397 protein-coding genes, 12 tRNA genes, 1 other RNA gene and 1 riboswitch (2 of these 411 cut by a window edge) are annotated in these 461,373 nt (G+C 63.6%); of the genes, 168 read left to right on the top strand and 242 right to left on the bottom strand.

The genetic code is table 11. The features are described 5' to 3' along the window. From fixL to folD, 3 genes are all read left to right on the top strand, one after another. On the top strand, positions 1–498 hold the end of the coding sequence (fixL, locus tag C8K18_RS02350) for an oxygen sensor histidine kinase FixL (protein ID WP_006051255.1). Its footprint begins 2,019 nt before the window's first position; 498 of the gene's 2,517 nt are visible here — the last part of the coding sequence; its start codon lies beyond the left edge, outside the window; its stop codon occupies positions 496–498. Continuing rightward, positions 495–1,139, top strand: coding sequence for an oxygen response regulator transcription factor FixJ (fixJ, locus tag C8K18_RS02345; RefSeq protein WP_006051254.1), 645 nt, complete (start codon positions 495–497; stop codon positions 1,137–1,139). Before fixL ends, fixJ begins: the two co-directional genes overlap by 4 nt. A gap of 311 nt (positions 1,140–1,450) precedes the next feature. Beyond that, positions 1,451–2,311: a bifunctional methylenetetrahydrofolate dehydrogenase/methenyltetrahydrofolate cyclohydrolase FolD gene (gene folD, locus C8K18_RS02340; RefSeq protein WP_006051253.1), complete on the top strand. Its 861-nt coding sequence runs from the start codon at positions 1,451–1,453 to the stop codon at positions 2,309–2,311. 208 nt (positions 2,312–2,519) lie between these two features. Here folD and C8K18_RS02335 read toward each other — a convergent pair whose 3' ends face one another. Beyond that, positions 2,520–3,674 carry an acyltransferase gene (locus C8K18_RS02335; RefSeq protein WP_107706549.1) on the bottom strand — a complete coding sequence of 385 codons (1,155 nt, stop codon included), beginning with the start codon at positions 3,672–3,674 and terminating at the stop codon, positions 2,520–2,522. 278 nt (positions 3,675–3,952) lie between these two features. Between C8K18_RS02335 and C8K18_RS02330 the strand changes: the two genes are divergently transcribed. After that, on the top strand, positions 3,953–6,061 hold the full coding sequence (locus C8K18_RS02330; protein ID WP_107706548.1) for a M3 family metallopeptidase: 2,109 nt from the start codon (positions 3,953–3,955) through the stop codon (positions 6,059–6,061). A gap of 86 nt (positions 6,062–6,147) precedes the next feature. Here C8K18_RS02330 and C8K18_RS02325 read toward each other — a convergent pair whose 3' ends face one another. Then, positions 6,148–7,440 carry an amidohydrolase family protein gene (locus tag C8K18_RS02325; protein WP_107706547.1) on the bottom strand — a complete coding sequence of 431 codons (1,293 nt, stop codon included), beginning with the start codon at positions 7,438–7,440 and terminating at the stop codon, positions 6,148–6,150. Between the two features lie 201 nt (positions 7,441–7,641). Between C8K18_RS02325 and C8K18_RS02320 the strand changes: the two genes are divergently transcribed. Next, positions 7,642–8,358, top strand: a complete 717-nt coding sequence (locus tag C8K18_RS02320; RefSeq protein WP_107706546.1) for an aspartate/glutamate racemase family protein — start codon at positions 7,642–7,644, stop codon at positions 8,356–8,358. Positions 8,359–8,410: 52 nt separating this feature from the next. Here C8K18_RS02320 and C8K18_RS02315 read toward each other — a convergent pair. Beyond that, positions 8,411–8,487 (bottom strand) — tRNA-Met (locus C8K18_RS02315). Positions 8,488–8,589: 102 nt separating this feature from the next. Beyond that, positions 8,590–8,877 (bottom strand): hypothetical protein, encoded by a 288-nt coding sequence (locus tag C8K18_RS02310; RefSeq protein ID WP_006051248.1) that lies wholly within the window; start codon positions 8,875–8,877, stop codon positions 8,590–8,592. Positions 8,878–9,087: 210 nt separating this feature from the next. Here C8K18_RS02310 and xth point away from each other — a divergent pair, with 210 nt between their 5' ends. Next, the gene (gene xth / locus C8K18_RS02305) at positions 9,088–9,864 is read left to right on the top strand and encodes an exodeoxyribonuclease III (protein ID WP_053858451.1); all 777 of its coding nucleotides are present in this window, start codon (positions 9,088–9,090) and stop codon (positions 9,862–9,864) included. Positions 9,865–9,895: 31 nt separating this feature from the next. Here xth and C8K18_RS02300 read toward each other — a convergent pair whose 3' ends face one another. The 4 genes from C8K18_RS02300 to glnA all read right to left on the bottom strand — a co-directional run bounded on the left by C8K18_RS02300 (position 9,896) and on the right by glnA (position 16,476). Further along, a complete protein-coding gene (locus C8K18_RS02300; protein WP_107706545.1) occupies positions 9,896–12,040 on the bottom strand; it encodes a prolyl oligopeptidase family protein in 2,145 nt (714 codons plus the stop codon). A 169-nt stretch (positions 12,041–12,209) separates the two neighbouring features. Then, a complete protein-coding gene (ntrC, locus tag C8K18_RS02295) occupies positions 12,210–13,727 on the bottom strand; it encodes a nitrogen regulation protein NR(I) (RefSeq protein ID WP_029967520.1) in 1,518 nt (505 codons plus the stop codon). A 47-nt stretch (positions 13,728–13,774) separates the two neighbouring features. After that, positions 13,775–14,917, bottom strand: coding sequence for a nitrogen regulation protein NR(II) (gene glnL, locus C8K18_RS02290; protein ID WP_006051244.1), 1,143 nt, complete (start codon positions 14,915–14,917; stop codon positions 13,775–13,777). A 143-nt stretch (positions 14,918–15,060) separates the two neighbouring features. After that, a complete protein-coding gene (gene glnA / locus C8K18_RS02285; protein ID WP_006051243.1) occupies positions 15,061–16,476 on the bottom strand; it encodes a type I glutamate--ammonia ligase in 1,416 nt (471 codons plus the stop codon). A gap of 439 nt (positions 16,477–16,915) precedes the next feature. Here glnA and C8K18_RS02275 point away from each other — a divergent pair, with 439 nt between their 5' ends. Continuing rightward, positions 16,916–17,380 (top strand): rhodanese-like domain-containing protein, encoded by a 465-nt coding sequence (locus C8K18_RS02275; protein ID WP_006051242.1) that lies wholly within the window; start codon positions 16,916–16,918, stop codon positions 17,378–17,380. 190 nt (positions 17,381–17,570) lie between these two features. On the opposite strand, the gene C8K18_RS02270 is transcribed toward C8K18_RS02275, so the two are convergent. The 4 genes from C8K18_RS02270 to C8K18_RS02255 form a co-directional block, all read right to left on the bottom strand. Then, positions 17,571–18,398: a molybdopterin-binding protein gene (locus C8K18_RS02270; protein ID WP_029967522.1), complete on the bottom strand. Its 828-nt coding sequence runs from the start codon at positions 18,396–18,398 to the stop codon at positions 17,571–17,573. 30 nt (positions 18,399–18,428) lie between these two features. Next, entirely contained in the window at positions 18,429–19,262 is an 834-nt protein-coding gene (locus tag C8K18_RS02265; RefSeq protein WP_107706544.1) for an EI24 domain-containing protein, read from the bottom strand. 183 nt (positions 19,263–19,445) lie between these two features. Continuing rightward, positions 19,446–20,447, bottom strand: a complete 1,002-nt coding sequence (locus tag C8K18_RS02260) for a sterol desaturase family protein (protein ID WP_107706543.1) — start codon at positions 20,445–20,447, stop codon at positions 19,446–19,448. A 111-nt stretch (positions 20,448–20,558) separates the two neighbouring features. Then, on the bottom strand, positions 20,559–21,578 hold the full coding sequence (locus tag C8K18_RS02255; protein WP_006051238.1) for a beta-propeller fold lactonase family protein: 1,020 nt from the start codon (positions 21,576–21,578) through the stop codon (positions 20,559–20,561). Between the two features lie 498 nt (positions 21,579–22,076). Here C8K18_RS02255 and C8K18_RS02250 point away from each other — a divergent pair, with 498 nt between their 5' ends. Continuing rightward, positions 22,077–25,940: a YadA-like family protein gene (locus C8K18_RS02250; RefSeq protein WP_107706542.1), complete on the top strand. Its 3,864-nt coding sequence runs from the start codon at positions 22,077–22,079 to the stop codon at positions 25,938–25,940. Between the two features lie 373 nt (positions 25,941–26,313). On the opposite strand, the gene hrpA is transcribed toward C8K18_RS02250, so the two are convergent. Next, on the bottom strand, positions 26,314–30,681 hold the full coding sequence (gene hrpA, locus C8K18_RS02245; RefSeq protein ID WP_107706541.1) for an ATP-dependent RNA helicase HrpA: 4,368 nt from the start codon (positions 30,679–30,681) through the stop codon (positions 26,314–26,316). 23 nt (positions 30,682–30,704) lie between these two features. On the opposite strand from hrpA, the gene argA reads away from it, so the two are divergent. The 3 genes from argA to proP all read left to right on the top strand — a co-directional run bounded on the left by argA (position 30,705) and on the right by proP (position 34,773). Continuing rightward, positions 30,705–32,093: an amino-acid N-acetyltransferase gene (gene argA / locus C8K18_RS02240; RefSeq protein ID WP_006051235.1), complete on the top strand. Its 1,389-nt coding sequence runs from the start codon at positions 30,705–30,707 to the stop codon at positions 32,091–32,093. A gap of 110 nt (positions 32,094–32,203) precedes the next feature. Further along, positions 32,204–32,479: an oxidative damage protection protein gene (locus tag C8K18_RS02235; RefSeq protein ID WP_006051234.1), complete on the top strand. Its 276-nt coding sequence runs from the start codon at positions 32,204–32,206 to the stop codon at positions 32,477–32,479. A 791-nt stretch (positions 32,480–33,270) separates the two neighbouring features. Continuing rightward, positions 33,271–34,773, top strand: coding sequence for a glycine betaine/L-proline transporter ProP (gene proP, locus C8K18_RS02230; protein ID WP_029967528.1), 1,503 nt, complete (start codon positions 33,271–33,273; stop codon positions 34,771–34,773). A gap of 86 nt (positions 34,774–34,859) precedes the next feature. Here proP and C8K18_RS02225 read toward each other — a convergent pair whose 3' ends face one another. The 5 genes from C8K18_RS02225 to C8K18_RS02205 all read right to left on the bottom strand — a co-directional run bounded on the left by C8K18_RS02225 (position 34,860) and on the right by C8K18_RS02205 (position 40,831). Further along, entirely contained in the window at positions 34,860–35,348 is a 489-nt protein-coding gene (locus C8K18_RS02225; protein ID WP_029967529.1) for a metallophosphoesterase family protein, read from the bottom strand. An 84-nt stretch (positions 35,349–35,432) separates the two neighbouring features. Beyond that, positions 35,433–36,239: a hypothetical protein gene (locus C8K18_RS02220; RefSeq protein ID WP_107706540.1), complete on the bottom strand. Its 807-nt coding sequence runs from the start codon at positions 36,237–36,239 to the stop codon at positions 35,433–35,435. A 2-nt stretch (positions 36,240–36,241) separates the two neighbouring features. Beyond that, positions 36,242–36,817 (bottom strand): TMEM175 family protein, encoded by a 576-nt coding sequence (locus tag C8K18_RS02215; RefSeq protein ID WP_107706539.1) that lies wholly within the window; start codon positions 36,815–36,817, stop codon positions 36,242–36,244. A gap of 218 nt (positions 36,818–37,035) precedes the next feature. Then, positions 37,036–38,436, bottom strand: coding sequence for an FAD-containing oxidoreductase (locus C8K18_RS02210; RefSeq protein ID WP_107706538.1), 1,401 nt, complete (start codon positions 38,434–38,436; stop codon positions 37,036–37,038). A gap of 97 nt (positions 38,437–38,533) precedes the next feature. Continuing rightward, positions 38,534–40,831 (bottom strand): bifunctional diguanylate cyclase/phosphodiesterase, encoded by a 2,298-nt coding sequence (locus C8K18_RS02205; RefSeq protein WP_006051228.1) that lies wholly within the window; start codon positions 40,829–40,831, stop codon positions 38,534–38,536. 250 nt (positions 40,832–41,081) lie between these two features. Here C8K18_RS02205 and C8K18_RS02200 point away from each other — a divergent pair, with 250 nt between their 5' ends. Next, positions 41,082–41,576: a lysozyme inhibitor LprI family protein gene (locus tag C8K18_RS02200; protein WP_053858458.1), complete on the top strand. Its 495-nt coding sequence runs from the start codon at positions 41,082–41,084 to the stop codon at positions 41,574–41,576. A gap of 24 nt (positions 41,577–41,600) precedes the next feature. On the opposite strand, the gene C8K18_RS02195 is transcribed toward C8K18_RS02200, so the two are convergent. Beyond that, the gene (locus C8K18_RS02195) at positions 41,601–41,930 is read right to left on the bottom strand and encodes a helix-turn-helix domain-containing protein (RefSeq protein WP_006051226.1); all 330 of its coding nucleotides are present in this window, start codon (positions 41,928–41,930) and stop codon (positions 41,601–41,603) included. 62 nt (positions 41,931–41,992) lie between these two features. Further along, on the bottom strand, positions 41,993–43,426 hold the full coding sequence (locus tag C8K18_RS02190) for a PLP-dependent aminotransferase family protein (RefSeq protein WP_053858460.1): 1,434 nt from the start codon (positions 43,424–43,426) through the stop codon (positions 41,993–41,995). A 166-nt stretch (positions 43,427–43,592) separates the two neighbouring features. Here C8K18_RS02190 and C8K18_RS02185 point away from each other — a divergent pair, with 166 nt between their 5' ends. Then, complete coding sequence (locus C8K18_RS02185) at positions 43,593–45,926, top strand: FdhF/YdeP family oxidoreductase (RefSeq protein ID WP_107706537.1); 2,334 nt, start codon at positions 43,593–43,595, stop codon at positions 45,924–45,926. Positions 45,927–45,930: 4 nt separating this feature from the next. Here C8K18_RS02185 and C8K18_RS02180 read toward each other — a convergent pair whose 3' ends face one another. From C8K18_RS02180 to C8K18_RS02160, 5 genes are all read right to left on the bottom strand, one after another. Further along, the gene (locus C8K18_RS02180) at positions 45,931–46,437 is read right to left on the bottom strand and encodes a YgjP-like metallopeptidase domain-containing protein (protein ID WP_006051223.1); all 507 of its coding nucleotides are present in this window, start codon (positions 46,435–46,437) and stop codon (positions 45,931–45,933) included. A 100-nt stretch (positions 46,438–46,537) separates the two neighbouring features. After that, positions 46,538–47,836: an L-fuconate dehydratase gene (locus C8K18_RS02175; protein ID WP_107706802.1), complete on the bottom strand. Its 1,299-nt coding sequence runs from the start codon at positions 47,834–47,836 to the stop codon at positions 46,538–46,540. A gap of 54 nt (positions 47,837–47,890) precedes the next feature. After that, the gene (locus tag C8K18_RS02170) at positions 47,891–48,832 is read right to left on the bottom strand and encodes an ABC transporter substrate-binding protein (protein WP_006051221.1); all 942 of its coding nucleotides are present in this window, start codon (positions 48,830–48,832) and stop codon (positions 47,891–47,893) included. Positions 48,833–48,925: 93 nt separating this feature from the next. Beyond that, the gene (locus C8K18_RS02165; protein ID WP_006051220.1) at positions 48,926–49,951 is read right to left on the bottom strand and encodes an ABC transporter permease; all 1,026 of its coding nucleotides are present in this window, start codon (positions 49,949–49,951) and stop codon (positions 48,926–48,928) included. Between the two features lie 16 nt (positions 49,952–49,967). Further along, a complete protein-coding gene (locus C8K18_RS02160) occupies positions 49,968–51,479 on the bottom strand; it encodes a sugar ABC transporter ATP-binding protein (RefSeq protein ID WP_053858462.1) in 1,512 nt (503 codons plus the stop codon). A gap of 502 nt (positions 51,480–51,981) precedes the next feature. On the opposite strand from C8K18_RS02160, the gene C8K18_RS02155 reads away from it, so the two are divergent. Continuing rightward, positions 51,982–52,737, top strand: coding sequence for an SDR family oxidoreductase (locus C8K18_RS02155; RefSeq protein WP_029967550.1), 756 nt, complete (start codon positions 51,982–51,984; stop codon positions 52,735–52,737). Positions 52,738–52,883: 146 nt separating this feature from the next. Beyond that, complete coding sequence (locus C8K18_RS02150; protein ID WP_029967551.1) at positions 52,884–53,756, top strand: hypothetical protein; 873 nt, start codon at positions 52,884–52,886, stop codon at positions 53,754–53,756. A 58-nt stretch (positions 53,757–53,814) separates the two neighbouring features. Here C8K18_RS02150 and C8K18_RS02145 read toward each other — a convergent pair whose 3' ends face one another. The 3 genes from C8K18_RS02145 to C8K18_RS02135 all read right to left on the bottom strand — a co-directional run bounded on the left by C8K18_RS02145 (position 53,815) and on the right by C8K18_RS02135 (position 55,578). Further along, the gene (locus C8K18_RS02145; protein WP_006051216.1) at positions 53,815–54,222 is read right to left on the bottom strand and encodes a cupin domain-containing protein; all 408 of its coding nucleotides are present in this window, start codon (positions 54,220–54,222) and stop codon (positions 53,815–53,817) included. A 327-nt stretch (positions 54,223–54,549) separates the two neighbouring features. Then, a complete protein-coding gene (locus tag C8K18_RS02140) occupies positions 54,550–55,242 on the bottom strand; it encodes a class I SAM-dependent methyltransferase (RefSeq protein WP_244230938.1) in 693 nt (230 codons plus the stop codon). 251 nt (positions 55,243–55,493) lie between these two features. Further along, positions 55,494–55,578: transfer RNA gene (locus tag C8K18_RS02135), tRNA-Leu, on the bottom strand. A 195-nt stretch (positions 55,579–55,773) separates the two neighbouring features. On the opposite strand from C8K18_RS02135, the gene C8K18_RS02130 reads away from it, so the two are divergent. The 6 genes from C8K18_RS02130 (at position 55,774) to C8K18_RS02105 (ending at position 61,702) form a co-directional block, all read left to right on the top strand. Beyond that, positions 55,774–56,841, top strand: a complete 1,068-nt coding sequence (locus C8K18_RS02130) for a LacI family DNA-binding transcriptional regulator (protein WP_029967555.1) — start codon at positions 55,774–55,776, stop codon at positions 56,839–56,841. 109 nt (positions 56,842–56,950) lie between these two features. Next, positions 56,951–57,982, top strand: a complete 1,032-nt coding sequence (locus C8K18_RS02125) for an ABC transporter substrate-binding protein (RefSeq protein WP_181324810.1) — start codon at positions 56,951–56,953, stop codon at positions 57,980–57,982. Continuing rightward, positions 57,979–58,803, top strand: a complete 825-nt coding sequence (locus tag C8K18_RS02120; RefSeq protein WP_006052464.1) for an ABC transporter permease — start codon at positions 57,979–57,981, stop codon at positions 58,801–58,803. The genes C8K18_RS02125 and C8K18_RS02120 overlap by 4 nt, the downstream gene beginning before the upstream one ends. A gap of 50 nt (positions 58,804–58,853) precedes the next feature. Continuing rightward, entirely contained in the window at positions 58,854–59,765 is a 912-nt protein-coding gene (locus C8K18_RS02115) for an ABC transporter permease (RefSeq protein ID WP_107706801.1), read from the top strand. Continuing rightward, a complete protein-coding gene (locus tag C8K18_RS02110) occupies positions 59,762–60,832 on the top strand; it encodes an ABC transporter ATP-binding protein (RefSeq protein WP_107706535.1) in 1,071 nt (356 codons plus the stop codon). The genes C8K18_RS02115 and C8K18_RS02110 overlap by 4 nt, the downstream gene beginning before the upstream one ends. Before the next feature lie 42 nt (positions 60,833–60,874). After that, positions 60,875–61,702 (top strand): phosphodiesterase, encoded by an 828-nt coding sequence (locus C8K18_RS02105; protein WP_029967565.1) that lies wholly within the window; start codon positions 60,875–60,877, stop codon positions 61,700–61,702. A 20-nt stretch (positions 61,703–61,722) separates the two neighbouring features. On the opposite strand, the gene C8K18_RS02100 is transcribed toward C8K18_RS02105, so the two are convergent. Further along, a complete protein-coding gene (locus C8K18_RS02100) occupies positions 61,723–62,238 on the bottom strand; it encodes a DUF2569 domain-containing protein (protein WP_029967566.1) in 516 nt (171 codons plus the stop codon). Between the two features lie 186 nt (positions 62,239–62,424). On the opposite strand from C8K18_RS02100, the gene C8K18_RS02095 reads away from it, so the two are divergent. Further along, a complete protein-coding gene (locus C8K18_RS02095) occupies positions 62,425–63,627 on the top strand; it encodes an MFS transporter (RefSeq protein WP_029967567.1) in 1,203 nt (400 codons plus the stop codon). Positions 63,628–63,654: 27 nt separating this feature from the next. Here the strand turns inward: C8K18_RS02095 and C8K18_RS02090 are convergent, their stop codons facing one another. The 5 genes from C8K18_RS02090 to C8K18_RS02070 form a co-directional block, all read right to left on the bottom strand. Continuing rightward, positions 63,655–64,083, bottom strand: coding sequence for a response regulator transcription factor (locus C8K18_RS02090; RefSeq protein ID WP_035569834.1), 429 nt, complete (start codon positions 64,081–64,083; stop codon positions 63,655–63,657). A 20-nt stretch (positions 64,084–64,103) separates the two neighbouring features. Continuing rightward, entirely contained in the window at positions 64,104–64,736 is a 633-nt protein-coding gene (locus C8K18_RS02085; RefSeq protein WP_013338705.1) for a response regulator transcription factor, read from the bottom strand. A 151-nt stretch (positions 64,737–64,887) separates the two neighbouring features. Then, positions 64,888–65,445 carry a bacterioferritin gene (locus C8K18_RS02080; RefSeq protein ID WP_006052456.1) on the bottom strand — a complete coding sequence of 186 codons (558 nt, stop codon included), beginning with the start codon at positions 65,443–65,445 and terminating at the stop codon, positions 64,888–64,890. Between the two features lie 82 nt (positions 65,446–65,527). Continuing rightward, a complete protein-coding gene (locus C8K18_RS02075) occupies positions 65,528–65,689 on the bottom strand; it encodes a DUF1328 domain-containing protein (RefSeq protein ID WP_006052455.1) in 162 nt (53 codons plus the stop codon). Between the two features lie 82 nt (positions 65,690–65,771). Further along, positions 65,772–65,948: a DUF1328 domain-containing protein gene (locus tag C8K18_RS02070; RefSeq protein ID WP_006052454.1), complete on the bottom strand. Its 177-nt coding sequence runs from the start codon at positions 65,946–65,948 to the stop codon at positions 65,772–65,774. Between the two features lie 206 nt (positions 65,949–66,154). Here C8K18_RS02070 and C8K18_RS02065 point away from each other — a divergent pair, with 206 nt between their 5' ends. Both C8K18_RS02065 and C8K18_RS02060 read left to right on the top strand, forming a co-directional pair. Then, positions 66,155–67,735, top strand: coding sequence for a sensor histidine kinase (locus C8K18_RS02065; protein ID WP_029967569.1), 1,581 nt, complete (start codon positions 66,155–66,157; stop codon positions 67,733–67,735). A 198-nt stretch (positions 67,736–67,933) separates the two neighbouring features. Then, on the top strand, positions 67,934–68,068 hold the full coding sequence (locus tag C8K18_RS02060) for an entericidin A/B family lipoprotein (protein WP_006052452.1): 135 nt from the start codon (positions 67,934–67,936) through the stop codon (positions 68,066–68,068). A 245-nt stretch (positions 68,069–68,313) separates the two neighbouring features. On the opposite strand, the gene C8K18_RS02055 is transcribed toward C8K18_RS02060, so the two are convergent. Further along, positions 68,314–69,108: a DUF4397 domain-containing protein gene (locus C8K18_RS02055; RefSeq protein ID WP_107706534.1), complete on the bottom strand. Its 795-nt coding sequence runs from the start codon at positions 69,106–69,108 to the stop codon at positions 68,314–68,316. Between the two features lie 360 nt (positions 69,109–69,468). Here C8K18_RS02055 and C8K18_RS02050 point away from each other — a divergent pair, with 360 nt between their 5' ends. Continuing rightward, the gene (locus C8K18_RS02050) at positions 69,469–71,517 is read left to right on the top strand and encodes an NADPH-dependent 2,4-dienoyl-CoA reductase (RefSeq protein ID WP_107706533.1); all 2,049 of its coding nucleotides are present in this window, start codon (positions 69,469–69,471) and stop codon (positions 71,515–71,517) included. Between the two features lie 64 nt (positions 71,518–71,581). On the opposite strand, the gene C8K18_RS02045 is transcribed toward C8K18_RS02050, so the two are convergent. The 5 genes from C8K18_RS02045 to C8K18_RS02025 all read right to left on the bottom strand — a co-directional run bounded on the left by C8K18_RS02045 (position 71,582) and on the right by C8K18_RS02025 (position 75,590). After that, positions 71,582–72,511 carry an EamA family transporter gene (locus tag C8K18_RS02045; protein WP_029967574.1) on the bottom strand — a complete coding sequence of 310 codons (930 nt, stop codon included), beginning with the start codon at positions 72,509–72,511 and terminating at the stop codon, positions 71,582–71,584. A 392-nt stretch (positions 72,512–72,903) separates the two neighbouring features. Beyond that, the gene (locus C8K18_RS02040; RefSeq protein WP_006052448.1) at positions 72,904–73,134 is read right to left on the bottom strand and encodes a pentapeptide MXKDX repeat protein; all 231 of its coding nucleotides are present in this window, start codon (positions 73,132–73,134) and stop codon (positions 72,904–72,906) included. Between the two features lie 113 nt (positions 73,135–73,247). Beyond that, positions 73,248–74,039, bottom strand: a complete 792-nt coding sequence (locus C8K18_RS02035; RefSeq protein ID WP_107706532.1) for a molybdopterin-dependent oxidoreductase — start codon at positions 74,037–74,039, stop codon at positions 73,248–73,250. A 33-nt stretch (positions 74,040–74,072) separates the two neighbouring features. Next, positions 74,073–74,711, bottom strand: a complete 639-nt coding sequence (locus C8K18_RS02030; protein WP_107706531.1) for a cytochrome b/b6 domain-containing protein — start codon at positions 74,709–74,711, stop codon at positions 74,073–74,075. Between the two features lie 36 nt (positions 74,712–74,747). Next, entirely contained in the window at positions 74,748–75,590 is an 843-nt protein-coding gene (locus C8K18_RS02025) for a thioredoxin family protein (protein ID WP_107706530.1), read from the bottom strand. Positions 75,591–76,163: 573 nt separating this feature from the next. Here C8K18_RS02025 and C8K18_RS02020 point away from each other — a divergent pair. From C8K18_RS02020 to C8K18_RS01990, 6 genes are all read left to right on the top strand, one after another. Then, the gene (locus C8K18_RS02020; protein ID WP_006052444.1) at positions 76,164–76,583 is read left to right on the top strand and encodes a GreA/GreB family elongation factor; all 420 of its coding nucleotides are present in this window, start codon (positions 76,164–76,166) and stop codon (positions 76,581–76,583) included. Between the two features lie 222 nt (positions 76,584–76,805). Beyond that, positions 76,806–76,924: riboswitch (TPP riboswitch) on the top strand. A gap of 131 nt (positions 76,925–77,055) precedes the next feature. Next, entirely contained in the window at positions 77,056–78,987 is a 1,932-nt protein-coding gene (gene thiC / locus C8K18_RS02015) for a phosphomethylpyrimidine synthase ThiC (protein WP_006052443.1), read from the top strand. Between the two features lie 261 nt (positions 78,988–79,248). After that, the gene (locus tag C8K18_RS02010) at positions 79,249–79,461 is read left to right on the top strand and encodes a glycine zipper 2TM domain-containing protein (protein ID WP_006052442.1); all 213 of its coding nucleotides are present in this window, start codon (positions 79,249–79,251) and stop codon (positions 79,459–79,461) included. Positions 79,462–79,698: 237 nt separating this feature from the next. After that, positions 79,699–80,202 carry a hypothetical protein gene (locus tag C8K18_RS02000; protein WP_006052441.1) on the top strand — a complete coding sequence of 168 codons (504 nt, stop codon included), beginning with the start codon at positions 79,699–79,701 and terminating at the stop codon, positions 80,200–80,202. Between the two features lie 198 nt (positions 80,203–80,400). Beyond that, entirely contained in the window at positions 80,401–81,999 is a 1,599-nt protein-coding gene (locus C8K18_RS01995) for an L-lactate permease (protein ID WP_006052440.1), read from the top strand. 300 nt (positions 82,000–82,299) lie between these two features. Continuing rightward, positions 82,300–83,226: a DMT family transporter gene (locus tag C8K18_RS01990; protein WP_035569836.1), complete on the top strand. Its 927-nt coding sequence runs from the start codon at positions 82,300–82,302 to the stop codon at positions 83,224–83,226. A gap of 522 nt (positions 83,227–83,748) precedes the next feature. On the opposite strand, the gene bamC is transcribed toward C8K18_RS01990, so the two are convergent. Beyond that, positions 83,749–84,981, bottom strand: coding sequence for an outer membrane protein assembly factor BamC (gene bamC / locus C8K18_RS01985; RefSeq protein WP_029967579.1), 1,233 nt, complete (start codon positions 84,979–84,981; stop codon positions 83,749–83,751). Positions 84,982–85,323: 342 nt separating this feature from the next. Between bamC and C8K18_RS01980 the strand changes: the two genes are divergently transcribed. The 3 genes from C8K18_RS01980 to C8K18_RS01970 all read left to right on the top strand — a co-directional run bounded on the left by C8K18_RS01980 (position 85,324) and on the right by C8K18_RS01970 (position 89,365). Next, positions 85,324–85,788 (top strand): DUF2844 domain-containing protein, encoded by a 465-nt coding sequence (locus C8K18_RS01980; RefSeq protein ID WP_107706529.1) that lies wholly within the window; start codon positions 85,324–85,326, stop codon positions 85,786–85,788. 178 nt (positions 85,789–85,966) lie between these two features. Further along, positions 85,967–87,274 (top strand): DUF3443 domain-containing protein, encoded by a 1,308-nt coding sequence (locus tag C8K18_RS01975; protein WP_107706528.1) that lies wholly within the window; start codon positions 85,967–85,969, stop codon positions 87,272–87,274. Between the two features lie 165 nt (positions 87,275–87,439). Beyond that, positions 87,440–89,365, top strand: a complete 1,926-nt coding sequence (locus C8K18_RS01970) for a glycosyl transferase family 1 (RefSeq protein ID WP_029967584.1) — start codon at positions 87,440–87,442, stop codon at positions 89,363–89,365. A 178-nt stretch (positions 89,366–89,543) separates the two neighbouring features. Here the strand turns inward: C8K18_RS01970 and C8K18_RS01965 are convergent, their stop codons facing one another. Then, complete coding sequence (locus C8K18_RS01965; protein WP_053858483.1) at positions 89,544–90,107, bottom strand: hypothetical protein; 564 nt, start codon at positions 90,105–90,107, stop codon at positions 89,544–89,546. A 308-nt stretch (positions 90,108–90,415) separates the two neighbouring features. Between C8K18_RS01965 and leuA the strand changes: the two genes are divergently transcribed. After that, entirely contained in the window at positions 90,416–92,134 is a 1,719-nt protein-coding gene (leuA, locus tag C8K18_RS01960; protein WP_107706800.1) for a 2-isopropylmalate synthase, read from the top strand. A gap of 134 nt (positions 92,135–92,268) precedes the next feature. On the opposite strand, the gene C8K18_RS01955 is transcribed toward leuA, so the two are convergent. From C8K18_RS01955 to C8K18_RS01920, 8 genes are all read right to left on the bottom strand, one after another. Beyond that, entirely contained in the window at positions 92,269–93,036 is a 768-nt protein-coding gene (locus C8K18_RS01955) for an amino acid ABC transporter ATP-binding protein (protein ID WP_006052535.1), read from the bottom strand. Then, a complete protein-coding gene (locus C8K18_RS01950; RefSeq protein WP_006052534.1) occupies positions 93,036–93,713 on the bottom strand; it encodes an amino acid ABC transporter permease in 678 nt (225 codons plus the stop codon). The genes C8K18_RS01955 and C8K18_RS01950 overlap by 1 nt, the downstream gene beginning before the upstream one ends. A gap of 22 nt (positions 93,714–93,735) precedes the next feature. After that, positions 93,736–94,518, bottom strand: a complete 783-nt coding sequence (locus C8K18_RS01945; protein WP_006052533.1) for an amino acid ABC transporter substrate-binding protein — start codon at positions 94,516–94,518, stop codon at positions 93,736–93,738. 351 nt (positions 94,519–94,869) lie between these two features. Next, positions 94,870–96,321, bottom strand: a complete 1,452-nt coding sequence (gene hydA, locus C8K18_RS01940; RefSeq protein ID WP_006052532.1) for a dihydropyrimidinase — start codon at positions 96,319–96,321, stop codon at positions 94,870–94,872. Positions 96,322–96,401: 80 nt separating this feature from the next. Then, positions 96,402–97,913 (bottom strand): NCS1 family nucleobase:cation symporter-1, encoded by a 1,512-nt coding sequence (locus tag C8K18_RS01935; protein WP_029967589.1) that lies wholly within the window; start codon positions 97,911–97,913, stop codon positions 96,402–96,404. A gap of 112 nt (positions 97,914–98,025) precedes the next feature. Beyond that, positions 98,026–99,354: an NAD-dependent dihydropyrimidine dehydrogenase subunit PreA gene (gene preA, locus C8K18_RS01930; RefSeq protein WP_107706527.1), complete on the bottom strand. Its 1,329-nt coding sequence runs from the start codon at positions 99,352–99,354 to the stop codon at positions 98,026–98,028. Positions 99,355–99,412: 58 nt separating this feature from the next. Continuing rightward, positions 99,413–100,762: an NAD(P)-dependent oxidoreductase gene (locus C8K18_RS01925; protein ID WP_107706526.1), complete on the bottom strand. Its 1,350-nt coding sequence runs from the start codon at positions 100,760–100,762 to the stop codon at positions 99,413–99,415. A gap of 120 nt (positions 100,763–100,882) precedes the next feature. Beyond that, positions 100,883–102,190 (bottom strand): Zn-dependent hydrolase, encoded by a 1,308-nt coding sequence (locus tag C8K18_RS01920; protein ID WP_181324794.1) that lies wholly within the window; start codon positions 102,188–102,190, stop codon positions 100,883–100,885. Between the two features lie 363 nt (positions 102,191–102,553). Between C8K18_RS01920 and C8K18_RS01915 the strand changes: the two genes are divergently transcribed. After that, positions 102,554–103,267 carry a TetR/AcrR family transcriptional regulator gene (locus tag C8K18_RS01915; protein ID WP_044021962.1) on the top strand — a complete coding sequence of 238 codons (714 nt, stop codon included), beginning with the start codon at positions 102,554–102,556 and terminating at the stop codon, positions 103,265–103,267. Between the two features lie 24 nt (positions 103,268–103,291). Here the strand turns inward: C8K18_RS01915 and boxA are convergent, their stop codons facing one another. The 4 genes from boxA to C8K18_RS01895 all read right to left on the bottom strand — a co-directional run bounded on the left by boxA (position 103,292) and on the right by C8K18_RS01895 (position 108,866). Then, the gene (gene boxA / locus C8K18_RS01910) at positions 103,292–104,533 is read right to left on the bottom strand and encodes a benzoyl-CoA 2,3-epoxidase subunit BoxA (RefSeq protein WP_006052526.1); all 1,242 of its coding nucleotides are present in this window, start codon (positions 104,531–104,533) and stop codon (positions 103,292–103,294) included. Positions 104,534–104,613: 80 nt separating this feature from the next. After that, positions 104,614–106,041: a benzoyl-CoA 2,3-epoxidase subunit BoxB gene (boxB, locus tag C8K18_RS01905; protein WP_006052525.1), complete on the bottom strand. Its 1,428-nt coding sequence runs from the start codon at positions 106,039–106,041 to the stop codon at positions 104,614–104,616. 46 nt (positions 106,042–106,087) lie between these two features. Continuing rightward, a complete protein-coding gene (boxC, locus tag C8K18_RS01900; RefSeq protein WP_107706525.1) occupies positions 106,088–107,758 on the bottom strand; it encodes a 2,3-epoxybenzoyl-CoA dihydrolase in 1,671 nt (556 codons plus the stop codon). 115 nt (positions 107,759–107,873) lie between these two features. Further along, a complete protein-coding gene (locus C8K18_RS01895) occupies positions 107,874–108,866 on the bottom strand; it encodes a helix-turn-helix transcriptional regulator (RefSeq protein WP_006052523.1) in 993 nt (330 codons plus the stop codon). 182 nt (positions 108,867–109,048) lie between these two features. Between C8K18_RS01895 and C8K18_RS01890 the strand changes: the two genes are divergently transcribed. The 7 genes from C8K18_RS01890 (at position 109,049) to C8K18_RS33195 (ending at position 116,631) form a co-directional block, all read left to right on the top strand. Continuing rightward, on the top strand, positions 109,049–109,516 hold the full coding sequence (locus C8K18_RS01890; protein WP_107706524.1) for a DUF4863 family protein: 468 nt from the start codon (positions 109,049–109,051) through the stop codon (positions 109,514–109,516). 8 nt (positions 109,517–109,524) lie between these two features. Continuing rightward, the gene (locus tag C8K18_RS01885) at positions 109,525–111,126 is read left to right on the top strand and encodes a 3,4-dehydroadipyl-CoA semialdehyde dehydrogenase (protein WP_107706523.1); all 1,602 of its coding nucleotides are present in this window, start codon (positions 109,525–109,527) and stop codon (positions 111,124–111,126) included. Positions 111,127–111,245: 119 nt separating this feature from the next. Then, positions 111,246–112,853 carry a benzoate-CoA ligase family protein gene (locus C8K18_RS01880; RefSeq protein WP_107706522.1) on the top strand — a complete coding sequence of 536 codons (1,608 nt, stop codon included), beginning with the start codon at positions 111,246–111,248 and terminating at the stop codon, positions 112,851–112,853. 8 nt (positions 112,854–112,861) lie between these two features. Next, positions 112,862–113,692, top strand: a complete 831-nt coding sequence (locus C8K18_RS01875; RefSeq protein WP_107706521.1) for an alpha/beta fold hydrolase — start codon at positions 112,862–112,864, stop codon at positions 113,690–113,692. Positions 113,693–113,876: 184 nt separating this feature from the next. Beyond that, a complete protein-coding gene (locus C8K18_RS01870; RefSeq protein ID WP_107706520.1) occupies positions 113,877–114,200 on the top strand; it encodes a hypothetical protein in 324 nt (107 codons plus the stop codon). An 81-nt stretch (positions 114,201–114,281) separates the two neighbouring features. After that, on the top strand, positions 114,282–116,393 hold the full coding sequence (locus C8K18_RS01865; protein WP_107706519.1) for a phosphocholine-specific phospholipase C: 2,112 nt from the start codon (positions 114,282–114,284) through the stop codon (positions 116,391–116,393). Positions 116,394–116,490: 97 nt separating this feature from the next. Then, positions 116,491–116,631, top strand: coding sequence for a hypothetical protein (locus C8K18_RS33195; RefSeq protein ID WP_165919779.1), 141 nt, complete (start codon positions 116,491–116,493; stop codon positions 116,629–116,631). Here the strand turns inward: C8K18_RS33195 and C8K18_RS01855 are convergent. From C8K18_RS01855 to C8K18_RS01845, 3 genes are all read right to left on the bottom strand, one after another. Continuing rightward, positions 116,602–116,982 carry a DUF5594 family protein gene (locus C8K18_RS01855; protein WP_029967613.1) on the bottom strand — a complete coding sequence of 127 codons (381 nt, stop codon included), beginning with the start codon at positions 116,980–116,982 and terminating at the stop codon, positions 116,602–116,604. The two genes, C8K18_RS33195 and C8K18_RS01855, sit on opposite strands and share 30 nt — an antisense overlap. A 109-nt stretch (positions 116,983–117,091) precedes the next feature. Further along, the gene (locus C8K18_RS01850) at positions 117,092–117,289 is read right to left on the bottom strand and encodes a hypothetical protein (RefSeq protein WP_029967615.1); all 198 of its coding nucleotides are present in this window, start codon (positions 117,287–117,289) and stop codon (positions 117,092–117,094) included. Between the two features lie 116 nt (positions 117,290–117,405). Then, positions 117,406–118,314, bottom strand: coding sequence for a LysR family transcriptional regulator (locus C8K18_RS01845; protein WP_006052513.1), 909 nt, complete (start codon positions 118,312–118,314; stop codon positions 117,406–117,408). 154 nt (positions 118,315–118,468) lie between these two features. On the opposite strand from C8K18_RS01845, the gene C8K18_RS01840 reads away from it, so the two are divergent. The 6 genes from C8K18_RS01840 to C8K18_RS01815 all read left to right on the top strand — a co-directional run bounded on the left by C8K18_RS01840 (position 118,469) and on the right by C8K18_RS01815 (position 127,636). Continuing rightward, a complete protein-coding gene (locus C8K18_RS01840) occupies positions 118,469–120,601 on the top strand; it encodes a 3-hydroxyacyl-CoA dehydrogenase NAD-binding domain-containing protein (protein WP_107706517.1) in 2,133 nt (710 codons plus the stop codon). A 58-nt stretch (positions 120,602–120,659) separates the two neighbouring features. Continuing rightward, a complete protein-coding gene (locus C8K18_RS01835; protein ID WP_107706516.1) occupies positions 120,660–121,868 on the top strand; it encodes an acyl-CoA dehydrogenase family protein in 1,209 nt (402 codons plus the stop codon). Positions 121,869–121,883: 15 nt separating this feature from the next. Next, complete coding sequence (locus C8K18_RS01830) at positions 121,884–123,026, top strand: acyl-CoA dehydrogenase family protein (protein WP_107706515.1); 1,143 nt, start codon at positions 121,884–121,886, stop codon at positions 123,024–123,026. A gap of 86 nt (positions 123,027–123,112) precedes the next feature. Continuing rightward, entirely contained in the window at positions 123,113–124,006 is an 894-nt protein-coding gene (locus C8K18_RS01825) for a LysR family transcriptional regulator (protein ID WP_107706514.1), read from the top strand. A 135-nt stretch (positions 124,007–124,141) separates the two neighbouring features. Continuing rightward, complete coding sequence (locus C8K18_RS01820; protein ID WP_107706513.1) at positions 124,142–126,136, top strand: aconitase family protein; 1,995 nt, start codon at positions 124,142–124,144, stop codon at positions 126,134–126,136. Between the two features lie 57 nt (positions 126,137–126,193). Beyond that, positions 126,194–127,636 (top strand): MFS transporter, encoded by a 1,443-nt coding sequence (locus C8K18_RS01815; RefSeq protein WP_107706512.1) that lies wholly within the window; start codon positions 126,194–126,196, stop codon positions 127,634–127,636. Positions 127,637–127,726: 90 nt separating this feature from the next. Here C8K18_RS01815 and C8K18_RS01810 read toward each other — a convergent pair. From C8K18_RS01810 to C8K18_RS01735, 15 genes are all read right to left on the bottom strand, one after another. Continuing rightward, positions 127,727–127,803 (bottom strand) — tRNA-Pro (locus C8K18_RS01810). 61 nt (positions 127,804–127,864) lie between these two features. Next, positions 127,865–128,272 carry a MerR family transcriptional regulator gene (locus C8K18_RS01805; RefSeq protein WP_029967632.1) on the bottom strand — a complete coding sequence of 136 codons (408 nt, stop codon included), beginning with the start codon at positions 128,270–128,272 and terminating at the stop codon, positions 127,865–127,867. Between the two features lie 46 nt (positions 128,273–128,318). Continuing rightward, positions 128,319–128,729, bottom strand: a complete 411-nt coding sequence (locus C8K18_RS01800) for an integration host factor subunit alpha (protein ID WP_006052505.1) — start codon at positions 128,727–128,729, stop codon at positions 128,319–128,321. Positions 128,730–128,798: 69 nt separating this feature from the next. Further along, positions 128,799–131,234 (bottom strand): phenylalanine--tRNA ligase subunit beta, encoded by a 2,436-nt coding sequence (gene pheT, locus C8K18_RS01795; protein ID WP_107706511.1) that lies wholly within the window; start codon positions 131,232–131,234, stop codon positions 128,799–128,801. A 164-nt stretch (positions 131,235–131,398) separates the two neighbouring features. Next, positions 131,399–132,412 (bottom strand): phenylalanine--tRNA ligase subunit alpha, encoded by a 1,014-nt coding sequence (gene pheS / locus C8K18_RS01790; protein ID WP_006052503.1) that lies wholly within the window; start codon positions 132,410–132,412, stop codon positions 131,399–131,401. 158 nt (positions 132,413–132,570) lie between these two features. Beyond that, complete coding sequence (gene rplT, locus C8K18_RS01785) at positions 132,571–132,930, bottom strand: 50S ribosomal protein L20 (protein ID WP_006052502.1); 360 nt, start codon at positions 132,928–132,930, stop codon at positions 132,571–132,573. A gap of 29 nt (positions 132,931–132,959) precedes the next feature. Then, a complete protein-coding gene (gene rpmI / locus C8K18_RS01780) occupies positions 132,960–133,157 on the bottom strand; it encodes a 50S ribosomal protein L35 (protein ID WP_006052501.1) in 198 nt (65 codons plus the stop codon). Between the two features lie 243 nt (positions 133,158–133,400). Further along, a complete protein-coding gene (gene infC / locus C8K18_RS01775) occupies positions 133,401–133,925 on the bottom strand; it encodes a translation initiation factor IF-3 (protein WP_081435533.1) in 525 nt (174 codons plus the stop codon). Between the two features lie 49 nt (positions 133,926–133,974). Then, positions 133,975–135,882, bottom strand: coding sequence for a threonine--tRNA ligase (thrS, locus tag C8K18_RS01770; RefSeq protein WP_006052437.1), 1,908 nt, complete (start codon positions 135,880–135,882; stop codon positions 133,975–133,977). Positions 135,883–136,132: 250 nt separating this feature from the next. Next, positions 136,133–136,209: transfer RNA gene (locus tag C8K18_RS01760), tRNA-Val, on the bottom strand. A gap of 130 nt (positions 136,210–136,339) precedes the next feature. Further along, positions 136,340–138,583, bottom strand: coding sequence for a bifunctional (p)ppGpp synthetase/guanosine-3',5'-bis(diphosphate) 3'-pyrophosphohydrolase (locus tag C8K18_RS01755; protein WP_107706510.1), 2,244 nt, complete (start codon positions 138,581–138,583; stop codon positions 136,340–136,342). A gap of 106 nt (positions 138,584–138,689) precedes the next feature. Beyond that, positions 138,690–139,043: a RidA family protein gene (locus C8K18_RS01750; protein ID WP_006052435.1), complete on the bottom strand. Its 354-nt coding sequence runs from the start codon at positions 139,041–139,043 to the stop codon at positions 138,690–138,692. 81 nt (positions 139,044–139,124) lie between these two features. Further along, the gene (locus C8K18_RS01745; protein WP_107706509.1) at positions 139,125–140,036 is read right to left on the bottom strand and encodes an alpha/beta fold hydrolase; all 912 of its coding nucleotides are present in this window, start codon (positions 140,034–140,036) and stop codon (positions 139,125–139,127) included. A gap of 299 nt (positions 140,037–140,335) precedes the next feature. Then, positions 140,336–140,977 (bottom strand): CoA transferase subunit B, encoded by a 642-nt coding sequence (locus C8K18_RS01740; RefSeq protein WP_006052433.1) that lies wholly within the window; start codon positions 140,975–140,977, stop codon positions 140,336–140,338. Between the two features lie 2 nt (positions 140,978–140,979). Continuing rightward, positions 140,980–141,684 (bottom strand): CoA transferase subunit A, encoded by a 705-nt coding sequence (locus C8K18_RS01735; protein WP_006052432.1) that lies wholly within the window; start codon positions 141,682–141,684, stop codon positions 140,980–140,982. A gap of 241 nt (positions 141,685–141,925) precedes the next feature. Here C8K18_RS01735 and C8K18_RS01730 point away from each other — a divergent pair, with 241 nt between their 5' ends. Then, positions 141,926–142,471 carry a PAS and helix-turn-helix domain-containing protein gene (locus C8K18_RS01730; protein ID WP_006052431.1) on the top strand — a complete coding sequence of 182 codons (546 nt, stop codon included), beginning with the start codon at positions 141,926–141,928 and terminating at the stop codon, positions 142,469–142,471. A gap of 53 nt (positions 142,472–142,524) precedes the next feature. Here the strand turns inward: C8K18_RS01730 and C8K18_RS01725 are convergent, their stop codons facing one another. Together C8K18_RS01725 and C8K18_RS01720 are read right to left on the bottom strand one after the other, a co-directional pair. Next, on the bottom strand, positions 142,525–142,968 hold the full coding sequence (locus C8K18_RS01725) for a thioesterase family protein (RefSeq protein ID WP_029967641.1): 444 nt from the start codon (positions 142,966–142,968) through the stop codon (positions 142,525–142,527). A gap of 58 nt (positions 142,969–143,026) precedes the next feature. Next, complete coding sequence (locus C8K18_RS01720; protein WP_006052429.1) at positions 143,027–143,803, bottom strand: SDR family oxidoreductase; 777 nt, start codon at positions 143,801–143,803, stop codon at positions 143,027–143,029. A gap of 187 nt (positions 143,804–143,990) precedes the next feature. On the opposite strand from C8K18_RS01720, the gene C8K18_RS01715 reads away from it, so the two are divergent. Further along, the gene (locus C8K18_RS01715; protein ID WP_107706508.1) at positions 143,991–145,664 is read left to right on the top strand and encodes an electron transfer flavoprotein-ubiquinone oxidoreductase; all 1,674 of its coding nucleotides are present in this window, start codon (positions 143,991–143,993) and stop codon (positions 145,662–145,664) included. A 63-nt stretch (positions 145,665–145,727) separates the two neighbouring features. Here the strand turns inward: C8K18_RS01715 and C8K18_RS01710 are convergent, their stop codons facing one another. The 4 genes from C8K18_RS01710 to C8K18_RS01695 all read right to left on the bottom strand — a co-directional run bounded on the left by C8K18_RS01710 (position 145,728) and on the right by C8K18_RS01695 (position 151,035). Then, a complete protein-coding gene (locus C8K18_RS01710; RefSeq protein ID WP_107706507.1) occupies positions 145,728–147,206 on the bottom strand; it encodes a tetratricopeptide repeat protein in 1,479 nt (492 codons plus the stop codon). 60 nt (positions 147,207–147,266) lie between these two features. Then, entirely contained in the window at positions 147,267–148,367 is a 1,101-nt protein-coding gene (gene aroC / locus C8K18_RS01705) for a chorismate synthase (RefSeq protein WP_107706506.1), read from the bottom strand. A gap of 99 nt (positions 148,368–148,466) precedes the next feature. Continuing rightward, positions 148,467–150,431 (bottom strand): MFS transporter, encoded by a 1,965-nt coding sequence (locus C8K18_RS01700; RefSeq protein ID WP_107706505.1) that lies wholly within the window; start codon positions 150,429–150,431, stop codon positions 148,467–148,469. A 145-nt stretch (positions 150,432–150,576) separates the two neighbouring features. Continuing rightward, positions 150,577–151,035: a CBS domain-containing protein gene (locus tag C8K18_RS01695; protein ID WP_006052424.1), complete on the bottom strand. Its 459-nt coding sequence runs from the start codon at positions 151,033–151,035 to the stop codon at positions 150,577–150,579. 242 nt (positions 151,036–151,277) lie between these two features. On the opposite strand from C8K18_RS01695, the gene C8K18_RS01690 reads away from it, so the two are divergent. Together C8K18_RS01690 and C8K18_RS01685 are read left to right on the top strand one after the other, a co-directional pair. Then, positions 151,278–152,675 (top strand): O-acetylhomoserine aminocarboxypropyltransferase, encoded by a 1,398-nt coding sequence (locus tag C8K18_RS01690; protein ID WP_107706504.1) that lies wholly within the window; start codon positions 151,278–151,280, stop codon positions 152,673–152,675. Then, positions 152,672–153,505, top strand: coding sequence for an alpha/beta fold hydrolase (locus tag C8K18_RS01685; RefSeq protein ID WP_107706503.1), 834 nt, complete (start codon positions 152,672–152,674; stop codon positions 153,503–153,505). The genes C8K18_RS01690 and C8K18_RS01685 overlap by 4 nt, the downstream gene beginning before the upstream one ends. On the opposite strand, the gene C8K18_RS33190 is transcribed toward C8K18_RS01685, so the two are convergent. Further along, the gene (locus C8K18_RS33190; RefSeq protein ID WP_165919787.1) at positions 153,502–153,804 is read right to left on the bottom strand and encodes a hypothetical protein; all 303 of its coding nucleotides are present in this window, start codon (positions 153,802–153,804) and stop codon (positions 153,502–153,504) included. The two genes, C8K18_RS01685 and C8K18_RS33190, sit on opposite strands and share 4 nt — an antisense overlap. 23 nt (positions 153,805–153,827) lie before the next feature. Here C8K18_RS33190 and C8K18_RS01675 point away from each other — a divergent pair, with 23 nt between their 5' ends. Then, positions 153,828–154,148, top strand: coding sequence for an Mpo1-like protein (locus C8K18_RS01675; RefSeq protein ID WP_025600584.1), 321 nt, complete (start codon positions 153,828–153,830; stop codon positions 154,146–154,148). Between the two features lie 51 nt (positions 154,149–154,199). On the opposite strand, the gene C8K18_RS01670 is transcribed toward C8K18_RS01675, so the two are convergent. Further along, on the bottom strand, positions 154,200–155,513 hold the full coding sequence (locus C8K18_RS01670) for a YihY family inner membrane protein (protein WP_006052420.1): 1,314 nt from the start codon (positions 155,511–155,513) through the stop codon (positions 154,200–154,202). A 198-nt stretch (positions 155,514–155,711) separates the two neighbouring features. Here C8K18_RS01670 and wrbA point away from each other — a divergent pair, with 198 nt between their 5' ends. The 4 genes from wrbA to C8K18_RS01650 are packed head-to-tail and all read left to right on the top strand — an operon-like array spanning position 155,712 to position 159,160. Then, a complete protein-coding gene (gene wrbA, locus C8K18_RS01665; protein ID WP_006052419.1) occupies positions 155,712–156,314 on the top strand; it encodes an NAD(P)H:quinone oxidoreductase in 603 nt (200 codons plus the stop codon). Then, positions 156,311–156,805 (top strand): DUF2069 domain-containing protein, encoded by a 495-nt coding sequence (locus C8K18_RS01660; RefSeq protein WP_258196043.1) that lies wholly within the window; start codon positions 156,311–156,313, stop codon positions 156,803–156,805. Before wrbA ends, C8K18_RS01660 begins: the two co-directional genes overlap by 4 nt. Positions 156,806–156,863: 58 nt before the next feature. Then, positions 156,864–158,282: an FAD-binding oxidoreductase gene (locus C8K18_RS01655; RefSeq protein WP_107706501.1), complete on the top strand. Its 1,419-nt coding sequence runs from the start codon at positions 156,864–156,866 to the stop codon at positions 158,280–158,282. Positions 158,283–158,341: 59 nt separating this feature from the next. Continuing rightward, the gene (locus C8K18_RS01650) at positions 158,342–159,160 is read left to right on the top strand and encodes a metallophosphoesterase (RefSeq protein ID WP_107706500.1); all 819 of its coding nucleotides are present in this window, start codon (positions 158,342–158,344) and stop codon (positions 159,158–159,160) included. Positions 159,161–159,215: 55 nt separating this feature from the next. On the opposite strand, the gene C8K18_RS33185 is transcribed toward C8K18_RS01650, so the two are convergent. Continuing rightward, complete coding sequence (locus tag C8K18_RS33185; protein ID WP_006052415.1) at positions 159,216–159,374, bottom strand: hypothetical protein; 159 nt, start codon at positions 159,372–159,374, stop codon at positions 159,216–159,218. A 204-nt stretch (positions 159,375–159,578) separates the two neighbouring features. Next, entirely contained in the window at positions 159,579–160,517 is a 939-nt protein-coding gene (locus C8K18_RS01645; protein ID WP_006052414.1) for a LysR family transcriptional regulator, read from the bottom strand. A gap of 167 nt (positions 160,518–160,684) precedes the next feature. Between C8K18_RS01645 and C8K18_RS01640 the strand changes: the two genes are divergently transcribed. Genes C8K18_RS01640 through C8K18_RS01625 form a run of 4 tightly spaced genes read left to right on the top strand, consistent with a single transcriptional unit; the run spans position 160,685 to position 165,602 of the window. Further along, positions 160,685–162,298, top strand: a complete 1,614-nt coding sequence (locus C8K18_RS01640) for an efflux transporter outer membrane subunit (RefSeq protein ID WP_107706498.1) — start codon at positions 160,685–160,687, stop codon at positions 162,296–162,298. An 11-nt stretch (positions 162,299–162,309) separates the two neighbouring features. Then, the gene (locus C8K18_RS01635) at positions 162,310–164,538 is read left to right on the top strand and encodes an FUSC family protein (protein WP_107706497.1); all 2,229 of its coding nucleotides are present in this window, start codon (positions 162,310–162,312) and stop codon (positions 164,536–164,538) included. Then, a complete protein-coding gene (locus C8K18_RS01630) occupies positions 164,528–164,728 on the top strand; it encodes a DUF1656 domain-containing protein (RefSeq protein ID WP_006052411.1) in 201 nt (66 codons plus the stop codon). The genes C8K18_RS01635 and C8K18_RS01630 overlap by 11 nt, the downstream gene beginning before the upstream one ends. Before the next feature lie 13 nt (positions 164,729–164,741). Then, positions 164,742–165,602, top strand: coding sequence for an HlyD family secretion protein (locus C8K18_RS01625; RefSeq protein WP_006052410.1), 861 nt, complete (start codon positions 164,742–164,744; stop codon positions 165,600–165,602). 36 nt (positions 165,603–165,638) lie between these two features. Here the strand turns inward: C8K18_RS01625 and C8K18_RS01620 are convergent, their stop codons facing one another. Beyond that, positions 165,639–167,315 (bottom strand): methyl-accepting chemotaxis protein, encoded by a 1,677-nt coding sequence (locus C8K18_RS01620; protein WP_029967665.1) that lies wholly within the window; start codon positions 167,313–167,315, stop codon positions 165,639–165,641. 420 nt (positions 167,316–167,735) lie between these two features. Between C8K18_RS01620 and C8K18_RS01615 the strand changes: the two genes are divergently transcribed. The 3 genes from C8K18_RS01615 to C8K18_RS01605 all read left to right on the top strand — a co-directional run bounded on the left by C8K18_RS01615 (position 167,736) and on the right by C8K18_RS01605 (position 172,458). Beyond that, positions 167,736–169,025: an MFS transporter gene (locus tag C8K18_RS01615; RefSeq protein WP_006052408.1), complete on the top strand. Its 1,290-nt coding sequence runs from the start codon at positions 167,736–167,738 to the stop codon at positions 169,023–169,025. A gap of 224 nt (positions 169,026–169,249) precedes the next feature. Beyond that, on the top strand, positions 169,250–171,610 hold the full coding sequence (locus C8K18_RS01610) for a UvrD-helicase domain-containing protein (protein ID WP_107706496.1): 2,361 nt from the start codon (positions 169,250–169,252) through the stop codon (positions 171,608–171,610). Between the two features lie 44 nt (positions 171,611–171,654). Further along, positions 171,655–172,458: a 5'-methylthioadenosine/adenosylhomocysteine nucleosidase gene (locus tag C8K18_RS01605; protein ID WP_107706797.1), complete on the top strand. Its 804-nt coding sequence runs from the start codon at positions 171,655–171,657 to the stop codon at positions 172,456–172,458. Positions 172,459–172,490: 32 nt separating this feature from the next. Here the strand turns inward: C8K18_RS01605 and C8K18_RS01600 are convergent, their stop codons facing one another. Further along, the gene (locus tag C8K18_RS01600) at positions 172,491–174,383 is read right to left on the bottom strand and encodes a propionate--CoA ligase (RefSeq protein ID WP_107706796.1); all 1,893 of its coding nucleotides are present in this window, start codon (positions 174,381–174,383) and stop codon (positions 172,491–172,493) included. Between the two features lie 306 nt (positions 174,384–174,689). Between C8K18_RS01600 and C8K18_RS01595 the strand changes: the two genes are divergently transcribed. Both C8K18_RS01595 and galU read left to right on the top strand, forming a co-directional pair. After that, positions 174,690–177,569 (top strand): valine--tRNA ligase, encoded by a 2,880-nt coding sequence (locus C8K18_RS01595; protein ID WP_107706495.1) that lies wholly within the window; start codon positions 174,690–174,692, stop codon positions 177,567–177,569. 69 nt (positions 177,570–177,638) lie between these two features. After that, positions 177,639–178,520: a UTP--glucose-1-phosphate uridylyltransferase GalU gene (gene galU, locus C8K18_RS01590; protein ID WP_006052403.1), complete on the top strand. Its 882-nt coding sequence runs from the start codon at positions 177,639–177,641 to the stop codon at positions 178,518–178,520. 115 nt (positions 178,521–178,635) lie between these two features. Here the strand turns inward: galU and C8K18_RS01585 are convergent, their stop codons facing one another. The 4 genes from C8K18_RS01585 to C8K18_RS01570 all read right to left on the bottom strand — a co-directional run bounded on the left by C8K18_RS01585 (position 178,636) and on the right by C8K18_RS01570 (position 181,930). Continuing rightward, on the bottom strand, positions 178,636–178,863 hold the full coding sequence (locus C8K18_RS01585; RefSeq protein ID WP_029967676.1) for a sulfurtransferase TusA family protein: 228 nt from the start codon (positions 178,861–178,863) through the stop codon (positions 178,636–178,638). A 127-nt stretch (positions 178,864–178,990) separates the two neighbouring features. Further along, a complete protein-coding gene (locus tag C8K18_RS01580; protein WP_029967679.1) occupies positions 178,991–180,040 on the bottom strand; it encodes a Gfo/Idh/MocA family oxidoreductase in 1,050 nt (349 codons plus the stop codon). Continuing rightward, positions 180,037–181,056 carry an inositol 2-dehydrogenase gene (gene iolG, locus C8K18_RS01575; RefSeq protein WP_029967681.1) on the bottom strand — a complete coding sequence of 340 codons (1,020 nt, stop codon included), beginning with the start codon at positions 181,054–181,056 and terminating at the stop codon, positions 180,037–180,039. The genes C8K18_RS01580 and iolG overlap by 4 nt, the downstream gene beginning before the upstream one ends. After that, positions 181,049–181,930, bottom strand: coding sequence for a MurR/RpiR family transcriptional regulator (locus C8K18_RS01570; protein ID WP_107706795.1), 882 nt, complete (start codon positions 181,928–181,930; stop codon positions 181,049–181,051). Before C8K18_RS01570 ends, iolG begins: the two co-directional genes overlap by 8 nt. A gap of 242 nt (positions 181,931–182,172) precedes the next feature. Here C8K18_RS01570 and C8K18_RS01565 point away from each other — a divergent pair, with 242 nt between their 5' ends. The 7 genes from C8K18_RS01565 to iolB all read left to right on the top strand — a co-directional run bounded on the left by C8K18_RS01565 (position 182,173) and on the right by iolB (position 191,259). Beyond that, positions 182,173–183,219, top strand: a complete 1,047-nt coding sequence (locus tag C8K18_RS01565) for a sugar ABC transporter substrate-binding protein (RefSeq protein WP_006052398.1) — start codon at positions 182,173–182,175, stop codon at positions 183,217–183,219. Positions 183,220–183,359: 140 nt separating this feature from the next. Further along, on the top strand, positions 183,360–184,541 hold the full coding sequence (locus C8K18_RS01560; RefSeq protein WP_029967683.1) for an ABC transporter permease: 1,182 nt from the start codon (positions 183,360–183,362) through the stop codon (positions 184,539–184,541). Between the two features lie 13 nt (positions 184,542–184,554). Further along, positions 184,555–185,397: an ATP-binding cassette domain-containing protein gene (locus C8K18_RS01555; RefSeq protein WP_107706494.1), complete on the top strand. Its 843-nt coding sequence runs from the start codon at positions 184,555–184,557 to the stop codon at positions 185,395–185,397. Positions 185,398–185,460: 63 nt separating this feature from the next. Beyond that, positions 185,461–187,530, top strand: a complete 2,070-nt coding sequence (gene iolC / locus C8K18_RS01550) for a 5-dehydro-2-deoxygluconokinase (protein ID WP_375135798.1) — start codon at positions 185,461–185,463, stop codon at positions 187,528–187,530. Continuing rightward, positions 187,527–189,554 carry a 3D-(3,5/4)-trihydroxycyclohexane-1,2-dione acylhydrolase (decyclizing) gene (iolD, locus tag C8K18_RS01545; RefSeq protein WP_107706493.1) on the top strand — a complete coding sequence of 676 codons (2,028 nt, stop codon included), beginning with the start codon at positions 187,527–187,529 and terminating at the stop codon, positions 189,552–189,554. The genes iolC and iolD overlap by 4 nt, the downstream gene beginning before the upstream one ends. Continuing rightward, on the top strand, positions 189,551–190,462 hold the full coding sequence (iolE, locus tag C8K18_RS01540) for a myo-inosose-2 dehydratase (protein WP_006052393.1): 912 nt from the start codon (positions 189,551–189,553) through the stop codon (positions 190,460–190,462). Before iolD ends, iolE begins: the two co-directional genes overlap by 4 nt. Continuing rightward, positions 190,459–191,259: a 5-deoxy-glucuronate isomerase gene (gene iolB, locus C8K18_RS01535; protein ID WP_006052392.1), complete on the top strand. Its 801-nt coding sequence runs from the start codon at positions 190,459–190,461 to the stop codon at positions 191,257–191,259. The genes iolE and iolB overlap by 4 nt, the downstream gene beginning before the upstream one ends. Positions 191,260–191,295: 36 nt before the next feature. Here iolB and C8K18_RS33180 read toward each other — a convergent pair whose 3' ends face one another. From C8K18_RS33180 to C8K18_RS01490, 9 genes are all read right to left on the bottom strand, one after another. Further along, positions 191,296–193,560: a hypothetical protein gene (locus C8K18_RS33180; RefSeq protein WP_165919786.1), complete on the bottom strand. Its 2,265-nt coding sequence runs from the start codon at positions 193,558–193,560 to the stop codon at positions 191,296–191,298. Between the two features lie 270 nt (positions 193,561–193,830). Further along, positions 193,831–194,553, bottom strand: coding sequence for an ABC transporter ATP-binding protein (locus C8K18_RS01525; RefSeq protein WP_107706492.1), 723 nt, complete (start codon positions 194,551–194,553; stop codon positions 193,831–193,833). Beyond that, on the bottom strand, positions 194,550–195,302 hold the full coding sequence (locus C8K18_RS01520; RefSeq protein WP_006052389.1) for an ABC transporter ATP-binding protein: 753 nt from the start codon (positions 195,300–195,302) through the stop codon (positions 194,550–194,552). The genes C8K18_RS01525 and C8K18_RS01520 overlap by 4 nt, the downstream gene beginning before the upstream one ends. Next, complete coding sequence (locus tag C8K18_RS01515) at positions 195,299–196,639, bottom strand: branched-chain amino acid ABC transporter permease (protein WP_107706491.1); 1,341 nt, start codon at positions 196,637–196,639, stop codon at positions 195,299–195,301. Before C8K18_RS01515 ends, C8K18_RS01520 begins: the two co-directional genes overlap by 4 nt. After that, positions 196,632–197,570, bottom strand: a complete 939-nt coding sequence (locus C8K18_RS01510) for a branched-chain amino acid ABC transporter permease (RefSeq protein WP_107706490.1) — start codon at positions 197,568–197,570, stop codon at positions 196,632–196,634. Before C8K18_RS01510 ends, C8K18_RS01515 begins: the two co-directional genes overlap by 8 nt. Before the next feature lie 2 nt (positions 197,571–197,572). Continuing rightward, positions 197,573–198,037 carry a thioesterase family protein gene (locus tag C8K18_RS01505; RefSeq protein WP_029967703.1) on the bottom strand — a complete coding sequence of 155 codons (465 nt, stop codon included), beginning with the start codon at positions 198,035–198,037 and terminating at the stop codon, positions 197,573–197,575. A 155-nt stretch (positions 198,038–198,192) separates the two neighbouring features. Beyond that, positions 198,193–198,723, bottom strand: coding sequence for an NUDIX domain-containing protein (locus tag C8K18_RS01500; RefSeq protein ID WP_053858521.1), 531 nt, complete (start codon positions 198,721–198,723; stop codon positions 198,193–198,195). 475 nt (positions 198,724–199,198) lie between these two features. Beyond that, positions 199,199–200,230: a low specificity L-threonine aldolase gene (locus tag C8K18_RS01495; RefSeq protein ID WP_053858522.1), complete on the bottom strand. Its 1,032-nt coding sequence runs from the start codon at positions 200,228–200,230 to the stop codon at positions 199,199–199,201. Between the two features lie 314 nt (positions 200,231–200,544). Continuing rightward, positions 200,545–201,888 carry a YbfB/YjiJ family MFS transporter gene (locus C8K18_RS01490; RefSeq protein ID WP_107706489.1) on the bottom strand — a complete coding sequence of 448 codons (1,344 nt, stop codon included), beginning with the start codon at positions 201,886–201,888 and terminating at the stop codon, positions 200,545–200,547. 146 nt (positions 201,889–202,034) lie between these two features. Here C8K18_RS01490 and C8K18_RS01485 point away from each other — a divergent pair, with 146 nt between their 5' ends. Then, a complete protein-coding gene (locus C8K18_RS01485; protein WP_029967709.1) occupies positions 202,035–203,009 on the top strand; it encodes a LysR family transcriptional regulator in 975 nt (324 codons plus the stop codon). A 236-nt stretch (positions 203,010–203,245) separates the two neighbouring features. Here C8K18_RS01485 and alaS read toward each other — a convergent pair whose 3' ends face one another. Then, positions 203,246–205,870 (bottom strand): alanine--tRNA ligase, encoded by a 2,625-nt coding sequence (gene alaS / locus C8K18_RS01480; protein ID WP_107706488.1) that lies wholly within the window; start codon positions 205,868–205,870, stop codon positions 203,246–203,248. A 293-nt stretch (positions 205,871–206,163) separates the two neighbouring features. Between alaS and C8K18_RS01475 the strand changes: the two genes are divergently transcribed. Beyond that, a complete protein-coding gene (locus tag C8K18_RS01475) occupies positions 206,164–207,384 on the top strand; it encodes a CaiB/BaiF CoA-transferase family protein (protein ID WP_107706487.1) in 1,221 nt (406 codons plus the stop codon). 169 nt (positions 207,385–207,553) lie between these two features. Here C8K18_RS01475 and C8K18_RS01470 read toward each other — a convergent pair whose 3' ends face one another. After that, the gene (locus tag C8K18_RS01470) at positions 207,554–208,117 is read right to left on the bottom strand and encodes an alpha/beta hydrolase (protein WP_107706486.1); all 564 of its coding nucleotides are present in this window, start codon (positions 208,115–208,117) and stop codon (positions 207,554–207,556) included. Between the two features lie 80 nt (positions 208,118–208,197). Next, positions 208,198–209,955, bottom strand: a complete 1,758-nt coding sequence (gene ggt, locus C8K18_RS01465) for a gamma-glutamyltransferase (RefSeq protein WP_107706485.1) — start codon at positions 209,953–209,955, stop codon at positions 208,198–208,200. 579 nt (positions 209,956–210,534) lie between these two features. Between ggt and C8K18_RS01460 the strand changes: the two genes are divergently transcribed. After that, on the top strand, positions 210,535–212,244 hold the full coding sequence (locus C8K18_RS01460) for a glutamine--tRNA ligase/YqeY domain fusion protein (protein WP_006052012.1): 1,710 nt from the start codon (positions 210,535–210,537) through the stop codon (positions 212,242–212,244). Positions 212,245–212,353: 109 nt separating this feature from the next. Here the strand turns inward: C8K18_RS01460 and C8K18_RS01455 are convergent, their stop codons facing one another. Next, positions 212,354–212,803: an NUDIX hydrolase gene (locus C8K18_RS01455; protein WP_029967715.1), complete on the bottom strand. Its 450-nt coding sequence runs from the start codon at positions 212,801–212,803 to the stop codon at positions 212,354–212,356. A gap of 67 nt (positions 212,804–212,870) precedes the next feature. Continuing rightward, positions 212,871–213,260 carry a hypothetical protein gene (locus C8K18_RS01450; RefSeq protein WP_006052010.1) on the bottom strand — a complete coding sequence of 130 codons (390 nt, stop codon included), beginning with the start codon at positions 213,258–213,260 and terminating at the stop codon, positions 212,871–212,873. A gap of 285 nt (positions 213,261–213,545) precedes the next feature. Between C8K18_RS01450 and C8K18_RS01445 the strand changes: the two genes are divergently transcribed. Further along, positions 213,546–213,785 carry a hypothetical protein gene (locus tag C8K18_RS01445; RefSeq protein WP_107706484.1) on the top strand — a complete coding sequence of 80 codons (240 nt, stop codon included), beginning with the start codon at positions 213,546–213,548 and terminating at the stop codon, positions 213,783–213,785. Positions 213,786–213,870: 85 nt separating this feature from the next. On the opposite strand, the gene C8K18_RS01440 is transcribed toward C8K18_RS01445, so the two are convergent. Then, positions 213,871–215,301, bottom strand: coding sequence for a cytochrome-c peroxidase (locus C8K18_RS01440; RefSeq protein ID WP_107706792.1), 1,431 nt, complete (start codon positions 215,299–215,301; stop codon positions 213,871–213,873). 213 nt (positions 215,302–215,514) lie between these two features. On the opposite strand from C8K18_RS01440, the gene C8K18_RS01435 reads away from it, so the two are divergent. Beyond that, positions 215,515–217,092 (top strand): acid phosphatase, encoded by a 1,578-nt coding sequence (locus C8K18_RS01435; RefSeq protein ID WP_107706483.1) that lies wholly within the window; start codon positions 215,515–215,517, stop codon positions 217,090–217,092. Positions 217,093–217,284: 192 nt separating this feature from the next. On the opposite strand, the gene C8K18_RS01430 is transcribed toward C8K18_RS01435, so the two are convergent. Both C8K18_RS01430 and C8K18_RS01425 read right to left on the bottom strand, forming a co-directional pair. Continuing rightward, positions 217,285–217,361 (bottom strand) — tRNA-Arg (locus C8K18_RS01430). Positions 217,362–217,431: 70 nt separating this feature from the next. Beyond that, on the bottom strand, positions 217,432–218,262 hold the full coding sequence (locus C8K18_RS01425; RefSeq protein WP_053858530.1) for an undecaprenyl-diphosphate phosphatase: 831 nt from the start codon (positions 218,260–218,262) through the stop codon (positions 217,432–217,434). A 588-nt stretch (positions 218,263–218,850) separates the two neighbouring features. Here C8K18_RS01425 and C8K18_RS01420 point away from each other — a divergent pair. The 5 genes from C8K18_RS01420 to C8K18_RS01400 all read left to right on the top strand — a co-directional run bounded on the left by C8K18_RS01420 (position 218,851) and on the right by C8K18_RS01400 (position 223,737). Next, positions 218,851–219,759: an aldose epimerase gene (locus tag C8K18_RS01420; RefSeq protein ID WP_107706482.1), complete on the top strand. Its 909-nt coding sequence runs from the start codon at positions 218,851–218,853 to the stop codon at positions 219,757–219,759. 175 nt (positions 219,760–219,934) lie between these two features. Further along, complete coding sequence (locus C8K18_RS01415; RefSeq protein WP_107706481.1) at positions 219,935–220,657, top strand: peptidoglycan DD-metalloendopeptidase family protein; 723 nt, start codon at positions 219,935–219,937, stop codon at positions 220,655–220,657. Between the two features lie 108 nt (positions 220,658–220,765). Beyond that, positions 220,766–221,092, top strand: coding sequence for a hypothetical protein (locus C8K18_RS01410; protein ID WP_006052003.1), 327 nt, complete (start codon positions 220,766–220,768; stop codon positions 221,090–221,092). Between the two features lie 978 nt (positions 221,093–222,070). Beyond that, entirely contained in the window at positions 222,071–222,379 is a 309-nt protein-coding gene (locus tag C8K18_RS01405; RefSeq protein WP_107706480.1) for a DUF2288 domain-containing protein, read from the top strand. Further along, positions 222,376–223,737 (top strand): MATE family efflux transporter, encoded by a 1,362-nt coding sequence (locus C8K18_RS01400; RefSeq protein ID WP_107706479.1) that lies wholly within the window; start codon positions 222,376–222,378, stop codon positions 223,735–223,737. Before C8K18_RS01405 ends, C8K18_RS01400 begins: the two co-directional genes overlap by 4 nt. 475 nt (positions 223,738–224,212) lie before the next feature. On the opposite strand, the gene C8K18_RS33175 is transcribed toward C8K18_RS01400, so the two are convergent. Beyond that, complete coding sequence (locus tag C8K18_RS33175; protein ID WP_165919785.1) at positions 224,213–224,380, bottom strand: hypothetical protein; 168 nt, start codon at positions 224,378–224,380, stop codon at positions 224,213–224,215. A gap of 155 nt (positions 224,381–224,535) precedes the next feature. Between C8K18_RS33175 and C8K18_RS33170 the strand changes: the two genes are divergently transcribed. The 3 genes from C8K18_RS33170 (at position 224,536) to C8K18_RS01390 (ending at position 225,390) form a co-directional block, all read left to right on the top strand. Continuing rightward, positions 224,536–224,712, top strand: coding sequence for a hypothetical protein (locus C8K18_RS33170; protein ID WP_006051998.1), 177 nt, complete (start codon positions 224,536–224,538; stop codon positions 224,710–224,712). A gap of 369 nt (positions 224,713–225,081) precedes the next feature. Then, positions 225,082–225,240, top strand: a complete 159-nt coding sequence (locus tag C8K18_RS01395) for a DUF3309 family protein (protein WP_006051997.1) — start codon at positions 225,082–225,084, stop codon at positions 225,238–225,240. A 73-nt stretch (positions 225,241–225,313) separates the two neighbouring features. Then, positions 225,314–225,390 (top strand) — tRNA-Pro (locus C8K18_RS01390). Positions 225,391–225,589: 199 nt separating this feature from the next. Here the strand turns inward: C8K18_RS01390 and C8K18_RS01385 are convergent. The 3 genes from C8K18_RS01385 to C8K18_RS01375 are packed head-to-tail and all read right to left on the bottom strand — an operon-like array spanning position 225,590 to position 228,964. Next, positions 225,590–226,489, bottom strand: coding sequence for a plasmid partitioning protein RepB C-terminal domain-containing protein (locus C8K18_RS01385; protein WP_107706478.1), 900 nt, complete (start codon positions 226,487–226,489; stop codon positions 225,590–225,592). Beyond that, entirely contained in the window at positions 226,486–227,400 is a 915-nt protein-coding gene (locus C8K18_RS01380) for a ParB/RepB/Spo0J family partition protein (protein WP_107706477.1), read from the bottom strand. Before C8K18_RS01380 ends, C8K18_RS01385 begins: the two co-directional genes overlap by 4 nt. After that, complete coding sequence (locus C8K18_RS01375; protein ID WP_258196042.1) at positions 227,393–228,964, bottom strand: recombinase family protein; 1,572 nt, start codon at positions 228,962–228,964, stop codon at positions 227,393–227,395. Before C8K18_RS01375 ends, C8K18_RS01380 begins: the two co-directional genes overlap by 8 nt. Before the next feature lie 118 nt (positions 228,965–229,082). On the opposite strand from C8K18_RS01375, the gene C8K18_RS01370 reads away from it, so the two are divergent. Both C8K18_RS01370 and C8K18_RS01365 read left to right on the top strand, forming a co-directional pair. Then, the gene (locus tag C8K18_RS01370; RefSeq protein ID WP_107706475.1) at positions 229,083–229,430 is read left to right on the top strand and encodes a homeobox domain-containing protein; all 348 of its coding nucleotides are present in this window, start codon (positions 229,083–229,085) and stop codon (positions 229,428–229,430) included. Between the two features lie 578 nt (positions 229,431–230,008). Continuing rightward, the gene (locus C8K18_RS01365) at positions 230,009–230,878 is read left to right on the top strand and encodes a hypothetical protein (RefSeq protein ID WP_107706474.1); all 870 of its coding nucleotides are present in this window, start codon (positions 230,009–230,011) and stop codon (positions 230,876–230,878) included. A 52-nt stretch (positions 230,879–230,930) separates the two neighbouring features. Here C8K18_RS01365 and C8K18_RS01360 read toward each other — a convergent pair whose 3' ends face one another. Beyond that, the gene (locus tag C8K18_RS01360) at positions 230,931–231,530 is read right to left on the bottom strand and encodes a recombinase family protein (protein WP_107706473.1); all 600 of its coding nucleotides are present in this window, start codon (positions 231,528–231,530) and stop codon (positions 230,931–230,933) included. Positions 231,531–231,811: 281 nt separating this feature from the next. Here C8K18_RS01360 and C8K18_RS33540 point away from each other — a divergent pair, with 281 nt between their 5' ends. Both C8K18_RS33540 and C8K18_RS01350 read left to right on the top strand, forming a co-directional pair. Continuing rightward, on the top strand, positions 231,812–232,480 hold the full coding sequence (locus tag C8K18_RS33540) for a hypothetical protein (RefSeq protein ID WP_258196041.1): 669 nt from the start codon (positions 231,812–231,814) through the stop codon (positions 232,478–232,480). A gap of 2 nt (positions 232,481–232,482) precedes the next feature. Continuing rightward, entirely contained in the window at positions 232,483–233,565 is a 1,083-nt protein-coding gene (locus C8K18_RS01350) for an ImmA/IrrE family metallo-endopeptidase (RefSeq protein ID WP_107706472.1), read from the top strand. A gap of 360 nt (positions 233,566–233,925) precedes the next feature. Here C8K18_RS01350 and C8K18_RS01345 read toward each other — a convergent pair whose 3' ends face one another. The 4 genes from C8K18_RS01345 to C8K18_RS01330 are packed head-to-tail and all read right to left on the bottom strand — an operon-like array spanning position 233,926 to position 240,725. Beyond that, on the bottom strand, positions 233,926–235,119 hold the full coding sequence (locus C8K18_RS01345; protein WP_107706471.1) for a GIY-YIG nuclease family protein: 1,194 nt from the start codon (positions 235,117–235,119) through the stop codon (positions 233,926–233,928). After that, positions 235,112–237,184, bottom strand: coding sequence for a DEAD/DEAH box helicase (locus C8K18_RS01340; protein ID WP_107706470.1), 2,073 nt, complete (start codon positions 237,182–237,184; stop codon positions 235,112–235,114). The genes C8K18_RS01345 and C8K18_RS01340 overlap by 8 nt, the downstream gene beginning before the upstream one ends. After that, complete coding sequence (locus C8K18_RS01335) at positions 237,181–237,963, bottom strand: hypothetical protein (RefSeq protein WP_107706469.1); 783 nt, start codon at positions 237,961–237,963, stop codon at positions 237,181–237,183. The genes C8K18_RS01340 and C8K18_RS01335 overlap by 4 nt, the downstream gene beginning before the upstream one ends. Next, positions 237,960–240,725: a DNA methyltransferase gene (locus C8K18_RS01330; RefSeq protein ID WP_107706790.1), complete on the bottom strand. Its 2,766-nt coding sequence runs from the start codon at positions 240,723–240,725 to the stop codon at positions 237,960–237,962. Before C8K18_RS01330 ends, C8K18_RS01335 begins: the two co-directional genes overlap by 4 nt. Before the next feature lie 1,001 nt (positions 240,726–241,726). Between C8K18_RS01330 and C8K18_RS01325 the strand changes: the two genes are divergently transcribed. Together C8K18_RS01325 and C8K18_RS01320 are read left to right on the top strand one after the other, a co-directional pair. Beyond that, on the top strand, positions 241,727–242,020 hold the full coding sequence (locus C8K18_RS01325; RefSeq protein ID WP_107706468.1) for a hypothetical protein: 294 nt from the start codon (positions 241,727–241,729) through the stop codon (positions 242,018–242,020). A 3-nt stretch (positions 242,021–242,023) separates the two neighbouring features. Further along, positions 242,024–242,689, top strand: a complete 666-nt coding sequence (locus tag C8K18_RS01320) for a hypothetical protein (protein WP_132384530.1) — start codon at positions 242,024–242,026, stop codon at positions 242,687–242,689. Between the two features lie 18 nt (positions 242,690–242,707). Here C8K18_RS01320 and C8K18_RS01315 read toward each other — a convergent pair whose 3' ends face one another. Next, on the bottom strand, positions 242,708–242,959 hold the full coding sequence (locus C8K18_RS01315) for a helix-turn-helix domain-containing protein (RefSeq protein WP_107706466.1): 252 nt from the start codon (positions 242,957–242,959) through the stop codon (positions 242,708–242,710). Between the two features lie 166 nt (positions 242,960–243,125). On the opposite strand from C8K18_RS01315, the gene C8K18_RS33020 reads away from it, so the two are divergent. Together C8K18_RS33020 and C8K18_RS01305 are read left to right on the top strand one after the other, a co-directional pair. Further along, on the top strand, positions 243,126–243,848 hold the full coding sequence (locus C8K18_RS33020) for a hypothetical protein (RefSeq protein WP_132384529.1): 723 nt from the start codon (positions 243,126–243,128) through the stop codon (positions 243,846–243,848). A gap of 117 nt (positions 243,849–243,965) precedes the next feature. After that, positions 243,966–244,850, top strand: coding sequence for a hypothetical protein (locus tag C8K18_RS01305; protein WP_107706464.1), 885 nt, complete (start codon positions 243,966–243,968; stop codon positions 244,848–244,850). A gap of 213 nt (positions 244,851–245,063) precedes the next feature. On the opposite strand, the gene C8K18_RS01300 is transcribed toward C8K18_RS01305, so the two are convergent. From C8K18_RS01300 to C8K18_RS01290, 3 genes are all read right to left on the bottom strand, one after another. Then, entirely contained in the window at positions 245,064–246,254 is a 1,191-nt protein-coding gene (locus tag C8K18_RS01300) for a hypothetical protein (protein WP_181325322.1), read from the bottom strand. A gap of 554 nt (positions 246,255–246,808) precedes the next feature. Further along, positions 246,809–247,966 carry a hypothetical protein gene (locus C8K18_RS01295; protein WP_107706462.1) on the bottom strand — a complete coding sequence of 386 codons (1,158 nt, stop codon included), beginning with the start codon at positions 247,964–247,966 and terminating at the stop codon, positions 246,809–246,811. Then, complete coding sequence (locus C8K18_RS01290) at positions 247,959–248,219, bottom strand: AlpA family transcriptional regulator (RefSeq protein ID WP_107706461.1); 261 nt, start codon at positions 248,217–248,219, stop codon at positions 247,959–247,961. The genes C8K18_RS01295 and C8K18_RS01290 overlap by 8 nt, the downstream gene beginning before the upstream one ends. Positions 248,220–248,397: 178 nt before the next feature. Between C8K18_RS01290 and C8K18_RS01285 the strand changes: the two genes are divergently transcribed. Next, on the top strand, positions 248,398–249,162 hold the full coding sequence (locus tag C8K18_RS01285) for a hypothetical protein (RefSeq protein WP_107706460.1): 765 nt from the start codon (positions 248,398–248,400) through the stop codon (positions 249,160–249,162). A 51-nt stretch (positions 249,163–249,213) separates the two neighbouring features. Here C8K18_RS01285 and C8K18_RS01280 read toward each other — a convergent pair whose 3' ends face one another. Continuing rightward, positions 249,214–250,587 carry a site-specific integrase gene (locus C8K18_RS01280; protein WP_107706459.1) on the bottom strand — a complete coding sequence of 458 codons (1,374 nt, stop codon included), beginning with the start codon at positions 250,585–250,587 and terminating at the stop codon, positions 249,214–249,216. A 508-nt stretch (positions 250,588–251,095) separates the two neighbouring features. Here C8K18_RS01280 and C8K18_RS01275 point away from each other — a divergent pair. Then, positions 251,096–251,554 (top strand): histidine phosphatase family protein, encoded by a 459-nt coding sequence (locus C8K18_RS01275; RefSeq protein WP_006051996.1) that lies wholly within the window; start codon positions 251,096–251,098, stop codon positions 251,552–251,554. Positions 251,555–251,808: 254 nt separating this feature from the next. Further along, positions 251,809–252,621 carry a GNAT family N-acetyltransferase gene (locus tag C8K18_RS01270; RefSeq protein ID WP_006051995.1) on the top strand — a complete coding sequence of 271 codons (813 nt, stop codon included), beginning with the start codon at positions 251,809–251,811 and terminating at the stop codon, positions 252,619–252,621. A gap of 101 nt (positions 252,622–252,722) precedes the next feature. Here the strand turns inward: C8K18_RS01270 and ppx are convergent, their stop codons facing one another. Beyond that, positions 252,723–254,348: an exopolyphosphatase gene (gene ppx, locus C8K18_RS01265; protein ID WP_053858535.1), complete on the bottom strand. Its 1,626-nt coding sequence runs from the start codon at positions 254,346–254,348 to the stop codon at positions 252,723–252,725. A 203-nt stretch (positions 254,349–254,551) separates the two neighbouring features. On the opposite strand from ppx, the gene ppk1 reads away from it, so the two are divergent. Further along, positions 254,552–256,615, top strand: coding sequence for a polyphosphate kinase 1 (gene ppk1 / locus C8K18_RS01260; protein ID WP_006051993.1), 2,064 nt, complete (start codon positions 254,552–254,554; stop codon positions 256,613–256,615). Between the two features lie 98 nt (positions 256,616–256,713). Here ppk1 and phoR read toward each other — a convergent pair whose 3' ends face one another. The 11 genes from phoR to C8K18_RS01195 form a co-directional block, all read right to left on the bottom strand. Next, entirely contained in the window at positions 256,714–258,027 is a 1,314-nt protein-coding gene (gene phoR / locus C8K18_RS01255; RefSeq protein ID WP_006051992.1) for a phosphate regulon sensor histidine kinase PhoR, read from the bottom strand. A 70-nt stretch (positions 258,028–258,097) separates the two neighbouring features. Continuing rightward, complete coding sequence (gene phoB / locus C8K18_RS01250; protein WP_006051991.1) at positions 258,098–258,799, bottom strand: phosphate regulon transcriptional regulator PhoB; 702 nt, start codon at positions 258,797–258,799, stop codon at positions 258,098–258,100. Positions 258,800–258,825: 26 nt separating this feature from the next. Beyond that, positions 258,826–259,530, bottom strand: a complete 705-nt coding sequence (phoU, locus tag C8K18_RS01245) for a phosphate signaling complex protein PhoU (protein WP_006051990.1) — start codon at positions 259,528–259,530, stop codon at positions 258,826–258,828. A 28-nt stretch (positions 259,531–259,558) separates the two neighbouring features. Beyond that, on the bottom strand, positions 259,559–260,407 hold the full coding sequence (gene pstB, locus C8K18_RS01240) for a phosphate ABC transporter ATP-binding protein PstB (protein WP_006051989.1): 849 nt from the start codon (positions 260,405–260,407) through the stop codon (positions 259,559–259,561). 17 nt (positions 260,408–260,424) lie between these two features. Then, a complete protein-coding gene (gene pstA, locus C8K18_RS01235) occupies positions 260,425–261,321 on the bottom strand; it encodes a phosphate ABC transporter permease PstA (protein ID WP_107706458.1) in 897 nt (298 codons plus the stop codon). Next, entirely contained in the window at positions 261,318–262,319 is a 1,002-nt protein-coding gene (gene pstC / locus C8K18_RS01230) for a phosphate ABC transporter permease PstC (protein WP_029967734.1), read from the bottom strand. The genes pstA and pstC overlap by 4 nt, the downstream gene beginning before the upstream one ends. Positions 262,320–262,523: 204 nt before the next feature. Next, positions 262,524–263,555: a phosphate ABC transporter substrate-binding protein PstS gene (gene pstS, locus C8K18_RS01225; RefSeq protein ID WP_006051986.1), complete on the bottom strand. Its 1,032-nt coding sequence runs from the start codon at positions 263,553–263,555 to the stop codon at positions 262,524–262,526. Positions 263,556–264,107: 552 nt separating this feature from the next. Continuing rightward, positions 264,108–265,466, bottom strand: coding sequence for a phosphoglucosamine mutase (gene glmM / locus C8K18_RS01210; RefSeq protein WP_029967735.1), 1,359 nt, complete (start codon positions 265,464–265,466; stop codon positions 264,108–264,110). Between the two features lie 26 nt (positions 265,467–265,492). Beyond that, entirely contained in the window at positions 265,493–266,392 is a 900-nt protein-coding gene (gene folP, locus C8K18_RS01205; protein ID WP_107706457.1) for a dihydropteroate synthase, read from the bottom strand. Positions 266,393–266,474: 82 nt separating this feature from the next. Then, positions 266,475–268,364, bottom strand: a complete 1,890-nt coding sequence (ftsH, locus tag C8K18_RS01200) for an ATP-dependent zinc metalloprotease FtsH (protein ID WP_006051983.1) — start codon at positions 268,362–268,364, stop codon at positions 266,475–266,477. A gap of 134 nt (positions 268,365–268,498) precedes the next feature. Next, positions 268,499–269,161: an RlmE family RNA methyltransferase gene (locus tag C8K18_RS01195; RefSeq protein WP_006051982.1), complete on the bottom strand. Its 663-nt coding sequence runs from the start codon at positions 269,159–269,161 to the stop codon at positions 268,499–268,501. A gap of 213 nt (positions 269,162–269,374) precedes the next feature. On the opposite strand from C8K18_RS01195, the gene C8K18_RS01190 reads away from it, so the two are divergent. Then, a complete protein-coding gene (locus C8K18_RS01190) occupies positions 269,375–269,902 on the top strand; it encodes a YhbY family RNA-binding protein (RefSeq protein ID WP_006051981.1) in 528 nt (175 codons plus the stop codon). Positions 269,903–270,005: 103 nt separating this feature from the next. Here the strand turns inward: C8K18_RS01190 and C8K18_RS01185 are convergent, their stop codons facing one another. The 6 genes from C8K18_RS01185 to gloB form a co-directional block, all read right to left on the bottom strand. Beyond that, positions 270,006–270,518, bottom strand: a complete 513-nt coding sequence (locus C8K18_RS01185; protein ID WP_029967739.1) for a DUF4149 domain-containing protein — start codon at positions 270,516–270,518, stop codon at positions 270,006–270,008. Between the two features lie 20 nt (positions 270,519–270,538). Further along, a complete protein-coding gene (gene greA, locus C8K18_RS01180) occupies positions 270,539–271,015 on the bottom strand; it encodes a transcription elongation factor GreA (protein WP_013340018.1) in 477 nt (158 codons plus the stop codon). Between the two features lie 230 nt (positions 271,016–271,245). After that, the gene (carB, locus tag C8K18_RS01175; protein ID WP_006051978.1) at positions 271,246–274,500 is read right to left on the bottom strand and encodes a carbamoyl-phosphate synthase large subunit; all 3,255 of its coding nucleotides are present in this window, start codon (positions 274,498–274,500) and stop codon (positions 271,246–271,248) included. A 123-nt stretch (positions 274,501–274,623) separates the two neighbouring features. After that, entirely contained in the window at positions 274,624–275,778 is a 1,155-nt protein-coding gene (carA, locus tag C8K18_RS01170) for a glutamine-hydrolyzing carbamoyl-phosphate synthase small subunit (RefSeq protein WP_053858539.1), read from the bottom strand. 626 nt (positions 275,779–276,404) lie between these two features. Next, positions 276,405–278,069, bottom strand: a complete 1,665-nt coding sequence (locus C8K18_RS01165) for a transglycosylase SLT domain-containing protein (protein ID WP_006051976.1) — start codon at positions 278,067–278,069, stop codon at positions 276,405–276,407. A 156-nt stretch (positions 278,070–278,225) separates the two neighbouring features. Then, the gene (gene gloB / locus C8K18_RS01160; RefSeq protein ID WP_029967747.1) at positions 278,226–279,017 is read right to left on the bottom strand and encodes a hydroxyacylglutathione hydrolase; all 792 of its coding nucleotides are present in this window, start codon (positions 279,015–279,017) and stop codon (positions 278,226–278,228) included. A 19-nt stretch (positions 279,018–279,036) separates the two neighbouring features. Between gloB and C8K18_RS01155 the strand changes: the two genes are divergently transcribed. The 5 genes from C8K18_RS01155 to C8K18_RS01135 all read left to right on the top strand — a co-directional run bounded on the left by C8K18_RS01155 (position 279,037) and on the right by C8K18_RS01135 (position 283,694). Next, a complete protein-coding gene (locus tag C8K18_RS01155) occupies positions 279,037–279,909 on the top strand; it encodes a class I SAM-dependent methyltransferase (RefSeq protein WP_006051974.1) in 873 nt (290 codons plus the stop codon). Then, complete coding sequence (gene rnhA, locus C8K18_RS01150) at positions 279,906–280,352, top strand: ribonuclease HI (protein ID WP_006051973.1); 447 nt, start codon at positions 279,906–279,908, stop codon at positions 280,350–280,352. The genes C8K18_RS01155 and rnhA overlap by 4 nt, the downstream gene beginning before the upstream one ends. A 75-nt stretch (positions 280,353–280,427) precedes the next feature. Continuing rightward, positions 280,428–281,171 (top strand): DNA polymerase III subunit epsilon, encoded by a 744-nt coding sequence (gene dnaQ, locus C8K18_RS01145; RefSeq protein WP_053858540.1) that lies wholly within the window; start codon positions 280,428–280,430, stop codon positions 281,169–281,171. Between the two features lie 48 nt (positions 281,172–281,219). Further along, positions 281,220–281,294: transfer RNA gene (locus tag C8K18_RS01140), tRNA-Val, on the top strand. A gap of 516 nt (positions 281,295–281,810) precedes the next feature. Beyond that, complete coding sequence (locus C8K18_RS01135; RefSeq protein WP_107706456.1) at positions 281,811–283,694, top strand: ABC transporter ATP-binding protein; 1,884 nt, start codon at positions 281,811–281,813, stop codon at positions 283,692–283,694. 72 nt (positions 283,695–283,766) lie between these two features. On the opposite strand, the gene C8K18_RS01130 is transcribed toward C8K18_RS01135, so the two are convergent. The 3 genes from C8K18_RS01130 to C8K18_RS01120 form a co-directional block, all read right to left on the bottom strand. Further along, on the bottom strand, positions 283,767–284,231 hold the full coding sequence (locus C8K18_RS01130; RefSeq protein ID WP_029967752.1) for a DUF2214 family protein: 465 nt from the start codon (positions 284,229–284,231) through the stop codon (positions 283,767–283,769). A gap of 153 nt (positions 284,232–284,384) precedes the next feature. After that, positions 284,385–285,236 carry a hypothetical protein gene (locus tag C8K18_RS01125; RefSeq protein WP_006051969.1) on the bottom strand — a complete coding sequence of 284 codons (852 nt, stop codon included), beginning with the start codon at positions 285,234–285,236 and terminating at the stop codon, positions 284,385–284,387. Between the two features lie 255 nt (positions 285,237–285,491). Continuing rightward, complete coding sequence (locus C8K18_RS01120; RefSeq protein WP_006051968.1) at positions 285,492–286,556, bottom strand: glycosyltransferase family 4 protein; 1,065 nt, start codon at positions 286,554–286,556, stop codon at positions 285,492–285,494. Between the two features lie 713 nt (positions 286,557–287,269). Here C8K18_RS01120 and C8K18_RS01115 point away from each other — a divergent pair. After that, entirely contained in the window at positions 287,270–289,105 is a 1,836-nt protein-coding gene (locus C8K18_RS01115; protein ID WP_035569805.1) for an ABC transporter ATP-binding protein, read from the top strand. Positions 289,106–289,254: 149 nt separating this feature from the next. On the opposite strand, the gene otsA is transcribed toward C8K18_RS01115, so the two are convergent. Further along, positions 289,255–290,715 (bottom strand): alpha,alpha-trehalose-phosphate synthase (UDP-forming), encoded by a 1,461-nt coding sequence (otsA, locus tag C8K18_RS01110; protein ID WP_029967756.1) that lies wholly within the window; start codon positions 290,713–290,715, stop codon positions 289,255–289,257. Between the two features lie 82 nt (positions 290,716–290,797). Beyond that, positions 290,798–291,547, bottom strand: a complete 750-nt coding sequence (otsB, locus tag C8K18_RS01105; RefSeq protein ID WP_107706789.1) for a trehalose-phosphatase — start codon at positions 291,545–291,547, stop codon at positions 290,798–290,800. A 372-nt stretch (positions 291,548–291,919) separates the two neighbouring features. Between otsB and C8K18_RS01095 the strand changes: the two genes are divergently transcribed. From C8K18_RS01095 to C8K18_RS01085, 3 genes are read left to right on the top strand one after another with little or no spacing between them, the layout of a single operon-like run. Continuing rightward, entirely contained in the window at positions 291,920–292,624 is a 705-nt protein-coding gene (locus tag C8K18_RS01095) for an SCO family protein (protein ID WP_375135797.1), read from the top strand. Between the two features lie 9 nt (positions 292,625–292,633). After that, the gene (locus tag C8K18_RS01090) at positions 292,634–293,122 is read left to right on the top strand and encodes a copper chaperone PCu(A)C (RefSeq protein ID WP_107706453.1); all 489 of its coding nucleotides are present in this window, start codon (positions 292,634–292,636) and stop codon (positions 293,120–293,122) included. Between the two features lie 18 nt (positions 293,123–293,140). After that, positions 293,141–294,052, top strand: coding sequence for a cytochrome c oxidase assembly protein (locus C8K18_RS01085; protein WP_107706452.1), 912 nt, complete (start codon positions 293,141–293,143; stop codon positions 294,050–294,052). 53 nt (positions 294,053–294,105) lie between these two features. On the opposite strand, the gene C8K18_RS01080 is transcribed toward C8K18_RS01085, so the two are convergent. The 8 genes from C8K18_RS01080 to uvrC all read right to left on the bottom strand — a co-directional run bounded on the left by C8K18_RS01080 (position 294,106) and on the right by uvrC (position 300,407). After that, the gene (locus C8K18_RS01080) at positions 294,106–294,630 is read right to left on the bottom strand and encodes a GNAT family N-acetyltransferase (protein ID WP_107706451.1); all 525 of its coding nucleotides are present in this window, start codon (positions 294,628–294,630) and stop codon (positions 294,106–294,108) included. Between the two features lie 136 nt (positions 294,631–294,766). Beyond that, positions 294,767–295,747, bottom strand: coding sequence for a sensor domain-containing diguanylate cyclase (locus C8K18_RS01075; protein ID WP_107706450.1), 981 nt, complete (start codon positions 295,745–295,747; stop codon positions 294,767–294,769). Between the two features lie 122 nt (positions 295,748–295,869). Further along, the gene (locus C8K18_RS01070) at positions 295,870–296,628 is read right to left on the bottom strand and encodes a TraB/GumN family protein (protein ID WP_107706449.1); all 759 of its coding nucleotides are present in this window, start codon (positions 296,626–296,628) and stop codon (positions 295,870–295,872) included. Positions 296,629–296,787: 159 nt separating this feature from the next. Beyond that, positions 296,788–296,861: transfer RNA gene (locus C8K18_RS01065), tRNA-Cys, on the bottom strand. Positions 296,862–296,960: 99 nt separating this feature from the next. Continuing rightward, positions 296,961–297,036: transfer RNA gene (locus C8K18_RS01060), tRNA-Gly, on the bottom strand. 81 nt (positions 297,037–297,117) lie between these two features. Beyond that, positions 297,118–297,193, bottom strand: a tRNA-Gly gene (locus C8K18_RS01055). Between the two features lie 219 nt (positions 297,194–297,412). Then, positions 297,413–298,006: a CDP-diacylglycerol--glycerol-3-phosphate 3-phosphatidyltransferase gene (gene pgsA, locus C8K18_RS01050; RefSeq protein ID WP_029967771.1), complete on the bottom strand. Its 594-nt coding sequence runs from the start codon at positions 298,004–298,006 to the stop codon at positions 297,413–297,415. 211 nt (positions 298,007–298,217) lie between these two features. After that, entirely contained in the window at positions 298,218–300,407 is a 2,190-nt protein-coding gene (gene uvrC / locus C8K18_RS01045) for an excinuclease ABC subunit UvrC (protein ID WP_107706448.1), read from the bottom strand. A 153-nt stretch (positions 300,408–300,560) separates the two neighbouring features. Between uvrC and earP the strand changes: the two genes are divergently transcribed. After that, entirely contained in the window at positions 300,561–301,775 is a 1,215-nt protein-coding gene (gene earP, locus C8K18_RS01040) for an elongation factor P maturation arginine rhamnosyltransferase EarP (protein WP_181324791.1), read from the top strand. A 317-nt stretch (positions 301,776–302,092) separates the two neighbouring features. After that, positions 302,093–302,650 (top strand): elongation factor P, encoded by a 558-nt coding sequence (gene efp, locus C8K18_RS01035; protein ID WP_006051954.1) that lies wholly within the window; start codon positions 302,093–302,095, stop codon positions 302,648–302,650. Here efp and C8K18_RS01030 read toward each other — a convergent pair. Continuing rightward, positions 302,647–302,853: a hypothetical protein gene (locus C8K18_RS01030; protein ID WP_107706447.1), complete on the bottom strand. Its 207-nt coding sequence runs from the start codon at positions 302,851–302,853 to the stop codon at positions 302,647–302,649. The two genes, efp and C8K18_RS01030, sit on opposite strands and share 4 nt — an antisense overlap. Positions 302,854–302,909: 56 nt before the next feature. On the opposite strand from C8K18_RS01030, the gene C8K18_RS01025 reads away from it, so the two are divergent. Further along, positions 302,910–303,116 (top strand): CsbD family protein, encoded by a 207-nt coding sequence (locus tag C8K18_RS01025; protein ID WP_029967776.1) that lies wholly within the window; start codon positions 302,910–302,912, stop codon positions 303,114–303,116. A gap of 356 nt (positions 303,117–303,472) precedes the next feature. Next, the gene (locus C8K18_RS01020; RefSeq protein ID WP_006051952.1) at positions 303,473–304,855 is read left to right on the top strand and encodes a sigma-54 dependent transcriptional regulator; all 1,383 of its coding nucleotides are present in this window, start codon (positions 303,473–303,475) and stop codon (positions 304,853–304,855) included. Between the two features lie 87 nt (positions 304,856–304,942). On the opposite strand, the gene nagZ is transcribed toward C8K18_RS01020, so the two are convergent. The 22 genes from nagZ to C8K18_RS00910 all read right to left on the bottom strand — a co-directional run bounded on the left by nagZ (position 304,943) and on the right by C8K18_RS00910 (position 325,120). Beyond that, entirely contained in the window at positions 304,943–305,971 is a 1,029-nt protein-coding gene (gene nagZ, locus C8K18_RS01015) for a beta-N-acetylhexosaminidase (protein ID WP_107706446.1), read from the bottom strand. A 66-nt stretch (positions 305,972–306,037) separates the two neighbouring features. Then, on the bottom strand, positions 306,038–306,454 hold the full coding sequence (gene acpS / locus C8K18_RS01010; protein ID WP_053858551.1) for a holo-ACP synthase: 417 nt from the start codon (positions 306,452–306,454) through the stop codon (positions 306,038–306,040). Positions 306,455–306,479: 25 nt separating this feature from the next. Beyond that, positions 306,480–307,244: a pyridoxine 5'-phosphate synthase gene (pdxJ, locus tag C8K18_RS01005; protein ID WP_006051949.1), complete on the bottom strand. Its 765-nt coding sequence runs from the start codon at positions 307,242–307,244 to the stop codon at positions 306,480–306,482. Further along, the gene (gene recO / locus C8K18_RS01000) at positions 307,241–308,164 is read right to left on the bottom strand and encodes a DNA repair protein RecO (RefSeq protein WP_107706445.1); all 924 of its coding nucleotides are present in this window, start codon (positions 308,162–308,164) and stop codon (positions 307,241–307,243) included. Before recO ends, pdxJ begins: the two co-directional genes overlap by 4 nt. Further along, the gene (gene era / locus C8K18_RS00995; protein ID WP_029967782.1) at positions 308,151–309,050 is read right to left on the bottom strand and encodes a GTPase Era; all 900 of its coding nucleotides are present in this window, start codon (positions 309,048–309,050) and stop codon (positions 308,151–308,153) included. The genes recO and era overlap by 14 nt, the downstream gene beginning before the upstream one ends. A 51-nt stretch (positions 309,051–309,101) precedes the next feature. Beyond that, complete coding sequence (rnc, locus tag C8K18_RS00990; RefSeq protein ID WP_082367021.1) at positions 309,102–310,367, bottom strand: ribonuclease III; 1,266 nt, start codon at positions 310,365–310,367, stop codon at positions 309,102–309,104. A 139-nt stretch (positions 310,368–310,506) separates the two neighbouring features. Beyond that, entirely contained in the window at positions 310,507–311,400 is an 894-nt protein-coding gene (gene lepB, locus C8K18_RS00985; RefSeq protein ID WP_029967785.1) for a signal peptidase I, read from the bottom strand. An 18-nt stretch (positions 311,401–311,418) separates the two neighbouring features. Next, entirely contained in the window at positions 311,419–313,212 is a 1,794-nt protein-coding gene (gene lepA / locus C8K18_RS00980; RefSeq protein ID WP_107706444.1) for a translation elongation factor 4, read from the bottom strand. A 213-nt stretch (positions 313,213–313,425) separates the two neighbouring features. Next, on the bottom strand, positions 313,426–313,701 hold the full coding sequence (locus tag C8K18_RS00975) for a glutaredoxin family protein (RefSeq protein ID WP_029967786.1): 276 nt from the start codon (positions 313,699–313,701) through the stop codon (positions 313,426–313,428). Further along, on the bottom strand, positions 313,698–315,224 hold the full coding sequence (locus C8K18_RS00970; RefSeq protein WP_107706443.1) for a DegQ family serine endoprotease: 1,527 nt from the start codon (positions 315,222–315,224) through the stop codon (positions 313,698–313,700). The genes C8K18_RS00975 and C8K18_RS00970 overlap by 4 nt, the downstream gene beginning before the upstream one ends. A 35-nt stretch (positions 315,225–315,259) precedes the next feature. Next, positions 315,260–316,303, bottom strand: coding sequence for a MucB/RseB C-terminal domain-containing protein (locus C8K18_RS00965; RefSeq protein WP_006051941.1), 1,044 nt, complete (start codon positions 316,301–316,303; stop codon positions 315,260–315,262). A gap of 4 nt (positions 316,304–316,307) precedes the next feature. Then, entirely contained in the window at positions 316,308–316,940 is a 633-nt protein-coding gene (locus tag C8K18_RS00960) for a sigma-E factor negative regulatory protein (RefSeq protein WP_107706787.1), read from the bottom strand. 83 nt (positions 316,941–317,023) lie between these two features. Next, complete coding sequence (gene rpoE / locus C8K18_RS00955) at positions 317,024–317,623, bottom strand: RNA polymerase sigma factor RpoE (RefSeq protein WP_006051939.1); 600 nt, start codon at positions 317,621–317,623, stop codon at positions 317,024–317,026. Positions 317,624–317,738: 115 nt separating this feature from the next. Next, positions 317,739–318,122: a protein YgfX gene (locus tag C8K18_RS00950; RefSeq protein WP_006051938.1), complete on the bottom strand. Its 384-nt coding sequence runs from the start codon at positions 318,120–318,122 to the stop codon at positions 317,739–317,741. Positions 318,123–318,240: 118 nt separating this feature from the next. Then, positions 318,241–319,479, bottom strand: coding sequence for a beta-ketoacyl-ACP synthase II (fabF, locus tag C8K18_RS00945; RefSeq protein WP_029967791.1), 1,239 nt, complete (start codon positions 319,477–319,479; stop codon positions 318,241–318,243). Between the two features lie 243 nt (positions 319,480–319,722). Continuing rightward, positions 319,723–319,962 carry an acyl carrier protein gene (acpP, locus tag C8K18_RS00940; protein WP_004197638.1) on the bottom strand — a complete coding sequence of 80 codons (240 nt, stop codon included), beginning with the start codon at positions 319,960–319,962 and terminating at the stop codon, positions 319,723–319,725. A 150-nt stretch (positions 319,963–320,112) separates the two neighbouring features. Further along, positions 320,113–320,862 (bottom strand): 3-oxoacyl-ACP reductase FabG, encoded by a 750-nt coding sequence (gene fabG, locus C8K18_RS00935; protein WP_006051936.1) that lies wholly within the window; start codon positions 320,860–320,862, stop codon positions 320,113–320,115. A gap of 73 nt (positions 320,863–320,935) precedes the next feature. Further along, a complete protein-coding gene (gene fabD, locus C8K18_RS00930; protein WP_107706442.1) occupies positions 320,936–321,871 on the bottom strand; it encodes an ACP S-malonyltransferase in 936 nt (311 codons plus the stop codon). Between the two features lie 103 nt (positions 321,872–321,974). Then, a complete protein-coding gene (locus C8K18_RS00925; RefSeq protein WP_006051934.1) occupies positions 321,975–322,964 on the bottom strand; it encodes a beta-ketoacyl-ACP synthase III in 990 nt (329 codons plus the stop codon). Then, positions 322,964–324,070 carry a phosphate acyltransferase PlsX gene (gene plsX, locus C8K18_RS00920; RefSeq protein WP_006051933.1) on the bottom strand — a complete coding sequence of 369 codons (1,107 nt, stop codon included), beginning with the start codon at positions 324,068–324,070 and terminating at the stop codon, positions 322,964–322,966. Before plsX ends, C8K18_RS00925 begins: the two co-directional genes overlap by 1 nt. 123 nt (positions 324,071–324,193) lie before the next feature. Next, positions 324,194–324,373 carry a 50S ribosomal protein L32 gene (gene rpmF / locus C8K18_RS00915; RefSeq protein ID WP_006051932.1) on the bottom strand — a complete coding sequence of 60 codons (180 nt, stop codon included), beginning with the start codon at positions 324,371–324,373 and terminating at the stop codon, positions 324,194–324,196. 102 nt (positions 324,374–324,475) lie between these two features. Further along, on the bottom strand, positions 324,476–325,120 hold the full coding sequence (locus C8K18_RS00910; protein ID WP_029967796.1) for a YceD family protein: 645 nt from the start codon (positions 325,118–325,120) through the stop codon (positions 324,476–324,478). 306 nt (positions 325,121–325,426) lie between these two features. On the opposite strand from C8K18_RS00910, the gene C8K18_RS00905 reads away from it, so the two are divergent. Then, positions 325,427–326,044, top strand: a complete 618-nt coding sequence (locus C8K18_RS00905; RefSeq protein WP_107706441.1) for a Maf-like protein — start codon at positions 325,427–325,429, stop codon at positions 326,042–326,044. Beyond that, complete coding sequence (locus tag C8K18_RS00900) at positions 326,041–326,760, top strand: SAM-dependent methyltransferase (protein WP_006051929.1); 720 nt, start codon at positions 326,041–326,043, stop codon at positions 326,758–326,760. Before C8K18_RS00905 ends, C8K18_RS00900 begins: the two co-directional genes overlap by 4 nt. Before the next feature lie 90 nt (positions 326,761–326,850). On the opposite strand, the gene C8K18_RS00895 is transcribed toward C8K18_RS00900, so the two are convergent. The 4 genes from C8K18_RS00895 to C8K18_RS00880 are packed head-to-tail and all read right to left on the bottom strand — an operon-like array spanning position 326,851 to position 329,992. After that, a complete protein-coding gene (locus C8K18_RS00895) occupies positions 326,851–327,846 on the bottom strand; it encodes a S49 family peptidase (RefSeq protein ID WP_029967802.1) in 996 nt (331 codons plus the stop codon). Positions 327,847–327,886: 40 nt separating this feature from the next. Continuing rightward, on the bottom strand, positions 327,887–328,306 hold the full coding sequence (locus tag C8K18_RS00890) for a Rieske 2Fe-2S domain-containing protein (RefSeq protein WP_053858560.1): 420 nt from the start codon (positions 328,304–328,306) through the stop codon (positions 327,887–327,889). Then, positions 328,303–328,962 carry an HAD-IIIA family hydrolase gene (locus tag C8K18_RS00885; protein WP_006051926.1) on the bottom strand — a complete coding sequence of 220 codons (660 nt, stop codon included), beginning with the start codon at positions 328,960–328,962 and terminating at the stop codon, positions 328,303–328,305. The genes C8K18_RS00890 and C8K18_RS00885 overlap by 4 nt, the downstream gene beginning before the upstream one ends. Further along, positions 328,955–329,992 (bottom strand): RluA family pseudouridine synthase, encoded by a 1,038-nt coding sequence (locus C8K18_RS00880; protein WP_107706440.1) that lies wholly within the window; start codon positions 329,990–329,992, stop codon positions 328,955–328,957. The genes C8K18_RS00885 and C8K18_RS00880 overlap by 8 nt, the downstream gene beginning before the upstream one ends. Before the next feature lie 727 nt (positions 329,993–330,719). Here C8K18_RS00880 and C8K18_RS00875 point away from each other — a divergent pair. From C8K18_RS00875 to C8K18_RS00855, 5 genes are all read left to right on the top strand, one after another. Next, positions 330,720–334,010, top strand: a complete 3,291-nt coding sequence (locus C8K18_RS00875; protein WP_107706439.1) for an Rne/Rng family ribonuclease — start codon at positions 330,720–330,722, stop codon at positions 334,008–334,010. A gap of 189 nt (positions 334,011–334,199) precedes the next feature. Further along, positions 334,200–335,309, top strand: a complete 1,110-nt coding sequence (moaA, locus tag C8K18_RS00870) for a GTP 3',8-cyclase MoaA (RefSeq protein ID WP_107706438.1) — start codon at positions 334,200–334,202, stop codon at positions 335,307–335,309. 7 nt (positions 335,310–335,316) lie between these two features. Then, a complete protein-coding gene (gene mobA / locus C8K18_RS00865) occupies positions 335,317–335,955 on the top strand; it encodes a molybdenum cofactor guanylyltransferase MobA (RefSeq protein ID WP_107706437.1) in 639 nt (212 codons plus the stop codon). 62 nt (positions 335,956–336,017) lie between these two features. Then, positions 336,018–337,322 carry a gephyrin-like molybdotransferase Glp gene (glp, locus tag C8K18_RS00860; RefSeq protein ID WP_107706436.1) on the top strand — a complete coding sequence of 435 codons (1,305 nt, stop codon included), beginning with the start codon at positions 336,018–336,020 and terminating at the stop codon, positions 337,320–337,322. An 88-nt stretch (positions 337,323–337,410) separates the two neighbouring features. Next, complete coding sequence (locus tag C8K18_RS00855) at positions 337,411–337,686, top strand: hypothetical protein (RefSeq protein WP_006053283.1); 276 nt, start codon at positions 337,411–337,413, stop codon at positions 337,684–337,686. A gap of 107 nt (positions 337,687–337,793) precedes the next feature. Here the strand turns inward: C8K18_RS00855 and C8K18_RS00850 are convergent, their stop codons facing one another. From C8K18_RS00850 to pncB, 5 genes are all read right to left on the bottom strand, one after another. Beyond that, complete coding sequence (locus C8K18_RS00850; protein ID WP_107706435.1) at positions 337,794–339,272, bottom strand: DNA recombination protein RmuC; 1,479 nt, start codon at positions 339,270–339,272, stop codon at positions 337,794–337,796. Next, the gene (locus C8K18_RS00845; protein WP_053858565.1) at positions 339,269–340,258 is read right to left on the bottom strand and encodes a D-glycerate dehydrogenase; all 990 of its coding nucleotides are present in this window, start codon (positions 340,256–340,258) and stop codon (positions 339,269–339,271) included. Before C8K18_RS00845 ends, C8K18_RS00850 begins: the two co-directional genes overlap by 4 nt. Positions 340,259–340,312: 54 nt before the next feature. After that, on the bottom strand, positions 340,313–341,743 hold the full coding sequence (locus C8K18_RS00840; RefSeq protein WP_107706434.1) for a sodium:proton antiporter: 1,431 nt from the start codon (positions 341,741–341,743) through the stop codon (positions 340,313–340,315). Positions 341,744–341,831: 88 nt separating this feature from the next. Continuing rightward, positions 341,832–342,494 carry a lactate utilization protein C gene (locus C8K18_RS00835; RefSeq protein ID WP_006052864.1) on the bottom strand — a complete coding sequence of 221 codons (663 nt, stop codon included), beginning with the start codon at positions 342,492–342,494 and terminating at the stop codon, positions 341,832–341,834. Positions 342,495–342,644: 150 nt separating this feature from the next. After that, positions 342,645–343,841: a nicotinate phosphoribosyltransferase gene (gene pncB / locus C8K18_RS00830; protein WP_006052863.1), complete on the bottom strand. Its 1,197-nt coding sequence runs from the start codon at positions 343,839–343,841 to the stop codon at positions 342,645–342,647. Between the two features lie 294 nt (positions 343,842–344,135). Here pncB and fdxA point away from each other — a divergent pair, with 294 nt between their 5' ends. From fdxA to C8K18_RS00785, 8 genes are all read left to right on the top strand, one after another. Further along, complete coding sequence (gene fdxA, locus C8K18_RS00820; protein WP_006052862.1) at positions 344,136–344,459, top strand: ferredoxin FdxA; 324 nt, start codon at positions 344,136–344,138, stop codon at positions 344,457–344,459. 114 nt (positions 344,460–344,573) lie between these two features. Next, positions 344,574–344,649, top strand: a tRNA-Asn gene (locus C8K18_RS00815). A 62-nt stretch (positions 344,650–344,711) separates the two neighbouring features. Further along, positions 344,712–344,787: transfer RNA gene (locus tag C8K18_RS00810), tRNA-Asn, on the top strand. Between the two features lie 151 nt (positions 344,788–344,938). Then, the gene (locus C8K18_RS00805) at positions 344,939–345,451 is read left to right on the top strand and encodes a CreA family protein (RefSeq protein WP_107706433.1); all 513 of its coding nucleotides are present in this window, start codon (positions 344,939–344,941) and stop codon (positions 345,449–345,451) included. A 141-nt stretch (positions 345,452–345,592) separates the two neighbouring features. Continuing rightward, positions 345,593–346,423 carry an AraC family transcriptional regulator gene (locus C8K18_RS00800; RefSeq protein ID WP_107706432.1) on the top strand — a complete coding sequence of 277 codons (831 nt, stop codon included), beginning with the start codon at positions 345,593–345,595 and terminating at the stop codon, positions 346,421–346,423. A 49-nt stretch (positions 346,424–346,472) separates the two neighbouring features. After that, positions 346,473–347,237 (top strand): AzlC family ABC transporter permease, encoded by a 765-nt coding sequence (locus C8K18_RS00795; RefSeq protein ID WP_107706431.1) that lies wholly within the window; start codon positions 346,473–346,475, stop codon positions 347,235–347,237. After that, complete coding sequence (locus tag C8K18_RS00790) at positions 347,234–347,563, top strand: AzlD domain-containing protein (RefSeq protein ID WP_107706430.1); 330 nt, start codon at positions 347,234–347,236, stop codon at positions 347,561–347,563. The genes C8K18_RS00795 and C8K18_RS00790 overlap by 4 nt, the downstream gene beginning before the upstream one ends. Positions 347,564–348,278: 715 nt before the next feature. After that, a complete protein-coding gene (locus C8K18_RS00785) occupies positions 348,279–349,046 on the top strand; it encodes a DUF4088 family protein (protein WP_006052857.1) in 768 nt (255 codons plus the stop codon). A 422-nt stretch (positions 349,047–349,468) separates the two neighbouring features. On the opposite strand, the gene C8K18_RS00780 is transcribed toward C8K18_RS00785, so the two are convergent. The 3 genes from C8K18_RS00780 to C8K18_RS00770 form a co-directional block, all read right to left on the bottom strand. Further along, the gene (locus C8K18_RS00780) at positions 349,469–351,709 is read right to left on the bottom strand and encodes an ATP-dependent helicase (protein ID WP_107706429.1); all 2,241 of its coding nucleotides are present in this window, start codon (positions 351,707–351,709) and stop codon (positions 349,469–349,471) included. A 205-nt stretch (positions 351,710–351,914) separates the two neighbouring features. Continuing rightward, positions 351,915–352,196 carry a hypothetical protein gene (locus C8K18_RS00775; RefSeq protein ID WP_107706428.1) on the bottom strand — a complete coding sequence of 94 codons (282 nt, stop codon included), beginning with the start codon at positions 352,194–352,196 and terminating at the stop codon, positions 351,915–351,917. A 108-nt stretch (positions 352,197–352,304) separates the two neighbouring features. Beyond that, the gene (locus C8K18_RS00770) at positions 352,305–352,784 is read right to left on the bottom strand and encodes a hypothetical protein (protein WP_107706427.1); all 480 of its coding nucleotides are present in this window, start codon (positions 352,782–352,784) and stop codon (positions 352,305–352,307) included. Between the two features lie 344 nt (positions 352,785–353,128). On the opposite strand from C8K18_RS00770, the gene C8K18_RS00765 reads away from it, so the two are divergent. From C8K18_RS00765 to fumC, 5 genes are all read left to right on the top strand, one after another. Next, positions 353,129–353,347 carry an RNA-binding S4 domain-containing protein gene (locus C8K18_RS00765; RefSeq protein WP_006052853.1) on the top strand — a complete coding sequence of 73 codons (219 nt, stop codon included), beginning with the start codon at positions 353,129–353,131 and terminating at the stop codon, positions 353,345–353,347. 317 nt (positions 353,348–353,664) lie between these two features. After that, positions 353,665–355,074 carry an MATE family efflux transporter gene (locus C8K18_RS00760; protein ID WP_029967820.1) on the top strand — a complete coding sequence of 470 codons (1,410 nt, stop codon included), beginning with the start codon at positions 353,665–353,667 and terminating at the stop codon, positions 355,072–355,074. 497 nt (positions 355,075–355,571) lie between these two features. After that, positions 355,572–356,531 (top strand): bile acid:sodium symporter family protein, encoded by a 960-nt coding sequence (locus C8K18_RS00755; RefSeq protein ID WP_107706426.1) that lies wholly within the window; start codon positions 355,572–355,574, stop codon positions 356,529–356,531. Positions 356,532–356,691: 160 nt separating this feature from the next. Further along, positions 356,692–358,308: a phospholipase D family protein gene (locus C8K18_RS00750; RefSeq protein ID WP_107706786.1), complete on the top strand. Its 1,617-nt coding sequence runs from the start codon at positions 356,692–356,694 to the stop codon at positions 358,306–358,308. A gap of 15 nt (positions 358,309–358,323) precedes the next feature. Beyond that, positions 358,324–359,724 carry a class II fumarate hydratase gene (gene fumC / locus C8K18_RS00745; RefSeq protein ID WP_107706425.1) on the top strand — a complete coding sequence of 467 codons (1,401 nt, stop codon included), beginning with the start codon at positions 358,324–358,326 and terminating at the stop codon, positions 359,722–359,724. 184 nt (positions 359,725–359,908) lie between these two features. Here fumC and C8K18_RS00740 read toward each other — a convergent pair whose 3' ends face one another. The 5 genes from C8K18_RS00740 to C8K18_RS33160 all read right to left on the bottom strand — a co-directional run bounded on the left by C8K18_RS00740 (position 359,909) and on the right by C8K18_RS33160 (position 364,137). Continuing rightward, the gene (locus tag C8K18_RS00740) at positions 359,909–360,415 is read right to left on the bottom strand and encodes an acyl-CoA thioesterase (protein ID WP_006052848.1); all 507 of its coding nucleotides are present in this window, start codon (positions 360,413–360,415) and stop codon (positions 359,909–359,911) included. Between the two features lie 269 nt (positions 360,416–360,684). Beyond that, on the bottom strand, positions 360,685–360,843 hold the full coding sequence (locus C8K18_RS33165; RefSeq protein WP_165919784.1) for a hypothetical protein: 159 nt from the start codon (positions 360,841–360,843) through the stop codon (positions 360,685–360,687). Between the two features lie 221 nt (positions 360,844–361,064). Continuing rightward, positions 361,065–362,477 carry a GlxA family transcriptional regulator gene (locus C8K18_RS00730; protein ID WP_108506355.1) on the bottom strand — a complete coding sequence of 471 codons (1,413 nt, stop codon included), beginning with the start codon at positions 362,475–362,477 and terminating at the stop codon, positions 361,065–361,067. Beyond that, positions 362,477–363,766, bottom strand: coding sequence for an MFS transporter (locus C8K18_RS00725; protein WP_258196039.1), 1,290 nt, complete (start codon positions 363,764–363,766; stop codon positions 362,477–362,479). The genes C8K18_RS00730 and C8K18_RS00725 overlap by 1 nt, the downstream gene beginning before the upstream one ends. 233 nt (positions 363,767–363,999) lie before the next feature. Beyond that, the gene (locus C8K18_RS33160) at positions 364,000–364,137 is read right to left on the bottom strand and encodes a hypothetical protein (RefSeq protein ID WP_165919783.1); all 138 of its coding nucleotides are present in this window, start codon (positions 364,135–364,137) and stop codon (positions 364,000–364,002) included. 235 nt (positions 364,138–364,372) lie between these two features. Between C8K18_RS33160 and C8K18_RS00720 the strand changes: the two genes are divergently transcribed. Both C8K18_RS00720 and C8K18_RS00715 read left to right on the top strand, forming a co-directional pair. Beyond that, positions 364,373–365,086 (top strand): helix-turn-helix transcriptional regulator, encoded by a 714-nt coding sequence (locus tag C8K18_RS00720; protein ID WP_029967826.1) that lies wholly within the window; start codon positions 364,373–364,375, stop codon positions 365,084–365,086. Between the two features lie 220 nt (positions 365,087–365,306). Continuing rightward, positions 365,307–368,027 (top strand): DUF6600 domain-containing protein, encoded by a 2,721-nt coding sequence (locus C8K18_RS00715; protein ID WP_107706422.1) that lies wholly within the window; start codon positions 365,307–365,309, stop codon positions 368,025–368,027. 97 nt (positions 368,028–368,124) lie between these two features. On the opposite strand, the gene C8K18_RS00710 is transcribed toward C8K18_RS00715, so the two are convergent. Together C8K18_RS00710 and C8K18_RS00705 are read right to left on the bottom strand one after the other, a co-directional pair. Continuing rightward, positions 368,125–369,096: a thymidylate synthase gene (locus C8K18_RS00710; RefSeq protein ID WP_053858576.1), complete on the bottom strand. Its 972-nt coding sequence runs from the start codon at positions 369,094–369,096 to the stop codon at positions 368,125–368,127. Positions 369,097–369,395: 299 nt separating this feature from the next. After that, complete coding sequence (locus C8K18_RS00705; protein WP_006052841.1) at positions 369,396–370,790, bottom strand: sigma-54 dependent transcriptional regulator; 1,395 nt, start codon at positions 370,788–370,790, stop codon at positions 369,396–369,398. Positions 370,791–371,573: 783 nt separating this feature from the next. On the opposite strand from C8K18_RS00705, the gene C8K18_RS00695 reads away from it, so the two are divergent. After that, positions 371,574–372,074 carry a dihydrofolate reductase gene (locus C8K18_RS00695; RefSeq protein WP_006052840.1) on the top strand — a complete coding sequence of 167 codons (501 nt, stop codon included), beginning with the start codon at positions 371,574–371,576 and terminating at the stop codon, positions 372,072–372,074. A 141-nt stretch (positions 372,075–372,215) separates the two neighbouring features. Here C8K18_RS00695 and pmbA read toward each other — a convergent pair whose 3' ends face one another. Beyond that, on the bottom strand, positions 372,216–373,586 hold the full coding sequence (gene pmbA / locus C8K18_RS00690) for a metalloprotease PmbA (RefSeq protein WP_053858577.1): 1,371 nt from the start codon (positions 373,584–373,586) through the stop codon (positions 372,216–372,218). A gap of 244 nt (positions 373,587–373,830) precedes the next feature. On the opposite strand from pmbA, the gene yjgA reads away from it, so the two are divergent. Together yjgA and mog are read left to right on the top strand one after the other, a co-directional pair. After that, on the top strand, positions 373,831–374,448 hold the full coding sequence (yjgA, locus tag C8K18_RS00685; RefSeq protein WP_029967852.1) for a ribosome biogenesis factor YjgA: 618 nt from the start codon (positions 373,831–373,833) through the stop codon (positions 374,446–374,448). Next, positions 374,429–375,085: a molybdopterin adenylyltransferase gene (gene mog / locus C8K18_RS00680; RefSeq protein WP_107706420.1), complete on the top strand. Its 657-nt coding sequence runs from the start codon at positions 374,429–374,431 to the stop codon at positions 375,083–375,085. The genes yjgA and mog overlap by 20 nt, the downstream gene beginning before the upstream one ends. A gap of 23 nt (positions 375,086–375,108) precedes the next feature. On the opposite strand, the gene orn is transcribed toward mog, so the two are convergent. Continuing rightward, positions 375,109–375,720 (bottom strand): oligoribonuclease, encoded by a 612-nt coding sequence (gene orn / locus C8K18_RS00675; protein ID WP_029967855.1) that lies wholly within the window; start codon positions 375,718–375,720, stop codon positions 375,109–375,111. Between the two features lie 154 nt (positions 375,721–375,874). Here orn and C8K18_RS00670 point away from each other — a divergent pair, with 154 nt between their 5' ends. Genes C8K18_RS00670 through C8K18_RS00660 form a run of 3 tightly spaced genes read left to right on the top strand, consistent with a single transcriptional unit; the run spans position 375,875 to position 378,436 of the window. Then, positions 375,875–377,134, top strand: coding sequence for a M48 family metallopeptidase (locus C8K18_RS00670; RefSeq protein WP_053858580.1), 1,260 nt, complete (start codon positions 375,875–375,877; stop codon positions 377,132–377,134). After that, entirely contained in the window at positions 377,131–378,114 is a 984-nt protein-coding gene (gene rsgA, locus C8K18_RS00665; RefSeq protein ID WP_107706419.1) for a ribosome small subunit-dependent GTPase A, read from the top strand. Before C8K18_RS00670 ends, rsgA begins: the two co-directional genes overlap by 4 nt. Position 378,115: 1 nt before the next feature. Further along, the gene (locus C8K18_RS00660) at positions 378,116–378,436 is read left to right on the top strand and encodes a putative signal transducing protein (protein ID WP_006052833.1); all 321 of its coding nucleotides are present in this window, start codon (positions 378,116–378,118) and stop codon (positions 378,434–378,436) included. An 83-nt stretch (positions 378,437–378,519) separates the two neighbouring features. On the opposite strand, the gene C8K18_RS00655 is transcribed toward C8K18_RS00660, so the two are convergent. The 7 genes from C8K18_RS00655 to rpsP all read right to left on the bottom strand — a co-directional run bounded on the left by C8K18_RS00655 (position 378,520) and on the right by rpsP (position 382,868). Further along, entirely contained in the window at positions 378,520–379,458 is a 939-nt protein-coding gene (locus C8K18_RS00655; RefSeq protein WP_006052832.1) for a CobD/CbiB family protein, read from the bottom strand. Between the two features lie 113 nt (positions 379,459–379,571). Next, complete coding sequence (locus tag C8K18_RS00650) at positions 379,572–380,291, bottom strand: CoA pyrophosphatase (protein WP_107706418.1); 720 nt, start codon at positions 380,289–380,291, stop codon at positions 379,572–379,574. 92 nt (positions 380,292–380,383) lie between these two features. After that, on the bottom strand, positions 380,384–380,770 hold the full coding sequence (rplS, locus tag C8K18_RS00645) for a 50S ribosomal protein L19 (RefSeq protein WP_029967865.1): 387 nt from the start codon (positions 380,768–380,770) through the stop codon (positions 380,384–380,386). A 146-nt stretch (positions 380,771–380,916) separates the two neighbouring features. Then, complete coding sequence (gene trmD, locus C8K18_RS00640; RefSeq protein WP_107706417.1) at positions 380,917–381,684, bottom strand: tRNA (guanosine(37)-N1)-methyltransferase TrmD; 768 nt, start codon at positions 381,682–381,684, stop codon at positions 380,917–380,919. 38 nt (positions 381,685–381,722) lie between these two features. Next, the gene (gene rimM, locus C8K18_RS00635; RefSeq protein ID WP_107706416.1) at positions 381,723–382,481 is read right to left on the bottom strand and encodes a ribosome maturation factor RimM; all 759 of its coding nucleotides are present in this window, start codon (positions 382,479–382,481) and stop codon (positions 381,723–381,725) included. After that, the gene (locus C8K18_RS33535; RefSeq protein WP_258196038.1) at positions 382,474–382,602 is read right to left on the bottom strand and encodes a hypothetical protein; all 129 of its coding nucleotides are present in this window, start codon (positions 382,600–382,602) and stop codon (positions 382,474–382,476) included. The genes rimM and C8K18_RS33535 overlap by 8 nt, the downstream gene beginning before the upstream one ends. Positions 382,603–382,613: 11 nt before the next feature. Next, complete coding sequence (gene rpsP / locus C8K18_RS00630; protein ID WP_006050280.1) at positions 382,614–382,868, bottom strand: 30S ribosomal protein S16; 255 nt, start codon at positions 382,866–382,868, stop codon at positions 382,614–382,616. A gap of 171 nt (positions 382,869–383,039) precedes the next feature. Between rpsP and C8K18_RS00625 the strand changes: the two genes are divergently transcribed. Next, a complete protein-coding gene (locus tag C8K18_RS00625; RefSeq protein WP_375135803.1) occupies positions 383,040–384,227 on the top strand; it encodes a PQQ-dependent sugar dehydrogenase in 1,188 nt (395 codons plus the stop codon). A gap of 418 nt (positions 384,228–384,645) precedes the next feature. Further along, positions 384,646–385,113, top strand: coding sequence for an NINE protein (locus C8K18_RS00620; protein WP_006050276.1), 468 nt, complete (start codon positions 384,646–384,648; stop codon positions 385,111–385,113). Positions 385,114–385,146: 33 nt separating this feature from the next. Here the strand turns inward: C8K18_RS00620 and C8K18_RS00615 are convergent, their stop codons facing one another. Further along, positions 385,147–386,292 carry a PA0069 family radical SAM protein gene (locus C8K18_RS00615; RefSeq protein WP_258196037.1) on the bottom strand — a complete coding sequence of 382 codons (1,146 nt, stop codon included), beginning with the start codon at positions 386,290–386,292 and terminating at the stop codon, positions 385,147–385,149. A gap of 97 nt (positions 386,293–386,389) precedes the next feature. After that, the gene (locus tag C8K18_RS00610) at positions 386,390–386,890 is read right to left on the bottom strand and encodes an Lrp/AsnC ligand binding domain-containing protein (protein WP_006050274.1); all 501 of its coding nucleotides are present in this window, start codon (positions 386,888–386,890) and stop codon (positions 386,390–386,392) included. Between the two features lie 108 nt (positions 386,891–386,998). On the opposite strand from C8K18_RS00610, the gene C8K18_RS00605 reads away from it, so the two are divergent. Further along, positions 386,999–388,342, top strand: a complete 1,344-nt coding sequence (locus C8K18_RS00605; RefSeq protein ID WP_374710183.1) for a D-amino acid dehydrogenase — start codon at positions 386,999–387,001, stop codon at positions 388,340–388,342. 197 nt (positions 388,343–388,539) lie between these two features. On the opposite strand, the gene C8K18_RS00600 is transcribed toward C8K18_RS00605, so the two are convergent. From C8K18_RS00600 to C8K18_RS00575, 6 genes are all read right to left on the bottom strand, one after another. Continuing rightward, complete coding sequence (locus C8K18_RS00600; protein WP_107706413.1) at positions 388,540–390,330, bottom strand: acyl-CoA dehydrogenase; 1,791 nt, start codon at positions 390,328–390,330, stop codon at positions 388,540–388,542. Between the two features lie 132 nt (positions 390,331–390,462). Next, positions 390,463–391,398 (bottom strand): electron transfer flavoprotein subunit alpha/FixB family protein, encoded by a 936-nt coding sequence (locus C8K18_RS00595; RefSeq protein WP_107706412.1) that lies wholly within the window; start codon positions 391,396–391,398, stop codon positions 390,463–390,465. 21 nt (positions 391,399–391,419) lie between these two features. After that, the gene (locus tag C8K18_RS00590) at positions 391,420–392,169 is read right to left on the bottom strand and encodes an electron transfer flavoprotein subunit beta/FixA family protein (RefSeq protein ID WP_029967885.1); all 750 of its coding nucleotides are present in this window, start codon (positions 392,167–392,169) and stop codon (positions 391,420–391,422) included. Positions 392,170–392,406: 237 nt separating this feature from the next. Then, positions 392,407–393,204, bottom strand: coding sequence for a MetQ/NlpA family ABC transporter substrate-binding protein (locus C8K18_RS00585; RefSeq protein WP_006050269.1), 798 nt, complete (start codon positions 393,202–393,204; stop codon positions 392,407–392,409). A 15-nt stretch (positions 393,205–393,219) separates the two neighbouring features. Further along, positions 393,220–393,873, bottom strand: a complete 654-nt coding sequence (locus C8K18_RS00580) for a methionine ABC transporter permease (protein ID WP_006050268.1) — start codon at positions 393,871–393,873, stop codon at positions 393,220–393,222. Next, complete coding sequence (locus C8K18_RS00575; RefSeq protein WP_006050267.1) at positions 393,863–394,897, bottom strand: methionine ABC transporter ATP-binding protein; 1,035 nt, start codon at positions 394,895–394,897, stop codon at positions 393,863–393,865. The genes C8K18_RS00580 and C8K18_RS00575 overlap by 11 nt, the downstream gene beginning before the upstream one ends. A gap of 240 nt (positions 394,898–395,137) precedes the next feature. On the opposite strand from C8K18_RS00575, the gene C8K18_RS00570 reads away from it, so the two are divergent. Beyond that, complete coding sequence (locus C8K18_RS00570; RefSeq protein ID WP_181324780.1) at positions 395,138–396,070, top strand: alpha/beta hydrolase; 933 nt, start codon at positions 395,138–395,140, stop codon at positions 396,068–396,070. A 3-nt stretch (positions 396,071–396,073) separates the two neighbouring features. Here C8K18_RS00570 and C8K18_RS00565 read toward each other — a convergent pair whose 3' ends face one another. Both C8K18_RS00565 and C8K18_RS00560 read right to left on the bottom strand, forming a co-directional pair. After that, positions 396,074–396,874: an enoyl-CoA hydratase gene (locus C8K18_RS00565; protein ID WP_107706411.1), complete on the bottom strand. Its 801-nt coding sequence runs from the start codon at positions 396,872–396,874 to the stop codon at positions 396,074–396,076. Positions 396,875–396,887: 13 nt separating this feature from the next. Beyond that, entirely contained in the window at positions 396,888–397,811 is a 924-nt protein-coding gene (locus tag C8K18_RS00560) for a histone deacetylase family protein (protein WP_107706410.1), read from the bottom strand. 313 nt (positions 397,812–398,124) lie between these two features. Between C8K18_RS00560 and mltB the strand changes: the two genes are divergently transcribed. Then, positions 398,125–399,297, top strand: a complete 1,173-nt coding sequence (mltB, locus tag C8K18_RS00555) for a lytic murein transglycosylase B (protein WP_181324778.1) — start codon at positions 398,125–398,127, stop codon at positions 399,295–399,297. 135 nt (positions 399,298–399,432) lie between these two features. Here mltB and cysM read toward each other — a convergent pair whose 3' ends face one another. From cysM to gyrA, 17 genes are all read right to left on the bottom strand, one after another. After that, the gene (cysM, locus tag C8K18_RS00550; RefSeq protein WP_006050262.1) at positions 399,433–400,335 is read right to left on the bottom strand and encodes a cysteine synthase CysM; all 903 of its coding nucleotides are present in this window, start codon (positions 400,333–400,335) and stop codon (positions 399,433–399,435) included. Positions 400,336–400,594: 259 nt separating this feature from the next. Further along, entirely contained in the window at positions 400,595–400,960 is a 366-nt protein-coding gene (locus C8K18_RS00545) for a helix-hairpin-helix domain-containing protein (protein ID WP_006050261.1), read from the bottom strand. A 76-nt stretch (positions 400,961–401,036) separates the two neighbouring features. Further along, positions 401,037–402,029, bottom strand: a complete 993-nt coding sequence (gene rfaD, locus C8K18_RS00540; protein WP_006050260.1) for an ADP-glyceromanno-heptose 6-epimerase — start codon at positions 402,027–402,029, stop codon at positions 401,037–401,039. Positions 402,030–402,170: 141 nt separating this feature from the next. Further along, complete coding sequence (gene rfaE1, locus C8K18_RS00535; protein WP_006050259.1) at positions 402,171–403,184, bottom strand: D-glycero-beta-D-manno-heptose-7-phosphate kinase; 1,014 nt, start codon at positions 403,182–403,184, stop codon at positions 402,171–402,173. Next, the gene (locus tag C8K18_RS00530) at positions 403,150–404,553 is read right to left on the bottom strand and encodes a UDP-glucose/GDP-mannose dehydrogenase family protein (protein ID WP_029967901.1); all 1,404 of its coding nucleotides are present in this window, start codon (positions 404,551–404,553) and stop codon (positions 403,150–403,152) included. The genes rfaE1 and C8K18_RS00530 overlap by 35 nt, the downstream gene beginning before the upstream one ends. Positions 404,554–404,621: 68 nt before the next feature. Continuing rightward, positions 404,622–405,797: a lipopolysaccharide assembly protein LapB gene (gene lapB / locus C8K18_RS00525; protein ID WP_006050257.1), complete on the bottom strand. Its 1,176-nt coding sequence runs from the start codon at positions 405,795–405,797 to the stop codon at positions 404,622–404,624. Positions 405,798–405,867: 70 nt separating this feature from the next. After that, positions 405,868–406,161, bottom strand: a complete 294-nt coding sequence (locus C8K18_RS00520; protein ID WP_029967902.1) for a lipopolysaccharide assembly LapA domain-containing protein — start codon at positions 406,159–406,161, stop codon at positions 405,868–405,870. A gap of 382 nt (positions 406,162–406,543) precedes the next feature. Next, a complete protein-coding gene (locus tag C8K18_RS00515) occupies positions 406,544–406,867 on the bottom strand; it encodes an integration host factor subunit beta (RefSeq protein ID WP_006050255.1) in 324 nt (107 codons plus the stop codon). Between the two features lie 94 nt (positions 406,868–406,961). Next, the gene (gene rpsA / locus C8K18_RS00510; RefSeq protein ID WP_006050254.1) at positions 406,962–408,695 is read right to left on the bottom strand and encodes a 30S ribosomal protein S1; all 1,734 of its coding nucleotides are present in this window, start codon (positions 408,693–408,695) and stop codon (positions 406,962–406,964) included. A gap of 188 nt (positions 408,696–408,883) precedes the next feature. Next, entirely contained in the window at positions 408,884–409,567 is a 684-nt protein-coding gene (gene cmk / locus C8K18_RS00505) for a (d)CMP kinase (protein ID WP_107706408.1), read from the bottom strand. 34 nt (positions 409,568–409,601) lie between these two features. Continuing rightward, entirely contained in the window at positions 409,602–410,906 is a 1,305-nt protein-coding gene (aroA, locus tag C8K18_RS00500; RefSeq protein ID WP_006050252.1) for a 3-phosphoshikimate 1-carboxyvinyltransferase, read from the bottom strand. 33 nt (positions 410,907–410,939) lie between these two features. Beyond that, a complete protein-coding gene (locus tag C8K18_RS00495) occupies positions 410,940–411,881 on the bottom strand; it encodes a prephenate dehydrogenase/arogenate dehydrogenase family protein (protein WP_107706407.1) in 942 nt (313 codons plus the stop codon). A gap of 51 nt (positions 411,882–411,932) precedes the next feature. After that, positions 411,933–413,045: a histidinol-phosphate transaminase gene (hisC, locus tag C8K18_RS00490; RefSeq protein WP_107706406.1), complete on the bottom strand. Its 1,113-nt coding sequence runs from the start codon at positions 413,043–413,045 to the stop codon at positions 411,933–411,935. Between the two features lie 87 nt (positions 413,046–413,132). Continuing rightward, positions 413,133–414,215: a prephenate dehydratase gene (gene pheA / locus C8K18_RS00485; protein WP_006050249.1), complete on the bottom strand. Its 1,083-nt coding sequence runs from the start codon at positions 414,213–414,215 to the stop codon at positions 413,133–413,135. Between the two features lie 75 nt (positions 414,216–414,290). Next, positions 414,291–415,373 carry a 3-phosphoserine/phosphohydroxythreonine transaminase gene (gene serC / locus C8K18_RS00480; RefSeq protein WP_053858596.1) on the bottom strand — a complete coding sequence of 361 codons (1,083 nt, stop codon included), beginning with the start codon at positions 415,371–415,373 and terminating at the stop codon, positions 414,291–414,293. Between the two features lie 316 nt (positions 415,374–415,689). Then, positions 415,690–416,292, bottom strand: coding sequence for a DUF2059 domain-containing protein (locus C8K18_RS00475; protein WP_006050247.1), 603 nt, complete (start codon positions 416,290–416,292; stop codon positions 415,690–415,692). A gap of 138 nt (positions 416,293–416,430) precedes the next feature. Continuing rightward, entirely contained in the window at positions 416,431–419,067 is a 2,637-nt protein-coding gene (gyrA, locus tag C8K18_RS00470) for a DNA gyrase subunit A (protein ID WP_029967907.1), read from the bottom strand. A 487-nt stretch (positions 419,068–419,554) separates the two neighbouring features. Here gyrA and ompA point away from each other — a divergent pair, with 487 nt between their 5' ends. The 5 genes from ompA to C8K18_RS00445 all read left to right on the top strand — a co-directional run bounded on the left by ompA (position 419,555) and on the right by C8K18_RS00445 (position 422,966). Continuing rightward, positions 419,555–420,202 carry an outer membrane protein OmpA gene (ompA, locus tag C8K18_RS00465; protein WP_006050245.1) on the top strand — a complete coding sequence of 216 codons (648 nt, stop codon included), beginning with the start codon at positions 419,555–419,557 and terminating at the stop codon, positions 420,200–420,202. Positions 420,203–420,346: 144 nt separating this feature from the next. Next, positions 420,347–421,045, top strand: coding sequence for a bifunctional 2-polyprenyl-6-hydroxyphenol methylase/3-demethylubiquinol 3-O-methyltransferase UbiG (ubiG, locus tag C8K18_RS00460; protein WP_107706405.1), 699 nt, complete (start codon positions 420,347–420,349; stop codon positions 421,043–421,045). Positions 421,046–421,070: 25 nt separating this feature from the next. Then, entirely contained in the window at positions 421,071–421,784 is a 714-nt protein-coding gene (locus tag C8K18_RS00455) for an HAD family hydrolase (protein ID WP_029967909.1), read from the top strand. A 149-nt stretch (positions 421,785–421,933) separates the two neighbouring features. Then, positions 421,934–422,303, top strand: a transfer-messenger RNA (tmRNA) gene (gene ssrA, locus C8K18_RS00450). A 303-nt stretch (positions 422,304–422,606) separates the two neighbouring features. Beyond that, the gene (locus tag C8K18_RS00445) at positions 422,607–422,966 is read left to right on the top strand and encodes a hypothetical protein (protein ID WP_029967911.1); all 360 of its coding nucleotides are present in this window, start codon (positions 422,607–422,609) and stop codon (positions 422,964–422,966) included. A 91-nt stretch (positions 422,967–423,057) separates the two neighbouring features. On the opposite strand, the gene C8K18_RS00440 is transcribed toward C8K18_RS00445, so the two are convergent. Both C8K18_RS00440 and C8K18_RS00435 read right to left on the bottom strand, forming a co-directional pair. After that, positions 423,058–423,321 (bottom strand): hypothetical protein, encoded by a 264-nt coding sequence (locus tag C8K18_RS00440; RefSeq protein WP_029967912.1) that lies wholly within the window; start codon positions 423,319–423,321, stop codon positions 423,058–423,060. A gap of 120 nt (positions 423,322–423,441) precedes the next feature. Next, positions 423,442–424,521, bottom strand: a complete 1,080-nt coding sequence (locus C8K18_RS00435; RefSeq protein ID WP_006050239.1) for a substrate-binding domain-containing protein — start codon at positions 424,519–424,521, stop codon at positions 423,442–423,444. A 134-nt stretch (positions 424,522–424,655) separates the two neighbouring features. On the opposite strand from C8K18_RS00435, the gene C8K18_RS00430 reads away from it, so the two are divergent. The 4 genes from C8K18_RS00430 to C8K18_RS00415 are packed head-to-tail and all read left to right on the top strand — an operon-like array spanning position 424,656 to position 429,956. Then, complete coding sequence (locus C8K18_RS00430; RefSeq protein WP_107706404.1) at positions 424,656–425,141, top strand: NAD(P)H-dependent oxidoreductase subunit E; 486 nt, start codon at positions 424,656–424,658, stop codon at positions 425,139–425,141. Beyond that, positions 425,138–426,703 (top strand): NADH-quinone oxidoreductase subunit NuoF, encoded by a 1,566-nt coding sequence (locus C8K18_RS00425; protein WP_107706403.1) that lies wholly within the window; start codon positions 425,138–425,140, stop codon positions 426,701–426,703. The genes C8K18_RS00430 and C8K18_RS00425 overlap by 4 nt, the downstream gene beginning before the upstream one ends. A 15-nt stretch (positions 426,704–426,718) precedes the next feature. Further along, positions 426,719–429,697: a formate dehydrogenase subunit alpha gene (gene fdhF, locus C8K18_RS00420; RefSeq protein WP_107706402.1), complete on the top strand. Its 2,979-nt coding sequence runs from the start codon at positions 426,719–426,721 to the stop codon at positions 429,695–429,697. Between the two features lie 7 nt (positions 429,698–429,704). After that, entirely contained in the window at positions 429,705–429,956 is a 252-nt protein-coding gene (locus C8K18_RS00415) for a formate dehydrogenase subunit delta (RefSeq protein ID WP_006050235.1), read from the top strand. Positions 429,957–429,986: 30 nt separating this feature from the next. Here the strand turns inward: C8K18_RS00415 and C8K18_RS00410 are convergent, their stop codons facing one another. The 3 genes from C8K18_RS00410 to C8K18_RS00400 form a co-directional block, all read right to left on the bottom strand. Continuing rightward, positions 429,987–431,714, bottom strand: a complete 1,728-nt coding sequence (locus C8K18_RS00410) for an FAD-dependent monooxygenase (RefSeq protein ID WP_053858599.1) — start codon at positions 431,712–431,714, stop codon at positions 429,987–429,989. Positions 431,715–431,901: 187 nt separating this feature from the next. Then, positions 431,902–432,963, bottom strand: a complete 1,062-nt coding sequence (locus tag C8K18_RS00405; protein WP_107706401.1) for a cation diffusion facilitator family transporter — start codon at positions 432,961–432,963, stop codon at positions 431,902–431,904. Next, the gene (locus C8K18_RS00400; RefSeq protein WP_181324776.1) at positions 432,960–433,319 is read right to left on the bottom strand and encodes a helix-turn-helix transcriptional regulator; all 360 of its coding nucleotides are present in this window, start codon (positions 433,317–433,319) and stop codon (positions 432,960–432,962) included. The genes C8K18_RS00405 and C8K18_RS00400 overlap by 4 nt, the downstream gene beginning before the upstream one ends. Before the next feature lie 125 nt (positions 433,320–433,444). On the opposite strand from C8K18_RS00400, the gene C8K18_RS00395 reads away from it, so the two are divergent. Next, positions 433,445–435,292, top strand: a complete 1,848-nt coding sequence (locus C8K18_RS00395) for a tetratricopeptide repeat protein (protein ID WP_107706400.1) — start codon at positions 433,445–433,447, stop codon at positions 435,290–435,292. 197 nt (positions 435,293–435,489) lie between these two features. Here C8K18_RS00395 and C8K18_RS00390 read toward each other — a convergent pair whose 3' ends face one another. Next, entirely contained in the window at positions 435,490–436,791 is a 1,302-nt protein-coding gene (locus C8K18_RS00390) for an MFS transporter (RefSeq protein ID WP_107706782.1), read from the bottom strand. A 347-nt stretch (positions 436,792–437,138) separates the two neighbouring features. Here C8K18_RS00390 and C8K18_RS00385 point away from each other — a divergent pair, with 347 nt between their 5' ends. After that, positions 437,139–437,672, top strand: coding sequence for a GNAT family N-acetyltransferase (locus C8K18_RS00385; protein ID WP_029967924.1), 534 nt, complete (start codon positions 437,139–437,141; stop codon positions 437,670–437,672). A gap of 1,506 nt (positions 437,673–439,178) precedes the next feature. Here the strand turns inward: C8K18_RS00385 and C8K18_RS33005 are convergent. From C8K18_RS33005 to C8K18_RS00360, 4 genes are all read right to left on the bottom strand, one after another. Beyond that, the gene (locus C8K18_RS33005; protein WP_132384526.1) at positions 439,179–439,610 is read right to left on the bottom strand and encodes a hypothetical protein; all 432 of its coding nucleotides are present in this window, start codon (positions 439,608–439,610) and stop codon (positions 439,179–439,181) included. Between the two features lie 176 nt (positions 439,611–439,786). Further along, a complete protein-coding gene (locus tag C8K18_RS00370; RefSeq protein WP_107710728.1) occupies positions 439,787–440,536 on the bottom strand; it encodes a DUF2968 domain-containing protein in 750 nt (249 codons plus the stop codon). A 435-nt stretch (positions 440,537–440,971) separates the two neighbouring features. Further along, the gene (locus C8K18_RS00365) at positions 440,972–442,570 is read right to left on the bottom strand and encodes a gamma-glutamyl-gamma-aminobutyrate hydrolase family protein (RefSeq protein WP_107710727.1); all 1,599 of its coding nucleotides are present in this window, start codon (positions 442,568–442,570) and stop codon (positions 440,972–440,974) included. 128 nt (positions 442,571–442,698) lie between these two features. Continuing rightward, positions 442,699–444,456, bottom strand: a complete 1,758-nt coding sequence (locus C8K18_RS00360; protein ID WP_107710726.1) for a cation:proton antiporter — start codon at positions 444,454–444,456, stop codon at positions 442,699–442,701. Between the two features lie 181 nt (positions 444,457–444,637). Here C8K18_RS00360 and C8K18_RS00355 point away from each other — a divergent pair, with 181 nt between their 5' ends. From C8K18_RS00355 to guaD, 10 genes are all read left to right on the top strand, one after another. Further along, positions 444,638–445,324: a DUF2848 domain-containing protein gene (locus C8K18_RS00355; protein ID WP_107710725.1), complete on the top strand. Its 687-nt coding sequence runs from the start codon at positions 444,638–444,640 to the stop codon at positions 445,322–445,324. Between the two features lie 7 nt (positions 445,325–445,331). Next, complete coding sequence (locus C8K18_RS00350; RefSeq protein ID WP_029967936.1) at positions 445,332–446,693, top strand: MFS transporter; 1,362 nt, start codon at positions 445,332–445,334, stop codon at positions 446,691–446,693. 78 nt (positions 446,694–446,771) lie between these two features. Further along, entirely contained in the window at positions 446,772–447,452 is a 681-nt protein-coding gene (locus C8K18_RS00345) for a GntR family transcriptional regulator (protein WP_029967938.1), read from the top strand. A gap of 80 nt (positions 447,453–447,532) precedes the next feature. After that, positions 447,533–448,912 carry an amidase gene (locus tag C8K18_RS00340; RefSeq protein ID WP_029967940.1) on the top strand — a complete coding sequence of 460 codons (1,380 nt, stop codon included), beginning with the start codon at positions 447,533–447,535 and terminating at the stop codon, positions 448,910–448,912. Positions 448,913–449,074: 162 nt separating this feature from the next. After that, positions 449,075–449,584, top strand: coding sequence for a disulfide bond formation protein B (locus C8K18_RS00335; RefSeq protein ID WP_006050218.1), 510 nt, complete (start codon positions 449,075–449,077; stop codon positions 449,582–449,584). 505 nt (positions 449,585–450,089) lie between these two features. After that, positions 450,090–451,634 carry a xanthine dehydrogenase small subunit gene (gene xdhA / locus C8K18_RS00330; RefSeq protein ID WP_181324956.1) on the top strand — a complete coding sequence of 515 codons (1,545 nt, stop codon included), beginning with the start codon at positions 450,090–450,092 and terminating at the stop codon, positions 451,632–451,634. Next, positions 451,634–454,093: a xanthine dehydrogenase molybdopterin binding subunit gene (xdhB, locus tag C8K18_RS00325; protein WP_107710723.1), complete on the top strand. Its 2,460-nt coding sequence runs from the start codon at positions 451,634–451,636 to the stop codon at positions 454,091–454,093. Before xdhA ends, xdhB begins: the two co-directional genes overlap by 1 nt. Positions 454,094–454,237: 144 nt before the next feature. Further along, positions 454,238–455,254 (top strand): xanthine dehydrogenase accessory protein XdhC, encoded by a 1,017-nt coding sequence (xdhC, locus tag C8K18_RS00320; RefSeq protein WP_053858611.1) that lies wholly within the window; start codon positions 454,238–454,240, stop codon positions 455,252–455,254. Positions 455,255–455,302: 48 nt separating this feature from the next. After that, entirely contained in the window at positions 455,303–456,349 is a 1,047-nt protein-coding gene (locus C8K18_RS00315; protein WP_107710722.1) for an adenosine deaminase, read from the top strand. 102 nt (positions 456,350–456,451) lie between these two features. After that, positions 456,452–457,819, top strand: coding sequence for a guanine deaminase (gene guaD / locus C8K18_RS00310; RefSeq protein WP_107710721.1), 1,368 nt, complete (start codon positions 456,452–456,454; stop codon positions 457,817–457,819). A 24-nt stretch (positions 457,820–457,843) separates the two neighbouring features. Here the strand turns inward: guaD and C8K18_RS00305 are convergent, their stop codons facing one another. Continuing rightward, on the bottom strand, positions 457,844–459,076 hold the full coding sequence (locus tag C8K18_RS00305; RefSeq protein WP_006050212.1) for an NAD(P)/FAD-dependent oxidoreductase: 1,233 nt from the start codon (positions 459,074–459,076) through the stop codon (positions 457,844–457,846). A gap of 121 nt (positions 459,077–459,197) precedes the next feature. Here C8K18_RS00305 and C8K18_RS00300 point away from each other — a divergent pair, with 121 nt between their 5' ends. Next, positions 459,198–459,926: a class I SAM-dependent methyltransferase gene (locus C8K18_RS00300; RefSeq protein ID WP_029967945.1), complete on the top strand. Its 729-nt coding sequence runs from the start codon at positions 459,198–459,200 to the stop codon at positions 459,924–459,926. 43 nt (positions 459,927–459,969) lie between these two features. Here the strand turns inward: C8K18_RS00300 and C8K18_RS00295 are convergent, their stop codons facing one another. From C8K18_RS00295 to C8K18_RS00285, 3 genes are all read right to left on the bottom strand, one after another. Further along, positions 459,970–460,413, bottom strand: a complete 444-nt coding sequence (locus C8K18_RS00295; RefSeq protein ID WP_029967946.1) for an excinuclease ABC subunit A — start codon at positions 460,411–460,413, stop codon at positions 459,970–459,972. 72 nt (positions 460,414–460,485) lie between these two features. Beyond that, positions 460,486–460,911, bottom strand: coding sequence for a hypothetical protein (locus C8K18_RS00290; RefSeq protein WP_044021313.1), 426 nt, complete (start codon positions 460,909–460,911; stop codon positions 460,486–460,488). Between the two features lie 55 nt (positions 460,912–460,966). Further along, positions 460,967–461,373, bottom strand: partial view of a beta-ketoacyl synthase gene (locus C8K18_RS00285; RefSeq protein ID WP_107710720.1) — the 3' portion only. It continues 847 nt past the right edge of the window; only the last 407 of its 1,254 coding nucleotides appear in the window; its start codon lies off the right edge, out of view; its stop codon occupies positions 460,967–460,969.

Genomic DNA, 461,373 nt, shown 5'->3' with positions numbered 1-461,373 from the left:
GGTCTCGCCGAAATCGAAGTGCGCAAGCGGCGCATTCGCATCGTCACCGACATGCGCTCGCGGCTGCCCGTCATTTACGTCGACCCCGTGCTGATCGAGCAGGTGCTGGTCAACCTGTTGAAGAACGGCGCCGAGGCGATGGCGGAAGCGCGGCCCAACGCGGTCGATCCGGTGATCCGCGTCGTCGTGCGGCTGGAGGGCGGCTTTGTCAACATCAGCGTCGTGGATCAGGGCCCGGGCGTCGACGAAGCAACCGCCGAGCGGCTGTTCGAACCGTTTTACAGCACCAAGTCCGACGGCATGGGCATGGGGCTGAACATTTGCCGTTCGATTATCGAATCGCACCGCGGTCGTCTGTGGGTGGTCAACAACGTCGAGTCAGACGGCCACATCACAGGCGCCACGTTCCATTGCAGTCTGCCTATTGGAGAGCCTGACGGCCCGAGCAACGGCGGGTCAGAGGCGCCGACACCACAAACCGTTACGGGAGAGCTATGAACAGCCCAGTCACCACACAGGAAACTGTCTTTGTCGTCGACGACGACGAGGCCGTGCGAGATTCGCTGCGCTGGCTGCTGGAGGCGAACGGCTACCGCGTGCAGTGCTTCTCCAGCGCCGAGCAGTTTATCGACGCATGGCAGCCGCATCAGCATCCGGGCCAGATTGCCTGCCTGATTCTCGATGTGCGGATGTCCGGCATGAGCGGACTGGAACTGCAGGAACGCCTGATCGCCGACAACGCGTCGCTGCCGATCATCTTCGTGACGGGTCATGGCGATGTGCCGATGGCCGTGTCCACGATGAAAAAAGGCGCGATGGACTTCATCGAAAAGCCGTTCGACGAAGCCGAGCTGCGCAAGCTGGTCGAGCGCATGCTCGACAAGGCGCGCAGCGAAAGCACCAGCGTGCAGCAGCAGCGCGCCGCCGCCGAGCGCCTGGGCAAGCTGACCGCGCGCGAGCATCAGGTGCTGGAGCGCATCATCGCGGGCCGCCTGAACAAGCAGATCGCCGACGACCTCGGCATCAGCATCAAGACGGTCGAAGCGCATCGCGCGAACATCATGGAAAAGCTCAACGTGAACACGGTCGCCGATCTGCTGCGACTCGCGCTGTCGAACAAACCGCAACCGGCGCAATAAATACTGGCAAGCGTCGGCGGCGCGTCCGGCAGTTGCCGCGGCGCGCCGTGTGGCATTCGTCATCGGCCGGACTGTCCAGTCCGGCTCTTCTCCGCTATCTCTTCTGTCTGCTCGCCTCGGCGCGAGCCGTCCGCTAACGCGGACGTCGTCGGCTTGCCCGCGCGCACGCCGGTATAATGACGGACTTTGCAGCGACGCCTATCTCCGATTAGCGTCGCGCGCTTTTCATGTGCCGACCCGTTGCTGCTGAAAAACGCCATCGCGCGCGGCACGCGCTGCTCCGCTTTCCATACTGCCCCTCTCGACCGACCATGACTGCCAAACTGATCGACGGCCTCGCCCTCTCCAAGACACTGCGCGCCGACGTCGCCGCACGCGCCGCCGCGCTGACCGCCCGCGGCCATCAGCCGGGGCTCGCTGTCGTGCTCGTCGGCGACAATCCGGCCAGCGAAGTCTACGTGCGCAACAAGGTCAAGGCGTGCCACGACAATGGTCTGGGCTCGTCGCTCGACCGTTATCCGGCGGACCTGTCCGAAGCCGAACTGCTCGAGCGTATCGACGAACTCAATCGCGACCCGCTGATCCACGGCATTCTCGTGCAACTGCCGCTGCCGCCGCATATCGACAGCCACAAGGTGATCGAGGCGATCGCGCCCGAGAAGGACGTGGACGGCTTTCACGTCGCCAACGCGGGCGCGCTGCTGACCGGCAAGCCGCTGTTCCGTCCGTGCACGCCGTACGGCGTGATGAAGATGCTCGCCGCCTATGAGATTCCGCTGCAAGGCGCGAACGCGGTGGTGATCGGCCGCTCGAACATCGTCGGCAAGCCGATGGCGCTGCTGCTGCTCGAAGCGGGCGCGACGGTCACGATCTGCCACAGCAAGACGCGCGATCTCGCCGCGCACACGCGCAATGCCGACATCGTGGTCGCGGCCACCGGCCTGCGCAACCTCGTCACCGCCGACATGGTGAAGCCGGGCGCGGCCGTGATCGACGTCGGCATGAATCGCGACGAGGCCGGCAAGCTGTGCGGCGACGTCGATTTCGCGGGCGTCAAGGAAGTGGCCGGCTACATCACGCCGGTGCCGGGCGGCGTCGGTCCGATGACCATCACGATGCTGCTCGTAAATACGATCGAAGCCGCGGAGCGCGAGGCAGCGAAGAAGGCCTGAAGGAAAAAAGGAAAGCGCTGGGCAACTGCCAGCCCCGCGCTTTCAACTCGCTACGCAACCCCGGTTTGACTGCTGCTTTCATATCGGCGTGAGTCGAGGTTTTGTCCGGCTCGTTATGACTCACGCTCGTCTGCGTCCCCGCCCTGCTTCTCCTCGCACCTCAGTCTCACTCCATCACCCTTCGAATCCAACGCTTGCTGCATGACCGTCAGCGCACGGTTTCGCGCGCGCCCCGCTCGCTCGCCGGCCGCGCGTCGGCACGCACCGCACGCGGGCGCGCGAGGCGAGCGCGGCACCACATCAGCACCGGCCGTTCGACACAGTGCCACGACAGCGCGGCGCACAGCACGATAAACGGCGCGGCGATCAGCACCGCCGTCACATGACTCAATTGCGGCGCGATACTCGCCACGCATTGCTGCACCATGAAGCCATACAGATAGATGCCGTACGAGTAGTCATGGCGCGGCACGAAACGCCGCAACAACGGCGTCGTGCCGACCCACAGCACGCCATACACAATAGCCAGATAGAACAACGGCTGCGCGCCCGCCGTATCGCGAAACACCAGAAAAACCATCGTCAACGCGAGCGTCATCAGACCGTGAATGTCGATCCGCTCGCGCAAGCCATACAGCAGCACGCCGAGCATGAAGAACGGCTCCGGCCAGAACGAATAGCCGCCGGGCGTGTCGCTGAAGTCGCGCAAGCCGATCTGCACGAGCGGCAGCGAATGCGGCGTCAGATGCGGCGGCAAATGAACGCGCAGCACGAAGGCGGCGATGCCGAGCGCCGCGGCGAGCAATGCGCCGCGCGGGCTCGACAGCAGACCGAGCATGCCCGCCGCGAGCACGATCAGATAGCAGCGCACTTGCAGCGGAAGCGTCCATAGCGGACTGCTGACGTCGACGGGAAAGCGGTTGTGTTCGAACACGCCGGGCAGCGCCCAGCCGGTGTTCATCACGATGGTGGAAAAGTTGTCGAGGTTCGACCACGTCATACCGGAGCTGAAATACTCGCGCAGCGGCAGCGTCGTGAACAACGGCCCGACGATGAACACCGTCACCAGCGAGCCGAGCGCCACTGCCGGCCACAGACGCGCGATGCGCAGCACCGCAAAGCGCGGCGCCGAGCGTTGACGGTCGAAGCTCGCGGTCACGAGCATGCCGCTCAACAGGAAGAACGCGTAGACGCCGAGCGCGCCGAAGCCGTCGAAACCGAGCGCGTTGTGGACCCAGTCGCTCGAGCCGTCCGGCGCCTGCAGCAGATACGAATGGCCATACACGACGGCCACGGCGGCGACAAGCCGCACCAGGTCGAAATTGTTGCCGTTGCGCGATAGAGCGTGCGAAAGCGGGTGCATCGATACCTCTGGGAGAAAGCGTCGGAAAGCGTCAACTGAAGTGCTGAGCCGCCACTCGGCAGTCAAGCGACGGACGCATCAGCATGCGGCGCGGCGCCGTTTGACACAGTTCGCTTTCGCACAGAAGCGCCGCGCGCCGCGACATCTGGTAATTTGTATGCCTGCCCCAATACTATGGATGTCAGGTGCGATGGGGCGCCGCCGCGCGCACGCCGCCCAGCACCGGTTAAAGTAACCGTTAGTCATCAACCGTTCACCCGCGTCAGACAGGAAGCCTCATGTCCACTACCGTCTCGAATCACGACAACCCGCTCCTCGATTTCTCCGACCTGCCGCGCTTTGGCGAAATCCGCCCCGAACACGTCACGCCCGCGCTCGATGTGCTGCTCGCCGATGCAGCGGCCGCAGTCGAGCGCGCCGCTTTGCCGGTTACACCCGCTTCGTGGGCCGATGTCGTCGAGCCCGTCGAGCGCGCGACCGAACCGCTGTCGCGCGCATGGAGCGTCGTCGGTCATCTGAACGCTGTTGCCGATACGCCCGAACTGCGTGCCGTGTATGGCGAAAACCTGCCGCGCGTGACCGAGTTCTGGTCGAGCGTCGGGCAGAATCTTGCGCTGTACGAGAAGTACAAGACGCTGAACGCAAGCGACGAATTCGCCGCGCTCAGCAGTGAGCGCCAGAAGATTCTCAGCAACGCGCTGCGCGATTTCCGTCTGTCCGGCGCCGAATTGCCCGAGGACCAGAAGCCGCATTTCGCCGAATTGCAGGAGAAGCAGGCGGCGCTCTCGAAGGCGTTTTCCGATCACGTGCTCGATGCGACGAACGCTTATGCGTATGTCGTCGAAGCCGGCAACGAAGCGGCACTCGCCGGTCTGCCTGAAGACGTGATCGAAGCCGCGAAAGAAGCGGCTGAGCGCGACGGCAAGACCGGCTACAAATTCACGCTGCATTTCCCGTCGTACTTCCCGGTCATGCAGTACTCGGAGAACCGTCCGATGCGCGAGGCGATGTACCGCGCGTATGTGACGCGCGCGTCGGAACTCGGTCCGCAATACGGCAACGGCAAGCCCGAGTGGGACAACACGTCGGTGCTCGCGGAACAGTTGAAACTGCGCGCGGAAGAAGCGCACATGCTCGGCTACAACAATTTCGCCGAAGTCTCGCTCGCGCCGAAAATGGCGGAATCGCCGGAACAGGTCATGAGCTTCCTCGAGGACCTCGCCACGCGCGCGCGTCCGCATGCGGAGCAGGACTGGAAGGAACTGCGCGAATTCGCGGCGAATGAACTCGGCCTGAGCGACCTGCAACCGTGGGACATGACGTTTGCCGCCGAGCGCCTGCGTCAGAAGCGCTATTCGTTTTCTGAGAACGAAGTGAAGCAGTATTTCCCGGAGGACGCTGTTTTCAAGGGCCTTTTTAAAGTCACCGAGACTTTGTTCGGCGTGCGTATCCGCCGCGACGAAGCCGCTGTGTGGCATCCGGACGTGCGCTTTTTCCGCGTCGAGAATCAGGACGGCGGCCTCGTCGCACAGTTCTACCTCGACCTGTACGCACGCGAAGGCAAACGCGGCGGCGCCTGGATGGACGACGCGCGCGGCCGTCACAAGCATACGCACGGCGGCGTGCAAACGCCGGTCGCGTATCTGACCTGCAACTTCTCGGCGCCGGTCGGCGGCAAGCCTGCATGCTTCACGCACGACGAAGTCATCACGCTCTTCCACGAGTTTGGGCACGGGCTGCATCACATGCTGACGCGCGTCGATGAACTCGGCGTGTCCGGCATCAACGGCGTCGAGTGGGACGCGGTCGAACTGCCGTCGCAGTTCATGGAGAACTTCTGCTGGGAGTGGGACGTGCTCTCCGACATGACCTCGCACGTCGAAACGGCGCAGCCGCTGCCGCGCGAACTGTTCGACAAGATGCTTGCCGCGAAGAATTTCCAGAGCGGGCTCGGCACGTTGCGGCAGATCGTGTTCTCGATGTTCGACATGCAGTTGCATACCGGCTTCGACGCAACCGGGACGAAGAACGCGACGCAACTCGCGAGCGAGATCAACGAGCGTTTTCATGTCGTGCCGCAAGCGCCCTTCTCGCGTTGGCCGAACACGTTCAGCCACGTTTTCGCGGGCGGTTATGCGGCGGGCTACTACAGCTACAAGTGGGCCGAGGTGCTGTCCGCCGACGCGTATGCGGCATTCGAGGAAGCCGCGCAATCGGCGAGCGGCAGTGTGCTCGATCAGGCAACCGGCATGCGCTATCGCAAGGAGATTCTCGAAGTGGGCGGCAGCCGCCCGGCGATGGAGTCGTTCAAGGCGTTCCGCGGACGCGAGCCGAACATCGACGCGCTGCTGCGGCATAACGGCATGACGCCTGCCGCCGCGCACTGAATGGATGGTGTCGTGATGCGATGAAAAGCCGGTGTTCCGCACAATGCGGACACCGGCTTTTTTGCTGGCTGCGTACGGCGGTCAGGTCAGTCGCGATGCAGCTTGAAGTCCACTTCCGAAGGACGTCCTTCGAGCGACAGCGCCGCGCGCGCCGCCGGTGCGCGGCTCACCACCTTGCCGCGGCTGATCACCGCCAGCCGCGCCGCGCGCAGGCGGATCGCTTCCACCGGATCGCGCGCGTCGAGCAGCACGAGGTTGGCGGCGCAGCCCGGCGCGACACCGTAGTCTTCCAGACCGAGAATGCGCGCGCCGTTCACCGTGACCGCGTCGAAGCACGCGTGCATGCCTTCGACGCCCGTCATCTGCGCGACGTGCAAGCCCATGTGCGCGACTTCGAGCATGTCGCCCGAGCCGAGGCTGTACCACGGGTCCATCACGCAATCGTGGCCGAACGCGACGTTGATGCCCGCCGCCATCATCTCCGGCACGCGCGTCATGCCGCGCCGCTTCGGATATGTGTCGCTGCGTCCCTGCAACGTGATGTTGATGAGCGGATTGGCAATCGCCGATACACCCGACTCGCGCATCAGCGGCAACAGCTTGCTCACGTAGTAGTTGTCCATCGAATGCATCGACGTGAGATGCGAACCGGTGACGCGCCCATGCAAGCCGAGGCGCTGCGTTTCGGCGGCGAGCGTTTCGATGTGGCGCGACATCGGATCGTCGGATTCGTCGCAGTGCATGTCCACTCGCAAGCCCTGCTCGGCCGCGTACTCGCACAACATGCGCACGGACTGCGCGCCGTCGGCCATCGTGCGTTCGAAATGCGGAATGCCGCCGACCACGTCGACGCCCATTGCAATCGACCGCTTCAGGTTTTCGAAAGCGCCGGCACTGCGCAGCACGCCGTCTTGCGGAAACGCCACGAGTTGCAGGTCCAGATACGGCGCGACACGGCGCTTCACTTCGACGAGCGCCTCGACGGCGAGCAGACGCGGATCGCACACATCGACGTGACTGCGGATCGCCAGCAGCCCGCGCGCGACCGCCCAGTCGCAGTACTGCATCGCGCGTTCGATCAGCGCCTCCTGCGTGAGATGCGGCTTGAGTTCGCCCCACAGCGCGATGCCTTCGAGCAGCGTGCCCGACGCGTTCACGCGTGGCAAACCGTAGGACAGCGTTGCGTCCATATGGAAATGCGGATCGACGAAAGGCGGCGTGACGAGCGAGCCGGCCGCGTCGAATTCCTCGCGCGCGACGGCGGCCAGATTCGCTTCCACCGCGACGATGCGCCCCGCTTCGATGCCGATGTCGACCGTGTGCTTGGGTTGCGGCGCGACGCGTGGCGGCAGCATCGCGCGGCGGATGATCAGGTCCATATCTCGCTCCTTTTTTGTGTCGGCGTTCGCGTCGTGATTCATGACGATTCTATCGGCGTCAGAAAGGCCGCGCCGGTTTTGTACGCGCTTAAATTGGGATCCCCGTACCGGCCGACGGCGAGCAATCCGTACCGGCAACCCGCGGCACGGCGCACCTATACTCGGTTCACGTTATGGCGTTGTTCATTGAGGAGCGTGCGGATGAAGACGATAGGTGTGATCGGCGGCATGAGTTGGGAATCTTCCGCCGAGTATTACAGGCTGCTCAACCGTCACGCGAAGGCGCGCCTCGGCGGTCATCACAACGCGCGCAGCCTGATGCTGACGGTGGACTTCGCGCCCATCGAAGCGAATCAGCGCGCGGGCGACTGGCACGCGCTCGGCGAACAGATGGCCGATGCGGCGCGTCAACTCGAACGCGGCGGCGCCGGGCTCGTGATGCTTGCGACCAACACGATGCATCGCGTGTATGAGTCGATCGAGCGCGCCATTCATGTGCCGTTCCTGCATATCGCCGATCCGACCGGCAACGCGCTGCGCGCGGCGGGCGTCGAACGAGTCGGTTTGCTCGGCACGCGCTATACGATGGAGCAGGCTTTTTACACGGGACGGCTGCGCGAGCGCTACGGCCTTGAAACGCTGGTGCCGGAAGAAGCGCAACGCGCGGACGTGCACCGCATCATCTACGATGAGCTGTGTCACGGCAACGTGAAGAGCGAGTCGCGCGCGACATATCAAGGCGTGATCGAATCGCTGGCCGCGCGCGGCGCGCAGGCGGTGATTCTCGGCTGCACCGAGATTACGTTGCTGATCAAGGCGGAAGATTCCGTGCTGCCCGTGTTCGATACGACGGCGTTGCATGCGCAAGCGGCGGTGGAGTGGGCGATTGGGGGCGATGAGGCGATTGCGGATGACTGACAGCAAATGAAAAAGCCCGCGTGGCTTGCGCCAGCGGGCTTTCAATAATGCCTGGTTGCGGGGGTAGGATTTGAACCTACGACCTTCGGGTTATGAGCCCGACGAGCTGCCAGACTGCTCCACCCCGCGTCAGAGAAAAAGAGTATATAGGGGCGTCGGCAAAACGTCAAACTATTGCTTCGACTAACGGTGTCGGCATGCAATTCGACGCGCAAAAACCCGCACCGCGAATCACAGGTCCTGAACCGTCGCGCCCTCGATCTTGCCGTCGATAATATCCGCGCCGTACTGACTCGCGCTGCGTTTTGCAACGCCGAAGTCGGAGAACGTGGCGGGCAGCACGAGACGGAACACACGGCTCGCCTTCGAACCGCTAATGGCACCCGGACGGCAGACGCGCACCGCGACGTCGTAGCCTTCCGCATGCCGCTTGTGACCGTCGAATTTGTCGAACGCCCGCGAGAAAACCAGCGGATGCACTTCGAAGTCCTTATAAAGATCTGGATAAGCCTGAGCCATGATGCCCTCCGGTGCACGCCGGTGCCTGAGTGAGTCGAATTGTGAATATCACCCCACTATACGCTGCGCACGGCACGCATCGGCTTTTTATTTTCGACGCGCGCCGCGCGGTGTGGGCGTGAGTACGGGTGCGAGCGCCGCGGAAATCGTCGCCTTCGCGCGGGCGCTGGTAAGCTACGGCTCCTGCGCCATTCAGCTTGAGAATCTCCCGTGAAAATCGCCACCTGGAACGTCAACTCACTCAAAGTCCGCCAGCAGCACGTGATCGACTGGCTCGAAACCAGCGGCACCGACGTACTGTGCCTTCAGGAACTGAAGCTGCCCGACGAAAAGTTTCCGCGCGCGGAACTCGAAGAGAAAGGCTACCGGAGCTGGTTCGCGGGCCAGAAGACGTACAACGGCGTCGGCATTCTGGTGCGCGCGGGGCTCAACGTGGACGAAGCGAGCGTCGTGCGAAACATTCCGGGCTTTGATGACTTGCAGCAGCGCGTGGTCGCGGCGACCGTCGAGGGCGTGCGCATTATTTCCGCCTATTTTCCGAACGGCCAGGCACCCGGCACCGACAAGTTCGCATACAAGCTGCGCTGGCTTGCCGCGCTGCACGACTGGGTCAAAAGCGAGATGGCGCTGTATCCGAAGCTCGCGCTGCTCGGCGATTACAACATCGCACCCGACGACCGCGACGTGCACGATCCGAAAGCCTGGGAAGGTCAAAACCTGGTGTCGCCGGAAGAACGCGCGGAGTTCGTGCGGCTGATCGAACTCGGTCTCGTCGATGCATTCCGTCGGTTCGAGCAGCCGGAAAAAATCTATTCGTGGTGGGACTACCGGATGATGGCTTTCCGCCGCAACGCGGGTCTGCGCATCGACCATATTCTGCTGTCGAAGGCGCTGGCAGAAACCTGCGCTTCGTGCGAGGTCGACAAGGTGCCGCGCAAATGGGACCAGCCGTCGGACCACGCGCCGGTCGTCGCGCAACTAGGTTGATAGAGGCGCCCCGGCGCATTCGCACACACGCTCAAGCCGAAACCCCCAGCGTTCCCCACAAAAACTCGAACACCATCGCGTCGTGCTCGGCCTGCTCCAGTTCGTCGGAGCCGCCGTGACCGCCTTCCGTATTCTCGCGATACCACACGTTATCCACGCCAAGCGCCTGCATGCGCGCCGCCATCTTGCGGGCATGGCCAGGATGCACGCGGTCGTCGGCGGTTGACGTCGTGAACATCACCGGCGGATACTTCACGCCCGCCGTCACGCGGTGATACGGCGAGTAGGCGGCGAGCACGCGCGCGTCGGCGGGATCGTCGGGATCGCCGTATTCGTCGATCCACGACGCGCCGGCATGCAGCAGGTGATAGCGGCTCATGTCGAGCAGCGGCACTTCGCAGACCACCGCGCCGAACAGTTCCGGGCGCTGCACCATGCACGCCGCGACCAGCAGGCCACCGTTGCTGCCGCCCTGGATGCCGAGTTGCGCGGCGCTCGTCACGCCACTTGCGACAAGCGCTTCGGCCACCGCGATGAAATCGTCGAAAGCGCGTTGCCGATGCTCGGTCTGCGCCGCCGTGTGCCAGGGCGTGCCGAACTCGCCGCCGCCGCGAATGTGCGCGACCACGTACACGCCGCCGCGCTCGAGCCAGCCGATGCCCTGCCCCGCGAGATAGCTCGGCAATAACGGAATCGCGAAGCCGCCATAGCCGGTCAGCAGACACGGCCGCGTGACAGGCTGTTCGGTGCGATCCGCATGATCCATGCGCTCGGCGGCAGCTTGCGCGTCGCGCGGTCCGATCACCGTGTACGGCACGCGCGTGCCGTCCGCGGAAACGGCGTCACCGCGCGTCACCACATAGCGCGTCGCGTCGAACTGCGTCGGCCAGCGGTGGACCAACTCCCACGCGGTGAGATCGTCGCGGGCAAGATCGGCGAGCCAGTACGCGGGCGGCTGCAGATAGTCGTCGGTATCGACGAACACTTCGTCGTTCAACGTCGACTCCACCGGCGAGACGTCGGCCTGCCCCTCGCCGTGCGACGGGAAGACACGCTGTTGCCACTGCCATGTGTGATCGGCGGATTGCATCGGCGTGAACAGCAAGGTCTTGTTCTGCACGTCTTCCAGATACGACACGATGAGCTGGTTGCGCGTGTGCGTCCATTCGCAGGCGGACGTCTGCGAAGTCGGGATGAACAACGGCGTGACCTCGCGCTCGCCGCGCAGGAACGCGTCTTCACGGATCGCCAGCAGCGCGCCGCCCGGATACATCACTTCATCGTAATGCCAGTCGAGGCGCGGCTCGAGCAGCAGCCAGCCGTTCCAGCCGCCCACCGCGACATGCGAGGGCACGTCGTAACGACGCCACGCATCGGCGGCAAGCGGGACGCCGTTCGCCGCGTCGAGGTAGTACCTGTGCGAGTCGAAGAAATCGACGCTGCTCACTACCGTGTGACGCTTTTCCACCGGATCGTAGTGCGCTTGCACGCCGATGTCGTCATACGCGCCCTCGAACACCACGGGCGCGTCGGCGAGCGCCGTGCCGCGCGTCCAGCGCCGCGCTTCGCGCGGATAGCCGGAGCGCGTCAGGCTCTCGCTCCCATTGTCCCAGCCGACGTAAAGCGTATCGCGGTCGATCCACGACGCCGCATGCTTGCCCGCCTTCGCGATCACAAAACCGTCGTCGACCAGGCGTCGCGCGTCGATGTCGAACTCGCGCACGACGACCGCGTCGGAGCCGCCTGGCGACATGGTGATCAGCGCGCGATCGCCATCCGGGTAAAGAATGTCGAACTCGACGCAGACCCACGGCGTGCCTTCGGCTTCGCCTAGCGCGTCGAAGTCGATCAGGTTCTGCCACTCAGGCTTACCGCCGCGCCACGCCGCCCACGTGGTGCGCCGCCACAGCCCTTTGGGATTGCGGTCGTCCTGCCACAGGTCGTACGCCCACTCTTTCCATCGAGTGGGAATGACGGGGCGTTCGCGCGGCAGATACGCATCGGCGAGCCATTGTGTGAGCGTGTCGAGTCGCTCGCCGCTGCACCACGCGGCCCGGGTGCGGGCGTTCTGCTCGTCGACCCACGCGAGTGCTTCGGGGTCGTCGAGCGCTTCGAGCCACAGGAACGGATCGGTGGAAAACGGCCAGGGAGAACTAGCGGAAGAGGCAGGAGGCATCGTGAGCTGTCGGATAAAAACAGCGTTGATTATGCCTTGCCGCGCGAGAAGCGGCGGTGTTTGCGCGGCGGTTCAATGTCTGGATGTTCGGATAAAGGCGCAAGCGGCGGCCGGACGCGATATCCATGCCGCCGCCCGCCGCCTTCACACATGCCGTGCGGTCATCGAATCAAGGCTCGAGATTGAGCTCCTGAATCTTGCGCGTAATCGTATTGCGTCCGATACCGAGACGCTCCGCCGCCTCGACCTTGCGACCGCGCGTGAAGTCGAGCGCCTCGCGGATCACCGCCGCTTCGAAACGGCGTGCGAGTTCGTCCATCACGTCGGCGGAATTCTCGCGCAGCAAGCGTGCGACTTCCGTGCGCAAGCCGCCTTCCCATGCGCTGACCGTGGCAACCGGCAGGCCGCCCGGCATGCCCGCATGCGTCGCCACGCTTCCGCCATTGATCGGCGCCGTGGCCGCGAGGCTCGCGTCCGCGCTACCGATCGGACTGCCGCCCCCGCCCGTCGTAAGATCCGTCGCGCCGGCCTGCGCGGGACCGAGATCCGGCGGCAAGTCCTTGATCTCGATGGTCTGCGCGGGCGCCATCACCGTGAGCCAGTTAGCGAGATTCTCCAACTGCCGCACATTGCCCGGAAACGGCAGCGAAGCCAGATAAGCGAGCGCCTCTTCCGATACGCGCTTCGGCTCGACGCCCAGATCGCGCGCGCTCTTCTGCAGAAAATGCCGGGTGAGCAGCGGAATGTCTTCGCTGCGCTCGCGCAACGCGGGCAAACGCAGGCGAATCACGTTGAGCCGGTGATACAAGTCCTCGCGGAAAAGCCCCTGACGTACCCGCGATTCCAGATTCTGGTGCGTCGCCGCGATCACGCGCACGTTGGCGCGCAGCGGATTGTGGCCGCCGACCCGATAGAACTGGCCATCGGAGAGCACACGCAACAGGCGCGTCTGCAGATCGAACGGCATATCGCCGATTTCATCGAGAAACAGCGTGCCGTTTTCGGCCTGCTCGAAGCGGCCCTGGCGCATTGCCTGCGCGCCAGTGAAGGCGCCGCGCTCATGGCCGAATAGTTCGGATTCCAACAGATCTTTTGGAATCGCCGCGGTGTTCAGCGCAATGAAGGGACCGTTCGCGCGTGGGCTATGCCGGTGCAACGCACGCGCGACCAGTTCCTTTCCGGTGCCCGATTCGCCGGTAATGAGCACGGTTGCCGCCGAATGGGACAAACGTCCGATCGCGCGAAACATGTCCTGCATCGCGGGCGCCTGGCCGAGCATTTCGGGTGCATCGGCAACGCGGTCGTCCCACGTCTGTTCGCCGCGCATGCTCTCGTCCACCGCGCGGCGGATCAGCTCGACCGCTTTGTCGATGTCGAACGGCTTCGCGAGATACTCGAACGCGCCGCCCTGGAACGCGGCGACCGCGCTGTCCAGATCGGAGAACGCCGTCATGATGATGACCGGCAAGCCCGGCACCTTGTCACGCACGGTTTGCAGCAATTCGAGGCCCGAGCCGCCCGGCATCCGGATGTCGGACACCAGCACCTGCGGGCTTTCGTGATCGAGCGCCGCCGACGCCTCGCGCACGTTCGCGAAGCTGCGCGTCGCGAAGTTTTCGCGAGCGAGCGCTTTTTCAAGCACCCAGCGAATCGATTGATCGTCGTCTACTATCCAGATCGGCTTCATATAGGTCTGTCAGAAGTCTTGAGATGCCTGCGGTGTGCGAAGGCGTGTCAGTAGTCGAGCGGCAGCAGAATCTGAAACTCGGTGTGGCCGGGCCGGCTTTCCACTTCGATCAGACCGTCGTGTTGTTGCACGAACGTCTGCGCGAGCGTCAGACCGAGACCGCTGCCGTCCTCGCGCCCCGATACGAGCGGATAGAAGATGCGGTCACGAATGTCCTCGGGAATGCCGGGGCCGTTGTCGATGATATGCAAGTCCAGTGCCAGCTTACATAAGCGTTTCGACACCGTGATCTTGCGTGCAATGCGCGTGCGCAATTCGATGCGCGCGTCGCCTTGCGAGATGCGTTCGCGCAATGCCTCTGCCGCATTGCGCACGATGTTCAGAAGCGCCTGGATCAGTTGCTCCTTGTCGCCGCGCAGGTCCGGCACGCTGACGTCGTAATCGCGCTCGATCGTGAGGCCGCGCGGAAACTCCGCGAGAATCACCTGACGCACGCGCTCGCACACTTCGTGAATATTCACGTCGCCGACGATATGCGGATGCCGGTGCGGCTCGAGCAAGCGGTCGACCAGCGTTTGCAGCCGGTCCGATTCCTTGATGATGACCTGCGTGTACTCGCGCAACTCGTCGCGCTGACGCTCGCCCAGTTCGAATTCGAGCAGTTGCGCCGCGCCGCGAATCCCGCCGAGCGGATTCTTGATTTCGTGCGCGAGATTGCGGATCAACTGTTTGTTGACGGCCGTGAGGTCGTTGATGCGCTCCTCGCGGTCGCTGCGCAAATGCCGCTCGTTCTCGAACAGTTCGAGCAGCACGTAGTCTTGCGCGCTTTCCAGAAAGCCGACGATCGCGTGCACATGCAGCGGCTCGTGAGCGGGCCGCTCGAGCACGGCATCGAGATGCGTCGCGTGAAAACGGTGAGCGGCGATCGACGTGATGGTGGCGACCAGTTCGTCGGCATTCGAGAAGATATCAGGCCACGCCATCTGCGTGAGTTGCCGGCGCGAAAGCTCGAGCATCGACTCCGCCGACGGGTTCGCAAACGCGACACGCAGCGTGCGCTTCTCGAGTATCAGCACGACGGTGGGCAACGCCTCGAAGCCCGGCAACAGTCCGGACGCGACGAGCTGTGCGTCGTCGGACAGCGTGTCGACGTGCCCTTTTCTCGCCTTGATCAGATTCTTTAGAACCATCTTGCAGTCTGGCCGATAGGAGATGGTGGCAAACCGCTGCGTCCGGTCGAATGAAAAAGGGACGGCGCCGCCGTCCCTTCGTGACCGATCGCGAGCGTCGGACAAAGCGCTTCGCCATTCGACGGGCGAAGCGCCATTGCCGCTTACAGCGAGTAGTACATTTCGAATTCGATCGGGTGCACCGACTGACGATAACGCTGCAGCTCGTTCGTCTTCAGTTCGATGTACGCGTCGAGCATCGAATCCGTGAACACGCCGCCGCGCGTCAGGAACTCGCGGTCGCCGTCGAGTGCGTCCAGAGCCTGGTCGAGGCCGGCACACACAGTCGGGATCTTTGCATCCTCTTCCGGCGGCAGGTCGTACAGGTTCTTGTCGGCAGCTTCGCCCGGATGAATCTTGTTCTGCACGCCGTCCAGACCCGCCATCATCAGCGCGGAGAAGCACAGGTACGGATTCGCCATCGGGTCCGGGAAACGCGTTTCGATACGGCGGCCCTTCGGGTTCGACACGTGCGGAATGCGGATCGATGCCGAACGGTTGCGTGCCGAGTAAGCCAGCTTCACCGGTGCTTCGAAGTGCGGCACGAGACGCTTGTACGAGTTCGTCGACGGGTTCGTGATCGCGTTCAGCGCGCGAGCATGCTTGATGATGCCGCCGATGTAGAACAGCGCGAATTCCGACAGACCTGCGTAGCCATTGCCCGCGAACAGGTTCTGGCCGTCTTTCCAGATCGACTGGTGAACGTGCATGCCCGAACCGTTATCGCCGACGATCGGCTTCGGCATGAACGTAGCCGTCTTGCCGTACGTGTGCGCGACGTTCTGGATGATGTACTTCATCTGCTGCAGCCAGTCGGCGCGTTGCACGAGCGTCGAGAACTTGGTGCCGATTTCATTCTGGCCCTGGCCCGCGACTTCGTGGTGGTGCACTTCGACCGGAATGCCGATCTGTTCGAGCAGCAGACACATTTCCGAGCGGATGTCCTGGAATGTGTCGACCGGAGCGACCGGGAAATAGCCGCCCTTCGTGCCCGGACGGTGGCCGGTGTTGCCGCCTTCGAATTCCTTCGACGACGACCACGGTGCTTCTTCCGAACCGATCTTGACGAAGCAGCCCGACTGGTCCGTGTTCCACCGGACCGAGTCGAAAATGAAGAATTCCGGTTCCGGACCGAAGAATGCCGTGTCGCCGAGACCCGAGCTCTTCAGATAGGCTTCGGCGCGCTTTGCCAGCGAACGCGGGTCGCGTTCGTAGCCCTTGCCGTCAGCCGGTTCGACGACGTCGCAGGTCAGAACGAGCGTGGACTCTTCATAGAACGGGTCGATGAAGGCGGTGTTCGCGTCCGGGACCAGCAACATGTCCGATGCTTCGATGCCCTTCCAACCGGCAATCGACGAACCGTCAAACGCATGGCCGCTTTCGAACTTGTCTTCATCGAATGCCGACACCGGCACCGAAACGTGTTGCTCTTTGCCGCGCGTGTCGGTGAAACGGAAGTCGACAAACTTGACGTCTTCGTCTTTGACGAGTTGAACGACGTCGGCCACGGATTTACTCATAACCTATCTCCTGATTAACGAATTCGGCGGATTTCAGCCGCCGCCCAATCTAGCTGACCCGTCCCGGCGCGTCCACCCTCAATTGTGAAGAGCGAATGTGAAAATTAGCCGTTGCTGATCGATCGGCCTGACTAAAGCAGCAACTGTGCCATGTATGCGCCAAGACGGCGCGCGTGCTGACAGTGCGCGCGTCGGCGGGGAATTCGCGCACCGGGGGATATGCAGCCCTAAAATTCGATGGTTTTCGTTAGCACCAAAATGAGGCGCGGGTGCGGAGTGGCCGCTGTCGCGGAACGAATTTGGTGCATATGCGGCATGTTGCACCATTTAAGGGCGAGCGGTTGCAGCGTGCGCGTCGCCTCGGATTGCAGGTCGTCCAGCGCCCGCGCGGGCCCAAAGCGCCGCGCTAGAATGGTCACTTGATCAAGGAGACCAACGCATGACTACCCTCGAACAGTTGTATGCGCAGGCGGACAAACGCCGCACCGAAAGCCAGTTGCCTTACGCCGGCGCGCTGTCGCCGGCCGAGGCGTTCGAACTGCTGCAGCTCGACACGGGCGCGCGTCTCGTCGATGTGCGCACGCGCGCCGAACTCGACTGGGTCGGCCGGCCCGTGATCGGCGACGGACAGTATGCGCACGTCGAATGGACGCGCTATCCGGGCGCCGTGCCGAATCAGGAATTCCTGCATCAATTAAGCGACGTGGCGTCGCCCGATACGCCGGTGCTGTTTTTGTGCCGCAGCGCCGCGCGCTCCAAGCTCGCGGCGATCGCCGCGGCGCAGGCGGGCTTCACGAAGGCTTATGACCTGCTGGAAGGCTTCGAAGGCGACAAGGACGGCCAGGGACATCGCAAGACGGTGTCGGGCTGGTGCTTCCGCGGCTTGCCGTGGATTGGCGCGTGAGGGGTGCGTGAGGCGCTGGGGCGGCGTATTGAAGCGGGGAGTAAAGCGTCCGGTACAGAGCTGCGGGCCTGTGAACCGCCGGTCGGGAGCCAGCCGGTCGCGAACCGACCGCTAGCCCGCTACTATCGCCGCTATTAGCCGGCCACTCGCGCACGCCTCACCGTTGAATCGCGCGTCAACAAGGCAGACATCACGCACGAGGCTTTCCCGCCGCCTCGTGCTCGACAATATCGCCGCCAAGCAGATGCACGCCCTCGCGTAGCTTGACGAACGCCGCCGCCACCGCTTCCGGCTCGCCCTTCACGCCGAGATCGATGTGATGCCGCGCATAGACGCCGCCACGCTCGGCGTCGCCCACGCTCGGCAGACTGAACACGCGCACGCCGGGGAAGTCGTGCTCGATCTTCTCCATCAGCGGCGTTAAACGCGACTCGGGCAACTCGAACACGAGCAGCGATTTTTCCGCGTGCGGCATCGCGTGATGCAGATGCGCGTAGTGCGTGTCCAACACCCATTCGATCATCGGCCAGGCCATGACCGGGAAGCCCGGCACGAAGTAGTGCTCGCGGATCGAGAAGCCCGGAATCTTGTTGTAGCCGTTCGGAATGATCGCCGCGCCTTGCGGATACGTGCCCATATTCAGCCGATGCAGATTCTCCGGCGAGTTCAGGTCGAGCGGCGTCGCGGCCGTTGCCGGGTACATGTCGCGGATGCGCTCCTGAATCAGCTTCTGCGCTTCCGGATGCAGTTGCAGCGGCACGCCGAGCGCGGCCGCCGCGCATTGACGCGTGTGATCGTCCGGCGTCGCGCCGATGCCGCCCGTCGAAAACACGATGTCGCCCGAGTCGAAAGTACGCCGCAGCGTGGCCGTGATGCGCTGCGGGTCGTCGCCGATATACTCCGCCCAGCCAAGCGACAAGCCGCGCGCGCCGAGCAGTTCGATGACTTTCGGCAAATGCTTGTCGACGCGTCTGCCCGACAGGATTTCATCGCCGATGATGATGACGCCAAATGCCATTGCCGCCTCTTTGGTTATCTCGTTCGTTGATCAATAAGGAACCGGGGCCGCGTGCCGCACGCCGCCGGCCTCCTCCGCGCGCATGCGCTGCAGCGCCCGCAGACAGTAGTAGCCGAACCACAGCGCCGAAAACACGAGGATGAACGCGTAAATCCAGATCGTCACCGCGGTGATGACCGGAAACAGCACCAGCAGCCACACGGACGACGCCCACAGCAGCGTCGGAAGCGAACCCATCAGACCGCTCGCAACGCCGATCAGCAGCAGCGGCAACCGGAAGCGCCGCACGAGCGCGCGCCGCTCATCGCGCGTGGCGTGCAGTGCGAGCGCGTCGTACGTCATCACGCGGTAGGTCAGCCAGCCCCACAGCAGCGGCGGAATCAGCGCGAAAAACGGCGGCACGAGCCACAGCGGCAGCGTCACGATCAGCAGCACGAGACATACCAGCGTCGTCCAGAGCGCCTGGCCAAGGCTGCCGTACCACGTTCCGCCGCGGCGCATTTCCAGGCCGGGAAACTGGCGCGTCGACAGGAAGCGGATGACGGCCGGCATCGACAGCGTGGCGATCAGCAGCAAGACGGTGACGACGATGAGCGGGATGGTCATCGCGACGACCAGGAACGGCGCAATAGCCGCGTGCAGCCCGGAAAAACCGAGCGAGTCGAACAGATGGTAAAGCGTGACGGTGAACGACCAGCCTTCGAGCCAGCCGCGGGTCGCGCCGATCAGCGTCTGCCAGCTAAACCACAGGATCACGCCCCAGCCGACCGTCGCCGCGACGAACGGCATGAAGGTCAGCCAGAGCATGCGCGGGTGGAGCGCGCTTGCGAGCGCGCGCCCGAACGAGCGCAAAAGGTCATTCATGCGAGCCAGTGCCGGTGAGTGCAACGGTGAAATGATGGAGCGGCGCGGCGGTCACTGAACGTGAACCGTGCGCGCAAACGTGGACAGCATAAACCACGCGACGGGCCGCCGGGGAGACCGGCGGTGGATGGACAACGAATGGAGGACGATTGAAGAACGAATGAAGAACGAAGTCAGTCAGGCTCAGACCGCGGTGGCGCCGCCCTCGTCCCGATTGCCGCGCCGTGCGCTCAGACGCCGGCCGATGCGCACGAAAGCGAGCCAGTGCTGCGCCCAGAAGCCTTCGCCGTACGCGCGACCCTGCAACTGGTCGCTGATGCCGGTCGGCTCCATGTCGCGGCTCCACGACACGCTGCGAAACAGCATGTCCCACCACGGAAACAGCACGCCGAAGTTGCAGCCGTACTTCAGGCCCTCGTGACCGTAACCGATCGCATGATGGCGCCGATGAAACGTCGGGCTCACCAGCAGCCGCTCGCCGAGCCAGCCGAAATGCAGGCGGATATTCGCGTGCTGCACGCTCTGCGCAAGATTGGTAATCGCGACCAGCACGACGAACTGCGACGGCGGCACGCCAATCACGAGCGCGATGACCGCGAAGAACGATGCTTGCAGCAGGTCGTCGAGCAGATGGTTGCGGTCGTCGGCCCACAGCGACATTTGCTGCTGGCTGTGGTGCACCGCGTGCAGCTCCCACCACACGCCGATGCGATGCTGCCAGCGGTGATACCAGTAACCGGCGAAATCGAGCGCGAGCAGGTACATCACGAACGTGACGAGCGGCTGCGTCGTCACGCCCGGCCACAGGTTGTCGAACTCGATATTGGAGATGTTATGCAGGCGCAGCCACGCCTGCACATTGTCGAAAAACGGCTGCAGCGCGAAGAAGAAAAACAGGTTCAGGATGCCGAGCTTCGCGATCCACGTGTAGATCACGTCGACGCGCACTGCCTTGCGGTTGTCCCACTGCTCGACCGGAAGCAGCGCCTCGAGCGGCCGCAGGATCGCGTACATGGCCAGCACCTCGAGGACGCCCACGATCACCCAGTAAAGGCTGTCGTAGGTGTCTTCGTCGTAGTCCATCAGATCGAAGTGGAACAGCAGCGGCTGCACCACGTTGACGTACAGCAACGTCTGCGCGGCGGAGACGAAGTTGTCGAGCGAAGAGAAGATCAGATGGAACATGGTGCTGGTCGGTTACTTCTGTGTTTGCCGCTCGCTATCGTGGGTATTGCGCTGCGTACTGCGCGTATTGTGCCTCACGTGCGGCGTGGCGCGGCATGGCTCGCTCCATTATCACGCGCCGTTGGGCGCTGTGACCGGCGCGCGATTAAAGAAATAGATGCCGTGCGGCGAGCGGCCGACGGCGATCGTCTGGATCAGCTTGCGCGTGCTCAGATCGATGATGCCGACGTGCTTCGCGAAGCGGAACGTTACCCAGAGATAGCGCTTGTCGGCGGAAAGTTCCATGTCGTCGGGCCCGGGCATCAGACCGGTGATGTCGCCGACGTTGGTGAGCGAGTCTTCGTCGATGATGCTGATCGTGCTCGCGACGCGGTTCGACACCGCGACGTGCTTGCCGTCCGCCAGCGAGCGGAAGTTGTGCGCGCCGTTGCCGGTATGGATCGTCTTGACGATCTTCTGCGTGTGCCAGTCGACCACGGCCACGTAGTCCGCGCCGGTCATGCCGACGAGCAGATATTTTTCGCCCGGCGTCATCCACAGGCCCGCCGGCACCTTGCCGACTTTCATCTTCCACTTGACCGTTTGCGTGGCCAGGTCGATGGCGGCGAGTTCGCCGGACACCTGCAGCGTGACGAAGACCGTCTTGCTGTCGTTCGTGAACGCCATGTGGCTCGGCATGACCGCGAGCGGCAGACGCGACGCGAGCGCCATCTGGTTCTTCTGACCGTCGTAGTGATAGATGTCGAGACGGTCGAGACGCAGCCCCGTCGTGACGAGCCATTTGCGGTCAGGCGAGAAGCCGATCTGATACGGATCTTCGATATTTTCGACCCAGCGCTGGACCTGCCCTGTCTTCGGGTCGACGAACATCAGATTGTTCGACACCGAATTGGCGACGATCAGCGAGGAGTTATCCGGCGTCACCATCAGATGATGCGGTTCCTTGCCCGTGGGCACGGTGCCGATAACCTGGCGGGTGGTCTCGTCGATGAGGCTCAGCGTGGCTTCGGCGGAATTCAGCACGATCACGTTGTTGGCGCGGGCTGCGGGAGAAAAAAAGCCTGCCGCGGCGGCGAGAGCGAAGCCTGCGGCGAACGTGGCTGTCACGCCAGGAAGAAAAAATTTACGCATGAAAACTCACTTCGGAGAACGACCGTCATTGTAGAACGTTTGCCGTGGCCTGCGGTTGACGCAGATCGGGGTTGCAGAGCGGGGAAAATCGAGGGCCGGATGAGCGCGCCAGAAGCGCATCGCCGATAAACATGATCTGCAAGATCGAAAGGTGTCGTCCTAATTAGAAAATGTTGTCGTGAGAATACACTCAATAATCACGAAACAATTTAATACCAATAGAGAAATATCTCGTTGTCGATTAAACATCCAGCGAGATAAAGACGCAAACTAAGAGCGGGAAAATTAATTCCGCGTAATTCGGATTTTGCTTATTTGCGCCGATCACGCACAGCCGGAGAATCCCGCAGGCTCATCGTCCAAGCCATTCCAAAGGACGCAAGAGTGAGCGCGGATGGTCGGTCGTTGATAATCAACTGAAAATAGCGACCTTGATGAACGGCAACCAATATAAATCCGGCTATCCATAGCCGGCTTTTGTGCGCCTCATAATGGGCGATGAGACCCATTTCCGATTATCGCGCCCACTCCGTCCACGAAAATAACAGCGCGGAGTTTTTCCAAGTGAATAAAAGCTATCAATCAATCTGGTGTGAAACGACGGCAACGTGGGTAGCGGCGCCCGAGACGTCGAAGGCGAAGACGAAGCGCGGTTCGTCGCGCAGGAAAGTCGTCGTGCAGGCAGTGCTGGCCGCGGCTGCGGTGTTGGGTGCGGCGAATGCAATGGCGGCGACGGGCGTCAATGCGATCGAGGCGGGAGTTGGCGCTAATGCAGCGGGAGACGGCTCGGTCGCAGTTGGTGTAAATGCGAAAGCCTTGCAGGTCAATGCTATTGCCGTGGGTGCAAATGCAATCGCTTCTGGCGGGAACTCCATGGCTCTCGGCATGGGCGCTATGGCAAGCGGCGACCTCTCGACCGCGATGGGCCTTGTCGCCACGGCATCCGGCGACGGCTCCACGGCCGTAGGAACGGCTTCAGTGGCTGCAGGTGTGCGCTCGGTGGCGACCGGGTTTTATTCGCAAGCCAACGGCAGGGACTCGGTTGCAGCCGGTACTGGAGCCGTCGCGGACAAAGATGGCAGTACCGCTCTAGGCAGCGCTGCGCAGGCAAATGCGACAGTGTCGACCGCGGTTGGCTACGGCGCAACCGCTGGGGCGGCCGGCGCTGTCGCGCTGGGCGTGGCTGCCAGGGCGTCTGGGAACAATGCGTTCGCCGGCGGTCCGTTAGCAACGGCTGGGGGCGATAACTCCACGGCCCTCGGCTACGCGGCAAGCACCAGCGCTCTGAATTCGGTTGCGCTCGGCTATGCAGCCACGGCGTCGAAGAACAACGCGTTTGCAGGCGGTGCGTCAGCAATGGCTGCCGGCGATAACTCGACGGCGCTTGGCTATGCGGCAAGCAGCAGCGCATTGAATTCGGTTGCGCTCGGTTATGCAGCCACGGCGTCGAATAACAACGCGTTTGCAGGCGGTGCGTCAGCAATGGCAGCGGGCGATAACTCAACGGCGCTTGGCTATGCGGCAAGGACCAGCGCATTGAATTCGGTTGCGCTCGGTTATGCAGCAAGCACGAGCACTTCGAATTCGGTTGCGCTTGGGTATGCAGCGACCGCGTCCAGTAACAACGCGTTTGCCGGCGGACCGGCAGCAAACGCAGCGGGGGATAACTCCACGGCCTTGGGCTATGCGGCAAGCACCAGCGCATTGAATTCCGTTGCGCTCGGTTATGCAGCGACCGCGACAAGTAACAACGCGTTTGCTGGCGGTGCGTCAGCAATGGCTATCGGCGATAACTCCACGGCACTTGGCTATGCGGCAAGCACCAGCGCCTCGAATTCTGTTGCGCTCGGCTATGCAGCCACGGCGACCAGTAACAACGCGTTCGCCGGCGGTCCGTCAGCAATCGCAGCGGGCGACAACTCCACGGCCTTGGGCTATGCCGCAAGCACCAGCGCCTTGAATTCTGTTGCACTTGGCTATGCAGCGACTGCGTCAAGCAACAACGCGTTTGCTGGCGGCGCCTCGGCAATGGCTACCGGCGATAACTCGACGGCCCTCGGCTATGCGGCAAGCACGAGCGCCTCGAATTCCGTTGCGCTCGGCTATGCAGCCACGGCGACCAGTAACAACGCGTTTGCCGGCGGTCCGTCAGCAATCGCAGCGGGCGACAACTCCACGGCCTTGGGCTATGCGGCAAGCACCAGCGCTCTGAATTCGGTTGCGCTCGGCTACGCAGCGACCGCGTCAAGCAACAACGCGTTTGCCGGCGGTCCGTCAGCAATCGCAGCAGGCGACAACTCGGCAGCCCTCGGCTATGCGGCCTCGACAACGGGCTTGAATTCGGTCGCGATTGGCTATGGCGCTACTGCTTCGACCGACAACAGCGTTGCGCTGGGAGCTCAGTCAACGACGGGCGCGGATCTCACGAAGCCCGGCTATGTCCCCGCAGGCGCCGATCCGGCAACGATCGCTGGTATGAGTGCAAAAGGCGAGGTATCGGTTGGCTCTCAAGATAACGAGCGCCGCCTGACTCACGTCGCGGCTGGTGCGGACCCGACCGATGCAGTCAACCTGAGCCAGCTGCAAGCCGTCAGTGCAAGCGCCTCGCGCTACTTCAAGGCGAACGGTAACGGCCTTAACGACGGCACAGACGACGCCTCGGCTACCGGCGCGAACGCTGTCGCCATCGGCAGCTCGGCTCTGGCCGCTGGGGAAGCGAGCTTTGCCGCCGGCACGAGCGCGCAGGCCCAGGGCAAATTCAGTACCGCCGTCGGCGGGTTCGCCAGCGCGACCAACGACGGCTCCACTGCCCTCGGCTACCAGGCCAACGCGGCAAGCGACAACGCCACGGCCGTCGGTTATCAGGCAAGCGCACTCGCGACGAACTCGGTGGCACTCGGCCAGGGCTCGCTCGCCGATCGCGCCAACACCGTGTCCGTTGGGTCTGCCGGCAACGAACGTCAGGTCACCAACGTCGCCGCCGGAACGCAGGCAACCGACGCCGTCAACGTGAGCCAGTTGCAAGCCGTCAGTGCAAGCGCCTCGCGCTACTTCAAGGCCAAAGGGGCTAACGACGGCTTAGACGACGCCTCAGCTACCGGCACCACCGCCGTCGCGATCGGCAGCTCGGCGCTGGCCGCAGGCGAAGCAAGCTTCGCCGCCGGCACGAGCGCCCAGGCCCAGGGTAAATTCAGTACCGCCGTCGGCGGCTTCGCCAGCGCGACCAACGACGGCTCCACTGCCCTCGGCTACCAGGCAAACGCGGCAAGCGACAACGCCACGGCCATCGGTTATCAGGCACGCGCACTCGCACCGAACTCGGTCGCATTGGGCCAGGGCTCGCTCGCCGATCGCGCCAACACCGCCTCCGTTGGCTCTGCGGGCAACGAACGTCAGATCGCCAACGTCGCGGCCGGCAGCGCCGACACCGACGCCGTCAACGTCGCGCAGTTGAAAGCCGTAAGCGACCAGGGTGCCGCGACCGCCGCGAAGCTGGACGGCGCCGTGACGTACGACCGCAACGCCGACGGCAGCGTGAACAAAAGCAGCGTCACGCTCGGCGGCGAGTCCGCGAGCGGCGGCACGATCATCCACAACGTGGCCAATGGCATCGCCGCTTCCGACGCCGTGAATGTCGGGCAACTCGATGCAGCGATCAGCGGCGCGGTCAACAACGCCGTCGTCAATGCGGCGAACCCGTTCTTCAGCGGCGAAGGCAATCGCGACACCGAGGGCGCCATTTCATCGGGCGTGCACTCGGTCGCAGGCGGCGCCAACGCACAGGCCACTGGCACGAACGCGAGCGCAATCGGCGCGAACTCGGTGGCAAGCGGCAACAACGCGAGTGCGATCGGCGCGAACTCGGTCGCGAGCGGCAACAACTCGACGGCACTCGGTGCGGCCGCCGCGGCAAACGCGGACAACTCGGTCGCGCTGGGCCAAGGCTCGGTCGCCAACCGAGCGAACACCGTATCGGTCGGCGCGGGCGGTCAGGAGCGGCAGATCACCAATGTCGCAGCCGGCGTGCAAGGTACGGACGCGGTCAACGTCAACCAGTTGCAGCAAAGCGTGAGCGGCGCGGTCGGCGAGGCGCATAACTACACCGACGACCAGATCCGCTCGGCCCGACGCGATTCGTATGGCGGCACGGCATCGGCGCTGGCAATGGCCGGTTTGCCCCAGGCTGTGCTGCCTGGCCACGGCATGGTCGCGATGGCCGGTGGCACGTATGGCGGCCAGTCGGCGCTGGCCATCGGCGTGTCGCAGTTGTCCGAGACCGGCAAGTGGGTCTACAAGCTGCAAGGCAGTACGGACTCGCGCGGGCAGTTCGGCGCGTCGCTGGGTGCAGGCATGCACTGGTGAAAAACAGCGTCGTGGAACCGGAGCACGGCCGTCCGACACCCACGACGCCGGGTAAAGCAAACGTAGTGTGCAGGTAGCCCCAAGCCCAGCTCCGGCTTGGGCACGTTTGCGCGTGATGCGCTCCTACAAGGAAAGCATCACGCGCCTTTTTCAGCATCGAAGAAGACGTGAAAGCGAGAGAGTTCGCGTTGCAGCGGCCCCCGCCCCGCACACAAGAACGAGGCAAAAACGCAGTGGCGAGCCAAACGATCGCACTATCGCACTACAAGAAGACGCCTGCTCACAGCCACTCACGGCTCATGCGAACGACGGCACAAACCTCGCGCCCCGGAAAATCATCGCGCTCCGCAAACTCGAGAACCGCCGCCCCACCTCACCGCTGCATCGAATCCCAAACCTTATAAAGCCGCTTGACCGACACAGGCATCGGCGTGCGCAACTCCTGCGCGAACAGCGAAACGCGCAATTCCTCCAGCAGCCAGCGGAATTCGGCAAGACGCGCATCCAGCACGCCGCCGCGCTGCGCGACCGCGCGCTGATAGTTCTGCAGCAAAGGCTGGAAGTCGGCGAACTGCCGTGCATCGCGCGCGGGGTCCGCTTTCAGCTTGTCGATTCGCAGCGCAATGCCCTTCAGATAGCGCGGGAAATGCGTCAATTGCGAATACGGCGTATCCACCACGAACCGCTTGCCGATCAGCGCGTCCAGTTGATGCTGGATATCGGCGTACGCCGCCGTGAACGACTTCGCCTGCACGAGCTTTTTCAGCACGCTCGCGTATTCGCCGAGAATCTGCCCGACCAGCCGCGCAATCTCCTGAGCCAGCAACGTGAGCCGGCTGCGCCCTTCATCGCGGCGCGTATGGAAGCTGACGTCGTCGTCCGGCAACGGATCTTGCAGGCACGCACGATCGAGCGCGGTGTCGATCAACTGATCGCGCAACTCTTCCTGCGTGCCGCGCGTCATGAACTGCATCGCCATTTCGCGCAAGCCCGGCAGATTTTTCTCGAGATACTTGATCGGTTCCTTCAACTGCAAAGCGAATAGCCGACGCAGACCCGCGCGATGAATCCGCGCCGCTTCATCGGGCGAATCGAACACTTCGACATCACAATGCGTACCGCGATCCACTAGAGCCGGATAACCGAAAAGCGTCTGTCCGCCGCGGCGAATTTCGAGCAACTCGGGCAGCTTGCCGAAATTCCACGTCGTCAGGTTTTCGTACAACGCGGTGCCGCCGGCGCCTTGCGTCGCAGTCTGCGGCCCCGGCGGCGCTGCGCCCTTGCTGCGCGACGCCGCACCGGCCGGCGCAGATGTCGCCGCCTGGCCGCGCGAGCCCGCAACATCCGCGAGCGCCGCACCCGCCGCGCTCGACGCAATCTTCTGGAAATGCTGCTGCGCCTGCCCGCCGAGTTCCGCGCGCAATTGCGCCAGGTTGCGGCCCATCGCGAGTTGCCGCCCGTGCTCGTCGATAACCTTGAAGTTCATGAACAGATGCGGCGGCAAGGTTTCGAGCTTGAAATCCGCCTGCTTCAGCGCGATCTGCTTCTGCTCGCGCACGTCGGCGATCAGCGCTTCGAGCAACCCGCCCGCGGCGAAACGCGGCGCGGCGTGCCGGTCGACGAAACCTGCCGCGTATTCCGGCAGCGGCACGCAGTGGCGCCGCAACTTCTGCGGCAATGACTTCAGCAGCAGGTGCGTCTTCTCCTTCAGCATGCCGGGCACGAGCCACTCGCAGCGCCGCGCGTCGACCTGATTCAGCGCGAAGAGCGGCACGGCGAGCGTGACGCCGTCGCGCGGCGAACCCGGCTCGAAATGGTAGCTAAGCGCCATGTCGACACCCGACATCGTCATCCGTTTCGGGAACAGATCGGTCGTCACGCCCGCGGCTTCGTGGCGCATCAGATCGTCGCGCGACAGATACAGCAGGCGCAGTTGGTCCTCCGCCTGGCCGCTCTTTTTCACCTCGTCGCGATACCAGCGCTCGAACGCCGCGCCGGTGTAAATGCCCTTCGGCAGCGTCTGATCGTAGAACGCGAAAATCAGCTCATCGTCGACGAGCACGTCCTGGCGACGCGACTTGTGTTCCAGTTGTTCGATGTCGGCGAGCAGCTTACGGTTGTGCGCGAAAAATCCGAGCTTCGTGTCGAATTCGCCTTCGACAAGCGCGCCGCGGATAAACAGCTCGCGCGCCCGCGCGGGGTCCTGCTTGCCGAAGCTCACGCGGCGCCGGTGATAGATCGGCAGCCCATACAAAACCGCGCGCTCGAACGCCGACACCTGCGCCGCGCGCTTCTCCCAATGCGGCTCGGACAGCGATTTCTTCAGCAGATGCGCGCCGATTTTCTCTATCCACTCGGGCTCGATCCTCGCGATGCAGCGCGCGTACAGACGGCTCGTCTCGACCAGTTCCGCGGCCATCACCCACTTGCCCGCCTTCTTCACGAGCGCCGAGCCCGGCCACAGATAAAACTTGATGCCGCGCGCGCCGAGGTAATACGGCTCGTCGTCGGCCTTGAGACCGATGTTGCCGAGCAGACCCGTCAACAGCGCAAGATGGATCTGCTCGAAGGTCGCCTCGGCTTCGTTCAGACGCCAGCCGTGTTCGCGCACGACCGTCAGCAATTGAGAATGCACGTCGCGCCATTCCCGCAGACGCAATTGCGACAGAAAGTTCTTCCGGCATTCCTCGTGCAACTGCTTGTTCGACTTCTTGTGCGCGATGGCTTCGTCGAACCAGTTCCAGATTTTCAGCCACTGCAGGAATTCCGAGCGCTCGTCGGCAAAACGGCGATGCGCCTGGTCGGCCTGCTCCTGCGCCTCGATCGGACGGTCGCGCGGGTCCTGCACCGACAACGCGCTCGCGATGATCAGCACTTCCTTGAGCGACTGCTGATCGCGCGCGGCGAGAATCATCCGGCCGACGCGCGGGTCCAGCGGCAGACGCGCGAGTTCGCGGCCGAGCGGCGTGAGCTGATTGTCGTCGTCGACGGCGCCGAGTTCGTTCAGCAGTTGATAGCCGTCGGCGATCGCGCGCCCAGGCGGCGGCTCGATAAACGGAAACGTCTCGATCGCGGTCAGATGCAGCGACTTCATGCGCAGAATCACCGACGCCAGCGACGAGCGCAAAATCTCCGGATCGGTAAAGCGCACGCGGCTCTGATAATCGCTCTCGTCGTAAAGACGAATGCAGATGCCGTCGGCCACCCGCCCGCAGCGCCCTGCCCGCTGATTCGCGGCGGCCTGCGAGATCGCCTCGACCTGTAACTGCTCGACCTTGTTCCGATACGAATAGCGCTTCACGCGCGCGAGGCCCGTGTCGACCACGTAGCGAATGCCCGGCACTGTCAGCGAGGTTTCCGCGACGTTCGTCGCGAGCACGATGCGGCGCGCGTTCGAGGTGCGGAACACGCGCTCCTGCTCGGCGGCGGACAGGCGCGCGAACAGCGGCAGGATTTCCGTATGCGGCGGATGGTGCTTGCGCAGCGCCTCGGCGGCATCGCGAATTTCGCGCTCGCCCGGCAGGAAGACGAGCACGTCGCCGGGGCCTTCGCGGCACAGTTCGTCGACGGCGTCGACGATCGCTTCCATCAGATCGCGGTCGCGCTCCTTGCCGGATTCGCGCGGGCTTTTCGGACGGTCGCCGCGCGACGCGCCAGACGTACCCGACGAGCCCGACGTGCCCTGCGCCGCCTTGATCGCCGGGCTTTCTTCCGCGACCGGACGGTAGCGCACCTCGACTGGATACAGCCGGCCGCTCACTTCGATCACCGGCGCGGGTTTCTCTTCACTGCCGAAGTGGCGCGCGAAGCGGTCGGCGTCGATCGTCGCCGACGTCACGATCAGCTTCAGATCGGCACGCTTCGCCAGGATTTCCTTCAGGTAGCCGAGCAGGAAATCGATGTTCAGGCTGCGCTCATGCGCCTCGTCGATGATCAGCGTGTCGTACGCCTTCAGCAGCGGATCGGTCTGCGTCTCGGCGAGCAGAATGCCGTCCGTCATCAGCTTGACGGATGCACCCGGCGACAGATTGTCGGTGAAGCGCACCTTGTAGCCGACCACTTCGCCGAACGGCGTGCCGAGTTCCTCGGCGATGCGCCGGCCCGTCGCCGAAGCGGCGATGCGGCGCGGCTGCGTGTGGCCGATCAGACCGGCGCCGCCCGCGCCGAGACCGCGCCCGAGCGCGAGGCAGATTTTCGGCAACTGCGTGGTCTTGCCCGACCCGGTCTCGCCGGACACGATCACCACCTGGTTTTCGGCGATGGCCTTCGCGATTTCATCGCGGCGGGCGGATACCGGCAGCGCTTCTGGGAAGGTGATCGGCGGAATCGGGTTCGGCTGGACGACACGCGGCTCGCGTGGCGGACGCGGCGGACGGGCTTCCTGCGGCTGACGTGGCGCGCGCTGCTGCTGCGGCTCACGTGGCGGGCGCGGCCCACGCGGTTCTTGCGGCTGGCGTGGCGCACGCGGTTCACGTGCTTCACGCGGCTCGCCTGCTTCGCCAGACCCACGCGATCCGCGAGACTCAGCATGCTCCGCTTGCTCGGCGCGACTTTTTTCCTTCGCGGACGCCTCGCCGCCAGACACGACACGATTCGGCTCGCGCGCCTTGCGGGGCACGTCCGGCTCGCCGCGGTTCGCGTCCTGGTCGGCGCGGCGCTTGGCGTCGCCGGCCTTCGTTTGATCGGCGGCCGGCGCCGCATTCTCGTTCGCCGCGGCGGGACTTTTGGGTACATTCGACATGGGGGCGCATTATAATCCCGGGCATGAATTCCCAAACCGACCTCGTCCCCGCGCCCGCGAGCGTTCCGGCCCCCGACGGAGCAACGGAACAGCTTGCACAGCACGCGCAATTCGTCGACTGGATGCGCTCAGTCGCCCCTTATATCCACGCGTTCCGGAACAAGACGTTCGTCGTCGGTTTCGGCGGCGAAGTGGTGCATCAGGGGCTCCTGAATGCGCTCGTGTCGGACATCGCGCTGTTGCAGGCCATGGGCATCCAGATCGTTCTGGTGCACGGCTCGCGTCCGCAAGTCGAGGAGCAGATGAGCCTGCACGGCGTCGAGTCGGAGTTTTCGCACGGCATGCGCATTACCGACGCGCGCGCGCTCGAATCCGCGAAAGAAGCCGCCGGCGAAGTGCGCCTGGACATCGAGGCGGCCATCAGCCAGGGCTTGCCGAATACGCCGATGGCGCATGCGCACATCAGCGTCGTGTCGGGCAACTTCGTGACCGCGCGGCCGGTCGGCATTCTGGACGGCGTGGACTTCGCGCACACCGGCGTGGTGCGCAAGATCGACGCCGATTCAATCCGTCATTCGCTCGCGAGCCGCAAGCTCGTGCTGCTGTCGCCGCTCGGTTTTTCGCCGACCGGCGAGGCCTTCAATCTCGCCATGGAAGACGTCGCCTCCGCGGCGGCCATCGCGTTACGCGCGGACAAGATTGTGTTCCTCACCGAAACGCCCGGCCTCATGCAGGCAGGCGAAGACGGCACGGAACTGATCCGCGAACTGTCGCTCGACGACGCGTACAAGCTGCACGAAAGCGGCGAAGTCACCGGCGACGCGGGCTTCTATCTGAAGCACTCAATCCGTGCATGCCGCGGCGGCGTGGCGCGGGCGCACATCATCCCTTACGCGCTCGACGGCAGCCTGCTGCTCGAACTGTTCCTGCACGACGGCGTCGGCACGATGATCTCGTACGAGAATCTCGAAAGCCTGCGCGAAGCGACACCGGACGACGTCGGCGGCATTCTTGCGCTGATCGAGCCGCTCGAATCGGACGGCACGCTGGTGCGGCGCGGGCGGCATCAGATCGAACGCGACATCGACCATTTCTCGGTCATCGAGCACGATGGCGTGCTGTTCGGCTGCGCGGCGCTGTATCCGTACACGCAGGAACGCATCGGCGAAATGGCGTGTCTGACGGTGGCGCCCGAAGCGCAAGGCACCGGCGACGGCGAGCGTCTGCTCAAGCGCATCGAGCAGCGCGCGCGGGCGCGCGGCCTCACGCGCATCTTCGTGCTCACCACGCGCACCGAACACTGGTTCCTCAAGCGCGGCTTCGTCAAGGTCACGGTCGACGACCTGCCCGAAGACCGTCGCCGGCTGTACAACTGGCAGCGCAAATCGCTCGTGCTGATGAAACAGCTCTGAGCGGTCGCCAGCAGCGACTGCCCGTTCAATCGAATTCACTAACCCCTTTTTCATGGGACCGGAGTAAGGGCTCAAGCACCCGACTCCCGTCGACACAGGAGAAGCACAGCATGACTCGTATGGTTCAATGCGCGAAGCTCGGCAAGGAAGCCGAAGGCCTCGATTTCCCGCCGCTGCCGGGCGAACTCGGCAAGCGGATCTACGAAAGCATTTCGAAGGAGGCGTGGCAAGCCTGGTTGAAGCAGCAAACCATGCTGATCAACGAGAATCGTCTGAATATGGCCGATCCGCGCGCGCGCCAGTATCTGATGAAGCAGACCGAAAAGTTCTTCTTCGGCGAAGGCGCGGATACGGCGCAGGGTTATGTGCCGCCGGCGAGCGAGTGAACGCGGGTTGAGCGCGGGTGAACGCTGAGCGCTGAGTTTCTCTATCAGCATCAGGGTCCTCTCGCAGCGGCAACCGCAGCGACGAAATCCGCGCCACCGTGCGCGGATTTTTTTCGCCTCGGAACTCGCGCCGAAACCATCGGCGAGGCTGCCCCAAAACTCCCCAAACGGTACATTTTCGAGCCGTTTTAAGCCCCTTCTGGAGACCGCCGCGATCGCCGGAATCCCCCACCGGGCAAGGGATTGCGCGCCTGCGCCAAGGCTCCCGGCCAAAACCGGGTTTGCACGATCCTCTGTCATCGTGCTAACATGTGCATCGTTCCAACAGCAATTCACCTTCATTCGCGTTCTCTGACCTTGCGACACCAAGTGCTTGCACTGCGCGTGTCCATCGCGATGGAACAGTTTTTATACAAGAAGGCTTGTCGGTCGTATCGTCGTTTGAGATTGCCCTGAAGCTGCCCTGAGGTCATCCCCAGAGGCAAACCAGGCGGCGAATAAAGCACCGGCCTTTTTCGTTTCAAGCCTTCCAGTGGCGTGCGGTCCGGCTTCAGCCACCCGCGTCCTCATGCGCTTGCCCCCTTCACGGCCAGGCAGGCGCAATAGTCAGCACAATCTAGACGAGTGTTTTTTCGCGACCAGGCTCGCGAGGCACGGACGTTTGCTGCTTTTGCGGCCCTGGCTGCGCGTCGCGTTTCTTTTTACGCGCGCCCGCTCTTTCGCCGTCGCGGCGAAGAGGCCTTGCCCCGTTTGCGAAACTGCACTTTCCAGCAACCGTGGCGGAACGCATCATGAGTTTCGTCGCAGTCATCGGAGTTTTTACCTTGACCGCTTCCAGCAACGGCTTCTGGCGACACCACAAACAAGAACAACGCCTCTCTCTCGACGACATCACCGTCGTCGACAAGTCTCTCCTCAAGCGTGCCGTCGGCGCCATGGCGCTCGGCAACGCAATGGAATGGTTCGATTTCGGCGTCTACAGCTACATCGCTGTGACGCTCGGCAAAGTGTTCTTCCCGTCGTCGAGCCCGTCCGCCCAGTTGATCGCGACCTTCGGCACGTTTGCCGCGGCGTTTCTCGTGCGGCCCGTCGGCGGCATGGTGTTCGGTCCGCTCGGCGACCGCATCGGCCGTCAACGCGTGTTGGCAATGACCATGATCATGATGGCGCTCGGCACCTTCGCGATCGGGCTGATTCCGAGCTACGGGTCGATCGGCATTCTCGCGCCGGCCTTGCTGCTCGTCGCGCGTCTCGTGCAAGGCTTTTCGACGGGCGGCGAATACGGCGGCGCGGCGACCTTCATCGCTGAATTTTCGACGGACAAGCGCCGCGGCTTCATGGGCAGCTTCCTCGAGTTCGGCACGCTGATCGGCTACGTGCTCGGCGCGGGCACGGTCGCGGTTCTGACGGCTACGCTGTCGAACGAGGCGCTGCTGTCGTGGGGCTGGCGTGTGCCGTTCCTGATCGCCGGTCCGCTCGGGCTCGTGGGTCTTTACATCCGCATGAAGCTCGAGGAAACGCCCGCGTTCAAGAAGCAGGCCGAGCAACGCGAAGCCGAAGACAAGGCGCTGCCGAAGCAGTCGCTGGGCAATCTGCTCGTGCAGCAATGGAAGCCGCTGCTGTTGTGCGTCGGCCTCGTGCTGATCTTCAACGTCACCGACTACATGGCGCTCTCGTATCTGCCGAGCTATCTGTCGGCCACGCTGCACTTCAACGAGTCGCACGGTCTATTCATCGTGCTGCTCGTGATGGTGCTGATGATGCCTGCGACGCTCGCAGCCGGCCGTCTGTCGGATGCGATCGGCCGCAAGCCGGTGATGCTGTTCGGCTGCGTGGGTCTCTTCGCGCTGTCGATTCCGGCGCTGCTGCTGATCCGCATGGGCACGCTGCTGCCGGTGTTCAGCGGGCTGATGATTCTCGGCGTGCTGCTGTCGTGCTTTACGGGCGTGATGCCGTCGGCGCTGCCGGCGCTGTTCCCGACGAAGATCCGTTATGGCGCGCTCGCCATCGGCTTCAATGTTTCGGTGTCGCTGTTCGGCGGTACGACGCCGCTCGTGACCGCATGGCTCGTCGACCGCACCGGCAATCTGATGATGCCCGCGTACTACCTGATGGGCGCGTCGCTGATCGGCATCGTGTCGGTTGTCGCGCTGCGCGAAACGGCACGCAAGCCGCTGCTCGGCTCGGGCCCATGCGTGGCGACGCGCGCGGAAGCGCACGCCGTGCTGCGCGGCGAACGCGAAGCGGAAGAGATGGACGAAGGCTATGCCGCGACCGCTACGGCGCGTGCGTGATTTAAGGGCGAACTGCGGCGCTTGTTGTAAGCATCGCAAGTAGTGCAAGTAGTACAGGACGGGCCGGCATTGCAGCCGGCCCGTTTTCATTTCAGCAGCGGATCCACACGTGCCTCGGCCCGCGCGCCTTCGATTGTCAGGATGCCGGCCGAAACCGGCAGCTTGAATCGCCGCGGGCCTGCGCTGCCGGGATTGACGAACAGCACCCCGTCGCGCTCGCTAATCGACGGCTTGTGAGAGTGTCCGGTCACCACCACGCCGATAGCTTCTTTACGCGGATCGGCCGGCACGTCGGCGATATCGTGCACGACGAGGATCGTGACTTGCTGCACGGCGAGCGTCGCATGCGTCGGCAGCGATGCGGCCCACTCGCCGACGTCGTTATTGCCGCGCACCACGGTGAGCGGCGCGATTTGCACGAGCGCGTCGAGCACCGCTTCGTTGCAGATGTCGCCGGCGTGGATGATCGCGTCGCAACCCGCGAGATACGCGAGCGCCTCGGGCCGCACGAGGTTATGCGTGTCGGAGATGAGGCCGATGCGGGCTGGCGGCGGATGGGGTGTGGCTGAAGTCATGACGACAGTATCCGTGAAGCCCGGGCTGGTTCGCAAACCGCAAACGAGGCGCGCGCAGACGGTAACTTGCCGGCGCGGGTGCAATCAATCCACTGGCTGCCGCAACGAAGCTTCACGCGACACTTCTTGCGCGGGCCGCCTCGCATCCAGCATGCGCCGCGTCGCGCCGTGCACGACGATGCACACCGCCGACGCACACGCGAAGCTCAACCACACGCCATAGCGCGGCAGCAGCACCGCGGTCACAGCGAAGAATGCGGCGAACGAGCCGCGCCCGACCACCATGCCGCGCATCAGCAACGCGACAAAATCGGGTCCATGCTCGCGCTGCGCCGACACGGCGAGCACCATCCCAAGCAACGGAAACACGGAAAGCAAGCCGCTCCACGTCGCGCCCATCGACGCTGCAAGGCTCGTCACCGCAAGCGTCAACAGCGCGCCCGCGAGCATACGCACCACGAGATCGCCGAAGCCGGCGCGCGTGGCCGGCACATGCCCCGTCGCGCGCGGCAAGCCGCATTGCGAAACCGCGACCGCCACGCAAGCCACGGCGAGAGCCCACGCGAGCGACGCGGGCAGTCGCGTCAACAACAACGCCGCCACGAACCACCCGCTCATGCCCGCGACCAACGCAAGCGGCCACGAGAAACGGCGGCAACTCCACGCATACGCAAAGTTGAAGGCTTCCGACGCGGCGATCGCCGCAATCGACGCCACCGACGCCTGCGCCGCGAACGACGGCCCTCGCGCGAGCGCAAGCAGCAGCACGATCGGTCCGGCGACGACCGGCAGGCCCGCGAGCCAGCCCGCCACCGACGGCCCCCACAAGCGCGCCGCCATCGTCAGCGCGGCGAGGAACGCCGGCACGAGCGCAAGCTTGAGCGCCAGCACCCTCAACCTTCCAGCACGTGCTCAATCCGCCGATCCGGCACGAGCCACCACGCAGCAGCGAGCGTATAAAGCGCCGCCGAAATCAACGGCTCAATGAACGCGAGCGCGATGCCCGCCAGATAGATCGCGACCGACACCCTGCCCTTGAAGTCGTTGCCGACCGCCTTCGCAAGCGCCGAGTCGAGGCCGTGCTGACGGATGAGCAAGCGCGTCAGAATGAAATAGGCGATCGCCGACATGAACAGCACGACGCCGTACAGCGCGGTCGGCCACGAAGCGAGATGGTTCTCGCCGACCCAATGCGTGACCGCGGGCAGCAGCGACAGCCAGAACAGCAGATGCAGATTGGCCCACAGCACGCCGCCGCTGACCTTCGTCACGGCATGGAACAGATGGTGATGATTGTTCCAGTAGATGCCGACGTAAATGAAGCTCAGCACATAGGCGCAGAACACCGGCAGGAGCGGCCGCAGCGCGGCGAGGTCGAAGCCTTCCGGTACTTTGATTTCCAGCACCATGATCGTGATGATGATGGCGATCACGCCATCGCTGAAGGCTTCGACGCGTCCCTTGCCCATCGGCGGTTCCTCGAGTGAATGCGGGTTAAATGCGGGTTAAATGCGGGTTAAATGCGGGTTAAATGCGGGTTGAATGCGGGTCCAATGCAGGCTGAATGCGGACCGCGCATACATCGCACGCACGGCCCGCGCCGCTCGCGATTATCCGCGATGCCGCAACGCGTTGTCGATCCACGTCTTGCGATCGGCCTCTTGCAATCCGCCTCTTTCGAGCCGCGCTATTCCAAAGGCTTCAGACCGTCAAGCAGCGTAGGAATCAATTCGCTGATGGTCGGATGGATGTGCATCGCGTATTGCAAGGTCGGATACGGCGCGCCCGCCGTCATGATGTCGATGAACGTATGGATCGCCTCGTCGCCTTCTATGCCGTGGATCGCCGCGCCGAGAATCTGCTTGCTACGCGCATCGACGAGCACCTTCATGAAGCCGTCGGTTTCGCCGCGTTCGCGCGCGCGGCCCACGCGCGCCATCGGCATCGTCGCGATCAGCGCGTCGCGGCCGCTCTTGCGCACGTCGTCCTCGGAAAGCCCGACGCGCGCAAGCGGCGGATCGACGAATACCGCATACGCCATGATGCGCGTGTCGACCGTGCGCGCGCCGCCGTCGAGCAGATTGGCCGCGACGATCTGGTAATCGTCGTAGGACGTATGCGTGAACGCGCCGCGTCCGTTGATGTCGCCGATCGCCCACACGCCCGGCACGTTGGTGCGCAGTTGGCCGTCGACGGGAATCGTGCCGTGCCGGTCGGTCTCGATGCCGGCGGCGGCGAGCCCGAGGTCGTCGGTATTCGGTTCGCGGCCGGTCGCGAACAGCAGATGCGACGCCTCGAGCGCCGGCACGTTCTGCTCGAAGCCGATGCACACTTCGTTCTCGCGATGCGGATGCGGCTCGACGCGCGAAGGCTGCACGCCGAAGCGGAACTCGACGCCTTCGCGAGCCAGCACCTGCTGCACGGACTCGGCAAGATCGGCGTCCTCGCGCGTGAGCACGCGCTCGCCGCGCACCAGCACGATCACTTCACTGCCGAAGCGGCGAAACACCTGCGCGAATTCGAGCGCGATATAACTGCCGCCGACGATCACGAGCCGGCTCGGCAACTCGGTAAGCTCGAGCAGACTGGAGTTGGTGTAATAGCGGATTCGCTCGATGCCTTCGAGCCGCGACACCACAGCGCGCGTGCCGGTATTGAGGAAGATTTCGTCGGCGCTGATTTCATGCAGCAGCGCGCCGTCCGGTCCGCTGACGGAAACCGTATGCGCGCCCGTGAAGCGCGCATGGCCGTTGAAGACCGTCACATTCTCGGTGCCGCGCAGCCATTGTTCGACGCCGTCGCGCGACTGCCCGATGATCTTGTCCTTGCGCGCCTTCACCGCCGACAGATCGACGTTGACCGAACCGCTCACCAGCACGCCGAGCCGCGCCGCGTGGCGCGCGACGTGGGCCGCGCGTGCGCTCGCCACATAAGCCTTGGTCGGCGTGCAGCCGACGTTCACGCACGTCCCGCCGAACGCCGCGCGTTCGATAACCGCCGTGCGCCGGCCGCTTTCGGCAAGACGCACGGCAAGCGGCGGGCCGCCTTGTCCGGTGCCGATCACAACTGCGTCGAAGTGCTGTGCCATGACGACTCTCCTTGCGGCTCGCGTGCGGGTCGTTGCATCTTACGCCCAGTCGCCGCCGCGCTCATGTCACCGCTCATGTCGCCGCGCTTGTCACCTCTCACGTCGCCGCATACGCATCCGCCAACGCCCGCGCATAAGCGCTCGCGCCGACCGGCCGGCTGTACAGATAGCCCTGCTGCTTGTCGCAATCGATCGAGCGCAGAAACGCCGCCTGCTCGGGCGTTTCCACGCCTTCCGCGGTGACGTTCATGCCGAGCGAATGCGCCATCGCCACCACCGCCTGGGTGATCGCAATCGAATCGCGATGATCCGGCAAGCCCGCGACGAACGACCGGTCGATCTTCAGGTTATGCAGCGGAAAGCGCTTCAGATACGACAGCGACGAATAGCCGGTGCCGAAGTCGTCGACGGAAATACGCACGCCCGTCGCGCTCAGTGTCTGCAACATCGGCAGCACGGTGTCGCTGTCGCTCATCAGAAGCCGCTCGGTGATTTCGAGTTCGAGCGCCGCCGGGTCGAGCCCGGACTGGTCGAGACAGCGCCTGATCCGCTCGACGAGGCCGTCGTTGAACTGACGCGGCGACAGGTTCACCGCGACGATCAGGTCGGGCGCGAGCGTGCGCCGCCAGCGCGCCGCCTGCTCGCACGCGTGCGCGAGCACCCATTCGCCGATCTCGGCGATCAGCCCCGCGTCTTCCGCGACTGGAATGAACTCGGCGGGCGACACGTTGCCGAGCTCGCTGTTGTACCAGCGCAAGAGCGCCTCGGCGCCGATGGTGCGGCCCGCGTGGCTGTCGACGATCGGCTGATACACGAGGCTCAGTTCGCCGCCGGCGAGCGCGCGCCGCAGCGACTGCTCGATCACGAAGCGGCGCTGCAGTTGCTGGTTCAGCTCGGCGGTGAAGAACTGGAAGTTGTTGCGGCCGCGCTGTTTCGCGTGATACATCGCCGAGTCGGCGTTGCGCATCAGCGTCGGCGCGTCCTGGCCGTCTTCGGGAAAGCGGCTGATGCCAATCGACGCGCCCAGGTAGTACTCGTTGTCCGCCACCGCGAACGGCACCGCGATTTCGTCGAGGATATGACGGGCGAGCGCGATCAGCCGGTCGCTGCAATCGCTCGCGCCGACCACGATCACGAACTCGTCGCCGCCCACGCGCGCGAGCGTGTCGTCGGGGCCGACGCAGCCGGCGAGCCGCTGCGCGACGCTCTTCAGCAACGCGTCGCCGGCCTCATGACCGGCCGTGTCGTTGACCTTCTTGAAACCGTCGAGATCGACGAACAGCACCGCGACGTTCGCGAATTCGCCGCTGCCGTTCGGCGCGCCCGGCGCGAACAGGCTGTTCATCCGCTCGGTCAGATACGCGCGGTTGTAGAGGCCGGTGAGCGAATCGCGGGTCGCGAGGAATTTGAGCTGGCGCTGCGCCTCGCGCACGGGGCCAATATCGGTGAAGGAAATCAGCACGGAGTCGGGCTTGCTTTGGCCCGGCTTCAGGATCGGCACCACGTTCTCGGTGATCCAGATGACTTCGCCGCTCACCAGTTCGACGGCGAGCGTGACGCCGAGCATCGGCTTGCCGGTCGCGAGCACCTGGCTGGTGGGCCGCTCGTCTTCCTTCACGGGCGAGCCGTCCTCGTGAAAGCCGCGCACCATCACCGTGCGAATGCTGCGCCCGACGATTTGCGGCCCGGTGCGCAGCATGCGCTGCGCGCTCGGATTGCAGGCGAGCACGACGCCCTCGCGCGACTGCACGACGATGCCTTCGATCAGATGATCGACGACGAGCCGATGATGCTCCTCGCTGTTCGCGAGACGTTGCGCCATCGCGTCCTGATGCACGGCGAGCCCGACGCTGCGGCCGATGTCGCGCAGCATCGTCTCTTCCTGAGCAGTCGGCCGGCGCGGCTCGCGATGATAGACGGCGAACGCGCCGAGCACGGCGCCCGCGTCGTTTTCGAACGGCACCGACCAGCACGCGCGCAGGCCGAGCGGCAACGCGAGCGCGCGGAAGTCCGCCCACAGCGGGTCCGTCTCGATGTCCTCGACGACCACCAGCCGCCGCTCGTACATGGCCGTGCCGCACGAGCCCGCGCACGGGCCGATCGCGACACCGTCGATTGCCGCGCTGAAGTGCGCGGGCAGCGACGGCGCGCCGCCCATGCGCACATGCAGGCCGTCTTCGTCGAGCAACAGGATCGAGCATGCCGCGCCCGAACCGAGCAGCGCTTCCGCGCGGTGACACACCTCGTCCAGTAATTCCGGCAACGGCGTATTGCGGGTGATGAGCCGCAATACGCTGCGCTCCGACGCCAGCACCTCTTCGGCCAGATCCGGCCGGTATCGGCAACTATCGGGCGTCGCTCCTGCCTCCATGCGTGATGTCGCTTCGCGGTTCATATATGCGCCCCCCTACCCAACATCGGCAAGATTGTGTAAGCAGCGCACCAGGGTATACCCGTCGAATGCACAGGATTTCCGCAGGTGGCGCTTCGATTTGCCGTGCCTTCCACTATCGCGGCGCCGCACGCGTCGCGCAAGGCAATATCTGGTAATCACTTGCGCTAACCGCTGCTTTTTCCGGCGTCCGCATGACGCGCGATCGGACGATCATCCGTTGCATGAGAAACCCTGCATCGCGTGAACCGTCATGAAAATCGTCCGCCCTCTTCTGATCGCCGCGCTGCTGATCGCGCATCCGTCCGCTCAAGCCGCGAGCTTCGATTGCAGCAAGGGACGCTCGCTCGCCGAAAAGATCATCTGCAACGATCCCGCGCTGTCGCGCCTCGACGATACGTTGGGCCGACTCTACTGGAAAGCGCGGCGCACGGTGAGCGACCGGCGCGGCTTCATCGCCGACAGCGACAGCAAGTGGGCGTGGCGCGAGGCGAATTGCCGCGACGCCGCGTGTTTGGGGACGTGGTACGCGGCGCGTATCGGCGAGTTGGAGCAGGTGATTGCGGGCGTGCGGATGGGTGCTTCGAGCGTCGATCCCACGATGCTTCAATGCACGGCCGCGCATCCCGGCATCGTGATCGGCGAGCAGTGCGCGAGCGTCATCAAGCAGAACGGCAGCCAGTGGAACCACCAGACGCCGCATGGCGGCGACTGGTTCTGCGGCGTCGCGATGTTGGGACGAACGTAGTCACGCGCTGCGCCGTGCGTCGCTTCAGTGAAGGCTCGGCGGCGTGTCTGGATCAGGCGCGGCATCTTCCGCCGCTCCGCTCTCGCCGAACAGCTCCGCGCACAACTCGCGGCCGGTCTCCGTAAGACGCGCAGTGCCGGCGCCCTCCTCATCGAACATCGTCTCCACGAGGCCGCTGTCAACGAGCGCCGTCAACTGCCGCCGCAGCGCGCTCATCGGCACGTTTGCCTGCTTCGACAGCCTCGCGAGCGACCACGAGCCGCCCGGCGTCTGCCGCGCGGGCCGTTCACTTTGCGCGCGCCAAAGCTGCGCGAGCACGGCGAGCAGCACCGGATCGATTCCCTCTTCGTCCATTCATGTCTCCTTGTGTTTTATCCGCCGGCCGCCTTGCTTTTCGTGCGAGCGATGCCGGCGCTTCACGTCATCTGCGTGATCAGTTCGCCGAGTGTCTTTAACGCCGCCTCGCTGTCAGCCGTCCACGGATAGCTGTAGTTGAGCCGGATGAAATGGCGAAAATCGTTGCGCGTCGAAAACATCATGCCGGGCCCGACCGTGATGCCGCGCGCGAGCGCCGCCCGATACAGCTTCATCGAATCGACGCGCTCGGGCAACTCCACCCACAGCACATAGCCGCCCTGCGGCGCGGAGATGCGCGTGCCCGCCGGAAAGAACCGCTGCACCATCGCGCTCATGATGCTCGCCTGCTGCCGATAAACCTTGCGAACGTGACGCAGATGCCGGTCGTAGCCGTCCTGCCGCAAATAATCGGCGACGGCGACCTGCGGCACCGAAGGCGTCGTCAGCGTATTCAGAAACTTGAGCTTCTCGACCTGCGCGCGATAACGGCCCGGCAGCGCCCAGCCTATCCGGTACGACGCCGTCAGGCTTTTAGAGAACGACGCGCAATGCAGCACGAGCCCCTGCGTGTCGAAGCTCTTCAATGTGGACGGCCGCGACTCGCCGAAATACAGCTCCTGATACACATCGTTTTCGATGACCGGAATCTGGTGCGCGGCGAGCAGTTCGACGAGTTGCCGCTTGCGCGCGTCCGGCATCTGAAAACCGAGCGGATTCTGGAAGTTCGGCATCACCATGCAGGCGGCGATCTTCTGTCTCGCGATCACCTGCGCGAGCGCGTCGATGTCGATGCCGTCGACGGGATGCGTCGCCACCTCGATCGCGCGCATGCCCATCCGCTCGATGGCGTGCAGCATCGCGTAGTAAGTCGGCGATTCGACGGCCACCGTGTCGCCCGGTTTGGCGATCGCCTGCAGGCTGAGGTTGATTGCCTCGGTGGCGCCGAGCGTGATGACGATCTCGCCGGGATCGACGGGCATGCCGTTCTCGGCATAACGGCGCGCAATCTGCCGGATCAGTTCGGGGTTGCCGGGCGGCAGATCGTCGATCAGATTCCAGCTCGCCTGACGGCGCGCAATCGCGTTCGCATACTGATTGATGCGCCGCCACGGAAACAGCGACGGGTCGGGATATGGCGAGCCGAACGGCACGGCGTCGTGCGCGCGGATGCTGCGCAGCGTGGAAAGCACGAGACGGCTCACGTCGACTTCGGCGGCAACCGGCGCGACAGGCGGCGCGGCTTTGCTGTCCGCGCGCCGCGTTTCGGGCCGGAACGCATTCAGCGCCGCTTCGCGCACGAAATAACCGGACTGCGGACGCGTTTCGACGATGCCCCGGCTTTCCAGCAACGCATACGCATGCAGCACCGTCTTGATGCTCACGCCATGCTGCTGGCTCGCCTGCCGCACGGACGGAATCCGCTCTCCCGCCGCGAATACGCCGCGGCGCACGGACTGGGTGATTTCGTCGGCGAGCTTTTCGTAGAGTTTCAAGGACGTGGCTCAAGGAAAACGGATATCTCGCGCGCCAGTCTATGACAAAACGCAAGAACTGTATCCCTTCCCTTTTTGTTTTTCTGTATGCTGCACTGCGATTGGAACACAGTAGTCTTGGAACATCGGCCCGAAAAGCCATGACAAGACCACGCGCGGCAACATCATGAAGAACACCGACATCCGCAATAAATCAGGCGCCGACACCAGCGGCGCCCGCATCGAGCCGTACACGCACCCGGCGGCCGGCTGGGGCGCGCTCAAGTACGTCGCCATCAACCTGATCAAGGAAAAGGTCACGGGCGGCAATTACCGCACGCTGCTCAAGCAGAATCAGCCGGACGGCTTCGACTGTCCGGGCTGCGCGTGGCCCGACCGCGAGCATGCGTCCACGTTCGAGTTCTGCGAGAACGGCGTGAAGGCGGTCGCCGCCGAGGCGACCAGCAAGCGCGTGACGCCCGCGTTCTTCGCGGAGCATACGGTCGCCGAACTGATGACGCAGTCCGACTTCGAGCTCGAACAGCACGGCCGCCTGACCGACCCGCTCGTCTACGACGCGATGAGCGACCGTTACGTGCCGATCGGCTGGGACGAAGCGTTCGATCTGATCGCGAGCCATCTGAAGCGCCTCGAGGATCCGGACCAGGCCGCGTTCTACACGTCGGGCCGCGCAAGCAACGAAGCTGCGTTTCTCTACCAGTTGTTCGTGCGCATGTACGGCACCAACAATTTCCCCGACTGCTCGAACATGTGCCACGAAGCGACGAGCCGCGGCTTGCCGCACACGGTCGGCATCGGCAAAGGCACGGTCACGCTCGACGACTTCGAACACGCGGACACGCTGCTGATCTTCGGCCAGAACCCGGCGACCAACCATCCGCGGATGCTCGGCGAACTGCGCGAGTGCGCAAAGCGCGGCGCGACCATCGTGTCGATCAATCCGCTGAAGGAGCGCGGGCTGGAGCGTTTCGCGAGCCCGCAGCATCCGGTGGAAATGCTGACGATGGGCAGCACGAAAATCAGCTCGGTGTTTATCCGCCCGAAGGTCGGCGGCGACTTCGCGCTCATCAAAGGCGTGGCCAAGCGCGTGATCGAACTCGATGACGAAGCGCAGGCGTCTGATCTGGAACGCGTGCTCGACGTTGCGTTCATCGCGGAACACACGGTCGGCTTCGAGGCGTTCGCACAAGACCTGCGCGCCGAGCGCTGGGACACCATCGTCGCAGAGTCCGGCGTGCCGTACGAAGACGTGCTCAAGCTCGCCGACATCTACGCAAAGGGTCGCGCAGGCATGGGTCTCACGCAGCACAAGAATTCGGTCGCGACGGTGCAACTGCTGTCGAACCTGATGATGATGCGCGGCAATATCGGCCGGCGCGGCGCGGGGCTGTGCCCGGTGCGCGGCCATTCGAACGTGCAGGGCGACCGCACTGTCGGCATCGAGGAAAAGCCCACGCAGGCGTTTCTGGACCGGCTCGGCGAGGTGTACGGTTTCGAGCCGCCGCGCGAGCACGGGCTCGACGTCGTGAACACGATTCAGGCGATGCTCGATCGCAAGGTGAAAGTGTTTATCGGTCTGGGCGGCAACTTCTCGATTGCGACGCCGGACACGCCGCGCACGTGGGAAGCAATGCGTTCGTGCGATCTCACCGTGCACATCACGACGAAGCTGAATCGCAGCCATCTCGTGCATGGCCGCGATGCGCTGATTCTGCCGACGCTCGGCCGCACCGAGATCGACTTGCAGAACGGCGTCGCGCAAGGCGTGAGCGTCGAGGATTCGATGAGCATGGTGCACATCTCGTACGGCATGAATAAGCCGGCGTCCGAAAACCTGCTGTCCGAAATCGCGATCGTCGCGCGCATGGCGCACGCGACGCTCGGCAGCCACAAGGTCGACTGGCTCGCGCATGCCGCGGACTACGCGCTGATTCGCGACGGCATCGCGAAAGTGATCGACGGCTTTGACGATTACAACGAGCGTCTGAAGCGTCCGGGCGGTTTCCATCTCGGCGTCGCATCGCGTGAACGGATCTGGAAAACGCCGAGCGGCAAGGCGCATTTCCTCGTGCATGCCATCGCGCTCGACACGCCGATTCATCGCGCGCGCGAGCAGCATGGCGAGCGCCTGATGACGCTGATGACGACGCGTTCGCACGATCAGTACAACACGACGATTTACGGGCTCGACGACCGCTATCGCGGCGTGTACGGACAGCGGCGCGTGCTGTTCGCCAACAAGGACGACATCGCGATGCTAGGTTTCGCGGCCGGACAGCGCGTGGACATCACGAGCGTGTGGGCCGACGGCATCGAGCGTCACGCGGATGGCTTTTTGCTCGTCGAATACGACATTCCGCGCGGCTGCCTCGGCGCTTACTATCCGGAGACGAATCCGCTCGTGCCGCTGTCGTCGGTTGCGGACGGCGCGGGCACGCCGACTTCGAAGTCGATTCCCGTGTTGTTGAAGGCGTCGGCGCTCGAGGCCGTCGCGGCCTGACGCATCAGGTCTGCGCCTTCGCCAACGCGCGATGCGTGAGGTGAAGCCGCAGATCGAATTCGAACTGATGGTAGCCCGGCTGCATGAACTCGCAGAGGCGGTAAAACGCCTTGTTGTGATCGCTTTCCTTCAGATGCGCGAGTTCGTGCACCACGATCATCTTCAGAAACTCCGGCGCCGCGTTTTTGAATAACGACGCGATGCGGATTTCCTTCTTCGCCTTCAGCTTGCCGCCCTGCACACGCGAGATGCTCGTGTGCAGGCCCAACGCGTGGCGCATCACGTCGAGCTTGCTGTCGTACGTGACCTTGTCGATCTGCTCCGCGCTGCGCAGATGCTCGCGCTTCAATTCCGCGCAATACGTGTAGAGCGCGCGGTCGGTTTGCACGTCGTGCGTGTTCGGATAACGGGCAGCGAGGTATGCGCCCAGTTGATCGTCGGCGATGAGCTTGTTGACTTTGTCGAGCAGCGCGGGCGGATAGCCGCTCAGGTATTTCAAATGATGATGCATGGTCGTGGCCTGGCGTGGGCGGCCTGCGTGTCGAATACTTCGCAAGCAGGTCGCTAAACGGCGAGTTTACACGGCCGTCTCTTCGCTTGCCTCGCGTGCATCAGATGCGCCAGGCGGCGCCGCCAGGAAAATCATGCTGATCGAGCGAGTCCGCGTGAATCTCGATGCTGTAGCCCGGACGCTGCGGCGGCATATAACGGCCGTTGCGGATCACGACAGGATCGACGAAATGCTCGTGCAAATGATCCACGTATTCGAGCACGCGGTTCTCCAGCGACGCCGACACGCAAATATAGTCGAACAGCGAAATATGCTGGACGTACTCGCATAAACCGACGCCGCCCGCGTGCGGACACACCGGCACGCCGAACTTCGCCGCCATCAGCAGCACGACGATCACTTCGTTCAGACCGCCCAGCCGGCAACTGTCGACCTGGCAAAAGTCGATCGCATGCGCCTGCAGCAACTGCTTGAACATCACGCGGTTATGACAGTGCTCGCCGGTCGCCACGCCGATCGGTGCGAGCCGCGCGCGAATCGCCGCGTGACCGAGAATGTCGTCGGGGCTCGTCGGCTCCTCGATCCACCACGGATCGAATTGCGCGAGATGCCGCATGTTGGCAATGGCTTCATCGACGTCCCACACCTGGTTCGCGTCCATCATCAGCTTGCGGCCGGGGCCGATTTCCTCGCGCAAAATGCGGGCGCGGCGCATGTCTTCATCCAGATTGCCGCCGACCTTCTGCTTGAAATGCGTCCAGCCCTGCGCGACGCCTTCGCGCGCGAGGCGGCGAATCTTGTCGTCGTCGTAGCCGAGCCAGCCCGCCGAGGTCGTGTAAGCCGGGTAGCCTTGCGCGAGCATTTCCTTCTCGCGCACGGCCTTGGTTGCCGCGTGACGATGCAGCATCGCGATCGCCTCGTGCGGCGTGATGACGTCCGTCACATAGCGAAAGTCGAGACAGCGCACGAGTTCTTCGGGGCTCATATCGACGAGCAGTTTCCACACCGGCTTGCCTTCCGCTTTCGCCCACAGGTCCCACACGGCATTGACGACCGCCGCGGTGGCCAGATGGATCGCGCCCTTGTCCGGACCGATCCAGCGCAACTGGCTGTCCGACGTCAGCGCGCGCCAGAACGCGCCCATGTTCGCGGCAATCTCCTCGAGCGTTTTGCCGACGACGAGCGGCGCGAGCGCCTCCACCGCCCTCACGCAGATTTCATTGCCGCGCCCGATCGTGAACGTCAGGCCATGACCCACGAGCGCTTGCGGCGCGTCCGTTTCGAGCGTCACGTAAGTGGCCGAATAATCGGGCGCGGCGTTCATTGCGTCGGAGCCGTCGAGCGAGCGCGAGGTCGGAAAGCGAATGTCCCGCACCGACAGCCGGGTGATGGTAGTGATCGTGGTGCTGGTGGTCATGTCACACGCTCCTCGACGGCTGCATTCGGGCGACGATCAATCGTAGAGCACCGCCGCGATCTTCGGATCGTTCATGTTGCTCTTGTCGTACCAGTAAAAGCCGGTGTCGACTTTCTTCGGCAGCTTCTCGCCCTTGAGCGCCTTTACCGCGGAATCCACCACGCATTTGCCGATGCCGATCGGGTTCTGCGTGATCGCGCCCGCCATCAGGCCGGAATTGATGTCGTCCTTCTGCTCCTTGCCCGAGTCGTAGCCGATCAGCACGAGCTTCTTGCCCGACTCCTTGACGCCGATTGCCGCGCCTTCCGCGGAGCCTTCGTTCGCGCCGAAAATGCCCTTCAGGTTCGGGTTCGCCTGAATCATCGCCTTGGCGATCTCCGCGGACTTCAGGTGGTCGCCGCCGCCGTATTGCACAGACACGATCTTCACGTTCGGATGCTTGCTCTTCATCTGGTTCACGAAGCCGTCGCGCCGGTCGATGCCCGTGCGGCTCGTCTGATCGTGCACGATCACGCCGACATCGCCCGCATTGCCGATCGCGTCGGCCATCTTGTCGGCGGCGAGCGCGGCGGCGGCGAGATTGTCGGTCGAGCAGGTCGTGAGCGGAATGTCGCTGTCCACGCCGGAGTCGAATGCGATCACCGGAATCTTCGCCGACTGCGCGCGTCTCAGGAGCGGAATGGCCGCCTTGCTATCGAGCGCGGCAATGCCGATGGCTTGCGGTTTTTTCGCGAGCGCGGCCGACAGCATGTCGATCTGCTTGTCGACCATCGCCTCGGTTTCCGGGCCTTCGAACGTGATTCTGACCTTGTGTTCCTTCGCGCCCTGCTCCGCGCCGGCTTTGACGGCCTGCCAGAACTGATGCTGGAAACCCTTCGAAATGAGCGGGATATAAACGTCGTCGGCATGAGCGAGATTCGCCCCGCCGATGAGCGCGCTCAAGCCGACCACGACGCCGAATGCTTTCCGATTCAACATGGACTCTCTCCTCCTAAGGTGTGGACCTTCTTCTTCTACAGTCGTCGGGGAAGCGTTCTCGCGCCTCCCTTGTTGATATTGTCCGGCGCGTGTTCAGCGTTTTCTGCGCCGCAGGATGTCGGCGTAGACCGCGAGAATGATGATGAGGCCCGTCACCACGATCTGCCATTCCTGGGCGACGGACATGATGCGCAAGCCATTGGTCAGCACGCTCATGATGAATGCGCCGATGATGGTGCCGAGTATCGTCCCCGAGCCGCCCGACAGCGACGTGCCGCCGATCACGACCGCCGCGATCGCTTCGAGCTCGTAGCCCTGGCCGAGCGCCGGCTGCGCCGAGTTCAGACGCGACGCGATGAGCAGACCCGCGATGCCGCAAATCGCGCCGCCAAGGCCATAAATGGCGATCTTCCAGCGGTCGACGTTCACGCCTGACAGCCGCACCGCCTCTTCGTTGCTGCCGAGCGCGAACGTGTAGCGTCCGAGCGCCGTGCGATTGAGCGTGATCGAGCTGGCGATCGCGAGGAAGAACAGGATCAGCACCGCGTTCGGAATCGGCAGGCTCGGCACGAAATAGCCGATCAGCGAGTCCTGCGAAATCATGTAGAAGTTTTCGGTGTCGGTGAAATAGATCGGCTTGTCCGCCGACACCACGAGCGACAGTCCCTTGAGCAGCAGCATCATGCCAAGCGTCGCGATGAACGGCGGGATTTTCATCTTCGCGGTGAGCGTGCCGGAGATCGTCCCGCAGATCGCGCCCGTGCCGATGGCCGCGAGCACGCCGAGCCACATCGGCAGATGCCAATACGTGAGAAAGACGCCGCAAATCACCGCGGTAAAGGTCATCAACGTGCCGACCGACAGATCGATGCCGCCCGTGATGATGACGAAGGTCGACGCAATGGCGAGCACACCGTTGACCGCCGTCGCCTGCAGAATGCCGAGGATGTTGTCCATCTGCATGAATGCCGGCGACGCGAAGCTGAAAAACACCAGCAGCAGAATGAGGCTCGCGAAGGCGAGCATCTTTTGCAACGCCGTCGGCGAGAAGATGCGGGCCTTCAGGCCGCTCAGGCGCCGCGCGCCGGTGAGCGCGGAGGAATCGGATTGCACTGTCATAGCGTCCTCTCGCGGCTCACGCCGCTTTCAGGGTTTGGCGCTGCGTGGCCAGATGCATGATGCGCTCCTGCGTCGCTTCTTTCGCGCTGAGTTCGCCGGTAATGCGGCCCTCGCACATCACGACGATGCGGTCGCTCATGCGCAGAATCTCCGGCAGCTCCGACGAAATCATCACGATTGCCTTGCCCTCGTCCGCTAGCTTGCGCAGCAGTTTGTAGATCTCGCTTTTTGCGCCCACGTCGATGCCGCGCGTGGGTTCGTCGAAGAACAGCACGTCGCAGTCGCGCTCCAGCCACTTGGCGATGACGATCTTCTGCTGGTTGCCGCCGGACAGGAGCCGCACTTCCTGACTCGCCGACGGCGTGCGGATTGCCAGCAGATTGATGAAATGGCTCGCGCGGCGGCGCATCCGCGCGCGGCGCAAAAAGAAGTTGAGCGACAGGAAATTGCGCAGGTTCGACATGACGATGTTCGACTCGACGTCCATGCCCGTTGCAAGCCCGAAGCGCTTGCGGTCTTCGGAGAGATAGCCGATGCCGTGCGCGACCGCATCGCTTGGATTTTTAATCGACGCTTTCGCGCCCTTCACGAAGATTTCGCCGGACTCGACGGGGTCCGCGCCGAACACCGCGCGCGCGACCTCGGTGCGGCCCGCGCCCATCAAACCGGCAAAGCCGAGTATCTCGCCCTGGCGCAACGTGAAGCTCACATCGCGCACGAGCGGCCCGGCGTTCAGATGCCTGACTTCGAGCGCGGTCTCGCCTTGCGCCGCATCGCGCGCGGCGGGCGTTGCGTCGCTCAAGGTGCGTCCGACCATCATGCCGATGATCGCCTCGACGGTGGTGTTCGCCGCGTCGACGGTGGCGACATATTCGCCGTCGCGCAGCACGGTGACGCGGTCGGCGATCTGCTTCAGTTCGTCCATCTTGTGCGAGATGTAGACGATGCCGACGCCCCGCGCCTTCAGTTCGCGAATGATGCGAAACAGCTCGGCGATTTCGGCGTCGTTGAGCGCGGACGTGGGCTCGTCCATGATGAGCACGCGCGAGTCGAACGACAACGCCTTGGCGATCTCCACCATCTGCTGGCTCGCCACGGTCAGCTCGCCGACCATCGCGCGCGGATCGAGATTCACATGCATGCGCGACAGAATTTCGCGCGCCGCGATGTTGAGTTTGTCTTCGTCGAGAAAGAGGCCAAGCCGCCCGCGCGGCTCACGGCCGATGAAGATGTTCTGCGCGACCGTGAGGTGATTCATCAGTTGGAGTTCCTGATGAATGATGCCGACGCCCGCGGCTTGCGCATCGCGCGGGCTCAGGAATTCGGCCGGCTCGCCGCCAACCAGGATTTCGCCGGAATCGCGCGTGTACACGCCGGCGAGGATTTTCATCAGCGTCGATTTGCCGGCGCCGTTCTCGCCCATCAGCGCGTGGACTTCGCCCGCCATCAGTTCGAACTGGACGTCGTGAAGCGCCCGCACGCCGGGAAAGCTCTTGCTGAGCTTTTTGACGGAAATCAGCGGGGTCATGGCGCGACGCCGACGACGGCTGCACGGCAAACGCTCGCCTCAACCCGGCAGGCGGAGCGCGAAAGCGCCGGACGGCGCGCGGTGGTTCGTCTTAAATCGCAACGAGAAGCCAGGCACATTGCTGGACCCCCAAACCGATGTGCGACGATTCTACGACGCGCGAAGGCAGCGGCTCAAGTGCAGGCATTCCCGAGTGTCTGGAGTGGTTACGGGGGTCGTTTGTGCAGAGTTTGGGATTTTCAGACAAGCCTGCCTCCGCAAACACCGCTTCTACAGGTTTCGTTCGGTCGTGATCCCCTGCCGATCCGTTCCCTGATTGGTGCCCGGCCGGCAACGCCATGTGTCTCCATGCATGCCTACCGCAGCAGGCAGGGCCCGCCTATGATCGTGATGTGATTCAACGAGCGTAGCGCGTGCTCAGGGCAGCGAACCGTCCCTGATCTTTCCTCAACTGCATTCGAACCCGAATGGGGTGTCGAGTGATCGATAAAGGACAGCAATCATGAAAATCGTCGTGATCGGAGGCACCGGCCTGATCGGCTCGAAGGCTGTCGCCATTCTGCGCGAGAACGGCCACGAGGTCGTCGCTGCGTCGCCCAGAAGCGGTATCAACAGCATCACCGGAGAGGGACTCAACGAAGCGGTGGCCGGCGCGCAGGTGGTGATCGACCTCGCCAATTCACCGTCGTTCGAAGACAAGGCCGTGCTGGAGTTTTTCGAGGTTTCCACCCGCAATCTTCTTGCGGCTGAGGCAGCGGCGGGCGTCCAGCATCATGTCGCGCTCTCCATCGTCGGAATCGAGCGGACGCCGGAGAACGGCTATTTCCGCGCCAAGGTCGCGCAGGAAAAGCTGATCGTGAAATCCGGCATCCCCTACACCGTGATCCGCTCCACGCAGTTCCTGGAGTTCCTCGGCGGCATCGCCGAGTCGGGTGCGGATGGAAACGTCATCAGGGTGTCGCCCGGCCTGTTTCAGCCCATCGCGGCTGACGACGTTGCCGCGATCGTGGCCGACGTGGCGCTTGCGGCGCCGCGCAACGGCATCGTCGAGATTGCCGGCCCGGAAAAAGCGCCGTTCAACGAAATCATCGCCCGCTATCTGAAGGCCGCCCGCGATCCGCGCGAGGTCGTGAGAGACCCGGAGGCCCGATATTTCGGCGGCCTGGTCGACGACAAGTCGCTGGTGCCGTTGGGCGAGGCGCGCTTGGGCCGCATCGGCCTGGACGAATGGCTGCGTCACTCGCAGGCCGGAGCCTGAAACATTACTGGCGTGCGCGTCGAATCCTGCCCGGGCGGCTCTCGCCCGGGCGCACGCATTTCAGAGCCGCCTTCATCTAACGCCTACCTGGCGGCCAGTTCCGCGCTACGATTGGTCGCCTCGTCCCGACATACTCATTCACCATCATGCGTACCATCCAGATCCTGCTTCAAACGACCATCCTGCCCAGCAGCAACGACTGGTCGATTGCGCGATTCAGCCGCCTCGCGGAATTACTGCGGACGTATCGAGATCCCGAAGGGCGCGTGGCCTTCAATGTCGTTGCTCGCGACCGCGAGCGGCTCGGGGAGCCGGACCCGATTCTTTCGCGTCTCGATGAGAGCGAGTTCGACGAGTTGTGGTTGTTTGCCGTCGACGAAGGCGACGGTCTAACCTCGGAAGATTGCGAGGGAATCACGCGATTCCGGCGCGCGGGCCGCGGCCTGCTGGTCACGAGGGATCACATGGATGTGGGCAGTTCACTCTGCACGTTAGGCGGAGTGGGCAAGGCGCACCATTTTCACACGCGCAATCGGCACCCCGACCCATCGCGACATGTGGCCGACGACCCGTTCTCGACCCACATCTCGTGGCCCAATTTTCACTCGGGCAGAAACGGAGACTTCCAGGAAATCGCGATCGTGGGCCCCACGCATCCCGTATTAGCGGACCCCGATTCTCCCGGCGGCGCAATCCGGTTCCTGCCGGCACATCCGCATGAAGGCGCCGTCGAGGCTCCTGAGGACGAACCCGCCCGAGTGATCGCACGAGGCAAGAGCAAAGCAACGGGCAAGAGTTTCAATCTTGCAGTCGCATTCGAACCTTCGGTCCGCGGAGGTCCGGCAGTCGCGCAAAGTACCTTTCATCATTTTGCGGACTACAACTGGGATGCACGACTCGGTTGCCCGAGCTTTGTGAGCGAGCCTCCTGGAAACACGATGCAGAGCGAGCCGCAGGCGTTGCGCGACGTTCACCGCTATTCGGTCAACGTCGCGCTGTGGCTGGCTGGTGCGCTGTAAATTCGAAGCGGTTTGCGCAGATTCGCACAATTGGACTATCGACGTATGACGAACGCGCTTACTTCTCCGGTACGAGAACAGGCGCGCCCTTGTCCTTCAAAAGAAGCACGATGAACTTCGCCGGTTGCGTCTGGCTCGCGTTGCGCCCGACGGTATGGACATCGTTCGGCCCTTCGTAGAAGGTCTGCCCAGGCGTAAGCGTAACTTCCTTGCCGCCCTTGACCTGCATCACAATCGATCCCTCCAGCACATAGACGAAGGCGTGCGCATGATGCCGATGAACGGGATCGACGGAACCCGGCGGATAGGTCACGGTGATCATCAGCGCTTCCTTGCCGGGATAATCGTCGAGCGCCTTTTCCATCAGCGGCGCCACGACGGCTTCGGGCGCCGCCGCACCGGCCACGCCGACATGCGCAGCCGCGACGACGAGCATGGCGATTGCAGTGTTCTTTGGTGAAAACATGATGTGCCTCTCAAATAGCGCGCCCTGCCCATGCGCGACGAAGTTGGCAAGGAACGGAAGAAGTGGACGCTGCGGTGAACGCTCGCGCCTGGCGGATGCCGTGAGCGGCGATGAGCGCCACGAAGTCATCGTAGGCCGACGTGGTGTGGCGCGGTAGACCCGCGGATGGGATCACGGTGTTGTCCGGCTGGCACCAATCAGGCACAAGCAGGCGCCGGCAACGCGGGAAACGTATCGGCGGTTAGTGCGGTGCTCTGTGCGGTGGTTTGTGCGGAGTTTGTGATTTAGCCGCGCCAGACGAATAGCAGTTGGCACGGCGAGCCGCGGTCACAAGAGTCCTATCGACCGCCCTCTGCGTCCTTGCGATGCAAAGACTTCGCCGGTATTAACGTCTGATCTGCGAATCTTCCACAATTCGCGATGAACTTCGACTCCGGCAATCATGCGGTTGCGGGTCATGTCTTCCAGCAGATCGACCATCAGATTCGCCGGAGACGGAACGGGGAACCAGCCATTATCGGATGCCTGAAATGCATCCTGAAACGACCAGTTCCAATCTTCAATGATGTAAAGACCGCCAGGGCGAACCAATGGGAAAAGCGTCTTGAACGACGTTTTCGTCTGCTCGTAAAAGTGCGAAGCGTCGTCTACCACCAGATCCAGTTCACCGCCGAAATCTTCGTCGACGATTTGATGGAGTTTAGCTACGTCGTCTTGCGACGTCCCGTAGTAAAGCCTGGCGCGGCCGGCATTCTTCTCGACGTATTCATCGAGCGCGGGGATGGGAGTAGTCGATAACTCGAGAGCCGAGATCTTTTCGGGCTTTAAAAGCTGATCCAGAAAGACGAAGGAGCCGCCCTGATAAACGCCTAATTCAAGCACTTTTCGGCATTCTTCCGGACGAAGCGATGTGTAGTGCCCGAGGAAGTTCTTTGCCTTCATGAGAAGGAATTCATTTCCCTCGGACTTCAATTTGCTGCCACCGTGCTCATAATTCATGCGCAAGATGTAGCCACCCATCTCGAAGTCCGTCTCGCTCTTCCAATTCAGGTTATGCATGATCGATAAGTCTCTCTCGCGGATTCTCAATTAATGAATTAATCGCCTTCGCTGCAGATGAGCATCGCTTCGACCGCAGCGAAAACTCTACCACACAGGAAAGATTGTGTAAGGAGTATGGGCGAATCCGCCGCGAGGAGATGGGTGAAGTGCTGAAGTGGCGGCGGCGTCAATTGAATCGCAGACGCACGCGCCGCAAAGGCTCGGTTCTCTGGTGCCGGGAACCGGACTCGAACCGGCAAGCCGTTAGGCGGCGGATTTTAAGTCCGCTATGTTTACCAATTTCATCATCCCGGCGAGGGAGGCAAAACCGCGTGGACGCGCATTCTACCATTGGCCGCCGGGCCAACCAACGGGCTAATCAACCGCGCCAGCCGCCACCTCACAACCCTCCACTCCCCCGCCGCGCCGAAGTCATCCCCCGGTCACAAACGTTCCCGATAATCGGCACCGAAAACGTTTACATCGAACGGACACCACCGAGCGGAAACCATGACCCCGACGATCAAGGATGTCGCTGCGCACGCGGGCTTTTCCATCGCGACGGTCTCGCGCGCGATCAACGCGCCGCACACCGTGAATCCCGTCACGCTCGACAAGGTCCGGCAGTCCATCGACGCGCTGCGCTTCCGGCCCAACCCGCTCGGCCGTCAGTTGCGCGGCGAGCGCACGCGCCTGATCGGCGTGATCGTGCCGACGCTCGCGAATCCGGTGTTCGCCGAATGCCTGCAGGGCATCGACGAACTCGCGGCGGCGCACGGCTACCGGCTCATGCTGATGACGACGCAATACGACGCCGACCGCGAACGCCGCGCAATCGAAACGCTGCGCGAACATCGCGTGGAAGGGTTGATCCTCACAGTCACCGACGCCGACACGCATCCGCTTCTCGACGAACTCGATCGCGACGGCCTCCTCTATGTGCTGATGCACAACGACACGGTGCGGCGTCCGTCGGTGTCCGTCGACAACCGTCTCGCCGCGTACGAAGGCGTGCGCATGCTGATCGCCCACGGCCATCGCCGCATCCTGATGCTCGCGGGCACGCTCGCCGCGTCGGACCGCGCGCGTCAACGTCACCTCGGCTATGCACAGGCGATGCAGCAAGCCGGCCTCATGCCCGCCCCCGCGCTCGAAGTCGACTTCAACGCGGACGAACTCGCGCCCTCGGTGCTCGCGCATCTGACGCACGGCGCGAATCGCCCGAGCGCGCTTTTCTGCAGCAACGATCTGCTCGCGATGGTCGTGATGCGCGGCCTGCGCCGCGCGCGTCTGCAGATTCCGCGCGATATGTCGATTCTCGGTTTCGACGGCCTCGCGATGGGCGAACTGCTGTCGCCGCCGCTCGCGAGCGTCTGCGCGCCGAACCGTGAGATCGGCTGCGCGGCGTGGCGTCGCTTGCTCGCGCGCGTCACGAGCAGCGACGAAGGCATGAGCGATGCGCCGCTCGCGCTGACGCTGCCGCACAGTCTGCGCGAAGGCGCGACCATCGCCGCGATTTCGAACCGTGACGACACCGCCGCGCCGCAAACCAATACGCGCTTTCATCTAGCGTCCTGAATAACAACTGCCTGAAAACAGGCGATCCAACCACCCGCCATCTTTTTTCGTGAGGATAACTACAGTGATCCGCTCTCCCCTTCGACTTGCATCGCCGCCAAGCTCGCTGATGCGCCGCCTCGCGCAGTCCACGGCATTCGCTGTCGGCGCGGGCGCGCTCGCAGCCGCGCTTGCCATCATCGCGCCGCAAACAGCCCGCGCCGACGAAACCGCAATCTGCTACAACTGTCCGCCGGAATGGGCCGACTGGGCCAGCCAGATCAAGGCCATTCAGCAAAAGACCGGCATCCGCGTGCCGTTCGACAACAAGAACTCGGGCCAGTCGATTGCGCAGTTGATGGCCGAGCAGAAAAGCCCCGTCGCGGACGTCGTGTATCTCGGCGTATCGTCGGCATTCCAGGCGAAGGACAAGGGCGTGGTCGAACCGTACAAGCCCGCGCATTGGGACGACATTCCCGCGAACCTGAAAGACCCGCAAGGCTACTGGTTCACGATTCACTCGGGCACGCTCGGCTTCTTCGTCAACAAGGACGCGCTCGAAGGCAAGCCGGTGCCGCGCTCGTGGGCCGACCTGCTCAAGCCCGAATACAAAGGCATGATCGGCTACCTCGATCCGTCGAGCGCGTTTGTCGGCTATGCGGGCGCGGTCGCGGTGAATCAGGCGCTCGGCGGCACGCTGGATAACTTCGAGCCGGGCCTCGACTGGTTCCGCAAGCTCAAGGCCAACGCGCCGATCGTGCCGAAGCAAACGGCCTACGCGCGCGTCATGTCCGGCGAAATTCCGATTCTGCTCGACTACGATTTCGACGCCTATCGCGCGAAATATAAAGACCATGCAAACGTCGAATTCGTGATTCCGAAAGAAGGCACGATCTCGGTGCCGTATGTGATGAGCCTCGTGAAGGGCGCGCCGCACGAAGCGAACGGCAAGAAGGTGCTGGATTTCGTGCTCTCCGACGAAGGCCAGAAACTGTGGGCCGATGCGTATCTGCGTCCCGTTCGCGCGAATGCGATGAGCGCGCAAACCGCCGCGAAGTTCCTGCCGGCCAGCGACTATGCACGTGCAAAACCGGTCGACTTCGGCAAGATGGCCGAGAAGCAGGCGAGCTTCGGCGAACGCTATTTGCAGGTGATGCATTGAACGACATCACGTTCCCGCTGCGCTGGCGCATTGCATTGCTCGCGCCGGCGCTCGCGGTTTTCATCGCGTTCTGGCTGTTGCCGATGGGCGCGCTCGCGCAACTGAGCGGCGACGGCCACGCGTTCGCCACCTATCGCGCGATGCTGACGAATCCGCGCTACATGTCGAGCCTCGGCGCAACGGTCATGCTGTCCGCAGCCGTGACGGCGGCAACGCTGGTGCTTTCGGTGATCGCCGGTTTGCTGCTCGCGCGCCGCGAGTTCGCGTTCAAGCGCACGCTGCTCGCGTTACTGACGTTTCCGCTCGCGTTTCCCGGCGTCGTGGTCGGCTTCATGGTCATCATGCTCGCGGGACGGCAAGGGCTGATCGGCGCGCTCTCACTCAAACTCACCGGCGACCGCTGGGTGTTCGCGTACTCGATGAGCGGTCTCTTTCTCGGCTACCTGTACTTCTCGATTCCGCGTGTGATCGTCACGGTGATGGCCTCGGCGACGAAGCTCGATGCGTCGCTCGAGGAAGCCGCGCGTTCGCTCGGCGCATCGCCGTGGCGCATCACGCGCGATGTCGTGTTGCCCGCGCTCTCGCCCGGTTTGATCGCGGCCGGCGCGGTGTGCTTCGCGACCGCGATGGGCGCATTCGGCACCGCGTTCACGCTCGCCACCGACATCGACGTATTGCCGATGACCATCTACACCGAGTTCACGCTCAACGCGAACATGATCACAGCGGCCGGACTTTCGATCGTGCTCGGCATCGTCACGTGGGCCGTGCTCGCATTGGCGCGCAGCGTGAGCGGTTCCGCTGTGGCGGCGAGCGCATGAGCGCCGTCGTCGAACATGACGCCGGCGAAAACGGTAAGCAGGACTTCTCCATGAATTCGATCACTGTTTCTTCACAGGCTGCGGCCGGCAAAAAGCCGCGCTCGCGACTGCGCTTGCCCGATAGCCGAGCATGGCTCGCGGCGGGCCAGTGGCTCGTCACGCTGCTGCTGTGCGCATTTCTGATCGTGCCGGTCGTGATGTCGATTCTCGCCGGTCTCACGGTGAATTACTTCAAGGGCATCTCGAGCGGCTTCACGCTGCGCTGGCTCGGCGAGGTGTGGACCCAGTATCACGGCTCGGTGTTTCTCTCGCTCGAAGTCGCGGCGGCCACGCTCTTCATTACGCTGTTGACCGGCGTGCCCGCGGGCTACGTGCTCGCGCGCAGCAAGACGCGGCTGTCGCGCGTCATCGAAGAGTTTCTCGTGCTGCCGATCGCGCTGCCTGGGCTTGCGTCCGCGCTGGCGCTGCTCGTCGTGTATGGCGGCTTCACGATGTTTCGCATGAGCGTCGCGTTTATCGTCGTCGGGCATGTGGTGTTCACGCTGCCGTTCATGGTGCGCGCGGTCGCCGCGGTGTGCGCGAGCAGCGATCTGCGCACGCTCGAGGAAGGCGCGGCGAGTCTCGGCGCGAGCTTCATGCAGCGGTTCTTGACCATCGTGCTGCCTAATGCGAGGCCGGGCATCGTCGCGGGCGCGCTCGCGGTGCTCACGCTTTCCATCGGCGAATTCAATCTGACGTGGATGCTGCACACGCCCGACACGAAGACATTGCCGGTCGGTCTCGCCGACACCTACGCGTCGTTGCGCATCGAAATCGGCAGCGCCTACACGATTCTCTTTTTCATCATGACGATGCCGCTGCTCGTCGCAATGCAATGGCTCGGCGTCGATGCGACCGGCCAGCGCAGCGCGGCGAAAAAACGCGGCGCCGCTTCCGCTACGAAGTCCATCACGACGCCATGACACTCGCTTCTATTCCCGCTTCCATCCCTATCACGCTGACGCAGTGCGCGAAAACGTTTCGCGGCACACGTGTGCTCGAACCGGTCGATCTGCGCATCGAAGCAGGCGAAACGCTCGTGCTGCTCGGCCCGTCCGGTTGCGGCAAGACCACTACGCTGCGCATGATCGCCGGACTCGAAACGCCCGACGCCGGAGGCCGCATTGCATTTGGCAACGACGACGTGACCGCGCTGCCTATCGAAAAACGCCAGGTGGGCATGGTGTTCCAGAGCTACGCGCTGTTTCCGAATCTGACGGTGCGCGGCAACATCGGCTATGGCCTGAAGATCAAACGCGTGCCTGCGGAAACCGCACGGCGACGCATCGACGAATTGCTCGCGATGATGCGTCTGACCGACCACGCCGATAAACCGATCGATCAACTGTCGGGCGGTCAGCGTCAGCGCGTCGCACTTGCTCGCGCGCTGGCCGTCGAGCCGCGCGTGCTGCTGCTCGACGAACCGCTCACCGCCCTCGACGCGCGCCTGCGCGACGCGTTGCGCAGCGAGATGAACACGCTGCTGCGCGACCTCGGCATCACGACCGTCTATGTGACGCACGATCAGGCCGAAGCGATGGAACTCGGCGACCGCATCGTCGTAATGAGTGCGGGACGTATCGAGCAGATCGGCACGCCGCGCGACATCTACTATCGGCCTGCGAATCGCGCGGTCGCGCAATTCGTCGGCACGATCAATCGCGTTGCCGGCGAGCGGCGCGGCGGCATGCTGACGACCATCGGCGGTGCAGTGCCGCTGCCTTCGGCGCATCGGGATCTATCGGCGCAGTCGGACTCGACGCACGAAATTTTCTTCCGTCCCGAAGACGCATTCCTCGCCGAACCCGATCACGCGCAGTTGCGCGGCTGCATCGAAAGCAGCGCGTTTCTCGGTGAGCGCACGCGCTTGACGATTAGCGGCGCCGCGCCCGATGCGCTCTTCGTCGATGTCGCGGGCCGCGTCGAACTGGCGCGCGGCACGCCGGTCGGCATTTCGATCGGGCACGACGCGCTGATTGCGCTATCGTAACGAAGCCGCGCATTAAACCGCGCGCAACACAAAGGACTACCCATGCTGCTGGCTCAAATTAGCGACCTGCATATCAAGCGGCCCGGCGCGCTCGCCTATCGCCGCGTCGATACGGCCGCGCACTTCGCGCGCTGCGTCGCCGCGCTGAACGCGTTGAACCCTCGGCCGGACGTCGTCATCATGACCGGCGACCTCGTCGATCAGGGCGAACCGCAACAGTACGAGCACCTGAAAACGCTGCTCGCGCCGCTTCAAATCCCCTACTTTCTGCTCGTCGGCAATCACGACGACCGCGCCGCATTGCGCGCCGCGTTTCCCGATCGAGCGGAATTGCACGGCGGCGATGCGTTCGTGCAGTACGCGGCCGATGTCGGTCCGCTGCGGCTGATCGCACTCGATTCGATGGTGCCGGGTCAAAGCGCCGGTACGCTGTGCGACGCGCGGCTTTCGTGGCTCGCCGCGCAACTCGATGCGGCGAACGGCAAGCCGACCGTGATCGCGCTGCATCATCCGCCGTTTGCGTGCGGCATCGGACATATGGACGCGTTGCGGCTCGATCCGCTCGCCGCCGACAAGCTCGCCGCATTGATCGCGCGTTATCCGAACGTGGAGCGGGTGATCTGCGGACACGTGCATCGCTCGATGTTCGTGCGCTTTGGCGGCACGATCGCGTCCGCGGTGCCGGCGCCCGCGCATCAGGTCGCGCTCGATCTTCGCGACGATGCGCCCTCGGCATTCATGATGGAGCCGCCCGCGTATGCGCTGCATCGCTACGATCCGGCGACGGGCATCGTCACGCATCACGCGTATGTCGATGCCGCCGACGGTCCGTATCCGTTTTATGAGCCGGAAGGCGCGTTGATCGACTGAATGCGTACTGTGTGTAAACCTCAGCGGTTCACGAAGGTCTGACGCACGCGCCGCGACATGCGGAAATAAGGTATCCCCAGCGCGGCCGCGACGATCGCCTGCATCAGGCCATTGAACGGAATCGCGATGTCGATGCCGATTGCGTGCGTCATGTAATCGCTCAGCAGATACGCGCCGGTTCGCATCGCGAGAATCGCACCGAGCCACGCCTGAACGTGCCGCGGCAAGCGCACCGATTTGCGCCACGCGAGCAGCGCGAACCATCCGATGCCCGCGACCATGAACGCGCCGATCGCCACGTCCATGCCGACCATCGCGATCACCGCGCGATACCAGCCATGCGTCGCGGCGCGAACGAACACGGCGAGCAACTCCCATTCGAGCATCATTTCGAGCGGATCGCGCAACGCGATCGCGGTGACGAACGCCCACGCGGCAAGGCAAATTAGCGCGACCAGCAGACATCCGCCAATTCGCTGCGGCGCAAGCTCAGCTTGCGCGTGACGTCGGCTCGAACACACAGTGCGTTGTTTCATCGGATCGTGCGAGGTGGGCAGAAATAGCCCGCCGATTCTACGAACCCCACCGCATCAAACCTCGCATTTTTGTCACAAACGAGCCGTGCATCCGAATGGCGGCGGGTCAGCACGATCCGATACGCTCCGGTATGATCGGCACGCTTGAGGACCGCGCATGGGCCGGTCCGCCGACCGCCCTCTCTCATGTCCACGTCCAACGCGTCCGCCCCCGCTTCCGCCGATCCATCGCTGCGCGGCCTGCTGCTTCTGCTCGCCACCATCGCCGGTGTCGCGGTCGCGAACATCTATTACAACCAGCCGCTGCTCGACAACTTCCGGCAGTCGTTTCCGGCAAGCGCGTCGTGGGTCGGCGTGGTGCCGGCCGTCACGCAGCTCGGCTACGCGGCCGGCATGCTGTTGCTCGCGCCGCTCGGTGACCGCTTCGACCGGCGTGCACTGATCCTGCTGCAAACCGCGGGCATGTGCATCGCGCTCGTCGTGGCCGCCGCCGCGCCGGCGCTGCCGGTGCTGGTTGCCGCGAGCCTCGCGATCGGCGTGCTCGCCACCATCGCGCAGCAGGCGGTGCCGTTCGCCGCCGAACTCGCGCCGCCGTCGCAGCGCGGTCATGCGGTGGGCACGGTGATGAGCGGCCTGCTGCTCGGCATTCTGCTCGCGCGAACCGCAGCGGGCTTCGTCGCGGAATACTTCGGCTGGCGCGCGGTATTCGCGGTGTCGGTGCTCGCGTTGCTCGCGCTCGCCGTGGTGATCGTGCTGCGTCTGCCGAAGAGCAAGCCGACTTCCACGCTGTCGTACGGCAAGCTGCTCGTGTCGATGTGGCATCTGGTCGTCGAACATCGCGCGTTGCGTGAAGCGTCGCTGACGGGCGCCGCGCTCTTCGCCGGATTCAGCATCTTCTGGTCGGTGCTGGCGCTGCTATTGGCCGGGCCGCCCTTTCATCTCGGACCGCAGGCCGCTGGCCTGTTCGGCATCGTCGGCGCGGCCGGCGCGCTCGCCGCGCCGCTCGCGGGCAAGTTCGCCGACCGTCGCGGACCGCGCGCGATCATCACGCTGTCCATCGTGCTGGTGGCGATTTCGTTTGTCGTGTTCGGCTTTTCCGCGAAGAGCATCGCGGGGCTCGTGATCGGCGTGATCGTGCTCGACGTGGGCGTGCAGGCCGCGCAGATTTCGAATCAGTCACGCATCTATGCGCTGAAGCCCGACGCGCGCAGCCGCGTGAATACGGTGTACATGGTCGCGTATTTCATCGGCGGAGCCCTCGGTTCCGCTGTGGGCGCCGCTGTATGGCCGGTGTTCGGATGGGTGGGCGTGAGCGTTGCGGGTCTGGTGTTCGCGGGCCTGGCCGCATGGAATCATCTGGCGCTGCAGGCTCGTACTGCAAAAGATTGATTGCGCTTGTTGCTGTGTGGCGAGCGCTCAGCCGTGGCTGCGCGCGAGCGCATATTCGTGCAGCGCGTCGATCACGCGATCGAATTCGAACGACTTGTCGTAGAAGTGGCGCACGCCATACTGCTCGCAACGCTCGCGATAGGCGGGCAGCGCGTGGTTGGTCAGCACCGCCGCGAACACCGAGTCGATCAAGCCTTCGCGCTGCAAATAAGCCAGTACGGGCACGCCTGAACCGCGCTTCAGTTGCAGGTCGACGATCACCGCGTCGAACGCTTCGTCGCCAAGGAGCGCGATGGCTTCGTCGGCGGAATCGGCATACGCGGCCACTTGCAGCGAACCGGACGCGTCGATGGCTTCCACCAGGCTGCGGCGGATCAGCGGCGAATCCTCGATAAGCAGCACGCGCAACGGCGCGTGACTGGCTGATCCGGCAACGGTATTCGATTCGCTGTTCATCGGCATCTCTCGATCGTCCATTATTCGATCAGGCCGTTCTTGATCGCGTAATAAGTGAGATCGGCATTGTTCGCCAGCCGCATCTTCTCGAGCACGCGAGCCCGGTACGTGCTCACCGTTTTCACGGACAAATGCAGTTCTTCCGCAATCTGCGTGGGAATCTGCCCCGCCGCGAGCTTGCAAAAAATCTGGAACTCGCGTTCCGACAGCGCTTCGTGCGGCCGCGCCGCCGCCGGCTTGTCGAGATTGTCGGCGAGCGTGTCGGCCACCGCCTCCGATAAATAGCGATGACCTCGCGCCACCGCGCGAATCGCCCGCACGATCTCATCCGGCTCGCAGTCCTTGTTCAGATAACCGTTCGCGCCCGCGCGCAGCAGGTTGATCGCGTACTGGCTCTCCGGATAGCCGGAGAGGATCAGCACGCCCTGCTCGGGGCGCACCTGCTTGATGACGCGCAGCGTGTCGATGCCGTTTTTATCCGGCATCGCGATGTCGAGCAGCACGACGTCGAATGCCTGCTCGCGCACGAGGCTGATGGTCTCGTCGCCGGTGGCGGCTTCCGCAGCGACGCACATGTCCGGCTCGTCGGCGACGAACTGCCTGAAACCGCCTCGGACGATCGCATGATCGTCGGCTATCAACACTCGAATCATCGGCTTGGTGTCCGTACGATGGAATCGCTCCAAAGCAGACATTGTAATGACGTCGCGTGGCCGTTCGACGTTATCGGCTGTGTTGCGGCCACTACCGCCGGCCGCAAGCTCATACTGCCGCGCCGGCTGCCGCGCCCACAGCCGCGCCGAATCACTCGCGACCCTCGAGCAGATCGGCCATGTCGTCCGCATGCTCTTCCTCGACGGCGAGAATCTCTTCGAACAGACGCCGCGTCGTGACGTCCTTCTCGCCGAGATAGCGAATGATCTCGCGATAGGTGTCGATGGCAATGCGCTCGGCGACCAGGTTCTCGCGGATCATGTCCGTGAGATTCTCGCCTTCCTTGTACTCGGAATGCGCGCGCGTTTTCAGGCCGTCCGGTGCGAAGTCCGGCTCGCCGCCCAGTTGCACGATGCGCTCGGCGATGCGGTCGGCGTGCTCCTGCTCTTCTGTCGCGTGCTCGGCGAATTCGGCGGCCACCGCCTCGGAGTTGATGCCCTTCGCCATGAAGTGATGCCGCTTGTAACGCAGCGTGCAGACGATCTCCGTCGCGAGCGCGTCGTTGAGCAGCTTCAGCACGGTCTCGCGGTCGGCGCCATAACTTTGCGTGACGGGTCCGTCCGACATGTGCTTGCGGGCGTCGTCGCGAATCTTTTGAATGTCCATCACGAACGGGTCGCTCGACTGGGCGCCAGGTGTGTTCGCCATTGAGTTTCTCCTTTATCCGTATTGAGGGAATGGGCGCATCGCGGACCATGCCCGCGACGCGCCGTTAGAGTCGTGCTCAGATCTACGTTCGGAACACGCCGAGCAGCAGCGTGACCACGAACACGACCAGGAAAATATAGAACAGAATCTTCGCGATTTCGGCCGCGCCCGCCGCGATTCCGGTGAAACCGAACACCGCTGCGATGATCGCGATAACAAAAAAGACGATGGCATAGTGAAGCATGGCGACTCTCCTTCTTGTTGGTATCCGCGTGAATTCTCGTGCGCTGGCGTTGCCTCAAGCGCCGCTAAACATGCAAGCGGCGCTAATCGACAATTTTTTTCGTCACCACGAAGCCGAGCACGAGGAACACCACGCACAGAATCACAAATACGACGAACAGGAACTTCGCAATTGCCGCCGCGCCCGCCGCGATGCCGGTAAAGCCAAGAAGGCCGGCGATCAAGGCAATGACGGCGAAGACCAACGCCCACTTCAGCATGATGGCTTCCTCCTGGAACGATGAATGGATCAGGGTTCATGCTATCCATCGGCGGCGGCGGGCGCATTCCGACGCACTCCGGTTTTCGTGTGAGAATCCGCTTACATTGGATTACGGCAGCGTTACGACGAGCCGATTCGCGCACGCGAGCGCTCGCGCGTTGGCGGCGGCGAACGCTACACTGATGGCTGTCCACGGAGCCGAATGTGTCGAACGTGCAGAACGTGCCTGATTTGCCGAACGCAGTCCCGCATGACGCGAAGCAGCAAGCGCAAAGCGAGGCTGGAAGTCGTGCGCAAACCGATGCGCAATCCGATGCCCAAACTAATCCGCAAGCCGAAGCGCAACCGCGCCGCGCCGCCGCGCGTCTGAGCGACTGGATGCGCAGCCGAAGCTGGGCGATCGCGATGACGGTCGCAATCGTGATTACCGTCGGCGGGCTCGTCATTCTGGAGACCGCGCGCGAGCGCATCGCCGCCGAGTACGAGACCGCGCTCGAAGCCCGCGACGTCACCGTGCAACTGAGCGCACTGGCGAGCCAGCTATCGCGTTTGAGCGCGCAGCAAAGCGATTATCTTCTGACGAAGCGCGACGACGCCGCACATGCGTTTTGCGCGACGGCCGCACGCATTCGCGCCAGCGAAGAGCCGCTCGAGCGCTTTTACCGCAGTCCCAAAGCGGACAGCGCCGAGCTCGCGAGCTTCACGCAGATTCGTGCGCTGATCGACGCACGCATCGGCGCGGGCGCGGCGGCGTTGCAGCGCGCCGCACCGCATCCGCTGGAACTCGCCGCATGCGGCAGCACAAGCAGCGAGCAGACGGTGGACCCGGCGTTCGTCGACAGCACGCTTAGCCTGCTGCGCGATAACGAAGAACGCCGCGCGCAGCATGCGCTCGCCGCGAGCCGCGCCGATCAGCGCATCTCGACGTTGTGCGCGGCGGGACTCTCGGCGCTCAACATCGTGTTGTTCATTCTGCTGTTCCGCAATCTCGGCATTCAGATCGACAGACAAGCGCGCGTGCAGCGCCAATTGATCACGCAGCAAGGCGAACTCGATCAGCTCGTCAACGAACGGACCCGTCAACTCGAGGCGCTCGGCTGGCATTTGCAGGCTGTCAGCGAAAACGAAAAGACGCAGCTTGCGCGCGAGCTGCACGACGAGTTGGGCGCGATTCTGACCGCGAGCAAGATGGACGTCGCGTGGGCGAACCGCAAGCTGAAGGACAGCGCTCCCGAGATCACCGGCAAGCTGCAGCGCGCGCTCGCCAATCTGGACCAGGGCATCGCGCTCAAGCGCCGCATCATCGAGGACATGCGGCCCACGGTGCTCGCGAACTTCGGTCTCGTCACGGCGCTGCGCACGCTCGCCGACGAAGCCGCACAGCGCAACAACTGGACACTGAACCTGCAGCTTCCCGCAGACGATATCAAGCTAGACGAGCAAACCGAAATCGCGCTCTTTCGCGTCGCGCAGGAATCGCTGACGAACGCGGCGAAATACGCGCGCGCGTCGCAGGTGTCGATCGGTCTGCATATCGGCGAGGGGCAAGTGACGCTCGACATTGCGGACAACGGCGTGGGCATCATGCCTGCGGATTTGAAGCGCACGCACACGCATGGACTGCTCGGCATGCGTCAGCGCGTCGCCGCGCATGGCGGACGATTCGACATCCGGCGCGGCGTGCCGAACGGCACCGACATTCATGTCGTGATGCCGAGCGCGAGCACAGCCGCGCAGCCGGCCAGCGACGCGGACGCAAACTTAAGCGCGCGGCAGAGCGACTGAACACATCGTTGTAGGAGTGCGCCGACGCGAACACCAGAGCGCACCTACAACAAAATCGCAGCGCAGCCGACAGCGCCGCATGCGCCCTTTTTTTACCATGCAATCAGACCGGATCGACTGGCGCAAGCCACGGTCGGCAGCTAGCAGAGCCGCTAGCGGGACACGTCAACCGATACCTTCTCGACAAGGAGAACTTCCATGAATCGACTGATCGCTTTGCTCCTCATTGCAGGCACGGCCGCGCTCGCCGGCTGCAATACGATGGCAGGTGCCGGCCAGGACATCTCGAAGGGTGGCGACGCCCTCACCAATCAGGCTGAGAAGGCGAAGTAAATCGCTGTTGCTTGAAGCCCTGCGCATTTGCGGCGCAGGGTGGTTCATCGCAATGCAATGCATCATCGAGCCCGCTGCGGGAAACCGCAGTGGGCTTTTTGTTGTGCGTGCTTGTTGGACGTGAGCTGTGCGTTGCCCGTGTTGCCAAAACAAAGCGGCGGTCCACTTGCGTGGACCGCCGCCCCGTCCTCCCAGGACTTGCCGCTATGCCATGCGCTGCGATGCGCGCAGGTTGGCTAGCGAGCTTATGCGCCCGTCAGCGTGTTCGACAACTCGATACTCGGTGTGCTCGTATTGCCGTTCTGCACGATCAGCAGATGAATCTGCCCCACCGCGAGCTGGCTCAGCACACCGCCGATCGGCACCGACGTAATGAGCCAGTCGGCGTTGTTCGACAGCGTGAACGATTGCGACTGATAGATCGGCGTCTTGCTGCCCACGGCCGTCGCGATCAGCACATACTGGCCGCCCGATACGTAGATCGAATCCTGGCCGCTTGCCGGCACGGCGTTCTTGAACGCGACGCCCGCCAGGGTCGGCGACACGGTGCTGATGTTGGTGTTGCCCGCCTGCACGAGATACAGGTCGAGATTCGGCGCGTTGCCCGATGCGTTGAAGCCGCGCACGCGCGCGCTATTCGACAGAAGGCCCTTGTCGAACGGATCGTCGATCAGGCCGATGTCCGCCGCTGCGGTGCCGGGCAACGCGAGCACCGTATATTCGTGGCCCTTCGAGACGTTCGGGAAATTGCCGCTCGCGAGCGCGGTCTTGGTGCCGGTCGCCGCATAAGCAACATTCGTCGAACCCGTGTTGATGTTCGTGAAGTTCGTCACGCCCTTGTACGAGACATTCGTCTGTCCGGACGGCGCGTTGCCGTTGACGAGAAAGTCCACTGCCGGTCCGCTCGGGATCGCATGCACGAAATGGATTTGCGGGTTCGTCAGACCCAGTTCCTTGCCTACGTCGTCGGAGCCTCCGCCGCATGCACTCAGCACGGATGCAACGGCAATCATGGCCGCCATGGTTCTAATCAGTTTCATTCTGTTCACCTATATCGATGTCGGGCTCGTGGCCCATTCATATGCGGGCGCACGCTCTGGACGCCGCCATCTGAAACCGTGTTCGGCAATGATTCGAACGGTCTCGTTTTGGCTGTCCTCGGCGAAGCACTCCCTCCTATCCCTGCACGCAAGGCCCTGTTTTAAAGGCGCGGCGCGGTCCATGTCGATGGACGCACCCAATGAGCAATGGCTGTGCCGCGATCATCGAATTGGCTTATCGCGGCGCGACAATGTCTTACCGGGCAACATGCGGCGAGCATTAGAAGCTTTCCTCAGATGGTGAGCCCGAGCGCGCGGTGTATCGTTCGTGCGCACCCCATACTTACAACGGCAGCCTGTATGTCTTACCAACGCTTACTCGCGGAACTCGACCTCGGCTTCACCCGCTTGCGCAATCGCGTCGTGATGGGGTCCATGCATACGGGCATGGAAGACCGCTTCTGGAATTATCCGAAGCTCGCCGAGTACTTCCGCGAGCGCGCGAAGGGCGGCGTCGGCCTCATCATCACCGGCGGCATCTCGCCGAATCGCGAAGGATGGCTGCTGCCCTTCGGCGGTACGCTCAACTCGGTATTCGATCTGCGCAATCATCGGCGGCTTACGCAAGCGGTTCACGAAGAAGGCGGCAAGATCGCGCTGCAGATCCTGCACGCAGGACGTTATGGGTATCAGCCGTTCGTTGTGTCCGCATCGGCATTGAAGTCGCCTATTTCGAAGTTCAAGCCGCGCGCGCTCAGCATCGGCGGCATTCAGAAGACCGTGCGCGATTACGCGCGCTGCGCGCGGCTCGCCCAGCGCGCAGGCTATGACGGCATCGAGATCATGGGCAGCGAAGGCTATCTGCTCAACCAGTTCCTCTGCCCGCGCACCAACCGGCGCACGGACCGTTACGGCGGCAGCATCGAAAACCGCATGCGCCTCGCGTGCGAGATTGTCGAGCGCGTGCGCGAGACGTGCGGCGAGCGCTTCATCGTGGTGTATCGGCTTTCGCTGATCGACCTCGTCGAAGGCGGCAATACATGGGATGAAACCGTGCAGGTCGCACGCGCGCTCGAAGCGGCCGGCGTGACGATATTCAACACAGGAATCGGCTGGCATGAGGCGCGTGTGCCGACCATCGTCACCTCGGTACCGCGTGCCGCGTTTGCCGCGTTGAGCGCGCGGCTGAAGGCCGCCGTGACAGTCCCGGTGATCGTCTCGAACCGCATTAACACGCCCGACGTCGCCGAAGCCTTGCTCGCCGACGGCGCGGGCGATCTGGTGTCGATGGCAAGACCGCTGCTCGCCGATCCCGAGTTCGTGCTGAAAACCGCCGAGGGACGCACGCACGAAATCAACACCTGTATCGCGTGCAATCAGGCCTGTCTCGATCATACGTTCAGGAATCAGCGCGCGACCTGCCTCGTCAATCCGCGCGCCGGTCGCGAAACCGAACTCGTGTACCGGCCGCTCGCGGGTTCGCAGAAAGTGCGCTCCGTTGCGGTGGTCGGCGCCGGGCCGGCGGGATTGTCGGCGGCGACGGTGGCGGCGTCGCGCGGGCATCGCGTGACGCTGTTCGATGCGGCCGCAACCATCGGCGGTCAGTTCAATCTCGCGATGCGCGTGCCGGGCAAGGAAGAGTTCAGCGAGACGATCCGTTATTTCCAGAGCCAGCTCGAGCGGCATCGCGTCGACGTGCGGCTCGGCACGCGCGTCGACGCCGCGCTGCTCGCGGCCGGCGCTTACGACGACATCGTGATCGCGACCGGCATCGTGCCGCGGCGGCCGGCGATCGCGGGCATCGACGCGCCCAATGTTCTGTCGTATGTCGACGTGCTGCGCGGTGCGCCGGTGGGCGGCCGCGTCGCCGTGATCGGCGCGGGCGGCATCGGCTTCGACGTCAGCGAGTTTTTGCTGCATCGCGCGGACGAACCGCTGCCGCTGCCGCGCGACGCGTGGCTCGACGAATGGGGCGTCGATCTGTCTGTCAGCGAACCCGGCGGCCTGAAGCCGCCCGCGCCCGCGCGTCCGCCGCGGCAGATCTGGTTACTGCAGCGCAAGGCGGGCAAGCTCGGTGCGGGGCTCGGCAAGACCTCGGGCTGGGTGCATCGCGCGACGCTCGCGAGAAACGGCGTGAAGATGCTGGACGGCGTGTCGTATCTGGAAGCGGGCGCGCGCGGTTTGAAGATCGCGCGCGGCGGCGTCGAGCAATGGCTGGAGGTCGACCATATCGTCGTATGTGCAGGGCAGGAATCGCTGCGCGATTTGCATCCAACGGAGTCCGCGCGTGGAAAATCGGCGGATGCGGGCGGTCCGCGTTTTCATGTGATCGGCGGAGCGGCGCTCGCGACCGAACTCGATGCGAAGCGCGCGATTCGCGAAGGCGCTGAACTGGCCGCGCGGCTTTAAAGCGCCAACGTGGCCCGCGCTTTTCCATAAGCGCCGTGCTCCCGTTCGTGCGCAGTCTCGCGCATCACGCGAGCGCTTTCTTTCGATAATCGAGCCAGAAAGACAACCCCACGCTGACGAGAATCACGACGGTCGCGATGACCGTCGAATGCGTAACGGGCTCGCCGAGAAGCAACGCGCCGAGCGCGACCGCCACCACCGGATTCACATACATGCAACTGCTCGCGATGATCGGGCTCGTGTGCCGTATCAGGAAACCGTAGGCGACGTAAGCCGCCATCGTGCCGATCAGCATCAGGTAGATGAACGCCAGCACCGGCAGAAAATGGACTTCGAGCATGCGTTCGCCGGAGACCCACGCGACCATCGTCGACATCGCGCCGCCCAGGCCGATTTGCAGCGACGTCGATAGAAACAGGTCGGACGGCAGTTTGAGACGGCCGGCGAGATGCGCGCCGCCCGCCCAGAAGAGCGCGCCGCACAGAATCGCGAGACTGCCGCCCGCCGAGCCGGGCGTGTCGTCGCCGTGACTCAGGATCGCGATGCCGACGAGCCCGAGCCCCACCGCGAACCACTCGCCTCTGCCGATCTTGCGCCCCGCCACCGCCGCGATCACCGTCGCGAAGAGCGGCACGGTCGCGACCATCACCGCCGCCGTGCCGGTGCCGACCGTGCGCATGCCATACGCGAGCATGCCGCTCGACAGGCCGACGAGCATCGTGCCGACGAGCCCGGCGTTGCGGATTTCGGCGGCGCTCGGCCACACCGGATTGCGGCGCGCCGCAAACGCGAATAGCCCGACGCCCGCGAACAGATTGCGCAGGCCGGACATCAGCAAAGGCGGGAACGAGCCGAGCGCGACGTGCACCGCGAGATAAGTCGAGCCCCATACGAGATAGACGACGCCGAGCGCGAGCGCGATCTGTCCGTTGCGCGATTGCGGCAAACGGATCGGAAAACCACGAGAAAACCAGCCTGGAAGTTCCTGCGACATGTCGTCAACGCGCCGGCGCCGTTCGAGCTTCCCGCTGTGGGGACGGCGGACACCGCATCGGCGATGCGGTCAAACGGGCGAGGCTGGCGGACATGGTGGTGGAGCGAAAGACGATGGTTGGCTAACAGAGAGAGCCATACGGGAACCGCGGTGCCGGTCCGGTAGTTTCGGCCGATTCGCGGCTCGCGCGCCAAATGCACGGCGCGCATCTCATTATGCAGTAAGCGCCCACCGCGCCAGGCGAAAGAATCGTAACTTTTGGTGCACACGCAACAAAAAGCCGGGGCAGACGGCACCCCGGCTCGCAGTCTAAGAATCGCGCCGCGTATAGCGGCTATGCAGCGGGCATCGGCCCAGACACGCGCGTCGGCGCGTCAGCCCGCTGCCTGCGCTCAGTTGCTCATCGCGCCCGACGCCTCGTGCTTCATGCCCATCGCGTCGCCCTTTTTCATCTTGTCGTGCTTCATCGTGTCCTTTTTCATGTGGTCTTTCGACATCGAATCCTTGGACATCGTGTCATGCGACATCGCATCGTTGGACATGGCGCCGCTCGCCTGGGCGAACGCGGCGCCGCCGCTCATCAAAAGGGCGACGGCTGCTGCTGCGATTGCAATCTTTTTCATGGGATAACTCCGTTTGTAGTTGATGAATCGAACCGGCTGTATCCGGCGTATTTCCGAAGCTTCTGCCGCCCGAGGTCGCGCACGCGCGCGGCGCATGCGGCGACCCGCGCGCGTCAGGAGCCTCCGAACCAGTTGTAGCCCTGATCGACCCAATAGCCGCCAGGATACGTGTTGGTGACGAACATCTCGACGATGTGCTTCGGATTCTTGTAGCCGAGCTTGGTCGGCATGCGCAGCTTCATCGGGAAGCCGTATTTCGCGGGCAGGCGCTCGCCGTCGTAGGAAAACGTGAGCAGCGTCTGCGGATGCAGTGCGGTCGGCATGTCGATGCTTTCGTAGTAATCGTCCGCGCATTTGAAGCCGACGTACTTCGCGCTCGTATCCGCGCCGATGCGCCGCAGAAACTCGCCGAACGGCGTGCCGCCCCAGCGGCCGATCGCGCTCCACCCTTCCACGCAGATGTGCCGCGTGATCTGCTCGGCGTGCGGCAGCGCATACAACTCGGGCAAGGTCCACACGCGCTGACCCGTGACGAGTCCGCCGATCTTCAGCGTGTAGCCGGAGGCGTCGACCTGTGGCACTTCGTCGATGCCGTAGTACGCATTGAATGGAAACGGCCGCGTGATTTGCGCTTCGGTATACGTCGGCGCCAACTGCTTCGGATCGAACAGCGCGGCTTGCGCGCGATCGTTCAGGCGCGACACGGCCGTTAGAAACTTGTTGACGGAGTCGTCGTCGGTGAGCGAGCAGCCTGTGAGCAGCGACAATCCGCCGAGCGACAACAACTGCTTGCCGAACAGACGCCGCGACGGAATCGACAGCTCGCGTCTCGCATCAATGAGGATCGACTCGCGGTCCAGTTTGCCGGCGGCTTTTGCCGGCAGTTTGTCAGATGGCTTATCCATGATTCGGTATCCGTAACATTTCGAACGTTGGGCTCAGCGGCCGCGCAACATCGCGAGGAGCGAACGCGGCACGAGCGCGACCATCGCGAGATGCACGACGATGAACGCGGCCATCAGCGCCATCGCGCAGAAATGGACGATGCGTGCGTTGTCATAGCCGCCCATCAGTTCGCGCAGCAGCGGAAACTGCACCGACTTCCAGATCGCGAGGCCCGACAGCACCAGCACGATCAGATCGACAACCACGAACAGGTAGGCCAATCTCTGCACCGCGTTGTAGACCCGCAAGTCGGCGTGCGAGAGCTTGCCCGTCAACGCGGCGATGAAATCGCGCCACACCGCGCGCGGCGAGATCGGGAAAAACTTGCGCACGAAGCGGCCGCTCGCGAGATTCATCGCGAGATAAATCAGACCGTTGAAGACCAGCAGCCACATCGCGGCGAAGTGCCATTGCAGCGCGCCGCCAAGCCAGCCGCCGAGCGTGATTTCCGTCGGAAAACGAAACCAGGCGAAGACCGGCGACGCGTCGTAAATGCGCCAGCCGGACAGCATCATCACGATCGCGGCGAGTGCGTTGAGCCAATGCGTGACGCGCACCCACAGCGGATGGATTGCGCCGCTCGCGGGCGTGGCAGGCGGCGCGTTGCCGCGAACGACGTGAGGCGTGGCCATGAGACTCTCCTGTGATTTGCGGCGTGCGTCGTGCGTTCAATGGCAGAGCGGTAGATCGGCCACTTGCAGCACGTCGCCCGTTGCAGCGTTTTCGACGAAGGCGACGACGCCGAATTTATCGACTGACGGATTGGCGTTTGCGCTCGCATCCGCACCGTCGAGCCGTATATCGCGGCGAATCTGCAGCTTGCCGCCGACGAGCGGCACCGGCCCGATCCACTGCCGCACCACTCTCTCGTGATGCAAGGTTGCGCCGCGGTTTTCTCCTGCGCCGACCTGCGAGCTCAGCGCGTTTTCATAGACGGCGACATAGGCGTCGAGCCGTGCTGCGCTATCCGCAGTCCGGCTGTCGAAGCGGGCCGCGAGATCGAACGCGCCGCCTGGCTGCGGCTTCATGTCGAGCGCGATGTTCGCCTGCGCCGGCTCGGCGATCAGCTTGTCGACGCGGCTTTGGAAACTGTCCTGCTGCGACCACGTCCGCAACTCGCGTCCGCCGACGAACACTTCAGGCGTATAGATCGTGTGGCCGCCGGCAAGATCGGTAAGCGTCTGCTGACGCTCGGTGAAACGGTGCTGCGAGAAACGGTCCGTCCAACCGAGACCGTTCCAGTAGTCGACGTGCAACGCCAGCGGCACGACGCTTCGCGTGGCGCCGCTGTTCTTCCATTGACCGAGCCATGCGTCCGCGGGCGGGCAGCTATTGCAGCCTTCGCTGCTGTAAAGCTCGACGAGCGCCACGCGATGGGCGGGACTGCGCGCGCTGCACATCGCACTCGCCGCGCTCACGAGGCCGCTCGCGCACAACAACGCGAGCGCGGCAACGAGTGCGACGGCCCGCTTGAACGGCCGATGCGCCCGGCGTTTGATGACTGTTTGCATGACGTGCTCCGATCAGGATCTGCACGTTTGTCGAAGCGCGTCGCCGGTTATGACACCGCGCCGCAAATTTTTTTCGCCCGTTTGTTTTGTGTTGTTTGCGGGCGGCGTCCACGCGTGCTGGGGCGATGTCGCCAACTTTCTACACTGCGACTTACAACAACGAAATGTCCGCCAAGGTCGCTGAAAGACGCCGTGCTAACATGCTTGTGTCGATCGCGCCGCTTTGCTGTGGTCTTCTCATGACTCTGTTTTCAAGCGGCGCGCCACCCACTTCATTCGATAACCGCCGGCCACTCATGCGCTTTCCGACTTCCCGTGCCTTCACCCGCTTGCGCCCTCGTGGCGCAACCGGCTGCGCGCGCGTGGAACTCGCGCCGCAAAGGGCCGGCGAACCGTCGCGAACGCTTCTGCCGGCAACGGTTCCGCTTCTCGCCGCCCGGCACCCCGACTGACGCAGCCTGCTCCTTGCCTGAAGCTGCGTCGTCCCTCAAGGGACTGTCGGAGCGCCGGGCCGATCCCATCCGCATGACCTATTCTCGTACAGAGATTGCAGATCGAATTGGAGTAGCCGCCGTGAAGACGACCAGAAGGACCAAGCAGTGTTACCTCACCGAACTCGACGTCGCGCGTCTTGAGAAGCACGCCGCCGCGCCCGGCGCGAACGCCCGTTTTCAGGAGATGCTCGACGACGTACTGGAGCGCGCCGTGATCGTGGACTCCCGCGAAATTCCGGCCAACGTGGTCACGATGAACTCGCAGGCCACGCTCGTCGACGAAAGCAGCGGCGAGCAGATGACGTGGACGGTCGTCTATCCGCCCGACGCCGACTTCGCTCATGGCCGCCTGAATGTTTTTTCGCCGGTGGGCCTCGCGCTGCTCGGCGCGAAGCGCGGCGAGCACATTCACTTCATGCCGCCGAGCGGCGCCGAAAAAGTCCTGAAGCTCGAGAAAATCCTGTATCAGCCGGAAGCTGCGGACGACTTCACGCGTTAAGCAACGCGTGCCGGTGCTGCGGCGCGTCATAGCGTGCTGCATTCCGCGTTCTGCGTTCTGCATGCCGCGTCACTACAAGCATAGTGCGTAAATCGCGCATGCAAGAGCGCAGCGATTCTCCGCCCGCAGCCGCCGAAGCAAACCACCGCGTGCTGCCCCGCATTAGCACTCACGCATCGCGCGCGGGTTGCCAAGCAGCGCCCGCCCGGTGTATCGTGTGCGCTGCTAACGCGGGGGTCCTGCGTTGCACGGAAGTCGGAGGTCCGTGCCACGTGGGTGAGAAATACCCTTTGAACCTGATCTGGATAATGCCAGCGCAGGGAAGCGTACGGATTTCGCAGCCAGTCTCTAGCCTCACCTCTCGCGAATTCCGACTACTTCCATCTCGTCTCCTGCTTAGCGGCCCCACATTGAATGGGACCGGAGCAAGGCGTCATTGCGCTTAACTCCGGCCGACACACGGAGAACATGCATGAACGCCAATCCGAAGTTCCTTTCCGCCGACGCACACGTCGATGAAGCTGCCGTCGCGCCGCTGCCCAACTCACGCAAGGTCTACGTGACGGGCTCGCGCCCCGACATCCGCGTGCCGATGCGCGAGATCAGCCAGGCGGATACGCCCGACAGCTTCGGCGGCGAAAAGAATCCGCCGGTCTATGTCTACGATACGTCGGGCCCCTACTCCGATCCCGACGCGAAGATCGACATTCGCGCCGGCTTGCCCGCACTGCGTCAGCGCTGGATCGAGGAACGCGGCGACACGGAAGCGTTGACGGGTCTGTCGAGCGACTTCAGCCGCGAACGCGCGGCCGACACGGCCACCGCCGATCTGCGCTTCCAGGGCCTGCATCGCACGCCGCGCCGCGCGATCCCCGGCAAGAACGTTTCGCAGATGCACTACGCGCGTAAAGGCATCATCACGCCGGAGATGGAATACATCGCGATCCGCGAAAACCAGCGCCGCGCCGAGTATCTGGAGAGCCTGAAGACGAGCGGCCCGAACGGCGAAAAGCTCGCCGCGATGATGGGCCGCCAGCATCCGGGCCAGGCGTTCGGTGCAAGCGCGTTCGGTCCGAATGGCGTCACCGAAATCACGCCTGAATTCGTGCGCGAGGAAGTGGCGCGCGGCCGCGCGATCATCCCGAACAACATCAATCACCCGGAAAGCGAGCCGATGATCATCGGCCGCAACTTCCTCGTGAAGGTGAACGCGAACATCGGCAACTCGGCGGTGACGTCTTCGATCGGCGAGGAAGTCGACAAGATGACGTGGGCGATCCGCTGGGGCGGCGACACGGTGATGGATCTGTCCACGGGCAAACACATCCACGAAACGCGCGAGTGGATCATCCGCAATTCGCCGGTGCCGATCGGCACGGTGCCGATCTATCAGGCGCTCGAAAAGGTCAACGGCAAGGCCGAAGACCTGACGTGGGAAATCTTCCGCGACACGCTGATCGAGCAGGCTGAACAGGGCGTCGATTACTTCACGATTCACGCGGGCGTGCGTCTGCAATACGTGCCGCTGACGGCGAAGCGCATGACCGGCATCGTGTCGCGCGGCGGCTCGATCATGGCGAAGTGGTGCCTCGCGCATCACAAGGAAAGCTTCCTGTACGAGCATTTCGAAGACATTTGCGAAATCATGAAGGCGTATGACGTGGCCTTCTCGCTCGGCGACGGCCTGCGTCCCGGTTCCATTTACGACGCGAACGACGAAGCGCAGCTCGGCGAACTGAAGACGCTCGGCGAACTCACGCAGATCGCGTGGAAGCACGACGTGCAGACGATGATCGAAGGCCCCGGCCACGTGCCGATGCAGTTGATCAAGGAGAACATGGACCTGCAACTGGAATGGTGCGACGAAGCGCCGTTCTACACGCTCGGGCCGCTCACCACCGACATCGCGCCGGGTTACGACCACATTACGTCGGGCATCGGCGCGGCGATGATCGGCTGGTTCGGCACGGCCATGCTCTGCTACGTCACGCCGAAGGAACACCTCGGCTTGCCGAACAAGGACGACGTGAAGACCGGCATCATCACGTACAAGCTCGCCGCGCATGCCGCCGATCTGGCGAAGGGTCATCCGGGCGCGCAGGTGCGTGACAATGCGCTCTCGAAGGCGCGCTTCGAATTCCGTTGGGAAGACCAGTTCAACCTCGGCCTCGATCCGGACAAGGCGCGCGAATTCCACGACGAAACGCTGCCGAAAGATTCCGCGAAGGTCGCGCATTTCTGCTCGATGTGCGGCCCGCACTTCTGCTCGATGAAGATCACGCAGGACGTGCGCGAGTTCGCCGCGCAGCAAGGCGTCACCGACGACGAAGCGCTGAAGAAAGGCATGGAAGTGAAGTCGATAGAGTTCATGAAGAAAGGCGCTGAAATTTACCAGCGGCAGTGATGCGTTCGCGCATCGCGTGGGGCGCATGCCGTCGCCCACTCGATGCGCGCGCAACCTTTCGCCACGCAAAAGCCCGCGCTTGCGGGCTTTTTTTGGTGCTTAGGTCAGGCACACGCGATGCTGCAAACAGGGAAACATTTGATTACGAAACCGTCAGTCTGCTGACAACCGCATACATCTGGAAACCGGTTCCGGCGATAAGATCAAAGCGAACGAACAATAACGACAGGCGGTTTCGAATTACAACAGGGAGTCAACATCATGAGATCGATTCGTAAGATAGGTTCGCTTGCGATGATCGTCGCGGTTGTCGCAAGCCTTTCCGCGTGCGAGGGTATGACGACGCGGCAACGGGACACCGCGATCGGTGCGGGCGTCGGCGGCGCGGCGGGTGCCGTGATCGGCGGCAGCGCGCTGTCCACGCTGGGCGGCGCGGCGGTCGGCGGCGTGATCGGCAACCAGGTCGGCAAGTAATCGCCTCGTATGACCGGACAAAGCGGACCGGGCGCCATGCCCCGTCCGCTTTGCTCACAATCTATGCGGATGTGCCGCATCGAAACGGCGCTGGACGAGAGCCGCAACACGCGGCTGCAATGAGGCGAAATACGCCGTTACGGTTTTGCAAACCTCCTCGCGCGCCGTCGGCGTAAGCTCGTGCGATAACGTACCGACGACGGCGTCGGCCGCGTTGTTTGCAAACTGGAGCGCGCCATGAAGTCCCGCGTCATCGACACTTTTCATACTATTCGCATGCAGTTCGCGACGGTTGCGCCTCGCCGGCGCATCGGCCGCGGCCGGCTCGCGTTGAGCGGCGCTGCAAGCGCGTTGCTGCTGTCGGGCTGCTATTACCCGTACGGCTACTACCCTGGCTATTACGCGGGTTATCCGTCGTATTACGCGACCGTGCCAGCGAGCGCTGCCCAGCGCGAAGTGCCGCTCGGCACGACCGGCGACTCGCAGGGCGCGCAGTCCATGCAGCAGCAGTCGGCGCAGGCGCAATATGGCCAGCAGCCGCAGCCCGGCGCGGCCGCTTCGCCGCCCGCGTATGTGGTCGCGCAGCCGCCGGTGTACGTTGCGCCGGCTTATCCCGCCTACTATCCGCCGCCGGTCTATCCGGCCTGGTACGGCTACGGCTATCCGGGCTGGTATGGGCCGGCCGTGTCGATCGGCTTCGGCTGGTCGTGGGGCGGCGGCGGGCACGGTCATCATCACTGAGCTTTCGCTCCTCCCGTAGTTTCCCTTCTTGACGCGCGAGCCTCGGGCTCTATGCTTGGTTAAGCCTCACACAGTAAGCGTTTAAAAGCGAGCCGCCTGGCGCTTTCGTGCCCGGCGGCGCTCATCCGTCCTGCACCAGCGACGCGTCCCGTCATTGGCAATCTCGCGTCGATCTCGAACAACAACGAAGGAGACGTGATGTTTCATCAACTACTCACCCCCATCGGCGATTCACTGCTTGCGTCGTTTCTCGTCGCGGCGTTGCCGATCATTGTCGTGCTCGTGCTGCTCGGCTGGGCGCGCCGGCCTGCGTGGCAGGCGTCGCTCGCCGGACTCGTCGTCGGCCTGATCGTCGCCATTGCCGGATGGAAGTTTCCAGTGGGGCTCGCGCTCGACTCCGTCGCGGCGGGCGCCGTGTTCGCGTGCTGGCCGGTCATGTGGATCGTGTTCACCGCGATCCTGCTGTACAACATCGCGCAGCGCTCCGGCCGCTTCGCCGCCTTCCGCATGTGGATGATCGACAATCTGCCGAACGACCGGCGCGTCGTGCTCGTCGTGGTGGGTTTTTCGTTCGGCGCGCTGCTCGAGGGCATTTCGGGCTTCGGCACGCCGGTCGCGATCACCAGTTCGCTGCTGATCCTGCTCGGCTTTCCGACGCTCGAGGCGCTCACCTTCACGCTGATCTTCAACACCGCGCCGGTCGCGTTCGGCGCGCTCGGCGTGCCGATCACGGTGCTCGGCGCGGTCACGCATCTGCCGGCCGATTTGCTCGCGAAAATGGTCGGGCGCCAGTTGCCGTTCTTCGCGCTGCTGCTGCCCTTCTATGTGATCGCCGTGTACGCCGGCTTTCGCAACATGCTGCGCATCTGGCCGGTGCTGCTGATCTCCGGCGCGAGCTTCGCGCTGACGCAGTTCGTCTCGTCGAACTACGTGAACTACAGTCTGACGGACGTGTTGTCGTCGATGGTCTCGCTGATCGTCACCATTGCGTTCCTGCGCGTGTGGAAGCCGGCGGTCGACCCGGCGTTCGCGATCGACATCGACCGGGCCGGCGAAGTGCGCAGCAAGATCGGCGGCGGCCAGGGCTGGTATCCGTGGATCATCGTGTCCGTCGTGGTGATCGTCTGGACGGTGGCGAAAATCTTCCTGATCGGCGACGTGAAAATTCCCTGGCCGGGGCTCGACAAGGCCGTGTTCATCACGTTGTACAACACGCCGTACGGCGCGATCTGGGACTTCCAGCCGCTCGCGACCGGCACCGCGATTCTGGTGGCGGCTATCATTACGAGCCTCGTGGTCGGACTCGGCGCGCGCGAATTCGGCGCGGCCATCGCCGATACGTGGGTGCAGACGCGCATCGCGATTCTGACGGTCGCGACCATCGTCGGACTCGCGTATCTGATGAATTACTCGGGTCTCACTTATACGCTCGGACTGGGCGTCGCGTCCGTCGGACCGTTCTTTCCGCTGGTGTCCGCATTCCTCGGCTGGGTTGCGGTGTTTCTGTCAGGCAGCGACACATCGGGCAACGCGCTGTTCGGCAATTTGCAGGTGGTCGCGGCGCATCAGTTGAACCTGAACCCGGTGCTGATGGCGGCGACCAATTCGTCCGGCGGCGTGATGGGCAAAATGATTTCGCCGCAAAACATTTCGACGGGCGTCGCGACCACCGAGTTGAAAGGCAAGGAAGGCGTGGTGTTCGCGAAGACCTTCAAGCACTCGATTCTGCTGACCGTGCTGCTCGGCATTCTGGTCTGGCTGCAGCAGAACGTGCTGCAGGGGATGATTCCGCATTGACGGTTGTTGGGCGGCTCTGGCGGTTGCTCTGCCGTCAGGCATGCAACCGAAAACTTTTCTCGTAGCAGCGAGGCGCCGGTCGCACCGGCGCCTCATCTTCCTCCCTCCCGGTGATCGCAATATTTCTCACATCAGCGTGAGAATTGCTCGCTATGCGCGCCTCGCCGCGACGCTTACGATCACGTGTGTCAGACGTCCTCTCCCGATACTTGCCGTTTCATTCAGACGTGAAACGTTTCGGGTAATCGCGCTGTTACGATGCACGGGCGTCTCGACTCAACCGCGCGCGACGCCACCATAATGAATGCCAAAAACCTCTTCCAGTTGCTGATCCTCGCGGCCTTATGGGGCGCGTCATTCCTGTTTATCCGCGTCGGCGTGACCGACTTCGGCGTTGCTCCGTTGATGGCGCTGCGCGTCGGCATCGGCGCCGCGTTTCTTATCGTCGTGCTGCTCGCGCGGCGTCCGCTGCAACAATCCGCGACGATCCTGCGCACGCGAGCTTTCCCGCTTCTCGTGGTGGGCATTCTGAATTCGGCCGCGCCGTTCTGCCTGTTCGCATATGCGGAGTTGACGCTGTCCGCCGGCGTGACGTCGGTGATCAACGCGACGACGCCGCTGTGGGGCGGGCTCGTCGCATTCGTCTGGCTGCGTGACCGGCTGACCGGACTGCGCACGCTCGGCCTCGCGATCGGTTTCCTCGGCGTGCTGATGCTCGTGTGGGATCAGATCGCCACGCCGAGCGGCTCGGCGGCGACGCCGCTGACCACCGCGCTCGCAGCGGGCGCCGCGCTCGGCGCAACGCTGCTGTACGGCATCGCGGCCAATTACACGAAACGCTACCTGACCGGCGTCGACGCGCTGACCGTCGCGGCCGGCACCATGACCGGCGCGACCATCGTGCTGTTGCCGCTCGCCGTGATCTACTGGCCGAGCGCGCCCGTCTCGCTGCACGCGTGGGGCGCGGTGATCGCGCTCGGCGTGGCGTGCACGGGCGTCGCCTACATGCTGTTCTTCCACCTGATCGCGGTCGCGGGACCGGCGCGGGCAATCACCGTCACGTTTGTGATTCCGATCTTCGGCATTTTGTGGGGCGCGTTGTTTCTCGGCGAAGGCGTGTCGGCCGGCATGCTCGAAGGCTGCGGCGTGATCCTGGTGGGCACGGCGTTGGCGACCGGCGTGATCAAGCGCTTGCCGTGGCTGGGGACGCGGCGCGCCGATACGTGAACGCGTTGTTGGGGCCGGTTGCGTGGGCCGGCGCAAAAAATAGCCCGCACTCCACCGGAGTGCGGGCAAAAACCGTCGCCCTACGAGGATAGGCGACGGGGCCACCGAGGCCCGCGCGTCGAGCGCGCGGCCGTCATCGGGCTCGGCATCGGCTTGACGGCCGATGCTCGATGGAATGAAAGCGCGGTTGAGAAGGGACTTCGCCTGGGTGAGGCCACGGGAATCCGGCCCCATGTACTTCTAAAGCAGCATGTATGCCAGTTGGGATTAAACGCGAGAGGTTGGCGGTAACTCGTTGAATTGGCGCTGCATTTTCGTGGCGTGTGATGGCTTCGGCACGCTGCCGCAACGCCTCTGAGAGTTACGTCACCGGGGTAACGTCAGCGGAGTAACGTGACGTCGAATCGCGGGAGAGTGTTGGGATAGGCCACAGCCATAAAAAAACCCGTCCGGGACAAGAATGTCCCGGACGGGTTTTTTTCATACAGCTTGCCGCCGCTGCCGCGCAGCGGCGCGCTTGCCTCAGCGCAACTGATCGGCCATCAGCGTCAGGATCTGCTTCGCCTGCGGGCTTTCGTCGAGACCGCCCTTGTCGTCGACGACGGCCACGCGGGTCTGGTCCGGCGTCAGCGCGCGCACGTTCACGCGATACTGCTTGGCGACCTTCTCCTTCTTACCGTGGAACACCTGGCTCCAGAAGCCCTGTTCAGCCGACGTCATGTCCTTCGGATCAACATAGCGCACGAAGTACAGGCCGCGCGTCAGATCGCGGTCGTCGACCGTGAAGTTGCTGCGGTCGAGCGCGAGGCCCACGCGCAGCCAGGCGCGATCATACGGTTCGCCAAGCGTCAGTTCGTTCGATGACAACTGCCCCGGCCCGTTCGCCGCATCCGGATCGCGCACGGGCTGCTGCGCCGACAGCATCACGTTCTGCGCCGCCGTGGCCGCAGCCGCCGATTTCGCGCCGTTCGCCGCGGCATTGGGCGCTACCTGCGCGCCAGCCGGCGACAACGCCGCAGTGTCGGCGCCGCCCGACTTCGCGCGCGAATCGGCGAGCGCGAGCGCCGCCATCAGGCGCTTCAGATATTCCTGCTCGAGGCCGGGATCGTTCGCCTTGGGCTGCCACGTGCTCGAATCGTTGTTCGTGCCGGTCAGCGCCTCGCGCATGCCCTTCTGGCTGATGAACACATACGTGCCGCCGTTCGGCGCCGTTTCGAGGCGCGTACGGTACTTGTTGCGCTCGGACGTGACGTAGCTGTTGCCCATCGCCTTCGACAGCGTGCTGCGGATCAGCCCGTCGTTGATTTGCGCGTGCGTTTCGTTCCAGTCGGTCTCCATCACGCCCTTGTCGCGCTGATCGACGACCAGCAGGAAGCCCTGCTCCTGCCAGAAGCGGCGGATTTGCGGCCACGCCTCTGCCGGCGTCTTGCTGTCGATCACGAGCCAGCTTTCCGTGCCATCGCGCTGGATGTGCATGCCGCTCACGGCCGGCACGACGGACACCGTGTTCGCCGCCGGCGCCTGGGCCTGCACCTGACGCAGCGCGGACAACGAGGTTTCGCCGCCTTGCGGAGGCAGCGAACGCTGATCGGCCGTCTCGTCGATCAGGTTCGGCGGGACGGCGAGTGAAGCCTGCTTCGATTTCGAGTCGCTCTTGTAGTCGACTTTGGTCGGCGACGACGTGCCGCAGCCGGCGACCAGCCCGCCTGCCATCAGCATTACTGCAAACCGCTTGGTAAGACGAAGATGAGTCATGTTCGGGGAATCCTTCCGCTACGCCACGGCAAGTTTCCGTGGATCAACCCAACATTTTACCGATCCCGGCGGGCCCTGTGCAAAAACTGGGGTTTGCCCGCTCTGCGCGCTCTGTTGCCGGGCCACATTTAACGTTCCACAACTATTCCTAATGGTCTGTCAGACATCTGCAAGTTTGTCGTCAGAACATTGTTTTAAAAGGCACTTTTCGATTCGGCCTCCGCCCAATTTTGGGATGACGTCACGCGATGAAACGCGCACCACGCTTAGTTTTGCGACGCGGGTGCTATCTTCAAATTGACGTAGGACAAAACCCAGAAGCAGCGCGCAGGAGACCTCATCATGTACAAAAAACATCGTTCTCATCATGTCGCCGCCTCTCTGATTGCCGCGACCGCGTTATGCGGCAGCGCGAGCGCTTGCGCGCAGCTCGGCGCTGTGATTGCGGCCAAATCAGGCGAGAGCGCACAACAAAGCCTGCTGAACGGCGCGCTGCGACTGCGCACATCGACCGATGCGGGCAACACGACCATCAACGAGTACGCGACGAACGGCGGCGAAATCGTCGCCTACACCTGGCAAGGGCCGACGATGCCCGATCTGGCCGGCCTGCTCGGCAAGTACGCCGACTCTTACCGCACGGGGGCCGCGGAGGCGGCAGCGGCGCCGGACGGGAATCTGCACGCGTCGCGCGTCGTGCGGCCAGACGTGGTCGTCGAGTCGGGCGGGCCGATGCGCGGCTACGCGGGCCGCGCCTGGCTGCCCGGCGGGTTGCCGCCGGGCGTGACCGCCGACGATCTTCGCTGACCGGCATCCGCTCGCGCCTGGATGCGTCCGCGGGTCGGTACGGCCGCGTTGAGAAAGCCGGTCTGTCGCAGCGTGGATGGGCCTGGGGACTTCCTCTCCGAGCGGGCGCTCGAGCCGCGAAACGCGCCGCAGCAAGCAGCAACAACCACAACAAACCAACCGCTGACTCCCTGACGCCATGAAACCCACTCCTTCCCTTTGCGCCCTGCTCTCCGTCTGCACCGTCCTCGCGGCTTGCGGGGGTGGAGGCGGAGGCGGCGGCAGCACCGCGACCGCATCCGGCGCGAGCGCGCCAGCCGGCACGGCTAGCGCTCCTGTTGCCTCAACGCCGCCTGCCGTGTCGAGCCCAAGCAGCACCTCGGTCCCGCAATCAAATACGCCGAACGTTCAGCCGATCGTCGTGCACGCGGCGCCGCGCCTCACGCGCAACATGTTGACGACGAGCGTCACGGTCTGCCAGCCGGGCACGGACAACTGCGCGACCATCGACAACATTCAGGTCGACACCGGCTCGCACGGTCTGCGCATTGTCGCGTCCGCGTTGCCGGCGACCCTGCCGCTGAACGCCGTGCCGTCGGGCAGCGGCGTGTCGGGCGGCATATCAGGCGGCGTATCAGGCGGCATATCGGGCGAATGCGCGGTGTTCGGCAGCGGCTATGCATGGGGCGCGGTGCGCAGCGCCGACGTGCGCATGGCCGGACAACTGGCCGCGTCGATCCCGATCCATCTGATCGCCGACCCTTCGGTGCCGTCGGTCCCCGCGGATTGCGCCGCCTCGGGCCCGTCGATGCTCACCGTCGACACACTGCGCGCCAACGGCATTCTCGGCGTCGGCGTGTTCGCGGCCGACTGCGGCGGCGCCTGCGCGAACGCCGCGCTGCCCCGCTGGTACTACAACTGCGACGCGAGCGGCGCCTGCCAGGCAAGCGCCCAGCCGCTCGCGCAGCAGGTGGCCAATCCGGTCAGCCGCTTCGCGCTCGATAACAACGGCGTGGTGATCGACCTTCCCGCGATCCCCGACGGCGGCGCGCTGACCGTGTCCGGTTCGATGATCTTCGGCATCGACACCCAGGCGAACAACACGCTCGGCAGCGCGGGCGTGCTCAAGGGAAATTCGCAAACCGGCTACGTCAGCACGACGCATAACGGCCAGACCTTTGCGCAAAGCTATCTGGATACGGGTTCGAACGGACTCTTCTATCGCGACACGCAACTGCCGCAGTGCGGCCTCTGGTATTGCCCGAGTTCGACGCAAGCGGCGAGCGCGAGCATCGCCGGAACGAACGGCGCGTCGAACACGGTGACCTTCGCTATCGGCAATTCGCGCGCTCTCTTTGCGTCGGGCAATAACGCCTTCAACAATATCGCGGGTGCGGCTGCGAGCGGCTTCGACTGGGGCTTACCGTTTTTCTTCGGCCGGCGCGTGTACACGGCGATTGCTTCGCGCGCGACGTCGGCGGGACCGGGTCCGTACTACGCGTTCTGAAGGTAAGGCCGCATTTAAACTGCCGAAAATTCAGAAACTGACGGACAGCGCAAATTCGGTATGGGGTGGCTGCGATAATCGCCGTTCGCGGCTAACGCTTCAGGAATGCATTCAAGAATGCTTCCTGAAGATAGTTAGTCATGCATAACTGCCAATCGCTATCCGATGCAAGACGCCACCCAAGCCAGCCAAGCCGCCGAACCCACTTTCTCGCTCGACGATTTCGAGCAGCTCGTTTTTACGCGGCAGCATATCCGGGCGTCTATCCAGCTTCTGTGCGCGCTCGCGCTGCTTCAGAACAAGCGCGGCGTGCTGGACGAGAGCTTTCTTGCGTCGGGCATGAGCGGCTTGACGCCCGCGGAACAACAGCAGCGCTTCTGCACGCGGCTCGCGAGCGCGGCTTCAACGCTGTTCGCCGATCCGGAATTCCAGCCGCCCGTCGAATGCTTCAGGCTCTTTCTCACGCTGCACGAATGGGTCGGCCTGGTGTTCTCCGCCACGCCGTTCGGCAATGCGGATCATGTCGCCTGCCACCTCAACCCGCGCGGTGCGCAAGACCGGCAGTTTCTGGCTGGCGACAGCTTCGTCGAGAAACTGTGCGTGCTGTATTCGACCGAATCGGAGCTCGAACTCGAGTTTTCCGCGCTGTGGGCTTACGACAAGGTGCTCGCGGCGTGCCTCGCGCTCGTCCTGCTCGCGCCGGTTTTTAAGGGCTCCGCAAGCGCGCACGTCAAGCGTGAGGCGTTGATCGAATGGCTGCCCGGCAAGCTGCAACAGCTAGACGATCTCGACGACCTGCCCACCGCCTTGCTGCATAACGCCTACATGTTCTGCAGCTACGCACACACGCCTCGCCGTCACGAGATCAAGCGGGACATCAATGTGCTGGTGCGCCGCAAGCTCGCGCAACTGGGCCTGACCGACGTGGCGGCGCCGCGCGCAGCAGCCACGGCGAACGCGAACGCGAAGCAGGCGGGCAACGCAAAGCGGCGCAAGAAGCCGTTGATGCTGGTCGTGCTCGAGTGGTTCGGCGGCGCGCATTCCATCTACCGCACGCACTCGCGCACGCTCGAAGCCGCGCGCGAGCATTTCGAGGTGGTGGCCTTCGGCTTCGGCTATGCGACTGACGACATCGGGCGCGCGGTGTTCGACCGTTTCATCGAACTCGAGCAGCCCGAGTACATCGGCGAATGTCTGCGGACCATTCGCGACTTTGCCGAACGCGAGAAACCCGACGTGCTGTATATGCCGAGCGTCGGCATGTTCGTGATGACCATCTTCATGTCGAATCTGCGGGTCGCGCCGCTGCAAATCGCGGGGCTCGGCCATCCGGCTACCACGCACTCCGACAAGATCGACTATGTCAGCGTCGAGGAAGATTACGTCGGCGATCCCGCGTGCTTCAGCGAACGCCTGATGAAGTTGCCGAAAGACGGGCAGCCATACCGTCACTCGGTGGCGCTGCCGGTCATCGTCCCGATCATTGCGCCGCCGCGCGCCACGGTGCACGTGATCATTACGGCCAGCGCGATGAAGCTCAACCCCGCGTTTCTCGATGCGTGCCGCGAGATCGGCGCACGTGCCCGCACGCCCGTCGAGTTTCATTTCATGAGCGGCGTGCACGCCGGGCTCGCGCTCGATCATATGCGCGACGTTATCGGCCGCTCACTGCCGGGCGCGGTCGTCCACGGGTTTCATCAATACGCGAGTTACCTGGACTGTGTGAATCGCGCGGACCTTTTTTTGAGCCCGTTCCCGTTCGGCAATACGAATGGCATCGTGGACGCGCTCACGCTCGGTTTGCCGGGCGTGTGCAAACGCGGGCCGGAAGTGTTCGAGTGCATCGACGGCGCGCTGTTCGAGCGTGTGGGCATGCCGCCGTGGACCGCGACGGAGACCATCGAAAGTTATATCGAAGCGGCGGTGCGAATGATCGATGGGCACGACGAACGGACCGCATTGCGGCAGCGTTTGATCGATACGAAGGCGGTCGAGCGCTGCTTCGAAGGCCGGCCTGAGGCGTTTGCAGAAAGCGTGCTTGGCTTGATGAAGAAGAAGCGGAGCCGGCGCAAGGTGGAAGTGGTGGATTGACGGGGGTGCGGGTGTAGGGATGCCGGGGTGCTGCGGTGCGTGGCACGACGTTAGACGCCTCGCTTGCAACGTTGTTGGCGTGTGCGGAGAAACGTCCTGGCAAAAGCATAACCATGACCACATGCATCGGCGCGCCCTCCGCAAGGACCACGCCGACACTCAGTTCACAGCGAGCGCCTTACTCGGCCGCTTCGTCCGAATCCGGCTCGGAGGGCGCCGCGAGCTTCGCCGGGGCGAGCCAGCTAAAGCTGCTGAGACTCGGGCCACTAAACGTGCATTCGGCGGCTGCGGCCTGAATGACCTTCTTCGGCTTGCCTGATTTGACGGCTAGCGCTTGCGCATCCGAAGTCGCCGAGCCCGAAGCCGGAGCCGCAGCCGCCCGCGCACCCGATGCAGCGGCGTCGGAACCGGCCATCGCGCCTGTTGCCGACGTGCCCTTCGACCCGCCCATCGCGCCCGCCGTCGCGCTCCCCTTCGACCCGCCCTTCGCCACCGAAGCAGCCCGCGCCGCCGCGACTTCGGAGGCCGTCACGACATGTTCAATCGACCCTTCCACGACCACGCGCGACCCGTCGATACCGGCGCCCGTGTGGCCGATCTTCAACGTATCGGACGAAGTTTCCGCAAACTTGCTGCGCATCAGTTGCTCGCACGCGTCCGAGTTTTTGTAGACAGCGGTACAGGCCGCGAGCAGCGCCGCAGCGGTCGAGACGCACGCGATTGTGAGAATCCGATTCTTCATTGACGTTCCGTTTTTGAAACCGTCGCGAATTGTAGCCTGGGCGCTGCGCGCGAGCCTGCGCTTGACGCAGTCCCAATAATATGGTCCTATTGCGCACTATGTACCGCGCCCAGACCACCCTATCGCTACTACTAGCCCGCTCTACCGGGCTAGGTCTGCTGCTGCGCGCTTCCATCTGAATCTGAAACACCCGAAGCACCGCGTAATTTCCCAGTAACTGACCCAGCCCCGGTTCCCGACCGGCGGCCCTGCTTTGCGTTTTTGTCGTCCGGTCGACTTCCAGCTTGTCGAATTCAAGGACGATGAAAATGTTGAAGAATCCCGCTACGAAATACCGCTCGTTCAAGCCCATCAATTTGACGGATCGCCAGTGGCCGTCGCGCACCATCACGCGCGCGCCGATCTGGATGAGCACCGACTTGCGCGACGGCAACCAGGCTCTCTTCGAGCCGATGAACGGCGAGCGCAAGATGCGCATGTTCAAGACGCTGGTGCAGATCGGTTTCAAGGAAATCGAAGTGGCGTTTCCGTCGGCTTCGCAGACCGACTTCAACTTCGTGCGCGAGCTGATCGAAGGCGGCCACATTCCTGACGACGTCACGATCGAAGTGTTGACGCAGGCTCGCGACGATCTGATCGAACGCACCTTCGAATCCTTGCGTGGCGCGCCGCGCGCGATCGTCCATTTGTATAACGCCACGGCGCCGGAATTCCGCAAGATCGTGTTCGGCCTCGATCAGAACGGCGTCAAGGAACTCGCGCAAAAAGCCGCGCGCACGATGAAGCGTCTCGCCGACGCCGCGCCGGAAACGCACTTCACGCTCCAGTACAGCCCCGAAGTATTCAGCGGCACCGAGCTCGAATTTGCGAAGGATGTCTGCGACGCCGTGTTCGACATCTGGCAGCCGACGCCCGATCACAAGGCCATCGTCAACTTGCCGGCCACCGTCGAAATGGCCACGCCGAACGTCTACGCCGATCAGATCGAGTGGATGCACCGCAACCTCGCGCGCCGCGATTCGCTGATCGTCTCCGTGCATCCGCATAACGACCGCGGCACGGCCGTCGCCGCCGCGGAACTGGCGGTGATGGCGGGCGCGGACCGCATCGAAGGGTGTCTCTTCGGCAACGGCGAGCGGACCGGCAACGTCGACCTCGTCACGCTCGCGTTGAACCTGTACACGCAAGGCGTCGACCCCGGGCTCGACTTCTCGAACATCAACGAAGTCGCGCGCACCGCCGAGGAATGCACGCAGTTGCCCGTGCATCCGCGTCACCCGTATGTCGGCGATCTGGTGTTCACCGCGTTTTCCGGCTCGCACCAGGACGCGATCAAGAAAGGCCTTGCCGTGCAGAAGCCCGACGCGATGTGGGAAGTGCCGTACATGCCAATCGATCCGAACGACCTCGGCCGCACTTATGACTCGGTGATCCGCGTGAACAGCCAGTCCGGCAAGGGTGGTATCGCTTATCTGCTCGAGCAGAGCTACGGCGTCGTGTTGCCGCGCCGTTTGCAGGTGGACTTCAGCTCGGCTGTGCAGCGCCTCACCGACACGAGCGGCCAGGAAGTCACGCCGTCGCAGATCTGGGAATTGTTCCAGCAGGAATACGTGCGCACCGCCGCGCCGGTTCATTACATCGGCCATAGCCTGTCCGAGCAGGACGGACGCGAGCGCATCAAGCTCACCGTCGAGATCAACGGCACGCGCCGCGTGCTGCACGGCGAAGGCAACGGACCGCTCGACGCCCTGATGCACGCGATGGATGTGCCGGTGCGCATCCAGCATTACGAGGAGCGCGCGTTGACGCAAGGCGCCGATGCGCGCGCGGTGGCCGTCGCCGAGATGGCCGGCGCCGACCTGACGGGCAGCGCGTTCGGCGTGGGCATCGACGCGAATCTGGTTACGGCGTCGATTCGCGCGGTAATCAGCGGCGTAAACCGTGCGTATGCTCGCGCGAGCGACGACGCGAAGCAGCGCTTCTTCGACGCGGCGCTCAACGACGAAGCGGAGCGCGCGGAAGCATAAGCTGAGGCTAGTCAGGCCGCGACGGCCTGGCTACACAAGAAAGGGGCGCCCTGCTAATTGACGAGGCGCCCCTTCTTTTTTCCGCAAAGATAAGCAGCAGGTTTAATCAGGCATCCTACCTGACCGAAGGCGCTTCACTCCGTCCACGCTTCCGGCAAGCTATGCGTGAGCGTCGACACGAAACGAGCGGTCTCGTCCTGTCGAGGCCGCATGAAGACCTCGCGCGACGGCCCCGCCTCCACCACCACACCGTTGTTGAGAAACACCACGTCGCGCGCGATCGTAGCGGCGAGACGCAAATCGTGCGTCGCCATCAGCATGGTCATGCCTTCGCTCGCGAGTTGCTTCAGCACTTCGACGACTTCGGCAGCGAGGCCGGGATCGAGCGCGGACGTGGGCTCGTCGCACAGCAGGACTTCCGGCGATGGCGCCAACGCACGCGCGATCGCCACGCGCTGCTGCTGTCCACCCGACAGCGTGACGGGCCACGCGTCGGCTTTATGCGCGATGCCGACTTTCTCGAGCAATTCATCGGCGCGGGCCCGCGCTTTTTCCTTGTCCCACTTGAGCACGGTGAGGAGCCCCTCCATCACGTTCTGACGTACTGTGAGATGCGGAAACAACTGAAAGTTCTGAAACACCATGCCGGTACGGCGACGAATCGTCAGCACTGTTTCGCGCGACGGCCGCTCGTCCTGACTGAACGTGAGCTTCTGATCGCCGATTTCGAGCGAACCCGACTCGGGAATCTCGAGCAGATTCACGCAGCGCAACAGCGTGCTCTTACCGCTGCCCGACGGGCCGATCAGCGCGGTCACGTTGCCCTGCGCGAGTTGCAGATCGACGGAATCGAGCACACGGTGCCCGGAAAAGTACTTGTCGATTTTTTCCAGTCGGATCATCAGTTGCCCGCCTGAAAGAGTGCATGACGGCCGAATTTGCGCTCGAGCCTGACTTGCGCCGACGACAGCACCGAACTGAACAGCAGATACACGAGTGCGGCTTCGGTATAGAGAATCAACGGTTCGTAGGTTACCGAAGCAATTCTCTGCGCGGCCTGGAACACCTCGGGCACGGTCAGCACCGCCGCGAGCGACGTGTCCTTCACGAGCGCGATGAACGAGTTGGACAACGGCGGCAACGCGACACGCGTCGCTTGCGGCAGAATCGCGCGACGCAGCGCCTGTTCGCGCGTCATGCCCATCGAATACGCGGCCTCCCACTGCCCTTTCGGAATCGACTCGATCACGCCGCGTATGACTTCCGAGTTATACGCGCCCACGTTCAGCGAGAAACCGATGATCGCCGCCGTCAACGGATCGAGCACGATGCCGACGTTCGGCAAGCCGTAGAAGATTACGAATAGTTGCACGAGCAACGGTGAGCCGCGAAACAGCCACACGTAGAAGCGCACCGCCGCCACCGCCCATTTCGGCCCGAAGAGCCGCACGAGCGCCACGATAAACGCGAGCGCGAGCCCGATAGCGAACGACGCCAGCGTAAGCGGCACCGTGAACACGAGCCCCGCATACAGCAGCGGCCACAGCGACTGCGCCATCAGATGCAACCATGCCGGCATGATTCAGACTCGCGAAAGGCGTTTACTGGGAGACGTCTTTGCCGAAGTACTTCTGCGAAATCTTCGCGTACGTACCGTCTTTCTTCATGTCGGCGAGCGCTTTATTAATTGCCGCGACGAGTTCGGGGCTGCCCTTGCGGATCAGCACAGCGGACTTGTCGCTGCTTTCCGGCGACGTATCCAGCGTAGCGATCTTCACCTTCGCATTCGGCTTGTGCTTTTTGAAGTCGAGGAACGACAGCGAATCGTTGACGGTTGCATCGACGCGGCCCGCGGTCAGCAGGTCGATGGACTCGTTAAAGCCCTGCACCGGAATCACTTCCGCACCGTGCGACGCGGCAATCTTGCCGAAGTTGCTGGTCAGCGTGTTGGCCGATTTCTTGCCTTTCAGATCATCGAAGTTCTTGATCGTCGTGTTGTCCGAGCGCACGATCAGCGCCGCGTGCGACGTGATGTACGGGTCCGAGAAATCGTATTTCGCCTTGCGCGCATCCGTGACCGCGACCTCGTTGATCACCGCGTCGTAGCGGTTCACGTCGAGCCCCGCGATCAGGCCGTCCCATTTGCCTTCGACGAATTGCGGCTTGACGCCGATGCGCTGTGCGATCTGCGTGCCGATCTCCACATCAAAGCCGGTCAGCTTGCCCGATTCGTCGTGGTACGTGAACGGCGCATAGGTGCCTTCGGTGCCGATCCTGAACACGCCCGAGGACTTGATCTGCGCGAACTCGTCGGCCGCGAAGACCGGGCTCACGGCGACCGCCTGCAGCAGCGCAACCAGCAAAATGGAACGAATCGACTTCATGTGTGGCTCCCTAAAGTGGCCAGGCCGTATGCCTGGTCTTCTGTTGGCAGTCGCGCGGGCGCTCACGCCCGGCGGAGTGGGCGGACTGTAGCAAACGGCTTGCCGTTTTACAAAGGATCAGCTTTCCAATCCATATGCGCATGCGTGCTAAGCCGCAGCGGTGACCTCCGCCATCGCATGAACTTCAACTCTACAGCAGATGTGAAGACGCGGCATGCATCGCAACATGGAACGTGGGCGCGGCGCCATCGGGGAAAACGCGAGACGGTCGTGCCGCGGCGAATGCGCGGCAGCGTGGAAAAGGCGGCGCGGGCTTCCATGTCCGCGCCGCCTTTTACGATGGCAGAAGCCCTACCGCTCGACGCGGTGCGGCTCTTTCAGCTTGTTCGACACGCGGATCGCGTCGAAGTACGCCGGGTTCGGCGGGCGCTTCTGATATTGGCCCGCGCCTCGCACGGCGCGCAGATCGCCGTCGGTCCATGCAAGGGCGCCGCGCGTGAGCGTATGCATCGCCACGCCTTGCACGGTCATGCCTTCGAACACATTGAAGTCGACTTTCTGATGATGCGTCTTCACCGAGATCGTCTTGCTTGCCTGCGGGTCCCACACGACGATGTCCGCATCCGCGCCGACCCGTATTGCGCCTTTTCGCGGGTACAGGTTGAAAATCTGCGCGGCATTCGTCGATGTGATGCGCACGAACTCATTCGGTGTGAGACGCCCCGAGTTGACGCCGTGATGCCATAGCACCGCCATGCGATCTTCCACGCCGCCGCAGCCGTTCGGGATCTTCGTGAAGTCCTCGCGGCCCATCGCCTTTTGCGACGCGCAGAACACGCAATGATCGGTCGCCGTGGTATGCAACTGCCCGGCCTGCAAACCGCGCCACAATGCCTCACGATGTTCGGCCGAGCGGAACGGCGGGCTCATCACATGCGCCGCGGCGCGCGTCCAGTCGGGATCGCGATACACGCTTTCGTCGATCACGAGATGGCCGGGCAGCACTTCGCCGAACACGCGCAGCCCTTCGCTGCGCGCACGGGAGATGGCGTCGACCGCATCTTTCGCGGACACGTGCACGATATACACCGGCACGCCCAGCACTTGTGCGATGCGTATTGCACGATTCGCGGCCTCACCTTCGACCTCGGGCGGCCGCGACAGCGGATGTGCCTCGGGACCCGTGAAGCCTTTGGCCAGCAACTGACGCTGCAACTGGAACACGAGTTCGCCGTTTTCCGCGTGCACCGTGGGCAGCGCGCCGAGTTCGAGCGAGCGCGAGAAGCTGTTCACCAGCACTTCGTCGTCGGCCATGATGGCGTTCTTATAGGCCATGAAATGCTTGAAGCTCGACACGCCGTGCTCGTGCACGAGCGTGCCCATGTCGCGATACACCGAATCGTCCCACCAGGTGACGGCCACATGAAAACCATAATCCGCCGATGCCTTCTCCGCCCAGCCGCGCCACTCCTTGAACGCCTCCATCAGGCTTTGCTTCGGGCTCGGAATCACGAAGTCGATGATGCTCGTCGTGCCGCCCGACAATCCCGCTGCTGTGCCCGTATAGAAATCGTCGCTCGCGGTCGTGCCCATGAACGGCAGTTCCATATGCGTGTGCGGATCGATACCGCCTGGCATCACATATTGCCCGCCCGCATCGACTATTGCAGCGTCAGCCGGCGCTTCCAGGTCCACGCCGATTTGCAGAATGGTGCCGCCGTCTTGCGGGTCGGCACATAAAACATCGGCACGGTAGGTGTTTTCCGCATCGATCACGGTGCCGCCGCGAATCAGGGTCGTCATGTTGCCGCCTCCTTAATTGACTTGCTTATCTCGCTGCCGTCTGGGCCACGCATGCTACGCGCGCCACGCGCCCCACGACTTCAAGCGCTTGCCACGCGTGCGCTCGGTCCCTTGCTGAACTTCATCCACGCGCTATACACGATCGACGCCAACGCGAGCCCGACAAACCATGCATACGTGTAGAGCGTATTGAAGATCGACGGCACGTTGGCGAATGAAGCGGGAAACGCGGTATGCAAAAAGCCCGGCAGATTCGGCAACACCCCGATCACGAGCGCGACCACCGCGCCGATATTCCAGCCGCCCGTATAGCTGTATTCGCCGCGCTCGTCGAACAGCTCGCGCGGATCGAGCCGCGTACCGCGAATCAGAAAGTAATCGACCATCAGAATGCCCGCGACCGGACCGAGCAGCGCCGAATAGCCGACGAGCCACGTGAAGATATAGCCCTGCGTGGTGGCGAGAATCTTCCACGGCATCATGACGATTGCGATGGTCGCGGTAATCATGCCGCCCGCGCGATACGAAATACCCTTCGGCCACAGGCTCGAAAAATCATACGCGGGACCGACGAGATTCGCGGCCAGGTTGCAGCACATCGTATCGAGCGTGAGGATCACGAGTGCAAGGCCAACGCCGATGCCTGTCATGCGGCTCGTCAGATCGATAGGATCCCAAATCGCTTTGCCGTAGATCACCACCGTCGCCGAGGTCACGACCACCGAGATCACCGACAGCAAGGCCATCGGCACAGGCAAGCCGATCGACTGGCCGATCATCTGATCGCGCTGCGTCCTCGCGAAGCGCGTGAAATCGGGAATGTTCAGCGCGAGCGTCGCCCAGAAGCCGACCATCGCGGTGAGGCCCGGCCAGAATGTCGCCCAGAACATGCCTTCTTTCTTGCCGCCCGGCACGAACTGCGACGGCGCGGACAGCATCGAGCCGAGGCCGCCCGCCTTCGACGTCGCCCACCACACGAGCGCGATGCACATCACGATCTTGATCGGCGCCGACCAGCTTTCGAGCCAGCGGATCGAATCGGTGCCGTGCACGATGAAGTAGATTTGCAGCGCCCAGAACGCGAGAAAACACGCGAGCTGTCCAACGGAAATGTCGAGCAACGGCAAGGCCGCGCCGTGCAGCGCGTTGCCGGTCAGAATGTTGAGCAGCGTATAGATCGCGCTGCCGCCGAGCCACGTCTGAATGCCGTACCAGCCGCACGCGACGATAGCGCGCAGCATCGCCGGCAACTTGGCGCCCTGCGTGCCGAACGACGAGCGCACCAGCACCGCGTACGGAATGCCGTGCTTCGCGCCGGCGTGGCCGATCAGCAGCATCGGCACGAGCACGATCAGGTTGCCGAGCAGCACGGTCACCACCGCCTGCCACGGCGACATGCCCTGCTCGGTCAGGCCCGCGGCGAGCATGTACGACGCGATGTTCATCACCATGCCGACCCACAGCGCGGCGAAGTGATACCAGCGCCATGTGCGCTGCGCGGGGCCGGTCGGCGCGAGGTCGTCGTTATAAAGACTGCTGCCTTGCGCGCCGGCCGCGAATTGCGGATCGACGGAGTTCGCGGTCTGCTTCATCGAATGATCTCCACTTGATCGTCGAAGCCCGCGCGTTTCTGTGAACGCGTCGGGCGTTAAAGGGAAACACGGCTTATGTACAAACACTGCGCAACGACAAAAACCCCTTGTTTCAGGCCGCTTTCGCTGCGTGCGCCGGTTCCGCGCTCGCAGCGGCTTCCTGCGCTTCGCTCTGTGCCGCGTTCACGCGCGCCGGATTGTTCGGATGCGTGGTCCAGTTCGCATACTCGCCGTTGTCCACGCGCTCCATCGTGATGCATTGCTCGACCGGACACACGTGCATGCACAGATTGCAGCCGACACATTCGGAGTCCACCACTTCAAAATGCCGGACGCCATCTTTTTCTTTTGTGATCGCCTGGTGCGCGGTGTCTTCGCACGCGATATGGCACAGGCCGCATTTGATGCACTTGTCCTGATCGATGCGCGCCTTGATGCTGTAGTTGAGATTCAGGTACTTCCAGTCGGTAACGTTCGGCACCGCGCGGCCGCGAATATCGTCGAGCGTGGCGTAGCCTTTTTCGTCCATCCAGTTCGAGAGGCCGTCGGCGAGATCGGTCACGATGCGAAAGCCGTAGTGCATGGCCGCCGTGCACACCTGCACGCTGCCCGCGCCCAGCACCATGAATTCGGCGGCATCGCGCCACGTCGAAATGCCGCCGATGCCCGAGATCGGCAGATTCGGCGTTTCCACATCGCGCGCGATTTCGGCGACCATGTTCAGTGCAATCGGCTTCACCGCCGGGCCGCAGTAACCGCCGTGCGTGCCCTTGCCGTCGACCATCGGCAACGGCGACATCGCGTCGAGATCGACGGCGACAATCGAGTTGATCGTGTTGATCAACGACACGCCGTCCGCGCCGCCCTTGTAGGCCGCGCGCGAACCGACGCGAATATCGGTGATGTTCGGCGTGAGCTTGACGAGGCACGGTAGCTTCGTGCCCTCCTTCACCCAGCGCGTGACCATTTCAATGTACTCGGGCACCTGGCCGACGGCCGCGCCCATTCCACGTTCGCTCATGCCATGCGGACAGCCGAAATTCAATTCGACCGCATCGGCGCCGGTGTCTTCAACAAGCGGCAGAATCCATTTCCAGTCGCGCTCGTTGCACGGCACCATCAGCGAGACAATCATTGCGCGCTCGGGCCAGTCGCGCTTGACCTGCGCGATCTCACGCAGATTGACGTCAAGCGGACGGTCGGTAATCAACTCGATGTTGTTCAAGCCCGCGATGCGTTGGCCGTTCCATTGCACGGCGCCATAGCGCGAACTGACGTTGACCACATGCGGATCGAGGCCGAGCGTCTTCCACACCACACCGCCCCAACCTGCTTCGAACGCGCGGTTCACGTTATAGGCTTTGTCGGTCGGCGGCGCGGAAGCGAGCCAGAAAGGATTCGGCGAAGTAATGCCGGCAATCGTACAGCGCAGATCGGCCATGTTCGGCTCCTTGGGGACGGCTGTTTTTTATGTGACTCGTTGCTAGCGACAATGCGCGCTAGGCGGCCCTGATGTCGGCGCGCGCGAACTGCGCGTGTATGGCTTCGGCGGCGAGCTTGCCGTCCTGCACGGCCTGCACAGTCAAATCGATGCCGCCCGTGGCCGCGCAATCGCCCCCGGCCCACACGCCCGCGAGCGAGGTCTGGCCGTTTGCATCGACGGCAATGCGGCCGCCGTCGAGCGTCAGCAGTTCGCGTGCTATGCCTGCGGGCACGAGCGTCTGACCAATTGCCTTCAGCACCATGTCGGCCTCGATCACGAAGCGCTCCGCGTCGCCGGTGTTGAAGCTTCGCTCGAACTCCACGCCGGTCACCACGCCGTTCTCGCCGATCAAACGCAGCGGCGTTGCATGCGTGATGAGCGTCACGCCGTTGGTCTGCGCGAAGTCGCGTTCGGCCCACGTCGCGCTCATCGATTCGACGCCGCGCCGATAGACCATTGTCACCGAGGCCGCGCCGAGCTTGCGGCTTTGCACTGCCGCATCGACCGCCGTATTGCCGCCGCCGATCACGACGACCCGGCGGCCTACCGGCACCGTGCCGAAGTCGCGCGCGCTGCGAAGGGCCTCGATAAAGTCGACGGCGTTCATCACGCCGCTCAGGTCCTCGCCCGCCATCGCGAGCGCGCGAACGCCGGTGAGACCGATCGCGAGGAACACTGCATCGTATTGATTGCGCAGTGCATCGAGTTGCACGTCGCGGCCGAGCGCAACGCCGTGCCTGATCTCGATGCCGCCCACCGAGCACAGCCACTCGACCTCGCGCTGCGCGAAATCGTCGACGGTCTTATACGCCGCAATGCCGTATTCGTTGAGGCCGCCGGCCTTTTCGTGCGCGTCGTAGATCGTCACGTTGTGGCCGGCGAGCGCGAGGCGATGCGCGCATGCGAGTCCCGCCGGGCCCGCGCCGATCACAGCAACATGCCGGCCGGTCTCCGGTGCGCGCGTGAAGAGTGCTTCGCCGCGCGCCATCGCCCAGTCGGTTGCATGACGTTGCAGCGCGCCGATCGCCACGGGCTTCGCGTCCTGATGGTTGCGCACGCAAGCGCCTTCGCAAAGGATCTCGGTCGGACAGACGCGCGCGCACATGCCGCCTAATGGATTGGCCGACAGAATATCCACGGCTGCGCCCTTCAGATTGCCGTTGCCGATCTTGCGAATGAAGCTGGGAATGTCGATCTGCGTCGGGCACGCGTTCACGCATGGCGCGTCATAGCAGTAGTGACAGCGGCTCGCAGCAGCCGCGGCGGCACTCGCGTCGAGCAACGGCGCAATGTCGGAGAACTCGCAGGAGAGCTGTTCGGGCGACAGGCGCCGCGCGGCGATGTCGCCGGTTTGCTTGATGGCCATACACGTTCCTTCTGTCGATGTGAGGACGCAGCCGCATCTGTCGGCACTCGCATGAGCGAAGCCCGCACGGCGTGTTTTGTCTGGCACTGCGGTAAAGCAGCTAAAGCAAATTCCGACGCGCTACGAAACCGGCTCGCATGCGCGCTCGAGCATCGCGTGCAGCAACACATTCGCGCCCGCCTCGATCCATTCGAAGGTGGCGTCCTCGATTTCGTTGTGGCTGATGCCGTCGACGCACGGCACGAACACCATCGAAGTCGGCGCGACCTGCGCGAGATAACAGGCGTCGTGGCCCGCGCCGGACACCATGTCGCGATGCGAATAACCAATGCGCTCGGCCGCCGCGCGCACGGACTTCACGCAGGCTTCGTCGAAGGCGACCGGCGCGTAATAAAAGATCTGCTCGAGTTCTGTTTCGAGGCCAATGCCGCTCGCAATTCGCGCGACGCCTTCGCGCAACGCGGCATCCATTTTTGCTAGCACCGCATCTTCGGGATGACGGAAGTCGACGGTAAAGAACACGCGGCCTGGAATGACGTTGCGCGAGTTCGGATGCACCTGCATCATGCCGACCGTCGCGCACGCGAGCGGCGCGTTGTCGAGCCCAATGCGATTGACGAGATCGACGACGCGCGACGCGCCCAGCAACGCATCGCGCCGCCGCGGCATCGGCGTCGGACCCGCATGCGCTTCCTGCCCGGTCAGCGTGATTTCATACCAGCGCTGGCCTTGCGCGTCCGTCACGACGCCTATGGTTTTCTGCTCGGCTTCGAGAATGGGCCCCTGCTCGATATGCAGTTCGAACGCCGCATGCAACTGACGGCCGCCGCACGGCACATCGCCGGCATAGCCGATACGCTGCAACTCCTCGCCGATCGTCTTGCCGTCCACGTCCTTGCGCGACAGACCGTACTCGAGCGGAAACACGCCCGCAAACACGCCCGACGCCACCATCGCCGGCGCGAAACGCGAGCCTTCCTCGTTGGTCCAGATCACGACTTCAACAGGATGTTCGGTCTCGATGCCGTGATCGTTCAAGCTACGAATCACTTCGAGACCGCCAAGCACGCCGTAGATGCCGTCGAAGCGTCCGCCCGTCGGCTGCGAATCGGCATGCGAGCCGGTCATGACCGGCAGCGCGTCCGGATTGCGCCCGGCGCGGCGCATGAAGACGTTGCCCATCTGATCGACGCTGACCGAGCAGCCGGCTTGTTTCGCCCAGCTAACTATCAGGTCGCGCCCTTCCTTGTCGAGATCGGTCAGCGCAAGACGGCATACGCCGCCTTTGGGCGTTGCGCCGATTTTCGCCATCGTCATCAGGCTGTCCCATAGACGTTTGCCATCGACCTTTATCGACGTGACCTGTTCCGCGTTCGCGGCGACAGTGGCCTTCGGGGCGCCCTTCAGCGCTTCAGTAACCGCGTTCATTCGTCTCGCTCCTTTCGGTGAACCGACATGAAACTGGTGCATCGGCGGCGGATTTGTTGGCCTTTGTGGGGCATATATGGACCCCGCGCGCACGGTGACGGTGCAAACTCGCTACGCCCGTCTAACTCTGAGGACAAGGGCAAACCCTGAGGCGCGCCCCGCTCGTTCAATCCTGTCCAGTTGGACAGGTTGTAGACGATTAACATCGCCAAATCAATGCCTTTCGCACGGAGACAAAGAGAGCGAGAAGCGTGCCATTGCGTTGCAGCACGAAGCGGCATCGCGTGACAAATACGCGTGTGAGCGCGGCGTCGAGCGACTAGAATGAAGCGCGGCGCGGCACGCATGCCGCCGAAGGCAAACATGAGAGACGACGACGTGGCTGCGGGTATCACGCAAAACGACGAAACACGCGCGCCTTTGCGGCGGCGCAAGGCGCACATTCGTGAGTCGAATGAAGCGCATCTTCTGGCGTGTGCGGAGGCGGTTTTCGCCGAGCGCGGACTGGACGGCGCGAGCACTGCGATGATCGCCGAGCGCGCAGGCTTACCGAAAGCCAACGTGCATTACTACTTCCCGACCAAGCTCGCGCTCTACCGGCGAGTGCTCGAAGATCTGTTCGAAGACTGGCATCGCGCGGCCGATACATTCGAATGCAGCGACGACCCCGTCGATGCAATCGGCGGATACGTGCGCGCGAAAATGGAACTGTCGCGCCGGCGTCCGCTCGGCTCGAAGGTGTGGGCGAGCGAGATCATCCACGGCGCGGAGCACATGGAAGACATCCTCACTGAGCGAGTCAAGCCGTGGCTCGATACGCGCGTGAAGGTGATCGACGACTGGATTGCGCGAGGACTGCTGGCGCCCGTCGATGCGCGCACACTGATGTACATGATCTGGGCGACCACGCAGCACTACGCCGATTTCGACGCGCAGATTCGCGCGCTCAAAGGCAAGCGCGCGTTGACGAAGAAGTCATTCGAGGCGACGACCGAAGAAGTCGTGCAACTCGTGATTCGCGCGTGCGGCGCGGTGTCGCCCGCACAGCGCGACGAAGGTGCGGACCCTTCAAGATAGGGCTTTTTCTTTGGCTGGCCTGAATCAATACGTCTCCAGATGCAGGCGCCCTTCTTTTTTGAGCCTCGCCCACAGCGCGTCCCAATCCATCTGATGCTGCTCGCCGATCTCCTTGAGCGCTTGCAGCACGCCGTCTTCCATGCCCTTCAGGCCGCACACATAGACATGCGTGTTGTCGTCCTTCAGCAGATGCGCGACGTCGACCGCACGCTCACGCATGGCGTCCTGCACATAGCGCTTCGGCTGACCAGGCGTGCGCGAAAACGCCAGATTGGTGTCGATAAAGTCCTTCGGCAAATTAGTTAGCGGCCCGAAGTAAGGCAATTCCTCCTTGGTTCGCGCGCCAAAGAACAGCATCAGTTTGCCGGTCGCGCCCTTCAGGCGACGGCGCCGGCGGTACTCGGTCATCGCGCGCATCGGTGCCGAGCCGGTGCCCGTGCAGATCATCAGCAGATGTGAGTTCGGATGGTTCGGCATCAGGAAGGTGCCGCCGAATGGACCGATTACCGTCACCGCGTCGCCCTTTTTCAGGTCGCACAGATAGTTCGAGCAGACGCCGTCGATCGAATCGCCATGCTGTTGCGAGACGCGCTTCACGGTCAGCGAAACGTTGTTGTAGCCGGGCCGCTCGCCGTCGCGCGGACTCGCAATCGAATACTGGCGCGCGTGATGCGGACGGCCGTCGGCGGTCGCGCCCGGCGGCAGCACGCCGATCGACTGGCCTTCGAGCACAGGAAACGGCATCGATCCGAAATCCAGCACAATGTGATGGATGTCACTTTCCGTCGATGCGTCCGTGAGCCGGTAATTGCCGACCACGGTTGCAGTAGTCGGCGCTTTGTGCGTGTAGAGATTCACATACGGCTTCGCAGCGGACCACGGCGGCACGACCGAGCCGCGCACGGTATCCACTTCGATGCCGCTTGCGTCTGCCGCCGCGTCGTTAGCCGTGCCGGCAGTGGGCGATTCGTCGGCGGCAGGCACCGCCATCGTGTTCTGCTCGGGCAATACGTCCCACGTGAATTGCTCTTCGATCGGATACGCGTCGGCTTTCAGCACCGTGCGCCAGTTGTCGATCGCGCCTGTCGGACACGGCGGCACGCAAGCCATGCAGCCGTTGCAGACATCCGCCTTCACGACGTAGTTGTTGTCGTCGTGCGTGATCGCGTCGATCGGACAGGTCTCTTCGCAGGTGTTGCAGCGAATGCAGATTTCCGGATCGATCAGATGCTGCCTGAGAACCTCGATCGACACTGGGCCGTTCATGACTTCCTCCACCATGTAGTGCTGTACGAGCGCGCCGGGCCTGGTTGATGCCGCGCGTACTTCGCGTACTTCGCGTGCGTTCAGTTAAAGCGCACGTACTCGAAATCGACCGGCTGACGGTTCACGCCCATCGCGGGCGGCGCAATCCAGTTCGCGAACTTGCCGGGCTCCACCACGCGACCCATCAGCGAAGCAACGAATGCGCGATCTTCCGGCGTGGCGAGCCACTTTGCTTCGTTCGCCGCCCACTCGGTTTCGCTGACCACGCGGCCGTCGGGCGACACGCGCGTGCCGGAAAAGGTGCCGATCTGCCGGTTGAACGCCTTGTGCGGCACGGTCATGCGAAAGTCGATGCCGGCCTTTTCAAGCACCTTGTTCCAGCGCGCCACGCCCGCCACGGAATCCTTGATGTAATCGTCGCGCAGCACTTCGTTCATTGCATTGAGCATCGGCACTTCGCGTTCGACCAGTTTGCCGTCCTGCACGTCAAGCAGTTTGTAGCTCTGCCCGTTCAATTGATGATCGTCGTCGCGCTTGCCTTCCTCATAGCGGCCCTTGAGGCCCGAACTGTAGAACGTGGCCGCGTTCGACGAATGATCCGCGCCGAACAGGTCGATCGTCACCGAGTAATGGAAGTTCAGATAGCGCTGAATGGTCGGCAGATCGATCACGCCAGCGGCGCGGATCTTTGCGACGTCGTCGGTGCCGAGTTCGTTCATCACCTGCGCGGTGCGCTGAATCACGCGAGACACGCCCGATTCGCCGACGAACATATGATGCGCTTCTTCGGTCAGCATGAACTTCGTGGTGCGCGCGAGCGGATCGAAGCCCGATTCCGCGAGCGCGGAAAGCTGGAACTTGCCGTCGCGGTCGGTGAAATACGTGAACATGTAGAACGCGAGCCAGTCCGGCGTTTTCTCGTTGAACGCGCCCAGAATGCGGGGATTGTCCTCGTCGCCCGAACGGCGGCCGAGCAATGCTTCGGCTTCCTCACGACCGTCGCGGCCGAAGTAGCGATGCAGCAGATACACCATCGCCCACAGGTGCCGCCCTTCTTCCACGTTGACCTGAAAGAGGTTGCGCAAGTCGTACATGGAAGGCGCGGTCAGGCCAAGGTGCCGTTGCTGCTCGACCGAAGCGGGCTCCGTATCGCCTTGCGTCACGATAATGCGCCGCAGATTCGCGCGATGCTCGCCGGGCACATCCTGCCACGCGGCCTCGCCCTTGTGCTCGCCGAAATGAATCTTGCGGTCCTGGTCGCCCGGCGTGAGAAAGATGCCCCAGCGGTAGTCCGGCATCTTCACGTGATCGAAATGCGCCCAGCCGCCCGCGTCCACGCTCACTGCCGTGCGCAGATACACGTCGTAGCCGTGCGAGCCTTCCGGGCCCATGTCGCCCCACCACGACAGGAAGTTCGGCTGCCACTGTTCGAGCGCGCGTTGCAGCGCGCGGTCGTCGGCGAGGTTGACGTTGTTCGGAATCTTTTCGCTGTAGTTGATCGTTGACATGGTCGGTTCCTTGCGATGCTGAAGGTGAGAGGCCCGCGTCGGGGCGTCAAACGCGCGAGACGTCGAATTGCGCCTTGCTGCCCTTGCCGTACACCTTGAGCGCGCCCTTCTCGCCCACAGCGTTCGGCCGGTTGAAGATCCAGTTCTGCCATGCGGTGAGGCGGCCGAAGATACGCGTCTCCATCGTTTCGGGTCCGTTGAAACGCAGATTCGCTTCGAGTCCCGTCAGCGCGTCCGGCGACATCGCCGCGCGTTCCTCCAGCGCAATGCGGATTTCGTCGGCCCAGTCGATGTCGTCCGGCGCCGCGGTGACGAGACCAAGACGCTCCGCTTCGACCGGCTTGACCGGCTGACCGATCAGCGAGCGCACCGCGTCGATTGGTTCGGCTTCCTCATAAAAGCGGCGCGCGATTCGCGACTGATGCGTGACCATCGGATAGAGACCGAAGTTGACTTCCGACAGCGTGATGGCCGGCTCCTCGTCTTCGTTGCTCGGCAGCGCGGCCATGTACGAACGGTCCGCGGCGAACGCGAGTTCCGCGAACGTGCCGGCGAAGCACGAGCCCGGCTCGATCAGCGCGAATAGCGAACGCGACGACACGTCGATTCGCGCGAGCGTGCGGCGCAACAGGCCAATCGTCTCGCGCACGAACCAGTGATCCTTGTGCTGCAGCAGCACGGCATCCACGGCGAGCAGATTGCGCGCGTCGCCTTTGGTGCGGAACACCCACGTGCCGACTTCGAGTTCGTTGGTGCGCATCGAGAGAATCGCGTCGTCGAGTTCGCGTGCGAATTGCAGCGGCCACCAGTTCGCGCCCGCGGCGACAATCGCGTCAGTCGTTGTGGGCTGCTGCGTTTGCGGCGCTTTCGCGGTGAATGTCGCGATACGTTTCGTGCGGTCGATCGTCACGTCCAGCGTTTGATAGGTCAGGCCGTCTTCGCGATCCGTGCGCTCGATGCGCGTCAGCTTCACGCCCGGCGCGTCGGAAGGACGATCGCTTTGCGCGGCAAGTTCGAGCGCGCGGGCCTGAATGGCCGCGTCGAACTGATTCGGCTTCACGACCTCATCGACGAGACGCCATGCCTTCGCGCGCTCGCCGCGAATGCCTTCGACCACCGTGCAAAAGATGTCGGCGCGATCGTGGCGCACGCGGCGCTTGTCCGTGACGCGCGTGAGGCCGCCGGTGCCGGGAAGCACGCCGAGCAGCGGCACTTCCGGCAGCGACACCGACGACGAGCGGTCGTCGACCAGATAGATTTCGTCGCAGGCGAGCGCGAGTTCGTAACCGCCGCCCGCGCACGCGCCGTTCACCGCGGCAAGAAACTTGAGCCCCGAATGGCGCGACGAGTCTTCGAGACCGTTACGCGTTTCGTTCGTGAACTTGCAGAAGTTGACCTTCCACGCATGCGACGAAAGACCGAGCATGAAGATGTTCGCACCCGAGCAGAACACGCGATCCTTCAGGCTCGTCAACACGACGGTCTTGACTTCCGGATGCTCGAAACGGATGCGCTGGATGGCGTCGTGCAGTTCGATGTCGACGCCGAGGTCGTACGAATTCAGCTTCAGCTTGTAGCCGTCGCGAATGCCGCCGTCTTCCGCGATGTCGATAGCGAGTGTCGCCACCGGGCCGTTGAAGCTCAGCTTCCAATGCTTGTATTGCGAGGGATCGGTGCGGTAGTCGACCGGCGCGATGGCGGTTTCTGCTGTGGACATGGGCGTCTCCTGACTGGACGATGCGAGTTGTTGATCGAACAATAGTGCATCGTCACACCCATGTAAAGCACTTTAGTGCATATGTGCGAGTAAACCCCGAAACCGAATGCAGTCGTCACCCGGCTGGTGCTTCGTCCGGCGCTTCGGCGGCGAGCCTCGCGGCCAGCCGGTCGCGCAGTTGCAGATAGGCGTCGGCCAAGGTCTTCTCGCTCGTGTCGAAGGTCATGTCCGCCCGGCCGTACAGCTCGCTGCGCCCCGTGAGAATGCGCTTCAGGTCGTCCATCGCCTCCTTGTTGCCGGACATGGGCCGCAAATCGCCCTGCGCGACGACCCGGCGCATATGCTCCTCCGGCGTGGCTTGCAGCCACACCGTAAAGCAGTGCGACAAGAGCGCGTTGAACGTGCCGGACTCCGACACGAGTCCGCCCGGCGACGCGATCACCGCACGCTCGTGTTCCTGGATCACCGCCTCCAGCGCGCGGTGTTCGTAGCGCCGGTAAGCGCTCGCTCCGTATAGCGAATGAATCTCCGCGGGCGGGCATCCGGCGAGCTGCTCGATGACCCGCGTCAGCTCCACGAACGGCACCTTGCGCTCCTGCGCGAGCATCCGGCCGAGCGTCGATTTGCCGGCGCCGCGCAGCCCGATCAGCGCGATCCGGTCCTTGCGATGCGGGTCGCGCGGCGCCTGCGCGAACATTTCGGCGAGCGCGATGCGGGCGCGCTGCAACGCGGCCTGGTCGCGCCCGTGCAGCAGTTCGCGAATCAGCAGCCATTCCGCCGACGCCGTGGTTTCATCGCCGATCACTTCGGCGAGCGGACAGTTCAGCGTCGCCGCGATCTGCCGCAGCACCAGCACCGACGCGTTACCGACGCCCGACTCGAGATTCGCGAGATGCCGCTCGGACAAGCCCGTTTCGGCGGCCAGCGTCTTGCGGGTCATGCCGCGCCGCGCGCGCAACAGACGCACGCGTTCGCCCATCGCGGTGAGGAACGGGTCGCGCTCCTCGCGTTCGCCGCCGCGCTCGGCGCGCTCCGGGCGGCCCGCTTCGTCGTCGGCGGCATCGCGTGGACGCGCGTCCGGCGGCAACTCAGTGTAATTCCGGTTCATGTTTTTATACCTCCAAACCACGATACATGTACTATAGTGCTTGACACACACCTCGTGAACGGTTAATTTTCGCCGAACATTGATCCACTTACAAAGATTGCCGCGATTTTTCGCGCGGCGTCACGGAGACCGCGCAGCGCGTCACATGCATTAACGTGCGTGCGCATAGTCCGGAGGCTCGCATGTCCCCATCCGATTTCCAGCGGCTTATCGCGCAAGTCACGGCGCAACTGGCCGGCCGGCCGCTAAACGCCGACCTCGCCGCGTGGCTCAACGTCACGTATCCCGCTAACAGTCAGACGTTTAGCGATCTCGCCGACGCCTGCCGCGCCGGCGTCGCCGAAGGTTGGCTCTGCAACCGCGAAGGCGGCGGCATTCGCTACGGCCGCATCTTTAAGGCGCTGCCCGACACGCACGGCTTTTCCGTCGACGTCGTCGACATGAAAGACATTGCCGGTCCGCATCACGTTCATCCGCACGGCGAGATCGACCTGATCATGCCGCTCACCGAAGGCGCGACTTTCGACGGCCACCCTGCGGGCTGGTGCGTCTACGAACCGGGTTCCGCACATCGGCCGACGGTGGCGAACGGCGAAGCGCTCGTGCTTTATCTCCTGCCGCAAGGCGCAATCGAATTTACCGCCGCGTGAGTGCTGCCATGACCGAACTATTGAAGAACCATGTCGCGGGCGAATGGCTTGCCGGCGCCGGCGAAGGCGTGACGCTAAGCGACCCGGTGACGGGCGAAGCGCTGGTGCGCGTCTCGAGCGAAGGTCTCGATCTAGCGCACGCATTCCGCTTTGCCCGCGATGAGGCCGGCGCCGCGCTGCGCGCGCTGACCTATGCGCAACGCGCCGCGCGCCTCGCCGAAATCGTCAAGCTGCTGCAGGCGAAGCGCGACGACTACTACGCGATCGCAATCGCAAACTCGGGCACGACGCGCAACGATTCGGCGGTCGATATCGACGGAGGCATTTTCACGCTGTCGTATTACGCGAAGCTCGGCGCGTCGCTCGGCGACGTGCATGCGCTGCGCGACGGCAACGCAAGCGCGCTGAGCAAGGATCAGTCGTTCAGCGCGCAGCATGTGTTGACGCCCGCACGCGGCGTCGCGCTTTTTATCAACGCGTTCAATTTTCCGTCGTGGGGCTTGTGGGAAAAAGCGGCGCCCGCGCTGCTGTCGGGCGTGCCCGTCATCGTCAAGCCCGCGACCGCGACGGCGTGGCTCACGCAACGCATGGTCGCCGATGTCGTGGACGCAGGCATTCTGCCGCGCGGCGCGCTCTCGGTGATCTGCGGCGGCTCGGCTGGGCTGCTCGATCAGATTCAGGCATTGGATGTCGTGTCGTTCACCGGCTCGGCTGAAACGGCCGCCACGTTGCGCGCGCATCCGGCTTTTGTCGCGCGCGGCGCGCGGCTTAACGTCGAAGCGGACAGTTTGAACAGCGCGATTCTCTGCGCGGATGCGGCACCCGACACGCCCGTGTTTCAGCTTTTCATCAACGAAGTCGCGCGTGAAATGACCGTGAAATCCGGGCAAAAATGCACGGCGATCCGGCGCGCGTTCGTGCCGGAGAACATGCTCGAAGCGGTGGTCGATGCGCTAAAGACGAAGCTCGCGAAAGTGGCCGTCGGCAATCCGCGCAACGACGCCGTGCGCATGGGCTCGCTCGTGAGCCGCGCGCAATACGAGAACGTGCGGGCCGGCATCGCCGCTTTGCGCGAGGAAGCCGTGCTCGCGTATGACGGTTCGTCCGCGCCGCTTATCGACGCCGATGCAACTATCGCGGCTTGCATCGCGCCGCATCTGTTCGTGGTCAACGATCCGGATAACGCGACGCTGTTGCATGACCTCGAAGTGTTCGGCCCCGTTGCGAGCGTCGCGCCGTATCGCGTTGTGCAGAACGCGGGCGAATCCGGCTTGCCCGAAGCGCATGCAGTGGCACTCGCGCGACGTGGCCAGGGATCGCTCGTCGCGTCGATCTATTCGAACGACGACGCCCACCTCGGCAGGCTCGCTCTCGAACTCGCCGATTCGCATGGGCGCGTGCATGCCGTATCCCCTTCCGTGCAGCAGAGCCAGACCGGCCACGGCAATGTGATGCCGATGTCGCTGCACGGCGGGCCTGGCCGCGCGGGCGGCGGCGAAGAACTCGGTCGCCTGCGCGCGCTCGGTTTTTATCATCGGCGCTCGGCTATTCAGGCGTCGGCAACGGCACTTGAAGCACTCTCGCAGATCACTCATCTGCCTGCGGCCTGAACATCTTAAAGCATGACACGCAAATGAGCACGACCCAACGCACCAGCTAGCGCACGCAAGCATTCAGCGGATCATGAGCACATAACAGCCGGACCGCCCCCACTCGATGGAGGAGACATATGGAAGCCCTGTTCGAACCTGCTGCGAGCCAGCCCGCCGTGACGGCCGAGCCGCCGCCCGCGCGCTTCAATTTCGCGGCTCATCTGTTCGCGCTGAACGCGTCGCGCGCCGCGAAAACCGCTTATATCGACGACAACGGCAACACGACCTACAGCGAACTCGAAGAACGCGCGCGACGCTTCGCAACCGCGTTGCGCGAACTCGGCGTGCATCCCGAAGAACGCGTGCTGCTGGTGATGCTCGACAGCGTTGCACTGCCGATCGCGTTTCTCGGCGCGTTGTACGCCGGCGTCGTGCCGGTCGTCGCGAACACGCTGCTCACGCCCGCCGATTATGTGTACATGCTCACGCACAGTCATGCGCGCGCGGTGATCGCATCGAGCGCGCTCGTGGCAACCGTCACGCAAGCGATGGAGGCCGCCGAGCACGACGGCTGCCAGCTCATCGTTTCGACGCGCGCATCGGCCGCGGCCGACAGCACGCCGCTTGCAGCAGCGCCTGAGTTGGAAGCGCTCATCGACGCGGCCGCGCCCGCTGCGAAGCCGGCGGCAACCGGTTGCGACGACATCGCCTTCTGGCTGTATTCATCGGGCTCGACGGGCAAACCGAAAGGCACCGTGCACACGCACGCGAACCTCTACTGGACCGCGGAACTGTATGCGAAGCCGGTGCTCGGCATCGTCGAAAGCGATGTGGTGTTTTCCGCGGCCAAGCTGTTCTTTGCATACGGACTCGGCAATGCGTTGACCTTTCCGCTTTCGGTGGGTGCGACCGCCATTCTGATGGCCGAGCGCCCTACCGCCGACGCCGTCTTCGCCCGTCTCACGCGCCATCGTCCGACGGTGTTCTATGGCGTGCCGACGCTCTACGCAAGCATGCTCGTGTCGCCGAATCTGCCCGCACGCGACGATGTCGCGATGCGCGTGTGCACATCGGCGGGCGAAGCGTTGCCGCGCGAAATTGGCGAGCGCTTTACGAAGCACTTCGGCTGCGAGATTCTCGACGGCATCGGCTCGACTGAAATGCTGCATATCTTTCTGTCGAATCGCGCGGGTGCGGTCGAATACGGCACGACGGGGCGCCCGGTGCCCGGCTATGAAGTGGAGTTGCGCGACGAGACCGGGCATGCGGTCGGCGACGGCGAAGTGGGCGACCTCTACATCAAAGGACCGAGCGCGGCGCTGATGTACTGGAGCAACCGTGAAAAATCGCGCGCGACGTTTCTCGGCGAGTGGATCCGCAGTGGCGACAAGTACTGTCGTCTGCCGAACGGCTGCTACGTGTATGCGGGCCGCAGCGACGATATGCTGAAAGTGAGCGGTCAATACGTGTCGCCGGTCGAAGTGGAAATGGTGCTCGTGCAGCACGACGCGGTGCTCGAAGCGGCGGTGGTCGGCGTCGATCACGGCGGCCTCGTGAAGACGCGCGCGTTCGTCGTATTGAAGCGCGAGTTCGCGGCCTCTGAGATACTGGCGGACGAGTTGAAGGCCTTCGTGAAAGAGCGGCTCGCGCCGCATAAGTACCCGCGCGACATCGTGTTCGCCGACGACTTGCCGAAAACCGCCACTGGAAAGATTCAACGCTTCAAGCTGCGCGAAATATCATAAGGTGATACATGCAGAATCCCGCTGTCGAGACGCCCGCCAGTCACTTCGCCGACCTGCCCGCTACCGCGTCGCATGGGCCGTTGCGCATCGAATATCGTTGGCTTAACGGTGCGGCAAACGCGGCGCCGATAGCCGTGTTTCTACACGAAGGACTCGGCTCGATTGCGATGTGGCGCGATTGGCCGCAAACATTGTGCGAGCGTCTCGGCATGCGTGGGCTCGTGTATTCGCGTCCCGGTTACGGAAGGTCGACACCGCGAGAGCATCACGTCAAATGGCCGATGCATTTCATGACCGACCAGGCGCGCGATGTTCTGCCCGCGCTTCTCGACGCGCTTCACATCGACACGCGCGAACGCCGGCGCATGTGGGTGATCGGCCATAGCGACGGCGGCTCGATCGCGCTGCTGTACGCGGCGCTTTTTCCGGACGCGCTGGCCGGCGCCGTGGCCATCGCACCGCACCTGTTCGTGGAAGACGTGTCCGTGCAAAGCATTGCGCAGACCAAGGTGCTTTACGAAACCACCGATCTGCGCAACAAGCTCTCGCGTTATCACGCGGACGTCGATTCCGCTTTTTATGGCTGGAACGATGTCTGGCTAAACCCGGCCTTCCGGCAATGGTCGATTGCGGAGCAACTCACGTCGATCGACAAGCCGCTGCTCGCCGTGCAAGGCCATGACGACAACTACGGCACGATGGCGCAGATCGATACGATTCAGGACTACGTGCCGCATGCGCAACTCGCAAGACTCGACGCGTGCGGGCATTCGCCGCATCGCGACGCGCCGGATCGGCTGAACGACGTGATTGCCGCGTTCGTGTCGGAACACCAGTAGCCGCGGTTATGCCGCTGTTATGCCGCGGCTACTGTGCGGTCGTCCCACGGCGAATCCCCAATATTCATCAAATCCTCAAATTTCCAAAACTTCATAAAAGTTACACAGGTAAGCGGCTATTCTCCTTGCATCGCTGAGCTGGGCATACCGATGCCCGCGCGTTCCCCGTGCTGGAGACATCGCCATGTCCTTTCTGTGGAAGCCGTGCATTGCCCTGCATCGCAAACGTTTGGCGATCGCGCTCACGGCGTTGCCGCTTTGCGCGCTGCTCACCGCCTGCGGCAACGACGACACGAACGCGGCCGACATGAGCAAGTCCAGCTCCGCTGCAAACGCGGCCGATAACGGCACCAATCCGGTGCTATCGGCGAATCCGTCTTCCGTATCGCCCGCGCTTGCCGCCGTCACGATTCAAAGCCCAGCACTACCCGCACCAAACGCCGACGTGGCATTGTCCGCCGCCGCGCCGACGCCGCTTGCCACACCCGTGATCCATACTGTTGACTGAGTCCCGCGTTTCACGCGACGCGCGGCTCATGCTTGCGCGCCGCGCGGAGCGCTCCCCACTGAAGACACCCAGGCTCATACCATGACTTCAAAAAACCGCCGTGATTTTCTACGTTCGGCCGCGCAGGCCGCAGGCTCGTTCACCGCGTTGAGCATGTTGCCGGCCGGCATCCGCAACGCGCTCGCGATTCCCGCGAACAGCAAGACGGGCACGATCCGCGACGTCGAGCATATCGTCGTGCTGATGCAGGAAAACCGCTCGTTCGACCACTACTTCGGCGCGCTGCGCGGCGTGCGCGGTTTCGGCGACACGCGCGCGGTCAATCTGCCAAACGGCAAGCCGGTGTGGTATCAGCCGCTCGCCGCCGATGCCGGCTACGTGCTGCCGTTCCGCCCGAGCGCGCCGAACCTCGGCCTGCAGTTCCTGCAAGACCTCGCACACGACTGGAACACGACGCACGCCGCATGGAACGGCGGCCGCTACGATCAATGGGTGCCCGCCAAAAGCGCGACGACGATGGCCTACCTCACGCGCGAGGACATTCCGTTTCACTATCAGCTCGCCGACGCGTTCACCATCTGCGACGCGTATCACTGCTCGCTGATGGGCCCGACCGACCCGAACCGCTACTACATGTGGGCGGGCGGCGTGGGCAACGACGGCACGGGCGGCGGACCGGTCATCGACAATTCGGAGCTCGGCTACGGCTGGTCGACTTACCCCGAAGTCCTGCAAAACGCCGGCATTAGCTGGAAGATCTATCAGGACGTCGGCACGGGACTCGACGCCAAAGGTTCGTGGGGCTGGACGCAAAACCCGTACATCGGCAATTACGGCGACAACTCGTTGCTCTATTTCAACCAGTACCGCAACGCGCAGCCGGGCAACCCGCTGTACGACAACGCGCGCACGGGCACCAACGCATTGAAGGGCGACGGCTACTTCGACGTTCTGAAGCGCGACGTACAGAACAACGCGCTGCCGCAAGTCTCGTGGATCGTCGCACCGGAAGCCTATTCCGAGCACCCGAACTGGCCCGCCAATTACGGCGCGTGGTACATCGACCAGGTGTTGCAGATTCTCACGTCGAATCCCGAGGTGTGGAGCAAGACCGTACTCCTGATCAATTACGACGAGAACGACGGCTTCTTCGACCACATGGTGCCGCCATGCGCGCCGAGCTCGAACGCGGACGGTCTTTCCACCGTCGATACCGTCAACGAGATTTATCCGGGCGACGCGAAGAACGTTGCCGCGCCCTACGGTCTCGGTCCGCGCGTGCCGATGCTCGTCGTCTCGCCGTGGTCCAAAGGCGGCTACGTGTGCTCGCAGGTGTTCGACCATACGTCGGTGATCCGCTTCATCGAACAGCGTTTTGGCGAGCAGCACAATCTCGCCGAGTCGAACATTTCGCCGTGGCGTCGCGCGGTGTGCGGCGATCTGACATCGGCGTTCAACTTCAGCAATCCGAACGACGCGTTCCCGAGCCTGCCGAGCACGAGCGCTTATGTGCCGGCCGATCAGAACCGCCATCCGGATTACGTGCCGCTGCCGCCGGCGATTCAGGCGGTCCCGCGCCAGGAACCCGGCGTGCGCCCTGCCCGTGCGTTGCCGTATGAGATATTTGTGCGCGTCCACGGCGAAGGTGCGGAAAAAACGCTGACCATGCGCTTCGTGAATACGGGCAGCGCGGCCGCGGTATTTCAGGTGTATCGCGCGAATAGCGCCGACGCGCCGCGCACCTACACTGTGGAAGCCGGCAAGCGCTTGCAGGACGCGTTCGCGCTGAACGTGGACGGTACTTACGACTTCACCGTGCATGGTCCGAACGGTTTCTTGCGCCGCTTTACAGGCCGGCCGATTGCGCGTAGCTGGTGGGACGGCTCGGACATCGCTCGTCCGGAAGTACTCGAAGGCTATGACGTCGCGAACGGCAATCTGCAATTGCGCCTTGAAAACGTGGGCAGCGCGCATTGCAAGTTCACGATCGTCAATGCGTACGACCCGAAGCACGCGATCAAACGCGTGGTGCGCGGCGGCGATACGGACGAGTTGTATCTCGATCTTCGCAATGCGCACGGCTGGTACGATCTGTCGATCACCGTCGATACGGACCCGCTGTTCGCGCGCCGTTTCGCGGGCCATGTGGAGACCGGCAAGAGCAGCATGAGCGATCCTGCACTGGGCGCGTGATCGCGTAGTCAATCGGGCAAGCTCGAACGGCCGCTGCATTAGAAATGCAGTGGCCGTTTTTTATTTCGCCGAGGGTTTTTGCTGCTGCGTCTGCATCGTGAGGTCGGACATTGTGAGCAACGCCGCGAACGTGACGACCATCGTCGCGGAGATCACCCAGGCCGCCGACGAGCAGACGCGCGGCATTCAGGAAGTGAGCTGCGCGGGCTCAAGCCTCGAAGTCGAGCCCGCCAATTAATGACACGGGCTCCGCTTGCGTGTGCGACGAAAAATCGAGTTCGCGCGCGTGGCGCCATGCCTGCAGCTTGCGAGGCAGCGCGGCCAGATAGCGCGCAAAACGCGCCTGCCCTTCGTCTTTCATGAGCCGCTCGATTTCGTCGCTGTCCCACGTCAGATACAGATTCAACGGATGCGCGTAATGCGCGATGTGCTCGAGCGGCGCCGCATGAATACGAAGTCGTGTCGGACGACCGGGACCGCCATACGGCAGCACTTCCGTATGCACGGTCGTGGCGAAGCACGCAGCGATGGCCTCGGCAATGCGAGGCGCGAACTCATTATCGAAACGGTCGGCGGTGTCTGGGCGCATCTCATTCTCCGGCGTGCTGCGCAATGAGCGAAGCATCGTAGCACGCGCAATGCGGCGTCCGGTCAGCGCCTTTTCCCGCCCTCTTCTTCGAGCGACGCTTATCCCCGCGTTATCCCGCGCGCTTGCCTTTCTGCGCGCGGCTATTGCGCCTGCGAATCACGAAGCCGATCAGCGCCGCGAGCGCGGCCGTGGCCGCATAGCCCACGAGGCGAATGGCTTGCTCGCCCGGTAAGCGCGCGACCAGCAGCGCGGCAACGGCGCATGCAAGAACCGCGAGCACGACGAGCAATGCATTTGACCGCTTCATTCTGGTGTCCCCTGACGTTTTGACGTGCTGCGTGCCGGCGCGTGCGCGCTCTTTTTCTCAGCATACTCGCGGCAAGCGCGCGAATGCGCAATGGTCTTTAACCCGCAAACCGCGCTTCAGGCGACGCGGCCTCTGCCGCTCGCGCGCGCCTGCTCCAGAATGAATTCGATGAAGGTCGCCGCCGCGCGCGTGTGATGGCGGTTCGGCATATAAAGCAGGTACATGTTGGTGCCGAAGATGCTCAGGCGCCATTCGTCGAGCGTCGTCACGACATCGCCGCGTTGCAGATCGTCATGCACCACATAGTCGGGCACGATGCCCACGCCGAGTCCCGCGAGCACCGCCTGCCGCAAAAACAGAAAGTTCTCGGAGATGATGGTCGGCTCCAGCAGCACCTCGTGGCGCTCGTCGCGCAGATACGCGGCAACGCGCAATTGCCGGCCGACCACTGCGGCGGTGATCAACGGCGTGGTGCGCAGATCGTCGAGTTGCGTCGGCATGCCATGCGTATCGGCGAAGGCGCGCGACGCGCACGCAACGTAGCGCACCGCTCCCATGTCGCGCGCGACGAGATTTTGCGGCGGCTCGGACATCACTCGCACGGCGATGTCCACTTCGTCGCGCATCAGGTCTTCGACGCGATTCTCGAACAGCACGTCGAGCACGATGCCAGGATAAAGGCGCTTGAACCCGATCAGCCACTCGGACATCACGAGTTGACCGTAACCGCTCGGCACGCTCAGGCGCACTCGCCCTTGCAGGCTTTGCCCGAGCGTCGTCACCGATTCGCGTGCGGCCAGCAACGCGTTTTGAATCGCGCGGCCATGTTCGTACAGCTGCAGACCGATCTCGGTGGCCTCCACCCGGCGCGTGGTGCGCCGCACGAGTTGCAGGCCGACCGAGCGCTCGAGCTGATTGAGGTGATAGCTCACGTTCGCGCGGCTCATTTTCAGGCGCCGCGCGGCCTCGCTCAGGTTGCCCGCGTCGAGTATCTCGACCAGCAGGGTTAGCGAATTGACGTCCACGAAACCGGCCTTTGTCAAAGTTATTTTGACAGTCTGTCAATCGTTGATGTGATTGTCAATGAACCTTGACCGCTCCACAATCGTGAGCATTCGCGAGACGTGGCATGCGGCAGCCCACAGTCTGCGCGCCGAGACAATCAAAGGAGACGCGCCCATGACCCTCACCTCTTCCACCGACACTTCAGCCGACGTCGTCACGCGCGAATTGCGCGGCAAGGTGCTGCTCGTCACGATCGACCACGCGCCCGTCAACGCGCTTTCCGCCGACGTGCGGCGTGGCCTGCTCGCCGCAATCGAAGCCGCCGACAGCGACGGTTCGGTCGAAGCGGTGCTGCTCGTCGGCGCGGGCCGCAACTCCATCGCCGGTGCGGATATTCGCGAGTTCGGCAAACCGCCGGTGCCGCCGTCGCTGCCGGACGTGTGCAACCGCATCGAGGCGTGCACGAAGCCGGTCGTCGCCGCGATTCACGGCGCGGCGCTCGGCGGCGGTCTCGAAGTGGCGCTCGCCGCGCACTACCGGATTGCCGTCGAAGGCGCGAAGCTCGGCTTGCCCGAGGTGCAGCTCGGCCTGCTGCCCGGCGCGGGCGGCACGCAGCGCACGCCGCGCCTGATCGGCGCAGAGGCCGCGCTCGATCTGATCCTGAGCGGCCGCCACGCGAGCGCGAAGGAAGCGCTCGCACTCGGACTCGTCGACCGGTTGGGCGCGAGCGGCGACGTGCTCGCCGAAGGCCTCGCCTATGTGCATGAACTGCTTGCCGGCGATGCAGCGGTGCGTCGCACGCGCGACGCCGGCGCGTTGAGCGATCGCGCCGCCAGTCTCGCGGCGGTCGCCGCGGCGCGTGCCGAGACCGCGAAGAAATCCCGCGGTCTGTTCTCGCCGCTGAAGATCGTCGATGCAATCGAGGCCGCGATCACGCAGCGCTTCGAAGAAGGCTTGCGTGTCGAGCGTCAGCTCTTCCTGCAATGTCTCGACAGTCCGCAGCGCGCCGGCTTGATTCATGCGTTTTTTGCGGAGCGCGAAGTGTTGAAAGCGCCCGAGACACGCGATGCAAAACCGCGCGCACTGAATGCAGTCGGCGTGGTCGGCGGCGGCACGATGGGCGCGGGCATTGCGGTCGCGGTGCTCGACGCGGGCCTGCCAGTGACGATGATCGAACGCGACGAGGCGTCGTTGGCGCGGGGCCGCGCGCACATCGAGAAGGTCTACGACGGCCTGATCGCGAAGGGCCGCCTGAGTGCCGCGAAGAAAGATGAGTTCATGGCGCGCTGGACCGGCAGCACCTCATACGATGCACTGTCGAACGCGGACCTCGTGATCGAGGCCGTCTTCGAAGACCTGGCCGTCAAGCAGGCCGTCTTCGCCGAACTCGACCGCGTCTGCAAAGCGGGCGCCGTGCTCGCGACCAACACCTCGTATCTCGACATCGACGCGATAGCCGCGAGCATTTCGCGGCCCGCCGACGTGATCGGCCTGCACTTCTTCTCGCCGGCCAACATCATGAAGCTGCTTGAAGTCGTCGTGCCGCAAGCCGTGAGCGCCGACGTCGTCGCGACCGCGTTCGAGCTCGCGAAGAAGCTGCGCAAAACGCCGGTGCGTGCGGGCGTATGCGACGGCTTTATCGGCAACCGCATTCTCGCCGTCTATCGTAGCGCGGCGGACGCGATGATGGAAGACGGCGCGTCGCCCTATCAGATCGACGCCGCCGTGCGCGCGTTCGGCTTTCCGATGGGACCGTTTCAGGTGGTCGATCTCGCGGGCGGCGACATCGGCTGGGCCGCGCGCAAACGGCGCGCCGCGACGCGCGATCCTGCGGCACGCTATGTGCAGATCGCCGACCGCCTGTGCGAGCGCGGCTGGTTCGGCCAAAAAACCGGCCGTGGATTCTATCTGTATCCCGAAGGATCGCGCAGCGGCCAGCCGGACCCGGAAGTCGAGGCGATTATCGACGCCGAGCGCGAGCGCGCCGGCATCACGCCGCGCAATTTCACCGACGACGAGATCATTCGCCGCTACATGGCCGCGATGATCAACGAAGGCGCGAACGTCGTGCATGAACGGATCGCGCTGCGTCCGCTCGACGTCGACGTGACGCTGCTGTATGGCTACGGTTTCCCGCGCTATCGCGGCGGTCCGATGAAATATGCGGACATGGTTGGCCTGCCGAGCATTCTCGCGGACATTCGCGGGTTCGCGAAAGAAGACCCGTTGTTCTGGCAAGCGTCGCCGCTGCTCGTTGAACTCGTCGAGCGCGGCGCGGATTTTGCGAGCCTCAATCAGACAATCTGACGCCGCTTGCTTGCCGGTGTATCCCGCCGCAAGCGTTGCAATCTACGAAGGAACTGCGATGGACCTGAACTTCACGCCCGAAGAAGAAGCGTTCCGCGCCGAGGTGCTCGCGTTTCTGCGCGACAAACTCCCGCGGCGTCTCGCCGACAAAGTGCATGGCGGCCGGCGGCTCACGCGCGAGGACATGGCCGAGTGGCACGCGATCCTCAACGAGCGCGGCTGGCTCGCGAATCATTGGCCGAAGGAATACGGCGGGCCCGGCTGGAACGCGGTGCAGAAATTCATCTTCGAGAACGAATGCGCGCTGGCGGGCGCACCGCGCGTCGTGCCCTTCGGCGTGAATATGCTCGGACCCGTGTTGATCAAATATGGCAGCGATGCGCAGAAACATCACTGGTTGCCGCGCATTCTCGACGGTTCCGACTGGTGGTGCCAAGGCTATTCGGAACCGGGCGCGGGCTCCGATCTCGCGTCGGTGAAAACGACGGCTGTGCGCAGCGTCGACGCGAACGGCGAGCATTACATCGTCAATGGACAGAAGACGTGGACCACGCTCGGCCACTACGCGAACATGATCTTCTGCCTCGTGCGCACCGCGACCGACGTCCGCAAGCAGGAAGGCATCAGCTTCCTGTTGATCGACATGACAACGCCGGGCGTCGAAGTAAGGCCAATCATCACGCTCGACGGCGAGCACGAAGTGAACGAAGTGTTTTTCACGGACGTGCGGGTGCCCGCTGCGAACCTCGTCGGCGAAGAAAACAAGGGATGGACCTACGCCAAATATCTGCTGACGTATGAGCGCACGAATATCGCGGGCGTCGGCTTTTCGGTGGCGGCATTCAACCGGCTGCGCAAGATCGCGGCGAAACAGCGGCGCAATGGGCGGCCTCTCGCGGACGACCCGTCGTTCGCGGCGCGCATGGCGCGCGTCGAAATCGATCTCGAGAACATGAAGACGACCAACCTGCGCGTGATCGCCGCGGTGGCGGGCGGCGGGGTGCCGGGCGCCGAAAGTTCGATGCTGAAAATTCGCGGCACGGAGATTCGCCAGGAGATCTCGTCGCTCACGCGCCGCGCGATGGGACCGTATGCGCAGCCCTTTATCGAAGAAGCGTTGCACGACGGTTATCAAGGCGCGCCCGTTGGTCCCGACGAAGCGGCGAGCGCGGCTTCGCAATACTTCAACAATCGCAAGCTGTCGATCTTCGGCGGATCGAATGAGATTCAGAAGAACATCATTTCCAAAATGATCCTCGGACTGTAGAAGGAAACGGACATCATGAACTTCCAGCACACCGAAGATCGCCGGATGCTCGCCGATACGCTGAACCGCTTTATCAGCGAACAGTATGGCTTCGCGACGCGCGACCGGATCGCGCGAACGGCGCATGGTTTTAGCAGTGAGTTGTGGAATCGTTTCGGAGAGCTAGGTATTATCGGCGCGTTGTTCGATGAAGCGAGCGGCGGCTTCGGCGGCGGCGGCTTTGATATTGCAGTCGTGTTCGAGAGCCTCGGGCGCGGGCTCGTGGTCGAGCCGTTTCTCGATACGCTCATCGTCGGCCAGGCCATTGCTCGCAGCGGCAATGACGCGCAGCGGGCGTTGCTCGGCGGATTGATCGACGGGTCGCGTATTGTGGCGCTCGCGCACGGCGAGCCGGATAGTCACTACGAACTCGCCCGAGTGACGACGCGCGCCGAGCGCAATGGCGATGGTGATGGCAGCGCGTGGCAATTGAATGGCGCTAAAGCGGTGGTTCAGCACGGCGAGCAGGCTGCCTTCTTCCTCGTGTCGGCGCGCACCGAAGGGGCGGACGATTCCGAAGCCGGCGTGACGCTGTTTCTGGTGCCTCGCGATGCGCCGGGCGTGAGCGTGCGCGGTTATCCGAAGATCGACGGCGGGCGCGCGGCCGAAGTGAGCTTCGAGAACGTCATACTCGGCGACGACGCTTTGCTCGGCGCAGCGGGCGAAGGTTTCGCAACGCTCGAATATGCGATTGCATGCGGCGTGCTCGCGCTCTGCTCGGAAGCGGTCGGCGCGATGGACGTCGCGAAGGACTACACGCTCGACTATCTGCGCACGCGCAAGCAGTTCGGCGTGGCGATCGGCAGCTTCCAGGCATTGCAGCACAGAATGGCCGACATGCTGCTCGAAATCGAACAGGCGCGCTCAGCGGTAATCAACGCCGCGGCCGCGTTAGGTGCGGAACGCAAGGTGCGCGAGCGCGCGGTGTCGGCGGCGAAATACAGCATCGGCAGGATCGGTGCGCTCGTCGCGCAGGAGTGCATTCAACTGCATGGCGGGATCGGCATGACGTGGGAACTGCCGCTCGCTCATTACGCAAAGCGGCTTGTGATGATCGATCATCAGCTTGGGGATGAGGATCATCATTTGGAGCGGTTTGTGGAGTTGGGGCGAGAGTGACGATTGTTCAACGCAGTCGTCCCGGGGCTCAGGACTGCCGCTGCTAGAATTGGCTGTTCAAACTTTGCAGGCGCAACGCCGGCCGTATGCGAATCGATCCGTACAGCCTCGAGCTGTTCATCTCCGTCGTGCAGGAAGGCTCGATTGCTCGCGCCGCCAGCCGCAATCACATTGCCGCTTCTGCATTGAGCCGGCGTATCGCGGATCTGGAGTCGGCAATGGGCCTCGCGTTGCTGATTCGTTCGCCGTCGGGAGTCGAGTTGACGGAGGCCGGGCGTCATGCGTTTTCTCGTGCCGTGTCGGTTCACGATCAGTTGCAGTCATTCGCCCGCGAGGTGCAGTCGCTCAGCGGCGAGGTCGCCGGCGTCGTGCGTCTGTATGCGAACGCATCGGCGATTGTCGGCTTTTTGCCCGAGCGGCTGAAGGCGTTTCAGGCCCACTACCCGCTCGTGCGAATCGCGCTCACCGAGCAGATCAGCGACGAGGTCATCCGCGCCTGCATGGACGACCGGGCCGACGTCGGCATTTCTGCGAGCGGCAAAGCATCCGGCGGACTGGAATCATGGCACTTCGCCGATGACCCGCTGATGGTCGTGCTCCCTCTCGATCATGAACTCGCCGCGCTCGAGGCGCCGACCTTCAGCGACGTGCTCCGCTTTCCACTCGTGGCGCTACAGGCCGGCGGCTCGCTGGATCTGCTCATCAAGGAGCGCGCCGACGCAGCGCGAACGCCGCTCAAACTGTCCGTTACCGTCAACAGTTTCGACGCGCAGTGCCGGATGGTCGAAGCAGGACTTGGCATCGGTATTGTGCCGACGAGCGCCGCGTCCGCGTTCGCCGGATCGCATGCGTTCGTGCGCCGGCCGCTCGACGAAACCTGGGCGACGAGCCGCACGCTGCGGGTTCATGCGCTGCGCAAATCGTCGCGTCTGAAGGCGGTCCAGGCGTTGATTGAAGCGCTGACTGCGCCTGCCAGTTAAAGAGACGTCGGCGGACCATCACAAGCCCCTTGCAAGCCCTTCGTGAGGCCATCGCCAATCGCGATGCCCCGTTTGCCGATCCAGCACTTCGCGCTGCTCTCGCCGCCATCTAGATTCGGGTAGAAGGAGAAGTGGATGGCAAAACTGGATTTGACTGGCCGCGTCCTGTTTCTTTGCGCGGACCCCGAACGGATCGAGCAACAGCTCGACGGTACGGATCTGAACCCCGCGACGGCAGGCAGCTTGAGAGACGACGTGTCGACGGACGAGATCACGCCGATGAGCGTGCTGACCCGCTTCGACGAACGCCTTGGCCGGGTCCCGTATGTGGGGTTCCGCGCAGGCGATAGAAATCCCATCGGTATCGACGCGATTCGCAACGGGGGCTTTCGCGTGACGGTGGCGGGCAACCGGTACGGCAAAGGATCGTCGCGCGAACATAGTCCGCTCGCGGAATATCGCGCCGGCATCCGGCTCGTGATCGCGCGGAGCTTCGAGCGCATCTATCGTCAGAATGCGGACAACCTCGGGCTCTTTACGTCGACGGACTTCGGCCTGATTGAACGCATCCAGCGAGGCGAGCCGATCGACGTCGAAGAGCTCGTCGCCTCGCGCGATAGCCTCGCCGCTGCGATTCTGACAAGCGGCGGCCTGCTGCGTTACGGCGCACAAAACATGCGCCAAATCCGCTCGACAACTTCCGCGGCCAATGCCAATGCCGATGCAAATGTCGCTGACGCCAACAACGCGCAGCCGCGCACGCTTGCGCAAAAAATCCTCGACCGTCACGCGCTTTCCACCGATGCAACGGGCGACACGCCGACGCCCGGCAGCGGCGCGTTCGTCCGCGCGGATTGGCGCTTCATCCACGAGTACTACACGGGCATGGCCACGCACATGCTGCATGCCACATTCGGCAAGCCGCTCACGCTGAGCGATCCCGACACGATTCTCGCGTTCGAGGATCACCTGTCGTACTCGCACAAGAGCGAGCTTCATGTGCGCAACGGCCTGCTGCCCGACGTGCGCGAACTGTCGACGGCGCATCGTCAGTTCGCGCGCGACTACGCGATCACGAATCACGGCTATCTGAGCGAAGTCGACGGCAGCTTCACCGAAGGTTCAGAAGGCATCTCGCACGCGATGATGGCCGAGCGTTACGCGCTGCCCGGGCAACTGATTGTCGGCACCGATTCGCATACGCCGCATAGCGGCGCGTTGGGCTGTCTCGCGTTCGGCGTCGGCACGACCGACATGGCGAATGCGTTTGTCACAGGCGCGGTGCGCATGACCGTGCCCGAATCGCTGCGGGTTAATTTCAACGGCGCGGTGGCGCCGGGCGTCACCGCGAAAGACCTCGTGCTGCACTTGCTGGCCGAACCGCGCATACGTGCGGGTGCGGGCGTCGGAAAGGTGTTCGAGTTCGCCGGCAGCGCTGTGCATCAATTGACGACCGACGAGCGAACCACGCTCACCAACATGACGGCCGAACTCGGCGGCTTCTCCGGCATTGTCGCGCCCGACGAAGAAACCGTGCGCTTTTTGAAGGAGCGCCGCGGCATCGACTTCGGCCTCGAACCGTGGATGCAGAGCGATGCGGGCGCGACATACGCCGACGTCATCGATATAGACTGCACGCACATTTCGCCGATGCTCGCCGCGCCCGGCGATCCGGGCAACGGCATTGCGCTGCGCGATCTCGCGCAACGCCCGAAGGTGGACATCGCGTATGGCGGCTCGTGCACGGCAGGCAAGCGCGAGGACTTCGATCACTATCACGAGGTGCTCGCATGGGCGCTCGCGCGCGGCTTGCGGGTGCCGTCAGGTGTGAAGCTGTTTCTTCAGTTCGGCACGTCGGAGGTTCGCGATTACTGCGTGAAACGCGGCTATATCCACGCGTTCGAGCAGGCCGGCGCGATTCTGCTTCAACCCTCGTGCGGCGCATGCGCCAATTGCGGACCGGGCTCGTCCACCGACGCGGGCCAGGTCACGATCAGCGCGATCAACCGCAATTTTTCGGGCCGCTCCGGGCCTGGGCAGGTGTGGCTCGCGAGTCCGCCGACGGTCGTTGCAAGCGCGCTTGCGGGCAAGATCGCTTCGTTTGCGGAATTGCAGGAACAGTACCGCTAACGGCCGCGGTGCAAGTTGTGACATATTCAAAAAGAGATGCAGATACAGGAGACAGGCATGGCCATTCTGGAGGGCGCGTCATCGCTACGCGTCGGTAATGACGCAGCACAAGCCGAAGCGGCCACGGTCGCCGGCATCGGAGCAATTTCGGCCCGCCTCGACAGACTTCCCGCGACGCGCGCGGTCTGGAAGCTGATTCTGCTGCTCAGTCTCGGATTCTTTTTCGAGCTGTACGATCTTCTCTTCACGGGCTACGTCGCGCCCGGTCTCGTTAAAAGCGGCATTCTCACGCCCACGACGTCGGGGCTCTTCGGCACGTCCGGCGTCGCAAGCTTCGTTGCGGCGCTCTTCGCCGGGCTGTTCGTCGGCACGATCGCGTGCGGCTTTCTCGCCGACCGTTTTGGCCGGCGAGCGATCTTCACCTGGTCGCTGCTGTGGTACATGGCGGCGAACACGGTGATGGCCTTCCAGGACACCGCACACGGCCTCAATTTATGGCGCTTCGTTTCAGGCATGGGCATCGGTGTTGAACTCATCACCATCGGCACCTACCTGTCCGAACTCGCGCCGAAGCACTTGCGCGGCAGGGCTTTTGCAGTGTGTCAGGCGATCGGCTTTTCCGCGGTGCCTGTCGTGGCGTTTCTTTCCTATCTGCTCGTACCGAGAACGCCGTTCGGACTCGACGGCTGGCGCTGGGTCGTGCTGCTCGGCGGCATCAGCGCACTCTTCGTCTGGTACTTCCGGCGAAACCTGCCGGAAAGCCCGCGCTGGCTGGCGAGCAAGGGGCGAATTCGCGAAGCGGACGAAGTGCTCGCGCGTCTGGAAGAAAAAGTCGCACAGCAATACGGCAAGCCGCTGCCTGAGCCTGGGCCCGCGGCGCCGGTGCCGCGCAAGGCGCGATTCGCCGACATGTGGCAGCCGCCCTACCGCAAGCGCACGCTGATGCTGATCGTCTTCCATATTTTCCAGACCGTGGGCTTCTACGGTTTCGCCAACTGGGTGCCGACGCTGCTGGTCAAGCAAGGCATCACGGTGACGTCGAGCCTGCTCTATACGACGGTGATCGGCCTGGCCGCGCCGCTCGGTCCGTTGCTTGGCTACTGGATCGCGGACCGCTTCGAACGCAAGCATGTGATCGTGTGCATGGCCGCGATCAATATCGTGAGCGGATTGCTGTTCAGCCAGGCCTCGGCGGCGGTGATGATCGTGACGCTTGGCGTGCTGCTGACGCTGGCCGGCAACATCATCTCGTTCACCTATCACACGTATCAGCAGGAGCTTTATCCGACGGCGATCCGCGCGCGTGCGGTGGGCTTCGTGTATTCCTGGAGCCGGTTGTCCGCTGTGTTCAGTTCGTTTGTGATCGCGTTTATGCTGAGGGAGTTCGGCGTGACGGGGGTGTTTGTGTTTATCGCGAGCGCGATGGCGCTGGTGATTGTCGCGATCGGTTTGATGGGGCCGCGGACGTTGGGGAAATCTCTGGAGAGTATTTCGCACTGAATGCGTCGCACTGAATGCGCGATTGGCGGGGCACGCTGTGGCGCAAATGAAAAAGGCCTTACAAGCGATGCTTGTAAGGCCTTGATTCTTTGGTCGGGGCGAGAGGATTTGAACCTCCGACCACCTGCACCCCATGCAGGTACGCTACCAGGCTGCGCTACGCCCCGAACAGCAAGAAATTATAACAGACACTTCATTCGATGAGAACCGCCGCCACCAACAAAGCCATTAGCGATTCAACAGGTCGATCACGTGAAGCAGCTCTTTGCGCAACTGTTCGACGTCGACGGCAACCGTGGTCGGCGCCGGCGGTGCGACGCCCTCGACCTGGTCGCCCGCTGCGGCCGGCGCACCGTGCGCGCCGCCGCCATGCGAATCGAGCCGGTTGCGCGCACCGTTGATCGTGAAACCCTGCTCGTACAACAGCTCGCGAATCCGCCGGATCAACAACACCTCGTGATGCTGATAGTACCGGCGATTACCGCGCCGCTTCACCGGCCGCAACTGCGTAAACTCCTGCTCCCAATAGCGCAGCACATGCGGCTTCACACCGCATAGTTCGCTGACCTCACCAATCGTGAAGTAGCGTTTCGCTGGAATCGGAGGCAAGACGACTTTTTCCATCGTCGCTGTCATCGTCAGTTAGCCGTCGTGGTGGGTTGCGCAGGAACGCGCCAGTCGATCAGCGCGTGAAGCTCGCTTCCGCGCCGTTCTCGACCAGAGCCTTCAGCTTTTGACTTGCATGAAACGTCACAACGCGGCGCGCGGCGATTGGAATCGCCTCGCCGGTTTTCGGGTTTCTGCCGGGACGCTGCGGCTTGTCGCGCAACTGGAAGTTGCCGAAGCCCGACAGCTTGACGCTGTCGCCGCTCTCGAGCGCGTCGCGGATCACCTCGAAAAACGCCTCGACCATGTCTTTCGCTTCCCGCTTGTTGAGCCCGACATTGTCGAACAGCAACTCGGCAAGTTCCGCTTTGGTGAGCGTCGGCGTTTCAGTTGAAACGGCGGCGGGTGATGTCGGAATTTCTCGAATCATGGCGCTGCGTTGCGCCGTAAGAAGGGCTTCGAAATCACTCGAGTTCATTTCATTCATATCTATCAAATGGCGCGCCAGACAGAAAACAAAGGATGCGGAAACAGCCGTGCAATTGTTAAATGCGGGTTATCCGCGCAACCGTGCGCCATATACTCGAGCCAGACGTTCCACCAGAGTCTGAATGGCCAGATCGACCGTTTCGTCCTGAAGGGTCCCGCCAGTATCTTGCAAGGTAACTCGGAACGCAAGGCTTTTCTCGTGAGCCGCCAGACCACCGGAAGTGTTTGATTTTGGACGGAATTCGTCGAAAAGCGCAACCTTCTGAACGGTCTTGCAGGCGGGCTCGGACTGGGCCTTCCGGAGCTCGTCGAGAAGCGCCTGCACCTCGATTTTCTGATCGACAACCACTGCGATATCGCGTCGCACCGGCGGGAATTTAGACACTTCCGACGGCGTGGGCAATACGCGTTGCATTAATGCGTCCGCTTCAAGTTCAAACAGAATCGGCGCATGCGGTAAATCATATTTTTGCATCCAGCGCGGATGCAATTCGCCAATCCAGCCGATCGCGCGGCCATCGAGTTCGATGCGTGCGCTGCGCCCCGGATGCAGCGCCGGATGCTCCGCTTTCACGAAGCGCGCCGCCGCCGGCGCGAGCAACGTCTCGACGTCGGCCTTCACGTCGAAGTAGTCGACCGTACGCGCGGGTGCGCCCCACTGCTCGTCGAGCGCCGGACCGTATGCGAGGCCTCCGATCATCTTCGGCTGCGCGAAGCCTTCGACCGTCAGCTCGCCCGCCTTGATCGACGGATCGTGCAGGAACACGCGGCCGGCTTCGAACACACGCACGCGGTCGGCGGCGCGCCGGTTCAGGTTCGTGCGCAGCACGTGGATGAGGCTGCCGAACAGCGTCGTGCGCATGACCGACAACTGGCTCGCGATCGGGTTCAGCAAACGCACCGGCTTGTCGTTGCCGGCGAAGTCCTGTTCCCACTCGGCGTCGACGAAACTGAAGTTCACCGTTTCCGCGTAATCGCGCGCGGCAAGCGCGTGGCGGATAGTGTGGATCGAGCGGCGCGTTTCGTGGGTCGCGCGCATCTCGCTCTTCGCGACCGGCGGGCGCGCCGGAATCTTTTCGAAACCGTAGATGCGCGCGACTTCCTCGATCAGGTCCTCTTCGATTTCAATGTCGAAACGGTACGACGGCGGCATGACCGAAAAGGTGTCGCCGTCGCGTTCGAATGTGAGGCCGAGGCGCGTGAAGATCTGCGCAATTTCGTCAGCGCCGATCGCAACGCCAATGATGCGGTTCGCGCGCGACACGCGCATCTTCACCGGCTCACGCTGCGACACGTTGACGATCTGGTCGTCCACCGGCCCCGCCTCGCCACCGCAAATGTCGAGGATGAGTTGCGTGATGCGCTCGATATGTTCGACGGTGCTCGCGTAATCGACGCCGCGCTCGAAGCGATGGCCGGCGTCCGTCGAGAAGTTGTACTTGCGCGAGCGGCCGCGAATGCTGTCGGGCCACCAGAACGCGGCTTCGAGGTAGATGTTGGTGGTGTCGAGCGTGACGGCCGTGCTGTCGCCGCCCATGATGCCCGCGAGACTTTCGATATGCCGCTCGTCGGCGATCACGCCCACGGTTTCGTCGACTTCGACAGTGTTGCCGTTCAGCAGCTTGAGCGTTTCGCCCTTGCGGCCCCAACGCACGTCCATGCCGCCGTGGATCTTGTCCAGATCGAACACGTGCGACGGACGGCCCAACTCGAGCATCACGTAATTCGAAATATCGACGAGCGCCGAGATGCTGCGCTGACCCGAACGCTCCAGACGTTCGATCATCCATTGCGGCGACTTCGCACGCGCATTCACGCCGCGGATGACGCGGCCCGAGAAACGTCCGCACAGATCGGGCGCCGAGATTCTGACAGGCAGCGTCTCGTTGAGCTTGACCTCGACTGGCTTGATCTCGAGCGGACGCAACGGTGCGCCGGTGATCGCGGACGTTTCGCGCGCCACGCCGAACACCGACAGGCAGTCCGCCTTGTTCGGCGTCAACTTGATTTCGAAAATGGTGTCGTCGAGATTGAGCGTTTCGCGGATGTCCTGGCCGATCGGCGTATCTTCCGGCAGGATCATCAGGCCGCTATGATCTTCGGACAGCTTCAGCTCGCGCGCGGAGCACAGCATGCCCTGGCTTTCCACACCGCGCAGCTTCGAAAGCTTGATCGCGAACGGCGCGCCGCCCTCTTCGGCCGGCGGCAGTTGCGCGCCGACCAGCGCGACCGGCACCTTGATGCCGGGCGCCACGTTCGGCGCACCGCATACGATGTTCAGCGTCGCGCCCGTGCCGGCGTTCACCTGGCAGACGTTGAGCTTGTCCGCGTCCGGATGCTTGACGACTTCCAGCACCTGACCGACCACGATCTTCGAGGTCGGCGGCGCGGCCGGCCGCAGGTCTTCCACTTCGAGACCCGCCATCGTCAATGCGTGCGACAACTCGTCCGTGGTCAGTTGCGGATCGACAAAGGTTCTCAGCCAGGATTCCGGGAATTGCATGGTTCTGTGTACGTTCTGATCGGTTTAGGTCCACGTGACGCAGAGGCCAACTGTCACTGCTTGTCACTGCGGGACGCTTTGGCGGCAGGCACTGCGTGCATTGCCGCGCTCTATGCTCGTCGTCGCGCCGTGCGCGTTCGCTCGGGCGCGCTCAGTAGGCGCGCTCAGGCAAATTGACGCAGGAAACGCAGGTCGTTTTCGAAGAACAGACGCAGGTCCTGCACGCCGTAGCGCAACATGGTGAGCCGCTCGAGGCCGCTGCCGAAGGCAAAGCCGATGTAGCGCTCCGGGTCGAGGCCCATGTTGCGGATCACCGTGGGATGAACCTGGCCGGAACCCGAAATCTCGAGCCACTTGCCCGCGTTCTTGCCCGTTTCGAACAACATGTCGATCTCAGCCGACGGTTCGGTGAACGGAAAATAAGACGGGCGGAAACGCACCTGAATATCGTCGCGCTCGAAGAACTTCTTGAGAAAGTCGGTATAGACGCCCTTCAGATCCGCGAAGCTGATGTTCTCTTCGATCCACAGGCCTTCGACCTGGTTGAACATGGGCGAGTGAGTCGCGTCGCTGTCCACGCGATACGTGCGGCCCGGCACGATCACCTTGATAGGCGGCGTATTGGTGCGCGCGTAGCGGACCTGCATCGGGCTCGTATGCGTGCGCAGCAGCAGTTGACGGCCGTCGGCATCTTTGCCGTCGACGTAGAACGTGTCCTGCATCGAACGCGCCGGATGGTTTTCCGGGCTGTTCAGCGAGGTGAAGTTGTACCAGTCGGTTTCGATCTCGGGGCCGTCGGCCACGTCGAAACCGATGCTGCCGAAAATCTGTTCGACGCGCTCCCACGTGCGCATCACCGGATGCAGGCTGCCGGCATGGGCGCCGCGTCCCGGCAAGGTGACGTCGATCGCTTCGGCGGCGAGGCGCTGGTTCAGCAACGCGTCGGCCAGCGCCTGGCGGCGCGCCGTCAACGCGGCTTCGACCTGTTGCTTGACGAGGTTGATCCGTGCGCCTTCGGTCTTGCGCGTTTCGGGATCGAGTTTGCCAAGGCCCTTCAACAGTTCTGTCAGCGCGCCCGATTTACCGAGAAAGCGCGCTTTCTCGTTCTCGAGCGTGGTGACGTCGGAGGCTTCTGCGAAGGCTTTTTGCGCGTCGGCGACAATCTGGTCCAGATCCATTGATCCCATCATTTCAACGTCAGTGTTCTATCGAAACAAAACTGGTTCTACCAACAAAAACGGGGCTCGGTGAGGAGCCCCGTTTTTGTTGCAGCGTCACCGAGACTACCGGATGTTCGCTGCAACGAACCACGCAGTGTTAATTGCCAGAAGCGCAATCAGGCTGCAACGGCGGCTTTCACCTGCTGAACGATCGCAGCAAAAGCAGCCTTGTCGAACACAGCCATGTCGGCCAGCACCTTGCGGTCCAGTTCGATCGAAGCCTTCTTCAGGCCGTTGATGAACACGCTGTACGTCATGTCGTGCTGACGCACCGCCGCGTTGATACGCGTGATCCACAATGCACGGAACACACGCTTCTTGTTGCGGCGATCGCGGTAGGCGTACTGGCCTGCGCGCATGACCGCCTGCTTGGCGATGCGATAGACGTTATTGCGACGGCCGCGGTAACCCTTGGCCAGCTTGATGATCTTCTTGTGACGGGCCCGTGCGGTAACCCCACGTTTTACTCGAGGCATGTCTTGCTCCTATGAGTTTCGGTTAAGGGTTAAGCGAACGGCAGCATTGCGCGCACGGAGTTCAGATCGGAATCATGAACTGCCGTCGAACCGCGCAGATGGCGTTTGTTCTTGGTGGTCTTCTTGGTAAGAATGTGGCGCTTGAAGGCTTGACCGCGCTTGACGGTACCGCCCGGACGCACCACGAAGCGCTTTGCAGCACTCTTCTTGGTCTTCATCTTCGGCATGACAACTCCATTATTAGATGGATATGGGTGTGCGGTCGGCCAGTTGGCCATTACCCGCCCTTCGAAACCCACTCCACTTGGTATGCAGACCGCCGATACCGCCGGCGGCCGCTTTCAGGAAACGGCACGTTTGCACGAGCGCCGCTCCGAAACCTGCTGACGTCGCGCCGGACACCCGGCGTGACGCCACTCGAACTTGACAACCAGAACGCGCGCCACATGGCGCGCCGCCGCTCTGACCGCTTACTTCTTTTTCTTCGGAGCGAGCACCATGATCATCTGGCGCCCTTCCATTTTCGGCATTTGCTCGACCTGACCTACTTCGTCGAGGTCGGTGCGCAGGCGTTCCAGCATGCGCATACCGATTTCCTGGTGAGCCATTTCGCGGCCACGGAAACGCAACGTGATTTTCGTCTTGTCGCCGTCTTCGAGAAAGCGAATGAGGTTGCGCAGTTTGACGTTGTAGTCACCGTCGTCAGTGCCCGGGCGGAATTTGACTTCCTTGACCTGAACGATCTTCTGCTTGAGCTTGGCCTCGTGCTGCTTCTTCGCTTCCGAGTACTTGAACTTGCCGTAGTCCATCAAGCGGCAAACCGGCGGAACCGCTTGCGGCGCGATTTCCACCAGATCCACGTCTTGCTGTTCCGACATGCGGAACGCATCAGCGAGTTTCACGATGCCGAGCGGTTCGTTCTCGACTCCGACCAGACGCACCTCGGGTGCCGTAATTTCACCGTTGATGCGGTGCGCAGACTTATCAGTAGCGATGTTACGTTTCCTCTAAAAATTAAAAAAACGAGCCGGGCTGCCAAGTGGCTCAGTTGAACGACTGCACGTCCAGGCGCAGACGCTCAATGAAGGTATCGGCAGGCATCACGCCAAGGTCGACACCACCACGGGCACGCACGGCTACCGTTTGGGCTTCACGCTCCTTGTCGCCGACCACAAGCAGGTACGGCACCTTCTCAAGCGTGTGCTCACGTATTTTATAGCTAATCTTCTCGTTGCGCAAATCGGCCTCTACTCTAACCCCTTGTTTTTGCAACGATTGGGCTAGAGACTGGGCGTATTCGGCCTGACTTTCGGCGATATTCATCACCACCACCTGCATCGGCGCAAGCCAAGCGGGCATTGCACCGGCATGGTGCTCGATCAGGATGCCGAGAAAGCGCTCCATTGATCCGACGATTGCCCGGTGCAGCATGATCGGCCGGCGACGGCTGTTGTCTTCCGCGACGTACTCCGCGCCGAGACGCTCCGGCAGCACCATGTCGAGCTGCAGCGTGCCGCATTGCCACGAGCGGCCGAGCGCGTCCTTGATGTGATATTCCACCTTCGGACCATAGAACGCGCCTTCGCCCGGCAGTTCTTCCCACGTCACGCCGCACGCGGTCAGCGCTTCGCGCAGGCCCTGCTCCGCGCGATCCCACGTTTCGTCCGTGCCGGCGCGCGCGTCCGGGCGCAGCGACAGCTTGATCTCGACATGATCGAAGCCGAAGTCGCTGTACACGCTCATGGCGAGCGTATTGAAAGCGATCGACTCGCTGATGAACTGGTCTTCCGTACAGAAAATGTGTGCGTCGTCCTGCACGAACCCGCGCACGCGCATCAAGCCATGCAGCGCGCCCGACGATTCGTTGCGGTGGCACGAGCCGAACTCCGCGTAACGCAGCGGCAGATCGCGATACGAGCGCAAGCCGTGGTTGAACACCTGCACATGACCGGGGCAATTCATCGGCTTGATCGCGTAGTCGCGCTTTTCCGATTCCGTCGTGAACATGTTTTCACGATAGTTCTGCCAGTGGCCCGACGCCTCCCACAGCGACCGGTCCATGATCATGGGCGTCTTGATCTCCAGATAGCCGGCGTCGTTCACGCGGCGGCGCATGTACTGCTCCACCTGCTGCCACAACGTCCAGCCGCGCGGATGCCAGAACACCATGCCCGGCGACTCGTCCTGCATGTGGAACAGGTCGAGTTGCTTGCCGAGCTTGCGGTGATCGCGCTTTTCCGCTTCCTCGAGCATGTGCAGATACGCTTCCTGGTCTTCTTTCTTCGTCCAGGCCGTACCGTAAATACGCTGCAACTGCTCGTTCTTCGAGTCGCCGCGCCAGTAAGCGCCCGCGACCTTCATCAGCTTGAAGACCTTGAGCTTGCCGGTGGACGGCACGTGCGGACCGCGGCACAGATCGGTAAAGCCGCCGTGCGAGTACAGCTTGATTTCGTCGGTAGCGGGAATCGACTCGATGATCTCCGCCTTGTACTTCTCGCCGATGCTCTTGAAGTAGTCGACCGCTTCGCCGCGCGACACGACGCGGCGCGAAACCGGCTCGTCTTTCTTCGCGAGTTCCTGCATGCGCTTTTCGATCTTTTCGAGATCTTCGGGCGTGAAGGGACGGCTGTACGCGAAGTCGTAGTAAAAGCCGTTGTCGATCACCGGACCGATGGTGACCTGCGCTTCGGGATACAGGTCTTTCACCGCGTACGCGAGCAAATGCGCCGTGGAGTGCCGAATGATGTCGAGACCGTCTGCGTCTTTTTCGGTGATGATGGCCAGCGACACGTCGTGGTCGATCAACGTGGACGTATCGACGAGCTCACCGTCGATCTTGCCGCCGAGCGCGGCCTTCGCGAGGCCGGGGCCGATGGACGCGGCCACTTCGGCGACGGTCACCGGATGCTCGTACTGTCGAACAGAACCGTCAGGCAGACGTATCGAAACCATTGCGTTCTCCGTGATGCCGACCGGCGGCGGCAGATACAACCATCAAACAAGCCAAAAAAAATGCGGCCCCGCTTTCGAGGGGCCGCATTCACATTTCCTGCAAACTGCACTGGCGAAAGTGGTCCTCGACTAGCGTCGCTCCGAAGTGGTTTCGGTCAACGTTCGCGGTGTCATAACCGTATTCGCCTTTTGCGCCGAGGCGCTTACTGCAGTTTGCGAAACCCCGGCTACGCCGGAATTTCACTTTCGTTGGTAGGCTCGATTGGACTCGAACCAACGACCCCCACCATGTCAAGGTGGTGCTCTAACCAGCTGAGCTACGAGCCTGAAGAAACGAGATTATATGGAGCACCACACTGCTTGGCAAGTACTTTTATGCACCGACTTTAAATCCGCTACTGCCCATCATTTCATGGCTCGCGCGATAACCGCATGAGTCCATCAACACACCGTGCTATCACCCTTTACGCGATGCGCGCACGACACCGGTCACTTCGCCGAGCAGCGTGCAGGCGCGCTGGATTTGCGCGGCACTCGACACCTCGACGGTGAATTGCATGAACGCGGCATTGCGGCGCGTCTGCGTCTTCACGCCGATCACATTCATCTTCTCTCTCGCGAACACTTCCGAGATGTCGCGCAGCAGTCCCTGGCGGTCGGTCGCCTCGATCGACAAATCAACCGGATACACCGACTGCCCGCGCCCGCTCATCACGTCCGCGGACCATGCGGTTTGCAGCACCCGCTCCGGCGCGCGCTCGGCCATGCGCATGAACGTCGGGCAATCGCTGCGGTGAATCGACATGCCCTTGCCGCGCGTCACGAAGCCCGAGATGTCGTCGGGCGGCGCAGGCCGGCAGCAGCGCGCGAGCTGCGTGAGCAACGCGTCGACACCGACCACCAGCACGCCCGTCGACGCGCCGCGCGCCACGCTCGCTCCGCTGCTGCGCTTCTCGAATTGCTCCGGCGCCTCGACCACCGGCTCCGGCGGCGGCGCGTCGTGCAACGCCTGCTCGACGAGCCGCAGACTGAACTCTTCCTTGCCCACGACGGAGAAGAGATCGTCGGTGGTCTTGAAGCCGAGCTTGGCGGCAAGCTGATCCAGATTGACCGACGTTTTGCCCTCGCGCTGCAAGGTCTTTTCGACCATCGCGCGGCCGCTTGCGATGTGCTCCTGCAACTCGACCGCATTGAACCAGGCGCGCACCTTCTGACGCGCGCGCGGGCTATGCAGATAGCCGAGCTGCGGATTCAACCAGTCGCGCGACGGACCGCCCTCCTTCACCGCGACGATCTCGACCGTCTGACCGTTTTGCAACTGCGTGTTCAGCGGCACCATCGCGCCGTCGACGCGCGCGCCGCGGCACCGATGCCCCAGCTCGCTATGCAGGTGATAAGCAAAGTCCACCGGCGTCGCGCCATGCGGCAACGCGATCACGCGGGCTTGCGGCGTCAGCACGTAGATATGGTCGTCGTCGAGCGTGGCCTGGCGCAGTTGTTCCCACGGTTGCGCCGCGCGCTTTTCGCCGTGCTCGCCCTCGGACACATCGTCTTTCCATGCGAGCAATTGACGCAGCCACGCGATCTTCTCGTCGTACTTCTCATTGGCCGCGAACTGGCCGCCGTAACCGCGCGTGCCGGCCTCCTTGTAGCGCCAGTGCGCGGCCACGCCGTATTCGGCGAAGCGATGCATTTCGTGCGTGCGGATCTGCACTTCGAACGCGCGGCCGTCGTCGCCGATCACGACTGTGTGCAGCGACTTGTAGCCGTTCGGCTTGGGCCGCGAGATGTAGTCGTCGAACTCTTTGGGCACCGGTTGCCACAGGTTGTGCACGATACCGAGCACGGTGTAGCAGTCCTTGATGTCCGGCACGATCACGCGAAACGCGCGCACGTCGTAGAGTTCCGCGAAGTCCAGCTCCTTGCCGCGCATCTTGCGCCAGATGCTGAAAATATGCTTCGGGCGCCCGCTCACTTCCGCGCGAATGTTGGCGGCGGCGAGTTCCTGCTGCAGGCGTTCAATGGCCTGCGCCACATAACTTTCGCGTTCGACGCGCTTCTCATCCAGCAGCTTGGCGATGCGCTTGTAAACCACCGGTTCCTCGAAGCGGAACGCGAGGTCCTCGAGTTCCCACTTCAGTTGCCAGATGCCCAGACGGTTCGCGAGCGGCGCATAAATGTCGAGCGTTTCGCGCGCCACATCCGGCGACGGCGTGAGCTTCGCCGCCGCGTAATAGCGCAGCGACTGCAGCCGCGACGCGAGCCGGATCAACACCACGCGAATGTCCTGCGCGAACGCGAGCAGCATCTTGCGCAATGCCTCGACCTGCGCGCGCCGTGCGGCCTGCGCGTCGCGCCCCGCTTCGGGCATCGTGTTCTGCGCGGCGCGCAAGCTCACGGTGCCAAGGCGCAGCAGCTTGCGCACGTCGCTGACCAGTTGCGCGACTTCTTCGCCGAAGTTGTCGGCGATCACGCGTTCGGGGTCCTGCAAATGCGGCGTCAACGCGAACAGCGCCGCTGCCAGCACGGCCGCCGGATCGAGATTGAGCGTGCGCATGATGGACGCGGTGCCCGCCGCGTGATCCGCCAGCAATTCGCCCGATGACAGACGCACCTCGCCCGCATGCAGCCGTACGAATGCCATCGCTTCGTCGAAAGACGGGAGGGGATGCGGCGCGTTCGTAACGGTTTCGGTATTCATGGTGCGCGGCCCAGCGGGCCCTGGCAAATCAACGGAATTTCAACTACGACTGCACGATGCTGCGTTGCTTGGTGCGTCGCTTATCTGCGTCGCCCAACTGCGTTGCTTAGCTACGCTGCGCCGCGACCACGACGATTTCAACGAGGCACTTCGGATTCGCGAGCTTCGCTTCGACCGTCGCGCGCGGCGGCGTCGCGCCTTGTGCGACCCATTCGTCCCACACCGCGTTCATGCCGGCGAAATGCACCATGTCCGAGATGTAGATCTGCACGGACAGCAGATGCGATTTATCGCTGTTGACCTCGGCCAGCAGGCGGTCGATGTGGCCGAGCACTTCGCGCGTCTGCCCCGTGATGTCCTGATCCGCATCTTCGGCGATCTGGCCGGCCAGGTAGACCGTGCCGTTGTGCACGGCGATTTCCGAAAGGCGCTTACCAACATGGTGACGAATGACTGCCATGGAGAATCCTGACGTAGATAGAAGAAGGTTGAATGGAAATGCCGCTTGCATGACCCCGAAAGCGTCACGCGGAACTGCATATTATGACGCGTCGTTGCCGGGGCCGATAAAGAACCGCTTCGCAATGTCGATCTGATCCGCCGACAGAAACGCCGGCGCATGCCCGACCCCGCTAATCTCGACGCTCGACACGTCGCGCCCGGTCTCGACCATCTTCGCGACCGTCTCGCGCGACAGCAAATCGGACTGCTCGCCTCTCACCACCAGCACCTGTCCCTGGAACGACGCGAGCGAATGCCATAGCGCGGCCTCGCCGAGTTTCGCGGTTTCTTCGGTAGTCGCGGCGAAGGGCTGCGCGATGCGCGGATCGTAACGAAACAGCCACGTGCCGTTCTCCTCGCGCAAGAGCGGCGTATTGATCTCGCGCCATTCGTCCGGCGTGAGCGGGCCGAAGGTCGTCGCAAGAAACGCCGCGTGATCGATGCCTTGCTGCAGCGACTCGAAACGCGCCGGCTTGCCGAGATAGTCGCCGATACGCTTGACCGCCTCCGGCTCGAGATGCGGACCAACGTCGTTCAACAGCAGTTTGCGGATCGGCGTCTCAGGAAGGCCCGCCAGACCGAGCCCGATCAGGCCGCCCATCGACGTGCCGAACCAGTCGACCGTTTCCACGTCCAGCCGGGCAATCAGCGTGACCATGTCGGCGACATACTGCGGCACGCTATACAGATTGGGGTTGGCAAGCCACGATGACAAGCCCCGGCCCGCCACGTCCGGACACACCACACGGTACGTGCCGGCGAATTGCGCGGCCAGCCGGTCGAAGTCGCGCCCCGAGCGGGTCAGGCCATGCACGCACAACAGCACGCGCGGATTGTCCGGATCGCCCCACTCCGTGTACGCAATACGATGCAGGCCCGCGGCGCTCGCGCACTGCACATAACGTTGGCGCGGCGTGGGCCGCTCACCGGCGAAGGCGGTCGTTGCAGTCATCTTGGGGTCCTTGCAAAAGCGCTGCGGATTGAGCTTGCGTGCGGGCAGCGAATGCTGCGAAATATCGCCCGCGTCGAATCTTCAAATGATTGCTTCGGACGATTGTAAACCGCTTTGCCGCGTGACAAGGATCGTCCAAACGGCATAGGACGAACGACCCAAAACATCCACCGCATAAGACAAAAGCGGACGAGACTCACGCCTCGCCCGCTTTCTTGCATGCTTCACACAACGCGAACAATCAACGCCGCCAGCCAACGCCTATACGTCAGCCCGACAGCGCCATCAACAACCCAGGATCAGCTAACCGCGCTCACATCCAGCGGCGCGCCTGTCTTCGCCTTGATCTCGTCGACGCTCACGCCCGGCGCCAATTCGGTCACCTTCAGGCCGTCGTCCGTGACTTCGATCACACCGAGGTCGGTGATGATCTGATCGACCACGCCCACGCCCGTCAACGGCAGCGTGCATTCTTCGAGGATCTTGTGCTGATCGCCCTTCGCGACGTGCTCCATCAGCACAACCACGCGCTTGACGCCCGCGACCAGATCCATCGCGCCGCCCATGCCCTTGATCATCTTGCCGGGGATCATCCAGTTGGCGAGATCGCCCTTCTTGCTGATCTGCATGGCGCCGAGAATCGCCAGGTTGATGTGGCCGCCGCGGATCATCGCGAATGAATCCGCCGACGAGAAAATCGAAGAGCCCGGCAGCGTGGTCACCGTCTGCTTGCCCGCGTTGATGAGGTCGGCGTCGACTTCGTCTTCGGTCGGCGAGGGGCCGATGCCGAGCAGGCCGTTTTCCGACTGCAGCCACACTTCGACGCCCGCCGGAACGTGGTTCGCCACCAGCGTCGGCAGGCCGATGCCGAGGTTCACATAAAAGCCGTCCTGCAATTCCTTCGCCGCGCGCGCGGCCATTTCGTCACGAGTCCATGCCATGATCAGTCTCCTTTCGCGCGGACGACGCGTTGTTCGATGCGTTTTTCCGGATGCGCATTCAGCACGATGCGCTGCACGAAGATGCCCGGCGTGTGAATCGCGTCCGGATCGAGTTCGCCGACTTCGACGATCTCTTCGACTTCCGCGACCGTGATCTTGCCGGCCATCGCGCACATCGGATTGAAGTTGCGCGCGGTGCGGCGATAGATCAGGTTGCCCGACTTGTCGGCCTTCCATGCCTTGACGAGCGCGACATCCGCAGTCAGCGAATGTTCGAGCACGTAGTGGTTCTCGCCGAATTGCCGCGTTTCCTTGCCTTCGGCGATCAGCGTGCCGTAGCCGGTGTTGGTGAAGAACGCCGGAATGCCCGAGCCGCCCGCGCGCAGTTTCTCGGCGAGCGTGCCTTGCGGCGTGAATTCGAGCTCGAGTTCGCCGGCCAGATACTGGCGCTCGAACTCCTTGTTCTCGCCGACATACGACGAAATCATTTTCTTGATCTGGCGCGTCTCGAGCAGCAGACCGAGGCCGAAGCCGTCGACGCCCGCGTTGTTGCTGATGCACGTAATGCCCTGCACCTTCGTATCGCGCAACGCGGCGATCAGCGCCTCGGGAATGCCGCACAGGCCAAAGCCGCCGACGGCGAATGTCTGCCCGTCCTTGACGATGTCTTTCAGCGCCTCGGCGGCGCCTGGATAGACCTTGTTCATCAGTATGTCCCTTCCTTTATGGAAACCCGAAACCGGTTTATTGCGGCTGATACGACGCGTACAGGCCGAGGCCCGACACGTCATTCTAGTCATCCGGGAGACGCATCGCGTGGAGAGAGGACAAAGCCTCGCGCACGCGCGCTCACGGACGCTTCACCGCGTTCTCATGTGCCCGAAAGAGTACGCTCGCCGCGCCATGCGGCACAATACGCAAAAATACATAAGTACTTGCCGCCAGCCCATGCCCGCCCTGGATTATCAAACCGCTTTTCATCTCGCGCCGATCGGGCTCGTGCTGTCGCGTGAACGCATTATCGAAGACTGCAATGACGAACTCGCGTCGATCTTCGGCTGCCCGCGCGAGGCGCTGATCGGCCAGTCGTTTCAGATTCTGTATCCGTCGGCGGACGAATTCGAGCGGATCGGCGCACGCATTCCGCCGATCATGACCGCGCAAGGCAGCTACGCCGACGACCGCATCATGAAGCGCGCCAACGGCGAACTGTTCTGGTGCCACGTGACGGGCCGCGCGCAGCGGCGCACCGACCCGCACGCGGCGGGCGTCTGGACATTCGAGGATCTGAGCGCGACGCGGCGCGTGGCGGTCGAATTGACGCCTCGCGAACGGGAAATCGCCGCGCAACTGGTGACGGGAAAAACCAGCAAGCAGATTGGCCGCGCGCTCGCCATCAGCCCGCGCACGGTGGATGTGTACCGCGCGCGCCTGATGCGCAAATACGATACGGGGAACGCGACCGAGTTGTTGCAGCGGCTGCTCGGGCACTGAGTTGCCCACTGAGTCGCGCACAGACCGCGCTCCGAACGTCGCCCCTCGCGAACTTAAGCCGCGCGCTCGGCCGCTTTCACCAGAGCCGCACGCTCGATCGTCGCGCGCAGCAGATCGGGAACCGGCACCGACTTGCCGGCCGCGTAGTCGATCCACACACAGCGCGCGGCGCCGCGCGCATAAACCGTGTTCGGATCGTCCGCGCGCACCAGCTCGAAGCCGGTGTCGAAGCTGCTGCGGCCCGGCGTCGCGACGCTCATGCGGCCGATCACGTCGCCGGGATAATGCAGTTGCTTGAGAAATTCCATCGACGCGTTCACGATCACCGGCCCCTGCCCGTCCGCCTGACTGCCGCTCAGTCCCAACTGCTCGAACCAGGAAATGCGCACCTGCTCCATGTAGCGGAAATAGACCGTGTTGTTCACATGGCCGAATGCGTCCATGTCGCCCCAGCGGATCGGCATCGACATCTCAAAGACTGCGTGAAAATCGCTCATTGTGCTTCTGCTCTTCCTGCTTCTTAAGTGATTGAATCCGGCCTGAAACCAGTGAAAGTCACGCGAGGCCGAAGCCGTCGTCGGCGGCGATCACCGAGCCGTTGATGAACTGCGATTCGTCGGCCGCCAGCAGCAGCAACAGGCCGTCGAGATCCTCGGGCTTGCCGACGCGATGGCGCGGCAACATCGACACGAGCTTTTGCCCCTGCTCGGTCGACCAGTGATGATGATTGATTTCCGTGTCGATATAGCCAGGACAGATCGCGTTCACATTGATGCCGTGCTTGCCCCATTCGAGCGCCATCGCTTTCGTCATGTGGACGACGGCGGCCTTGCTCATCGAGTAAAGGCCGATTTGCGGCAGCACGCGCAGCCCCGCCATCGACGCGATATTGATGATCCGGTACGACGGTTTCTGCGCATTATTGCCGCGCATGATCATGCGCTTGGCCACTTCCTGCGCGACGAAAAACGCGCCGCGCGTATTCGTATCGAACACGTACTCGAAGTCCGCGGGCGTGACTTCGGAGAGCTTCTGCGTGGTCGACACGCCCGAGTTGTTCACCAGAATGTCGATGGTGCCGGCTTCGGTCTCCGCGTGCGCGACCGCCGACTTGATGCTCTGATAATCGGTTACGTCCAGCGAGACGACATGCGCCGCGCCGCCCGATGCCTCGATTTCGGCGCGCAGTTCCTTGAGCCGCTCGGTGCGCCGGCTCGCCAGCACGACCTTGGCGCCCGCCTGCGACAACACCTGCGCAAAGCGCTTGCCCAACCCGCTCGACGCGCCGGTTATCAACGCGACCTTGCCTTCCAGATTGATCGAACGGCCCATTGTGGTTCCTTGTTCGGTTGTAGTTACGAATGCGGTTGTCAGTCGCGGCCCGCGCTGCACTCGGGTCAATACCGTATCACGAGAATAGAACGCTCGTGCTAATCTCCGTCGATGCGGTTGCAGTGCAAGAATCCATCGCCCACAATACGATCCCGAAAAAAGCATTCTAACGGTAAGAGGAGCATCAATGACCCCCGCAAGTCTCATCGAGCAGTACGGCCCGCGCGAGTCGATGGAATACGACGTCGTGATCGTCGGCGGCGGCCCGGCAGGCTTGTCCGCGGCGATCCGCCTGAAGCAGCTCGCGGCCGGCAAGGGCGTCGAGGTTGGCGTCTGCGTGCTGGAAAAGGGCTCGGAGATCGGGGCGCACATCCTCTCCGGCGCGGTGATGGACCCGCGCGCGCTGAATGAACTGATTCCCGACTGGAAGGAAAAAGGCGCGCCGCTGACGGTCGACGTGACCGAAGACCGCTTCCTGTTCCTCACCGAAACGGGTTCGAAAAGCGTGCCGAACTGGGCGCTGCCGGACAATTTCAAGAACCACGGCAACTACGTGATCAGCCTCGCGAACGTCACGCGCTGGCTGGGGCAGCAGGCGGAAGCGCTGGGCGTCGAGATTTTCCCCGGCTTTCCGGCGGCCGAAGTGCTCTATAACGACGACGGTTCCGTCAAGGGCGTCGCGACCGGCAACCTCGGCATCGGCAAGGACGGCCAGCCGACCGAGAACTTCCAGCTCGGCATGGAGCTGCACGCCAAATACACGCTCTTCTGCGAAGGCGCGCGCGGGCATCTCGGGCGTCAGTTGAACGACAAATTCAGGTTGCGCGACGGCGTCGATCCGCAGGTCTACGGCATCGGCATCAAGGAGCTGTGGGAGATCGATCCTTCGAAGCATAAGCCGGGGCTCGTGATGCACACGGCCGGCTGGCCCTTGCAAACGGACACGTACGGCGGCTCGTTCCTCTATCACATGGACAACAACCAGGTGGTGGTCGGCTTCGTGGTGGGTCTCGGCTACACGAATCCGTATCTGTCGCCGTTCGAGGAATTCCAGCGCTACAAGACGCATCCGGCGATCCGCCAGTTCCTCGAAGGCGGCAAGCGTGTGTCGTATGGCGCGCGCGCGATCACCGCAGGCGGCCTGATGTCGCTGCCGAAGCTGGTGTTTGCGGGCGGCGCGCTGGTCGGCGACGATGCGGGCTTCCTGAACGCATCGCGCATCAAGGGTTCGCATGCGGCGATCAAGACCGGCATGCTCGCCGCCGATGCCGCGTTCGAAGCCGTGCAGGCCGGCCGCCATAACGACGAACTCGCGGCTTATCCGGAGAGCTTCAAGACTTCGTGGCTGCATACCGAGTTGTACCGCGCCCGCAATTTCAAGCAGTGGATGAGCAAGGGGCTGTACCTCGGCACGCTGATGGTCGGCATCGAGCAGAAGCTGCTGGGCGGCAACGTGCCGTGGACGCTGCATCACCAGCATTGGGATCACGAGATGCTGAAGCCCGCGTCGCAATGCACGCCGATCGAGTATCCGAAGCCCGATGGCAAGCTCACGTTCGACCGCTTGTCTTCGGTGTTCATCTCGAACACGAATCACGAAGAGAACCAGCCCGCGCATCTGACGCTGAAGGACCCGACGGTGCCGGTGAACGTGAACTGGCAGACGTATGCGGGCCCGGAGTCGCGTTACTGCCCGGCCGCGGTGTATGAGTTCGTGAAGAACGACGACGGCGGCGAACGGCTCGTCATCAACGCGCAGAACTGCGTGCACTGCAAGACGTGCGACATCAAGGACCCGACGCAGAACATCGTGTGGGTGACGCCTGAAGGCGGCGGCGGGCCGAACTATCCGAACATGTGATGCGTTGAGCTTTGTAGCTTCACAGCGCAGGCGGCCCACGCCTGCGCTGCGAAAGCAATGGCGTCAGCCGCGCGCCATCCGTTCGATACGTTCGCGCACCTGCGCGACCACCGGCGCCCACGCGCCCACCGTGGGTTGCCTGAACAGTTCGATCGAATCGTACCAGGGCGTAGCCGCCGAATCGCTGCCCCAGAACCACGCGGATACATGGTCGATCATCAAACAGGTCGGCTCGCCGAGCGCGCCGGCCAGATGAGCCGGCCCGCTGTCGATCGTGACCATCAGGTCGAGATTCGCCAGCAACGCAGCGACGTCGTCGAATCCGGACTGGAAATGATGCGTGAGGTCGACGACGTCGAGGCCCTTCGCACGCCACTGCGCGACGGTCTCGCCACGTCCCGGCGACAGCGCGAAATACGTCACGCCCGCGACATCCAGTAACGGTTCCAGTTGTTCCGCCGGCACCGACCGTCGCGCGTCGCGAATATGGTCGGGATTGCCGTTCCACACCAGCCCGACCTTGCGATTGCCGCCAGGCTTTCCGGCGATGCACGCTTCTACGCGATCCCGCCACACCTGCACATGCTGCGGGTCGGCGCTCAGATAAGGCGCGCCCCAGCCGCTCGCATCCACAATGCCGAGGCGCAGCGGCAAGCTCATTAGCCCGCAATGGAAATCAGGCTGCGTTTCAAGGCTCGTTTCGAGCCGCAGATCCGCGGGCAACGTCCGTTCGAAGAGATGCCGCAACGGCCCGTCGTGACCGAAGATCACAGTGCCGCCCTCGCGCCGCGCACGCTCAGCGAGAAGCGGCAAAAAGCGCACTGCCCACAGACAATCGCCGTTGCCCTGCTCGCCGTACACAACGAGCGTCTTGCCCGTCAGCGGCTCGCCTTGCCAGTGCGCGCTGATCGCGGCGAGCGCCTGCTGCGCGTTGTTCAGTTCGCCGGCAAACGCGTTGCGCGACTCGTAATGCGCCCAGCCTTCGGCGAAACGTCCATTGCGGATTTCGAGTTCCGAAAGATCGAACCACGCATGCGCGTTTTCCGGCGACGACGCGAGCACCTGACGCAGCAAGGCTTCCGCTTCCGCGAAACGCGACTGCTCCTTCACGCACAACGCGAGCTTGTGAAGCGCCACCGGATTGCCGGGCACGACGCACACCGCTTCGCGCAGCAACTGCTCGGCGGTAGCGAAGTCGTCGCGATACTGAACGGCCGCCGCGCGCCAGACTAATGCGTTGGCATCGGCGGGATTTTGCGCAAGCAGCAGCGCGGTCGCGGATTCGACAAGCGCCCAATCGCGCACGATGAACGCGGTCTGCGCAATCGTGTGAAGCAGCGTTGGCTCGCAGGCCGGCTCGGCCTGATAGGCGCGCACAAGCGCCACAAGCGCTTCGCGTTGCAGCGCCTTGTCGCGGCCCGCGTGTTGCAGCAGCGCCTGACCGAACGCGAGATAGTCATGCGCGCTCGCGTGCGGCGCCGAGGCACGCGAGCGCAGCGCCGTCAGAACGTCGCCCGCTGGCTCGATAGGAGGGTGATTCATGCGAGAAAGGCGCCGCGCGCCGCTTATGCAATGCGATGTGAGAGGCGCTAACGGCGCCCGTTAAGGCGCGCTCGCCGCGATCTTCGGCGTGCTGACCGAGACGTCGCCGCATTGCGCGCGGTGACGCAGCGCGTGGTCGATCAGTACCAGCGCGAGCATGGCTTCCGCGATCGGCGTGGCGCGAATGCCGACGCACGGGTCATGCCGGCCGAACGTCTCGACAACCGCCGGCTGCCCCGCTTTGTCGATGGAGCGGCGCGGCGTGCGGATGCTCGACGTCGGTTTGATCGCGATCGACACCGTGATGTCCTGCCCCGTCGAAATGCCGCCGAGCACGCCGCCCGCGTGGTTGCCGACAAAGCCCTCAGGCGTGAGTTCGTCGCCGTGCACCGAGCCGCGCTGCGCGACGCTCGCGAAGCCCGCGCCGATTTCGACGCCCTTCACCGCGTTGATCCCCATCATGGCGTGAGCGATGTCCGCATCGAGCCGGTCGAACAGCGGCTCGCCGAGGCCGACGGGCACGCCCGACGCCACTACGTTGATACGCGCGCCGATCGAGTCGCCGTCCTTGCGCAGCGCGTCCATATACGCTTCGAGCTGCGGCACGATGTCCGCGTTGGGCACGAAGAACGGGTTCTCGCGCACCTGCGCCCAGTCGACGAACGGCACGTCGATTTCGCCGAGCGCCGCCATATAGCCTCGAATTTCAGTACCGAATTTCTCGCGCAGCCACTTCTTCGCCAGCGCGCCCGCCGCGACGGTTGGCGCCGTCAGCCGCGCCGACGAACGGCCGCCGCCGCGATAGTCGCGAATGCCGTACTTCTGCCAGTAGGTGTAGTCGGCGTGACCCGGACGGAAGGTGTCCGCGATATTGCCGTAGTCCTTGCTGCGCTGATCGGTATTGCGAATCAGCAGCGCAATCGGCGCGCCGGTGGTTTTGCCCTCGAACACGCCCGACAGAATCTCGACCTTGTCTTCTTCCTGACGCTGCGTGACGTGCCGCGACGTGCCGGGCTTGCGGCGGTCGAGCTCGAGCTGGATGTCGGCTTCGTCGAGCGCCATGCCCGGCGGGCAACCGTCGATCACGCAGCCGATGGCCGGGCCATGCGATTCGCCGAAGGTCGTGACAGTGAAAAGCGTACCGAGGGTGTTGCCGGACATGAGCGCCGTCCAAAGGATGCGGGGAAGACGCTATTATGCCAGCCCCTTGGGGCACGAGGCCGCCCGCGGCGCCGGCTTATGACTTCCGGACAAGCCGGCCTATTTGCGCGCGCCGCGCAGTTCCGTGACGGTTTTCTGCAGCAGTTCCGGCGTGGCAAGCGCCGGCTCGATCGGCTCGCCGACCGCGAGCGTCAGCCGGCTCATCACGCCCTTTTGCACCGGCCGCGGCCAGCGCGCGTCGTTGGCGCGCGAAAACACGCTGCCCCACAACCCGCGCAGCGCCATCGGAATCACAGGCGCGGGCGTGCGCCGGATGATCTCGGTCACGCCATGACGAAACGGATTCATCTCGCCCGTGCGAGTGAGCTTGCCCTCGGGGAAGATGCACACCAGTTCGCCCTCGGCAAGCGCCTCGGCGCAGCGCTCGTAGGCGCGCGTCAGCAACTGCGCGTCCTCGTGCGCGGGTGCGATCGGAATCGCCTTCGCGTGACGAAACACCCAGCCGGCGAACGGCGTCCTGAAAATGTGATGATCCATCACGAAGCGGATCGGCCGCGGACTCTCGGCCATGATCACGACGGCGTCGACGAAACTCACGTGATTGCAGACGAGCACGGCCGCGCCTTCGTCCGGAATCCGCTCGGCGTGCACGAGGCGAATCCGGTAAAACGTGTGCACCAGCAGCCAGGCGATGAAGCGCAGCAGAAACTCGGGCACGAGCGAATAGATGTAAGTCGCCACCACGATATTGAGCAGCGCCGTGACGAGGAAGATTGCCGGAATGCTGAAGCCCGCCGCCGTCAGGCCGACCGCCATCAGCGCGGAGACGATCATGAACAGCGAATTCAGAATATTGTTCGCCGCGATGATGCGCGCCCGGTGGCTCGGCTGGCTGCGGCTCTGGATCAGCGCATAGAGCGGCACGCTGTAGAAGCCGCCGAACATCGCGAGCAGGAACAGATCGGCGAGCACGCGCCAATGCGCGGCGCGCCCGAGAAACTCGGCCACGCTCAACAGGTGTCCGGCGGGCGGCAACGCGTGGCTGGCGAAAAAAAGATCGATGGCGAACACGCTCATGCCGATCGAACCGAGCGGCACGAGGCCGATCTCGATACGCCGCTTGGAGAGCTTTTCGCACATCAGCGAGCCGAGGCCGATGCCGATCGAGAACGTGCCGAGCAGCACCGTCACGACGTCCGGATTGGCGGACAACACGTCTTTCGCAAAGCTGAAAAACGACGACAGAAACGTCGCGCCGACGAACCACAGCCACGATATGCCGAGCAGACTCAGGAACACCGTGCGGTTTTCGCGCGCGAGCTTCAGGTTGCGCCAGGTTTCGCTGACCGGATTCCAGTTGATGCGCAGATCCGGCTGCGGCGCTGCCGTCACCGGGACGAAGCTCGACACCACGCGCCCCGCCAGCGCAATCGCGACGCACGCGCAGGCCAGCAGCAGCGCGCCATGTTCGACGAACCCCGCGCTCGCGCCGCCGACGATCGTGCCGACGAGAATCGCGACGAAGGTGCCCATCTCGACCATCCCGTTGCCGCCGACAAGCTCGTGGCTCGACAGATGTTGCGGCAGGTACGAATACTTGACGGGCCCGAACACGGTCGAATGCACGCCCATCAGAAACGTGCAGAAATACAGCAGCGGCGCGCTATGCAGCAGGAAACCCGCGCCGCCGATCAGCATGACGGCGATCTCGAAGGTCTTGACGAAGCGTGTGAGCAGCGCCTTGTCGTACTTGTCGGCGATCTGCCCGGACGTGGCCGACAGCAGCACGAAAGGCAGGATGAAGATGGCCGAGATCAGAAACGCCGCGGTTTTCGGATCGACACCCGAAAAGCGCGCCGCCTGAAACGTGACGAGCGACGTGAACCCGATCTTGAAGACGTTGTCGTTCATCGCGCCGAGGAACTGCGTCCAGAAAAACGGCGCGAAACGGCGCTCACCCAGCAGCTTGAACTGCGATTCATGGCCGCCATGCCGGCGCGCGGCGCGCCCGGCGGCGGGTAGCGTGCGCGTTGGCGGCGTAGGAGGCGCGGGGCTCTGACTCATGGAGTTTGACGAACGGATGGGGAAATGCGCGTCTGGAGTGCGCGTCTGCAAAGCACCTTCAACGCGCGTAACGAGCGAGCGCCGCGCGCACAAAAAAGGCGCGCGCTCTCGCGCACGCCTTCATTCAACATTGGGTCCTGCCGCCTTAACGCGCCGGCTGCTGCCCCTGCTCTTCCGGCCAGTCGCGGATATACGCCTTGAGCATGCGGTTTTCGAAGCCCTGCTCTTCGACCACCGCCTTCGCGACGTCGTAGAACGAAATGACACCCATCAGCGTGCGGCTTTCCATGACCGGCAGATAACGCACGTGATGCTCGAGCATCATGCGGCGCACTTCGTTGACGTCGGTTTCGGGCGTGCAGGTGAGCGGGTGATCGTCCATAACCTTACGAATGGTCGACGTGCCCACGCTTCCGCCGTTCTCCTTGAGCGTCAGAATAATCTCGCGGAATGTCAGCATGCCGACCAGGTCGCCGTACTCCATGACGACGAGCGAACCGATGTCGTGTTCGGCCATGGTGTTGACTGCGTCGTGCAGCGTGGCATCCGGCGTGACCGTGAAAAGGGTGTTGCCTTTGACTTTAAGAATGTCGCTGACTCGCATGATCTGTCTCCCGAAATACCCGCTAGGCATGGTAATGCATCAATGACTTTCGATCCTATCGGAAAGGCCCATAAAAGGAAAGCGGCCCCCCCACCAAGGCGGGGCGGCCTTCCGCCGCCAGGCAAAGGCTGCACGCACACACTCGCGCATCGGGAAAACCGCGCTTGAAGCAGCCTGCGCCGGTGATACGATGGCCGCCACCTTGACCTTTCGCGAGACCGCCCGTGGCCTCGCCGACCAGCATGTCCGCCAACCGTTTCGACACGCTTGCGCTGCACGCCGGCGCCGCGCCCGACCCCACCACCGGCGCGCGCGCCACGCCAATCTATCAGACCACTTCGTTCTCGTTTCGCGATGCGGACCACGCCGCCGCGCTCTTCAACATGGAGCGCGCCGGCCATGTCTACTCGCGCATCTCGAATCCGACCGTGGCCGTATTCGAGGAGCGCGTCGCGGCGCTCGAAAACGGCGCGGGCGCGATCGGCACGGCGAGCGGCCAGGCCGCCTTGCACCTGGCGATCGTCACGCTGATGGGCGCGGGCTCGCACATCGTCGCTTCGAGCGCGCTGTACGGCGGCTCGCATAATCTGCTGCACTACACGTTGCGCCGCTTCGGCATTGAAACGACGTTCGTCAAACCCGGCGACATCGACGGATGGCGCGCGGCGTTGCGCCCGAACACGCGCCTGCTGTTCGGCGAGACGCTCGGCAATCCGGGCCTCGACGTGCTCGACCTCGCCACCGTCGCGCAGCTCGCCCACGAGCATCGCGTGCCGCTTCTCGTCGATTCCACCTTCACCACGCCGTATCTGCTGAAACCGTTCGAGCACGGCGCGGACTTCGTCTATCACTCGGCGACCAAGTTCCTGGGCGGCCACGGCACGACCATTGGCGGCGCGCTGGTGGACGGCGGCACGTTCGACTTCGACGCCTCCGGGCTCTTTCCCGAATTCACCGAACCCTACGACGGCTTCCACGGCATGGTGTTCAGCGAGGAAAGCACCGTTGCGCCATTCTTGCTGCGCGCTCGCCGCGAGGGCTTGCGTGACTTCGGCGCATGCCTGCATCCGCAAGCCGCCTGGCAGCTTCTGCAAGGCATCGAGACCCTGCCTCTGCGGATGGAACGGCATGTCGCCAACACGCGCCGCGTGGTCGAGTTCCTCGCCGGCCATGCGGCGGTCGAAGCCGTCGCGTATCCCGAACTGCCGACGCATGCCGATTACGCGCTCGCGCAACGCCTGCTGCCACGCGGCGCCGGCGCCGTGTTCAGCTTCAATCTGCGTGGCGACCGCGAGGCCGGCCGCCGTTTCATCGAAGCGCTGTCGCTGTTCTCGCATCTCGCGAACGTCGGCGACGCGCGCTCGCTGGTGATTCACCCTGCTTCCACCACGCACTTCCGGATGGACGCGGCCGCGCTCGCCGCGGCGGGCATCGCGGAAGGCACGATCCGGCTCTCCATTGGTCTTGAAGACCCCGACGACCTCATCGACGATCTGAAGCGCGGCCTGAAAGCCGCGCAGAAATCGACGCAGAAGCCGACGCAGAAGCCGACACAGAAGCCGGCGCAGAATCCCGCGCAGGACGGCGCGCCGAAGACAGACAGCAGCACCGCTTCGCAACCGCGCCCGGAGTCGCCATGATCCTGACCGTTCAAGGCAAGGCCGCCTATGCCTACACCGGCGGCAAACCGTTCGACCGGAGTCTGCCGACTGCCGTTTTCATCCACGGCGCCGAGCACGACCATAGCGTGTGGGCGCTGCAAACGCGCTATTTCGCGCACCACGGCTTTAGCGTGCTGGCCGTCGATCTCCCCGGCCACTGCCGCAGCGCCGGCCCCGCGTTGCACACCATCGACGCGCTGGCGGACTGGCTCGCCGCGTTGCTCGACGCCGCCGGTGTCGCGCGCGCATTCGTCGCCGGCCATAGCATGGGGTCGCTGATCGCGCTCGACTTCGCCGGCCGCTTCCCGCAGCGAACCACGCATCTCGCGCTCCTCGCCACCGCGTTGCCGATGGCGGTCTCCGATACCTTGCTCGAAGCCGCCCTGCATCGAGAGCCGGACGCAATCGGCATGGTCAACGAATGGTCGCACTCGACGCTCGCGGCCAAACCGTCCTGCCCCGGTCCTGGCTTCTGGCTGCACGGTATGAACCAGCGGCTGATGGAGCGCGTTTCGGCAAAAGGCGAGACGCATCTCTTTCACACCGACTTCACCGCCTGCAATAGCTACGCGGACGGCCTTGCGCGTGCCGCGCAGGTTCGCTGCGCGACGCGCCTAGTGGTCGGCCGCCGCGACGCGATGACGCCGCCGCGCGCCGCCAAGGCACTCGCCGATGCGCTCGCGCAGGCAGGCGCGCCCGTTGACACCGTCACGTTGGAAGCCGGACACGCGCTGATGACCGAACAGCCCGACGCCACGCTCGACGCGCTGTTCAGTTTTGCTTCGAGACCGGTTCACGCGGCGGATTAACGCGGGGTGCTGCGCTTCGTCGCGAGTTGGTCGTTGGTTCGCTTGTCGGTTCGCTTGTCGGTTCGCTTGTCGGTTCGCTTGTCGGTTCGCTTGTCGGTCCGCTTGTCGGTCCGCTCCTCAGCCCGCTCGCCAGCCAATTCACGCACCCACGATAACCGCGCCGAAGCGCCTTCGCCATCGTCCGAATGGCCAGGTTGCGCCAGGCACGCGATAGCCGGACAATGAATCGAGCCTGTCATTTCGCGCGCCGTCGGGGCATCGCGAAAACGCAGTTCGCAACAACAGGCGATGATTCGCAACGCGTAGCCATCCGGAGGCCGTTATGGCTCATACCGCGCATACCGATCACTTCGCGAACTTCGCGGAGTTTTACCCGTACTACCTGAGCGAGCATCGCAACCTGGTCTCGCGGCGGCTGCATTTCGTGGGCTCGCTCGGCGTGATCGGCTGCCTCGCGATGGCGCTCGCCACCGGCGACTGGCTGTGGCTGCCCGCGGCCGTCGTCTGCGGATACGGCTTTGCCTGGGTCGGCCATTTTTTCTTCGAGAAGAATCGGCCCGCAACGTTTCGCCATCCGCTCTACAGCCTGATGGGCGACTGGGTGATGTTCAAGGACATCTGCGTCGGCAAGATTTCGTTGTAGCGCGAGCGAGCGGTGCCGCGCTCGCGCCGCCGCCCCGCTCCACTCTGAGTGCTAGGCCGCCTGATGCGGCATCGACGACGTGCCGCGCTCGTTCTCTTCAGCGGCCGCCGCGCGCGCCGCGGCACGCACGGCGAGCAGCGTCGCGAGCGTCACCCGCAGTTTGTCGTTCTCGAGCGCCGCGAGCAGCGTGGCGCCGTCCACACGAGTCGACGCGAGTTGAAGCTGATACTCCAGCTCAGCGCGATCCATGACGAACAGGTCGTATAGCTGCTGCACCGTGATCTGCGCGGGATTGGCCAGCAGCAGGAAGTGCGGGCGCGACGCGTCTTCCTGCAACTGCGCGATCCATTCGATCTGTTCGAGCTTTTGCAGCAGATTGACCGTCGTGTCCATATCTCGGCGAAGCATCCGCGAAAGCTCCGTCACCGTGTAGCCGCGCTTGCCGGCGTCGCGCGCTTCGCAAAGCCGCGCGAGCAATTCCAGCGCATCGAACAGATTGCTGCCCTCGAAAGTCGGTCGATGAAACTGGCCGATGCGGATGGCCGGCAACGCCGACGCGATCATCGCGCCCGCCAGCGTGATGAACCAGCAGAGGTACATCCACAGCAGGAAAAGCGGCACCGCCGAGAACGCGCCGTACACCGCGGTATAGGTCGGCATGCGACGCACGTAATAGCCGAAGCCGCGCTTGGCGAGTTCGAACGCAATAGCCGCCGTGAGGCCGCCGATCACCGCATCGCGCCACTCCACACGGCAGTTCGGCAGATAGACGTAAAGAATCGTGAAGGCGAGCGCCGTCAGCGGCAACGCGGCGCCCGCGAGCGCGAATTCGATCACCGGCGTCATGCGCTGGGCCGCGCTGAACGTCATGGACTGCGTGAACAGATACGACGAGATCGAAAGGCTCACGCCGATCAGAATCGGACCCAGCGTAATGATCGCCCAGTACACGAGGATGCGCTGAGCGATAGGCCGCGCCTTGCGCACGCGCCAGATCACGTTGAACGCGGATTCGATCGTCATCATGGTCATGACGCCCGTGAGAAACAGCAGCACCATGCCGATGGTCGTCAGGCCCTTCGCCTTCGACGCGAACTGATTCAGATACTTGAAGATCTGGCTGTTCAGTTGCGCGGGCATCAGGTGGTCGGCGAGGAAAAACTGCAGCGACTCCTGGAACGAACTGAAGAGCGGAAACGCCGTGAAGAGCGCGAACGCGACGGTGGCGAGCGGCACCAGCGCGAGCATCGTGGTGAACGTGAGGCTGCCGGCCACCTGCGCAATGCGGTCTTCGCTGCTGCGCTTCGCGGCGAACTGCGCGAGCCGCTTGAGCGTATCGAGGTCGAAACGCACCCTGGACAACAAACCTGCCTCCTTGCTTTGTCTGACTGTGTTTCAGGACCGCCTGGCCGAACCTTCAGCGAACTCTCAAAGCACTCTTAAAGCATTCTGAGCGCACCCTCGACGCGCCTTACGCGAGCCCTGGCCGAATGGCTATGAATGGCTGGGAACGGCCTCTAGAGCGGACCCAAGCCCTATAATACCCGTTCACTGATGAGGCTTATGAAAGACATTCTCGTGCTCTATTACAGCCGTCACGGCGCCACGCGCGAGCTTGCGCTGGCGATCGCGCACGGCGTCGACAGCGTCCCCGGCATGCAGGCGCGCGTGCGCACCGTGCCGGCGGTTTCCACCGTCTGCGAGGCGACGCAGCCCGACATTCCCGCCGAAGGACCGCCGTACGCCGAACTGCGCGACCTCGAGGAATGCGCCGGTCTCGCGCTCGGCTCGCCCACGCGTTTCGGCAACATGGCCGCATCGCTGAAATACTTTCTCGACGGCACCACGCCGCAGTGGCTGTCGGGCGCGCTGTCGGGCAAGCCGGCCTGCGTGTTCACGTCCACCGGCAGTCTGCACGGCGGCCAGGAGTCCACGCTGTTGTCCATGATGCTGCCGCTGCTTCATCACGGCATGCTGATCGTCGGCATCCCGTACACGGAGAGCGCATTGAGCACAACGCAAAGCGGCGGCACGCCCTACGGCGCGTCGCATTTCGCGCGCGCGGGCAGCGCCGCACAAGGCATTTCCGCCGACGAGAAAACGCTGGCCGTCGCGCTCGGCGCACGTGTCGCGCGCACGGCGGCATCCATGAGCGAAAGACCGTGAATCGCACGCTGCCGCCGTCGCCAAACCTGCACGCCGCGCTCGGCGCGACGGCTTCGCTCGTCACGCTGATCGCGTTGTCGATTGCCTGGGAAGCGTGGCTCGCGCCGCTGCGCCCGGGCGGCTCGGCGCTCGTACTGAAGGCCGTGCCTCTGCTGCTCGCGCTGCCGGGCGTGTGGCGGCGGCGTGTCTATACGATGCAATGGGCGTCGATGCTGATCCTGCTTTACTTTACCGAGGGCGTCGTGCGCGGCTGGAGCGAGCGTGGCTTGAGCGCGGGCTTCGGCTGGCTCGAAGCGATGCTTAGCGTGCTCTTTTTCGTCTGTACGCTCGCATACGTCGCGCCGTTCAAACGCGCGGCAAAAACGGCGGCAAAAACGGCGAAAGATGCGGCACGAGCGGCCGCAGGAGACGCGGAAAAAGCGGCAGCGGAAAACGTATCGAACGGCGCCGCGAAGCCGCCCCGCGAACATCCGCAAAACGCGGACGTCTGAACGTAATACGCTCGACTTGCGCATCAGCATCCGCCGCCCAATCCCGCACCCAACCGACATGACCCAATCCGCTTTCCTCACTGCCTGCCGCGACGCCATCGGCGCCGCCCATGTGCTGACCGACGCGCACGACACCGCGCCCTACCTCACCGACTGGCGCCGCCGCTACACCGGCGCGGCCTGCGCGGTGCTGTCCCCGGCGACGCCCGCCGAAGTCGCGGCGCTCGTGAAGCTCGCCGTCGAACATGGCATCCCGCTCGTGCCGCAAGGCGGCAACACCGGCCTTGCAGGCGGCGCCACGCCCGATGCGAGCGGCGCGCAGGCGGTCGTCAGCTTGCGGCGGCTGAACCGCGTGCGCGACATCGATCCGCACAACAACACCATGACCGTCGAAGCCGGCGTGATTCTCGCCGAAGTGCAAAAACGCGCCGACGAAGCCGGCCGTCTGTTCCCGCTGAGTCTTGCCGCCGAAGGCAGTTGCACGATCGGCGGCAATCTCGCGACCAACGCGGGCGGCACCGGCGTTCTGCGCTACGGCAACACGCGCGAACTCTGTCTCGGCCTCGAAGTCGTCACGCCGCAAGGCGAACTGTGGGACGGTCTGCGCGGGCTGCGCAAGGACAACACCGGCTACGATCTGCGCGATCTGTTCATTGGCGCGGAAGGTACGCTCGGCATCATCACCGCGGCGGTGCTGAAGCTGCATCCGCAGCCGGCCGCGCGCGTCACGGCGCTCGCCGCGCTCGCGTCGCCGCATGCGGCGCTCGACTTCCTGTCGCTCGCGCAACGCATCGCCGGGCCGTTGCTCACGGGCTTCGAACTGATGTCGGACTTTTGCCTGCGGCTAGTCGGCCGGCACTTCGAGCAGATGCGCTATCCGTTTGCCGAACCGCACGCGCAAATCGTGCTGCTCGAATTGTCCGACAGCGAAAGCGAGGAGCACGCGCGCGCGCTCTTCGAGCGTCTGATGGAAACGGCGCTCGAAGACGGCGTCGTGCAGGACGCGGTGGTCGCGGAAAGCCTCGCGCAATCGCGCGCGTTCTGGAACCTGCGCGAACATATTCCGCTCGCGCAGGCAGAGGAAGGCCTGAACATCAAGCACGACATTGCGGTGCCGATCTCGCGCATCGGCCATTTCATCGAGGAAACCGACGCCGCGATCGCGCAGGCCGCGCCCGGCGCGCGCATGGTGACGTTCGGCCATCTCGGCGACGGCAATCTGCATTACAACGTGCAGGCGCCGGAGGGTGTCGACGCGAAGGCGTTCCTCGCGCAATTCCAGAGCCCGATCAACGGTATCGTGTACGACAGCGTGCATCGGCATCGCGGCAGCATCAGCGCGGAACATGGGCTCGGGCAGTTGAAAATTGATGAAGCGATGCACTACAAGCAGGACGTCGAGGTCCAGATGATGCGTGCGGTGAAGCGCGCGCTCGATCCGCTGAACCTGATGAACCCAGGCAAAGTGCTACGCTAAAAGCGTGAAGCAACCGGTTGAAACCGGATGCAACCCAGCCACTCGCAGGAGCCTTCTTCGTGAAAATTCGCGTGCTGTCCGATCTGCATCTCGAGAACGACGAGCCTGAACTGATTCCGCACGCAGAAGCGGATCTGATCGTGCTGGCCGGGGACATTCACAATCACGCGGCGGGCCCGCGCTGGGCCGCGCAGACCTTCGACGGCGCGACGCCGGTGATCTACGTGCCGGGCAATCACGAGTACTACGACGGCGAGTTCGGCGCGCTCGAAACCGCGTTGTACGACGCGGCTGCTCAGGTCGACAACGTGTACGTGCTGAACAACGCCGCGCTCGTCGATCCGCAGGGACGCTGGCGCGTGCTCGGCACGACGTTATGGACGGATTTTGCGCTGTTCGGCGCGGACAGCGCGGCGCTGGAAGAATCGATGGAGGCGTCGCGGCGCGCCATGCTCGACTTTCGCGGGCCGATTCAGATCAACTGGCCGCACGGGCTGGAAAACCGCGCCGAGGACGACGCGCGCGACTTCACGCCCGGCGACGCGCTCGCGCTGCATCGCCAGGCGCGCGCCTGGCTCGAGAACGAACTGGCGAAACCGTTTGCCGGGCAGACGATCGTGGTCACGCATCACGCGCCGCATCGTTTGAGTCTCGCCGAGCGTTATGCGGAAGACCGCGTGTCCGCGGGCTTCGTCAACCATTTGCCGGAGCTAGTGCGGGCACCCGTCACGCTATGGATTCATGGGCACACGCATACGTCGTTCGACTACACGGTGAACGGCACGCGCGTGGTGTGCAATCCGCGGGGCTATTTCGAGCGGCGCAGCAGGCAGTGGGAAAATCCGCAGTTCGCGTGGGATAAGGTCGTCGAGATCTAGCGCGGCGGCGCTGCGGCCTCAAACCGCAGACCCGCCCCGCCGCAAGCGCAAACGACTACCGCCCGCTCCGCTGCTTGCCGGCTTCGGGACGCTCGATCCTGATCGGCGCAAGTTGCGGCTGCTGCTGACGCAGGCGGCGCAGCAGGTCGCGAGATGCGGCAATGCCGATCAGTCCAAACATGACGGCCACGCCGATCATCAGATGCGTATCCATGAAAATCCTCGTCCTTCGGTGATTGCGATTGCCGAACGTGGCGGCGACAACAACGCGCCGGTTTGACGCGCCGCGCATTAACCACACGGTAGCAAATCGATTCGCGCGCGGAAGTAAGGAAATGTTGCGGCGCGGCGCCGATGTAACAGCCCGCCGATTCAACCGCACGTCAGCAAACCGGACAAGCGCAGACCACTCGCCGGCTCAGGTCCGCGCGAACTGCCGCAGCTCGGCTTCGTCGACTGCGAGCGTCGCCGGAAGCTCGTCGCGCAGATGCTCGATCCACGTGCGAATCTTCGCGTCCAGATACTGGCGCGACGGATACAACGCGTACAGGTTCATCTCCTGCGAGGTGTAGTCGGGCAGGAGCCGCACCAGGTCGCCTTTGCGCAAGCCGCTGATCGCCGAGTAAATCGGAATCAGGCCGATGCCCATGCCGCTCGTCACCGCGACCGCCATCGCCTCCGCGACGTTCACCTGAAACGTGGCCGGCCCGAGCGCGATGGTTTCCTCGCCGTTGGGGCCGTCGAAGGTCCATTTGTCGGGCGGAAACACCGGCGTGACCATTTGCAGGCACGCGTGGCTCGCGAGATCGGACGGCGTTTGCGGCACGCCGTGCTTCTCCAGATAAGCCGGCGACGCGCACACGATGCTGAACGCGCTGCCCAGCCGCTGCGACACCAGTCCCGAATCCGGTAGACCCGTGGCGAGCGTCAGCGACACGTCGAAACCTTCGTCGAGCAGATCGGGCATGCGCTGCGCGAGCGTGAGCTCGACATGCACTTCGGGGTAACGTTGCTGATAGCGGCCCACCGCCGGCACGACGTAGTGCTGGCCGAAGCTCGTCATCGCGTGAACCTTCAGTTTGCCGGACGGACGCGCGTGCGCGTCGCTCGCCTCGGCTTCCGCCTGATCGACATACGCGAGGATCTGCTCGCAGCGCTGCAAATAGCGCTCGCCCGCCTCGGTGAGTGCGATACGGCGCGTGGTGCGGTTCAACAGGCGCGTGCGCAGATGCGCTTCCAGATCGGAGACCGCGCGCGACGCGTACGCGGTCGTCGTATTGAGGTGCTGCGCGGCACCCGTGAAACTGCCCGCCTCGACGACGCGGACAAATACGCGCATGTTTTGAAGCGTATCCATACCTGATCCTTATCCAGCATCCAAGCCAACCCGTCGATTGTTACACGCAATGCAAAGGCGATTATCACAATTCCCGTAAAAATCCCTTGCATCTTTACCGGTTATTCCCCAATCGATCGAAAAATATAATTGCGCGGTAGCTTCTATAGTCATTTCTGGAGGAAATCGTGCAGTCTCCGGTCGCCACGAGGATCGCCGCAGCCGCGGCTCTTACGATCCTATTAACAATTGCCGGCTGTGCAAGTACCGGAGGCATCGCCCCGCAGGCGAGCCGCACCGACCCGGCCTCGCTCGACGCGGGCAATGCGATCCGCGCGGCCGACGCCGACGCCCAGTGGCCCGCCGCCGACTGGTGGCGCGTCTATGGCGATCCGCAGCTCGACGCGTGGATCGAAGCCGCGCAGGCGAACAATCCGAGCCTCGCTGCGGCGCAGGCGCGCGTGCGCGAAGCGATGTCGATGGCGGGCGTCGCCCGTTCGGCGCTGGCTCCCCAGGTGAACGGCGATCTGTCGATCAAGCGCCAGAAGTGGGCCGACAACCTGTACTACGGTCCGGGTCCGCTCGCCGGCGAGCAGTCGTGGAACAACACCGGCACGCTCGCGCTCTCCTATCACCTCGATCTGTGGGGCAAGGACCGCAACGCCGCCGAGCGCGCGCTCGACGCCGCCCACGCGCGCGCCGCCGATGCCCGCGCCGCGCAACTCGAACTGCAAGCCAACGTGGTGCGGACCTACATCGGGATGTCGCTCGATTACGCGCTGCTCGACATCGCGCGCGCCACCTTGCAGCAACAGCAGCAAATCGCCGACCTGGCGAACCGGCGTCTGAAGGGCGGCATCGGCACGCAGCTCGAAGCGAGCCAGGCGCAAACGCCGCTGCCGGAATACGAGCGGCAAATCGATGCGCTCGAGGAAAGGATCGCGCTCGGCCGCAATCAACTGGCGGCGCTCGCGGGCAAAGGCCCCGGCGCGGGCGACTCGATCCAGCGGCCGAAGCTCTCGCTTGCCGCGCCCGCGGGCTTGCCGAGCGCGCTGCCCGCGGAACTGATCGGCCATCGGCCGGACATCGTCGCCGCGCGCTGGACGGTGGCGGCGCAGGCGCGCGGCATCGACGTCGCGAAGGCCGGGTTTTATCCGGACATCGATCTGCTCGCGTCGATCGGCGGCTATGCGGCGATGGGGCCGCTCTTCCAGTTCCTGAAGAATCCGTCGCATAGCTGGAGCGCCGGTCCGGCGCTGTCGCTGCCGATCTTCGACGGCGGCCGGCTGCGCTCGGAACTGGGCGCGGCTTCCGCCGGTTACGACGAGGCGGTGGAGAACTACAACCAGTCGATCGTCGGCGCGCTCAAAGACGTCTCCGATCAGGTGATCCGCATCCGCTCGCTGACGACGCAGGCGCGGGACGCCGAGCGCTCGGTGGCCGCCGCGCGCAAGAACTACGAACTGGCGCGCGAAGGTTATCGGCGCGGTCTCACCGACTATCTGAACGTGCTGACGGCGCAAAACCAGTTGCTGCGCGCGCAGGAAGGCGTCGCAAAAGTCCACGCGGAGCGGCTCGGCGCGCATGCGTCGCTGGTTACCGCGCTGGGCGGCGGCCTCGACGAGCCGGCGAACGGGCCGGCGGCGAACGAAACGCTGCCGGGGCATGGCAAGGGCAAGGGCGGCGCCGAGGGCAGTGTCGGCAACTCCGCTGCCGCCTCGAACGGAACCGCTGCGCCGGAGGCGGCAGGCCCGGCACCGCGCCCAGCAACAAGCCCCGCGCCCCACGCCGCAGCCGACTAAGGAAGCCCGCCATGTCAGCCTCCCCTGCTTCCGCCTCGCGCCCCCCGTCACTCGCCGCCTGGTCGCGCGCCGTGTCCGACTGGGCGCGCACCGACGGCCTCACGTGGATCTATCTCTTCAAGGCGCTGGCCGCGTGCTTCCTCGCGCTCGGCATCGCGATGAAGCTCGACCTGCCGCAGCCGCGCACCGCGATGACCACCGTCTTCATCGTGATGCAGCCGCAAAGCGGGATGGTGTTCGCGAAGAGTTTCTACCGGATCTGCGGCACGCTCGTCGGCCTCGTCGTGATGCTCGCGCTGATCGGACTTTTCGCGCAGCAGCCGGAGCTCTTTATCGCGACGACCGCGATCTGGGTCGGCATCTGCACCGCCGGCGCCGCGCGCAACCGCAATTTCCGGTCGTACGGATTCGTGCTCGCCGGCTACACGGCCGCGCTGATCGGCATCCCCGCCTCGCAGCATCCCGACGGCGCGTTTCTCGCCGCGCTCACGCGCGTCGCGGAAGTCGTGCTCGGCATCGTCTGCGCGGGCGCGGTCAGCGGCCTCGTGTTCCCGCAATTCGCCGGCTTGCAGATGCGCGGCGCGGTGCGGGCGCGGTTCTCCTCGTTCGTCGACTATGTGTCGGCGTCGCTGGCCGGGCGCATCGACCGCGCGCAGATCGAGGCGACCAATGCGCGCTTCGTCGCGGACATCGTCGGCTTCGAGGCGGCGCGCAGCGTCGCCGTGTTCGAAGGCCCGGATTCGCGGATGCGCGCCGGCCGTCTCGCGCGCCTGAACAGCGAGTTCATGACGGCGTCGACGCGCTTTCACGCGCTGCATCAGTTGATGAACCGGCTGCGCAACGCCGGCACGCATGGCGCCGTGATCGCCATCGACGCGCTGGAGCCGTACTTCAAGGAGATCGCGCCCTTGCTCGCGAAGTCCGGCGAGCCGGTGCGAAGCGCCGCCGACGCCGCGCATGCCGCCGCGCAACTCGAAGCGTACAAGGCCGAGTTGCCGCGCCGCGTGCGCGCGACGCGCGCCGCGCTCGAAACGCATCCCGACGCGCCGCTGCTCGACTTCGACACGGGCGCCGAACTGCTGTACCGCTTCATCGACGACCTGCATGCGTACGCGGCCACTTACGCGTCGCTGGCCGTCGACACCCACGCGCGCGAGCGCTGGGTCGAGCGCTACGAGCCGAAGACCAACGCGATCGCGGCGGGCGTCGCCGGCCTGCGCGCGGCGCTCGTGATGATGGCGCTCGGCGCCTTCTGGATCGCCACCGCATGGCCGAGCGGCTCGACGCTCACGCTCAACGCGGCGGCCGTGTGCGCGCTCGCGTCGTCGTCGCCGGACCCGAAACGCACCGTGTTCCAGATGGCCGGCGGGACGCTCGCGGCCTCGGTGATGGGCATGCTCGCGGTGTACGGCGTGTTTCCGCGCATCGACGGCTTCCCGCTGCTGTGCGCGGCGCTCGCGCCGTTCCTGCTGCTCGGCGTATTCATGACGACGCGGCCCGCGCTCGCCGGCTACGGCGTCGGCTACTGCATCTTCTTCTGCTTTCTCGCCGGCCCGGACAACGTGATGCATTACGACCCGACCAGCTTTATCAACGACGCGATGGCGCTCGTGCTGTCGATGCTGGTGTCGTCGGTGGCGTTCGCCGTGTTGCTGCCGCCGTCCACGCCGTGGCTGCGCAACCGGCTGCTCGCCGATCTGCGCCGCCAGGTCGTGCTCGCGAGCCGCGCGCATCTGAGCCGCGTGCGCTCGCACTTCGAGAGCGGCGCGCGCGACCTGATGTTCCAGATCAACGCGCTCGCGCAGAACGATCCGGCGGCGCGGCGCGACACGTTGCGCTGGCTGTTTTCGGTGCTCGAAATCGGCAACGCGGTGATCGATCTGCGCCGCGAAGTGGCCGCGCTGCCGGCCGATGCGCGCTACGCGAAAGCGACGCCGTGGCGCATTGCACTGCGCGCGATGTGCGACGCGCTGACCGCCCTCTTCGAACGGCCGCGCAGCGATCGCTTCGAACGCGCGCTTAAAGCGACCAGCGAAGCCATCGACGCCATGCAGGCGTTACTTACGGCGTTGGCGTTCGCCCCGCCGCGCGACGAGCGCCATCGGCTGCAACGCATTCTGAGCCAGTTGCACTTCATTCGTACCGCGCTGCTCGATCCGCAGTCGCCGCTCGAACCGTGGACGGGCGCGCGGACGGACACGCCGGCAGACGCACCCAAAGGAGTCTCACATGCCGCGTGACATTGCCGTTTTCGACGCCTATGTGCCCACGATCGTGCTGCTGTTCGTCGCGGGCGCGGCGATTACCTGGGTGCTGGATCGCGTGATCGCCTATACGGGCGTTTATCGCGTGGTGTGGCATCCGTCCCTGTTCCGGGCCAGCCTGCTCGTCTGCGTATGCGGCGTGCTGGGCCTTGCCGTTTACCGTTGATCCGAGTCGAAACATGACCATCCGAAATCTTGTTGGCTTCGTCGCGACAGCCATTGTTTTTATCGTCGCGATCCTGCTGGGGCGCGTGCTGTGGGTTCATTACATGGATGAACCGTGGACGCGCGACGGACGCGTGCGCGCCGAGATCGTCAACGTCGCGCCGGACGTGTCGGGCGCCGTCGTCGAGTTGCCGGTCAAGGACAATCAACTGGTGAGGAAAGGCGATTTGCTGATGCAGATCGATCCGTCGCACTACGAGATCGCCGTCGAGCAGGCGCAGGCCGCGGTGGCCGCGCGCAAGGCCGAATTGCAGATGAAGCGCGACGACGCGCGGCGTCGCGCGGATATGGATTCGCTCGTGGTGTCGAAGGAGAGCCAGGAAAATGCGGCGCATACGGCATCGGCCGCCGAGGCCGCCTATCAGCAGGCGCTCGCCGCGCTCGACGCCGCGAAGCTCAATCTCGCCCGCACGCGCGTCGTGTCGCCCGTCGACGGCTACGTGACGAACCTGAACGTGTTTCGCGGCGATTACGCGACGGCCGGCGCGGCGAAGCTCGCGATCGTCGACAGCCACTCATTCTGGGTCTATGGCTACTTCGAGGAAACCAAGCTGCCGCACCTGCATATCGGCGACAAGGCCGAAGTGCGGCTGATGAGCGGCGGCACGCTGCAAGGCCACGTCGAAAGCATCTCGCGCGGCATCTACGACCGCGACAATCCGCAAAGCCGCGAGCTGCTCGCCGACGTCAACCCGACCTTCAACTGGGTGCGGCTCGCGCAGCGCGTGCCGGTGCGCGTGAAGATCGACTCGGTGCCCGACGGTGTCGTGCTGGCGGCAGGCATTACCTGCACGGTGGTCGTCAAGCAGAGCTGAGCGGCGCCGCTACAAGCCCTACAAGCTCTACAAGCCCTACAAGCGGAACTTGCCGACCATCTGCTTGAGGCCGTGCGCCTGATCGTCGAGCGAGCGGGCCGCCGCGGTCGCCTGCTCGACCAGCGCCGCGTTCTGCTGCGTGCCCGAATCCATTTGCGCGACGGCCAGGTTGATTTCCTCGATGCCGGCGCTTTGCTCCGACGAAGCCGCCGAGATCTCGCCCATGATGTCGGTGACGCGCTTCACGGCCTTGACCACTTCGTCCATCGTCTGGCCGGCGTCCTGCGCGAGCGTCGAGCCGTTGCTGACACGCTCGACCGACGTGCTGATCAAGCCTTTGATCTCCTTCGCGGCGGCGGCGCTGCGCTGCGCGAGGTTGCGCACCTCGGCGGCGACCACCGAAAAGCCGCGCCCTTCCTCGCCCGCGCGCGCCGCCTCGACGGCCGCGTTCAGCGCGAGAATATTGGTCTGAAACGCGATGCCCTCGATCACGCCGATGATGTCGCCGATACTGCGCGCGCTGTCGTTGATCTCGTTCATCGTCGCGACGACGCGGCTCACCACTTCGCCGCCCTTCTCCGCGATCTCCGACGCGTTGTTGGCGAGCGTGCTCGCCTGCTTCGCGTTGTCGGCGTTCTGGCGAACCGTCGACGTCAACTGCTCCATGCTGCTCGCCGTGCGCTCGAGCGCCATCGCCTGCTGCTCGGTGCGTTGCGACAGATCGAGGTTGCCCATCGAAATTTCGCCCGAGGCGGTCGCAATCGCGTCCGCGCTCGACGCAATATCCGATACCGTGGTCGCGAGCCCGCTTTGCATGTCGGAGAGCGCGTACAGCACGCTCGACTTGTCCTTACGTCCGAGCTTGATCTGGTTCGACAGATCGCCCGCCGCGATCCGGCTCGCGATCTCTTTCGCGTAGGCCGGTTCGCCGCCCAACTGGCGGGCGAGGCGGCGCACCACCCACTCGCTGACGAACGCGGCGAGCACGATCAGCCCGACCGTCATCACCGCGAGCATCACGAACGACGAGTGATAAATGAAGCCGGACGCGTCGATGGTCGCCTTCGCGGCCGTGCCGCGTTCCGCCACGAGTTGATCGACGAGTTTTTCGAGCTTGCCGGTTTCGACGAGCAGCGACACGTCCTGCGTGCCGACCTGCCAGTTCATCTGCGAAAGGTCGAGCGGCTGCGCTTTCACGAGCGTCACGAAGTCACGCAAATGCGCGCTCCACGTCGCGACGCCGGCGGCGAATTTCTTCTGATGCTCGACGGCCTGCGCGTCGGATTTGTCCACGTACTGCTGCAGCGTGGCGAGTTCGGCGGCGAGGCCGTTCAGGCCCTTGTCGATGTCGGCGCCCAGTTCGTCGCGCTCTTTCGCGGTGGTCGCGGTCAGCAGCATTTTTTGCGCGCGGCTTGCGCGCAGCATATGGCCGCGCGCTTCCTCGGCGGCGCGGCTCGCGACGTGGCCCTGATCGTAGATGGATTGCGCGGACGCGTTCAGGCGGCTGATCTGCGTGAGGGAAAACACGCCGATTGCCAGCGTGCCGACCAGCAGCACCGCGAACGCGGCGCGCAACATGGCCTTGACCGACAGCCCCTTGAGCCGCACGACTCGCGACCCGCCACCCTTTCCCCGCGACGGCGACCGGCCGGCCGCCTCCGTGTCCGGAACGAACCCCGCGCTCTTCCGGCTGCCCAGCGGAACTGCTGACACTGCTGAACCTGCTTTCATATTCCCCGTCCCCACGTTTAAACCTGCCGCAAAGGTCTGTTCCGGCATTGCTTTTTCTCTCTCCGGGTCTACGGCATCGGCGGCCGCGATCTTTAGCGCGGTTTGCCCGATGCCGACCGTGATTCGCCCGGTCCTCGACGCGCCGCTTCGTGGGCGCGCGCCGCGCCAGTTTTATACATGGCCAAAAATCCGCCCGTTCTGATTTACAGCGATGCGCGAGGCCCGCATGACCGTGTCCGAATCGCGACAAAACTTGTCCTTACATTTCGGTCGAGCCACATTAAACTGCGACAAATAGCTGAGCACGCGCGAATTCGCGTCGTTATGCCGCAACGACGCAGACCAGGAATCGCGACGCGCCGCCAGCAGGATTGCCCCTTCCTTTCCCTTTCTTTGAAGCGTATGGAAACCAGCCTCGATAAACGCGCACTTGCCGGCGCGTCAGCCCAAACCGGCAGCGCCGCCAATGCCTCAGCCGCGTCGGCTGCCGCATCTTCAGCCGCGCAGCCGGCCGCCAAGGTTCAGCGCACGGTCTATTCCGTGCTCGGCGCGATCAGCTTCTCGCATCTGCTGAACGACATGATCCAGTCGTTGATCCTCGCCATCTACCCGATGCTGAAGGACAACTTCTCGCTGTCGTTCGGACAGATCGGCCTGATCACGCTGACCTATCAGATCACCGCGTCGCTGCTTCAGCCGCTCGTCGGCATCTATACGGACAAGCATCCGAAGCCGTACTCGCTGCCCGTCGGCATGGGCTTCACGCTCGCCGGCCTGCTGCTGATGTCGATGGCGACGAGTTTCGGCGTGCTGCTGGTGGCCGCGGCGCTAGTCGGCTGCGGGTCGTCGGTGTTTCATCCGGAATCGTCGCGGGTCGCGCGGATGGCCTCCGGCGGCCGTCACGGGCTCGCGCAGTCGCTCTTCCAGGTGGGCGGCAACGCGGGATCGTCGCTCGGGCCGCTGCTGGCCGCGCTGATCGTGATTCCGCACGGACAGCGCAGCATCGCGTGGTTTTCGGTGGCGGCGCTCGTCGCAATCGTCGTGCTGACGCAGATCGGCCGCTGGTACAAGCAGCATCCATCCGTGAAAAAGGCGCGCAGCCAGACCGCTCACGCAACGCTCTCGCGCAACCAGGTCATGTTCGCGATGAGCGTGCTGATCCTGCTGGTGTTCTCGAAGTACTTCTACCTCGCGAGCATCAACAGCTATTTCACGTTCTATCTGATCGACCGGTTCCATCTGCCGGTGCAGGCCGCGCAGATTCATCTGTTCGTGTTCCTCGCGGCCGTGGCCGCGGGGACCGTGATCGGCGGTCCGATCGGCGACAGGATCGGCCGCAAATATGTGATCTGGGTGTCGATTCTCGGCGTCGCGCCGTTCACGCTGCTGCTGCCGTATGCGAACCTGTTCTGGACGGGCGTGCTGACGGTGATCATCGGCGTGGTGCTGGCCTCGGCGTTCTCGGCGATCCTCGTCTATGCGCAGGAACTGATTCCGGGCAAGGTGGGCATGGTGGCGGGCCTCTTCTTCGGCTTCGCGTTTGGCCTCGGCGGCATCGGCGCCGCGGTACTCGGCGAACTCGCCGACGCGACGAGCATCACGTATGTGTACAAAGTCTGCTCGTTCCTGCCGTTGCTCGGCGTGCTGACGGTGTTCCTGCCGGATGTGGAAGGCAAGCGCGCGAAGGCGTGAGGGCTTTCGGTCGGACTTGTGACGAAAAGGCGCTGCGGCGCCTTTTCTTTTTTGCCGCGGCGGGCCGGACGAGGCGCTTGCCCGTTGTCGACCGGGAAGCATGCTGGCCGCGCGTCGGCTCCGGCAACGTAAAACCCAACGCGCCAAACGGTGCTCACGAGGCAAAAAAAGCAAGCGAGCGTCGGGGCATATAATGACGAACACCCCGCCGTCCCTCCGAAAAAATGCCCGATCTGCTAGCCAATCTCAACCCCGAACAACACGCCGCCGTCACGCTCCCGAACGAGCCCGCGCTGATTCTCGCCGGCGCAGGCAGCGGCAAAACGCGCGTGCTCATCACGCGCATTGCGTGGCTCATCCAGCACGGCCTCGCGTCGCCGGCGACCATCCTTGCCGTGACGTTCACGAACAAGGCCGCGCGCGAAATGATGTCGCGTCTGTCGGCGCTGTTACCCATCGACACGCGCGGCATGTGGATCGGCACCTTTCACGGCCTGTGCAACCGCATGCTGCGCGCGCATCATCGCGACGCCGCGCTGCCGGCCACGTTCCAGATTCTCGATACCGCGGACCAACTGTCCGCGATCAAGCGCCTGATGAAGGGCCTCAACATCGACGATGAAAAGTACCCGGCGAAGAATCTCCAGTACTTCATCAACAACGCGAAGGAACAAGGGCTGCGCCCGAAAGACGTCGACGCCACCGACAACTTCAACCGCAAATTCGTCGAGCTCTACGAAGCCTACGACCAGCAGTGCCAGCGCGAAGGCGTCGTCGATTTTCCGGAGCTACTGCTGCGCTGCTACGAACTGCTGGCGCACAACGCGCCGCTGCGCGCGCACTATCAGGCGCGCTTCAGACACATTCTCGTCGACGAGTTTCAGGACACCAACAAGCTGCAATACGCGTGGCTGAAGCTGCTCGCGGGCCAGACGAATTCGATCTTCGCGGTCGGCGACGACGACCAGTCGATCTACGCTTTCCGCGGCGCGAACGTCGGCAACATGCGCGACTTCGAACACGAGTTCAACGTCCGGCATCTGATCAAGCTCGAACAGAATTACCGCTCGCACGGCCATATTCTCGACGCGGCCAACCAGTTGATCGCGAATAATTCGCGGCGCCTCGGCAAGAATCTGCGCACCGACGCCGGTCACGGCGAGCCGGTGCGCGTCTACGAGGCCGCGACGGATACTCAGGAAGCCGGCTGGATCGTCGAGGAAATCAAGGCGCTCATCAACACGGGCACATCGCGCAGCGAAGTCGCCGTGCTTTATCGCAGCAACGCGCAGTCGCGCACGATCGAGCACACGCTGGTGAATGCGGGCATCGCGTATCGCGTGTATGGCGGTTTGCGCTTTTTCGAGCGCCAGGAAGTGAAGCACGCGCTCGCCTATCTGCGCCTGATCGACAATCCGAACGACGACACCGCGTTCGCGCGCGTCGTCAATTTTCCGACGCGCGGCATTGGCGCCCGCTCGATCGAACAACTCGCGGACGCGGCGCGGCTCTACAACTGCTCGATGGCCGCGGCGATTCCGTATGTCGCCGGCAAGGCGGGCTCGAGCCTCGCGGCCTTCGCGAACCTGATCGGCAAGATGCGCGCGGAAACGCAGCAGATGAGCTTGCCGGACACCGTCGAATACGTGGTGCGCGCAAGCGGCCTCGCCGACTTTTATCAGAACGAGCGCGAAGGCCAGGATCGGCTGGAGAACTTGCAGGAACTGGTCAACGCCGCCGCGGCGTTCGTCAGCGAAGAGGGCTACGGCATGAACACGCCGGCGCGCTCCATTCCGCTGCGCCCAGGCGCGACGGCCGCGCCGGAACTGGCCGTCGCCACCGACGACCCCAACGTCGTCGTGCTCGACGCGCCCGGCATTGCCGACCCCGCGCAAAACCCCGACACGATGACGCCGCTCGCGGGCTTTCTGTCGCATGCGTCGCTCGAAGCCGGCGACAACCAGGCGCAGGCCGGCCAGGAAGCCGTGCAACTAATGACCGTGCACGCGGCGAAGGGTCTGGAATTTACCGCCGTCTTCATCACGGGACTCGAAGAGGGGCTGTTCCCGCATGAGAACAGCGCGATGGAGTCGGACGGTCTCGAAGAAGAGCGCCGCCTGATGTACGTCGCGATCACGCGCGCGAAAGAGCGCCTGTATCTGTCGTTTGCGCAAAGCCGGATGCTGCACGGCCAGACGCGCTACAACATCCGCTCGCGTTTCTTCGACGAATTGCCGCAGGAAACGCTCAAGTGGCTCACGCCCAAGGTCGAGGCGGGCGCGCGCTGGGGCGGCCGCTCGGACAACGCGGGCTATGGGCGCGACTGGTTCGCGCGGCCCGACCGTCAGCAGGGCTATGGCGGCGCATCGACGGCGGCAGCGCCCTTGCCCGCTTTCGCCAATGAGCAGCGCGCGGCGGAAGCCGGTTTTCGCGTCGGCCAGCAGGTGTTCCACACGAAGTTCGGCGAAGGCACGATCACCGCGCTCGAAGGCGGCGGCACCGACGCGAAGGCGCAGGTCAAGTTCAAGCGCCACGGCGAGAAATGGCTCGCGCTGGCGGTTGCCAAATTGCAGGCGGTTGAGTGAGCGGCGTCGACGGCGGCGAGCGCACCGCGCAGGCTGGCGGTCCGCTGGAGGATCCGCAAGGGGCTAATGCACAGGTTACGCACCTTGCGCAACGCCCGCTCGGCGTGCTCGCGGCCTTGCCGCAGGAACTCGGCGACCTGATCGAGGGGATGCGCGCGGAATCCGGCGTGCGTACTGTGATCCACGGCCGGCGCGATTATCACGTCGGCACCGTCCACGGCGTGCCGTGCGTCGTGACGTTGGCGCGCGTCGGCAAAGTCGCGGCGGCGGCCACGGTCAGCGCGCTGATTCATGCATTCGATGTCGAGGCCGTCGTCTTCACCGGCGTCGCGGGCGGTGTCGGCGAACAGGTGCGGGTCGGCGACATCGTCGTGGCGAACGCGCTGTTGCAGCACGATCTCGATGCGTCGCCGCTCTTTCCGCGCTTCGAGGTGCCGCTCCTCGGCATGTCGCGCTTCGCAGCGGACGCGGCGCTCGCCGCGCAACTCGCGCAAGCCTGCGAGCGTTTCATTGCGGACGAAGGCGCGGCGTCGGCCGCGCGTTTCGGCACGCGCGAGGCGCGCGTGCATCGAGGGCTGATTATCAGCGGCGATCAGTTCGTCGCCAGCGCGGCGGGCGTGCGCGCGTTGCGCGACGCATTGCCTGACGCGCTCGCCGTCGAGATGGAAGGCGCGGCGATCGCGCAGGTCTGTCACGAGTACGGCGTTCCGTGCGCGGTCGTGCGAACCATCTCCGATACCGCCGACGACCACGCGCCGGCGTCGTTCGTGTCGTTTCTGACGGAGATCGCCGGCACGTATTCGAATGCGATCCTGACGCGCTTTCTGAAGGCGCGCGGCGAGCGCTGAGTCGGCAACCGCATCCGCTCGGCCACAAACTCCTACCCTTTCAACCCCTCACGCACCTGCTGCAGCGCCGCCGGATCTTCGATGGTCGGCAGCTCGCCCGGCTCGCGTCCCTCCGCGAGCGCCGCGATGGCCCGGCGCAGCAGCTTCCCGGAGCGCGTCTTCGGCAGCATCGAGACGATCACCACGCGCGACGGCCTTGCGATCGCGCCGAGTTGCCGGTCCACCGTCGTCGTCAGTTCGGCTTCCAGCTTCGTGCGCGTGCCGGCGTCGGCGTAAGCCTGCGCGTCGCGCAACACCACGAAGGCCATCGCCGCCTGCCCCTTCACCGCGTCCGTCACGCCGACCACGGCAACTTCCGCGACGGCCGCATGGCTCGACAGCGCTTCCTCGATTTCGCGCGTACCGAGCCGGTGGCCCGCGACGTTGATCACATCGTCCGTGCGGCCGAGGATCGTCACGTAGCCGTCTTCGTCCCGAATGCCCCAGTCGAAGGTCGAATACACCTGCTGGTTCGGCACGCTCGACCAGTACGTGCTGACAAAGCGCTTGTCGTCGCCCCATACCGTCGACATGCAGCCCGGCGGCAGCGGATAGTCGAGCGTCAACACGCCTTTCTCGCCGGGCGGGCACGGTTCGCCCGTCAGCTCGTTGCGCAAGGTCAGACTGAAGCCGGCCGACGGCACGCCCGGTGAGCCGAGCTTGGTCGGCAGCGCCTCGACGCCGCGCGGAATCGCGAGCATCGGCCAGCCGGTTTCGGTTTGCCAATAGTTGTCGATCACCGGCTTGCCGAGCGCGCCCGCGATCCACGAGGCGGTCGGTTCGTCGAGCGGCTCGCCGGCCAGAAACAGCGTGCGCAGGCTCGACAGATCGGCCTGTTTCAGCAGCGCCGGGTCCTGCTTCTTCAGCACGCGCAGCGCGGTCGGCGCGGTGAACATGAGGTTGATCTTGTGCTGCTCGACGAGGCGCCACCAGATGCCGCCGTCCGGGCGAATCGGCGTGCCTTCGTACATCACCGTGGTCAGTCCCGCGAGCAACGGCGCGTAGACGATATAGCTGTGGCCCACCACCCAGCCGACGTCCGACGCGGTGAACATCGTGTCGCCGGCCTTGCCTTCGAAGATGTGTTCCATCGACGCCGCCAGCGCCACCGCGTAGCCGCCCACGTCGCGCTGCACGCCCTTCGGCTTGCCGGTCGTGCCCGAGGTGTACAGCACATAAGACGGCTCGTTCGATTCGAGCCATTCGCAGGGCACGTGCGCGTCGAAGAACTTTTCACGCAGCGGTTCGTAGTCGACCAGATAGTTCGCGTTGAGGCGCTCCGGCGCGAGTTGCCGGTCGATCAGCAGCACGCGCGGCGTCTTGTGGCTCGCGCGCGCGAGCGCTTCGTCGACGAGCGGCGTGTAGTCGATCACCCTGCCGCCGCGCGCGCCGGCGTCGGCGGTCACGATCAGCACCGGCTTTGCGTCGTCGATGCGCGCGGCCAGATTCGGCGCCGCGAAGCCGCCGAACACGACCGAGTGAATCGCGCCGAGCCGCGCGCAGGCGAGCATCGCGAACAGCGCCTCGGGGATCATCGGCAGATAGAGCAGCACCACGTCGCCGCGCTTCACGCCGAGCGAGCGCATGACCGCGGCCATACGGTTGATTTCCGCGTACAGCTCGGCGTACGTATAGCGGCGCTCGATACCCGTTTCCGTCGACACATACACGAGCGCGTTTTGCTGCGCGCGCTCCACGAGATGCCGGTCCACCGCGTTATGGCACAGGTTCGTGCGTCCGCCGACAAACCAGCGCGCAAACGGCGGGTTCGAGCGGTCCAGCACGGTGTCGAACGGCGTTTCCCAATGGATGCGCCGCGCCTCGTCGCGCCAGAATGCCTCGGGATTGTCGATCGAACGGCGGTGGAAGTCGCGGTAGCGGGTCATCGGCGGCGATCCTTCGGGTGCGGTGAAAAAACCTAAAGACGCGGGCGCGCCGCGGCGCACGGCAGCGGGTAGCAGCGGATAGCGGCGGCGGCAAGCGCGTGAATGAAGCATAAAGTACGCGCCGCCGCGTGGACAACGCGGGTTCACCATGAGCGGCGCGGGCGGAGCGCTGTCTTATGACGGGCGCGGGCTGGCGAGATCCGAAGCGGGCCAACGCAAGCCGACCAACCCAACCCCAAAACCAGGCCCGCGCCTGCTGCGCCGCTTATAATCGAACATTCCCCGCATTCATCAGCCGATCGACACATGAGCGACACCCCGAGCGATACCTCCTCCACCCTGGCCAAGAGCTTCGAGCCGCACACCGTCGAAGCCCACTGGGGCCCCGAATGGGAAAAGCGCGCGTACGCCGCGCCCGCTTTCGACGGCAACCGGAAAGACTTCTCGATCCAGTTGCCGCCGCCGAACGTCACGGGCACCCTGCACATGGGCCACGCGTTCAATCAGACCATCATGGACGGCCTCGCCCGCTATCACCGCATGCTCGGCGAAAACACGCTGTGGGTGCCGGGCACGGACCACGCGGGCATCGCCACGCAAATCGTCGTCGAACGGCAACTGGACGCGAAAGGCGTGTCGCGCCACGATCTGGGCCGCGAGAAATTCGTCGAACGCGTGTGGGAATGGAAGCAGGAATCCGGCTCCACCATCACGAACCAGGTGCGGCGCCTCGGTGCGTCGATCGACTGGTCGCGCGAATACTTCACGATGGACGACAAAATGTCGACCGCCGTGCGCGATGTGTTCGTGCGCCTCTATGAACAGGGGCTCATCTATCGCGGCAAGCGGCTGGTGAACTGGGACCCGGTGCTGCTCACGGCCGTGTCCGATCTCGAAGTGGTCAGCGAGGAAGAAAACGGCCACCTGTGGCACATCCAGTATCCGCTGACGGACGGCTCGGGTCATCTCACGGTTGCCACCACGCGTCCCGAAACCATGCTCGGCGATACCGCCGTGATGGTTCATCCGGAAGACGAGCGCTACGCGCACCTGATCGGCAAGACCGTCACGCTGCCGCTGTCGAACCGCGAAGTGCCGATCATCGCCGACGACTACGTCGACCGGGAATTCGGCACGGGCGTCGTGAAGGTCACGCCCGCGCACGACTTCAACGACTATCAGGTCGGCCTGCGCCACAAGCTGCCGCAAATCGAAATTCTCACGCTCGACGCGAAGATCAACGAGAACGCGCCGGAAAAATACCGCGGCCTCGACCGTTTCGACGCGCGCAAGCAGGTCGTCGCCGACCTCGAAGCGCTCGGCGCGCTTGAATCCGTCAAGCCGCACAAGCTGATGGTGCCGCGCGGCGACCGCACCGGCGTCGTGATCGAGCCGATGCTGACCGACCAGTGGTTCGTCGCGATGAGCAAGCCGGCGCCCGAGGGCACATTCAATCCGGGCAAGTCGATCGCCGAAACCGCGCTCGACGTGGTGCGCAACGGCCAGATCAAATTCGTGCCGGAAAACTGGACCTCCACGTACTACCAGTGGCTCGAAAACATCCAGGACTGGTGCATCTCGCGCCAGCTCTGGTGGGGTCATCAGATTCCGGCCTGGTACGGCGAAAACGGCGAAATCTTCGTCGCGAAGACCGAAGAAGGCGCGCGCGAAAAAGCGGCCGAAGCCGGCTATACCGGCCCGCTCAAGCGTGACGAAGACGTGCTGGATACATGGTTTTCGTCTGCGCTCGTGCCGTTTTCGTCGCTCGGTTGGCCGAACGAGACGCAGGAACTGAAGCACTTCCTGCCGTCGTCGGTGCTTGTCACGGGCTTCGACATCATCTTCTTCTGGGTCGCGCGCATGGTCATGATGACCACGCACTTCACCGGCAAGGTGCCGTTCGACACGGTCTACGTGCACGGCCTCGTGCGCGACGCCGAAGGCCAGAAAATGTCGAAGAGCAAGGGCAATACGCTCGATCCGATCGATATCGTCGACGGCATCGGGCTCGACGCGCTCGTCGCGAAGCGCACCACCGGCCTGATGAATCCGAAGCAGGCGGCGTCGATCGAAAAGAAAACCCGCAAGGAATTTCCCGACGGCATTCCCGCGTTCGGCACCGACGCGCTGCGCTTCACGATGGCGTCGATGGCCACGCTCGGGCGCAACGTCAACTTCGACCTCGCGCGCTGCGAAGGCTACCGCAACTTCTGCAACAAGCTGTGGAACGCCACCCGCTTCGTGCTGATGAACTGCGAAGGCCACGACTGCGGCTTCGGCAAGCCGGCGCAATGCGGGGAATGCGGGCCGGACGGGCATCTGCATTTTTCGTCGGCGGATCGCTGGATCGTGTCGCTCTTGCAGCGCGTGGAAGCGGAAGTCGCCAAGGGTTTCGCCGACTATCGCTTCGACAATGTGGCCAACGCCCTATACAAGTTCGTATGGGACGAATACTGTGATTGGTATCTCGAACTCGCGAAGGTGCAGATCCAGACGGGTCAGCCGAACCAGCAGCGCGCGACGCGGCGCACCCTGCTGCGCGTGCTCGAGACGGTGTTGCGCCTCGCGCATCCGGTGATTCCGTTCATCACCGAGGCGTTGTGGCAAAAAGTTGCGCCGTTGGCCGGGCGTTATCCCGCGGACAAGGCCGAGGGCGAAGCGTCCGTCATGGTGCAGCCGTATCCCGTTGCCGAGATGTCGAAGATCGACGAAGAAGCGGAGCAATGGGCCGCCGACCTGAAGGCAATGATCGATGCGTGCCGGAATCTGCGCGGCGAAATGAATCTGTCGCCGGCGGTGAAGGTGCCGTTGCTCGTCACCGGCAACGCGGAGCGTCTGCGCAGTTTCGCTCCGTACGCCCAGGCATTGGCCCGTCTTTCCGAAGTGCAGATCATCGCCGACGAAGCAACGCTCGACGCGCAGGCAGATGGCGCGCCAATTGCTATCGTAGGAAGTGACAAGCTCGTGCTGAAGGTCGAGATCGATGTGGCCGTCGAGCGCGAGCGCCTGTCGAAAGAGATTGCGCGGTTGAGCACGGAAATCGTCAAGTGCAATGCCAAACTGCAGAACGAAAGTTTTGTCGCCAAGGCGCCGCCCGCAGTCGTCGAGCAGGAGCAGAAAAGGCTGGCGGAATTCGAAGCGACTGTCGGCAAGTTGAAAGCGCAGCTCGCGCGCTTGCCGGCCTGATCGGCGCTCCACGCCCGCCCCGCGCGGCGGGCACGGACTGATTAAACCAGAGGACTCAGGGTAAATCACATGCTAAAAGTTACAAAGGCGGTATTTCCGGTAGCAGGTCTTGGCACCCGGTTCCTCCCTGCCACGAAGGCAAGCCCGAAGGAAATGCTGCCTATCGTCGACAAGCCGCTGATCCAGTACGCGGTGGAAGAAGCCATGGCGGCCGGCATCACGGAGATGATCTTCGTCACGGGCCGCAGCAAGCGTGCGATCGAAGATCACTTCGATAAGTCGTACGAAATCGAAGCGGAGCTCGAGGCGCGCGGCAAGGACAAGCTGCTCGAACTCGTGCGCAGCATCAAGCCGAGCCATGTCGACTGTTTCTACGTGCGTCAGCCGGAAGCGCTCGGCCTCGGCCACGCGGTGCTGTGCGCCGAAAAGCTGGTGGGCGACAACCCGTTCGCCGTGATTCTCGCGGACGACCTGCTGTACGGTACGCCGCCCGTCATGACGCAGATGATCGAGGTGTTCGACCACTATCACAGCTCGGTGATCGGCGTCGAAGAGATCCCGGCGCAAGAGACGAAGTCGTACGGCATCGTCGACGGCAAGGAATGGGAAGACTCGATCATCAAGATGTCGGGCATCGTCGAGAAGCCGGAGCCGAACGTCGCGCCGTCCAATCTCGGCGTTGTCGGCCGTTACGTGCTGAAGCCCCGCATTTTCGACCACATCCGCTCGATCAAGCCGGGCGCCGGCGGCGAACTGCAGTTGACGGACGCGATCCAGTCGCTGCTCGCCGACGAACAGGTGCTCGCGTACAAGTATCACGGCACGCGTTTCGACTGCGGCAGCAAGCTCGGCTATCTGAAGGCGACGGTGGAATTCGCGCTGCGCCATCCGGAAGTGGCCGCGGATTTCGAAGAATATCTGCGGACGCGTTCGCCGGTGCTCGAAGGCTGATTCTTTCGCGCGAATGAAAAAGGCGCTGTGCTCCGCTTTCGCGGGCACAGCGCCTTTTGTTTGCAGCGCGCGTTTTCAGCGGACGCGTTCGAGCGAACGTGTTTCAGCGCCTGCGTCAGCGGCGCTTCATCAGAAACGTGAAAACCTTGTCGTGCGACGAACTCTCGACGATCTCATTGCCGGTCTGCTTCGCGAACGCGGCGAAATCGCGCTGCGAACCGGGGTCGGTGGCGAGCACCTTGAGAATCTGGCCGCTTTCCATATCGGCGAGCGCCTTTTTGGCGCGCAGGATGGGCAGCGGGCACATCAGCCCGCGCGCATCGACTTCCTTGTGAATCTGAATTTGCATCGACGATGACCTTCGGGACGAGACGCCGTTGTGCGACGCCAGACAGAGGGTCAAATTCTACCGCAGCCTGCGCCGCGCTGCCGGTGGCGGCGTTGAGAGTGCCGCCGCCGCGATCCCGGCGCTAAAGCGTCACCGCCTGCCCACTCTGCAGCGACTGCCGCAACGCATTGCCGATGCGCGTCGCCTCGAGCGCGTCGGCGAGCGTCGCGCCCGCTTGCGCATCCGAGCCCGCCCCGCCCTGCACCGCCGCGACAAACGCGCGCGCCTCGTGCAAAAACGCGTCTTCGAAACGGTCGAAGAAGCTCGGCGTGCACTCGTTGCGGATCCCGCTCGCGTCATAAATCTCCACGCGATTCGCGCGCGGATTGCGTCCGACCGCGAGCGCGCCGGCCGTGCCGATCACTTCGCTATGCGTGTCGTTGCCGTGCGCCTGGGTGCGCGACGCGTAGAACATCGCGAGCTTGCCGCCCTCGAATTCGCAGATCGCGACGCCGTTGTCGACGTCGCCGAATTCGCGCAGGCCTTCATGTAACGCGACCGCGCCCGCCGCGAACACGCGTGTCGCGCGCGGCTTGCCGAGCAGCCAGCGCGCGACGTCGATATCGTGCACCGTGCAGTCGAGAAAGATGCCGCCCGAGGTCGCCGCAAAGCGCACGAAAAAACCGTCGGTATCGTTCTTGTCCGTGGTCTGCGAGCGCACCAGAAACGGCCGGCCTATCGCGCCCGCCGCGATCTTGTCGAATGCATCCTTGTAGCTCGGATCGAAGCGCCGCATGAAGCCGATCGTCGCCCGAAGATGCGGAAAGCGCGCGGCCTCGGCCAGCACGCGCTCGCATTCGGTGAGATCGAGCGACAACGGCTTCTCGCAGAACACGTGCTTGCCCGCGCGCAATGCGTCGACGATTTGTTGCGCGTGCAACGACGACGGCGTGACGAGCCACACGGCATCCACTTCGCTATCGTCGAGCAGCTTCGCGTAATCGTCGTAGAGACGCGGCGACGGCAACGCCCCGCGCGCCCATGCCCGCTCCTCTTCCAGCGGACTGCAAGCGGCGACCAGTTCCGCGCCCGGCACGCGATACGCGAGATTCTCCGCATGCCGTTTGCCGAGCCGACCAAGGCCGACCACGCCCAGACGAACGCGCTTGTCATGCGCTGCCGCGGCATTCATCGCGCGGCCTCGCCGAGTTTGACCGCATGGCCTTCGCGCCACGAAAGCGTTGCGGCCTCGGCGAGTTCGAGCGCCTTCACGCCGTCGGCGACGGTCGTGCGCACCGGCTTGCCTTGCGTCACGGCTTCGAAGAAATGCGCGATTTCCAGCGCGTACGCCGCGCGATAACGTTCGAGAAAAAACGCCTCCGGCACGTCGCTCGATACTTCGGTCTTCGAATAAGCGGTGACTTCAGTGGGCCGCACATTGCCCGCTTGCAGCATGCCGCCGCTGCCGAGCACTTCGAAGCGCTGGTCGTAACCATAGGCGGCGCGGCGCGCGGTGTTGATCTGGCACAGACGGCCGCGCTTCGTGCGGATCGTCACCGCCGTCGAGTCGATGTCGCCCGCGTTTGCAATCGCCGGATCGGTGAGGCAACTGCCGGTCGCATGCAGCGTGTCGGCTTCGTCATCCAGAATCCAGCGGAAGATATCGAAGTCGTGAATCAGCATGTCCTTGAAGATGCCGCCCGAATGCCGGATGTATTCGACCGGCGGCGGCCCCGGATCGCGGCTCGTCACAATGAGCATTTCCGGCGTGCCGATTTCGCCCGCGTCGAGACGCGCCTTCAGCGCGGAAAACGTCGGGTCGAAGCGGCGCTGAAAGCCGATCATGCAGACCACGCCCGCGCGTTCGACCGCGTCCGCGCAGGCCCGTGCGCGTTCGAGCGTGAGGTCGACGGGCTTCTCGCAGAACACGTGCTTTTTCTGCGCGGCCGACTTCATGATGAGATCGGCGTGCGTGTCGGTGCTCGAACAGATCACCGTGGCGCCGACCGAAGCGTCGCCCATTGCGCCGTCGATGTCCGCCACTTGCGCGCCATGCGCGGCTGCGAGCGCCGCGGCCGCTTCGCGATTCACATCGACCACATACTTGAGCCTCACGCCAGGCTGCCGCGCGAGATTGGCCGCGTGAATCTTGCCGATGCGGCCCGCGCCGAACACCGCGACGTCGATCGGTTGTGCTGCGTCAGTCATCGTATCCTCCAGTGTCTTTGGATTCTTCCACGTTCAGTTCGAGCTTGTACGCGAGCGCGATGAAAAGCGCCTGGCACAGGCAGATCGTGCTGGTCAGCGAGCGGAACGCAAACGCGCTGCCCTCTTTCACATACAGTTGAGTGCTCGCGTAACGGGCGAGCGGAGATAGTTGGCTATCCGTAATAACCAGCGTCTTCGCCTGATGATGATGCCCGACGCGCAGGCAATACTGCGTTTCCTTCGCATACGGCGCGAAGCTGATCGCGATCACCACGTCGCCCTTCTTCACGCTGCGAATCTGCTCGCGATACATGCCGCCGAAACCGGACACCAGATGCACGCGCTTGGGCGTGTGCTGCAACGCATAGACGATGTAGCTCGCGACCGGAAACGAGCGCCGCACGCCGATCACATAGATGTTGTCCGCCTGCTGCAGCATTTTCACGGCGGCGTCGAACTGCTTGTCGTCGAGCCCCGCTTCGAGTTCTTCCAGGCCGCCGCGCGACGCCGCGATGAATTCGCGCGCCACCGCGCCGCCCGACAGCGCGCCAGGCTTGTCGTCGATCAGCTTGCGAATGCGCTGCTGATAACTCGGCGACGACGCGCCCTGCCCTGTGTACGCCTGGCGAAACACCGCCTGCAAATCGGAGAAACCTGAGAAGCCGAAGCGCTGCGCAAAACGCACCACGGCCGACGGATGCACGCCGCAGCTTGCGGCAATATCACTCGTGCGATCGACCATCACGCTCGAACGATGCTGCTCGATATACGTCGCGACGTTCTTCAACTGACGCGGCAACGCTTCGTAGTTTTCCGCGATGCGCTGCATCAATTCTTCGACGCTCGGCAATTCCTCGGTGCTCTCTTCCGCCATGAGTCTCTCTTCGGTGCTTTGTCGCAGTGCGGCAGACGCTTTCGACGCGCGCCGCACGACGTGTTTGACGTTGCCGATTATAGGCAGCGCATCGCATAAATGGAACGTATTTTCCATTTTTATTCACGATGAAATTTCTGTTGCACCACCCTCGAAGATGACCTAATCTTGGTCGTGAGCGATGGCGCTTCGGCGCAGTTGCGTCGCTCCCTCAATAACGACAGACCGAGAAAGGTGGAGACATGAGACTTTGCAAGGGCAAGGCTACGCTCAGGATTCTGGTGACGGCATTGACGTTGGCGACGGGATTCGGCGCGGCTTCGGCCGCCCGCGCGGCTGACGCTCATTTCGTGCTGATCAGCCACGCGCCGGACTCCGATTCCTGGTGGAACACGATCAAGAACGCGATCAAGCAGGCCGACGAGGACTTCAACGTCGAGACCGACTATCGCAATCCGCCGAACGGCGACATCGCCGATATGGCGCGCCTCGTCGAGCAGGCCGCCGCGCGCAACTACGACGGCGTGATCGTCACCATCGCCGATTACGATGTGCTCAAGAGCTCCATCAGCAAGGTGACCGCGAAGAAGATTCCGCTCGTCACGATCAATTCCGGCACCGAGGAACAGAGCGCGCAACTGGGCGCGATCATGCACGTCGGCCAGCCTGAATACGTCGCCGGCAAGGCGGCGGGCGAGAAGGCGAAAGCGGCCGGCGTGAAGTCGTTCGTGTGCGTGAATCACCTCGCGACCAACACCGTTTCGTTCGATCGTTGCCGTGGTTTCGCGGATGCGATCGGCGTCGACTATAAATCGTCCACCATCGATTCCGGCCAGGACCCGACCGAGATCCAGTCGAAGGTCAGCGCCTATTTGCGCAACCATCCGAACACCGGCGCGATTCTCACGCTCGGACCGACGCCCGCGTCGGCCACGCTGAAAGCGGTCCAGCAAATGGGCCTGAACGGCAAGATCTATTTCTGCACGTTCGACTTCTCCGACGACATCGCGAAGGCCATCCAGAACGGCACGATCCAGTTCGCGATCGATCAGCAGCCGTATTTGCAGGGCTATATTCCGGTCGCCGTGCTCGCCATCGTGAAGAAAGAGCACACCACCGACCCCGCGAAGATCCGCCAGATTCTCGAAGCGAATCCGAAGTTCAAGGCGCGGCTCGCGACGTACGGTCTCGCGCCGTCGTATGGACCGAAGAACATTCGTTCGGGCCCGGGCTTCATCACGAAGGAAAACCTCGACAAGGTCATCAAGTACGCAGGGCAGTATCGCTGATTCTTTCTTCTAGCTAGTCACGCGCGCGGCGGGCATCGCTCCCGCCCGGCAGCCTCGCCGCCAGCGCGCATTTCACCGGCTGTCGTTCTCGCAACGCATTCCCGCCTGCCCTAACGCACAGCCGGCTCCAAGGAGACATCATGGGTGTAGCCGGCAAACACTTCCCACCGCACGTCGATCCAAACAGCGCCGCTTCGCATAACGCCGCGCCGCGCCCGGACGCCGAAGCGCGCGACGGACGCGACGAGCGCGTGCGCAAGGAATCGTGGTTCGGTCATCTGCTGAACCGCCCTGAATTTGCCGCGATTTCCGGCGCGGTACTCGTGTTTCTCGTTTTCGCGCTGACGGCCGGCGGCTCCGGCATGTTCAATCTCGACGGCGTGATGAACTGGTCGCAGGTGTCCGCGTATCTCGGCATCCTCGCGGTCGGCGCATGTCTCTTGATGATCGCGGGCGAGTTCGATCTCTCCATCGGCTCGATGATCGGCTTCGCCGGCATGATGGTCGCGATTCCGAGCGTGTACTTTCACTGGCCGATTTCGCTCTCGATCCTCTTTGCATTCGCCGGCTCGATGCTGCTCGGCGCGCTCAACGGCTATCTCGTGATGCGCACGCGGCTGCCGTCGTTCATCGTCACGCTGGCCTTCCTGTTCATTCTGCGCGGCCTCACGCTCGCGCTATCGATCATGTTCGCCGACCGCACCATCGTCTCGGGCGTCGGCGACCTTGCGCAGCAGGACTGGCTCGCCAACACGCTCTTTCATGGCGTCGCGCTCAACGGCCTCTTCACGATGCTCGCGCATCACGGCATCGGCACGCTGCTCGATAACGGTCATGCGCTGGTGCCTGGCATTCCGAAGGTGATTCTGTGGTGGTTCGGCCTCGCCGCAATCTGCGCATTCGTTCTGGCAAAGACGCGCGCCGGCAACTGGATTCTCGCCGTCGGCGGCGATGCGAACGCAGCCAAGAACGTGGGTATTCCGGTGCGCCGCGTGAAGATTCTGCTGTTCGTGCTGACCGCATTCTGCTCGTGCCTGTTCGCGGTATTGCAAGTGTGCGACATCGGCTCGGCTGCGGCGGATCGCGGCTTGCAGAAGGAATTCGAAGCGATCATCGCGGCGGTGATCGGCGGAACGTTGTTGACGGGCGGCTATGGGTCCGTGGTCGGCGCCTGCTTCGGCGCGTTGATCTTCGGCGTCGTGCAGATCGGCATCACCTATACGAACGTGAGTTCCGACTGGTTCCGCGTGTTTCTCGGCGTGATGCTGCTGATCGCGGTGCTGTTCAATCACTACGTGCGCCGTCGCGTGTCGCAATCGTAACGAGGAGACGAACATGTCGGATACGAACCCTGTGACCCACGAAGCGCCGCTGGCAACCGCCGCCGCGCCGCAAGACGACGTGATCCTCGCGCTCGAAAACGTCAACAAGTACTTCGGCAAGGTGATCGCGCTAAGCGGCGTGACCTTGCGCCTGAAGCGCGGCGAAGTGCACTGCCTGCTCGGCGACAACGGCGCGGGCAAGTCCACGCTCATCAAGACGCTGGCCGGCGTGCATCAGCCGTCGTCGGGCCAGTATCTGGTCGACGGCAAGCCGGTTTTGTTCGAGTCGCCGAAAGACGCGCTCGATCTGGGCATCGCCACCGTCTATCAGGATCTCGCGCTCGTACCGCTGCTTTCCGTTGCGCGCAATTTCTTCATGGGACGCGAGCCGCAAAAGAGACTGTTCGGGTTCCTGAACGTGATGGACCTCGAAACCAGCGCGACCACCGCACGCGACAAGCTCGCGGAAATGGGCATCAACGTGCGCGATCCGCATCAGCCGATCGGCACGATGTCGGGCGGCGAGAAACAGTGTCTGGCGATTGCGCGCGCGATTCACTTCGGCGCACGCGTGCTGATTCTCGACGAACCGACCGCCGCGCTCGGCGTGAAGCAGAGCTTCAACGTGCTGAAGCTGATTCACAAGGCGCGCGCGAAAGGCATCTCGGTGATCTTCATCACGCACAACGTGCATCACGCATATCCGATCGGCGACTCGTTCACGCTGCTCAATCGCGGCAAATCGCTCGGCACCTTCACGAAGGAAACCATCAGCAAGGACGAAGTGCTCGACATGATGGCGGGCGGCGCCGAGATGCAGAAGATGATCGGCGAACTCGAAGGCGCAACGATCTGATTCATTCGCGCGGCAGGCGCAGCGATGAAACCGCTTGCCGCGCTCCGTCATTCAGGGACATTCATGGCTCATTCCAGTACATTCGGCGGCACACCGGCACAGACCTCGGGCGAAACCGCGGGCATGTCCGGCGCGAACGCCGGCAGCCGCTTCGCGCCGGAGCGCAGCCGCGACATCGTGTGCCTTGGCCGCCTCGCCGTCGATCTCTACGCGCAGCAGGTCGGCGCGCGCCTCGAGGACGTGTCGAGCTTCGCGAAGTATCTCGGCGGATCGTCGGCGAACATTGCGTTCGGCTGCGCGCGGCTCGGACTTGCCGCGGCGATGCTCGCGCGCGTCGGCAACGATCACATGGGTCGCTTTCTCACGGAGACGTTGACGAAGGAAGGCTGCGACGTCAGCCACGTGCGCGTCGATCAGGAACGCCTGACCGCGCTCGTGCTGCTCGGCCTGAAAGACCGCGACACGTTCCCGCTGATTTTCTATCGCGAGAATTGCGCGGACATGGCCGTTGACGAAGCGGATTTCGATGAAGCGTTTATCGCGTCGTCGAAAGCGCTGCTGATTACCGGCACGCACTTTTCCACCGAGCAGGTGAACCGCACGAGCCGCCGCGCGCTTGACTACGCGCGCCGCAACCAGGTGCGCACCGTGCTCGACATCGACTATCGTCCGGTGCTGTGGGGTCTGACGGGCAAGGCGGACGGCGAAACGCGCTTTGTCGCGAGCGAAGGCGTCACCGCGCATTTGCAGCGCATTCTGCCGTTGTTCGATCTCGTGATCGGCACGGAAGAAGAGTTTCGCATCGCAGGCGGCAAGAGCGAACTCGTCGACGCACTCGCGATGGTGCGCGCGGTCACGCCCGCCACGCTCGTGCTCAAGCGCGGGCCGCTGGGCTGCCAGATTATCGACGGCAAAGTGCCCGCCTCGCTCGACGACGTGCCGGTTCACGGCGGCGTGGAAGTGGAAGTGCTGAACGTGCTCGGCGCGGGCGACGCGTTCGCCTCCGGCTTTCTCTCAGGATGGTTGCGCGATCAACCGCTCGAAGCATGCGCGCGCGCCGCGAACGCGAGCGGCGCCCTGGTGGTCTCGCGCCACGCTTGCGCGCCGGCCATGCCGACGCCCGCCGAACTCGACTACTTCCTTCGCGAGGCCAAAGCCGACCCCGAACGCATGCGCCGCCCGGACCGCGACGCGACGCTCGCGCGCCTGCATCGCGTGACGCCCGCGCGCAAGCAATGGAACGAAGTACTCGGCTTTGCATTCGATCATCGCAACCAGTTCTTCGAACTCGCGCAGCAGACCGGCGCGAGCGACGCGCGTATCGCGAGGCTCAAGGGCCTGTTCGTCGAGGCGGTCTCGCAGACCGAAAGCGCATTGAGCTTGCAAGGCCGCATCGGCGTGCTGATCGACGATCGTTATGGACAGGATGCGCTGAATGCGGCGACCGGCCGCGGCTGGTGGATCGGCCGCCCCGTCGAATTGCCGGGCTCGGTGCCGCTCGTCTTCGATCATGGACGCTCCGTGGGCACGACGCTCGTCACGTGGCCGCAAGAGCACGTCGCGAAGTGCCTCGTGCAATTCCATCCGGATGAGCCGATCGAACAGCGTCTCGAACAGGAAGCGCAATTGCGCGCGCTCTACGATGCAACGCAGGCAAGCGGCCACGAGTTGCTGCTCGAAGTGATTCCGCCGAAGCACCCGAACTTGCCGCAAGGACCGAACGTGGTGTACCGCGCGTTAAAGCGCCTTTACAACATCGGCATCTATCCCGAGTGGTGGAAGCTCGAACCGATGGACGCCGCGCAGTGGCGCAACGTCGACGCGTTGATCGCCGAGCGCGATCCGTATTGCCGCGGTGTCGTGCTGCTCGGTTTGTCGGCGGGTGTCGAGCAGTTGAACGATGGCTTTCGCGCGGCGGCGCGCTCGTCGACATGCCGCGGCTTCACGGTGGGCCGCACGATCTTTCACGAGCCGAGCCATGCGTGGCTTGCCGGTGAAATCGGCGACGACGAACTGATCGCGCGCGTGCGCCGCATCTTCGAAACGCTGATCGCATCGTGGCGCGCGGCGCGTGAATCCGTGGCCGGCGAACCCGACGCGAAGACGCATGTTCATCAGGAGCAGGCCGCATGAATCAGCGCATGATGGATCACAAACGCGAGCAGGAACATGAGCACGGCCACGCGGCATCCGCAAGCGGCGCGGTTCGGGAAGGCACGATTCGCCTGACCACCGCGCAAGCGCTCGTGCGTTATCTCGCCGCGCAACGCGTCGCGACCGAAGACGGTCTCGGCACCGAGCCGCTCTTTGGCGGCGTGTTCGCGATCTTCGGTCACGGCAACGTCGCGGGCATGGGCGAGGCGTTGTATCAGCATCGCGACGAATTGCCCACGCTGCGCGCGCATAACGAACAGGCGATGGCGCATAGCGCGATTGCGTACGCGAAGGCGCATTTCCGCCGCCGTATGATGGCGGTCACGACTTCGATCGGACCGGGCGCGACGAATCTGCTGACCGCTGCAGCGCTCGCGCATGTGAACCGTTTGCCGGTGCTGCTGTTGCCGGGCGACATTTTCGTGTCGCGCGCGCCGGACCCGGTTTTGCAGCAGGTCGAAGACTTCCACGACGGTGGCGTGTCCGCCAACGATGCGTTCAAACCCGTGTCGCGTTACTTCGATCGCATCGTGCATCCGGCGCAATTGTTGAGTGCGTTGCCGCGCGCGCTGCGCGTGCTCACCGACGCCGCGTCCTGCGGGCCCGTCACGCTCGCGTTGCCGCAAGACGTTCAGGCGCAGGCGTGGGACTTCCCCGCCGATTTCTTCGCGCCGCGCGTCGTGACGTTTTATGCGCCGGCGCCGCGCGTCGATGAAATCGAGCGGGCAATCGAGCGCTTGCGGCGCGCGCAGAGGCCGCTGATCGTCGCGGGCGGCGGCGTGCTGTACGGCCGCGCGACTGACGCGCTGCAACGCTTCGCCGCCGCGCACGGCATTCCGGTCGCGGAGACGCAGGCGGGTAAGGGTTCGCTCGCATGGGACGATCCATTGAACGTTGGCGCGCTCGGCGTGACCGGCTCGCCTGCCGCGAACGCACTCGCGCGCGACGCCGACTGTGTGCTCGCGCTCGGCACGCGTTTGCAGGACTTCACGACCGGCTCGAACACGCTCTTCACGCAGGCGGACGTGATCGGCATCAATGCGAATGCATTCGACGGCCTCAAGCATCGCGCGCAAGTGGTGGAAGCGGACGCGCGTCTCGCACTCGATGCACTCGATGCGCTCCATGGACCTGGCTCGCGCCTGCAAGACTGGCATGCGGACCGCGCGTGGACCGCTCGCGCGCAGCAACTCGCGGCAAGCTGGCGCGACACCGTACATACGCTCACGCACGCGCCGCAGCGCGACGCCGTGCTGCCTTACGAGGGCGATGTGATCGGCGCCGTGCAGCGTTCGAGCGCGAACTCGCCGGCCAACGACATCGTCGTATGCGCGGCGGGCACCTTGCCCGCCGAATTGCACAAGCTGTGGCGCGCGGCGACGCCGGGCGCGTATCACGTCGAATACGGCTACTCGTGCATGGGCTATGAGATCGCCGGCGGGCTCGGTGCGAAGCTCGCGCGTCCCGAGCGCGAAGTGATCGTGATGGTCGGCGACGGCAGCTATCTGATGATGAACAGCGAGATCGCGACTTCCGTGATGCTCGGCGCGAAGCTGATTGTCGTGGTGCTCGACAATCGCGGCTACGGCTGCATCAATCGCCTGCAGCAGGCATGCGGCGGTGCGCCGTTCAACAACCTGCTCGACGACTGCAAGCAAGGGCCGCTTGGCGCGCCGCGCATCGACTTCGCCGCGCATGCGCGTGCGCTCGGCGCGCATGCCGAGCATGCGGCGAACGTCGCGGAACTCGAAGCCGCGCTGCAACGTGCGCGCGCCGCGGATCGCACATACGTCATTAGCATCGACACCGACCCGGCTCGCACGACGACCGACGGCGGCTGGTGGTGGGAAGTCGCGGTGCCCGAAGTATCGTCGAGGGCAAGCGTGCGCGATGCGCGAGCGAACTACGACGCGCAGATTGTGGCACGCGGAAAACCATCCGGCGTTGCAGAGCACAGCAGCGAAAATGATAACGACGTCAACGACCGAGGATCGCTCGCATGACAGCTTTCAACGTACGCATCGGCATCAATCCGTTGTCGTGGATGAACGACGACCTGCCCTCGCTCGGCGGCGAAACGCCGCTCGAGGTCGCGCTGACCGAAGGCCGGCAGATCGGCTATCAGGGCTTCGAACTCGGTAACAAATTTCCGCGTGAACCGCAGGCATTGAAGACGCTGCTCGCGCAATACGATCTCGCGCTCGTGTCGGGATGGTATTCGGGGCGTCTCGCGCGCGGCAGCGTCGAAGAGGAAATCGCGGCGGTCGGCCCGCATCTCGACCTGCTTGCGCAAAATGGCGCGACCGTCATGGTGTATGGCGAAGTCGCCGATTCGATTCAGGGCGCGCCGAAGCCGCTGTATCAGAGGCCGCGTTTTTTCGGCGACGCGCAATGGGCCGCATATGCCGCGCGCGTCGATGAATTCGCACGCTATACGCTAAGCCGCGGCGTGCGGCTTGCTTACCATCATCACATGGGCGCGTACGTCGAAACGCCCGCCGACGTCGATCAGTTGATGTCGCGCACGAGCGACGCAGTCGGCCTGCTGTTCGACGCGGGACACATCACGTTTGCAGGCGGCGATCCGCTCGCCGTGCTCGACAAGCACATCGGCCGCGTTTGCCATGTGCACTGCAAGGATGTGCGCCCCACCGTGATGAAGCTCGCGCGCAATCGCAACTGGAGTTTTCTCGATGCGGTGATCGCGGGCGCGTTCACGGTGCCCGGCGACGGCGCCGTCGATTTTCCATCGATCATCGCGCGTCTGAAGCGGCACGGCTATTGCGGCTGGCTGGTGGTCGAAGCAGAACAGGACCCGGTCGTCGCGCCGTCGTTCGAGTACGCGCAAAAAGGCTTCAATACATTGCGTGCATTGGTCGATGCGCCGCTCGACACGCAGGAGGCAGCATGAGTCTGTTAGTGAAGGCCGAGCGCGAAGGCCAGACAATCGCGCGAGTGACACCTCAGTCGGCGTGCTGGCGCTATGTCGGCTTCGCCGCTTATCGTCTCGGCACGAGTGAAGTCGTGCATGTGTTCGAGCCGTCGCGCGAAGTGTGCATCGTCGTGCTCACGGGCGCGGTCGACATCGAAACGCAGCACGCGAAGTGGAGTTCGCTCGGTTCGCGCGACAGCGTGTTCGAAGATGCCGCGCCCTATGCGGTGTATTTGCCGCCAGGCGTGCGCGCCGCCGTGCGCGCATGCCGCGATGCGGAGATCGGCGTGGCGAGTGCGCCTGCAAAAGGCGAGTTGCCCGCGCGCCTGATCGAGCCGTCTTCGATGAAACGCTCCACGCGCGGCAAAAGCCTCAATACGCGTTACGTCTGCGATATTCTTCCGCAGACCGAGCCCGCCGAGTCGCTGCTGGTAGTCGAGGTGAGAACGCCGGGCGGCCACGCGTCGAGCTATCCGCCGCACAAGCACGACACCGACAACGTGCCGCACGAAAGTTCGCTCGAGGAGACGTACTACCATCGGTTGAATCCGCCGCAGGGTTTTGCGTTTCAGCGGGTGTACACCGATATGCGCGATATCGACGAATCGATGGCGGTCGAGAATCACGACGTCGTGATGGTGCCGCGCGGCTATCATCCGGTCGTCGTGCCGTATGGCTACGACTCGTACTATCTGAACGTGATGGCGGGCGCGCAGCGGACGTGGCATTTCCGTAACGATCCGGCGCACGAGTGGATCGTCAACAAGGAAGATTGAATCGTGCGGCAGGCTTCGCGCGAGGCAGGCGCGCTCTTATTCGCCTCGCGCGGCGAGATCCACGTCGAGCGCGCCGTCCGTGCTCATTTTTACCGTGCCGTTCGAAACGTCCCTGCGATAGCCGTATAAATCGAACTTCATCACGCCGGGGTTCGAGCTGTCGCTGATGAAAGTTCGCGCGTTCGTGACGAGCGAGTTGAACATCTTCACGTCGCCCGATTCGATCCATACGTAGCTCTTCGCCGCGTTGGCGGGCGGCCGCGCGACGGCAATGCCGGGTTCGCGTTTGAACTTCAGCACGAGGCCCTCGTCCGTGACCGTGGCGCTTGCAAGACGCCCTTGCAAGACCGGCGGTGGAAACACGGTGTACTGATCGAACACGAGCTGGTTGCCTTCGAGCGCGACGCCCTTGCGCGTGAACGGCGTCAACGACGCAAGCGGAATGTCGAGCGCGCGCAGCAGTCCCGCCTGCGGCACGCCAAGCACCTTCACCGACGCCGGCTCGTACACGAGATGCCGCTCGTCTCGCGCGACGATTGTGCCGCTCATCGTCGTCGGCAGCCATACGCCGGGAAAGTGATTCCACAACTTGATGCCGCCCGTGACTTCGAGCTTGCCGTCGACCGGTTTCAGTTGCAGATCGTTGAGCGAGCGCGGCTCGTAATCGAGCAGATAATCGTTGAATAGCGCGGCCATCGCCGGCCAGGGTTCGACTACTTCGCCGCCGATGATGCGTATGTCGTACTGATCGGGATTGTCGAGATCGACCGGTTGGCCAGGCGTCTTCGGGACCATCTGCGCGTCGAGCGAACGCACGTGAAAGCCGATGCGCCCGGCCACGTAGAAGTCGACGTTTTCGACGTGAATCAGCGGGGTGGGACCTGTCGAACGACGCTCGTCGTTGGGCGTGAGCGTTGCAGCGTCCTGGCTGCCGCGAGACAACCCCGTACGCAGACTGACAGGCATCGCATGCGCGGCCGACGCGTGTTGCACACTCTGCGGCACGCGTTGCCACAAGAGCCGCGCCTGCGCCAGCGACGCCTGCTGCGCGCGAATCAGGCTGTCGTTAAAGCGCGCACTCGCGCTGCCGATGCCGATGCCGATCCGCAGCGGCGGCTCTTTTGCCGCGCTCGCGAGCGTCGCGTATGAAGGCAGATGCACGTCGAGCGCGCCGGCTTCGTCGAAAGTGAAATAGCCGGCGGCCATCTGCTCGCGATAGTGGTACAGATCGAGCACGAACGGCGCGCTTCTATCGATGGGCGTCAGCGCCATGTCGATATTCATCGGCATCGAGCGCATGAACTTCACGTCGCCGCCTTGCACCAGCATGCCGCGCGCGGGCATGTTCGCGGGCCAGTCGATGTTGGGCAGCGTGCCGTCGTCGAGCGTGAAGCGCACGCCCGCCGCGCTCGTGTCGATGCGCGTGATGCGCATGCGCAGCGCGGGCGGCGGCGTGAGCTTTGCGACCTGCATCACGACGTCGTCGCCGTCGAGCCGCGCAATCGGCGTATCGACTTTCAGCAGATCGGCCATCTTCACATGCGCGGCCTGCATCAACCGGTCGGCGGCCACGCCCGCGACTTCGACGTGATCGGCATGGAACACGAGTTCGTCCGCGCCGCGCATCGCAAGCGATCCGGACAGCACGATCGGCACCCACGTATCGCGATGCATCTCGCCGGTTATGCGCAAACTGCCGCCGTCTTGCGGCACCACGCGCATATTGCGCAGCGGCGAGCCTTGGTACTGGAATAGATATCGGTCGAAGATCGCCGTGAGCTTTGCGCTGTCGAGCGTGACTTCGCCGCGATGAACGTCGATCGTCACGCTCGTCGGGTCATCGAAAACAATCGGCTCACCCGCGCGCGTCGGCACGAGCGTGGCCGCCATGTCGTGAATCATGAAGCCGATGTCGCCGGTCACGCGAAAGTCGACATCGCGCGCGAACATCAGCGAGCCGTCGACGCCCGAGTCGCGCAGCGTGAGCGCGCGGCTGCGCTTGATGCTAATGCCGCTCGCTGTGGGCACGCGCGCCGCGATGCTTTGCTCTAACGCGAGTTGTCGGGCCTTGGCGGCTTCGATTGCGGGGCGTGGGGATGAAGCGGGCTGCGCGTGCGGCGCGCTTGCGGTTGCGCTTGGGCTTGCGGTTGCGTTTTGCATGTCCGCGGAAGGCGCAGTGTTTGCGGTTGTCGAATTCGCGTCGGCGCACGCGGACATGGAAAGCGCCGCGGCGAGCAGCGCGAAACTTGCGACAAGCGGCGCGCGCCATCCATGCTCGCGGGCCGTGCGTATGTTTTTCATGATGTCTCCTCCTGAAGCCGCGACGCATCTCGACGCATTTCGACGCGCAAATTGCGCGCGCCGACGCCGCGCGGTCTTCAATAATTGTCTTTATTTGTCCGCGCGCTGCCGACAAGATTTCTGGAGGACGCTCACCAAACGATCAAGCGTTTGAATCGCCGCGATCGGTCAGCGCAATGCCTTGCGCGCCGGACCTGAGCGGACTATCGACGATGCGAATTCAAACGCTAATCGCACCGCGGTTTTTTTCAACGCGGCACGGCGCGCGCTTCAACCGACACCGAGCCATTCGCGCATCACGTCGGTGCGCTGCACGAAAGCATCGAGTTCGCCGTCGAACACGATTTCGCCGTGACCCATCACGGCGACGCGGCTCGCAATGTCCCGCGCGATCACGAGCCTCTGTTCGATCAGCAGCATCGCCATGCCGCGCTCGCGCAGCACGCGCAGACATTGCGCGACCTGCTGCATCACGAGGCTCGCAAGACCCTCGCCGGGTTCGTCGATTATGAGCAGATCGGGATCGCCGAGCAGCGCACGCGCGAGCGTCAGCATCTGCTGCTCGCCGCCCGACAGCGCGCCCGCACGCGTGCGTCTGCGTTCGCGCAAAACAGGGAAAAGCGCGCAGGCATCGTCGATGGTAAAGCGCGGCGCGCGTCCGCGATTTGCACTACTGCCCGGCCCAACCCCCAGTTCGAGATTTTCGCCGACGCTCAACGTCGGAAACACGTCACGATGCTCCGGCACATAGCCAATGCCGAGCCGCGCGATTTCAAACGTACGCAGCCCGGCAAGCGAGCGGTCTTTAAAGCGCAATTCGCCGTCGCACTGCACGAGGCCCATGAGCGCCCGCGCGAGCGTCGAGCGTCCCGAGCCGTTGCGGCCGACGAGCGCAAGCACTTCGCCCGCGCCGATCCGCAGGTTCACGCCATGCAATGCCTGGCTCGGCCCGTACCATGCGTTGAGTCCGCGAATGTCGAGCAAGGGCGTCATGCGTCGAAACCTTCGCCGAGATACGCGGCGCGCACCGCGGCATCCGCGCGAATCGCCGCGGGCGTGCCGGTCGCGATAATGCGCCCTTGTACAAGCACTGAAATGCGATCGGCGATGGCGAACACCGCGTCCATGTCGTGCTCGACCATCAGCAGCGTGCGGCCCGCGGTGGTCTCGCGGATCAGTTCGATCGCGCGCGCCGCCTCCGCGCGATTCATGCCGGCGGTCGGTTCGTCGAGCAGCAAGGTATGCGCGCCGCCCGCGAGCGCAATGCCGAGATCGAGCGCGCGCTGCTCGGCATAACTGAGCGTCGCGGCCTGCACATGCGCGCGTGCGCCGAGGCCGACCGCGTGCAGCACCTGCGAGGCGCGCGCATCGACCGTGGATGAACCCGCGAAACGCTGCCACCAGCGCAAGCGGTCGCGCTCGGCGAGCAGCGCGGCGCAACGGAGGTTGTCGAATACGGTCAGGCGCGCGAACACACTCGTGCTCTGAAAACTGCGCGCGAGTCCGCGCCGCGCGATCGCCGCCGGCGCGAGCCGCGTGATCTCCGCGCCGAACAGGTCGATGCGTCCCGCGTTGGGACGCGCGCCACCGGCAATCAGATTGAAGAGCGTGGACTTGCCCGCGCCATTCGGGCCGATCAACGCGTGACGTTCACCTGGTTCGATCGCAAGATTCACGCCGCGCAGAATCTGCGTGGAGCCGAAGCGTTTTGTGACGCCATAGAGCGCGAGTGCCGGGATCATCGTGTGTCTCCGGCGTTGTGCAGCGCGCGGGCATGCGCGGCAAGGCGGGTTTGCGCGCGGCTCGCGGCGAGCGCCGCCAGCGTTCCGCACGCTGCCAACGCAACAATTGCTACAACGAGCCGCCAGGGTGACGACACGCCAAACGTGATCAGCGAAGACGCTGTGCCGACGCGCAACGCGGCGCCTTCGTCCGCGCCGAATTGCGCCGCGTAGGCCCACTGCACCGCGAGCACGACGGCGGCGCACCATAGCAGGAGCGCCGCTGTGCCTGCCAGATAGGCGACCATGCAAGCAGCCCGGCACGAGCGCCAGCCCAAGCGCGTTAGCCGCGCCAGGTGCCGCTGCGCGAAGCCGGCGATCCCATCCGGTGCAGCGACCACGATCACGATGAAGAACAGCCCCAGATAAAAGAGCCAGGCCCGCGTGACACTCGCCACCGCCACGCTGAAAAACGTCAGCACGACCGCGCCCACGACCGGCCCGAAAAAGACGCCTGTTCCGCCGATCACCGTTGCAATCAGCACCGAGCCCGAGCGCACCATGCCGACGCTTTCCGTCGACACCAGCTCGACATTGATGAGCGCCAGCGTGCCCGCGACGCCCGCAAAAAATGCCGAGATCACGACGACGCCGTGGCGAATCCGTCGCGGATAGCAGCCGATGGCCGCGGCCCGCGCGGGGTTGTCGCGCACCGCATTGGCAAGCCGCATGAACGGCGAGCGCGACAGCGCGAACATCGCCGCGCTCGCGAGCAGGCACCACAGCGCGATCAGCGCATACGCCTCGCGAGCCGGGCCGAATGTGAAGGCGCCGAGCGGCGGGCCGCTCGCGCGATCGATCGCGACGCCCGCCTCGCCGCAGAACCAGTCGGGCAAGGTCCACGCGGCCGCCGCCACCAGTTCGCCAATGCCGAGCGTGATCATCGCGAATGCGGTGCCGGCACGCCGCGTCGAGATGAAGCCGAGCAGCGCGCCGCATACCGCGGCCCCTGCCCCGCCGATCAGCGGCAGCAGCACGAGCGGCACGCCGGCGCGATTGAACAGATGTGCGGCGATCAGTGCGCCTAGGCCGGAATACGCCGCATGTCCAAACGACAGCAATCCCGTTTCGCCGAGCAGCAGATTGTAGGAAAGCGCGAAGACGATCATCGTCGCGGTCTGCGCGAGATAGGCGAGCAGCCAGCTTTGCGGCGACAGCAGCGGCGGCACAAGAAGCAGCAGGATTAGTGCGAGCCACGGTAATAGACTGCGCCATAACACGCGTTGATGCGGGGCATCGGGCTCGGCGGGCGTTATCGTCGAGGCGACCGCAGTTGCTGACTTCGAGACCTTACGCATGATCGTCGCGCCGTCCGAAGAGTCCGCGCGGGCGCAACGCCAGCATCGCGACGAGCAGCAGATACGGGATCAGCGGCGCAAGCTGCGCGAGCGTCAGCGCGTCCCATTCGCGCGGCAGCGAGGCGTCGAAAACGGCAAGCAGGTCGCCGAGCGAAACGTCGCTCGCGACCGCGAGCGTCTGAATGCAGCCGATCAGCAGCGACGCCGCGAGCGCACCGCCGAGCGACCCGAGCCCGCCGATCACCACGACGACGAACACGATCGAACCGAGCGATTCTGCCATCGACGGTTCGATGACGGAAAGCGGCGCGCCGATCACGCCGGCCAGCGCGGCCAACGCCGTGCCCGCCGCGAACACGCCGGTAAAGACGCGCGGCACGTTGTGGCCGAGCGCTTCGACGGCGCTCGCGTGCGTGAGCGCGGCGCGCACCACGAGCCCCGCCTTCGACACACGCAGCACCGCGTACAGCGCCGCAAGCATGACGAGCGAGAGCGCCATCATGAACGCGCGATAGCGCGCGAAGGTCGCGCCGTAAAGCGTGAAAAGCGGACCGTCGAGTACAGCCGGCACGCTCGCGCCGAGCGGGCTCAAGCCCCAGCCGAGCTTGACGAGTTCGCCGAGCACGTAGGCCGCGCCGAAGGTCAGCAGCAACTCGGCGAGATGTCCGTGACTTCGCACGCGGCGCAACAGCCAGCGCTCGAGCGCCGCGCCGATCAGGCCGACGACGAGCGGCGCGATCACGAGCGCGGCCCAGAAACCGAAGCGCGCCGCCACCGAATAGCCGACGTAAGCGCCCAGCATGTAGAAGCTCGCGTGCGCGAAGTTGAGCACGCCGAGCATGCTGAAGATCAGCGTCAAGCCCGCCGACAGCATGAAGAGCAGCAGGCCGAAGCTGATTCCGTTCAGCAGATTGATGACGAACGACTGCACGCCTAGTCCGCGGTGCCGATGGCAACGCCGATCGGCTCGAGCGCCGCGCGCAGTGCGTCGGGCAGATTCACCGGACGGCGCGTCACGCGATCCACGTACACATGCACGAAGTGGCCTTGGGCGGCGGCTTCGTCGCTGCCTTCGCGAAAGAGTCCGACTTCATAGCGCACGCTCGACGCACCGAGCCGCGTCACCCGCAAGCCTGCGTCGACGCGCTCCGGAAACACCAGCGGCGCGAAGTAGTTGCAATGCGTTTCGACCACGAGTCCGATGGTCGCGCCGCGCTCGAAGTCGAGCACGCCCGCGCGGATCAGATACTCGTTCACCACCGTATCGAAGTAGCTGTAGTAGACGACGTTGTTCACGTGACCGTAGACGTCGTTGTCCATCCAGCGCGTGGTGATGGTGAGGAAATGCGGATAGGCGCTTCGTGCGGTGGGTTGGGGTTTGGATGCGGTCGTGGACATGGGCGTTGGTTCGAACGAAGGTGGCTGTGGGGCGCTTTTGTTTATCGGTGCATCGCGGAGAGTCGTTGTCGTGGTGCCATTGGTGCCGTAGTGCCGTTCGTCGACGCTGCTGCGAGACCTGCTTGCGGCGAACCCGTCGAACTCGGCGCGCGCACTTACTGTCCCGGCTTGTCGACGAATTCAAATGGCAGACCGCGCCGCCGCATCCATTCGCCGAGCGCCTGACCGGTGCCCGCGCGCCAGGGACGCAGATTCGCCGGTTCCACGAGCCGGTATTCGAGCAGTTCGGGCGACAGCGAAATGGTGCCATGCGCCTTCACGTGATACGCGATGATCAGTTCGTTCTTGCGGATGAATTCATACACGCCGATCAGTTCAACCGACTCCGCGTGCAACGACGTCTCCTCCCACACCTCGCGCGCAATGCCCTCCTCCGGCGTCTCGCCGTTTTCGAGGAAGCCGGTGATCAGCGCGAACACACCCTCGGCCCACGCGGCGTTGCGCGCAAGCAGAATCTTGCCTTCGTATTCGACGATCGCGGCAACCACCGGCAGCGGATTGTTCCAGTGGACGTAGCCGCATTGCTCGTCGGGACAGGTCTGGCGGATGCGCCCGCCTTCATGCTCGGCGTCGGCCCGCTCGATGAGAGGCGTCGAGCAGCGCGGGCAGAATCGGTAGTCGGTCATGGTGAGTGGTTTTTTGTGGGGTTTGTCGCGGGCGGCGGTGGGTGCATGTGGTGCGTTTCGTGCGTTGGGCTGCGTGGGCCTCGGTCGCTATTGTGCGGGCCTCGCCGGTTCATGGGCTCTGCGGACTGGCGAGGCCGGCTTGGCGCAGCGCAGATCGTGTGGCATTGTGGGTTGCGCGGCTCGTCGCTTTCATGGGTTGAGGCAGCATGGCCCGAGGGTTTGCGTGCGTGGTGTGCGTAGCTTGTGCGGCCTGCCGCGCGTGGGTGGCGTGGGTGGCCTGCATGGCTTGCATAGCTCGCGCACCTTGCATCGCTCGCGCACCTTGCATCGCTCGCGCACCTTGCATCGCTCGGGCACCTTGCATCGCTCGGGCTCCTTGCATCGCTCACGTGCCTTGCATGGCCTGCGTCGCTCGCCGCCGCGCCCACTTCGCCCACCTCCAGCGCCCTCCGCGCCTTGCGCGACGCACGCCATCTTACGCCGCGCATAGCTCGCGCACTTCCGCTACGAAGCGCTCGACCGTTTCCGGCTGCGTGTCCCACGCGCACATCAGCCGGCAGCCGCCCGCGCCGATGAACTCGTAGAACTTCCAGCCGCGCTCGCGCATGGCCTTCGCGGCTCGCGCGGGCAACTGCGCGAACACCGCGTTCGACTCGCGCGGAAACATGATGCTCACGCCGGGAATGTCCTGCAAGCGCGTTTGCAGCAGCTCGGCCATCGCGTTCGCATGACGCGCGTTGCGCAGCCACACGTCGCTATCGAGCAGACCGAGCCAAGGTGCGGAAATGAAGCGCATCTTCGACGCAAGCTGCCCTGCCTGCTTCAGGCGGTAAGCGAAGTCGTCGGCGAGCGTTCTGTCGAAGAACACCACCGCCTCGCCCACCGGCAAGCCGTTCTTGGTGCCGCCGAAACACAGCACGTCGACGCCCGCGCGCCACGTAATCTCCGAAGGATGCACGTTCAGCGCGGCGACCGCATTTGCAAAGCGCGCGCCGTCCATATGCACTTTCAGACGATGCCGCCTCGCGACCTCCGCGATCGCGCGCACTTCGTCGACGCTGTACACGGTGCCGACTTCCGTCGACTGCGTCAGCGTGACGACCTTGGGCTTCGGATAATGGATGTCGGCGCGGCGCGTGACCACGGCCTCGATGGCGTCCGGCGTGAGCTTGCCGCCGACGCCCGGCGCCGTCAGCAGCTTCGAGCCGCCGGAGAAGAATTCGGGGCCGCCGCATTCGTCGGTTTCGATGTGCGCGAGTTCATGGCAGATCACCGAGTGGTACGACTGGCACAGCGACGCCAGCGCGAGCGAGTTGGCCGCCGTGCCGTTGAACACGAAGAACACCTCGCAGTCGGTCTGAAACAGGTCACGCAGACGGTCGCAGACCTGGCTGGTCCAGGAGTCGTCGCCGTAGGCCGGTTCGTGGCCGCTGTTGTTGGCGGCGATCAGCGCGTCGAGCGCCTCGGGGCAGATGCCGGCGTAGTTGTCGGACGCGAAATGTTGCATGCTGGGCGGCGCGGCCGGCGACAGGCGCGCGGGGATGACGGAAAGCGCTCATTTTAGTGCGCCCGGCGGCCGTTTGTTGTATCGCTTTGCTTCGCTGAAGTCGCGTCGAGGCTGAGGCGGAGCGACTGGGCGCACAGCGCTAAGGCTCCTTGCCGTAGGGCTTGGCCGATAGCAGTTGGCGGTTGGCGTGTCGCTCCTTTTTGTTCATCAACCGTAGCCGACATAGGCGCCAAGTCCGACCCGCAGCAGCAAAAGCCTGCAGACGGACGGTTCCGCCTTCTTCCTGGCCGCATCGCCGCCGTGGCCGCGCGCGTTCAACCGCAGCCGCAGTCCGGCATTCGCCCTCGCCCACGCGGCATCCGCGCGACGACGACAAGGCCCGCCGCGCCCACCAGCAACGCGCCGGCCGCGAGCCACAACGCGAGCGAAAACGAGCCGGTGTGCGCGGCGATCGGCGCGGCGACCAGCGGGCCGACGATCTGACCGAGGCCATAAGCGGCCGTTGCGTAGCCCATCAGGCCGGCCGCATCATCGCCACGCAGACGCCGCGCCTCGCGCATCGCGAAAAGGGTGATCGCGGTGAACGGCACGCCGATCAAAATGCTGCCGAGCGAGAAACCGCCCGCCGTCGGCCAGACGATCCCAAGCGCGATACCCGCGGCTTGCAGCACGTAGCTGCCCGCCAGCAGCACGCGGTTATCCAGATGCAACGGCAGGCGCGCCGCCAGCAATGCGCCGACCATCAGCGCCGCGCCGAACATCGGCCAGAACAGGTCCGGCCACGGCGAGCCGGGCAACGCGTGGCGCGCGATGACCGGCAGGAACGTCGCGGTGATGATGTAGCCGAAGCCCGGCACGCCGTACAGGACGACCAGCCAGAAGGCGTCCGCGCGATGCGTGGCCGGCCCGCTGTTGATGGCTGCATGTCGCGTTGTGGCGGCGCCCGCGCGGCTTGCGCCGGTTTCGTCCGACGTCGCGGCGGCCGGTCCGTCGGCTCTCCGTTCTGTCGCAGATGACGCCGACGCGCGCCCTGCCGCCTTGCGATCAGACGCAGCGGCATTGCCAAACGCCGGCCACACGGCCGCCGCCAGCACCGCCGAAATCAGGCCGAAGCCGATCCAGCCCGCCGTCGCGCCATAACCGCCCGCCGCGCTCACCAGCAGCCCCGTTCCGACGATGCCGACGCCCGGCCCCGTATAAATCACGCCGCTCCACGCAGGTTGACGGAGCTCGGCGAGCCGCCGCAAGCCCCACTGCGACGCGAAAACGAAAGTCCACGCGCTGACCGCGCCCGCGACGAAGCGCACCACCGCCCACACCCAGAACTGGCTCGTGACGCCCATCGCGAGCGTCAACAGCACGGTCAGTGCGAGCCCCGCGCGCACCACCCGTGCAGGTTCCACGCGCAACGCCGCGCACGTGAGCGCGCCGACAAAGTAGCCCGCGTAGTTGGACGACGCGAGCCAGCCGCCGTGCTCGATGTCGATTGGCGGCTGACCGAACGCGCCGCCGTGCAGCATCAGCGGCAAAAGCGGCGTGAAAGCGAACCGCCCGACGCCGAGCGCGACGGCGAGCGTCACCATGCACGCAAGCGCCGCGCGCCGGGCCGCGTGAGATTCGGTGGGAAGACGGTGGGCGTCGGAAGCGAGATCGTTCATGGGCGGCCATTCAAAGGGCGAGGGAGCGGTGGAAACCGCGTCGGGATCGCGGGCACGGTGAGTCGCACCGGTAGTCTCATATTAGCTTGACGATCCAATCATGAAAAATGAATAATTTGGATACCATCCATCGCTAGGAGAGAATCGTGGACCTGGCCGCCTTGACGATTTTTCGGGCCGTCGTACGCGAGAACGGCGTGACGCGCGCCGCCGCGAAGCTCAATCGCGTGCAATCGAACGTCACCACGCGCATCAAGCAGCTCGAAGAGCAGCTCGGCGCGGAACTGTTTATCCGCGACGGGCGGCGTCTTGTGCTGACGCCCGCCGGTGAAACGCTGCTGCCCTACGCCGAACGCCTCCTCGCTCTCGCCGACGAAGCGCGCCACGCCGTGCGCGCCGACCGTCCCCGCGGACGCCTGCGTCTGGGCACGATGGAGAGCGTCGCGGCCACGCGTCTTCCGGGCCTGCTCGCGCAGTATCACCAGCAATGGCCGGATGTCGCGCTCGAACTGGAGACGGGCACGACCGGCAAGCTGATCGAGCGCGTGCGCGAATTCGACGTCGACGCCGCTCTGGTGGCTACGCCGTTCGACCCGGCGGTCCTCGGCGATGTGTTCGAGACGGTGCCGGTGTTCAAGGAGGAACTCGTGATGCTGACGCCGCGCGGGCATCGGCCGATCCGCGAAGTGCGCGACATCGCGCTGTCGACACTGGTTGCGTTCGAGCGCGGCTGCGCGTATCGGACCTACATCGAGAACTGGTATCTGGAGCACGGCGTGAGGCCGGCGCGCGTGCTGGAACTCGGCTCGTATCACGCGATCGTGGCTTGCGTCGCGGCGGGCGCGGGCGTTGCAGTGGCGCCGCGGTCGGTGCTCGGCTTGGCCGCCGACGCGAGCAATATCGCGGTGCATGACTTGCCGGACATCGGCGCGATCGAAACGCTGCTCGTCTGGCGACGCGGACATTTTTCGTCGGCGCTCAATGCGTTGAAGCAGACGCTGTTGGGGCAGGAGAATGTGCGGGGTTTGGGGGAAGCCGGGCGCGTTGATGTGGCGGATGTGGCTGGCGATGCCGAAGCGCATGCACGCGTTCAGGCTGACGTGGGCGCGGACGTCGCGTAATTTTGCGCTGAAGCGCTGCGTGGTTTGCGGCTGTTTCAGTGAGCGATTGCGGTTCACGCCGAAGTGAGGCGTTCACAACCGGCTCCGAACCGGCAACCGACCTCTTGCGCAAAGCCGCTCGTGCAAAAAAATCGGGCCACGCACCACGCCGACAATCCGGCGCGCTACGTGGCCCTCTTTCTGAACTCTACAGCCGGCCTTAAAACAGCCAACCGCAGCTCACCAGCGAATCAGAATCAAAGCTGCGCTTCGACCCAGCCCTTCACGCCAGCCAGCGCTGCCGGCAGATTGGCCGGCTCAGTGCCACCGGCCTGAGCCATATCGGGCCGGCCGCCGCCCTTGCCGCCAACCTGCTGCGCGACAAAATTGACCAGTTCACCGGCCTTGACCTTCTTGCTCGCGTCCGCCGTCACGCCGGCAATCAGACTGACCTTGCCGCCTTCGACGGAAGCCAGCACGATCGCCGCGCTCTTCAGCTTGTCCTTGAGCTTGTCCACCGTTTCGCGCAGCGTCTTCACGTCCGCGCCTTCCAGCGTTGCCGCGAGAACCTGCACGCCGGCGACTTCGATTGCCTGACCCGCCAGTTCGTCGCCCTGGCTCGACGCCATCTTCGACTTGAGCGCGCTCAGTTCTTTCTCGAGCTGCTTCACCTGGTCCTGCACCTGCGTGATGCGTTGCGTCAGCTCGGACGGCTGCGCCTTCAGCACCGCAGCCGCGGCGTTGATGCGCGCGTCGAGGTCCTGCACGAAGCGCACAGCGTTATCGCCGGTAATGGCTTCCACGCGACGAATACCCGCGGCCACACCGCCTTCCATCACGATCTTGAAAAGACCGATGTCGCCCGTGCGATGCACGTGCGTGCCGCCGCACAATTCGCGCGAGAAGCCGAGATCGAGCACGCGCACTTCGTCGCCGTATTTTTCGCCGAACAGCGCCATCGCGCCGCCCTTCACCGCTTCGTCGAACGGCATGACGCGCACGATGCCCGGCGCGTTCGCCAGCACCTCGGCGTTGACGATTTGCTCGACGCGGCGGATCTGTTCGTCCGTCATGGGCGCGTTGTGCGCGAAGTCGAAGCGCGTCTTGTCCGGATCGACGAGCGAGCCCTTCTGCTGCACGTGCGAACCGAGCACTTCGCGCAGCGCCTTGTGCATCAGGTGCGTGGCCGAGTGATTGCGAGCCGTGCGCGCGCGGCGCACTGCGTCGATCTCGGCCTTCACCACGTCGCCGACCTTCAGCGTGCCCTGTTCGAGCGTGCCGTGATGACCGACCACGTCGGCCTGGACCTTCAACGTGTCCGCGACGGCGAAGCGCACGCTTGCGTTGGCGAGCAAGCCCTGGTCGCCGACCTGGCCGCCCGATTCCGCGTAGAACGGCGTGTGGTCGAGCACGACGACGGCCTGCTGGCCGTGCGTGACCTGCTGCACCGACGCGCCGTCCACATACAGCGCCACGACCTTCGCGTCGTCGAAAACGATTTCCTCGTAGCCGTGGAACGTGGTCTTTGCGCCCGAGTATTCGAGGCCCTGCGCCATCTTGAACTTGCCGGCCGCACGCGCCTGTTCGCGCTGACGCGCCATCGCTTCGTCGAACGCTGCTTCGTCCACCGTCACTTCGCGCTCGCGGCACACGTCGGCCGTGAGGTCGAGCGGGAAGCCGTAGGTGTCGTGCAGCTTGAACGCCAGTTCGCCGTCGAGCGTCTTGCCGCCCTTCTTGTCCAGCTCGGCGAGCGCGTTGTCGAGGATCGACATGCCATGCTCGATGGTCTCGAAGAAGCGCTCCTCTTCCTGACGCAGCACGTCGGTCACGCGTTGTTCCGCGTCCTTCAGTTCGGGGTAAGCGCCGCCCATTTGCGCGACGAGGTCGGCCACCATGCGATGAAAGAACGAACCCTTCTTGCCGAGCTTGTAGCCGTGACGGATCGCGCGGCGCACGATACGGCGCAGCACGTAGCCGCGGCCTTCGTTGCCGGGAATCACGCCGTCGACGATCAGGAACGAGCACGCGCGGATGTGATCGGCGATCACCTTCAGCGAGTTATTCGTCAGATCGCTCACGCCGGTTTCGCGTGCCGCAGCCTTGATAAGCGCCTGGAACAGGTCGATTTCGTAATTGCTGTGGACGTGCTGCAAGACAGCGGCAATCCGCTCGAGGCCCATGCCGGTGTCGACGCACTGCTTGGGCAGCGGCGTCATGTTGCCTTGCGCGTCACGGTTGAACTGCATGAACACGAGATTCCAGATCTCGATGTAGCGGTCGCCGTCTTCGTCCGGCGATCCCGGCGGGCCGCCCCACACGTCCGGGCCGTGGTCATAGAAAATTTCCGAGCACGGGCCGCACGGGCCGGTGTCGGCCATTTGCCAGAAATTGTCCGACGCGTAACGTACGCCCTTGTTGTCCCCGATACGGATGATGCGCTCGACCGGCACGCCCACTTCTTTCGCCCAGATATCGTGCGCTTCGTCGTCTTCGTGATAGACGGTGACCCACAGCTTGTCTTTGGGCAACTGGTAGACGCCCGTCAGCAACTCCCACGCGTAGTGGATTGCGTCGCGCTTGAAATAGTCGCCGAACGAGAAATTGCCCAGCATTTCGAAGAACGTGTGGTGACGCGCGGTGTAGCCGACGTTTTCGAGGTCGTTGTGCTTGCCGCCTGCGCGCACGCTGCGCTGCGCGGTCGTGGCGCGCGAATACGGACGCGATTCCGCGCCGAGGAACACATCTTTGAACTGCACCATTCCCGAATTGGTGAAGAGCAGTGTCGGGTCGTTGCCGGGCACAAGGCTCGACGAGCGAACGATCGTATGGCCCTTCGATTCGAAGAACTTGAGGAATTTCTCGCGGATTTCGGCGGCTTTCATGGCGTGCGGGGGACGGTCCTGACTATTCCAGACTTCTACCGGCGGCATCGTGAGATGCGCCAACTGTTTGTTTCTTAAACGACTGATTATACGGGATCGGCGCCCTTGCGCGGCAGCGCCGCGGGCCCGTTAGCCATTCGGCCAGGTTTGACCGGGCAGTGTGAGACATCGGCATGCGTCTGATGCGTCTTATGACGTTCGGCCGACTGCGCCGGCCCGCGCCAATCGCTTAAGATTGCCCACATCCGCGGTGCCTCGCGCGCCGCCCAACTGGATTGGAGACATCGACAAACATGGGCGCTCTCAGTCATATCCGCGTGCTGGATCTCACCCGCGTGCTCGCCGGTCCCTGGTGCGCGCAGACGCTTGCCGATTTCGGCGCCGACGTGATCAAGATAGAACGGCCGGACGTGGGCGACGACACGCGCCACTGGGGGCCGCCGTACCTGAAGACGCCCGACGGCGCGGACACGCACGAGGCCGCGTACTACCTCGCGGCGAACCGCAACAAGCGCTCGGTGACCGTCGACATCGCATCGCCCGAAGGCCAGCGGATCATTCGCGAGCTGGCCGCGCAAAGCGACGTGGTGCTCGAGAACTACAAGGTCGGGCAGTTGAAGAAATACGGCCTCGATTACGCGTCGCTAAAGGAAGTGAAGCCCGATCTCATCTACTGTTCGGTGACGGGTTTCGGGCAAACTGGACCGTATGCGCAGCGCGCGGGCTACGACTTCATCGTGCAAGGCATCGGCGGATTCATGAGCATTACCGGCGAGCGCGACGGTCAGCCAGGCGGCGGCCCGCAAAAGGCGGGCGTGGCGATTGCCGACCTGATGACCGGCATGTATTCGACCATCGCGGTGCTCACCGCGCTCACGCACCGCGACCGCACGGGCGAAGGCCAATATATCGACATGGCGTTGCTCGACGTTCAGGTCGCGATGCTCGCCAACATGAATTCGAACTACCTCGCGAGCGGTCAGCCGCCGCTGCGCTGGGGCAATGCGCATCCGAACATCGTGCCGTACCAGACCTTCCAGACGAGCGATGGCTGGATCATCGTCGCGGTGGGCAACGACGGGCAGTTCCGCAAGTTCGTCGAAGTGGGCCGGCGTCCCGATCTTGCCGATGACGAGCGTTTCGCGACCAACCCCGCGCGCGTGCGCAACCGCGACGTGCTGGTGCCGATCCTCGCGGAGATGGTCCGCCTGCAGGGCAAGCAGCAATGGATCGCGGCGCTGGAGGCCGCGGGCGTGCCGTGCGGTCCGATCAACGATCTCGCCGAAGTGTTCGAGAACGAGCAGGTGGTGGCGCGCGGCATGCAGGTCGACTTGCCGCATCCGTCGGGCGGCACCGTCAAGCTGGTGCGCAATCCGATCAATATGACGGGCACGCCGCCGCAGGCGCTCACTCACCCGCCGACGCTTGGCGAACACACGGAGAGCGTGCTGCGCGAGGTGCTCGGTTACGACGATGCGCGGATCGCGGCGTTGCGGAGCCAGGCGGTGATTTGAAGCATGCCGTCGACGGGCGGGCGCGATAGAGCGATGTAGTCGCGATTGCGGCGAGCATCGTGTCGACGGTTCGGCGCGCGTGCTACGGAGAGCCGCGCGGACCAATGTCACGACGCATCTAGCGCGGCTGCCTCGCGTTCACGCTTATGGCGGCCATGCGCCTTCATGCTCACTTGCCGAGCGACGCCAGCCAGTCGCGCGCGTCGTGCCAGTCACCGAGGCCGCTGTCGGCATTGATGTGCCCGCGCGGGCCGACGTCGATCCAGCGGCTGCCCCACGCTTTCGCGCAGGCTTGCGAGAACGGCACGCCGCCGTACGGGTCGTCCGTGCTCGCGACGACGATGCTCGCGAACGGCAGGCGCTCGAGCGGTACCGGCGCAAAGCCGACGGCGTCCTGCGGAAAGTGGGCCTCGACCGGATCGGGCACGGCGACCAGCAGCGCGCCGGCGACCTTGGCAAGCTGCGCGGCGCTCGCGTACTGCGACGCCCAGAACGCGACTGTCAGGCAGCCGAGGCTGTGGGCCGCGAAGACGATCGGCGCATCCGCGGCGGGGACGGCTGCAACCGCGGCGTCGAGCGCGCGGCACCACGCGTCGCGCACGGGATGATCCCAGTCAGGCATCTGCACGCGAGTGAATGCCGGATCGAGCGCCTCCCAGCGAGTCTGCCAATGCCCCGCGCCGGAGTTCTGGTAGCCGGGCAGGATGAGTGCGTTGAGTTTTCGTGCGTTCATGGTGTTCCCCGTCGTGTTGTTTTTGGCGATGCAATCGTGAATGCGGCCGAGCGCGCTTAACGTCGCGCTTAACGTGGCATTTAACGTATCACGCGCCCCACTCCTATACCGCGCGGATCGGCGGCGGGCTCGGGCATGGTGCCGTCGATGCGGATCATCTGCACGTCGCCGTTGAACGATTGTGCTTCGAGCGCGTAGCCCATCGCTTGCAACTGCTCGGCCAGTTCGCCGGTAATCGGCCGGTAGGGCTCGAAGTAGATCGTCTTTTGCGGCAGCAACTGGTGATGAAAGCGCATCGCCGCGAGCGCGTCGGCGGGCGTCATGTTGAAGTCGTACAGATCGGTCATCACCTGGAAAATCGAGGTCGGAATGCGCGAGCCGCCAGGCGTGCCGATCACGAGCGACACTTTGTTGTCCTTGAGGACGATGGTCGGTGTCATCGACGAAAGCGGGCGGCGGCCCGGCAATATCGTGTTGAGTTCGGCGCCGGACTGGCCCGCCGTGCCGGGCTTCGTCACGAAGTCGTCCATCGCGTCGTTCAACAGGAAGCCCGCGCCGTCGACCACCACGCCGGAGCCGAATTCGCCGTCGAGCGTCGTCGTGTTCGACACCGCGTTGCCCCATTTGTCGACGACCGAAAAGTGCGTCGTCTGCGCCTTCTCCGGCGGCGCTTCGCCAAGGCCCGGCTTGACGGGCGTCGCGCCCGGCACCTCGTCGGCTTTGACTTCGTCGGCGCGTTGGGCGAGGTAGGCGTCGTCGAGCAGCTTGTCGACCGGCGGTTTGTACGAGTCGGGGTCGCCCAGGTATTGCTGCCGGTCGGCGAACACGCGGTCCTCGATTTGCGCGATCAGATGAATGTACGGCGCGGAATTCACTTCAAGGCCGTCGAAAGCCTGCTTCAGATTGGCCTTCATCTTGAGCATCTGTATCAATCCGACGCCGCCCGAACCCGGCGGCGGCGCGGTGAGCACCTGATAGCCGTTCCAGTTCGCGGCGAGCGGCTGGCGCCAGACGGCCTTGTATTGAAGCAGATCGGCGCGGGTGACGAGGCCGTGGCCGTACATCTGCTGCGCGATCAGATCGGCGGTGCGCCCTTCGTAAAACTCGCGGCCGCCGTCGCTGGCAATGCGCGCGAGCGTTTGCGCGAGTTCCGGCTGTCGATACGTGGCGCCGGCCTTCAGGCTCGAGAAATAGGCATCGAAGTTGGTCTTGCCGGCAAAATTTTTCGCCGTGGCGTCGCGCCGCTGCTGAAGCCAGGGGTCGACCTGAAAGCCGTCGGTGGCATAACGGATTGCGGGCGCGAGCACCTGCTTCCACTTGAGCTTGCCGAAACGCTGCTGCGCCTGCCACATACCGTCGACGGTTCCCGGCACCGCGACCGCGCGATGCCCGACGACGCTCATGCCCGGCACCACGTTGCCCTTGTCGTCGAAATACATGTCGCGGGTCGCCTGTTGCGGCGCGCGCTCGCGGTAATCGAGGAAATACGGCTTGCCGTCGACGAAGAGCGTCATAAACCCGCCGCCGCCGAGATTGCCCGCGTCGGGGCGCGTGACGGCCAGCGTGAAGGCGATGGCTACCGAGGCATCGACCGCGTTGCCGCCCGCGGCGAAGATCTGCTGCGCGGCGTCGGCGCTGAAGCGGTCCGGCGTCGCCACGGCGGATGCATCGAAGACGGCTTTGGGCGGTGGCGTTTTTGCGAGCGCCGGAGCGGGCGCGAGTACGCCGGCGGTGAGCGTGGTGAGCGTGGTGAGCGCGGCGAATAGCGCCGCGGCCGCGGCCCGCCGCCAGAAAAAGGTGAAAGGCGCGCGAGGCGCGCCGTGCGTCGGCATTGGCATCCGAGAAACTCCGGCATTGAGGACGAACTGAGGGCGCCATGTTGCACGAACAGCAACGGCCGGTGCAAGCCGGCGATAGCCGGCGCGGTTCGCGCGCGCCGGCGGCGGCGAGGGGCACATGCGCCGTGAGGCCGTAAGGCCGCGAAGCCGTGAGGCCGTAAAGCCGCGAAGCCGCGAGGCCGCGAAGCCGTGAAGCCGTAAGGCCGCGAAGCCGTGAAGCCGTAAGGCCGTGAGGCCGCGAAGCCCCGAGGCCGTGAGGCCGCGAAGCCGTCAAGCCGTCAAGCCGTCAAGCCGCGGGTCCGCGAGCCCAGCGGCCACAGCACCTCGCACGATCGGCCCGGTGTCAGCGAGCCGACGGCCGCGCACCCGCCCGCAAGACCTGCGCAAAAACAAAAAAGCTCAGCATTCCCGCAGGCCTCAGCGCTTTCCGACGCGCCCCACAATCCCCACAAACCGCACACGAACCGCGCTCAAACGTCGGCCACGGCCCGCACTCGCCTGCCGCATCGAGCCTCGTCAGGTAGAATTGTCGGATAAGTGAGCGCACCGCGCGCCCCCGACAGACTTTCACCATCTCGCATGAATACCGAACGCAACGACGCGCCAGCGGCATCCAATTTCATCCGCAACATCATTGACGACGACAACCGCACCGGCAAGTGGAGCCAGCGCGTCGAAACGCGCTTTCCGCCCGAGCCGAACGGCTATCTGCACATTGGTCACGCGAAGAGCATCTGCCTGAACTTCGGCGTCGCGCGCAGCTATGGCGGCGTGTGCCATCTGCGCTTTGACGACACCAATCCGGAAAAGGAAAGCGTCGAATACGTCGAGTCGATCATCGACGCCGTGCGCTGGCTCGGCTTCGAGTGGCAGAAAGACGGCAAGGAACACCTGTACTACGCGAGCGACTACTACGACAAGCTGTACGAATTCGCCGAGTTGCTGATCCAGCGCGGCAAGGCGTATGTGGACAGCCAGTCGGCGGAAGAAATGCGCGCGAACCGCGGCTCGGCCACCGAAGTCGGCACGCCGTCGCCGTTCCGCGAGCGTTCGGTGGAAGAGAACCTCGACCTGTTCCGCCGCATGAAGGCGGGCGAGTTCAAGGAAGGCGAGCACGTGCTGCGCGCGAAGATCGACATGTCGTCGCCGAACTTCAACATGCGCGACCCGGTGCTGTACCGCATTCGCTTCGCGCATCATTACCGCACCGGCGATACGTGGTGCGTGTACCCGATGTACGACTACACGCACTGCATCTCGGACGCGCTCGAAAACATCACGCATTCGCTGTGCACACTCGAATTCGAAGACCATCGTCCGTTGTACGACTGGATTCTGAACGAGCTCGCCGACGCCGGCATTTTCACGCGCCCGCTGCCGCAGCAAATCGAATTCTCGCGGCTGAACCTCACGTACGCGATCACCAGCAAGCGCAAGCTGCTGCAACTCGTGAATGAAGGCCACGTCGACGGTTGGGACGACCCGCGCTTGCCGACCATCGTCGGCGTGCGCCGGCGCGGCTTTACGCCGGAGTCGATCCAGTTGTTCTGCGAGCGCATCGGCGTGACGAAGGTCGATTCGTGGATCGACATGAGCGTGTTCGAAGGCGCGCTGCGCGACGATCTCGACGAGAAGGCGCCGCGCATCGCCGCGGTGCTCGACCCGCTGAAGCTGATCATCGACAACTTCCCGGTTGGCCTCACCGAGCCCTGCAGCGCGCCGGTGCATCCGCATCATCCGGAACAAGGCGTGCGCGAGTTCCCGATTTCGCGTGAGCTGTGGATCGAGCGCGACGACTTCACCGAGACGCCGCCGAAGGGCTATTTCCGCCTGTTCCCAGGCAACAAGGTGCGTCTGCGCTACGGTTATGTGATCGAGTGCACGAGCGCGGAGAAGGACGAGAACGGCAACATTGTCGCGGTGCATTGCAACTACTTCCCGGACAGCAAGTCGGGCACCGAAGGCGCGAACAACTACAAGGTCAAGGGCAACATTCACTGGGTCAGCGCGGCAGCCGCGTGCCCGGCCGAAGTGCGCATCTACGACCGTCTGTTCAAGGAGCCGCAGCCGGACGCCGGCGGCCGCGATTTCCTCGAAGCGCTGAACCCGGATTCGAAGCGCGTGGTCAACGCGTACCTCGAGCCGGGCGCGCACGGTACGTTGCCGGAGCAGCGCTATCAGTTCGAGCGGCACGGCTACTTCGTCGCGGACCGCGTCGATTCGAAACCGGGCAAGCCGGTGTTCAACCGGATCGTGAGCTTGCGCGATAGTTGGGGCAAGCCGGCCTGAGGTGTTATGGCCTGAGAGCGCGCTAGTCGCGCATCTGGTGGTCGATCAAGGCGTGCATTGGATTCATCCGATGCACGCCTTTTGTTTTTGCATCTGTCGGCGCTCGCCGCTACAGCGACCGATGCAGCTCCGTCAGCGAAAGCGTTGTGTGAAAGAGCCGCGCGAGGCTGCGGCTCGCGTACTTGTCCACTTCGTCGGGTGCGGTCCAGCGATACGCGTCCATCTCCGGAATCAGCGTGCCGTCCGAGCGGCGCGGAAACAGCGACGTGCAGGTGCATGAACTCAGATCGAGTTCGTCCGCGGTCGCGCGCGCCGCAAACAGATGCAGATCCTTGTCGCGGCGATAGACAAAAAGGCCCAGGTCTTTCAGACGCTCGGGCTCGATCGCGATTCCCGTCTCCTCGACCATCTCACGCAGCGCGGTGATGTGCGGCGCCTCGCCTTCCTCGCCGTGGCCTTTGGGAATGTCCCAGTGCGATGTTTCGGTGGCGTGCGCGAGCAGCACGCGCCCCTCTGGATCGAGCAGGACGATGCCGCACGAGACGACCCGCGGACTCATCGCCGCGCGCGCCGCGCCCGGCTTGCGGCTTGCCCGCGCGTGTGGTCGATCAGCACTGCCTGCATGCTCAATGCTTTTTCTGCAATTGCCAGGTGCCGCTGCCCTGTTTGCAGAATTGCGGGTGCAGGTTCATCGACTGCCCCTTCGCGTTCAGAACGATGCCGAGGTCGCGACAGGTGCGCGCGCCTTCCTTGGACGTCTTCACGACCTGAATGGTCGCATCGATCTTCACGCTGTTGCGCGTGCCTTCGTTGACCCAGGTGGTGGTTTCGCCGTCCTGCTTTTGATCGAGCGTGGTAAAGACGGCCTGCCTGACCGAGTCGACGTCGCGCTGCTTCATGTAGCTGATCGGCGTGTCGTTCAGGAAGCCCAGATTCGCTGCCTGGGCGCCGATCGCCGCGCCAAGCAGCAGACCGGCGGCGGTCAGTTGACGGAAAGCACGGGTTCGCATCGACATGAAGGGTTCTCCTCGGAAACGTTTCGGGCGGTCATGAGCGCAGCTTGTACGGCTTGTGAAGCTTATGCGGCTCTTGATCTGGACCCCAAAAGCATAGCATGTCCGTTTCCAACAGCCTGGCGTCGCGTCGCCTCATAGGCCGCAATGAGCCCGTCGGCAGCGACAGTTGGCCGCAAGCACGCAAAGGTCGGCATTTTTAGGATAGCTCCCATATCCCCGCGTAACCCGCATTCCTATGATTGGCCGTATTGCGTCTTCACGCTGAACGACTTCAAACGCCCCATCATGGAACTCTCCGTTGCCCTCGAAACCTTCGCTGTCTCACTCGCGCTGCTTTGCCTTGCGCTCGTGCCCGTCGCGATTCGCCGCGACCCCGGTCTCGCGCGCCCTATCGTCCGCATCGACGGACTTCGCCGGCCGCGCTGGCCCAACCTCGTGACGCGCGCCGGCATCGCGTGTCTGCTCGTCTCTTTTGCGATGCTGCTGTCGGCCTGCTACTTGATGCTCGCTGACGCACGCGTCTAAACCGGCGCGCTGCTGGCGCCAATCGATTCATGCGGGCCACGCGCTCGCACGCAAGTAGCACTTCCATCCCGCAAGCCCCGTCGCTTTAATTCCCCGCTTTATACCCATCGGTGAGCGTATTCAGAAACGCCACCACGTCCTTGATTTCCGCGTCGTCGAGCGCGGGTTTGTCGCCCGGCTTGCGGTCGAACGGCGGCTCCGTGTTCAGATTCGCCCAATAGCGCCGCGGCAAATCGTCGAACTTCTGAACCTTGCCTTTGACAACCGGATAAAACTTCTCCGGGTTCGTGTCGCGCTCGGCATAGAAGTGCAGTACTTCTTCGAGCGAGTGATAGATGCCGTTGTGAAAGAAGCTCTTTTTCAACGCGACGTTGCGCAACGTCGGCGTACGGAAGATGCCGCAGAACTCCGAGCGTCCCTTCAGATCGGTACGCTCCGGGCCGCACGCGCCGAGATCGTGAAAGCGCGGATCGCGATTCACCGGCAGCGCGCGATTGCGCGGCACGCCGATCGCGATCAGGCCGAAGTCGCTGAACTGCGGCGGTGCGCCGTCCATCGTGCGCTGACTGATGTGGCAGCTCGCGCAGTTGCCCTTCTTCTCGTCGTTGAAAAGTTGCAGGCCGTGCAGCTCGGCTTGCGTGAGCTGCGCGTTGCCCGCCAGATAGGCGTCGTACTTGCTGCTGTACGGATAGAACAGTTCGGGCGTCTGCTCGAAGGTCTCGAGCGCTTGCAGCACCGCCTTGAAGGTCGCGTCGTCGTTATCCAAAACGTCTGTGCCGAACGCGTCGCGGAAATCGCCGGCGTACGGCGCGGCCTTGACCGCCGCGGTGACTTGCGCCGGCGAACTGCCCATTTCAAACGACGACAACAGCGGAATGCGCGCCTGGTCGCCGCCGCGATCCACGCGGCCGTCCCACGTCAGTCCGCCGGTCGGGCCTGCGTCGACGCTTTCGTCGCCTTCGTCGTCGGACTCGTGATAGTGCTCGGCGAACGCGGGCACCGATTGCAGGTACTTGAGCGTCGGCGCCGCGCGCATGCCGACGCGATGCATGTCGCTGCCGCCCAGTTGCACGGACAGCGCGTTGGCAGGCGAGAACGCGTGGTCGGGACTGTGGCACGACGCGCACGCGAGCTTGCCCGAGCCGGATAGCGACGGATCGAAGAACAGTTGCTTGCCAAGCGCGCTCATCTTGCGCACCGATTCGTAGACTTGCGCGCGCGTTTGGCCGCCGGCCGGCGTGGCTTCATGTGCGGCCACTTTCACCGGCTGCGCAGCGGAGGCGGCGGCCGACGCCGACGCCAAACCCGACTGCGCGTTCGCGCCCGAATCGCAACCTGCAAGCCCCGCGCTTACCACCACGGCTGCCAATGCAACCGTCGACGCCAATCCAGACCCCAGCCCGCGAGCAACCGCCACCGTGCGCACAGCGTGGACCGCATCGGCATCCGCTTGCACGCCGCCCCGCGCCGTCACGCGCCCTACCGTCTTCCTGATCCCCGACAAACCGAGCCGCATATGAATGATGTGAATGTGCGCTATCGAAGTCCGCGAGCGTATTTCATCCGTATGTCGTCGAAATGACATCCAGCCGACGGCCATCGCCGATTCAAAGCGATCCGTAATGAATACATCTTTCTGTCAAATTGTGTCGCCACACTTTTGCGCGCGGTCATCGGGTTAAGGAATGCCCGAGGCCCGTCCCCAACGCGAGAGAGAGAATCCAGACAAATGAACAAGAAACTGATCTGCGCGACGCCGTTGGCGATCGCCGCAGCGTTAAGCCTGTATGCGTGCGGCGGCAACGAGGTCGCGCAACCCGACATCGCCTCGATCAAGACGGTCGTCGTGATCTACGCCGAAAACCGCAGCTTCGACAATCTGTATGGCAACTTCCCGGGCGCGAACGGTTTGCAGAACGTCAGCGCGACCGCTGCCAAACAGTTGGACCGCGACGGCTCGACGCTCGCGACGCTGCCGCAAGTCTGGAACGGTCTCACGCAAACGGGCGTGACGCCGGTCGTCACGCAAGCGATGACCGCCAACTTGCCGAACAGCCCGTTCGCCATCGACGACCCCAACGGTTTCAACACGCCGATCACGAAGACGACGCGCGATCTGTATCACCGCTTCTATGAAAACCAGATGCAGATTGACGGCGGCAAGAACGACAAGTTCGCCGCATGGGCCGATTCGGGCGGCCTGGTGATGGGCCACTACACGCTCGACGCCGACAAGCTACCGCTGTGGAAAATCGCCCAGCAATACACGCTGGCCGACAACTTCTTCATGGGCGCATTCGGCGGCTCGTTCCTGAATCACCAATGGCTCGTGTGCGCGTGCACGCCGGTCTATCCGAACGCGGACAAGAGCCCGGCGGCCGGCTCGATTTCGGCAGTCGAAAGCGACGGCGTGACGCTCAAGCTCGCGTCGAACTCGCCCGCTTCGTCGCTCAACGGCCCGCCGAAGTTCGTGCTGTCGGGCAACCTCACGCCCGACTTCTTCGCGATCAACACGATGCAGCCGCCGTATCAGCCGAGCGGCAACAAGGCGGCCTCGGGCGGCGACGCGAATCTCGCCGACCCAGGCGCGGCCACGACGTTGCCGGCGCAGACGCAGCAGCACATCGGCGATCTGCTGAACAACGCGAAGGTGTCGTGGGCGTGGTACGGCGGCGCGTGGGGCGCGGCGTTGTCGGCGGCGCAGAACGGCACGTCGAATGTGATTTACGGCGCGAATCTGACGGCGCCGAACTTCCAGCCGCATCACCAGCCGTTCAACTACTTCGCCGATCTCGCGCCGGGCAGCGCGAACCGCGCGCAGCATCTGCTCGACGGCGGCCTCGGCGGCTCGGAGTTCATCAAGGCGATCGACAGCGGCACGCTGCCGCAAGTCACGTTCTACAAGCCGCAGGGCAACCTGAACGAGCACCCTGGCTATACCGACGTCGCGTCGGGCGACCAGCACATCGCCGATGTCATCTCGCATCTGCAAAAAAGCCCGCAGTGGAACAACATGCTGGTGGTCGTGACTTACGACGAAAACGGCGGCTTCTGGGATCACGTCGCGCCGCCGAAGGCCGACCGCTGGGGTCCGGGCACGCGCATTCCGGCGCTCATCATCTCGCCGTTCGCGAAGAAGGGTTTCGTCGATCACACGCAATACGACACGACGTCGATCCTGCGCTTCATCACGCATCGCTTCTCGCTGCCGACGCTGCCGGGCATCGCGGCCCGCGACGCCGCGCTCGTCGCCAACGGCGGCAAGCCGATGGGCGACCTGACCGCCGCGCTGAACATCAGGCAGTGAAAGTGAACGCGCGAAACATGCGGAACACGCGATAGCGAGCCACAACGGTAAGCAACAGCCCGCCTGCGCGGTGCGGCTTTCGACGGGCAGCTTCGGCTGCCCTTTTTTATTGGCGCAAGGGTTGACGAAAACGCGGGCGAAAAAAAATCCCATCGCCGGATAGTCGGTAGATGGGATTCTTCATGCAGACGATGGCGCGGCGGGAGAGGATCGAACTCACAACCTCAGGTTTAGAAGACCTGTGCTCTATCCAATTGAGCTACCGCCGCACACGACTGGGCCCGGATTATAACCGATCGCCCCGCGCCCGCCAGAACGCGGCGGACATCCTTAACATTATCAGACCGGCTGCGGATGCAGTGCGAACCAGCCGAGGAACACGATGCCCGCGATCACGCAGTACACGCCGAACGAAGCAAGGCGTCCGCGGCCTTCGAAATAGCGCATCAGGAAACGCACGCTGAGATACGCGGCGATAGCGGTCAGCACGCCGCCGAGCAGTGCGTCCGCAAGCTGGCCCGGCGCATGGAAGAGCTTCGGCAGTTCGAGCAGCCCGGCCGCGAAAATGATCGGCGTGCCGAGCAGGAACGAGAACTCCGCGGCCTTCTCGGCGGTGAGACCCGCCGCGTTGCCGGCGATCATCGTGAGACCGCTGCGCGAGAAGCCGGGAATCAGCGCGCCGATCTGCGCGAGGCCGACAAAAAACGCCTGGCGGAAGGTCATCTTCTCCGGCGCCTGATGCGCGCGCGAACGCTGCAGGCGGTCGCCCACCCACAACAGCACGCCGTTGACGATCAGCGCGATGGCGACGATGCGCAGGTCGTGAAAGATGCGCTCGAGCCGCTTTTCCAGCAGCAGGCCGACGAGTCCCGCCGGAATCGTGCCGATGATGAGCGCCCACATCATGTGCGCGTCGTCGTTGCGGCGTCCGCCGAATGACGCGAAAAAGCCGCGCACCAGCGCGCACCAGCGCTCGCGGAAATACCACAGCAGCGCGAACGCCGTGCCGAGATGCAGCGCGACGAGAAACGGCAGCAACTGTGGCGCGTGCTTATCGATATGCATGCCGAACAATGCGGGAATGAGCAGCGTATGCCCGAGACTGCTCACGGGGAAGAGTTCGGTCACGCCTTGCAGCACGCTCAGGAAGATCAGAAACGACAGATTCACGCGGCAGTCCTTGTAAGGAAGATGTCGGGGACAGCGCGCCGCACAATGAATCAGCCGGCGCGTCAAAAAGCGCACCGATTATGCCTGGGTGGCAAGTCAGCGCCAAGCGCCTCGGCCACATTCGGGGAAATTTTGACGCGCTGCGTCACAACTCGATACAGTTGTCAGCGAAACGCAAACGAAAAGGGCCGCCGACCAGCAGCAGCCCTTTCAATCGTCTGACGGCGAGACGTGCGATCAGCGCGCCTGGAAGCGCGCGAAGCTTACGGATCGCAAGCCGCGCGTCGCGCAGCGAGCGGACGCCCGGATCAGCGCTCGAGCTTGTAGAAGAAGTAGACGGTACTTGCGGTGAACATGCCGAAGAGCGCGACACCCATTGCCATTGCGAGATCCATGACGCCTCCTGAGCGATCTCGCCCGGCGGTAGAAGTCACCGGGCAGTGAGACGGATTATCGGCAACAACCGCCAACTCGCGACACTCGCAATTTCCCGAGAAGGGTTTCCCCGTAGGCCAAAGCAGAGCAAAATCGTCGTCTCGGCCGGCGGGGCTTGCGCCGGCTCAACACTTACTGATCACGCCATCGACCATGCCTCTTTCTCCGCAGCAGGACATTCTCGAAATCGCCCAGGACGCCTCCGTGCTCCGTTTTGCGCCGCAAGCCGGCGGCCGTCTGCTTTCGTGGCTCATCGACGGCGAGGAGGTGATTCATTGGCCGGACCACGCCGACTGGAGCCAGCCGGCGCGCATCCGCGGCGGTAATCCGCTGCTGTTTCCGTTTCTCGGAAGGCATCGCGTGGACGGCAAGATCGGTTATTGGCGCGACGCACAGGGCACGGTGCGCGAGCTGCCCATGCACGGCTTCGCGCGCGACCTGCCGTTCGACGCCCACGCCGACGTGCACGGCGCCGGCCTGCGCCTCGTGCTGACCGACAGCGAGGCGACGCGCGGCGGCTATCCGTTCCGCTTTCGCTTTGAAGCCGCGTACACGCTGATCGACGCGCAAACGCTCGACGTCACGCTGACCACCACCAATACCGGCGATGCCCCGTTGCCCTACTACGCCGGCCATCACTTTTACTTCACGCTGCCGCACACGCAGCGCGGCGAGACGTCGCTGGAATTGCCGCCCACCGAGCGGCGTTTCCAGCAGGCCGACGGTTCGATCAGCGCCGCCGAGCCGGGCGAAGCGCGCTACACGCTCGACGAAGCGCGCATCCACGACCGCTTCCATTGCCTGACCGGCGAGCCGAAGCAACCGGTGCGGCTGATCGCGCCGGGCCTCGGCCGCGTCATCACGATCGATCTCCAACGACCGAACTCCGTGCCCTGGTATGCGGTGACGACGTGGACGGAAGCGCCGGAGTCGGACTTCTATTGCGTCGAACCGTGGCTCGGCTTGCCCGATGCGATTCACAACGGCATGGGGCTGCGCTGGCTCGAGCCGGGCAAAACCGAGGCGGCTGCTTTGCGCATCCATGTAGGCAAACTGGGCTGAGCGCGGCGGAGTTTGTGGCCTGAGCGGGACGAAGCATGCGTCGTTAGAAGGTGGGCGACGTCATCCTTCCTGGCCGCTTTTCCGATGCTGCAACGCAAAACCGTTAGAATCGGACGCTTTGTATCCACCTGCCGCGTGATCGGGATCGGCGCGCGGCAGCGCTTTGCGAGGTCCAATGCCTGAAACAACAAGAATGATCAAACGACTCGCGTGCGTGTCGTTGGTGGCGCTCATCGCCGCGTGCGGGTCTGCGCCAGTGGGTCCGGGTTTTTATCGCGTCGAACGGGGCGACACGCTGTCGAAGATCGCGCGCAGTCACCGGCAATCGGTGCAAAGCATCACGCGCTGGAACAACCTGACGAACCCCGACAGCATCGAAGTCGGACAAGTGCTGCGTGTCGAGCCGCCCAACGGTGTGGCCTCGACGAGCGGCGCCGTGCGCAGCAACGGCAACGGCAATGGCAGCGCGAGTGCGTCCGCCGCGCCGCGTCCCGCGCCGGGCGACAATGCGCCGTCGTCCGCGCCGTCGTCGTCGATTTCGCTCATCTGGCCGACGAGCGGCAGCGTCATTCGCGGCTTCGACGGCTCGAGTTCGAAGGGCATCGACATTGCCGCGCCGGCGGGCACACCCGTCGTCGCGGCGGCGGCCGGCACCGTCGTCTATGCCGGCAACGGACTGCGCGGCTACGGCAATCTGCTGATTCTCAAGCACAACGCCGAGTATCTGACCGCCTACGCGCACAATCGCGCGCTGCTCGTGAAGGAAGGCGAAACCGTCACGCAAGGCCAGAAGATCGCCGAGATCGGCGACACCGATACCAACCGCGTGATGCTGCATTTCGAGCTGCGTTATCAGGGCCGCTCGATCGACCCGTCGCGCGCGCTGCCCCCGCGCTAGGCGCGCCGCGGCGTCCGTCGCGCGGGGAACCCCGCGTGCTATAAACGCTCAATCCGGCAGACGTGGCCACCCGTCACGTCTGCCACGTCATCTGTAAGGAAATCCGTAATGAAGAGCGCATTGGCGTCCGTGGCGACGGCCGCGGCGATCGGTGTCGGCGTGCTGACACTGGGCAGCCTGGCCGGCTGTTCCACGACCACCACCATGACCTACTTGCCGAGCGGCGACACCGGCTTCGCGATCAACTGCAGCGGCAGCGACGCGAGCACGAGCTGGGCCGAATGCTATAAACGCGCGGGCGAAGTCTGCGGCAATTACGGCTACGACGTCGTCTCGAAAGATGTGGATAACGGCGCCACGTCGGGCGGCACCGTGGGCGGCATTTTCGGCGCGAACGTGAAGAACCGGTCGATGGTCGTCCGCTGCAAGCAATAAGCCGCGCTGGCCGCGCCGCCCGATTGCGGCGAATCCCGCCGACGGCGCAGCCAGCGCCCTGAACGCGGTTCGATGCGTGCGGCGAAGGCCAGCAAAGCCGCGAATGCAATCGGCCACAGCGCGACGAAAATGATTACCCCGTTCATAATCGACGAAAGGAAAGGTAAGTTTAATGATCCGCGCGAGGTATGTCGTCGCGGTGACCGCGGTTAAAAAGCAGGCAAAAAAAAGCCCGGCGCGAGGCCGGGCTAACGGGGGTTCGGCGCATATCGGCAAAGGACCGGTTCACCATGCGCCAGAACGAAATTTAACAACCGGCTTTTACAAGCGCAATATATTAATTATCCGAACAGTGTGATGCGACGCACGGATTCCGCGTTATGTGAACGCAAAACTCGGTGAATAAAAGGCCTGCACGGGGCTCTTATCTGTTGATCAACGGGCTCTTTAATTCATAAGCCAATTTGCCTAATGCGCCCGAGACCCGCATGGAGCAATGCTCGTGCCGGGCCGCGCGTATTGGGCTGAGGAAAGTTTTACAGCGATCGTGAGCGGACACGCCGGACGTGATCTCATCGGGCAGTGCCGCGAAAAGCGCTTAGTGCGCCACCGCACCATTTCTATTAACTAGCTTGATTGACCGCGCCTGTGCCGACCGAATATCCTCCACAGAAGTTCGCAATTGGCGAAATGTCCCAACTTTAAATAGGCAGACAGAACCGGCTGATTAAAATCGTCTGCTCATAATTAATAATCAGATGTTAATCGTTTGAACGTCGCTGCACAAGTCGGCCGAAAGTCATAATCCGTCCGCGCGGCAATGGTTTTTATGAGCCGCTCGCGCCGTTGAACCGCGCGACATGAAGGTTCAGAATCGAATCACTGCCCAACGGCCCGGCGCCGCAGAACGCTGCGCGCCGCGCAGGCTGCCCGCGCCGATGGTTTATAGTATCGACCCCCGCCAGAACCCCGCTTACGATGACTTCCAACGACGCGACCCACAGCCCTCTGTACACCAAACTGCTCGCCGAAACCGCGAAAATCGGCTGGCCGGAGCTGGAACGCTTTTTTGCGCGCGGCATGCTGCTGCGCGTCGCGAGCGACCTCGATCTGGTGAGCGTGGCCGAAGCCATCGCCAGCGACGACACCGCGCAGGTCACGCAATGGCTGTCGTCCGGACTGGTCGAGCGTGTGCAAGCGGAAACCGCCGCCGACTTCGCCGCGCGCGATCCTGACCTGTGGGCCGTGGTCGTGTCGCCGTGGGTGTGCGTGCAGGAACGCCATTGAGGGAAGCCGCGCAGCCGGTGCCCGCGCCCGCGTCCGCGCCGCCGGTGCGCTGGCACCGCCGCGTGCTTGCGCTTGCGTTTCCGATCGTCCTCGCGAATCTGACGCAGCCGATTCTCGGCGCCGTCGATACCGCCGTCGCCGGACACCTGGACGGCGCGTCGTATCTGGGCGGCGTCGCGCTCGGCGGGCTCTTTTTCAACTTCGTGTTCTGGGGTTTCGGCTTTCTGCGCATGGGCACGACGGGCCTCGTCGCGCAGTCGCACGGTGCCCGCGACGATGCCGGGCTGCGGGATAACGTCGTGCGCGCGCTGTTGCTCGCGGTTCTGATCGGCGCGGCGGTGCTCGCGCTGCAAGCGCCGCTCATCGATTACGCGCTGCGCGCCATCGGCGGCAGCGAGGCCGTGCAGCGCAACGCGCGGCTTTACTGCCATGCGCGCATCTGGGCGGCGCCGCTCGCGCTCGGCAACTACGTGGTGCTCGGCTGGCTGCTCGGGACCCAGCGCGTGCGGCTCGCGTTGCTGTCGCAGGTATTCATCAACGGTGTGAACATTGTCGCCGTCTTCGTGTACGTGCATGCGTTCGATTGGGGCGTCGCCGGAATCGGCGCGGCCACCGCCACCGCGGACGCGCTCGGCTTCGTGCTCGGTGCGGCGCTGCTGTGGCACGGCAGGCCGCGCGGTCTGCCTGCGCTGAACCGCCAAGCGCTCTTCGACGCCGCGGCGCTGCGGCGGCTCGTGGTACTCAATCGCGACATCTTCGTGCGCACGCTGTGTTTGCTGCTGTCGTTCGGATGGTTTGCGCATCTCGGCGCGCGGCAAGGGGACGCGACGCTCGCCGCGAATGCGCTGCTGCTGAATTTTCAGACCTTCATGGCTTATGCGCTCGATGGTTTCGCGCACGCGGCCGAGGCGCTCGTCGGTGCGGCGATCGGCGCGCGCGACCGGCATGCGTTCGTGCAGGCGGTCAAGGTGACGGCGCTGTGGTCGGCGCTCGGCGCGTGCGGCTTCGCGCTGGTGTATGCGGGCACGGGTTCGTGGATCGTCGAAGGTCTCACCGATCAGGCCAGCGTGCGCGCCACGGCCGAGCTGTATCTGCCGTGGGCGGCGCTTTCGCCGGTGGTGTCGGTGGCGGGTTATGTGCTCGACGGCGTGTTTATCGGCGCGACGCGGACGCGCGAACTGATGACGTCGATGATCGTGTCGTTCGCGGTTTTCGTCGGCGCGTCGTGGCCGCTGCTCGCGCTGTACGGCAACCACGGACTGTGGGCCGCGATGCTCGTCTTCATGGCGGCGCGCGGTGTGACGCTCGGGCGGTATTTGCCGGGGTTGGTGCGTGGGGTCGGGGGGGCGGGGGTGTAGGGGCGTTTTCTCTGGCGATGTGGCGTTGCGTTCCGCCGTCACCCGCGGTTGAGGTTTGGAAGCGCTGGTCGAGTTCGAGATTCGTGTGATGGTACTGTGGTCGTACGGCGCTCTCGTATGGCGCGGTTGCGTTGCCGCGGTGGCGTCGTCGTCGCCTCATCCTCCTCGTGGTTGCTGCGCGGTTGCGGCGTCGTTGCGTCGCCCACAAAATGCGGACCGACTCTGTGCCGCAGTTGCCTCGCGGTTTGGTCGTCGTTGCGTCGCCGCTCGCCCGTAACTCGCCTGGCCTCGCTTCGCCGCCTTCCCCGTTACGCCTTGAAACAAGCGCACACATATCCCACAGGGACGCGGCTCTAGAATGCCTGCAGCCCTCGCATTCCGCGCAAACAGTGTGCGTGGGTCAGAAGCGCCGGTGTGCCCGCATCGACGCTTCGCTTTATCGCAGACGCAAACTTAACGAACACTCAACTCAGGCTCAGCGCGCGACGGGCGCGGGCACCATCGCGGGCGGGTGGGTGTCGGTGGGCACGCCGTGATAATCGGCGGGGTCCTTCGGCGGGCCGGCGCGATGCGCGGACGGTCCATCCGCGCAGCCGGCGACGCCGGCGGCGAGCAGCAATGCAATCATCGAAACGCGGAACATAGACGCTAATCTCTCTAACGAAAAGAAGTGCACGACGGGAGCGCGGAAGTCTACCCGCAACGCGCATTCCATGACGCCGCACGCGCAGCCGCCTCTGCCATTTCGCGATGCTTGACCTACTATAAAGTCACAGCCGAACGTGAAAGGAGACTGCCATGGACGCTGAATCGATCGCCGGTCTGGTCGGACTCGGAGTAGGCCTCGCGGTGCTGCTGGCACTATCCATCTTCGAATCGAGAACCTATCGACGCGAACATGGCGAAGGCATGCTGCATCACTGGATAAGTCATCAGCATCCGCATATGCCGCATTGGATGCGTCGCCGGCATTGAAACCGCGGCTGGCGCCGGTCGTTTGCAGATGAGCCCGCGCTCGCGGGACGGTGTCGTTTTGTTCGCGTGATTTTGTTCCTTGAAGGCGTTCGCTGGAGCTGGCGCCTGATCCGCTGCTGATCGTCGAGTGATCTCGTCCGCGTGGCCGTGCGCGCCAAGCGGCGCTCTTGCTCGTCGCTCTACCGTCGCCCCTCGTCGCCCCTCGCCCCGCCCTCGCCCCCTCCTCGACAACTCCCTGGGCACGCGCGTTGCTGATTCGCAGGCTGCAAGGAGCGCGTGCATTGCGCGTCGCCTGTCGCGACAAGCAATGTGCGCCGGATCAACCAGACTGCGGCCCAGCACCCTTCCGGGCCGAGAGGGAGAACTCAAATGACGATCGGAACCATCCTGCTCATCGTGCTTATCCTGCTGCTGATCGGTGCGCTGCCGACCTGGCCGTATAGCAGCGGTTGGGGCTACCGCCCGACCGGCGTGCTCGGCGTCGTGCTGATCATCGTCATCGTGTTGCTGGTGCTCGGGCGCATATGACGCGGCTAACTTTGCTCCGACGCAATTCGCGATTGACTCTGGCACCTAAAGCCACGTAGAATCTCGGATTCGTCGGAGCGTAGCGCAGCCTGGTAGCGCATCTGATTTGGGATCAGAGGGTCGAAGGTTCGAATCCTTTCGCTCCGACCAACGAAAGCGCTGTGCAAACAAGGACTTACGGATTGCTCCCGTAAGTCCTTTTTGTTTTCCCGCTTCTCGCCATGTCTTCCGTTACCGCCCGGTTACCGGAAAATGGCCCGCACAAAACCGCGCGTCAGCGACCTTGGCCGAACATTAACGAAGCTGGCACGCCGTGCATCAAGTGCGGGCAAGCTCTGGACAAGCCATTTCATTCTCGCTGGGTGATGCGATTGTCTGCTGCGATCGCGTCCATCGTGGTTACTAAACTGGTGAGTAGGTCCCCGTGATGCCGCTTCAAGTGTCCTTGGATGTTTTCGTTGCGAAGCAGGCGCACCATAAAGCTTTTCGCGACGACGAGCGACAGCATCGTATCGCCAATCTCGTCTTCGACGGCTTGGCAGTCTTGCCGTAGCCGCTCCATCTCGCCCTCCATTTTCGCAAGGTCTTCGGTCGAGATTTCATCTTTCTTCTTCGGCTTCGCCCCATCAACCAACGCGTCACAACGCGTGGCGACCAGAATCATTTCGGCGTAGGTCGCCGTGAATTTGTTAGCAGCGGCCATGATTTCTGCTGCCTCGATCTGCCGGAATGGTTTCATCTTCTTCAAGACAGAAAAGACCTTGGGGGCGGCTTGCCGATTTTTGAGGAGCGAGACCGCCTCGGGCGCTAAACCGTCCAGCAAAGTGGCCCGCATGCGGATACTCCGCACGTCCATCCGAAGCACCTCGGCGATCCGCTTCTCCGATGCGCCTTTTGCCAGCGCAGCCCGAATCATCTTGTGCTCTTGTACTGCCGACAGGCGGGTGATATGCCGGTTGAACGTGAAGCTTTCATCGTCGGTCGAAATCATGCAGGGCGCGGTCTCCCGACGAAGTTCCTTTAGCGCCTCAAGCCGCAACCTCCCGTCGAGCAACTCATAATCTCCAAGCCGACGGGGGGAGCGGAACACCGCGAGTGGCTCTATCACGCCCAGCTCCGCGATGGAACTGAGGATGGTTCTGTATTTTGAGGTCGCCAAGGCCCCTTTGGTTAGCTGAGAGTCGGCGATAATCCGCTCAAGGGCAATATCGACAACGTTTGTCTCAAACCCGTGTCTGACGTTACTCATGGCATAAGCTCCGGCGGAATGCGAGAGGCGACCGCCTCGGGAATGTCCTTGATACCTTCGGCGCGCAAGAGCGTCCGGAAATGCTCGTCGGCAAGAAAGCGTCGCAGAGCCGAAGTGATCAGCAGTAGCCTCTGTTCTTGCAGATTGGCGTTCTGTACGATCATCTGTTGGCGACGAACCTCGTTCTTGTACGTCCGCAGCAGTTTTTGCGGTGATGGCTTTTCTCGAGGCGCCGGACGTCCATGCATCTTTTTGCCCGACGCTTCCCTTTTGCTGAGAATTCTCCGCACGCGCAGCAATTGCTCCCCGGTCAGCGTCTTGGACTCGTAGGCGGCGACCATCGCGGCTTGGACTTCCTCCGTCGGCGCTCGGGCGACTTCAACCGCCAGCCACAGCGGCATGGCGGACTTTTCAACCGCCTGTATCAGCCGTTGCTCGCCTCTCTCCAACAATTGCAGAATACCGTTGATATAGCTGTCGTCGAGATTTGTTTTCTTCGCAATCTCGACGGTTGTGTAACCCTTGGCACGAAGAACCTGCAGCCCGCTCAATAGCTCGACGGTTGAATGCCGCCGCCGCGCGATGTTCTCGGTCAGCGTGATGAGGTAACGGTCGATCTCATTAGCTTCGACAATGGAGCAAGGGATCATCGTCTCCCCTAACGCCTTGAGCGCCTCAAGCCTCCCCTGCCCGCACAAAACCTCATGCCAGTCACCGTCGGAGTCGCGCCCGCCGTGCGCAACTGTAATAGGCCGCTTGAGCCCAACCGACGCGATGTTCTCGACGAGCTGTGAGAAGAAATAGGGGTTGCGCGTCCGAGGGTTTAGCACGCGAAGTCTATCGATCGGAATCAGGATGATCTGCTCGCTGCGCGAAAGCGCGGAAACCATCTTATCGACGCGGTCATTCATAGCTGACTCCCTTGAGAGGAACCCGGCGCGCCAGATGACAAAGCATGCTCAAGTCGTCATAGCGATAGGCTTCGAATCCGAAATCGTTGTGGTCGCCCAGTCGGACCATGTCAGATGAGACATCGATGCGCGGCAAGAGGTAGTAGTCGCGGATCGACTTTGCGTCGAACTCCATGCGAACAGCGATTGTGATATCGGGGCGTAGCGCGTTATCAAAGCGGATGATCCAGCGATTCGAGCCAGCCGCGGTCGGTCGGCAACGTGATAAGGCGAGCGACACCTTGAATTCTTCGTTGACCCACAGCAGGCCCGACATGGCGTCTCTCTCGACCCGGGCACCCGTGGCGGCCATCGCTTGCTCGGCGAGCGAGACGACTTCGGGGTGAAGCTCCCGCAAGCGGCGGTTGGTTTCGACGTAGCGATAGTCACGAGCGGGCGTATAGCCGATCAGGTCGTAAGTTCGAAGCAAGCTTCCGAAGCGGCTCGTGTAGGCACTACTCGAAGGACAACCTAGAGCTTCATCGATAACGATGCCGGAAAGATAGCCGTTGCGCAGCAGCAGCGTGCGCAGTGCATTCAACATGTCGGTGTCGGTCCAGCGGTAGGAGCGTGCGAGGATAAGTTGGCGAGCAGCCTCGAAAATGATTCGTTCGACGATCGGCTCGAACGCGTTGTCCGCACGAATCCAAGAAGCCGGAGGATTGCGGACGCGCTCTTGTTTAAGCTTGAACGACACCCGGTTCCAAACGTTGTCGCCGACGTATTTGTCGTTGATGAGGATTTGATGGACGGTTCCCCGGGTCCACTGCGTGCCACGGTCTGTGCGGATGGCCGCCTCGTTCAGGGCGGCTGCAATCTCGGATTCGGATTGCCCTTCCTCAACAAACTGGCGATAGATGGCTCGCACGGTCGCCAGTTCATCGGGTGGCCCTGGAACGAGGATGACCCGATCCGTCTGGATTGCCTTTTGCTCACCGCGTTTCAACTCGTCTTTGCGAACGCCCGATTGGTCGACGCGAACGCGGCGCAACCCATATCCGGCTGGGCCGCCTTGACGGAATCCGTTGCGGACTTGGCGGCATTGCCCGGCGTGGACTTTGACACTAAGTTCCCGACTGTATTCGCCAGCCATCGTCCGCTTCACGCTCTTGATAATGCTTGAAACTGGACTGCCGTCGTTCTCAAACTGTTCTGCGCAGTAGAGCACCCTCACGCCCGCGTGCTTGCAGCGGATTTCGTAGCTCGCGCTCTCGTCTGGGTCTTGGAAACGCCCCCAGCGGCTCACGTCGTAGACGAGAATCACAGAGAAATCCGCAGCTCCCGATTCCGCGTCCCGGAGCAAGGCTTTCAGGGAATCCCGGCCGTCGAGCCGTAGGCCGCTTTTCCCTTCGTCGGCATAGACTCGCACGATGTCAAGGTTCCGGGCTTCTGCGAATGCCCGAATGACATCTTTCTGGTTTTCGGTTGAGTACTGTTGATGCTCCGTCGACATTCGCACGTATGCCGCCGCACGGCCTCTGCCGCCTCTGTCTTGCGGGGTTTCAGTGCGCGATGTCGGTTCCACCTTGCCTCCCGTGAACCGCGAGGGGACAGTTCCCGTCGCTGGATGCTCCCTCAGACAGACGGGCAGGCGCCGTCTCATTGCCTGCGTTCAAGGGAATATAGTTTCGGAGGCGCGAAAAATGTTGCCGGCAATACGCAAGAACTTGCTCAAGGAAAAGGAGCAAATCGGCGCGGAGTATCCTCTCGCGATCGCCATTGCACTAAAAGAAGAGCTCGGGGGCTCGCGGCAAACGATCAAGAAGCTTGCCCGGTGGACCGGTGCGAGCGAACGAACGGTTCAGAATTGGCTTGGCGGCGTTCGCGGTCCAAGCGGCCCTCACTTGGTCGCCCTAGCGAAACACTCCTCGGCCGTTCACTTCGCCTACCTGTCGATGACCGGCAGAGCGGACGATCACGCGCCAGATGTCGATGCATCAGTCAACTTGCTCAGAGAGGCACTCGTCCTGCTGACCGCCCGTTGCCGCTGACCTAGGCCGTTCTCGGTCTTGTTCTGCTAGACGCCAACGCGTCGAATTCCGATTGGCTCGTCCGATTGGACGTGACTTAATGCGGCACAACAGAAACGGTCAACGAACGTCCGATTTCTTGTCACCTGGGACATCGGCCAGCGGCAGCCAAGTGCAAAAAACGAGATGATTGCCGTTTGGAAGGATTCCCGCCATTACTCACCGCGAGGGAGGCATAGTCGTATGCTAAATGTTCGTGTTTTCGAACAAGCCGATGCCGACGAACGGTGCCTTCGGCGCTTTGACCATCCCGAAGACATGAGTACGCAGCCGCCGCCGGCATACCATGTCGATACCGAGAGTGGGTTCCCGTGGTAGAGCGTCAGATTCAAAAGGCATAAAACGCATTATCTTCCTCAAGCCCTAGGCGCATCAGCCGATAAGAAGCTGATGGCGTTCTGCGCGTAATCTCAGCTTGCGCTCTGCGTGCGCAGTGTGTCAGTGACTCGTACATTGTCAATCGGTCGGTCTTTTGATACCGCTTAGGGGGTGGCCTGCGCCATCTAGTAGCACCGCCCGCGCGGGGATATAGGAGGAATATGCAATACGCAAAAGCTGGTAATGGAAAGGTCTGGGAAGCAGCAGAGTTTGCCGGGCTCCCCAGTCAGCAGCTTGAGGACGAACGCCGCAATCTTACCTGCGTCGAGTGCGGGGAATTCGCATGGTTTCGGAAGCCAAGCACGCATGGACATCCGGCCCATTTCTGCGCTCACCACACGTCGCAATGTAATCTACGCGTGGAGTATGTCGTGGTCGGCGAGCCGCGCAATGAGGCATCCATCGCTGAAGGCCAAGTGGCCAGCGGCGATCTCATCGTCGTTGACCTCGACCAGGAAATCGGTGGGAATGTTGATGTCACGCCTGTACAGCCGCCGCCGACCGGCGATGGCGAAGGTGGTGGACGAACATACGCGGTACGCGGAGGGAACCGGCAAGCGTCGCAGCACTTTACTTTGCGCCGGATATTGCTGCGACTTGTGCAAAGTCCCGATTTTCGTCGTTCAGATCGACAAATTAGATTGAGCAAGGCTGACGGCGAAGTCCTCATTCAAGGGGCGGTCCGAGACATTGCCGCGAGCTTCGATGAAATTCGCGCCGAGAGACACAACGACATACTAGCGCTGTACTGGGGACCTATTTCTACGACCGGACGTACGCCAGACGGAAAACTCTGGCTTAACTCATCGGATCGGTACAGTGGTGCAAGCGTCGTCATTTTTGAAGATGTCGCGGACGACGTCCTGCAGACGTTTGGCATTACGGACCTGGATGATCTTGCAGGCGCACACGTGCTCGTTGCCGGACGCTGTACGGTCCGTGACGGCGCTAGGCCATTCATCTGGTGCAGTTCGCCCAAGTACATAATGATTAGACGATACCGCGATGAGAGGTTGCAGGCCGATTTGTAGCCTACCGGATGACGAGCACTGTCCTAACAGCCGCTTCGCGCCGGCGCGGTTGTCAAGAAGGCGCCCGATCCGCGCATGCCCGCTTGACGGTCGCCGTGCCAACGCCGAATTTCTCCGCGGTTTCTCGAATGCTTGCACCATGCTCTGCCCGCCAAATCTTGATTGCAGAGTAGTCATGTGATCGTGCGCGCCCCTTGTACTTTCCCTCGGCCTTCGCGATCGCCACGCCGCGCCGCTGCATCTCGGCGCGGTTCAGATAGTCGGCTTCTCCCTGCGCGGCCATGAAAGCTAGAATCGCGTCGCGCGTTGCTTTCTCGATGGGGTCTTTGGCCTTGCCGTCGAAGGTCATGCCGTTCAGCGTGCATTCGACACGTACTTCCAGCGCCATCAATCGGCGCATGGTCGCATGTAGCTCGTCATAGCGGCGGCTGATGCGGTCCAGCCAGCGCACAATGAGAATGCCGCCGTGCCGCAAGTCGTGCTCGGCTTTGCGCCACTGCTCACGCTCGGCGGGGGCTACGTGATAGCCGCTGACGCCCTCATCAATGAACACGTCCTTGTCCTGCACCGCGTGGCTTCTGGCGTCCTCATATTGGCTCGCCGCTGACTGGCCGTCCGTGGTGGAAATCCGCCCGTAATAGAGTCTGCGCATGATTTAATGTGGATCATTTGGATTGTTAGATCAATTTTATCATGGATCAAATAACCGGTTGATCCTGTTGATCCACGGCTGAACGACCCGGCGCATGGGTCGTTACGGTGTACCCAAACGAGCCAGGAAGTTGGCGTCGGCTCGTTGTGCGCGTGCTACTTGGTCTTAGAGTGATGCCATAGGGTCGGGTGAGCGTTCGGCACACCTATGATCTGGCAGTTCTACAATGTCCATTTTTTCCATTACAATTGAGGTTCCAAAAATGGACATGGAGTCCTCGTATGCCCGCGGTCGTGCACCAGAAAATCGAAGAAGTCGAATCGAGGCTGTCGCAACTCGGCCTCACCCGCGAAATCATGATTGAGATCGTGCAAGCGTGTGTCGCGGGATATGCCGGCTGTACTGACAACGACCCTCCGGGCGCTCCAGGCTATTCTTCGTGGCGACACGGCGTCCGTCGAAGCCGTGAACTGCTTCGACCGCTCGGTTGGCTCAAAGACAATACCGGCGGCCTTGCTACCTGTCTGAACCGCGAGAAAAAGGTCCGCCTTGCCATCCTGAATGCAGACGACGGCGCAGGTATTCCTGATCGCGTTCCGCAGAATCGTTCGAAGAAAGGTCCGAACTCGGAGCGTGCCGCGTTCAACAACAAGCAGGTTCACCAATATACGTTGCCGGATGCCGATGACTGGCCGTCTCCTGACGGCGAGGTGCCAGTCACCAACCTCAGCGAATACGCCACGTGGCACGTTTGCGTTTTCATCAAGGGCGACAACGTTCAGGCCGAATTGTCGTTGCTGGGGGATTTCGACGCTGGCTATGCTTCCGAGTGCCTTGAGAAGATCATCCTCGTGGCTCCCGGTGAGTGGAATACGCCGATCCGGGATCAGAATAGCAGCGATGATGACGACGATCTCGATGCATTCCCTATCGAAGTAACCCGTAAGTAAGCATGTTCAATCCAAGCCGACTGAGCCTCGCTAGACGTCGACGCAAGTTCACAAAAAAAGCGCTTGCAGAACTGCTGGGCTGCGATCAAAAGACAATCATTCGGTATGAAAGCGGCGAAGCGGAACCGCCCGAGGAAAGTTTGAATGCGCTTTCGAGCGCATTGAACTTCCCGGTCGCTTTCTTCTCCGGCAACGACATCGATGAGCCACAGCCCGAGGCTGCCAGCTTCCGATCAATGAGCACGATGTCCGCTCGCGAGAGGGATGCCGCCCTCGCCGCTGGCGCGTTTTCGTTCGTTTTTAACGACTGGATTGACGCGCGGTTCCATCTACCTTCGCATGCTCTCATCGACTGCAAGGACTGCGCCGATCCCGAAGCGGCAGCACGTGTTCTACGCGAGGAGTGGGGGCTCGGAGATCGGCCAATTACAAACATGGTGCATCTTCTTGAGGCCAAGGGCGTGCGGGTGTTTTCGCTCGCGGAAAATACGAAGACGGTCGACGCCTTTTCGATGTGGCGGAAGGAAACGCCCTACGTCTTCCTGAACACGTTTAAGACCGCCGAACGCAGCAGGTTCGACGCCGCGCACGAGCTTGGGCATCTTGTCCTGCACAAGCATGGTGGCCCACAGGGCGGTAGAGTTGTCGAAGACGAGGCGAACCAGTTTGCCTCGGCGTTTCTAATGCCAGAGGGAGATGTGAAAGCTCGGCTCCCTCGGGTCAACGCGGTAAATCAGATAGTGGAAGCCAAGAAACGGTGGCGGGTATCGGTCGCCGCATTGAACTATCGATTGCACCGTTTGGAAATAACCACCGACTGGCAGTACCGCAACTTCGCGATCCAGATTTCACAACACTATCGGCAATCGGAGCCATATTCCGTCGAGCGTGAAACGTCTGTGGTGTGGGACAAAGTTCTGCAGATGTTGCGCGCCGATGGCATGACGAAGCACACGATCGCAAGTGCGCTGTCGCTGCCGGTTGTGGAATTCGACAATCTGGTGTTCCGCCTCACCAACTATCATAGTATCGAGGGCGGTGGGTCTGGTCGCGGCAAAAGCAAAGCGAAACTGAGTGTCGTTTAGCAAGGGAACGGGGCGCATCTACAATGACTTACTAGCACTTTTCAGCGTCAGAGCATCATTAGATTAGATTCGATTGCGCAACCGGGCGACTGGGGACGCCGCCTGGATCGCTCACGTTACTGGAATCCATCGGGTAGGCAGATAACCCTTGAAGGCTCCAACGAGCCTTGGCGTCTCGCAAGCGAGATGACGCTTGAAGCGATTCGTTTGACCGAATTCAGCGACCGCCCAAGCCGACTGAACTGCGCTTTTGTAATGGACGGGATGAGAGCTGTTAATGCGTGCCGCGCGGTGCTGCGGACCGGCCGTCTGCCCCCCGCCCCTCCATTCACGTCGCGGTGGCAGGGGTGAAGCGGCCAGTTACTTTCTTACCAGCCGCGCCGACTTGGGGTCATAAACGTACCCTGTAATCGTCCCGTCCTTAATCCGCTCGACCGCTTCGTCGACTACGAACACCGGCACCAGGAACCACTCGCGCGGGACGACGGCCTTGCCAAAGCGGTCCTTGATTTCAATGTCAAGGCGCGCCGGGTCGAACACGCGGTGGATAAGGTTTTCGAGCTTGACCCTATTGATGTTGTAAAGGTCATAGGTAGCTACCACTTCCACGTCAGCCAGCAGGAAGGTTGAATCGTTCCTCGCGTTGGCAAACCGGGCGGCGACGTTACTCTGGCCTGTCACCCCGATCTTGTGCAGCACCTCGCGGTTAGCCACGACAATGGGATTGTCCGACTTGCTGCGCAAAACGTAGATCGTTCCGCTTTCATGGTCATCATCCGCTGCCTCGTCAGAGAATAGAGGACCGGCGGATGGGTTGGTGACAAGTCGAGCCGCCTCGTCGCGGTAGAGTGCGCGTTGGAACGAGCGTAGTAGAACATCGCTCTCTGTGCCGTTGTCGAAGACGACGCGAAGGCGGCTGTCACGGCGTTCATAGTTGGTCCGGATTTCCTCGCCCACTTCGGCAACGTAGGCCAGTTGACCTCCGACAATGTAGAACTCGCCCTGCTGAATCTCAGTCAGCTTGATTTCATCCAGCTTGTGGAAGGCGTGCGTTTCGCGGATGCCTTCCTTCAATTCACGCTGCACCTGCTCGAAGAGAGGCTTGAACGTCTCGAAGTCATCGCACGGCATGCGTTGCGCAACCTCCTCGGCGGCGCGTTTCTCGGCGCTCGTACGAACATGGCGAAGGACAGTGATATCGTCGGCGGTGGCCGTGCCAGCCAGCTCCGCGGCAAGCTCGTCCACGTCTATAGTCTCTTCGATTGCGGCAACGCTCGGCGCGCCCGCAAGTAGACCTTGTCGGTCCAGTGGTGCAAGCAGCGCGAGGCAATCAGGAAGCTCGCGCAGGCGGTCGAGGCGCACCGCGTACAGTCGCTCGAAGATGTCGCGGCCTTCCCCGTGTTGCGGGGCGCGGCTGTGCGTCTCGAAGAACCGCTGAATCTCCTCGAATCCGGCGATGATGCGCTCTTCGCGCGGCGGGCGTCCCCCCTTCTTCTCGGGCCCGGCGAAGTCGGAAAGCTCTGCGGCCAGATCGTCGAGGTCGGATTTACTCATAACGCCCCTCGGCCTTGAAGCGCATGAAGGCCGACGCCCCTTCGGCCATGTGTCGCTCCCAAACATCTTGTGAATCGAGCGCAGGTACACGGCCGCGCTCCTTCTTGAATTGCGCTGCGCGCTTGGCAAGGTCAAGCGCATCCTCCGGCGTCAGGCTCGTCCGCTTGGCAGAGATAGCCGCCGCAACCTGTTTCAGGCTCTCCTCGCTCATCGTCTTGGCAAGGATGGCATAGGCTTCGCCGAAGGGATTGATGCGGTCGATGAGGTCGATGTCAAGCTCGCGCACGTCCATGGCAAAGCGGCGCACCCCGTCAATGAGAGCGGTGTTGGCCGATGGCTCGGCGCTGTCGTCACCGGTAGCCACCTGCTTGGCTTGCTGCGTCAGGTTGAGCGCGGCGATGGCGTGCTGGCGGACCGCTTCCTGATCCTCAGCGTCAAGCTCGGGGTACTTGTCTTTGATGATCTTGCCCATGCGGACCTGCGTAAGCTCCTCGGGCACCAGCTCCTCGTCGAACAAGCCGCGCTCGATGGCGGTCTTGTCCTGAATGAAGCTAGCAATCACCTCGTTCAAATCTTCCTGACAAATCCGTGCAGCTTCCTTACTCTTGGGTTCGGTAAGACCCTTGATCTCGATCTGAAACTGCCCTGTCTGCTCGTTGAAGCCGACGTTGCACTTGTCCGGGTCGTAGCCACCCTCGCCGTAGTTAAAGCCTGGCGCGGGACCATTATCCGGGTTCTTCGGCTTGAACTCGAAGCGTGGCGCTAAAACCTGCTCCATCAGCAGGCTTGCCGCGATGGCCTTCAAAGTATCGTTTACGGCCTCGGTGACAGCCTCTTCGGTCGCATCCACGGCAGCGATCAGGTTGGTGAACCTCGCGCGGGTCTTGCCTGGTGCATCCCGGGTCGCACGGCCAATGATCTGCACGACCTCGGTCAGACTGGCGCGGTAGCCCACGGTCAACGCGTGTTCGCACCAAATCCAGTCGAAGCCTTCCTTCGCCATGCCTAGCGCGATGATGATGTCCACATGGTCCCGGCTGTTCTTCTGCAGCGGGTCTTTCAACGCCGCCGAAACCCGATCGCGCTTTGAAGCATCGTCATCGACCAGATCGGCAATGCGCAGCACACGGCCATCGGGACGCTTTACGAGCTGGAAACCAGTGGCGGCGTCGATGCCCTGCCACTCACCCAGCGCTTCGATGATGTGCTCCACCTCGCGCACCTTGTCCTTCGTACTTTCGCGCGAATTGACGTTGGGGATGTGGATGATGGTCCTCTCGTCCGAGTTGAGCACATCAAGAATGTCGTCGGCGTAGGTTTCGGGATGGACGCGGGAGTAGAAGAAATAGCCGATATCGAGCTGCTTAAGGTACTCGTAGCCGTTGAGCTGTTCGTAGTAGGTGTAGGTGACGGTATCGAACTTCGATTCATCGGATGGCGCAAGCACGGCCTCGGCGTCGCCCCGGAAATAAGAGCCGGTCATAGCGACGACGTGGACGCGACCACGCTCGATAAACTGTCCAAGATGCAGGCCGAGTTTGTTGTCGGGGTTGGCTGAAACGTGGTGGAACTCGTCGACGGCGATCAGCCGGTCATCGAACTGCTCCACGCCATACGCATCGACCGCGAAGCGAAACGTCGCGTGGGTGCAGACCAGCACCTTGTCGTCGCTCTCGAGAAAAGCGCCGACTGACCTCACCTTGCCACCGTTGTCGTTGCCGGGTGCGTTGCAGAGGTTCCACTTGGGTTCGACGTGCCAGTCAGCCCAGAAACCAAACTCCGATAGAGGTTCGTCGTTGAAGCTCGCGCCGATGGATTTCTCCGGAACGACGATGATGACCTGCTTCAAGCCCTGGTTCTGGAGCTTATCGAGCGCGACAAACATCAGCGCACGGCTCTTGCCTGACGCAGGCGGCGACTTGATGAGCAGGTACTGCTCCCCGCGCTTCTCGTACGCGCGTTCCTGCATCGGACGCATCCCAAGGGCATTGGCCTTGGTGGACGCACCGTTTCGGGCATAGGTGACGGATACGGAGGGGACGGACTTGTCAGCTCGATTGGTCATGTCTTGCTCGTCTGTTGCGAGTTGGCGCGATCTTTTTTGATGGCGTTCTCGAACCACTGTGGGACGTTAGTTATCTGGCTCTCGAAAACGTTGTTCGGAACGTCCCGCCAAAAAGCTAAGATCGCATCGGAGAACGTCTGAAACTGCTCATCATTCACCGTGAGATGCGTGTGGTCCCAAAATTTCAGATCGGAAAAGCTGCCGCCGGAGCCTGCGAAAGGATCATCAAAGTATTCCGGATAGTGATTCTTCAAATCGTCCAGGGATTTCCCATCGCCGTGCTTATGAACGTTGACAACCAGGCGGCAGGTATCAAGCGTACAGAAGTATTCTTTGCTGCGGAAATTCCAGCCAAAACTTTCCAACAAATCAGCGAGCTGGCCGAAGTTGGCCGACCAGACCTGCAAGCTGGTGTTGTCGCCATGGTGCCAGTGCTGAATTTCGCGTACCAACCAATTACGCAGCTGCTTATCCCACTCGTGGAACATCCCGGCAACGACGCTCAAGCGGGTTTGCTCGCGCATATTGCTCAAGAGCCCATAGAATTCGATGCCCACATCGTTGGCCGTTTCGTAGAAGTCGCCGGGGTCGTGTCGATCTGGATCAAAGTGCTGGCCACTTATTTCCAGCCACTCCTCGGCTGCGCGGTCGGCTTCCGCCTCAATATCATCGAACTGCGAAACCAAGCGTTTCCGCGCTTGCTCGATGTAGAACGAATGCCCCTTCATTAGCGATTGTCGAAACGGTTCCCACATCTGGAACAACACATAGTCACTCATGCGCTTGCTCCCGCCTTCGGTTTTTTGGCCGTGGTCGGTGCAGCCGCAGCGACCATCTTTGTATAGAGATCGAACAGTTTTTCCAGCCGCTCAGTATCGTTCTTGAAGCGGCGACCGATGTAGATTCGCTCCATCACTTCGTCGTTGCGGTCGTGTGCCGCACGGAGGTCATCGGGCATATTGCCTGGGTCATAGAGCTCTGCCAGCGTGGCCGGGAAGTGATGTTCGCGCGCGAGCAAGATGTCCTCGGCGCACCGCGTCAGGTCTGCCCTGTTCTTATCCGTAAGTGGCGGCAACGGAAACGTGTTGTAGCAGAGTGCGGAAGAATAACGGAGATCGGTCTTCAGCCTGCCTGCGACAGTGCGAACCCAAGCCATATGCAAGAGGCTCAAAAGAATGGCTAGGTTCCAAAGTTCGGCATCGTAAATTGCTTGAGCAGAGTCTGAAACGATGCAGTCGTCGGCGAGTAACCCGAACGGAATATAATCCCTGCGTTCTGAGGATACTCTAGGAACGATTATCAACTGCCGAGTAGCGGTATGTGTGTATCGGAACCGGTGTGGCCGGGAGGCAAGCCCCCGTGCAACCTGTCCCCCCGATAATCTAAATGCCCTAACTTTCTCAATACGCTGCCGAATCTCGTCGATAGCAGTAGCGCGTCCTAGGGATGCTTCGTCAATCCACAAACAGTACCGCAGTTCGCCGTTCAGGTAATCCTTTGAACCGTAGAGCCTCGCCACAAGAGAGGCTGCGTCCGGATGTCGTGTAACGAGCTGCGATTTATCTTCGGGAGATAGCAGGAGATTGCCGCCATCGTACGGGCTGTTGCCGGTGAGAATGGGCCTCAATTCCGAGATGGGCGTCAATGCTTGATCAACGATGGTTTCGCGCCCGGGCACCAAGTATGGTCCGATACAGTCCACTTCTCTCGCCATACCATCCGCGAATAGTGTCTTGCGCTTCCCATCGTTGCGGTTGAGGCCTATGACAGAGCAGATGACGGCAGCGTTCTTCGTTGCGTTGTTTGACCACTTGAAATCTTTGTGGGCAAAGAAGATTTGAATGCCAAGCGAAAACACGCGCGGCCACAACTGATGTACTTGCGCACCCTGGTTTACAGAATTCGTAGCTACGAAGCCAACGCTGGAAAGACCGCTGGCGACGACATACTCCGCGCCTTTGAGAATCCACCCCGCTACATAGTCGAGTTCGCCAACGTTTTCGTCCGTACGAAAGACATCCGCCAACTCAGATTTTTGCTCCGGCGTTTGGCTCTTGCCACCTAGGTACGGCGGATTACCACAAATGTAGGTTTCACCGCCTTCGTTCTCGAAGTCGATCTCTGCTTGATCCAGCGGCGTGTGAAACAGGTCATCAGCCTGATACCTAACGTCTGTTCCGGTCGGCGGACACACGCTTAGCCAGTCGATACGCAAGGCGTTACCGCAAGTGACCCAGTTTTCGTTGCGAAGCGGCAAGAACTCAGCCAAGGCGAGCTTCTGCCCGCGATAGAGCACATCGCATTGGTACTCGGTGATGACCAGCGCAAGGCGCGCGATCTCTGCCGGGAAATCGCGGAGTTCAATCCCGCGAAAGTTCGTGAGTGGAATACTTGAGGCGCGATCCGGTTCACCGCGCCGCTTGTTGATCTCCGCTTCTATCGCGCGCATCTCCTTGTAGGCGATGACAAGGAAGTTGCCAGAGCCGCAGGCAGGGTCAAAGACCCTAATCTTCGACATGCGTTTGCGCAGGTTGAGCAAGGTGCGGTGGTTGTCGCCCGCCTCCTCCAGTCGCGCCCGCAGGTCGTCAAGGAACAATGGATTCAGGACTTTGAGGATGTTGGGGACGCTGGTGTAGTGCATTCCAAGCTCGCCGCGCTCTTCATCCTCGGCGACCGCCTGGATCATCGACCCAAAGATGTCCGGGTTGATCTTGGTCCAGTCGAGACCGCCAACATGCAGCAGATAGGAGCGAGCGATCTTGCTGAACTTCGGCACGTCCATGCTGCCGGAGAACAGGCCGCCATTGACGTAGGGGAAGTCATGCGCCCAGCGGGGAATCTTTGCGGCTACCCGTTCATCACGCTGGGTGTTCATCGCGAGGAACAGCGTGCCGATCACGTCATGAGTGTTAGATGAATCCTTCGCGCTCATCTGCGCGACGGTTTCGGTGAACTTGCCCTTGCCGATGAAGATGTCCGTGTCTTCGGCAAAAAAACAAAAGATGAGCCGCGCCATGAAGTGATTCATGTCGTGGCGGCGCTCAGTCTTTCCCCATTCGGGGTTGTCCTTCAACAACTCGACATAGAGCCGATTCAGGCGGCTGGTCGCCCGGATATCGAAGGCGTTCTCGCTGATCTGTCGGACGGTGGTGATGCCCGCCAGCGGCAAGAAGAATCCGAAATGGTCAGGAAAGTCCTTGAAGGCACAGGCGACCGTTTCGCCGCTCGTCAAATCCTCAGCCTCGAAGTCTTGGCCGTCCGTGGCAAGAATGAACTTTGCCTTTGCCCGGGCAGTTGCCGGGCTGTCTTTCAGAGCCTTGAGGGTCCACGTGACTTGACCACGGGCGCATGTCGCGATATGAATGTTGTTTGTCTGGAGAACTCCGCCGAGGTCGGATTTGTTCGTAGCGCCGCTGCGCAAACGTTGTATCGTCGTGGCCTTGTTACCGAAAGCTCCGAGGAAGGCATACGGAAAGTTCTCGCCGTCGAACAATTGCTCCGCAAGGTCGGTGATGGCCTGTTCTATCTCAACGGCGTTCAAGTACGTGCCCCTATGGCGTAATGTTGGGCGAACCGGCATCCTAGACGACCGAGAACGGCTGGCGTCGCTGGCTGCCACCGTCCGGCCTGCAGGCCGGGTAGGCAACCTGCCGGGCTGCATTTTAACCGCTCTACCCCTCTTCGCAGCTATTTGACGATTGCGATCCGGGCCTATTACGCTGCGGTCGATGAGCGAATCCAGCCATCAAGGAGGTCTGTTTCCTATCGGACACGGTCGCGGGCGGAGTTAGCGAGAGGTGCGCCAACGCCCAAATGAGGAAAGTGTCAACAAGGCCCGAACTACCCGCGGATGTTAGACAAGCCTCGCTTAGGCCGCACAGCACGCGCGCCGAAACGTTGCAGCAAGGTCCAGCACAGATTGCAGGATACCAACACCTGAAATTGCCCGAAACGATTGATTTGCACAAAAAATGAGCAATTAGCCCGTTTTTTCTGCCAAAATGTGTCCAGAAACGCAACGTTGTACCGCAACAATAATTACAAAGCTTTCATCCTTGATGAGCGGCACATGGAGCGGCGGACACTTCGAGCCCATGCTTCCCCTTGGCGTGGGAGGAACGGCCCGCTGGCGGGGCCGTTATCGGGTCCGAGGGCGATTCCCGCGTCCCGAAAGTCCCGAGGGATGTCGTCGGGACTTCGGATCGGGGCAGAACAGCGCGCCGGGACGCGATTGATTGATCCCTTTTGTCGCGTTTGCCATGTATGTTACATTTGGCTCGTGGAACGTCAATTTTTGGCAATTTTTGATCATTTGGGAAGAAAAATGCCGGTTTTTAGGCATTCGCCTGATTCGCTCAGTGACTTGCCCATAAACCTTAACTTCCGGTATCTTCACGCCCGGCAACTGCCTCCGATAACGTCTCCGCTGGGCCGAAACGCACTGCTGCAGCCTCGCGTTCCGGTTTTTCACTCAACTTGAGCCTTTGACACCGGAATCCTGCCGGGGATGAAGCTCGCTTAAGTTATTAAGGATACCTAATCATGATAAAAAATAACCATAAACCTTTTTTCCCGCTAGGCCGCACGGTGATGACGCCCGGCGCACGCGAACTGATGCACAGAACCGGAACTCCCCCCTTCCAACTCTTGCTGCGACATCAGTGCGGCGACTGGGGCGTGCTGGACGCCGAGGATTGCGCCGCCAATGAACGCGCCGTGATATTAGGCGGACGACTTCTAAGTGCGTACGAACTAGGCGCGAACAAGGAGAAAATCTGGATCATCACGGAGGCCGACCGAAGCTCAAGCACGCTTCTCCTGCTGAGCGAGTACTGAGCCATGAGCTTCGTCGTCCAGCGGTTTCATCCCGGTGTCCGTCCGGGACTCAACCTCACTTCCGCTCGCTCAAGGTTCGCTGTTCACAGCCAGCAAAGCTACTGGGATTCGTCATGTACGCTGCACTGTCTCGCGATGGCGCTGCAGATTTACGGTCGGATTGCCGACACATCGCGCATTGCTACCTATCGACGGCGGCTTGAAGCGACATTCTGGAAGAGAGCGATTCACTACTTCTTCACAGGGGCGACGTTCGAGGAGCTTGCAACGCTGATAGCGGAGCTTGAATGCGGTCTGCGTACGAAGGTCGCCGAAAAGAGCTCGCACAGAGAAGTCATCGCATTCACTGAACGGGAACTGACGAGAAAGCGATTGGTGATTTGCAGTTACCACGCCGCTGGTGAGGCACACATCCACGCGGTGCTAGCGATTGGTGTCGAAGGCGGACAATTCACCAAGCAGTTGGAGGCACATACGCTGCTGGTTCTCGACCCGGCGGAAGGGCCACCAACGGCGATGGCGTGTTGCAATGGTCGCCTCCAATATGCCGACGGCAAGACCGGCCGGCGGCTGCGGCACGCCATCTACACCACACCTAACGCGACGTTCTCAGTCGTGTTGGATAGTGCGATCTCAATCAAAATCGATGAGCCGAGGAAGCCGCCGTAGATATGCCTTGCTTCCAAGTCAGGGCCGCTCAAATAACCGAGAGGGCTCAACATTGAGTGCAATCGCTAGACGTTCGATGTTGTCCACCGATACGTTCACTCGTGCCCGTTCAACCTGGCTGATGAATGTGCGGTCCAGTCCCGCCGCAAAACCAAGCTCCTCCTGAGAGAGTGATTTTTCGACCCGATTGGCGCGGACGTTGTAGGCCAAGACATCCCTAAGAGAGATGAGTTTGGCGTTCGGATCAGGGCCTCGGAGCGGTGCGGACATGCTCCGATCTTTACGATATGATGCGTTCGCATCTACGGTCTTTACATCACATAACGAGGTTTGTTCTCTTAGGAACGAGGCAAATCGTTCGGCTTCACCTTATCCACCATGTATTAAATCGCGTCTGCGGACTAACCGCAGCCGCAAACCACAAGGACCAGAGACTATGAAAATTGCCGGACATTCACGTTATCTCCTCGCACTGTCTGCTGTCGCACTGCTTGCCCTTGCGGCATGCTCACAACGCTCTTCGCAGGCAGAGAGCATGCCCGCAAGCGCGCCGAGCGCCGCCGCTTCATCTCCAGCTGCGTCGCAATCGACGTCTGCAAGTAAGGTAGCGAATCAGCCACACGAAACCGACGAGAACGGTAGCGCTGCGCCCCAATCGGGAAGCCCTGCTGCCAGTGCCAGCGGCCCGCAAGTAAAGGGCATTGTGCTAGGAGAATCACCAGAACAGGTGCGAGCAGCGGTGGCCGCGATAATGCCCAAAAGCGCGCGATGCCAAGTCGAGGAAAAAACCGACACCAGCAATCCGTTCATGAATCTGGCGATCCATACTCCCTTCGGCATTGTGCTCGACTGTGGGGAGACGCCAACGCAACCTAAATACATTGGTCTCTTCGAGTTCGATGGACGCACGTTGTCGAAATTCACGTTTGGATCGGACCTTTCGCTCGTCGCATTCCAGGCAGACAAAATGTCCGGCAAGGACTTCGCCCAGACTTTCATTGACGCGTACTCCATTCCTCGTCTTGAACCGTCTGAGAATCAGCAGTATCTGACCTATCGTGATACGGATCACGGCTGGGCGTTGGACCTCTATCAGGACAAGAGCTTCCGCGTCTACGCGATTACGACTGCAGCAGCACAGTCGAAGAGCTTCAACTAGAAAGGCATCAGTTCCGGATGTGTCCTGCCGACGCTGGCCGTCAGCGTTGGTAGGACACCCACACAACAAGCGTCTCTTTTAGCGACGGCGAGAAAGAGCTTCGTAGCCGGGAATCTCATGAACAATCTCAACAGGTCGCCAGACGAGTCAGGATCGGATGTGATTTTGTGGGAAATGGGGCGCGCGGTCCGGAGTTCCGACGCTGGCAATGATATGCCGGTAGATGTTGTCTTCACGAGCGCATGCACTGGTCTGAACAGCGCGTTGGCTGACGCTCGAATTCAGGGAGACATCCGATACATTCTTGCGTTGCCGACGACTGCAGAAGTTTCGCGTGAGGCCCGATTGTTTGACAGCGCTCCGGCCATCTCAACAGCTGCGCCGCGATGGGTGGGACTGCTGTTCATCGTCGTCGATCCGCAAGTTGAAGGCGATCTTTCAGTCGCGTCCTCCGTTTCGCGTATCGCGCGCGAAGCTGGCCTTTTTGTGGTGGCCCTCGCTGCTCAGTCAGAGGAACCGCCGTCCGACGGTAAATTGCGCGAACGCAACCTTCTTCAGGCATTTGATTCGGTGATCGCTCTGCATGCCGCACGGCCGGAAGCACAACAGCTCGCGTGCCGCGTCATCAAGCATATCGCTGGTGGACTGAGAGTCGCGCCACCAGTCTGCACCGATCTTGCCGACGTACAGGGAATACTCAGAGGAGCCGTCGTATCGATCGGCGTGGGCGAGGCAGAGGGACCACACAGCACGGGCCAGCCGGACCGCGCATTTAAAGCAACGGCACGCGCGATTGTGGATGCCGGGCGTTCCGCACTGGCAGACGCGGCTGGCGTCATCGTCGCAATAGCGGGCAACCATTCGATCCGGCTGTCAGAGATATACCGCGTGACGCACCGGGTCGCCGGTCTGGTTGTGTCCCCGGAGGCGTTCGTGATTCCGACGGTACGCGTGGACGCGAGCGCATCTGACGGATTTCGCGTGTTGCTGCTCGTGGCATAGTGTTCCGACAAATCGCTGCAGGAGCGGCAGGTAACAACTCGAGCCGTGAGGGACGTCTCGGCATCTTCATGTGTATTGGCCGTCTTGCGCTGTTTCGGTGAAGTAGTAACTTCCGACCTGTGTGCCCAGCTCGACCCAGCTAAAAAGAAATGCTCGGATAACCGCGCCGAAGCGTTGAGCAGACCCCTCCCAAGTCGGCGCGTGATGCAACTGCTACGTACCGCCTGCCAAACGGCGGCGCGGAGGCGTCTCGGGCTCGGTATGCGTACGCGGCGTGCCCGGCTTTGCAGGATTCGGAGTCGTGCGCCGGAATTTCACGCCGGCGGCTCCCGTCACTGCGGGCGAGTGACGTTCGCCAGTGTCCGACAATTGCAGGCGAGACGGCGGTGAAGCGAACAGCCGAGCAAGCTTTGCAATAACCTGCCCGATGGCTTCGCGCAGCAGCATCTCGTTGAACCAGTCGACCTCTGGCAACTGTTTAAGCTTGCGGTCGAACCGACGACGCTCGTTCGAATCGAGTGCCAGCAGCGCCCGGGGAATGCCATCGTTACGCGCGTTCCCAATGAACAGGCGGCCGAGCGAGTCGTTGAACGGCTCAGCATCGACCGGCAAGTGCAGCAGACGAACGCCCTTGAAGGACGAGGCGAAATCGGCAATGTCCTCGACAGGCACCGCATGTTTAGGATCGCGCTTGTTACGCACTTCGAGCCGCCAGCGATCCGGCATCTCCAGTTTCTTCTCCAGCTTGCTAACTTCGATATTCCACTTATCGTCCTCAGCAAGCGCCGCGAGAATCCGGTTGGCGTGCCGCCCCAGCTCGCGGTGCAGCACTTCGGCAGCCTTGTCGTAAACGATAAGTCGCCGGTCCGAATTGAGCACACCGATGTAGAGTGAGCCGAGAACGCCTTTGCCGTCGAAATCGTAAAGTACCTTGGCGCCGCTGCGCTTGCCCTTTGCGGCAACCAGCGTCCCTTGCAACGGGTTGATGTCGGTGTCAACGTTGACGTGCAGCACAGAGACGAATGCGCGCGACAGGATGCGATGCGCGTCGTAGCCGAACAGAAAGCGGAAGAAACGAGCGAGGTTACTGATGGCCGCTTCGCCCTTGCGCAGATACAGATTGGGGTTGAACTCGAAAGTTGCCACCCACTGATGAGTAGCCTTGTTCGGCTGGCATTCAATGAGCACGTGTGAACCGCCAACCTGCACAGACATACGCTGTTGGAATGCTTGACGCTGCGACGAATGACGACGAGTGTTGGGTTTGCTCCTGAGCGACTCGAACTTTTCCTGCAAAAGGGCCGCAAAGGAATCGTCAACATCCTCGGAACGGATGCCGCACTTGAGTTTGTCGATCCCGATCTCGAGGATATGGTCGAGTGGGGAGAGGGTAGTTTTTTTCATCGGATCATTGGGCATGATTGCGCAAATTCAATAGATTGATTGGGAGAGCATGGATGAAGGCGGTTGGATAAAGGAAGCCCGGCGAGCTCGATCATTTACAACATTCAGAAAACTGATCGTGCGTACTAGCCTTAGCGATCCGCTGCATATTCCTCGATGGAGTGAATCTCTCTATGTGTAGTATTGGTTATTACAGCCGCGATTCTCTTGGAATGGACGCGCAAAATCCTCTTGAAAAATAGGGGTATTCGCGAAATTGAGGCACACATGCGGTCCTAAACGATGCCATTTCTGGTCGACTTTCTCCGCGAGACCCGATAGCACTTCGATTAGCCAAAGTCGTGCTGGCACCCCGATTTTTACGAGTATTTCGGCGAATTCAGCGTGTCGACAGAGACGTACAGGTGGTCGACTTTCTTCGCGAGGGTGTCCGTCGACCCAAGCTGGTGGCAGAGGTGAAAAATCGATCGTTAAGGCTGCTCGCGCTGTGAAGGCGCGGCTGTTGCGTCGGAATCGGTACACCCGGATTCTTGCGCAACAACCGCACCACTCAATTACGGCAAGGTCTTCGACGAGAGAGAGTTGGTGCTGTTGGTCATCGGCGGTGCTTTCGCAGCACGACCCGAGTCGCCAGTCTTCGGCGAGTGCGGCGTGTTTGTCACCTCGCCCGCGGCGCCAGCATCCGGAGACTTAAGCGGCCAGACTTCGTCGAGGTTATACAAAGTCGCCCAGCGATTGCGCGAACCTTTCGGCGGTTTCATACCCACTTCATTGTTGGGCGGAACCAGCAGATCGTCGAGCCCACGCGACACGTTCGACTTATTGCGGCCGACGAGCGCTGCGATCTGTTCGATCTTCGCCCCCTTGTTACGCGCGCACCACGCAAAACGGATGATCGCGCGTTCCGCGATGAGCGGCTCGGAGCGGAAGGTATAAGCGCCACCCGAATCGACGAACGCTTCGATCATCACGCGGCCGATGCCCAGTGCGTGATGGTCTACGAGAGACACGTTCGTGAATACGATCGCTGCTTGTGCACCCGGGCCGGGCTCGCACTTGGTGATCTCCACGAACTCTCCGGCGTATGCACGCAGCCAGCTCGTGTCCTGCTTTTTAGTGCATACCACGAAGATGACGACGAAGGCGTTCGCCTGTTCTACCGCCGCGTTGAGGTGAGCCAGCACGCCGGTCGCCTCGTCGCGCTTCAAGTCCGTGTATTCCACGTGAGCGATGACACAGACATTGGGTTTGAGGTAGCTCTTTACGATGTGAGCGCCTTCGGGAACCAGCGGATTGACGCGGTTACAGTGGCCAATCAGCACCGGGTTCACTTGCGCTTCGATGTCTTTGGGGGTGAAACGCTTCACGGCTTCCGAAATGCGCGAACCAGACGGCGACAGGCCCGTGATCGACAGCACTGTGGGAACCGGCAGGTCTGCGATCATGCGGTCACGAATCATGCTATCCGCGGCGGCGGCAATCGACATCGCCAGCACGGTTGGATCATTGACAATCGCGAGCACCACGCGGTTTGCAGGTTTCATATTCGCGCGAGCCTTCATTGCGGGCGGATTGGATGCTTGCACCGCAGCGGCACCGGCAGGTTCGCGTGCACCCTCGGATGCGCTCGAATCCGGGCCCATTACTTTCGGTGTGCCATTGGCAGCCGCCGTGTCGGGCTTTTTTTGCGACAGATCGTTATTGTTAGCCATGATTGGCCTCGGCCTTCAGCTTGGCGATGCACTCCTCAACATCCGCGAGAACCCAACCGCGGGCGCGCTTGGACAGCGCGATAGGACGCGGCAGTTTCCCCGCCTTGATGAGTTCATAGATGGTCGTGCGGGCGACCGGATACATCTGCCGGAGGCCCGGCATGCGAATGACGCGCGGAAGCGACGCTGTAGGCGTGTCCACCGACGCAGTAGCGTCAGGTGACACCGATTGGGGGGAAAAGCTCTTCTTCATCGAAAACTCCAAGTCGTTTAACGGAACATCGTCGGACGCCGATGAACATCCAGCGTCTGAACGCAGTTTCGTAGGGCGCGTAGACTCGTAACGGAAAATTCCGGTCAAAATATAATTTTCCGATTGCACGGAGTTACCCGAACTCACCGCGGGCCCGTTTCACGATGGAGAAGGCAGCATGCCCATGAAAGACAATGTGCCTACCTGGGTCGATACTTGGCTCGAACAAAACTTCGATCTGCTGGCTCCGGATTTGCAACAGAAAATCCTCTCAGAGCGCGAACGATCACGACTGGATAGTGAAGCCGCGCGACGCACACGCGAGGCGTCGTTGGACAGGCTGGTGGCATCGGTTGACGTCATCACGTCAACTGTCATACCGGTCCAACACTTCTACACGCTTGATCAGGCGGTCGACATTACGGCTCGAGCGATTACCCAGGCGCTGCACGACATACCGCCGAGTGAAGTGCACACGTCCGAATACTGGGCGGACACCCTTGCAAAACATCAAAGCCGTCTTCGCGCGCTGGTCGAGCTTGGTCGATTGCCGGTGTTCGACGTACATACAGCAGGTACCTGCGTGTTCGAGTACGGTCTACCCGACTGGGCAAAATGCTTCAATCTCGGTCTCACGCGCTCCGGAGTGGTCGACTTCGCGCGGTGTCAAGGTGTGGAAATCTGCGAAGTTGAGAGACCCGAGCGGGTCAGCACAAAAAAGCAAAGGGCGATGCTTAAGGTGATTGCGGCGCTGATCCACTTGCGCAATCAACCCAAGAGTCATCTGGCGATTACCAAGGAAATAGAGAATTGGACAGAGTCGATTGAGGGTGGGGCCGTTACCGCAAGAACCGTGACCAGCTACATCAAGGAAATCAAAGATGCTCTTGGCATATCGCGGAAGGACCTCGGTCTGTCTGGCCGGGACGATGCATTGGACTGAATGCGATGGGGCCTAGAGCTTCTGGCGGTGGGCGCTTCTTTGCGTCCTGGACTAGATTTTATCCGCGGGGGCACTTTCGTTTCCTTCGCCGCTCGACACGATCGCAAGCCGTTCGCCAAGCAATTGCCATGCGGCTTCCATTTCGTTCGCATAGTTATGTTGCAGATAGACCCGATCGAGCTTGTCGCTGCGAGCGTGATTCAGGCAGCGGTGCACTGTGCTTTCGGGGATGCCAAGGCTTTGCATCATGGTTCCGCAAGTGCGTCGCAGGTCATGACACTTCCACTGCCCGCCGTTCAACGCGAGTGCATCAACACGCTCTGTCCGCCCGGGCAGCGCCTTTCTACCAACTCGCTGACGGTCGGCGACTGCCTTTCCAACGGTCTGGTTGTTGAGGGACGCGGTGCGATCCCGATTCGACGGAAAAACCCAGTCGCCACGCAAATCCTCTGGTAGTGTTTCACGCCATGCCCAAAGCGCTGCAAAATGCGTTTGCGCAAAGTCCGACATTTGCACACTAAGCGCAACCCCTGACTTTGTGTTTTCCGCAGGGATGTACCAAGATTTATTTTCTAGATCAACATGCGACCAACGGGTAGCAACGGTCTCGCCGACGCGCGTTCCGACTGAAAGCATGATCCAAATCGCCGAACGGATCACAAGCGAAAGATCGGCTTTCGGCAACAGCCCGGCAAGTGTGCGGATTTCATCCTCGCTCAACACTCTGTCACGCTCATTGTCGCGAACAGGATCATAGCCGCCGCTAACAATATCTTCCGCTCGAATTGCCAAAATGTCGCTGCTCGCAAGCAGACGTTTCCACGGTTGATTCTGGTCGCCCCAACGAAACATCTGCTTAAGGTCGACCAGCAGCGCCGTCGCCTGTCGGTTTGCGCCACTGTCCGCGATCGCGGTAAGGATTGGCCTCACATCCACGGCGTACAACTCCGCGAGAAGTTTGCCGCCGATTTTGCCCTTTATAAACTTCGAGAATGTCCGAGCGACCTCCGCCCCGCCGTCTTTTCGGCCACGCTTGCCCCGCTTTGTTGCGATGGTTGGAAACCACGCGTCATATAAGTCTTGTACAGTCATTGCGTCAGCTCGTTGCTGCTGGCGCTGGCGGCGTTGCCCTTCCAAGTCTTCTCTAACTTTCTGTTGATGGTCCACGCCACTCCGCGCGAGCGCGCGAATAGCAGCCGCCTCGTGTCGGGCATCAGCAAGCGACATATGAGCGGCGTCGCTGTTGGAACCGTAGCGACGTGGCAGCGTCACAGTAGTTTCCTTGCCGTCTGCCGTGTACTTGACCTGCCACGTTTTCGCCCCGTCTTTTGCAACCCTCAGGCGCAGCCCATCACCGTCCGACAAGAAGTAAGCCTCATCCTTACTTTTTGCTGACTCAATTGCCCTGACTGTAAGATTTCCCATAACCTCATCGGTAATAGCGGTTTCGTTACCGCCATGTTACCGGAGATGTTCGGAATTCTGGCGAACGGCATCGAACACTCTCGAACCAAAAATTTTTAAAACCATTTTAAATCATAGTGTTATATTACTTGCCCGCATCTTCCCGAACTCTAATAGTGATGAAGAAATTGATTTGGGATCAGAGGGTCGAAGGTTCGAATCCTTTCGCTCCGACCACGAAATTGGCATCAAGCAATAAGCGCATCACAGAACCCGCGTAGCCTTCGGCTTCGCGGGTTTTTGCTTTTGGGCGTCCGCCGCCGGCGGCATTCAGGACCGCGATCTGCTAGTAAGACATTCGAACGCTCGACGCGAGCAACGAGACGAGACGAGGTGACAAGGCAAGCCGCCTCACCCGCCTTGCAACCCGCCGCACCCGCATGCGACAGTGGACACGGACAGAGCACACTGCCAAACCCGCCACCTCCGCGCCCCCTCGCCGCACTCAGACTCGAGAATAGGAGCCCGCATGAATCTGATTCTCTGGCGTCACGCCGAAGCCGAAGACTACGCCTCCACGGATCTCGCCCGCGCGCTGACCACGCGTGGCCGCAAGCAGGCGCAAAACGTCGCGAAGTGGCTGCGCACGCGCCTGCCCGACGACGCCGTGATCCTCGCGAGTCCCGCCGTGCGCACCATCCAGACTGCGGAGACGCTGAGCGACCAGTACCGCGTCGTGCGCGAACTCGCGCCGAATGCCAGTGCGCTCGACGTGCTGACCGCCGCCGGCTGGCCGAAAGGCATCGCCGAAACGGTGGTGATCGTCGGTCATCAGCCGACGCTCGGCCACGTCGCCGCGAGACTGCTCGCGAGCAGCGACGCAAGCTGGCCAATCAAGAAAGCCGGCCTATGGTGGATCGCGAGCCGCGAGCGCCACGGCGACGACCAAGCTGTGCTGCACGCGGCCATCACGCCCGAGCTGGTCTGAACCACCAGTTCACAGGCCGCGTGCAAACCGCGGCCGCAAGCCGCAAACCGCAAAGACCGCAGCGGCAGCACCGCAGCACATAAAACAAGCGCGCATGCGCCTCAAGGAGCGCCTCACAAACCGCCTCCCCGCACGATTCCTCCACTGCCCCTTACAGGCAGTCATCCAATCGTCACAGCTTTGCCATGCGAGCGTCACCACGCGTTACTACATTGGCGAAAAAAGACTCATCCTTTTTTCGACCAGGACGCCCAATGCGAGAACTGCCGACGCCTACCCTGCCCCTCGCTTCGATCTTCGAGTCCCGCCGCCTGCCCCGCGCTGAAGAGACGGTCACCGCGCAGCATCGGCTGCGAGTCACGTGGGCTCGCACCGACGAAGAACTCCGCGAGGCGCAGCGTCTGCGTTACCGTGTGTTCGCCGATGAAATGGGCGCACGCCTCTCCGGTCCCGCCGGTCTCGACGTGGATTCGTTCGATCCGTATTGCGATCACCTGCTGGTGCGCGATCTCGACACGCTCAAGGTGGTCGGCACGTATCGCGCATTGCCGCCGCACCAGGCGGCGCGCATCGGGCGTCTGTATGCGGAAAGCGAGTTCGACGTCTCGCGTCTCACGCACCTGCGCGCGAAGATGGTCGAAGTGGGCCGCTCGTGCGTGCATCCCGACTATCGCAGCGGCTCGGTCATCATGTCGCTGTGGGCGGGTCTTGCGGCCTACATGCAGCACAACGGCTACGAGACGATGCTCGGCTGCGCGAGCGTCGCGATGGTCGACGGCGGCCATTACGCAGCGAACCTGTATTGCTCGCTGCGCGACAGCGCGCTGACCGCGCCCGAATATCGCGCGTTTCCCCACACGCCGTTGCCCGTCGACGAACTGCAAACCGGCGCCAACGTGGCGCCGCCGCCGCTCGTCAAAGGCTATCTGCGTCTCGGCGCGAAAATTTGCGGTGCGCCGGCATGGGACCCCGACTTCAACACGGCCGATTTCCTGACGCTGTTCCGCCTGTCCGACATCAATGCGCGTTACGCGCGGCACTTCCTTGGCGATGCCATGCCGCGCTGAGCGCACAACCTCCTCATGGACAGAAAAGCCCGGTAAAAACCGGGCTTTTCTTCATCTGCTGTGTGTTCTGCCAAAGGCTGGCAAAACAAAAAACGGACGCGTCACTCGTCCGTATAAACCACTCGATACGGAATCCCAACCTTTTCCCACTCCGCGGCTTCCTGGATCAGGCTGTAGTCGGTCAGCGGATTATTAGCGACCCACTCATTCGGTAAACGCACTTCATAACCGCCGTTAGCCTGCGCGACCGAGATGCCAGGCAGACCCACATCCGCGCGCCGTCGGCACAACAGCGCCGCGAGCCGCAAGCAGAACAGCAGCGGCCACTCGACCTCGCGCGTTTGCGACAGCTTGCCGAGCTTGCCCGCGTGACCGAGTACGAGCGCCGCGAGCCGCGCCTGGTCGGTGCGCGAAAAGCCGGGCATGTCCGCGTTGCTCGCGATGTACGCCGAATGCTTGTGATACGCGCTGTGCGAGATCGACAAGCCGATCTCATGCAGCGCCGCCGCCCAGCCGAGGAACATGCGATTCTCGACGCGACGTTCTTCGTCCGGTTCGTCGAACTGATCGTAGAAGCGCACGGCAAGCTCGCCGATGCGCCCCGCCTGCGCGCGATCCACGCCATAGCGGCGCATGAAGCCTTCCACGGTGACCGTGCGCATGTCTTCGTGCTGGGAACGGCCGAGCAGGTCGTAGAGCACGCCAAGACGCAATGCGCCGTCCGTCGTATCGACGTAATCGACGCCCAGTTCGTCGAACACCGCGATCATGATCGACAGACCGCCGGCCAGCACCGGAATGCGGTCGCCCTTCAGCGCGACGAGCTTCAGCCGGTTGACGTTCTCCGCCTTGATCAGCGCGCGCTTCAGGCGCTCGAGGCCGCCGCGCGAAATGCCGTGCGTGACACCTGCATCGTTGAAGCCGTTTGCCTCGACCAGTTCGGCGAGCGCGCGCGCGGTGCCCGACGAACCAATGGCCTGCTCCCAACCCGTCTTCTTGTATTCGGACGAAATGATCTGGATTTCCCGGCCCGCGGCGAGTTCGGCCTGACGCATCGTGTATTCGTCGACGTTGCCTGCCGGGAAAAACGTGCGGCTATGGCTCACGCAGCCGATATACAGGCTCTCCATCTTGATCGGCGTGTAATGCGAACCGATGATGAACTCCGTCGACCCGCCGCCGATATCCACCACGAGCCGCTTGCCCGCACTCGCCGGCACCGAGTGCGCAGCGCCGGCGTAAATCAGCCGCGCTTCCTCGCGGCCCGCGATCACTTCGATCGGGAAGCCGAGCGCCGCTTGCGCCTCGCCGAGGAATTCGCCGGCATTCTTCGCGATGCGCAGCGTGTTGGTTGCGACGGCGCGCACGTGATCGGGATGAAAGTCGCGCAGCCGCTCGCCGAAGCGTTTCAGCGCGTCCCAGCCGCGCACCTGCGACGCGCGGTCGAGCATTTTGTCGCGCGACAATCCGGCGGCGAGCCGCACCGGCTCGCGCAACGCATCGACCTGATAGATCTGGCTGCCGGCGTCGGTTTCCTCGACGCGGCCGACGATCAGCCGGAAGCTATTCGAACCGAGATCGACGGCGGCAAGGAGTTGTGGGGTATTGACCATCGGGTATGCGGACTCCATGCGCGCGAGCGCGGCAGCGGTGGATGTGAGCAAGGCGGAACCTCCGCCGGAGGCTCCGGGCGCCTTGCGACCGGCCGCGCTGTTCAAAGACGCCATTCTAAGCGTACCGGAGCTCACGATGTCCACCTCGCGAAAATGGGGTTGCCCCATGGTCCCATACTCACTGCGTCAGCTTGACGACACGCGAGGAAGACAGCGTAGAATTTATAACATTGAGAATGTCATAACAATGTCATCATATTGTGAGAATTTCCGAGCGTCTTTCCGCCCCTATACCCGAAATTCCATTCTCGCTGCCGATGTCCATCCGCTACCCCTTATTGAATCGCGAGCTGGGCATTCTGGGTTTCAACGAGCGTGTGTTGGCGCAAGCTGCCGACCCCGCCGTTCCTTTGCTCGAACGCCTGCGTTTCATCTGCATCACCAGTAGCAATCTCGACGAATTCTTCGAAGTCCGCATGGCCGGACTGCAGGAGCAGATGCGCGACAACCCCGGCGCGCTGTCGCCGGACGGCATGTCGCTGCAGCATGTGTACGACCTTGTGGTCGAGCGTGCGCAAAAGCTCGTGCATCGGCAGTACACGATGTTGCACGACACAGTGCTTACCGCGCTCGAAGCGGAAGGCATCTATTTTCACGGCACCGAAGCATGGAACGAGGCGCAGACCGAATGGGCGCGCAATTATTTCTTCGACGAACTGCTGCCGGTGCTCACGCCCATCGGTCTCGATCCGGCGCATCCGTTTCCGCGCGTGCTCAACAAGAGCCTGAACTTCGTCGTTGAACTGGAAGGCAAGGACGCCTTCGGCCGTCAGGCGATGATGGGCATCGTGCAGGCGCCGCGCGCGTTGCCGCGGCTCGTGCGCATGCCGCAGGAACTGTCGGGCTATCCGCATGGTTTCGTTCTGCTGAGCTCGCTGCTGCAACGCTTTGTCGGCGAGCTGTTTCCGAATCTCGTCGTGCGTAGCTGCAATCAGTTTCGCATCACGCGCAATAGCGAACTCTTCGTCGATGAAGACGAAATCACCAATCTGCGTGTCGCGCTGCAGGGCGAGTTGCCCGCGCGGCATCTGGGCAATGCGGTGCGGCTCGAAGTATCGGCGGAAACGCCAGCGCATGTCGTGCGGCGTCTGCTCGACGAAAGCAGCCTCTCGAACAAGGACTGTTATTACGCGGACGGTCCGGTTAATCTCGTGCGTTTGATGCAGTTGCCGGAGATGGTCGATCGGCCGGACCTCAAGTTCGTGCCGCACATTCCGGCTATTCCCGCGCATATCGCGAATGCCGCGAGCATGTTCGACGTGATCGACCAGGGCGACGTGCTGCTGCATCATCCGTATGAGAGTTTTCAGCCGGTGCTCGAGTTGCTGTTGCAGGCGGCTAAAGATCCGAACGTGGTCGCGATCAAGCAGACCATCTACCGCACGGGCACCGATTCGCCGCTGATGGACGCGCTCATGCAAGCCGCGCGCAACGGCAAGGAAGTGACGGTCGTGGTCGAACTGCTTGCGCGCTTCGACGAAGAAACGAATATCAACTGGGCTTCGCAACTCGAAGCGGTCGGCGCGCACGTGGTGTACGGCGTGGTCGGCCACAAGTGCCACGCGAAGATGATGCTGATCGTGCGGCGCGCGACGGTGGGCGGCAAGACGACGCTCAAGCGTTACGTGCATCTCGGCACCGGCAATTATCATCCGCGCACCGCGCGTCTTTATACCGACTTCGGCCTGATGACCGCGGACCAGAAGATCTGCGAGGACGTGCATCATGTATTCCAGCAACTGACCGGCATTGGCGGCGAACTTAAGCTGCACGAGTTGTGGCAATCGCCGTTCACGCTGCATCCGAAACTCGTCGAGGCGATTCGTGCCGAAGCCGAGCATGCGCGTGCGGGCAAGAAGGCGCGCATCGTCGCGAAGATGAACGCGTTGCTCGAACCCACGGTGATCGCGGAGTTGTACGAAGCGTCGCAGGCGGGCGTGAAGATCGATCTGATCGTGCGCGGCGTATGCTCGTTGCAGCCAGGCGTGCCGGGTTTGTCGGAAAACATCACGGTGCGCTCGATTGTCGGGCGCTTTCTCGAACATCATCGCATCTATTATTTCTACGACGACGGCCGCGAGCAGGTGTATCTGTCGAGTGCGGACTGGATGGATCGCAACTTCTTCCGCCGCGTCGAAGTCTCGTTCCCGGTCAATAACCGGCGGCTGAAGCGGCGCGTGATCGCCGAGGGGCTGTCGGCGTTTCTCGGCGACAATCAGTCGGCGTGGCTCATGCAAAGCGACGGGCATTATCGTCGGCGGCGGCCCGGCAAGTCGTCGCGCAACGCGCAGATGAGTCTGCTGGCGAAGTTCTGCTCGTGAGTGTTGGCACCCGCCACATGCGGGTGCGCTGATGCATAAAAAAAGCCCGCTTGGTTAGCGGGCTTCCTTAGCGGGCTTTGTCTTTGACAGCGGCGCTGTTATGCATGCGCCGGTTGCCGGCGCGTCGTGCGATACAACGGAAACTTCACGCTAAACGTACTGCCCCGCCCTTCCTCGCTTTTCACGTCGAGCTGCGCGTCGTGCCGTTGCAGCACATGCTTGACGATCGCGAGTCCGAGGCCCGTGCCGCCGGTGTCGCGCGAGCGGCTGCGGTCCACGCGATAAAAGCGCTCCGTGAGCCGCGGAATGTCCGCGGCCGGAATGCCGAGGCCGCTATCGGTCACCGAGAACACCGCGGCGCCGCCTTGCGTCTGCCAGCTCACCCTGATCGCGCCGCCGTCGGGCGTATAACGAATCGCGTTGGTCACGAGATTGCCGAACGCACTCAGAAGCTCGGTTTCGACGCCCGTCACGGTCAGCCCTTCGTCCGCTTCGAATGTGATGATGTGGTGGTCGCTCGACAGGCTCTCGGCGTCGTCGCGCAGATGCCGCAATACCGCGCGCATGTCGATCATCTGATCGCTCGGCGGCTTGTTGTCGCCTTCGAGTTTGGCGAGCACCAGCAGATCGTTCACGATATGGCGCATGCGCGACGCCTGCTGCTCCATCAGCTCCAGATAACGCGCGCGTTCCGCTTCGCTTAACGGCAGCTCGCGCATCGTTTCGAGAAAGCCCGACAGAACCGTGAGCGGCGTCTTCAGTTCATGCGACACATTGGCGACGAAATCGCGGCGCATCGCGTCGGTGCGCTCGAGCTCGGTGATGTCTTGCGACAGCACCAGCTTGCGATTCTCGCCATAAGGAAACACCTGCACGGACAGCACGTTCTGCCGCTTCTCGCCCATGCCGCGCATGATCAGCATCTGCTCGTACTGATGCGAATTCAGATAGCGCACGAAGTCCGGCTGACGCACCAGATGCGTGATGTGCTGACGCAAATCGCGCTTCGCGTCGAGCCCGAAATGTTCTTCGGAAATGGCATTGCACCACTCGATCTGATCGTGATCGTCGAGCATCGCGACGCCGTTCGGCGACGCCTGAATAGCCTGAATGAAGCGCGAATGCTGCTGCTCGACCTGGCGCACCTGCGCATGCCAGCGCTTCGCGAGCTTATGCAGACGGTAGTAGATTTCGCCCCAGATGCCGGGGGCGCTCGGCACTTCGCCGTACACCGGCGCGTCGAGCAAACGCCACAAACGCTCTTTATGGAAAGTGCCGAAGAGGCTCTGCAAAAGCAGCATGACGACCGCGAGGATCAATGCCGCCTTCACGTTCACTAATGCGCCGACCACCACGCACAGGATGGCGAGCAGCACGATCGAAACGACGGAGCGCGCCCAGATGATGTTCATGGTCTAAAACGATCGAAGAAAACGGCGTGCGCGCCGCCGCTGCAAGAGATCGCGCAGGATCAAGCTGAGATCAGGCGCTCTTGGCCAGGCGGTAGCCGCTGCCGCGGACCGTCTCGATCATAGCATCGCAACCTGCCGGCTTGAGCGCCGCGCGCAGACGCTTGATATGCACGTCGACGGTGCGCTCTTCGACGAACACGTGATCGCCCCACACCTGATCGAGCAGTTGCGTGCGGCTGTGCACGCGCTCCGGGTGCGTCATGAAAAAGTGCAGCAGACGGAATTCGGTCGGACCGAGATCGAGCTTGATCTCGCTGCCTTCGGCATGCGCGGCCACGCGATGGGTCGCCGGATCGAGTTTTAACCCGTTGATCGCGACCACGTCTTCGGTCAATTGCGGCGCGCGGCGGCGCAGCACCGCCTTGATGCGCGCCATCAGTTCCTTCGGCGAAAACGGTTTGGTGACGTAGTCGTCCGCGCCGATTTCGAGGCCGAGCACCTTGTCCTGCTCGTCGCCGCGCGCGGTCAGCATGATGATCGGAATGTGCTTCGTGCGTTCGTTGTTGCGCAGGTCGCGCGCGAACGCAATGCCCGACTTGCCCGGCAGCATCCAGTCGAGCAGCACGAGGTCGGGCAGTACGTCGCTGATCAGGTTCTGCGCCTGTTCCGCGTTGTACGCGCGAATCGGGCAGTGTCCGGCGTGTTGAAGATTCACCGAAATCAATTCGGAAATGGCGGGCTCATCTTCAATGACGAGAATGCTGCTGGGCATCGGCACCTCTGGTCCTTATCTCTGGATTAACTGAGCGCTTCGCGTTCGAGCGCGTCGCGCGACTTGTGCCGCACGTCCGTGCCCTTCACGATGTAAATAATAAATTCGGCGATGTTCTTCGCGTGATCGCCGATGCGTTCGATCGCCTTCGCAATGAACAGAAAATCGAGGCCCACCGAAATGGAACGCGGATCTTCGGTCATGTACGAAATCAGCTTGCGCACGAACGCGCGGAATTCTTCGTCGATCGCTTTATCGTCGCGCACGATCTGCGCGGCGGCCACCGTGTCGAGACGCGCGAACGCGTCGAGCGCGCGGCGCAGAATCGACACCGCCATTTCGCCCGACAATTTGATCTCGGCGATATTGATGGTGCGCGACGCGCCGTCTTCCATCAGACGCTTGGTGCGCTTGGCGATTTTCTCGGCTTCGTCGCCGGCGCGCTCGAGGTTCGTGATGGTCTTCGAGATCGCGATCAACAGACGCAAGTCACGCGCGGCCGGCTGACGGCGCGCGATGATGTTGCTGCATTCCTCGTCGATTTCCACTTCCATTTTGTTCAGACGCTCTTCGGCGGCGATCACCTGCTCGGCGATGTCGAGGTCGAATTCGTTGAGCGCCTGCATCGCGTTGACGATCTGCGATTCGACGAGGCCGCCCATTTCGAGCACCTTCGAGGAAACCAGGTTCAGGTCGGCGTCGAACTGGCTGGACAAATGTTTATCGGACATGTCGTACTCCGTTGTTTTGCCCGGCGAATTAGCCGAAGCGGCCTGTAATGTAGTCTTCCGTTTCTTTACGGACCGGCTTGATGAAGATCTTTTCGGTGTCGCCGAACTCGATCAGTTCGCCCAGGTACATATAGGCAGTGTAGTCCGAACAGCGGGCCGCCTGTTGCATGTTGTGCGTGACGATCACGACCGTGTAATCGCTCTTCAATTCGGCGATCAGTTCTTCGATACGGCCTGTCGAAATCGGGTCCAGCGCCGAGCAAGGCTCGTCGAGCAGCAGCACTTCAGGACGGATCGCAATGCCGCGCGCGATGCACAAACGCTGCTGCTGGCCGCCGGACAAACCGTAGCCGCTCTGACCGAGCTTGTCCTTCACTTCGTTCCAGAGCGCGGCCTTCGTGAGCGCCCATTCGACGCGGTCGTCCATTTCCGAACGCGGCAGCGATTCGAACATCTTCACGCCGAACGCGATGTTGTCGTAGATCGACATCGGGAACGGTGTCGGCTTCTGAAACACCATGCCGATGCGCGCGCGCAGCAGCGAAATATCGCGCTTGGACGTCAGCAGGTTTTCGCCGTCCATCAGGATCTCGCCTTCGGCGCGTTGCTCCGGATACAGCGCATACATCTTGTTGAAGGTGCGCAGCAGCGTCGACTTTCCGCAGCCCGACGGACCGATGAATGCGGTCACCTTGCCTTCGGGAATCTGCAGGTTGATGTTCTTCAGCGCGTGATACTTGCCGTAGAAGAAGTTCAGGTCGTTGACCTCGATCTTCGGACGCGACGGCGACGGCTCCTGGCCGCTTTGTGCAGGATCGAAACCGGCGGGCGCAGTGGGACGCGAGATCGGATTGAGTTGAGTTTCTGCCATGTTCATCGGATTACACTCCGCCCTTACTTGTTCGAAAAGATCGTGCGCGCGAGGATGTTCAGTCCCAGCACCGCGAGCGTGATCAGGAAGACGCCGGCCCACGCGAGCGATTGCCATTGCGCGAACGGGCTCATCGCAAACTTGTAGATCGTGACGGGCAGATTGGCCACCGGCTGGCTCATATCCGCCGAGAAAAACTGGTTCGACAACGCGGTGAAAAGCAGCGGCGCCGTTTCGCCTGCAATGCGTGCAACCGCGAGCAGCACGCCGGTGACGATGCCCGCAATCGACGCCTTCAACGTGATCGACAGCACCATCTTCCACTTCGGCGTGCCGAGTGCGAACGCCGCTTCACGCAATGCGTTCGGCACGAGTTTCAGCATGTTTTCGGTGGTGCGGATCACGATCGGAATCTGCAGCAGCGCGAGCGCGAACACGCCGGCCCAGCCGCTGAAGTGGCCCATCTTCGCCACGACGAGCGCATAGACGAAGAGACCGACGACGATCGATGGCGCCGACAACAGAATGTCGTTGATGAAGCGCGTGACGCTCGCGAGCCAGCCCTTCTGCCCGTATTCCGCAAGATAGACGCCGGCGAGAATGCCGATCGGCGTGCCGACGAATGTTGCGAGCACAACCAGCATCAAGCTGCCGACGATCGCGTTGGCGAGACCGCCGCCATCGGTATTCGGCGGCGGCGTGGACTGTGTGAACAGTTCAATCGACAAGCCGCCGATGCCGAGGCGCAGCGTCGTGTACAGAATCCAGACCAGCCACAGCAGACCGAAGGCCATTGCCGCGAGCGACAGCGTCAACGCGATCGCGTTTTGCAGGCGGCGGCGTCCTTGCAGACGCACGCGCATTTTTTCGAGCGCGGCCGCATCGTTCGAACCCGGCATGTTCAAGGTGGTCCGGCTCATTTCGCGCCCTCCCCTTTCTCGAGACGCAGCAGCATGACCTTGGAAATCGCCAGCACGATAAAGGTAATCACAAAGAGGATGAGGCCGAGCTCCATCAGCGCCGACGTATGCAGGCCCGGATCGGCTTCGGCGAATTCATTGGCGAGCGCCGACGTAATGCTGTTGCCCGGCGAAAAGAGCGACACGTTGTCGAGCAGATTCGTATTGCCGATCACGAAGGTCACGGCCATCGTTTCGCCGAGCGCGCGGCCGAGGCCGAGCATCACGCCGCCGATCACACCGCTCTTCGTGAAGGGCAGCACGATCTTCCACATCACTTCCCACGTCGTGCAGCCGATGCCGTACGCCGATTCCTTCAGCAACACGGGCGTGACTTCGAAGACGTCGCGCATCACCGAAGCGATGTACGGAATGATCATGATCGCGAGGATCACGCCGGCGCACAGAATGCCGATGCCGATGGGCGCGCCCTGGAACAGCGCGCCGATCACCGGAATGCCGCCGAGCACCGCGCCGAGCGGCTTCTCGAACCACGTCGCGAAGATCGGTGCGAACACGAGCAGACCCCACATGCCGTAGACGATCGACGGAATCGCGGCCAGCAGTTCGATCGCGATGCCGAGCGGCCGGCGCAGCCACGCGGGCGAGAGTTCGGTCAGAAAGAGAGCGATGCCGAAGCTCACAGGCACCGCGATGATGAGTGCAATGATCGACGTGGCGATCGTGCCGTAGATCGGCACCAGCGCGCCGAACTGCTTGCTGGGCGGATCCCATTCGGCGTTCCACAGGAAGCTGAGGCCGAACTGCCTGATCGACGGCATGGAGGCGACGACGAGCGACACAATGATGCCGCCGAGCAGCAACAGCGTAACGATGGCGGCAAGGCGCGCAAGGCCGCCGAAGATCACGTCGCCGGCGCGGCTAGGCGCTTTCTGCTGCGAGGCGCTGCCTGGCGGCGTCGCTCCCGGTGCGCCTGACGCTAATTGGATGTCGGACATAAGAGCCTGATGGACCTTTTCCAGTTGCCATGCGACGTATGTCGCGCGGCGGATGATGCAGGTGGTGCGTACATGCACTGATGACACTGGCGCCCGCCAGGTTCGGCCGATGAAAGCGGCGCCGGTCAATGCCATTGGCCGTCCTCACGCGAGGACGGCCAATGTGTTACGTGAAGCGGTTGCCCATTACTGCGGGGGCGGTGCTTACTCGGCGATCGGCTTGCCCGAAGCGTCCTTCACCTTCGACTTCCACTGCGTCTTGATTTCCGACACGACCGATTCCGGCAGCGAGATGTAGTCCAGATCGTTAGCGGCCTGCGTGCCGTTCTTGAACGCCCAGTCGAAGAACTTCAGCGTTTCGCTGCCTTGCGGCGCCTTTTCCTGCGTCGTGTGCAACAGCACGAAGGTTGCGCCGACGATCGGCCATGCGTTCTTGCCCGGCTCGTTCGTGAGGATCTGGTAGAACGACTTCGACCAGTCCGCGCCCGCTGCCGCTGCCTTGAACGTGTCCGTCTTCGGCTCGACCACCGTGCCCGTCGAATTCTTCAGCGCGACGTAGGTCATGTGGTTCTGCTTCGCGTACGCCCATTCGACGTAACCGATTGCGCCCGGCAGGCGTTGCACGAAAGCCGCGACGCCGTCGTTGCCCTTGCCGCCCGTGCCGGTCGGCCAGTTGACCGTCGAACCTTCACCGACCTTCGACTTCCATTCGGTGTTGACCTTCGACAGGTAGTTCGTCCAGATGAAGCTCGTGCCCGAACCGTCGGCGCGGCGCACCACGGCGATGTCGGTGTCGGGCAGCTTGACCTTCGGGTTCAGTGCAACGATCGCCGGATCGTTCCACTTCTTGATCTTGCCCAGATAGATGTCGCCCAGCACTTCGCCCGACAGCACCAGTTCAGCCGGCTTCACGCCCGGCACGTTGACGACCGGCACCACGCCGCCGACCACCGTCGGGAACTGGAACAGGCCGTCTTTCGCGAGTTCGTCGTCCTTCAGCGGAGCGTCGGAACCGGCGAAATCGACGGTCTTGGCGATGATCTGCTTCACGCCGCCCGACGAGCCGATGCCCTGGTAGTTAACCTTGCCGCCGCCGGACTTCTGATAGGCGTCGGCCCACTTCGTGTAGATCGGTGCTGCGAAGGTGCTGCCCGCGCCGGTGATGTCTGCTGCGTTTGCGGCCATCGCGAAGAACGCGCCAGCGACGCCAGCGAACACGGTTTGCATCAATTTCATCGAAACCTCCAAGGTGTGAGCGGTGTGAGCGGATAACTGAACACCGCGAAGCTTAGGGTCTCTTTGTGACAGTAACGTGACTAACCGTGAAACGCGTGTGACAGTGGGGTTACTAATGTGAAAGGCGTTTGCGCGGGTAGATCGGTGGCTTGGTGGCGGTTTGGCCGTGCCTTGTAGAGATTAGGCGAAAAAGATGGGGCGCGAACGTTTGCGGATGCGACCAGGACGGGACGGTCCGGCTGGAAGGCGCTCTTGCGCCGGGGCAGAGAGGCGGGTGTGGCGGCTGCGGGTGCGGTGGTTGTGGCGGGTGTCAGCGTGGGCGCGGCTGCGCTGGCGGCTGCGGGCTTCCGGGTACGCCAGTGGGCGAATGCACGGGCGCCGGCCGAGCGCGGCGACCGCGAATGAGTAGAAAGATCCGCAGACGCGCCTAAGCCAGGGCAGATATGCGGTTTGGCGGGCGCGTTCCGTCAGGCAACTGCGGCGGAAAACGCCCACGGTCCTACAGATAAGCAGGGCGACACACCGCCGCCACGCTCGCAGGTGAGTGACCGCTTACGCCGTCGCCTGCTTCACCGCGGCCGCGATTGCTTCCGCGTGCCGCAGCGCATCGTCGACGTGTTCCGCCTCGACCATCACGCGCAGCACCGGCTCCGTGCCCGACGCGCGAATCAGCACGCGCCCGCGGCCATTGAGCGCGTCTTCCGCGCTCGCAATCGCGCGCCGGATAGCGTCGCTGCCCTTCCAGTCAGCGTCCGGCTTCATGCGCACATTGATCAGCTTCTGCGGGAACAGCGTGACGCCGTCGAGCAGTTCGGCGAGCGTGCTGTCGCTGCGCTTCATTGCGGCAAGCACGAGAAGCGCGGAGACGATGCCGTCGCCCGTCGAATGGCGGTCGAGCGACAGAATGTGGCCGGACCCCTCCGCGCCGAGCTGCCAGCCGTGCTCGCGCAACTGCTCGAGCACGTAGCGGTCGCCGACTGCCGCGCGCACGAACTTGACGCCCGCCGCCTGCAACGCGACCTCGACGGCCATATTGGTCATCAAGGTTCCGACCGCGCCTTCCACTTTGCCGTCGGTCGCGATGCGGTCCTTCACCAGCACGTACAGCAGTTCGTCGCCGTTATAGAGACGTCCTGCCGCGTCGACGACCTGCAGACGGTCGGCGTCGCCGTCGAGCGCGATGCCGAGGTCCGCGTGATTCGCCCGCACCGCGCGCACCAGCGCATCGGGCGCGGTCGCGCCGACGCCGTCGTTGATATTGAAGCCGTTCGGCGCGACGCCGATCGGAATGACCTCGGCGCCCAGCTCGTGAAAGACGTGCGGCGCGACGTCATACGCGGCGCCGTGCGCGCAATCGACCACCAGCTTCAGCCCGCGCAAATCGAACGCGGCCGGAAACGTGCTCTTGCAAAACTCGATGTAGCGGCCCGCTGCGTCGTCGAGACGCCGCGCCTTGCCGAGTTGCTCCGACGCCGCGCAGGCGAGCGGCAACTCGAGGTGCTCTTCGATCTGCGATTCGACGTCGTCCGGCAGCTTGTTGCCGTCGGCGGAAAAGAACTTGATGCCGTTGTCGTAATACGGATTGTGCGACGCGCTGATCACGACGCCGGCCGCGAGCCGCAGCGCGCGCGTCAGATACGCGATGCCCGGCGTCGGCATCGGGCCCGCCAGCATCACATCGACACCGGCCGCCGAGAAACCCGCCTCGAGCGCGGCCTCGAGCATGTAGCCCGACACCCGCGTGTCCTTGCCGATCAGCACCGTGGGCCGCGTGCCCGTGCGCGCCCAGCGGTCCGCGCCGACGAGCACCTTGCCCGCTGCATAGCCGAGCCGCAATACAAATTCCGGCGTAATAGGCCCTTCGCCGACCTTGCCCCGAATACCGTCCGTGCCGAAATAACGACGTGCCATCTTTTATATTCCTCCTTGCTTTGGGCTCATCCGCGCGGGCCGGCGCCATTCGCCGCGTCGCGCAGTGCTGCCCAGACTTTCAATGCGTCTACTGTTTGCGCGACGTCGTGCACGCGCAGGATTGCCGCGCCGCGTTCCGCAGCCAACACCGCCGCGGCGATGCTGCCCGCGACGCGCTCCGGCGCCGCGCGACCGGTGACGGCGCCGATCATCGATTTGCGCGACATGCCCGCGAGGATCGGATACGGCGGCTCTGCCCGCGGCGCGGTGTCCGCGAGCCGCGCGAGCAGCGCGTAATTGTGCTCGACCACGGCCTTGCCGAAACCAAAGCCGGGGTCCACGCTGATCCGGCCACGCGCGATGCCCGCCTGCGTAAGCACCGCCACGCGTTCCTCCAGAAACTGCCTGACTTCGCCGACGACATCGCCGTAAGCCGGCTCGCCGAGCTGCATGGTCTGCGGCTCGCCCAGCATGTGCATCACGCACAGGCCGCAGTCGCTGTCGCGCACCGCATCCACGGCGCCGGGCATGCGAAAGCCCCAGATGTCGTTGATCAGATCGGCGCCCGCGCTCAGTGCATGCCGCATCACTTCGGGCTTGTAGGTGTCGACCGAGAGCGGCATGTTGGCGCCGCGCAGTTGCTCGATAAGCGGGATCACGCGCTCGAGTTCTTCGTCGAGCGGCACGGGCGGCGCGCCGGGGCGCGTCGATTCGCCGCCAATGTCGATGATGTCCGCGCCTTCGAGCATCATGCGCTCCGCCTGGCGCAACGCATCGGCGCGCATCGCGTACTGGCCGCCGTCGGAGAAAGAATCGGGCGTGACGTTCAGGATGCCCATGACCAACGGGCGTTCGAAGCTCAGCTTGAACCGCCCGCACTGCAACGGCTCGGGGATGGTGGAAGGAGAGAAAGCGGCGGTAGACACGTAGCGTGAAGTCGAATAGGCGGATAAATGCAAAACGGGCCGGTGTGAAACACACCGGCCCGCACTTTCTACTGCCAGCCGATCAGGCCGGCGCGGTCGCGCTACCCGGCTTGACTTCCGTACCGGGGCTGCCGCCCGACGACGCGTCGCTTGCCGACGGCGGCGAGCTCTTCGGCGAGCGCGGCGGACGTCCTGCCATGATGTCGTTGATCTGATCGGCGTCGATCGTTTCCCACTCCATCAGCGCGGCGGTCATTGCCTCGACCTTGTCGCGGTTTTCGTCCAGCAGGCGCTTCGCGAGGTTGTACTGCTCGTCCAGCACGCGGCGAATTTCCGCGTCGACCTTCTGCTGCGTGGCTTCCGAAATGGTGCGCGTGAAGCCGCGACCAAACGGCGTGGCGTCGTTTTCGTCGTCCACGTAGACCATCGGTCCCAACGCGTCGGTCATGCCGAAGCGAGCGACCATGGCGCGCGCGGTTTGCGTGGCCTTGTTGAAGTCGTCCGACGCGCCCGTGCTGATCAGGTTCAGGAACAACTCTTCCGCAACGCGGCCGCCGAACAGAATCGCAAGACGGTCAAGCAGATAGTCTTTCGAGTACGTTTCGTTGTCGTGTTCCGGCAACTGCCACGTGACGCCCAATGCCCGACCACGCGGAATGATCGTGACCTTGTGCACCGGGTCGGCCTTCGGCAGCAGCTTCGCGATGACTGCGTGGCCCGACTCGTGATACGCGGTAGCGCGCTTCGACTCTTCGCGGATCACGGCCGACTTGCGCTCCGGACCCATGAAGATCTTGTCCTTCGCGTCTTCGAAATCCGTCATTTCGACGATGCGCTTGCCGCGGCGTGCCGCGAACAATGCCGCTTCGTTCACGAGGTTCGCCAGATCGGCGCCCGAAAAGCCCGGCGTGCCGCGCGCGATGACCGCTGCGTCGACGTCGTTCGAAATCGGCACCTTGCGCAGGTGAACCTTCATGATGTGTTCGCGGCCGCGAATATCCGGCAGACCGACGTACACCTGGCGGTCGAAACGGCCCGGACGCAGCAGCGCCTTGTCGAGCACGTCCGAACGGTTCGTTGCGGCGATCACGATGACGCCGGAGTTCGCCTCGAAGCCGTCCATTTCGACGAGCATCTGATTCAGCGTCTGCTCGCGCTCGTCGTTACCGCCGCCCATGCCGGCGCCGCGATGACGGCCGACCGCGTCGATTTCGTCGATGAACACGATGCACGGTGCGTGCTTCTTCGCCTGCTCAAACATGTCGCGCACACGAGCCGCGCCGACGCCGACGAACATTTCGACGAAGTCCGAACCCGAGATGCTGAAGAACGGCACTTTCGCTTCGCCCGCGATGGCGCGAGCAAGCAGCGTCTTACCCGTTCCCGGTGGGCCGACGAGCAGCACGCCACGCGGAATACGGCCACCGAGCTTCTGAAACTTCTGCGGGTCGCGCAGGAAATCGACCAGTTCGGAGACTTCTTCCTTCGCTTCGTCGCAACCGGCGACGTCGGTGAAATTGATTGCGTTGTTGTTTTCGTCGATCAGACGCGCGCGCGACTTGCCGAACGAGAAGGCGCCGCCTTTCCCGCCTCCCTGCATCTGTCGCATCATGTAGAACCAGAAACCGATGATGAGGATCGTCGGCCCCAGGTAATACAGCGCGGAAACCAGCGCATTGGGTTCGTCGTCAGCCTTGCCGCTTACCTGAACGCCGTACTTCATCAGATCGCCGACCATCCAGATGTCGCCCGGCGACACGATCTGGTACTTCTGGCCGTCTGCTGGAGTGACCGTGAGGTTCCGCCCCTGGACAATGACGTTCTTGACTTTGCCGTTCTTCGCGTCGTCCATGAACTGCGAATAGGAAACGCCTTCCTGGACACGGGGCTTGTCGAACTGCTTGAACACCGTAAATAGCACCAGTGCGATAACCAGCCACACTGCTGCCTTCGAAAACATATTGTTGTTCAAAGCACCACTCCTTCACTTAGACGGGCGCCTACATTTGCCTTGCGGCACCACGAAAGCATTCTAATCCAGTCCGCAGACCCCTGCCATAAGGTTTCGCTACCACAGAAATAGCATGGCGGGGACTACGCGGCGCCCTACGCGGGCCTTTTCAGATGCTTACCCAAAATAAACGTTTCCGACGACTTGTCCCGCGAAGCCTTGGGCTTGCGGGCAGCCACCACCTTGAACTGGCGCTTGAACTTTTCGACAATCTGGCTGTAACCGCTGCCGTGAAAGCATTTGACTAAAAGGGCACCATCCGGTTTCAGGTGATTTTGCGAAAATTCCAGCGCGAGATCGCACAAATGCTCGATTCGCGCCGCATCCGCCAATGCCACTCCCGACAGGTTGGGCGCCATATCCGAAATTACAAGATCGACTTGCCGCTCTCCGACTAATTCTTCCAGTTGGCCGAGCACGGCTTCCTCGCGGAAGTCGCCCTGAATGAAGTGGACGTCGGCGACCGGTTCCATCGGCAGAAGGTCGAGCGCGATGATCGTGCCGTCGATCCCGCCCTGACGCTCCGCGTCGCGCTGCGACCCTTTTGCGAGCTTGTTGCGCGCGTACTGGCTCCAGCTGCCCGGCGTCGAGCCGAGATCGACGATGACCTGCCCCGGCCGGATCAGCTTGTCCTGCTCATCGATTTCCTTCAGCTTGTAGGCGGCGCGGGCGCGATAGCCTTCCCGCTGCGCCATTTTCACGTAGGGATCGTTGATGTGGTCGTGCAGCCACGCCGTATTAAACTTGTTTTTTGCCATTAAACGTTGAACTCTTGCTGCGTCATGTCACGCTTTAGCGGATAATACGCGGTTAATTCGCGCGGCTCCCGCCAGAAAACTGGCAGTTATCCGCGATTCTGTTGTCCTGACGCGCCGCCTGCCGCAGTGTCCCAATCGTGTTCCGCTCCAATTCGCCGAAAGACGGACTGGGGAGCGCAGGTGCCGCCATTTTAGTCGAGTCTCCCACTTCACATGCCCGCCCTCAAAGTCTCTTCCGACCAACGCGCCGAGTTGCGCTCCCAGGCACATGCGCTCAAACCGGTCGTGCTCGTCGGCGCCGAAGGTTTGACCGACGCCGTGCTCGCCGAGATCAAAGTCCACCTCGCAGCTCATCAGCTGATCAAGATCCGCGTGTTCGGCGACGAACGCGAAGAGCGCATCGCGATCTACGAGCAGATCTGCGACAAGCTGAACGCCGCGCCGATCCAGCATATCGGCAAGCTGCTGGTCATCTGGAAGCCCGAAGCCGCCGCGCAACCCGCGATAAAAGGCAAACGCGGCGCACTGCCGAGCGCCCGCGAAGCCGCTGTCGAAGCCAACCCCGGCAAGGGCCGTGCGCCGCGCGTCGTCAAGGTCGTGAAGCCGAGCGAAGTGCCCATGCGCAAGCCGAAGGCGAAAGCCGTGCTGGTGCGCGGCAACGAGCGCGTCACGCAAGGCGGCAACATCAAGCGCGCGAAGAAGCGGCAAACCAGCGCGAAGCGCGCGCATCAGTCGAAATAAGCAGTCGAAATAATCGATTGAAACAAGCAGGCGGATTAACGGTGCGGCGCGAGCTGCACCTTGCCTGCGCTGCGTGCGGCGCCTGCCGCAACCGCCAGCCTTCCTAGCCCGCTACTTTTCCAGACACATCGTCGCGAGCGCCCTGCTGCGCGGCGCCGGCTCCCGTGCCCACGGGCAATTTCCACACGAGCACAATGCCCAGCAGGCTTTCGATCAGGTAGAACACGCTCGAAACGCCGTGCAGCATGCCGAAGCGTGCCGCATAGGCGGAATGCGCGATGTCCGTGCCCGCTTCCAGCGCGGCCACGCGCATCGCGTTCATGAACGGCTGCAACGCGAAATAACCGACCAGCACACAGACCAGCATGCCGGCCACCAGCCAGCGCAAGCGCCGGTACGCGTTGCCGCCGCGCCGGATCACCACGTTGGCGAGACCGAGCAGCAAAATGCCGCAGACGGCGCCAAGCACACCTTCGATGCGAAACAGTTGCGCCGCCACCGCGCCCGCCGTCGACCGGTCGAGCGACGTGAACAGCACCGGCGCGACTGCATAGCCGATAGTCAGCAGACTGCCGACCCACACGACCGTCAGCAGACGAAAGATTCGATGCGGCATCAGTGACACCGGAGTCGCCTTCAAACGTAGCTGACCGCGATGATTTCGTACTCGCGCACGCCGCCTGGCGCCTGCACGGACGCGACATCGCCTTCGGACTTTCCGATCAGCGCGCGCGCAATCGGGGAACTGATGGAGATGAGGCCGTGGTCGATGTCCGCTTCGTCGTCGCCGACGATCTGATATTTGACCGATGCGCCCGAGTCCAGGTCTTCCAGTTCGACGGTCGCGCCGAACACCACGCGGCCGTCCGCCTCCACTTGCGACGGGTCGATCACCTGCGCGCCCGCCAGCTTCGATTCGATCTCGGCGATGCGGCCTTCGATAAAGCCCTGCTTCTCTTTCGCGGCATCGTATTCCGCGTTTTCGGACAGATCGCCCTGCGCGCGCGCTTCCGCGATCGAGTTGATCACGGCGGGACGCTCGACCGATTTCAGCCGCTGCAATTCGTCGCGCAGCATGTCTGCGCCGCGCTTGGTCAATGGAATAGTGCTCATAAACAACTCTCGAAAAAACGCCGGGCCGCTCCAAACCCTCCCGGCCCTTTTTGGGATCTGGCGCTAAAGCGGCAGATGGGAGCGCTTTGGAACAAAAAACGGCCGTAAAAAAAATCACCGCGGTTAAGTGCATTTCGCGGGAGCCGGCGGCCGGGGGAAAACCCGGACCACAGCACCTGCGAAACGCCGCTTAACCGCGGCACTTACATCCTGGACAGGTATTCGAAGCCTTAGTTTAGGCGAGCGTGCAAACCTTGTAAATCATAGACTTCCAGGTCCTTCAGGTAGCGCAAGCCTTCGACCGCCGCGCGCGCGCCCGACATCGTCGTGTAGTACGTGACCTTGTTGGCCTGCGCGCTCATGCGGATCGAACGCGAATCGGCAATCGCCGCGCGCGTTTCGTCGACGGTCGTGAAAACCAGCGCGATCTCGCCGTTCTTGATCATGTCGACGATGTGCGGACGGCCGTCCTTCACCTTGTTGACGACCTTCACCGGCACGCCGGCCGCTTCGATCGCGGCTGCCGTACCCTTGGTGGCGACGATCGGATAACCGAGTTCGTGCAGCATGCGCGCGACTTCGACGGCCTTCGGCTTGTCGGCGTCCATCACCGTCAGCAGCACCGTGCCCGACTCCGGCAGACGCGAGCCCGCCGCGAGCTGCGACTTGAAGAGCGCTTCGCCGAACGTGCGGCCCACGCCCATCACTTCGCCGGTCGAACGCATTTCGGGTCCGAGCACCGGATCGACTGCCGGGAACTTGACGAACGGGAACACCGCTTCCTTCACGCTGAAATACGGCGGCTCGATTTCCTTCGTCACGCCTTGCTGCGCGAGCTTCTGGCCGACCATTGCGCGCGCCGCGATCTTGGCGAGCGGCAGGCTGGTCGCCTTCGACACGTACGGCACCGTGCGCGAAGCGCGCGGGTTCACTTCCAGCACGTAGATGACGTCTTCTTTCGAGCCGTCCGCCTGCGGCACTTGCTGAATCGCGAACTGCACGTTCATCAGACCGATCACGTTCAGCGCCTTCGCCATCGCGCCGGTCTGGCGCTTGAGCTCAGCCACGGTTTCCTTCGACAGCGAGTACGGCGGCAGCGAGCAAGCCGAGTCGCCGGAGTGCACGCCCGCCTGTTCGATGTGCTCCATCACGCCGCCGATGAACACCGCCTCGCCGTCCGAAATGCAGTCCACGTCGCATTCGATCGCGTCGTTCAGGAAGCGGTCGAGCAGCACCGGCGAATCGTTCGATACCTTCACGGCCTCGCGCATGTAGCGCTCGAGATCGCGCGGTTCGTGGACGATTTCCATCGCGCGGCCGCCCAGCACGTACGACGGACGCACGACGAGCGGATAACCGATTTCGTCGGCGAGCTTCAGCGCTTCGTCTTCGGCGCGCGCGGTGCGGTTCGGCGGCTGACGCAGGCCGAGGTCTTGCAGCAGCTTCTGGAAACGCTCGCGGTCTTCGGCGGCGTCGATCATGTCCGGCGACGTGCCGATGATCGGCACTCCGTTCGCTTCAAGGTCGAGCGCGAGCTTCAGCGGCGTCTGGCCGCCGTATTGCACGATCACGCCGACCGGCTTTTCCTTGTCGACGATTTCGAGCACGTCTTCAAGCGTGAGCGATTCGAAGTACAGACGGTCGGACGTGTCGTAGTCGGTCGAAACGGTTTCAGGGTTGCAGTTGACCATGATCGTTTCGTAGCCGTCTTCGCGCATGGCGAGCGCGGCGTGCACGCAGCAGTAGTCGAACTCGATGCCCTGGCCGATCCGGTTCGGGCCGCCGCCCAGCACCATGATCTTCTTGTTGTTCGTCGGGTTCGCTTCGCACTCTTCCTCGTAGGTCGAGTACATGTACGCGGTTTTCGTCGCGAACTCCGCCGCGCACGTGTCGACGCGCTTGTACACCGGACGCACATTCAACTCGATGCGGCGCGCGCGCACTTCAGCGGGCTTCGCGCCGACGAGCTTCGCGAGACGCCGGTCGGAGAAGCCGCTCTGCTTCAGATACTTGAGCTCTTCCTTCGAAAGGCTCGCGAGCGTGCGGCCGGCCAACGCCTTTTCCTTCAGCACGACCTGTTCGATCTGCGCGAGGAACCACGGGTCGATCGACGTCTCTTCGAAAATTTCATGCGCCGTCATGCCGATACGGAACGCGTCGCCCACGTACCAGATACGATCCGGGCCGGCTTCGCCGATTTCGCGGATGATCTCGTCGCGGTTCGTGGTCTTTTCGTCCAGACCGTCGACGCCGACTTCAAGACCGCGCAGCGCCTTCTGGAACGACTCCTGGAAGGTGCGGCCAATCGCCATGACTTCGCCGACCGACTTCATCTGCGTGGTCAGGCGCGAATCGGCTTCGCGGAATTTCTCGAACGCAAAGCGCGGAATCTTGGTGACGACGTAGTCGATAGTCGGTTCGAACGATGCCGGCGTCTGGCCGCCGGTGATTTCGTTCTTGAGCTCGTCGAGCGTGTAGCCGACCGCCAGCTTGGCCGCGACCTTGGCGATCGGGAAGCCGGTGGCCTTCGACGCCAATGCCGACGAACGCGACACGCGCGGGTTCATTTCGATCACGATCATCCGGCCGTCTTTCGGATTGATCGAGAACTGCACGTTCGAGCCGCCCGTGTCCACGCCGATTTCGCGCAGCACAGCGAGCGACGCGTTACGCAGCACCTGATATTCCTTGTCGGTGAGCGTTTGCGCCGGCGCGACGGTGATCGAGTCGCCGGTGTGGATGCCCATCGGGTCCAGATTTTCGATCGAGCAGACGATGATGCAGTTGTCCTTCTTGTCGCGGACCACTTCCATCTCGTACTCTTTCCAGCCGAGCAGCGATTCTTCGATCAGCAACTCGCGCGTGGGCGACAGATCGAGGCCGCGCTTGCAGATCTCTTCGAATTCTTCGCGGTTGTACGCGATGCCGCCGCCCGAGCCGCCCAGCGTGAACGACGGGCGGATCACGACCGGATAGCCGCCGCTGCCGGTTTGTGCCGCGATGTCTGCTTGCACCGACAGCGCTTCTTCCATCGAATGCGCGGTGCCCGACTTGGCCGAACCGAGGCCGATCTTGGTCATCGCGTCTTTGAATTTCTGGCGGTCTTCCGCCTTGTCGATGGCTTCCGGCGACGCGCCGATCAGCTCGACGTTGTACTTCGTGAGCACGCCATGCGCGTGGAGATCGAGCGCGCAGTTCAGCGCGGTCTGGCCGCCCATGGTCGGCAGGATTGCGTCCGGGCGCTCCTTCGCGATGATGCGCTCGACCACTTCCCACGTAATCGGCTCGATGTAGGTCACGTCGGCCGTGTTCGGGTCGGTCATGATCGTCGCCGGATTGCTGTTGACGAGGATGACCTTGTAGCCTTCCTCACGCAGCGCCTTGCATGCCTGCGCGCCCGAGTAATCGAACTCGCACGCCTGGCCGATGATGATCGGACCCGCGCCGATAATGAGAATGCTCTTGATGTCTGTCCGCTTGGGCATAACGCTCTCGCTAATGTATTCCTGAATTCTTTCCGTCGGCGCGCGCCGCGTGGGCGTTGCGCGCGCTTTGCTTCTGGCTGCTTGCTGCGGGGCTTGCCGCCGGGCTTGCCGCGGCGTGCGTTCTTAAGCCGCCGCGGTCTTGCCGGCCTTCTTCGCGTCCATCAACCCGGTAAAGCGGTCGAACAGATACGCGATGTCGTGCGGACCCGGCGACGCTTCCGGGTGACCCTGGAAGCAGAAAGCCGGCTTGTCGGAGAGCGCGAAGCCTTGCAGCGTGCCGTCGAAGAGCGACACATGCGTGACGCGGGCGTTGGCGGGCAGCGTGTTCGCATCGACAGCAAAACCGTGGTTCTGCGACGTGATGACCACGCGGCCGTCTTCCAGGTCTTTCACCGGATGATTCGCGCCGTGGTGACCGGTCTTCATCTTCACGGTTTTCGCGCCGAGCGCGAGGCCCATGATCTGATGGCCGAGGCAGATGCCGAAGGTCGGAATGCCGCGCTCGATCAACTCTTTGGTTGCCTTGATCGCGTAGTCGCACGGCTCCGGGTCGCCGGGACCGTTCGACAGGAAGATGCCGTCCGGATTGAGCGCGAGCGCATCAGCCGCGGTGGCTTGGGCCGGCAGCACGGTGACGTGGCAGCCGCGCTCCGCCAGCATGCGCAGGATGTTGTACTTGACGCCGTAATCGAACGCGACGACGCGGTACTTCGGCGCGTTCTGCTTGCCGTAGCCGCTGCCGAGACGCCATTCGGTTTGCGTCCACTCGTAGGTTTCCTTCGTCGACACGACCTTCGCGAGGTCCATGCCCGAGAGGCCCGGGAACGAACGCGCGAGTTCGATGGCCTTTGCTTCGTCGTCCGAACCGGCGAGAATCGCGCCGTTCTGCGCGCCCTTGTCGCGCAGAACGCGGGTCAGCTTGCGGGTGTCGAGGCCGGCGATGGCGACCACGCCTTCGTCCTGCAGATACTGGCTGAGCGTGCGCTCCATGCGGAAGTTCGACGCGAGGACCGGCAGATCGCGAATGATCAGCCCGGCGGCATGGACTTTCGTCGCCTCGACGTCTTCGGCGTTGACGCCGACATTGCCGATGTGCGGATACGTGAGGGTGACGATCTGGCGCGCGTAGCTCGGGTCAGTCAGGATTTCCTGATAGCCGGTGATAGCCGTGTTGAACACGACTTCGCCGATGGTATGCCCGGGGGCGCCGATCGAATAACCACGAAAGACCGTGCCGTCGGCGAGCGCGAGCAGAGCGGGAGAAAATGACGGCAACACGGGAGACTCCTTGGGGGAACACCCTGTTGCCGACCTGCCTATCCGGTTTGCGAGCCGCAGCGAACAGCATCACGGGATGCGCGCGCAGACTCGCTCGCGTACTGCCGTTGACGTCGCAAGGGGCGCACGATGGGTCCATTGTGTGGACGGATCGGCGAGGTGCGGGCCCTTCTTGCTACGCCTGTGGCGCGCGGCGGATGAACGGTATGGGAGAGGTAGGCGCTAGGGTGCGGGTTGATAAGCTCAAACCTTGGAATTATAGCCGGAAACCGCCGTTCTCTCCAAATCCGAGATGGCTGGGCGGGGGCGTGGCGGTGCTGGTCCGGCGGGTCAAAGCCTTGCTGCGAGCGGCTTGCGCGGTTGCCAAGCTTATGCGCAGCGGCCGTTTCGGGATAGCGTCAAGACGCCCGGCGGCGGGATCGAAATGGCGGAGGAAAGATTCGCGCATCGTCGTGCCTGGCGCCCGACGGCAGCGGCACGCCCCGGCCGGTAGGCAAGCACCAACTGTCGTACGGCGCACAATGAAAAACGCCGTCACCACAGGGCGACGGCGTCGAAAACTCATTTCATCTCAGACTGCGGCAGGTTGTGCGTCGGTCAGAACCGGATCGGCGCATCAACCTGCATCAGTTGCTCTTCTTCGTGCTCTTGCTGCTCTTGCTGGAAGTGGAAGCCGATACCTTCGTCACCTTGCCGGCAGGCGCCGCGGACGCTTTCGACTTGCCGCCCTTCGCCACCGGCTCGGACACCTTCACCACCGCCGCCGAATGTCCGCGCCCTTTCGTCCTCTCGCTGCGCGCTTCGCGCTTCGAGCCGCCGACGCGCGTGCCGATCTTCTGGACGCCGCCACCTTCGACATCGGTCGCGATGCGCTCCGGCCCCGGTTCGCTCGGGACCGCCCGGCCGACCGGCACGTGCAGCACGACGACCTGGCCGCGTGAGACGCTGTCGCGATGCGTGCGGTTCCACGCCTTCAACTGGCCGACGGACACGCCATAGCGCAGCGCGATAGCCGCCATCGACTGATTGCGGCGCACGCGGATCAGCATCTTGCGCGTATCGGGGACGTCCGGCTCCATCGCGAGCACGGCGCTTTCCGCGACGTCCGCGCTGATGTCCTCGTCGTCGTCCGAACCGCGCGGCACGACAATCGTGGAGCCCGGCTTAAGACGCATGCCGACCGGAATCTTGTTCACTTCCATCAGCGTGTCGGCGTCGACACCGATTTTTTGCGCGATCGCCGCGGGCGCCGAACGCTCGGTGACCGTGTACGTGGTCCACGACGACAGCGAACCCGAATACGTTTTCAGATTGCGCTCGAACGCGCTCGCATTGTCGAACGGCAGCAGGATTTGCGGCTGCGTCGCGCCGAGAATGACCGGCTTCCTGAACGACGGGTTCAGCGAGCGGAATTCGTCGAGCGGCAGATTGGCGAGCTTGGCGGCCATGTCCACGTCGATATCGTGCGACGTGGTAACGGTCACGAAATACGGGTGATTCGGAATGGACGGCAGCGCGAGCCCGTACATCTGCGGGTTCATCACGATGTTCTTGACGGCCTGCAGCTTCGGTACATAGTTGCGCGTTTCGTTGGGCATGCGCAGGCTTAGATAGTCTGTCGGCAAGCCCGCCGCTTCGTTACGCGCAATGGCGCGCTGCACGTTACCCTCGCCCCAGTTGTACGCGGCGAGCGCAAGCTGCCAGTCGCCGAACATGTCATGCAGACGCGACAGATAGTCGAGCGCGGCGCTGGTCGAAGCCAGCACGTCGCGGCGCTCGTCCTGCCACATGTTCTGCTTGAGGTTGTAGGTGCGGCCGGTGCCCGGCATGAACTGCCACATGCCGGCCGCCTTCGCGACCGACAACGCCTGCGGGCTGTACGCCGACTCGATGAACGGCAGCAACGCGAGCTCGGTCGGCATATGGCGCGCCTCGAGCTCCTCGACGATGTGGTACAGGTACTTCTGCGAGCGCTCGGTCATGCGCTGCACGTAATCGGGACGCTGCGCATACCAGTTGACCTGCATGTCGACCAGGTCGGTCTGCAGGTCGGGCATCTGGAAACCACGGCGAATACGGCCCCACAAGTCGGCGTCCGCGCTCGTCAACTGCGTGACGGAGCCTTTGTCGACGTTGATGGTTTCCTTGGCGGTGGCTGTCTTGCGAAGTGCGTCTGCTACGGCTTGCTGACTGGCGGGATTTGTTGCGGTGGTGGGGCTGACCGTCGTTGGTCCCTGGCTCGCGCAGGCGGCGAGCGTCAGGACCAGCAACGCACTAAAGATAAATCGCATGAACGTCTCGGCTTCCACAAGGGCTGGAATTTGCAGCCGATAGTACGAAACCCTAACGTCTACGTCAATTGGAAATTGACGAAAAAATCAAGCAAATCTAAGGCTTGGCGAATTCTTCCGATTCTTCGCTTGAGGAAGACCCCAGGGCCGACCCGGTCACCGGAAGCGGTTCTTCCATTCGCGCATCAGCGTGAACGCTGCCAGCCGGTCCGATACTTTCTCGTGCAACTGCTCTTGCAGGGCTGCCTGGACGGCGGGATTGCCGGCCCGCAGGAAAGGATTCACCGCGCGTTCGTGGGCGATCGTGGTGGGCAGCGTCGGCAGATTGCGGGCTCGCAAGTCGGCCGCCTGGTCGCGCCACGCTTGCAAGTCGGCGTTGCCCGGCTCGCAGGCGAGCGCGAAGCGGATGTTGGAGAGCGTATATTCGTGCGCGCAGTGCACTTGCGTTTCGCCGGGCAACGCGGCGAGCGAGTCGAGCGACGCCAGCATCTGCTGCGGCGTGCCTTCGAACAGCCGGCCGCATCCGCAAGCGAACAGCGTATCGCCGCAAAACACGTGAGGCGTGCCGCCGGGATCTGCCGCCTGAAAATAGGCGATGTGGCCGCTCGTATGACCTGGCACGTCCAGCACGCTCAGTTCGAGCGCAGGCGCGGCAATCGTCACCCGATCGCCATTTTTAAGACGCTGCGTGACACGCTCGATCGCTTCACCGGCGGGCCCGTACACGGGAACGTCCTGGCCATTCAGCAGATCGGCCACCCCGCCGACGTGGTCTTGATGATGGTGCGTGAGTAAAATAGCGCTCAGCCGCCACCCGCGTTTGGCCAGATAGGCGCGAACCGGGGCGGCCTCGCCCGGATCGACGACTACCGCGTGGTGTCCGTCGGAAACGACCCAGATGTAATTGTCTTCAAACGCCGGGACCGGTACGTACTCGAGCGCATTCATAGGCGACGCATTCTTTGATATGACTGACCGAGCGATTATAGACTGGCCCGCCTGGACGGATTCGCCGCCTGGCCGCTACGTGCTCGAGTGGGAACAGACCCAGCTCGACCGTGTGGTGTCGGACGTGTTCGGCTACCACGCGCTGCAACTCGGCCTGCCGCAGCTCGACGCCTTGCGCGAAAATCGCATGCCTTGCCGCGGACTGGTGCTGGATGCCGCCAGCGGCGCGAGCGCGCCCTACAGCTTTCCGCGCGCGGACGCGCACGCCGGCAACGGAGCGGGCAACCCGACGCACGGGGCGACGCACGGCCCGGCGCGCGGCGCGTTTGCGCCGCTGCCTTCGCCAACGGGGCGCAGTGCCGTCTGGTGCGATCTGCTCGATCTGCCGTTCGAGGCGCAGAGCGTCGACCTGATCGTGATGCCGCACACGCTCGAATTTACGAGCGACCCGCACCGCCTGCTGCGCGAAGCCGAACGCGTGCTGATGCCGGAAGGCCAACTGATCATTCTCGGCTTCAACTCGTTGTCGCTCTGGGGCGCGCGGCAATCGGTCGGCAAGATGACCGGCCGGCCGTTCGTGCCCGCCGCCGTCGATCTGATCGCCTTCACGCGTCTTAAGGACTGGATCAAGCTGCTTGGTTTCGACCTTGAACGCGGGCGCTTCGGCTGCTATCGTCCGCCGCTCGACAGCGACCAGTGGCTCTCCCGCTACGGCTTCATGGAAGCCGCCGGCGACCGCTGGTGGCCGATTTTCGGCGCGACCTACATGATCAAGGCGATCAAGCGCGTGCGCGGCATGCGTCTCGTCGGACCGCTGAAGGTGAAGAAACCCGTCCTCGCCGCGGGCCTCGCGCCCGCCGCCACACCGAATACACGCAACCACACTCAATGACAGCGAACATCATCGACATTTATACGGACGGCGCCTGCAAGGGCAACCCCGGCCCCGGCGGCTGGGGCGCGCTTTTGCGCTTCGGCGATCAGGAAAAAGAGCTGTTCGGCGGCGAAGCGAATACGACCAACAACCGCATGGAGCTGATGGGCGTGATTTCCGCGCTCGAAGCGCTCAAGCGTCCGTGCAAGGCCGTCGTGCACACCGATTCGCAGTACGTGCAGAAAGGCATCAGCGAGTGGATTCACGGCTGGAAAAAGAAAGGCTGGGTCACGGCAGCGAAGCAGCCGGTCAAGAACGCGGATTTGTGGAAGCGGCTCGACGCGCTCGTCGCGCAGCACGAAATCGAATGGCGCTGGGTGCGCGGCCATAACGGGCACCCGGAGAACGAGCGCGCCGATCAGCTCGCCAACCGCGGCGTCGCGTCGCTCGCGGAACTATGACGCCGCGCCGCCGGCCAGTGCGTTCTTTTGCTGCTTGTTTGCGGCTGCAACTTCTGAGGCAAAGCTAAAACCGATATGCGTCAACTGATCCTCGATACCGAAACGACCGGCCTCAACGCCCGCACCGGCGACCGCATCCTCGAGCTGGGCTGCGTCGAACTGGTGAACCGGCGGCTCACCGGCAACAACCTGCATTTCTATATCAATCCCGAACGCGACAGCGATCCCGGCGCGTTGGCGGTCCACGGCCTGACCACCGAATTCCTCAGCGACAAGCCGAAGTTCGCCGACATCGCCGACCAGATTCGCGACTTTATCCAAGGCGCGGACCTGATCATTCACAACGCGCCCTTCGACATCGGCTTTCTCGACGCCGAATTCGCGTTGCTCGGCCTGCCGCCCGTGAGCACGTATTGCGGCGAGATCATCGACACGCTCGCGCGCGCCAAGCAGATGTTCCCCGGCAAGCGCAATTCGCTCGACGCGCTCTGCGATCGCTTCGGCATCAGTAACGCGCACCGCACGCTGCACGGCGCGCTGCTCGACTCGGAACTGCTCGCCGAGGTTTATCTTGCGATGACGCGCGGCCAGGAAAGCCTCGTCATCGACATGCTCGGCGAATCGCACGCCGGCGGCGAAGCGCATGCGCCGCGCGTGGCGATCGAATCGCTGGATCTCGTGGTGATCGCGGCCAGCGACGACGAGCTCGCCGCGCATCAGGAAGTTCTCGATGGTCTCGACAAGGCGATCAAAGGCACGAGCGTGTGGCGTCTCGAACCTGCGCCCGTGTCGGCCGTGTCGGATGAGCAAGCCGCTTAAAAAGTGCTGGACGAGTTCCGCAATGCCTGACATAATCTCAATCTCTTCGGGTGGTTAGCTCAGCGGTAGAGCACTGCCTTCACACGGCAGGGGTCACTGGTTCGATCCCAGTACTACCCACCAGATTCTTGGTGCGTCGATCACCGAAGACAAAGGGCTCACGTAGAAATGCGTGAGCCCTTTTCCGTTTTGGCGCGCTGTCTTGTCGTTGTATTGGCATCCGGTTTTGCGGCTCCGTAATCGGCCGCGCCGTCAACACCGAAACCTCGTCGATTGCGACGGCAAAACAGCGCTGATATAGTCGGTGTTCGGGCATTCGCCCCGTCTACTTTCTCCACCTCATTGACCACAGGGAGGCGTCACATGTTTGCAGTGCATATGGCCGTCCCTGACATGGTCCCGCGGCGCTCGCGTTTGCCTCTCAGTTGTTTCCTGAGTCGCCGCTGACGGGTCACTGACCTGTCGCCATCCGCGGTGCCGCCCGACAAGGCGCGCCGCGCAATTCCAGATAGTCCACCGCTCGCTCCGCAGGCTTGTTGCCCGCAGCTTCATTGCGGTTTAACCGCGTGCTTCGACTATCTCTTCATCCTGCTTTTGACTGGAACCCTGTTGCGCCATGCGCGCCTGGGTTGTCGAAAAATGACCGGAAAAAAACTCGACTTTCGCGGACAAGCCTTTAAGGATGTCCTCGGCTTCACCTTCATTCACTGGGCGAAACAGCCGTGGCGCATCGTCGTCATTGCGGCGCTCGTCATGCTCTCAGCGGTGGCGGACGTGCTGACGCCGATGTTCGCCGGCCACCTCGTCGACGCCATCGCGTCGGGCCCGGCCGCGCGCGGCAGCGCCTGGCACGCGGCCATCACGGCGTTCTGCGTGCTCGGCGCGCTCGGCCTCGGCGCGACCTTGCTGCGGCAAGGCATGTACTTCAACATCATCAAGCTGACGCTGAAGATGATGAGCGAGATCGCCGCCAACGCGTTTCATCGCGTGCAGCGGTTTTCGACCGACTGGCATGCGAACAGCTTCGCGGGCTCTACCGTGCGCAAAATCACGCGCGGCATGTGGGCGCTCGACCTGCTGAACGACACGTTGCTGATCGCGCTGTTTCCGTCGCTGATCATGCTGGTTGGCGCGACGCTGCTGCTCGGCTGGCGCTGGCCGATGATGGGCGCGGTGGTCGGCATCGGCTCGCTGATCTACATCACGGTAACGGTCGCGCTGTCGCTCGGCTATGTCGCGCCCGCCGCACGCCTCGCGAATGCGTGGGACACGCGCATGGGCGGCGCGCTCGCGGACGCGGTGAGCTGCAACGGCGTGGTCAAGGCCTTCGGCGCGGAAGAGCGCGAAGAAGTGCTGCTTGCGCGCGTGATCGGCAAGTGGCGCGAACGCACGCGGCGCACGTGGATTCGCGGCACGATCAACGGCGGCGTGCAGGGCGCGATGCTGGTGGCAATCCAGACGGCTATCCTCGGCGCGGCGCTCGTGCTGTGGTTGCGCGGCGAGGCGAGCGTCGGCGACATCACGTTCGCGCTGACGATGTTCTTCATGCTGCAAGGCTATTTGCGCGACGTGGGCATGCACATTCGCAACTTGCAGCGCTCCGTCAACGACATGGAAGAACTCGTGTCGCTGGAGCGCCAGCCGCTCGGTATCGAAGATCGGCCGGGCGCCGGTCCGATCGCGATTGGCAAAGGCGAGATCCGCTTCGAGCACGTCACCTTCCACTATGGGGCGAACGCCACGCCGCTGTACCGCGACTTCTCCGTGCGCATTGCGCCTGGCGAACGCGTCGGGCTGGTCGGCCATTCGGGCTCGGGCAAGACGACCTTTATCAAGCTGATCCAGCGCCTTTACGACGTTTCGGAAGGCCGCATCACGATCGACGGTCAGGACATCGCGCAGGTCAGGCAGGCGTCGTTGCGCAGCCAGATTGCGATCGTGCAGCAGGAGCCGGTGCTGTTTCATCGCTCGCTCGCGGAGAACATCGCCTATGCGCGTCCGGACGCGAGCCGCGCCGACATCGAGCGAGCCGCGCGGCTTGCGAACGCGCACGACTTCATCAGCGCGTTGCCCGGCGGTTACGACACGCTGGTCGGCGAGCGCGGCATCAAGCTGTCGGGCGGCGAGCGTCAGCGTGTGGCAATCGCGCGCGCGTTTCTCGCCGACGCCCGCATTCTGATTCTCGACGAAGCGACATCGAGCCTCGACAGCGAAAGCGAAGTGCTGATCCAGCAGGCGATGGAGCGGCTGATGCTCGGCCGCACGACGCTCGTGGTCGCGCACCGCCTGTCGACCGTGCGCGCACTCGACCGGTTGCTCGTGCTCGACAAGGGCAAGGTGATCGAAGAAGGCAGCCACGAAACGCTGATCGGTCTCGAGAACGGCCTGTACCGGCGGCTCTTCGAGCGGCAGGCGCTGGAGTTGATCAAGGGCTTGAGCGAACCGGCCGTCGCCGTCCGCCAGGAAACGGCGCGCATGCGCAGTTCGACGACTGACGATTCGAGCTTGCTGGTCGGCAAGTAACAACGCCGACGATGACGCGCGTCACACGGAAATGCCTTTATTCAAGGCCTATTCCGTTGACGCGCCGCCGGCTTACACCACGCCCGCAGGCAAGCCGATGCCGCGCGCCATGCCGGTCGCGGCGAACACCATCAGCACGAGCAAGACCGTCTGAATCACGCTGAGGTGCGCGTAGCGGCGTGCGTTGTGCAGGTCCGGCGCCTCGCCCTTTCGTATCGACGCGCGCCAGCGCATCAAGGCGAGCATCGACGGAACTTCAAGCAGGATGATGATGACGAGCAGCGTCATCTTGAGGTGAAAGAGCGGCTCGTGGAGATAGTAGTCGGCGCCCTTCTCATAAGAACCGAAAACGCGCATCAGCCCCGTCACGATCAGCACGAGGGCGGACAGGCCCCACCGCGTGTCGGCCCGGAACACGGAGCGCAGCGCGGCAGGCACCGCCGCGCGGCGCAGCGACCACGTGCGCCGCAGGATCGACGCAAGCGCGAAGCCATAAGCAAGCAGATGAAGAGCGGCAAGTAACCAGCGAACCAGCATAGCGACTCCTGCTAACGACACGGCACATCGTTGTTATCGCTCGCCCGCCGTCAAGCGCGGGCGGCGTCCTGGTTTCATTATCGACCACGGCTTACTTTACAACGCGCTCGTCCGTCATGGCATGTGAGCGACGGCACACAGCGTGCTTCAGATTCAGACTTGCCGCAACGTGCTGTCGAGCGCGCGTGCCGCGACGCGATCGCCTTCGGTCGTCAACGCGGCGCGAAACACGGTCTGCCGGTTGTGCCCCGCGGCCGCAGGCGAATCCCACAGCAATTCGATTTTCGGACGACGGCCAAACGCGGCCCGCGCAAGCGACGGCGCGCCGCTCGCGCGCGGCGCAGACTGCGTCACCGCATCGCCTGCGGCATGCAGCGCGATCACCGGCGTGGGCGGCGCCGCAGACCGCGTGCCCGCACCGTCCGCCCAGCGCACCGAGAGCTCGCGCGCGTCGTACTGCCCCACCTTGCGACGCTCGGCCCATACGCTCACCGTGCGTGTCAGCGGGTCGAGCGAGACCGCATAGCGTCCGATCGCAAAGCGTCGCGCGGCGATGTTGGTGCGCCAGAGCGGCCGCGGCCGGCAGATCCACAGAACCGCCGCGTAGAGCGCCGGTGCGACCAGCAGCCAGCCGTTGGTCGCGGCCACGGTTTGCGCGGCGCGGCGCCAGCCGGCGCTCATCGCAAACGCGCTGACTACCCAGACCGCAAACAGAAACCCGAGGAACGCAAAGAGACGCAGCGCTTGCCGCAGCCATTGCGGCAGCGGATGGAACGGACGCTCGGCCACGGCGCGCGCGCCCGGCAAGAAGATCAGCAGGAACAGGAAGACGAGGTTGACGCACGCCCACGGCGAGGACGCCATCGCCGATAGCGACGTCGTCAGATCCATCGCCGACATGGAAAACAGCCAGCGGGCGAGAAGCACGAGACCGATGGCGCGCAGCGCGAAAATCGTTCCGGCGCCGGGCGCGGCATTCGCTCGCGTCTCTTTCGTTCTCGCCAAGGCATCCTCCTGTCGTCGGCGGCGCCGCAGCCAAATTTGCGGCACGGCCATTATAGGGATATTACGAAAGGCGGCTGCTGCGGCGGTCGCGAAACACCCGCTTTGCATCGCGAAACGCGAAAAAACGCGGCGCGCATGCAACAACGCCCCGCGAGCGCGTGGCACGCGGGGCGTTGCGGGTGGCCGGCGAAGCGCTGTAACACGCTTGATCCGCCGAACCGGTTTGCTTCGACCGGCAGCTTCCGGTCTAGCGTTTTAGTTTGCGTTGACTTCGCGCAGCACCGTGCGGTGCTTGCGACGCAGCAGTTCTTCGTACGTCGCGACGTAGTTCTGCGCCATCACCTTCGACGAGAAACGCGCTTCGAACGACTTGCGCACCGTTTCGCGCGACAGCGTGTGCAGACGCTTGACCGCCGCGACCGCGCTGATTTCGTCTTCGACCACGAAGCCCGACACGCCGTTGTCGATCACTTCCGGCACCGAACCGCGGTTAAACGCGATCACCGGCGTACCGCAAGCCATTGCTTCGATCATCACGAGACCGAAGGGCTCCGGCCAGTCGATCGGGAACACCAGTGCATGCGCGTTGCCGAGGAACTCACGCTTTTCGGCTTCGCCGATTTCGCCGATGTATTCGACGTGCGGGAGCGCCATCAGCGGCTTGATCACTTCTTCGTAATAGGCACGATCGGCCTTGTCGATCTTGGCCGCGACCTTGAGCTTCATGCCTGCCTGGCCGGCGATACGGATCGCACGGTCAAGACCCTTCTCCGGCGAGACGCGGCCGAGGAATGCGAGGTAGCCGGGCTCGACGTTCTTGATCGGCGTGAGCACGTTTTCCGGCAGACCGTGATAGACGGTTTGCAGCCAGTTTGCCTGCGGCAGCGGAATGCGCTGGTTGTCCGAGATCGAGACGACCGGCACGTCATTGAACGTGTTGAAGATCGGCTGAAGTTCCGGCAGATCGAGACGGCCGTGCAGCGTGGTCACGAACGGCACCGGCTGGCGCGCGAACAGCGAGAACGGGTAGTAGTCGATGTGGAAATGCAGCACATCGAATTCTTCCGCGCGGCGGCGTACTTCTTCGAGCAGCAGCATGTGCGGCGCCATCACGTCGCGGATGGTCGGGTCGAGGCGCAGTGCTTGCGGCCAGAACGCTTCGAGCTTTGCCGAGGTTTGCGAATCGCCGCTCGCAAAGAGCGTGACGTCGTGGCCCTGCTCGACCAGCGCTTCGGTCAGATAAGACACCACACGTTCCGTACCACCGTACAGCTTGGGAGGAACCGCCTCGTGCAACGGAGCGATTTGAGCGATTCGCATATGAAGAACTCCTCGTAAAAAACCGGCAAAAGTACTGCGTTTGGTAAAAGCGACTCGCTTGCTCGCCAGGGCAGTCGGGCCGGACACGCCGGCGCGGGCCTATTCTCTCGAGATAGCCTGCGAAGGATCGCTTCAGTTTAAATAGCCCGGACGACGGTCGCCGTCCATGCCTGTGCGGTAAACGCACAGACGTGCCCGACGTTGACAAACTGTCAGAAATTTCGGCAGGGCCTACAGCGCATGCATTATCGATGCCGGGATTCTCGCTGCACCACAACATTTCAAAGACTTTACTTTGTTACAGCAGGGATACACTTTGCAAACCCTTGTTTTGCAAGGCAGTTCTACAGTAACGACTGGCTTGCTACTGTGCCGTCGTGCATGCTTGCCCCGGCTCGACGGTCGTGCTTTGTAAGTTCTTGCACAAGCGTACCGGCACCCATTGAAGAGAATTCAGCGCCGGGCTGAATGCAATTTGTAATTATATCCCGAAATATTCCGCGATCCGCGTGAACCACTGCCGCCGCAGTCAGTCGAGCAAGAGGTAGATCGCGGACGTCCATCGCGACATCAATCGCGCCAAAAGCCCGGATACACAGGGCGCAATCGTCTTTGCATGTTTACAATGCGAAGCATTGGCTTCGCCGCGATGCTTTTTCGCGTGGCCCATGGCTTGCATGCACACCTCCGAACCACACCGACCTCTCGATCAATTGGAACATTTGACCATCGCCCAGCGCAACGCCGAAAACGCAAAGCTCGCGAGCTATGCGCACAGGCCGCTTGCGTTCCTTTTCCGTTTTATCCGCCGCCATCCGCTCGCTCATACGATCGTGCTGTGCAGCGTGGTAGCGGCCGTGGGCTGTGCGCTCGCTTCGCAGTACGCGATCAAACATCTTATCGACGTGCTCGGCACCGGCCGGCATCATCCCGGGCCGCTGTGGGGTGCGTTCGCGATCCTCGTCGGACTGATCGCGGCGGATAACCTGCTGTGGCGGGTCGGCGGCTGGGTCGCGGCGCATACGTTCGTCGCCGTGACGGGCGACTTGCGGCGCGACCTCTTCCAGTATCTGAGCGGACATTCGCCGACCTACTACGCCGAGAAGCAGCCCGGCATGCTGGCAAGCCGGATCACCGCGACCTCGAACGCCGTCTACACCGCCGAAAACACCACGGCGTGGAACGTTCTGCCGCCGTGCATCGCCGTGCTCGGCGCGATCTTCATGATCATCGCGGTGAACCCGCTGATGGCGGGCGGCCTGATGCTGTGCTCGGCGATCCTGTCGGTGGTGCTGTACAAGCTCGCCGGCCGCGGCTCGGTGCGCCATCACCATTTCGCGACCAGAGCGGCCTCGGTGGACGGCGAGCTCGTCGACGTCATCAGCAACATGGGCCTCGTTCGTGCGTTCGGCATGACGTTTCGCGAGCAGCAGCGTTTCGGCGCGACGGTCAAGGCCGAGATGGACGCGCGTCAGCAGAGCCTGCTGTACCTCGAGAAGCTGCGCCTGCTGCACGCGGTGATCACCGCGCTGCTGTCGGCGGGTCTGCTCGGCTGGGCGCTGTTGCTGTGGGACCAAGGCAAGGCGACTTCGGGCGACATCGTGCTCGTCAGCTCGCTCGGGTTCACGATTCTGCACGGCACGCGCGATCTCGCGGTCGCACTGGTGGACGTCACGCAGCACGTCGCGCGACTCGCCGAAGCCGTGCGCACGCTGCTCGAGCCGCACGGCATGCCCGATCGCGACGGCGCCACCGAACTCGTGCCGCAAGGCGGGCGCGTCGACTTCGAAAGCGTGACGTTCGCGTATCCGCGCCGCCGGCCGATCCTCGATCATTTCGATCTGCATATCGAACCGGGTCAGCGCGTCGGGCTGATCGGCAAGTCGGGCGCGGGCAAATCGACGGTGCTCGCCCTGCTCCAGCGTTTCTACGAGACGCAAGGCGGCGCGATCAAGATCGACGGGCAGGACATCGCCACGATCACGCAGGACAGCCTGCGCCACACCATCGCGCTCGTGCCGCAGGATATTTCGCTGTTCCATCGCACTGTGTACGAGAACATTGCGTATGGCCGCCCCGAAGCGAGCCGCGACGAAGTGCTGGCGGCGGCGCGCGAGGCGCGCTGCACTGACTTCATCGAGGCGATGCCGGAAGGGTTCGACACGATCGTCGGCGACCGCGGCGTGAAGCTGTCCGGCGGACAGCGTCAGCGCATCGCGATCGCACGCGCGATCCTGAAGAACGCGCCGATCCTGCTGCTCGACGAAGCCACCTCGGCGCTGGACAGCGCATCGGAAGAAGCGATCCAGAAGGCGCTCGACCGGCTGATGGTCGGCCGCACGGTGATCGCGATCGCGCACCGCCTGTCGACGCTGCATAACTTCGACCGCATCATCGTGATGAGCGCGGGCAAGGTCATCGACGACGGCAGTCCCGAAGAGCTGCGCCAGCGCCCCGGCCTCTATCGCGATCTGCTTTCGAAGCAATACGGCAAAGGCACGACGCTGCATGTGGGCGGCAAGAAGGTCGATGAACAGCATGTGATCTGAGGCGCGCGCCGCATTGCGCCACATCGCATTGCGCGCAGTCGCTCACCAACGGAAAAGCCGCTAAAAAGCGGCTTTTCTGCTTTGTGGGCCGGGCTTTACGAGCTCGCTATCGCATCGTCATTGCGAGCGCTGCGCGTCGCGCCCCGCCGCTAGCTCGCCACAATCTCGCGCGCGGTTTTTTTCCCCACTCGGGCGCGCGGCCGTGCGCTTGCGGTGCGTGCTGCACCATTGGCGCTCTGCAAATCGCGCATGAAGTTGTCGCGCCACACCGAGACATTGTTCTCGCGCAGTTGCGCCATCATGTCGCGATGACGCGCCTGGCGCTCCGCGAGCGGCATCTCGAGCGCCGTCGCGAGCGCGTCCGCCATGCCGTCGATATCGACAGGATTCACGATCAGCGCGCCGTCCAGTTCCTGCGCGGCGCCGGCAAAGCGCGACAGCACGAGCACGCCCGGATTCTCCGGGTCCTGCGCCGATACGTATTCCTTCGCGACGAGGTTCATGCCGTCGCGCAGAGGCGTCACGTAGCCGACGTGCGCGGTGCGAAACAGCGCGGCAAGCACCGAGCGCTCATATTGTTTGTGGATGTAGAGAATCGGCGTCCAGTCGAGTTCGGCGAAACGTCCGTTGATGCGGCCGGACTCCCCTTCCAGTTGCAGACGGATGTCCTGATACGCGTGCATGTCGGCGCGCGTGGGCGGCGCGATCTGCAGGAACGACACCTTGTTGCGCTGCGCCGCCGCGTGTTCCAGCAGACGCTCGAAGGCGCGGAACCTCTCGACGAGTCCCTTCGAATAATCGAGGCGATCGACGCTCATGATGAGCTTGCGCGAATGCAGCGTCGCTTTCATCGTGCGTACCGGCTTGCCGCGCTCGCCCGCTTTCGCGAGTTCGGCGATCTCGTCCGGATAGACGCCGATCGGGTAAGCGGCGGCGCGCAGCGTGCGGCCAAACGCATGAATCGAGAGCGGGCCGTCGGACGACGCGTCGACCGTGCCGTTCGCCTCGTTGACGATGTAATCGCAGAACGCGCGCAAATCCGGCGCCGTCTGGAAACCGAGCAGATCGAACGAACACAGCGCTTGCACCAGTTCGCGATGCGGCGGCACGGCGAGCAGCACTTGCGAAGCGGGAAACGGAATGTGCAGGAAAAAGCCGATGCGGTTCTTCACGCCCGCGGCGCGCAACGCCTCGGCAAACGGAATCAGGTGATAGTCGTGGACCCAGATCACGTCGTCGTCGCGCAAGAGCGGCACGAGTTGTTGCGCAAGCCACGCATTCACGCGGCAGTAGCCGCCGAAATCGTGCCGGTCGTATTGCACCAGATCGGCCCGATAGTGGAAAGCCGGCCACAGCGTGGCGTTCGAGAAGCCGCGGTAGTACTGATCGTAATCGCGGCGCATCAGCGCGATGGTCGCGAAGGTCACCGGACCGCGCTCTTCGAGCTTGATCTGGGGCTGGCCGGAGCTCAGCACCTCGCCGCTCCAGCCGAACCACATGCCGCCCGTTTCCTTCAGCGCGTCGTACACGCCGACCGCGAGACCGCCCGCCGCCGGGCCGCCCTCCGAGATCGGCGCGACCCGGTTCGAAACGATAATGAGTCGGCTCATGAAGCGCTGTCCCCGATGTAATACGTTGTTGTCGCGCTATGTCGTGCGCGTTGTATGCGTTGCAGCGCGGGCGATGCGAGCGTCATGCGTCACGCGCGGCCGCGACCACTGTCGCGAGCCAGTCGAGCAGCGCGGTCACCGACTCCACGCGCGTTCGCGCCGTCGTGTCGCCCGCGCCGACCTTGATCGACAGTCCGTTGCGTTCGTTGACGACCGCGAAGCCTTTTTCGTCGGTAAGATCGTCGCCGGCAAAAAGCGGCTTGCGTCCGACAAACGGCGGCTCATCGAGGAACGCACGCAGCGCGCGGCCTTTGTCGACATCCTTCGGCTTGATTTCGTAGACCATCTTGCCCGGCTGCAGCACATACGAGTTCGGGTAATCCGCGACCAGCCGCGCCGTCGCCTCGCGCGCAGCGGTCTCGCGATCGGGCGCATTGCGATAGTGCAGCGCGAGGGCCGCGCCCTTGATCTCGAGCAGCATGCCGGGGTTCGCGTTGACGACTTCGGCGAGCACCTGCTCCATGCGCAACAGCCGCTCGTCGTGAAAGCCGATGCGCTGCGTGTCGCCGTTTGCGTCGCGCCGCTCGGCGCCGTGCAAACCGGCAATCGGCAGATCGGGCATGCCGAGAAAAGCGTCGATGCTGTCGATACCGCGGCCCGACACCACGGCGACCGCGCCGTTCGTCAAACGTCGCAGTTCGCCAAGCAGTTCAATGACGCGAGGTTGCACCTGCACGCCATCCGGCGTGGGCGCGAGTTCGACGAGCGTGCCGTCGAAATCGAAGAAAAACGCGGTCTCGCTCGGAGACAGGGAAGCCGGAAGTGCTTGCATCGGGTTAATTTGCCTTTCGGCCTTGTGCAGCCGGAAAAGTGTGCGCATCTTACCGCGCATCCATCAATTTTTCGAGAAACCATGCCGCGCGGCAAGCGCGAACGCAAGGTGCGGCGGCGCGATCATGCCGCGCCCAGTCGAATTGCATTCAAAACGGAAACGATCCGGCTTCAGCGCGCTTTCAGCCATGTGCGTCAAATTGCCTCGCAAGCCGTGCGCCCGTGGGCTGCGAGCGACGCCTTCCGTCATTTTGCGATACAGTCGCAGCCACACGAGACTTTGGCGTTACGACGATTTTTGTCCATGATCGCGAACCGTCCGCCTCAACGCACGCACGCCCGGGTGCGAGCTAGCGCGGGGCGCGCGGCGGCAATGCGCCGCTCTACAATCGAGTCATTGATACCTGCTTTGTTCCCGATCATCTCACTGCGACGGCTGCAACCTGCTCACGCGTCATCGCGTCGCGCCGGACTCGCGCACGCATCGATGTCGACGGCCAAAGCCTGCGCGCTCGTCGCCATGATCGCGCTTGCCGGTTGCACCAATCGCGCGGAGCCGTGGCATTTGACGAACGTGAGCGGCCATTTGCCCGACCTCGATTTTTCGCTGACGGGCGACGACGGCCGGCCCGTCACGGGCGCGTCGTTCAAAGGCCGCACATCGCTCGTCTATTTCGGCTACACGCATTGCCCGGACGTCTGCCCCGAAACGATGGGACGGCTGATGCAGGTGCTCGACAAGCTCGGCCCCGACGCACAGAAGGTGCGCATCCTGTTCGTCACCGTCGATCCGGCGCGCGACACGCCGCAAGCCCTGCACGACTATGTCGGCGCATTCGACTCGAAGCATGCCGAGGGGCTGACCGGCACCGACCGGCAGATCGAGTCGCTCGCGAAGCGCTACCGCGTTGCTTATCAGATGGAAAAGCGCGACCCGAACGGCAGCTACGAAGTCACGCACAGTTCCGCCGTCTATGTATTCGACGCAGAAGGCCGCGCGCGCCTGCTCGCGACCGATAACGACACGCCCGATGCGATCGCCCAAGACTTGCGACGCATCGTCGATCAACGCTCCTGACCTTCAGCCATGACCCAGATCAACCACGTCACGCACGTCATCCGTAAAACCAGAACGCTGTCCGCTGTTGCCGGCGCCCTCGCCCTTTCGCTCGCCTTCGCGAGCGCCGCCCACGCCGCCGGCGCGCAGGCGATCACCGCCAAAGACGCATGGGTGCGCTGGCTGCCGAACAACCTGCCGGCGGCCGGCTACGTGACGCTCGTCAATGCGGGCGACAAGCCGCTCGATCTCGTCGATATTTCGAGCAGCGATTACGGCGACGCGATGCTGCATCAAACGGTCTCGAACGGTTCGTCGCAGAAGATGGTGATGGTCGACAAGCTCACGGTGCCCGCGCACGGACAGGTCGCGATCGCGCCCGGCGGCTATCACGTGATGCTCGAGGACGCGAAGCACAAGATCGCGCCGGGCGACACCGTGCACCTGAAGCTAAAGTTCTCCGACGGCGCGACGCTCGATACGCCCTTCGCGGTCAAGTCGCCCGCGCAAACGAAGTAAGCGGAGCGATTCGCGGCAATGGACCTGCTGTACTGGCTCGATCCCTGGGAATTTTCGCCGACGGTCGTCGTCGCTCTGCTGCTGCCCGCCGTCCTGTTCGTGCGCGGCGCGCGCAAGGCGAAGGTGTCGGTGGCGCGGCGCATTTCCTTCTGGTTCGGGCTCGTGGCGTTGTACGTCGCGTTGCACACGCGGCTCGACTATTTCTTCGAGCATGAGTTTTTCATGCATCGCGCGCAGCATCTGGTGCTGCATCATCTCGGACCGTTCTTTATCGCGCTGTCGTATCCGGGCGCGGCATTGCGCGCCGGCATTCCGTTCGGCTGGCGCCAGCGTTTCGTGCGGCCCGCGCTCGCGATGCCGTTCGTGCGCAAGCTGATCGACGTCGTGATGCATCCGGTCGTCGCGGTGACGTTGTTCGTCGGACTGATCTACTTCTGGCTGATGTCGCCGATCCATTTTGTCGCGATGCTCGACTGGCGGCTTTATCGCGTGATGAACTGGAGCATGGTGATCGACGGCCTGCTGTTCTGGTGGCTCGTGCTCGATCCGCGTCCGGCGCCGCCCGCGCGTTTGTCGCCCGGCAAGCGCGTGCTGGTGGTGATCGCCGCGATTCCGCCGCAGATCGTCCTCGGCGCGTTCATCTTCTTCACGCCGCGCGAGCTGTATCCGATCTATTCGATCTGCGGCCGCGCGTTCACCTGGCTTAGTCCGATGCGCGATCAACAGATCGGCGGGCTGCTGCTGTGGATCCCCGGTTCGATGATGAGCGTGATAGGTGCACTGCTGGCGTTGCGCCACTGGATGCGTCTGTCGGCTCGCGGACGCGTGCGCGGGGAACGGCGTGCGGTGGTGGTGGCTAATGCGAGCAGGCCGACGGGCGGTACACTCGCCGCGAAGGCGGTTTCGACGAGCGACGCGGGGCAGCGTTGAGGCGGGGCTATGCGCTGCCGTGCACGGCTCCGCTCATCGCGGCCGAATACCCATCACGCCGAACGCATCCACACGTGCGGAATGCCGTCTTCCTCGTGAATTTCTGACACCGGCTCAAAACCAAACGCGCCATAGAAACCTTGCAGATGGGCCTGTGCATGCAGGCGAATCGGCGTGCCGGGCCACTGCTTGCGAATATGCGCGATCGCGCGATCCAGCATCGCGTTGCCCAGACCGATGCCGCGAAATGCCGCGGTCGTCAGCACACGGCCGATGCGAATATCGGCGTCGTCGGCGTCGGGTAGAAGCACACGCAGATAGCCGGCGAGCGGCGGCCACGCGGCACCCGTGAGCGCTTGCGCGGACGCATCCGCAGCCGGGCCGAACGCGAGCAGGTGCCATGCGTCGAGATCGAGTCCGTCGATATCGCCATACAGGCAGTTCTGCTCGATCACGAAGACAGCGCTACGCGCGGCGAGCATCGCGTAGACCTCCGCGCTCGTCAGTTCGTCGAACGCTTTCCAGCGCCAGTCGAGTGCCGCGAGGCGGGCGGCGGCAGTGTGCTGCGGTTCAGTCATGAGAGCTTTGCTAAAAGAAAAAGGTGCGCCGTTCGAGGGTGCGGCGTGATGACCGCATTAGAGCGGCGACCGCGCAATTATGCCGCGCGCGGCGGTGTGCAACCAATGGCAACGAAGCGCAACCCATCGAAGATACTCACGCCTCGCGCGCGGCCCGCGCCTTCGACGCCTGTTTGTGGCTGTACATCGCGGCATCGGCAGCGGACAGCAATTCGGCGATGGAACCGTGCCGCGCCGCGTCGTATTCGATCTGGCCCACGCTGAAGCGAATGCTGTAACCGCGCTGCGCCTGCGCATTGCGCTCGTCGAGTGAATGCGTGAGCCGCTCGGTCACTTCCTGCGTGGCGGCGGCGTCCGTGTCGCTGAGCAGGACGACGAACTCGTCGCCGCCCAGCCGCCCGATCACGTCGCTCTCGCGGAGCGTGCCGCGCAGCACGTCGGCAAAAGTCTTCAGCGCGCGATCGCCTTCCGCGTGACCGAACGTGTCGTTGATCCGCTTGAAATCGTTGAGATCGAAGAACAGCAGCGACGCGGGCCTGTCGAGCCGCTTGCAGACATTCAGCGCATGCTGCGCGAGCGCGGAAAAACCACGCCGGTTCGATAGCAATGTCAGGTCGTCCAGCGTGGCGAGTTGCACGGCCGCGAGTTCCTGCTCGGCCATGCGTGCGAGATCGCGCAGCAGTTCGCGCTCTTCGTCGTCGAGCTCGCGCGGCTTCACGTCGATCAGGCATAGCGTGCCGAGCCTGCTGCCGTTTGGCACGGTCAGCGGACAGCCGGCATAGAAGCGAATATTCGGCGCCTCGGTCACGAGCGGATTGTCGTGGAAGCGCTCGTCGGCGAGCGTGTCGGGCACGGCCAGGATGTCATCGTCGAGGATCGCATGCGCGCAGAAAGAGACGTCGCGCGAAGTCTCGCTCGCTGTAAGGCCGACGCATGACTTGAACCATTGCCGGTTTGCGTCCACGAGACTGACGAGCGCGATGGGCACGCCGAACAGACGCTTCGCGAGCCGGGTGAGGCGGTCAAAGCGCTCTTCGGGCGGTGTGTCGAGAATATGCAGTGCGCGTAGCGTGTCGAGCCGCGTGCTTTCGTTGCTGGGAATCGGTGGTGTGTGCATGGCGTGTCCCCTGAGACCATCTTGCGCAAGGCAGTGGCAATGTGGGCAATCCGGGCTGTGTCAATCGTGCGATTTTGCGCATCTGGACAAGTTCCCGGAAGCGTCGTCGTGACTCGTCGGCTTTACTCGTCGTCGAGTATAGGTTGTGCGGCCCGCCCGAGGCATTCGACAAGGTTGCCCGGCCCGCATAGATGCAGCGCGCCGACCACCACCAGCGTTCGTTGCGCTTGCGGCAACAGGTCGCGCACGCGCTGCGCCCACAGGCGATTGCGCGCATCGAGAATCACGTGGCGGATCTCGGGCAACGTGAAGATCGGCGATTCATCGGCGATGCGAGCCACGGCCGGCAGATCGCCTTCGAGCCATGCAGCATGCATGCGCTCGAGCGTGCGCTGCGGCTCGCCGGTATCGGACATCAGCAGCGAGAGCGCGGCGGCGACGGTGTCGAGCGGAATGGACTCGAGCGCGTCGGCGACCTCGCTCGCCGTCTCCAGATACCGATACGGTTTGCCATGCGCATTCGCCCACCGCAGCATGCGCGGCTCGACGCCGTCGACAAGCTGCTGGAAAAGTGTCGGCGCAACGATCAGCGTGGCCCACGGACGAAGCTCCGCGAGCGGCGCCAACGGACCTTCCGTGGGCCAGGCGGCTTGCAGACGAGTCCAGGCGTCGACGGAAACGAGCGATTGCAGAACTTGTGCGCCGGCTTGTGTATCGGCTTTGAGGAACGGCAGGATCGTCGGCGGATCGGATTCAAAGACCAGCGTTTCGGCCCAGTCATAGGCTTCTTCGATCCAGGGCGGCGTTCTGCGGCTCGACGCGGGAAACAGATGCATGGAGCCAAGCAGGCGCACGTTAGTACCGGGGATGTGTAGATACATGCGCGTTGATGACGAGGACGAAACCCGCATTGTGCGCCAGATGGTGCCCGTGTCGTGTAGCTGGCGATGAGCATCGCAATCGACACGCAAGGCAAAGAGATTGTGAACGCGCAAAAAGAAAAGCCCCGACATGGCGGGGCTTTTCTGCACTTCAACTACTGGAGGCGCGAGCCGGAGTCGAACCGGCCTAAACGGCTTTGCAGGCCGCTGCATAACCGCTTTGCTATCGCGCCGCAAGCGGATCGGAATCTAGCTGCAGATTCGCTGATTTGTCTCGTGGACAAGCTTCAAGTCCACCAAACAAAAAGGGAAGCGTTGCTTCCCCTGATGTATGGAGCGGGAGACGAGGCTCGAACTCGCGACCTCAACCTTGGCAAGGTTGCGCTCTACCAACTGAGCTACTCCCGCATTGCACTGCTTCGCAACGCCTTGCATTCTTACTTCGCAAAACTTAATTCGCCAAACCTACAACGCGCTGCTTCAAAAATCTGGAGCGGGAGACGAGGCTCGAACTCGCGACCTCAACCTTGGCAAGGTTGCGCTCTACCAACTGAGCTACTCCCGCGTATTGACTGCTTACTGCTGCGTACCACGCTCTACTGCACCCGATGTTTGAAACCGCGTGCATCGGAGAAACGAGATTATGGAGAAACGACCGAAACGTGTCAACCCCTTTAGCGAATCTCTTTAACTGAACAGATTTCACTCACGACGTGGCCGTGTCTCTCCGTCTGTCGCCGGCATGCGACCGACATGCGACCGACATGCAAGCGAGCGAACGCACTCAGACGGCCCCGCCCCGCTCGCGAATTTGCGGCCACGCGAGCTTCATGTAATAGAGCATCGACCAGATGGTCAGGAAGGCCGCGAGATAGATGAGCCACAGACCCCACGTGCGCGTGTCGATCGCCACGCCGCCGCCGAACGGCAACACGCCGTTGAACAGCAGCATCGGAATCGCGACCATCTGGCAAGCGGTCTTGAACTTGCCGAGCGAATTCACGGCGACGCTCTTCGACGCGCCGATCTGCGCCATCCATTCGCGCAGCGCCGAAATGGCGATCTCCCGCCCGACGATCACGAGCGCAATCGCCGAGTCGATTCGCGCGAGCTGCACGAGCACGAGCAACGCGGCGGTCACCATCAGCTTGTCGGCGACCGGATCGAGAAACGCGCCAAACGCCGACGTCTGATTCCACTTGCGCGCGAGGTAGCCGTCGAACCAGTCGGTCAGCGCGGCCAGCACGAAGATGGTCGCCGCCGCGAGATTGCGGTGCGCGGGGCTCATCATCATGTCGGGCAAATAAAACACGCCGACGACGAGCGGAATCAGAACGATCCGCAGCCAGGTCAGGAAAATCGGGAAATTGAACGGCATGGGCAGGCGCAGCGTCTGACGGGAGAGTTGCAATTGTGCCGTGTCACCGTGCCTGCCACAAGCAAAGCGGCCCGGAAGCGAGGCGTCGGCGCCGGGAATCGGCGCCAGGCTCGCGGGCGGCGTCCGCGCGCGTTTCGCAAGACGTAGCCACTTCGTAGCCACTTCGTAGCCACTTTCCAGTCGAACGACGCCATCCAGCGCGCGCAGCGAATCAGTGCAATTGCCGGTAGATCTGCTCGGCGAGCGCCTGCGAAATGCCCTCGACGCTCGCCAGGTCCTCGACGCTCGCCGCGACCACGCCGCGCAATCCTCCAAAGCGCGCCAGCAGCCGCTGACGCCGTTTCGCGCCCACGCCTTCGAGTTCTTCGAGCCGCGACGTCTGGCGCGTCTTGCCGCGCTTCGCGCGCATTCCTGTGATGGCGAAGCGGTGCGCTTCGTCGCGGATCTGCGCGACCAGCATCAGTGCCGCGCTTTCCTTGCCGAGTTCGAGCGGCGCGCGGCCGTCGGCGAAAATCAGGGTTTCGAGGCCGACCTTGCGCCCCTCGCCCTTCGCGACGCCGACCAGCATGCCGGTGTCCAGCCCCAGCTCCGCGAACACCTGCCGCGCGATTTCGACCTGGCCCTTGCCGCCGTCGATCAACACGATGCTCGGCAAGATTCCGCCCGACGCGACCGGTTCGCCGGCTTGCTGCGTCAACGGCGGATTGTCGGCGGCGTCGCTTTGCAAGTCGGTGGCTTCGTCGACGGCATTCGCGGCGGCCTGCTCGACCATCTTCTCGTAGCGGCGCGTGAGAACCTGGCGCATCGCCGCGTAGTCGTCGCCGGGCGTGATGCCAGTGATGTTGTAGCGGCGATATTCCGACGACTGCATCTTGTGATGGTGATAGACGACGCACGACGCCTGCGTCGCCTCGCCCATCGTATGGCTGATGTCAAAGCACTCGATGCGCACATGCGCGAGGTCGTCGCACTCCATGCCGAGCGTGTCGATGAGCGCGCGCGTGCGGGCCTGCTGCGAGCCCTGCTCCGACAGGAGCCGCGCGAGCGCGAGCCGCGCGTTCTGCTCGGCCATCGCGAGCCACGCGCGTCGTTGGCCTTGCGGCTGACGCAGCACGGTGACTTTATGTCCGGCCTGCTCGATCAATACGTCGACGAGTTCGCGCGTGGCCGGCGCGTGGCTGACCACGAGGACCGGCGGCACGCGGTTGCCGAGATAATGCTGCGCGATGAACGCCTCGAGCACTTCGGATTCGATGCCGGCTGCGGCGCGAGGTTTGGGTTGTTTCGCGGGCTCCTGGGTGGCGGCGGAATCGGCTTGTATGTCGGCGTTGGCGTCGGCTTCGCCCGCCTCGTCTTCTTCAGGCGGCAACTCCTGTGCGATTGCGAGCGCGTCCGCATCGAGGGACCCGGCCTCGTTGCCCGCGCTCTCTTCAACCGACGACCCCGCATCCAACGCAACCTCAGTAAGCGCGCCCTCATCGCCTGCGTCTTCCAGCCCGCCCTCGTCCGCGGTCAGCGCACTTTCGACGTGCGCAGGGAAATACGCCTTGTCGCCGAGATGCCGGCCGCCGCGCACCATCGCGAGATTCACGCAGACGCGCCCGCCCAGCGCGACCACGGCGAGAATATCGACGTCGCTGTCGCTGCCGACCTCGATCGCCTGCTGATGCAGCACCGTCGACAGCGAACTCATCTGGTTGCGCACCGCCGCGGCCTGCTCGAACTTCAGCTCGCTCGCGAACGCATGCATCTTCTGCTCGAGCTCCTTCATCACTTCGCCCTGGCGGCCGAGCAGAAAGCGCGACGCGTTGGCGACGTCGCGTGCATAGTCTTCTTCGTTGATGTTGCCGACGCACGGCGCCGTGCAGCGGCCGATCTGATGCAGCAGACACGGCCGCGTGCGGTTGTTGAAGACGGAGTCCTCGCAGGTGCGCAACTGGAACACGCGCTGCAGGATCTGGATGCTCTCGCGCACGGCCCACGCGCTCGGAAACGGCCCGAAGTACTGGTTCTTGCGATCCACCGAGCCTCGGTAATACGCCATGCGCGGAAACTTGTGACCGGTCAGCTTCAGATACGGATACGACTTGTCGTCGCGAAACAGAATGTTGTAGCGCGGCGCGAGCGCCTTGATCAGATTGTTTTCGAGCAGCAGCGCCTCGGCCTCGGAGCGCGTCACGGTCGTCTCAATGCGCGCGATGCGCGTCACCATCATCGCGATGCGCGGCGACAGTTGCGTCTTCGTGAAATAGCTCGACACGCGCTTTTTCAGGTCGCGCGCCTTGCCGACGTACAGCACGGCGCCGTGCGTATCGTAATAGCGATAGACGCCTGGCAGATGCGGCAACTGGGCGAGCACTTTCTTGGGCTCGAATTCGATGCTTGCTTCGGGTTCGGTCATGCAGGATCGGCTGGTGGAACTGTCTTGCGAAGCGGCGCGCCGTGGGCCGCGCGCCGCATGAGCGCCGGCGCAAGAAAATCCGACGGGTGCTTCTTCGTGCGAGTGCTTTAGAATCGCCAGTTTAGAACATTCCGCGTCCGCCGGAGCCCTGCGATGTCCTCCACTGCGCCGCTTGCCGGCCCGTCTGCCGGCTCGTCTATCGAATCGCCCGCAGCGACGCCCGTAGCGATCGCCTGCGATATTTTCTGCGCGGTGATCGACAATTTCGGCGACATCGGCGTGTGCTGGCGCCTCGCGCGGCAACTCGCGAGCGAACACGGCTGGCAGGTGCGCGTCTTCGTCGACGATCTGCATGCGTTCCAGAGACTGTGCCCGTCGCTCGCGCTGGATCGCGCGCGGCAGACGGTGGACGGGATCGTCGTCGAGCATTGGCACACGCCCGCGCACGCGGGCGATACGCTCGAAATCGCCGACGTCGTCATCGAAGCATTTGCCTGCGAGCTGCCGCCCGTCTACGTGGCGGCGATGGCGCAGCGCGAGCGCGCGCCCGTGTGGATCAACCTCGAATATCTGAGCGCCGAAGACTGGGTCGCGGATTTTCATCTGCGGCCGTCGCCGCATCCTCGCTATCCGCTCGTCAAGACGTTCTTCTTTCCGGGACTCGGGCCGGGCACCGGCGGCGTGCTGAAGGAGAACCATCTGGAGGCAGCGCGCGCCGCGTTCGAAGCGTCGCCCGCTGCGCGCGACGCGTGGTGGACGAAAACCGTCGGCCGCGCGCTGCCGGTCGGCGCCACGGTCGTCTCGCTGTTCGCCTACGAAAATCCCGCCGTCGACAGTCTGCTCGAACAATGGCGCGACGGCGACGAGCCGATCGTGCTGCTCGCGCCGGAGGGCCGCATTTCCGGCGCGCTGGCGCGCTTTTTCGGGCTGGCTTCGTTCGGCGCGGGCGCGCACGCAGAACGCCGCGCGCTGAACACGCACGGCCTCGCATTCACCGAACAATCCGGATACGACGCGCTGCTGTGGGCAAGCGACGTCAACTTCGTGCGTGGCGAAGATTCGTTCGTGCGCGCGCAATGGGCCGCGAAGCCCTTTGTCTGGCACATCTACCCGCAAGCCGACGACGCCCATCTGCCGAAACTCGACGCCGCGCTCGCGCACTACGCCCGCACGCTTCCCGCCGATGCCGCCGCTGCGCTCGCCGGCTTCTGGCATGCATGGAACGGCGCCGGCGCGCCCGACTGGGCAGCGCTGCGCCGCCACTACCCGGCGCTGCGGCGGCGCGCGCTCGAATGGGCCGGCGAGCTGGCGCAAGTCGGCGACCTCGCCGGAAATCTCGCCTTGTTCACAAAAACTCAGTTAAAATAAGCGGTTATCCAACGGCCGACGACGCAAGCGCGGTCCGATCGCAGCAAAAAATCCTGGTGTTTCCGGTTTCGTCCGAGCTCTTTTCCGACCTAAAACGGTCGCAAAGGCGAGGCAGAGTCGGAATAACCCGCGTCAGGACCATGCTGCCGAGCGGCGCCACTCGTGAATCCCGCGGCAAGCCAACCACGCTTCGTGCATCGCCTCCCGTCATGCCGCCTCGTCGCGGCGCGGCGCAACGCGCAGGAAACGTCGAAGCCGCTTGCGCCGTATGCCGTTGAGCACAAGTTGAAGCTATTAATTTCGTACAGGACAGTTTTATGAAGACCGCACAGGAACTCCGCACCGGCAACGTCGTGATGATCGGCACAGACGCAATGGTCGTGCAAAAGGCCGAGTACAACAAATCGGGCCGCAACTCCGCCGTCGTCAAGATGAAGTTCAAGAATCTGCTGACCGGCGCAGGCATGGAAAGCGTCTACAAGGCAGACGACAAGTTCGACGTCGTCGTGCTGGAGCGCAAGGAAGTGACGTACTCGTACTTCGCCGACCCGATGTACGTGTTCATGGACGCCGACTACAACCAGTATGAAGTCGAAGCCGAAATGATGGGCGACGCGATGAACTACCTCGAAGACGGCATGGCTTGCGAAGTCGTGTTCTACAACGAGAAGGCCATCTCGGTCGAACTGCCGACCACGCTGGTTCGCGAAATCATCTACACGGAACCGGCTGTCAAGGGCGATACGTCGTCGGGCAAGGTGCTCAAGAACGCTAAGCTGAACACCGGTTTCGAACTGCAAGTGCCGCTTTTCTGCAACATCGGCGACAAGATCGAAATCGACACGCGCACGCACGAGTACCGCAGCCGCGCCTAAACGCCGGCAACCTGATCCCAGCGCAACGCATCGCGCGCTGAGAAAAAATACGAAAGCGCCCAAATGGGCGCTTTTTCTTTTTTGTGCCGCCGAGTATCGTTGAGGAAAACTTTACCGGCAATTTTGTCCAAATTGCCGGTCGCGTTGCCCGATCTTGCCGCCCGCGACGATGTAAGCCCTTGATCTAGCGAATCAAAGCGCATTGGCACAAGTCATGCTAGTCAGCACTTACCTTATGTTTGTCGACCGGAGATGCGAGATGAACAACGACATCGCTGAAGGCAAGTGGAAGCAGCTCGTTGGCAAAGCCAAGGCGGCGTGGGGCGAGCTCACCGACGACGAATTGACGCAGGCCGAAGGCCGCGCCGACCGTCTCGCCGGGCTGATCCAGGAACGCTACGGCAAGAGCCGCGAAGACGCCGAGCGCGAAGTGCGCCGCTTTTTCGACAGCAACCGCGATTTTTGACAGCAGAACCGACGTAAATACCGGCGCCCTTGCCGGCCACGCCGTGGCCGCAAGGATGCCGGCGGATTTGGACCGGGGGCAGCGCGACGTGCATCGGTGCGTCGCGCACCGCCCTTTTGCTACAGCAAAGGACCCGAACTACGTGAGTCGACTCGCCGTCCGCTTCGCCCGGCGCCCTGCGCGCCGGATACCGTGCTCATGCCGACTGGAAGGCCGCTGCTACGCCTCCTCGGCTGAGGCTGCGCGCGTGGCGACGCATCCGACCGACAGTACCGGCCAGCCATCGTGCCCCCGCCACGCGCAGCAATTGCAGCGCGGCAACGGATATTCCATTCATTTAAAAAGTTGCGCTCGCCATGCCACACGCCCTGATTGTTGAAGACGATCCCAATAGCCTGTCTGGTCTGTCCGCCATTCTTGCTGCCGACGGCTTTTCCGTCGACACGGCGACGACCATCGCCGAGGCACGGGCCGCGCTCACACGCTTCATCCCCGATGTCGTGCTGGTCGACCTGAATCTCCCGGACGGCAGCGGGCTCGACCTGTTGCAGCATCTGCCCGCGCATCCGCCAGGCGGCGCGTTGCCGGTCATCGTCATGACGGGCAACGCGACCGTCGAAAGCGCGATCGAGGGCTTGCGGCACGGCATCTGGGACTATCTGCTGAAGCCCGTCAACATTCCGCGGCTGCGCAGTCTGCTCGCGCGCATTCCGCGGCCGTACGAGCTGACCGAGGAAGTTCAGACGCTGCGTACGTCGCTGCGCCAACTGGGCCGCTTCGGCTCGATGCTCGGCCGCAGCGGCGCGATGCAGCACGTCTACGACACCATCGAACATATCGCGCCGACGGAAGCGGCCGTGCTGATTTCGGGCGAAGCCGGCACCGGCAAGCAGGTCGCCGCGCGCACGATGCACGACATGAGCCGGCGCCGCAAAGGTCCTTTCGTGACGCTCGACTGCCGCAGCGCGGGCGGCACGGCGGCGCTCCGTTCGCTGGACAGCATTCTGTTCGGCCACGAACGCGGCGCGTTCAGCGGCGCGGAGCAGCGCGAGCCTGGTCTCTTCGAGCAGGCGAGCGGCGGAACGCTTTTCATCGACGAAATCGCGGAGTTGCCGCGCGCCCAGCAGGAGGCGCTGCTGCGCGCGCTCGATTCGCAGACCTTCATGCGCGTCGGCGGAACGAGCCAGGTGGTGACCGATTTCCGCCTGATCGCGTCGACGCGCAAGGCGCCGCGCGCCGCGGTCGCCGACGGCAGCCTGCACGAAGATCTCGCGCTGCGCCTCGAAGCCGCCGCCGTGACGCTGCCGCCGTTGCGCGAGCGCGGCGAGGACCCGGCGCTGATCGCGCAGGCCATCGTCGACGAACTGAATCAGGACGCCGCTGCGCGCGGCGCGTCGGATGTCGCGAAACAGGTCGGGCCGAATTTCCTGCGCGAATGTCTGAGCTACGAATGGCCGGGCAACGTGCGTGAGCTGGAGGACCGCGTGCGGCGCGCCTATCTCGCGTCGGGCGATGTGCTCGAATCGCTGCGCGCCGACGAAGCGGGCTCCGTCAACGGCCGCGATCTGAACGGCAGCCGCGTGCAGGTCACGGTCGGCACGCCGCTCGCCGATGTCGAAGAGATGCTGATTCGCGCGACGCTCGATGCGGTCGGCGGCACGCGTCATCGGGCGGCGTCGCTGCTCGGTATCAGTCCCAAGACGCTCTATAACAAGCTGCAGCGGATGCGGCTGAACTGACACACAGCGCGCTTCGCGCGCGAACGTGCAATGAAAAACGGCGCCTTATTCGCAAGGCGCCGTTTTCTTGTTGCCTCCGCTCGCCGCTCAGGCGAACGCGCTGCGCAGCAACGTCTGCGCTTGCAGATACTGCGGCTGCGCGACCAGCTTGCTCCACTTGAGCGCCTTGCCGCGCGGGCGCATGCGCTTAAGCCGCTGCTGCGATTCCTTCGACGGCGTGAAGCGCAACTCGTCCAGCACCTTTTCGGCCTGTTCCGGCTGATTGCAGATCAGCACCATGTCGCAGCCGGCCTGCAGCGCCGCGGTCGCGCCTTCGGTGAGCGTGCCGCCTTGCCGCGCGGCTTCCATCGACAGGTCGTCGCTGAAGATCGCGCCTTCGAAGCGCAGCTTGCCGCGCAGAATCTCCTGCAGCCACACGCGCGAAAAACCCGCCGGCTTCGAGTCGACTTGCGGATAGACGACGTGCGCAGGAATCACCGAGCCCAGCGACAAACCGAGCCAATCGTACGGCGCGACGTCGTCGCGCAGAATTTCGTCGAGCGAACGATCGTCGACGGGCATCGCGACGTGCGAATCGGCATGCGCAAAACCGTGCCCCGGAAAATGCTTGCCGCAGTTGCTCATGCCGGCCAGCGCGAGACCGTGGTTGAGGCTTTTCGCAAGCAGCGTCACCACGCGCGGGTCGCTATGAAACGCGCGATCGCCGATCACCTGCGACTGCCCGTAGTTCAGATCGAGCACCGGCGTGAAGCTCATGTCGATGCCGCACGCGCGCAGCTCGGAAGCGAGGATATAGCCGACCGCGGTCGTGACCTTGGTGGCGTGCAGAACGTCGCTGTCCCACAGCGCGCCGAGCTTGCCCATCGCCGGAAGCACGGTGAAACCGTCGGTGCGAAAACGTTGCACGCGGCCGCCTTCGTGATCGACCGCGATCAGCAGATCGTCGCGAATCGCACGGATCGAATCGGTCAGCGCGATGAGTTGCGCGCGGCTCTCGTAGTGGCGCGCGAACAGGATCACGCCGCCGGTCATCGGGTGAGCAAGGCGGCGCTTGTCGTCGTCGTTCAGCGTTTTGCCGACGACGTCGAGCATCACCGGTCCGGGAATGGTTTTCATCGAATTCCGTTGGAAGATTGCGTGCAAGGACAGACGCGGCCGTTTCGGCCGCATTCGGAGTGGTGTCTATTCAACGCGGGATGACGGCTCAGCGCTTTCGGCGATCACAAACGACACCGCGTAATCGCGCTCGTCGCTGATCGTCACGCGCGCGGTGATGCCGCGCGCCTCGAGCCATTCGGCGAGTTCGCCCGATGCGACCACCATCGGCTCACCGCTCGGCTTGTTGAGCGTTTGCAGCGCGCGCCATGTCATCGGCCAGTGCATGCCGAGGCCAATCGCCTTCGAGAAGGCTTCCTTCGCCGAGAAGCGCGTGGCCAGAAACGCGAGCCCGCGCGCCGCCGACCGCGCATTGCGTGCGTGATAGACGCGCAGTTCGTCGGGGCCGAGCACCTTCTCGGCAAAGCGGCCGTTGGTGCGCGTCATCACCGCGGCGACGCGGCTCACTTGCACGATGTCCGTGCCGATACCGTAGATCGTCATAGGCGCGACCGTCCCGGCGACGGCATCAGGCGCGTGCGCCGAGACGCGCGGCGACCATGATCGCCTTCATCTCGCGCACCGCGTTGTCCCAGCCCGCGAAGATCGCGTGCGCGACGATCGCATGACCGATGTTCAGTTCGACGATGCCGTCGATCGCCGCGATCTGCTGGACGTTCGTGTAGTGCAGGCCGTGGCCGGCATTGACCTTGATGCCGAGCGTCGCGCCGAACTCGACCGCGCGGACCACGCGCTCGTATTCGCGCTGCTGTTCTGCGGGATCGTGCGCTTCGGCGTAGCGGCCGGTATGCAGCTCGATCACCGGCGCGCCCGCTTCGTGCGCCGCGCGAATCTGCGTCTCGTCAGGATCGATGAAGAGCGACACGCGCGAGTTCGCGTCCGCAAGCTGCCTGCACGCGGCGCGCACGGCCTCGAACTGGCCGGCCACGTCGAGCCCGCCTTCGGTCGTCAGCTCCTGGCGCTTTTCCGGCACGAGGCAGACGTCGTGCGGCTGCACGTCGCAAGCGATGTCGAGCATTTCCTGCGTGACCGCGCATTCCAGATTCATCCGCGTCTTCAGCAGCGGACGCAGCGCGCGCACGTCGGCGTCGACGATATGGCGGCGGTCCTCGCGCAGATGCAGCGTGATGGCGTCGGCGCCGGCCTCCTCCGCCATCAACGCGGCGCGGATCGGGTCGGGGTACGACGTGCCGCGCGCGTTGCGCAGCGTGGCGACGTGATCGATATTCACGCCGAGATCGATCACATTCGGCGACGTTAGAAAGAAGCTCATAAGTTCTGCAAGTCGATCAGGATCTGGCGCGTCGCGAGCGGCGTGCCGCCAAGGTAAGTATTGAGCAGAAAGCGCATCAGCGTTTTGCTTTGCGCCACGGTCTGCGCTCGATGGTAATCGTCCTGTTCCATATCGAGCAAGGTTTGGCCCGCGACCACGGGCCATTGAGCGGGCAAGTCGTCGGAGGCTTCGCGCACGCCGCGCTCGGGGTCGAACACGTAGCGTTTGCCGGCATCGACCGCTTTGCGCGTGACCGTCCGATCGAGCGACATCGCGTAACCGGTCTCGCGCAAAAGCACGCGCTCGAACGAGCGCAGCACCTGCACGGGCGGCTCGTCATGCGCGAGGCGCGTCATCGTGACGACGTAGTGATGGAACAGTTGCGGATGCGGATCTTCGCGTGCGCAGAACTTCACGAGCAGCTCGTTCACGTAGAAGCCGCACAGCAGCGCGTCGCCCGTCAAAGGCAACATGCCGCCGACCCATTCGGCGCCGGTCAGCGTGCGCACTTCCGACTTGCCCGACCACGACAGCGCGAGCGGCTGGAACGTCTGCAACACGCCGCGCAACGCCGAGTGCGGACGCTTCGCGCCCTTCGCGACGAGCGCGAGGCGGCCATGATCGCGCGACAACACGTCGATGATCAGACTCGTCTCGCGATACGGATAGCTGTGCAGAACGAATGCGGGCTGCTCGGCGATCCGGTATTCGGAAGCGGAGCCCGAGCGCGACGACTTGCGAGCCGGCGTCTTGCGCGGCTCGTCGCCGGCAGCGCCGGCATCGGCGCTGGAGGTCTTTCTGGTGGAAGTTTGGCGCCTAGAGCGAACGGATTTCGAGCGGCCGCGCGACGGCTCGGCCGACTCGGAGTCGTCCGGGTCGGTGCCGGAATTCAGCGTGACCCACGCGTCATTCGTACCCATACGCACGAAGTCCTGCTTCGTTGTCGGCCCAGCCGCTCTTCACCTTGATGAAGGTTTCGAGATATATCGGGCCGTCGAACAGTCTTTCCATGTCGAGGCGCGCCTCGGTGCTGATCTGCTTCAGCTTCGCGCCTTTCTGGCCGATGATCATTGCCTTGTGCGTATCGCGTTCGACGAGAATCGTCGCGAAAATACGGCGTAGGCGCCCTTCGGTTTCGAACTTGTCGATCAGCACGGTGCTTGTGTACGGCAGTTCGTCGCCGGTCCAGCGAAACACTTTTTCACGCAGGATTTCGGCCGCCAGAAAGCGTTCGCTGCGATCGGTGAGATCGTCTTCGCCGTAAATCGGCGCGCCTTCCGGCAGATACGGTTTGATGGTCGCCATCAGACGCTTGATGTCGTCGGGGTTCTTGGCCGACAGCGGCACGATCTCGTTGAACGGACGCAGCGCGCTCATCTGCTGCATGAACGGGAACAGCGAATCTTTATCCGACACGCGATCGAGCTTGTTCGCGATCAGCAGCGTGGGCACCGACGGCGGAATCAGGTCGAGCACCTTCTGGTCGTCCGGGCCGAAACGGCCGGCTTCGATCACGAACAGGATCGCATCGACGGAAGTCAGCGTGGACGTCACCGCGCGGTTCAGCGAACGGTTCAGCGCGCCGCTGTGCTTGGTCTGAAAGCCGGGCGTGTCGACGAAAATGTACTGGACGTCTTCGAGCGTGTGAATGCCGGTGATGCGATGGCGCGTAGTCTGCGCCTTGCGCGACGTGATGCTGACTTTCTGGCCGACCAGCGCGTTCATCAGCGTCGATTTGCCGACGTTCGGACGGCCGACGATCGCGACCATGCCGCAGCGAAAACCAGTGGGAGTGGGAGCGTTCATATTCGGGCTACGGCAGGTTCGGGGACGCGCGGAAGTCGCGCGCCAAGGCAATCAATGGCCCGCGTCGGCGACGCGCGTTTGTACCGCGTCGGCTACGCCGGGTTCGTGTTCGGTGGGCGCCGCCGCGTTCGTTGCGGGCGATGCGGAGCTGGCCGCCGCATTGGTCGCTGCACTGGCCGCCGCACTAGCCGCGGCGTCGCGAGTGCGGTGCGGCTTGTCGGTTGTGCGGGCGGCGGGTTCGGCGGGTTTTGGGTCGGTGGGCCTGGCTTCGGCGGGCTTCGCTTCGGCCATCTTCGGTTCGGCGGCGGGCTTGTCTAGCTTGTCGGCTTTATCCGCCTTTTCGCCCCTTTCGACCCTGTCCGCGCGCTCCAGCTTCTCCGGCGCGCTGTACTCGACATGCGCGGCGCGAATCACCGCGAGCGGCGCAGCGACGGCCGCCACCGCGATCGCCGTGCGTTCCGGTATCGGTTCAGCGGCCGGCGCCGTCCGCATTTCGCCGCGCGCTGCCGCGCGTTCGTTCTTGCGGTCGGGACTGCGCAAATCCAGCGCTGCCTGCACGCCAGTCACGCCCGGCACAATCTCAGCCTCGGCCTTTTTCGCCGCGCGCGCGCCCTTCGACCGCTTCGACTTGGAGACGACAGCCGGCGCCGCGGCCATGACTTCGTCGAGCGCCTTCTTCGCCGCGGCTTGCTCTGCCGCGCGGCGGCTCGCGCCCGAGCCGGACACCTTCACGTCCAGCTTCGGCACGGTGCATTCGACTTCGAACTGCTGGTTGTGCGCCGCACCATGCGTGGCGACGACGGTGTACGTCGGCAACGCAATCTTGTGTCCCTGCAGATATTCCTGAAGGAGCGTCTTGGCGTCCTTGCCGAGCGTGCGCGGGTCGATATGATCGAGAATCGGCACGTAAAGACGTTTGATGACCGTCTGCGCGGCGTCAAAGCCGCCGTCGAGGAACACCGCGCCCAGCACGGCTTCGAGCGTATCGGCGAGAATCGACGGCCGACGGAAGCCGCCGCTGCGCAGTTCGCCCTCGCCGAGGCGAAGACCTTCGGAAATATTCAGGGCCTGAGCGATTTCGTACAGCGATTGCTGCTTGACCAGATTTGCACGGACGCGCGACAAATCGCCTTCGTCTAGCTTGCCGAAACGTTGGAACAAAAGCGCAGCCACCGCGCAATTCAGAACGGAGTCGCCAAGAAATTCGAGCCGTTCGTTATGCGTGGAACTGTGACTGCGGTGCGTTAAAGCCTGGCGCAACAATTCCGCATTGCGAAATTCATAGCGCAGACGGCTTTCCAACGGAGATGAGGGCATGGGCAGAGTATAACGCGGGCGCCGTACCGGGCGAAAACGCGGTACGGCCAGCGGAAAAAGCGTGGTGAAGCGACGTTACCGGACTTTCTTAAAGTGGCGTGATAGCACGTTGCCACTTACAGGGATCGCGCGTGATCGCTCACTGGAACGAACCAATGCGCTTGAGATTGCTGAAGTTCATCCAGATGAAAAACGCGCGGCCGACGATATTCTTGTCCGGCGCGAAGCCCCAATAGCGGCTGTCCGCACTGTTATCGCGGTTATCGCCCATCATGAAGTAATTGCCCGGCGGCACCTTGCAGATCACGCCGCGCGCGTTGTAGCTGCAGTTATCGCGATACGGATAATCTTCGGCACCGACGATAAACGGCGGCACCGCGGGATTGTTCAGAATCGCGTTCTTGCGGCCGTCGAGATTTTCTTCGAACTGCTTCGCATAGCCGAGACGCTCTTCGTCGAGATAATCGGGCAGCGGCGTTTCGGGCACCGGCTTGCCGTTGATGGTCAGCTGCTTGTCCTGATAGGCAACGGTGTCGCCGGGCAAGCCGATCACGCGCTTGATGTAGTCGACCGACTCGTCTTTCGGGTAGCGGAACACGACCACGTCGCCGCGCTGAAGCGGACGGCCTTCGGTGATTTTCGTATTGACGATCGGCAGACGCAGGCCGTAATCGAATTTATTGACGAGGATGAAATCGCCCACCAGCAGCGTCGGCACCATCGAACCGGACGGAATCTTGAACGGCTCGACAACGAACGAGCGCACCACGAAAACCACCAGAATGACGGGGAAAAAGCTCGCCGAATACTCGAGCCACCAGGGCTGGCGCAGCTTGTCGTCACGCAGACGCGCGCGCGTTTGAGCGGCGTTTTCGTCGGCGAAACGCTCGCCCACGCGTTCCTGCTGACGGTCGAACTCGGCGACCACGGCATCTGCCGCGCGCCGCCGTTGCGGCATAAACACCAGTTTGTCTGCGACCCATGCGACGCCCGTCAAAACGACGAGCACAAAAAGAATCAGCGCAAAATTCATAGGGTTCCGTTGTTCGTCTTATTTGTCTTCGACACGCAGGATGGCGAGGAAAGCCTCTTGCGGAATCTCGACGGACCCCACTTGCTTCATTCGCTTCTTGCCTGCCTTCTGCTTTTCCAGCAGCTTCTTTTTACGAGAAATGTCGCCGCCGTAGCATTTTGCCAGCACGTTCTTACGCAACGCTTTAATGTTTTCACGCGCGATGATGTTCGAGCCGATGGTGGCCTGAACCGCCACGTCGTACATTTGCCGCGGAATAAGCTCGCGCATTTTCGCCGCGACTTCGCGGCCGCGATACTGGCTTTGCGAACGGTGCACGATGACCGACAGCGCGTCCACCTTGTCGCCGTTGATCAGCATGTCGACCTTCACGACATCCGATGCGCGGTATTCCTTGAACTCGTAATCCATCGACGCATAGCCGCGCGAAATGGACTTCAGGCGATCGAAGAAATCGAGCACGACTTCGCCCATCGGAATTTCGTAGGTCAGCTGCACCTGGCGGCCGTGATATTGCATGTTGATCTGCGTGCCGCGCTTTTGCGTGCACAACGTGATCACCGGGCCGACGTAGTCTTGCGGCATGTACAGATTCACCGTGACGATCGGCTCGCGCACTTCCTCGATCTTCGACGGCTCCGGCATCTTGGCCGGATTCTCGACCATGATGGTCGTGCCGTCGCGCTGCACGACTTCGTAGACCACCGTGGGCGCCGTGGTGATCAGGTCCATATCGAACTCGCGCTCGAGACGTTCCTGCACGATCTCCATATGCAGCAGCCCCAGGAAGCCGCAGCGGAAACCGAAGCCAAGCGCTTGCGAAACTTCCGGCTCGTATTGCAGCGACGCGTCGTTGAGCTTGAGCTTTTCGAGCGAGTCGCGCAGCGCGTCGTACTGGTTTGCTTCGACCGGATAGAGACCGGCGAACACCTGCGGCTTCACTTCCTTGAAGCCCGGCAGCGGCTCGGCTGCCGGACGATTCAGCAGCGTGACCGTATCGCCCACTTTCGCCGCGGCCAATTCCTTGATGCCCGCGATGATGAAGCCCACTTGCCCCGCCGACAGCGATTCCAGATTCTTCGACTTCGGCGTGAACACGCCGACATGCTCGACCGGATATTGGGCGCCGGTGGCCATCATGCGAATTCTGTCTTTCGGACGCAGCGTGCCGTTGACGATACGCACCAGCATGACGACGCCGACGTAGTTATCGAACCACGAGTCGATGATCAACGCCTGCAGCGCCGCTTCGGGATCGCCCTTCGGCGGCGGCACTTTCGCGATCAGCGCTTCGAGCACGTCTTCGACGCCCTGGCCGGTCTTCGCGCTGCAATGCGCGGCGTCCGTTGCGTCGATGCCGATTACGTCTTCGATTTCGGCGATCGCGTTCTCGGGGTTGGCGGCCGGCAAATCGATCTTGTTGAGCACCGGAATGACGTCGACGCCGAGTTCGATTGCCGTGTAGCAGTTCGCGACCGTTTGCGCCTCGACGCCCTGGCTCGCGTCGACGACCAGCAGCGCGCCTTCGCACGCGGACAGCGAGCGGCTGACTTCGTACGAGAAGTCGACGTGGCCCGGCGTGTCGATCATGTTGAGGTTGTAGACCTTGCCGTCGCGCGCGCGATACGCCAGCGCCGCGGTTTGCGCCTTGATGGTGATGCCGCGCTCGCGCTCGAGGTCCATCGAGTCGAGCACCTGGGCTTCCATCTCGCGGTCGGACAAGCCGCCGCAAATCTGGATGATGCGATCGGCAAGCGTCGACTTGCCGTGGTCGATGTGCGCAATGATCGAGAAGTTACGAATATGATCCATTCAGTGCCGATCAAGCAAAAAAGGCGCGCTCGGACAATAGCGGAGCACGCCTTGTAAGTAGGTGAAAAACCTGTCTATTTTAGCCGAAAAGGCAGGTGCCCGGCGGATCTTGCGAGGGTGGGACGGCGAGACGAACGGCGCAGCACGCGCGATTCGACCTCCGCCAGAGCTGAAAGCGCGTGCCAGCGCCTGATGACGAGAGCGCGGCCGCTCTCAACGTGTGGCCGCCGATGCGGCCTTAGCGCGCGCCATGAGCGCAGCGCGCACCCGCGATTCGTCGAGATGGTAGTGACACAGTTCGACGCCGTCGCACAGCAAAACCGGCACAAGTTCGTTGTAGCGGGCTTCGAGCAACGGGTCGCTGTCGACGTCGACAACTTCGACCTGCGCGCCGAACTCGGCCAGCAAGGGCTCGAGCGCGGCGCGCATGTCGTCGCACAGATGGCACCACGCGCGCCCGTAGAGCGTGAGCGGCGCCCTCTCCGTCATTTCTGAACGCCGCGCGGACGAATCGGCACGAACTGCGTGTTCTCGCCGCGGCGAACCAGCAGCGCGACCATCTTTTGCGAATCCAGGTGCGAGCTCAGTTCGTCGAACTGCTTCGCGCTCGTGATGTCGGTATCGCCGACGCGCAAAATGATGTCGCCCTTCTGCAAGCCGACTCGCGCAGCGGGACCGTCCACTGCGTCGATCTGCACGCCGTTGCGCAGTTTGAGCGCGCGCAACTGATCGGCCGGAATGTCGCTGACGGCCACGCCCAAGGCGTTCGTGGCGCGCTGCTTCGGCGGCTGCGGCTTCTTCTGGTCGGCCTTGGCGGTCTTGTCCGGCTGCATTTCGGCGATGGTCACCGGCAGGTCGCGCGTCTGGCCCTTGCGCCACACGGTGATGGTGGCCTTCGTGCCCGGCTTCGTGTCGCCGACCATGCGCGGCAGGTCAGTCGCCGTATCGACCGAATGGCCGTTGAACTTCAGGATGATGTCGCCCGGCTGTACACCGGCCTTGTCCGCTGGGCCGCCCGGCTCGACACTGCTGACGAGCGCGCCCTGCGCCTTCGGCAAGCCGAGCGAATCGGCGACGTCTTTGGTCACTTCGCCGATTGCCACGGCGATCCGGCCGCGCACGACCTTGCCCGACGCCTTCAGCTGATCGGCGACGCGCATCGCTTCGTCGATCGGAATCGCGAACGAAATGCCCATGAAACCGCCGGTGCGGCTGTAGATCTGCGAGTTGATGCCGATCACCTCGCCCTGCATGTTGATGAGCGGTCCGCCCGAGTTACCCGGATTGACGGCCACGTCGGTCTGGATGAACGGCAGATAGTCGCCGGTGTCGCGCCCCTTCGCGCTGACGATGCCGGCCGTCACCGTGTTTTCGAGGCCGAACGGCGAACCGATCGCGACGACCCACTCGCCCACGCGAACCTTGTTCGAATCGCCGATGGTGATGGTCGGCAGATTCGCGGCGCTGATCTTCACGACTGCGACGTCGGTGCGATCGTCCACGCCGATGAGCTTCGCCTTGAACTCGCGCTTGTCGGTCAGCGTGACGTAGATGGTGTCCGCGTCGTCGATGACGTGCGCGTTAGTCATCACGTAGCCGTCAGCCGACAGGATAAAGCCCGAGCCGACGCCGCTGTTCTGTTCGGGGTCGTTGCTGTCGGGCGTGTCCTGACCGCCGCCACTTCCGCCACTGCCGCCGCTGCCACCGTTATCGCCGCCGCGCGGCGCGCCTGGAGATTGCGGCGACTGCGGCATCGGAATGCCGAAAAAGCGCCGGAAGAACTCCGACATGTCGCCGTCGTCCATACCCGGCGGCAACGCGCCGCGCGGGCCGCTGCTCGTCGCGCGCGTGGTCGTGCGAATGTTGACGACCGCCGGACCGACCTTGTCGACAAGGTCGGTGAAGTCGGGCAGATTGGCGGCGGAAGCGGCCGACGCCGTGTGCGGTGCGAACGGCAAACATGCCGCCACGACCGCGGCCGCGAGGAATTTGCGCACCGAGAAAGTCGTCATATCGTAGGAAGCCGAGGGATTCAGGAGTCGGAGAATTACTTCGGAGCCTTGTATTCTATGGCAGAGGCAAATTGCTGCAACGTGGCCTGGGGCACTTCGCCGAGCAGGGTAATCCAGAAATCGCCGCGCCGCTTCACCAGCACGTGCGTCGCGCCGCTGCTGCCCGCGCCTTCCTTGCGCGTGTTGTTCTCAACCGGCTCGATGAAGACCGAGACCGCGGCTAGACCATCCGAGAACACAGCCTGATCGACCGGAATGGTCGGCTGGCCCGCCTCGCGCGCCGCCATCGGACGACGCAATTCGCGGATCTTGCGAAAACCCGGCACCGAGGCCCCGAACTGCCAGCCTTGCGCGGCCATATCCACCGGTTCAATGGGCGGGCGCACCACGGTCCAGCCGGCGGTATTGCGAATGCCGTTGACAATGCCAGTCTTGTCGACGGGCACGCCGATGCGAATCTGGGAGAACGACAGTTGTTCGAGCACCTGGCCGTTCGGGTCGAGCGTCTGCGCGCGCAGCAGCAAGCCGGTCTTCTTGTCGGCCCACAGTTTGTAAGCGAAGCGGTACGCGTCTTTCGGATCGAGTTCGATCACCTGACTTTCGACGCCGGCAACGCGATCGTCGCCGAGCAGTTTCGGTTCATACACGGACAGAACCTGTTCGCCGCTCACAGCCAGCAACGCGGGGAACGAGTCTTTGTTCTGGCGTTTTTCAACGACGCACAAGTGGCGTTCCGGCACGAACGTGTAGAGCTCGTCGTTATGGCGCAGCATCTTGCGCGGCTTGCCGTCGAGGCTTTCCAACTGCTCGAATTCGCCGTCGGCACGGGTCGCGTAATGCGCGATGCGCGACGTTTGAACGAAGTTGCCGCGCTGATAAACGAACGCGCCCTCGTAGTTCTGCTGCTGCGCGGCCTGGTGAATGCGATCGAGAAGATCGGCGGCCGTGCGACGGGCGACGAGCGGATCGTCGGTTTGTGCAAAGACCCGCGGTGTCGCGGACAACAATACGGCTGCGCAGAAGAGAAATGCCGGCAGCCGCCCCCAGATAGTCGTTTTATTGAACCGCGGAGTCTGCATCAAACTATTGGCCTTGCGTGGAAACGGCGGCGGCGCGGATCAGCGGCATGGAACCCGGCATGACCGGTTGCTGCGCGAATTGCTGATGTGCTTCCAGATACTGGTCGAGACTCGCGTCGCGAATGATGTTGGCGTCTTGCGCGACCGGCATCACATTCGCCGAGGGCACGGACGCCATCGCGACCTTTTGCAGCGCATCGCCATGCGAGGACACCGAGGCGACCTGCGTCGCGCCGGGGCCGCCCGGCACGCCCTGCAGTTGCGGCACGACGATCCACGTCAGCGTGGCGGCCGCGGCAGCGACTGCAAAAGCCGGCACTACCCGGCGACGCAGCGCCAGCAGACGGCGCGTAACCGGCTGAGCGGATGGCGCGAGCAGATGCGGCTCGCTTTCGAAGCGCGTAGCGAATCCGCTCAGGAACGCGTTGCTAGCCGCAGAACCGACCGCCAGATCGTCGGAACGCAATGCGTCGCCGATCAGGTGATAGCTGGACCATGCGGCGCGATCTTCGCCGTCCAGCTCGGACACAAACTTGTCCACATTCAGATGCTCTTCACCGAACAGCTCGCCGTCGACAAAAGCTGACAGACGCTCGCCGCGCGAACTGGCTTGCGATTGCATCGAGACCGACCCCATGATGCTCCCCATCTTACGAAAACCCCGTAGTGACACCACTAATCCAGATATTGCACCCGAGCCCCGTTCGGCGCGCTAGTGACTTACCAGCGCTTGCCTTCGGGTGTGTCAAGCAACGGACGCAATTTTGCCGCAATGGCTTCGCGAGCGCGGAAAATTCGCGATCTGACGGTGCCGATTGGGCAGCCCATCATCTCAGCGATTTCCTCGTAGCTCAAACCTTCAATTTCACGAAGAGTAATGGCGGTACGCAGCTCTTCCGGTAAAACCGCCATCGCAGCATTGACCGTCTCAGCGATCTGCTTGCTCATCAACATCGACTCAGGCGTGTTGATATCCCTTAGTTGGTCGGCGTCCGAGAAAGTTTCAGCTTCTTCAGCATCTGCTTCGGTCGATGTGGGTGCGCGCCGGCCCTGGGTCGCAAGGTAGTTCTTCGCGGTGTTGACCGCAATCCGGTACAACCACGTATAAAACGCGGATTCCCCGCGAAATTGCGGCAACGCCCGGTACGCCTTGATGAAAGCGTCTTGTGCAACGTCTTCGACTTCGGCGGGATCGCGCACGAGGCGCGAAATCAGCCGGAGAATCTTGCGGTGGTATTTGGAGACCAGAAGCTCGAACGCGGCCTTGTCGCCCTTCTGGACGCGCTCGACCAGCACCTGATCAATTTCTTTTTCGCTCACCTGATAAATCCGTTAACTTGAGGGCGCATGACGGGGGCACCATTGTAGCGTCCCCCTCGGCGAGGCACGTTACGGAGGTCATGCCGCGCGGTAACAGCGGTTACAGTCGTAACAGTCACGCGCCGGCGCGGCGCCGGGCGCGCACCGCCAACTCGCGAAAGACCGCTGGCGGGACGGTGTCGGCGGGAACCAGCAGCGTTTGCCGGCCACCCTCGTCCGGCTTCAGGATGAGCACCAGCAAACGGTCGCCCCAGTGCGCGCAGCCCGCTATGCGGCCTTGTGCGAGCAGGATACCGGCCCGCCCCCACGCAGTGAGATTCTCGCGGCCGATCTGCAGAGCCACAGGTTGCGCCCGGTCGTGCCTCAGCGCGCAAAGCGCGAGAAGCGCGAACACGGCAAGCGTCAACGGAACCGCCTGCCACGCGCCGAGCCACGGCGACACGCAGCGATAAACCGCCGCCGACGCCGTCGCTACAAAAGCAGCCGACGCAACGCGCATCGCGAAAGAGCGCCGCAGCGCAATTCGCTGCGGCGCTCTTTCGGACATAGCCGTTGTTTCAGGGCAAAGCGCCGGCGAGGCCGGCGCCGTCGACTGGTGCGTCACCCGGCTACGAGCGTCAGGCGCGTTTGAACACGAGCGTGCCGTTCGTGCCGCCGAACCCGAACGAGTTCTTCAGCGCGACGTCGATCTTCATCTCCCGCGCGGTATTGGCGCAGTAGTCCAGGTCGCACTCGGGGTCCTGGTTGAAGATGTTGATCGTGGGCGGCGACACCTGATGATGCACGGCGAGCACAGTGAACACGGACTCGAGACCGCCGGCGCCGCCGAGCAGGTGACCCGTCATCGACTTCGTCGAATTCACGACGATGTTCCTGGCGTGGTCGCCGAATGCGCGCTTGATGCCGGTGGTTTCAGCCAGATCGCCGAGCGGCGTGGACGTGCCATGCGCGTTCAGGTAATTCACCTGGTCCGCGTTGATGGCCGCGTTCTTCATCGCCGCGAGCATGCAGCGACGGGCGCCGTCGCCGTCTTCGAGCGGTGCGGTCATGTGATACGCGTCGCCGCTCATCCCATAGCCGCCGACTTCCGCGTAGATCTTCGCGCCGCGCGCCTTCGCGTGCTCGTACTCTTCCAGCACCATCACGCCGGCGCCTTCGCCGAGCACGAAACCGTCGCGGTCCTTGTCCCACGGACGGCTCGCCGTTGCCGGATCGTCATTGCGCTGCGACAGCGCGCGCGCCGCCGCGAAGCCGCCGATACCGAGCGGCGACACGGTCGATTCAGCGCCGCCCGCGATCATCACGTCGGCGTCGCCGTATTCGATCAGGCGCGAAGCCTCGCCGATACAGTGCAGACCCGTCGTACACGCGGTGACGATCGCCAGATTCGGACCCTTGATGCCGAACTTGATCGACAGATGACCCGAGATCATGTTGATGATCGACGCCGGCACGAAGAACGGCGAAATGCGGCGCGGGCCGCGATTGAGCAATTCGGTTTGCGTGACTTCGATCATCGGCAGACCGCCGATGCCCGAGCCGACCACGACGCCGATACGCTCCGAATTCTCGTCGGTGACTTCCAGGCCGCTGTCCTGCATCGCCTGGATGCCGGCAGCCACGCCGTAATGGATGAACGTGTCCATGTGGCGCGCTTCCTTACCGGGGATGTAGTCCTCGATATTGAAGCCCTTCACCTCGCCGGCGAAACGAGTCGAGAAGTTCGTAGCGTCGAACTTCGTGATATTGGCAATACCCGACTTGCCGGCGACCAGATTGGCCCAGCCGTCGGCAACATTATTGCCAACAGGCGAAATCAGCCCCAGGCCTGTAACAACAACACGACGGCGGCTCACGGTAACCCCTTTTTCATAGATGACAAAAGCAAAAGCCACAGCGGCCACAGGAACCTGCCCTGTGTACCCTGTGGCTGTTAAGTCGGCAATCGCGCGGAAACTTGCGCTGTCAACATCGCTGGCTCCTGCATGGCAACTCTTGCGACAAGCGGCGTGGCAAAACACGCCAGCCCCGATAGCGTCGGCAACCGACGCGGCAGGGCGTCATGCGCCGCGAACGCAGAAACGCAGGCGCGAATGACCTTAGGCCTTGACGTTTGCGCGAGCGTAGTCGATCGCTTGCTGAACGGTGGTGATCTTCTCGGCTTCTTCATCCGGAATTTCCATGCCGAATTCGTCTTCGAGGGCCATCACGAGTTCAACCGTGTCCAGCGAGTCGGCGCCGAGGTCGTTCACGAACGAAGCTTCGTTCTTGATTTCAGCTTCGGCCACGCCCAGTTGTTCTGCGACGATCTTCTTGACGCGCTGTTCGATATTGTCCATTACCCCTCCAAGGGAAAGAAGTTCAAAAATACAGGTGCGCGCATTTTATCAGGTTTGACCCGGCAAAAAAGCGGCGCATCAGGTTGCTGTCAAGGCATGCGCCTTACGCATTCGCAAACGCATCAAGGCGCGGATAGTAACCGAATTTGGTTACGACATGTACATTCCGCCGTTCACATGCATCGTCGTGCCGGTGATGTAACCGGCTTGCGGCGACGCGAGGAATGCGACAGCGTGCGCGATGTCTTCCGGGCTGCCGAGACGGCCCAGCGGAATCTGCGTTTTCAGCGCGGTTTGCTGCTCTTCGGGCAACGTGCGCGTCATGTCGGTATCGATGAAGCCAGGCGCCACGCAATTCACCGTGATGCCGCGGCTGCCGATCTCGCGTGCGAGCGCGCGCGTCATACCTGCCACGCCTGCTTTCGCCGCGGCGTAATTGATCTGCCCAGGGTTGCCCGCCGAACCGACCACCGACGTGATGTTGATGATGCGCCCGCCCTTCGCCTTCATCATCGGACGCAGCACCGCGCGCGACAGACGGAACACCGACTTCAGATTGGTGTCGATCACCGCATCCCAGTCGTCGTCTTTCATGCGCATGGCGAGTTGATCCTGCGTGATGCCGGCGTTGTTCACGAGCACGCTGAGCGTGCCGAATTCCTTCACCGTGCCGTCGATCAGCGCTTCCGCAGCCGCTGCGTCGTTCACGTCGAGCACCGCGCCGCGACCGCTCACGCCGGCTGCATTGAACGCTTCGCTGATCGCCGCGGCGCCGCTTTCGCTGGTCGCCGTGCCGATCACGGTGGCGCCCTGGCGCGCGAGTTCCATGGCGATGGCGCGGCCGATGCCGCGCGAGGCGCCCGTTACGATTGCGATGTGCTTGTCGAGATTCTTTTCCATCTGTCGATCCGAATGCCCTTCGCAGGGCTGATTGATTGCCGATACGAGTTGCCGCGTCTGTGCGGCGTCGCGCTTAGCCTGCTGTCACGAGCTTGAGCGTTTCCTCGAGCGAGGCCGGATCGAACACCGAAGCGCCGACCAGATTGCCGTCGATGCGTTTGGTCAGGCCCGCAAGGACCTTGCCCGGCCCGCATTCGACGACGTGCGTGATGCCTTGCGCGGCCATTGCCTGCACGCTCTCGACCCAGCGCACCGCACCGGCCGCCTGACGCACCAGCGCGTCTTTGATCTGCGCCGGCTCGTTGACGATCGCGACGTCGATATTGTTGATGACGGGGATCGACGGCACCTTCACGTCGACGCTCGCCAGGTACTCGCGCAGTTGATCCGAAGCGGGCTTGAGCAACGACGAGTGGAACGGCGCAGACACCGGCAGCGGCAACGCGCGCTTCGCGCCCTTCGCTTTCGCCACTTCGCACGCTTTCTCGACAGCAGCCTTGTGCCCCGCGATCACGACTTGCGCCGGCGCATTGAAATTGACCGCTTCGACGACGCCTGCAACCGACGCTTCCGCGCACACCGCGCGCACCGTGTCGTCGTCGAGACCGAGAATCGCGGCCATGCCGCCTTCGCCGACAGGCACTGCCGTTTGCATGGCCTGCGCGCGAAAGCGCACGAGCGGCACGGCATCGCGAAACGCGATCGCACCGGCCGCGACGAGCGCCGTGTATTCGCCGAGGCTATGACCCGCGACGATAGCCGGCGCCGGGCCGCCCGCCTGCTGCCACGCGCGATAGATCGCGTAGGCCGCGGTGAGCATGACCGGCTGCGTGTTGGTGGTGAGATTCAGATCTTCGGCGGGACCTTCGGCGATCAGCTTGCCGAGGTCCTGATTGAGCGCGTCGGAGGCTTCCTGAACCGTCTCGCGCACGATGGCGTGATCGGCAAACGCGTTGAGCATGCCGACCGATTGCGAACCCTGTCCGGGAAAAACGAACGCAAATTTCATATCGTCCCCAAAAACGATTTAGTCAGATGTAGGCGCGCGGCTTCAAAGCGCGCGGACGCGGCGCAAGGCGCCCTGAAAGGCGCCGCCGGAAATCGGCCCGTTATCAGTAGCGGATGACCGACGCGCCCCACGTGAAGCCGCCGCCGACGCCTTCGATCAGCACGTTCTGGCCGCGCTTGATGCGGCCGTCGCGCACCGCGACGTCGAGCGCGAGCGGAATGGACGCCGCCGACGTATTGCCGTGCTCGCCCACCGTGACGACCATGCGTTCCTGCGGCAAGCCGAGCTTGCGGCAAGTGCTTTGCATGATGCGGATATTGGCCTGATGCGGAATCAGCCAGTCGATCTGATCGGCCGACAGGTTCGCTTTCTCGAGCGCCTCGACCGCGACCTTTTCCAGCACGTTGACGGCGAGCTTGAAGACCGCTTGCCCGTCCATGTGCAGGAACGCGCTGCCCGCCACCACGCCGCCGTTTACGTTGCCCGGCGTGCAGAGAATGCCCGAATGGCTGCCGTCCGCGTGCAAAGCGCTGGCCAACACACCCGGCTCAGCCGATGCCTGCAGGATCACCGCGCCGGCGCCGTCGCCGAACAGCACGCAGGTCGTGCGGTCGTTGAAATCGAGAATGCGCGAGAACGTCTCCGCGCCGACGACGAGCGCCGTGCGATGCTGGCCGCCGCGAATCAGGCTGTCCGCCATTGCCACTGCGTAGGCGAAGCCCGAGCAGACGGCCTGCACGTCGAAAGCCGCGCCGTGATTCTTGATGCCGAGCTTGTTCTGCAACAGGCACGCCGTGCTCGGAAACACGAAGTCAGGCGTGGAAGTCGCGACGATGATCAGGTCGATGGCTTGCGGGTCGATGTCCGCCGCTTCGATCGCGCGCTGCGACGCGAACTGCGCGAGGTCGCTCGTGGTGACGTCCGGATCGGCGAAGTGGCGCGCATGGATGCCCGTGCGGGCCACAATCCATTCGTCGCTCGTCTCGACGCCCTGCTTCGCGAGACGCTCGGCGAGGTCCTGATTGGTGACGCGCGCGGGCGGCAGATAGCTGCCGGTGCCGAGGACGCGGGAATAAATTGTCGATTGAGCCATTATGCCTTCGAGGATTGCGCAGCGTAGGGCTCGGCCGGCTGGCCTGCGATGGGGCTTGCGTGGCCCGCACCGCTTGCGTCGCGCGCCGCCTGTTCAAGAGAACCCGCGTTCTCTTCCATCGCTTGCGCAAGGCGCTCCAGCACGCCGTTTTTGACGGCATCATACCCGCGTTTGATAGCCCACTCAAACGCGTAGGCGTCTGCCGAACCGTGGCTTTTGATCACCAGTCCGCGCAGGCCGAGCAGCGCGGCACCATTGTATTGCCGATGATCGACGCGCTTCTTGAAACGCATCAACACGGGCAATGCGAGCACCGCCATGACTCGCGTGAGCCAGGAACGGCCGAACTCTTCCTTGATGATATTCGACAGCATCTGCGCGAGGCCTTCGGACGTCTTGAGCGCCACGTTGCCGACGAACCCGTCGCACACGATCACGTCGACCGTGCCTTTGAAGATGTCGTTGCCTTCCACGTTGCCGTGGAAGTTCAGTGTACTCGCGCGCAGCAGTTCACCGGCACGCTTGATGGTGTCGTTGCCCTTGATGACTTCTTCGCCGATATTGAGGAGGCCGATGGTGGGCCGCTCGCGGCCTTCGAGCGCGGACACGAGCGCGTGCCCCATCTCCGCGAATTGCAGCAGATGCTGCGGTTCGCAGTCGACGTTGGCGCCCAGGTCGAGCATCATCGTGTAGCCGTTGGGGTTCGGCAAGGCGGACGCAATCGCCGGGCGCTCGATGCCCGACAGCGTTTTCAGCACATAGCGCGACACCGCCATCAGCGCGCCGGTGTTGCCGGCGGAGACGCAGGCTTGCGCCTCGCCTTCCTTGACGCGATTCAGCGCCACGCGCATGGACGAATCTTTTTTCTTGCGCAGCGCGACTTCGACCGGATCGTCCATCGCGACGATCTCGGAAGCGGAAACGACCGTCAACGCCGACAGGTCCTGAGCCTTCAACTTCTTCAGCTGCGCACGAATCGCACTTTCAATGCCGACGAGCAGCAACTGCGCGTCGGGATGCGAGCGAACGAAGTTGACGGCAGCGGGAACGGTCACGGACGGGCCGTGGTCGCCTCCCATGCAATCTATCGTGAGCTTTACTGTCATGGAGTGCGGCGAATTTCAGACATAAAAAAGCGGCAATTGAATGCCGCCTTTTTGCCGAGCCGGAAAATGTCAAGCGAGCTGATCGCCACGCGAAACGCCAGTGGGCGCAACGCAGTGAAACGATTAGTCGTTCTTCGTCTTGACGACTTTCTTGCCGCGATAGTAGCCGTTCGGGCTAACGTGGTGACGCAGATGCACTTCGCCCGTGCTCGGTTCCACGGCCAGCGGCGCTGCCGTCAGGAAATCGTGCGAACGGTGCATGCCGCGCTTCGACGGCGACTTCTTGTTTTGTTGAACTGCCATGACTAACTCCTAAAAATTTTCCGAATTCTAACACAGCCCGACACGGTGTCCGCCACTGGCCGAATGGCCTATGCGCCCCGCTTCGCGCTCCCATGCAACTGTTCAGTGCTTCTTGTCGCCCGGCTCACCGCGCTTGAGACTTTCGAGCGCCGCGAACGGATTCGGCCGCTCGGGCTCTTCGCCCTCGCCAGCTTCGTCCAGCGCGGCTTCGTCGCCCTCGCCCTCGGCACCGGCCGCACCAGAGACGAGACTCTCGTGCACCTCGGGACAAACCTCGTGCTTGGGCACAAGCGGCAAGGAAAGCAGCAACTCTTCCTCGATCAGGTCGATGAGATCGAACTGGCGCGAGCCCACGATCACTTCGACTTCATCTTCGTCGAGCGGAAACTCTTCGGCTTCCGCCTCAGTGCTGACGATCCGGTAGGTCGCGTCGACATTGAAGGCCTGCGAGTACGGTGTCATGCACCGCTGACATTCGAGCCATGCCGCGCCGTGAATCGCCAGCCTCAAATACGGCTGGGGACCCTCGGTGCCGTCGTCCTGCAATTCCGGCTGCGTCGACCCTTCGGCTTGCCAGGTGAACCCGGTATCGCGGTCTGGCGCTTCTGCCGGGACTTCGTTTAACATGCGCGGCAGTTGCGAGACGCGCACGACACCCGCGGCCTGCCGGCCGCTCCGCGCAAATTCGAACAGATCGAGTTCATGCGGGTCGGACAGACCTGCAGGTTTGCCAGGATGTTGAGTCATGTGCGCTCCTGCGTCGGCAAAGGTTTCGCCGCTTTTTGCTGTTGGTCGACGTTTGTTTGTTTCGCGCCGCCAAATCGCGGGGTAAATCAGTTGCGAGAATGCCCGCGTAACTTCGGCAATGTGCCCGGCAGTTCTTGATTTGCTCTCGATCTGCTTCAGCACGCACCGAGCCCGCCTGACGCAAGCATACCGATGAAAAGCCCAAAATCATATCCGTTTTGTCTTTTCGAGTCAAACACTTAAGCCCGTACCGGCGTGGCCTTCGCGCAACCCTGTATGCCCCGCCCTTCAAGCCGTTGATCGACCATGCCAGATTCCCCAAAAAGCCCGCCACGCCTGATTCTGGCGTCGAGTTCGCCGTATCGCCGCGAGTTGCTCGAACGCCTGCGCGTTCCATTCGACGTGGCCGTGCCCGCGATCGACGAAACGCCGCATGCCGGTGAAACGCCCGAGGCCACCGCTTTGCGGCTCGCCGAGGCGAAAGCACGCGCCGTGGCCCGGTCATTTTCGCCGGATCAGGCGGTGCTCGTGATCGGCTCCGACCAGGTCGCCACCTACGACGGCCTGCAAATCGGCAAGCCCGGCACGCACGACAAGGCGCTCGCCCAATTGCAGGCGATGCGCGGCCGCGAGGTCCTGTTCCATAGCGCGCTGTGCCTGTTCGACAGCCGCTCGGGGGCCGCACAGACCGTCGACGTCGTCACTCGCGTGCAGTTTCGCGACCTGCCGGATGCGGCGCTCGAAGCCTATCTGCGCGCCGAAACGCCGTATGACGTCGCCGGCAGCGCGAAGTCCGAGGGGCTCGGCATTGCGCTGCTCGAAGCAATCCACTCCGACGATCCGACCGCACTCATCGGCCTGCCGCTGATCGCGCTGTCGGGCATGCTGTTGACGGCGGGCTATCCGCTATTGGGGGCGCGATGAGCGGCACGCTCTATCTGATCCCGAACACGCTAGGCGAAGGCGACGCGGACGCGCTCGGCGCTGTCCTGCCCGCTCCCGTGCGCGCCCGGGCCGCGGCGTTGCAGTATTACATCGGCGAAAACGCGAAGACCACGCGCGCGTTCCTGAAGAAAGTGGGCACCGAGCGGCCGATTCAGGACATCGAGATCCGCGAACTGAACGTCAACACGCCGGCCGGCGAAATCGACAAACTGCTCGCGCCGCTACTCGCCGGCACCGACGCGGGCCTCGTCTCCGAAGCGGGCTGCCCGGCGGTAGCGGACCCCGGCGCGCTGCTGGTGCGTCGGGCGCACGAGCGCGGTGTGAAGGTGGTGCCGCTCGTCGGGCCTAGCTCCATTTTGCTGGCGCTAATGGCTTCGGGGCTCAATGGACAAAGCTTTGCATTCCACGGCTATTTGCCGGTCGATGCGGCAGAGCGGGCAAAACGTCTGCGCGATCTTGAAATGCAATCGCGCAAGGGCAAGCAGACGCAGATTTTTATCGAGACGCCGTACCGCAACCGGGCGCTGCTCGACACATTGCTCGCCACCTGCGCGCCGTCGACGCTGGTTTGCGTCGCAGTCGACCTGACGCTGGACACCGAAACCATCCGCAGCCACACGGTGGCGGACTGGAAGAAGAAACCGGCGCTCGACTTGCACAAGCGCCCCGCCATTTTTCTGATATTGGCGGCGTGAGATGAAGGCGGCTGAAGTGTGAAGACGGGGACCGCGCGGCTAATCCCGGCGCGCGGCACGAGCCCCACAAGCCTTTCCGGCCGCCTCGCCTCAGCGCAAACCTAGCTTCCCGCCAAGCGCCAACGCGTGTACCGCGCCATTGCCCACGGCCGCGCCGAATTTACGCGCGACGCGGTCGGTAATGCTTTCCTTGACCGTGTAATCGACGATATCCGGCGCCTTGATGATTTCGCGCGCCACGTAGTTCGCGTCGCCAAAACCATCGGCGAGACCGAGTTCGACACTCTTCTGGCCCGTCCAGAAGAGGCCGGAGAACATATCCGGCGTCTCATGCAGACGCTTGCCGCGGCCCTGACGCACTGCTTCGATGAACTGTGCGTGGATCTGGTCGAGCATTTCCTGCGCGTGCTGGTCCATCTTCGGCGTTTCGGGCGAGAACGGATCGTAAAAACCCTTGTTCTCACCCGAGGTGTGCAGCCTGCGCTGAATGCCGAGCTTGTCCATCAGCCCGGTGAAACCGAAGCTGTCCATCAGCACGCCGATCGAGCCGACGATGCTCGCCTTGTCGACATAAATCTTGTCCCCCGCCGCCGCGGCGTAGTACCCGCCCGACGCGCACATGTCGCCGACCACCACATAAAGCGGAATTGACGGATGTTTCGCGCGCAAACGCCGCATCTGGTCGTAGATAATGCCCGCCTGAACCGGGCTGCCGCCGGGGCTGTCGCAGCGGAGAATGACGCCCGCCGTGCCGGAGTCTTCGAACGCGCTTTCCAGCGCGGCGCTGATATCTTCGGCGTTCGCACGCGTATTCGCCGATATTTCGCCTTCGAGCGCTATCAACGCCGTGTGACGGCCGGAAGCCGCCAGCTTGTCGCCGGAAAAATCGAACACGGTCCAGACGACGAAAGCCACCAGGGCCAGGAAAAGCAGACGGAAAAAGATTTTCCAGCGGCGCGCGGCCCGTTGTTCATTGACAGCGGCAAGCGCGATGCGCTCGAGCGCCGCGCGCTCCCAGCCGGGTTCGGCGTTAGCGCGGCCGTTCGTGGACGGCTCTTTGGATTCAGGCGTCAAGTTGTCGGACATTCAGGCTTTTCAGTAAGGGAGAAAGACGGGGCGACGCCGATCAGGACTCGATGGGCCGCAGTTCGCCGTCGGGAAGCCAGAAAACGGCGCGGCCTTCCGGGGTATCGCGTTCGTCGACCTGGAGCGCTCGCAGCCGCCCGCCACGGCACGGACCGCCTACGCATTTGCCGGTGTCCGGCGCGTAAATTGCCCCGTGGGTGGCGCACATCAAGTATAAACCCGACGATTCGAAGAACTGACCCTCTGCCCAGTCCAGCTCCATCGGCACGTGCGCGCAGCGGTTCAGATAGCCGTAGGCGCGACCGTCGTAGCGGACGAAAAACACCACGACTTCTTCGGCGCCGACTCGCGCGGCACGCCGAACGCCAATGCCGCCGTCGACCAGTTCCTCCGAACGGCACACGCGCACGGCCTGCGCCGCCTCGGTTGCCCGCCCGCCGGGCTCTTCCGCCGAACTCATGCGTTGTCCTTCAGCCAGCCCGACAGCGCGCTGATGCTCGACGCCATATATTTCGGCGACAGCGCGCTCAGCGAGTCCGCCGGATGCGCGCCGTAGGTCACGCCGATACCCGCGACGCCCGCGTTGATCGCCATCTGCAGGTCATGTGTCGTATCGCCGACCATGACCGTGCGCACCGGGTCCTGCCCCAGTTCACGCGTCAGTTCGTGCAACATGGCTGGATGCGGCTTGGAGAACGTTTCGTCCGCGCAGCGCGTACCGTCGAACAGGCTCGTGAGCCGCACCTGATCGAGCGCACGATTCAGGCCGACGCGGCTTTTGCCGGTCGCGACCGCCAGCAGATAGCCCTGATCGCGCAGCTCCTGGAGCATCTCGCGCACGCCGGCGAACAACTCCGTCGTCTGATCCTTTACCAGATAGTGAAACCGGTAGCGCTCGGCGAGCCGCGGGTAGTCGGCCGGATCGAGCGTGGGCGCGGCGATCTGCAGCGCGTCGCGCAAGCCGAGGCCGATCACATAGCTCGCCGCTTCGTCCGCGGGCACGGGCAAACCGAGATCGCGGCACGCCGCCTGAATGCTGCGCGTGATGTGCGCAGTCGAATCCATCAGCGTCCCGTCCCAGTCGAAGACGATCAGGTCAAATTGCTCTCTAGCCATGCGGTGCCGTCTCCGGGTATGACCCATTTCGTAATTCGTTGAGCTGCGCGATGAAATTGCGGCACTCGGCCGGCAATGGCGCCTCCAGTTGCAGCGGCGCGCCGGTGGCCGGATGCGTGAGCTTCAGGCGGTAAGCGTGCAGGAACATGCGCTTGAGCCCCGGCTTCGCGTTCGAGCGGGCGAGCGCCTTGTTCAGCGCAAAGTCGCCGTATTTTGCATCGCCGACGATCGGCAGCTCCAGATGCTGCAAATGCACGCGTATCTGATGGGTGCGGCCCGTCTTCAGCTCCGCCTCCAGCAGCGCGTAGTCCGGCCAGCGGTCGATCAGGTTGAACACCGTGTGCGACGCCAGACCGTCGGCCTGCACGCGCACGCGCCGCTCGCCGTCCGCGGTCAGATACTTGTGCAACGGCTCCTTTACCACCCGACGACGGCCCCAGTCGCTCGCCCATTCGCCGTGGACGCACGCATAGTACCGCTTGTCCATTCGGTTCTCGCGGATCTGGTCGTGCAGATTGACGAGCGCCGAACGCTTCTTGGCGAGCATGAGGATGCCGGACGTCTCGCGATCCAGCCGATGCACGAGCTCGAGGAACTTCGCCTGCGGGCGCGACTGGCGCATCTGCTCGATGACGCCAAAGGCGACGCCACTTCCGCCGTGCACCGCGACGCCGGCCGGTTTGTCGATGACAAGAAGATGCTCGTCTTCGAAAATGATCCTGAATTCGGCGCTCGGAACCGGCGCCGACGGCACCGTTTCGTCATGTTGCGCGACGCGGATGGGCGGCACGCGCACCAGATCGCCCAGTTCAAGCCGGTACTGCGCGTCGATACGGCCCTTGTTGACGCGCACTTCCCCGCTGCGCAGGATGCGGTAAATATGGCTTTTCGGCACGCCTTTGCAGACGCGTAACAAAAAGTTGTCGATGCGCTGTCCGGCCGCACTGTCGTCGATCTCGATGACGGAGACCTGGTCGCTCGCGACCGCGCTTGTTACCGATTTCTGGGATATTTTGCCTAACTCTTTCATTCTGAATATAATTTGCCCAGCAGTCTGCGGCGGCCGGCGCAGTGTCCGGAATTCGGGCGGACTGCGCAGGTGCAAGCGTAAATCGTTATTTTACTTGTGCCGGGGGCTGGTTGCTCGCCCTGAAAATGAGATGCAACAAGTTGCACGCACGAAGTCAGTACCCGGCAGGGACGGCGCCCACAGGCGCGTTCGGTCAAGGTCGGCTTCGACGGTAACGGAATTTTGGTAAAAAAGAATTTAACTTCCAGCTTCGGTATCGGGCGGCGTTACGCCCGGCTGTACGAAGCTGCAGGTTGCGAAAATACGGCGTGCGCCCGTGGCGTCTTGTAGAAAGTGCAAGACTTGGCGACGTCAAAATGAGGCGAGACACCCCCAGCAGGAAAAGACGCGCCTCTTGCGCGAACTTCCCGTTGCGGCATGACCGCAGCCTTCGACCCTCCGGTCCCGCGCCCAGTCGGCGCGCCGGCGAGGGGGACGTGGGTTTATGAAGGTCTGCCGGCAGAACCCGCGGCGTGTCGGGTCGTTATTTGAAGCCGTGTTCGCATGTGCCCTGCGGCACCGCGCTCCTTTGTTTGTGGAGCCGGGCCCTCTCAGGCAATTCTCCCGCCATTCTTCCCGCTCCAGCGTGCTTGTGAAAACACAATAAGGCGCGGCATGCCGCTGCCTCCCGCTCTCGCGCCTGACAACCGCGGAGCGGAGGCCGGCCGAGCCGCTCTGGAGCCGTTCAATGAAACGCATGTTGTTCAATGCGACGCAGCAGGAAGAACTGCGCGTCGCCATCGTCGATGGGCAAAAACTCATCGACATCGACATCGAAACCGCCGGGCGCGAACAGCGCAAAGGCAACATTTACAAGGGCATCATCACCCGCATCGAGCCGTCGCTCGAAGCCTGTTTCGTCAACTACGGCGAAGACCGCCACGGTTTTCTGCCGTTCAAGGAAGTCGCCCGCCAGTATTTCCGCGACGGCGTCGACATGCGCTCCGCCCGCATCCAGGACGCGCTCAAGGAAGGTCAGGAACTGATCGTTCAGGTCGAAAAAGAAGAGCGCGGCAACAAGGGCGCGGCCCTCACCACGTTTATCTCGCTCGCGGGCCGTTATCTGGTGCTGATGCCGAATAACCCGCGCGGCGGCGGCGTGTCGCGCCGGATCGAAGGCGACGACCGTCAGGAACTGCGCGAAACCATGGCGCAGCTGCAATTGCCGGAAGGCATGAGCATCATCGCGCGCACGGCCGGCATTGGCCGCAGCGCCGAAGAACTGCAGTGGGACCTGAACTACCTGATGCAGCTGTGGCGCGCGATCGAAGCCGCGTCGCAAAGCGGTTCGGCCGGCCAGCCGATGCTGATTTACCTCGAATCGAGCCTCGTGATTCGCGCGATTCGCGACTATTTCCAGCCGGATATCGGCGAAATTCTGATCGACACCACCGAAATCCATGACCAGGCGCGCGCCTTCATGGACATCGTGATGCCGGACAACGTCAGCAAGGTGAAGCGCTACCACGACGACGTGCCGCTCTTCTCGCGCTTCCAGATCGAGCATCAGATCGAAACGGCGTACTCGCGCACGGTGCCGCTGCCGTCGGGCGGCGCGATCGTGATCGACCACACGGAAGCACTCGTCGCCATCGACGTGAACTCGGCCCGCGCCACCAAGGGCGCCGACATCGAGGAAACGGCCGCGCGCACGAACCTCGAAGCCGCCGACGAAGTCGCGCGCCAGTTGCGTCTGCGCGACCTGGGCGGCCTGATCGTGATCGACTTCATCGACATGGAGTCGGCCAAGAGCCAGCGCGAAGTCGAACAGCGCCTGAAAGACGCGCTCAAGCACGACCGCGCGCGCGTCCAGATGGGCAAGATTTCGCGCTTCGGCCTGATGGAACTGTCGCGTCAGCGTCTGCGTCCGGCGCTGTCGGAAGGCAGCCACGTGACCTGCCCGCGCTGTAACGGCACGGGTCATATCCGCGATACCGAATCGTCCGCGCTGCAAGTGCTGCGGATCATTCAGGAAGAAGCGATGAAGGAAAACACCGCGGCGATCCATTGCCAGGTGCCGGTCGAGGTGACCGCCTTCCTGCTGAACGAAAAACGCTCGGAAATCAACAAGATCGAGTCGCGCTTCAAGGTCAACGTCGTGCTGGTGCCGAACAAGCATCTGGACACGCCGCATTACAAGCTGGAACGTCTGCGTCACGACGACGCCCGTCTGGACGAGCCGCGCGCTTCGTGGAAGATGGCCGAGGAAGCGGCTCGCGAACTCGAGTCGGAAACCGGCTACAGCAAGCGCACCGAAGAAGTGAAGCCGAAGCAGGAAGCGGCGGTCAAGGGCATCACGCCCGAGAAGCCGGCGCCGAGCGCGCCGGTTCGTCCGGTCGCGGCACCGGCTCCGGTTGCGGTGACGCACGCGAGCGGCGGCTTCATCGGCTGGTTGAAGAATCTGTTCGGCGTACAGCCGGCGGCGCCGGCACCGGTTGCGCCGGCTACGACAGAAAAGCAGGCCCGTCCGCAGCGCGGCGAACGCACGGAGCGCGGTGAGCGTACCGGCGAACGCGGCGGCGATCGTAACCGCAATCGCCGTGGCGGCGCGGGCGGCCGTGACGTGGCAGCGCGTGGTGAAGGTGCAAACGGCGGCCGTCAGGGCCAGCAGCCGTCGCAGCGTCGTGAGGAACGCGAACCGCGTGAAGGACGCGAGGGACGCGAGGTTCGGGAACCACGCGAAGGCCGTGAACCGCGCGAGGCACGGGAAGCACGCGAACCGCGTGCCAACCGCGAACCGCGTGAGAACCGTGAGCCGCGCGAAGCACGCGAAGGCCGTGAAGGCCGCGACCGCGACACCCGCGGCGCCGACCGTGCCGAGGCAGTCGAAAGCACCCCGCGTGGCGAACGCCAGGAACGCGGCGAGCGTCGTGAACGTGGCGAACGTGCTGAGCGCGGCGAGCGTCGCAAGCCGCAGACGGAAACCGCGGACGCGTTGACGCAAGCCGATACCCAGATCGCAGAGGACGTGGCGCAAAACCAGGCCGCCCTCACTGAAAACGTTGCGCCGGTCGATCAGGAAGCGGTGGCGCGTGAGGGCGAAGAGCGTCGTCGTCGCCGTCGCGGCCGTCGTGGCGGTCGTCGCGAGCGTGAGGAAGACGTCAACGGCAATCTGGCTGCGGACGTCGCGGAAGCCGAAGGCGACAACGCCAACGTGAGCGAGGACGCACCCGTGCGCGTCGCCCAGCAGCCGGTGGAACGCAAGCCGGAAGCGAACGAAGCGAATGAAGTGGCGCCGGTGGAAGTCGTCGTTGCCGCCGTCGCGACCGAAAAGGCTGTCGTCAGCGAACTGCACGCGGCCACGGAAACGCCGGCCCTCGCCGCCGAAAAGGCTGCGAAGACCGAAACGATCGTGCCGGTCGCGGAACTGCCGGCTGCTCCGGCTGCCGTCGAACCGGTTGCCGAAGCGCCGGTCGCCGACACTCCGGTCGCGCCCACCGCGCCCGCCGAACCGGCTCAGGCAGTCCTCGCGGCTGCGGAAACGGTATCGTCGGCTGCAGAACCGGTCGTTCATGAAGAAGCACCGGCTGTTGCGCCGGCCGCTGAAGCGCAAGCTGCACCGGCTCACGTCGAGCCGGCCGCTCCGGCCGAAGTAGTCGCCGCGCCGGTCGCTGAGCCCGCGCCGCAAGCCGAAATCGTCGAGCCGAAACCGGCCGCGGACGAAGCCGCGCCGGCAGTGGAGCCGGCGATTGCAGCGCCGTCGCAAGCCGTGCAAGCCACGCAGGCAGCAGAGGTGTCGCATGCGGCCAAGCCGGCTCAGGCGTCGTTCAACGGCGGGGTTTCGGCGGAAGCGCTGAAGCCCGTGCTGGAGAAAGCCGGTCTCGTCTGGGTGAATACGGACGCCGACAAGCTGCGCGCCGCGCAGGAAGCGGCCGCGCAGACGGTGAAGCCGCCGCGCGTCGTGCGCGAACGCAAGCCGTTGCCGCCGACCGACAGCGCGCCGATGCAGCAAGTGGAAACCAACAGGCATCCGCAGTAAGTCTGCGAAGCCGCTTTCGAAAAGCCCGCCTCACCGGCGGGCTTTTTTTCGCCCGAAGAACCGCAGTCAGCCCGCAGCCAGTAGCCATCCCCGTAAACCCCGAAGGCGCCCGCCCTCGCCCTGCTGGAACATGCATTTCCGATAGAATGAAGGACTCGCCTTCCCGGTTTGGCGCAACCCAAGCAACCCATGTCACGACGCATCATCCCTGTTGCCGATCTCAGCGCGGCGCCGGTCATCTCCGGTCCGCTGCAAACGCCTAGCGGCGCGCTGCATGACACGCTCGCGCGCCCGCTGCGCGACCTGCGCATTTCGGTGACGGACCGGTGCAATTTCCGCTGCGTCTACTGCATGCCGCGCGCCGTGTTCGACAAGGACTATGCGTTCCTGCCGCACAGCGCGTTGCTGACCTTCGAGGAAATCGAACGCCTTGCGCGGCTCTTCGTCGCGCATGGTGTCGAGAAAATTCGTCTGACGGGCGGCGAACCGCTGCTGCGCAAGAACCTCGAATTCCTGATCGAGCGGCTCGCGCAACTCACCACGCCGGCCGGCCGGCCGCTCGACCTGACGCTGACCACCAACGGCTCGCTTCTCGCGCGCAAGGCTCGCAGCCTGAAAGACGCGGGCCTGACTCGCGTGACGGTCAGCCTCGACGCGCTCGACGACACGCTGTTTCGCCGCATGAACGACGCGGACTTCGCGGTAGCCGACGTGCTCGACGGCATTGCCGCCGCGCAGGCTGTGGGTCTTGCGCCCGTGAAGGTCAACATGGTGGTCAAGCGCGGCACGAACGACAGCGAAATCGTGCCGATGGCGCGCCATTTCAAAGGCTCGGGCACGGTGCTGCGGTTCATCGAGTACATGGATGTCGGCACGTCGAACGGATGGAACATGACCGAAGTGCTGCCTTCCGCCGATGTCGTCGCGCGCATCGCCGAGCATTTCCCGCTTGCGCCGCTCGAAGCGCATAGCGCCGCGGAAACCGCGCAACGCTGGGGTTACGCGGACGGAAGCGGCGAGATCGGCGTGATCTCCAGCGTCACGCGCGCGTTCTGCGCAAGCTGCACGCGGGCGCGCCTTTCGACCGAGGGCAAGCTGTACCTGTGCCTGTTCGCATCGGCGGGCCACGACCTGCGCGCGCTGCTGCGCGCCGGAGCGAGCGACGCCGACATCGCGACGGCCGTCGCCGAAATCTGGCAAGGCCGCGGCGACCGCTACTCGCAACTGCGCGGCAGCAACGCGGCCGACTCCGGCGCGCAGGATGCCCGCCGCGTCGAAATGTCGTACATCGGCGGCTGATCGGCGCATGGAGCCAACCCGGCGGCCGACACGCGAACGGATCACCGGCCTCGTGCTCGCGGGCGGGCGCGGCACCCGCATGGGCGGCGTCGACAAAGGCTTGCAGCCACTGCACGGCGAACCGCTCGCCGCGCATGTGTTGAAGCGCCTCGCGCCACAAACCGCCGCGCTGCTGATCAGCGCGAATCGTCACGCGGACATTTACGCCGCACTCGGCGCGCCGTTCGGCGCAACGATCGTCGCCGACACGCTGCCCGACTTTCCTGGCCCACTGGCCGGTTTGCTCGCCGGTTTGCGCGCGGCCGAAAGCGATTATCTGCTGAGCGCACCGTGTGACACGCCGTGGCTGCCCGTGGATCTGGGTGCACGGCTCACTGAAGCGCTCGAGTCGAGCGCGGCCGACATCGCCACCGTCACGACCTCGGACGCCGGCGGCAACGCATCACTCCACCCGGTCTTCGCGCTCCTGCGCACCCGTCTCGCCGACGACCTCGCGGATTTTCTCGAAGCCGGCGAGCGCAAGGTCCGCGCGTGGTACGCGCGCCACAAGACCGTGGAAGTCGCCTTTACCGACGAGCGCGCGTTTTACAATATCAATTCTTTACAAGAACTCGCCGACCTCGAGCGTCATCGGGGTCCCGGCTGAAATCCCGCTCCGCCGCACGGCAAGCGCCACGCCCGCCGCCGGCCGCGACGTCCCGCTTCTTCATGACCACGCAAAACGAATTTTCCCGCTGCGTCGCGCAGTACGATCCTCATGCGCTGCCTGTTTCGGCGGCTCAGGCGATTACTCGCGAGTGGGCCACGCCCGTCGCCGCGGTCGAACGCGTGGCATTGCGCGATGCACTCGACCGTGTGCTCGCCGCAGACATCGTCTCGCCGATCGACGTTCCCTCGCACGACAATTCCGCGATGGACGGCTATGCGTTCAATCGCGCCGCATTGACGAGCGGCGCGCCGTCCGTCGAACTCGCGGTGGTCGGCAAGGCTTTGGCGGGCCATCCGTTCGCGGGCCGCGTCGAAGCAACGGCGCAATGCGTGCGCGTGATGACGGGCGCCTGCATTCCGGACGGTTGCGATACGGTCGTGCCGCAGGAACTGGTCGAGCGCAGCGCCGATTCTGCGTCGATCCGTTTTGCAGCCGACGCCGTGCAGGCCGGCGCCAACCGGCGCCTGGCCGGCGAGGACCTCGCCCGCGGCCATGCGGCGTTGCGCGCGGGCCGCGTGATCCGCGCGTCCGATTTAGGCTTGCTGGCTTCGCTCGGCATCGGCGAAATCAATGTCCGGCGGCGTTTGCGCGTCGCGTTCTTTTCGACCGGCGACGAGTTGCGCTCGCTCGGCGAGCCGCTCAAAGCGGGCTCCGTGTACGACAGCAATCGCTACACGCTCTTTGCGATGCTGCGGCGCCTGAACGTGGACACGCTCGATCTCGGCGTGATCCGCGACGAACCCGCCGCGCTCGAAGCCGCGTTGCGCAGCGCCGCGGCGAGCGCGGACGTGGTGCTGACCTCGGGCGGCGTCTCGGTCGGCGAGGCGGATGTGACGAGGCGCTTGTTGCAAACATTCGGCGACGTCGCGTTCTGGAGTCTCGCCATGCGCCCCGGCCGCCCCCTCGCATTTGGCCGCATATGGTCCGGCGAGCGGCCGGGTGTCGGACTGCCTGCGTTATTCTTCGGTCTGCCGGGCAATCCGGTGGCCGTCATGGTGACGTTCTATCAGATCGTGCGCGAGGTTCTGCTGCTCATGTCGGGCGCCACGCCGCAGCCGCTGCCGGTGATCCACGCGGCAAGCCTGCGCTCGATCCGCAAGCGCCCCGGACGCACGGAGTTTCAGCGCGGCATCGCCGCCCAGCATGCAAACGGCCAATGGCAGGTCACGCCGACAGAGTCGCAAAGCTCGGGCGTGCTGAGTTCGATGAGCGAGGCGAATTGTTTCATCGTGCTCGGCCATGAAGACGGCGACGTTGCCGAGGGCGAGCGCGTCAGTATCATGCTGTTCCACGGCCTGATCTAACGGTTCGTCGAATATTCGCGATCCGGCGCTGTCATCACCGGCGCATTTGTTTTACCCATTACCACTACGACATGCGGGTTTGACTTACATGAAAAAACAGATCTCGTTCATTGCACCGGGACAAACGGCCAAAGCACTTATCCTCGTCTACCTGACGTTCTCCGTGCCTATCGTGCTGCTGGGCGTGCTGGTCGCGTTCGTGCGCTACGGTTCGGTCGAACTGAGCACGGTGTTCAGCGCGCTGCTGCTGAATGCGATTCTCGGCTTCATCCTGCTGTGGATCGCCTGCCACGCGTACAACTGGGTGGCGTCGCGCTTCGGCGGCATTGAAATCCAGTTGACCGACGCACCCGAAGAAGCATGACGCGCGCTGCGTTCCGCGTCACTGCTGCCGAGCCCGCGAGCGCGGGCCCGGTCGGGCAGCAGGCGCGGACCGCCGATGTCCACGCGCGGCGTCAGCTTCTTGTTACCTCACTGCTCATCGGGCTCGATGCCCGGCACTGCACCGCCGCCTATCAAACCATTCGCCTCCTCGCCGGGTAGCGCCTCCACGTCGCGCAGCTTGCGGTTCATGACGCGAGTGCGCGTCTCCGCCGCTTCGATGGAACGCGTGACCGTTTCGAGCTGCGCCTTCGTCCTCGCGAGCACATCGCCGAATTTGCCGAACTCCGTCTTGACCGCGCCGAGCACCTGCCACACCTCGCTCGAGCGCCGTTCGATGGCAAGCGTGCGGAAACCCATTTGCAAGCTGTTGAGCAGCGCGGTCAGCGTGGTGGGACCGGCAATCGTCACGCGATACTCGCGTTGCAGCAGATCCGAGAGCCCCGGCCGACGCAGCACTTCGGCGTACAAACCTTCGGTCGGCAGGAACAGCAGCGCGAAGTCGGTGGTGTGCGGCGGCGACACGTACTTCTCGGCGATGCTGCGTGCCTCCGCGCGAATCCGTGCTTCGAGCGCGCGCGATGCTTCTTCTACCGCGAGCGGGTCGGCTCTTTCCTGCGCGTCGATCAGGCGTTCGTAGTCTTCGCGCGGGAATTTTGCGTCGATTGGCAGCCACACCGGCGCCGCCGCGCCGCCCACAGCACCGGCCGCGCCCGCCACGCCCGCTTCTACCCGCCCCGGCAAGCGAATCGCGAACTCCACACGATCCGCGCTTTTCGGCACCGTCGCCACGTTCTTCGCGTACTGATCTGCGGTGAGCAGTTGCTCCAGCAATGCCTCGAGCTGCACTTCGCCCCAGGTGCCACGCGTCTTGACGTTCGTCAGCACCTTTTTCAGATCGCCGACGCCGGCCGCGAGCGTCTGCATTTCGCCCAGGCCGCGATGCACCTGCTCGAGCCGATCGGACACGAGCTTGAACGATTCGCCCAGGCGTTGTTCGAGCGTGGCGTGCAGTTTTTCGTCGACGGTGCGGCGCATTTCTTCCAGCTTGCTCGCGTTGTTCGCCTCGATGTCCTTCAGCCGCTGCTCGATGGTCGCGCGAACTTCGGCGAAGCGCCGGTCGCTCGCCTCGGTGAGGCGCCCGAGTTGCAGGCTGAGCGTATCGCCGAACTGTTTGAGCGAGCGCCCCTGTTCATCGCGCGCCTGTTGCGCCTGCTGTTGCAGACTGTGACGCACCGCGTCGAGCTGTTGCGCGAATCCGTCGATCTTGCCGCCCTGCACCGTCGTCATGCTGCTGAATTGCGCGGCCAGCGTCTGCTGGAAATGCGCAAAGCCGCTGCTCTGCTCAGTGCGCGAAACGCGCGCGGTCTCCGTGATGTCGTTGCGCAATTGCCGCTCGAGGCGCTCATACGCGTGCGCCTGCGCATCGGCTGCCGCGTCGATGCGTTCGTTCAGCAGGTCGAACTGTTCCTGTTCGCCGGCGCGGCCCCGGCCGCGCATCAGCAACGCCAAAGCAAGCACAAGAGCGACCGCCAGCACCGCGACGGCCGCGACCAGAATCATCGTCATGCACGCGCCCGGCCGATGACTTCGGCATTGATCGGATTAGGCGGCTGACCCGCGCGCGGACCTTCGCCAAGACCGGCGATCAGGTTGTCCGCGGCGAGATTGGCCATCGAGCGGCGCGTCGCTTCCGTCGCGCTCGCGATATGCGGCGTCAACACGATGTTCGGCACTGTGAGCAGGTCCGGGTTCAGATTCGGCTCGCCTTCGAACACATCGAGACCGGCTGCGGCGATCTGCTTTGCACGCAGCGCCTGAACGAGCGCCGCGTCGTCGACGATGCCGCCGCGCGCGATATTCGTCAGCGTCGCGGTCGGCTTCATGAGCGCGAGTTCGGCCGCACCGATCGTGTGATGGTTTTCCTGCGTGTACGGCAAAACGAGCACGACATGATCGGCGCGCCGCAACAGGTCCTGCTTCGACACATATTCGGCGTTCAGTTCGGCTTCGATTTCCGGCGCGACGCGCGAACGGTTGTGATAGATCACCTGCATGTTGAAGCCGCGCGCACGCCGCGCGAGCGCCTGACCGATACGGCCCATGCCGATCACGCCCAGCGTCGAGCCGTGGATGTCGCCGCCGAGAAAGCCGTCATATGACCACTTCTGCCACTTGCCCGCGCGCAGCCAGTGCTCCGATTCGGCAATGCGCCTGGCCGCGGCCATCATCAGCGCCCAGCCGAAGTCGGCGGTCGATTCGTTCAGCACGTCCGGCGTGTTCGTGCCGAGCACGTTCGCCGCGTTGAACGCGGCCATGTCGAAGTTGTTGTAGCCCACCGCCATATTCGACACCACGCGCAGACGCGGCGCGGCCGCGAGAACGTCGGCGCCGATCGGGTCGCCGGCAGTCAACGCGCCGTCCTTGTCGGCGAGGCGGCGCTTGAGTTCTTCCGCCGGCAGCACGTCGCCCTGATTCCAGTCGACGTCGAAATACTGTTGAAGCCGTTCGATCACGTCAGGAAAAATCGGACGGGCGACGAGTATCTTCTGCATTGCAATTCTCCGTGTAGCGAATCGAGTAAGACGGCCTCGGCAGCAGGCCCGGTGTCAGAAAAACAGCCAGCCGGTGACGAGAAAAAGCGGCAACAACACCGCGCCTGACCAGCCGAGATAAGCGAAAAAGCTCGGCATGCGCACACCGCGCGACTCCGCGATGGACTTCACCATGAAGTTCGGCGCGTTGCCGATATAACTGTTCGCGCCCATGAAGACCGCGCCCGCCGAGATCGCGGCCAGCGTCGTCGCGCCGGTGGTCATCAGCGACTGTGCGTCGCCGCCGGCCAGGTTGAAAAACACGAGATAGGTGGGCGCGTTGTCGAGAAACGAAGATAGCAGGCCCGTCGCCCAGAAGTACATCGCGTCGTGCGGCTGGCCTGCGGAATCGTTGACCAGATGCACGATGCCGGCAAACGCGCCGGCTTCGCCCGCACGCAGCATCGTGATAACCGGCGCAATCGTCACGAAGATGCCGGCAAAGAGCTTGGCGACCTCTTCGATCGGCGCCCAGTTGAAGTCGTTGCCTGCGCGAGCCGCACGGGGCGTCCACATAATCGAAAGCACCGTGACGCCGATGAGCGCGACATCGCGCACCACGTTCTGCAAGGCCACATGCGTGCCGAACACGTCGAAGCTCACGCCCGGCTTCCATAGCCCGCTCATCAGGACGAGGCCGACCACCGCGCCGAGCAGCACAAAATTGATCTTGCCGTCGATCCCGAGCCGAGGCGAATCCGGCGTCGGATCGAGGAAGAGCGAGCGCTCCTCTTCCCGTCGATGGAAATAATACGAGTCGAGACAATAGAACGCGACGAGCAGCACGGCGCACACGAACAGCATCGGCAACGCGAGATGCGTGGTGGTCCAGAAGAAGTCGACACCTTGCAGGAAGCCGAGGAACAGCGGCGGATCGCCCAGCGGCGACAAAGAGCCGCCGGCATTCGCCACCAGAAAGATGAAGAACACGACGACGTGAACGACGTGCCGCCGATTATCGTTCGCGCGCAGCAACGGTCGGATCAGCAGCATGGCCGCGCCGGTCGTGCCCATCACGCTCGCGAGCAAGGTGCCGAGCGCGAGGATCGTCACGTTCAGCCGCGGCGTGCCGTGCAGATTGCCGCGCACGCAAATACCGCCCGCGACCGTGTAGAGCGCGGTAAGCAGCACGATGAACGGAATGTACTCTTCGAGTAACGCATGCATGAGCGTGGCGAAGGCAACGTCTGCGCCGAATGCGAACGCGAACGGCACCAAAAACGCGAGCGCCCACGCCGCCGCGATCTTGCCGAAATGGTGATGCCAGAAAGCCGGCGCGACGAGCGGAAAGACGGCAATGGAAAGCAGCACGCCGGCGAACGGCAATCCCCATAGCGCGGAAAGCGTTGCGCCATCCAATGTCGCGGCGCACGCAAGTTGAGGCCAGCTCATTAACGTCAATGCAGCAGCGAGCACCATGCTCGCCGGAGCGGCACGTCTAGTCATATGCAACAGATTCCCTGGTTCTTTTGAAATGGCAACTGACGGCGCAAGCCGGCGTACATCGGCGAACGAATAGACGCCGCCGCGGCACTCAGGCGCCGAGTACGACGATCACGTGCACCCGATAGGGCCCGTGCGCGCCCAGCACGATGGTCTGTTCGATATCGCCGGTGCGTGAAGGCCCCGAAACGAAGTTGACCGCACGCGGCAGTTCGCCCCGCTCGCTACGAATCAGCGCGAACGCTTCTTCATGTCCCGCCACGATGCGCGAAGCCGGCACGATGGCAATGTGCGTTTCGGGAAGCAGGCCGGCCGACGCATAAGTCTCGGGCCCTGACAGCAGCACGAGTGAGCCGGTTTCGGCAGTGGCGCAAAAGCAGCCGGTGAGACCGACCACGTCGCCGTCTTTCGGCTTGCGAAATTCGACGGTGAGGCCCGCGTCGCTCCAGCGCAGATCCTGCAGCGTCTGCCACGCGATCGCCTGCAACGGCAATGCATGTTCGACCAGATAGCGATGTGCGGCGATCGGCACGTCGCTCAGCGACTCAACCGTGTCGATCGTGGTGGACAATTTCTGCGCTTCTTCGATGAAGCGCGCGGTGAGATCCGCAGGCATGTCGGGGCGCGGACCCGGCGGATGGCGCGCGAGATAATCCGCCGCGGCCTCGCGTTCGGACGCGGACGGCTCGGGCTCACGGCCTTGCGCCGCGCGGATGCGCGCCAGGATATTGCGGCGGGCGATCGATGTGTCCATATGCGAAAGTCCTCGATAGTCCTCGTGTGCATGGCCATGCGAGATGCGGGGCGTGCATGCGAGGAATTATACCGGCCACCCTCCGCGCGAACACCCTGGCCGAACGGCATAGGAACACATCGGACACGCGACAAACGCGCTACAAACCCGCTACTTCGCGGGCTCTTCCTCGGGCTGCGCGATGCCGAAAACCTGCCGCAGATACGCGAGATACGCCTTGTCGTCGCACATATTCTTGCCCGGCGAATCCGACAGTTTCGCCACCGGCTGCCCATTGCAACGGACCATCTTGATGACGATCTGCAGCGGGTTATAGCCGAGGTCGTTGGTCAGATTGGTGCCCACGCCGAACGCGAGCTTGCACCGTCCGCGGAAGCGCTCGTAGAGTTGCAGCACTTTGGGAATGTCGAGCGCGTCGGAGAACACGAGGATCTTCGTGCGCGGATCGCAACGGTTCGCTTCATAGTGCTGGAGCAGGCGCTCGCCCCAATCGAACGGATCGCCGGAGTCGTGACGCGCGCCGTCGAACAGCTTGCAGAAGTACATGTCGAAGTCGCGCAAAAACGCCTGCATGCCGTACACGTCCGACAGCGCGATACCCAGGTCGCCACGATATTCCTTCGCCCACATTTCGAAGCCGAAGATCTGCGAATCGCGCAGCCTCGGACCCAGCGCCTGGCATGCCTGCAGGTACTCGTGCGCCATCGTGCCGAGCGGCGTGAGGCTGTGCTTCATCGCGTAAAAGACGTTGCTCGTGCCGGCGAACTGCTCGCCGAGACCGTCCTTCAACGTGAGGATCACTTCTTCGTGCCATTGCTTCGAGAAGCGGCGGCGCGTGCCGTAGTCGGCGATCTTGCAGTCGGCGAATTCCGGCCGCGCGCCGAGAAGTTTCATCTTCTCGACGAGACGTCCGCGACCTTCGCTGTAGTCCGGTTCCTGTTGCGTGTTGCGGAAATAGACTTCGTTGACGATCGCGAGCATCGGAATCTCGAACAGGATCGTGTGCAGCCACGGACCCTTGATCTCGATGTCGATCTCGCCGTTGTTCTTCGGCGAAGGCTCGATCGAAATGTACTTCTCGTTCAGATGAAAGAGCGCGAGAAACTCGATGAAATCGCCCTTGATGAAACGCATGCGCCGCAGGTAGTCGAGCTCTTCGTCGGTAAAGCGCAGCTTGCAGAGCTTGCGCACTTCCGCGCGTATTTCGCCGATGTACGGCACGAGGTCGACGTTCGGCGTGCGGCAACGAAAGCGGTACTCGACGTTGGCCGCGGGAAAATGATGCAGGACCACCTGCATCATCGTGAACTTGTACAGATCGGTGTCGAGCAGCGAAGTAATAATCATGATGGTGCGAACGGGACTGCGAAGTACGGGAGGCGTGACTCAACCCATGCATACGGCGCGCCTCGTGCGCACCGGCTTGACGCATGTTACCCGAATGCGCCGGCCTTCAGGCTCCCGGCCGCGGCCCGCGCGGCGCCGCTTGCCGTCGGCGGGATACTGTTTTCGGACGCAATAAACTAATCACGAAAACATATAAAAGGCGTTGTGTGATGCCGCATGCGCCTCTTGACGTTACGTTACAATAGCGCTTTTGGCGTTTGCGCCTTTCTGATTCCGCATGCAGGAGCTGCCTGAATGACTCACGTTGTGACCGAAAGCTGCATCAAGTGCCGCTATACCGACTGCGTCGATGTGTGCCCGGTGGACTGCTTTCGCGAAGGTCCCAACTTCCTCGCGATCGACCCCGATGAATGCATCGACTGCGCTGTGTGCGTGGCCGAGTGCCCGGTGAACGCCATTTACGCCGAGGAAGACGTGCCGGGCGACCAGCAAAACTTCATCGAGTTGAATGCCGATCTCGCCAAGAACTGGCCGAGCATCACCAAGACGAAGGCCCCGCTGCCGGAAGCCGACGAGTTCAAGGACGTCAAGGAAAAGCTCGCGCTGCTGGTGCGCTGAGCGTTGCGGCGCTGTCGGTACGCGGCCGTTTCAGCCAAATCGAGATGAACGCGAAGTATTGACAGGTGCGAAAGCTGCTCCTACAATTCCGTTTCTCTGCTGTTGTTGTTCTGTTCCTCGATAGCTCAGTCGGTAGAGCGCCGGACTGTTAATCCGTAGGTCCCTGGTTCGAGCCCAGGTCGAGGAGCCAAGAATTGCAAAAGCCCGTTAACCAAGACGGGCTTTTTTATGTAGATCAAGTTGTACTGCTGTTCCTCGATAGCTCAGTCGGTAGAGCGCCGGACTGTTAATCCGTAGGTCCCTGGTTCGAGCCCAGGTCGAGGAGCCAAAATTCGAAGGCCCGCATCCATGCGGGCCTTTTTGTTTTGCCGATGGCTTTGGCCATCCATCGTCGCGCGAACGACGCGGCGGTATACGATGACGGCTTCGCAGCGCATCACCGCGCTGCCCAACGAACCCTATCATCAGTCGGCAATCTCATGAAATTCATCTCGTTGCGCACCGCGCCTGCGGCCGCGTTTGCGGTCGCACTTACAACTGCGTTTGCACTGGCCTCCACCGTGCTCGTGCCGTTTGCGCACGCCGAGGAAGTCGGCAGCGTCAATACGAACTTTCGCATCACCGGCTCGGATCGCGTGGTCGTCGAGGCTTATGACGATCCTCTCGTGCAAGGTGTGACCTGCTACGTATCGCGCGCGCGGACGGGCGGCGTCAAGGGCACGCTCGGCATCGCCGAAGATCCCACGGAGGCGTCCATCGCCTGCCGCCAGGTCGGTGCGATCCATTTCAGCGGACCGCTCAAGCAGCAAGCCGATGTGTTCTCCGTCAGCATGTCGCTGATCTTCAAGGCGCTGCATGTCGTGCGTGTGGTCGACACGAAACGCAACGCGCTCGTCTATCTCACGTACAGCGACCGCGTGGTGAGCGGCAGCGCGAAAAACAGCGTGAGCGCCGTGCCCATGCCGGCCGGCACGACCATTCCGCTCAAGTGAGCCCGCAGCGGCGAGACAACGCGCGACATAGCAGCACATAACCAGCGTCCTACGAAAAAGTGCAGCATGCGCATAGCCGGAAGGCGCATGCCGCCGACCGCTTGCCCGCGCTAAACTGAGTGGCTGAATGAAAGCCATGCCATGACCGCCGCTCATCGTTTTCGCAACTCCGCCCGTTACTGGCGCACGCCGCTTCTGCCCGGCGCGGACCTGCTCACGGCCGAATACCACGATCACGAATTCGCGCCGCATTGGCACGACGCGTACACGATCCCGGTGATCGTCGCGGGCGCGGAAGGCTACCGGTATCGCGGCTCGGACTACGTTGCCGAAGCGGGCGGCGTGCCGATCATCAACCCCGGCGAGTTGCACACGGGCTCGAAGGCGGTGGAGGCCGGCTGGCGGTATCGCGTGATGTATGCGCCCGTGCAGTTCATCCACGAACTCGCCGACGAAGTCGCCGGCAAGCCGCAGCCGCTGCCGTGGTTCACGCCCGGCGTGATCCGCGATCCTGATCTCGCCGCGCGGCTCGCGAACGCGCATTGTCTGCTCGAAAACGGCACCGACGCGCTCGCCGCGGAAGCCGCGATGCTCGACGCGCTGTCCACCTTGCTCGTGCGCTACGCGCAGACACAGCCGGAGTCCTCGCGCGTCGCCGCCGACGACGCCCGCGTCGCGACGATGAAAGAGCGTCTGACAGGCGATCTTCTCGAACCGGTTACGCTCGCCGAGATCGCGCAGGCCGCGGGGCTCTCGCCGTTTCACGCGGCGCGGCTCTTTAACCGCGCCACTGGCCTCCCGCCTCACGCGTGGCGCAACCAGGTGCGGCTGCAACGCGCGCTTGCGCCGCTGCGCGCGGGCGTTCCCGTCACCGATGTAGCCGCCGCCAGCGGCTTTACCGACCAGAGCCATTTCACGCGGCACTTCCGGCGCATGTTCGGCGTGCCGCCCGGACGCTGGCAGGGAGCGTGACGATCGCTCGTCCGCAAGAACGTACAAGTGCGGCCGCGCCTCGCCCGCTATGCTTCCCGGCTCAAGGAGGCAAGTCTTGACCCGCTCGAACCATCTCAAGGAATTCACCGCCGGCGCACGCGACATCATCCCGATGATGATCGGCGCAGCGCCCTTCGGTGTCATTTACGGCACGCTCGTCGCGTCCGGCCCGCTGCAGTTGTGGCACGGCCAGTTGATGTCGCTCGTCGTATTCGCCGGCTCCGCGCAGTTCATTGCACTCGGGCTGATCGCCGGTCACGCGAGTTTTGCCGTGATCTGGGCGACGACGCTCGTCGTCAATCTGCGGCACGTGCTGTACAGCGCGACACTCGCGCCGCATGTCGCGCATCTGCCGGCGCGCTGGCGCTGGGCGCTCGGCGCGCTTCTCACCGACGAGGTCTTCGCGGTCGCCTGGGAGCACTATCGCCACCGTGAGCCGGGCACCGTGGGACCGCACTACTTCTTCGGCGCGGGTCTCGCGATGTATCTGAACTGGCAGTGCTGGACGGTCGCCGGTCTGCTGTTCGGCGCGGCGTTTCCGGGCCTGCAATCGCTCGGGCTCGACTTCGCGATGGTCGCGACGTTTATCGCGATCGTCGTGCCTCAGTTGGTCGCGCTGCGTTACATCGCGGCCGCGGCCACCGCGGGCACGCTGGCTTTCCTGTGGCAGGCGTGGCCGTACAAGCTCGGCCTGCTCGCCGCGGTGTTCGCGGGCGTGGTCGTCGGCGTTCTGCTGTCGACGCCGGGGCTTCGTTCGCGGCGCTCGCGCCGTTCCGCGGAGGCGTCGCGATGAACTACGTCGTCCTGATACTTGGCATGGCGCTGATCACCTGGGTGATCCGCGCGGCCGTCTTCGTGCTCGGCGACCGGCTGGTGTTTCCGCCGCTGGTGCGCACTGCCCTCGGCTTCGTGCCGGTCACCGTGCTGACAGCGATCATCGTGCCGATGGCCGTCTCGCCGCATGGCGCCGACGCCGGCGCCGAGTTGACCTGGCGCAATCCGCAACTGGTCGGCGCGCTGGCCGCCGTGGCGGCGAGCGCGCTGACGCGGCGCCCGCTGGTCACCATCGCGATTGGGCTGACGGTGTTTTTTGTGTGGCAATGCGTGGTGCTGAGGTAGTGACTTGGGCGGCGCCCTGGTGAGTGCCTACTCACGTGGGAAGCGGCGCTGGTGGCGGTTGCGCCCGTCGCATTGCCAATGGCTGCGGCGGCCGGCCGCCGCAAACGCCTGCGCGTCTGCTCGCCTGACGCGTTGCCCGCCGCCGCTAACGCCCGGTCGTTCGCTCACCCGACGCATTGCCCGTCGCCTACGCGTGCTCGTCCACTCGCCGGATCCAGTGCCCACCGCCGCCTACACCCGCTCGTCCGCGCGCCGGACGCATAGTCAGCTGCCGCCGCCCGCTCGTCCACTCACCCGACGCATTGCCCGCCGCCTACGCGTTCTCGTCCACTCGCCCGATGCAGTGCCCACCGCCGCCTACGCCCGCTCGTCCGCGCGCCGGATGCATAATCCACCGCCACCAACGCCCCCGCTCGTCCCGCTCGCCGGACGCATTGGCCGCCGTCGCCGCCGCCCGCTCCTCAGCATCCTCGCCGCATCCCGCCACCAAAGGACGCCTCCAGCGCCCGCGCGCTACCCGATAAAACCCTTAAGTTTCCCGTCAATCCGCCGATAAGCAGTCGAGGTCCGCTCGTCGGGATACGGGATACGTCCCGCCAACGACGCGGCAACAGGCAGGAATCAAGCGCGTGGCCATCGCGCGTCGAATCTCCGGGTCCGCTTGCGACCGGAGCACACGACGAGGCCGCGCGGCAGGACCAAACGGGATAGACACATGGGTCAAATCACCCTCACGCTCAAAGACGAGACCATCGCGACGCTGCGCAAGGATTTCGAGGCTTTTCTGCGCGTATCGCTGAAGCTCGATCCGCAGTTCGCGACGCCGTCGTTCGAGGACTTTTTGCGCGCCAAGCTGCTCGACAACATGGTGCCGCTGACCGAACACGCGGTTCAGCGGATGTTGCAGGGCGGCCAGTATGCATGGGCGAAACGCACGCTGGACAAGGAGTTTCCGGACGTCGTCGCGATTCTGATGCAGCAGGCGGGCGAGTTCGGCTTCGGCTTCGCGGCACGCTCGGAATGGACGCCGGAAGAACTCGCCAAGCAGTGCCGCGACTGGGCGGCGGCCATCGTCAAGGAAGCCGAAGGCGACGCCGTGCTGGTCGACCCGCTCGCCGCGCAGATCAAGGGCGCCGTGCAGGACATCCAGGCGCTCGAGGAAGTCATGCAGACGCCGGCATGGCGGCTCGTCGAATCGCTGCGTCAGCGTGTGTACGAGGCGAAGGTCGCGTGCGAAACGAACGTGGGCAGCACGGCGCGCGAAAAGCTCGGCGAACTGCGCGGGCTGTTGCGCCTCGGCATTTCGCACGGCTCGTTCCAGAAACAGGAAGCGCAGCAGATCATGGAATATTTGCGCCTGCTGAAACCGGAAATCTTCGTCGAAGAACCGTACGACGTGTTCTCGCGGATGGCGGCATGGTTGCGCAACTTTTTCGTTCCGCCGCGTCCGACGCCTCAGCAGCAGCAACGTCAGTCGCGGTAAGCGTGGTGAGCGCTTAGCCGCTTTCCGGGCAATTTGTGGCTGCGGTCTTTGGCGCGGTGGTTTTTGGCGCGGTGGTCTTGGCGCTGTGGTCCTTGGGCGCTGTGGTCTTGGCGCTGTGGTCTTGGCGCTGTGGTCTTGGCGCTGTGGTCTTGGCGCGGTGGTCTTGGCGCGGTGGCCTTGGCGCGGTGGCCTTTGGGCGCGGTGGCCTTTGGGCGCTGCGGCCTTTGGCGCTGCGGTCTTTGGCGCTGCGGTCTTTGGCCGCGGTGGCCGCCTCGCGTGGCTGCTTCCGGGGCATTGGGGCGCTGCGGCCTCTGGTCACCTTGCTCGCCCCCGCCGCGCCGCTAGCGCCCCGCCGCACCGACCCCACTTGTCTCGCCGATGACTGCTCCGGCAAGCCGCCAGCAACCGGCTATAACCGGCTCTCAATCCCACATCTTCCTCAGCCTCGCCCCAATCTCGATCTTCGCCTGCGCCGCCGCGGCCAGCCCGGCGGCTGTCGGCGCGCTCGCCACCGGCACGCGCGGCCACGCATAAGCGTCGAACAAGGGCATCAGATGCGCGGGAATGAAGCGCGTGCGCGACGCCCACACATGGCGGTCGCCGAGATGCGTCTGGTTGTGCACGTAAAAGCGCTGCGGCACGACGATATGCAGATCTTCCTTCGCGCGCGTCATCGCCACGTAGAGCAGACGGCGCTCCTCGTCGATTTCGTCTTCGCTGCCCGTGCCGAGGTCGGATGGAATGCAGCCGTCGACGCCATTTAGCACGAACACGTTGCGCCACTCCTGCCCCTTCGCCGAATGGATGGTGGACAGGATCAGATAGTCCTCGTCGATGAGCGGCACGCCGGATTCGTCGCTGGTCGCGTCGGGCGGATCGAGCGTCAGTTCGGTCAGAAAGCGTTCGCGCGACGCATACGTGCCCGCGATGCTTTCCATCTGCAGCACGTCGGCATGGCGGATTGCGGCGTCTTCGTGATTGCGCGCGAGGTGCGGCTCGTACCAGCGCCGCACCATCTCGAACTCGGCGGGCCACGGTGTCTGCCGCCCGTACACGCTCGACATCAACTTGACGAACGGATGCCAGTCCTCCTGCGCGCGGGGCGGCGGCGCGAACGCCGCGAGCACGTTGGCCGCCGAGTTGGCCAGACTCTCGGCCACAGTCCCGGCCGGATTGCCGACACCGCCGCCAGCACCCCCGCCGACAGCGACACCGGCGCCGGCACGAGCGACGATCTCGTCCAGCACCTTGGCGGCGGTGGCCGGCCCCACGCCCGGCAGCAGTTGCACGACGCGGAAGCCGGCCACGCGATCGCGCGGATTCTCGGCCCAGCGCAGCACGGCAAGCACGTCCTTCACATGCACCGAATCGAGAAACTTGAGTCCGCCGAACTTGACGAACGGAATGTTGCGCCGCGTGAGCTCGATCTCGAGCGCGGCGCTGTGATGCGCGGCGCGAAACAGCACCGCCTGCGATTTCAGCTTCATGCCTTGCTCGCGCGCTTCGAGCACCTGTTCGACGACGTAGCGCGCCTGGTCGGCCTCGTCGGCGACGGTCACGAGACGCGGGCGTTGCGCCGATGCCTTATCGGTCCACAAGTTCTTCGTGTAGCGCTCGCTGGCCAGTTCGATCACGGCATTGGACGCGGCGAGAATCGGCTGCGTCGAACGGTAATTGCGCTCGAGCGTGATCTGCGTGGCGGGCGGATCAAATTGCGCCGGAAAGTCGAGAATGTTGCGCACGGTCGCGCCGCGAAACGAGTAGATCGACTGGGCGTCGTCGCCGACCACGGTCAGGCCGCGGCCGTCGGGCTTCAGCGCGAGCAGGATGGAGGCCTGCAGGCGGTTGGTGTCCTGATACTCGTCGACGAGCACATGATCGAAGCGCGCCGACAGATCGGCGGCAATGGCCGGCTCGGCGGCCATGTGCGACCAGTAGAGCAGCAGATCGTCGTAATCGAGCACGCTTTGCTTCTGTTTGGCGTCGACATAAGCGGCGAACAGCATGCGCAAATCCGCCTCCCATTCGCGGCACCACGGAAACGCGCTGTCCAGAACCTGGCCGAGCGACGCGCCCGTGTTCACCACGCGCGAATATATCGCGAAGCAGGTGCTCTTGGCCGGAAAGCGCCGTTCTTTCGCCGACAGCCCGAGTTCATGACGCACCAGGTTCATCAGGTCGGCGGAATCCTCACGGTCGTTGATCGTGAAGGCCGGCGCAAGGCCGATCAGCTCCGCATATTCGCGCAACAGCCGCGCGCCGACGCTATGGAAGGTGCCCGCCCACGTCAGCCCTTGCGCGAGCGCGGCGCGCGTACCGAGCGCCGCGGTGGCGATGCGCGTGACGCGGCGAGTCATTTCGAGCGCCGCGCGGCGCGAGAACGTGAGCAGCAGAATCCGCCGGGGATCAGCGCCTTTCACCATCAGATTCGCGACGCGATGCGCGAGCGTGTTGGTCTTGCCGGAACCCGCGCCCGCGATCACCAGCAACGCGCCGGGCGGTGCGTGCGGCGTATCCGCGCCGTATTCGACGGCCTCGCGCTGCGCGTCGTTGAGCTTCGCGAGCCAGGCGGCGGCGTCGGATGGCGGAGATTCGGCGACGGAAAGCACGTTTTTTGGCAGGCGTTGAATGGATCGGGAAGGCGACGCACACTGTATATCCATACAACCCTGGCGCACAAGCGCCCTTTTTTTCGCGGACGGCCGCGGGCGTTGCAGGCAGACTCAGCGCGGGACGCGTGGCGCCGTATGGCGTCGGCGGCCAGCAAGCCCGAGTCAGAAAACACAACGGCCCGTTCGCTTCACGCTGAACGGGCCGTGATAGACCAGCAAGCCTTCCGGCTCCTTCATCGCGCCGAGAGCCAGAACCCTACTGCTTCTTGGCATCCTTCAAATTGGCCTCGGCATTAGCCTTGTCGGCGTCGGCTTGCGCCTCGGTCTTTTCCTTGTTGGCCTTGGCTTGCGCGACAGCCGCCTTCTTGTCCGCCTTCGACTGCTCCTTCGCCGCCTTCTTGTCCGCATGCGTGACCGGCGCGGCGGTCGGATCGCTAGCCTGGGCGAAAGCCACCGACGACAGACAGCCCGCGATCATCAGCGCGCAAAGCCGGCCAGCGGCGGATTTCATCGACTTCGTAGATTGAGTGCTGTTCATGCGATACCTCCTTGCCAAATCTAAATCTCATGGGCCCGGGCGAGAGCGCGTCGCGCCCGGGCGCAAGTCCGACGTGCCGGGCGCATCGCGCCCCGACGCGACCGGCGATTAATGCTTGACCTCGCCGCCGTCGGTCTGCGCGCCGGCCTGGCCCTGCATGTTCATCTTCATTTCGTTGCTGGCGGCCTGCTTGTCCGCCTTCATGTTGATCTTCGCGTCGCGCACCTGCTCGGTGTACTCGGACTTGGCGGCCTTCTGCTGCTGCTTCAGTTCGGCCTTCGATGCCTTCTTCGACGCGCGGTATTCCGCGCTCGCCTTCGCGTTCGCTTCGCGCTTCTGGACGAGCGGATCGGCCGAGCCCGGCGCCGTCAGACGCATCGGCGGCGGCGTGACCGGCTGCACGCCCTGCGCGGCGGGCGCTGCCGGCGCGACATCGGCGCCCGGCGTCTGTGCCTGAAGTTGCGCTTGCGTATTCACGCCCGCGGCCGGCTGGATCGGCTGAACGGGTTGGCTGGTCTGCGCCACAGCCGCGGTGGCGGCAAAGGCGGTCATGGCGGTACCGATCAGTAGCGTACGAATCTGGGTCATGGCGATTTCCTCTTCAGGTTGTCGTGATGTGAGCCGTCCGGCGCCGCGTCGGCGGCGCTTTGCAGGACGCCTCCCGGTCTGCTCACAGCCGAACAAATTTTCGGCAAGCTTTGCTGCTGAGACCCACTTTACGAGTGAAGTCGTTTCGTGGCGACCGGTGTTACGCGACGTTTCACTTTCTGACAAGCGCATAACATCTGCTTGCATTTGCTTGCGATGCGCTCGCCGACGCGCGGCCGGCATCCGCAATGACGCGGGCAAACGCACTGGCAAACACAGCGCGCCTTCTTCAGGGCAAGCTTGTGGCTTATGATGCGAACCCCTCGCCTGAAGGTGCAACGCCCATGCCCAACCTCGATTTCACGCTCACCGGCGACTACGTCGAACTCCACAATCTGCTGAAGATTACGGGACTCGCGGACAGCGGCGGCCAGGCCAAACTGATGGTCGCCGACGGCGCGGTGACCGTCGACGGCCGCGTCGAAACGCGTAAAACGTGCAAGATCCGCGCGGGTCAGGTGGTGCTGCTCGGCGACACGCGAATCGCCGTCCATGAGGCGTGACGCGGGCGCTGCGCCGGACCACGAGATTCCGCAGCCGGCTCGCGCACCAAAAACGTGCGTTCTCCATCGACAGTTCAGCGGCCACACAATAAGCTGTTGGTTTTGCCAGACACGCGCATGGACCGACGTCGTCGGCTTCGGAACTCGTGGCTGCACGCGCCATCGCGGCGAACGCGCCAGCTTTTAGCCGCCGCCGCGTCCCCCGCTTGCCCGCGCCTCGTGCGCCGGCCGCTACGCCGTGCGTAAGCCGCGCCGTCCGCAAGCTAATGCCGCTGTCGCCCAACGCGCTGTCCCGATCCGCTCAATACGCACGCTCCATGACCCAATCCGGCTTCACCCGGTCCGCCGCCCCGCCGCCGACTTTCTCGCGCCACGCCGCCGACACCGCGCGGCTCGCCGCGCCGCTCGCGATCGCGCAACTGTCGCAAATGGCGATGGCCGTCACCGACACCATCCTGCTCGGCTCACTCGGCCCCGACGCGCTCGCGGCCGGCGGCCTCGGCGCGAATCTCTTCTTCGTCGTGGTGACGCTGCTGCAGGGCGTGCTGACGTCCGTCAGCGTGAGCGTCTCGCATGCGCGCGGCGCGCAGGACGAAAGCCGCGTGCCGCACATCTACTGGACGGGTTTCGTGCTGTCGGTGCTGCTGTCGGTGCCGGCGTTCGCGCTGCTGTCGTTCGCCACGCCGATCCTGCTCGCGTTCGGCGAGCCCGCGCTGCTCGCGCACAACGTCGGCGAATATGCGGCGGTGCTGCGCTGGGGCGCGCTCGGCAGCCTGATCGGCGTGGGTCTGATGCGCTCGTTTTTGCCGGCGATTGGCGCGGCGCGGCGGCTCCTGTGGGTATCGCTCGTGAGCGTCGGCGTGAACGGCGTCCTGAACTACGGGCTGATTCACGGCGCGTACGGCCTGCCGCGGCTCGGTTTTCTTGGCTCGGCCGCCGCGACGTCGATCACCGTCTGGCTGACCGCCCTCGTGCTGATGGCACTGTTGCACCTGCGGCCGCGCTATCGCCACTTCGTCGTCGCAACGCGCCCCAATGTGCCGCTGATGGGCGAGCTGTTCGGCATCGGCTGGCCTGTCGCGATCACTTATGGCGTGGAGTCGACGCTCTTTCTCGCGACCGGCCTGATGGTCGGCCTGCTCGGCGAATCGCAACTGGCCGCGCACCAGATCGCGCTGAACGTCGCGTCGGTGGCGTTCATGGTGCCGCTCGCGATCGGCCAGGCGGCCAATGTGCGCGTCGGCTTCTGGTCCGGCGCGGGGCAGCCGCTGGCCGCGCGCCACGCGGGCTTCGTCGCGCTCGCGCTCGGCGTCGGCTTCATGACGCTGTCGGGCATCGTGCTGATCGCGGCGCCGCACTGGATCGTCGGGCTCTACCTGCATCTCGACGATCCGGCGAATGCCGCGACCGTCGCGCTCGCGAGTTCGCTGCTCGGCGTGGCCGCTATTTTTCAAATCGTCGACGGCATGCAGACAGTCGGTTCCGGTTGCCTGCGCGGTCTGAAAGACACCCGCATACCGATGATCGCCGCGGCCTTCGGTTACTGGGTGATCGGCTTTCCGACCGGCTATACGCTCGCGTTTCACTTCGGACTCGGCGCGCGCGGTTTGTGGTGGGGACTCGCGGCCGGGCTCGCGAGCGTCGCGCTGCTGATGACGCTGCGCTTTCACAAGCTGAGCTTGCGGCGCGTGCCGGCGAAGGATGCGCCGCCTGCTGCATCGGTGTGAAAGCGGCAGGACCAGGCGGGTCTGCGGGAATGAGCGCGCGGAAATAAGCGCGAGTACGGTGGCGGCAAATTTCGTGCGGCGAGGCGCTACTTCGTGCTGCCTCGCGGAACACCCACTTTCGTTGCACGCGCAACGAAGCGTCCGGCAGCCTTTGCGCGGCAACGGTAAAATGCGCGTTCGTTCCGAGCGACGCGAACCCGCGTCCATCCGACGAAAAAACGCGGCCGCGCTCCTCACAAAGGACCGCGCCGCCGGCAGGTCCGCCATCCGCTGACGCACTGCCTTTCTCCTGCAAGAGACGAACAGCGCAACCGGCGCGACACACACGCTGCGGGTAAGCGGCTCGCACGCGGCCGATCCGATCCGCGACGGCACCGCCGCTTCGCAGAACCATCGCCGCGCGCCGCGCCAATAGCGCTTAATACGGCATTACTAGAGACCCGCGCTTTTCGCCAGTCGCTTCTCACGAAAAAATACCCAACCAAGGACCTCGCCTCATGCTTGCCCGCATCACCCGTCTCTTTCCACTCTGGGCCGTGCTCGTTTCGGTTGCCGCCTATTCGTCGCCGGCATCGTTTTCCGGCATCGCGCCGCACGTCACCACACTCCTCACCATCATCATGCTGGCGATGGGCGTCACGCTCTCCGTCGCCGATTTCCAGCGCGTCTTCACGCGGCCCGCGCCGGTGATCGCAGGCATCGTGCTGCATTACCTCGTGATGCCGCTTGCCGCCTGGGCGATCGCGAAGGCGTTGCGCATGCCGCCCGACCTGACGGCGGGCATGGTGCTGGTCGGCAGCGTCGCGAGCGGCACGGCGTCAAACGTGATGATCTATCTCGCGCGCGGCGACGTCGCGCTGTCGGTAACGATCAGCGCGTTGTCCACGCTGGTCGGCGTGTTCGCGACGCCGCTCCTCACGCGCCTTTATGTGGACGCGTCGATCGCGGTCGACGTGCACGGCATGCTGATGAGCATCCTGCAGATCGTCGCGTTGCCGATCGTCGTCGGCCTCGCGGTGAATCATCTGTTCAACAAGACGGTGCGCAAAGTGGAACCCGTGCTGCCGCTCGTGTCGATGGTCGCGATTCTGCTGATCATCGGCGCGGTGGTGGGCGGCACGCAAAAGAGCATTGCGTCCGTCGGCCTCGTCGTGATGTTCGGCGTCGTGCTGCACAACGGCATCGGTCTGCTCGGCGGTTATTGGGGCGGCCGTCTGCTCGGTTTCGACGAAGCCGTCTGCCGCACGCTCGCCATCGAAGTCGGCATGCAGAACTCGGGCCTCGCCGCGACGCTCGGCAAGCTGTATTTCACGCCGATCGCCGCGTTGCCGGGCGCCTTGTTCTCGGTGTGGCACAACCTCTCGGGCTCGCTGCTCGCGGGCTTCTGGGCAGGGCGTCCGGCGAAAGGCTCGACCCATGCCAACGACGAACGCGCGGTGAATCCCGGACGCGTCTAAGCACGCCCATCTCGTGCCGCCGCCAACAGTCCGGCGGCCCGATTCCCCTTAGAATGGTTTTCTCGGCGGCGCGTGTGAAGACACTGCGCCGCCGCACGAAAAGCCTGAACAACAAAGAGGAAAGAGCGTGCAGTTGCCTACACAACAAAAGCAGACCGCGATGCAGCGCAAGCGTGCAATCAGTTCTGCGAGACATTTCTTCCTGCTGTGTTGCGCATCGGCATTTCTGACCGCGTGCGCGACGAGGCCGCCCGCCACCGCGTTCGACCGTCCGGTCACTCACGCGCTGCCTGCCACCGAGAACACGCCGCTTCGCGCAGCGCTCGCGCCGCTTGAAGCCGCTCATCCGGACGAGTCGGGTTTTCGCGTGCTATCGAGCGGCACCGACGCGTTGCAGATGCGCATTGCGCTCGCCCGCGCGGCGACCAAGACGCTCGACATGCAGTACTACATCGCCAACGAGGACACCACCGGCAAGCTGCTGCTCGGCGCGGCGCTCTATGCGGCGGATCACGGCGTGCGCGTACGCATGCTGGTCGACGACCTGAATTTCAAGGACATCGACCGCATCATGGCGGGCCTCAATTCCCACAGCAACATCGAGATTCGCGTCTTCAATCCGTTCGGCAGCGCGCGCGAAGGGGTGTTCGAGCGCACCACGAATCTCTTCACGCAGATCGGCCATTTCACGCGCCGCATGCACAACAAGGCGATGATCGCGGATAACCAGTTGGCGATTGTCGGCGGCCGCAATCTCGGCGACGAATACTTCAGCGCGAGCGAGGTGCTGCAGTTCCGCGACATCGACGTGCTCGCCGCCGGTCCGATCACCGCCGATGTCTCTGCGAGCTTCGACGACTACTGGAACAGCAGTCTCGCGTATCCGTTGCGTGTGCTGAACAAGCAGAAGTTCGACGCAAAGGAACTCGACCAGACGCGCGACGATCTTCGCCAGCACTGGCGCACCAACGCCGATCCATACAACGCAAAGCCGCTGAATGCGACGCCGCTCGCCGCGCAGATTTCCAGCAGGCAACTCGGCCTGACGTGGGCGCACGCCGAGTTCAAGGCGGATGAGCCGGAGAAGATCGAGAACCCGTCGCCGGACTACGTGAGTCCGCCGCTGAAGCGGCTCGGCGAACTGATCAAGGACGCGCACAAGGATTTCCTGATCGTGTCGCCCTACTTCGTTCCGCACGAGGCGGGCGTCAAGGCGCTCAGCGAACTGACGCAGCGCGGCGTGCGCGTAGCAATCCTGACGAATTCACTCGCCGCCACCGACGCGGTCGCGGTGCAAGCCGGCTACAGTCCGTTTCGCGTGCCGCTGCTCAAGCAGGGCGTCGAGCTATATGAGTTCCGACCGCGCCAGGAAACGCCGGCCGCGGGTTTCGCGGGCTCGCGTTCGCGCGCGAGTCTGCATGCGAAGACTTTTATGATCGACCGGCGCATTCTGGTGATCGGTTCAATGAACCTCGATCCGCGCTCGGCGAATCTGAACACCGAACTCGCGCTCGTGATCCACAGTCCGCAACTGGCGGCGCAGGTGGCTGACATCTTCGACCGCGCGATCGAACCGCAACAAAGCTATCGCGTGACGCTCGCCGACGACGCGCAGCTCGCCTATCTCCGCTCGATCGGCGCGCCGCTGTCGCCGCTCGTCTGGACCGATGTGGAGAACGGCGTGCGGCGTACGTATATTTTCGACCCGCAGGCAGGGTTATACCGGAATGCGCTAACCGGGCTATTCTCCTTATTGCCGGTCAACGCAGAACTTTAAAAGCGGAGCTGAACCATGACTGAAGACGTACGAATGGAGCGCGACACGTTCGGTGAAATCGCCGTGCCGAACGCCCGTCTATGGGGCGCGCAAACGCAGCGCTCGCTGCAGAATTTCCGCATTTCCACCGAGAAGCAATCGCCCGAACTGATCACCGCGCTCGCCGTGATCAAGCGCGCCGCCGCCGAGGTGAACCTGGGCCTCGGCGTGCTCGACGAAAGCAAGGCGCGCGCGATCATGCAGGCGGCGGATGAGATCATCGACGGCAAGCATCCGGAAGAGTTTCCGCTCGCCGTCTGGCAGACCGGCTCCGGCACGCAGACCAACATGAACCTCAACGAAGTGATCGCGAATCGCGCGAGCGAGCTGCTCGGCGGCGAGCGCGGCGAGGCGCGCAAGGTTCATCCGAACGACGACGTGAATCGCGGGCAATCGTCGAACGACGTGTTTCCGACTGCGATGCACGTGGCCGCCGCGCATGGCATCGTCAAACATCTCGTGCCCGCTTTGAAGACGCTGCGCGATACGCTCGACGGCAAAGCGCGCGCGTTCGCCGACATCGTCAAGATCGGCCGCACGCACTTGCAGGACGCGACGCCGCTCACGCTCGGCCAGGAGTTTTCAGGTTACGTCGCGCAGCTTGACCAGGGCATTCGCCACGTCGAATCGGCGTTGCCGCATCTGTACGAACTCGCGCAGGGCGGCACCGCGGTCGGCACCGGCCTTAACGCGCATCCGCAGTTCGCGCAGAAGGTGGCGGCGGAGATCGCGAAGCTCACCGGCGTGCCCTTCGTCACCGCACCCAACAAATTCGAAGTGATGGCGGCCGCCGATGCACTCGTCTTCGCGCACGGCGCGCTGAAGACGGTGGCCGCGAGCCTGAACAAGATCGCGAACGACATCCGCTGGCTCGCGAGCGGTCCGCGCTGCGGCCTCGGCGAACTGTCGATTCCCGAGAACGAACCGGGCAGCTCCATCATGCCGGGCAAGGTCAATCCGACGCAGTCCGAAGCATTGACGATGCTGTGCGCGCAGGTGTTCGGCAACGACGTCGCGGTGAACGTCGGCGGCGCGAGCGGCAACTTCGAACTGAACGTATTCCGGCCGATGATTGCGCACAACGTACTGCAATCCATTCGCCTGCTGACGGACGGCGCGCGCAGTTTCAACGAGAACTGTGCGGTTGGCATCGAGCCGAATCGCGAGCGGATCGACACGCTGCTCAACGAATCGCTGATGCTCGTGACGGCGCTCAATCCGCACATCGGTTACGACAAGGCCGCGCAGATCGCGAAGAAGGCGCACAAGGAAGGCACCACGCTGAAAGCCGCGGCGCTCGCGCTCGGTCATGTCACCGAGCAGCAGTTCGACGAATGGGTGCGGCCGGGAGATATGGTCGGGCATTCGGCGCCGTAGGGACGCCTCGACGCCTCGGGCGGTTGTTGGGCGGCTCGTGGTGAGTCGCCCGGTTTGCCCGGTTTGCCCGGTTTGCCCGGTTTGCCCGCTTTGATTTTCGGTCTGGAAACGTGGGTTCGGTACGTGAGGTGCGTGCGCTTGTGGCTCGCACCGCTTTGAAGTCGGCGCCCGTAACCCTCGTTGTTCAGATCTTGCCCTGCGCCACTTCTTCGGGCTTCAGTTCGACGATCGCGTCGAGCGCTTCCTTCACATCCATTGCGTATCTCGCGAGGCGCTTCTGCTCGTCGGTTTCCGGTACGAACGACGGCACCTGCACCGGGCTGCCGTTCTCGTTGACCGCGACCATCACGACGAGACAGTCCGTGGTTTGCAGCAGCTCCCCGCCCTTCGGATCGCCCGCCTGCACCGACACGTGGATGTGCATGCTGGTGCGTCCCGTCGCCACGACCCGCGCGCGCAATTCGACGAGGTTGCCGACCAGAATCGGCCGACGAAAACGAATGTTGCCGACGCTCACCGTCACGCAATAACGCCCCGACCAGACGGCCGCGCACGCATAGGCGGTTTCGTCGATCCATTTCATCAGCGCGCCGCCGTGCACCTTGCCGCCGAAGTTGACCGAACTCGGTTCGGCGAGAAAACGGAAGGTGGTTTCGGAACGGTCCAGCGGCGCTGCAGGATGGCTGCTCATCTTGACTCCGGTCAATCGGATGCATTGAAAGGAGGCGATTATACGAGCGCAATATTGACGGCGCGCCAATTTGTCGGATCGGCTGGTGAGGCGATAGGTGGACGAGGTGGTGCCTGTTTGGGCGGCGGCTGGCCTTGTTGAGCGCTTAAGGTCGACGACGATGGCGACGGGTGCGGCCGCGCGCGGCGCGGCGACGCGTGCCAGAGACTTCTTCGACACGGAATTTCCACGATTCGATGCGGCGGGTCTCGGCGCGCGAGCGCGGCGGTTCAGAGCGTTTCGAGGCGCGCGCTGTCCGCGACAATCGCACCGCTCGCCGCCAACGACGGCGCTGCTGCCGCCGACAGGAACCGCTCCCGATAATCGAGCGGCAGCACGCCGAAGCGGTGCGGCGACGCGTGGCGCGGATTTTGACGTCGAATTTCCACTACTCGATGCGCGGGTTCTCCGCGCGAGCATCGCGGTTCAGAGCGTTTCGAGGCGCCCGCTGTCCGCGGCAACCACGCCGCTCGCCGCCGACGACGGCGCTGCTGCCGCCGACATAAACCGCTCGCGATAATCGAGCGGCAACACGCCGAAGCGCCGCGGCGACGCGTGGCGCGGATTTCCACGATTCGATGCAGCGGGTTCTCCGCGCGCGCGTGGCCGCTCAGCGCGTTGCGAGGCGCGCGCTGTCCGCGGCAATCGCCCCGCTCGCCGCCGACGACGGCGCTGCTGCCGCCGACATGAACCGCTCGCGATAATCGAGCGGCAGCACGCCGAAGCGCCGCACGAACGCGCGCCGCAAGTTCTGCTCGCTGCCGAAGCCGCAGTCGAGCGCGATCCGCTTAAGCGGCCGACGTGATTCCGCGAGCGCCCGCGAAGCCGCTTCGAGACGCAGCGCCGACACGGTTTTCGCCGGCGTGCGCCCCACTTCGTCGACGTAGCGGCGCGCGAAAGTCCGCGGCGTCATCCGCGCGCGCTCGGCGAGCCGCTCGACCGTCAAATCGTCACGCAGATGCGCGGCCATCCAGCTATGCAACGCGTCGAACGGCCCGCCCGCCGATGCCTGCGCCGCCAGCGCCGCGCTGAACTGCGACTGGCCGCCCGGCCGCTTCATGAACACGACGAGGCGCCGTGCGGCCTGCATCGCGACTGCGTGGCCGAGGTCTTCGTCGATCAGCGCAAGCGCGAGATCGATGCCTGCGGTCACGCCTGCCGAGGTCCAGACCACGCTCTCGCGCGGGCCTGTGCTGCTGTGTTCGTGTGACCGCGCGCCCGACCCCGCGTCGCGGATGAAAATCGGATCGGCGTCGACGTGCACATTGGGATAACGGCGCGCGAGATGCGCGGCCTCGCGCCAGTGTGTGGTCGCGCACCGGCCGTCGAGCAGGCCCGCCGCCGCCAGGTAGAACGCACCGGTGCACACGGAGCAGATGCGGCGGGCGCGCGGCGCATTGCGCCTGATCCACGCGACGAGTTCGGGTTGCAGCGTGCAGTGCTCATCGATGGGAACGCCGGGGACGATCAGTGTGTCGATCGGCTGGGCGTCGAGCGAGTCAAGCCGTTCGGTCACGACCGGCAAGCCAGGAAAGGTCTGAAGGACGCCGCCGTCGATCGATGCAACCGTCGTGCGGTATGCGACGGGGCGGGAGTGCGGCGAGTGGGGCACGGGCGAGGCGCCGCTGGTGTTGCCGTTGGTGTTGCCGTTGCCGTTGCCGTTGCCGTTGCCGTTGCCGTTGCCGCTGCCGCTGCCGCTGCCGTTGCCGTTGCCGTTGCCGTTGCCGTTGCCGTTGCCGTTGCCGTTGCCGTTGCCGTTGCCGTTGCCGTTGCCGTTGCCGTTGCCGTTGCCGTTGCCGTTGCCGGAGCCGGAGCCGGAGCCGGAGCCAGAACCAGAGCCAGAACCAGAGCCAGAACCAGAGCCGGAGCCAGTGCCGAAGCCAGTGCCAGCACCAGCGCCCCTACCATCCCCCCTCCCCGCGGCCATAGTCAGTTCCGCGCGCCAGAACGCTTCGAGCGGACCGCACGCGTCGAGCAACACGAGATCGGGCGCGACGGCGAACACGATATGACGCGCGCTCATCACGCGACTCCCGACGCCGCGCGGCGCTTCAACGAGCGCGCGTAAGCCAGCGTCGCAAGCGCCGCCACGCCGAGGAGCGGAAAGATCGCCGCATTTATCGCCGCCCAGCCGAAGCGCGCCAGCAATTGCCCGGCGAACAGCGAGCCGAGCGCGGAACACGCGAACGTCGTGAATTCGCTGGTGGCCTGCGTCCTCGCGCGCTCCGACGGCCGGTACGATTGCGCGAGCAGCGTCGAGCCGCCGACGAACATGAAGTTCCAGCCGACGCCCAGACACGCGAGCGCGGCGTAGAAATGCGGGAGATCGGTCGAACGCAACGCGAACACGCCGCACAACGCCGACAGCGCGATGCCCGCGCCGATCACCGGCAGCACGCCGAAGCGCCGGATCAGCCGCGCGGAGAACAGCGACGGCGCGAACATGCCGACCAGATGCCACTGGATGATCGCAGCGCCGTCGCCGATGCTGTGCCCGCACGCGACCGCGGCGATCGGCGTCGCGGTCATCACGAACATCATCACGGCATAGCCGAGCGCGTTGTTCGCGAGCGCCGCCGCGAAGATCGGCTGCCGCACGATCTCGCGCAGGGGCCGCGCGGCGTCGTCGGAAGTGGCCGCGGCGGGCGCAGGCGCCATGTCGCGGTACAGCAGCATCAGCAGGACGATCGACGCGAGCCCGAGTCCGGTCACGAGCGCATACGAGCCCGCGAACGCGACCGGCGCGAGCCAGTCCTTGCTCCACGCGGCGAGCAGCGGACCGCACACGGCCGCGACGACGCCGCCCGTGAGCACCGTCGAGATCGCGCGGCTTTTGCCTTCGAGTCCGACTGCGTCGGCAGCGGCGAGCCGGTAGTACTGCGCGAACGCCTGAAACACGCCGACGGTCGCCGTGCCCGCGCAGAACGCCCAGAAGTCGTGATGGAAGATCGCCCACACGGACACCGCGCCGCCCAGCGCGCCGACGCCCGCGCCGAGTACGAAGCCCGCGCGACGGCCGATGCGCGCCATCAGGAACGAAGCGAAGACGGTCGTCAGCGCGGCCGCGACCGTGATCAACGAGAACGGCAGTGTGGCGAGCGCCTTGTCGTCGGCGAGCGTGTAGCCGACGAGCCCGGTCAGCGTCAGATCGATCGATACCGACGATGTGTACAGCGCCTGGCAAACGGCCAGCACGCGCGCGGCGCGGCGGCCGTGGGGATCGGGGCCGCGCAGATCGGCGGCGTGGTCGGAGAAGGTTGAAGCGGTGCTGGGGGCGGAGGCGGAAGCGGAAGCAGAAGCGGCTGGCGGCATAGGTCGGTTCCGGCGGCGGAGAGTGATCGCGGCGGCTCTGAGCGCACCGTCGCGGCGGTCGCTGTTCAAGCCATCGCGGCTTCCGTGGTCCAAGTGGGCCAGGTGCCTCGAGTGGCCTGAGTGGCTCGAGTGGCGAAAACCGCATCGTCACATGCTCGCGCGTGGCAGTCATGACAATGATGCATCACTTTCTGCCATTCGGGACCGTTTAACCAGACCGTGCGGCCGTTCCGTTACTTACGAAAAGTGATGCCTTCGTCGATCGTGCCGTACATGGTGACGCTGCCGGTGCCCGCGCCCGACGTCGAACCGCCCTGCGCGCAAGCGCCCAGCAACACGATCGACGCCACTAAGGCCAAAACCATTTTCATGACTGCGTTCCTTCGAAAGACAGGCGTCGATTCTAGCTTGGCAGTAGAAGCGCACGCATGAACGCACAGGCAAGCGCCGAGCACGGTCCGTCCGCAGACGGGCCGGGTTTTCGTAGCTGCTGCATTCGACGGTTCACGCTAAGCTGAAACATCGAATGCATGCGCCGCGTAGAGTGGCCACATGACGCGTTGCGCGACCCGCGCATCGCCCGAAAGACCGAACACGGAGCGCCCCATGCCCGCCATCCTCGCAGACGAACACAACCATTTTCCAGGCCTCAGCCGGATCGGCGCGCTGCTGGCCGACCCCGGCCGCGCGGCCATGCTGTGGGCACTGATGGACGGCAGCGCCCGCCCCGCCGGCGAACTCACGATGATCGCCGGGCTGTCGCCGTCGGCGGCCAGCGCGCATCTCGCGCGTCTCACCGACGGCGGCCTGCTCGCGCTCGAGGTGCGCGGCCGGCATCGCTATTTCCGGATTGCATCGGCGGATATCGCGGCCTCCATCGAAGCGCTGGCCAACGTCGCGCAAGTCAGCGCGCCGCAGCGCCCCGCGCCGCGTCCGGTGCGCACGGTGCCGACCGACATGCGCTACGCGCGCACCTGCTACGACCACATGGCGGGCGAACTGTCGGTGCGGGTGTTCGAGCGGCTCGTCGGCCGCGGACTGCTGAGCCTGCAAGGGACGTCGCTCGAAGCCACGTCCGACGGCGCGGCCCGCTTCGCCGACTGGGGCATCGACGTGTCGGCGCAGCGCAGCCGTCGACGCCGCTTCGCCTGCACATGCCCGGACTGGAGCGAGCGGCGCCCGCACCTCGGCGGCGCGCTCGGCGCGGCATTGCTGGATTCGTGGGCGGCGCGCGGCTGGGTCGAACGGACCGAGCGGCCGCGCATTTTGCGGATCACGCCGGCAGGTCATCGGCATTTCGACGCGTTTCTCGCGGAGTGAGCGGCGGGCAGGCGGAACGCCGAAGCGTTGACTCCGGAGCGGCTCGGCGTTCAGTCCGGGTTGCCGCGCCAAACGCAGCCGAGCCCGCCTCCACGCCTCGATCGAGACCTTTTGTTACCGCTGGTGAGACGGCCTTACAAAAGTGGGGGCCTTGAAACATAGGGCGCGGGTAGAGTGGTTCACGGATGCTGCATGTGCATCGTCCGTCGGAGAACGAATCATGAAAACCACGACGCCGCGCGAACCGTCGAGACATCGGACACTCGGCTACACGTTGCTCGCCACCGCCGCCTTCCTGTTCGCGACGCAATGCGCGCTCGCGCAGCAAGCCGCTCCCGCGCCGCAAGGCGTCGCGACGCAGGACGCCGATCCGCCGGGGCGCGTCGCGCGTCTCAACTACATGGCCGGGACCGTCACGACAGAGCCCGCCGGCGCCGCCGACTGGTCGTACGCCCAGATCAATCGGCCGCTCACCACCGGCGATCAGTTGTGGAATGACCGGAACGCACGCTCCGAGCTGCATATCGGCTCCACGGCCGTGCGTCTGGGCGAGTCCACCAGTCTCGATCTGCTCAATCTCGACGACAACAGCGCGCAGTTGAAAGTCGCGCAAGGTACTTTGTCGGCGCGCGTGCGCGAATTGCCGCCGGGCTCGTCGTATGAAATCGACACGCCGAATCTCGCACTCGGACTGAACGGCGCGGGCGACTACCGCGTGGACGTCGCGCCCGACGGCAGCAGCACCACCGTCACCGTGCGCAGCGGCAGCGCGACGGCGTATGGCGACGGCGCTCAGGTGCCGATCGCCGCCGGCCAGCAGTTGCGCTTTGCCGGCACCAATCTGCAGGCGCTCGCCGACAACGGCGCGCCGGGCGCCGACGCGTTCGACCAATGGGCCGCGAGCCGCGACGCCGCGGAAGACCGCTCGGTATCGGCGCGGTATGTATCGCGGGAAATTCCGGGTTATCAGGACCTCGACGCCAACGGCACGTGGCGCAGCAGTCCGCAATACGGCGAAGTCTGGGTGCCGCGCGCGACGCCCGCAGGCTGGGCGCCCTATCACGACGGCCACTGGGTATGGCAGGCGCCGTGGGGCTGGACATGGGTCGACGACGCGCCGTGGGGTTTCGCGCCCTACCACTACGGCCGCTGGGCTTATGTCGACGATTCGTGGGCGTGGGTGCCGGGCCCTGTCGTGGTCAACGCGCCGCCGGTCTATGCGCCGGCGCTGGTGGCGTTCGTCGGTGGCGGCGGCGGCGGGGTCGACTGGGGCGTGAATCTGGCGATCGGCGGCGCGATGGCTGCGGGCGTCGCGTGGTTCCCGCTGGGCCCCGGTGAACGATGGCACCCGCAATGGGGCGGCCGCGACAACTGGAGCCCGCGCTACTACGAACGCGTCAATCGCACGACGGTGGTCAACAGCTACAACCACACCAACATCACCAACATCACCAACGTCCACAACACGTACATCAACTATCGGGCGCCGCGGGCCGTGACCGCCGTGCCCGCGACGGCTTTCGTTCACGGACAGCCGGTCGGACGGTTCGCGCAGAAGGTCGACCCGGCGCAGTGGCGCAACGCGCGGATCAACCCCGGCGCTCCGGGCATCGCGCCGGTGCGCGAGAGCTTCGGGCCCGGCCAGCGCAACGCGAAATACCGTCCGCCGGCGGGCGTCATCGGGCGTCCGGTGATGGCGACGCGCAGTCCGTCGCTGCCGCCCGCGTACCACGACGGCCTCGCGCAGCGTTTTGCGCAAAGCGGCGCGCGCGTGCCTGGCGCGGGGCAGCCGATCGTGCGGACGTCGGTGCCGGCGCACTTTGCGGGCACGCCTGGTTCTTCACCGATGCAGAACGTCCGGGTCGTGCAGTCGCATCTTCCCGGACGAATGCCTGGGGCGGCGGCAGGTGCGCCGGCTCCTGAGCCGGGGCTCGGCGGCCGGCCCGCACCGGGCGCTGCTGATCGCGGGGACCAGGCGGGGCGCCGCCCCGGCGAGGCGCCTAGCGCAGGCGAACCGCCGTATGCAGCGATGCAGCAGGCGCGGCCCGGCATGCCGGCAGTGGTGAACGGTCAGCCGGCTGGCGCGACGGGCGCCGCGTTCAACGGCGTGCCGCGTCCGCCGCGTGAGAACGGCGGCACCGCCGCCGGGTTTGCGCGGTCACAAGACGCGGGGCGGCAAGCCGGAGCCGATGGTCGTCAGCAGCCTGTCTGGACTCAGCCGCATGTGCCGATGGGTCAGCAAGCGCAGCAGAGTTCGCAGCGCGGTGTTGAGGGATCGCAGGGGCCAACGGGCGGCGTCGCTCAGCAAGGTCGCGGTGACGTGGATGCCGCGGGGCGGCAAGGCCGTGTGCCTCGTCCGGTGCAGAATCCGGCCTTGGGACAGCAGACGCGGATCGGGCAAGGTCAAAGTCAGGGGCTGCGGCAGGATGCGCAGCCGGCGCAGGGCGACGAACGCGCGCAGGCGCTCGGACGGCCGCAGCAGGTTCAGGAGCAGCCGCGTCAGGGGGTTCAGGCGCAGGCTGGTGGCGAAGTGCGCGCGCAACCGCGGGGTCAAGAGCCGCCTCGGCAGGAGTTTCGTCAGCAGCAGGCACAGCCGGGGGCTGAGCCGCAGCGTCAGCCGCAGGCGCAACAGCAGCCGCGTTCCGCACTCAATCCGCAGCAGATGCAGCCGCGCCCCGAACCGCGCCCTCAGCCGCAAGCGCAACAGCAGCCGCGCCCTGAGTTCCATCCACAGCAAATCCAGCCGCGTCCAGAACCACGCCCTCAGCCGCAGGCGCAGCAACAACCGCGCCCCGAGTTTCATCCGCAGCAAGCGCAGCCACGCCCAGAACCGCGTTCTCAGCCGCAAGCGCAGCAACAACCGCGTCCGCAGCCGCAACCACAACCGCCGCACGGCGAGCAGCGGTCGGGCGGTGGCCACGACGAGCATCACCGAGGCTAAGCGCTCTCTGCTTTTCCAAACCGCAACCGTTCATCGACATAAAAAAGCCCCCGCGATTCACATCGCAGGGGCTTTACCCTTCTCCGTACAGCGCCGCTTAAACCGCCATCGGCGCCGTCAGCGGCTCGTGATGCCGATAGCCGACTAGCGAAAAGTCCGACGGTTCGATCTTCTCGAGCCATTCCGGCTCGTACACGCCGGTCTTCGCGTAGTCCGGCACGCGGTCGGAGATCGCGAGCGTCGGGCTTTCATACGGCTCGCGCTTGAGCTGCTCCTGCAGCATGGCAAGCTGATTCTCGTAGATGTGCGCGTCGCCGATAAAGTACGTGAACCAGCGCGGCGTATAGCCCGTCAGGCGGCCGACCAGATGCAGCAACGCCGCGCCCTCGGTCAGATTGAACGGCGTGCCGAGCCCGACATCGTTGCTGCGGATGTACAGGCACAGCGAAATCTCCTTGCGCGCGACGTTCGGCAGGAACTGATAAAGCAGATGACACGCGGGCAACGCGATCTGGTCCAGCACGGCCGGGTTCCACGCATGAAACAGAATCCGCCGGTCCGACGGGTTCTGCATGATCGTGTCGAGACACTGGCGCAATTGATCGATTGCCTTGTACAGCAGCACCTTGCGGCTGCCGTTTTCATCGAACTCCGTGACCACTTGAAAGCCGCGCGCGGTCGCGTCCGCAAGCTGCGCGCTCGCCGCGGCGTCCAGCACCTTGTACGCCGGCCATTGACGCCATTGCACGCCGTAGACATCGCCGAGATCGTCGGGCCCCTCGCGATACGGGTTGGCCAGCCACTGCGGGTTCTGGTTCGCGTTGGCGTCCCACACCTTGCAGCCGAGATCGCGGAAATCCGCCGCGCTGCGCGACGCGCGCAGGAAACCCACCAGTTCGCCCACGGCCGACTTGAACGCGAGTTTCTTCGTCGTGACCGCCGGGAAACCTTGCTGGAGATCGAAGCGCAACATGGCGCCCGGCATGCTGATCGTGCGAATGCCGGTGCGGTTCTCCTGCCACGAGCCAGTATCGAGAATCGTGCGGACGAGGTCCAGGTATTGTTTCATGCGGGTTCCTTCGACGCGGCGCAGGCCGGCGCACGCTACAGCCGGCGTGCCGCGAGATTGAGCGGAAAACCCGATTTTACCAAGCGCGGCGACATGGCGCCGCCGCTGCGATGCGACAGAGGGGAACTGAGGAGAAGTGATGGGAACAGACGGAACCAGGATCGGGGCGAGGCGAGGCGAACGCGCGCAACGCCAACACTCACGCGCGCAAACCCCGGAAGTCGCCGCCGCGGCACAACTCAGCACCCGCGGCGGCGCTCATTCACAAACGCAACGCCCGATAACGCCCGCCCCTCAGCTCAGAGATGCGGCACCGATGCCGGCAACGTACCGTTCGGCGCCGAAAGCGGCTCGCTTTCCATATGACGCATGCCGTGCGAGCAGAGCAGCCGGTATAGCGTGACGCGCGAAATACCGAGCTCCTGCGCGGCATCGCCAAGACGCCCGCGATGCCGCAACAGCGCGAGTTCGATAGCCTGACGCTCAGCGGCTTCGCGCGCTTGCGCGAGCGACACCGGCACGATCTCGACGTACTCGGCCAATTCCAGATCGCGCGCCGTGATCGCGCGTCCTTCGGACATCACAATGGCTCGCCGCACCCGGTTGATCAGCTCGCGCACGTTGCCCGGCCAGCCGTAGTTGTGCAAAGCCGCGATCGCGTCGGGTGCAAAGCCGCGCAGCCGCCGGCTTGCGTCTTTCTTGAAACGTTCCAGCATGTGACGCGCGAGCAGTTCAATATCCTTGCCGCGCGCGCGCAGCGGCGGCTCGTCGATTTGCAGCACGCACAGCCGATGGTAAAGGTCCGAGCGGAAGCGGCCTTCGATCATGGCCGCCGTCATGTCGACGTGCGTGGCGGAAATGATCCGCACGTCGACGTCGATCGCGCTATGACCGCCCAGCCGCTCGACCTTGCGCTCCTGCAGGAAGCGCAACAGGCTCGCCTGGCTTTCGAGCGGCAAGTCGCCGATTTCGTCGAGAAACAGCGTGCCGCCGTTGGCCGCTTCAACGCGGCCGATCTTGCGCTGATTCGCGCCCGTGAACGCGCCGCGCTCGTAGCCGAATAGTTCGGACTGCAGCAGATGCGGCGGGATCGCGCCGCAGTTGATCGGCACGAACGGCGCATTGCGCCGCGACGAACGCTCGTGAATCGCGACCGCCGTGAGTTCCTTGCCGGTGCCCGATTCGCCGGAGATAAAAACCGGCGCGTCGGTCATCGCAACTTTGCGGATGGAACGGAACAGCGCGAGCATCGCGTCGCACGAGCCGACCATTTCGCCTTCGGCGCCTTGCGATCCGTCGTTCGAAGCCGGTTCGCCGAGCGAAATCATGCCGTATGCATGGCCGACGGAATCGACGATCCGGTCGCCGGAATACGGCACGGTCACATAGTCGAAACAATAATCGCGCACGAGGCGGCGCAGCGCCGCGTCCTGGAGTTGGCCAGGCATGGTCGCGGCGACCCAGCCGACGTTCGGCATGGTCAGGCAGGATTCGAAAGCGGCGATTTCATGCGGCTGGAAATGACTGGACAGATCAAGCAGGCCACCCGCTGCCGAACCGGCGCGTACGGCCCGGCGCGCGTCGCGCGCCGATCCCACCACTTCCACATGCCAGCCACGCTGGTGAAAGCGGGTGTTCAGTTCCGCGCTTGGCTCTCGCGAAACGTAAATCAGTTGCCGCGTTGCGGGTTCCATTATTCAGATCCTCTCGTCAACGAACGTTAAGGATGATGCACGCACCTGAACCGCAATTCAGACACGCTGGCACATTCGGGATTCGCAAATAGCAAAAACCGAACGGCCATTCCATTCCGTGCGGACAGCTGATCCCCAGAAAGCGGCGTGTGTGTTTGAGACGGCCCGTTAGCGGGCTTTTTTAAATTTGAAGCTCTTTCCGAGAGCTTACTATACGCGCGCCGCTTGGAAAACAATTATGCGAATTTAATCCGGCTGCCCTTGTCCAGCAAGGCGCGCGCGGGGATAAATAAGTAATCAACTTACGAATAACCAATTGTGGGAAGCGGTTCTCTCATGCATAGCGCTGGAGGTAGTTCATACCGCTGCAATTAACAGTTAATAGGTATTTTCTTCTCGCCGTTTCAGACCTGCAACGTTTACAGCCGATTCCTTTTATCGGATTGCGCGAGCAAGAAGTTGCAACCCGACCCACCAAGGGATTGCGCCCGGTGGCACGTGTTTCGCTAATTGCCTGCATCTGGAGAGTCATTATGCGAACACTTCGGTTGCGCGTCCGTCGGGCACGGATTGCAACGCATGCGGTACTTTGTCGGACGATCACGATGCCGATTCCGCGGATCGGGACTCGCGGCGCGCCACGACCGGCGCGTGCGAAAAGCGCGCGCGTGACCTTGTGGGACGAGGTCGCTCCGCCGCTACCGTTGCCGCTGCCGGCTCCGTCGGCGGCCGCGGCGCTTCGCTCAGGTAGAATCGATCCGATTACGTTCCCCCTTCCATTCGATGACGACGCTCACCCTGATCGTCGCTCGCGCCAATAACGGCGTGATCGGCCGCGACAACCAGTTGCCCTGGCGACTTCCCGAAGACCTCGCGTTTTTCAAGCGCACGACGATGGGCGCGCCCATCATCATGGGCCGCAAGACGCATGAGTCGATCGGCAGGCCGCTGCCGGGACGCCGCAACATCGTCGTGACGCGCGATGCCACGCGACGTTTCCAGGGCTGCGACGCCGCGACGACGCTCGGCGAAGCGCTGAAGCTCGCGGCACAGGACCAGGCGCCGGAAGCGTTTCTGATCGGCGGCGCGCAGTTGTATGTGGAAGGGCTGCGTCTCGCGGACAAGCTGATCGTCACCGAGATCTCGGCCGATTTCCAGGGCGACGCGACGTTCCCCGCCGTCGACCCGGACGAATGGGAAGAAGTCGCGCACGAAACGCATCGCGCGCATGCGCCGAACGATTTCGACTATGCGTTCGTGACGTATAAGCGCAAAAGCCGCTGAGGCCGCGGCCTCATGAAGCACCGACTCGCGCCATGAAGCGAGCCATGAAGCGCGCCGTCAAAAGCAAAACGCCACGCAAGCCAGGCGTGGCGTTTTCGTTTGCGGCGCCCGTAGCGAGCGCCGCCTCAACAGTGAAACCGCTTACTGCCCCGCGATCGTCATCCGCTCGATCAGCACCGAGCCGGTCTGCTTGGTGCCTCGCGTGATGGTATCCGCGCCGATCGCGACGATATGGCGGAACATCTCCTGCAGCGTGCTCGCGACGGTGATCTCCTCGACCGGATACTGAATCTTGCCGTTCTCGACCCAGAAGCCCGACGCGCCGCGCGAATAGTCGCCCGTCACATAGTTCACGCCCTGCCCCATCAGTTCAGTCAGCAAAAGGCCGGTGCCGAGCTTGCGCAGCATCTCCTCGAAGTCGTCCTCGGGACGCGTGCTCGAACTCTGCAGCGACAGGTTATGCGAGCCGCCGGCGTTGCCGGTGGTCTGCATGCCGAGCTTGCGCGCGGAGTAAGTGGACAGGAAATAGCCTTCGACGACGCCGTCCTTCACGACCGAGCGCTGCCGCGTGCGCACGCCTTCCTCGTCGAACGGCGCGCTGCCCATCGCGCGCGGCACATGCGGATCTTCGACGATCTGCACATGCGGGGCGAACACCGGCTTGCCGAGACTGTCGACGAGAAACGTCGTCTTGCGGTACAGCGCGCCGCCGCTCGTCGCCTGCACGAACGCGCCGAGCAGACCGGCGGCGAGCGGCGCCTCGAACAGCACCGGCACCTTGCGCGTATCCAGGCCGCGCGCGCCGATGCGCGCGAGCGCCCGCTGCGCCGCGTAACGGCCGACCGCTTCTGGATCGGCAAGCTGTTCAGCGCTGCGCGTGGACGTGTACCAGTCGTCGCGCTGCATGTTGCGGCCGCTGCCGGCAATCGGCGCGCACGCAATGTAATGCCGCGAGTACGGATAGCCCGCAAGAAAGCCGCGCGACGTGGCGAGCACGAACTGCGAGTGCTGCGCCGACACGCTCGCGCCTTCCGAGTTCTTGATCTGCGGATCGGTCGCGAACGCGGCGTCTTCCGCGCGACGGGCGATTTCCACCGCTTCGTCGGCGGACAGATTCCACGGGTGATAGAGATCGAGATCGCGCGGCTCCGTTTCGAGCAGCTCGGCTTCCGCGAGGCCCGCGCAATCGTCTTCGGCCGTGAAGCGTGCGATGTTGTACGCCGCCGCGACCGTGTCCTTCAGCGCTTGCGACGAAAAATCGGAGGTGCTCGCGTTGCCGCGCTTGTTGCCGATGAACACCGTCACGCCGACCATCTTGTCGCGGTTGTGCTCGATCGTTTCGACTTCGCCGCGCCGCACGGAGACGGACAGGCCGTCGCCTTCGGAAATTTCGGTCGCCGCGTCGGTACCGCCGAGCGACTTCGCGTGACGAAGGATGTCCGAGGCGATTTCCTTCAGTTCATCCTGGGTATGCGGAAAAAAGCGCTGCTTGACGTCCATGTCTGCTGCCATTGTCGTTGCCGTCCTTTTGGGGCCGAGCGGCCCGGGTGTTCGCCCATGCGTGTTCGCGTACCGCGCGATTGCTTGCGCCGAATCTGCGCATGACGGGCGCATGAGCATCGTTGAAGCATCCCGCGATCATAGCAAGCTAAGCGCTCGCGCACCTGGCATTCGCAGCGCGGTTTTTCGCAGCGCGCGCGCCGCTCTATACGGCGCGGCGGCGGGTTTGCGGGGCCCGGCACGCTACAATATCGGCATGACACGCAAAACCCGCATTCAACCCATCGAATCCGCCGAGCCGGAAGTCGACGAGAACGGCTACGACCGTCCGAGCAAGTCCCAGTTGAAGCGCGAAATGCACGCGCTGCAGGAGCTGGGCGAGGCGCTGATCGCGCTGCCGAAAGACGCGCTCAAGCGCATGCCGATGCCCGAAAAGCTCGACGACGCCGTGCGCGAGGCGCGCCGCATCACCGACCACGAAGGCAAGCGCCGTCAGCTTCAGTACGTCGGCCGCGTGATGCGCTCGCTGCTCGACGACGAAACCGCCGCGCTGCGCACCGCGCTCGACACCTATAACGGCGTCAACAAGGCGGAAACGGCCAAGCTGCACTGGATCGAGCGCACTCGCGACAAGCTGCTCGCCGACGACGCCGCGCTGACCGAATTCATCCGCCAGCATCCGAACGCCGATCCGCAGCAAGGCCGCACGCTGATTCGCAATGCGCGCAAGGAAGCGCAGCAGAACAAGCCGCCGCGCTATTTCCGCGAGCTGTTCCAGTGGATCAAGAACGCGGACGGCCCCGCCGCCGCGACCGATTCCGCTGCCGACGACGCTGACGCCGAGGAAGACGACGATGACGACCGCGACGCCTGACTCGCCCAGCAATCACAAGCTCGAGCGCAATCATCCGGACGAGATCCTGATCGGCCTCGTGTCGATCAGCGACCGCGCGTCCACCGGCGTGTACGAGGACAAGGGCATCCCGGCGCTGCAGGAATGGCTCGGCGCGGCCTTGAGTTCGCCGTGGCAGGTCGTCACGCGCCTGATTCAGGACGACGCGCCGACCATTTCGGCCACGCTCACGGAGCTCGTCGATGAAGTCGGCTGCGACCTCGTGCTGACCACGGGCGGCACCGGTCCGTCGCGGCGCGACGTGACGCCCGAGGCGACGCTTGCCGTCGCTACCAAGGAAATGCCGGGATTCGGCGAGCAGATGCGGCAGATCGGCCTGAATTTCGTGCCGACCGCGATCCTGTCGCGCCAGGTCGCGGTGATCCGCGAAACGGCGGACCACGCGGCGCTGATCGTCAATCTGCCGGGCCAGCCGAAGTCGATCAAGGAAACGCTGGAAGGCTTGCGCGATGCAGAAGGCGCGGTGAAGGTGCCGGGCATTTTCGCCGCGGTGCCGTACTGCATCGACCTGATCGGCGGGCCGTATGTCGAGACCAACGCCGAGGTCGTGAAAGCGTTCCGGCCGAAGAACGCGGTGCGCGCGCCGAGGCCGGCCTGACTTATTTCACGCCCGCTCGCCGGTTATTCGGCGTTCATCGAGGCGTCGGGCGCCGGCGGAATGAGGAAGTGTTCGCGGTAGTACTTCAGTTCGTCGATCGACTCGTGGATGTCGGCCAGCGCCGTGTGCATCGCGCGCTTCTGGAAACCCTTGTAGATCGCGGGCTGCCAGCGGCGGCAGAGTTCCTTCAGCGTGCTCACGTCCAGATTGCGGTAGTGGAAGAACGTCTCGAGCTCGGGCATCCAGCGCGCCATGAAGCGGCGGTCCTGGCAGATCGAGTTGCCGCACATCGGCGATTTGCCGGGCGGCACGTACTGCGCGAGAAATGCGCGGATCTGTTCGGTGGCCTCGATTTCGCTGACGGTGGACGCCTTCACACGGTCGATCAACCCGGAACGACCATGCGTGTTCTGATTCCACTGGTCCATTTTGGCGAGCGTCTCGTCGCTCTGATGAATCGCGAGAACCGGACCTTCGGCCATTCTGTCCAGCGTCGAATTCGTGACCACCACGGCGATTTCGATGATGCGGTCGGAGTCCGGATCGAGCCCGGTCATTTCCATGTCCAGCCAGACGAGGTTCATGTCGCTGCGCACGAGCGGCACTGGTGCAGGGGATTGGAGGATGTCAGTCATGAAGGCAACCTTGACGGCCCGGCCGCGAGCTTGGTGAAAGCCCGGACGCCGCGGCGATCGTTCGTGTGAAATGGTTATGGATGGTTTAAGCCGGCCCCCGCTGCGACGCGGGAAGAAACATATAATTCTCGCATAGATACCACGGAATCCACGGATGCCTACCCTGTACTTCACCGTCCTGTTCGTCGTCGCCGTCGTGGCGATGGTCGGCACCAAGCTGTGGCTCGCGTCGCGGCAAATCCGCTTCGTCGCGCGCCATCGCGAGCAGGTGCCGAGCCAGTTTGCCGGCACCATCGCGCTCACCGCGCACCAGCGCGCCGCCGACTACACCGTCGAGCGCACGCGTCTCACGATGATCGAGATCGTCGTCGGCGCGGCGGTGCTGATCGGCCTCACGCTGCTCGGCGGCGTGCAGGCGCTCGATCTGGCGATCACCGACTGGCTCGGCCGCGGCTATATCGGCCAGATTGCACTCGTCGCGGCAGTGATCGCGATCACCAGCGCGATCGATCTGCCATTCGACTACTACCGTCAGTTCGTGATCGAGCAACGCTTCGGCTTTAACCGGATGAGCAAGCGGATTTTCGTCGTCGACCGTCTGAAGGGCGTGCTGCTCGGCGCCGCGTTCGGCCTGCCGCTGCTCTTCGTCGTGCTGTGGCTGATGAACCAGGCGGGCAGCTTCTGGTGGCTGTGGACGTGGATCGTCTGGGTCGTCTTTCAGATGCTCGTGCTGGTGCTGTATCCGTCGTTTATCGCGCCGCTTTTCAACAAGTTCGAACCGCTCAAGGACGAAGCGCTGAAAAGCCGCATCGAAGCGCTGATGAAGCGTTGCGGCTTCGCAGCCAAGGGCCTCTTCGTGATGGACGGCAGCCGCCGTTCCGCGCACGGCAATGCGTACTTCACGGGCTTCGGCGCGGCCAAGCGCATCGTGTTCTTCGACACGCTGCTCGCGCGCCTGTCGGGCAGCGAGATCGAGGCCGTGCTCGCGCACGAGCTCGGCCATTTCAAGCGTCGTCACGTGATCAAGCGGATGCTGGTCACGTTCGCGATCAGCCTCGCGATGCTCGCGCTGCTCGGCTGGCTCACGCAGCAGGTCTGGTTCTATGAAGGACTGGGCGTGAGGCCGTCGCTCATCGGCGGCAATAGCGGTCTTGCGCTCGTGCTGTTCTTCCTCGCGCTGCCGGTGTTCGTATTCTTCGTGACGCCGCTTGGCAGCCTGACTTCGCGCAAACACGAGTTCGAGGCCGACGCGTTCGCCGCCACGCAAACGGACGCGCAAGACCTCGTCAACGCGCTCGTCAAGCTGTACGAAGACAATGCGTCCACGTTGACGCCCGATCCGCTCTACACCGCGTTCTATTACTCGCATCCGCCGGCGTCGCAGCGGATCGACCGACTGTTGCGGCACGCATGAGCGGCCGCTCTCCGAAAGCGCCGCGCGCAACGTCCAGCACGCGCGTAGGCGGCCTCGTGGTGGCCGCGCATGGCCGCCACTATCTGGTCGCGCCCGAAGACGGCGGCGCGCTGCTGCAATGCTTCCCGCGCGGCAAGCGCAGTGAGGTCGCGGTGGGCGATCGCGTGATCTACGAGCCGACGTCCGCGGACCAGGGCGTGATCGTCGAAATCGGCGAGCGGCGCAATCTGCTGTATCGCTCGGATCAGTACAAGTCGAAGCTCTTCGCTGCGAACCTCGACCAGTTGCTGATCGTGCTCGCGACCGAACCGCACTTCAGCGAAGACCTGCTCGGGCGCGCGCTCGTCGCCGCCGAGGCCAACGAACTCAAGCCGCTGATCGTGCTGAACAAGATCGACGTGACCGATTCGCTCGAAGGCGCCCGCAAACGGCTCGAGCCCTATCGTGCACTCGGCTATACGGTCCTGGAAGTGTCGATCAAGACGCAACCCGACGACGCCCGCGCGACGTTGATCGACCATTTGCACCGCCACTCGACGCTTTTGCTCGGCCAGTCGGGCATGGGCAAATCGACGCTCGTGAATCTGCTGATTCCCAACGCGGAAGTTGCCACTCGCGAGATTTCGACTGCGTTGAACAGCGGGCGCCATACGACGACGTTCACGCGGCTTTATCCGTTGCCCGGCGCGCTGCCGGGTGATGGAGGGAACGGCGGGAATGGAGGGAACGGCGGGAACGGTGCGCTGATCGACTCGCCTGGCTTCCAGGAATTCGGCCTGCATCATTTGACCGAGGGCCGGCTCGAGCGCGCATTTCCGGAGTTCCGGCCTCTCTTGCCTAACTGCCGCTTCTACAATTGTCATCACTTGCACGAGCCGGGCTGCGCGATCCTCGAAGCAGTCGCGGACGGCCGCATCCGTCGCGAACGGCATGCGCTGTACGCGCAACTCGTGCATGAAGCCAGCCAGATCGTGCGCTGACATGAAGCTGATGCGCGCGCCGAATCTCATCATCGGACAGCATTGGATCAATGTGCTGGCGGCGGCCGGCATCGCGTGCGAGCTGCATAACCGCTATCTGAACGGCGCGCTCGGCGACATTCCCGCGGATCAGTGCGCGCCCGAGTTGTGGCTCGTGGACGATCGCGACGAGGCCGTGGCGCGACGTCTGATCGATGCGGCGTCGCGAGGTCCGGCCGCAGGTGCGCCCGGCTGGCAATGCCGGCAATGCGGCGAAAAGCTCGAAGCGCAGTTCACCGTGTGCTGGCAGTGCGGGACGGCGCGCGATCCTTTGGATGGGTGAACGGGTCTGGCGCGGGCTGCGAGATCGAGGTCGAAAAAAAAACGGGCAATCGCCCGTTTTTTACGCACATCACTTGTGTTGCTTCAAGCCAGCCACACGGCGATGGTGAGCATCAGCAACAGAATCATCCACAGCACGACCGCGCGCCAGACGAGTCCGACCGCCGATTGCAACGTGCGCGGCGTGCAGTCGTCACCGACCTGCATCGGACCGCCGTCGCCGGTAGCGAGTGCATCAAGACTCGACGGCTCGGCAAGCGGCCCGCTCAGACGCGCGCCAAGCGCTCCGCTGCCCGCGGCGAGCAGCACGCCGTCGTTCGCATCCGGCCACTGGCGCGCGTGGTTGCGCCACGCGTAAATCGCATCTTCGAAATTGCCGACAATGGCAAAGCCGAGCGACGTGAGCCGCGCCGGAATCCAGTCGATCACGAAGAACGCGCGCTGCGCGAAGCTCGAAAACGCGACGGTACGATCGTCCACCGGCCGCGCCCACGTGCGCGACAGATACTCGGCGATCCGATACAGCACAGCGCCCGCCGGCCCAACGGGAATCAGAAACCAGAAGAACACGCCGAAAACATGGCGATGCGACGCGACTACCGCGTGAATCAGCGTATGACGCACGATCTCGCTGACCGGCATGTCGAGCGTGTCGAGGCCCGTCCATTCGTTGAGAATTTCGCGCGCGCGCGGCACGTCGTCGTTATTGAGCGCGAGATGGATGTCGGTAAAGTAATGGCTGAACTGGCGGAAGCCGAGCGTGAAGTACAGCACCGCGACGTTCCACAGGAATGCCAGCACGAAGTGAATGTTGTACAGAACGTAGTAGACGAGCGCGACGGCCAGCGTCCACGGCACCACGACGACGAGCCATGCAAGCAGACCATGCTTGGGCTTGCCCGCATCGAATCCGTGCGCCGCCGACTCCGCATGGTATTGAAGCAGCGCGGATACCGGATTGTTCGGCGACAGTGCGCGCACCTGTTCAATGATCAGAGCCAGCAATACGGAAAAAAAAGTCATGCGATGCGCCGTGCTTTTCGAGTTTTACGATTGGTTCATAACGATAGCACAGGGTCGGATGCCACTGAGCGGGACGTTGCCAAACACCCAACGTCCGCACATAAGAACACCCGTCAAGCCGCCAGAAAGCGATAGAAATTGCGCAGCATCGCCGCTGTCGCGCCCCAGATGAAGTAGTGGCTACCCGTTCCGCTGACGCCTTGTTCGGCTGCTTCGAGCGATGCGCCGCGCGGGTACGGCATCGCGAAGAAGCGGCGCTCGCCGCCTTCGTAGCGGAAGACGCGTTCTTCGTGATGCGCCGGGTTCATCAGGAACGGGAGCGGCACTTCGAATACCTCCGCGACCTCGAGCGCGTCCGCTTTCAACGCGAAAGGCGGGTGCACCAGGCCGATTACAGGCGTGACGCGAAACCCGGTGCCCGTCAGATAGTCGGGCAACGCGCCGAGCACCTCGACGCGCGAAGGCGCGAGGCCGACTTCCTCTTGCGCTTCACGCAAGGCGGTCGCGGTGGCGTCGGCATCGAAAGGCTCCTGACGTCCGCCCGGAAAGCTGACTTGACCGGCATGGTCGTTGAGATGATCGGCGCGCTGCGTCAGCAACACCGTGAGTCCATTCGCGCGGATCACGAGCGGCACCAGCACGGAGGCGACACGCGGGTCGGCGTGAATGTCGCGCCACGGCGCCTCGATAATCGGCTCGGGTGTCCAGGAAAGATGCTGCTTGAAGCGCGCTCGAAGGCCATCGGGCGTAAGACGCTCCGCGGCGACTGGCGGCAAGTGGGCGCCCGTTGCCTCGATGGGCAGGGCTTCAGGTTCAAAGACGGGGCGGATCAACGGATCTCTCGAATGAGCGGATGGACGCGATGCCGCTATTTTGACCTGGCAAACAAAAAAGCACCCGCGAGGGGTGCTTTTTCTTACAGCAGTTACGCTTGCGAAGCAGCGCGGTCTTTCGAGACCAGCTTTTCCTTGATTCGAGCCGACTTGCCCGAACGCTCGCGCAGGTAGTACAGCTTTGCACGACGCACATCGCCACGACGCTTGACGACGATGCTAGCCAGCAGCGGCGAGTACGTCTGGAACGTACGCTCGACGCCTTCGCCCGACGAAATCTTGCGGACGATGAACGACGAATTCAGACCACGGTTACGCTTGGCGATGACGACGCCTTCGTAAGCCTGGACACGCTTACGCGTACCTTCAACCACGTTCACGCTGACAATCACCGTATCGCCGGGAGCGAATTCGGGAATGGTCTTCTCGCCGAGGGCGCGCGCGATTTCTTCCTGCTCGAGTTTTGCAATCAGATTCATCACTGACTCCTAAGTCCATCTTGTCGGCGTTCGTACCTGCCTTGCATCGATATGCGCGGCTACGGCCCCGATAGAGGATGGGTTCACATCAGGCGCCGAACACGCATGTGCGGCGCCGCCTGGTGTCCGCTCGAAAGGCCGGGGCTTTACGCCTTCGGCTCTTCCTTCGCGAGACTTGCAAGCCATGCCTCGTCGGCACGGCTCAACATCTTGTTCTTTCTGGCCTTGACGATCAAATCGGGCCGCTTGTGCCACGTATTGCGCAAGGCTTCCCGCCGACGCCACGCTTCGATCTCCGCATGATGGCCGCCGAGCAGCACATCGGGCACACGCACGCCGTGGTATTCCTCAGGCCGCGTGTAGTGCGGACAATCGAGCAGCACATCGACAAAACTGTCCTGTACCGCCGACTGCGAATCGTTGAGCACGCCGGGCAACTGGCGCACGACTGCATCCATCAACGCCATGGCGGGCAACTCGCCGCCCGACAGCACGAAGTCGCCGAGACTGATTTCTTCGTCGACAACCCGGTCGAGCAAACGCTGGTCGATCGCCTCGTAGCGACCGCACAGCAGAATCAAACCAGGCTGGGCGGCGAACTTCATCACACGTTCGTGATTCAGCGTGGCGCCTTGCGGCGACATCATCACGACACGCGGGGCGCCGATGCCCTGCTCCGCCTGCGCAGCCTTCGCTGCACCGATCGCGTCTTCAAGCGGCTTGGCCAGCATGACCATGCCGGGGCCGCCGCCGTACGGGCGATCGTCGATTGTGCGGTAGTTGTCCGTGGTGAAATCACGCGGATTCCACGTACGCAACCCATAGCGCTGCTGCTTTGCTGCCCGGCTGGTAATGCCCCAGTCGGTCAGCGCGCGAAACATTTCGGGAAAGAGCGTGACGACATCGAACTGCATCGCTCTCTCCGTTGTAGCGAACTCGATTTGCTGAACTATCAATAGTCGGCTTCCCAGTCGACGATGATCTGCTTCGCCGTCTGGTCCACCGTTTTGACAAACACGCCGACGAACGGGATCAAGCGCTCGGCCGTGCCCGGCTTGCCGGTTTTGTCGGCCGCTGCGTATTCGATGCGCAGCACCGAATGCGCACCGTTGTCGATCATGTCTGCAACCTTGCCCAGGTTGACGCCGGCAAGGTTCACCACGTCCAGGCCGAGCAGGTCGACCCAGTAGAATTCGTCGGCTTCAAGCGCCGGAAATTCGCTGCGGCTCACATAGACGCGCGAGCCGCGCAGCGCCAGCGCCGCGTCGCGGTCAGCGACGCCGCCCAGAAGGGCCACGACACTGTCGCTATGCGTTTTGGCTTGCAGCGACGGCGCCGACTGGCGCTCGCGGCCTTTCATGAGCCACCAGCGCTTAGCGCTCAGCAAAGCGTCGCCGCCATGCCCGGCGTCCGCATGCGCGGCCACCTTGACCCAGCCTTTGAGGCCGTAAGCGTCGACGACTGCACCGACTTCGACCGCGTCGGCCGGCCAACTCTCCGCCGTTTCCGCGCGCATTGCTGCTGCCTCGGAACCGGCGTTTTCAACATTGGCTTTCGCCTTGCCGCCGGCCCGCTCGCCCGACTTGCGGACGAATGCACCGAACGGCGCCTGAGCAGGCGTCTTTGCGCGCGGGCTCGCCTCTTTAGCGGGCTGTGTAGCCGCTTCCGCTGCCTTTACGCGACCTGAACTGCCGGAATCACGCTCAGACATGACGGGACCTCAGATTGAGCCTTGCTGCGAACTTCGACGCCTGTTTCGGCAAAACATTTTGCGCATCGGACTGCTCACGCGGGTCGCGCGAGCCGCCGGCCAAACCGACGACGATACGCATGCGAGCTACCATTAAGCAGCCGGCTGCGCCTTTTGCGCTTCTTTCACGAGACGCTCGACGGTCGGCGACAGTTGTGCGCCAACGCCTTGCCAATACGTCAGGCGATCTTGAGCGATACGCAGCGATTCGCCCTTCGTAGCGACCGGGTTGTAGAAGCCAACGCGCTCGATGAAGCGGCCGTCACGACGGTTACGCGAGTCGGTTGCGACGATGTTGTAGAACGGGCGCTTCTTGGAGCCGCCACGAGCCAAGCGGATGATGACCATACTAGAATCCTTGAAAACCGGGGTTCGGAACGACTGAAACACGCGATTATAGCGGGAAACCGACGCCATAACAAACACTTACCCGGATAAACTGAGCAATCGGGGTGCGCCGCCCCGACAGCGCGGGCGCGCAAGCTGGCGCAAACACATGGAGGACCTGACGGAATGCCTGTGAAATCTCTGCTGCAAACCGCGCTGTTTCGCATCCTTTCCGCCCGCCGGCCTGCATCCGTTTGCCGTCCGCGCGGTTTTCGTGGTTTCCGCGGTTTTGGCAGCGCGGTGGGCGCGTTGCTGGCCGTCGTCGCGTGCAGCGCCCTGGCCGCGCCGCCTGTGGAGCGCATCAAACTGCCGCCGGGCTTTCATATCGAAGTCTTGTCGGACGCAGTACCGAGCGCACGCGCGATGGCTTTGTCGCCAAAGGACATTCTCTATATAGGCAGCCTCGACGGCCACGTCTATGCGCTCGAACTGCAAGGTGCGCGAGTCGCCGCCCGACATATCGTGGCCACGGGTCTCGAGGCCCCCGTCGGCGTCGCCTGGCACGACGGCGCGTTGTACGTTTCGGCGGTGTCGCGAATTTTACGCTTCGATTCGATCGACACGCGCCTGAGCGCGCCGCCGCAGCCGGCGGTCGTTACGGACAAATTGCCAGCCGAGACTCATCACGGGGCGAAATTCATTGCTTTCGGCCCGGACGGCAAGCTTTACGTCCCGCAAGGCGCACCCTGCAACGTCTGCCTGAAAGATCGCGACCGCTACGCGATGATCGGCCGCATGGACCCCGACGGCAGCCATTACGAGGTGGTCGCGCGCGGCATACGCGACTCTGTCGGCTTCGCATGGCATCCGGCGACGCACGAACTCTGGTTCACCGACAACGGCCGCGATCTGCTAGGCGACGACGTACCCGACGACGAACTCAACCGCGCCCCGCGCGCCGGTCTCGATTTCGGCTTTCCGTACTGTCACGCCGACGCGGTAGCCGACCCGCAATTCGGCGCGGGCCATCCGTGCAGCGCATTCACGCCACCGGTCGTCAAATTGGGCGCGCATGTCGCCGCGCTCGGCATGCGCTTTTATAGCGGCTCGATGTTCCCGGCCGACTACCGCCACAACATTTTCATTGCCGAGCACGGTTCCTGGAACCGCAGTAAGAAGTCCGGCTACCGCGTAGTAAGAGTCGTGACGGAGCCGGACGGCAGCCACGTGCGGCAGGAGGTTTTCGCCGAGGGATGGCTTCAGCCGGGAGAAACCGTGTGGGGCCGCCCCGCCGACGTGTTGCCGCTGCCAGACGGGTCGCTGCTGATCAGCGACGACTACGCCGGCGCCATTTACCGCGTCACGTACTCGGTGCCTTGAGCGGCTACCCTGGCGCCGGGCGGCTCGGGGCTTGTGGTCGCGGTCCGGGACGTCACGCGGACGGATGTGCCCGGGGCAGGCTAAGACGCATGGGCCGGGCGTGCCGCTGCCGGTGTGAAGCCGGCGATGCCGCAACGGTGGCCGCTGCCGATGTCGACGCCAACGCCAACGCTGAAGCCCTCGGCGATGCCGCACCTGCAACCGCCGCCGAAGAACACGGCAACGCCCCCGCCTTGCCAGCCCCCCCCGCCGCCTGAGGCTCTACGCCACGTGACCGGTCGCCCGCGGGCGGCGTAGAATGCGCGACGGTTCGCGGCCAACAATTCACCGCTCATTTGCACCACAGCTTTCGACCATCCGTCCGCGCTGCCGTCTTTGCCCGTCAGTTCGCGCTGCCCATCACGTTACCCACGCCCACATGTCCACGTCTGCTTCGACCTCGACTTACTTCCGATCCAAAACGATTACCGCCGCGCTGGCGTTTTTTCTGGGCAGCCTCGGCGCGCATCGCTTTTATCTGTACGGTCCGCGCGACGTCTACGGCTGGGCCCACGTGCTCGGCACCGTAATCGGCATTCCCGGCGCGATGTTGCTGGTAGCGAGCGAACGCTCTTCGATACTCGGCTGGGTGCTCGCATTCCCCGGCGCCGTTTCGCTTCTGGCCGCGTTTCTCGCCGCGATCGTCTACGGTCTGCGTCCGGACGAAAAGTGGGATCGGCAATTCAACGCGCACACACAGCGACAAAGCCGCTCCGGGTGGACGGTGATCTTCGTGGTGATCTTTTCGCTGCTGATCGGCGCGTTTCTGTTGATGACCGGTCTCGCCATTTCCTTCCAGACCTACTTCGAAGGCCAAGTCCAGGCGGCGAAGGCGCTGTCGCAATAGCAGAAGGACCACGCGCACTACACGCACCATCGGCTAAAAAAGATCGAGCTGCGGATTATCGCCACTCGCGGCCTGCCTCCGCAGCACCTCATGACGCTTGAAGTGCGACATATCCAGAATGCCGCGGTCGCGCTGATTCAGCCCTAGACGGCGCACCGCCTTGTGGAATCGCTGCTTGAGCAGATCGGCCCACAAGCCTTCCCCCTTCATTCGGGTGGAGAAAGACGAGTCGTAGTCCTTGCCGCCCCGCATATCGCGCACACGCGCCATGACCCGTTCGGCGCGATCGGGAAAATGCGCGGCCAGCCAGTCTTTGAACAGCGGCGCGACTTCCCACGGCAGGCGCAGCACGATATAGCTCGCGTTGCTGGCGCCGGCTTCCGCACACGCTTCGAGCACGCGCTCCATGTCCGGCTCCGTGACAAACGGAATCACTGGCGCAATGCTCACCCCGACCGGAATGCCCGCTTCGCTCAGCGTGCGGATCGTGCGCAAGCGCCGCGACGGCGTAGCCGCGCGCGGTTCGAGCGTGCGCGCAATGCCGGCGTCGAGCGTCGTGATGGTAATGGCCGCCATGAATTGCCCGCGAGCCGCCATGGGCGCAAGCAGATCCAGGTCACGCTCGATCAGCGACGATTTCGTAATCGCCGCAAAAGGATGATTACGCTCGCTCAGAATCTCGACGACGCGCCGTGTGAGCCGCCACTCGCGTTCTGCAGGCTGCCACGCGTCGGTATTGACGCCGAGCGCAATGGGCTCCGGCTCATAAGACTTTTTCGACAGCTCGCGCTCAAGCAGCTCGGGCGCGTTCACCTTCGCATAAATGCGGCTTTCGAAGTCGAGCCCCGGCGAGAGGCCGAGATAACTATGCGTGGGCCGCGCAAAACAATAAATGCAGCCGTGCTCGCATCCGCGATAGGGATTCAGCGACACGCTAAACGGAATGTCCGGCGACGCGTTGCGAGTAAGAATGCTTTTCGCCCTTTCCTCGAACACCTGGGTGCGCAGCGCCTTCGGCGCTTCACCTTCTTCCGGCGTGGCTAACCAACCGTCGTCCACCGCTTCCCGCTGGTCGACCTCGTAACGGCCTTGCACGTTCGTGACCGCGCCGCGCCCCTTGCGGGGCACCGGCGGCGCGATTGGAAACTCGGCAGCGGAAGGCAAATCGGGCTCGGTCACGGCTGGCTGGACAAGTGAACAGGGCAAACAAAACGGCGCAAAACACCTGTATAAATATACAGTGTTTACGCCGTTTGTCGAGCCCCGTGCAACGAGCCTAGCGCGTGGTTTCATCCCCGACCGGAATGGTCAGCGTTTCCTTGATCTCTTCCATCACCACATAGCTTTTCGACTGCACCGCGCCCGGAAGCTGAAGCAGGATGTCGCCGAGAAGCTTACGGTAATCGGCCATCTCGCCGATGCGCGCCTTGATCAGGTAATCGAAGTCTCCCGACACGAGATGGCACTCGAGCACTTCGGGGATCTTTTGCACCTCGCGGCGAAACTGGTCGAACATGTTGCCGCTCTTGTGGTCGAGCGTGATTTCGACGAACACCAGCAGCGCCGCGCCCAGCTCGGCCGGATTCACGCGCGCATAGTAGCCGGTGATCACGCCGTCGCGCTCCATGCGCTTCACACGCTCGATGCACGGGGTGACCGACAGCCCGACCTGTTCCGCGAGGTCTTTCATGGCCATCCGGCCGTCCTGCTGCAGCAGCCGAAGAATCTTGTGATCGAGCTTATCGAGGGTTCGAACGGGCTGACGTTGGGTGCGCATAGTATTTATTCTGAAAATCGCAGAAATACAATAACAAAACCTACAAGCTCGCCAATAGTATAGCGCTTAACACTGGGCGTACCGCGTTTCACGTCGTTAATCGAACGATTGAAGCGAACTGAACAACACAACGCCCGCAAATCTTGCGAATCATCTGGAGCAGCTATGCGAATCGTCGTTTTGGGCAGTGGCGTCGTCGGCGTAACGAGCGCGTATTACCTCGCACGCGCGGGTCATGAAGTGACCGTGATCGATCGTGAGCCAGGCCCGGCGCTCGAAACAAGTTTCGCCAACGCCGGCCAGATCTCGCCGGGCTATGCGTCGCCGTGGGCCGCGCCCGGCGTGCCGCTGAAAGCCGTCAAGTGGATGTTCCAGAAACACGCGCCGCTCGCCATTCGCCTCGACGGCACGCAGTTCCAGTTGCAATGGATGTGGCAGATGCTGCAGAACTGCACGGCGTCGCGCTACGCGGTCAACAAAGGACGCATGGTCCGCCTCGCCGAATACAGCCGCGATTGTCTGCAAGCGCTGCGCGCCGAAACCGGCATCCACTACGAAGGCCGCACCGGCGGCACGCTGCAGGTATTCCGCACGCAGCAGCAATTCGACGGCGCGGCCAAAGACATCGCCGTGCTGCGCGAGGCCAACGTGCCGTTCGAACTGCTGTCGGCGGCGGAACTGGCTCAGGCCGAACCGGCGCTCGCCGCGGTCTCGCACAAGCTCACCGGCGGTCTGCGCCTGCCGGGCGACGAAACCGGCGACTGCCAGATGTTCACCACGCGTCTCGCCGCGCTGGCCGAGCAGATGGGCGTCAAATTCCGCTACAACACGCCGATCGACGCGCTCGCCATGGCCGGCGACCGCATCGCCGGCGTGCAGTGCGGCCAGGAATTGGTACGCGCCGATTCGTTCGTCGTCGCACTCGGTTCTTACTCGACGAAATTTCTGTCCGGCCTCGTGAAGATTCCGGTCTATCCGCTGAAGGGTTACTCGATTACGGCGCCCATCGTCAACGAAGCCGCCGCGCCGGTTTCCACGGTGCTCGACGAAACCTACAAGATCGCGATTACGCGCTTCGACAACCGGATTCGCGTCGGCGGGATGGCTGAGATCGTCGGCTTCGACAAGTCGTTGCGCCAGGCGCGCCGCGAAACGCTCGAGCTGTGCGTGAACGACCTGTTCCCGGGCGGCGGCGACACGTCGAAGGCCAGCTTCTGGACCGGCCTGCGGCCCATGACGCCGGACGGCACGCCGATCGTCGGCCGCACCCCCGTGCCGAACCTGTTCCTCAACACGGGGCACGGCACGCTCGGCTGGACAATGTCGTGCGGTTCGGGCCAGTTGCTCGCCGATGTGATGTCCGGCAAGCAGCCGGCGATCAAGGCAGACGACCTGTCGGTGCATCGCTATTTCGGCGAGAGCGGCGCTGCACATCGTCCGGCTTATGCCTGAAGCTTCTAGCGCCGGGCGTGGTCATGCTCGGCGCGTTTCCAGCCGGCTGTAACAGCGCAAGCCGGCTCGCCAAAAGACAAACGGCGCCTTGCGAACTGACCGCAGAAATTGGACCAATGTCCAATTGCCTGCGCTTCAGTTAACGCTGCAAGGCGCCGTTTTCGTTTACTCAGCAAGACCTCAGACTTCGCGCCGCATCAAAACTGATCCGCGGACAACGCCAGCACGCCCTCGCCGCCCTTCGCACTGACAATCGACGCCTCCAGCGCGGTCGCGAGCGGCAACACATGCTCCGCGTAGAATTGCGCCGTCGCGATCTTCGCGCCGTAAAACTGCTGGTCTTCGTCGCGCTTCTGAGCGGCCGCGAGCAGCGCACGCGCCATTTGCCAGCCGCCCAGCACAATGCCCGCGAGCTTCAGATACGGCACGCTGCCGGCAAACACGGCATTCGGATCGCCCTTCGTGTTCGCGACGACGAAATCGACCACCGCGCCCAACGAGCGCTGCCCCTCTGCAAGATACTTTTCCATCGATCGGAACGCCGGACCCTCTTGCGCGCCGAGCAATCCGACGGTTTCGGCAACGCTTGCAAGCAGCGACTTCGCGACTTTGCCGCCGTCACGCACCGTCTTGCGGCCGATCAGATCGTTCGCCTGAATCGCGGTCGTGCCTTCGTAGATCGGCAGAATGCGAGCGTCGCGGTAATACTGCGCGGCGCCCGTCTCTTCGATGAAACCCATGCCGCCGTGCACCTGCACGCCAAGGCTGGTTACGTCGATCGACAACTCCGTGCTCCAGCCCTTCACTACGGGCACGAGAAACTCGTAAATCGCCTGATGTTCGGCGCGCTTGGCTTCGTCCGGATGGCGATGCGCGATGTCGCAATGCCCGGCCGCGACATAAGCCAGCGCGCGCGACGCTTCGGTGAGCGCGCGCATCGTCGAAAGCATGCGGCGCACGTCGGGATGCTCGATGATCGCCACCGGCTGTTTCGCGGAGCCGTCGACGGGACGGCTTTGCACGCGCTCCTTCGCATAGGCCGCCGCCTTCTGATACGCGCGATCCGATACGCCGACGCCTTGCATGCCCACGGCGAACCGCGCCGCGTTCATCATGATGAACATGTACTCGAGGCCGCGATTTTCCTCGCCGATCAGATGCCCGATCGCGCCGCCGTGATCGCCGAATTGCAGCACGGCCGTCGGGCTCGCCTTGATGCCGAGCTTGTGCTCGATCGACACGCAATGCACGTCGTTGCGCTCGCCGAGCGAACCGTCCTCGTTGATCAAAAACTTCGGCACGATGAAGAGCGAGATGCCCTTCACGCCTTCGGGTGCATTCGGCGTGCGCGCAAGCACGAGATGCGCGATGTTCTCCGCCATGTCGTGCTCGCCCCACGTGATGAAAATCTTCGTGCCGAACAGCTTGAATGAGCCGTCGCCTTGCGGCTCGGCGCGCGTGCGCACGAGCGCGAGATCCGAGCCGGCCTGCGGCTCGGTGAGGTTCATTGTGCCGGTCCATTCGCCTGAAATGAGCTTCGGCACATAGGTCTGTTTTTGCGCGTCGGTGCCGGCGGTCAGCAGCGCCTCGATCGCGCCGTCGGTCAGCAACGGGCACAGCGCGAACGACAGATTCGACGCGTTCAACATCTCAACGCAAGGTGTGGCGATGAGTTTCGGCAGCCCCTGGCCTTCATACTCCACAGGATGCTGCACGCCTTGCCAGCCGCCCTCGGCAAACTGACGGAACGCTTCCTTGAAGCCGGGCGTCGCCGTCACGACGCCGTCTTTCCAACTGCTCGGATTGCGATCTCCTTCGACGTTCAGCGGAGCCAGCACCTCGCCGCACAGTTTCGCCGACTCTTCCAGCACGGCCTGAGCGGTGTCGAGGTTCGCGTCCTCGAAGCCCGGCAGCGTCGCGATCTGTTCGAGATCCGCCAGTTCCTTCATCACGAACAGCATGTCCTTGATGGGCGCCGTATAGCTCATTTTCTGTTCTCCTCCTGCCTGATGGAAAAAGGGCGCGGGACTTGTTCGGTCCAGCGCCCTTCTTGTGTCGCCAATGCGTTGCGAAACGCCGTTAAACGGCTTTGCAGATGGCTTTATGTGGCGCTAACACGCTCAGCCGAGTTCGCTCACGAGTTCCGGCACAAGCGTGAACAGATCGCCGACGAGACCATAATCGGCGACGCTGAAAATCGGCGCTTCCGGGTCCTTGTTGATCGCGACGATCACTTTGCTGTCCTTCATGCCGGCCAGATGCTGGATCGCGCCGGAAATGCCGACGGCCACATACAGTTGCGGCGCGACGATCTTGCCGGTCTGCCCGACCTGATAGTCGTTCGGCACGAAGCCGGCGTCGACCGCCGCGCGCGATGCGCCCAGCGCCGCGTTCAGCTTGTCGGCGAGCGGCTCGAGGACCTTCGTGTAGTTCTCGCCGTTGCCGAGACCGCGGCCACCTGAAACGATGATCTTCGCCGACGTCAGTTCCGGACGGTCGAGCTTCGTCACTTCGCGGCTCACGAACTGCGAGATGCCCGCGTCTGCCGCCGCTTCGATTTTTTCCACCGATGCGTTGCCGCCTTCAGCCGCCACTGCGTCGAAGCCGGTGGTGCGCACCGTGATGACCTTGATCGGATCAGCCGATTGCACCGTCGCAATCGCATTGCCCGCGTAAATCGGACGCTCGAAGGTGTCAGCGGAATCGACTGCCGTGATGTCGCTGATCTGCGCGACGTCGAGCTTGGCGGCGATACGCGGCGCGATGTTCTTGCCGTAAGCGGTAGCCGGCGCGAGGATATGCGAGTAGTCCTTCGCGATGTTCAGCACCGTCGCCTCGACGTTTTCCGCGAGTCCTTCGGCGAGTTGCGGCGCGTCGGCCAGCAGCACTTTCGAAACGCCCGCGATTTTCGCGGCTGCGTCCGCTGCGGCCTGCGCGTTCTGGCCTGCTACCAGTACGTGAATGTCACCACCGATCTTCTGCGCGGCTGCAATGGTGTGCAGCGTCGCGGCCTTGATCGATGCGTTGTCGTGTTCTGCTATTACAAGATTCGTCATTTGCCCTGTCTCCCGCGTTCCTTAAAGCACCTTGGCTTCGGTCTTCAGCTTCTCGACCAGCGTCTTCACGTCCGGCACCTTCACGCCGGCGGAGCGCTTCGGCGGCTCAACGACCTTCAGCGTCTTTAGACGCGGCGTGACATCGACGCCGAGGTCTTCGGGCTTGACGACTTCCAGCGGCTTTTTCTTCGCCTTCATGATGTTCGGCAGCGTCACGTAGCGCGGCTCGTTCAGGCGCAGATCGGTCGTGATGACGGCGGGCAATGTGAGCGACAGCGTTTCCGCGCCGCCGTCGACTTCGCGCGACACGGTCGCCTTGCCGTCAGCGACGACAACCTTCGACGCAAACGTCGCCTGCGGCAATCCAGCCAGCGCGGCGAGCATCTGGCCGGTCTGGTTGGAGTCATCGTCGATAGCCTGCTTGCCGAGAATCACCAGTTGCGGCTGTTCCTTGTCGACGAGCGCCTTCAGCAGCTTCGCGACCGCCAGCGGCTGCAATTCTTCGTTCGACTCGATGAGAATCGCGCGATCCGCGCCGATGGCGAGCGCCGTGCGCAGCGTTTCCTGCGATTGCGTCGCGCCCGCCGACACGGCGATCACCTCGGTCGCCACGCCCGCTTCGCGCAGACGCACCGCTTCTTCAACCGCGATTTCGTCGAACGGATTCATCGACATCTTCACGTTCGCGATGTCGACGCCCGTGCCGTCCGACTTGACCCGGACCTTCACGTTGTAGTCGACCACTCTCTTGACTGGCACCAGGATTTTCATGCACACGCTCCAAAGTTACGAATACGTCAACCCAACGAACATTATAACGACTGCCCTCGTGGCAGCTTTGTCGCGGGCGCTCTAGCAGGAGGATATCGCTCCCCCGCGGCGTGACGGCAATATCGAACGGTCGTTCTATTTTAATCGCGAAAAAACCCGGGTGACAACCCCGGGTTCCGATTTACGACTCTAATTTTCATATCGCCGGCTGCTCACGCGGTATCTGACGGCTTCAGATCACCAGGCCGTGACCACCGAACCGCCGAATTTGCTGTCGACAAACTGCTTCACTTCCGGCGAATGGTAGGCAGCCACGAGCTTGGCGACCCACGGCTTGTTTTTGTCGGCCTCGCGGATCGCGATGACGTTCACGTACGGACCCTTCGGGTCTTCGATCGCGATCGCATCCTGCTTCGGCTTGAGGCCGGCTTCCATCGCGAAGTTGGTGTTGATCGCAGCGGCGTCCACGTCGTTGAGCGAGCGCGGAATCTGCGCAGCGTCCAGTTCGACAATCTTCAGCTTCTTCGGATTTTCGACGATGTCGAGCGGCGTCGCCTTCAGGCCCGCTTCGGCACGCAGCTTCAGCAGCCCCTGCTTTTGCAGCAGCAGCAAGGCGCGGCCGCCGTTGGTCGGATCGTTCGGCACCGCGATCTTCGCGCCTTGCGGCAGTTCGGCCAGCGACTTCACCTTCTTCGAGTAGATGCCCATCGGGTACGTGACCGTATCCGCGACGCGAATCAGCTTGTAGCCGCGGTCCTTGACCTGCGCCTGCAAGTACGGGTCGTGCTGATAGCTGTTGGCGTCCAGATCGCCGCCCGCGAGCGCCGCGTTCGGCTGCACGTAGTCGGAGAACTCGACGACCTTGATGTTCAGACCGTTCTTTGCGGCGACGCTCTTCACGACTTCCATGATCTGCGCGTGCGGACCGCCGGTCACGCCGACCTTGATGGTGTCTTCAGCGTGGGCCGCATTCGCGGCGAACAGCGACGCGGCGCCGAATGCCGCGACCAGCTTGAGTATGAAACGACGTTGCATGATGGACCTTTTGATTTATTTATGGCTCAGACGACGCACGAGCCAATCCCCGAACGACTGCACCAACTGCACGAACACGATAAGAATCACGACGACCGTCAACATGACTTCCGGCAGAAAACGCTGATACCCGTAGCGAATGCCGAGGTCGCCAAGACCGCCGCCGCCGATCGCACCGGCCATCGCCGAATAGCCGACCAGCGAGACAAACGTGATGGTCAAGCCGGCCACGACGCCCGGCAGCGATTCCGGCAACAGCACCTTGAAGACGATCTGGCTGGTGGTCGCGCCCATCGCCTGAGCCGCTTCGATCAGCCCGCGATCGACTTCGCGCAGCGCCGTTTCCACGAGACGCGCGATGAACGGCGCCGCGGCAATCGTCAGCGGCACCACGGCCGCGGCCGTGCCGATCGACGATCCGACCACGAGGCGGGTGAACGGAATCACCGCCACGAGCAGGATGATGAACGGCGTCGAGCGCACCGCATTCACGACCATGCCGACGACGCGATTCACCGCGACGTTCTGCAACACGCCCTGACGGTCGGTCAGATACAGCAGCACGCCGAGCGGCAAGCCCACCAACGCGCCGACCAGTCCGGAAATGCCCACCATCACGAGCGTTTCCCAGAACGACTGGACGAACATATCGAACATTTCACTCAACATACGAGAGCTCCTCCACCACCACACCCTGTTCGCGCAGATACGCGAGCGCCTGCGCCACCTTCGCCGGTTCGCCGCCCGCGAGCACCGCGAGCGAGCCGAACGCCTGCCCCTGAATCTCGTCGATCTGGCCGTGCAGGATGTTGAAGTCGAGTTCGTAGCGGCGAATCGTCTCGGAGAGAATCGGCTGATCGACGCCCGAACCCGTGAACGCGAGGCGCAGCAAATGGCCGCTGCCCGTCTTCAGACGTTCGGCGACGCGTGCCTTCATCGCGGGCGGCAGTTCCTGCGCGATCACGTCGCCGATCAGCGCGCGCGTGACTTCGTGATGCGGCTGCAGAAACACGTCGATCACCTTGCCCTGTTCGACGACGCGGCCCGCGTCGAGCACGGCGACGCGATCGCACACCTGCTTGATCACATCCATCTGATGCGTGATCAGCACGACGGTCAGGTTCAGTTCGCGGTTGATGCGCTTGAGCAGATCGAGAATCGAGCGGGTGGTTTCGGGATCGAGCGCGGACGTCGCTTCGTCGGAAAGCAGCACCTTCGGCTTGCTTGCCAACGCGCGCGCGATGCCGACGCGCTGCTTCTGCCCGCCGCTGATCTGCGCCGGGTAGCGGTCCTTCTGCGCGGACAGGCCCACGAGTTCCAGCAGCGGCAACACGTTCGCCTCGATCTCGTCGCGCTTCATGCCGGCAAGCTCGAGCGGCAACGCGACGTTCTCGAACACCGTGCGCGACGACAGCAAATTGAAGTGCTGAAAGATCATGCCGATCTCGCGGCGCGCTTCGCGCAATTGCGCGGCGGGCAGCGTGGTCAGATCGCGGCCGTCGACGACGATGTTGCCTTCGGTCGGACGCGTCAGCAGATTGATCGTGCGGACCAGCGTGCTCTTGCCCGCGCCGCTGCGGCCGATGATGCCGAACACCTCGCCCGCCGGAATCGACAGATTGACGTTGTGCAGCGCCTCGACCCAGCCCCGGGGCCCCGCGAACCGCTGAGAGATATTGCGTATTTCGATCATGGAAAAACGAAACGGCGGGTTTGCCGACGAGCGTCGTGCGCTCCCCGGCCAAGCGGCCGCCGTTACTTTTATTGGGAATTTGAGCCCGCGATTCTACCGCGCCCGGGGCATTCCCTTTAATAATCAATTACGATCTTTTCATAACTGTTAGATATTAGAGGACGGACCCGCCGCCCATTTCCGCTGACGCGAGGGGCGACGGTCTATGATCGCGCGAACCCCAATTCACGGACGCGCGCCATGGAGACCTCGCAACAGCCGTTCGCCACTCACGTTGAAACCGGCGCAGACAGCGCGGAGCCGGTGCGCTCGACCGCCCCCACGTCGGATGGCCTCCAACTGCCGCTCTACCGTTGGCCAACCCGCGAAGCGCCGCGCGCGAGCATTGCGCTGATTCACGGACTCGCCGAGCATGCGTGCCGCTATTCGGCGCTGGCCGCACGGCTCAATGCAGCCGGGATCGAACTGCTGGCGATCGACTTGCGCGGTCACGGCCGCGCGCCCGGCAAGCGCGCCTACGTCGAACGATTCGACGATTACCTGCTGGATGCGCAGGCGTTGCTCGACGCCGCGGCGCGCACTGTGCGGACCGAGACGCCGCTGTTCCTGATGGGCCATAGCATGGGCGGCGCTATCGCCGCGCTCTACGCAATCGAGCGCGCCAGCGCCGCCTCGCAAGCAACAGGCAGCCGCGCCAATCTGAGCGGTCTGATCCTGTCGAGCCCCGCGCTCGCGCCTGGCCGCGACGTGCCGGGCTGGATGCTCGCGCTGAGTCAGGTTATCAGCCGCGTCTGGCCAGGCTTTCCGGCGATGAAAATCGACGCCGCGCTGCTGTCTCGGGTGCAATCCGTCGTGGACGCCAATCGCAGCGACCCGCTCGTGCATCATGCCGCGATTCCGGCGCGCACCGGCGCTGAGTTGCTGCTCGCGATGGCGCGCATCGAACGCGGACGCGCGGGACTGCGTCTGCCGCTTCTCGTCTATCACGGCACCGCCGATAAACTCACGGAGCCCGAAGGCAGCCGAACGTTCGGCGAGCACGCCGGCTCGCCGGACAAGACGCTCAGGCTCTACGAATCGAGCTATCACGAGACGATGAACGATCTCGACCGCGATCGCGTGATCGGCGAACTGATCGAGTGGGTCCTTCAGCGCGCGGAGCCGGCGCTTTAACGCCTAGCGCTTCCAGTCAGGCGGGCGTTTGTCGATGAACGCCTGCACGCCCTCGAGCGCGGAGTCGTCCATCATGTTGCAGGCCATCGTCTGGCCCGCGAGTTGATACGCGGCCTCGATGCCCATTTCCAGTTGCCGGTAGAAGAGACCCTTGCCGGCGCTGACCGCCTCGACCGGTTTCGCGCAGATGCTGGTGGCAAGCCGCGCCACTTCCGCGTCGAGCGAGTCCAGCGGCACGACGCGATTGACGAGGCCCTGCTGCTTCGCCTCGGCGGCGTCGATGAAATCGCCGGTCAACAGCATTTCGAGCGCCGCCTTGCGCGACAGATTGCGCGACAGCGGCACCGACGGCGTCGCGCAGAAGAGCCCGAGATTCACGCCCGACACAGCGAAACGCGCGGTATCTGCAGCCACGGCGAGATCGCACATCGCGACGAGCTGGCAGCCCGCCGCCGTCGCGATGCCATGCACTCGCGCGATCACCGGCTGCGGCAAGCGCTGGATCGTCATCATGAGTTTCGTGCAACGGGCGAACAGCGCCTGGTAATACGCAAGCGACGGCGCCGCGCGCATTTCCTTCAGATCATGTCCCGCGCAGAACGCGCGCCCAGCGCCGGCGATCACGACCACGCGCGCCTCCGATCGCGCGACTTCGTTCAACGCGTCCTGCAACGCGTCGAGCATGCCTTCGGAGAGCGCGTTGAAGGCGTCGGGCCGGTTCATCGTCAGACGCACGACGCCGGGTACGCCGTACGCGCCGGTTTCCGTCTCCACTAGCGAAGCGCTGCGTGCATCCTCGTTCATGGCTTGCTCTTCCTCAGATTTCGGCCAGCGCGCGCACGTGGGCAACCACGCTGCGCCCGAGCGCGGACAGGTTGTAGCCGCCTTCGAGACAACTCACGATCCGTCCGTTCGCATAGCGTTTCGCGACGTCGCGCATCTGCTCGGTGATCCACACGTAGTCGTCTTCGACGAGGCCCATGTTGCCCAGATCGTCTTCGCGATGCGCGTCGAAGCCCGCCGAGATAAACAGCATCTCCGGCTTGAAGTCGTTCAGACGCGGCAGCCACAGCATGTCCACCGCCTCGCGCACGGCCATGCCTTTCGAGCGCGCGGGCATCGGCACATTGCACATGTTGGGCGCCTGATTGTCCGCGCCCGTGAACGGATAGAACGGATGCTGGAAGATGCTGCACATCAGCACGCGCGGGTCGCCGGAAAACGCCGCTTCGGTGCCGTTGCCGTGATGCACGTCGAAGTCGATGATCGCAACGCGCTGCAAGCCGTGCACCTCGAGCGCATGACGCGCGGCGATGGCGACGTTGTTGAAGAAGCAGAAGCCCATTGCACGCGCCGGCTCGGCGTGATGGCCGGGCGGGCGCACGCTGCAAAAAGCGTTGTCGAAGCGGCCTTCGATGACCGCGTCGGTAGCGGCCACCGCCGCGCCGGCTGCGCGTAACGCCGCCTGCAAGGTGTGCGGGTTCATCGACGTGTCGGGGTCGATCTCGGCGCGGCCCTCGGCAGGCGAACAGCTACGGATGTAGTCGATGTGCGCCTGCGTATGCACGCGCAGCAGCGCCGCTTCGTCGGCGAGCGGCGGCGATTCGCGTTCGATCAACGCGTCGATGCGGCTCGCGATCAATTGATCTTCGATGGCCTGCAGCCGTGCGGGGCATTCGGGATGCCATTGCCCCATATCGTGCAGCAGACAGTCGGCGTGGGAATAGAAACCTGTTGCCATGATTCTTTTCTGCGGCGCAGCGCTGGCAGCGTGCGCGGCGTGTCTCCGTCCAGGGGCGCGCGCCCACGGCGCGCCAACATTCATGAAGTTACCACACGACGCAGCGATGACGCGTCGTTCCGCATCACGCCGCTGTGACGTGTCCGGCACAGTTTCGCAAGAGGCCTCGGGTATACTGCCCGTTCCGTTTTCCTCCCGTCTTTGTCCTTTCGCTCTGCGCCCCCAGCTCACTATGACCGTCAAGCTTGCTCTGTCTGCACGAAACCGGCTCAGCATCCGAACCATCGCCGCCGCACTCTCCACCGCATCGTGCATGTTCATGGCAACCACTCCGGCTCTCGCGCAGAGCACCGGCAAAAAACCGCCCGTACTTGTCGCTCAGGCGCAGCCGCAAACCGCCGTTCCGCAAGGGCAAACGTTCGAGGAAGAAATTATTCCGCAGCGTTACGCGAACAACGCGAATGTCGATGCGTTCATCAACGACATGGCGGCGCGCTACGATTTCGACGAAGCGGCGCTGCATTCGCTGTTCGCCGGCGTCAGCTATTCGGCGACCGCGGTGAAGCTGGTCACGCCGTCGCCGTCGGCCGCGGTGAAAAACTGGCGCGTGTACCAGTCGCGCTTTCTCGATCAGATCCGCATCAACGCCGGCATCCGTTTCTGGCGCGCGAATCGGGCCACGCTGCAGCGCGCGTATGAAGAGTTCGGCGTGCCGCCGGAAGTGATCGTCGGCATTCTCGGCGTGGAGACGATTTACGGGCGTTTCATGGGCAACTTCCGCGTGCTCGACGCACTGACCACGCTCAGTTTCGATTACCCGAATACACCGAATCGCGCGGACCGCCAGGCGACCTTCCGCAAGAATCTCGAAGACTACCTGGTGTGGACGCGCGATTCGCAGATCGATCCGAGCACTGTGCTCGGCTCGTACACCGGCGCGATCGGCATTCCGCAATTTCTGCCGAGCAGCATCGTGCAGTATGCGGTCAGCTACGATGGCCACAAGGACATCGACCTGCGCACGAGCCAGGCGGATGCAATCGGCAGCGTCGCCAACTATCTGCGCAAGAACGGTTGGGAGAACGGCCGGCCGGTCGTGTGGAAGATCGGTAGCGATGCGGGCAGCCTCGGCGTCGCGCAAGCAGCCGCCGACGGCGCGCCGGAACCGCATTGGCCGCTCGACCAGTTGTTGCGCGCCGGGCTCGTGCTCAATGAGCCGAACGTGAATATCTCTTCTGAAGTGGCAACGCCGGTTACGGTGGTCGACCTGCCCTCGCCCGGACGCGGCACGGAATACATGCTGGGCCTGAAGAACTTCTATGTGCTGACGCGCTATAACCGCAGCTTCTTTTATGCGCTCGCGGTTTATCAGTTGGGGCAGCGCATCAAGTCGCAGATGGAAGCGAGCGACGGCGGCAATGTCAACGGCAATTCCAACGGCAATTCCGTCGATAACGCGGCGCCGGCGAGCGACGCTTCGCAATGACACCATGCAACGCGAGGCGCGCTGTCTGAGCGCTTCGCATGTGATGTGATGGAAAAGAAAAAAGCGCCGGCAGGCGCTTTTTCTTTGTCCGCAAGCAAGGCGCCGAACGCCGCCAGCCGCACCCGTATTGCCGCCTTACGCCGGAAACACGCCCGTCGACAAATAACGGTCGCCGCGATCGCAGACGATAAACACGATGGTCGCGTTCTCGACTTGCCGCGCGACGCGCAACGCGACTTCACATGCGCCGCCCGACGAGATGCCCGCGAAAATCCCTTCCACCGATGCAAGACGCCGGGCCATTGCCTCGGCTGCCGCCTGGCTCACGTTCTCGACGCGGTCCACGCGGCTGCGGTCGAAAATTTTCGGCAGATACGCTTCCGGCCATTTGCGGATGCCTGGAATGCGCGAACCTTCCTCCGGCTGCGCGCCGATAATCTCGATTGCCTGGTTCTGCTGCTTCAGATACGTGGACACGCCCATGATCGTGCCGGTCGTCCCCATCGACGAAACGAAGTGGGTGATGCGCCCTTCGGTGTCGCGCCAGATTTCGGGGCCCGTGCCTTCGACGTGCGACGCCGGATTGTCCGGGTTCGCGAACTGATCGAGGATGATGCCCTTGCCGTCGCGCTGCATCTGTTCGGCAAGATCGCGCGCGTACTCCATGCCGCCCGTGACCGGCGTGAGGATGATTTGCGCGCCATACGCGGCCATGCTCTGACGGCGCTCCACCGACAGATCTTCCGGCATGATCAGCACCATCTTGTAGCCGCGGATCGCCGCGGCCATCGCGAGTGCGATGCCGGTGTTGCCGCTCGTCGATTCGATCAGCGTGTCGCCCGGTTTGATACGGCCGCGCGCTTCCGCTTTCTTGATCATCGACAACGCCGGGCGGTCCTTCACCGAGCCGGCGGGATTGTTGCCCTCGAGCTTGGCGAGCACCACGTTATTGCGGCTGCGGATCTCGTCGTCGGTGAGCCGGACGAGTTGCACGAGCGGCGTATTGCCGATCGTGTCTTCAATTGTTTTGTAAGCCATATCGGTTCAGGTGCTGTCGATGCGCGGAGTCTCAATCCATCGATTCTAAACCACGGTGCCCGCCGCTGCCGCGCGGCCCTTCTCGCCGCATGGATGCACGCCGCGCGCACGCAAAAAACCCGCGGCTGAGTACCGCGGGAGCCAGTCATGCGAATGACAGCTTAAGGAGCGGCATTGCCGGCTCCAACCATGAAGGACAACGATGGCGAATCGCGCGCGGCTACACGCGCCGCGCGCGACCCCGCGTCAGGCTGTCAGGCTATTTCTTCACCGCCACGGTAGCGCCGCCTTTCGGCGTATTGGCCGCAACGGCCGCGCCCTTGTTCTGTGAAGACGCCGCAACCTGCGGGCCAGCAGCCGCGCCAGCCGGACCGACAGCGAGACCCTCCGCCTGCAGGCGCTCGACGGTATGCCCGCCCATGCCCTTGACGCGCTTGCCGAGGTCGGCCGGGTCCTTGAACGGACCATGTGCGGCGCGCTCTTCGAGAATGGCTTTCGCTTTGGCAGGACCGATGCCTTTGACGCCGCGCAGCGCGTCCTCGTTAGCCGTGTTGACGTCAACCGACGCATACGCGTGGCCGAAAGCGGCGAGCATGGCCGCGGTAACCAGAATTTTTCGAAACATATGGAATCTCCCTTGTACAACCGGTTGGCGACATCACCAACCGGGAGATTCCAGTTTAAACAGGTATCCGAACTATTTACACCTGGCCGAATAGCCAACGTACGTATCGGTCGACACCTTCCTGCACGCTCAGAAACGGCGCATCGTAGCCAGCCGCGCGCAGCTTCGACTGATCCGCCTGCGTGAAGCACTGATACTTGCCGCGCAATGCGTCGGGGAACGGAATGTATTCGATCAGGCCGCGCTGCACCTGGTCGGCGAGCGACAGCGGCGGCTCGTTGTTCAGCGCGCGCAAGGTATTAACGACCGTGCTCGCGATGTCGTTGAACGGCTGCGCGCGTCCGCTGCCCAGATTGAAGATGCCCGACTTGTCCGGGTTGTCGAAGAAGAACAGGTTGACCTTGACCACGTCTTCCACCGAGACGAAATCGCGCGTCTGCTCGCCCGCGGCATAGCCGTTGTATTCGCCGAACAGCTTGACCTTGCCCTCGGCGCGGAACTGGTTGAAGTTGTGAAACGCTACCGACGCCATGCGCGCCTTATGCGTTTCGCGCGGACCGTAGACGTTGAAATAGCGAAAGCCCGCGATCTGGCTTTTCGCCGTGGGCAGCACGCGGCGGATCACCTGGTCGAACAGAAACTTCGAATAGCCGTACACGTTCAGCGGCTGCTCGACTTCGCGTTCTTCGACGAAACGGCTCGAGCCGCCATACGTTGCCGCCGACGACGCATACAGGAACTGGATGTTCTGCGCGAGGCACACGTCGAGCACGTCGCGGCTGTAGCGGAAGTTGTTGTCCATCATGTAGCGGCCGTCGGTTTCCATCGTGTCCGAACAGGCGCCTTCGTGGAAGATCGCGCGCACTTTGCCGAAGTCGCCGCGCTTGAAGCGCTCGACGAATTCGGTCTTATCCAGATAGTCGTCGATTTCGCAGTCGACCAGATTCTTGAACTTGTCGGCGCGCGTCAGATTGTCGACGGCGATGATGCGTTGTTCGCCGCGCTCGTTGAGCGCTTTCACGAGGTTGCTGCCGATAAAGCCGGCCGCGCCGGTGACGATGAGAGTCATGATGGTCCCGCGGTAATGAGCCTTGTGTAGGATTGAAGCGGGCGACGAGACGCCGGCTTCGATCGGCAGGTCTGGTTGGCGTTCCGCCGATCCTTCTTGCGCGCTGCCGTCGGCTTGCGGTGCAGGATCGGGCGGGCCGCGTCAGTGAAAGAGTTCGTCGTAGTCGACGGTGGCCGTGCCTAGCTTACCGACCACGATGCCGGCTGCGCGATTGGCGAGACCGACTGCTTCGACCAGCGTGAGACCCGCGCCCAGCATGGCCGCGAGCGTCGCGATCACGGTGTCGCCCGCGCCCGAAACATCATACACTTCGCGCGCGACGGCCGATGCGTGCAGGATGCCGTCGTCGGAGAAGAGCGTCATGCCTTCTTCCGAACGCGTGAGCAACAGCGCCTTGAACTGCAGATCCGCGCGCAGTTTGTTCACGCGCTCGATCAGGTCTTCTTCGGACTTCCACTGGCCAACCACCTCGCGCAACTCCGCGCGATTCGGCGTGATGAGCGTGGCGCCGCGGTAACGCTCCCAGTCGTCGCCCTTCGGATCGACCAGCACAGGCTTGCCCGCGGCATGCGCTCTCGCGATCATCTGCGTGACGTGCGTGAGCCCGCCCTTCGCGTAATCGGACATCAGGATCACGTCGTGCGCGGGCAGCAATTCGTCGAAGCGCGCGAGGCTTGCAAGCAGCACCTCGTGCGCCGGCGAGTTCTCGAAATCGACACGCAGCAACTGCTGTTGACGCGACAGCACGCGCAGCTTGATCGTCGTGAGCAGCGCGGGGTCGCGTTCCAGATGCGGATTCACGCCGCTCTCGCCGAGCAACTGCACGATGCGCTCGCCGGGCTCGTCATGTCCGACGACGCACAGCAGGCCCGCTTGCGCGCCGAGCGCCGCCGCATTGCGCGCGACGTTGGCCGCGCCGCCGAGGCGGTCTTCCTGGCGCTGCACGTGGACGACCGGCACCGGTGCTTCCGGCGAGATGCGATTGACGTCGCCGAACCAGTAGCGATCGAGCATCACGTCGCCGACGACAAGCACGCGCGCGGCCGCGAGTTGCGCGCGCGGCACCACCGTCAGAGCCGGCGACGGCGACGGCGATGGTGTGATGGAGCCGGGCCGCGCCTCAGACATCGGTCGCAAGTTCAGTGGGTTGGGCATAGGGGCGTCCAATCGAGTGATAGTCGATGCCGAGTTCGTTCATCGCATCCGGTTCATACAGATTGCGGCCGTCGAAAATGACCGGCGACTTCAGCACCGATTTCAGATGCACGAAGTCCGGGCTCTTGAACTCCTTCCATTCGGTGACGACCACAAGCGCATCGGCGTTCGTGAGCGTTTCGTCCTGCGTGCTCGTGAACGTGAGACGCGCGAGCTGGTCGGGCGCGTCGTGCAGATCCATCGCGAAGACGCGGCGGGCTTCGGTCACGGCCACCGGATCGTACGCGCGCACCTGCGCGCCGCGCGCGAGAAGCTCGGCGATCACGCGACGGCTCGGCGCTTCGCGCATGTCGTCGGTATTCGGCTTGAACGCGAGGCCCCAGACGGCGAACGTGCGGCCGGCCAGATCGTTGCCCCACTTGTGCGTGATCTTCTGCACGAGCACGTCTTTCTGCTTGTCGTTCACTTCCTCGACGGCTTCGAGAATGCGCAGATTGTGGCCCTCTTCGCTCGCGGTGCGAATCAAAGCCTGCACGTCTTTCGGGAAGCACGAGCCGCCGTAGCCGCAGCCGGCGTACAGGAAGTGATAGCCGATACGCGGATCGGAGCCGATGCCGCGGCGCACCGCCTCGATGTCGGCGCCGACGCGGTCCGCGAGATTCGACATTTCGTTCATGAACGAGATGCGCGTGGCCAGCATCGCGTTGGCCGCGTATTTCGTGAATTCGGCCGAGCGCACGTCCATGTAGAGCGTGCGTTCGTGGTTGCGGTTAAACGGCGCGTAGAGGCGCTTCATCAGTTCGCGCGCGCGCTGGCCGGCCTGGTCTTCGTCGCTGCCGAGCACGATGCGGTCGGGCCGCATGAAGTCGTCCACCGCCGCGCCTTCCTTCAGAAACTCGGGATTCGACACGACCGAGAAGCGATGCTTTTCGCTGCCCGCGAGCCCGCGCTTCGCGAGCTCTTCTTCGACGACCGCGCGCACGCGCTGCGCGGTGCCGACCGGCACCGTCGACTTATCGACGATCACCTTGAAGCCGTTCATCGTGCGGCCGATATTGCGCGCCGCTTCGAGCACGTATTGCAGATCCGCCGAGCCGTCTTCGTCGGGCGGCGTGCCTACCGCGATGAACTGCACGTCGCCGTGTGCGACGCTCGCCTCGATGTCCGTCGAAAACGTGATGCGCCCGGCCGCGCGCGTGCGCGCGATGATTTCCTGCAGGCCCGGCTCGTGGATCGGCACGCCGCCGTTGTTGAGGATTTCGATCTTGCGCGGATCGACGTCGAGACAGAAGACGTCGTTGCCGATTTCAGCGAGACATGCGCCCGTGACGAGGCCCACATAGCCAGTGCCGATAATGGTGATTTTCATACGCTTTCCGGTTGAAAGTTCCGGTGATGATTCCGGTCATGAACACGCTGCCGAAGCCGCGGGCGACCTCAGTTCGACGCAGTGATCGGCTCGACCCGGCGCGGCGCGTAGGTTTCCCAACCGCTGCAGCCGGGACACTGCCAGTAGAAAAGCCGCGCCCTGAAACCGCAATTCTGGCACGTATAGCGCGGCAGATTCTTGGTGCGCTGGCGGATCAGCGTGCGCATCAGTTCGAGCTCGCTGCGCCGCGGCTCCTCCGCGACAGCCTGCTGCGCCTCGAGCAGGCGCGTCATGCCGGCGAGATTCGGCGACTTCTGCATCTGCGAACGGGCCAGCGCGTGCGCGGCGTCCGGCCCGCGCAACGACGCGACGTGCTGATAGGCGACGTCGAGCAGATCGTTGCTCGGATAGCGGTCAACCCACGTGGTGAGCAGATCGGCGCCTTCCTGCGCGCGGCCGAGCGCTTCATAGGCCTTCATCAGCTTTTCGGCGACAAGCGGCAGATACGCCGGATTCTGCTCCTCGACGCGCCGCCATTGCGCGATCGCGGCTTCCTGCGCGCCGCCGGCTGCGTCGACATCGCCGAACAGAATCGTGGCGCGCACGTTGCCGGGGTTCGCCTTCAGCGCGAAGCCGAGTTGACGGCGCGCTTCGTCGGGCTTCTGGTGTTGCAGCGCTTCCTGCGCAAGCTCGCAATGGAACTGCGCGATTTCCTTGTCCAGCGACTCCGCGCCCATCGTTTCGAGATGCCGGGCTGTGTCGATCGACTTGATCCAGTCCTTCTCGATTTCGTAGATGGTGAGGAGCGCACGCTGCGCGCCCAACGCGTAGTCGCCGGTTTCGAGCGAACGGAAGGTTTCTTCCGCGCGGTCCAGCAGACCGGCCTTCAGGAAGTCCTGCCCGAGTTCGAACAGCGCGTGATCGCGCTCACTGACCGGCAGATCGGCGCGGCTGAGAAGATTCTGATGCACGCGTATCGCGCGATCCGTCTCGCCGCGGCGGCGGAACAGGTTGCCGAGCGCGAAATGCAATTCGACGGTTTCGGGATCGAGCTTGACGACTTCGATAAACGCGTCGATTGCCTGGTCCGGCTGCTCGTTGAGCAGGAAATTGAGGCCGCGGAAATAGGAACGCGGCAGATTGGCGCTTTCTGACAGCAGCGTCTTGAGGTCGTAGCGCGCAGCCATCCAGCCGAACGCGAAAGCGACGGGAATGACGAGCAGCCACCAGAAGTCTAGATCCATGCGATGAATGCAAATGAGCCGGAAGGCGGGAACGGGATGTCGCGCAAGGGGCGCGCGGCGAACGGCACAATCAGATCAACGGCGGCATGGGCGGCTGTTCGACAACCACCGGCGCCTCGCGAGCCACCCGCAACTCGCGCTTCAATCGGCCGTTTTCCATGCGAAGGCGGACTACGGCCGGCATCGACGAAACAAGGCCGGCGACAAGCCCGACCGCGAAAAACGCGAGGCCGATCAGGATGAGCGGTGCCGACCAGGCGTAACCCGCGAGGAAATTCAGCGTAGCGGGTTGTGTATTGGAGAGTGCCAACACGAGCAGCAGCACGAACACCAGTACACGGATCAGCCAGACGATAAATTTCATGAATAGATCTCTTGACGGCAGTTGCGGGGTGACGCCGGCCTGATGACGCGTCGCGCCACGGTATTTGCCCGCGCCGAAGTGACCCGTATTGTAATTGAAGCCCTCGCGGCTGGGCAGGAACTGGCGGATCGCGGGCTTACAGAATGTGCCGGCGAAACGCGATGCGAAATGCGGCTGGGAGCGGGACAGGAAGCTGGAGTAAAAGCGCGGCTCGCCGAGAGCGCGGTTTCGAGCGCGACTGATAGCACGGCTCGGGGCGCCGTTAGTGGAGTACATGCCTGCGTGTCGACAAAGCGCCTGGGCGAAAAAAAAGCGCCTAAAGGCGCTTTTTCTGGTCTTTTGCCGACCGCTGCAGAGTGCATAACGCGCACAGAGCGGTCTTTTACAGATCGTCATCCGGCTCTTCGGCCTTCAACGGCTCGCCCGCACGACGATCGACCCGCTCACGCAACTCCTTGCCCGGCTTGAAATGCGGTACGTACTTCTCAGGCACCAGCACTTTTTCGCCCGACTTCGGATTGCGCCCGACGCGGGAAGGACGGCGGTTCAGGCCAAAGCTGCCGAAACCTCGAATTTCGATGCGGTGACCTTTGGCAAGCGCCTCAGACATCGCATCGAGCATCGTCTTGACCGCGAAATCCGCATCTTTCAATACAAGTTGCGGAAAACGCGTAGCCAGTTGGGCGACCAATTCCGATTTGGTCATACTGCAGCAGACCTCTCAAGAAAACGCCGAGCCACCCCCAAGACTTCCCCGTTGGGGAACCTGCCGCGAACGGCAGGCTGGGGGCGTTCCTCAATTACTGGTTCTGGCCGTCGAGCTTGGCCTTCAGCAGCGCGCCGAGGTTCGTCGTGCCGGTAGCAGCCGCGCTGGAATCCGACGAAGCCAGGCCGCGGATCGCTTCCTGTTGCTCAGCCGAGTCCTTCGCCTTGATCGACAGGTTGATGCCACGCGACTTGCGATCGATGTTGATGATCATCGCGTTGACCTTGTCGCCTTCCTTCAGCACGTTGCGAGCATCTTCCACGCGGTCTTGTGCGATTTCCGAAGCGCGCAGGTAGCCTTCGACTTCCGTCGACAACTGAACCACTGCACCCTTCGCGTCCACCGTCTTGACCACGCCGTCGACGATCGAACCCTTGTCGTTCATTGCAACGAAGTTGCTGAACGGGTCGCCTTCGAGCTGCTTGATACCCAGCGAAATGCGTTCCTTCTCGACGTCGATGCCGAGAACAATCGCTTCCACTTCGTCGCCCTTCTTGTACTTGCGAACGGCTTCTTCGCCCGTTTCCGACCACGACAGGTCCGACAGGTGAACCAGACCGTCGATGCCGCCCGGCAGACCGATGAAGACGCCGAAGTCGGTGATCGACTTGATTGCGCCTTGCAGCTTGTCGCCCTTCTTGAAGTTGCGGCTGAAGTCGTCCCACGGGTTCGGCTTGCACTGCTTCATGCCGAGGCTGATACGGCGGCGGTCTTCGTCGATTTCGAGAACCATGACTTCGACTTCGTCGCCCAGTTGCACAACCTTCGACGGTGCAACGTTCTTGTTCGTCCAGTCCATTTCCGACACGTGGACGAGGCCTTCGATGCCCGATTCCACTTCGACGAATGCGCCGTAGTCGGTGATGTTGGTGACCTTACCGAACAGACGCGTGCCCGACGGGTAACGGCGCGAGATGCCTTCCCACGGATCGTCGCCCAGTTGCTTGATACCGAGCGAAACGCGGTTCTTTTCCTGGTCGAACTTGAGGATCTTCGCGGTAACTTCCTGGCCAACCGACAGCACTTCGCTCGGGTGACGCACGCGACGCCATGCGATGTCGGTGATGTGCAGCAGGCCGTCGATACCGCCGAGGTCCACGAACGCGCCGTAGTCGGTGATGTTCTTGACCACGCCTTCCACGATCGCGCCTTCCTTCAGCGTTTCGAGCAGCTTCGCGCGCTCTTCGCCCTGGGTTGCTTCGATCACGGCGCGGCGCGACAGCACGACGTTGTTACGCTTGCGGTCGAGCTTGATGACGCGGAATTCCAGCGTCTTGCCTTCGTACGGGGTCGTGTCCTTGACCGGACGCGTGTCGACCAGCGAACCCGGCAGGAACGCGCGGATGCCGTTGACCATCACGGTCATGCCGCCCTTGACCTTGCCCGTGATCGTGCCGGTCACGAGTTCGTTGTTGTCGAGAGCCTTTTCCAGCGACAGCCACGAAGCCAGACGCTTCGCCTTGTCGCGCGACAGGATCGTGTCGCCATAGCCGTTTTCCAGCGCGTCGATCGCGACGGAAACGAAGTCGCCCGCCTGCACTTCTACCTCGCCCGCGTCATTCAGGAACTCTTCGAGCGGGATGTAGGCTTCGGACTTGAGACCAGCGTTGACGACCACGAAGTTGTGGTCGACACGCACGACTTCGGCGGAGATCACTTCGCCGGCGCGCATGTCTTGCTTGGTCAGCGACTCTTCGAACAGAGCCGCAAAAGATTCGGTATTCGGGGTAGAGGTTTGCAGGTCGGACATAAAAATCGAAATTTGCATGGTTCTCGCGCTGCCCGGCTGGCCGGACGGTCAGCAACTACGGCAAGAATGCGAATGCCACGCGGGGTTAAAGGGTTAATACAACGCTTCGCGACCATCGCGAAGCACCAGCAATCAATGAAACTACGACCGCGGCCGCCTGTTCGGCGAGAGCCATGCTTCATGGCAGCCATGCGTCAGGCAATCAATCACGCATGGACCAGGGCTTCGTACCATTGCACCACCTGCTCGACCGCCTGATCGACCGACAAGGCGGACGTGTCGAGCAGTTTTGCATCCGCTGCGGGCTTAAGCGGCGCGGCTGAGCGCTGACTGTCGCGCTCGTCACGCTCGCGCAAATTCCGGAGCAAGTCATCAATATTAGCAGAAAAGCCTTTTTGTATCAATTGCTTATGCCGCCGCGCCGCGCGGGCCTCCACGCTGGCGGTCATGAACACCTTCAGAACGGCGTCCTGGAAGATGACGGTGCCCATGTCGCGACCGTCCGCGACCAGCCCCGGTTCCTTACGAAAAGCCCGTTGGCGCGCCACCAGAGCGGCGCGCACCGGCGCGTGCACGGCGATCGCCGACGCACGGCTGCCGACTTCCTCCGCGCGAATTTCCGCCGAGACATCGACACCGTCGAGTTGCGCCAAACCCTCGCGAAACGTGATATGCAGGTCGTCGATCAGCTTTACAAGCGCGTCGACGTCGTCTGCCGCGACGTTGTAGCGGATGCTCGCGAGCGCCGCGAGCCGGTACAGCGCGCCGCTGTCGAGCAGGTGAAAGCCGAGGCTCGCGGCGACCAGCGCGGCCACGGTGCCTTTGCCGGAGGCACTGGGGCCGTCGATTGTAATGACGGGCGTCTGGTGAAAGGGACGGATCGGTTTCATCGAAAAGGTCGCACGTCAGGCGATTCGTAGCGAATCAAGGGTGAGTGAGCGCGGTGAAGCGCTCGAAATAATCGGGGAATGTCTTGGCGACGCACTTCGGGTCGTTGATCCGCACCGGCACGCCGCCCAGGCTCACGAGCGAAAAACACATCGCCATGCGGTGATCGTCGTACGTGTCGATCGACGCGTTCGGGATCAGCTTTTCAGGCGGCGTGACCATCAGGAAGTCTTCGCCCTCCTCGACTTTTGCGCCGACCTTGCGAAGTTCCGTCGCCATGGCCGCGATCCGGTCGGTCTCTTTCACGCGCCAGCTCGCGATGTTGCGCAGCGTGGTCGTACCGTCGGCGAACAGCGCGGCGACCGCGATAGTCATCGCGGCGTCCGGAATCAGGTTGAAGTCCATGTCGATCGGGTCGAGCTTGCCGTGGTCGGTGCCGACGCCGCGCACTTCGATCCAGTCGTCGCCCATTTGCAGGTTCGCGCCCATTCTGATGAGCGCGTCCGCGAAGCCGACGTCGCCCTGAATGCTCGAACGGCCGACGCCTTCGACTTTCACCGGCCCGCCGCCGAGCGCTCCGGCCGCGAGCAGATAAGACGCCGACGACGCATCGCCTTCCACCATGATCGTGCCCGGCGACTGATAGCGCTGTCCTGCCGGCACGACGAACTGATGCCAGCCATTGCGCTCAACGTCGATGCCGAAACGCGCCATCAGCTTGATCGTGATCTCGATATAGGGCTTCGAGATCAGTTCGCCGTCTACCTGAACGGTGGTCACGCCGCTTGCGGTGCGCACGAGCGGCAGCGTCATCAGAAGCGACGTGAGGAATTGACTCGAGACGTCGCCGCGCACGCGGATCGGCGCCTCGGCGGAAATCTGCCCGGGGCGGATGCGCAGCGGCGGATAGCCCTCGTTTTCCTCGTAGTCGATTCTCGCGCCGATCTGCCGCAGCCCGTCGACGAGATCGCCGATCGGCCGCTCGTGCATGCGCGGCACGCCGTGGATGCGGTAATTGCCGCCATTCACGGCGAGCGCCGCCGTCAGCGGGCGAACCGCCGTGCCGGCGTTGCCGAGAAAGAGATCGGCCGTGCGCGCGGTGAACGCGCCGCGCGTGCCGGTCACGACGCACGTATCGCCTTCGCGCTTCAGACGCACGCCGAGTTTCTCGAGCGCGTCGAGCATGACGCGCGTGTCGTCGGAATCGAGCAGGTTCGTGATCGTCGTTTCGCCTTCGGCGAGCGCGGCGAGCAGCAGCACCCGGTTCGAAATGCTTTTCGAGCCAGGCAGACGAACCGTGCCGGACGCACGAGAAAATGGTCCGAGATCGAGGAATTCCATGATTGAGTCCAGTTTCCGGTTATTTCGACGCGGCTATTTCGATGCGTCGCCTTGCGCGGCGCCGCCCGCGCGTTGTTCCTGCCACTCTGTGCGCGCCACGCGCGAGCGCGCGAATACGGCTTCGAGCCCGGCGCCGTCGCCAGCTTCTATCGCCGTGCGCAGCCGCGCGAGCACCGCCGTGTAGGCGTCGAGTTCGTCGAGCAGTGCGGCGCGGTTGGCGACACAGACGTCGCGCCACATTTCGGGACTCGACGCCGCAATGCGCGTGAAGTCGCGAAAACCGCCCGCGGCGAAAGAAAACTTCAACGCGGCATCGGGCGAATTCAGAATCTGCTCGACGAGCGCGAACGACAACACATGCGGCAAATGACTGACCGACGCAAACACGCGGTCGTGCTGCTCCGGCGCCATGTCGCGCAAGAGTGCGCCGGTCGCGCGCCACATCGCCGCCACACGCTCGACGGTATGCGGTGCATTTTCCGGCAACGGACACAGCACGACATTGCGGCCGACGTACAGGTCGGGCAACGCGGCCTCGACGCCGCTCGACTCGCGGCCGGCAATCGGATGCCCCGGCACGAACTGCCCGATGCGCGCGCCGAGCGCGGCACGAGCCGCGGCCACGACGTCGGACTTGGTGCTACCGGCATCGGTCACGATGGTGTTCGCGTCGAGGAACGGCGCGATGCGCTCGAGCAGCGGCTGGGTCTGCGCGACGGGCGCCGCGAGCAGCACCAAGTCGGCGCCCGCGAGCGCGTTGCGCAACGCCGCGTCGTCGTTCAATGCGGCGGCGCCGTCGATCACGCCCAGTTCCAGCGCACGCGCGCTCGACGCAGCCGAACGGCCCACGCCGATTACCGTGCGCGCCCCGTCGGCTTCGCCGCGCTCGCGCAGCGCGCGCGCAAGCGATCCGCCGATCAGGCCGACACCGAAAATCACCAGCTTGTCAAAGGAAAACGCGGCCACGTCGGTCACACAAAAAGCGCGCCTCTCATATAGACGGGCGCGCGGGTCAGAGTTCGCCGCCTAGACGGTGGCGAGGGTTTTTTCGAGCGCGGCGATGAACGCTTCGTTTTCTTGCGGCAGCCCGATGGTCACACGCAGCCACTGCGGCAAGCCGTAGTTGCCGACCGGGCGCACGATCACGCCCTGCTTCAGCAATTCGAGATTCACGCGATTGCCCGCCGCGTCGTCATTGCCGACGCGCACCAGTACGAAGTTGCCGTCAGACGGCACGTATTCGAGGCCGAGTTTCTCGAACGCTTCTGTCAGACGACGATAGCCCTGCGCGTTCAGCGCCGCGGTCTTTTCGAGGAACGCCTGGTCGTTGAGCGCGGCAATCGCCGCAGCTTGCGCGAGCGTGTTCACATTGAACGGCTGGCGCAGACGGTTCAACAGATCGGTCAACTCGGGCTGCGCGATCGCGAAGCCAACGCGCAAGCCGGCAAGGCCGAACGCCTTCGAGAACGTACGCGACACCAGCAGGTTCGGATATCGGCGCACCCATCCGATCGAGTCGTAGCGCTTTTCTGCCGGCAGATATTCCGTGTACGCCTCGTCCAGCACCACGGCCACGTGGCGCGGCACCTTGTCGAGAAACGCTTCGAGCTTCGGACCTTCGATAAATGTGCCGGTCGGGTTATTCGGATTGGCGACGAAAATCAAACGGGTGTCGTCGGTGAGCGCGGCGAGCATCGCGTCCAGATCGTGGCCGTACTTGACGGCCGGCACGACGATCGCGCGCGCGCCAAGACCCTGCGTGGCAAGCGCATAGACCGCGAACGAGTACTGCGCGTAAATAATCGCCTGGCCTTTTTCGACGAACGCGTGCGCGGCAATTTCGAGAATGTCGTTGCTGCCGTTGCCGAGCGTGATCCAGTCCGACGGCACGCCGTAGCGCTCGCTCAACGCGGTCTTCAGTTCGAACGCGTTCGCATCGGGATAGCGGCCCAACTCGCTCGCCGCCTGCGCCATCGCGCGTTGAGCCGACTCGGGCATGCCGAGCGGATTCTCGTTCGACGCCAGTTTCACGATCTTCGCTTCGTCCAGCCCGAACTCGCGCGCGACTTCCGAAATCGGCTTGCCGGCGATGTAAGGCGCTATGGCGCGCACGTAAGAAGGACCGAAGGACGTTGTCATGAAATCTCCGAACGATTATTGGAAAAGTCGCGGCGAGCGCGTCGGCATACTGCCTGACTCGCGCTTGCCCGCCGCGTGGCAGTGTTGTTAGCGGGCGCGCGGATACGAGCCCAGAATCTTCAGGAATGCTGCCTTCTCACCGAGCTCGGTCAGCGCGGCGGCCACTGCGGGATCGTCGCGATGGCCTTCGACGTCGATGTAGAAGTAGTACTCCCACGTGCCCACGCGCGCGGGCCGCGATTCGAAGCGCGTCATCGACACGCTATGGCGCGCGAGCGGCTCCAGCAGCTTGAATACCGCGCCCGGCTCGTTCGGCACCGACACGATCAGCGACGTCTGGTCATTGCCGCTCGCGCCGGTGCGCTCCTTGCCGATCATGACGAAGCGCGTGCGGTTGTGCGGATCGTCCTGAATCAGCGCGTAGGCGACCTGCAAACCGTAGTGAGTCGCCGCGCGATCGCCGGCGATGGCCGCGACGCTCGGATCTTCCGCCGCCATGCGCGCCGCTTCCGCGTTGCTCGATACCGCCTGGCGTTCGAGATGCGGCGCATTCGTCGCGAGCCAGCGCTGACATTGGGCGAGCGCCTGCGCGTGCGCGCAAACGCGCGTGACGCCGGTCAGGCCGCCGTTCAGCGTCAGCAGATTGTGATGAATCGGCAACGCAAGTTCGCCGCCGATGGTCAGTTGCGTTTGCAACAGCAGATCGAGCGTGCGCGACACCGCGCCTTCGGTCGAATTCTCGACGGGCACGACGCCGAATTCGGCAGCGCCCGCCTCGACGGAGCGGAATACTTCGTCGATCGACGGGCACGGCAGACCCTCGATCGACTGGCCGAAGTACTCGTGCATGGCCTGCTCGCTGTACGTGCCGACCGGCCCGAGATACGCGGCCTTGATGGTCTTTTCGAGCGCGCGGCTGGCGGCCATGATCTCGCGCCAGATTGCGCTGATGTGCTCGCTCGCGAGCGGCCCTTCGCTCATGTCCTGCAGACGCGCGATCACCTGCTGTTCGCGCTCGGGCCGAAACACCGGCGCGTTGAAATGCTTCTTGACCTCGCCCACTTCCAGCGCCACCGCGGCGCGCTGATTGAGAAGCGCGATTAACTGCGCGTCGAGCGCGTCGATGCGTTCGCGAAGCGGCTTGAGTCGATTATTGAGTTCGTCGTCCATGCGTGAAAACGGTCCTGCCGGTAGCTGCTGCAAAAATGCATGCTGAAAGGATACGCGCGCCGAATGCCGAAGCACTCAGGCGCTGTGGCGTTCGAATTCCTTCATGTATTCGACAAGCGCTTTGACGCCTTCGAGCGGGACCGCGTTATAAATCGACGCCCGCATGCCGCCGACGGACTTGTGGCCCTTGAGCTGCACCATGCCCCGCGCTTTCGCGCCGGCAAGGAAATCTTCGTTGCGCGACTCGTCGGCGAGGAAAAACGGTACGTTCATCCGCGAGCGCGAGCCACGCTCGACCTTGTTCAGATAGAAGCTGCTCGAGTCGATTGCGTCGTACAACAGCTTCGACTTTTCGACATTGCGCGCTTCCATCGCAGCGAGGCCGCCCTGCTTTTTCAACCATTTGAACACGAGCCCCGCGATGTAGATCGCGTAGGTGGGCGGCGTGTTGTACATCGAATTGTTTTCCGCGACCGTCTTCCATTCGAACGCCGACGGGCAAATGGGCATGGCGCGCTCCAGCATGTCCTCGCGCACGATCACCACCGTCACGCCGGCCATGCCGATGTTCTTTTGCGCGCCGCCGAACAGCACACCGTATTTGGCGATGTCCATGGGACGCGACAGGATGTGCGACGACGCGTCCGCCACTAGCGGGATGTTGCCGAGGTCGGGAATCTCGAATGTCTCGACGCCGTGGATCGTCTCGTTCGTGCACAGATGCACATAAGCCGGGTCGTCCGACAATTGCCACTCGGCAAATGCCGGCGCGCGCGTGAAGCCGTCCGCCGTCTGGCCGCTCGCGGCGACGTGCACGGTGCCGTATTTCTGCGCTTCCTTGAAGGACTTTTGCGACCACGACCCGGTGACGATGAAATCGGCGCGGGGCTTGGAGCCCAGCAGGTTCATCGGCACGATCGCGTTTTCGCCGAGACCGCCGCCTTGCAGGAACAGAATCCGATGGCTCGCCGGCACGGCCAGCAATTCGCGCAGATCGACGAGCGCTTCCTCGTGGATCGACATGAACTCTTTCCCGCGATGGCTCATTTCCATCACGCTCATGCCGCTGCCTTGCCAGTCGAGCATCTCGTCGGCTGCCTGACGCAGCACTTCTTCGGGCATGGCCGCAGGGCCGGCGGAGAAATTAAAGACGCGCATCGTGAGATCCTGAAAGCGGTGCGAACACGAAAAGCCGGGGCGCTGGTCGGCGAGCCGGCGAGTCGGTCGCCGCGAAAACAAACTACCGGAAAGTGACTACATCTATTGGCCGGCGGGAATCGCGGTACTGGACCGCTGCAGCCTGGCAGACCGCTGCAGCGCGGACATTTCCCGCCGAAAAAAGTAATGGCCGTTTGCGCACTCGCGCAAACGGCCATTATCGCATTGTCCCCGCTAACCCGCCAAACGCGGCGGCCTGGAATCAGACCGCCGGGCGACGCGCTAGCGCAGTATCAGTGCAGCTTTCGCGTCGGGCTTACTTAGCCGGCTTGACCGAAGCGACTTCCTTGTCAGCCTGGTCGCGCGTTGCCTTGATCGATTGCGGCATGTACTTCTGCATCAAGCCATTGACGACGTCGCGGCCAACCTGGTCTTGAACCTGGATGAACTTGCGGCCGGTCGGGCTCTTGTAGAACGAAGTCAGATCCTTGATTTCCGACGTGCTGTAGTACTTCGCGTACGCGTCGTACTGGGCTTGCATTGCGTCCTGGCGGAAGCTGTCCGTCGCGAACACCTGGCCCGCGCCGTCAACCAGCTTCGGCACTGCATTCTTTTGCAGAGTCGGGACGGAAGCCTGCTTCTGCTTGTCCGTCAGCGTCTTGTTTTCGCTCAGCGCGTCCGACAGGATTGCCGGAACCAGCTGCTTTGCCTGCATTTGCGCGCTGTTGCCAATTGCGCCGACGAGCTTTTGCGCGTCGATTGCGTCCAGCAGGTCCTTGATGGCAGCCTGCTTGGCCGGATCAACCGGTGCTGCAGCAGCAGCCGGAGCCGACGAACCCGGGCTCTGGAGTGCTTGAGCCATGGCAAAGGTCGGCACGAGGGCAGCCAGCAACATCAGTTGTTTGAATCGTTTTTGCATCATTACTCCCTAATAGAAATTAACTTGAACTGCCAGCCGCGCAAGAAGCGTGTCGGCCCGACACGCTATATGTCCTGCGGAGCTTTCAATCAGTCACCGGGCGTGAAGCGAAAGCACGGTCAGCGGATCCAAGTGGGATCAAGCCGCGCCGCCGTCTTCCCCGCCGTTACCACCTTCAGCAGGACCTTCGGCGTCACCTTCGACATCGCCTTCCGCTTCCGCCTCGGCAACCTGTTGCAGACCTGAAAGCTTGGTGCCTTCGTCAAGGCTGATGAGTGTAACACCTTGAGTTGCACGGCCCATTTCTCGAATTTCCGACACGCGCGTACGGATCAGAACGCCCGTGGTCGTGATCAGCATGATCTGCGCTTCCTGGTCGACCAGCGTGGCCGCGACGACCTTGCCGTTACGCTCGGACGTCTGAATTGCGATCATGCCCTTCGTGCCGCGGCCGTGACGGGTGTACTCGGTGATCGGCGTGCGCTTGCCGAAACCGTTTTCCGTTGCGGTGAGCACCGACTGCTGCTCGTCGCCCGCCACCAGCAACGCAATCACGTTCTGGCCTTCGTCGAGTTGCATGCCGCGCACGCCGCGCGCCTCGCGGCCCATCGGCCGCACGTCGTTTTCGTCGAAGCGAACCGCCTTGCCCGAATCCGAGAACAGCATCACGTCGTGCTGACCGTCTGTGATGGCGGCGCCGATCAGGTAGTCGCCGTCATCCAGACCGACCGCAATAATACCCTTGCGCAACGGACGGCTGAAGGCTTCCAGCGGCGTCTTCTTTACTGTTCCTAACGCGGTCGCCATAAAGACGAACTTGTCTGCGGAAAATTCCTTAACCGGCAGCACAACATTGATCTTCTCGCCGTCTTGCAGCGGGAACATGTTGACGATCGGGCGGCCGCGAGAATTGCGCGAGCCCTGCGGCACTTCGTAGACCTTGACCCAGTACACGCGGCCGCGGTTCGAGAAGCACAGGATGTGATCGTGCGTGTTCGCGATGAAGAGCGTGTCGATCCAGTCGTCTTCCTTCATGGAAGTCGCCTGTTTGCCGCGACCGCCGCGCTTCTGCGCGCGATATTCCGACAACGGCTGCGATTTCACGTAGCCGGCGTGCGACATGGTCACGACCATCTCTTGCGGCGTGATCAGGTCTTCGGTGTTCAGCTCGGTGGCGTTCAGTTCGATCTTCGAGCGACGGGCGTCGCCGAATTCCGACTTGATCGACGTCAGTTCGTCGACGATGATCGCCGTAATGCGTTCCGGGCGAGCCAGAATGTCCAGCAGGTCGGCGATCTGCGCCATCACGTCGCGGTACTCGCCAATGATCTTGTCCTGCTCGAGACCCGTCAGGCGTTGCAGACGCATCTGCAGAATTTCCTGAGCCTGGGTGTCGGACAAACGGTAAAGGCCGTCGGCCTGCATACCGAAAGACGGATTCAATCCGTCAGGGCGATAGGCTTCGCGGCCACCCGCCGACGCGTTTTCCTGCTCCGCGCGCGACAACATCTCACGAACCAGCGACGAATCCCACGGACGCGCCATCAATTCCTGCTTGGCGATGGGCGGAGTCGGCGCGGCTTTGATAATCGCGATGAACTCGTCGATATTGGCGAGCGCAACGGCCAGACCTTCGAGCACATGGCCGCGTTCACGCGCCTTGCGCAGTTCGTATACCGTGCGCCGCGTCAGCACTTCCCGGCGATGCGACAGGAAGCACGACAACATCTCCTTCAGGTTCAGCAGCTTCGGCTGGCCGTCGACCAGCGCGACCATGTTCATGCCGAAGGTGTCCTGGAGCTGGGTCGCCTTGTACAGATTGTTGAGCACCACTTCCGGCACTTCGCCGCGCTTCAGCTCGATCACGACGCGCATGCCGCTCTTGTCGGACTCGTCGCGGATGTCGGAAATGCCTTCGAGCTTCTTCTCGTTGACCAGTTCGGCGATACGCTCGAGCAGCGAGCGCTTGTTCACCTGATACGGCAATTCGTCGACGATGATCGCCATGCGCTGGCCGCGATCGATTTCCTCGAAGTGCGTGAGCGCGCGCATCACCACGCGGCCGCGGCCGGTGCGATAGCCGTCGCGCACGCCCGCCACGCCGTAGATGATGCCGGCGGTCGGGAAGTCGGGCGCCGGAACGATCTCGATCAACTCGTCGATCGTGGCTTCGGGATTCTTGAGCAGGTGCTGGCACGCGTCGACAACCTCATTGAGGTTGTGCGGCGGAATATTCGTCGCCATGCCGACCGCGATGCCGGACGAACCGTTGATCAGCAGATTGGGAATGCGCGCCGGCAGAATGGCCGGCTCGTTTTCGCTGCCGTCGTAGTTCGGCGTGAAGTCGACCGTTTCCTTGTCGATGTCGGCGAGCAGCTCGTGGCCGATCTTCGCCATGCGGATTTCGGTGTAACGCATGGCCGCGGCGTTGTCGCCGTCGACGGAACCGAAGTTGCCCTGGCCGTCCACCAGCATGTAGCGCAGCGAAAAGTCCTGCGCCATGCGGACGATGGTGTCGTAAACAGCCGTGTCGCCGTGCGGGTGGTACTTACCGATGACGTCACCGACAATACGCGCCGACTTCTTGTACGCGCGGTTCCAGTCGTTGTTCAGTTCGTGCATCGCGTACAGCACGCGCCGGTGCACCGGCTTCAGGCCATCGCGAACATCGGGAAGCGCACGCCCTACGATCACGCTCATCGCGTAATCGAGATACGAACGGCGCATTTCCTCCTCGAGGGAGATTGGCAGAGTCTCTTTGGCGAATTGATCCATTATCCGTATCTTTTACGTGCGAAGGCGGCGAGAATCCGGCGCCCTCGCGTAAGCATTGCAGGCGCAATGCATCACGCGATTCTAACATGCCGGGAATCCGCGCCCGACCACGTCACGTCACCCGACGTATACCTATTAGCAAGCCGTCCCGAAAAAGTTCCGCGCGGCACTTCTTTTGGGCGGATCAGGCTCGATTCATGCGTGGGGCAATTCGCCGCCGAGCCATGACTGGCGGGACGCTGCGGGCGATTGCTTCTGTTGCGCATGCACCACAATTGGAAGGCGATTTGATCGGGGGCGGATTTTTTTATCGTCGGAAGGGAACGATATGGCAAAATGCCAACGCACAAAGAGTCAGACGCTGCTCGAAGTCTACACACAACGTTTTTTGTTCCGCACCAATGTTATACTTCGAGCAATGTATGACTTGTCTTCGTCAACAGGCTCGCAGTAAACCTGCGGTAATCTCAATTTCGAGAGGAGAAATATGAATAAACTTTCAAAGCTCGCGTTCATTGCAGCTACCGCGGTTATGGCTGCATCCGCCATGGCACAGTCGGTGCCGGCGTCGCGACAAGCTACCAATGACAACTGGGTGAATGGTACTGGCGAATACGTGTGGATGAACGGCACGAACGAGCTTTGCTGGCGCGATGCATTCTGGACGCCGGCAACGGCTAACGCAAAGTGCGACGGCGCACTGGTTGCCCAGGCTCCGACGCCGCCGGCTCCGGTCGCACCGGCACCGGCCATCACCAGCCAGAAGATCACCTATCAAGCTGACGCACTGTTCGACTTCGACAAGGCTGTCCTGAAGCCGGCTGGCAAGGAAAAGCTGGACGATCTGGCATCGAAGATTCAAGGCCTGAACCTCGAAGTCGTCGTGGCAACGGGTTACACGGACCGCATCGGTTCGGACAAGTACAACGACCGTCTGTCGCTGCGTCGCGCTCAAGCTGTGAAGGCGTACCTGGTCAGCAAGGGCATCGAATCCAACCGTATCTACACGGAAGGCAAGGGCAAGCGCAACCCGGTCACGACCGGCTGCAACCAGAAGAACCGCAAGCAACTGATCGCCTGCCTCGCACCGGATCGTCGCGTGGAAGTCGAAGTTGTCGGTACTTCGAAGCAGTAAGCTGCAAAACACGCAGTACCAAAAGCCCCGCTTCGGCGGGGCTTTTTTATTGCCGGCCGCATTTTGCCGCTCCGGTCCGTCGCCTATATACTCCGGGTTTATCCTCGAGCGCCCGCTCACCGCTCTCATCGAGGCAGCTTTGCCATGACCAACGCCGATCCCCACGAACTGAAGAAATTCAGCGACCTCGCACATCGTTGGTGGGACCCGAACGCCGAATTCAAACCGTTGCACGAACTCAACCCCGTCCGTCTGAACTGGATCGACGCCCACGCGCATCTGGCCGGCAAGCACGTGCTGGACATCGGCTGCGGCGGGGGCATCCTGTCGGAATCCATGGCAGGCCTCGGCGCGCACGTCAAAGGCATTGACCTGTCGAGCGAGGCACTCGGTGTCGCGGATCTTCACAGCCTTGAAAGTGGTGTAACCGTAAGTTACGAGGAAATCGCGGCCGAAGCGTTGGCCGCCCGCGAGCCGGGCACCTACGACGTCGTCACCTGCATGGAAATGCTCGAGCACGTACCGCAGCCGTCGGCGATCGTCGAAGCGTGCAAGACGCTCGTCAAACCGGGCGGCTGGGTGTTCTTCTCCACGCTCAATCGCAATGTGAAGTCGTACCTGTTCGCCGTGATCGGCGCCGAATACATTGCGCGGATGCTGCCCAAGGGCACGCACGACTACGCGCGGTTCATCCGCCCGTCGGAGCTCGCCGGTTTCGTGCGCGCGGCGGGGCTGCGTACGGCGGACATCAAGGGTATCGTGTACCACCCGCTCAGCAAGCACTTCGCACTGTCCGCCGACACGAGCGTGAACTACATGCTCGCCTGCCGCCGCGACGCGTGATCCCCCACTGCCGACAAGAAAATCAATGAGCGATCCCACGCCCCTGCCCCAGCGCGAAGACAACGAAGATTCGCTCGGTCTTTGCCAAGCCGTGCTGTTCGACCTCGATGGCACGCTGGCCGACACGGCGCCCGACCTGGCCGCCGCCGTCAACAAGATGCGTCACGATCGCGGACTGGAAATGGTGCCGCTCGAAAAGCTGCGTCCGCTGGCGTCGGCCGGCGCGCGCGGGCTGATCTGCGGCGGGTTCGGCATTGGGCCGGACGACCACGAGTTTGCGTCGATGCGCGAGGAGTTTCTCGCCAACTACGAAGCCGACCTCTGCATCGAGACCACGCTGTTTCCCGGCATTCCCGAATTGCTCGACGAACTCGACGCGCGCGGCGTGCGCTGGGGCATCGTCACGAACAAGGTCGCGCGGCTGACGGAACCGCTGGTCGCACAACTCGGTCTGGAGGAGCGCGCAGGCTGCGTGGTGAGCGGCGACACGACGCCTCACTCGAAGCCCCACCCCGCGCCGCTGCTGTACGCGGCAAGGGCGCTCGACATTGCGCCGGAGCGCATCGTCTACGTCGGCGACGACTTGCGCGACGTGCAGGCGGGCTTTGCCGCCGGCATGAAGACCGTGGCCGCGGCATACGGCTATTGCGGCGACGACATCCCGCCCACGCAATGGCATGCGCAGCACGTTGTGCAGTCGCCAGCCGAGTTGCAGCGGCTGTTGCGCGATATCGGCTAACAACCCAATCGATGTGCGGCGCGGGTGGCCGTTACGCGCGGCTCGAACGGCACGGAAACGTCCCAGAAACGTGTCGAAAGCAAGCCGAGACACGGCCGTCAAATTATTGTAAAATCTACTTTGGCTCAACGTTCCGAGCAACGAACCGCGGGGGCGACCTGGTTTCGACAGGGGTTGCGAAGCGGCTAGGGCATGTCGAGGACCCGTCACCTCGTTAATCAATGGGAAAAACGTAACTGCAAACGACGATACGTTCGCACTGGCAGCCTAAGGGCCGCCGTCCTCTGCCTAGTTCACTGACGGGCTAGTGTCGCAAGACCGGTAGCAATACCGACAGAGGTCATATACGTCAGTTAAGCCTTGACGGAGTCACGACGTCCGGGTCGAAAACCTAGTGAATCGCCGTAGTGCAGCGTGTTCGTCCGCGTCACTACGGTTAAATCAAAAGACAGAACTAAACATGTAGAACTGGTCGTAGAGTGCTTCTGGACGCGGGTTCGATTCCCGCCGCCTCCACCACACACCTTGCAGCAAAGTGCAGTGCTTTGCGCACCGCTTAAACTAGAACCCCGACGGCGTGAGCCTTTCGGGGTTTTTTGTTTTGCATCGCCGATGCATCGGCGGATAAGCCGCGCCTCCCACCGCCCGCTGCCTGCTCCAACCGCCTCCCGCTGCCCAGAACTGCCCTTCAGGCCAGCACCGCGCGCGCGCGAAACACCCACCAAACACCCACGGAATAAACCCACCTCCCCATCCGTTAATACTCACGCGCCGACGCACGCCGCGTCGCGCGAATCCACACAACAAACAGGAGCCGACATCATGCGCAAGACCCTCTTCTGCCTCGCCCTGCTCGCCTTGCAACAGAGCGCTTTCGCCGAGCCTCCGAAAGTGGTCGACGGCCGCTTCGTCAGCGCCGACGGCATGACGCTCTATACGTTCGACAAGGACACCACGCCCGGCGTGAGCGCGTGCACCGGCGGCTGCACGAGCTATTGGCCGGCCGCGGTGGCGAGTCCGTCGGACAAGCCGTCGGGAGACTGGACGCTGATCCCGTCCGCGGACGGCAAGCAGCAATGGGCATACAAAGGTCATCCGCTCTATCGCTACGCGGCCGACAAGCAGGCGGGCGACACCAAGGGAGACGGGTTCAAGGACGTGTGGCACACCGCGAAGCCCTGACCGTCGACACCCGCGAGCCCATAAAAAAACGCCGGCAAATTGCCGGCGTCGTCATCGAGATTCGTGCACTTCGAGCAGGCCGCTAAGCCTGCTATTCCTTCGGACATTGCAGATTGCAGCCGTTCGGATCGCCCAGGTCGCCGCGCTTGCGCATCGCCGATTTCTTGCCGGACTGATACTTGTCCGACGGCGCCGACGCGGCGAACGGCATTTGCGGATGTTCGGCAAGCCGGAACTGCTCCTGCAGAATGCCGCCCGGCACGCCCGGCGAGTTCTGCGCGACAGCGACCGACGCGGTCGCGAGCAGCAAGCCGGCCGACGCGGCCGCGGCACATGCATGTAGAAGAACTTTCATATCGATTCGAAGCGCGGCGACGCGCGGGGTTGGCAAAAACGGAAGCTTAGAGAGTATCGCAAACGAAAGCCATCCGCAGCGGCGAGCACGTGAGATGCGCGGCGGGTTGTTTACCACCGCTTACGCGCCCGCCCCGCTCAATCCCGCCTCGAGATCCACGAGCTTGCCGCAGTCACGCGGGTCGTAGCCTTGCAGCCGATCGACGCTCGCATGAAACGCGCTGCTTCGCAGCAGTTCGATGACCGCCGACAGCGGCGCGCGCTCGAGCCGAGCGCGGTCACACGCGAAATAATAGTCTTCGTCGACAGCGGGAATGAAGTCGAGTCCGAAATGATGCGCGGCAGGTTCCACGCCGAAACCCACGTCCGCCATGCCGCTCGCGACGAACGCCGCGATCGCCGAATGCGTGAGTTCCGCCGACGCATAGCCGTTCACGCCATCCGGGTCGATGCCCAACTTGCGCAGCGCCAGATCGAGCAGCATGCGCGTGCCGGAACCATGCTGCCGATTGACGAAGCGAATGTCGTCGCGAGACAGGTCTGAGAGGCCAAGAATCCGTTTCGGATTGCCCTTGCCGAGAAAGAGCCCCTGCTTGCGCCGCGTCAGATGCACGAGCACATGACGCTGTGGATCGAGCCAGCGCCGGTACGTGTCCGCACATGCCGCGCGAAACTCGCCTAGCGGCAAGTGGAAACCGGCCAGCTCGCACTCGCCGCGCGCGAGCGCGCTCACGGCGTCTGCGCCATCGCGGTACTTGATGTCGACCGGAAGCTCCTGCGCGACCAAGGCGGTGACGAGCGCGGCCACCGCGTAACCATGCGACGCATGAATGCGCACGTGATCGACGGGCGGCGCGAGCCAGCGGTTCAGATCGCTCGCCACTTCGCTCGCGAGCGCCTGCATGTTGCCGTCGAGCCGTTCGCCGCACAGACGCTGCGCGCGCAGCACGGCTTGACCGAGTTCGGACAGCACGGAGCCGCGGCCGCGCTCCTTCGCGATCAGCGGACCGCCCAGACGCTCCTCGATTGCGCGCAACAAACCCCACGCATGACGGTAGGACAAACCCTTAAGCGTCGCCGCCTGCGCGATGCTGCCGGATTCGTCCACGAGAGCGAGCAGCGGCACGACGTCCGACAGGCTTGCCTCCCGGCCATCCGGGCCCTTCAATACTAGTTGAGCGTGGCACTCGATTCTGATCATATATGTGCAGGTATTTCCTATTGCATCGGCCGTTTCGCCCGCCTATCGTTCGGCTATCCCATATCGAATAGACGAAGCATAAGTGCACGCATTATGAATAACAAGTGCATATATGACTTTGGAGGAGCCCCCACTTGGACGATCTCATCGCCATCGCGCCGGAAGAGCTCGTAGCGCGCCACGCACAACCTGGCAGGTCGCTGCTGGCCGTGCTGCACGCGATTCAGGACGAACTCGGCTACGTGCCGCCCGCCGCCGTTCTACCTCTCGCACGCACGATGAACCTGTCGCGCGCGGAAGTGCACGGCGTCATCACGTACTACCACCATTTCCGCACGCAGCCGGCCGCGCCCGTCACGGTGCAACTGTGCCGCGCGGAAGCCTGCCGCAGCATGGGCACCGAGGCGCTCGCGCAGCACATCGAGTCGCATACGGGCTGCCGCTTCGACGCCGAACACAAAGCCGGCGCCGCGGTGGAACTGGAGTCGGTGTACTGCCTCGGCCAATGCGCGCTTTCGCCCGCGATGATGGTGAACGGCACGCTGCACGCGAAAATCACGCCGCAAAAATTCGACGCGATTTTCGCGGCTGCCAGCAAATGCGTGGAGGTGACGGCATGACGCGTATCTATGTTCCCCGCGATTCGTCGGCACTCGCACTGGGCGCGGACGCGCTCGCCGACGCGATCAAAGCCGAGGCGGCACGCCGCGGCATCACGATCGAACTCGTTCGCAACGGCTCGCGCGGCTTGTTGTGGCTCGAACCGCTCGTCGAAGTGCAAACCGCCGCAGGACGCATCGGTTACGCGAACGTCGACGAAAGCGACGTGGCCGCGCTGTTCGACGCGGGCTTTATCGACGGTGGCGAGCATGCGCGCCGCGTCGGCGTGGTCGACGAGATTCCGTATCTGAAGAAGCAGCAGCGCCTGACGTTCGCGCGCATCGGCATCACCGACCCGCTTTCAACCGACGACTACGTCGCGCACGGCGGCCTCGAAGGTCTGCGCAACGCGCTGCAGACCGACGGCGACGCCGCCTGCGAAGCGCTGATCGAATCGGGCCTGCGCGGACGCGGCGGCGCCGCGTTCCCGGCCGGCATCAAGTGGCGCACCGTGCGCGCCGCGAAGGCCGCGCAGAAGTACATCGTCTGCAATGCCGACGAAGGCGACTCCGGCACCTTCTCCGACCGCCTCGTGATGGAAAGCGATCCGTATGTGCTGATCGAAGGCATGATCATCGCGGGCGTCGTGACCGGCGCGACGGCGGGCTACATCTACGTGCGCAGCGAATATCCGCATTCGATCGCCACGCTCGAAGCGGCAATCGTGAAGGCGCGCGCCGCCGGCTGGCTCGGCGACAGCGTGCTCGGCTCCGCGCATCGCTTCGAACTGTTCGTCGCAAAAGGCGCGGGCTCGTATGTGTGCGGCGAGGAAACGGCGCTGCTCGAATCGCTCGAAGGCAAGCGCGGCATTGTTCGCGCGAAGCCGCCGGTGCCCGCGCTCGTCGGCCTCTACGGTCAGCCGACGGTGATCAACAACGTCATCACGCTGGCAACGGTGCCGATCATCTTCGCGCGCGGCGCGGCGTTCTACAAAGACTTCGGCATGGGTCGCTCGCGCGGCACTCTGCCGTTTCAGCTCGCGGGCAACGTCAAGCAAGGCGGGCTCGTGGAGCTTGCATTCGGCGTGACGCTGCGCGAACTGATTTACGACTATGGCGGCGGCACGGCAAGCGGCCGGCCGGCGCGCGCCGTTCAAGTGGGCGGCCCGCTCGGCACCTATCTGCCGGAAAGCCAGTGGGACATTCCGATGGATTACGAAGCGTATGCGGCGGTCGGCGCCGTGGTCGGTCACGGCGGCCTTGTCGTGCATGACGACACGTCGAATCTCGCCGAACTCGCGCAATACGCGATGCACTTCTGCGCGATCGAATCGTGCGGCAAGTGCACGCCGTGCCGCATCGGTTCGACACGCGGCGTCGAGGTGATCGCGCGCATGCGGAACGGCGATACGTCGACGCGGCAAGTGCAGTTGCTGCGCGATCTGTGCGACACGATGGTGTCCGGATCGCTTTGCGCGATGGGCGGCATGACGCCGTATCCGGTGATGTCTGCGCTCGACCATTTTCCTGAAGACTTCGGCCTCGCCGGCGCTGGCGCCGATGCACCGAAAGCTGCGGCCTGAACGAGGAGCCCAACTATGTCAGACATGCTCAACTCTACTGCCGGCGCCCCGAAGCAAGTCCCCTCGGCGGGCGGCTGCGGATCCGGCAACTGCGCGTGCAAATCGCAAGCGCAGGCTCAAACGCAAGCCCCGCGCTCGTACTTCGACGAAACCGATTTCGGCACGCCCGCGCGTCATGCGGACGTCGACGTGACGCTTGAAATCGACGGCCAGGCGGTCACGGTGCCGGCCGGCACATCGGTGATGCGCGCCGCCGTCGAAGCAGGCGTGAACGTGCCGAAGCTTTGCGCAACCGATTCGCTGGAACCGTTCGGCTCGTGCCGTTTGTGTCTCGTCGAGATCGAAGGCAAGCGCGGTTATCCGGCCTCGTGCACGACGCCGGTCGAAGCCGGCATGAAAGTGCGCACGCAAACCGACCGTCTGCAATCGCTGCGCCGCAATGTGATGGAGCTGTACATCTCCGATCACCCGCTCGATTGCCTGACCTGCCCCGCGAACGGCGACTGCGAACTGCAGGACATGGCGGGCGTGACCGGCCTGCGCGAAGTGCGCTACGGTTTCGACGGCGCGAATCACCTGAACGACAAGAAGGATGAATCGAATCCGTACTTCACCTACGATCCGGCGAAGTGCATCGTCTGCAATCGCTGCGTGCGCGCGTGCGAGGAAACGCAAGGCACGTTCGCGCTGACCATCGCCGGGCGCGGTTTCGAATCGCGCGTGGCCGCGAGCGAAAACCAGCCGTTCATGGATTCGGAGTGCGTGTCGTGCGGCGCGTGCGTGGCCGCTTGCCCGACCGCGACGTTGCAGGAAAAGACCGTGATCATGCTGGGCCAGGCCGAGCATTCGGCCGTCACCACCTGCGCGTATTGCGGCGTCGGCTGCTCGTTCAAGGCGGAGATGAAGGGCAACCAGGTCGTGCGCATGGTGCCGTTCAAGAACGGCCAGGCGAACGAAGGACACGCGTGCGTGAAGGGCCGCTTCGCATGGGGCTACGCAACACACAAGGATCGCATCACGAAGCCGATGATCCGCGCGAAGATCACCGACCCGTGGCGCGAAGTGAGCTGGGAAGAAGCGATCAATTACGCGGCCTCGGAATTCCGCCGCATTCAGGCGAAGCACGGGCGCGATTCGATCGGCGGCATTACGTCGTCGCGTTGCACGAACGAAGAAACCTATCTGGTGCAGAAGCTCGTGCGCGCCGCGTTCGGCAACAACAACGTCGACACCTGCGCACGCGTTTGCCACTCGCCGACCGGCTACGGTCTGAAGACGACGCTCGGCGAATCGGCGGGCACGCAGACCTTCGCCTCGGTCGATAAAGCCGACGTCATCATGGTGATCGGCGCGAATCCGACCGACGGCCATCCGGTGTTCGCCTCGCGTCTGAAGCGCCGCGTGCGCGAAGGCGCGAAGCTGATCGTGGTCGATCCGCGCCGCATCGACATCGTCGATACGCCGCACGTGAAGGCATCGCATCATCTGCAATTGCGCCCCGGCACCAACGTCGCGGTGGTCAACGCGCTCGCTCATGTGATCGTCACCGAAGGGCTGCTGAACGAAGCGTTCATCGCCGAACGCTGCGAAGGCCGCGCGTTCGAGCAATGGCGTGATTTCGTCGCGCTGCCGGAGAATGCGCCCGAAGCAACGGAAGCCGTGACCGGCGTGCCGGCCAAAGACGTGCGTGAAGCCGCGCGCATCTACGCGACGGGCGGCAACGCGGCGATCTACTACGGCTTGGGCGTCACCGAACACGCGCAAGGCTCGACGATGGTGATGGGCATCGCGAACCTTGCGATGGCGACGGGCAACATCGGCCGCGAAGGCGTCGGTGTGAATCCGCTGCGCGGCCAGAACAACGTGCAGGGTTCGTGCGACATGGGCTCGTTCCCGCATGAGTTGCCGGGCTATCGCCACATCAGCGACACGATCGTGCGCTCGCAGTTCGAAGACGCGTGGAATGTCACGCTGCAAACCGAGCCGGGTCTGCGCATTCCGAACATGTTCGAAGCCGCGCTCGACGGCAGCTTCATGGGCCTGTACTGCCAGGGCGAGGACATCGTGCAGTCGGACCCGAACACGCATCATGTGGCGGCGGCGTTGTCGGCGATGGAATGCATCGTCGTGCAGGATATTTTCCTGAACGAGACCGCGAAGTACGCGCATGTGCTGCTACCCGGCTCGACCTTCCTCGAAAAGGACGGCACCTTCACGAACGCGGAGCGCCGCATCTCGCGCGTGCGCAAGGTCATGCCGCCGGTGCCGGGTTACGCCGACTGGGAAGTCACGCTGCTGCTCTCGCGCGCGCTCGGCTACGAAATGGACTACACGCATCCGTCCGAAATCATGGACGAGATCGCGCGTCTCACGCCGACCTTCCACGGCGTGTCTTACAAGAAGATCGACGAGCTGGGCAGCATCCAGTGGCCGTGCAACGAAGAGGCGCCGGACGGCACGCCGACCATGCACGTCGACACGTTCGTGCGCGGCAAGGGCAAGTTCGTGATTACGAAGTTCATCGCGTCGCCGGAAAAAGTCACGCGCAAGTTCCCGCTGCTGCTGACGACGGGGCGCATCCTGTCGCAGTACAACGTGGGCGCGCAAACGCGGCGCACCGAGAACTCGCGCTGGCACGACGAGGACCGGCTCGAACTGCATCCGCACGACGCGGAAGAACGCGGCATCAAGACGGGCGACTGGGTCGGCATCGAATCGCGCGCGGGACAAACCGTGCTGCGCGCGAAAGTGACCGAGCGGATGCAGCCGGGCGTCGTTTATACGACGTTCCACTTCCCCGAATCGGGCGCGAACGTGATCACCACCGAGAGTTCGGACTGGGCGACCAACTGTCCGGAATACAAGGTGACCGCCGTGCAGGTGATGCCGGTCGAACAGCCGTCCGAGTGGCAGAAAGAGTATTCGCGCTTCAACGCGGAGCAACTCGAGTTGCTCAAGCAGCGCGAGCTGGCCAACGCGACGTCGGGTAAGTGAGGCGACGATGGACACTCAGAATCTGATCGACATGGCGAACCGCATCGGCGATTTTTTCGATTCGATGCCGGATCGCGAAGAAGCCATCACCGGTGTCGCCGACCATATCCGCCGCTTCTGGGAGCCGCGCATGCGGCGCGCGCTGCTCGCAGCGCTCGATGCGCCGCAGGCGGGCGGCATCGAGATGTCGGCAATCGTGAAGGAAGCGCTCGTGAAGAACCGCGAGCGTCTGACGCCCGCTGAGCCTTCCATCGCGTGATGAGTGCGTGACGGGTGCATGACGGCCGTCTCACACGGCCGTCTGCTCCGGTATCTGACCATCGACGGTGAACCACGCTTCACAGTGCCGCAGCAGGCCGTTCAGATCGGAGCCTGTGCGTCCGCGCGCGCTGATGTAGCCGTCGGGCCGCAGCAGATAAAACGACGGCCGCGTGCGTCCATACGATTCGGCCAGCGACGGCCCGCCGTCGCCGCTCGTATCCGTCACGCGCCAGATGCGCACCGCCCCTTCCAATAGCTTCTCCATGTCGGCCGTCAGCCGCTCGAGTTCGGCGTCGGCCGGCGGCGCGTGCTTTGCGTCGGGATCGAGCGGTTTGTCATCGGCGGGCAACGGAGGCACCAGCAGAAACAGCGAGAAAAATGCCGGGTCGTGCAGATCGTAAATGCAGCCGATGCCGGGCGCGCGCCCAAGCGGACCGTCGACCACATGCACGACCGCATCCGGCGCGCGTTCGCCCGCGCGCGGCCCACCGTCGAGCACGCGCTCGAGCGTCAGCGGACTGCGCCGGTACTGGATCGACAACTCGCTGATCGTGAGCCGCGCCGCGTCGCGCAGCGGACCGAGCGCGGCAAGAACCGGCATCACCCGCTCGCGCAGCAGCTTGAGCGGACCGTGATCCGCCTCGGCCATCTGCGTGATGAAGCCGGTTTGCCGCAGCACGTCGCGCTCGATCGGATGCCGCTCGATATGGTAGGTGTCGAGCAGGCGATCGGGCGCGGCACCCTTAAATACGCGCGCGAGCTTCCAGCCGAGATTGAACGCTTCCTGGATGCCCGTGTTCATGCCTTGCGCGCCGGCCGGGCTGTGCACATGCGCGGCGTCGCCGGCAAGGAACACGCGCCCGACGCGCAGGCGCTCCACCATCCGGCTGTTCACATGGAAGTACGAGGACCACGCAAGCTCGGATACGTCGACGCGTTCATGCACGCGCCTTGCCACGAGCGCCTTGCATTCGTCGAGCGACGGCGCTCGCACACGTGCGAGCGGCGGCTCGCCGAGCACCACCGGCGAGAGCGGCGCGGCAGCGACCGGCGTCGGCTCCACCGCATGATCCGCGATCAGACGATGCCGGCCGTGTCCCATCGGAAACAGTGCAACGAGACCTTCGCCTGAAGCGAAGATGTGAAATTCGTCGTCGGGCCAATCGGTTTCGGCATGAACATCGGCGAGCAGAAAGGTCTGCTCCGACGTCTTGCCCACGAAGTTCAGGCCGAGCCCGTGGCGGATCGCGCTGTGCGCGCCATCGGCGGCGATCATGTAGGACGGACGCAGCGTTTCCGTGTGACCGTCGGCGCGCCGCAGCGTCGCCTGAACGCCGACCGAGCCTTGCGAGAACATCGTGAGTTCGACGCCGCGCTCGATCGTCACGCCGAGCGTCGCGAGATGCTCGGTGAGCAAACGCTCGGTCACCGACTGATCGAGAAACAGCAGATACGGATAGCGCGTGTGCAGCGGATCGAAGTCGAGCTGCGCGAGGCGCATGCCGTTCGAAAACAGATTGGCGACGCGCGCGCGATGGCCGAGTTCGAGAAACCGTTCGGCCAGCCGATGCTGCTCCAGCAGTTCAAGCGTGCGCGCCTGAATGCCGATGGCCCGCGAATACGGGTTCGGCTGCATCGCGCGGTCGATGAGACGCACGGGAATGTGAGCGCGCGCGAGACTCATGGCGGCGGCGAGCCCGGTCGGCCCCGCACCGACGATCAGCACCGGCGACGCATTATTAGCAGCAGCGTTCATGCGAAACTCCGCAGACCACAGTGCGCTCTAGTGTACAACCCGCGCCCGCGCGCCGGACGGCGGGCTGCATCGGATGCGAGGCGTATCGCGCATAGCGGTCGGGCTCGCGGCGGCCGTCCGCGCTTGCGTGTTCCGCGATGTACGTTGGCGACGCGTTATGCATGAATGCGCGCTTTCGTCGCGTGCTTCAGCGCGCAGTGTGCGGATGCTCCATCGCGCAACGATGATCGGTCGTGCCGAGGTCCACTTGCAGCGTCGCGTGCTGCATCGAAAAACGTTCGCGCAACGCGAGCACGATGCCGTCGAGCCCCTCGTCGCCGGGATGGCCTGCCGGCATCACGAGATGCGCGCTGAGCGCGTTGCCGGTCGTGGACAGCGCCCAGATGTGCAGATCGTGCACGTCCTCGACACCGGGCTGATCCGCGAGATAGTCGCGGATGCGCTCGACATCGACGCCCGAGGGCACCGCATTGAGCGCGAGGCGCACCGAGTCGCGCAACAGACCCCACGTACCGTAGACGACAACCGCGACCACGAGCAGGCTCATCAGCGGGTCGAGCCACGTCCAGTTGGTGTAGAGAATCACGAGGCCGCTGATCGCGACCGCCGCGGACACGCCGGCGTCGGCGGCCATGTGCAGAAAGGCGCCGCGGATGTTGAGGTCTTCCTTCTGCCCGCGCATGAAGAGACACGCGGACAGTCCGTTGACGACCATGCCCACCGCCGCGACGACGAACACCGCGAGGCCCGCGACGGGCGCGGGGTTCATCAGCCGGTCGATGGCCTCCGCGACGATCACGCCGCATGCGAACAGCAACAACGCCGCATTCGCCAGCGACGCGAGAATCGACGAACTGCCGTAGCCGAACGTGTAGCGCGCGGAAGGACGGCGTGTCGCGAGCCAGGCGGCGCCCCAGGCCAGCAGCAGGCCGAGCACGTCGGAGAGATTGTGGCCGGCGTCGGCGAGCAGCGCGGTCGAATGCGCGAGCACGCCGTACACGGCCTGGATCACGACGATCGCGACGTTCAGCGCGACGGCCAGCGCGAACGCGAAGCCGTGGCCGGCTACGGGCGCGTGGTGGTGATGATGGCCGTGGGCGTGGTCGTGGCTGTGTGAGTGCGAGTGGTGTGTGCCGTGGTTGTGGCCGTGGTTGTGGCCGTGGTCGTCGTGGTGGTGGTGTTCGCCGTGACCGTGACTGTGACTGTGCGTGTCCTGTTGCCCATCTTCTCTTTCTTCGATTGTCTTCATGGCAGATCCAATGCGTCGTCACTGGCAGGCTCGGCGACGTGTTCAAGCATGCCGGCCAGCATCGCGCTGATGTGGCGATCGGCGGCGAAATAGAAAACCTGTTTGCCCTGCCGCTGCGCCCGCACGATCCGCGCCGCGCGCAACAGCCGCAAATGATGACTCACGAGCGACGGCGACAAACCGAGCTCGTCGGCAATCGCACCGACCGCGCGCCGGCCGTCGACGCAGGCGAGCACGATGCGCAGCCGCGTCGGATCGCCGAGCAGGCGAAACAGATCGGCGAGCGGCGCGACGCTTTTTGCCGCGTGCGGCTCGAAGCCCGCAGGCGATGGCGCAGAGACCGTAGCAGGAATCATGGCAGCGTACATATGAACAGGTATTCACAGGTTAAGCGAAAGCCGCGCAACGGGTCAAACCGGAGCGAGCCTCCGCGAGTGTGGGAAAATGCGGCCTCTGCCTCACCCGACTACCATCCCCCGTCATGCAACCTGTATTTGACCGCGCTTTCGCGGCGCATCGTGACGGCCGCCTCGACGACGCCGAACGCGGCTACCGCGCGACGCTCGACGGCAATCCCGCGCACGTCGACGCGTTGCATCTGCTGGGCGTGCTGCGCCATCAGCAGGGCCAGCACGCCGAAGCCGCCGAGCTGGTGCGGCGCGCGGTCAACCTGCGCCCGCAAGACGCCGCGCTGCAGCTGAACCTCGGCAACGCGCTGAAGGCGCTCGGCCAGATCGACGAGGCCATCGACCAGTTCCGCAACGCGCTGACGCTCGCGCCGTCGTTCCCGATGGCGCACTACAACCTCGGCAACGCGTATGCGGCAACGGGCCGTCACGAGGACGCCGCGGACGCGTTCCGCCGTTCGTTGCACCTGCAACCGGACGACGCGTCGTCGCACAACAATCTCGGCAACGCGCTGCACGCGCTCGGACGTCACGAGGAAGCCATCGCGTCGTTCCGGCGCACGCTCGAGCTGCGCCCCGGACACGCGGGCGCGCTGAACAACATGGGCATGTCGCTCAATGCGCTCGGCCGCGCGGACGAAGCGATTCCCTGCTTCAAGGCCGCGTTGGCCGCCGAGCCGCGCTTCGTCGCCGCGCATTTCAACCTCGCCAATACGTTCGACGCCACCGGCCGCCACGCGCAAGCCGTCGCGTCGTTCGAAGCGGCGCTCGCGTTGCAGCCGAACCTGCCGCCCGCCATCTACGGCATGGGCAATGCGCTGGCCGCGCTCGGGCGCCACACGGAGGCGATACCGTATCTCGAACGCTCGGTCGGGCTCGATCCGCAATTCGCGCTCGCCTGGCTGAGCCTCGGCACCGCGCACCAGGCGCTGGGCGCGCACGCCACCGCGCTTCGCGCATTCGATCAGGCGTTGCGCTTGCAGCCCGATCTCGCGTCCGCGCATATGAACCGCGCGCTCGCGTGGCTCGCGTTGGGCGATTTCGCGCGCGGCCTGCCGGAATACGAATGGCGTCTGCAAACCGTCGCCGAACCGGCCATCGAGACCGTGCCGCGCTGGCACGGCGAGCCGGCCGCGCAGCGCACGCTGCTGATCCACGCGGAACAGGGTTTCGGCGATACGCTGCAGTTCGTGCGCTTCGTCCCGCTCGCCGCGCAGCGTGCGGCGCGCGTCGTGCTAGAAGTGCAGCCACCGTTGCTGCCGCTGCTCGCGCCGGTCGCGGAAGCCTGGCGCGTGACGCTCATCGCGCGAGGCGCGCCGCGTCCCGCCGCCGACATCCAATGCCCGTTGCTCAGCTTGCCGCTCGCGCTCGGCACGACGTTCGCCACGATTCCCGAGCGCACGCCTTATTTGAGCGCGCCGCCCGCGTATCGGCGCAAATGGCGCGGTTCGATCGGCGGCCAGGCGAAGCGTAAGATCGGGCTCGCGTGGTCCGGGCGCATCCAGCAAAACGAAACGCGTTCGATGCCGCTCGCCGCGCTCGAGCCGCTTTTCGCGCTCGAAGGCATCGACTGGATTGTGCTGCAGCCTCACCTCAGCGCCGAAGAACGCGCGGCGCTCGACGGGCATCCGCGCGCCGGGTCGATTCATCGGTTCGACGAGCGGATCGGCGACTTCGCGGATACGGCGGCGATCATCGAACGGCTCGATGCGGTGGTGTCGATCGATACGTCGATTGCGCATCTCGCCGGTGCGCTGCGCAAGCCGCTGTGGCTGATGCTGCCGTTCGCGCCCGACTGGCGCTGGTGTCACGACGACACGCGCAGCCCGTGGTACGCCAGTGCGAAGCTGGTGCGCCAGCCAAGGCCGGGTGCGTGGCGCGAAGTGGTGGAAGCCGTCGCGGAAGAACTGCGCCGCGGCTAGCGTCGCGCGTTGAACAAAGCGCTGAACAAGCGTTGAATCCGCGCGAAAACCGCGAGTCAGGCAAACAAACAAAAACCCTGCAGCGAAGCTCGCGTGCAGGGTTTTAATGACCATCTCAATGCGACCCCGCGTTCTGGCGAGCGCGGGGTTTTCTTTTATGCGCCGATGCCGCAGCAGGCGTCAGCGCGCGCCACGCCTCACGCGCCCTTGTATTGATTGCGCGATTCAGGCGTGCGGTACAACACGAGCGTCGCGATCAGTCCGCAGATCGCCGCCACGCCGAGGAAGATACCCGGCGCCGCCTTGTTTTCGGTGGAATGAATCAGTAACGTCGAAATGGCCGGCGTGAAGCCGCCGATCGTCGTCGCGAGACTGTAGGCCAGCGAAAAGCCCGCAGTGCGCACTTCGACCGGCATCACTTCGGTCAGCGCGACGACCATTGCGCCGTTGTAGCTGCCGTACAGGAACGACAGCCACAGCTCGACCGTGAGCAGACGCGCGAACGACGGCTCGGCGACGAGCCATTGCAGCGCCGGATAAGCGCTCACAATGGTCAGCGCGGTAAAAGCCAGCAGCACCGGACGACGGCCGATGCGATCCGACAGCGCGCCCGCGAGCGGCAGCCAGATCAGATTCGACAGGCCGATACACACGGTGACGACGAGCGTGTCGATCGCCGACAGCTTCAGCACTTCCTTGCCGAACGTCGGCGTGTAAGCGGTGATCATGTAGAACGACACCGTCGTCATGATGACCATGCCCATGCCGCCCAGCACCGTGACCCAGTTCGCGGCCATGCTCTTCATGATCTCGCCCATGCCCGGACGATGCTTGCGCGCGGAGAACTCCGCGGTTTCCTTCAGCGAACGGCGGATCATGAACAGGAACGGCACGATCAGGCAGCCGATCAAAAACGGCACGCGCCAGCCCCATGCGCTCATCTGGTCGGCGGGCAGCGTCTTGTTGAGCATCACGCCGATCAGCGCGGCGAACACCACGGCGACCTGCTGGCTGCCCGACTGCCACGCGCAATAGAAGCCCTTGTTTCCCTTGGTGGCAATTTCCGACAGATACACCGACACGCCGCCGAGTTCGACGCCCGCGGAAAAGCCTTGCAGCAGCCGGCCGAACAGCACGAGCACCGGTGCGAGCACGCCGATCGTCGCGTAGCCTGGAATCGACGCCACCGTGAGCGTGCCGAGCGCCATCAGGCCGAGCGTGAGGATGAGCCCCTTGCGCCGGCCATGATGATCGATGTACGCGCCGAGGACGATCGCGCCGAGCGGCCGCATCAGGAAGCCCGCGCCGAACACGGACAGCGAGAGCATCAGCGACGCAAATTCGCTGCCGCTCGGAAAGTAGGTCTTGGCGATCGCGGACGCGTAGTAGCCATAGACCATGAAGTCGTACATCTCAAGAAAGTTGCCGCTGACCACGCGGAACACTGTCTTGACCTTGGATTCTTCCGACGAAGAAATAGCGTGGGACGCTGTTGACATTGACGTTCTCTGATAAGCCCACGCCGCGCGAACGACGGCGATCTGGCAGTTGAAACGGGCCGCCTTGTCGAACTGGCGGATGCCACAGGCAAACGGCCGCTGCGGATAGCGCCGCGCCGAGGGGCGCAGCATTTTGCAAGCGAAGGCGCTGGAGCGGTATCAGGGTAAACGTTGTGAACCGCCGGGAGCCGCGCCGCCACATGTTACCGTCGATGGCACTGTTGCGTATTCCCTACATTTTCATTACAGCCGGCCCGGCGGCGGGCGGCCGCTAAAATTGCGATTCAGCCATTCCCGTCGATGCCGTTCCCATCCTTCCCATCCTTCCCACGCTTCCCATGCCTCTCATGCAGACCGCCCCTGCCTTGTCGCTGCGCACCGCCACCGTCGCCGACACCGCGCTCATCGCGTCGATTCACACCACGAGTTGGCGCGCCACTTACCGTGGCCTGCTGCCCGACGCTTTTCTCGACGGCGAGGTCGCGCAGGAACGCGCCGACTGGTGGCAGGCGCGCATGCGCGCGCCGGGCGGCGAGCGCCGCATCGTGCTGATCGCGGTGCTGGACGATAAGCCGATCGGCTTCGTGTGTGTCGAGCGTCAGCCGGAGTCCGCGTGGGGCGTGCTGCTCGATAACCTTCACGCACTGCCGGGCTACCAGGGAATCGGCGTCGGGAAGCTGTTGATGCGCGCCGCCAAAGACTGGGCTCGTACGCAAGGTGAGACGCAGCTGCATCTGTATGTGCTCGAAGGCAATATGCCCGCGATCGGCTTTTATGAGCGGCAAGGCTGGCAGTTCGCCGGCGCGGAACCGGACCGCATGGGCGGCGTGGACATCACTGCGCTGCGTTATGTTTATCGATTGGACGGGGCTGGCGTTTGATCCGCGTTTGACCGACGTTTGTCGTGTCCGTTAGCGCAGATCCAGGAAGTATCCGCAGGTACTTTGCGAAGCTTCCGAGCGTTACGGCGTTTCATTCCAGCGCATCATCTTCTCTTCCCGACGATGGCTTTCCACGCACGGCGCCGATGCGTCCTTCGCATGCGTGCGAGCGCGTGTTGGTGGGTTGCTGCGCCTCTGCGCTCTGGCCCTCGCATGCACGCGCGAGGCGCTTTCGCGTGATGTTTTTGCGTAGCGTTTTTGCGTAGCGTTTTTACGTAGTGCTGCGAGCCCCTCGTCACCGACCCACGGATGCCCAGGCGGCGTCCCTCCCCGAGGCGCTGCAAGAGAGCGATGTCCACCACACCGTTAACCGTAGTCGAAGGCGCGATGGCGTTGCCGCGCTCGCGCCCGTTCAATGATGTGCCGGCGCCATTTGGCCGCGGCTGGACCTTGCTCGCGCCATGCTATTCGCTGGACAGGGGGCTACACGGGCTATACCGCGCGGTCCTCGAAACGTTTGATTTGAGCCAGCAGCCGATTCGCTCGTTTTGTCGATGGGTGGCGCCGGAGGGTCGGCGTGAGGATGCGGTAGTTGCGATGGCTGCAGGGTCGGTGGGTGGCGAGGGGGCGTCGCGGATTGGCGAAGGGGTGGAGGCCGAGGCGTTGGAGGTTCCGTGGGGGGTGGCGTCTGCGGGTTCTGCGGGTTCTGCGGGTTCTGCGGGTTCTGCGGGTTCTGCGGGTTCTGCGGCTTCTGCGGCTTCTGCGGCTTCTGCGGCTTCGGTGGCTTCGGTGGCTTCTGCGCGCTCGGTGGATTTGATGCCGCCGGTGGGTTCGGCTTGGACGGATGCGCCGTTGCTCGCCGACGCATTGCCTTTCGCACAAGCTGCCGTTTCGCCGGATGCTTGCGCAACCGAGACAACACATCCTTCAGAAGCCGCACGGCGCGCGCCTCGCGCGCTATTCCCGCCGCGGTGGGCGCTCGCGGGCGGCGTCTGCGCTGTGAGCGGCGCGGCACTGCTTACGTGGATGGCCACCCATGACGGCGCTTCGCATCCGCGCAACGGTCACGACATGAAATCCGCGGAAGGAGCCGTTGCCGTCCCCAACACGATGGCTGCGCAAACTCCGTTGCGCCGCGGCGCCGACAGTTCCAACAAGATCCACGAAGCCGTGCGCGCGAAGCCCGCGAGTGCAGCTTCCGCGACGCAGCTTGCGCGTGCCGCGTCAGCGCCGGAAGCGGACCGAGGCATTGTCGTCGGCGCGACCGCGGGACGCCCGGAAACAGCAAAGCCGATCGAGCCGCGCATGCCGGCAGGCAGGTCGATCACACGCGCACGCGAGCAGCTTGCTGCAAGGAAAGACGGTCGTCATGTGGACATGCGACGGCATCTTGCAGATGGCGCCGCGGTGAGCCATCGGCGGTATGCAGCCGTCGACGCGTCGAGCATCGCAGCGCAAGCGACCGCGCCGCGAACGATCGTCAAGCCGTCCGTTGCGGGTGCATACTCACCGCTTCGGCCGGCGCAGTTGGGCACGCACGATTACGCGTCGATGGACATGAGCGCGGGCGTCGGTAGCAGCGGTCGCGCGCAAGCGGCGCAAATGGCGCAGTCGGCGCAATGGTCGCAAGTAGCGGAAGAAGTCCAACAGGCCCGAGACGCCGAACGCCGCCGAGACGCTCAAGACGCGCAACCCATAGAACAAGCGCAACGGGGGAAACTGGCGCAACAAACGCAGCAGGCCAAACCAGTGCAACAAGCGCAACAGGCGAAACCGGTGCAGGACGCCCAACAGGCCCAAGACGCGCAGCGCCCGCGAGACGCCCAGGACGCACAACGCATCCAGCAAGCGCAGCAGGCGAAACCGATCCAGCAAGCGCAGGAGCCGAAATTGGCGCAGCCTGCGCAACAAGCGAAACCGGCGCAACAAGCGCAACAACCCCAACCACCCTCATCCGCGAATCCATCGCCGAACACCAACCCGCAATGGATAAACCGACTCTCGCAGCGCCGCGTGACCGAGGTCCCCGACCAATTCACTCGATAGCCCTGCAACGCGCGCCATAAAAAAACCCGGCTATCCAAGCCGGGTTTTTTCGCACTCCAACCGCGCCTTTACTTCTGGCCTGGCAGACCCATTTCCATCTGCCGTTGCAGTAGCATGACCTGCCCCTGCACCTGCCGCAGTTGCGCCTGTGCGCGTTCCTTCTCTTCACGCAACGCGGCTGCTTCGTCCTGCGTCTGGCGCTGGTAGTCGTTGACCTTCGCCTGCTGCGTGCGCGCGACTTCCAGATCGGCTTGCAGGCGCTTCGCCCGGTCTTCGGACAACGCAATAACGTCTTCAATGTACAGCTTCTGCGCCTGCAACTGCGTGCGGCGAATCTCGACCTCGGCAAGCTGCGCGGTTTGCTGCGCGAAGCCCGCGTAAATCGCCTCGGCCCGGCCCGCATCCGCCGACTTGATCACCCGCCAGAAATGCTTGTTCTGAAACAACGCGACGTAGTACGTCAACTCGCGTGGATAGAAAAACAGGCTCGCGCCATAGCTGCCGTTGTAAGTGGTGCGCAGTTCGCTCAGCTTCGTGTCCTGAATCATCTGCATCAACTCGGCGACATTGCCTTGCACTTCGGCCGACGACGACGCCGAAGCCGAAGCCGACGACGCGGATGAAGCCGACGAACCCGACGCCGCATCGCGCAGCGCGTCGGCGACAGGCTGCGGCGTCAGCGTATTGAGGGCCGGCCGCGTGCCGACGATCGGCGCGGCCTCTTCGCCCTGCGCGGCAAGCACAGACCCGCCATGCTGCAACAGCAGACACGACGCCGCGAGCAGCAGGGCGCGCCGTACCAATAAGGGGTGCTTCATATCTGCATGCTCCATGCGGATCCAAAAAACAGCCTTGAATTATCGCGCGGATTTGTGCTTAAGCGAAGCATTGAAGCGTCGCAAAATTGGACTTTAAATCGAGATAAAACTATGGTGTCCGAATTAGGCGACAAAGACGCTTATCGCGAAATCTGAAGAGAGCCGGATGTGAGAAAAGCGCTAATCGCCCGACTCGGGGCGGTCAAAAACAAGATGTGTAAATAACCGTCAACGGCATAAAAAACCGAGGCGCCACCTGGACAGTAGCGCCTCGAAACGAATCAGATTTTCTAGTGGCCGAGCCGCGATCCGATCGGGTCACGTCGCATAGCCGCGCGGCCCAACCGCCCAGGATGTCCGTCGGCGCGCGGGGCGTGCCGCGTAAGCGGCGACGAGCGCGGACGCGCAGGCTGGATGCGGCTACGGCGCACTCGCCTAAAACCGCGTTTCCCGCGCCACCCGCAAGAAAGTATCGAGCAGCGGCGTGCAATCCAGCAGCTCCGGCCCGCCCGCGCGATGAAACTCCGGATGCCACTGCACGCCCATCACGAAAGGCGCGCGCCGATAGCGCACGGCTTCGATGATGCCGTCGGACGCCGACACCGCCTCGATATTCAGATCGCGGCCGAGCGTCTTGACCGCCTGATGGTGAATCGAATTGACAATCACATCGCGCCGCGCCGGGAACATGTTCGCGAGCGTCGACCCGTCCGGGAAATGGATCGCATGGCGGTGCTGATCGTAATCTTCGTTGACGTGCGCGCCCGCCGTCGGCACATCGGTCGCAATGTCCTGATACAGCGTGCCGCCGAACGCCACGTTGATGAGCTGGCAGCCGCGGCACACGCCGAGCACCGGCTTGCCCGACTCGATGAATTCATGCAGCAGTTCCAGCTCGTACATGTCGCGCACGCGGTCGCCGGGCCATTCGGGGCGGGTCGCCGCTTCCGCATACGACTGCGGCGACACGTCCGCGCCGCCTTGCAGCAGCAGCCCGTCGAGATGCTTCGCGTAATCGCGCAAACGGATATTGCTCGGATGCAGCATGCCCTGGTGCCCGACCGTCGGAATCATGAATACGAGCACGTCGCGCGACATCACCCAATGTGCAATCGATTCCTCGAGGTATTGCAGCGTCTTGCCGCGCAGCCCTTTCGCGCCGGGCTCGGGGTGAAAGATGCGCGCCGATACGCCGATGCGCAGCGTGCGCTGCGTGATCCGCTGGCCGGCACGGTCGAATAGCTGCCGCGCGCGCGCCGCGATGATGCGGCCGAACACCGACCACGCCGAATCCGTCTGCTTCAGATAGCGCGGCGGCGAAGGCGGCAATGCATTCGGCGGCGGCGGATTGGTCGCGCTAAAGTCGGGCGCCGCGCCGAAGCCCGGCGGCGGCGAGCCGGCGGGACGCGCGGTGGACGCCGTGGTGGCCTCGGCGTCGAGGACTTCGTCGGTCGAGGTGATCAGTTCGCCTTCGATCGGTTCGCTCGTGAGCGGCGCCGCGCCGCGAGGCTGTGAAGACTGCGTGGGCGGCGCGGGAGGAATGGACGACGCGGCGTCGCGGCCGCGCGTCGTGCGCGCATCGCGTTCATGGACGGCCGCTTCCTGCTTCGCGACCGACGCCGCGGCGGCACTGCGCGCTTCGGCGGCGTCGCGTTGCTGGGCCGTGCGCCTGTCGACGGGCGTCACGGTGGACGCGCTTTCGGGAGCGTCCGTCGACGACCTCGCCGTGGCTTCGGACGAGCCTGGAGGCGCGGAAACCGGCGATGACACCGATGCGCCGCCCCCGGACGAAAGAGCCGCCGCGCGCGCCGCCGTCGATGAGGATGACACCGCAGTCGAAGTCACGGAGTCTTTCACCGGCGACTGAATGGCATCTTCATGCGAGAGGGGCAAGGAAGCCGCCGGTTCGGCGGGCGCTTGACCAGGCGTTGTTGTGGTGCCAGGCGTTGCGGACGTGCCAGGCGTTCCCGCCGTCACCGAAGACGTCGAAGTCCCACCGGCTTGACCGGCGTTTTCAGGTTTGTTTTCGCTCATGACTGTCGGAGGGGCGCCTTCCACGCGAACGAATGAATATGCCCTGATTATCCGCCAGCGTGCCGGACCGGGCAAACGCGCACACAATTGCTCACATTGTCCGGTCGCGCGGCCCACTACCGTCAAACTTAAGGATCAGGCTGTTCGTCGAAAGTTTCGCGCAGCGCGATTTGCATGGCCGCGTGAATCTTCACGCACCAGCGCCAGACAAGCGCGAGCAGCAGCGCCGCACAGATCAGCACGACGGCGAGCAGACCGGTCGGCGGCAGAATCCCGCCCGACAGCGCGGCCACGAGCAGAAACACGCCGACCATGCAAACCACCGGCACCAGATCGGAGATCGCATAGCGTAGCGCGCTCGTGAAGCGCCCCGCCGTCGCGGGCTGCACGCTCACTTCCGCAAGCAGCAACGCGAGCGACTTGGTCTTGCGATAAACCGCCACGAGAAACGGCATCGACACAAGCAAGGCGGCGCTCCACAGCACCACGCGCTGCATCGGCTCGGCGCTGATCCAGTGCGTCAGCAAGCTGCTGATGTAAGGCGCGCCGTAGGACACCATCAGAAAGATCGCGGCGACGAGTGCGAGATTCACCGCGATCTGCAGGATGATTCGCCGCGTCATGCTGAAAAGCGTCGGCTCGCCGCTTCCGGTGCTCAGGCTGCCCAGCCACTGGCTATACATGCCGAACACGTTGACCAGCGTGCGCGGCATAGCGTGAGCCAAACGGCGCGTCAGCGGATCGGCGGCGCGAATCAGATACGGCGTGAATAACGTGGTGAGCGCCGAGACAGCGACCGCGATCGGATACAGAAACGCGCTCGTCACCTTGAGCGTCAAACCAAGCGACGCGATGATGAACGAGAACTCGCCGATCTGCGAAACGGTCATGCCGACGCGCATCGCCGTGCGTCCGTCCTTGCCCGCGAGAAAAGTGCCGAGTCCGCACGACACGATCTTGCCGACGATCACCGCGATCGTGATCACCGCGATCGGCCACGCGTAGTCGACGAGCACAGCCGGATTCAGCATCAAGCCGATGGTCACGAAGAAGATCGCGGAAAACGCATCGCGCAGCGGCGCGATCAGATGCTCGATGCGATGCAGGTGCCGCGACTCGGCCATGATCGCGCCGATCAGAAACGCGCCCAGCGCAATGCTGTAATCGAGCTTGACGACGAGCAGACAGAAGCCGAAGCAGAAGCCGAGCACGGCGACGAGCAGCATCTCGTCGCTGCGGGCGCGCGCCACGTAGTTGAGCGCCCGCGGCACGACGAGAATGCCGACCACCAGCGACACCGTCATGAACAGCAGCAGCTTGCCGAGCGTGACGACGGCGACGCCCGCGCTCAACTCCCCCGTCTGCGCGATGCCGGACAGCAGCACCAGCATCGCGATGGCGAGAATGTCCTCGACGATCAGAATGCCGAACACGAGCTGCGCAAAACTCTCGCGCTTCAGGCCGAGTTCGGACAATGCCTTGACGATGATCGTCGTCGACGAAATCGCGAGTATCGCGCCGAGGAACAGCGAATCCATCGGGCTCCAGCCGAACGCGCTGCCGATCTCATAGCCGAGCCACAACATCAGCACGATTTCGGAAAGCGCCGCGACGATCGCAGTCGCGCCGACCTTGAACAGCTTGCGCAGACTGAATTCGAGACCAAGCGAAAACATCAGGAAAACCACACCGAGTTCGCCGAGCGTCTTGATGGTCTGTTCGTCGTGGATCAACTGAAACGGCGGCGTGTACGGCCCGATGATCACGCCCGCCGCGATATAGCCGAGCACCACCGGCTGCTTCAGGCGATGGAACAGCACCGTGACGACGCCGGCGAGCGCCATCACGACCGCCAGATCCTGAATGAAGCCGATGCCTTCATGCATGCGTCCAATTCCTTACAAAAAGTAATGTCAACGAAGAGTGTAACAAACGCGCGCTCATCGTCGAACCCGCGCCAAATAAAGCGCGACACCTCGCTCGTCCGAGTTGCAAATGTTTTTGACACGCTGGACGCCTGTGAAATATCACAATAATATTTGCCGCATATTTCTTTGGAGCCAAGTGATGCAGCAGGTGTCTTTTCAAGTTCTAGATCGTTCGGGCGCCGCGCGCACCGCGTCGATCAAAGTGGACCGTCTGACGATTGCCGGTTGGGCCGGCCGCGACCAGGCCGCGATCGAGCATCACATTGCCGAATTGGCCGAACTCGGCGTGAAGCGCCCGTCCACTACGCCCTGTTTCTATCGACTCGGCTCCGAACTGCTCACGCAAGCCGAACAGATCGACGTGGTCGGCACGAAGTCGAGCGGCGAAGCGGAATGCGTGCTGGTGCAATCGGATGAAGGTCTGCTCGTCACCGTCGGCTCAGACCACACGGACCGCGAAGTGGAAGCCTATGGCGTGACGGTCTCGAAGCAGGTGTGCCCGAAACCCATCGCGCGCGATGCATGGCGTTTCGACGATGTCCGCGACCATTGGGACCAACTCGAATTGCGCGCGTTTGCGCTCGCGAACGGCGAGCGGCGCGTCTATCAGCAAGGCAGCGTCGCGTCGCTGCTGTCCGCCGCCGATCTGCTCGCGCGCGCCCCGCTTAGCGAAGGCGCGGCCATGTTCTGCGGGACGCTCGCGGTGCAAGGCGGCATCGTCGGCATGGCGGACGGCGACGCGCTCGAACTCGAATTGCACGACCCAGTCCTGAACCGCACGCTGCGCCACGCCTATCGCGTGCGCGCGTTGTCCATCGTCGAATGAGGCACTCATGAGCAACCCCTCGCCGTCCGCCGCGCACCCGTCCGCCGACCCGTCCACCGACGCCTCGCTCGAAGCCGCCGCCATCCGCAAGATCACGTGGCGCATCATGCCGTTCCTGTTTCTCGTCTATGTGCTGTCGTATCTGGATCGCGTCAACATCGGTTATGCGAAGCTGCAGTTCACCGGCGATCTGGGTCTCTCTAACGCGGCGTACGGACTCGGCGCGGGGATTTTCTTCTTCGGCTATTTCGTGTTCGAAGTGCCGAGCAATCTGCTGCTGAAGAAGTTCGGCGCTCGCGCCACGATCGCGCGCATCACGATGCTGTGGGGCCTGCTGTCGTGCCTGATGATGTTCGTGCGCAGCGAAACGATGTTCTACGTGCTGCGCTTTTTTCTTGGCGTCGCCGAAGCCGGGCTCGTGCCGGGCGTGGTGCTCTATCTGACGTTCTGGTTTCCGTCGGACCGGCGCGCGCGGATGGTCGCCGTGTTCATGGCCGCGATTCCGGTGGCGGGCATCATCGGCGCGCCGCTGTCGGGCTTTCTGATGTCGGCGCTGCACGAAGCACACGGCTTGCGCGGCTGGCAGTGGATGTTCCTGATCGAAGGCATTCCGTCGATTCTCGCCGGCTTCTGGGCGCTCGCGGTGTTGCGCAACACGCCCGCCGAAGCCGCCTGGCTCACCGACGATGAAAAGCGCGTGATCCTCGCCCGCCTCTCGCGCGAAAACGCCGCGGCCGCCGCGCAAGGCGCCGAGCATAGCCTCGCGGTCGCGTTGCGCTCGGGCCGCTTCTGGCTGCTCACGCTGATTTACTTTTGCCTCGTCACCGGCAATGCGGGCTTCTCGTTCTGGCTGCCGCAGATCGTCAAGGATCTCGGCGTGACGAACCTCGTCAGCAATGGCTTCGTCACCGCGATTCCGTATCTGGCCGCGGGCATCGGCATGGTTCTGATTGGCCGCTCGTCGGATGTGACGGGCGAGCGCCGCTGGCATTACGCCGTGTGCTGCTTCATCGGCGCGGCGGGGCTGCTCGGCAGCGCGTCGGTCACGAATTCGATTCCGCTTGCGGTCACGGGTTTGTCGATTGCGTATATCGGCATTCTGGCGGGCTTCGGCATTTTCTGGTCGATGTCGACGAGCTTCCTGCAAGGCACGGCCGCCGTCGCGGGCATTGCGGTGATCAACTCGATTGCGAACCTCGCCGGCTATGTGAGCCCGTATGTGCTCGGCATCGTGAAGGACGCGACGCATAGCGTGACGTTCGGGCTCGTGCTGATCGCGGGCGCGCTGATCGTAGGCGGCCTCGTCACGCTGATGATGCCGCGCGTGAAAGTCGAGCACGCAGCGACGGCGGTGCCGGGACGCGCCTGATAGCGCACGGGCCACCCCGCCCGTGCGCACAAAACCTTGCTCTACAATGCCCGGACGACCTAGTCCGCACTCTTTCACATGACGCTTTTGCAGACCGCCCGCCCTCCGCGACCCACCCGAGCGACCGCCAACGCGAGCCTCGCCGAACAGGCGTATGCGTTCGTCAAGCGCGAGATCATCACGATGCGTTTGCGGCCGAGCGAGGTGCTCAACGAGGCGGAGTTGATGGCGCTGACCGGCATCGGCAGAACGCCGGTGCACCAGGCGCTGCACCGGCTCGTGCACGAAGGGATGCTGACCATCATGCCGCGCAAGGGCATCATGGTTCGTCCGGTTTCGCTCGACGACGTGCTGTCGATCATCGACGTGCGCCTCGTCAACGAAAGCTATTGTGTCGAACTCGCCGCGCGCCACGCGCAGCAGCACGACTACGACGCGATGCAGGCGCTGCTCGAACGCTCGGCCGTGTGCGTCGCCGCGCACGACATCGAAGGCATGATGGACATCGACCGCGAATTCCATCTGGCCATTTCGGCGGCCTCGCGCAATGCCGTGCTGGCCGACATTCTGCGCGGGCTGCACGAGCGCTCGCTGCGCTTCTGGTTCATTTCGCTGTCCGAGCCGCATCATCTGGAAGACGTGCACGACGAACATCTCGAACTGTTCCGCCTGCTGCGCGAGCGCGACGCCGAAGGCGCGCGCCGCTCGGTGCAAAAACATATCGAGGCATTCCGCGCGACGCTTTTCAACCGCATCTGATCGACACGCATTTGACCCAGCCGCTTGCGAGTCACGCTAGCGAAGCGGCTTCATACAGTCCAACCGGATCGAACGACATCATGGCCACCGAATTCACGCCCTTCCCGCCGCTTGCCCAACTCGCCGCCGATCTCGCCGCGGGACGGACCACGAGCCGCGCGCTCGTCGAAACCGCGCTCGAACGGATCGCCGATCCGGCCGGCCAGGGCGCGGTCGCCTTCATGCACGTCGACGCCGGCGGCGCACGCCAGGCCGCCGACGCGCACGACCGTCTGCGCGCCGCCGGTACGGTTCTGTCGCCGCTCGCGGGCATTCCGGTATCGGTGAAGGACCTGTTCGACATCGAAGGCCAGCCGACCCGCGCCGGCTCGACGGTGCTGGCCGACGCGCCCGCCGCCAAGCAGGACGCGGTGGCCGTCGCGCGCCTCAAACGGGCGGGCGCGGTGATCGTCGGACGCACCAATATGAGCGAGTTCGCGTTCTCCGGGCTCGGCCTCAATCCGCATTACGGCAATCCGCTGTCGCCGTACCGCCGCGACGTGAAAGGCGACGAGCGGATTTCGGGCGGCTCGTCGTCGGGTGCGGCGGCGTCCGTTGCGGACGGCATGGCGGCCGTCGCGCTCGGCACCGACACCGGCGGCTCGATCCGCATTCCGTCCGCGCTGTGCGGCCTGACCGGCTTCAAGCCGACGTCGACGCGCATTCCGAAGCAAGGCGGCGTGCCGCTTTCGTCGACGCTCGATTCGTTCGGGCCGATCGGCGTTTCCGTGGCGTGTTGCGCGCTGGTGGACCGCATGCTGGCCGGCCTCGAGCCGCGCGTGCCGGCCGCGCGCCCGCTCGAAGGCGTGCGCCTCGGCGTGCTGACGAACTACGTCACCGACGGCGTCGAGCCCGCGGTCGCCGCCGCCATCGACACCGCGCTCAAGCATCTCGAAGCGGCCGGCGCGATTGTCAGCGAAGTGCGCTTCGCGCCGCTCGACCGTCTGCCGGAGATCAACCGCTTCGGCTTTTCGCCGATCGAGGCGTATGCGTGGCATCGTCCGTTGCTGGAAAAGCATCGCGAACAATACGATCCGCGCGTGCTGGTGCGCATTCTGAAGGGCCAGCCCGCGAGCGCCGCCGACTATCTCGACCTGCTCGCCGAGCGCGACGCAATGCTCGCCGAAGCCGCCCGCACGCTGTGGCAGCGCTTCGACGCGGTGGTCGCGCCGACGGTGCCGGTGGTGCCGCCGCGCGTCGCCGAACTGGTTTCCGACGACGATCTGTTCGGCCGCACCAACGCGCTGATCCTGCGTAACCCCGGCGTGTTTAATTTTCTCGACGCGTGTGCATTGTCGCTGCCGTGCCACCTGCGCGGCGACGCGCCGGTCGGCCTGATGCTGGCCGGCGCGCCGCATGCCGACGACGCGCTGCTCGCTATCGGCCGCGGCGCCGAGGCAGTGCTCAACGCGATTCGCTGACGCGCGCCTGCGGCATCGAAGCGCGCCTGAGTGCGTGGCGCCGTGGGGGCGGGGGTTCGCGCTAGAATCGCGGGCACCTGCCCTTTTCGCTGACAGACGGCCATAACGACCGCCTGACAGCCCACAACAGCCGCACAACACACGCACACAGCCACACGATCCATGAACAACGACAACGCGATGCTGCGCCGCGAGCGCTCCCTGCTGGTCCTGCTAGGCCTGATCTGCGTCGGCCTCGTGGCCGGCGCACTGTACCTGCAATACTTCAAGCACGAAGACCCGTGCCCGCTGTGCATCATCCAGCGCTATTTCTTCCTGCTGATCGCGATCTTCGCATTCCTCGGCGCGCGTTTTAACAGTTGGCGCGGCGTGCGTCTGCTGGAAGTCATGGCTGCGCTGTCGGCGCTGGCCGGCATCGTGACCGCCGTCCGCCACGTGTATGTGCAGGCGAATCCGGGCTTTAGCTGCGGCTTCGACGCGCTCCAGCCGATCGTCGACAGCCTGCCGCCCGCGCACTGGCTGCCGGGCGTGTTCAAGGTCGCGGGGCTGTGCGAAACCGCCTATCCGCCGATCTTGGGGCTCACGCTGCCGATGTGGGCGCTCGTCGGCTTTGTGCTGGCGTTTGTGCCGCTGGCGCTGAGTCTGGTACGCAATCGTCGACGGATCGCGTAGGCGGGATTCGCGGGTTGGGGCGGGGTTGGGGCTGCCGCTGGACTCCGGCCTCGCCCAGGCAGCCCGCTAGTGCTACCGCACCGCACACTGCCCTACCGAGCAGCGCCTCCGCCATAGCGCGCCGTCCGGCACGGCCCACCGCCGCTCCCCACCGCCTCGCGCGCCGCCACCGCCAGAACCGCGGCGCCGCCGTCAGCAAGTGCGAAAACACCGGCGCTTTCGAAGCCGGGCACACGCACCGCGAGCGCCACAGCCACCGGAGCGCCGCCCACCGCCTGGCAGGCAACACCGCCCCCAACGCAACTTCCCCGCCCCTCACGAATCCGACACAAATCGGACTTATCTCATTGCTTGTTCCGCATAAGCTTCATGCGGCATCGGAAATATTTTTGGGGCGCGGGAGTGCTATCTTCGGTTCTGGATGGCGATCTACGTGCGCGAGGCCGGCTTTGGCGCGACCCCATGCGTAACGCGCGCCCGGTCCGCACTGTCTTCTGGATTCGCCATGACAACGCAAACCATCCGCTTTTATCGCCAGGGGTCCGTCCAAGAGGTCGCGGGCGTGCCCGCCTCGCGCACGGTGCTCCAGCATCTGCGCGAAGACCTGCATTGCACCGGCACCAAGGAAGGCTGCGCTGAAGGCGACTGCGGCGCCTGCACCGTGGTCATCGGCGAACTCGACGCGCGCGGCGCGCTCGCGCTGAAAGCGGTCAACGCCTGCATCCAGTTTCTGCCGACGCTCGACGGCAAGGCGCTCTTCACCGTCGAAGACCTGCGCGCCGCCAATGGCACGCTGCATCCCGTACAACAGGCGATGGTCGACTGCCACGGTTCGCAGTGCGGCTTCTGCACGCCCGGCTTCGTCATGTCGATGTGGGCGCTGTACGAAAACCAGCCGGCCGCGGCCGGCCTGCCGACGCGCGACGAAATCAACACCGCGCTGTCCGGCAACCTCTGCCGCTGCACGGGCTACCGGCCGATCGTCGACGCCGCGCAGAAAATGTTCGACTACGCGCAATATCCGCGTACGACGCTCGACCGCGAGGCAATTGAAACAGCACTGCGCGAACTGCAACGCAACGACACCTTCGAATACCGCGCCGCCGATTCACGTGGCGCTGCCTTCGGCTCGCCGGCGTTTTACGCGCCCGTCGCACTCGACGCGTTCGCGCAGCTTCGCGCCGAGCATCCGGAAGCGCGGCTCGTCGCGGGCAGCACCGACGTCGGCCTGTGGGTCACGAAGCAATTCCGCGATCTCGGCGACATCCTGTATATCGGCAACGTGCGCGAACTGAAGACGGTCGAGCACGACGCGCAAACGCTGACCATCGGCGCCGCCGTCACGCTCGAAGACGCGTACGCGGCCCTCGCCGCCGACTACCCCGAACTCGCCGAACTCTGGACGCGCTTCGCGTCGCTGCCGATCCGCAACGCCGGCACGCTCGGCGGCAACGTCGCGAACGGCTCGCCCATCGGCGATTCGATGCCCGCGCTACTCGCGCTCGGCGCCGAAGTCGTGCTGCGTCACGGCGCGAAAACGCGCACGCTGCCACTCGACGCGTTCTATCTCGGTTACCAGAAAACCGCACTCGCCGCGGGCGAATTCGTCGCCGCGCTGCGCGTGCCGCGGCCTGGCGGCACGCTGCGCTTTCGCACGTACAAAGTGTCGAAGCGCTACGATCAGGACATCTCCGCGGTGTGCGCGGCATTCGCGCTGCATATCGACGATAGCGGCACGATCCGCGAGGCGCGCGTCGCGTTCGGCGGCATGGCGGCCACGCCTAAGCGCGCCGTGCAAACCGAGGCCGCGCTAACCGGCGCGACGTGGGACGAAGCCGCCGCGCGGCAGGCCATGAACGCGCTCGCCGCCGACTACCAGCCGCTCACCGACATGCGCGCGTCGAGCGCGTATCGGCTGAAGGTCGCGCGCAACCTGCTGTGGCGCTGCTATCTGGAAACGCGCGACGACGCGCCGCTCGCGCTCTTCGACGTCAATGTGTTCGCGTTCGAAGCCGGCACGCCGCACGCGATTGCGAAGGAGCCGTCGTGATGAACCGCACCGATGCTTTTGTCGAACGCGCCGCGGACGCCGGAGCGCATCCGGCAGAACGTCCGGCCGCCGCGCGCGAAAGCGAAGCCGCGATCGGCGTCGCGCTGCCGCACGAATCGGCCGCGCTGCACGTGAGCGGCGAAGCGACGTATACCGACGACATCGCCGAATTGCACGGCACCTTGCACGCGGCGCTCGGCCTCTCGCGCCACGCGCATGCGCGCATCGTGTCGATGGATCTCGACGCGGTCAGAAAAGCGCCCGGCGTGATCGCTGTGCTGAGCGCCGACGACATCCCCGGTGAAAACAATTGCGGCCCGGTGCTGCACGACGATCCGATCCTCGCCGTGAATGAAGTGCTGTACCTCGGCCAGCCCGTGTTCGCCGTGATCGCGGAAAGCAACGAGCTTGCGCGCCGCGCGGCCGCGCTTGCGAAAAGCGACGACGTGATCCGCTATGAACCGCTGGAAGCGATCCTCACGCCGGCTGACGCGAAGGCCGCGAAGCAGTTCGTGCTGCCGCCGCTGCATCTGAAGCGCGGCGATCCCGATGCAAAGATCGCGGCCGCGCCGCACAAGATCAGCGGCACGTTCGAAGTCGGCGGCCAGGAACAGTTTTATCTGGAAGGCCAGGTCGCGTATGCGGTGCCGAAAGAGATGGACGGCATGCTCGTCTACAGTTCGACGCAGCATCCGAGCGAAATGCAGCAGGTCGTCGCGCATATGCTCGGCTGGCCCGCGCACAACGTGGTGTGCGAATGCCGGCGCATGGGTGGCGGCTTCGGCGGCAAGGAATCGCAGTCGGCGCTGTTCGCGTGCGTGGCCGCGCTCGCGGCGAAGCTGCTGCGCCGTCCGGTGAAGCTGCGCGCCGATCGCGACGACGACTTCATGATCACCGGCAAGCGTCACGACGCGATCTACGAATACGAGGCCGGCTTCGATAACAGCGGCCGCATTCTCGGCGCACGCGTGGAAATCGCGTTGCGCGCGGGCTATTCCGCGGATCTTTCAGGCGCCGTCGCGACACGGGCCGTCTGTCACTTCGACAACGCGTACTACCTGTCCGATGTCGACATCGTCGCGCTCTGCTGCAAGACCAACACGCAGTCGAACACCGCGTTTCGCGGCTTTGGCGGCCCGCAAGGCGCGCTCGTGATGGAGGTGATGCTCGACAGCATCGCGCGTCAATTGAACTGCGATCCGCTCGACGTGCGCGCGGCCAACTACTACGGCATCGGCGAACGCGATACGACGCCCTACGGACAGCGCGTCGAAGACAACATCCTCGCGCCTTTGACCGACGAGCTACTCGACTCGAGCGACTATCGCGCGCGCCGCGAAGCGATCGCCGCGTTCAACGCGACGAGTCCGGTGCTCAAGCGCGGCCTCGCGTTCTCGCCGGTCAAGTTCGGCATATCGTTCAACGTGCCGTTTCTGAATCAGGCAGGCGCGCTCGTGCATGTTTACAAGGACGGCTCGGTGCTCGTCAATCATGGCGGCACCGAGATGGGCCAGGGGCTGAACACGAAGGTCGCACAAGTCGTCGCCGGCGAATTCGGCTTGCCGCTCTCGCGCGTGCGTGTGAGCGCAACGGATACGTCGAAGATCGCGAACACATCGGCGACCGCGGCTTCCACCGGCAGCGATCTGAACGGCAAGGCCGCCGAAGCCGCGGCGCGCACGATCCGCGCGAGGCTCGCGGAACTCGCGGCGAAGCAGTTGGGCGGTCATGCCGACGACGTGCGGTTCGCGAGCGGCGAGGTGTCGGTCAACGGCGGCGCGATGCCCTTCGAGCAACTGGTCGGCGCCGCGTATCTCGCGCGCGTGCAGTTGTGGTCGGACGGTTTCTACGCGACGCCGAAAGTGCATTGGGATGCGAAGACGCTCACCGGTCATCCGTTTTATTACTTCGCGTACGGCGCGGCCGTGTCCGAAGTCGCGATCGATACATTGACCGGCGAATGGAAACTGCTGCGCGCCGACGTGCTGCACGACGCCGGTCAATCGATCAATCCGGCGATCGATCTCGGCCAGATCGAAGGCGGCTTCATTCAGGGCATGGGCTGGCTTACCACCGAGGAACTCTGGTGGAATCGCGACGGCCGACTGATGACGCACGCGCCGTCCACCTACAAGATTCCCGCGGTGAGCGACACGCCCGCCGCATTCAATGTGCGGCTCTACGACAATCAGAACGCGGAGCCGACGGTGTTCCGCTCGAAGGCGGTCGGCGAACCGCCGTTGTTGCTGCCGTTCTCGGTGTTTCTCGCGATCCGCGATGCGATTGCGGCCGCTGTGCCGAACGCGCGATGCGCGCCGTCATTGCGTGCGCCGGCCACGCCCGAAGCGATTCTCGATGCGTTGGATGCGTTGAGTGCATCGAGTGCCGACGAAGCGAACGAGCCCGCATCGGCGCAACGCACTGCGAATCATGCGACGATCACGGACACCACGGCTTGAGCCGAACCGCACTCAACAAAGCACTGAACAAAACAATGAGTAACGCGATGAACAACGCCACAGCCCGACGCGACCCCAACGCATCGCGCCACGCTCAACCGGCCGCGCGGACACCGCGCGCGGCACTCCACGGAGAATCGCCGGATGCAAGCCTGGCTACCTGACCTGCAACATCTGCTCGCACACGGCGACGCGGCCGTGCTGGTGACGGTCGCGCGCGTCGAAGGTTCGGCGCCGCGCGAAGCCGGCACGAAGATGATCGTCACGCGCGACTCGGCAAAGCATACGATCGGCGGCGGCCACCTCGAATGGAAAGCGATCGAGACCGCGCGCCAGGTGTTGCGCGACGGCATGCGCTCGCCGCATATGCGCCGGCTCGAGCGTTTCGCGCTCGGCCCGAGCCTCGGTCAATGCTGCGGCGGCGCGGTAGTGCTCGCATTCGAGCGGCTCGACGTGGGCGACCTCGGCTGGATCACGTCGATTGCGAAGCGCCTCGCAGCCGGTCAATCGACCGTGCGTAGCGTATCATTCGGCCCCGCGCCGGACGCGGTGATGCTGTCCGATCCCGAGCCGGGCGTGGATGCCGCCGACTGCCTGCTGTGGGACGGCGCCGGTTTCGACGACAGCGGCGCGCTGCTCACCGAAACCATCGCGCCAGGCGACTTCCCGGTCGTGCTGTTCGGCGCGGGCCACGTGGGCGCCGCGCTGGTTCGCGTGCTGGCCACGCTGCCTTGCACGGTGCGCTGGGTCGACGAACGCGACGCGCAGTTTCCGCCCGTCGAATCGCTGCACGCGCACAACGTGAAGATCGACGCGAACGACGCGCCCGACGAAGCCGTCGACGAGGCCGCGCCGAATACGTACTTCATCGTGATGACGCACAACCATACGCGCGATCTCGAACTGGCCGAGCGCATTCTGCGGCGCCGCGACTTCGCGTTCTTCGGCATGATCGGCTCGCATAGCAAGCGCAAGCAGTTCGAGCACCGGCTCGCCGCGCGCGGCATCGATCCCGCATGGATTGCGCGGATGAAGTGCCCGCTCGGGGTGGACGGCATCGTCGACAAGTCGCCGGAAATCATTGCGATTTCCGCGGCCGCGCAGTTGCTTCAAGCCGTTGAAGCCAACGCGAGCCTGCATCGCACGGCGCAAACGGTTTGACTGTTTCGACCGACCGCGAGCAACAACACACACACATTCTGACCGACCATGAATAGAACAAGCCCTGCCACTCTCGTTGAAAAAACCCTGCTCGCGCCGAAGGCCGAGTTGCATATCCACATTGAAGGCTCGCTCGAACCCGAACTGATTTTCGCGCTCGCGAAGCGCAACGGCGTGAAGCTCGCGTACGACTCGATCGAAGCGCTGCGCGCGGCGTATGCGTTCACCGACCTGCAATCGTTCCTCGACATCTATTACGCCGGCGCGAGCGTGCTGCTGCACGAGCAGGACTTTTACGACATGACGATGGCGTACGTCGAGCGCTGCCTCGCCGACAACGTGATTCACAGCGAAATCTTTTTCGATCCGCAGACGCATACCGAGCGCGGCGTGCCGATCGCGACGGTCGTGGCCGGCATCGAGCGCGCGCTCGCCGACGCGCAACAGCGCGGCATGACGAGCAAGCTGATTCTGTGCTTTTTGCGGCATCTGTCCGAGGAAGACGCGCTCGCCACGTTCGAGGAAGCGCGGCCTTTGTTCGAGCAGTACAAGCATCGCCTGATCGGCGTGGGACTCGATTCGTCGGAGCGCGGCCATCCGCCGTCGAAGTTCGAGCGTGTGTTCGCGAAGGCGCGTGAACTTGGGCTCAAGCTAGTCGCGCATGCGGGCGAGGAAGGACCGCCGTCGTACATCTATGAAGCGCTCGACGTGCTCAAGGTCGACCGTGTCGATCACGGCGTGCGCAGCATCGAAGACCCGGCGCTCGTCGCGCGTCTTGCCGACACACGCGTCGCGTTGACGGTGTGTCCGCTGTCGAATCTCAAGCTCTGCGTGTTCGACGATCTCACCAAACATACGCTGAAAGATTTGCTCGAGCGCGGCGTCGCGGTCACGGTGAATTCGGACGACCCCGCGTATTTCGGCGGCTACGTGAACGCGAACTACGCGGCCACCATCGACGCGTTGAAGCTCGACGACAGTCACGTCTACACGATTATCCGCAACGGCTTCGAGGCGTCGTTCGTGACGCCCGAAGAACGCGCCGAACTGATCGCGAAGCTCGACGCGTACTGGAATCAAAACGGCCCGCATTAAAGGCACTAAAAAGCCGATAAAGGCCGATGTATCGCAGCGCGCGCGGCGTCAATCAAGCGCCGCACACGCTGCTTAGCTTTTCATTTCGGAGACGGTTTTCCCATGACTCATTCTGCACAGGCGCCGGCGCAATCGGCATTTCGCGCGCAATTGCTGACCTTTAACGGCGATCCGTCGCGCTCGCCCGATGCGGCGGTCTTCCATGAGGACGGTCTGCTGATCGTCGAAGACGGCCACGTCGTCGCGGCGGGCGCGTATGCCGCGCTCGCGTCGCAACTCGCGCCGGGCGCGTCCGTGCAGGACATGCGCGACAAACTCATCGTGCCGGGCTTCATCGACACGCACATTCACTATCCGCAGACCGACATGATCGCGTCGCCCGCGGCGGGTTTGTTGCCGTGGCTCGACACGTACACGTTTCCGACCGAGCGCCGTTTCAGCGACGAAGCCTACGCACGCGACACCGCGGCCTTCTTCCTCGAGGAACTGCTGGCTTGCGGCACGACGACCGCGCTCGTGTATTGCACGGTGCATAAGCAATCCGCCGACGCGCTGTTCGCCGAAAGCGAGGCGCGCAATCTGCGCATGGTCGCGGGCAAGGTGCTGATGGATCGCAACTGTCCGGAGTTTCTGCGCGACACCGCGCAATCCGGTTACGACGACAGCGCCGAACTGATCGGCCGCTGGCACAATCGCGGCCGACAGATGTATGCGCTCACGCCGCGTTTCGCGCCGACTTCGACGGAAGCGCAACTCGAAGCGTGCGGCGTGCTCGCGCGCGAACATGCGGATGTGTTCGTGCAGAGCCACGTCGCGGAAAATCTGGATGAAGTGAAGTGGGTCAATAGCCTCTTTCCCGGCCACCGCAGCTATCTGGACATCTACGATCACTACGGTCTGCTGCGCCGCCGCGCGGTCTACGGCCATTGCATTCACTTCGACGCGGAAGACCGCAAACGCATGGCGCAAACCGGCACGGTCGCGTCGCATTGCCCGACGTCGAACCTCTTTCTCGGCAGCGGTCTATTCGATTTCGACAAGGCCGACGAAGCCGGCATGCCCGTTGCGCTCGCAACGGACGTCGGCGGCGGCACGTCGTTTTCCATGCTGCAAACGATGAACGAAGCGCACAAGGTTGCACGCTTGACCGGACATCATCTGACGGCCACGCGGATGTTTTATCTCGCGACCGCGGGCGCCGCACAAGCGCTCGATCTCGCGGATCAAGTCGGCACGTTGAAGCCGAAGTCCGAAGCGGACTTCGTCGTGCTCGATCCGCAAGCGACGCCGCTGCTTGCGCGCCGCACGGCGCGCACCGAATCGCTCGAAGAGTTGCTGTTCGCGTTCGCGCTGCTCGGCGACGACCGCGCTGTCTATGAAACGTATGCGGCGGGCAAGCGCGTGCATCGCCGCGACGATGTGCGCGAGCATGCGCCTCGCGTGGCGCACATGGCACCGGTTGTGGCCTGACGAAGCGCTACAACCAAAGCGCGATCAACGCTGCGTGCACACCTCGTGCAACGCGTTGAGCCTGCGCACCGGATCGGCGACATACGGGTTCGATTCGTCCCATGCGTAGCCCGCGAGCACCGAGCTGATCATGCGGCGAATCGACGGCGTCTGGTCCGGATAGAAAATGATGTCCTGCAGTTCGCCCGTATACCAGCGCTCGACAAATGCGCGGAATGTGTCGATGCCCTTGCGCAAAGGCACATCGTATTGCGCGGACCAGTCGACCTGCTCGCCGTCCAGTTGACGGTTCAAGGTCTGCACCGCGAGATGCGCCGAGCGCAGCGCGATCGTCACGCCGGATGAAAACACCGGATCGAGGAACTCGCCCGCGTTGCCGAGCAGCGCATAGCCGGGGCCGTGCAAGCGCTCGACATTCGCCGAGTAGCCGCCGATGTGACGCACCGGCATCAGGAACGGCGCGTCGCCGATCAGCCGGTTGAACGTCGGCTCCTTCTGGATCAGCGCGCGCAGCATCGCCTCGCGTTCGTTTTCCGGCACATCGAGAAAACTCGACTCCGCGACGCAGCCCACCGACGACCGTCCACCCGCGAGCGGAATCATCCAGAACCACACGTCGCGACGCTCGGGGTGCGTGGCCACGCAGATCTTGTTGCGATCATGCGCGCCGGCCGGCAGACCGTCGTACACATGCGAGAACAGCGCCGCGCGCGTCGGCATGCGCGTGGGCGCTTCGAGATTCAGCAGACGCGGCAGCACGCGGCCGAAGCCGCTCGCGTCGAACACGAAGCGCGCTTCGATCTGATACGCATGACTGGCCTCGTCGGTCACGTCGACGCGCGGCGCAACGCTGTCCGTATGAACCGCCTGCACCGTGTGGCCGAAGCGCACGTCGGCGCCCTGCGCGGCCGCGCAGCGAATCAGGATGTCGTCGAACGCCGCGCGCTCGACCTGATACGTCGTGCCCCATCCCGCCGAATGCTTGTCGCGGAAATCGAACGACGACGACCGGTCGCGATACACGAACTGTGCGCCGTTCTTGTACTGGAACCCTGCTTCGACCACCGCTTGCAGCATCCCTGCTTCCTCGAGATAAGCCATGCTTTGCGGCAACAGGCTCTCTCCAATCGAAAAGCGCGGGAAGTGCTGACGCTCCAGCACGAGCACCGAGCGGCCCGCCTTGCGGAGCAACGCCGCGGCAACTGCCCCGGCCGGCCCCGCGCCGATGATGACGACATCGGCCGCCAAATGCTTCATGACATGTGTACTCAAGTTTGCCTCAATCGTTTGCTTGCTCGACGCAGCATTACGCTGCATCCTTACGCCTTGTTACATTGCATCTCTAACAGAAAGAACCGTTTTTTCCGGGGAGCCCAGCGTGCCGCCGTCTCATCCATCCACCGTGCCCTTCGTGCCGGAAACCGCATTCGGAATCTGGTTCCTGCGCACGCATACGTGGGAACACCACGTGCTGCGTGTCGCGATCGACGACCTCAAGCGTCTGATCGACACACCGTTGCCCGCGGCGCCCGTCATCGTCGACGTGGGCTGCGGACAAGGCATTTCGTTTCGTCTGCTCGCGGATGCGTTCAAGCCGCGCCGCATTGTCGGCATCGACTATCACGAGCCGTCTCTCGCGCTCGCCGCGAATGCGGCTCAAGCCTGCCGCGATAAAGTCGCCGACATCGAGCTGCTGCACGGCGACTGCGCCGAATTGCCGCTGCCCGATGCAAGCGCCGACATCGTGTTCTGCCATCAGACTTTCCATCATCTCGTCGAGCAGGACCGCGCGCTCGCCGAGTTCCGCCGCGTGCTGAAGCCCGGCGGCGTACTGCTGTTCGCCGAATCCACCGACGCGTACATCAGATCGTGGGTGATCCGGCTATTGTTTCGCCATCCTATGCAGATGCAAAAAAGCGCGGATGGCTATCTCGACATGATCCGTCGCGGCGGCTTCAGCTTTACCGAACGCAACGTCTCGCTGCCCTACCTCTGGTGGAGCCGCGCCAAAGACTTCGGTCTGCTGGAACGGCTCGGCCTTTACCGTCCGCAACCCGGCAAGCGCCGCGAGACGCTCGTCAATGTCGCGGCGGTCAAGGCCGATTGAATCAGGTGCTCCGCAGCCCGCTTATTTGGCTTACTTAGCCTGCTTACTTACGCAGCGTGACCACATCGCCCTTCAGCGCGACGCCGGCAATCACGGCGCCCGCGCCGCAGGTGAACTCGGTTGCGCTCTCGCGCACTTCGTTCTTGTAGTTGCTCTTGATGTTGATGACTGCGTTGCCGCCTTCCTTGCGCGCGCGGTCCTGCAACTCGATCACCGCCGACAGGAACACATGCTGGCACGCGTCGGTATCGCTCTTGCCGAACGCGTTGGTCTTCTTGTTGGTGGCGAACTCGCCGATCTTCTTCGCGACGGCCGGATGCCGCTGGCCCGCGAAATACAATGCGATGTCGTCGCTGACCTTGCCCGGCTCGCTATGCAACGCCGGTTCGATCGGATAGTTTTCCACCGTGTCGCGTGCGAAAGCCGGTGCAGCGCTCAGCATGGCGAACGAAGCGGCGAGTGTGACAGACATCAGATGGCGTTTCATTGATACTCCTTTGCTGGTTGTTATCCGTTTTACGATTGACGTATCTACTATTGCCTCACGAGCGAGCGCGCCTTAGTTCGCCTCGAGCACGACGAGCCTGCCGCTCACTGCAATCGCCGCGGCGCTCTGACTTACGCCGCAGGTGAACTCGCGCGACGAATTGCTCTCGCTGCTGTGAAAGCGCGTCTTGATGTCGATCACCGCATTCGCGCTGCGTTCGCGTGCCGCCGCGCGCAGCTTGCCGATGGCTTCGGTAAGCGCGTCGCGGCATGCGTCGTCGGCATCGGCGACCTTGCGCGCGATGCGCACCGAGTACGAAACGTCGCCGAGGTCGCGCTTCACCGCGGGATGGTTCTGCTCGCCGAAATACACCGGCACGGCGCCGCGCGATTCGCCGCCCGCAGCCGCGAGCGGCAGCGATTTGACTTGCGTCGCGCAGCCCGTCAGCGCTGCGGCTGCCATCGTCAATGTGCCCAGCATGAGCGCTGCTTTCACCATTCTCTTCGTTGCTTTTGTCATTCTTATTACCCTCGTTTTTAAAATCGCGGCCGTTTCAGCCGCCCCGCCACGCCTCGAACATCAAGCTCGCGCAACTGCCGCCAAATCCGAACGAGACCGACATCGCCGTATCGATGCGCGCGTCGCGCGTCTCGCGCACGAGCGGCATGCCGTCGATTGCCGGCTCCGCGCTTTCAATCCCCGCGCTTTCAATCCCCGTTGTTCCCGCGATGAAACCGTCGCGCATCATCAGCAGCGTGTAGATCGCCTCGTGCGCGCCGCAAGCGCCAAGCGGATGCCCGGTCATGCCCTTCGTCGACGAAAACGCGGGTATGCCTCGCTCCGAAGCCGCGCCGAACACTTGCGTCAACGCGCGCAATTCCTCGACGTCGCCAAGCGGCGTGGATGGTGCGTGCGTGTTGATGTAATCCGGTGCCTTGCCGGCTTCGTTCAGCGCGCCGC

The organism is Paraburkholderia sp. GV068 (assembly GCF_003058125.1).
Classification (GTDB): Bacteria; Pseudomonadota; Gammaproteobacteria; order Burkholderiales; family Burkholderiaceae; genus Paraburkholderia; species Paraburkholderia graminis.
This window is presented reverse-complemented; position numbering and strand designations above follow the sequence as displayed.

Excerpts from the sequence above, each read along its gene's own strand:
- C8K18_RS02215 (WP_107706539.1), bottom strand. The coding sequence starts at position 36,817 with ATGGGCAAGGGACGCGTCGAAGCCTTCAGCGATGGCGTGATCGCCATC.
- C8K18_RS01595 (WP_107706495.1), top strand. The coding sequence starts at position 174,690 with ATGAGCGACACCCCGAGCGATACCTCCTCCACCCTGGCCAAGAGCTTC.
- C8K18_RS02255 (WP_006051238.1), bottom strand. The coding sequence starts at position 21,578 with ATGCGTAAATTTTTTCTTCCTGGCGTGACAGCCACGTTCGCCGCAGGC.
- C8K18_RS01025 (WP_029967776.1), top strand. The coding sequence starts at position 302,910 with ATGAACAACGACATCGCTGAAGGCAAGTGGAAGCAGCTCGTTGGCAAA.
- C8K18_RS01720 (WP_006052429.1), bottom strand. The coding sequence starts at position 143,803 with ATGGGCCGTTCGATCAATCTGGAAGGCAAGGTCGCGTTGATAACCGGC.
- C8K18_RS01740 (WP_006052433.1), bottom strand. The coding sequence starts at position 140,977 with ATGGCATGGACTCGTGACGAAATGGCCGCGCGCGCGGCGAAGGAATTG.
- C8K18_RS01500 (WP_053858521.1), bottom strand. The coding sequence starts at position 198,723 with ATGACCGACTACCGATTCTGCCCGCGCTGCTCGACGCCTCTCATCGAG.
- C8K18_RS02080 (WP_006052456.1), bottom strand. The coding sequence starts at position 65,445 with ATGGCGAACACACCTGGCGCCCAGTCGAGCGACCCGTTCGTGATGGAC.
- pmbA (WP_053858577.1), bottom strand. The coding sequence starts at position 373,586 with ATGGCAGCAGACATGGACGTCAAGCAGCGCTTTTTTCCGCATACCCAG.
- C8K18_RS01455 (WP_029967715.1), bottom strand. The coding sequence starts at position 212,803 with ATGAGTCCGCGGGTCGTCTCGTGCGGCATCGTCCTGCTCGATCCAGAG.
- C8K18_RS02170 (WP_006051221.1), bottom strand. The coding sequence starts at position 48,832 with ATGTTGAATCGGAAAGCATTCGGCGTCGTGGTCGGCTTGAGCGCGCTC.
- C8K18_RS00660 (WP_006052833.1), top strand. The coding sequence starts at position 378,116 with ATGAAGCTGATGCGCGCGCCGAATCTCATCATCGGACAGCATTGGATC.
- aroA (WP_006050252.1), bottom strand. The coding sequence starts at position 410,906 with ATGGAATTCCTCGATCTCGGACCATTTTCTCGTGCGTCCGGCACGGTT.
- C8K18_RS00610 (WP_006050274.1), bottom strand. The coding sequence starts at position 386,890 with ATGCGCACCCAACGTCAGCCCGTTCGAACCCTCGATAAGCTCGATCAC.
- pdxJ (WP_006051949.1), bottom strand. The coding sequence starts at position 307,244 with ATGAGCTTCTTTCTAACGTCGCCGAATGTGATCGATCTCGGCGTGAAT.
- C8K18_RS02210 (WP_107706538.1), bottom strand. The coding sequence starts at position 38,436 with ATGGCACAGCACTTCGACGCAGTTGTGATCGGCACCGGACAAGGCGGC.
- rfaE1 (WP_006050259.1), bottom strand. The coding sequence starts at position 403,184 with ATGCCCAACCCACTGAACTTGCGACCGATGTCTGAGGCGCGGCCCGGC.
- C8K18_RS02125 (WP_181324810.1), top strand. The coding sequence starts at position 56,951 with ATGCGCCGCCTCGCGCAGTCCACGGCATTCGCTGTCGGCGCGGGCGCG.
- C8K18_RS01335 (WP_107706469.1), bottom strand. The coding sequence starts at position 237,963 with ATGAGTGACTATGTGTTGTTCCAGATGTGGGAACCGTTTCGACAATCG.
- pheA (WP_006050249.1), bottom strand. The coding sequence starts at position 414,215 with ATGGACGACGAACTCAATAATCGACTCAAGCCGCTTCGCGAACGCATC.
- C8K18_RS00725 (WP_258196039.1), bottom strand. The coding sequence starts at position 363,766 with ATGCCGCCAGCCGCTTCTGCTTCCGCTTCCGCCTCCGCCCCCAGCACC.
- C8K18_RS01955 (WP_006052535.1), bottom strand. The coding sequence starts at position 93,036 with ATGATCCGACTGGAAAAAATCGACAAGTACTTTTCCGGGCACCGTGTG.
- C8K18_RS33180 (WP_165919786.1), bottom strand. The coding sequence starts at position 193,560 with ATGAAAAACATACGCACGGCCCGCGAGCATGGATGGCGCGCGCCGCTT.
- C8K18_RS33020 (WP_132384529.1), top strand. The coding sequence starts at position 243,126 with ATGAAAATTGCCGGACATTCACGTTATCTCCTCGCACTGTCTGCTGTC.
- iolG (WP_029967681.1), bottom strand. The coding sequence starts at position 181,056 with ATGACTGACGCAGCACAACCGATCGACGTCGCGGTGTTCGGCGCGGGC.
- plsX (WP_006051933.1), bottom strand. The coding sequence starts at position 324,070 with ATGACAGTAAAGCTCACGATAGATTGCATGGGAGGCGACCACGGCCCG.
- C8K18_RS01645 (WP_006052414.1), bottom strand. The coding sequence starts at position 160,517 with ATGGATACGCTTCAAAACATGCGCGTATTTGTCCGCGTCGTCGAGGCG.
- C8K18_RS01825 (WP_107706514.1), top strand. The coding sequence starts at position 123,113 with ATGCGAATCGATCCGTACAGCCTCGAGCTGTTCATCTCCGTCGTGCAG.
- C8K18_RS01635 (WP_107706497.1), top strand. The coding sequence starts at position 162,310 with ATGTCAGCCTCCCCTGCTTCCGCCTCGCGCCCCCCGTCACTCGCCGCC.
- C8K18_RS01420 (WP_107706482.1), top strand. The coding sequence starts at position 218,851 with ATGCCTCTTTCTCCGCAGCAGGACATTCTCGAAATCGCCCAGGACGCC.
- C8K18_RS01295 (WP_107706462.1), bottom strand. The coding sequence starts at position 247,966 with ATGGCTAACAATAACGATCTGTCGCAAAAAAAGCCCGACACGGCGGCT.
- C8K18_RS01325 (WP_107706468.1), top strand. The coding sequence starts at position 241,727 with ATGATAAAAAATAACCATAAACCTTTTTTCCCGCTAGGCCGCACGGTG.
- cysM (WP_006050262.1), bottom strand. The coding sequence starts at position 400,335 with ATGGCTTACAAAACAATTGAAGACACGATCGGCAATACGCCGCTCGTG.
- rplS (WP_029967865.1), bottom strand. The coding sequence starts at position 380,770 with ATGAATCTGATTGCAAAACTCGAGCAGGAAGAAATCGCGCGCGCCCTC.
- boxC (WP_107706525.1), bottom strand. The coding sequence starts at position 107,758 with ATGTCCACAGCAGAAACCGCCATCGCGCCGGTCGACTACCGCACCGAT.
- C8K18_RS02025 (WP_107706530.1), bottom strand. The coding sequence starts at position 75,590 with ATGCAAACAGTCATCAAACGCCGGGCGCATCGGCCGTTCAAGCGGGCC.
- C8K18_RS00345 (WP_029967938.1), top strand. The coding sequence starts at position 446,772 with ATGACGCTTTTGCAGACCGCCCGCCCTCCGCGACCCACCCGAGCGACC.
- C8K18_RS01130 (WP_029967752.1), bottom strand. The coding sequence starts at position 284,231 with ATGCTGGTTCGCTGGTTACTTGCCGCTCTTCATCTGCTTGCTTATGGC.
- C8K18_RS01350 (WP_107706472.1), top strand. The coding sequence starts at position 232,483 with ATGTTCAATCCAAGCCGACTGAGCCTCGCTAGACGTCGACGCAAGTTC.
- C8K18_RS00595 (WP_107706412.1), bottom strand. The coding sequence starts at position 391,398 with ATGACGAATCTTGTAATAGCAGAACACGACAACGCATCGATCAAGGCC.
- cmk (WP_107706408.1), bottom strand. The coding sequence starts at position 409,567 with ATGAAACCGATCCGTCCCTTTCACCAGACGCCCGTCATTACAATCGAC.
- C8K18_RS02270 (WP_029967522.1), bottom strand. The coding sequence starts at position 18,398 with ATGGCATTTGGCGTCATCATCATCGGCGATGAAATCCTGTCGGGCAGA.
- C8K18_RS01925 (WP_107706526.1), bottom strand. The coding sequence starts at position 100,762 with ATGGCCATCAAGCAAACCGGCGACATCGCCGCGCGGCGCCTGTCGCCC.
- C8K18_RS00360 (WP_107710726.1), bottom strand. The coding sequence starts at position 444,456 with ATGCATGAAGGCATCGGCTTCATTCAGGATCTGGCGGTCGTGATGGCG.
- folD (WP_006051253.1), top strand. The coding sequence starts at position 1,451 with ATGACTGCCAAACTGATCGACGGCCTCGCCCTCTCCAAGACACTGCGC.
- C8K18_RS01625 (WP_006052410.1), top strand. The coding sequence starts at position 164,742 with ATGACCATCCGAAATCTTGTTGGCTTCGTCGCGACAGCCATTGTTTTT.
- C8K18_RS02155 (WP_029967550.1), top strand. The coding sequence starts at position 51,982 with ATGAAAATCGTCGTGATCGGAGGCACCGGCCTGATCGGCTCGAAGGCT.
- C8K18_RS02110 (WP_107706535.1), top strand. The coding sequence starts at position 59,762 with ATGACACTCGCTTCTATTCCCGCTTCCATCCCTATCACGCTGACGCAG.
- C8K18_RS33535 (WP_258196038.1), bottom strand. The coding sequence starts at position 382,602 with ATGCGTATCGTCGTCGGTTTGGCCGGCGGCTCGCGCGACCCGCGTGAG.
- C8K18_RS00835 (WP_006052864.1), bottom strand. The coding sequence starts at position 342,494 with ATGGACACATCGATCGCCCGCCGCAATATCCTGGCGCGCATCCGCGCG.
- C8K18_RS00580 (WP_006050268.1), bottom strand. The coding sequence starts at position 393,873 with ATGTTGAGTGAAATGTTCGATATGTTCGTCCAGTCGTTCTGGGAAACG.
- C8K18_RS00890 (WP_053858560.1), bottom strand. The coding sequence starts at position 328,306 with ATGAGTTCGGCGGAAGAGCCCGGCGGGCGGGCAACCGAGGCGGCGCAG.
- rplT (WP_006052502.1), bottom strand. The coding sequence starts at position 132,930 with ATGCCTCGAGTAAAACGTGGGGTTACCGCACGGGCCCGTCACAAGAAG.
- C8K18_RS00795 (WP_107706431.1), top strand. The coding sequence starts at position 346,473 with ATGCTTCCCGGCTCAAGGAGGCAAGTCTTGACCCGCTCGAACCATCTC.
- leuA (WP_107706800.1), top strand. The coding sequence starts at position 90,416 with ATGTTGAAGAATCCCGCTACGAAATACCGCTCGTTCAAGCCCATCAAT.
- glnL (WP_006051244.1), bottom strand. The coding sequence starts at position 14,917 with ATGGTTCTAAAGAATCTGATCAAGGCGAGAAAAGGGCACGTCGACACG.
- C8K18_RS00435 (WP_006050239.1), bottom strand. The coding sequence starts at position 424,521 with ATGATCAGAATCGAGTGCCACGCTCAACTAGTATTGAAGGGCCCGGAT.
- rfaD (WP_006050260.1), bottom strand. The coding sequence starts at position 402,029 with ATGACTCTCATCGTCACCGGCGCGGCCGGCTTTATCGGCAGCAACCTC.
- C8K18_RS01850 (WP_029967615.1), bottom strand. The coding sequence starts at position 117,289 with ATGAAGCGGTCAAATGCATTGCTCGTCGTGCTCGCGGTTCTTGCATGC.
- C8K18_RS00290 (WP_044021313.1), bottom strand. The coding sequence starts at position 460,911 with ATGGTGAAAGCAGCGCTCATGCTGGGCACATTGACGATGGCAGCCGCA.
- C8K18_RS02320 (WP_107706546.1), top strand. The coding sequence starts at position 7,642 with ATGAAGACGATAGGTGTGATCGGCGGCATGAGTTGGGAATCTTCCGCC.
- C8K18_RS00885 (WP_006051926.1), bottom strand. The coding sequence starts at position 328,962 with ATGGCTAGAGAGCAATTTGACCTGATCGTCTTCGACTGGGACGGGACG.
- C8K18_RS02060 (WP_006052452.1), top strand. The coding sequence starts at position 67,934 with ATGAATCGACTGATCGCTTTGCTCCTCATTGCAGGCACGGCCGCGCTC.
- C8K18_RS02235 (WP_006051234.1), top strand. The coding sequence starts at position 32,204 with ATGACTCGTATGGTTCAATGCGCGAAGCTCGGCAAGGAAGCCGAAGGC.
- C8K18_RS01995 (WP_006052440.1), top strand. The coding sequence starts at position 80,401 with ATGTTTCATCAACTACTCACCCCCATCGGCGATTCACTGCTTGCGTCG.
- fdhF (WP_107706402.1), top strand. The coding sequence starts at position 426,719 with ATGTCAGACATGCTCAACTCTACTGCCGGCGCCCCGAAGCAAGTCCCC.
- alaS (WP_107706488.1), bottom strand. The coding sequence starts at position 205,870 with ATGAAAGCCGCCGAAATCCGCGAGAAATTCCTCAAGTTCTTCGAATCG.
- C8K18_RS01380 (WP_107706477.1), bottom strand. The coding sequence starts at position 227,400 with ATGAATGACCGCGTCGATAAGATGGTTTCCGCGCTTTCGCGCAGCGAG.
- pstS (WP_006051986.1), bottom strand. The coding sequence starts at position 263,555 with ATGAAATTGATGCAAACCGTGTTCGCTGGCGTCGCTGGCGCGTTCTTC.
- C8K18_RS00970 (WP_107706443.1), bottom strand. The coding sequence starts at position 315,224 with ATGACGACTTTCTCGGTGCGCAAATTCCTCGCGGCCGCGGTCGTGGCG.
- C8K18_RS01890 (WP_107706524.1), top strand. The coding sequence starts at position 109,049 with ATGTCCCCATCCGATTTCCAGCGGCTTATCGCGCAAGTCACGGCGCAA.
- C8K18_RS01505 (WP_029967703.1), bottom strand. The coding sequence starts at position 198,037 with ATGTCCACGACCGCATCCAAACCCCAACCCACCGCACGAAGCGCCTAT.
- C8K18_RS02035 (WP_107706532.1), bottom strand. The coding sequence starts at position 74,039 with ATGGATAAGCCATCTGACAAACTGCCGGCAAAAGCCGCCGGCAAACTG.
- C8K18_RS01895 (WP_006052523.1), bottom strand. The coding sequence starts at position 108,866 with ATGAACCGGAATTACACTGAGTTGCCGCCGGACGCGCGTCCACGCGAT.
- C8K18_RS02195 (WP_006051226.1), bottom strand. The coding sequence starts at position 41,930 with ATGGACGAAGAGGGAATCGATCCGGTGCTGCTCGCCGTGCTCGCGCAG.
- C8K18_RS01980 (WP_107706529.1), top strand. The coding sequence starts at position 85,324 with ATGTACAAAAAACATCGTTCTCATCATGTCGCCGCCTCTCTGATTGCC.
- C8K18_RS01315 (WP_107706466.1), bottom strand. The coding sequence starts at position 242,959 with ATGTCCGCACCGCTCCGAGGCCCTGATCCGAACGCCAAACTCATCTCT.
- C8K18_RS01560 (WP_029967683.1), top strand. The coding sequence starts at position 183,360 with ATGGGTGTAGCCGGCAAACACTTCCCACCGCACGTCGATCCAAACAGC.
- C8K18_RS01990 (WP_035569836.1), top strand. The coding sequence starts at position 82,300 with ATGAATGCCAAAAACCTCTTCCAGTTGCTGATCCTCGCGGCCTTATGG.
- proP (WP_029967528.1), top strand. The coding sequence starts at position 33,271 with ATGAGTTTCGTCGCAGTCATCGGAGTTTTTACCTTGACCGCTTCCAGC.
- C8K18_RS02150 (WP_029967551.1), top strand. The coding sequence starts at position 52,884 with ATGCGTACCATCCAGATCCTGCTTCAAACGACCATCCTGCCCAGCAGC.
- acpP (WP_004197638.1), bottom strand. The coding sequence starts at position 319,962 with ATGGACAATATCGAACAGCGCGTCAAGAAGATCGTCGCAGAACAACTG.
- C8K18_RS01075 (WP_107706450.1), bottom strand. The coding sequence starts at position 295,747 with ATGCACACACCACCGATTCCCAGCAACGAAAGCACGCGGCTCGACACG.
- C8K18_RS00295 (WP_029967946.1), bottom strand. The coding sequence starts at position 460,413 with ATGAAACGCCATCTGATGTCTGTCACACTCGCCGCTTCGTTCGCCATG.
- C8K18_RS33175 (WP_165919785.1), bottom strand. The coding sequence starts at position 224,380 with ATGTTCCGCGTTTCGATGATTGCATTGCTGCTCGCCGCCGGCGTCGCC.
- C8K18_RS01975 (WP_107706528.1), top strand. The coding sequence starts at position 85,967 with ATGAAACCCACTCCTTCCCTTTGCGCCCTGCTCTCCGTCTGCACCGTC.
- C8K18_RS02085 (WP_013338705.1), bottom strand. The coding sequence starts at position 64,736 with ATGATTCGAGTGTTGATAGCCGACGATCATGCGATCGTCCGAGGCGGT.
- C8K18_RS00565 (WP_107706411.1), bottom strand. The coding sequence starts at position 396,874 with ATGAACGAGGATGCACGCAGCGCTTCGCTAGTGGAGACGGAAACCGGC.
- C8K18_RS00875 (WP_107706439.1), top strand. The coding sequence starts at position 330,720 with ATGAAACGCATGTTGTTCAATGCGACGCAGCAGGAAGAACTGCGCGTC.
- ntrC (WP_029967520.1), bottom strand. The coding sequence starts at position 13,727 with ATGAAGCCGATCTGGATAGTAGACGACGATCAATCGATTCGCTGGGTG.
- C8K18_RS00850 (WP_107706435.1), bottom strand. The coding sequence starts at position 339,272 with ATGACGATGATTCTGGTCGCGGCCGTCGCGGTGCTGGCGGTCGCTCTT.
- iolC (WP_375135798.1), top strand. The coding sequence starts at position 185,461 with ATGGCTCATTCCAGTACATTCGGCGGCACACCGGCACAGACCTCGGGC.
- phoB (WP_006051991.1), bottom strand. The coding sequence starts at position 258,799 with ATGCCCAGCAGCATTCTCGTCATTGAAGATGAGCCCGCCATTTCCGAA.
- C8K18_RS01495 (WP_053858522.1), bottom strand. The coding sequence starts at position 200,230 with ATGCAACATTTCGCGTCCGACAACTACGCCGGCATCTGCCCCGAGGCG.
- C8K18_RS01820 (WP_107706513.1), top strand. The coding sequence starts at position 124,142 with ATGGCAAAACTGGATTTGACTGGCCGCGTCCTGTTTCTTTGCGCGGAC.
- C8K18_RS00415 (WP_006050235.1), top strand. The coding sequence starts at position 429,705 with ATGGACACTCAGAATCTGATCGACATGGCGAACCGCATCGGCGATTTT.
- C8K18_RS00715 (WP_107706422.1), top strand. The coding sequence starts at position 365,307 with ATGAAAACCACGACGCCGCGCGAACCGTCGAGACATCGGACACTCGGC.
- C8K18_RS01750 (WP_006052435.1), bottom strand. The coding sequence starts at position 139,043 with ATGGCAGTCATTCGTCACCATGTTGGTAAGCGCCTTTCGGAAATCGCC.
- C8K18_RS01875 (WP_107706521.1), top strand. The coding sequence starts at position 112,862 with ATGCAGAATCCCGCTGTCGAGACGCCCGCCAGTCACTTCGCCGACCTG.
- C8K18_RS02140 (WP_244230938.1), bottom strand. The coding sequence starts at position 55,242 with ATGGGTGGCTACATCTTGCGCATGAATTATGAGCACGGTGGCAGCAAA.
- carB (WP_006051978.1), bottom strand. The coding sequence starts at position 274,500 with ATGCCCAAGCGGACAGACATCAAGAGCATTCTCATTATCGGCGCGGGT.
- C8K18_RS01580 (WP_029967679.1), bottom strand. The coding sequence starts at position 180,040 with ATGAATGCCGCGGCAGCGCATGACAAGCGCGTTCGTCTGGGCGTGGTC.
- C8K18_RS01710 (WP_107706507.1), bottom strand. The coding sequence starts at position 147,206 with ATGAATCACCCTCCTATCGAGCCAGCGGGCGACGTTCTGACGGCGCTG.
- C8K18_RS02330 (WP_107706548.1), top strand. The coding sequence starts at position 3,953 with ATGTCCACTACCGTCTCGAATCACGACAACCCGCTCCTCGATTTCTCC.
- C8K18_RS02185 (WP_107706537.1), top strand. The coding sequence starts at position 43,593 with ATGAAGAACACCGACATCCGCAATAAATCAGGCGCCGACACCAGCGGC.
- C8K18_RS01700 (WP_107706505.1), bottom strand. The coding sequence starts at position 150,431 with ATGAGTCAGAGCCCCGCGCCTCCTACGCCGCCAACGCGCACGCTACCC.
- rimM (WP_107706416.1), bottom strand. The coding sequence starts at position 382,481 with ATGTCTGAGCGTGATTCCGGCAGTTCAGGTCGCGTAAAGGCAGCGGAA.
- C8K18_RS01020 (WP_006051952.1), top strand. The coding sequence starts at position 303,473 with ATGCCACACGCCCTGATTGTTGAAGACGATCCCAATAGCCTGTCTGGT.
- glnA (WP_006051243.1), bottom strand. The coding sequence starts at position 16,476 with ATGAGTAAATCCGTGGCCGACGTCGTTCAACTCGTCAAAGACGAAGAC.
- C8K18_RS02145 (WP_006051216.1), bottom strand. The coding sequence starts at position 54,222 with ATGTTTTCACCAAAGAACACTGCAATCGCCATGCTCGTCGTCGCGGCT.
- C8K18_RS01885 (WP_107706523.1), top strand. The coding sequence starts at position 109,525 with ATGACCGAACTATTGAAGAACCATGTCGCGGGCGAATGGCTTGCCGGC.
- mog (WP_107706420.1), top strand. The coding sequence starts at position 374,429 with ATGACGACCGCGACGCCTGACTCGCCCAGCAATCACAAGCTCGAGCGC.
- C8K18_RS00925 (WP_006051934.1), bottom strand. The coding sequence starts at position 322,964 with ATGGCTCAATCGACAATTTATTCCCGCGTCCTCGGCACCGGCAGCTAT.
- C8K18_RS01565 (WP_006052398.1), top strand. The coding sequence starts at position 182,173 with ATGAGACTTTGCAAGGGCAAGGCTACGCTCAGGATTCTGGTGACGGCA.
- otsB (WP_107706789.1), bottom strand. The coding sequence starts at position 291,547 with ATGCAAGCACTTCCGGCTTCCCTGTCTCCGAGCGAGACCGCGTTTTTC.
- acpS (WP_053858551.1), bottom strand. The coding sequence starts at position 306,454 with ATGACGATCTACGGTATCGGCACGGACATCGTGCAAGTGAGCCGCGTC.
- C8K18_RS01435 (WP_107706483.1), top strand. The coding sequence starts at position 215,515 with ATGAACAAGAAACTGATCTGCGCGACGCCGTTGGCGATCGCCGCAGCG.
- hydA (WP_006052532.1), bottom strand. The coding sequence starts at position 96,321 with ATGACGACCCTGATTCGCGGCGGCACCGTGATCGATGCGGAAAACACC.
- C8K18_RS00585 (WP_006050269.1), bottom strand. The coding sequence starts at position 393,204 with ATGCAACGTCGTTTCATACTCAAGCTGGTCGCGGCATTCGGCGCCGCG.
- C8K18_RS01570 (WP_107706795.1), bottom strand. The coding sequence starts at position 181,930 with ATGGCGGAAGAGAGCACCGAGGAATTGCCGAGCGTCGAAGAATTGATG.
- C8K18_RS00900 (WP_006051929.1), top strand. The coding sequence starts at position 326,041 with ATGAGCGGCACGCTCTATCTGATCCCGAACACGCTAGGCGAAGGCGAC.
- thrS (WP_006052437.1), bottom strand. The coding sequence starts at position 135,882 with ATGGTTTCGATACGTCTGCCTGACGGTTCTGTTCGACAGTACGAGCAT.
- C8K18_RS00950 (WP_006051938.1), bottom strand. The coding sequence starts at position 318,122 with ATGCGCGTTGCGTCGGCTGCTTTTGTAGCGACGGCGTCGGCGGCGGTT.
- nagZ (WP_107706446.1), bottom strand. The coding sequence starts at position 305,971 with ATGAAAACCATTCCCGGACCGGTGATGCTCGACGTCGTCGGCAAAACG.
- fabD (WP_107706442.1), bottom strand. The coding sequence starts at position 321,871 with ATGAAATTTGCGTTCGTTTTTCCCGGACAGGGTTCGCAATCGGTCGGC.
- argA (WP_006051235.1), top strand. The coding sequence starts at position 30,705 with ATGAATTCCCAAACCGACCTCGTCCCCGCGCCCGCGAGCGTTCCGGCC.
- phoU (WP_006051990.1), bottom strand. The coding sequence starts at position 259,530 with ATGTCCGATAAACATTTGTCCAGCCAGTTCGACGCCGACCTGAACCTG.
- thiC (WP_006052443.1), top strand. The coding sequence starts at position 77,056 with ATGAACGCCAATCCGAAGTTCCTTTCCGCCGACGCACACGTCGATGAA.
- xdhA (WP_181324956.1), top strand. The coding sequence starts at position 450,090 with ATGACAACGCAAACCATCCGCTTTTATCGCCAGGGGTCCGTCCAAGAG.
- C8K18_RS01345 (WP_107706471.1), bottom strand. The coding sequence starts at position 235,119 with ATGAGTAAATCCGACCTCGACGATCTGGCCGCAGAGCTTTCCGACTTC.
- recO (WP_107706445.1), bottom strand. The coding sequence starts at position 308,164 with ATGGGTACGAATGACGCGTGGGTCACGCTGAATTCCGGCACCGACCCG.
- C8K18_RS01945 (WP_006052533.1), bottom strand. The coding sequence starts at position 94,518 with ATGAAGTCGATTCGTTCCATTTTGCTGGTTGCGCTGCTGCAGGCGGTC.
- C8K18_RS33185 (WP_006052415.1), bottom strand. The coding sequence starts at position 159,374 with ATGGATACGCATCTGATGATCGGCGTGGCCGTCATGTTTGGACTGATC.
- C8K18_RS00455 (WP_029967909.1), top strand. The coding sequence starts at position 421,071 with ATGAGCGATCCCACGCCCCTGCCCCAGCGCGAAGACAACGAAGATTCG.
- rsgA (WP_107706419.1), top strand. The coding sequence starts at position 377,131 with ATGAGCGGCCGCTCTCCGAAAGCGCCGCGCGCAACGTCCAGCACGCGC.
- yjgA (WP_029967852.1), top strand. The coding sequence starts at position 373,831 with ATGACACGCAAAACCCGCATTCAACCCATCGAATCCGCCGAGCCGGAA.
- C8K18_RS00520 (WP_029967902.1), bottom strand. The coding sequence starts at position 406,161 with ATGAAATTTATCGTCTGGCTGATCCGTGTACTGGTGTTCGTGCTGCTG.
- C8K18_RS00355 (WP_107710725.1), top strand. The coding sequence starts at position 444,638 with ATGCAGCAGGTGTCTTTTCAAGTTCTAGATCGTTCGGGCGCCGCGCGC.
- C8K18_RS00400 (WP_181324776.1), bottom strand. The coding sequence starts at position 433,319 with ATGATTCCTGCTACGGTCTCTGCGCCATCGCCTGCGGGCTTCGAGCCG.
- C8K18_RS00880 (WP_107706440.1), bottom strand. The coding sequence starts at position 329,992 with ATGAAAGAGTTAGGCAAAATATCCCAGAAATCGGTAACAAGCGCGGTC.
- galU (WP_006052403.1), top strand. The coding sequence starts at position 177,639 with ATGCTAAAAGTTACAAAGGCGGTATTTCCGGTAGCAGGTCTTGGCACC.
- C8K18_RS01725 (WP_029967641.1), bottom strand. The coding sequence starts at position 142,968 with ATGAGCGATTTTCACGCAGTCTTTGAGATGTCGATGCCGATCCGCTGG.
- C8K18_RS00530 (WP_029967901.1), bottom strand. The coding sequence starts at position 404,553 with ATGAAAATCACCATTATCGGCACTGGCTATGTGGGCCTCGTCACGGGC.
- pheS (WP_006052503.1), bottom strand. The coding sequence starts at position 132,412 with ATGGATCTGGACCAGATTGTCGCCGACGCGCAAAAAGCCTTCGCAGAA.
- C8K18_RS01840 (WP_107706517.1), top strand. The coding sequence starts at position 118,469 with ATGACCCTCACCTCTTCCACCGACACTTCAGCCGACGTCGTCACGCGC.
- greA (WP_013340018.1), bottom strand. The coding sequence starts at position 271,015 with ATGAGCACTATTCCATTGACCAAGCGCGGCGCAGACATGCTGCGCGAC.
- C8K18_RS00705 (WP_006052841.1), bottom strand. The coding sequence starts at position 370,790 with ATGGAACCCGCAACGCGGCAACTGATTTACGTTTCGCGAGAGCCAAGC.
- C8K18_RS00425 (WP_107706403.1), top strand. The coding sequence starts at position 425,138 with ATGACGCGTATCTATGTTCCCCGCGATTCGTCGGCACTCGCACTGGGC.
- fumC (WP_107706425.1), top strand. The coding sequence starts at position 358,324 with ATGACTGAAGACGTACGAATGGAGCGCGACACGTTCGGTGAAATCGCC.
- C8K18_RS00570 (WP_181324780.1), top strand. The coding sequence starts at position 395,138 with ATGGAGACCTCGCAACAGCCGTTCGCCACTCACGTTGAAACCGGCGCA.
- C8K18_RS02040 (WP_006052448.1), bottom strand. The coding sequence starts at position 73,134 with ATGAAAAAGATTGCAATCGCAGCAGCAGCCGTCGCCCTTTTGATGAGC.
- rpmF (WP_006051932.1), bottom strand. The coding sequence starts at position 324,373 with ATGGCAGTTCAACAAAACAAGAAGTCGCCGTCGAAGCGCGGCATGCAC.
- gyrA (WP_029967907.1), bottom strand. The coding sequence starts at position 419,067 with ATGGATCAATTCGCCAAAGAGACTCTGCCAATCTCCCTCGAGGAGGAA.
- C8K18_RS02165 (WP_006051220.1), bottom strand. The coding sequence starts at position 49,951 with ATGACAGTGCAATCCGATTCCTCCGCGCTCACCGGCGCGCGGCGCCTG.
- C8K18_RS00895 (WP_029967802.1), bottom strand. The coding sequence starts at position 327,846 with ATGTCCGACAACTTGACGCCTGAATCCAAAGAGCCGTCCACGAACGGC.
- C8K18_RS02225 (WP_029967529.1), bottom strand. The coding sequence starts at position 35,348 with ATGACTTCAGCCACACCCCATCCGCCGCCAGCCCGCATCGGCCTCATC.
- C8K18_RS02310 (WP_006051248.1), bottom strand. The coding sequence starts at position 8,877 with ATGGCTCAGGCTTATCCAGATCTTTATAAGGACTTCGAAGTGCATCCG.
- C8K18_RS00845 (WP_053858565.1), bottom strand. The coding sequence starts at position 340,258 with ATGCAGAAGATACTCGTCGCCCGTCCGATTTTTCCTGACGTGATCGAA.
- C8K18_RS01965 (WP_053858483.1), bottom strand. The coding sequence starts at position 90,107 with ATGAAGAATCGGATTCTCACAATCGCGTGCGTCTCGACCGCTGCGGCG.
- C8K18_RS02130 (WP_029967555.1), top strand. The coding sequence starts at position 55,774 with ATGACCCCGACGATCAAGGATGTCGCTGCGCACGCGGGCTTTTCCATC.
- C8K18_RS02300 (WP_107706545.1), bottom strand. The coding sequence starts at position 12,040 with ATGCCTCCTGCCTCTTCCGCTAGTTCTCCCTGGCCGTTTTCCACCGAT.
- C8K18_RS01280 (WP_107706459.1), bottom strand. The coding sequence starts at position 250,587 with ATGGGAAATCTTACAGTCAGGGCAATTGAGTCAGCAAAAAGTAAGGAT.
- C8K18_RS01835 (WP_107706516.1), top strand. The coding sequence starts at position 120,660 with ATGGACCTGAACTTCACGCCCGAAGAAGAAGCGTTCCGCGCCGAGGTG.
- aroC (WP_107706506.1), bottom strand. The coding sequence starts at position 148,367 with ATGTCCGGCAACACCCTCGGTACGCTTTTCACTGTCACGACCTTCGGC.
- C8K18_RS02105 (WP_029967565.1), top strand. The coding sequence starts at position 60,875 with ATGCTGCTGGCTCAAATTAGCGACCTGCATATCAAGCGGCCCGGCGCG.
- uvrC (WP_107706448.1), bottom strand. The coding sequence starts at position 300,407 with ATGACCGAACCCGAAGCAAGCATCGAATTCGAGCCCAAGAAAGTGCTC.
- C8K18_RS01275 (WP_006051996.1), top strand. The coding sequence starts at position 251,096 with ATGAATCTGATTCTCTGGCGTCACGCCGAAGCCGAAGACTACGCCTCC.
- C8K18_RS01520 (WP_006052389.1), bottom strand. The coding sequence starts at position 195,302 with ATGATCCCGGCACTCGCGCTCTATGGCGTCACAAAACGCTTCGGCTCC.
- C8K18_RS00770 (WP_107706427.1), bottom strand. The coding sequence starts at position 352,784 with ATGACCCAGATTCGTACGCTACTGATCGGTACCGCCATGACCGCCTTT.
- C8K18_RS01475 (WP_107706487.1), top strand. The coding sequence starts at position 206,164 with ATGGGCGCTCTCAGTCATATCCGCGTGCTGGATCTCACCCGCGTGCTC.
- C8K18_RS02115 (WP_107706801.1), top strand. The coding sequence starts at position 58,854 with ATGAATTCGATCACTGTTTCTTCACAGGCTGCGGCCGGCAAAAAGCCG.
- iolD (WP_107706493.1), top strand. The coding sequence starts at position 187,527 with ATGAATCAGCGCATGATGGATCACAAACGCGAGCAGGAACATGAGCAC.
- C8K18_RS00840 (WP_107706434.1), bottom strand. The coding sequence starts at position 341,743 with ATGACTAGACGTGCCGCTCCGGCGAGCATGGTGCTCGCTGCTGCATTG.
- pstC (WP_029967734.1), bottom strand. The coding sequence starts at position 262,319 with ATGTCCGACATCCAATTAGCGTCAGGCGCACCGGGAGCGACGCCGCCA.
- C8K18_RS33170 (WP_006051998.1), top strand. The coding sequence starts at position 224,536 with ATGGACGCTGAATCGATCGCCGGTCTGGTCGGACTCGGAGTAGGCCTC.
- C8K18_RS00960 (WP_107706787.1), bottom strand. The coding sequence starts at position 316,940 with ATGGGGTCGGTCTCGATGCAATCGCAAGCCAGTTCGCGCGGCGAGCGT.
- C8K18_RS00730 (WP_108506355.1), bottom strand. The coding sequence starts at position 362,477 with ATGAGCGCGCGTCATATCGTGTTCGCCGTCGCGCCCGATCTCGTGTTG.
- C8K18_RS00910 (WP_029967796.1), bottom strand. The coding sequence starts at position 325,120 with ATGACTCAACATCCTGGCAAACCTGCAGGTCTGTCCGACCCGCATGAA.
- C8K18_RS00905 (WP_107706441.1), top strand. The coding sequence starts at position 325,427 with ATGCCAGATTCCCCAAAAAGCCCGCCACGCCTGATTCTGGCGTCGAGT.
- C8K18_RS01410 (WP_006052003.1), top strand. The coding sequence starts at position 220,766 with ATGAAGAGCGCATTGGCGTCCGTGGCGACGGCCGCGGCGATCGGTGTC.
- C8K18_RS02030 (WP_107706531.1), bottom strand. The coding sequence starts at position 74,711 with ATGGCCACGCCTCACGTCGTTCGCGGCAACGCGCCGCCTGCCACGCCC.
- C8K18_RS02050 (WP_107706533.1), top strand. The coding sequence starts at position 69,469 with ATGTCTTACCAACGCTTACTCGCGGAACTCGACCTCGGCTTCACCCGC.
- C8K18_RS02090 (WP_035569834.1), bottom strand. The coding sequence starts at position 64,083 with ATGAACAGCGAATCGAATACCGTTGCCGGATCAGCCAGTCACGCGCCG.
- C8K18_RS01970 (WP_029967584.1), top strand. The coding sequence starts at position 87,440 with ATGCAAGACGCCACCCAAGCCAGCCAAGCCGCCGAACCCACTTTCTCG.
- C8K18_RS00600 (WP_107706413.1), bottom strand. The coding sequence starts at position 390,330 with ATGAGCTATACGGCGCCCATCAAGGACATGCTGTTCGTGATGAAGGAA.
- C8K18_RS00590 (WP_029967885.1), bottom strand. The coding sequence starts at position 392,169 with ATGAAAATCCTGGTGCCAGTCAAGAGAGTGGTCGACTACAACGTGAAG.
- C8K18_RS00385 (WP_029967924.1), top strand. The coding sequence starts at position 437,139 with ATGCAGACCGCCCCTGCCTTGTCGCTGCGCACCGCCACCGTCGCCGAC.
- C8K18_RS00315 (WP_107710722.1), top strand. The coding sequence starts at position 455,303 with ATGAATAGAACAAGCCCTGCCACTCTCGTTGAAAAAACCCTGCTCGCG.
- C8K18_RS01690 (WP_107706504.1), top strand. The coding sequence starts at position 151,278 with ATGTCCGCCAACCGTTTCGACACGCTTGCGCTGCACGCCGGCGCCGCG.
- C8K18_RS01800 (WP_006052505.1), bottom strand. The coding sequence starts at position 128,729 with ATGAATGAAATGAACTCGAGTGATTTCGAAGCCCTTCTTACGGCGCAA.
- C8K18_RS00405 (WP_107706401.1), bottom strand. The coding sequence starts at position 432,963 with ATGAAGACAATCGAAGAAAGAGAAGATGGGCAACAGGACACGCACAGT.
- C8K18_RS02180 (WP_006051223.1), bottom strand. The coding sequence starts at position 46,437 with ATGCATCATCATTTGAAATACCTGAGCGGCTATCCGCCCGCGCTGCTC.
- ubiG (WP_107706405.1), top strand. The coding sequence starts at position 420,347 with ATGACCAACGCCGATCCCCACGAACTGAAGAAATTCAGCGACCTCGCA.
- mltB (WP_181324778.1), top strand. The coding sequence starts at position 398,125 with ATGTTCATGGCAACCACTCCGGCTCTCGCGCAGAGCACCGGCAAAAAA.
- C8K18_RS00775 (WP_107706428.1), bottom strand. The coding sequence starts at position 352,196 with ATGAACAGCACTCAATCTACGAAGTCGATGAAATCCGCCGCTGGCCGG.
- phoR (WP_006051992.1), bottom strand. The coding sequence starts at position 258,027 with ATGAACATCATCTGGGCGCGCTCCGTCGTTTCGATCGTGCTGCTCGCC.
- preA (WP_107706527.1), bottom strand. The coding sequence starts at position 99,354 with ATGGCCGATCTGCGCTGTACGATTGCCGGCATTACTTCGCCGAATCCT.
- C8K18_RS01070 (WP_107706449.1), bottom strand. The coding sequence starts at position 296,628 with ATGTATCTACACATCCCCGGTACTAACGTGCGCCTGCTTGGCTCCATG.
- pncB (WP_006052863.1), bottom strand. The coding sequence starts at position 343,841 with ATGATTATTACTTCGCTGCTCGACACCGATCTGTACAAGTTCACGATG.
- C8K18_RS02095 (WP_029967567.1), top strand. The coding sequence starts at position 62,425 with ATGTCCACGTCCAACGCGTCCGCCCCCGCTTCCGCCGATCCATCGCTG.
- pstB (WP_006051989.1), bottom strand. The coding sequence starts at position 260,407 with ATGAACATGGCAGAAACTCAACTCAATCCGATCTCGCGTCCCACTGCG.
- C8K18_RS00710 (WP_053858576.1), bottom strand. The coding sequence starts at position 369,096 with ATGAAACAATACCTGGACCTCGTCCGCACGATTCTCGATACTGGCTCG.
- C8K18_RS02275 (WP_006051242.1), top strand. The coding sequence starts at position 16,916 with ATGACTACCCTCGAACAGTTGTATGCGCAGGCGGACAAACGCCGCACC.
- C8K18_RS01630 (WP_006052411.1), top strand. The coding sequence starts at position 164,528 with ATGCCGCGTGACATTGCCGTTTTCGACGCCTATGTGCCCACGATCGTG.
- C8K18_RS01920 (WP_181324794.1), bottom strand. The coding sequence starts at position 102,190 with ATGAACGCGGTTACTGAAGCGCTGAAGGGCGCCCCGAAGGCCACTGTC.
- C8K18_RS00855 (WP_006053283.1), top strand. The coding sequence starts at position 337,411 with ATGAAAAAACAGATCTCGTTCATTGCACCGGGACAAACGGCCAAAGCA.
- C8K18_RS01460 (WP_006052012.1), top strand. The coding sequence starts at position 210,535 with ATGAATACCGAACGCAACGACGCGCCAGCGGCATCCAATTTCATCCGC.
- rpsP (WP_006050280.1), bottom strand. The coding sequence starts at position 382,868 with ATGGTCATCATCCGCTTGGCTCGTGGCGGCTCCAAGAAGCGCCCGTTC.
- C8K18_RS01675 (WP_025600584.1), top strand. The coding sequence starts at position 153,828 with ATGGCTCATACCGCGCATACCGATCACTTCGCGAACTTCGCGGAGTTT.
- C8K18_RS33160 (WP_165919783.1), bottom strand. The coding sequence starts at position 364,137 with ATGAAAATGGTTTTGGCCTTAGTGGCGTCGATCGTGTTGCTGGGCGCT.
- C8K18_RS00335 (WP_006050218.1), top strand. The coding sequence starts at position 449,075 with ATGAACAACGACAACGCGATGCTGCGCCGCGAGCGCTCCCTGCTGGTC.
- C8K18_RS01365 (WP_107706474.1), top strand. The coding sequence starts at position 230,009 with ATGCAATACGCAAAAGCTGGTAATGGAAAGGTCTGGGAAGCAGCAGAG.
- C8K18_RS01610 (WP_107706496.1), top strand. The coding sequence starts at position 169,250 with ATGCCCGATCTGCTAGCCAATCTCAACCCCGAACAACACGCCGCCGTC.
- boxB (WP_006052525.1), bottom strand. The coding sequence starts at position 106,041 with ATGTCAACGATCAACTACAGCGAAAAGATTCCGAACAACGTCAACCTC.
- C8K18_RS00780 (WP_107706429.1), bottom strand. The coding sequence starts at position 351,709 with ATGGATATACAGTGTGCGTCGCCTTCCCGATCCATTCAACGCCTGCCA.
- C8K18_RS01120 (WP_006051968.1), bottom strand. The coding sequence starts at position 286,556 with ATGCGAATCGCTCAAATCGCTCCGTTGCACGAGGCGGTTCCTCCCAAG.
- C8K18_RS01030 (WP_107706447.1), bottom strand. The coding sequence starts at position 302,853 with ATGCGCTTTGATTCGCTAGATCAAGGGCTTACATCGTCGCGGGCGGCA.
- C8K18_RS00340 (WP_029967940.1), top strand. The coding sequence starts at position 447,533 with ATGGCCACCGAATTCACGCCCTTCCCGCCGCTTGCCCAACTCGCCGCC.
- fabG (WP_006051936.1), bottom strand. The coding sequence starts at position 320,862 with ATGGAAAAGAATCTCGACAAGCACATCGCAATCGTAACGGGCGCCTCG.
- otsA (WP_029967756.1), bottom strand. The coding sequence starts at position 290,715 with ATGAGCCGACTCATTATCGTTTCGAACCGGGTCGCGCCGATCTCGGAG.
- C8K18_RS01285 (WP_107706460.1), top strand. The coding sequence starts at position 248,398 with ATGCCCATGAAAGACAATGTGCCTACCTGGGTCGATACTTGGCTCGAA.
- rpsA (WP_006050254.1), bottom strand. The coding sequence starts at position 408,695 with ATGCAAATTTCGATTTTTATGTCCGACCTGCAAACCTCTACCCCGAAT.
- rnhA (WP_006051973.1), top strand. The coding sequence starts at position 279,906 with ATGACAGCGAACATCATCGACATTTATACGGACGGCGCCTGCAAGGGC.
- C8K18_RS00620 (WP_006050276.1), top strand. The coding sequence starts at position 384,646 with ATGTCCACGTCTGCTTCGACCTCGACTTACTTCCGATCCAAAACGATT.
- C8K18_RS00350 (WP_029967936.1), top strand. The coding sequence starts at position 445,332 with ATGAGCAACCCCTCGCCGTCCGCCGCGCACCCGTCCGCCGACCCGTCC.
- C8K18_RS01190 (WP_006051981.1), top strand. The coding sequence starts at position 269,375 with ATGCCCGCCCTCAAAGTCTCTTCCGACCAACGCGCCGAGTTGCGCTCC.
- C8K18_RS33540 (WP_258196041.1), top strand. The coding sequence starts at position 231,812 with ATGCCCGCGGTCGTGCACCAGAAAATCGAAGAAGTCGAATCGAGGCTG.
- pstA (WP_107706458.1), bottom strand. The coding sequence starts at position 261,321 with ATGAGCCGGACCACCTTGAACATGCCGGGTTCGAACGATGCGGCCGCG.
- C8K18_RS01490 (WP_107706489.1), bottom strand. The coding sequence starts at position 201,888 with ATGAACGATCTCGCTTCCGACGCCCACCGTCTTCCCACCGAATCTCAC.
- ompA (WP_006050245.1), top strand. The coding sequence starts at position 419,555 with ATGAATAAACTTTCAAAGCTCGCGTTCATTGCAGCTACCGCGGTTATG.
- C8K18_RS01405 (WP_107706480.1), top strand. The coding sequence starts at position 222,071 with ATGACTTCCAACGACGCGACCCACAGCCCTCTGTACACCAAACTGCTC.
- C8K18_RS00740 (WP_006052848.1), bottom strand. The coding sequence starts at position 360,415 with ATGAGCAGCCATCCTGCAGCGCCGCTGGACCGTTCCGAAACCACCTTC.
- C8K18_RS00560 (WP_107706410.1), bottom strand. The coding sequence starts at position 397,811 with ATGGCAACAGGTTTCTATTCCCACGCCGACTGTCTGCTGCACGATATG.
- C8K18_RS02075 (WP_006052455.1), bottom strand. The coding sequence starts at position 65,689 with ATGCTTCACTATGCCATCGTCTTTTTTGTTATCGCGATCATCGCAGCG.
- C8K18_RS01815 (WP_107706512.1), top strand. The coding sequence starts at position 126,194 with ATGGCCATTCTGGAGGGCGCGTCATCGCTACGCGTCGGTAATGACGCA.
- C8K18_RS00515 (WP_006050255.1), bottom strand. The coding sequence starts at position 406,867 with ATGACCAAATCGGAATTGGTCGCCCAACTGGCTACGCGTTTTCCGCAA.
- C8K18_RS01360 (WP_107706473.1), bottom strand. The coding sequence starts at position 231,530 with ATGCGCAGACTCTATTACGGGCGGATTTCCACCACGGACGGCCAGTCA.
- C8K18_RS01715 (WP_107706508.1), top strand. The coding sequence starts at position 143,991 with ATGACCCCCGCAAGTCTCATCGAGCAGTACGGCCCGCGCGAGTCGATG.
- C8K18_RS00545 (WP_006050261.1), bottom strand. The coding sequence starts at position 400,960 with ATGTTTCGAAAAATTCTGGTTACCGCGGCCATGCTCGCCGCTTTCGGC.
- C8K18_RS02205 (WP_006051228.1), bottom strand. The coding sequence starts at position 40,831 with ATGAACCGCGAAGCGACATCACGCATGGAGGCAGGAGCGACGCCCGAT.
- rpmI (WP_006052501.1), bottom strand. The coding sequence starts at position 133,157 with ATGCCGAAGATGAAGACCAAGAAGAGTGCTGCAAAGCGCTTCGTGGTG.
- C8K18_RS02055 (WP_107706534.1), bottom strand. The coding sequence starts at position 69,108 with ATGAAACTGATTAGAACCATGGCGGCCATGATTGCCGTTGCATCCGTG.
- C8K18_RS01950 (WP_006052534.1), bottom strand. The coding sequence starts at position 93,713 with ATGCCGGCATGGTTGCATCTGATGGCGCAGTCGCTGTGGCCGCTGCTG.
- gloB (WP_029967747.1), bottom strand. The coding sequence starts at position 279,017 with ATGAATGCGCTCGAGTACGTACCGGTCCCGGCGTTTGAAGACAATTAC.
- C8K18_RS00720 (WP_029967826.1), top strand. The coding sequence starts at position 364,373 with ATGCCCGCCATCCTCGCAGACGAACACAACCATTTTCCAGGCCTCAGC.
- hisC (WP_107706406.1), bottom strand. The coding sequence starts at position 413,045 with ATGACAACGTCCTTCGGTCCTTCTTACGTGCGCGCCATAGCGCCTTAC.
- C8K18_RS01080 (WP_107706451.1), bottom strand. The coding sequence starts at position 294,630 with ATGACTGAACCGCAGCACACTGCCGCCGCCCGCCTCGCGGCACTCGAC.
- C8K18_RS01195 (WP_006051982.1), bottom strand. The coding sequence starts at position 269,161 with ATGGCAAAAAACAAGTTTAATACGGCGTGGCTGCACGACCACATCAAC.
- C8K18_RS02325 (WP_107706547.1), bottom strand. The coding sequence starts at position 7,440 with ATGGACCTGATCATCCGCCGCGCGATGCTGCCGCCACGCGTCGCGCCG.
- C8K18_RS00965 (WP_006051941.1), bottom strand. The coding sequence starts at position 316,303 with ATGCAGACTCCGCGGTTCAATAAAACGACTATCTGGGGGCGGCTGCCG.
- C8K18_RS00575 (WP_006050267.1), bottom strand. The coding sequence starts at position 394,897 with ATGATCGAAATACGCAATATCTCTCAGCGGTTCGCGGGGCCCCGGGGC.
- hrpA (WP_107706541.1), bottom strand. The coding sequence starts at position 30,681 with ATGTCGAATGTACCCAAAAGTCCCGCCGCGGCGAACGAGAATGCGGCG.
- ppx (WP_053858535.1), bottom strand. The coding sequence starts at position 254,348 with ATGGCGTCTTTGAACAGCGCGGCCGGTCGCAAGGCGCCCGGAGCCTCC.
- C8K18_RS01135 (WP_107706456.1), top strand. The coding sequence starts at position 281,811 with ATGACCGGAAAAAAACTCGACTTTCGCGGACAAGCCTTTAAGGATGTC.
- C8K18_RS01880 (WP_107706522.1), top strand. The coding sequence starts at position 111,246 with ATGGAAGCCCTGTTCGAACCTGCTGCGAGCCAGCCCGCCGTGACGGCC.
- boxA (WP_006052526.1), bottom strand. The coding sequence starts at position 104,533 with ATGAACGGCCCAGTGTCGATCGAGGTTCTCAGGCAGCATCTGATCGAT.
- lepB (WP_029967785.1), bottom strand. The coding sequence starts at position 311,400 with ATGAATTTTGCGCTGATTCTTTTTGTGCTCGTCGTTTTGACGGGCGTC.
- glp (WP_107706436.1), top strand. The coding sequence starts at position 336,018 with ATGACCACGCAAAACGAATTTTCCCGCTGCGTCGCGCAGTACGATCCT.
- xdhB (WP_107710723.1), top strand. The coding sequence starts at position 451,634 with ATGAACCGCACCGATGCTTTTGTCGAACGCGCCGCGGACGCCGGAGCG.
- C8K18_RS01090 (WP_107706453.1), top strand. The coding sequence starts at position 292,634 with ATGACCCAGATCAACCACGTCACGCACGTCATCCGTAAAACCAGAACG.
- C8K18_RS01320 (WP_132384530.1), top strand. The coding sequence starts at position 242,024 with ATGAGCTTCGTCGTCCAGCGGTTTCATCCCGGTGTCCGTCCGGGACTC.
- C8K18_RS01830 (WP_107706515.1), top strand. The coding sequence starts at position 121,884 with ATGAACTTCCAGCACACCGAAGATCGCCGGATGCTCGCCGATACGCTG.
- C8K18_RS02070 (WP_006052454.1), bottom strand. The coding sequence starts at position 65,948 with ATGCTGAAGTGGGCGTTGGTCTTCGCCGTCATTGCCTTGATCGCCGGC.
- C8K18_RS01385 (WP_107706478.1), bottom strand. The coding sequence starts at position 226,489 with ATGAGTAACGTCAGACACGGGTTTGAGACAAACGTTGTCGATATTGCC.
- fdxA (WP_006052862.1), top strand. The coding sequence starts at position 344,136 with ATGACTCACGTTGTGACCGAAAGCTGCATCAAGTGCCGCTATACCGAC.
- C8K18_RS01270 (WP_006051995.1), top strand. The coding sequence starts at position 251,809 with ATGCGAGAACTGCCGACGCCTACCCTGCCCCTCGCTTCGATCTTCGAG.
- C8K18_RS00410 (WP_053858599.1), bottom strand. The coding sequence starts at position 431,714 with ATGAACGCTGCTGCTAATAATGCGTCGCCGGTGCTGATCGTCGGTGCG.
- C8K18_RS00750 (WP_107706786.1), top strand. The coding sequence starts at position 356,692 with ATGCAGCGCAAGCGTGCAATCAGTTCTGCGAGACATTTCTTCCTGCTG.
- C8K18_RS01415 (WP_107706481.1), top strand. The coding sequence starts at position 219,935 with ATGCCTGAAACAACAAGAATGATCAAACGACTCGCGTGCGTGTCGTTG.
- C8K18_RS02010 (WP_006052442.1), top strand. The coding sequence starts at position 79,249 with ATGAGATCGATTCGTAAGATAGGTTCGCTTGCGATGATCGTCGCGGTT.
- pheT (WP_107706511.1), bottom strand. The coding sequence starts at position 131,234 with ATGCAATTCCCGGAATCCTGGCTGAGAACCTTTGTCGATCCGCAACTG.
- C8K18_RS00475 (WP_006050247.1), bottom strand. The coding sequence starts at position 416,292 with ATGCAAAAACGATTCAAACAACTGATGTTGCTGGCTGCCCTCGTGCCG.
- C8K18_RS01525 (WP_107706492.1), bottom strand. The coding sequence starts at position 194,553 with ATGACGCCCTTGCTCGACATTCGCGGACTCAACGCATGGTACGGGCCG.
- C8K18_RS01165 (WP_006051976.1), bottom strand. The coding sequence starts at position 278,069 with ATGCGATTTATCTTTAGTGCGTTGCTGGTCCTGACGCTCGCCGCCTGC.
- C8K18_RS01370 (WP_107706475.1), top strand. The coding sequence starts at position 229,083 with ATGTTGCCGGCAATACGCAAGAACTTGCTCAAGGAAAAGGAGCAAATC.
- C8K18_RS02260 (WP_107706543.1), bottom strand. The coding sequence starts at position 20,447 with ATGTTCCATCTGATCTTCTCTTCGCTCGACAACTTCGTCTCCGCCGCG.
- C8K18_RS01600 (WP_107706796.1), bottom strand. The coding sequence starts at position 174,383 with ATGACCCGCTACCGCGACTTCCACCGCCGTTCGATCGACAATCCCGAG.
- C8K18_RS01445 (WP_107706484.1), top strand. The coding sequence starts at position 213,546 with ATGGAACTCTCCGTTGCCCTCGAAACCTTCGCTGTCTCACTCGCGCTG.
- C8K18_RS00370 (WP_107710728.1), bottom strand. The coding sequence starts at position 440,536 with ATGAAGCACCCCTTATTGGTACGGCGCGCCCTGCTGCTCGCGGCGTCG.
- C8K18_RS00445 (WP_029967911.1), top strand. The coding sequence starts at position 422,607 with ATGCGCAAGACCCTCTTCTGCCTCGCCCTGCTCGCCTTGCAACAGAGC.
- C8K18_RS02000 (WP_006052441.1), top strand. The coding sequence starts at position 79,699 with ATGAAGTCCCGCGTCATCGACACTTTTCATACTATTCGCATGCAGTTC.
- lapB (WP_006050257.1), bottom strand. The coding sequence starts at position 405,797 with ATGGATCTAGACTTCTGGTGGCTGCTCGTCATTCCCGTCGCTTTCGCG.
- C8K18_RS01300 (WP_181325322.1), bottom strand. The coding sequence starts at position 246,254 with ATGAAAAAAACTACCCTCTCCCCACTCGACCATATCCTCGAGATCGGG.
- C8K18_RS01915 (WP_044021962.1), top strand. The coding sequence starts at position 102,554 with ATGAGAGACGACGACGTGGCTGCGGGTATCACGCAAAACGACGAAACA.
- iolE (WP_006052393.1), top strand. The coding sequence starts at position 189,551 with ATGACAGCTTTCAACGTACGCATCGGCATCAATCCGTTGTCGTGGATG.
- C8K18_RS00785 (WP_006052857.1), top strand. The coding sequence starts at position 348,279 with ATGGGTCAAATCACCCTCACGCTCAAAGACGAGACCATCGCGACGCTG.
- C8K18_RS01735 (WP_006052432.1), bottom strand. The coding sequence starts at position 141,684 with ATGAACAAGGTCTATCCAGGCGCCGCCGAGGCGCTGAAAGACATCGTC.
- ggt (WP_107706485.1), bottom strand. The coding sequence starts at position 209,955 with ATGCCAATGCCGACGCACGGCGCGCCTCGCGCGCCTTTCACCTTTTTC.
- C8K18_RS01855 (WP_029967613.1), bottom strand. The coding sequence starts at position 116,982 with ATGCGCCCAGACACCGCCGACCGTTTCGATAATGAGTTCGCGCCTCGC.
- C8K18_RS01935 (WP_029967589.1), bottom strand. The coding sequence starts at position 97,913 with ATGAAGCAGACCGCGAACTCCGTCGATCCGCAATTCGCGGCCGGCGCG.
- C8K18_RS02160 (WP_053858462.1), bottom strand. The coding sequence starts at position 51,479 with ATGACCCCGCTGATTTCCGTCAAAAAGCTCAGCAAGAGCTTTCCCGGC.
- C8K18_RS00805 (WP_107706433.1), top strand. The coding sequence starts at position 344,939 with ATGAAATTCATCTCGTTGCGCACCGCGCCTGCGGCCGCGTTTGCGGTC.
- C8K18_RS00765 (WP_006052853.1), top strand. The coding sequence starts at position 353,129 with ATGCCCAACCTCGATTTCACGCTCACCGGCGACTACGTCGAACTCCAC.
- C8K18_RS02200 (WP_053858458.1), top strand. The coding sequence starts at position 41,082 with ATGAAAATCGTCCGCCCTCTTCTGATCGCCGCGCTGCTGATCGCGCAT.
- C8K18_RS01440 (WP_107706792.1), bottom strand. The coding sequence starts at position 215,301 with ATGCGGCTCGGTTTGTCGGGGATCAGGAAGACGGTAGGGCGCGTGACG.
- C8K18_RS01555 (WP_107706494.1), top strand. The coding sequence starts at position 184,555 with ATGTCGGATACGAACCCTGTGACCCACGAAGCGCCGCTGGCAACCGCC.
- pgsA (WP_029967771.1), bottom strand. The coding sequence starts at position 298,006 with ATGCCGTTCAATTTCCCGATTTTCCTGACCTGGCTGCGGATCGTTCTG.
- orn (WP_029967855.1), bottom strand. The coding sequence starts at position 375,720 with ATGACTGACATCCTCCAATCCCCTGCACCAGTGCCGCTCGTGCGCAGC.
- C8K18_RS00390 (WP_107706782.1), bottom strand. The coding sequence starts at position 436,791 with ATGTCAACAGCGTCCCACGCTATTTCTTCGTCGGAAGAATCCAAGGTC.
- trmD (WP_107706417.1), bottom strand. The coding sequence starts at position 381,684 with ATGCAGTTCGATGTCGTCACGCTCTTTCCCGAAATGTTTCGCGCGCTG.
- C8K18_RS00440 (WP_029967912.1), bottom strand. The coding sequence starts at position 423,321 with ATGAAAGTTCTTCTACATGCATGTGCCGCGGCCGCGTCGGCCGGCTTG.
- ppk1 (WP_006051993.1), top strand. The coding sequence starts at position 254,552 with ATGTCCATCCGCTACCCCTTATTGAATCGCGAGCTGGGCATTCTGGGT.
- C8K18_RS00695 (WP_006052840.1), top strand. The coding sequence starts at position 371,574 with ATGACGACGCTCACCCTGATCGTCGCTCGCGCCAATAACGGCGTGATC.
- C8K18_RS01730 (WP_006052431.1), top strand. The coding sequence starts at position 141,926 with ATGCCCGCCCTGGATTATCAAACCGCTTTTCATCTCGCGCCGATCGGG.
- C8K18_RS01655 (WP_107706501.1), top strand. The coding sequence starts at position 156,864 with ATGACCCAATCCGCTTTCCTCACTGCCTGCCGCGACGCCATCGGCGCC.
- C8K18_RS00395 (WP_107706400.1), top strand. The coding sequence starts at position 433,445 with ATGCAACCTGTATTTGACCGCGCTTTCGCGGCGCATCGTGACGGCCGC.
- C8K18_RS02045 (WP_029967574.1), bottom strand. The coding sequence starts at position 72,511 with ATGTCGCAGGAACTTCCAGGCTGGTTTTCTCGTGGTTTTCCGATCCGT.
- C8K18_RS01305 (WP_107706464.1), top strand. The coding sequence starts at position 243,966 with ATGAACAATCTCAACAGGTCGCCAGACGAGTCAGGATCGGATGTGATT.
- lepA (WP_107706444.1), bottom strand. The coding sequence starts at position 313,212 with ATGGATCATATTCGTAACTTCTCGATCATTGCGCACATCGACCACGGC.
- C8K18_RS00655 (WP_006052832.1), bottom strand. The coding sequence starts at position 379,458 with ATGACTTTTTTTTCCGTATTGCTGGCTCTGATCATTGAACAGGTGCGC.
- C8K18_RS00305 (WP_006050212.1), bottom strand. The coding sequence starts at position 459,076 with ATGAAGCATTTGGCGGCCGATGTCGTCATCATCGGCGCGGGGCCGGCC.
- C8K18_RS01470 (WP_107706486.1), bottom strand. The coding sequence starts at position 208,117 with ATGAACGCACGAAAACTCAACGCACTCATCCTGCCCGGCTACCAGAAC.
- C8K18_RS01685 (WP_107706503.1), top strand. The coding sequence starts at position 152,672 with ATGATCCTGACCGTTCAAGGCAAGGCCGCCTATGCCTACACCGGCGGC.
- C8K18_RS01865 (WP_107706519.1), top strand. The coding sequence starts at position 114,282 with ATGACTTCAAAAAACCGCCGTGATTTTCTACGTTCGGCCGCGCAGGCC.
- fixJ (WP_006051254.1), top strand. The coding sequence starts at position 495 with ATGAACAGCCCAGTCACCACACAGGAAACTGTCTTTGTCGTCGACGAC.
- C8K18_RS01095 (WP_375135797.1), top strand. The coding sequence starts at position 291,920 with ATGCGCCGCTCTACAATCGAGTCATTGATACCTGCTTTGTTCCCGATC.
- C8K18_RS00760 (WP_029967820.1), top strand. The coding sequence starts at position 353,665 with ATGACCCAATCCGGCTTCACCCGGTCCGCCGCCCCGCCGCCGACTTTC.
- C8K18_RS00755 (WP_107706426.1), top strand. The coding sequence starts at position 355,572 with ATGCTTGCCCGCATCACCCGTCTCTTTCCACTCTGGGCCGTGCTCGTT.
- C8K18_RS01745 (WP_107706509.1), bottom strand. The coding sequence starts at position 140,036 with ATGACTGCAACGACCGCCTTCGCCGGTGAGCGGCCCACGCCGCGCCAA.
- C8K18_RS01450 (WP_006052010.1), bottom strand. The coding sequence starts at position 213,260 with ATGTCGATGCGAACCCGTGCTTTCCGTCAACTGACCGCCGCCGGTCTG.
- serC (WP_053858596.1), bottom strand. The coding sequence starts at position 415,373 with ATGCGCGTCTTTAATTTCTCCGCCGGCCCTGCGGCCATGCCCGAAGAA.
- C8K18_RS02265 (WP_107706544.1), bottom strand. The coding sequence starts at position 19,262 with ATGAATGACCTTTTGCGCTCGTTCGGGCGCGCGCTCGCAAGCGCGCTC.
- rnc (WP_082367021.1), bottom strand. The coding sequence starts at position 310,367 with ATGCCCTCATCTCCGTTGGAAAGCCGTCTGCGCTATGAATTTCGCAAT.
- C8K18_RS01695 (WP_006052424.1), bottom strand. The coding sequence starts at position 151,035 with ATGCGAGTCAGCGACATTCTTAAAGTCAAAGGCAACACCCTTTTCACG.
- bamC (WP_029967579.1), bottom strand. The coding sequence starts at position 84,981 with ATGACTCATCTTCGTCTTACCAAGCGGTTTGCAGTAATGCTGATGGCA.
- iolB (WP_006052392.1), top strand. The coding sequence starts at position 190,459 with ATGAGTCTGTTAGTGAAGGCCGAGCGCGAAGGCCAGACAATCGCGCGA.
- xdhC (WP_053858611.1), top strand. The coding sequence starts at position 454,238 with ATGCAAGCCTGGCTACCTGACCTGCAACATCTGCTCGCACACGGCGAC.
- C8K18_RS00365 (WP_107710727.1), bottom strand. The coding sequence starts at position 442,570 with ATGAGCGAAAACAAACCTGAAAACGCCGGTCAAGCCGGTGGGACTTCG.
- C8K18_RS01185 (WP_029967739.1), bottom strand. The coding sequence starts at position 270,518 with ATGCCGCATCGAATCTTTCGTCTGCTGACGGTCGTGTGGGTCGGCAGT.
- C8K18_RS01755 (WP_107706510.1), bottom strand. The coding sequence starts at position 138,583 with ATGAATACCGAAACCGTTACGAACGCGCCGCATCCCCTCCCGTCTTTC.
- wrbA (WP_006052419.1), top strand. The coding sequence starts at position 155,712 with ATGAAAGACATTCTCGTGCTCTATTACAGCCGTCACGGCGCCACGCGC.
- C8K18_RS01805 (WP_029967632.1), bottom strand. The coding sequence starts at position 128,272 with ATGACAGCGACGATGGAAAAAGTCGTCTTGCCTCCGATTCCAGCGAAA.
- moaA (WP_107706438.1), top strand. The coding sequence starts at position 334,200 with ATGTCACGACGCATCATCCCTGTTGCCGATCTCAGCGCGGCGCCGGTC.
- C8K18_RS01340 (WP_107706470.1), bottom strand. The coding sequence starts at position 237,184 with ATGACCAATCGAGCTGACAAGTCCGTCCCCTCCGTATCCGTCACCTAT.
- glmM (WP_029967735.1), bottom strand. The coding sequence starts at position 265,466 with ATGGCACGTCGTTATTTCGGCACGGACGGTATTCGGGGCAAGGTCGGC.
- C8K18_RS00800 (WP_107706432.1), top strand. The coding sequence starts at position 345,593 with ATGACCGCCGCTCATCGTTTTCGCAACTCCGCCCGTTACTGGCGCACG.
- era (WP_029967782.1), bottom strand. The coding sequence starts at position 309,050 with ATGAACGCTCCCACTCCCACTGGTTTTCGCTGCGGCATGGTCGCGATC.
- C8K18_RS02335 (WP_107706549.1), bottom strand. The coding sequence starts at position 3,674 with ATGCACCCGCTTTCGCACGCTCTATCGCGCAACGGCAACAATTTCGAC.
- C8K18_RS01615 (WP_006052408.1), top strand. The coding sequence starts at position 167,736 with ATGGAAACCAGCCTCGATAAACGCGCACTTGCCGGCGCGTCAGCCCAA.
- C8K18_RS02250 (WP_107706542.1), top strand. The coding sequence starts at position 22,077 with ATGAGACCCATTTCCGATTATCGCGCCCACTCCGTCCACGAAAATAAC.
- C8K18_RS00790 (WP_107706430.1), top strand. The coding sequence starts at position 347,234 with ATGAACTACGTCGTCCTGATACTTGGCATGGCGCTGATCACCTGGGTG.
- C8K18_RS01395 (WP_006051997.1), top strand. The coding sequence starts at position 225,082 with ATGACGATCGGAACCATCCTGCTCATCGTGCTTATCCTGCTGCTGATC.
- C8K18_RS01155 (WP_006051974.1), top strand. The coding sequence starts at position 279,037 with ATGACTGACCGAGCGATTATAGACTGGCCCGCCTGGACGGATTCGCCG.
- C8K18_RS01290 (WP_107706461.1), bottom strand. The coding sequence starts at position 248,219 with ATGAAGAAGAGCTTTTCCCCCCAATCGGTGTCACCTGACGCTACTGCG.
- earP (WP_181324791.1), top strand. The coding sequence starts at position 300,561 with ATGTCCTCCACTGCGCCGCTTGCCGGCCCGTCTGCCGGCTCGTCTATC.
- C8K18_RS01870 (WP_107706520.1), top strand. The coding sequence starts at position 113,877 with ATGTCCTTTCTGTGGAAGCCGTGCATTGCCCTGCATCGCAAACGTTTG.
- dnaQ (WP_053858540.1), top strand. The coding sequence starts at position 280,428 with ATGCGTCAACTGATCCTCGATACCGAAACGACCGGCCTCAACGCCCGC.
- efp (WP_006051954.1), top strand. The coding sequence starts at position 302,093 with ATGAAGACCGCACAGGAACTCCGCACCGGCAACGTCGTGATGATCGGC.
- guaD (WP_107710721.1), top strand. The coding sequence starts at position 456,452 with ATGACTCATTCTGCACAGGCGCCGGCGCAATCGGCATTTCGCGCGCAA.
- C8K18_RS00975 (WP_029967786.1), bottom strand. The coding sequence starts at position 313,701 with ATGACGGAGAGGGCGCCGCTCACGCTCTACGGGCGCGCGTGGTGCCAT.
- C8K18_RS01085 (WP_107706452.1), top strand. The coding sequence starts at position 293,141 with ATGGACCTGCTGTACTGGCTCGATCCCTGGGAATTTTCGCCGACGGTC.
- C8K18_RS00670 (WP_053858580.1), top strand. The coding sequence starts at position 375,875 with ATGCCTACCCTGTACTTCACCGTCCTGTTCGTCGTCGCCGTCGTGGCG.
- C8K18_RS01515 (WP_107706491.1), bottom strand. The coding sequence starts at position 196,639 with ATGCGTAAGGTCTCGAAGTCAGCAACTGCGGTCGCCTCGACGATAACG.
- mobA (WP_107706437.1), top strand. The coding sequence starts at position 335,317 with ATGGAGCCAACCCGGCGGCCGACACGCGAACGGATCACCGGCCTCGTG.
- C8K18_RS02100 (WP_029967566.1), bottom strand. The coding sequence starts at position 62,238 with ATGAAACAACGCACTGTGTGTTCGAGCCGACGTCACGCGCAAGCTGAG.